This window comes from Alcaligenes faecalis (assembly GCF_005311025.1).
Lineage (GTDB): Bacteria > Pseudomonadota > Gammaproteobacteria > Burkholderiales > Burkholderiaceae_B > Alcaligenes > Alcaligenes phenolicus.
The window spans coordinates 689,879-1,148,095 of the sequence record NZ_CP031747.1 but is presented as its reverse complement, the minus strand read 5'-3'; the positions used below and the strand labels follow the sequence as shown (position 1 = coordinate 1,148,095).

Here is a 458,217-nt window from a genome sequence, read left to right as displayed (position 1 = left end):
CGCGCAGATGCTGATCGGTATGAGTACCGTTCTGTTCGGGACATTGCTGGCTACAGGGCTGATCGGCAAGCGCAAGACGACGTAAGTCAGCTACGCCGCCTTCAAGCGTCTTCGTTCTCGGTTCTCGGTTCTCGGTTCTCGGTTCTCGGTTCTCGGTTCTCGGTTCTCGGTTCTCGGTTCTCGCAGCCTATTTGAACTCGTGACTGACGCTGGCCGTCTTTCCTGAGCGCACTCGAATTGTTGTGCTGAACTCTGGCAATCCCGCATTCTTGACAACAATGCGGTGCGAGCCTGGAGCCAGTGACAAGGACTTCAAAGGCGGGCTGACACCTTGCTTTCGGCCATTCACATAGACCTCTCCCCAAGGCCGTATATCCAGGGCGATTGTGCCCTTGGCAGGTGGCGCAGGCTTGGCAGCGACAGGTTCCAGTTGTTCCACATGATCAACTTGCGCGGAAGGTGCTGAGGATTCGGCTTGCGTGCTTGTGGCAACTCCTGAAGCAGCGGACGTGTTAATCCCAGTAGCTCCCGTTGCTCCGGCACTTCCCGCGGCTCCGATGGTTTCACGAACACCCGGGCTTCCCGTTGCTGCGACTTCTCCTCCCGTAGCTCCAGAGGCGCCAGTTGTATCGGCTGTTCCGGCAGCATGATCGGCCAAAACCAGGCGAGCTGCATCATCCGATGTGTTTTGTGTTTGAACTGGCAAAGCAGGCTGCAAAGCTCCCGACTCGGCCAGCAGTTTCAACTCCGGTGTTGTCGCGGCTTGCGAGCCCGAAGCTTGGGCTAATTGCTGCCCTGCCACCGAGTCATTTTGTGCACCTGTCGACTGCGACCCAAGCTGATCTGATCCTGCCTCCAAAGGCTGCCCCGATTGAGGTGCAGACGCCCCCCCTGCCCCCAAAACAGCTACATCATTCGGCTTGGACTCCCCAGCCGCCACCAGCCCGCCCTGCAACTCCGACGTGATTGATCCCGGTCCCGGCCTTGATGTGGACTCCTCAGGCGTGGCGCCCACCACCGCCGGACGATTGGAATCAGACGCTGCAACAGCGGGCCCGGAAGTATCGCCATCACCGCTCCAATACGCCGCCCCCAGCCCTGCCAGAACGACTACTGCCAAACCCGCCAGCCACAATGGCAAGGAAGACCGGCGTTCAGGCGTAATCGGCAGCACAGTTTGCGCAGCGGGAGCATGTGCGGGCACAGGCTCTGGCACTTGCCCCAATCGTTCCAGCCTTCGGTAAGAAGCCATGGACTGAGGCCGCTGCACCCAGTCAAGGGCCAGGCCCTGCAACATGGCCTGCGTCGGACCGTCCGCGTCCTCGTCCATCACCACAGGATCTTTCAACTGCCGCCAAGGGGCGGCCATCAGAGGAAAGCCCGTTGTCAGTTGCCAGCGCAAGGCCGCATAAGCGTAGACATCCGTCCAGGGACCGGCAGGCCGCACAGGATCATCCACATATTGCTCGGGGGCCGCGCAAGGCTCATCAAAGGCCATACCCTGAGCACGCGCCTGTGCCAGACTGCGCTTGTGCATGTTCTGCTCCAGCGGCAATAACTGAACCAGACCTTCATCACTCAAAACCACCGTATCCAGCCCCAGCGCGCCATACCATTCCTGGCTCTCATGCAGCTCGGCCAGTTGCAAAGCCAATTGATCCAGAATCACCAGCCGTTGGTCCAGCAGCAAAGAGTCCAGAATCTGCCCCAAAGGGCGACCCTGGACATCCTTGGCAGAGTTTGTACGTTTCATGAGGGATCTCACCATGGTTGATAGGCGCGGTTTGCTGCATCTGCCGCTGTTGCTGACACGAACAAGCGCCGAAACAGGGCCAGACTTAGCTCGCCACTGTGCGTCACGCTGCGCCAGCTAGGATTGTTCATGCCCAGGCACCACCAGTAACTACGGTGGGAGCCGGGCTCCAGACAAGGCTGCAGGACAGCCCACGGGTCTTGTGGCACAGACGGCGCACGAGAGCCATACAAAACATCCAGAATGTCCTGCCCGGCATCACGCTGCTCGGACTGGGCGGCGGCACTCTCCGCCAGCAAACCGGCATAAGGCACGGCACTACACAAAGTCTGATCCAACTGGGTTGCCGCCCAGCAAAACCGCACCCCTTGCTGCAAGGACAGGCCCAATTGCTCAACCATATTGGCCAGTACAGGCAGACGGACACGCTGACATTGCTCGGCATTCAAAGGCACCAAAGCGCACACCAGATACTCGCGCCCAACCCGGTCCTGACTGGGCATGACCGCTCCTGCTTGCACGCCCCCTTGCGGCAAGGACATCAGAAATCCCCAGGCATGGACAGGCGAGCTGGGCATATTGGCTCCAGCCGTTTTGTGGGGCGAACGAATCTGGCTGACACCACTGCTGAACCAGCGCTCCCACGGCAACAAAATCGGCTCGGGCATACGTCTGCGCACAAAGTCCCCCATGGCCGGAATCTTGCCGTACCACATCACCTCCGGGCTGGAGTCGAAATCATCCTGGCGCATCTCAATGGCTCCCTGGGCAGCTAAACCCTCTCATCTCCGCCAAACGCCACGGATTCCTGGAGCTATTGGCCACCACATCCACCACAAACTGACGACTCCCCAAAGCAAAAGACAAGCGCTGTGCCCCAGCAGACGCACCCGATACAGGCTGTGCCTTGTCCAGCAATCGCAACAACGCCCAGGCACCTGTCGCCCTCATCCCTGACCCTTCGGATTGTGGCTGTGCCTCCAGACTGACCTGACGGCCCCCGCGCGGCCCCGGCCACTGCACGCCCATGGCGACCTGCGGGCCATGGGCATAACGCAGCACCTGACCATCCACATCCAGCAGCACTTGCGACAGTTCTGCATCCAGCTGAACCGGGGTGAACGCCATATCAATACGCGGTTGATTACTGCCTGCCGGGAAGAACACGTCCCGAATCACAGTCGCACGCTGAAACGCATCCAGATAACGGAAGTTGGCCGCCGCCTGCCCATCTATGCCCGGTTTGAAACGCCAGCGCCCACCTGACATATCCACCTGGTGCATCAGATGCTCTTGAAAAAAGGCATCCATCAAGCCACCCGGCGCAAACATGCGGGCAAAATCGTTAGGTGCGACATCCTGCCTGGATTGAGCGGCGAAGGGATAACGCCCCGCAATCGCACTACGGCAAAACTGACCGATAGTGGCGTTTACCAACTGCCCCAAACTGGCTTGAGTCCGCGACGCGATCTCGGCAGAAGCACCCACCGAAAACTGATCCAGCGCATCACGTAAAGGCCCAGGCAACCGACCTGCCTCTGCCTGCAACTTGGTCAAGACATTGGACTGCGGCGGTGTACCCGCGCTGCGCAGAGCAGCATCCGAGGAGGTCAAAAAAGCATAGAACTCATCCAGCAATTCCAGGGTGCCATCAATAGGCGCTGGTGCCCCGCCACTACTGGAAGCCAGGCGGTGATAAGGCTCGAAATGCTGATCCACGATGGCCTCTACCTGCTTGGCCTGAGGCTCATTACGACGACTCCCCTCCAACCCGACCGGGCCAAACATCTGCTCCAGCGCCTGCCGGGTATCGTCCAGCCGCACTTTGGCTTGTGCCCCCAAAGAGGCCCCCTGCTGCGCATCCTCTCGCAACAGACGAGTTTGCAAAGCCACCTGCTGGACCAACTGCTTCAAGGGAGAATCGGCCATGGACAGGGTGCGGGCCAGCTGAATGTTTTCCAGCAAGCTGCCGCCTTGCAACAGGCGCAAGTCAGCCAGATACTCATCCCACACACGCACATAATCCAGCAGATACAGACGACGCAGCTCCTGGCTTGCCGCACGACGCGCCGCCTCGGACTGTCCGGCTCCCGTATCCAGCCCCAGAATCCAGCGATCATCCTCACGCATCTGCTGCAGTTCGCTGTCGATACGTGGTTCAACCACGGTCCAGTAACCCTCGTAGGTGTACAGACCGTCTATCCCTTCGGTTAACGGCTTGCCGCTGTCGCGCTTGAATACAGAGGCCGCGTAGGGCCCGGCCATGCCTGAGACCGACATAGGTATCAAACCGGGCGTGGCCGCCAGAATACGGCGCATGCGGCTGTAAGTGCGCTGCTCCAGGCTGATACGCGCCAGACGTTCTCGGCTTTGCTCAATCAAGGCTTCATTGCGCGGGAAGGGATTCAAGAGCAAGCCCGCCTGTGTCACTGCACGGACATGGCTCTCCAGCCTGTCGTATTGCGACTGGGTAAAGCCTGCCGGCAAGTCCTGCTTCAAACTACCCAGCAACCAGGTCTGTAAATGGGCCGCGTCATAACGTCGCGTGTCGTACAACATCAGATAGGCGCGCAGGGCCTCGTAGCCGTACTCCAGATCCTGCGCCTGCTCGCTACGCAACACGGTTTCGATACGACGCGCCAGCAAGGGGGCCAGCAGTTTTTCTAAGGCGCGTTGATAAACGGTATCGGCGGCGGCCTTCATCTTGTCGCCCTGATACAGGCCCATGCGCCGCTCCAGACCGGGCGCATCCAAGGGAAACTGATCGCTTTGCGGTAGCAGCGACAACATATCCAGCAAAGGCAGCAAGCCGACCGCCGGTGTGGTATCCAGCACCTGTGTTTGGTCCGCCTGTTGCTGAGCCTGCGGAACACGTCCTTCAACCTGCTCCACATAGCTGCGGTTCAACAGAAAGCTGCGACTCCAGGCCAGCCCCAGTAGCAACACACCCACCGCCACCAGACCGTAGACCAGAAAATGACGCAAGCGCACGCGGCGCTCCCAGCGCTCGTCGCGGCCTGCAACACCGGCCTCCTGAAAGATCAGCTCTTTCAGCAGCTGGGTCAGAAAATAGCTGCGGCCCTGACCGGCCACCGGCTGCGCTTGATCCGCCTGCACATCCACTTCCAGATACTCGCGCATGGAGTCCCGCACCTGATCCAGACGCACACCTCCTTGCCGACCACTGGTGAAGTACACGCCGCGCAGCAACAGGGGTGCCTCGAAGCGGGACTGGCTAAACACCTGTTCCAGAAACTCCTCCAGCACCGGCCCCAGGCGAGCAAACTGTTGTGGCAGCAGATAGGCTTCGGCACGCACGCTTTCGTTGGGCTGCTCGGCCATCACGGCCGCCAGACCACGCTCCAGGCGTTGATGCAAGGCTTCGTACTCGCGCCCATAGGTATGCGACAAGGAAAATCCCGCTTCGCGCGAGCTTTCATAAGGCAAGGTGAAGCCCCAGACCTGCTCCAGCTCCTGACGATCACAATGGTCGAAATACTCCTGAAAGCCCTGGAGCAAATCCATTTTGGTGACCAGCACATAGATAGGAAACTGAATCCCCAAACGCTCGCGCAATTCGGCCAGGCGCTGGCGCAAGACCTGCGCATGATCGTGACGTTGCGCGGCCGTGCTGGACAACAAATCGGGCACGCTGATGGTCAACAAAGTGCCATTAATCGGCTGCCTGCGGCGATAGCGCTTGAGCAGGCCCAGGAAACCACGCCATTCCTGCTCATCCCCTACCGGATCACTTTCATGCGTGGTGTAGCGTCCTGCCGTATCCAGCAGGACGGCTTCGTCAGTAAACCACCAGTCGCAATTGCGCGTGCCCCCTACACCTCGCAGCGACGTTTTTCCGTAGCGCTCCGACAAGGGAAACTGCAAGCCGGAATTGACCAGCGCCGTGGTTTTGCCCGCTCCGGGTGCCCCGATAAAGACATACCAGGGCAATTGATACACGTACTGGCGCGACAGCAAGGAGCGCAAACGTCCGCCCATATGCGAACCAAAGCGAATCCGCTTGAGCAGTTCGATCGCCTCATCAAACTGGCTTTGCAAAGGATGCGGCGTAGCCGTATTGCTCGATGCTGATGCCTTCTGCGCCGGGCGGCTTAATTGGCCTAGCAACTGCGCGTTCAGGCGGCCTTCACGCCAGCTGCGCCACAACAAGCGCAGCAACCAGAACACCACCACCACAGCCATCGCAATCCAGCGCGACAGCTCGGTTTCCAATGGCCGGGTTTGGCCAATCGCCAACAAAGGCCCCAGCAACCAGATCAGCACCAGCAGGATCAGCACACCCACAAAGGTCCAGACGCTACGGCTAAAGACCAGACTCAAAAGACGTGTCATTGCCCGGCCTCCTTGCTCAAGGGCACGATCGTGATCTCCACCCGTCGGTTCTGTGCCCGACCTTGAGCGGTGCCATTGTCTGCCACAGGCGCAGCATCGGCCCGGCCTTGTGCGCGTACACGTTCCGGCTGACTCAAGCGCTCCTGCAAGACGGCTTTAACCGAATCCGCACGTGCCTGCGAAAGATGGAAATTGGAAGGAAAGCGCACGCTGCGTATGGGGACGTTATCGGTATAGCCATCCACCAGTACCAGGCCCGGTGCAGCTTCAACGGCATCCGCAATACGAGCAATGACAGGGAGCAGCGGCGCACGGATCTGGTCGGCTCCTGAGTCGAACAGACCGTCACCTCGCAAGATAATGACGCTGCGATCGGCCTGATCTCGGACGGTCAGCAGGCCCTCGGCCACCTCGGGGGCCAGCAGCTCTGCCAAGGCCAAGGGTGCCTGCGGCGCAACGCCATTGGACGGTGGTTGGCCCTGTGTCTGCAAGGCCGGCAGGCGCAAAGCCACAATGTCCTCGAAAGCCCGATCAGACTGCCGGTTCAGCAACAGACTGGCACCCAGGTACATCAATAAGCACAGCAGCAAGGCCACACAAACGGCCACCCAGATAGGCACAGGCAAAGGCTTGCCAACTTTCTGCGCCGGGTTGTCGCGCCAATGCGGGGACAGAGCGGCTGGCACCGTTTGCCCATACTGGCGCAAGCTCATGTACAGTCGTTGGCGCACGGTTTCCAGCTGGCTGGTGCCCTGCTCATGCACGCGATAGCGGCCTTGAAAACCCAAAGCCAGGCAAAAGTACATCAGCTCCAGCAACTGCAAATGCGCTGCCGGGCTTTGCATCAATTTATCCAAAAGCTGAAAGAACTTCTCCCCGCCCCAGGTTTCATTATGAAAAGTGACCAGCAAGGTGTGCGAGGACCAGACTCCGGCTTGCCCCCAAGGGGTTAGCGCGGCCGCCTCATCCAAGGTCGTGCACAGGCAATAACGAGCCGCCAAAATAGTTTCATTGGCCACGGGCACGGCCTGGGCGCGCAACTCAAATTGACGGATTTCAGCCACCAGCTTGGCACGCAGACCTGCCGGGTCTGCATGTCGGGCGCTGCGGCGTATATCGGACACCATCACCAGCAAAGGGTTGGCGGCCTCCAACAGGGGATTGGCCCCCTGCGCAACAAAACGCGGTGCATCCGCCCGCGATCGGCGCTCGTCCGGGACCGGGCCGTTACTCCAGGAAACTGTCTCATTCATAGCCATGCTCCGGATCAGCGGCGTATCGCCCAAAACTCAAGTTGCAGGCCGGGAAAGTCTCCAGCCAAATGCAGGGCCAATGCGCCGTTCTGCTCCAGCTGACGCCACAGCTCGCCGCCTTTTTCCAGCTCGAAGTAGGTGAATCCTGCGTGATACGGCAAGGCTCGTGGCGCGACAGACAAAGGCTGCAAACCGATGCCCGGCAATTGCAGATGCACCAGATCGCGGATGCGTTCTACCGGCCCCAATTTCACCTGGGCCGCAAAATGCTGCCGCACGGTTTGGGCGGGCAAATCGGCCTGCACGGCCAATACAAAACCCGCTTGTCGCAAGAGCGCACGATCCGCAATCTGGGCCAGACGTACGCCCTGCCCCTTGTCCTCCAGCGCAATCGACACGGCCTGCTGTTCCAGGACCACGGACAGAGCACGGCGCAACTCCAGCACCAGCGGCAAAAAGGACTGGGCCAGATCGTCATGCTGATAGGAAGGCCAGATCAGCGGCTGACGCCCGTCCTGGGTGTAGGTAGCCAAAGCACCATATAATTCCATCCAGGCCTGATACAGCTCGCCAGGATGTACGTGTACGCGCTGCTCCATGGCCCACAAGGCAGCCCGATAGCGATTGACCAGCTCCAGCATCATGAAGTCGGCCACATCGCCCTGCCCGCGCCCTCCCGGCCCCAGGCGTTCTGCCAGAGCTTGGGCACGGGCCTGCAGTAAAGCCTGCACATCCGCGCTTAGAGCACTTAGCCGGGCATGGGCCTGAATGGATAAGATAGGGGGAATGAAATCCGGGTCCAACACCAGCGAGCGGTCGGGTCTGCGCTCCAGAATGCGGGCCACGGGCATGGCAACACTTTCTTCATACACCTCGGATTCGGGCAGCAAAACAGGCTGCAAACGCCCCAGTTGCGACAGGCACGGTTCAGGTGACAAACCACTGCTGTCATACAAATCCTGCTCGCTGACCACATAACGCGAACGACGCGAGCTGTGCCCATCAAACTGAATCTCTGCCCGCCCGGCCTGACGACGAGGCAGCACCAGCATCAGACGCTCGGGACGCACCACTTCGGGGGCCGTCCAGGCCACAATCTGCATCGCTCCCGGCCTGCAATCAAAGGGCGTGCCATCCGGCAACAAGCCGCGCGCTTCGCGCAATGCGACACTGCCCATACTCAGGGCCTGTTCGTCCAGACTCAAGGTTTCAAAGCCCCAGCAAAATGGCTGCGCAGCCCGCCTTCCGGCGTGGGCATAGTGCTCCAGATAGCGCTCCATCTGCTGAAAATGCTGAGGCCGTAAAAACAGCCCTTCGGTCCAAATGACTTTATCCATTGAAATAATCCGTTCCACGCCCATCAATCAACGACATGAATGGCGTTCTTGCGTAATTGCAGGCTGACCTGGACGGCATCCGGGGCCGACTGCCAGAACTTGTAGATATTGGTGGTGCGCGACTCGGGCAGCGGCAAGAGGACACGCCACACACTGGCATCCAGGTCGCGATACCCTACGACCACGCCAACAGCGGTGGCTTGCAAATCGCCTGGCCGTTTGAAGGTATGGGTCTGGCCGGGGCGCAGCACGATCTGCTCCACATTGAGCAGATCCGCCTGCAAGGCTTGTTGCGGGTCGGACTGCAGGGCGAAGAAGTCCCTGGATTCGAAGGTGCTGCCCGAGCGCAGCTCGAACACAAACACCTGTACCGGGGAAGGCCGACCCGTGGCATCCGGGTTGAGCTGTTCATCCGCAGTCAGAACAATCTCGTAGGGCACGGCCATGCGACTGGAGGTGGACGCGCACGAGGCCAGCAACCCCAGCATCAGCAGCGCGCACAAACGAAGCAATCGGCGAACGGTCACGATGTCTCCTTGAATGGCAATGCGCCCCATCTAAAAGCATGAATACGACAACTTTGTTAAGGACACGGGGTGTTTCGGTGCTTACCCTTGCGCAACAACTCTTACAAAACCGTCCGCGTCATGTCATGTGGCTGTCTTTTTCCTTTCCTAGTCTTGAGGGCAAGTACAACTTTTCTTTTTCCTGCCATGTATTTACCTGCCCGCCTGATCGTTCCGGCTCTGGCCCTTTTACTGACAGCCTGCGCCCAAACCCAGAACAAGCCAGTGGCTGTTTTCAGCCCGGCTGCCGAAGCTGAACTGGAGCAAATACGCTCTGCCTTTAATGAAGGTGACTACAGCACCGTGATCCGGCAAGTAGGCCGCTCCAGCACCCTGCCTGCTGCCGCGCCCAATCAATACAGCGAAGCCTTGAAACTGCAGGCCTTCAGCTTTTGCGTGCGCGACTACACTTTTTTGTGTGAAGAGCGTTTCAAGCAGGCACGGGCTGTAGACCCTGGCTTTACCCTGGCCCAGGCCGAGCGCGGTCATCCCACCTGGGGCCCGGTTTATGAAAAAGTGGCAGGAGCACAGCCATGAGCACAACTGTAGATTGGCGTTTGCAAGCAGAGTCCGGTGGAGCTGCGCGCCCTGTTCCTGAACCCGGTCTGGTCTGCGGTTCCTGGACTCAGGCTGATCTGGTTTTGCCCGATAACAATCAAACGCCGCCCGTGCTGTCTTACCTGCGTCGCCAGCACGATGTGCTGACGATTCAACGAGCCAGCTCAGACGGTCAGGTCGCCGTGAATGGCATCGAGTTGGCACTGGCACAGGTCAAGACCTTGCAGAATGGGGACCGCCTGACCTTGGGGGAAATGCACTACCGGGTGGAATCGGGAGTCAGCCCTGTCACACAGGATGAAACGCCTTTGGCAGCTGCGCCGGCGGCCGATCCTTTCGCAGATCTGCATGTTCCCGGCATGGTCCCGGTCGGTGGTCCCATGCCTGCGCCCTCGGACAAGCACCCCTTCGATACAGCAGCCAAACCAGCCAGCTCACCCAGCACCGACAGCACCATTCCGGCAGCCAGTTGGCAGCCAGAGTTGGGCCACGCCCCGGAGTGGGTCAGCACCTTGTCCGACAAGGAAAACGAGTTCGATCTTTTGCAGGGAATGCGTCAGGCCTAGGCCTTAGCTGCGCGGATCTTGCCAATCTGGACGGCTGTCCAGAAACAGGCACAGATCCGCTCTGTCCTGCGTGCCGGGCGAGCCCAGCCAGGTTTCCTGACCCAGGCCCAAGCCCGCCCCCAAACCCAGATCAGGCTGCTCGCTGGCTTGCAGCACCAGTTGTAACTGAACCGACCACTCCAAGCCCAGATACAAAGCCAGGCAATAGCGCAATTGCCGCCAGGCCGGACGACCTGGCAAGAAGCGGCCATAGTCCTGCCGACTCAAAGGGCCAATCCTTATTCGTATGGTTTGCTGCACATCCAGAATACGTGCACCCAGAACGGAATTTTTCCCAAGCCCCGAACAACTGCGGCCCAGGCTGACCTGAGTTTGATCATCCAGCGGCACCCAAACCGGCACGTTCTGCTGAATGCTGACGGGCAATTGGAAATAGCTGGCCAGTAGCGATTGCAGAGCAGGCGCACTACGGGTTTGAGACGCCAGCGCGGGTGCCTGAAAATGGACCGCATGGTCGCTCATGGGAGCCGATTCGCTCTGGCTCCCGACTCCGACCAGGCTGGCCAGCCAGCGTGTAAAACCGTCCTGGTCATGTTCCAGGTCACAGACTGCCTGCGCTTGTGCCCAGGCTCTGAAAAACAGCAAAAACAGACGATGATGAAACTGGTCCAGAAAGGCCACACCAGCACGGTCACCAAAGTTACGACTGCGCTGAAAAAAGTACTCCGTCATATGCAGCGGCAAAGGGCCATTGGGCCCCCACAAACCAAAGCCCTGCACATCCAGATGCAGTTGTTCATCGTCCCAACGAGCGGTTTGCACACTGGAGGCCGCAAAAGCCAAACTAGGCGGCTGGCCTACCCGCACATTTTCTTGGCGAGGCGTAGGCGCGGTTCCCAAACGAGGCTGGCCCTGGGCGGCTTGCAAGGCATCGACGGCCCGCAAAACCCGAAACAGATCATGGCCATAAGGCCATTGCTGAATGATCCGGCCCAGCTCTTCCAAAGAAGCCTGAGGCTTTAGCAGCTCCTGCTCGGCCCGGTTCACAGCACCGCCCGCGTACCTGCTTGCGGCCCCCACGCTCCCAGTTCCACCCCTGTCTCGGAAAGAAACTGGGTAGAGACAAAACTGTTCAGGCTGACATGACGGGCCAGATAACGACTGAGCACGGCGGCCAGAACAAAAGGACGGCCACCGGGAAAACCGCTTTGGTCCAGCGTGACCTCAAAATGCACGCCACGCGCCATCACCAAGGGTCCTGGCACCGGCATGGCCCTCTGCACAGGCCGCGCCTGCACCGCCACAATGGAAGCCAACTGACGCAAGGCACCGGCATCCGCGCTATCCACATGCGGGGCCAGCAAGGCACGCCAGCGTCCTGCTGCCTGCTTAGGGTCGGACTGGGCCACACCCAACTGGGCCAGACTCATCTGTGAAATCAAATCCCAGGCCTGACGGCCGCCGGTTGATGCAGGTCGAGGACGGGTCAAACCACCCAATAAACTGACACCGGCTACGGGCGCCGAGACTTGCAGGCTGAAGTCAGACTCGGGCGAGCGCGGCAGCAACAAGGGCAAATCACGGTTGCTGCACCAGGCCGTAACACTGATCTGATTCATGCCAAAAAACTCGGACTGCTCGTGCTGATTCACCAGCGATAAATACACTTCGCTACCGCCATAACTGCTGCGGCCACCCCAGCGTTTCTGGGTATCAGACACGACACGCGGTTCGCGTCGCACAGTGTAGTAACTGCCATAGCGTCCTGCATCCTGCGCCGTGCTGGCATACAAGGGTCGAAACAGCACATCGTCTGTTCCCTGTCGGCCATGTCCTTGCACTTGCTCCATCAAGCAAACTTCAAAGTCCATGGGACGCGTTCTGTCCATGACCACATGATGATCTGTTGCCTGAGGGCGCAAGGCCATGCGTTCACTGCGTCGACGAAATAAATTCACGACCGGTGTGCAATACAAACGCACATGGCCAGGGCCAACGCGTGCCGCCAGATCGGGCCAAGCCTGCTTAAGGACAATATGCAGGCTCCAGCGGCGGCTTTTTCGCTCCTGCGCACGTCTTCTGGCGATAGCTGCTTGCAGACCACGCAGCCGTACAAAAGCAAAACGGCCCGGCAAGGCGAAATACTCCCGCAGCAAGCGATGGCCGGAGAACTCGTGAGACACCATGGGCAAGATGGCTTGATCATCTTCCAGGCCATCGTGTGTCAGACAATCAGACGTAGCCAGAAATTGTGGGGCCTCGCCCTCCATTTGGATGAACACCCCCAACGCCTGCCGCAGCAAGGCATCCAGCAGCAAGCTGCTGTCAGATTCCGGGCCGTCCAGATGCAGGCTAAGCTCATCCAGAGCCAGCTCCTCCAGTGTCAAACCGCCATGCACCGTGAAGTCCAGTTTCAAGGCCGAACGGGCTTGTGCGGCCTGTCGGCTACCTAAAGCCGCCAGAGGCAGATCAGCCGCCACATCCCCTAAACTTACCTGCGACAAGCTCATGGGCCACAAGTCCACGGCATGGCAAGTAGAAAACTCGCAGGCGGTTTGTTCTCCGGCTGGAATACGGGAGCGCAAGGCGGTGTGGCGCGGCATGGTAAAACCTTTGGCCAGAGCACCTTCGCTCATGCTGGGACGAAACTGCACCAGTCCCATACTGGGGGTGGGCATCAACCAGGAAGGTTGAATCACATCCAGCAACTGCTGGCTTAGACGGGGAAATTCCGCGTCCATCTTCATCTGAATGCGAGCAGTCAGAAAGCTGAATCCTTCCAGCAGACGCTCGACATAGGGGTCAGCCACCGCCGTATCGTGCACGCCCAGACGGGCCGCCACTTTGGGGTAGGCTTGCGCAAATTCGGCTCCTAGCTCGCGCAGGTAAGCCAATTCACGGTTGTAGTAATGCAGCAGCTCCGGATTCATCCCGACGCGTAACTCTCTTCAAGGTCCAACTGCCCGCTTTCCAGATCAATACTGGTGCGCAGCAAGAATTCCTGCGGATACGGCTCGCACCAGACATGGCCCTGAATACGCAAGCTCAAGACGTTATGCAAATCACGCTGAGCCCTGTGATCCAGACAATGCACCTGCAAGGTATCGGGCAAAATGCGAGGCTCGAAATGCAGGATGGCGGTACGCAGCGCTTCTTCCACATCCAGCCACTCCACCTCGCTCATGGTCTTGCCCGCCAGCGGGCTCATGCCGTAGTTCAGGCAGGAGCGGCGCACATGAGCCAAGGCCTGCATCAAGGGGGTGGCCCCCTGATTGGGCGTGTTGAGCAAATGGCCCAGATCGCGCAATACTGCCTGACGCATCTGGTACTGGCTCATGGGCTGAGGAGGCTCCCAGGTTTGATCGGGCCGCTCGTCGGTCAGCCTGTCCAGCAGACAAGGTTGCAAGCGATCCGCCTGACCGCGCATCAGCGCGGCCCCGCGGCGTCCCGGTAAGCGAAAGCGGTCCATAGCGGCCCTGCCTGAAAACCCAAGCCCGATCAGGCTTCTTTGTTTTGCTTGATGTCCCAGGCCACCAGCGTTTCAGCACCTTTGCTGCCGCGGTCGGACTGTTCCCAGTACTGCTGTTTGACGCGTGCGGCCTGGAAGGAGTAATTGACCATTACGCTTTCCACATCGCGCTCGGCATTGAGCTGAACCGAAGTCACCAGCACTTCTTCCAGGGTGATTTTGGAGTATTCCACCTGCTCGCCACCGGCCTTGCACACCGACAGCTCCACCTTGCCCAGGTGCTTGCCGCTGGCGCAATGCTTCATCACGGCAGGGGCGGCCTTGTCGATGCGGGCGACCACATGCAGATCGTTGAAATTGGCCTTGCCCTGGCCGCCACCGCCGCCCGAACTCATGCTGCCGGGTTGCGAAGCGCCCCACGAGAAGGACTGGATATCGGTCCAATCCTTGTGGTTGGAATCTTTGGATTCGCCATTGGCGCCTTCAATTTTCATGAACATATCAACAGACACGCTTTTCTCCTTGGAGGTCGAATAAGGCCATCAAAAGGCCAGGGTGGGAATCAGTTCTGCTCGCCTTTCAGTGACGGCAAGCGGGACACCAGGCGCAGGGAAACCGTCAGGCCTTCCAGCTGGTAGTGCGGGCGCAAGAAGAACTTGGCAGCGTAATAACCGGGGTTGTCCGGCACTTCCTGCACCGAGACTTCGGCGGCGGCCAGCGGCTTGCGTGCCTTGGTTTCCTGCGAAGAGTTGGTCGGGTCGCCGTCCACGTAATTCATGATCCAGCTGTTTAGCCAACGCTCCATATCGTCGCGCTCGCGAAAGGAACCGATCTTGTCGCGCACAATGCACTTCAGGTAATGCGCGAAACGGCAGCAGGCAAACAGATACGGCAAGCGCGCCGCCAAACGGGCATTGGCGGTAGCGTCTGCGTCGTAGTACTCCTGGGGCTTCTGCAAGGACTGAGCACCGATAAAAGCCGCAAAATCGGAGTTTTTGCGGTGTACCAAGGGCATGAATCCGTTCTTGGCCAGCTCGGCCTCGCGGCGGTCGCTGATGGCAATTTCCGTGGGGCATTTGATGTCCACACCGCCATCGTCCGTGGGGAAGGTATGGCAAGGCAGGTTCTCGACCGCACCGCCCGACTCCACTCCGCGAATTGCCGTGCACCAGCCAAAATGCTTGAAGGATCGGTTGATATTGACCGCCATGGCATAGGCCGAGTTGGCCCAGGTGTAGCGGTCATGGCTGGCTCCGTCGGTGTCTTCCTCGAAGTCGAACTCATCAACCGGGTTGGTACGTGCGCCATAGGGCAAGCGCGCCAGAAAACGCGGCATGGCCAGGCCCAGATAACGGGCATCATCAGATTCGCGCAGGCTTTGCCAGGCGGCGTACTCGGTATTGGAAAAAATCTTGGTCAGATCACGCGGATTGGCCAACTCCTGCCAGGATTCCATCTGCATCACGGACGGCGCAGCACCGGCGATAAAGGGGCTATGCGCGGCAGCGCCGATACGAGCCAGCTCACCCAGCATTTCCACATCAGGCGGGCTGTGGTCGAAGTGATAATCCCCCACCAGGCAACCAAAGGGTTCGCCACCAAACTGGCCGTATTCCTGTTCGTACACTTTCTTGAACAAGGGACTTTGATCCCAAGCCACCCCTTTGTAGCGCTTCAGGTTGCGCGCCAATTCCTTCTTGGTCGCAGGCATCACGCGGATACGCAGCAGCTCATCAGTTTCGGTATTGCTGACCAGATGGTGCAGGCCCCGCCATGCCCCTTCCAGGCGCTGAAATTCGGGGTGATGCAGGATGTGATTGATCTGCTCGGTCATCTTCTGATCGATCTGGGCAATCACTGCCTGAATGGTTTGATAAGCGTCGTCGCTCAAGGTCACGGACTGGTCCAACGCCTGCTCGGCCAGCGTGGTGACGGCAAACTCAACCGCCTGCTGAGCCTGCTCGGTTTTGGGACGAAACTCTTGCTGCAACAGGCTGGACAGTTCATCCAGTTGGGCCGTATCGCGAGTGGCGGTCAAGGTCTGGGTGGAAGTCATGGGATGGGCTCCTTATGCTTTGGGCTCGTTGTCCTGATAGGGCTGGGACTCGTCCATCGTCAGGGCCTGGGGCGGGCGGCCAGCCAGGGCGCGCAAGAGTTCGGGCTGCTGCAGGAGACGAGACAAGAGTTCTTCCGCTCCGCTTTTGCCATCCATATAAGTCAGCAAATTCGCCAGCTGGGTACGAGCTTCCAGCAGGCGGGCCAGAGGTTCGATCTGACGGGCCAGTTCAGCCGGGGAGAAGCTGTCCATGGAATCAAAAGACACTTCCACTCCCAGCACGCCATCGCCCTTCAGGCTGTTGGGAACCTGCATGTTCAACTTGGGTGCGATGGACTTCATGCGGTCATCGAAGTTGTCCACGTCGATCTCCATAAACTTGCGCTCGCCCAGCTCCGGCTGGCTCTCCGTGTTGTGCCCGGCCAGATCCGCCAGCACACCCATCACGAAAGGCAGTTGCACACGATGCTCGGCGCCGTACAGTTCAACGTCGTACTCAATTTGCACACGCGGAGCCCGATTGCGCCCAAGGAATTTCTGGCCGCTGCCAGAATTGGATTTCACAGACATCAGGTCTTCTCCAGTTGATTTATGGAATTAAGAAGCGGCAGAGGCCGCTTCGGATCGAGGCATGAAAACCTGGATCTGATCCCAGGCGGCGGGTGCCAGATCACGAATCAGCTCGTGAAAACCCATGGGCACCAGTTGCTGGGCACGACGCAGCAGCAAAGGGGCAGGATGGCTGGGTTCGTGCTGTTCGAAATACGCCACCAGCTTGTCCAGCAACAACACCACCTCTTCGCGGGATGAAACATGCAGGTTTTGCCAACTCGCCAAGCCCATCACCGGGGGTACCTGATGAGCAGGTTGCGGGAGCACAGGAATGGTGGGGTCGCTTGCCTGCACAGGCTCGGGAGCGGAAGGGACAGATAGTGAGGTTGCCGCGTCCAGCACTGCGCAGGCGGCTTCCACGGTGTCCCAGGCTCCGTCCAGACGCACGGACCACTCGGCATCCAGATGACGATGCACCAGGGCCTCCAGCTCCTGGCGGAACTGACGCAAACGACTCAAGGCCACGGTCTGACTTTGGCCGGCGGCAAAGGCACGGCGCAACTCTTCGACCAGACGGTCACGACCCGGCAGGCCGCTATCTTTCTGGCTGCCATCCAGCACATAGCCGACTTCACGTAAATTCAGTTGACGATGCCCCAGGCTGACCACGGGAGCCTCACGCATCAGGCGACCCAGACCATCAATAGCCGACAGCCCGGCCAGCGCATTGACGCGCGGCAAGGGGTCCAGCTCGCCATCGTCGTGCAGACGCGGATGAACGTGCTCCCAGCCTTGTTGCAGGGCGCTCAATAGCCAATCGCACACCTCCACCAAGGCGGGCAACCCGCCTGTCTGCAAACGCGCCTGGGCCAGCACCACCAGCAAGCGAATATCTGCCGAGCGGTCCAGCAAGTCCTGCACCAGGCGCACGATGCGCGTCCATTCCGGAACCTGAGCCGGGATGATGGTTTGGCCAAACTGCTGCTCGCCCTGTACTTGCAAAGCCTGCATCAAGGCCAGAAAGTCTGTCTCGTATTCCAGGTTCTCGCCGTAGTGGGCGTTTTCGGGAGCCAAAATCCAGGCTGGCTGCCACTGCTCCTGTATTCCTTCGACCATAGCTGTCGTCTCGGATAACTGATCACGGAGCCAGTCTAGGAACTGAAGGTGACACCTTTTTGACGAAAATTTTTCCTTACTTATTTTGCAAAATGGATGTATTTACGCTCTTTTTGAAGCAAATAAAGCAAAAGCGCCGCCCGCAGGCAGCGCTTTTCAAAGGAAAAAAATTGGCGAGAAGCTAGTCGTCCAGCCCCTGCTCCTGTCGCCAGTGCTGGTAGCGTTGCTCCAGAACCGGCCGCAAGGTTTCGTAGCTGTCCCAATCGTCAGGCACGTGATAGATGGATGGCAAAACCTCGTCGTCCAGCGTATCCACGTAATCATCCAGATACAGCTCGTCGTAGTAAAAGTCGCTAAAGGCTTTGCCCTGCTCGGACATGTCTTCGCTGACCAGCACATCGTCGCAACACTCTTGCAGCAGTTGCGAGCCTTTGATCATGTGATCACGGCACTGGCGCACCTCGTTGGGGTAACGGTCCATAAAAGCATTAGCCAGCAGGCCTTTTTCCACCAGCCAGGCCAGATACATGCCGATGTGCGTGCGACCACCTTGCGGGCCCAGATCAGAGGGGTAGTCCCCGCCCACATGCCAGTCCACAGCGTCATATTTAACGGGATCAGTGTGCGTTTTCAATGTCGTACCTCCGTAGGTATGCGTATGTTCTTGGGAAGTGGCTGCTTGGGTGCATTCTTGCCAATCAACTCTGCGCCCTTGCTCTCCATTGCCTTGTCCTTGGCCTTCTGGGTTGCGGAGCGGCGCGCTCCCCCGCTCTTGACTTCGACCGCCCGGATTTTGCCCGTGTTCTTGTCCTTGATCAGTATATCGATCACACGGCGGGTCAATGGGGTTTTTGCAGACACCTGCGTGCCCATGACCTCGTGGCCTTCCTGCTTCAGCTCGGCCTCGACCTCACGCTCTCGCTGCGCACCCCGACGCCGGTTGCGTTTCAGCTGTGCCCGCTTGGCTTCGCGTGCCGCTGCCTTGCGTGCCGCCTCCGGCCCGCTGCCCGACACGCCCTTGCCGCCTTTACCGGCGCCGCCCCCGGCACCACCGCCACCTAGCAACAGCACTTTGAACTGGCTGGGCACTACCCGCATGCCCACCGTATTCACCGTGTTCTGCATGCTCAAGCTAGTCAGACGGGTCGCCGGAATTCCCTTCCACAGCACATTAGGTACGCAGGTAATGGAGCGCGAGCGCGACATCACGGTTTGCGAGATCAAGCCCAAAGCCACACCCGGATTGTCACCATTACTCAAGGGTATCGTTGTGAGCAGATTATGGGCAGGGCCGCCCTGCAACAGGATGTTCCAGGCATTGGGAATACCCATCAGGCCCGTCGCAAAATTCGGGTAAGGAATCGGCAACAGAGCCGGTGGTGTCTTGCAGATGTCGGGAAAGGCAATATCCATGCCGCCCCGTTGGCAATTGGCAAACATCAGGGCTCCTTATTCAAGATTCATGTGACACGCGGTCCAGCTCTCAGACTCGTGCAAAGCCGGGTCATTGGGCAAGCAGCCTGCGGCCTGTTCTTGCCTGGCCTTGTCCAGCAAGCAACGATGAAACTGGGTGCGCTCAAAATGTGCGCCATCCCAGCGAGCACGGCGGCAATCTGCATACGAGAAATCCGCATAGCGCAGTTGGCTATGCTCGAAACGGGCCCGCTCCAACACTGCCTGCGCGAAGTAGGCCTGCTGCAAAAAAGAGCCACGAAAATCTGCCTCGGGAGCGTGGGCTTGAGCCCACAGACTTTGTGTCAGATCCGCCTCCCGAATCTGCAGTCCTTGAGCCTGTGCCTGAACAAATAAAGCCTGCTTGGCTTGGACCTTGTTCAGCACGGCCTGATTCAAGATGGCAGACTTGAAATTGGTGCCGTAAAGACGAGCGTGGCTTAGATCCGCTTGAGTAAAGTCGGACTCCATCAAGACACTGCCGCTGAAATCCAGCCCCGACAGGTCCATGCCCTGGAAATTGCAGGTTTTGGCCGTCACCCTATGCCAGCGACTACCGGCCAGAGTGCTGCCCCGCCAATCCATTTCGGTGACCACCACATCTTCCAGACGGGTCGACTGCAAGGACAAGTCCCCTGCGCGGCAGCCAGTCCAAGTGCAACGCTGCAAAAGAGCTTGGTCGAAGTTGCCCGATTGCAAAATGCATTGCGCCCAGTGAGTGTCGCTCCAGGCTCCGCCTTGCCAGATAGCGCCCTGTAAATCACAGTCCTGCCACATTACCTCCCTGGCCTGGACATGCTTGCAGGACAAGCCGATCAAGACGCATTCCATAAAGGCGCAGCCATCCAGCACACTGGCGTCCAGTATTGCTCCGCTCAAGTCACATTGATGAAAGCGGCTACCCGCCAGATTGACGCCCAAGGCTTGCACACGCGGCAGGCGGCAAGCGATGAACACCGCTCCTGAATAATCGCCCGGTGGCAAGTACAGATCTCTGAAATCCAGCCCCAGCAAAGGCTCGCCTTGCCGAATGCGCAAACGCAAAGCATGTGCGTCCATCAGGCTTGTCCCCCGGCAGGATCGCGACGTGCCGTGCGTAAATACAGATTGCGGCTGCGGGTACGCGCATCCGTTTGCAAACCCATCAAATCAGCGCGGAAGAAGTTCACGGTATCCAGCATCGTGCCTTGAACATTCGCGCCCCCGGCCAGGCTATTGCTCATATCCACCTTGTTCATGATGGCTTGGCTAAAGTCAGTCTCGATCAGAATGCAGTCACTCAGGCGGGCCTGCGTCCATTTCGACCCCTGGAGATTGGCACCGGATAAATCACAGCGAATCAGTTGGGCCTGTTCAAAACAGGATTGCGACAAATCCAGCCCACGCAAATTGCTTTCTTCCAAGCGGGCACCGCGCCAGTCTGACCCCGGCATGTCCACGCCGGACACCACGCTTTGACGCCAGCAGCTGTCACGGCAATCGAGCACACCGTCCAACAGACCCAGCAGCCAGGACGTGTCCTCCAGGCTGGAGCCCCTCAAGGACAGGTCCCGCAGATCACAGTCCAGCCAAGCGCATTGCTGCAACTGGCAATCCAGATAAGACAATTCGGACAAGCGCGAGCGCATCAAATATTGCACGCCACTTAACTGCGAGGTCTCGAAGGTGCAGCGCAGCAAGTCCACATCCAGCCACTCCTGCTCCTGAAGGTTCGACTGCTGGAACAAGACATCCTGCCAACTGGACTCGCGCGGCTGCCATCGGGCCGCCTGCACCTGACGAAACTGTACGGATTGCAGTACTGCCGCACTGAAATCCACATCATCCAATTGGGACTGATTGAATTGAACCTGCTCCAATCGCGCCCGCACAAATGTGGCTCCCGAGCAATCAGCTCCTGCAAACGTGCCTTGCCGTAGAACCGCATCGTTAAAGCAGGTGCCAACACAGCGCACCCCGGAGAAATCGAAGTCCTGCAAATGCAGACCGCTCAAGTCCAGGCCAGACAGATTGCGGGTTCCGGCCAGAATCAACTCCACTCGCCTGCGCAAACGCTGCTGACGCAGATCAGAGGCAACAGGCGGTGCAGGGGCATAAGCTTGCATCGCACGTCTGGCCTGCTCCATGGGTTTGGATAGCAAGCCGGACACAGGGGCTTGATCGCTGGCTGTGGCATCCAGCTCGCACAACATGCGCTGTGTATCACGAGCCGTCACACGAGTGCTGGCCTGATCCTGAAATGGAGATTCACGCTGCAAGTCCTGCACTTTCGCCATGCCCTCTTCCATCTGCTGACGCGCATCCCATTGCTGGCGATTGGCTTGGCGCACTTCCTGCACCCAATCCGTTCGGTCCACATCCATAGGTTTGGGAGGCCCAGCCTGCGCCAAGGAAAACAGCTCGTTCTGCCAAGCCGGGTGTTCCTGTGCCGCGTCCTGCGCCCAGCGCTCCAGGCGCATCCGCATGGTCAGGGACAAGGGGTCGTCTGCGCTAGTCTGAAAATCATCCAAAGGTGCGCAGCAGTCAGCGGGTAGCAAATCCTGGTCGCGTAAGGCAAATAATCCGGCTTGATCGCCTTCACTACGCAAGCGCAGCACTTGCTCGTAATGGTCCTGGCCACGCGCTTGCCCCAAGGGCTCCAGGGCAGGCATTAATAAGTTCACATCTTGCGCCTGCGCGTCCTGAACCGGCACGCTCCCTTGGTACAGCAAAAGCATGTGGCCTAAATCAGGGAAGAACCAAACGGTGGTGTGCCGCAGGTCCAGCTTTTGCAGACCAGGTAGACGACGATCCTGATACCAGCAGATCGCCTCCCACTGCGGCAAGCTGCCACTCCACCGGGGTCGCTGGGCGTGCAGATGGTGTAGTTCCCAAGAACTGTCTGCGGGCCAATGACCTTGCTCACGCCACCACTGGTCCGGTTCAGCAGCATTGAAAAAATGTGGGTCCAGGCTGTCCAGCATCATGCCTGGATCGCCTTGCTGCCAGGCGGGGTCATAACGGCCCGCCAAACGAAAGCGACGTGGTCGCAAAGGCGATACCGGCCCCAAACCCGCTGGACGGCCCTGCTGGCCAGAACGGTGCAAGCGCCCTTCCCAAGGCTCTACCTGCGGCAAGCAAAGCGGTTCGCCCGGACTGGCTGCTTCCATTCCCATGCCGGCGGGATTATCGGGATACTGCGGCCCGCCCCAGCTACGGCTGCCATCCAAAGGCACGCGGGTAAAAGGCTCTGCCTCCCCCGGTCTGCCTTGCCGCCACTGACGTTGCCCAAATACAGCCAGCTGCTTTTCTATCGGGCCGACACGCGCTTGTACGGCCAGTTGGGATACCGGCTCACCACCAGGAGCGCAGGCATGGCCAGAGACCAGAAACTCTGCACAAGGTTTGGGCAAGGCCAGATCCAGCACATCGTCGTCCTGCATCAGCCCGGATACGCTTTGCCACATACGTGCATCGGTGCTCAAGACATGCGGGGCATCCATGGAACACCAGGCCTGTACCGACACGCTTAGCGCGTGTTGTCCGCGCCAGCTCCAGGGGCGTGCCAAAACACCCAAGCGCAAGGGCTTTACGATGCGCATGGGACTTGTCCTTTGGGAGAGCACGAGCAGGACTGACTTGGAGCAGGAGCACTGCCTGACTGCTCCGGACCCGCGTGTGCGTCATCCCCGATCAACTGCGAAGCCAGCGCCACCATCAATCAATCCCCATAGGAGTTGGCGGCGGGTTTCAGCTGCAAGGTCACCTGTTCACGGTTCAGAGCACACAGCTGAGCATTGGCCGGATCGCACAGTACGCTGACCCAATTACCCGGTTTGAATCGCTTGTTCAGTTCGGGCTGCACCAGCACATCCACATGGGTTTTCTGACCATCCACGTCCAGGCCCAGGCGCACTAGCGGATAAGCAGATTTGAAGACTTCTGGCAGCAGCTCGTCCTGAGAGACGATCATTGCCTGTTGGGGGACGACTTCGGCACGATGCAGACGCTGATACAAGAGCTCTTCAGGACGAGCACGCCAATAGCGCGTAAAACCCCTATACCCAGCCACAAAACCACCCACTGCGATCAACATGGGCAAGATGACCAGATAAGGCAGCCAATCCCGCCACTCCAGAGCAATACCAATCGAAATCATGATGGCTCCCATCAAAGCGCTGAAAGCCATCCATATAATCTGTCCCAGCATCGTCGCGGACGTCCTTAAAAAAAGATGTGCAAGCCGGACTTGGCCAAACGCAGAGCCGAACTGCCGACGCGCACCGCCTGCTTGCCCAGATACACCGCACTGGTCTTGATCGCGGCGTAGGCTTTCTCGTCCTTGAAGGCCGAGTGGTCCATCTTCATGACGGCAGCCTGGAAATTGACCAGATAGCCCTGCGCCCGAATACCCCAGGCATCCAGCGAGGAAATCGTGCCGTTCAGGCGGAACCCCGTCACTTTTTCGGTATGCGGAATCCACCATTTTTCAATACCTGTGACATTCACCTTCCAGCTAGGCGTGGTGATGTTCACGCCCGCTGCGGCGGTAATGTCCACAGGACCGGAAATGCTTTTGGTCAGATTGCCAGTCAGGGTGTCAGTGATATTGCCGGTGGTGGTCAGATCCACATCACCTGTAATGGTTTCTTTGACATCGCCAGTCACGGTGTAATCCACCGCGCCGGTAATCGTGCGGGTGTAATCGCCGGTTTGGGTGGAGTTGCGAGTGCCGGTGATGGAATCCGTGACATCGCCCGTGACCGTATGAGTGACCTCGCCGGTGATGGTTCGGGTCAAATCGCCGGTCAAGGTGTCGGTGACATTGCCCGTCACGGTACGCGTCACATCACCGGTATGAGTTCGGGTCTGCTCGCCTTCTATGGTTTCAACCAGATCCCCGATGACCGTACGTACGACGCCGCTATTAAATGTCTCGGTTTCCAGATCCTGCACCGTTGTCGTGCGGGTTGCCATGACGCTCAAGGTATCGTGGCCTGTGACCACAGTAGTCCGGTTACCGTCGACGGTATGGGTTTCATCACCCTCGACTTCCGTATCCAGATTGCGCTCGGCATGTAGCCAGATACGCTCCTGCCCGGCTCTGTCCTCGAACATGAAGGCGTTGGCGTTGCTGGGATCACCGTCTTTGGAACGACTTAAAAAGCCGCTCTGTGTGGCATTGTCCGGCAGGTTCCAGGGCGGCATATTACTGGCGTTATACACGCGACCGACGGCAATGGGCCGGTCCGGGTCGCCCCCCAGAAAATCCACAATCACTTCGTCGCCCACTCGGGGCAGCTGAATGCCACCAAAGCCGCCACCTGCCCACGGGCTGGAGACTCGCAGCCAGCAGGAGCTGTTTTCATTCGCCTGCCCGTAGCGATCCCACAAAAACTGAACCTTGATGCGACCATATTGATCGGTCCACAATTGCTCGCCGCTCTTGCCCACCACCTTGGCGGTTTGCGGGCCGTAGGTACGCGGAATAGGTGTACGTCGCAACGGGCGATACGGCTGGCTGGACGGGATCACCAGAAAATCGATGAAGTAGTGGCTGGCCATGCCGCTCTCGCCGGTATGGCCTACATCCAGAAAGTCGTAATCGACCTGCGTCACCAGATAGTCGCGGTTGTCCTCGGGGCGCGGATGATTGCGTACGGACAGCAAATAACCCGGCGCGACACCACGCGCATTAGTCTGGGCTTGAGCCTGGCTACGTACTGCTTGCAAGGCTTCCAGCCGCAAGCGGGAGTAATGTTCACCATGTTGAGGCTCGGTGTAGCCACCCGCCCATTCGTAGACTTCCAGATCACCCAAGGCGTGTTCAGCCGGGTTGCTGCGCGTGGCGTCCAGGCTGGCTCCCGGCTTGCAATAGTCGTAGTCAGCGGTCGCGTAGCGGCCCGGAGTGACTTGCTCATACGGGTGCCAGGCATGGATATGCTCAACATCGGGATGCGCTACCCGATCGGGGGAAACAAAGGGCAGCTCAGAAAGCCAGAGCGCAGCCGCATGTTGACCGGCATCATCGGCCATCACCAGGGTATGGGCGCCATTACGATGCTCAAACCAGTAGTAAATCCCCTCGCGCTCCATCAAGCGGCTAACAAACTGAAAGTCGCTTTCCTGATACTGAACGCAATAGGTTTGACGCGGATAGTCCTGCGTCAGGCGCGACTCCCAGGCAAAGGGGTAGCGGCCCAGCACGTCCTGCAAAACCTCGGGCACGGTCTTTTCCTGAAAGATCCGGCTGTCCATGTTCTGGCTCAAGAACCAGAGCCAGGGGCGCAAGGTGGCCCGATACGTGTAGAAGCGGTCGCTGCGGCCGGTTTTACCCATCAGGCGAAATGCGCTGATGCGGCCATCCAGAAAGCGCGGCACCGCAAAAGGTGTTTTGATTTCCAGGCTCAGGGACTCGCCCAGCAAGCTGCGCAAATCCAGCAAGGGGGTATTGCAGACCACATCCACCTGCAATTCAAAAGGCTGTGACAAGGCTTCCCGACCTTGCAGAGCCTGAAACAGCAAGACCTCCGGCCCGAGCGGGCTATGCACTTGTACAAGGCGTTCTGTCAGCATGCTTACCCCATATGGATTTGGTCAGCGTCGACTTTGACCAGCTCGCGCGCAGTCATCAAGGTATGGCGGGCATGCAAACGCATTTGATGCTGGGCTTGCACATCCATACGGCCCCCACGCCAACGCTCCTCTTTTTCAGTCAGACGAAATACGTGATTGCACACTTGGGACAGGCGATCCGCCACGGTTTCCTGCACGCGCGACAAAATCCGCAGCGTGCCTGCGGTCAGGCTCATCTCCCGGCCAGACTGGCGCAAATGGCCACCTGCCTGCAAAGTCAGGTCCGCCTCGGACTGGATATGTACCCCACCCTGCGCCGCCTGCACATGCAAGCCCTGCTCGGCGATCAGATGCAAAGCCCCGCCCTCGGGTCGCTCCAGCACGGCGAACACATAGGCCTGCTCGCCATCGGCACCGCCTACCCAGACCTTGTCGCCCACTTGCGGCTGCACCAGGCAACTGACGGCCTGCGGCACAATCCAGCAGCGCTCGCCGCAGTCGACTTCAAACTGCCCCGACTCCAGACGAGCCTTGACCCGTCCCTGCCAGAACATGGGGGGAACGTGCAGGCTGGACACCATGCGCGAGGGCAATCCCATACATCCTCCGTGTGAGCTGTTCAACACAATGAAAAGGACTATGGCCCGAGCCCATGTCTACTCTATGACAACAACAAAACTTTACTTTTTTGACATTTAGCGGGTTTTAAGCAAATTTGCTTACACGTATTGTGCTATTGCCCACCGATGCGGGGGACGCCCCAATAAAAAGCCGCCCGAAGGCGGCTGTGTCCAGCAACGATAGAAACAGCAGCAGATCGGAAATTATGTCCGCTCGAAAATCCCGGCGGCTCCCATGCCTGTACCGATACACATGGTGAGCATGCCGTATTTCAGCTGACGACGCTGCAAGGCATGAACCACGGTGGCGGCACGCATGGCACCAGTCGCACCCAGAGGGTGACCCATGGCAATAGCGCCACCCAGCGGATTGACGCGCTCGGGGTCCAGACCCAAATCACGAATCACCGCCAGAGATTGAGCAGCAAAGGCTTCGTTCAGCTCGATCCAGTCCATCTGATCTTGCTTCAGGCCAGCCAAGGCCAGCGCATGAGGCACGGCCTCTTTAGGACCGATACCCATGATTGCTGGTGGCACACCACGGACCGAGAAAGTCACGAAACGGGCCAGCGGAGTCAGATTGTGTTCACGCAAGGCGCGTTCGGAAACAACCAGCAAGGCACCTGCCCCGTCCGACGTCTGCGAGCTGTTGCCAGCCGTGACCGAACCACGCGCTGCAAACACGGGACGCAGCTTGCCCAGCACTTCCAGGCTGGTATCAGGGCGTGGACCTTCGTCACGATCAACCACTTGAGTTTTGACGGAGATTTCCTGCGTGCTCAGGTTCGGTTGACGACGTGTCACCGTCACAGGCAAGACTTCGCCCGTGAACTCGCCCGATTCCCACGCCTTGACGGCTTTCTGGTGCGAGGCCAGGGCAAACGCGTCCTGATCTTCACGGGAGACTTTCCACTGACGCGCTACTTCTTCAGCGGTCAGACCCATGCCGTAAGCGATCCCGTAGTTCTCGTCCGAAGTGAAAATCTCGGGGCTGAACGTGGTATTCACGCCCATCACCGGCACCTGACTCATGGATTCCACACCCGAAGCCACGATAATGTCTGCCTGGCCCGTACGGATACGGTCGGCAGCAATCGCAATGGCGCTCAAACCCGAGGCGCAGAAGCGGTTGACGGTCATCCCGGCCACGGTATGCGGCAGGCCTGCCAGCAAGGCAGAAATACGCGCAACGTTAAAACCTTGCGGGCCTTCAGGCAGGGCGCAACCAGCCACCACTTCTTCAATGGCGGCAGGGTCCAGTTTGGGCACATCGGCCAGCATGCCGCGAATGGCTTCTGCCAAGAGCTCGTCAGGACGGTAGGACGAAAACACACCGCGAGGCGCTTTTCCAATGGGCGTACGCTTGGCAGCGACGATATAAGCTTGTTGTACAGTCATGTCTACTCCTTGATCCGCTCTAGTTACGCACTGGCTTGCCAGTGGTCAGCATCCCAGTAATACGTTCCTGGGTCTTGGGGGAATTGAGCAGCTCCAGGAAGGCCTGCCGCTCTTGCGCCATCATCCAGGCTTCATCCACCAGCGAGCCTGGATCCACATCGCCCCCGCAGATCACGGTTACGACCTTCTCGGCAATATGGAAGTCATATTCCGAGATGAAACCACCTTCTTTCATGTTCACCAGTTGAGCTTTCAACGTGGCAATGCCATCGCGACCGGCAACCGGGAAGCGACGTGGCAATGGAGCACGCCAACCGGCGCTGGCCAGAGCCTGTGCCTGACGAACGGCCACATAAACCAGTTCCTGACGGTTCATGACGATGGTGTCGGACTCTTTCAGGAAGCCAAGCTGACGCGCATCCAGAGCGGAGCGCGACACTTGTGCGCTGGCGATAGCCAGAGCAAAACGCTTCAGGTAGGCCAGCAACGGGGCATCAGGTGCACCCATGGCTTGCAGTTCAGCCGAGCGACGAGCCGAGTAAGCCAGACCACCTGCGCCTGGAACCAGACCCACACCCACTTCAACCAGACCAATGTAGGACTCGAAGTGAGCGACGCGGTGCGCGCAATGCACAGCCAGTTCGCAACCACCACCCAGAGCCAGACCGGCAACCGCAGCCACCACAGGCACCTGGGCGTAGCGGATACGCAGAACCATGTCCTGCATGGCGCGCTCTACCGGCTCAACACCGGCCACGCCTTCTTTCTCGAACACGGGCAAAATGGCTTTCAGGTCAGCGCCAGCGGAGAATGGATCACCATCCTGGGCCACCACCAGAGCCTGATACGAGGCTTCAGCCAGCTCAATCGCCTTGAACATGCCATTGACCACACCAGGGCTCAGCGTGTGCATCTTGGTCTTGAAGGACACGATCAGCACGTCTTGTGGGTGCGGTGCGGGCAGCGTCCAGCAGCGAACCGACCCATCTTCGAAAACCGTGGTGGTTTCCAGAGACTCGACCTCGCCCACCAGCAAAGGTGTGCCAATGTGGCGCAGGTAAACAGGCAGATCGCTACGGCCTTCAAAGCGGCTTTGCGACGGATTCCAGGAACCGGCAGCGGTATGCACGCCTTGCGCTTCCCACACAGGACCACGAGTCGCCCAGTCTGGCAGCGCCTGGCTGCTCAGTGTCTTGCCGTCTTGAATGTCCTGGTTGATCCATTCGGCCACCTGACGCCATCCGGCAGCCTGCCAGATCTCGAACGGGCCTTGCTTGTGACCAAAGCCCCATTTCAAGGCCAGATCCAGCTGACGGGCGTTGTCGGCAATGTCTTGCAGATGAATGGCACTGTAGTGGAAGGTATCGCGCAGTACGGCCCACACGAATTGAGCCTGAGGCTTGTCGGACTCGCGCAGCTGGCGCAGGCGCTCAGCCGGGTCACGTACAGCCAGAATGGCGGCGACATCAGGATCGATTTTCTGGTCAGCAGCCACGTAATCGCGCTGTTGAGCATCGAAACGCTGGATTTCACGGCCCTTCTTGCGGAAGAAACCGGCACCGGTCTTTTGACCCAAAGCACCTGCATCAATCAGGCCCTGCACTTCTGGTGGCAGGCCAAAGTGTGCTTTGAAGCTATCATCGGGCAGCTGATCCTGCATGGTGCGGATCACGTGTGCCAGAGTGTCCAGGCCAACCACGTCAGCGGTACGGTAAGTACCCGATTTGGCTCGACCCAGACGTGTACCCGTCAATTCATCAACCTGCTCGTAAGTCAGGGAGAAACGACGAGCCTGCTCGAACACGGACAGAATGCCAAAAACACCAATGCGGTTACCGATGAAATTGGGGGTATCTTTGGCGCGAACCACGCCCTTGCCCAGTTGCGATACCAGGAAGGTTTCCAGAACATCCAGCAGCTCTGGCTGGGTGTATTTCGTGGGGATCAGCTCCACCAGGCTCATGTAGCGTGGCGGATTGAAAAAGTGCACGCCGCAAAAACGTGGGCGCAGCGCTTCCGGCAAAACATCTGCCAGGGAAGTGATGGACAGGCCGGACGTGTTGCTGGCGATGATGGCATTAGGGTTCAGTGCTGGCGCGATCTTGCGGTACAGATCCTGTTTCCAGTCCAGACGCTCGGCAATGGCTTCGATCACCAGATCGCAATCGGCCAGACGGTCCAGATTGTCGTCGTAGTTGGCGGGCTCGATCAGGTCGGCCAGGTCTGGCGTACCCAAAGGAGCGGGATTCATTTTGCGCAGATTGGCAATGGCACGCAGGGCGATGCCATTTTTGGGCCCCTCGCGGGCGGGCAGATCAAACAGAACTACTGGTATGCCTGCATTCACACAATGGGCGGCAATTTGCGCGCCCATGACGCCGGCACCGCACACGGCGACCCGACGCAAGGTACGGGCACTGCCCGTCACTGCACTGGCTGAACTAGATGTCATAGGTTTGTCTCCAGGAAACTGAAACCCCACGCAGCATAAGGTCCCAAACGGACGCTCTACGATGCGAGGCAATCGAATAATCGTACACGCACAACCGCTTTTACGACCATAAAGTCTTTTTTATTTTCAATCAAAGATGGGTATAGATCAAATCCATCTTCATGAAACTGTCCATGTTTGGATCCGGATCGGGCTGATCAGCCGCTCCAGCAAGCCACCATAAATTCAAACGATCGTTTCAATCTCTTTTATTTCAACAGATTGAACCCATAAAAAGCTCATTACACCCTTCATTAGCCGCCGGAAGCACCCGTCCCCTCAAGCGGGCATCACACATGGTTTCAAGTTATTTTTTTAATTCTTTTCTTATTTATTTCAATTCATTTTTTATTTAATTTCTGCTCCCACTTTAATTAATTTTTATCTTTAAATATTTCAAACAAATAAGCAGCGCTTGAGGGTAGAAAAAAATTTGAACGACCGCTGCCCGACAGCCGTTTTCTTGCCAATAAAGGCCACGCCGCACCCCCAGCAAGAAGGATCAGGCCGCCACCCGAGCGCACAAGAGGGAAAAAACGGCTTAATTTGTATGCCAGAATGTTCAAACTTCCACTTTTGACGAGCCCTATCCGCCTTCATTGCTCTATGACCCGGTCTCAAGAAGCTGCCCCTTTATCCTTAAGCGCTCTATTTCTGATCTTTGCCCGCATTGGCCTGACCAGCTTTGGTGGGGGCTTGAGTGGCTGGTTAATGCGTGAGTTTGTTGTTCAGCGGCGCCTGATGAGCCAGGCGGATTTTCTTAGCGGTCTGGCGCTGTCCCAAGCACTGCCCGGCATCAATGTGGTGAACCTCTCTATATGGATTGGTTATCGTCTGCTGGCCGGGCCTGGGGCGTTAGTTGCCACGCTGGGCATGGTGCTTCCCCCGCTACTGCTGGCCATTTTGATGCTGATTGGTCTGGAACAACTGACGGGCTCTACCCTGGTGCCTCAAGTCATGGCCGGAATTGCCGCCGCCGCTATTGGCCTGTCTCTTGAAATGGGCGTACGCTCGGCGCGCAGCGCCGCCACCGGAATCGTGCCCATTGCCCTCATGTTGGCCGTTTTTGTCGGCATTTTCGTCATGGAATGGAGCCTGATCCCCGTTATTCTGATCTGTGCACCGCTGTCCGTCTGGTATGCCTGGCTGCAACTTGGAGACAAAGCGGTGGAGCAATCATGATCACGGTTTTGCTCCAGCTCATGCGCGTCTTTGCGCCCCTGTCTTTTCTGACCATAGGGGGCGGGCAAAGCATCATCCCGGAGATTCACCGGCAATCGGTAGAAATCCATGGCTGGCTCAGCAATCAGGAATTTCTGGATCTGTTCGCCCTGTCGCGCCTGACACCCGGCCCGAAATCCTTGCTTGTCACCCTGGTGGGCTGGAAGGCGGCTGGCTGGGCCGGTGCCCTGGCCGCATCCGTCGCCATTTTCCTGCCCTCTGCCCTGCTGATCTATTACCTGGCAACAATCTGGAAGCGCTATGAGGGCACACGCATCATCCACGCCATTGAAATTGGTCTGCTGCCCATTGCCGCCGGCATGATCCTGGCTGCCAGCGGCACAATTCTGAAAGCGGCCCAGGGCGGACTGTGGGCCTGGGGCACGGCTCTGGCCTGTACGGCCATTTTGCTGCTAAGTCGCATCAACCCTTTATGGTTGCTGGCAGGCGGCGGATTGCTGTTCGCCTTGATACAACCCGCTATCTAAAACAAATTCGACACAAAAAAGGGCGACTTCACCACCAAAGCCGGTTTGAAGTAAGTGGCTGTATCAAGAGCCACAAAATGGCTCATAAAAGCGCCACGATCCCGCCCCCATCGCGCGCAAGACATTGAGACGCCAGAGCTGCAAGCGGTACAATGGCAGGTCCTTTTATCCCCTTTTGCCCGCGACATGGTTGTAAATACTGACCGAGCCGTACTAAATCTGGACTCCGCCTCGCTGGGCTACGGTGCCTTTACCGTGCTCGCGGACGTGTCCATGACCGTTCAGAAAGGTCAGGTCGTCGCCATGATGGGGGGGTCAGGTTCCGGAAAAACAACACTTCTGCGTGCTGCGACCGGACAAATTCGTGCTCAGAAAGGGACTGTTACGGTTTTTGGCCAGGACCTGGCCAAGCTGGACGGCGAGGCTCTGCGCCAGACGCGTCAACGCATGGGTGTGCTGTTTCAGCAGGGTGCCCTGTTTACTGACCTGAACGTGTTTGAAAACGTGGCGTTTCCCCTGCGGGAGCTGACAAACGACTCCGAAGCCGCCATTCAGGACCGTGTACTGGACAAGCTGGACGCCGTTGGCCTGCGCGCGGCTGCCCATTTGGGCATCAATGAAATTTCCGGCGGTATGGCCCGCCGAGTTGCCCTGGCCCGTGCCATTGTGCTGGAGCCCGAGCTGATTCTGTACGACGAACCCTTTGCCGGCCTGGACCCTATTTCCATGGGCATTACCGCGCAGCTGATTCGCGACCTGACCGACCGCCTGAACTGCGCTTCAGTATTGATTACGCACGATGTGGCCGAATCCTTTGCGATTGCCGACCAGGTTTATATTGTTGGCCAGGGACGTTTGCTGACCCAGGGCACGCCCACCGAGCTGCGCGCTTCCAAGGATCCTTACGTGCAGCAGTTCCTGCGTGGTGAACCCGACGGCCCTATCGCCTTTAACTATCCCGTCACCCCGGCTTTTGAAGCCTGGCTCCAGAATCGGACGACGCGCTCATGAATTTCATCACCGCCCCGATTAGCGCGCTAGGCGCTGCGATACGCAATAGCATCTACGGCCTGGGTGCCTTCAGCCGCCTGTTCGTGGCCTTGCTGGCCCGGTCTTCCCTGCTGTGGCGTCGCCCCCGCCTGGTTTCCCAGCAAATCCACTTTATTGGCAACTATTCGCTGCTGATCATTGCCGTTTCCGGGCTGTTCGTGGGTTTTGTGCTGGGCTTGCAAGGTTATTACACACTGAACCGCTATGGTTCCGAAGAGGCCTTGGGCCTGCTGGTCGCCCTGTCTCTGGTACGTGAACTGGGGCCGGTCGTCACCGCCCTGCTGTTTGCAGGCCGAGCCGGGACATCATTAACCGCCGAAATCGGCTTGATGAAAGCCGGTGAACAGATTGCCGCCATGGAAGTCATGGCGGTGGACCCCTTGCGCCGCCTGCTGGTACCGCGCTTTTGGGGTGGCATTATTGCCATGCCCATTCTGGCCGCCGTGTTCTCCATGGTCGGCATTCTGGGCGGCTATGTCGTCGGCGTGCAGATGATCGGCATTGATGCGGGCGCCTTCTGGTCGCAAATGCAAAACGGTGTCGATGTGATTGATGACGTACTCAACGGAGTGATCAAAAGCCTGGTGTTTGGCCTGATCGTGACCTTGATTGCGCTGTATATGGGCTGGCATGCCAAGGCCACGCCCGAAGGCGTTTCTCGCGCGACCACACGCACGGTCGTCAGCGGCGCTTTGGCGGTATTGGGCACGGACTTCCTGCTCACCGCCCTTATGTTCAGTTAACTATTTAGGAATTGCTCAGCTATGAATCGCGAGAAAACCGATTTCTGGGTTGGCCTGTTTGTTTTGCTGGGGCTGGTCGCACTGGCATTCCTGGCCCTGCGTGCGGGTAACCTCAGTTCTTTTTCCTTTGCCAAGACCTACCAGGTATCGGCCAAGTTCGATAATCTGGGTGGCCTGAAACCACGCGCTCCCATCAAGGCCAGCGGTGTGGTCGTTGGCCGGGTTGGCTCCATTGGTTTTGACAACCAGGACTTCAAAGCCGTGGTCACCCTGGATATGGACGAGCACTACAAGTTTCCTGTCGACACCTCGGCCTCCATCCTGACGTCAGGCCTGCTGGGCGAACAGTACATTGGCCTGACTGCGGGTGGCGACGACAAGGACCTGCAAGGTGGCAGCACCATTACCTATACTCAAAGCGCGGTTGTGCTGGAAGAACTGATCAGCAAGTTCCTCTACAACACGGCCTCCAAGGACGGCGGCTCCAAATCGGAGTAAGCAAACCCGCCCGTTCATGCTCATTACAGACGACACAACCATGAATACAACAACTCGCCGCTCTTACTCCCTGCCTCGTGGAGTCCGTTTGAGCCTGATCGGTGCCAGTGCTGCGCTTGTGGCCGGTTGCGCCAGTGTGCCCAACCCCAACCCCCAGGACCCCTGGGAAGGCATGAACCGTGGCATCTACGCCTTTAACGAAACCGTGGACGGCGCGCTGATCAAACCGATTGCAGAAGGCTACAACGCCCTGACGCCGCAGCCTGCACGCACATGTATTAGTAACATTTTCAACAACCTGGGCGATGCCTGGTCGGCCGTCAACAGCTTCCTGCAAGGCGAGCACGTTGACTTCTTCAACACCCTGGGTCGCGTCCTGTTCAACTCGACCATGGGCCTGGGCGGTTGTATTGACGTTGCCACCATGAACGGCTCCAAGCGCATCCCCAACGACTTTGGTGTGACGCTGGGCGTATGGGGCGTCAAGTCTGGCCCTTACGTGGTTCTGCCCTTCTTTGGCCCCAGTACCGTTCGCGACGGTGTGGCACGTGGCACCAGCTTCCTGGAAGGCTTCTCCTCCACGGGTCCGATCATGGCGATCAAGGATGTACCGGTACGCAACAGCATCCTGGGTTTGTGGGCCTTGGATGCCCGTGCTGGCGTGCTGGATGCAGAAAAACTTGTTAACGACATCGCCCTTGACCGCTACAGCTTCATACGCGACGCTTACCTGCAACGACGCCATGCGATGGTGCAAGCCCGCCGCACCGGTGGCGACACCAGCCAGGACCTGCCTGACTACTCGGACGCAGACGAATAAAAACGCGCTGCCCGCAGAACATTCTTCTGGAGTTTTTTATGATTTCCCGTCCCGCCTTGGGCGGGACTGCTTTGCAGTCCTCCCCCTCTCGCCTGATTTCCTGGATCCTGACCGTCTGTGCGGCCCTGGCTCTGTGTTTGCACGCCGTCGCAGCCCAGGCACAAGTTGCAGATCCCAAAGGGGAGCCCAACAAGTTTGTTGAATCGGTCGGTAATCAAGCATTGCAAGTGGTCAAGGAAAGCGACGCCATCCGCAAGGGTGACCGCGCTGCCATTCTGGCTGCCGTGAACGAAAACATCATGCCCTACGTGAACCTGGAAAAGACGACACGTCTGTCCGCTGGCCGCTACTGGCGTCAAGCCAGCCCCGAACAGCGTCAGAAGCTGGTCGAAGCGTTCAAGGGCACCTTGGTGCGTACCTACAGCGGAGCCTTGTCCCGCGTGGATGACAAGACACAGCTGACCATCCTGCCGTTCCGTGGCGATGCCAATGCAGACGACGTGGTGGTGCGCTCCTCGCTGACTCAATCCAACGGTGGCCCGGTTGGCGTGGATTACCGTCTGGAAAAAACACCTGAAGGCTGGAAAATCTACGACTTGAACGTGGAAGGCATCTGGCTGATTCAAAACTACCGCAACCAGTTTGCCCAGCAAATTGAGCAAGGTGGCATTGATGGCCTGATTCAGGCGCTGAACAAGCAAAACAGCTAAGACAGGCCGTGGCAAGCACGGGCGCTTTGGTCGGGCATTCTTAAGCAGACCAGAGTCGTACTCTATAATAAAGAGCCTGATCACCCCCAAACAGGTCTACGCCCATGCGTAGGCCTGTTTAGTTAACAAAGACGCTACAGCGACGACTTACACCGCCACACCCGCGTCAGGCCAACCCAAATTGCCATGTCCGCCTTCAAACTCGATAACGTCAGTAAACGCTTCGCTCCCCAAAGCCGGGGACTCAAAAGCCTGTTTTCCCCTCCCCGTTCCGATGCCGGTTTTCTGGCCGTCGATCAGGTCAGCCTGACTATCGAACATGGTGAATTTTTCGGCTTGCTCGGCCCTAACGGCGCCGGTAAAACAACCCTGATTTCCATGTTGGCAGGCCTGACACGCCCCACCAGCGGCCAGGTCAGCGTCTGTGGTTACGATGTGCGCACCCAGTACCAGAAAGCCCGCCAATCGCTGGGCGTGGTGCCACAGGAAATTGTTTACGATCCCTTTTTCACCGTCCGTGAAACCTTGCGTCTGCAATCAGGCTACTTTGGCCTGAAAAACAATGACGACTGGATCGACGAGATTCTGGCCAATCTGGCCCTGAGCGACAAGGCCGATGTGAACATGCGCGCCTTGTCCGGCGGCATGAAGCGTCGCGTTCTGGTCGCCCAGGCGCTGGTGCACCGCCCCCCTGTCATTATTCTGGATGAACCCACTGCCGGCGTGGACGTGGACCTGCGCCGCACGCTGTGGGAGTTCATCATTCGCCTGAATCAACAAGGCCACACCATCTTGCTGACCACCCACTATCTGGAAGAAGCCCAGGCCCTCTGTGGTCGCCTGGCCATGCTTAAAAGTGGCAAGATCGTCGCCCTGGATACCACGCAAGCCATTATGGAGCGCGCAGGCGGCCACGATCTGGAGGATGCATTTGTGCGCATCATGCACAACGAAGGAAAAATGGGAGTCGCACTGTGAACCAGAACAATTCTCCCAAACACTGGGGCGTGCCTCAAAACACGGACGCCCCCGCTGCCAAGATCGGCACCCTGAGCCTGCCCCCTCAGCCCAAGATGGGCTCGGGCTTTCCTACGCTGCTACGCAAAGAGCTGATGCGTTTCTGGAAAGTGGGCTTTCAGACCATTGCTGCGCCCGTACTGACGGCGCTGATGTATTTGCTGATTTTCGCCCACGTCCTTGAAGGCCGCGTCACGGTATACGACTCCGTGCCCTACACCGCCTTCCTGATTCCGGGCCTGATGATGATGAGCATGTTGCAAAACGCTTTTGCGAACCCGTCCTCATCACTGATTCAAAGCCGCATCACTGGCAATCTGGTCTTTATCCTGCTGCCACCGCTGTCGCACCGCGAGATTTTCGCCGCCTATCTGCTGGCGTCCATCGCCCGCGGTGTCTGTGTGGGCCTCTGTGTGTGGCTGGTGTCGCTGTTCTTCGTGTCCCTGCCTGTAGCCAAGCCCTTATGGGTATTGGTGTTTGCCGTCATGTCTTGCGGCATCATGGGCACCTTGGGTCTGATCGCCGGACTGTGGTCTGAAAAGTTTGACCAACTGGCCGCGTTCCAGAACTTTCTGATCATGCCTGCGACGTTCCTGTCGGGCGTGTTCTATTCGATTCATAGCCTGCCGCCGTTTTGGCAAACTGTTTCACACTGGAATCCGTTGCTCTATACCATTGACGGGTTCCGCTACGGTTTTTTTGCCGCCTCGGATATTTCTCCCTGGTTCAGCCTGACCGTTGTCGCCAGCGTCTTTGTTGCGCTGTGTCTGATTTCGCTACGCCTGCTTGCCTCAGGCTATAAATTACGGAATTGATTTCATGTTGCCGACCCCCGAACAAGTTCACCAATACATTGCCGACAACCTGCCCTGTGAACACTTGCAAGTGCAAGGCGATGGTTCGCACTTTGAGGCCCTGATCGTCAGCACCGCCTTTGAAGGCAAACGCCTGATTGCGCGTCACCAACTGGTTTACAAAGCCCTGGGCGACCGGATGAAAGCCGAAATCCACGCCCTGTCCATGCGCACGCTTACCCCCGACGAATACAAGGCCAATCCGAATGGATAAATTACGCATCACGGGCGGACAACGCCTGAATGGCGAGATCACTGTCTCTGGCGCCAAAAACGCTGCCCTGCCCATTCTGTGCGCCAGTCTGCTGACTGCCGACACGGTGTACCTGGACAATGTCCCGCGTCTGCGTGACATCGACACCACCCTGAAGCTGTTGGGTCAGTTGGGTGTCACCCAGGAGCGCAATGGCACGCTGGAGCTGAATGCAGGCAACATCACCAATCTGGAAGCGCCCTACGAACTGGTGAAAACCATGCGCGCCTCCATTCTGGTGCTGGGCCCCCTGCTGGCCCGCTTTGGCGAGGCCCGCGTCAGCCTGCCCGGTGGTTGTGCTATTGGCCAACGCCCTGTGGATCAACACATCAAGGGTCTGGCGGCCATGGGTGCAGAAATCCATGTCGAGCACGGCTTTGTGAATGCCCGCGCCAAACGCTTGCGCGGTGCCGTGGTGCGCACGGATATGGTGACGGTGACCGGCACCGAAAACCTGATGATGGCCGCCGTTCTGGCTGAAGGCCAAACCATTCTGGAAAACGCAGCCCGTGAACCGGAAATTATTGATCTGGCCGAGCTGCTGATCAAAATGGGTGCCAAGATCCAGGGCCACGGTACCGACCGTATCGTCATTGACGGTGTCGAACGCCTGCACGGTGCCAAACACACCATCTGCCCCGACCGTATTGAAGCCGGTACGTTCCTGTGCGCCGTTGCCGCTACCGGTGGCGAACTGACCTTGCGCAATACCGATGCTAACGCCATGGGCGCCACGCTGGACAAGCTGCGCGAAGCCGGACTGCAGATTGAAACCGGCTCGGACTGGATCAAGGCCAGCATGAATGGTCGCCCCAAGGCGGTCAGCTTCCGTACCAGCGAATACCCCGGCTTCCCCACGGACATGCAGGCTCAATTGATGGCACTGAACACCATTGCCGACGGCACCGCCTCGGTCGTGGAAACCATCTTTGAAAATCGCTACATGCACGTACAGGAACTGAACCGACTGGGTGCACAGATCGATATCGAAGGCCATATGGCCGTCGTTACCGGCGCTCCTTACCTGACTGGCGCCACCGTCATGGCAACCGACCTGCGTGCGTCGGCCAGCCTGGTCATTGCAGGCCTGGCGGCTCGGGGTGACACTACCGTCGAACGCATCTACCATCTGGACCGTGGCTACGACCGCATGGAAGCCAAGCTTCAAGCCGTAGGCGCCAACATCGAGCGAATCAGCAGCAAGGAAACCCAATGAGTCCCGCCGGTTTAAATCAACCTCTGACGCTGGCCTTGTCCAAAGGCCGGATTTTTGACGAAACCCTGCCATTGCTGGAAGAGGCAGGCATCAAGGTGCTGGAAAGCCCCGAAACGTCGCGCAAACTGATCCTGCCCACCAATAACCCGGACCTGCGTCTGATTATTGTGCGTGCCACCGACGTGCCAACCTACGTGCAATACGGTGCCGCCCATATCGGAATTGCCGGCAAGGATGTGCTGTACGAGCACATGGAACAGCACCCCGGCGGTCTGTACCAGCCCGTGGACCTGAACATTGCCCGTTGCCGCCTGTGTGTGGCCGTGGCCGAAGGCTTTGACTACCATTCGGCCGTCAAGCAAGGTTCGCGCCTGCGTATCGCCACCAAATACACCCGCGCTGCCCGCGAACACTTCGCCAGCAAAGGCGTATATGTGGACTTGATCAAGCTGTATGGCTCCATGGAACTGGCTCCGCTGGTCGGTCTGGCCGACGCCATTGTGGACCTGGTCTCCAGCGGCGGCACCTTGCGTGCCAACAAGCTGGTAGAAGTGGAAGACATCACCCCCATTTCCTCGCGCTTGATCGTCAATCAGGCTGCCATGAAGAACCGTGGTGCCCAGTTGCAACCCCTGATCGACGCTTTCTCTCGCGCTTCGGTAGACGAGTAAAACTTCCCCTGCCACGGGCGGGGGATAAACAGCGTGACAATCCTGCTTGCGCAAAAGGCGCAGACCGCCTTTTGCCTAAGCGAAATGTTATACACTGGCCCTTGAACCTTAGCTTTTTCCTATAGCGACATGTCACTGATCCATCGCCTAACCTCCCAATCCGCCCAGTTCGATGCCGAACTGCGCACTCTACTGGCTTACGAAGCGTCCGAAGACGCGTCTATCGAGCACGCTTGTGCCGAAATTCTGCATCGTATCCAGCATGAGGGGGACACGGCCTTATTGGATTACACCCAGCGCTTTGACCGACTGGCTGTTGAACAGGCCTCGGCACTGGAAATCTCCAAAGAAGAACTGTTTACGGCTCTGGACAGCCTGCCTGCCGATCAGCGCAAGGCACTGGAACAGGCCGCCGAGCGTGTGCGTCGTTACCACGAGCATCAGCGCACTGAAACCTGGACCTACACGGAAGCCGATGGCACCGTGCTGGGTCAGCAAGTTACTCCCTTGGACCGTGTGGGACTGTATGTCCCCGGTGGCAAGGCCGCTTACCCCTCCTCGGTTCTGATGAACGCCATTCCTGCCAAAGTGGCTGGTGTTCCAGAACTGATCATGGTCACGCCTACACCCGATGGCGTGCGCAACCCCATCGTGCTGGCGGCTGCCGCCCTGGGCGGTGTCGATCGCGTGTTCACTATTGGTGGCGCGCAGGCTGTAGGCGCTTTGGCTTACGGTACGGACACCATCCCGCCGGTAGACAAGATTGTCGGCCCCGGCAACGCCTATGTCGCCGCTGCCAAACGCCGCGTCTTTGGCGTCGTTGGCATCGACATGATTGCCGGCCCCTCCGAAATCCTGATCATCAGCGACGGCAGTGCTCCTGCTGACTGGGTGGCGATGGACCTGTTCTCCCAGGCTGAACACGACGAGCTGGCCCAGGCCATCTTGCTGTGTCCCGATGCGGACTTCCTGGACCAGGTTGAAGCGGCCATCGAACGTCTGCTCCCCACCATGCCACGCGCGGACATCATCCGTCGCAGCCTGTCTGGTCGCGGTGCCCTGATCCACGTCCGCGATCTGGACGAGGCCTGTAAGATCAGCAACCATATCGCGCCGGAACACCTGGAAGTCTCTACCCGTAACGCCCAGGACTTGTTGGGCAAAATCCGCCATGCTGGCGCCATTTTCCTGGGCCCCTACAGCTCCGAATCGCTGGGCGATTACTGTGCCGGGCCTAACCATGTCCTGCCGACGGCACGCACTGCGCGTTTCTCGTCACCTTTGGGCGTCTACGATTTCCAGAAACGCAGCAGCATTATTCAGGTTTCAGAATCAGGCGCCCAAACATTGGGACCCATAGCCGCTACGCTGGCACAAGGCGAGGGCCTGTACGCCCACGCTGCCAGCGCGCAATTCCGATTGAACCAATCCTGATACCGGCCTTGCCGCCGGCACTGATATGCGTACCGCCGAGATTACCCGCAATACCAATGAAACCCGCATCCGCGTGGCCGTTAACCTGGACGGCACCGGCCGTCACTCGCTCAACAGCGGCGTGCCCTTTCTGGACCACATGCTGGACCAGATCGCCCGCCATGGTCTGATTGACCTGGACGTGCACTGTGAGGGCGACACCCACATCGATGATCACCACACTGTCGAGGATATCGGCATTGCGCTGGGCCAGGCTTTTGCCAAGGCCGTAGGCAGCAAAGCCGGTCTGCGCCGCTACGGCCATGCCTATGTACCCTTGGACGAGTCGCTGTCGCGCGTAGTGGTGGACTTCTCCGGTCGCCCCGGCCTGTTTTATTTTGTGCCCTTTACCCGCGCACGAATCGGCCAGTTCGATGTAGACTTGGCACGCGAGTTTTTCCAGGGTTTTGTCAATCACGCCCTGGTTTCTATGCACATCGATAACCTGCGCGGCGAAAACGCACACCACCAGTGCGAAACCGTGTTCAAAGCCTTTGGCCGAGCATTGCGTATGGCTCTGGAGCTGGACCCACGTAGCGAAGGCGTGGTGCCTTCGACCAAAGGGGTTCTGTAAACGTCCTTCGGACACACATCGTGACCACTATCGCTATTGTCGATTACGGTTCGGGCAACATCTTCTCGGTTGCCCGAGCACTGCATGCCGCCGCACCTGATGCGCGCATCGTTCTTGCTCAAACCCCTCAAGCCATTCTGGATGCGGACCGGGTTGTCTTACCCGGCCAGGGTGCCATGCCCGATTGCATGGCCCACCTGGACCAATCCGGTTTGCGCGATGCCTTGCTGACAGCCGCCCGCAACAAGCCCCTATTGGGCATCTGCGTAGGCGAACAAATGCTGTTCGATTCCAGTCAGGAAGGCAATGTCCCCTGTTTAGGTCTGATTCCCGGCCAAGTGCGCCGTTTTGAGGGCCCGAACTACAAAAGCAGCGACCACGCCTCCGGCCCCGGGCTGAAAGTGCCCCATATTGGCTGGAACCGCGTACACCAGACTCAGGATCATCCCTTATGGGCTGGCATTGAGGATGGCGCGTTCTTTTACTTTGTTCATAGCTACTTTGTCGATCCGCTGCATATAGATCAAACTTGTGGTTCGACGCACTATGGCCAACGCTTTACCTCGGCGATAGCAAACGCTAATATTTTTGCGTTGCAATGCCATCCTGAGAAAAGCGCAGACAACGGCCTGCAACTGTTCCGGAATTTCGCCAACTGGAAGCCATGATTTTTCAAGCAAGCTTCCCGGCGTTGTTCTGACTTTTTCCGACCCAGTATTTCTTACGTTTTTTACGGCTAAAGACCATGCTTTTGATTCCCGCCATCGACCTCAAAGACGGGCGTTGTGTGCGCCTTCGCCAGGGTGACCTGGACGATGCCACTATTTTCTCGGATGATCCGGCCAAAATAGCAACACAATGGCTGGAACAAGGGGCCCGGCGCCTGCATCTGGTGGACCTGAACGGCGCTTTTGCCGGTAAGCCCAAGAACAGCGAAGCCATCAAATCCATTATTGCTGCCATCGACGGTGAAATTCCCGTACAGATCGGCGGTGGTATCCGCGACCTGGATACCATCGAGCGCTACCTGGACGCTGGCATGAGCTATGTCATTATTGGCACTGCCGCTGTCAAAAGCCCTGGTTTCCTGCAAGACGCCTGCAGCGCCTTTCCTGGCAACATCATTGTTGGCCTGGATGCCCGTGACGGCAAAATCGCCACCGACGGCTGGAGCAAGCTGACCCGCCACGACGTACTGGATCTGGCCAAGAAATTTGAAGACTACGGCTGCGAGTCCATTATCTACACCGATATTGGCCGCGACGGCATGCTGACTGGTGTAAACATCGAAGCCACCGTCAAGCTGTCCCAGCACGTGAAGATTCCCGTCATCGCCTCCGGCGGTGTCACCAACCTGAAAGACATTGAAGACCTGTGTGCCGTAGAGCACGAAGGCATCGAAGGTGTGATTTTGGGTCGCAGCATTTACGAAGGCACCCTGAATTTTGCCGAGGCGCAAACCTTCGCTGACGAGTACCAGGCATGAGCCAGGACGTTACCAACGAATTAGCCTGCCGCATCATTCCTTGTCTGGACGTGACCGCTGGCCGCGTGGTCAAAGGCATCAACTTTGTGGATCTGGTCGATGCCGGAGACCCGGTCGAGATCGCCCGCAAGTACAACGACCAGGGTGCAGACGAACTGACCTTCCTGGACATTACGGCCACCTCGGACAACCGTGATCTGATCTTGCCCATCATCGAACAGGTGGCCAGTCAGATTTTCATCCCCCTGACAGTGGGTGGTGGTGTGCGCGAAGTAGCCGACATCCAGCGCCTGCTCAATGCCGGAGCGGACAAGGTGTCCATTAACAGCGCCGCCATCAGCAACCCGGACCTGGTGCGTGCCGCCAGCGATCACCATGGCAAGCAATGCATGGTCGTCGCCATTGATGCACGCCGTGTCAGTGCTGAGAACGAAGCACCACGCTGGGAAGTCTTTACCCACGGCGGTCGTCGTGGAACCGGCCTGGACGTGGTGGAATGGGCAGCCCGCATGGCCGAATACGGCGCCGGCGAACTGCTGCTGACCAGCATGGACCGCGACGGCACCAAATCCGGCTTTGATCTGGAACTGACTCGTGCCGTGTCCGAGGCGGTCTCCGTTCCTGTTATCGCCTCTGGTGGAGTGGGCGGCCTGCAAGACCTGGCCGATGGCGTGATCAAGGGCGGCGCCAGTGCCGTACTGGCCGCCAGCATCTTCCACTACGGTCAACACACTATTGCCGAAGCCAAGGATTTCATGGCTGCGCAAGGTATTCAGGTGCGACGCTAATGGCTGACTTACCGGCCTGGCTGGCTGAAATCCGCTTTGATGAACAAGGCTTGATCCCCGCGATTGCGCAGGACCAGGCCACGGGCAAAATCTTGATGGTCGCCTGGATGAACCAGGAGTCCCTGCAAGAGACCGTCAGCACCGGCCGCGCCGTGTACTGGTCGCGTTCCCGCCAGCGCCTGTGGCGCAAGGGCGAGGAATCCGGTCACGTACAGCATGTCAGCGACTTGCGCCTGGACTGTGATGGCGACGTTATTTTGCTTAGCGTGGAACAGGTTGGCCAGATCGCCTGTCATACGGGTCGTGAAAGCTGCTTTTATCGCCAGCTGCAAGGCCAGAGCGATCAGGCACAATGGGTGACGGTTGACCCCGTCCTGAAAGACCCGGAGCATATTTACCGATGAGCGAACAACCTACTGTCGAGACCATCCTCGATCATCTTGGCCGCACCCTGAAGTCCCGCCTGCCTGCACAAGGCGGGGATCCATCCTCTTCCTACGCCGCCAAGCTGCTGGCCAAGGGACCGGATGCATTCCTGAAGAAAATCGGGGAAGAAGCGACCGAGCTGGTCATGGCTGCCAAGGATGAAGAACGCGAGCGCATCGTCTACGAAACGGCAGACCTGTGGTTTCATAGCCTGGTGGCACTGACTTACTACGGTCTGGAGCCCCGCGATGTCCTGACAGAACTGCTGCGCCGCGAAGGTACATCAGGCCTGGAAGAAAAAGCTTCGCGCCCTAAGGACCAGGTGTAATTCTGTCATTTAGACGCGCTACACTGTCCTGATACCTAGATTTTTGGCACTTGCCCAGCAAGTGCTTCGCTACCGAGGTTGCTATGAGCGAGAACTGTCTGTTTTGTAAAATTGCTGCCGATCAGATCCCGTCCAAAAAAGTGTACGAGGACGAGGACTTTCTGGCATTTCACGACATCAATCCAGCTGCACCTATCCATATCCTGGTAATCCCCAAGAAACACGTCGTGTCCATGCAGGACGTATCGGGCCAGGATAGCGAATGGTTGGGTAAAATGATGGCTTTGGCACCTTCCCTGGCCGCAAAGGCTGGTTGTCGCCCCGGCCCTGAAGGCGGTTTCCGCATTGTCATCAACAACGGTTTGGATGGCGGGCAGGAAATCAACCATTTACACATGCACATCTTGGGCGGTGAGCGCCCATGGCAACAACGCGCAGCCATGGCTGCTTAAGGGAGATACATTATGGGTAGCTTTAGCATTTGGCACTGGCTGATCGTTCTGGTCATCGTTGCCCTGGTTTTCGGCACCAAGAAACTGCGTAATATCGGCTCGGATCTGGGCGGTGCAGTCAAAGGTTTCAAAGAAGGCATGAAAGACGTGGGTGAAGAAGAAAAAACACCCGAAACCGTCAGCCAACGCGCTGCCGATCCTCAAACGATCGACGTGCAGGCCAAGGAAAAATCCGATCGCGCCTGATCCCCTTCTTGTGTGAGTCTGAATGTTTGATGTCAGCTTTAGCGAACTGCTCCTGATTGGAGTGGTTGCCCTGATCGTCATCGGTCCCGAACGTCTTCCTAAAGTAGCGCGCACCGTCGGCCATTTGCTTGGCCGCGCGCAGCGCTACGTTAACGAGGTCAAGACCGATATCCAACGCGAAATCAATCTGGATGAGGTGAACAAGCTCAAAGACCAGATGGAGGACGCCGCGCGCTCGGTGCGCAGTTCGGTCGAGGACACGGGCAAAAGCATCAGCCAGCCTCTGACAGAAGCCCGCGACACCCTGCAAAACGCGTCGGAGTCCGCACGCAAGGCCTTCTCGGATACCGCCGAGAGCGTCAAGGCGAGCCCCGACGCTACCCCCGCGAAAGAATCGGCTGCCAGTCAGCCCGATACGGATGCAGCCGCCCAGCCAGCGCCCAGTGCGCCAGCCAGTGACGACGCTCCCCGTCCTACGGATGCTCCCGCCCAACCCTCTAAAGGACCGACGGCATGAGCACCGAAGCGCCTCAAGAAGATACCTTCATCTCCCACCTGGTCGAGCTGCGTACACGCCTGCTACGCGCGGTGATTGCCGTGGTCGGGATTTTTATCGTGCTGTTTACGTATCCGGGCGCTTCGGCCATTTATGATGTGCTGGCCCAGCCCATGATGAGCTCTCTGCCCGAGGGTACGCGCATGATTGCCACCGGGGTGATTACCCCCTTCATGGTGCCGGTCAAGGTCACCTTGATGGCATCGTTCGTATTGGCCTTGCCTATCGTGCTCTACCAGGCATGGGCCTTTATTGCGCCAGGTTTGTACAACCACGAAAAGAAGCTGGCTCTGCCGCTGATCATGACCAGCACCTTGCTGTTCATTGCCGGCATGGCGTTTTGTTATTTCGTGGTGTTCCGCACCGTGTTTCACTTCATCGCCTCGTTTGCCCCGCAATCGATTACACCAGCACCGGACATCGAAGCCTATCTGGGCTTTGTCATGACCATGTTCCTGGCCTTTGGCATTACCTTTGAAGTGCCTATCGCCGTGATTTTACTGGTGAAAACAGGCGTTGTAACGGTAGCCAAACTGCGCGAAATCCGTGGTTATGTAATTGTGGGCGCGTTTGTGATCGCCGCTATCGTGACCCCGCCCGATGTGGTCAGCCAGATCTTGTTGGCCGCCCCGCTATGCCTGCTTTATGAATTAGGGATTCTGGCCGCCAGCCTGATCAAGAAACGGGAAGCGGAAAACAGCGAAGGCCGCGAGCTGGATCTGTAAAACGATCAAAGCAACACCTATTTGTACGCGTCACATGGCGTGCCGACCCAAAAATGGCTCTCTTGCCTTGCTCCAAAAGGAGTAGCCCAGAGAGCCATTTTTTTTAGATACCTTGCCAAGCCTTCGCGCCACTACGATCTGCAAAACAGCGTAGCCAAATGCAAATCGCCTGACCACACAAGCATCAACACACTACAAGAGCCTGTACGGCCTGCAAGGCCATGAACGCATCTCTACGCTCTTTCAGTGAACTCCAGCGAAGAGGGAAGCTGCTGGCCCTATTTGCGCACCTGAGGTCGCATACCGACCTTGACGGGAACGTCCAGCTCCTTGCCATCGCGCAATACGCTTAATGTCACGGTCTGCCCGGGTTGCACTGGGCCAATCTGATTGAGCAGGCCAATTGAATCGGCCACTTGTTGACCATTCAAGCGCAACACAATATCGCCCACCTGCAAATGCGCCTCGGCAGCCGGGCCGTGACGTTGCACACTGGCAATAATCACACCTGCATCACTCTTTAGTTTGAAAGACTTGATCAGGTCCGGGGTAATGTCCTGTGGCTCCAGGCCCAGCCAGCCGCGTGTCACTTCACCATTACGGATAATTTCGTTCATGATGGCCAGCGCCGTCGAGGACGGAATGGCAAAACCGATACCCAGCGAACCGCCCGTTTCGGAATAAATAGCGGTATTGATTCCCACCAGACGGCCAACCGCATCCACCAGGGCCCCACCCGAGTTGCCGGGATTAATGGCGGCATCGGTCTGAATGAAGTTTTCGTAAATATTGATGCCCAGGCGATTGCGCCCCAAGCCGGAGACAATGCCCATCGTCGTGGTCTGACCCACTCCGAAAGGATTGCCAATGGCCAGCACCACATCGCCCACCTGCAACTGATCCTGTTCCTGGGTCTGGATCACAGCCAGCTTGGGCAGATCCACTTTCAGCACGGCCAGATCGCTTTCAGGGTCCGAGCCAATCAGACGCGCCTTGGCCTGACGTCCATCCGATAATGCCACCTCGATGGCATCAGCCGCTTCAATCACGTGGTAATTGGTCAGGATATAACCCTGCTCGTGTACGATCACGCCCGAACCCAGGTTGATTGTGGAGCGGCGACCCATCAAGTCGGGCAGTTCGCGAAACAGGCGCTGCAGATCAGGATCTTCCAGCAAGGGAGAATTGCCTTTCAAATGCTTGCTGGTGTACACATTAACGACCGCCGGCGCGGCGCTAGTGACAGCCGAGGCATAAGACAGCGGGCCATCCTGCTCCATAGCAGCCGCGGGGATCAGGGGCGGAACCGGTGCAGGCAAAACCACCGTATTCGTAGAGCGGACGGGAGCCTCGGGCGCGCCCACCCACTGCGGTCGCAGCGTCACTACAATAAAAAAGCCCGCCAGACAAATTGTCACCGCTTGAGCAAACACTAGCCACAATCGACGCATAGCACTCTTTCAGATAAGGATTTCCATGACTCAGGTTTCAACAGCCGAACTGGCCAGCTGGCTCAATAGCACCTTGGATGTCGCCCGTTTCAAGGACTATTGTCCCAATGGGCTTCAGGTCGAAGGCAAGCCCTATATTGGCAAACTCGTCACCGGCGTGACGGCCTCGCTGGCACTGATTGATGCCGCTATTGCCCGCCAGGCGGACGCAATTTTGGTGCACCACGGCTGGTTCTGGAAAAACGAAAACCCGTGCATTGTAGGCGCCCGAAAAACTCGTATAGAACGCGTCCTGACGCATCAGCTTAACCTCTTGGGCTATCACCTGCCCCTGGACGCTCACCCTGTCCTGGGCAATAACGCCCAGTTGGCTCGCCAGTTAGGCATCGAGGTGCTGCGCGACGCAGACGGCGTGGCACAAACCTGTGGTCCGGATGGACTGGTCTGGCTGGGTGAACTGCCAACCCCAGTTTCACTGGAAACATTCAGCCTGACAGTTTGCAATAATTTACAACGGCAGCCACTGGTTGTTGGCGATTTACAACGGAAAATCCGCCGAATAGCCTGGTGCACAGGAGGGGCACAGGGCTTTATTGATAGCGCCATCGCTGCGCAGGCCGATCTCTACATCAGCGGCGAGGCTTCGGAACAGACATTTCACAGTGCGCAGGAAAACAATATTGCCTTCATGGCAGCCGGCCATCACGCAACCGAACGCTATGGGGCCAAGGCTTTGGGCGAAGAAATCGCTCGCCAGTTTGGCATAGAAGTGGAGTTCATCGATCTGGATAACCCGATCTGATTTCATCAAAAACCCGCACATATGACCTTGAACAAGCTTTAAAGCGCCACAGGCTAGACAAGCCCAGGCCCTGAAAGGCTAAAATCAGGCATCCGGCGCGGGCAAACTTGACCCTGCCGGTGGGTTTACATAAACAAAAAGGTGCCGAAAGGCACCTTAAAGCTTTGATAAGTCCGGGCTTTTATTTTTTCAGCGAATCCCTGATCTCGCGCAGCAAGATGACGTCTTCAGGGGTTGGTTCGGGTACGGCCTCAGCAGCTTCAGCCTTGGCCACGGTGGCACGCATACGGTTAATCATCTTGACCATGCAAAACACCACGAAGGCCAGCAAGATGAAGTTGATGAAAATGGTCAGGAAGTTACCCCACGACAAAACAACAGCACCGGCCGCATTCAGAGCTTCCAGGGTTTCTGGGCCGGTAAAGCCCTCTGGTGTACGCAAGACCGTGAACTGATTGGTAAAATCCACTTCGCCGCCAAGGATGAAACTGATGACGGGCATGACGATGTCTTTTACCAGCGAGTCGATAATCTTGCCAAAAGCAGCGCCAATAATGACACCGACCGCAAGGTCCATCATGTTGCCCTTAACTGCGAACTCCCGGAATTCGTTCAGGAAACCTCGAGCCTTGTTCATATGTTCACCTTTGATCAAGTTATGCTGCGCTGGGTAACGCGTATAATGTGCGGTTGAATAATATACCCAGGCCCAAATCCGTAAATTGTGGTATTGCCCGAGTCGGGCAGGAATAAGGATACTAGAATGAGTCAGAATACGACACAGCCCGATGCCATAGGCGCGGTTGATTTCAATCTTCCGCCCGATCCTTCGCGCCGCACCTGGGTCGCCACCGCCTGTGCATTAGGTGGTGTCGCTGGTGTGGCGACAGCTGTTCCCTTTGTCAGCTCCTTTGCTCCTTCCGAGAAAGCAAAAGCGGCCGGCGCTCCCGTAGAGGTCGATATTTCCGGTATCGCCCCCGGTCAGATGCGCACCGTGGAATGGCGCGGGAAACCCGTCTGGATTCTGCACCGCACCAAAGAGCAGCTGGACGCACTGCCCAAGCTGGACAGCCAGCTGGCCGACCCTGACTCGGATCGCCCCGGTTACACCCCTGCGTACGCCAAGAACGAATACCGTTCGCGTCGCCCTGAAATCTTTATCTGTATCGGTATCTGCACCCACCTGGGGTGCTCCCCTACCCCGCATCTGGCTGCTGGCGCTGGCGCTGGTCTGCCCGGTGGTTGGGAAGGCGGCTTTCTGTGCCCCTGCCACGGCTCCACGTTCGACCTGGCCGGCCGCGTCTACAGCAACAAGCCTGCTCCAGACAATCTGGAAATCCCGCCCTACGAGTTCTCGGCTGACGGCACGATGGTTACCATCGGCGTAGACGAAAACAACAAGGCCTAAGGCGGCTGTAACCCAATACGTACTATTTAAAAAGATAAAGGAGCCGTTTCATGGCTGGCGAGAAAACCGTCGAAACGACAGGACTCTTGGGATGGATTGACAGGCGTTTCCCCCTGACATCCATGTACAAAGAGCACATGTCAGAATATTACGCGCCGAAGAACTTCAACTTCTGGTACTTCTTTGGCTCTCTGGCACTGCTGGTGCTGGTTATCCAGATCGTGACTGGTATTTTCCTGGTCATGAACTACAAGCCAGATGCCAAGCTGGCCTTTGAGTCGGTTGAATACATCATGCGTGAAGTGCCCGGTGGCTGGATCATCCGCTACATGCACTCCACAGGCGCTTCCATGTTCTTCGTGGTGGTGTACCTGCACATGCTGCGCGGCTTGTTCTACGGTTCTTACCGCAAGCCACGTGAACTGGTCTGGATCTTTGGCGTTGCCATTTTCCTCTGTCTGATGGCTGAAGCCTTCATGGGCTACCTGCTGCCATGGGGCCAGATGTCTTACTGGGGCGCCCAGGTGATTGTTAACCTGTTCTCGGCCATTCCTTTCATTGGCCCTGATCTGGCTATTTTCATCCGTGGTGACTACGTGGTGTCCGACGCCACCCTGAACCGCTTCTTTGCTCTGCACGTGATTGCGGTGCCTCTGGTCCTGCTGGGTCTGGTTGTGGCTCACCTGATCGCACTGCATGAAGTGGGTTCCAACAACCCCGACGGCGTGGAAATCAAGAAAGGCCCCAAAGACGCTCAAGGTCGTCCTTTGGATGGCATCCCCTTCCACCCTTACTACACCGTGCACGACATCCTGGGTGTAGCAGGCTTCCTGATTGTGTTTGCCGCGATTGTGTTCTTTGCCCCTGAAATGGGCGGCTACTTCCTGGAGTTCAACAACTTCAGCCCTGCCGATGCACTGAAGACTCCTCCGCACATTGCTCCTGTCTGGTACTTCACGCCGTTCTACTCCATGCTGCGTGCCACGACTGCCGACTTTACCTGGGTTCTGGCCGGTGCTTCCGTGCTGGGTGCTCTGGTGCTGTTCGTCAAAGGCAAGCTGCCCGGTATCTGGCGCCTGGTCGTACCCGCTGTCCTGATCGCTGTTGCTGTGCTGCTGCGTGTTATCGACGCCAAGTTCTGGGGCGTGGTGGCCATGGGTGGTACGGTCGTGATCCTGTTCTTCCTGCCTTGGCTGGATAAATCGCCTGTGAAGTCGATTCGCTACCGTCCTACCTGGCACAAAGTGCTGTACGCGATTTTCATCATCAACTTCCTGATCTTGGGTTACCTGGGCACACAGGCTCCGAACGACTTGTTCAACCTGCTGAGCCAGATCGGTACGGTGATCTACCTGGCCTTCTTCCTGCTGATGCCAGTATGGAGCCGCATGGGTACGTTCAAACCCGAACCTGATCGCGTGACTTTCCGCCCTCACTAGGCCCCCAACACGAAACGGAATGACCATGATTAAGAAACTGCTTGGCGCTCTGGCCTTGTCCCTTACCTGCACGGTGGCTGGTGCCGCCGAAGGTGGCTATGCCCTGGAGCGCGCGCCCGACCGCATGAATGACATGGCGGCGTTGCAAAATGGCGCAAAACTGTTTGTGAACTACTGTCTGAACTGTCATAGCGCCAACTCCATGCGCTACAACAAGCTAACAGACATCGGCCTGACCGAAGAGGACATCAAGAAAAACTTGCTGTTCTCCTCGGACAAGGTGGGTGATCTGATGAAGATCGCCATGACCCCTGAAATGGGCAAGAAGTGGTTTGGTGCCGCTCCTCCGGACCTGTCCGTGATTGCGCGTGCCAAGTCCACCAACTTGGGCCCCAGCGGCGCAGACTACATCTACACCTACTTGCGCACTTTCTACCGTGACGCATCCCGCCCAACCGGCTGGGATAACCTGGTTTTCCCAAGCGTGGGTATGCCTCACGCCATGTGGGAGCGCCAAGGTGGCGTCACCTTGCACCGCACGACCGTAGCTCAGGAAGCCAAGGACGATGGCAGCAAGGAATGGGTCAAGACCACAGCCACCTACGATCCAGCCGGCTTCTCCGACGTCAAGAAAGAAGTTTTGGCCGATTACACCGGCCACGCTACTGACAGCGTCAAGCTTGAGCCTGTTAACGCCAAGGCTGCTGCCAAATACGACAGCGACGTGGCCGACCTGGCCAACTTCATGGACTGGATGGCCGAGCCTGTGCAGCTGGAGCGCAAGAAAATTGGCGTGGGCGTGATCCTGTTCCTGCTCTTGTTCTTTGCCGTTGCATGGCGCCTGAACAGCGTTTTCTGGAAAGACATCAAGTAAAACGCTATGCTAGACGGGCAGGCCTAACTAGCCTGCCCGGCTTTTTATTGTTAAAACCCCTTGCAGGGTTTTAAATTCTGAGCCGTGAGGCTCTTGTTTTTATTTCTACGACTGGAATCTCCTACCATGATGGTGCTCTACTCTGGAACAACTTGCCCATTCTCACAGCGCTGCCGTTTCGTGTTGTTTGAAAAAGGCATGGATTTCGAGATCCGCGACATCGACTTGTACAACAAGCCTGAAGATATCGCCGTCATGAACCCCTACGGACAGGTGCCGATCCTGGTAGAACGTGACCTGATCTTGTACGAATCGAACATCATCAATGAATACATTGATGAGCGTTTCCCGCATCCTCAGCTGATGCCTGCGGACCCCACCATGCGCGCCCGCACACGCCTGTTCCTGTACAACTTCGAAAAGGAACTGTTTGTACACGTGGCCGCCCTGGAAGACCGCCGCAACGCGGATGCCAAGGCACAAGAACTGGCCCGTCAGCAAATCCGCAACCACTTGTCGCAGCTGGCTCCCATCTTGCTCAAGAACAAGTACATGCTGGGTGAAGAATTCTCCATGCTGGACGTGGCGATCGCTCCCCTGCTCTGGCGCCTGGACCACTACGGTATCGAACTGCCCAAGAGCGCTGCTCCTGTGCAAAAGTACGCCGAGCGCGTATTCTCGCGTCCTGCCTACATTGAAGCACTGACTCCTTCCGAAAAAGTCATGCGTCGCTAATCCACTATGCAAGAAACCTCGACCAAGCCTTACCTGCTGCGCGCTCTACACGAATGGTGTTCCGACCACGGATACACCCCACACATCGTGGTCACGGTAGACGCCAACACGGTTGTTCCACGCGGCCATATTCAGGATGGACAAATCACCCTGAATATCGGACATCTGGCCACCAATGGCCTGATCCTGGGCAACGACTACATTGAATTCCAGGCCCGCTTTGGCGGCGTCACGGAAGACATTTTCGTACCCGTGGCAGCTGTATCGGCCATCTACGCACGCGAAACAGGCGCTGGTATGGGTTTTGAGGTGGTGGAGTCCGAGCCTTACGCAGAAGGTGACACACCGGACGCCGCTCCTGAAGCTGCACCGGAAGCTCCCGCTGCCAAGAAAGACGCTGACAAGGTCTCGCACCTGAAGATCGTCAAATAAGGCGCGTTCGACGCAGACAAAAATAGAGCCCCGCATGGGGCTCTATTTATTTGGGTTCCAAGCTCGGCATTCACCCACACTTTGGCTTGGCTTGGCTTGGCTTGGCTTGGCTTGGCTTGGCAGATCAGTATCAGCTACTTAAACCACCTCAGGGAATACTCAGCCACCTAACGCCACTGAAAATATTTCCCAAGCCTCCAGCCCACCATCTACCCTTGTACTGCCTCCGCTTGATTACGGCGACGTCCAGCCGCCACACGCCACTCCAGCAGGCTCTTGAGCATCACAGACACAATCGCGAACACCGCCAGCAACGCAGCCGCTGTAAAAGCCGCTGCTGCCTTGTTATCGTTGTTCAGCTGATCCACCAGCAAGGACAAGGTCAAAGTCTGATTCATGATGGTGCCCGACACCACGGACACGGCCCCAAACTCCCCAATCGCACGGGCATTGGTCAACACCACACCATAGAGCAAAGCCCATTTGATATCAGGCAGCGTCACATGCCAGAAGATCTGCCAGCCGTTTGCACCCAGACTTAAAGCCGCCGCCTGTGCATCCGAGCCCTGAGCCTGCATGATGGGAATCAGGATACGAGCCACATAAGGCGTCGTCACAAAGATAGTGACCATCAAGATACCCGGCCAGGCGAACATCAACTGAATATCACGCGCGCTTAGCCATTGCCCCAGGGACGACTCCACACCGTAGACCACCAGGTAACACAGGCCCGCCACCACCGGAGAGACCGCGTAAGGCAAATCCACCAAGGTACTTAGCAGACGACGACCACGGAACTGGTAATGCGTCAGACACCAGGCCAGCAAGATGCCAAAGACCATATTCAGGGGCACCGTCAGCACCGCCACAAACAGAGTCAACCCGATGGCATGCAGCATATAGTCCTCTTGCAGATTGCTCCACAAGGCAGGCAAACCATCGCCCAAGGCTTTGGAGAAAATCAGTACCAAGGGGACTACCAGCAGCCCCAGCACCAACACAATGCCCAAGGCCAAAATCAGGCGGTCTGCCGTGCTTTTAGGTGTTTTTCTCATGGTGCCCTCCGCTGCCAGCCCAATAGACGATTCTGCACCATCTGCAAGGTGAACAAGAGCAGCAAGGATGCGATCAAGATCACCGAGGCAATCGCGGCAGCGGCCGGGTAATTGAACTCTTGCAGCCGCACAAAAATCATCAGGGACGACACTTCAGTTTTGAAGGGAATATTGCCCGCAATCATGATGACTGCGCCAAACTCACCCAGGCTACGAATAAAAGCTTGAGACGCTCCAGTCACCAGAGCAGGAATCAGCGGTGGGAACACCACCTTGCTAAAGGTCTGCCAGCCACTGGCACCCAAGGTGTGGGCAACCTCTTCATACTCGGCACCCAGCTCTTCAATCACGGGCTGCACGATACGCACCACAAAGGGCAAACTGGTGAACGTCATGGCCAACACAATACCGGGGTATTGATAAGCAACCTTCCAACCCTCCGGCAGAAACTGGCCAAACCAGCCACCAGGCACAAATAGCGTCGCCAAGGTCAAACCTGCTACCGACGTTGGCAAGGCAAACGGCAGGTCCACCAAAGCATCAATCAGACGGCGCCCCGGAAACTCAAAGCGCGTGATAATCCAGGCAATGATGAAGCCCACCACACTGGCAATCACAGTGGAGTAAAAAGCGGCACTGATCGTGACCTGATAACTGCTGACAACGCGTTTATCAGTCACCGCACGCCAATAATCGGCCAGGCTCATGTCACTGACGTACATGAACAAGGCCGACAACGGCAGCAGCACAATAATGGACAGGTACAGGACGCTAAAGCCAAAGCTCAGTCCAAAACCCGGCATGACGGGGCGGCGCAGAAAGAAGATGGGCTTTAGCGCAGTCTTCGCCCCGGAATCCTGCGCCCCGCCCACAAGAGTACGACTCATGAATTACTTGGCCAGCAACTGGTCCAACACCCCGTTAGCAGCAAAGTGGCGGCTCTGGATGTCAGTCCAGGAACCCAGAACATCAGTAGGATTGATCAGCTTGACCGGCGCGTACTTGGACTCGAACTCCTTGGCCACGGCAGGATCCGTCACACGGTAGTTGAAGCCAGCCAGCAGGCGCTGAATCTCGGGGGTGTACTGGAACTTCAGGTATTCGGTTGCTTCCTTGCGAGTGCCTTTCTGGTCGACCACTCGGTCCACCACGGCTACCGGGAACTCGGCCAATACGCTGACAGGGGGCACCACCACTTCCAGCTCGCTGCCCTTGAACTCATCGCTGGCAGCAATATTGATCACTTCGGATTCAAAGGTCAGCAAAACGTCGCCCTGACCATTCTGGGCAAACGCCACGGTCGCACCACGACCACCTGTGGGGAAGCTTTCTACATTCCCCAGCACCTTGCCGACAAACTCCTTGATCTTGGCTTCGTCACCGCCGAAAGCCTCATTGGCGTACAACCAGGACGCCAAATAGGTGTAGCGGGCATTACCCGAGGTCTTGGGGTTCGGGAACACCAGCTTCACATCGTCACGTACCAAATCATCCCAGGACTTGATGTTCTTGGGATTGCCCTTGCGCACCAGAAAAGCGATGGTGCTGTAGTAAGGCGAGCTGTTGTTCGGGAACTTGCTGGCCCAATCCTTGGCAACCGCCCCGCGCTCGGCCAGGAATTCAATATCGGTAACCTGGTTGAAAGTAACGGTGTCTACTTTCTTGCCCTGGATAATGTCCTGGGCTTGACGAGAGGTCCCAGCAAAAGACTGGTCAATCTTGATGTCTTCACCAGTCGTCGCTTTCCAGTGTTCGACAAACTTGGGGTTGATCGCCGCAAAGGTCTCGCGCGCCACGTCAAACGAGGCGTTCAGCAAAGAAACCTGGGCACTGGCCGTGCCACCCAGCAAAGACGCCAACAACAAGGCAGAGCCAACAATAGACTTCAATTTCATGGTGTTCCCCAAAGGTCCCGGACGCGGCCTTCGGAGCCCGTCACTGATGTTCAATCGCGTGCTATCTATATAAGCGCAGCTTGGATAGATCAGATTATGGGTAGGGGAAAAGGCATTTAAAACGACATTTTCATCATGCTCTTATAACCAGAACCTATCTATTGGCTGGGCTGGCGTGGTGTGCACCACAGCAATATTTTTCTGGTGATTGCTTCTTGGCGAAAAACCCGGCTATAATCGTCAATTCGCCGGCTTAGCTCAGTTGGTAGAGCAGCGCACTTGTAATGCGAAGGTCGAGGGTTCAACTCCTTTAGCCGGCACCACGAATAAAACAAAACGCCAAGCTTTTGAAAGCTTGGCGTTTTGTTTTTCTGCTGTCGGAATCTTGCCTTTACTCTGGCGGGAATGCTTCGTACTGAGACAGATCATCAGTAATCTCATGCCAAGATGCTTTCGAACCTACGAACACATGGCATGTCGGACGCGCACCAGGGTCATCATCCAATACACCTAGCGCCAAGCCTAGCTCCCCCGGCTTCTGATCAAACTTGGTCAAAATATTTGATCCACACCGAGAACAAAAGCCACGGTGTTCCCCTGGCGAGGACTCATAAAAGCGCAACAGCTCCTGCCCGCGAAGCCAATGAAAGTCTTTAGTCTTTACCTTGCCCCGCGCCCTGAACGCAGAACCATGAGACTTGCGACACATACGGCAATGGCAATAGAGCAGATCCGTAATGGAGCCGGTGATATCAAAGACCACGCCTTGGCAAAGACAGCTTCCTCTCACAAGCCATACCTCCAAAGAGTAAATTTCTCGCCGCTGATTTAAGCGGGCGTCGAACGCCTTACTCGATAGAGGATACAAGACATTGGGCCAAATCTGCCGGACGACATAAGGCCGCCAGCCCGCCGCCCCACCTTATAGCCTCACCGGCGTCACCAGCCCCCCTTCCTTGACGAAGCGCTCCACATTCTTCAACACCAGCTCACACATGGCCGCTCGGGTTTCACGGGTCGCGCTCCCTACATGGGGTAATACTACGACCCGATCATTGCTCAGCAATTCAGTTGGCACTTCAGGTTCGTTCTCGAACACATCGAGCCCTGCTCCTGCCAATTGGCCGTTTTCAAGAGCGGCGACCAGGGCTTTTTCATCCACGACAGAACCACGGGCGACGTTGATAAGGTAGCTGTGGGGCCCAAGAGCGTTCAAGACCTCGGCGGACACCAGGTGGTAGGTTTCCGGGCTGCCGGGGCATGCCACGATGAGGAAATCGCACCATTGCGCCAAGGCCAGCAGCGAAGGCTCGTGCTGCCAAGGCAACTCAGGTTTGGCGCTACGTGTGTGATAGCGGATCTCCATGTCAAAGCCGATCGCGCGACGTGCAATCACCTGTCCGACTCGGCCCATGCCCAACATGCCCAGACGCTTGCCGCTGACCCGCGTGCTTGGCATGGTGGGGCCGACACGCGGCCAGTCACCACGCCTAACGTGACGGTCAGAAGCAGAAATGCCCCGCACCGTATCGATTAGCAAGCCCATGGCCAAGTCGGCCACGCAATCGTTTAGAACATCCGGCGTATTGCTCAGCATCACCCCACGCGCACGGACGGCATCCAGGTCGATGGCATCGTAGCCAACGCCCAAGCTACAAATCGCTTTCAGGTTTGGCAAGGCATCAATCAGTGCCTTGTCTGCGCCCTGCGTTCCGGTGGTGATCAGCACCGTGAATTCAGCTCCGTGCTCACGCAAGAACGCCGCTTGATCAGGCGCATCGCTCAGGGTTTCGACCGGGCACAAGGCGGGCAGTTTGCCCGCCAGCGGTGGTGGCAAGGGGCAGGCTTGAAGAATTTTCTGGCTCATGGTCATCATTCGCTCGTAAAAACGTCGAAATCGACTTGTTTCAACAGTGCATTGCTCTGGCGTATGACATGCCCCGCAGCGGCGGCTTTACGGCGATAGGCCAACCAGCGGGGGTCAGCCTCCAAGGCATTACGACGGGCCTCTCGGTCAGCCATATCTTCGTATGCCCACAGGTGCACCACCTGATTCAACTCGCCCACTTCCGTGGTGTAGTAGCCGTGGCAGGGGCCCAGATGTTCGATCTGTATGGCACGTCCTTCCGTCGCGTACAAGGACAGGAAATCGCGCAGCAGGCCGGTGGGGATGGTGTAGGTTCTTTGGTCGATAATCATATTGCGAATCCGTTTTTATCCAAGGTATTTGGGCAAAAGCAGCGAGATGGCCGGGAAGGCCAAAAGCACCGCCAGGCGGAAAACGTCGGCTACCACGAAGGGAATCACACCCCGATACAGCGTGCTCATCTTCACGTCGGGCAGCAGGCTTTTCAGGACCATCACGTTCATGCCCACGGGCGGGGTGATGAAGCTGATTTCCGTAACCACCACCACGATGATGCCGAACCAGATCAGGTCAAAGCCCAGGTGCTGCACCAAGGGGTAGAAAATAGGCACGGTCAGCAAGACCATGGACATACTTTCCAACACACTGCCCAGCACGATGTAAATCGCGCAAATCAGCAGAATCACCACGATCGGGCTCATATCGAACTGTTGCACCCAATCCTGCAAATCGCCAGGCATGGAGGTGAAGTTGATGAAGCTGGAAAACAGCAAGGCTCCGATCAGCACCATGAACAGCATCCCCGTGGTACGCGCCGACTCGACCAGCACGTTGGAAAGCACTTGCCAGGTCAAACGGCCACGCAACAGCGCGAACAGGAAGGCACCACACGCACCAATCCCCGCCGCTTCGGTAGAACTGAAGATCCCGCCGTAAATACCGCCCATGACGATGATGAACAGCACCAGCACGCCCCAGACATCGCGCAACGCAAGCAAACGCTCTTTCCAGCTCATGCGCTCGCCGGGAGGGCCCGCATTGGGGTCACGCCAGATCGTCCAGCGCACCGCCAGAAGATAGAAAATAATGGCCAGCAGGCCCGGCGAAATACCGGCAGCAAACATCTTGCCTATGCTCTGCTCGGTCAAGATGGCATAGACCACCATGACAATAGAGGGCGGAATCAGAATGCCCAGCGTGCCACCGGCAGCGATGGAACCGGAAGCCAGCGCACGGCTATAGCCCAGTCTGCGCATTTCCGGATAAGCCACCTTGGACATGGTGGCCGCTGTTGCCAGGCTGGAGCCACACACGGCACCAAAGCCACCACAGGCCACCACCGTAGACATGGCCAAACCACCTTTACGATGGCCCAGGAAGGCATACGCCGCCGCATACAGTTCTTTGGACAACTTGGCTTGAGTAATGAAATTACCCATCAAGATGAACAGCGGCAGTACGGACAGCAAATACTGAAAACCGCTTTCACGCACGACTGCGCCGGTCATGGCATAGGCAGAAGGCCAATTGCGCATGATGCCAACGCCAATAAAGCCCACCAGGGCCATGGAAAACGCCACCGGCACCCGCAGGAAGATCAAGAGGAGCATGGCTGCAAAGCCAATCAGTGCTTCAGTCATTCTGTGCCTCTTCTTCCAGATGGGCGGTGTCTGCGTTCAGATCCCGGCGAAGCTGAGCCAGCTCCACGATGGTGTTGACGAACAGCATGATGCTCATGAAATAAACAACTGGAGCCAATGGCAGCCCCAGCAAAGTGGTCTGATCCAGGTATTCGGCCGCCGACTCGGCTTGTGTCCAGCTGACCATGGCCAGCAAGGCACTGATTCCAGCGGCCAGCAGGTGGCTGGTGACATGGACGACACGGACACCCTTCTCCCCACCAGGAATAGGCACTAAATCAACAACAACGTGTTCGCGCTCCATGGTGGCAAACACGATGCCGCAGAAAATGACACCTACCATCAATATTTCGGTCAGCTCTACCGCCCCCATGACCGATACGTTGAAAATGTAGCGCCCTAATACATCAGCCAGAGTCAGCAAGGCCAGCGAGACCATGCATAACTCGGTCAAACGTCGAAGACCCGCTCTTAATAAAGAGAGAATGGAGTTCATGCTTTGTAGCTCCGGGACTGCTGGCGCACGAGGCGCACAGCAGGTTCAAGACAGTCTGCGTGTACTGATCAATTCGCGCTTTCCCGCTGCTTCAGGTCGGCACGGAACTCGGCCAGTACAGCAGGCCCGTCTATGCCCTTGGCCTTGGCGGCATCCAGCCATGCCTGCTCGAAGGACGCTGTGCGCTCTTTGACGGCGGCAATCAGCTCATCGCTGGCAGGATGAAACTGCACCTTGTGCTCTTCCAGGATCTTCATGGCGGCCACGTCTGCATCACCCCAGGCCTTGCCGCCCAGGCGAGCAATATGCTCACCGGACAGGCTCATCAGAATCTCGCGGTCTTTTTCAGACAAACGATCAAAGGCGCTCGGGTTCATGATGATGCCGTGCAGATCCGCATAGAGGCCACCGGGAAAAACCGTGGCGTGCTTGACCACCGTATCCAGGCGGAAAGAGGCCACGGACTCGGGCGGGAACAGCACGCCGTCCACCACGCCGGTGCTCAGCAGCTCATACGATTCGGAGGCTGGCTTCACAACCGCGTTCACCTTCAGGGCCTTGGACAAGTCGGCCTGCATGCCACCACCAATGCGCAGCTTCAGGCCCTCGAAGTCGGCAATGTTCTGTACCTGCTTGTCAGTGGTGTAGACGCTGCCTGGGCCGTGTCCATAAATGCCTAGCAATTTGATACCGCGATGCTCTTTGGCATCTTGCAGGTACTTGCTATAAATGTCCCAGGCCGCCAGCGAAGTAGACTCGGCGCTATTGCCCGAGAACGGCAGCATGGCAAACTTCATCAAATCAAAATTGCCGGGGTAATAGGAGTAGGAAATAAAGGCCAGATCCACAATCCCATTGCGTACCGCATCCAGGTGCCCTACCGGGTTGGTCACGGCCTTGGTCAGAAAGTTGATCTTGACGCGCCCTTCAGTGGCCTGCTCCACCTCTTTGGCCCAGGGCTTCATGAAGTTCGCCACCAGCACATGCGTTTGCGGAATCCAGGCAGAGAAAGTCAGCTCCACAGGCTTGTCCGCTTTTGCGGGACCAGCTGCCACTGCCAGGCTGGTTAAGGCCATACCCAACAGGCGAGAAATCCATCGGTTCTTCATGGGGAAATCCTTTTTTGGTGGTAGTTCGTTATAGGTATAGTTAGCCAGGCCCGTCAGGAGACAAGGGCCTGCTCAATCAAGGTTTCGGCATCGCCGTCATGATGCATACCCAACTGCGTGGCGATTGCCGTTGTCAAAGGCGGCCACTGGGCAAACTGCTGGTCAAACTGAGGGTTGGACTGAAAGCTCAATCCCGCATCGGCCCCCCGGCCATAGCGGGATTTGGCAGCCTGTACCAGGTCTGCCACCTGAAGACGCTGGGCGGGAAGATTCCACACCCGACCAGCGGGCAAGCGAGCGGCTTCCAGGCTCGCTGTTGTCAGAAGGTGCCGCACACAGGCGGGCAAAGAAAGCAGCCAGATCCAGCCTTGGGGGCCGATGGGGCACTCGTAAGTGCTTCCAGCAGCCAAGGCATGGATCAAAGAGCTGGCAAATGAAGACAAGGCCGTTTCAGCAGTCATGGGGCGAGCAACCACAGTAGGCAAACGAACCGAGCGGCCATCCAGAAAACCCCGGCGGCTGTAATCGGCAAGCAGCAGTTCCACCATCCGCTTCTGCGTTCCGTAACTTAAAGTGGGTGCGACGGGCGTGTTGTCATCCACCTGCTGGGGCAGTGGCGTACCAAAGACACCGATACTGCTGGCATACACCACAACGGGACACTGGCCTTGCTGTCGCAGATGCTCAAACAAGCCTATCGTGCCGTCTATATTGACGCGCAAACCCCGTGCAAAATTCTCTTCAGCCAGCCGGCTGGTCACCGAGGCCAGATGGAAAACCGTGTCGGGTGCTGGCGTTAGCACCGCCCCCAGCACGGCTTTATCGGACAAGTCACCACTAATGCAACGCAGTCCAGGCAGGTGGGGATAGCCTTGCTCTTCAAAAGCCAAATCCGTCAGCGTCAGGCTTTGAATCTCATTGGCCGCAAGCAGTTTGGCCGCCGCACGAGCAAGCGCTTGACCGATGTAGCCGTTGGCGCCGGTAATCAAGACGTGCTTCATGGCTTATCTCCCGGCAGCCTGCATGCAAGCAGCATCACGCTGACGTGTCGCAGCCAGCACACCACGATCACGCAAGGGCTGGCACCAAGCCAAACCTTCTGAAGGCAAGCCGCGAGGCTGATACTCGCAACCCAGCCAGCTGTCGTAAGCCAAGGCGGGCAAAGCGGCTACGCCTGCCAGCAAATCATGCTGTGCAAGATCAGGCTCGTAGCGACCATCGGCACCCGCGATCTGCACATAGCCAATCCAGGGAGCACAGACTGCCACGCTGGACGGGACATCCAGACTTTCTTTGACGCAGTGGTAGTAATCAAACTGCAGACGCAGGCGCGGGGAGTTGAAATGCTGGAGCACCTCAATGACCTGCTCGGGCAAATAATAGAAGTACCCGGCCATATCGCTGCGGTTGAGCGCCTCCAGCGTCAGCACCAGATCATCCGCTTCAGCCAGGGCCAAAGCCTGTTCCAGATTACTGAGCAGTGCGGCCCGACAGTCTTGCTGTGCAAAAGGGCTGACGTCACCCGCCATCACATGAATACGGCGGCAGCCGGTAGCCTGTGCCACAGCACGGGCGCGATCAAAGGCTTCCTGAAACTGCGCCTGTGCGCCGGGAATGGCTGCCCAGCCCAAACGGCCCTGCCCCTCGCCTATCGGCGTATTGATCAGTGTCAGTTCCAGCTTGGCGGCTTGCAACTGACTGGCGTACCAGTCGGGTGCATAGTCATAGGGCAGTAAAATCTCGACGCCCTGAAAACCGTCAGCCGCTGCAGCCTCGAAACGTTCGCTCCAGTCCAGATGCCGATACAACCAGCTGAGATTAGCGGATAGTTGCATGGGGCCGCCTGTCTTATGCGTCTATCTGGCGAAGGAAGGCGTCACGCTGCTCAGGCAGCACAACGCTGACCAAGGCAGACACTTCGGCCTGACCCAAACCCATGGCGCTTGCCACGCGCAACATTTGCTGCACGCTGGCCGCAACCGGCATAGGCGCGCCGCTTTGTTGAGCATTGGCGATCAAGGTGTCGATATCCTTGAGCATGGTCGAGAGCGCACCGATGCTTTGCGCCTGGGCTTCTATCATGCGCGGGGCAAAGATCTGCAAGGGCTTGGAGTCCGCCCAGCCGCCCGCCAGCGCCGGGGCCAGCTTGTCCACATTGATGTTATTGCGCTGGGCAAAGCCAATGGCTTCGGCCAACGCCGCAATCGAGGTCGCCACGATGGCCTGGTTGCACAGCTTGGTCGCCTGCCCGGTACCGGAAGGCCCCATATGCGTAATATTGCCGGCATAGGCGCGCATGGCGGCCTCGGCTTCAGCCATATGGGTTTCACTACCGCCCGTCATGATGGCCAGGGTACCGGCCTCCACGCCGGGAATACCGCCAGACACCGGGGCATCAATCCAGTCAGCGCCGCAGCTCTCCACCAAACGAGCGGCCAATTTGCGTGTGGCCTCGGGGTCGATACTGGAGTGATCCACCAGCCATTTAAGGCCCGCTGCCTGAGCAATCCCGTCCGCGCCAAACACCACGGCCTCGGCAGCCTTGGCATCAAACAGACATAACAAGACGCCGTCGGTGCCTTCAGCCGCTTCACGTGGCGTGCCCACAATCTGCGCGCCGAGCGCTGCCAGCGGCTCGGCCTTTTCCCTGGAGCGATTCCAGACTTTGACCTCGTGACCCGCTTTCAGCAGGCGCTGCACCATGGCAGCACCCATCAATCCCAAACCGCAAAAACCGAGTTTCATCTTATACGTCCTCAAGCTGCTCTTGCGGCCACTCGGCAGCACCCGAGTGAGTCACTGCCCCCTCATTGGTCGGTCCAACCAGGCGTGCGTACTTCTCCAGCGCGCCAGCCAAACGATCTCGTACGAAGGGTTTCCATTGCTCTCTGCGTGCAGCCAGCTCCTCGTCGGACACATGCAGCTGCATGCTGCTTTGCGTGGCATCGATGGTGATACGGTCGCCGTCGCGCACCAAGCCGATGTTCCCACCGGCTGCCGCTTCGGGGCTGGCATAGCCGATACACATGCCGCGTGTCGCGCCGGAGAAACGGCCATCGGTCAGCAGTGCCACTTTCTCGCCATTGCCATGGCCGTAAATAGCGGCGGTAACGCTTAACATCTCGCGCATGCCGGGGCCGCCTTTGGGCCCTTCGTTGCGGATGATCAGCACGTCGCCAGTCTCGTAGGCCTGCTTGGACACCACGGCCATGCAATCTTCCTCGGTTTCAAAGACGCGAGCACGGCCTTCAAAAACCAGAGACTTCAAACCAGCAATCTTCAGCAAGGCACCATCGGGGCACAGATTGCCCTTGAGCACGACCAGGCCGCCCGACGCGTGAATGGGCTGATCGCTGCTACGCACGATACGGCCATCCACATCGGGGAAGCTCTCCAGGGCTTCGGCCAAGGTTTCGCCGGTAATGGTCAATACATCGCCGTGCAGGTGGCCGCTTTTCAACAGTGCCTTGAGCACTACAGGCACCCCGCCAATCACGTCCAGATCGCGAGCCAGATAACGGCCGCCAGGCTGCAGGTCGGCAATCAGCGGCGTGCGGTTGAACACTTCGGCCAGATCGTCCATGGTGAAACGAATGCCCACTTCGTGCGCAATGGCAGGGATATGCAAGGCCACGTTGGTCGAACCGCCAGTCGCTGCAACAGCCGCTGCGGCATTTTCCAGACTCTTGCGGGTGATGAGATCACGCGGCAAAGGACCACCGTTTTCCAGAATCTCCATCACGCGGCGACCAGCTCGGCGAGCCAGTGCGTGCCGCTGGCTGTAAACCGCCGGGGTGGTCGACGAACCCAGGAAGGACATGCCCAAAGCCTCTGCCACCATACCCATGGTATTGGCGGTGAACTGACCCGGACAGGAGCCCGCGGTCATGGCACAGGTGCGCTCAATGCCGTGCAGTTGCTCCAGGGAAATCGCCCCAGTCTGATAACGACCCACACCCTCAATGGCAGTCAGCACCGTGTTTTCAGTGCCATCGGGCGAGTAGCCCGGCAACATGGAGCCACCGTAAATGAAAACCGAAGGGACATTGAGGCGCGCCATGGCCATCAGGGTGCCGGGCAGCGTCTTGTCGCAACCGCCCAAACCGACCAAAGCGTCATAGGCATGGCCACGCACGGCTATTTCCATGCTGTCGGCAATCATCTCGCGCGAGACCAGGCTCATGCGCATGCCAGCGTGGTTCATGGAGGTGCCATCGGACACGGAAATCGTGTTCATCATGACGGGTACGCCACCACCTTGGGCTACACCCAGGCGAACGCTGTCTGCTTGTGGGCCCAGCGATTTGGAACAGGGTGTGTTGTCTCCGGCGGTTCCAATGATGGCGACCATCGAACGGTCCAGATCATCATCGTCCAGGCCTGTTGCACGCAGAAAGGCTCGGTGTGGGGTGCGAGTCACGCCCTCGGTCACTGCTTTTGATCTATGTTTTTTTAGCATGGTCTTTGGTGGTGATGAGTAGTTGAGAGATCGACTTAATCGGCCAGGTCCAAGCGATCAAAGATCCAGGAAACATCTTCCTGAATGTATTGGCGCGCCTGGGCAAAATTGCCCGCGCGCAGCGCTTTGACGGTGGATTCGTGCAGGTGATCGGCAGAGTCTTCGTTGTGCAGCTGCTCGCGGGTTTCACGCAAGTAAGCGCCCGACTGCAGCCACAGGCTCTCGATCATGGCGAGCATGACGGGAGACTGAGCAGCTCCGTAAATCGTGAAATGAAAGATCCGGTTTTTTTCCAGGCTGCTGGCCACGCCTTTGGGCGTGCGGCGCTCTTGGGTGATTTCTTGCGCCAGTTGTTCCAGCTGATCCAGCACGGACGGAGTCAGGAAAGGCCCCGCCCATTCGGTGACGGTGCCTTCGATCAAAACACGGGCGCGGCGAATATCGCTCAGGCAGGCTTTGGTAATCAAAGGGACACGGGTAGTGCCGTTAGGCAAAGGCTCCAGCCCCTGCTGTGCCACCAGACGGCGTAGTGCTTCGCGCACGGGCATGGTGCTGGTGCCCAGCGCATCGGCCAGGTACTGAATGCCAAGCACTTGGCCCGCACGGTACTCACCGTGCATCAGCTTGTTACGTAGGGCTTGATAGACCGCTTCGTTGACGGATTGCCGAACGATGGGTTGAAAAGCTTCGAGCGGAGCGCTTGTGCTTGCAGCATCTGAATGTTTCATTAAATTCCGTCACAACGTGAATTCGAGCAAAGATTTGTGATTTTTGATCAATTCTAAGGACGGACTTCTACGACAACAAATCAGAGCTAACCCTTAGCCACCTGATTCGTGATGAGCGACTCGACACGCTTTGTGAGCGAGCCGCGCATCAGCTTTTGCAGAGCACTTGATCAGGCTGCAGGGCCGGCCATTGCTGGGATTGGCAGCGCGTTAAGGCCCTTGAATTCCTGCAAGGAAAAACTGGTCTGCGCTTGCCGAACACCGGGTAAACGATGCAATTTTCGTTGCAACAATTCCGAATAGCTGTCCAGATCCTTGGCCACGACCATCAGCAAAAAATCCGCCGGACCGGCAATGCCGTGGCACATCACCACCTCCGGAATATCGCGCACGGCCTCCACAAATTGCACCGAACGCTCTTCATTTTGAAAGTCCACACTGATGCTGACAAAGGCCACCACGCCATAACCCAGGCCACGACGATCCAGCCGGGCGTGGTAGCCTGAAATAAGCCCGGCTTCTTCCATGCGTCGAATCCGGCGCCAGCAAGGCGACTGCGATATACCCACTTTTTGCGCCAGCTCGCTTGTTGTCAGCCTAGCGTTTCCTTGCAGCTCGGCCAGCAAACTGCCATCCACCTGATCCAGTTCTATTTGCATAAAAAAACCCGTTTTTTAAGTTTTTCAGAAAAAGTTATGCTTCTATAAAAAACAGCTTGGCGCAAGACCCTTAAATCCATAAGATCAACGCATAAATTTAAGTGGGATGAAATTATGAAACCACAGACCCATTTCAGCTTTACCCCTATGCCCGCCTACTCAGGTGACCGCATCCTGCCGCTGATGGAGACCTTCGGGCAAGATGTATTGCAAACTCCCCTCGGCGCGCAACGCGACTTTGATTTTCTATCGACCCACGCGACCTGTTCCACAGGTCGCGCAGATCATTATTAACGTACCGGGAACAGAACAAATGAATGCTTCCAAAGCATCGGCTGACAAGGGAATCAGCGAGACAGAGCGCATTGTTTCGGAAGAAAAAGCGCAGTTGGATTTCAGCCAATCCATGAGCTATGGCGACTACTTGCACCTGGACGAGGTGCTGGGCGCTCAACACCCGCTCTCGCCTGCCCACGACGAAATGCTGTTCATCATCCAGCACCAGACCAGCGAACTCTGGATGAAACTGATGCTGCATGAAGTGACCGCCGCCACTGCAGCCATCGCAGCCGACCGCTACGCCGACACCTTCAAGATGATGGCGCGGGTCTCGCGCATCATGGAGCAGCTGGTCAGTGCCTGGACCGTGCTCTCGACCATGACCCCGCCGGAATACACGGCGATGCGCCCTTATCTGGCCAGCTCCAGCGGTTTTCAAAGCGCGCAGTATCGCTGCATTGAATTTGCTCTGGGCAACAAGAATGCGGCCATGCTCAAGCCCCATGCCCATAGGCCAGACCTGCTCCAGATGGTCGACAAGGCGTACCGAGCCCCTTCGCTCTATGACGAGTCGCTGCGCCTGCTGGCCCGCCAAGGCTTTGCCATTCCTGCCGATCACCTGGACCGTGACTGGACACAGCCCTACGAAGCCAGCCCCGAGGTGGAAGCTGCATGGTTGGAGGTCTACCGTGACCCGCATGCACACTGGGATCTATACCAGCTGGGCGAGAAGCTGACCGACATTGAGGACGCCTTCCGTCTTTGGCGTTTCCGCCATGTCACGACTGTTGAGCGCGTCATCGGCTTCAAACGCGGCACGGGCGGCACAGGCGGCGTCAGTTACCTGCGCAAGATGCTCGATGTGGTGCTGTTCCCCGAGATCTGGACTGTTCGGACCGCGCTGTAATGCAAGCCCCACAAGACTTACTCTCCGCGCAGGAGCGCGAGCGCGAATATTCGCCCAGCTCCTGCATAGGCGGGAACTATGCGCCCTATATCGAGGACTACGCCACGCTTAGCACAGCAGCCTTGCAAAGCGGAGCTCGGCATGCCGAGCTTGCCTATGGCAGTGCCGCCGCGCATAAGCTTGACCTCTTTTTACCTGCGCCCCGCGACTCGAAATCCCTCCCGCCGCTGCTACTGTTTATTCATGGCGGCTACTGGCAGGAACTTTCCAAGGCCTCCTCTTTATTCTCGGCCCCGGACTGCATCGAGGCCGGCATTGCCTTTGCCGCTATCGATTACACCTTGGCACCGCAAGCCTCTGTCCACGAGATGGTACTGGAATGCCGCCAGGCACTGCGCTGGCTGCACCAACACGGCGAAGAGCTGGGCTTTGACCCGCAACGTATCGTCGTTTCCGGCAGTTCTGCCGGCGCCCATCTGGCGGCCATGTGCTGCTTGCGTGGATGGAAAGATGATGCCGATTTACCCGTAGGGGCACCCGCAGCGGCGGTACTGGTTTCAGGCATTTACGACCTGCAGCCCCTGATTGGCACCAGCATCAATGAGGCACTGTCTCTAGACTCGGCGAGCGCACGGGCGATCAGCCCCCAACTGCTTGATCTGACGGGCTTTCCGCCCGCCATCATCAGCTGGGGAGAAATCGAAACCTCGGAGTTCAAACGCCAGAGTCAGGCTTTTGCCGATGCGCTTAATGCACTAGGTGTCCGGTATCTGCCCCCCATCGAAATGCCAGCACGCAACCACTTCGATGTCATTCTTGACCAGGCTCGTCCCAACACCCGCTTGGGCGATGCCACGCACGCGCTCTTTGCGTCCTTGCCGGTCACCCCTACTCGGAGCAAGTGATGAAACAAGTTGTCGACGTCGGACTGCCACCCCTGAAGCAAGCGTTTTCCTGGGCCGTCAAAGCCAAGGGGGAAATGCTGTTTACGGTGAACGGACCTGTGCGGCCGGACGGCAGCATTGATACGGGAAGCATCGAGCAGCAAGCTCGCCTGACCTTTGCCAATCTGCAACGGGCCACGCAAGCGGCCGGTGGCAGCCTGGAAAATGTCACCCAAGTGCTGATCTACATGACCGATGTTGCCGACATGGACAGCATCGACAAGGTGTACAGGGAGTTTTTCTCTGCGCCCTTCCCCAACCGCGCCAGTGTTGGCGTTGCAGCCTTGGTGGAGCCGGGCATGAAGCTGGAAGTTCTGGCGTACGCAATGATCCCCTAAGACCTGCAGAGGCGGACGAGCATCCAGCAAAGCCGTCCGAGCCTTGATCAACAAGCGTGTTGATTACAGCGAGTCAAACGGATCCTGGGTGCTTGGCAAGCCGGTGTCATCCCCCAGCACAAAGCGCGGGATAAATTGCAGCACATACTGCCGCATGGCCTCGACCAGGCGCTGCGCATCCGGACGCAGTTCGCGGGATCGCAAAGACACCACACCGACCATATAAGGAACGTGGATATCAATCGGGCGCAACACGACGTTGGGCAGTGGCAGGCCGTGGGCGGTAAAGGGGTCAATCAAGGACACGCCTACCCCTTGGCTGGCCAGAACCAGGCCTTCCAACGAGGAGGCAACCTCGATATGACGGATATCTTCCGGGGCTTCCGGGCTGGCACGCAGCAAGGCGGTTGCCAGGGTATGACGCAAGCGGTGGCGGTTCTGGATAGAAATCAGGGGGGTGCCCTGAATATCACTGAGACGCACCAGTTCCTGTTTGGCCAGGGGATGATTGACGGCCATGCCCAGCAGGCAGGGGCTTTGACCTGACCAATGCAAGGTGCAGCCATCAATGTCCAGCGGCAAACTGGTCACCGCCAGATCGGCCCGTCCTTCGTCAATGGCTTGCACCACTTCTTCCGGCTTTACCGTATCAATAATCAGCTTTTGCTTGAAGGCCGGATCGTGCTGCTCCATGATGCCCAGCGCTTGCGGCACCAAGCCAATCGCCAAGGCGTGAGTAGTCACAATGCGCAGAGGTCGCAGGCCCCCACGGGCGATTTCCAGAGCGCGGCTTTGCAGCACCTCCAGATTCATCAGCACGGGCCGGGCTTCCAGATAGAACTCGCGCCCTTGTTCAGTCAAGGTGACCTGCGGACGGGTACGGGTAAAAAGCCTGAAGCCCAGTTCCTGTTCCAGCTCCTGGATCTGGCGGCTAACCACTGGCTGAGAGCGGTCCAGCAGTCTGCCAGCAGCGGTAACACTGCCAGCAGACATCACCGCTGCAAAGGCTTCTAATTGGCGAATTTCCATGTCGTTCTATGTGAATGCCGCATTTATCAACACGGAATATTCTAATGCGGAATAGTTAGCCGGACTAGCGTTTCACACCGAAACATTGATCCAGCGTGGGGAAAGAACCATCACGCACTTCAGCCGCGTATTGACCGGCTGCCTGGGAGATCAAGGCACCCACATCCGCGTAGGGTTTGGCGAATTTGGGGATCTTGCCATTGGTCAGACCCAGAATGTCTTCCGTCACCAGAACCTGGCCATCACATGCGGGGGACGCACCGATACCGATGGTCGGAATGGCGATGGTTTCAGTAATACGGCGGCCCAGACCTTCTGCCACCCCTTCCAGCACCACCCCCCAGGCACCCGCCTGTGCGTGAGCCACAGCGTCTTCCAGCACACGTTGGGCAGCGGCATCTGTCATGCCTTGAGCCTTGTAACCGCCCATGGTGTTGACGTACTGGGGCATCAAACCCACGTGTGCCAGCACGGGCACGCCGCGCTCGACCAGGAAGCGCGTGGTTTCAGCCATGGCCTGACCGCCTTCCAGCTTCACCGATTGGGCACCGCTGATGGCGAGCATACGCGATGCATTGGCAAATGCCTGCTGGGGTGATTCCTGATAGCTGCCAAACGGCATATCCACGACAATACAAGCATGTTGAGTCGCACGCACCACGGCAGCAGCATGGGCCGCCATCATATCGACCGTAATGCTCAGGGTATCGGGCATGGCATAGCCCACCATAGCGGTCGAATCGCCCACCAGAATCATATCCAGGTGCTCGTCCAGCATACGTGCGATAGGCGCGATGTAGGCTGTTAATGAAGCAATTTTTTGTTTGCCCTTGCAGGCGATCAAGGCGGGTACGCTAACGCGGACCTGCGTGGTATGTACGCTCATACTTACTCCAGCTGGAATCCCATAGAGCTAAAGCTTATATGGGATCATGAATGATGCAGATTGCAACATCTTAAGAAAAAATCCAGTCGACGCCTCTATAATCGCCGCAGGACAAAAAACAATAAGCTAATTTCCTGCCTACGTACAAGCTTCGCGTGTCCATCCCATGCGGATTCATGTCCTTTTAAGGACTTTTGCTTTGACACCGCCTGTACTCTAGAGCCCGATCGTTCCCAATGCGCGGTGGTTTCATCAGCCATGTCCTGGCTGTTTTGCCGTGCACTCAACCGAGGAGAGACCTATGTCGACTACCCCCCCAACAATCACCTTCCACGACGATAACCGTGCGCCACAACTGGGCATGGGCGTGTGGCAGGTACCTGCCGAGCAAACGGCCGATGTGGTGTGCAGTGGCATCGAAGCAGGCTACCGCCTGATCGATACCGCCGCCATCTACGGTAACGAGGCCGAGGTGGGCCAAGGGATTCGTCAGTCCAAGGTGCCACGCGAAGAGCTGTTTGTGACCACCAAGCTGTGGAATGACATGCATGGCCACGACAATACCCGTGCAGGCTTTGAAGAAAGCATGGACAAGCTGCAGCTGGATTATGTGGATCTGTACCTGATTCACTGGCCCGTGCCCAAGAACCGCCAGTACATCCAGACTTGGGAAACGCTGATCAATCTGCGCAATGAAGGTCGTGTGAAGTCGATTGGGGTGTGCAACTTCCTGCCCCAGCACCTGCAAACCTTGCTGGACAAGACGGGTGTGTTGCCCGTACTGAACCAGATCGAGCTGCACCCCGGCTTTCAGCAGGCTGAATCGCGCCATTACCACGAAGACCACGCCATCCAGACGCAAGCCTGGAGCCCGCTGGGATTGGGCACGCTGTGGGACAACCCGGTGTTGAACAAGATTGCCAAGGAACATGGCCGTTCCGTGGCGCAAATCATGCTGCGCTGGCAGATTCAGCTGGGCAATATGGTGATTACCAAGTCCAACTCCCCCGAGCGCCAGCGCGACAATATGGACATTTTCAGCTTTGAGCTAAGCGAAGCCGATATGGCCGCCATTGCCAGCCTGGATCAGGCCGACGGCCGTCTTGGCCCGGATCCAGAGCTGTTCCGCCTGCCCAAAAGCACCGTCCAGGACTAAGCCTTGGGGCGCACCCGACGCGCAGGCCCGGACAAGAAGGCTGCAAGAAGGGGCGCCAGGGCAAACAACCACAGCAGAGCCTGCGCCGACTGGCGTGCGCCCTGCACCCCACCGGGGTCCACAAAGCCCGAGGCTGTCGTAATGATTCCTGCCAAGGCCGCACCCAATGCCATCGTGAACAACTGCAAGGTGGTAATGGCGGCCGAGGCAATATTCTCCTGCCCCTTGGGCGCGGAATGAAATACCCGCGTCAGCAAATGCGGCCAGGCCAGACCAATCCCCACTCCGACTCCCAATAAAGACAGGTACAAGGCCCAGGAATAGTCTATGCCCTCACTCAAGCCTACCCACGGGATAAAGACGCCCAAGGCAGCCAATGACAAGCCCGAGAGCACAGGCCCGGCAATAATCATGCGATCCCCGGTTTTCAGCCCCCGGCTGGAGCTGGCAATAGAACCCAGGGTCCAGCCGCCTGACATCAAGGCCGTCAGGTAGCCTGCTTTCAGCGGGCTCATGTGGTGGATGATCTGCAGGAAATAGGGAATGAAAATTTCCGTTGCCACGGCCACGCTGACCAGACCAATACCGGCATACAGACTGCCCAAGGCCGTGCTGATGGAGTAAGTGCCCTGCGGAAACAGGCGACTGGTGGACTTGCTGTCGGCACGCGCCATCAAATAAACCAGAATCGCCCCGCCCAGCACACCGGCCAGATTGATCATCCAGGAAGTAGACAGGCTACCTGCGGACATGACCAGCACAGAAGCGGTCAGCAGCAATACCTTGCCCAAAGTGGAACCGGATTTACGGGTTTCAGGCGCACGCGCATCGCGCAATTGCGTCCAGACCAGAATCGCCAGCAAAGCAGCACATGGCAGGACACTCCAGAAGGCCAGACGCCACTGTCCCATCTGGGCAAATACCCCCCCAATCGCCGGGCCCGACAAGGTTGCCACGCCCCACATACTGGACACCAAGGCCATGACGCGCGGCCAAAGTCGCTCTTCAAATACCAGCCGGATCGAAGAATAGCTCAGGCCCAGCAGCAAGCCGCCGCCCAAACCTTGAATCGTGCGGGCAAAGAGCAGGAAAGGCATGGAAGGCGCTGCCGCGCACAGGGTCGTGCCAATGGCAAAGAACAGCAAGGACATCAAGAAGCTGTGACGCAGACCCAGTTTTTCCAGAACTTGTGGCGACAGGGCCGAGCCCAGAATCGAGGCCACCACAAATAGCGTGGTATTCCAGGCGTAGTACTCCAGCCCGCCGATATCCTCCACCACCGAGGGCAGAATCGTGGTCGCCACGTACACGTTGATCGCATGAACGGCCACGCCCCCGGCCAAGGCCAGTGAGCGCAAGCCATTACGGCCAGACAGGAGTTCAGACCAAGACGCTTCTTGGGTATTTGCCATTTTTCTTTATCCAAACAAAGAGCCGGCAACCGTGCCGGCCCTTCAAACACACCAGTGCGCCAGTTGCACAGGGCACAACTGACGCACTGTTGGGCGTGCATGCACACGCCTTGACCTGCTGCCAGGCTTACGCTTTCAACAAGCCCCGCAAAACGTACTGCATGATACCGCCGTGACGGTAGTAATGCGCTTCGCTAGGCGTATCAATTCGGACCAGAGCCTCGAACTCGATATCGCCCGCACGCACTTTGACCTTCTCGGGAATCTTGTCCTGATTCAGGGCGGTAATGCCTTCAATATCAAAGATTTCATCCCCCGCCAGGCCCAAGGTTTCGGCGTTCTGACCAGCCGGGAACTGCAAAGGCATCACGCCCATGCCCAGCAGGTTGCTGCGGTGAATACGTTCGTAGGACTCGGCAATAACTGCACGGACGCCCAAGAGCACCGTACCTTTGGCCGCCCAGTCACGCGAAGAACCCGAGCCGTATTCCTTGCCGGCCAGAATCACCAGCGGGACAGCGGCATTCAAGTAATTGCGCGAGGCATCGTAAATCGTGGCCACTGGTGCACCATCTTGCGTGAAGTCGCGTGTATAGCCGCCTTCTGTACCCGGAGCCAATTGGTTGCGCAGACGCACGTTGGCGAAAGTGCCGCGAATCATGACTTCATGGTTACCGCGACGCGAACCGTAGGAGTTGAAATCCTGCGGTTTGACATCGTGATCCATCAAGTACGTTGCCGCAGGCGAGGTACGCGCAATCGAACCGGCGGGACTGATGTGATCGGTTGTCACTGAATCGCCCAGCTTGGCCAGCACGCGCGCACCTCGAATGTCCGAGACGGGGCTTGGATCGCGCTTCAGATCAATGAAGTAAGGCGGTTTGCGCACGTAGGTGGAATCATCCTGCCACTCGAAACGATCCCCTTTGGGGGTAGGCAGAGAGCGCCAGCGCTCGTCACCGGCGAACACATCGGCATAACCATCACGATACATATCCGAGGCAATCGCCTTGCTGATCACGTCCTGCACTTCAGCGGCAGACGGCCAGATGTCTTTCAGGAATACATCCTTGCCATCGCTGCCCTGCCCCAAAGGCTCGTGGTACAGGTCAATATCCATGGTGCCCGCCAAGGCGTAGGCGACCACCAGCGGTGGCGACATCAGGTAGTTCATCTTCACTTCGGGGTGAATACGGCCCTCGAAGTTGCGGTTACCGGACAGCGTGGACACCACGGCCAGATCGTTCTGGTTAATGGCCTGGCTGACCTCTGGAATCAAGGGGCCAGAGTTACCGATACATGTAGTGCACCCGTAGCCAACCAGATCAAAACCGAGCTTATCCAGATAGGAAGTCAGGCCTGCACGCTGGTAGTAGTCCGTAACCACGCGCGACCCGGGGGCCAGACTGGTTTTCACCCAAGGCTTGCGGCTCAAGCCCTTTTCCACGGCTTTCTTGGCCAGCAGACCAGCGGCCATCATGACGCTGGGGTTGGAGGTATTGGTACACGAAGTAATCGCGGCAATGACGACCGAGCCATGATCCAGCGTGCACTTGCTGCCATCGGCCAGCGTAAACTCCACCGCCGCTTTCCGAGGTGCTGGCGGCTTGTGCGAAGGCACGTCCGACGCGGGGAAGCTTTCTTCCACGGCCTCATCGTAGGTCGCTACATCGTCGCCCAGCAAGTCGCGCACAGCGGTACGGAATGCCGGTTTGGACGAAGACAGCGCAATGCGGTCCTGGGGACGCTTGGGGCCAGCAATCGAAGGAACAACGGTGGACAGATCCAGCTCCAGGCGCTCGGAGTAGCGAGGCTCGTGCTGCGGATCGTGCCACAGGCCCTGAGCCTTGGCGTAGGCGCGTACCAGTTCGATCTGCTCTTTGCTGCGGCCCGTCAGCTCCATATAACGCAGGGTTTCCTCGTCGATGGGGAACATGGAGATGGTGGAGCCGTATTCAGGGCTCATATTGCCGATAGTGGCACGGTTGGCCAACGGCACAGCGCTGACGCCGGGGCCGTAGAACTCCACAAACTTGCCGACCACCCCATGCTGACGCAGCATATCGGTAATCGTCAGCACCAGGTCGGTAGCCGTGGTGCCCTCAGGCATTTGACCCGTCAGCTTGAAGCCCACAACGCGAGGGATCAGCATGGAAATGGGCTGGCCCAGCATGGCGGCTTCGGCCTCGATACCGCCTACGCCCCAGGCCACCACGCCCAGACCGTTCACCATAGGCGTGTGCGAGTCCGTGCCCACACAGGTATCGGGATACGCCAGCTGACGGCCTTGTTCATCACGCGTAAAGACCACGCGGGCCAAATGTTCCAGGTTCACCTGGTGAACAATACCGGTGCCCGGTGGCACGACCTTGAAGTTATCAAAAGCACTTTGGCCCCAGCGCAGGAACTGGTAGCGCTCCATATTGCGCTCGTATTCGATTTCCACGTTGCGTTCAAACGAACTGGGCTTGCCAAAGTCGTCCACGATCACCGAGTGGTCGATAACCAGCTCTACCGGTGCCAGGGGGTTGATTTTTTGCGGATCACCACCCAAGGCCTGCATGGCTTCACGCATGGCGGCTAGGTCCACAACGGCTGGCACACCAGTAAAGTCCTGCAGCACAACGCGTGCGGGGGTAAAAGCGATTTCACGATCGGGCTCGGCAGCAGGGTCCCAAGCGGCCAGGGCGCGAATATCATCGGCCGTGACATCGCCACCATCTTCGGTGCGCAGCAAGTTTTCCAGCAGGATCTTCAAGCCATAAGGCAGGCTGGCAACATCCAGGCCATCTCCACGAACCGCATCTAACCGATAGTAGTCGTAGGACTGCCCGCCGACATCCAACTGGTGCAAAGCCTTAAAACTATCTACGCTTTTCATATCGGGATCTCCATGGAAAAGTGCCGGCCGATACCATCCAATCTACCCAGCCAGCGATACACATGTGGTAACTGTCTATTGGTCTAGACCATTTCACATCTTACACTCTGGCGTAATCCCCTGCCCTGCGCGACGTCCTTCCTGTGGCCTTAGGTCACACCTCCTCAAACTCGGAAACATTCTTTACGTATAATGTTTTAGGCGTCTTACGCCCGTCTGTTCGGCCTCCCCCGCCCCTCCCTTTACTTCGAGCGTTCGCCCATCCTCATGTTTTTTGTTGATCTGCGCCGGCTGATTCTCTTGCTGGCTACTGCCAGCAGTCTGCTGACCATGGGCTACACCTTGTATGGAGCCTATTCAGCGGAGCGTTCCTTGCTGATCGAGCAAGCTCTGGAAAAGAACCGCGCCTACGCGCTGAAACTGGCCAGCAGCACCGATGCCTTCATCGCCAATTTGCAACAGCAACTTCGTTATAGCGCCAACGAACTCTCCCGTTCCCTGAATCAGGGCAACGAGCCCATGCTACGTGACGAAGTCAGACGCCTGAAAGAACAAAACAACAGCTTTAACTCGGTTTTGATTCTGAATACCGAGGGCCGGGTCCTGGCCAATGCTCCCCAACAGCTCAACCTGCTTGGCACGACACTGCGGGGGGAAGGCACGCAACTGGCACTGAAAACCCGGAAACCCGTGGTCAGCCCACCCTATCTGTCCGCCACCGGGCGCTTGCTGATCTTCCTGTCCCACCCGATTTTTGATGCAGAAGGCAATTACAAAGGCCTGGTAGGCGGTTCCATCTACCTGCACGAGCCCAATAGCCTGAACGCCTTGCTGGGCGAGCACTTTTACCGTGATGGTTCTTACATTTATGTAGTCGACCAGCACAAACGGCTGATTTTTCACCGTGACGTCGCCCGGATTGGCGAAGTCATACACGGCAACCCGGCCATTGACGCTGTCAGCCAGGGCGAGAGTGACGCTCTGTCCCTGCGCAACGTGAAGGGCGTAGACATGCTGGCCGGTTTCGCGCCCAGCAACGATGTGAAATGGGGAGTCGTGGTGCAAAGCCCCACCAAAGTGGTGCTGGATGAATTAACGGTCCTGCTGGGCAAAGTACTGCGCAATTCCATCCCCTTTTTCCTGGCCGTGCAGATCCTGATCTGGATGTTGGCCATGCTGATCGCCAAACCCTTGCGACAACTAGCTCGCCAGGCTCCGCATCTGGATTCAGCCAAGGCCAGCTCGCGCATCGAACAAGTTCATGCCTGGTATTTTGAGTCCCGCCAGATCAAGCTGGCCATGTTGCTGGGCTTGAAACGTGTTAATCGCAAAATGGGCGTCATGGATGTGGAGCGCAATACCGACCCGCTGACCGGGCTGAATAACCGCCGGGGCATGGCTGTTGTGCTGCAACAATGGAAGGAAACGGACACCCCCTTTTCCGTGCTGACGGTGGATATTGACCACTTCAAACGCGTGAACGACACCTACGGGCACGATGTGGGCGATCTGGTGCTGAGCTTTCTGGCCGACACCATGCGGGCCTGTACCCGCGATACCGATCTGATCTGTCGAGTCGGGGGTGAAGAGTTCTGTATTTTCCTGCCCGATCAGGATGTAGACCAGGCCGTGCAACTGGCCGAGCGCCTGCGCATTCTGATCAGCGAAACCAATAGCCCAACTGGCTCACCTATTACGATTTCCATTGGGCTGGCGCACTGGCCCTTGCATGCCCGAGAACACAGCACAGTGTTGAAACTGGCGGACGAAGCGCTTTACAAGGCCAAGCGCAATGGACGCAACCGCGTAGAAATTTGCGATCCGGCCGCCAGCGACGCTCAGAGCAGATCAGCTTAAAGACGGCGCAAGACCTTGATACGCACATCCACCTGAAGATCCAGGCTCGTCAATTGACGAGCCTGCTCCAGCCCTTGCGCGCTGGCTCGGAACAAATGGGGCGTCATCAAGAGCAGATCGGCAATTTTCTCTTGTGAATCAAGGCTGATCTGACAACGAACACGTTCAACAGCTTCCAGACTGAAACCGACCGGGGACTGCGGAGTCTCGTCCTTGTCGGCTTTCAAGGTCGGATAAATAATGCGGCGCAGTTCCAGCAAATGGTCTGGCCCCGCTTCCACCTGCACCCAGATACCGCCCGGCTTCAACGCCCGCAAGAACTCCTCGGGCACGGCAAAACCAAACATGCACAGCAAGGCATCCAAAGTACCATCCGGCACGGGCAATTGTGCATTGCTACCCACCAGCCAACGTATGTCCGAGGAGCTGCGCGCTGCTGCCATGACGGCCCACTTGGAAATATCCAGACCAATCAGGGCCAACTGCCCTTCCTGATCCTGCTGACGCAAATAACGCGGGTAATAGCCTTCGCCACAGCCCGCATCCAGACAGGCATAAGGCGCCTCTCCTTCCAGGCCATCCATCAAGGCACGCCACACGCCGGCGGCGATAGGCTCGTACACACCGGACTCCAGATAACGACGTCGCGCCGCCACCATTTCCTTGCTGTCGCCCGGATCGCGTGAGCGCTTGTTTTGTACAGGAAGCAGATTGATATAGCCCTGGCTGGCCGTATCGAAACAATGGCCCGAGGGGCAGCGCCAGCTGGGAGCCTCAAACGAGAGCGGCAAGCCGTCCAAAGGACAGCACAGTTTCTCGAACAGGGGCGGGGAAAGGTCAGACATGAATGAATCGCTCTACGGCCACCGTGGCCAAGGCGATAGTGTAGCGCCCCGGCCTGTCTGTGCCGGGGCTCAGGATGAATTTACGACTCGGTCGCAAAGGCCAGCGCGTCGCGCAGCAAGGCCTCGATCAGGGGCTGGATGTTGTGGGCCGCCTCTTCTTTGTAATCAAAGGGCCACTGCTCTTCCATATAGCAGCACTGCGCCATTTCCAGCTGCACAGCATGGATGTTCTGCTCGGGACGTCCGTAGTGGCGGGTGATGTAACCACCTTTGAAACGGCCATTCAACACGCTGCTGTAGTCTTTGTTGGCCGAGGCGGTTTTCATCAGACGCTCGCTCAAGGCAGGATCACAACTCTGGCCATTGGCAGTCCCGAAATTCAGATCCGGCAGGCGGCCTTCAAAAAAACGCGGCACGACCGAACGAATCGAATGCGCATCCCACAGGACCACACGGCCATGCAGGGCCAGCAAACGCGTCAGCTCTTCTTCCAGTTTCTGGTGATACGGCAGCCAGATGGTCTCGCGACGCTGGGCAACCTCACGCTCGTCCGGTTCCTGGCCAGGCTGGTAAATGGGTTCATCGCCAAACGTGTCCACGGGACACAGGCTGGTGACGCTTTGACCGGGATACAGGCTGGCATTGTCCGGCGGGCGGTTCTGATCCACCACAAACCGCGAATACGTCGCCACCAGCACGGATGCACCCAGTTTCTGGGCGCACTCATACAAGCGTGGAATATGCCAATCCGTATCCGGCACCTGACGCGCTGACTCCGTAAAACGCGCCTGCAAGTCCGAAGGCACGTAGGTGCCCGAGTGGGGCATGGAAATCAACAAGGGGGCAGTGCCCGGATAAAACTCAAAGGCAGCAGGTACGGTCATGGCAGACTCCAGTCTGTTTCAGCACACAATCAAGAAGGAATAGGATACAGATCACCCCGGCGGTGCTGCCAGGCCGGAAGTGATTCACGCATGCGCTGCACGCGAGCGGGGTCCAGATCGGCGCAAATATAGCCTGGATGATCAGGCATACAGGCCAATACGGTGCCCCAAGGGTCAATAATCATGCTGCGACCCAAGCACGGCATGGCGGGACCGGGACCGCCAATCTGCGCGGCGGCCAGCACGTAACACTGATTTTCAATGGCTCGGGCGCGCAACAGCACTTCCCAGTGGTCACGGCCGGTATGCACATTAAAGGCGGCGGGCACTACCAGCACATTCGCGCCACGGGCACGCAAGGTACGGAACAGCTCGGCAAAGCGCATGTCGTAGCAAATGCTCAGGCCCAGATTCAGATCCCCGACCTGCACATTTTGCAGATGCTGGCCGTGGCAGAAATCGTCGGACTCGCGGTATTCCAGACCGTTCACCACCGCATCGTACAAATGCACTTTGCGGTATTGCGCCACGATTTCGCCCTCTGGTGAAAACGTCACGCTCGTGTTGCCCAGGCGATGATCATCAGGACGGCGCTCGTGCATGGAACCCAGATGAATCCAGGCACCGGTGCGGCGCGCCAGGCTGGCCATGTGATCCGTCACCAGACCCGGAATGGGCGTGGCATTTTGCTGCAACCATTCCGTATCAGCACGTACATCGCTGTACTCGGGAGTCACAATCAGTTGTGCGCCGTCTTTGGCAGCGGCCAGCACCCAATGTTCTAGCTGGTCCAGATTGGTTTGGCGGTCGCGGCCGCTATCCAATTGAACCAGGGCAACACGTGTCGTAGACATACTTTTATCCTTTCGGACCGGCTCAATACTGCAGGGCGCGGGCCGTTTCCAAGGCCAGACGGGACAAGACACCCGCTCCCTGGCCACCGTATAAAGAGGTGCTGGTGCGGCCATCGGTAAAGCCATCGGCCATCACAGCCAGCACCACACTGCGTTCGCCCATCGTCAAGATACCGGCGTCGTGACGCAAGCCGGGCAAGGAGCCGGTCTTGTGCGCCAGTTGGGCGATAGAAGGCAAAATTGCCGCAAAGTGACCTCGTTCACGCTGATCCGCCAGCATGTCCAGCCCCTGCTGACGCAGGCTTTCCGGCAGGGCAGGCGAATGCAATAGATACAGCAAGGTCGAGCAGGCATCCTGAACGGTCGTCCAGTTGTCTTTACCGGCCTCGCGCGCCTTCATGTCCATCATGTGGCGCTGCAAATCCGTATGCTGCAAACCGGCCTGGGCGCTCCAGGCGTTGATGTTATCCATGCCCAGCAAGTCGATCAGGGCATTGGTGGCGACGTTATCGCTCAGGATAATCATCAGCAGGGCCAGCTCGCGCAGGCTCAGGCTGGGCACGCCGGGCAGCTGGCTCAAGATGCCAGTGCCAGGGGTACGGTCGCCCTCGGGCAGAGGGTAAACCGTATCCAGCGACAGCTTGCCCTGAGCAACTTGCTCGAGCAGGCACAGGAGCATGGGCGTTTTGATCAGGCTGGCCGAGGGCATGACGCGCTGCGCATGCCACTCGAACAAGGAGGTACCGTCGGTAGCGTAGACCGCCATCGAAATACGGGCGGACTCCTGGGTCAGCAAAGGCTCCAGTCGTTCCTGCAGGCGCTCACGAACCAGTGGCGCATCCAGCAACTCGCTTCCTAAGGTAAACATACACACTCTCCTTCAGTACTCAGACCAAAATCATGAACAGACCGGCGAACATCAACAAGTTGATGATCATGACCGCCCAGCCGTTATACAACATGTATTTGAGCTGAGTGGATCGCGCCAGGCCCATCTGGCCGAACATGTCCGAAGAGGGGAAAGGACCAAACCAGTCAATCTGCGAGCTGCCCAGAATAACGGCAGCGGTAGCTGCAGGGCCCACACCAGCCGCAGCCAGAACGGGGCCAAAAATCTTGGCAGTAAAGGTCATCTGCGCGACGGCCGCACCCGGTATGTGACCGACCACGTTAAAGGCCACAATCAACATGCACAGCACAGCGCCACTAATACCCACCAGATACGGTTGTACCGAGTCCAGCAAGGCGTGGTAGGCGTTCAGCTGATCCACCAGCACCAGCACCGGGTTGAACAGCCAGAACAGGAAGAAAATCCAGATCAGCTTGCCCGCACCGGCATACATGGCCTGCAAAATTTCACGTGGGTTCATACCACCGGCCAGACCGGTTGCCGCACCCAGAGACACCATCACGATAATGGCGTAAGCAAAGCCGGCCTTGGAGGCGATACCCACCGCAGCCAGACCCACGATGGTGATGCAGAAAGCCCAGGCAGCGCGCACAGCCTTGGGCGAAGCCTTGGCATTCACGTCAAAAGCAGCCTGACCTTGCGAGGCTTCTTCGTACTGGAAATAGTCCTTGGTCATCTTCTGAATGCGACCGGACATGAACCAGCCGGTCAGCAAGGTCGCCGCTGCCATGGGCAAGCCAGCAACCAGCAGGTAATCGGTGTAGCTCAGACCGGTCAGACCCGTCACGGTCACCACGTTAGGGGTGAATGGGCCCAGCACCAGACCGGCGGAACCGGCACTTTGGAACAAGGCAGCCACAGCGGGAGGGGACAGGCGCACGGCCGCGGCAATTGGAATCACCACCGCAGCAATAATGGCGTTACCGCCAGCCAGCGTACCCAGAGCGCCACAGATCAAGGTGGAGGCCACCATGATGCCCAGACGCACACGCACCGGATTGGACAAGCCAATACGCTTCACAATGGCTCGCACCAATTGCTCGGCGGCACCCGTACGGGCAGCCACTTCACCCACCCCGGCGCCCAGCACAATAATCAAACCCACCACGGCAATGAACGAGCCCAGAGACTCGGCCAGCAGTTTGCCCATGGCAATGGGCGTGGTACTGGTCATGATGGCGCCCAATACAATCGCACCAATCGTGGCCAGAACAATATCCACACCCAACAAGGCGATAAGCGCAAACACCACTACCGGCGTCAAGCCCCACAGGGAGTTTTCACCCGGCATGTAAAAGTGGGTGTACAAGGCAATCGCCATGCCAATTAAAAACACCACCATGGCAGCATTGCGCTTGCCCGTTGGCATTTGTTGCTGAATGACACTCATGTCGTCTCCTTAACGATCCTTCCTGGCCAGTTTTCAAAAACCGACCTGCATGTGATGCAATCGCCCTGCCCTGGTTGACCGCCCCAGATCACAGCGACTGTTTTCTTGTCCGACGCGCCGCTTATAGCGGGATAATCGGCGCATCCAGGCTTTGTGCCTGAGCGGCAAAGGCGCGATCAAGCACCTGGCCGGGCCGCTGCTCCGGGGCAACAGGGTGAACCTGTACGCCATTCACAAACACGGTCTGCACACCTTGAGACGGTAAGGTGGGCTCTTCCCAGGTGGCGCAATCTTGCACCGTTTCGGGATTAAACACCACCAGATCCGCCCAGGCGCCGACTTGCAACACGCCGCGGTTTTCCAGCCCGAAGACCGAGGCAGGCATGGCGGTCATTTTGGCAACCGCCTGCTCCAGGGACATCAGGCCATCTTCGCGTACGTACCGCCCTAAAATGCGCGTGAAACTACCCCACAAACGAGGGTGGGGATGCGCATCCGCAGGCAATCCGTCCGAGCCCACCATGCAACATGGGTGGCTGAAAATGCGCTGGACTTCTTTCTCGTCCATCGCAAAATAAATCGCGCCAGCAGGCAGCAAACGCCGTGCGGCAGTTTCCCGGTCGCAGCCCCACTGCTCGGCAATCTCGGCCAGATACAGGCCATTGCACTCGGGGTGAGGCTCGGACCAGGTAATACGAATCTGGTCTATGGTGTGGGCGCGCTCGGGGATCAGGATCGTGGAGCTGCCCGAATAGGGATAAATATCCAGGGTGGCCTGCACGCCATCGGCGCGGGCCCGATCAATATTGGCCAAGGTATGGCTGCTGCGGCCCCAGTTGGCCGGCATCATGCACTTGTGGTGCGACACCAGGGTGGCGCACTGCGTCTGGCGGCCTACCGCCAGCACTTCTTCTACCGACTCCTGCACCGTGTCGCCTTCATTGCGAATATGACTGGTGTGCAAAGAGCCTTTGGAAGCGGCAACACGGGCCAGACCTTCCAGTTCGGCCGGCTCGGCCATGCAGCCGGGCTCGTAAGCCAGGCCGGTGCTAAAGCCCACGGCGCCTTCTTCCAAGGCCTTGGCCAGCAAGGCTTCCATGGCCTTTTGTTCATCGGCATTCGGCTGGGACAAGGGGTCCTGCATCACGGCCATGCGCAGATTCGCGTGACCGACCAAAGCCGCCACGTTGATCATGGGCTTGAGCTTGCGCACGGCTTGCACGTACTGCGCCATGTCTTCAAACAAGGGAGAATCGCCCAGCAAGGCCAAAGCCGCTGCCGAGTTACCGGGCAAAGGAGCCGGGAAAGCGCTGACGCCACAATTGCCGACCACAACCGTCGTAATGCCCTGGCTGGTTTTCCAGTCCAGAACAGGCCGCTCGATGAACATCAAGTCATCATGGCCGTGAGTATCAATAAACCCGGGAGCCACCACATGGCCGCTGGCGTCCACCGATTGATCGGCGTGCCAGGCGCTCAAGTCGCCCACGGCGACAATCCGTCCTTCTCGAATACCCACATCACCACGCCAACGCGGGGTGGCCAAGCCATCAATAATCCAGCCATTGCTGATCTTGACGTCCAGCCTGCGGTCGTCTGTCTGCATCTACGTCTCCACTAACCCTCCCACAAAAAGGGGAGTTGACCGCATTATCCAAAGGTATTATTAATATGAAAAATTGTTTAAGTTAATTGATTAATCAGAAAATGATATGGACAGACTTCCCAAGCACATCACGCTCAAGCACTTGAACGCGTTTGTCGCCGTGGCCCAGGAGGCCAGTTTCACCCATGCCGCGCGTCGTCTTTTTCAAACTCAATCCTCGGTCACGGGCCTGATCCAGCAGTTGGAAGTTGCCCTGAACACCACCTTGTTCAACCGCACCAGTCGGCGTGTATCCCTGACGCCTATTGGTCAGGAGTTCCTGCCACGCATCACCCGCCTGCTGGCAGATTTTGATGGCGCCATCAGCGATGTCATGCGTTATGGGGAATTGAAAAGCGGGCGGGTCAGTGTGGCCGCAGCGCCGTCGGCCATTACGGATTTGATAGCACCGGCAGCCGCCAATTTCTCCCAGCAGCATCCGGCGGTCCGTCTGTATTTACGGGATGACAACTCGGGACGCATTCAACGCCAGATCGTGGCCGGGGAGATCGACTTTGGTCTGACCAGTCCCTGGGCGGATGTCCAAGGGCTGGACAGCCAACCCTTGCTGGAAGACCAGTTTGGCGTGCTCTATCGCAGCGACGACAAGCTGATCAAACCGGATGCCAACAACACGGTCAGCTGGTCTGCTCTGGATGAACGCAAACTGGTCGGCGTCGTAGACGAAACCGGGATCATGGCGGTGCTGCAGTCCCGTCCGGACCTGCCCATCGAAACCTCGGCCCCGTTTTATGAAGCGTCCAGCACCACCTCGCAAGCAGCGCTGGTGCAAAGTGGTCTGGCCATTGCCCTGCTGCCCGCCTTGGCGGCACAACGGGTCTTGATGCCCGGTCTGAGCTTCTCCTTGCTGCAGGCCCCCACGCTGGTCCGTACCTTGTGTCTGATGTTTCACCAAGAACATGACTTGACGCCCGCGGCGGCGGCATTGGTCGATGAGGTGCGAGCCTACGTGAAAAAAGCTCCTTTACCGCCTGGATGCCGCGCTCTGTAAGCATGTGCAAATATGGTGGGAGACAGTCTTGGGCTCAGTAACAATAAGGACGGCAAGTCGCGTCCCGTTTTTCTCGCGACTTGGCCCTGACTGCTCGACCCTTTCCCTTCGATAGACGAACAGCAAAGCCGGACGTAGAATCGCCTTCAAGCCTCGCCTGATCAGAATGCCGTCATGCCAGTGCTTCTTCTCTGGTATCGATCGCACACAGGGCGACCCTGCAGGTCATTGTCCTGCTCTCCAGGAGAAGCCATATGACGCAGTCCTCCGCGGCATCCAGCAACGCCAAGCCGCTTCACATTGACGACATTACCGTCGTAGATAACAGCAAACTTAAAAAAGCCGTAACCGCCGCTGCCTTGGGCAACGCCATGGAATGGTTTGACTTTGGCGTTTACGGCTTTGTGGCCGCCACCTTGGGTAAAGTCTTTTTCCCCGATGCCTCTCCCGCAGTACAAACCATCGCCGCCTTGGGTACCTTCTCGGTGCCCTTTTTGGTGCGGCCTCTGGGCGGAGTGTTCTTCGGGCTGATGGGAGACAAGTTCGGGCGTCAGAAAGTGCTTTCCCTGACCATTATCATCATGGCCATCAGCACCTTCCTGATCGGCCTGATTCCCTCTTATCTATCCATCGGCATCTGGGCACCCATTTTGCTGCTGCTGTGCAAGCTGGCCCAAGGCTTTTCCGTAGGCGGTGAATACACTGGCGCGGCAGTTTTTGTGGCCGAATACGCGCCCGACCGGCAGCGCGGGTTCCTGGGGAGCTGGCTGGACTTTGGCTCTATCGCGGGCTTTGTTCTGGGCGCCGGTTTGGTCGTGCTGCTGCAAACGTCCCTGACCGAAGAGACCTTCCAGGATTGGGGCTGGCGCATTCCTTTCCTGATTGCCGGTCCACTGGGTATTTTGGGCTTGTACCTGCGCCATGCCGCTGAAGAGACTCCCGCCTTTACCGAGCAACTGGAAAAGATGGAGAAAGAAGACCGCGCCGCCCTGACAGAGCGCCCCACGGTTTCCTTTGGCGAGATCTTCTCCAAGTACCGCAAAGCCCTGCTAATTTGTATTGGCATGGTGCTGGTTACCAACATCACCTATTACATGTTGCTGACCTATATGCCTACCTATCTGTCCAGCAGCCTGGGCTATGCCGAAGAACATGGTGTCTTCATTATTGTGGTGGTGATGATAGGGATGCTGTTCGTGCAACCGGTGGTGGGTTTTGTCAGCGACAAGATAGGTCGCAAACCCTTTCTGATGGCCGGTAGTCTGGGCCTGCTGATCTTTGCGATTCCCGCCTTTCACTTTATTGGTAGCGACAGCAATGTGCAGATCTTCCTGGGGCTGCTGATTCTGGCCGTTTTACTGAACTGCCTGACCGGGGTCATGGCCTCTACCCTGCCCGCCCTGTTCCCGACCCGGCTACGTTACAGTGCCTTGGCCGCCTCCTTTAACATCGCCATTATTGTGGCGGGCCTGACGCCTACGGTTGCGGCCTGGCTGGTGGAGCAGACCAACAACTTGCTGGTGCCTGCCTACTATTTGATGTTTGCCAGTGTCATCGGCTTGATTACCGCCCTGTTCCTGCCCGAAACGGCGAACCGCCCCTTGCGCGGCGATACACCTACCGCCTCCAACCGCATGGAAGCCAAGGAACTGCTGCAAGAAGCGTATGACCACATCGAACAAAGCGTGCAAGATGTGGAAGAAGCCATTGCCAAGGCCGAGGAAGAACTGGAAGCCTTGAAGCAAAAACGCCAGCGTCTTGTGGACCGCCACCCCGAGCTGGATTAATAAAACAGTCCTCTCTATATAGAGGGTAGGTGCTGTCGGATGGGGGGCCTGAAACGCCCCCTGCAACTTTCACAGCGGCAACGCCAAACCGCTTGTTCCCGTAGAAAAAGCCTGAATCTGCTTCAAGTCAGATTCAGGCTTTTTTGTGGCGGCTCAGGATTCAAACAGGAATCCTCCAAGCCATCGTTCAGAACACGGTATTAAACCGTCAAACCGCCCGACACTTCCAGCGTCGTGCCATTGATGAAGCTGGCTTCATCCGAGGCCAAAAACGCATACACATTGGCGATCTCTTCAGGCTTGCCCATGCGGCGCAGCCAGCAATGATCACGAAAGCCTTGCAGCACTTTTTCGGGGATGGTTTTCAGAATGTCTGTCTCGATAAAACCGGGACAGACGGCATTGACGCGTATCCCCTTGGGGCCCAACTCCCTGGCCCAGGTTTTGGTAAAGCCTATCACCCCGAACTTGCTGGCCGCGTAATTGGTTTGACCATAATTGCCGTACAAACCCACCACGCTGGAAGCGTTCAGAATGGAACCGCTTTCCTGCTCCAGCATCACCGCGGCCACGGCCTGAGTGAAGTTGAAAACCGCTTTCAGGTTCACATCAATCACATCATCAAATTGCTGCTCGGTCATGCGTACCAGCTTGGCGTCCTTGGTGATCCCGGCATTGTTCACCAGCACATCAATGCGGCCAAACTTTTGCTTCACATCCGCCACCATGGCGTCAATCTGTGCACGGTCCGTCACATCCACGGTATAGCCTACGGCGGTAACGCCATTACCACTTAAAGACTGCGCTGCTTGATTGACGGCATCCGCATTACGATCGCACAACACCACAATCGCCCCTTCCTGGGCAAACTTCCTGGCTGTTGCCAAACCAATTCCAGCTGCCGAACCGGTGACTATGGCCACTTTATCTTTCAATCGCATTCCAGCTACCTTTTAGAAATTGTTCAACGCTGTTGTGCAAACAAAAGGGCTTGACCGCAGCCGTACAGACCTTTTCCTGTGGTCTTGCTTGCACCAGCACACTGTTTTGTACTCCGATCACAGGCAGACCGCCAGTCACGATGGGCAAACTGTACACAGATACAATGGCCCCGAAAGGGGCCATTTGAACAACGGGATAAGGGCGAAATACACATGCGCCATAGCCCTGCTCGAAAACCAGGACAGGCAGCCAGCAAACCACGGCCAGCGTCATCGCAATAGACGATCAGAACCAGCAGCCGTCACTGAAAATCAGTTGCTTTCCCATGGCAGATCCGGCGCAATCAAGGGTTCACCGTCATAGCCATGCACCACACCAAAGCGCTCATGGGCCGCACGCCAATCGCGTTGTGCCTGGCCGATGACATCCTTGTTTTCACCAACAAAATTCCACCACAGCACCAGCTCCTCGGTGTACGGCTCGCCACCCAGCACAATGACTCGGCTGCCGGCACTCAGACTCAAGCTCAACTGCGTCAGGCCACGGCCCACATAGGCCAGTTCATTGGCCTCGAACTGCTCGGACTGAATACCCAGGGTGCCTTGCACGACTAAAAAGCCATACTCAAACTCGGGGTTCAAATTCAGTCTCACTTCCCCAGCCTTGGAGCTGCTCAAATCCATCCCCACCATAGGCGAATACATTTTGCTGGGTGCCTGATGCTGTGCATAGGTACCGGCCAGCAGGGTAAAGTCGCACTCGTCCTCACGCCAATGAGGCAAGTCAGGATGGTGGTCAAAAGCGGGTTCACAGGTGGCGTCCTTGGACGGCAAGGCAATCCAGAGCTGAACCGCATGCAGCTTGTCCTCGCCGGGCAAAGACTCCTCGGTATGGCTGATACCGCGTCCGGCTGTCATCAAGTTCACCTGACCAGGCTTGACCACTTGCACATGGCCCAGGCTGTCACGGTGCAGAACCTCGCCCTGAATCATCCAGGTAAAGGTTTGCAGGCCAATATGCGGATGAGGGCCCACACGCAGGCCGGATCCCGACGTGAACACGGCGGGCCCTGCATGATCCAGGAAGCACCAGGCCCCCACCATGCGCCGTTCCGAGGAAGGCAGAATCCGGCTGACGGTAATGCCCCCACCCACTTGTGCGCCGCGCCCGGCAACACGTTGAACACGTTTTTCGCCGTTGATGTCTTCGGGACAATCAAAGGATGAAGAGACTTCGGAACTGTGTGTACTCATGGGTCGAACTCCTGAAAACAGATCTGGGGGCTGGGTTTCAAACAGCCAAAAGCGCTGGCCACTCAAGTGACCAGCGCAGCGCCGAAGCGATTTACTTACCGGATGTGAACTTGGTGTGGCTATTGATCAAGTTGCGGTAGTCGGGGATATGGTTGGAGAACAAGGCACCCAGACCTTCCACGTCGTTACGCCAGTCGCGGTGCAGTTCGCAAGCCACGCCAAACCAGGTCATCAGCTGAGCACCAGCCGAGGACATGCGATCCCAGGCCGAGTGACGTGTCAGTTCGTTGAATGTGCCCGATGCATCGGTGACCACAAACACATCAAAGCCTTCTTCCAAAGCCGACAGGGCCGGGAAAGCCACGCACACTTCAGTCACCACACCGGCAATAATCAGCTGCTTCTTGCCCGTTGCCTTGATGGCTTTGACGAAGTCTTCGTTATCCCAGGCGTTGATCTGGCCAGGGCGAGCGATGTAAGGCGCATCCGGGAAGGTTTCTTTCAGCTCGGGGACCAAAGGACCGTTAGGGCCTTCTTCAAAGCTGGTGGTCAGAATGGTGGGCAAGTTGAAGTACTTGGCCAGATCGGCCAGAGCCAGCACGTTGTTCTTGAACTTGTCTGGATCAATGTCACGCACCAGAGACAGCAGCCCCGTTTGGTGATCAACCAGAAGTACAGCGGCTTGGTCTTTATCAAGACGTTTGTAAGGCGTAGTCATCTCAGTCTTCCTTAACGATGATTGAAAGGGGCGGGTGCGGGGACTGCACCCGGTACTGCAAGAGCGCGGCGTTGATTAACGCTGCGAATCCAGCTGTTCCTGATTCTTGAGCACGTCCTGTGCTTTGGCATAGCTTTCGATCAGCAACTGATAGGCGGGGAAAATCTTGGTGTAGACCTGGGCCCATTCCTGGGCATCAGGGCGGTTCCAGGTGCGCTGCAGTTCGGAGGCAACAGCACCCGTATCGATAGGCACCACACCGGCCTGCATCATGCGAGCCAGGGTAATTTCCTCGGCCATCTTGGAGTAGGTGCCGGAGGCATCAATCACCACAAACACCTTGTAGCCTTCAGCCACCGCGCTGATCGCAGGGAAAGCCATGCACACGCTGGTAATGGTGCCGGCAATGATCAAGGTCTTACGGCCGGTTGCCTTGACGGCGGCAACAAAGTCCTCGTTGTGCCAGGCATTGATCTCGCCCTTGCGTGCCACGTATTGGGCGTGGGGAGCATTCTGGTGAATCTCGGGAATCAGAGGACCGTTCGGGCCTTGTGGCACGGAAGCCGTGGTAATCACGGGCAACTTGCTCAAGGTGGCGATTTTGGCCAGTGCTGCCGCATGGTCACGCAAGGTGGTCATGGGCATGTCCTTCACGGTCTGAAACAGGCCGCTTTGGTGGTCGATCAGCAGCATGACTGCATCATCGGGATCAATTACGGGAGCGGCACCATTAAAGTTGGCTACATTGCTGGGGATAGTCATCATGTTTCTCCTGTGGATGAAAGACGGGGGCCACCTGAATGCGGCCCCCGCGGGCCTTGCACTACGATGCCGACCCTGGTGCCATCGAACCAAAGCGGCCACTGCTGAAGTCATCCATAGCCTGCAAGATCTCCTGCTTGCTATTCATGACGAAGGGACCGTGTCCCACAATCGGCTCATCAATGGGTTCACCACTGATCAGCAAGACCACGGCGTCGTTATTGGCTTCCACGCTGAACTGGCTGCCTGTCCGATCCAGCACAACCAGCTGCCCTTCACGTGCCACGCTTTGGCCATTGACCAGTACCGTGCCTTGCAGCACCACCAAGGCGGCTGTCCAGCCTTCAGGGCTTTCCAGCTCGGCAATACCACCCTGATTCAGACGCATATCCCATACATTCATGGGAGTGAAGGTCCTGGCAGGGCCAGTGGCACCGTCCTTTTCTCCGGCGATCACGCGCACCATGCCAGCAGCATCAGGCAGTGCGACCACAGGAATTTGCTGGTCGGTAATGGCCTGATAGCCAGCGGGAGCACGCTTGTCTTTGGCAGGCAGGTTGACCCACAGCTGCACCATTTCCAAAGTGCCGCCAGAACGAGCAAAAGCGTCGGAGTGATACTCCTCGTGCAAGATGCCCGAGCCGGCCGTCATCCACTGCACATCACCGGGGCCGATCGTGCCGCCCTGACCCGTGGAGTCGTGGTGTGAAACCTCGCCCTTGTAGACGATGGTGACGGTTTCAAAACCCCGATGTGGGTGCTGGCCAACGCCGCGCTTGTGGTTGCTGGGAGCAAACTCGGCAGGGCCGGCATAGTCCAGCAGCAGGAAGGGGCTCAACTGTTTTGCGTGTGTGTGGTACGAAAACAGGGAGCGAACGGGGAAGCCGTCGCCCACCCAGTGAGGACGGGGAGCGCTATAGATACCAAGAATTTTCTTCATGTCCATCTCCTTGTTTCAACATAAGAGACAGAATAAACTCGGGACAACGAAGCCAGTAGCCCCCTAAATCGGCCATCTATGTTCCATTTATGGAACGATAAAACTGCCATGCAAGATTTAAACGACTTGTACTTCTACGTTCAGATTGTGGATCACGGCGGCTTTGCCCCGGCCGGTCGCGCACTGGGTTTACCCAAATCCACGCTTAGCCGCAGGCTGGCTGCACTGGAAGAGCGCCTGGGAGTGCGGCTGATCCAGCGCTCCACCCGCCGCTTTACCGTGACCGAGATTGGCCAGACCTATTACGAGCACTGCAAGGCCATGCTGGTAGAGGCCGAAGCGGCACAGGCAGCCATCGAACTGACACGTGCCGAGCCGCACGGTGTGGTGCGCCTCAGTTGCCCCATCACCTTACTGAACGCCCATGTCAGTGATATGTTGGCCGACTTCATGGTCAGCTACCCGCATGTCACGGTGCAATTGGATGCCACCAACCGGCGCGTGGACCTGATCGGGGAAGCGCTGGATATGGCGATCCGCGTGCGCCCGCCACCATTGCAAGACAGCGATCTGGTGATGCGTGTTCTGTCCGACCGCAGCCAATGTTTGATAGCCAGCCCGGAGCTGATTGCCCGCCACGGAATGCCCGGCTCACCCGCTGATCTGGCGGACTATCCCAGCCTGGCATTGGGTTTGCCACAACAAAGCCATACCTGGACCTTGTATGGTCCCGATGGCGCACAAGCCGTGCTGCATCACACGCCCCGCCTGATTACCACCGATATGACGGCCTTGCGCTGCGCAGCACTAAAAGGCGTTGGTGTGGTGCAGTTGCCTACCCTGGTAGTCTGCGATCAATTGGCCGACGGCTCTTTGGTGAAACTGATTCCGGACTGGGCTCCACGACGCGAAATCATTCATGCCGTGTTTTCCTCCCGCCGGGGGCAGATGCCAGCTGTGCGAGCATTGCTGGATTACCTGGTCGAACGCTACCAGCAGATGGATGAGGACTGACAGCAACCTTGCCAAGGCACAAAGAAAAACGCCCTGCATATGCAGGGCGTTTTGTAGTCCTGGGCAATCAAGCCAAAGGATCAGACGCCGCCATTAAAGTCGCGAACTTGCTTTTCAGCTTCTTCACGTGCAATGCCGTAGCGTTCCTGAATTTTGCCGACCAGATATTCGGTATTGCCTTCGGCAACATCAATATCGTCATTGGTCAGTTTTCCCCATTTGGCCTGAATCTTGCCAGACAACTGTTTCCATTTACCTTTGATCGTATCTTCATTCATAGTCGTTCTCCTGTTTCAACGGGAATTCACAATTAGGATTGATGTCGGAACATTTATTCCGGTTTTACTTTCAATCCCGACGAATCGACTTTCACAACGCCCTTCACACTTTCCGTTGCAGCAACGGCTTTCTTGTGTTCAATTTCGCTGGGCACGGTACCGGTCAATGTTGCAACACCGTTATTGGTCTCAACAGAGATATCCGTGCTCTTCAAATCCTTGGTGCTGGCCAGATCAGCCTTGATCTTGGTGGTGATCCAGGTATCGCTGACGGCTTCGCCTGCGGTTGCCGAGTGATCCTGATTGACCGCTGGCTCATTGGCCATTGCGCCGCTTTGCAGACCAAAGCTCAAGGCAGTAGCCATTAATACACTGGATAGGATGGCGGATTTTTTCATATATGCTCTCCAATATCAGAAAGGGAATTTTCAATTTCAAAAACCCTTGCCCCTGCTATTAAAAGAAGTCCAGTTCAATCAACAAAAATTTCGTTGTTTGCAATGGATGGTTCCACCGTAACACTCCCGACCAGACTGAAAACTACGAAATGCTACAAGCGATTTCTTTATAAGAATTTTTCCTGCTTTCCATGAAATTCTATTCGCCCTGCTTATGACAGGCTGCTGGGTTTCGTCAGATTCTGGCCTGCATGCTGGCCAAGTTCAATCAGCTCCCACCTACAACACAACTGGTTTTCACACGTTTTCAACCAAGATCCCGTGCCCCCTTGAGACTGGCAATCCTGAGTGAGAACAGAGCAGTAAAGCAGGGCGTCGCTCTCTGCAGAGGGACCGTCCGGGCCAGATACATCAGGTAAAAAATTTAGCAAAACTTCTAACAAAACAAGCGTCCTGGCCACGGTGCTTGCAGTGCAGATACGCCTGCCGCAGCCGGTAAACACAAAAAAAGCCAGATCATCAAATTGATAATCTGGCCAAAATCAGAACAAGGTGCAAACCCACACACCTCCACTCGAACAACAAGGACTTTACCCATCAACGCAGATGATGCACCTCCTGCATCCCATAAACCTGCACCGGCAAGCCCGCCTGACGCGCCTTCAGCTGCAAGGCCAGGTACTGTGAGTAATGACGCGACTGATGCAGATTGCCGCCATGGAACCACAGATTTGGCTGCTGAGTAGGCTTCCACATATTGCGCTGCTCGCCCTCCCATGGCCCTGGATCTTTGGTGGTTTCCGAACCCAGACCCCAGCACTTGCCCACCCGGTCCGCCATTTCCTGGCCTGCCAGATCGGCCACCCAGCCATTCATGGAACCGTAGCCCGTGGCATACACCACCAGGTCCGCAGGCAATTCCGTACCGTCTGTCAGCACCACAGCGTTCTCGGTCAAATGACTGATACCGGTCCGAGACTTCAACTTGATGCTGCCATCAATAATCAGCTCGCAAGCGCCCACATCGATGTAATAGCCCGAAGCACGACGCAGATACTTCATGAACAAACCGGAGCCATCGTCACCCCAATCCAGCATGAAGCCTGCCTCCTCCAGCTTCTGATAGAACTGTGCATCGCGCTCGCGGATCTTGTCGTACACAGGAATCTGGAAGTCCGCCATGATGCGGTACGGCAGAGAGGCAAAGAGCAAATCTGCCTTGCGCGTGGTGACTCCCGATGCCAGTGCCCGTTCAGAATATAGATCTCCCAAGCCGATCTCCATCAAGGAGTCGGATCGCACAATATGCGTGGACGAACGCTGCACCATGGTGACATCTGCCCCCGCCTCCCACAGCGCCGCGCAAATATCGTGCGCCGAGTTATTGGCCCCGATCACCACTACTTTCTTGCCCGCATATGCTTCCGGTCCGGGATGCTGCGAGGAGTGCTGCTGTTCACCCTTGAACACATCCTGCCCCTTTATGCTGGGCACATTCGCCTTGCCGGACATGCCCGTAGCAAAGACCAATTGCTGTGGCCGTAACGTCATGGGCTTGCCATCACGTTCGATCTCCACTTCCCAGGTCTGGCTGGACTCGTCGTAGCGCACCTTCTTGCATACGGTGCTGCTCCAGTAATTCAGCTCCATCACCTTGACGTACATTTCCAGCCAGTCGCCAATCTTGTCCTTGGGTGCAAAGACAGGCCAGTTATCGGGGAAAGGCATGTAAGGCAGGTGGTCGTACCAGACGGGGTCGTGCAGGCACAGCGACTTGTAGCGTTTGCGCCAGCTATCGCCAGGGCGGGCATGTTGATCAATGATGAGCGCGGGTACATTCAACTGCCGCAGGCGCGCGCCCAGCGCAATACCACCCTGCCCGCCGCCGATCACCAGCACATAGGGCTGCTCGGTCGTGCCCAACTCAGCCTGCTCCTGTTGACGACGTTCCTGCCAGGTCTGACGCCCACGGCGAATGCCATGCTCGGCCCCCATGGGGCGGCGCACACCCAAAGGCTCCTCGTGCCCTTTCAATTCCGACATGGTGGTCAGAAAGGTCCAGATCTTCCCGTCCTTGACCCGAATATGGCCGTAGCCACGCGCCACGTCAGTTTCCACACGAAACCAGCCCTCCACCAAACCTCGGCCGTCGTCACTGACCGGCTCGGCACTGTCGCGCTCGAACCTGGCTGACACGGCACCTTGCTGTTGCTGCGTCAGCATGTCGCGGATCTGGTCACGTCCTTCCATGGTTCGGATATTCCAGGTGAACATGACCAGATCACGCCAAAAACATTCTTCGGCAAACAGGGCTGCCGCATCGTCCGGTGCATTGCTGGCAAGCGCATGGGTCAGCTGTTCAAGAACCGTGTCCAACTGTCGCGCAGACGGCTGCAGTTGCTGCTGTGTTTGCATGATTTGTCTCCATATCGTTTTAATGTTGCGCCGGGCTTTTGTTGCCCAGCTATGGAGTACATAGCAAACACCGTGCCAAACCGGGAGTGGCTTGTTTTAAAGGGGTGCTGCCTGTTTTAAGGCGGTGAAACTGTGCCAGCGGTGACACAGGTGGTGCATCAGGTGTCGCAACCTGTGTCAGAGGGCGACTCTTGGCGAGCTACGCCTGCCCGTTTGATATAACGATGCAAAGTGGACCGGCTGATACCCAACTGCCGGGCCGCTGCACTCACGTTATCGCCACAGGCCTGCAAAACCTGCTGCCAGGACGACTCTCCGGCAGAGACGGCTGCGGCCGTTGGGCTGCCTGTCGATGTGGCCAGACGCCGCTCTCGCAAGGCCTCCGGCAAATCCTGCACCTCAATGCAGGAACCTTCCGCCAAGGCCAATGCCAGCACCAGCGCATTGTCCAGCTCGCGTAAATTACCCGGCCACTCGTAGGCTTGCAGCGCTTGCCAGGCCTCGGGAGACAAACCGGGCACATCGCCTTTATTACGCCGATGCAATATCTGCTGCACCAACCATTCCAGATCACTACGCTGACGCAAAGCGGGCAAGGCCAGCACTGCCGCATTCAAGCGATACAGCAAATCCGCACGAAAGCGGCCTTGCTCTACCAAGGCACTTAAATCATGGTGGCTGGCTGAAATCACACGCAGGTCCACGCGCTTGCTTGTGCGTGCGCCCAAAGGCATCACCTCGGATTCGGCCAGCACCCGCAGTAAACGGCTTTGCAGGGCCAGCGGCATATCGCCGATCTCGTCCAGGAACAGGGTGCCTCCATCAGCCGCCTCGATCAAACCCGTGCGACCACGTGCAGCACCGCCGGTGTACGTACCAGCCAGATAGCCAAACAATTCGCTTTCAATCAGGCTCTCGGGCAAGGCCGCACAATTGACGGCCACAAAATTCCCGCCACGGCCGCTAGCCGTGTGAATCGCACGTGCCAAATACTCTTTGCCCGAACCTGTCTCGCCCTGCAACAACACCGGCATTTCCCGCGTTGCCAAACGCGCGGCTTTCAATAGCATGGACTGCATGGCCGCATCCGTGCCTGCCAAACCTCGCAAGGCCTGTGGCAAGGCGGCATCCACGGCTGCCCCATCCATCCCCACAGACCGGTTGCTCAACACACGTCGGGGTTCAATGGCATGGGCAAACAGCACACTGCCATCACGTGCCATAACGACACGCTCCTGCGTGGGGCGGTAACGCATCAAGGTCGGCAACTGGTCCACTTCCAGATGCAGAAAGCGCATCAAGCTCTGCCCCAACAAACCCGCAGGATTACGCCAATCCACCCCCGCCGCCCGCGCCAGAATGCGCGCCCCCGTATGCGTCATGCCCTTGATACGGCCGGAGCCATCAATCGCAATAGCCGCTTCCGGATCAATATCCAGAAACTCCGGCGACTGCGACAAGCATAAAATCCATTCCTGACGGTGACAGGCCATCAAATTGGCCAGCTCAATACGGCGGGTAGCCGCATTGGCAAGGTGCAGGGCCAAACCTTGGCTAGCCTTGGCCTGCGGCGACTGCAGCAAGGATAAATCCAGCACCGCAGCCAGCTCGCCGTCGTAATGATAGATAGGCGCCGCCGTGCAGGACAGGGGCGCGTGCATATGATCGAAATGATCGTTTTGGTGAATGGTCAGGGCCTCGCCCGTGTGCAGACAAGTGCCCACCGCGCACGTTCCCGCGCGCTCTTCAGACCATTCCGAGCCCATATACAGACCGGCCTGCCGCAAGGCATCACGCTGTCCATCCGAGCCCAGGAAATCAACCGTGACGCCCTTGTTATCGGACAGCAGCAACACGTAATTCAGCCCGGAGACCTGCTGATAAAGCCGCTCCAGCCCGGAGCGCGCAATATTGATCAGGGCTTCGGACTGCTGACGATGCTCGCGCAATTGGGAGTCCGGCACGATATAGGCCTCGCAAGCCTGCGCCGGGTCCAGTCTGTGATGCTCAATGCATCGTCTCCAGCTGTGGACCACAGCCTGATCGCGCCGGGACAGGCTGCCCTGCCAAACAGCCGTGATCTCTTGGACGTGTGCCACATGTGAAGACTGCATATCTGCGCTCATCCCGAAAACAGACCACCCCCGGGCGGGCGCGGCCTATCTTCCAGTGTGCCGTCATGCTTAGCTGCCGTACATGGAGGTTTTCCTTGAGATGCGGTGCAGCATCCCACACCGTCTCCAAGCAGACACACTCTGCAAGCAATTCGGACATGGGAATGAGAATTATTGCTAATATGAGCGCTTCCCTGCTCACCCGCTTTGTTTGCCTGCATTGTCATGTCCCGCTCACCGCCATTCCTCAAAGCTTGGCTCGCTCATTACAGCGGGTTGATCGGGACATGGGCAAAGCGCAACTCCCTGCCCTGCGATGCGGAAGATGCCGCCCAGGAATCGGCCCTGCAGTTTCTTAGCAAGGGTTCGGAAGCGGTTCTGAGTCCCAAAGCGTATTTGATGCGCTCTGCGCACAATCGCCTGATCAATGAGGTCAAGCGGCAGTCCCGTGCCAATCTGGTTTCTTTGGAAGAGTTGGCCGAGGAAGATCACCCGCTGCTGGCCGACCCCGAATCCCATTTGCATGCCAGCGATCTGGCTCAGGCATTGGAAACGGCGCTGGCGCAATTGCCCTTGAAAAAGCGCCAAGTCTTTATTTATCACCGACTGGAAGGCTATACCCACGCTGAAATTGCCCAGAAAATGGGGCTGGCGATCAATACTGTCGAACGCTATGTCATCGACTCAACACGCCATATCCGCGGGCAGCTGCACAGCTTCTGCCCCCCTGATATCGGCCGCGTGGACAAGGCTGGCAAGCCTATAATCCGATGAGTTTATTTGACGCTCCCTTGTCGGACCATGATTCTGTGAACGATCCCATTGCCCCTTCCAGCGAGCAGGACCCCCGCGATGCGGCCTCGTTCTGGCTTGCGCGCGAGAAATCGGGACGCATGGACGAGGCCGAGCGCAAACAGCTGCAAGCCTGGCTAGATGCCAATCCGGCACACCTGCTGGAATACAAGCGGGCCCAAGGGATCTGGAATGCCATCAGCCTGTTGCCTGGCAATCGCCTGCGTCAGCTGGCTCAGGAACCAGCCACCCCCGCTCCCCGTTTTCTGCAACGTCGTGGTTTACTGATTGGTGGCGCTGCTGCCTGCACCGCCGCCATCAGTGGCGGCATTGCCCTGTCCTGGTTTCATCAGGGCGAAACGCTGTATGAGCAGCAATTTGCCACTCGTCAGGGCGAGCGCGAACAGGTTTCTTTACCGGACGGCTCGATTATTGAGCTGAACACGGCCACCACCCTGCATGTGCAACTGTTTGAACAGAGCCGTGTCGTAACCCTGGCTTCGGGCGAAGCCTCCTTCACCGTTGCCAGTGATACCCAGCGCCCCTTCCTGGTGGATGCCGGGGATACCTCTGTACGCGTCACAGGCACCCGCTTTGGAGTGCGACGGGATGAGGCACAAGTGCGGGTAGTGGTGGAATCGGGCTCCGTACAGGTTCAGCATGGTCCTTGGTGGAGCCGCAGCACTGCCGCCCTGACTGCCAAGCAAGGCGTCAGCGCGCAAGCGGGCACGGATCTGGTTCCTATGGGTGACGGTGATGTCGCCTCCCTGATGGCCTGGACGCAGGGCCGCTTGCTGTTTAGCGACACGCCGTTGATCGAAGCGATCAACGAGATCAACCGCTACGCTCCCAAGGCGGTGCAGGCGAACCGCCAGGAACTGCAAGGACTGCATATTGCCGGGGCCTTCAGTACCGGGGACACGGCGGGCTTTCTGGAACTGCTGCCCGATATTGTTCCTGTCACCGTCAGTTATTTACGGGACGGCACTCCCGTGGTGTCACGCCGCCCATAAGGCATGGCCGAATGAAGAAACAATTAGTTTCAAATTCGGCTCAGATTTTTATCAGGTTTTGTTTCGGCTGCTTTGTCTTTATCCATAAGAGGCCGTTTTTTGTACACCCCGCCGCGCCATCGCTGTGGCCTGTGTCACGAAACGCCCGCAACCCTAACGGAACCCTCGCTCAGTGAACCAGACCCGAACAGGCCGCAGCCGTGCTGCGAGCAGCAAGACTTTTGTTTCCTTCTCAATAAGCTGCCTAACTGCTGCTGTGCTTTTAGGCATGAGTGCGGCCCCTGCCCACGCTAAAAGCGCTGCCATCTCCATCAGCATTCCCGCTCAACCTTTGAGCCAGGCCCTGCTTGAACTGGCTAACCGCTATTCACTGGATCTGGCTTACTCTCCCGAGATTGTCAAAGGACTGTACGCCCCTGCAGTCTCGGGCAGCCTGACGGCGGATCAGGCCTTGGGCCAAGTGCTGGCCAATACCAATATCCGCTATCAACGCCGCGGCAAGAATGTGTCCCTGACAGCCATGGCCCCCAACGCAGACAGCCAGGTCACGCAATTGGCTCCCGTCACCGTTACCGGCTCCCTGAATGGCCTGACACCCACCTATGCAGGCGGACAACTGGCCACGGGCAGTCGGGTGGGAATGCTGGGCAACAAGGACTTTATGGAAACGCCTTTCAGCACCAAGGCGTATACCCGCGAGTCGATTGAAAACAGCCCCTCCGGTAATCTGCTGAAAGTAATTTCGGACTCGGACCCTTCGGTCTCCACCACAGGCAGCGACTACGACTTGAGCAACTACGCCTCGGTCCATATCCGTGGTTTCAGCACCGCCGGTTTTGAGGATCTGGGGATCAATGGCCTGTACGGTCTGGCCTCTTACGGCAACCGTAGCCTGGGCGACTTTGCTGAACGTGTGGAAATCTTCAAAGGCCCCTCTGCCCTGCTCAACGGCATGATGCCCAGCGGCAGCGTGGCCGGTACCGTCAATACCGTCACCAAGCGAGCCACGGACGAAGCCATCAACCGCGTGACGCTGGGTTATGAAAGCGACTCCATCTACTCCGGCAAGGTGGACTTTGGTCGTCGCTTCGGGGCTGACAATGAATGGGGCATTCGCATCAATGCCAGCAAGCGCAAGGGCGAAACCGCCGTCAAGCACAAGAAGGTGGACAACGAAGCCGTTGGTCTGGGGCTGGATTATCGTGGTTCCCGACTGCGCGTAGGCCTGGACTGGATTCACAATGAAGAAAACACCGACGGGGTCTCTGCCCAGATCACGTCCCGTCTGTCTGCGGTTCCGGCCCCTCCTACCCACGACAAGCTGATTGCTGGCGAGCCCTGGTCCATCTACAACACCAAGGGTGACTTGTTCATGCTTAAGGGCGAGTACGACCTGAGCGATGACACCACGGTCTGGGCCAGTGTTGGTCACAACGACCGCAAGATGACGGCCAACGTCATGAACTGGCGTTTGTTGAATGAAAATGGTGACTTTGCGCGTGACTCCGTGCTGGTGTGGAATTCCAAGTTCAAGAATCTGGCCGCCGACATTGGCGCCCAGACCAAATTCGAGACAGGTCCCATCAGCCACCAATTGTCGGTTAACGCCAATGCCTCGGAACGGACCGTCTATCAAGTACGCGCCAACTACCCGATTGCCGGTCTGCCCGGAGGCAATATTTATGACCCCACCTACGTCTCCAAACCGACCAATGTCGACTATTCACCCAGCATCCCCAAAAGCAATGAAAACACCCTGCAAAGCATAGGCGTAGCGGATACCCTGTCCATGCTGGACGATCGCTTGCAGCTGACCGTGGGCGTACGCCAGCAGCGGGTCAAGCAAAAGACCTTTGACCCCATTACCGGCCAGGTTAAAGGGGATGTATATGACGAGAGCGCCACGACGCCTGCAGTTGCCGCCTTGTTCAAGCTGACGGATCAAGTCTCGGTTTACGGAAACTACATTGAAGGGCTAAGTGCGGGAGCCCAGGCCCCGGTCAGCGCCGCCAATGCAGGTGAAATGTTTGCGCCCTACAAATCCAGGCAAAAAGAGCTGGGCGTGAAGTACGACGCTGGCAGCTTCGCCACCACGCTGGCCGTGTTTGAAATCACCCGTCCTAGCGCCGTGACCAATGCCGACAATATTTACAGCTTTGATGGCGAGCAGCGCAATCGCGGTGTGGAGTGGGAAGTGTTTGGCGAACCCATGAAAGGCCTGCGCCTGATCGGTGGTCTGAGCTGGAAACAAGCCAAGCTGACCAAGACCCAAAGCGGCCTGTACCAAGGCAATGACGCCCCGGAAGTTCCACGCTTTGAAGCCAAGCTGGGCGTGGCCTATGACGTACCGCAGATCAACGGCCTGACGCTGACAGCCAATGCCATCCACACCGGCAAACAATACCTGGATCAAGCCAATGTGCAGTCCATCCCCAGCTGGCGCCGTTACGACCTGGGCTTTGCCTATGCCACCAGGATTGCGTCTACCCCGGTCACCTTCCGTGGCACGGTCTATAACGTCGCCAACTCCCACTACTGGTATGGGGTCTTGTGGCGCGGCGTAAGCCAGCCTCGCACCTTCAACCTTTCTGCCACCTTCGAGTTCTGATGGCGATGTTCAACCCTTTTATACGGCCCACTTCCATGACCCGAACTTTTGCTTCTACCCTGGTATACGCGGCGTTGGCAGCCAGCCTGATGGCATGCAGCACACCCGCACAACATACGCACAGCACCGCCCCAACCGCAGTAGAAAACCGTGCCGAGCCTGCGGTAAGCCGCGCCCAAATTGCCCAGGGCATTTACGAACTGGTCTATAGCGACAAGCTGGACCTGCTGTTTGTGGCGTCTGCCGGCAGTTTTAGCGACAGCACCGTGCCCTATCAAATTCTGATCGTGAATCCCGCAGACCTGAAGGTGGTGGGCACCATTCCGCTGACTCGCAAGGCATTCAGCCTGGCTCTGGATGACCGGGCCAACCGCTTGTATGTAGGCAACACAGGCCAAGGAGCCATCACCATTGTCGACACGCAAAATCGCCAGGTGCTGCAGACCGCACAACTGGCCCCCATGCTCAAGGGCAAGGACGGCAAGGAGCGGCCTGAGTACCATTTCCGCCAGTTGATGCTGGATACCGCCAACCATCGCTTGTACATGCCTGCTTTCGACAACACACAAAGCAAGCTGTTCGTGATTGATACCCAGGCCAACAAGGTAGAGAAAATCATTCCCGGCTTTGGTTTTACCGCTACGGGTATCGCACTGGACGCCAAGCACCAGCGCCTGTATGTCTCCAATATGCAAGGCGAAGCGGTGGTGGTGGACACGCAATCCAATGAAATCGTGAATCGCTTCAAGCTGGGTGCGGAACAGCCCTTGAATCTGGCGTATGACGAGGCTAACCATCGTCTGTTGGCGGTAGACCAGGGCCATCCCAAAATGCGTGGGTTCCAGGAACGTGGCATTCCGGGTTATCAATCCCGCCACCCCGGCCACCGCGTTATAGCCATTGACTTGAATACCGAGAAAATGGTGGCAGAAATGCCCGCCTCCGGCCCCGTCAATCTGAAGCTGGACCCGGCACGCCAACGCTTGCTGGTGACCAACCGCGAGTCAGGCGAGATCACCGTGTTCGACAGCAATACCTACCGCCAACTGCACAGCATCAGCACCCCGGCGCACCCTAATACCTTGGCTATCGCCAAGAAAAACGGCGATGTGTATGCCACGGTAAAGAACGGCGAAGATGCTGCCAAGGGTACGTTCGAGAGTGTGGCGCGCATTCAGTTCTGATGCTGGGAACTGATCACCAATAATGATAACGGGGTTGGGAACGGGCTGGAGCGCCTGTTCCCAACCCCTATTTGCATCAGCTTTCACACCACGGCCTTCCGGCCCTGCAAAACAGCACTGCCCGCGATCAGGCCTGGGCCAGATCCGTCAGATGCTGGGCAAAGCCTCCCTCTGCCCCTGCCGCATTGATATGGTCGAAATACTCGTACCAGCCACTGGCTTTGATACCAGCCAGCAGTGCCTTGCATGCCTGTTGATCCGGGAAGCGCCAAACACCCATAAAGCGGTGGTCGCTGGCGTGGTCAATATCGTGCTCAGCTGCTGTCAGGGACAGCACCTCGATACCCAGACTGGAGAGGCCACCCATCGCTTCCTGAAGGCTGGCCAGAAAATGCTGACGCTGCTTTTCGGGCAATGCCTTCCACTTGGCATTAGGCGAATAAAGCTCGATCAGATAGTGAGACATGGGCAGTTTTCCTTTAGCTGAAATAGGCACAAAATGCTGAAAAATTCAATTTGATTAGATATCTAATCTTATAGATTCACACTAAATATCGCAAGCAGTGCACACACGTAAAAAAGCCCGAACTCGGCATGACGCCGAACCCGGGCTTGGACCCACCTTGTCACTCAGTCGTGCAGCATGGCTGCCTGCGAAATCAGCTTAAAACTGGATACGCACCATACGTTCTTTGGTCCCTTTTTCCTTGCTATTGCCGTCGTTCTTCACCGACACGTACAAGGCTTTTTCAGCGGGGAGGTATTCCAGGCTGTTGGGGTGTGGAGCCAGCTCAATGGTTTGCAGCGGTTTGTAGTTCACCGTATCGAAAACACTGACCGAACCCTTGCCTTCTTTCTCGCGCACACCGCCACGATTCGCTACAAACAGACGCTGGGATTCAGCATCAAAACGCACGCCAATTGGCACTTCGCCAGTAGGCATCACAGCCAGGGTTTTGCCGTTATCGGCATTCAGCACAAACACCTGGTGGCCCGCGCTGCGGCGCTTGTATTCACGCTCCAGGTGCAGATTACGGGCGTCATCGCGGTCGATACCTTGGTCCACACCGAACAAGCGGTTCTGGGCCGGGTCGTAGCTCAGATTCAGCAGTTGGTCGGCCTCAATTTCCAAGACCTGATCAATGTTCAAGGTCTGGGTATTCACGACCATCAGTTGGCCCTGCATATTGGAGACAAACAAGCGGTTATTGGCCTCGTCCAGGGTGATGCCCACTACGTTATAGCCAAAGCCCGGCAGCACTTTTTCCAGCTCCAATGTCCGGGTATTCACCACGAACAGCACGCTGTCGAAACCCAGGCCCAGACCAGGCGCAAACACGCGGTGGTTTTTCTTGTCCACAACCAGTTCACGCATCTTGTACTGGAAGTCCTCGGTGATCTTGAAGCGCTCCATCATCTTCAACAAACCGTCTTTACGTGCCTGGCCGAAGTCAGCAGCATTGATGGTGTCCTGGAAATTGATTTTTTCCTGCACAGGAATGCGCTTGATTACCTCGTTCTTGGCAGTATCGACTACGGCGATCGTGCCGTTGAAACCTTGAGTCAGATACAGGCGGTTGGCGGCATCATCCAGGGCTACCCCAAAGCTCTTGGCCTCCATGGGAATCTCTTGCTTGATTTCCAGGGTCTTGGGGTCCAGCACCAGCGTGCGCGACAAGGTCTCGTCCTTCCAGTTGGGAGAGGACACGTACAAGCTGGATTGCGCAGGGCTGAAGACGATTTCCAGAACTTCGGCGGCAGTCGGTTTTTGCATGATCTGTGCTTGGGTAACGGCTTGGTAGCCTGCAGGGGCAGGAGTTTTGGCGTGTACGTAGCCGGCCGACAAGCTCATTGCAATAGCAAGGTACAGACCACGCACAAGATGGCGAGTAGTAGACGACGTCATAATTTAGGCTCGATAAAAGTGGGGGAAGGAATTACCACTGGTAATCAATGGACAGATGCACATTGCGCGGCGCGCCGTAACGTGCCCGGAAGATCACGAAGTTGTCGTAGTAACGCTTGTCGAACAAATTGTTTACCGTGAGCTTGGCATTCCAATGCTGGTTCACGCGGTAATTGGCGTGCAGGCCAACCAGGGCATAGCTGCTGTGGGTGTCTTCCAGCACCTTGCCGTTGCTGGCGGTGTAAGGACGGCCAGCCGTCCACAGATCACGCTTGCCAAACCAATTCACTGTGGCGCCGGCGCTCAAGCCTTGCAACGCACCGGAGAATTGGTACATAGTGCCCAGACGGAAGGTTTGGCTGGGAATGTAGGTGTTGATCCGCTCGCCTTCACCGTTTTTAGTGCTGGCGTAGCTATAAGAAGCAAACACATTCCAGTTGTTGGTCAGTGCGCCGCTTAGCTCCACTTCAAAACCTTTGGTTTTGTTGCCAGCACCCGAAGACACGTAGGGGCGGCTGCCATCAGGCAATAGGAAGTCATCCGGCACCGAAGGGTCCAGCACGGCCAGATTGTTTTGACGGGTCTCGAAAGCGGCCAGGGAGAACTGCAGGGCCTCCTCCATCAAGCTGCCTTTCAGACCAATTTCACGGTTCACCCCAGTAATGGGATCCAGGAAGTTCTCGTTGATGTCCTTGTAGCTTTGCGGCTGGAACAGGCGGGTATAACTGGCGTAGGCCGTCAGGTTCGGGTTGATGTCATACGTCACCCCAAAGTACGGCGTAATTTCATTGCGATTGCGCAGCTCGTTGGACACGCCGGTGAACTGGCCGGTTTTACCGTAGTTGTCACGGTAGGTTTTGTAGTCCGACAAGCGCATGCCCATGATCACATTCAAGGGATCAATAATGTTCAGGCGCGTGCCGGCAAAGAAACCGTATTCGCGTGTGTGGACGCGGTTCCATTCACCTGTGCGGCTGACGCTGGGCTCGGGCATATAGCCGTCCCAGTCGTAAATATTGGGGATGAACCAATTGCGGGTATCGCTGACCTGCATGGTATACGTGGTGTCACGCTTGCGAGTGCCGTTAAAACCGAACATCAGCTGGTGCTCGCGGCCAAACAGCTCGAAAGGACCATTGGCCGACAACTCCAGGTTGTCCTGATGGCGATAGCCATTGGCGGCCAGGTTGGCGCGGATGCCTATGCCGGATCCGTCCGGGCGCACCACCGGATTCACGCCCTGCCCCAGGCCAGTAATCAAGGCATCACCATCGTCACGTTGATGGCTGTAGCTGAGCTTGGCATTCCACTTGTTTTCAAACTCATGCTCGACCGAGAAGAAAGCGTTTTGATGCTTCTTGTCCCAGTAGGTCCAATCCGGCACCAGCGACATGGAGCGCGAAACGTCAATACGGTCGCCCTCGCTGGTAAACAAGGGCACACCCATATTGCCTTCGCCTCGCAGCTTGGCGGTCTGGTAGTCGTAGCCCGCGGTCAGCAAGGTTCGGTCAGTCAAATCGAATTCCAACATGCCGGACAGCAAATCGTTCTTGTGGTCCTGGCGATCCATGAAGGAGTCCGCCTGCTTGCGCGAACCAATAACACGCATACGCAAACGGCCGTCTTCAGTCAGCGGGCCGGTCACATCCGCCGTTACGCGTTTGTCGTTCCAGGAGCCATAGTGGGCGCTTAACTTGCCGCCAAATTCTGCTTGCGGACGTTTGCGAATCAAATTGATCAAGGCGGAGGGCTCGCCGGTAGGCGACAACAAACCTGTCGCTCCGCGCACGACTTCCACACGGTCGTATAAATCCATATCCAGAGAAATAGGATTAAATGCTCCACGCCCGGCAGCACGGTAGCTGCTTTGCACGCCATCCACTTGCACATTGCTGATGTCAAAGCCACGGGCCTGAAACTGAAACCCGCCTCCCACCGCAGCCGTATTGGCCGTCACGCCGGTGGTAAAGTTCATCACATCATCGAAGCTGGTCAGGCCGAAATCATCCATTTGCTGGCGCGTCATCACACTGACCGACTGCGGCGTGTGCTGGGTGTCCATGTTCAAGCGCGTCGCGGTGCTGCTGGTACCGTTCAGCGTGTACAAGCCTGTGTCTTCAGTCGCCCGATTCAAGGTGCCCTGCACACGCACGGGGGCCAATTGAGTGGTTTCCGTGACGGGCCACAAATTGACGGTATTGGCATCACGCGAATACTTGATGCCCGTGCCTGCCAGCAAAGTACCCAAAGCCTGCACCACGCTGTAATTGCCTTTCAGGCCCGCGCTTTGCTTGCCTTCGGCCACGCTGCCTGCGCCAACCAGATAGACCCCGCTTTCTTGCGAGAAGCGCATCAACACCCGGCTCAAGGGGCCTGCTGGTATGTCATAACGCTGTGTCTTGTCTGCCGTCGGGCTGTTTTGCGTGGCCGCCTGGGCAGGCTGGGTACTCACGACAAAGGCGCTGCCGGCCATCAACACATACAGGGCCAAGGCCAGTGGACGCAAAGGGGCGCAATGCGATCCTGCATCCTTGGATAGGGAAAGGGGATCGAGGCGACGATGCATAAGGAGACATCCTTCAAAAACACGGGTCAGTCACAATAAAAACGATGAACCTGAACGATGTTCTTGCGTTGATGTTCAGTACTGAGCAGCCACGGCGGGCTGCCTCCTGCTTCATTGGCCTCACGCCAATCAGGTCCTCTTACTGTCTAAAACCACCAAGTCTCCAAAACCCGGAACCTGCTTTTGCATCTTTTTTGAGATTTTTTGGCCCAAATCCGGCAAGCCTTTGAATCTGATAGGTTTTTATTTTTATTATTTATGACCATCGTTGGTGAAATGCCCTGCTCAATCAATCCAGAGCTTGCACACTGGTCCACCAGGGCATGGGCTGATCGATGCGAATCGGCAATGCTGAAGCCAGCATTTTCAGCACGCGGTCCGTGTCATGAATGGGGAAGCTGCCATAGACCTTCAGATCGGCCACTGCCTCATCTACACCTAGATAGCCTTTGCGGTAACGGCTCAATTCCTTGATCACGCTACGCAAGGCAATGTTGTCAGCCACCAGCACGCCTTGGGTCCAGGCTTCGCGCGCCTGATCGGCGTCCATGCTTTGCCGGATACGCTGCGCACTAAAGTGCACCTGCTTGCCCGCCTGTACCGTGGCGGTGTTTTGACCTTTTGCCGTAGACACCTGCACAGCCCCTTCGTAGACCGCCAGCTGCGTACAGTCCTTGTCCATACGCACATTGAATTGCGTGCCCAAGGCACGCATATTGCCCTGCGGAGTTTGAACAGTGAACGGTCTGTCCGTATCGTCTTTGGCCGTCTGAATGAAGGTCTCGCCGGAGATCAAAACAATATGGCGAACCTGCGCAGTGAACTGCACATCAATCGCAGAGGCGGTGTTCAGCCACAGCCGGGAACCGTCTGCCAGCACAATCTGGTTCTGCTCTCCGGTTTGTGTAGAGTGGTCAGCCGCCAAAGCCAGAACACTGGAGGGCAGCCAGGACTGACGCCAGCCCAGCCAGCTTAGAACTCCCGTGCCTGCCAGTACGGCGACACTGGTCAGCACGCGACGGCGCTGATGCAAACGCTCGTTAGCCGTATGCAATTTCTCTACCACACGGCGCGAATCCGGCGTGGTACGCACAGGCTCAAAACTGCGGCTGACTTCCTCCACATAACGCCAAGCGGTGCTGTGCATCTCGTCCTGTTTGAGCCAGTTCTGCCAGGCAGTGCGCTGCGCCGCACTGGCTTTGCCATCGCGCAGGCAGGCATACCATTCAGCGGCTTGCATCAAAACGGCGTGGGGAGGTGTAGCGGGAGAAGAAAAACTGGAGCCGTGCTTCATGAGGCTTAGTATTGAGGTTCCTGACGCAATTCGGCGACGGTCTGGCAAGCATGCAGGCTGATGCAGCCCAACATGGCTTGTGCCACGTACTTGCGCACCATGCGGCCGGAAATGCCCATTTCTGCACCGACCTCATCGTCTGTCATCTCGCAAATGACGGCCAGGGTAAAAGCCTTCGCCGCTTTGGGAGACAGGCTGCTGAGCATGGCGCTGATCTCTTCCAGCGCCTGTAAAATCATGGCCTGACGTTCTGCCGAAGGGTAAAAGTTCTCGGGTGTAGCAGCCAGAATATCCAGCCAGGCCTGCTCAATTTCCTGACGTCGCCACAGATTGATGCACAGGTTTTGTGCCGTCTTGCGCAAGTAGGCGCGCGCCTCGCCAGGACTGGTAAATTGCCAGCGAGAACGGCTGCTTAACAAGCGTACAAACGTGTCCTGCGCCAAGTCAGCCGCCTGGTCCGCGCCACCCAAGCGGCGATGCAGCCAGCGCTGCAACCAACTATGGTGGTCGCAGTAAAGTGACTCGACCGACTCGGCCGAATACACGCCTGACAAGGGAAGAACTGAAGATGACACGAGGGTACTCCGCACCGCTAGATAATGAGAATCGTTATCAATTATAGAGTGTGAGCTGCAAAATCCGCTAGCGGTGTGTGTTTGCAGCGACACATAAACTGGCTTTCAGGCAAGGCTCACCCTCTTTCGCAGGATTTATTTCCCTATAAAAACCACTCGAAAATTGCCAAACGGCGAAGAATGCAAAAAGAGCCGCATAAGCGGCTCTTTACGGTCGATGTAATCTGAAAAACTTATTCGACAGTCACACTCTTGGCCAAATTCCGTGGCTTATCCACGTCCGTGCCACGCGAGCAAGCCGTGTGATACGCCAGCAATTGCAGGGTCACGGTGTGCAAGATGGGGGACAGCTTGCCGTAGTGCTCTGGCATACGGATCACATGCACACGCTCGCTGCTGCCGATGCGGGTATCGGCGTCAGCAAACACGTACAGCTCACCACCGCGTGCATGGACTTCTTCGATATTGGATTTCAGCTTTTCCAGCAGTTCATCACGTGGGGCGATGGTGACCACGGGCATGGCTTCGGTGACCAGGGCCAGAGGGCCGTGTTTCAGTTCACCAGCTGGATAACCTTCAGCGTGGATGTAGCTGATTTCTTTCAGCTTCAACGCGCCTTCCATGGCGATGGGGTAATGCATGCCACGGCCCAGGAACAAGGCGTTTTCCTTGCTGGCAAAACGGTCAGCCCATGCCATGATCTGTGGCTCCAGAGCCAGCACGGCAGCGATAGCGGTAGGCAGGTGGCGCAGGGCTTTCAGGTAGTCGCCTTCCTGCTCCTGATTCAGATGACCTTTGACTTGAGCCAGCGCGATGGTCAGCAGAAACAAGGCGGTCAACTGGGTGGTGAAGGCTTTGGTGGAAGCCACACCAATTTCCACGCCAGCACGGGTGATGTAGGACAGTTTGCATTCGCGCACCATGGCGCTGGTGGCCACGTTGCAGATGGTCAGGGTCTGTTCCATGCCCAGGCTGCGGGCATGTTTCAAGGCGGCCAGAGTATCCGCGGTTTCGCCGGACTGGGAAATCGTCACCACCAAAGTGCGCGGGTTGGGCACGCTGTCGCGGTAGCGGTACTCGCTGGCAATTTCCACGTTGACGGGGATTTTGGCCAGAGACTCGATCCAGTAGCGGGCGGTCAGACCGGCGTAGTAGCTGGTGCCGCAAGCCAGAATCAGCACATTGTCGATGTCCTGGAAGACCTTGTAGGCCTGGTCCCCAAACAACTCGGGTGTGACGCTTTCAATGTCTTGCAAGGTATCGCCTACAGCGCGGGGCTGCTCGAAGATTTCCTTTTGCATGAAGTGGCGGTATGGGCCCAATTCAGCGGCTGCGGTGTGCAGATGTACAGTGTGTACCGGACGATCAACGGCGCGGCCGTCCTTGTCCATGATCCACACTTTATTGATCTGCAAATCAATCACATCACCGTCTTCCAGGTAGATGATTTGATCGGTCGTGCCGGCCAATGCCAAGGCATCCGAAGCCAGGAAGTTTTCATTCTGACCCACACCTACAACCAGCGGCGAACCATGGCGCGCACCCACCACGCGATGTGGCTCGTCCTGACAGAACACAGCGATGGCGTAAGCCCCCGTCAAGCGACGGATGACCTGTTGCACGGCCTCGAACAGGTCACCGTTGTACAGGTGGTCGATCAGGTGAGCGATCACTTCGGTATCAGTTTGACTCTCGAACACGTAGCCAATGCTTTGCAGCTCGGCGCGCAATTCGTCGTGGTTTTCAATGATGCCGTTATGCACCAGCGCAATACGCGCTTTGCCCTTGCCGGAGAAATGAGGGTGAGCATTGTGAGTAGCAGGCGCGCCGTGCGTTGCCCAGCGAGTGTGAGCAATGCCGGTAAAGCCTTGCAGATGATCTGCCTTGACCTGTTCTTGCAGCTCGGCCACGCGCTGAGTACTGCGTGCCCGCAACAACTGGCCCTGCGCATGAACAGCAACGCCGCAAGAATCGTAGCCCCGGTATTCCAGACGCTTCAAACCTTCCAGCAGCACGGGGACAATATCGCGTTGCGCTACCGCGCCAACAATTCCACACATAGCCAACTCCTGTTCATGGCCCCTTTCGGCGGGCCAACTAATCAATTCAATCCGCTTATTCTGATCTGAATCATGAAAAATTTTATGTCTATTTTTTCTTTTAAATGAATTAAAATTTCATTTAATAATCAATATGAAAGAAAAGATAAATTCATTTTATTTAACGGAATTTTATTTCATCATAGATAGATAAACATTGTCATGATTGAACTGGACGAGCTGGATTTACGCATTCTGGAGCAACTGCAAAATGATGCTTCCATCAGCAATCAAGCGCTGGCTTTGCGCGTGCATGCCTCTCCCCCGACCTGCCTGCGGCGAGTACGTCGTTTAAGTGAACAAGGGGTAATTCGCAGGCAGGTTGCCTTGCTGGACCCGGAGCAACTGGGCCCCAGCTTGACGGCCATTGTGGAGATTACGTTGGACCGTCAGGGTGAAGAATATCTGCAGCAATTCGAGCGCCTGATGGCCCCCGAAGCAGCGGTGACGCAATGCTATCGCGTCTCGACCGGGGTGGATTTCATTGTGATCTTGCAAGTCAGCGACATGACGGCGTATCACAAGCTGGCTCACGCTTTATTCACCAGTCAGGCGAATATCCGCAATATACGAAGCTTCTTTTCGATTCATCAGGCCAAGTTCGAGACGCGGGTGCCTTTACCTGCACCAAAGATGTAAGCCGGGCTCAGGTCCGTACTCGTTGCTGTACCAGTTGCTGATACAGACGCAAGTAACGCTGCACCATGACAGCGGGGTCATGCTCCTGCTTCACCCAGCGATGCGCCAGCGCTGCCTGTTGCCGCGCTGCTGTCGGATTGCTCAAAGTGTCATCCAGAGCCTGTGCAATGGCTTGTGCATCCCCTACCGCGCATAACTTGCCACGGCCATTATCCAGCAGCTCACTCAAACCGCCCGCCATCGTGGCCGTAACGGGCACGCCGTACACGAACGCATCAAGAACGCTGGAGCCCAGGGCTTCATGACGGGAGCTCAGGACAAAGCCGTCCATCAAGCGATAAGCCTGTTCAGGGCGGGCTTCAAAACCAGCCAGCTTGTAGCAGTCTTCCAGCCCCAACTGCGCAATCAGTTCCTCTGCCGCCGAGGTCTCGGAGCCAGACGCACCGAAATGCAGAAACACAAAGTCCTGACGACGCTGATACAAGGCATGAACCGCGCGTATCAAAGTCTGGGGGTCTTTCTCGGACGTCAATGCCGCCATCGTCCCCAGAACGTGCAAGCCCTGCGGATTCCACCGCAGCCGCAAGTGGTTCACATAGGCTTCATCCTGCTCGACGTACTCGATGGCACTAGGAATCACATCTACGGTAAAGCCCAGGCGACGCGGCTCTGCCGCTGCTGCCTGGCTGATCGCTACCAAACGATCCGCCTTGCGCCACTTCCAACGCGTGCGTCGTTCCTTGGAAGTCAAAGCGCTGTCTGGCTGCTGTCCGCTACGTTGCTCGACGCGTTTGCGGTCAATCGGAAAAGCCGTGCGACGCGTAAAGACCACCCGTTTGGGCAACCAGAAATGCAGCAAGGCCAGCCAGCTCATGCAGGACGCGGTTTGGGAATGGACGATATCAAAACCCCGGCCATGCACCAGTAAATAACGCAGTGCGGCACCCACGGAGGCGCATTCCACCACACTCACGCCCTGCTCTTTAGCACGCCTGGCCAACTCTTCATCACGTCGGGCCAATAGACTGACCTGATGACCAGCCTGTTGCATCTGCTGGATGCTCAGCAGGGTTTGCCGCTCGCCACCGCGCCAACCGCGCTCGAAGTTAAGCTGCAGAATGCGCATGACGACGATCCAGAATCAGCCCATCCGGGCACTGTGTGCCACAAGAGCAAGCAGCAATGCTCCCCTTGCGATGCAAAGGGAGCAATACCGAAGATGGGCTAACACACATCAAGATTTGCGAACCGGGCGCTTCCAGCCGGACACGCTGCGCTGTTCCGAACGCGACAAGGTCAACTGATCATCCGGTGCATTGCGCACCAGGGTCGTACCCGCGCCAATCGTTGCGCCACGGCCTACCGTCACCGGAGCCACCAGTTGCGTATCCGAGCCGATGAAGGCATCGTCACCAATCACGGTGCGGAACTTGTTCACGCCATCGTAATTGCAGGTGATGGTGCCTGCGCCAATGTTCACACGCTGCCCCACATCGGCATCACCGATATAGGCCAGGTGATTGGCTTTGGAACCTTCACCCAGCTGGGTGTTCTTGATTTCCACAAAGTTGCCCACGTGGGTGTGATTGGCCAGAACAGCACCAGGGCGCAGACGGGCGTAAGGGCCGATACGGGCTTCTTCGCCAACCTGGGCTTGTTGCAGATGGCTGAAAGCTTCGATTTGCGTACCGGCACCAATCGTCACGTCACGCAGCACGCTATGCGGGCCGACGCGCACGCCGTCTTGCAACACAACCTTGCCTTCAAACACGCAACCCACATCAATGAACACATCACGGCCACACTCCAGTGTGCCGCGCAGATCAAAGCGGGCCGGGTCGGCCAAGGTCACGCCTTTTTCCAGCAAACGGCGAGCCTGTTCTGCTTGCCACAGACGCTCCAGCTCGGCCTGTTGAATGCGGCTGTTCACACCCAGGGTTTCCCAACCAGCAGCTGGCTGAGCAGCTTGCACGGGCACGCCATCGGCAACCGCCAAGGCAATGATGTCGGTCAGGTAGTACTCGCCCTGAGCATTGTCGTTGGTGATGCGGGTCAGCCAATCTTTCAGGCGCGCCGTCGGGGCTACCAGAATGCCAGTATTCACTTCTTTCACGGCACGCTCGGCTTCGCTGGCATCCTTGTGCTCGACAATGCGTTGTACGGTGCCGTCTGCACCGCGAATGATGCGGCCGTAGCCGGTAGAGTCTGCCAGTGTTTCGGTCAGCACGGCCACGCCTTGGCCACGCGCTTGCAGCAAGCGGCGCAAGGTGTCAGCCTGGACCAAAGGAACGTCGCCATACAGAACCAGCGTGGCGTCATCTTCCTGGTCGCCACCGACCAGTTCAGGCACGGCCTGTTGCACTGCATGGCCCGTACCATGCTGCGGTTGCTGCAAGGCAAAGGCCAGCTCGGCCTGTGCGAAGGTTTGCTGAACGCGCTCGGCGCCATGACCCACCACGACCACAACTTTTTCCGGCTCCAGTTCACGTGCGCTGTCGAGCACGTGGGCCAGCATGGATTTGCCGGCGATAGGATGCAGTACTTTGGGCAGGTCAGACTGCATACGCTTGCCCATGCCTGCTGCCAGAATCACGATATTAAGCATAAAAATTTACCTACAAGGTTGGTCGATCAGTTCTTTTTGGTACTGCTTTTGGTGCTGCGCGTGGCGGTTTTTTTAGCCGCCGTTTTGGTGGCCGCCTTGGCCGCAGTTTTAGTGGCGGCTTTCGCTGCCGTTTTTACCGGCTTGGCTGCTGCCGGAGCACTGGTCTTGGCCGACGTCTGGGCATGGGCAGCTGCCGGTTTGGAGGGTTTGGCCGACGAGCCTGCCGCTTTAGCCTTGCTCGCCTGCTGACGATAATTTTCCACCTGCTGCATTGATGCGGCTGTGGCGGTCGCCATGGCATCAAACTGCTGTTGCAACATGTTCCACCACGCTTGTGCAGCGGGATTGCCTGCGCCGGCGTCCTGCTGGACACCGGGCTGTTTATCTTTTGGGGCGTCCTGCTTGGCAGCCGCTTCGGGCTGTGGCGCAGCTTGTTGTTGAGGCTGTGCCGAAGCATGCTGAGATGCCGTTTGCGATGCCGCTTCCGGCTTGTTGGCCCCAGACTTGGAATCTGAGGCAGCCGCGCTATCCGCCGCTGCTGCCATGGGATTGAAGGCCATAAAGGCTTCAAAGGGATTTTTCCCGCCCGCAGCCTGCGTACCTTGCTGTGCCATGGTTTTGATGGCCGCCAAGGTGGAGCGCTGAATCTCCAGCCCCTGGATGGTCGTGCTCAGCATGGACAGGTTCAGCTGCAACCAGCTTTCCACGGCACGCAAGTCACGAATACGACGATCCAGATCATCGGGGGACAAGCTGGGCATCATGCCCGAACTCAAATCGCCCGCCCCGCCGCTGGCCATGTTTTTCCAGGCCTGCGCCATCATGTCCATGCTGCGCAGCAAGGGATTGTTGCCGCCGCCCAGGGCATTGAAATCAGGTATACCAAAAGGATTCGGGTTCATGCGTAGCTCCCATCGGGTTGATGCCTGCCCGGTGACTCCCAGGTTCAGGCCAGCTGTTCCAGATGCTGCTTGATGCTGTCGATCAGCACCACTTGCGCTTCCAGGGTGAACAAATCTGCTTCTATCATTTGCCAGGCTTCATCCAGCGTCAATAAGCGAAACTCACTAACCTCGCCGTCCATATTGCAGGGCCGTACATCGTCGGCCAGCACGCAATCGCTAACCAGGGCGTTCTCCACCTGATAGCCTTCCGGCAGGCGACGGTGCATGCGCAAAGACACACGCAAAGGGGTGCAATTGTCCAGCACGGACTCGGCCAACCCCGCTTCTTCATAACTTTCGCGTATGAGGGAGGTATGCAGTGATTCACCACTGACCGCCAATCCACCGACCAGCGTGTCCCACATATTCGGGTCTGTCGATTTGGTAGGTGAACGACGTGCGGCCCAGATACGGCCATCTGTGGACCAGCCATTCAAATGCACGGCTTGCGTCAAAAAACCCAAGGGCCGCACCGCACCGCGTTCAATGCGTGACAGGCATTGTCCTTCACCGACCACGTCCAGCAACTCGTCACGCCAGGCCCGAATGCAACCGCCTTCCTGCAAACGCAAGGCGACCTGATCCAGGACCTGAGCCAAGCTCAATTCCTGGCTGGGGCAATCGCTCAGACGCAAGACATCTTCTTCAATCGAGACCCCTGGCAAAGGCTCGATACAACGAGCGGCCTTGGGGGTGATCCATCCGGCAACGCGCCCATCAACAGTGACAGGGCGGCTGCCCGGTGGGGGCAATTGTTGCAGCTGACTGGTCAAGCTGGCCATGCGCTGACGCAGGGCCTGAGTAAGTGATCGGTTCTGGAACAAAGTCATAGTCGGCGATTGTAATTCAAGCCTTGCCCCATTACGGCTTTTGTAGCGTTTAGTCCAACCTTGTCTTCTAGGGACATACCCTGCCCTTGAAGGCTAAAACAAGTTCTATATAATTTCCGTGAACAGATAAGCTACTAAAAACTTCGAGCGGACCAGCACTTAGATGCGACAAGCCCGCCACTGCAACACAGCAGTTTCTTCCAGCGTTGGATTTTTCGGAGCGTTGACGCAGCCGAACCCCGGTTTGGCATGGCAACACCAAAAGAGGGACAACAATGAAGATGTGGAGAAGTTTATTTGCTCTGACCGCCTGTTCGACGGCAGGGCCAAGCCTGGCTCAGATCACCCACATGGAGGGTGGTCCCCGTGTCAATCAGCTCAATTTGCATAACGGGGTTACCCCCATCGCCCAGGACATTGCCTGGCTGCATTGGATGATGCTGATCATCTGTACCATCATCTTTATTGGCGTGTTCGGCGTGATGTTCTATTCCATCATCCGGCACCGCAAGTCCAAGGGCGCGATTGCCGCCCGCTTTCACGAACACCTGGGTGTGGAAGTGGCTTGGACCATCATCCCTTTCCTGATCGTGATCGGCATGGCACTGCCTGCCACCAAAACCGTGGTGGCCATGAAGGACACCAGCAGCGCCGACCTGACCGTCAAGGTCACTGGCTATCAGTGGAAATGGGGCTACGAGTATCTGGACGGTCCGGCCACGGGTGTGAAATACCTGTCCAACCTGTCCACCCCGCGCGCCCAGATTGAAGGCCGCGAACCCATTGGCCCGAACTATCTGATGGAAGTGGACAAGCCACTGGTCGTGCCGGTTAATAAAAAAGTGCGCGTCATGCTGACGGCCGAGGACGTCATCCACTCCTGGATGGTGCCCGAGTTTGGCGTCAAGCAAGATGCCATCCCTGGCTTTTTGCGCGATACCTGGTTCCGTGCGGACAAGGTCGGCACCTACCGCGGTCAATGCGCCGAGCTGTGTGGCAAGGACCACGCCTATATGCCCATCGTGGTGCAAGTGATGGCGCAAGAAGACTACGACAAGTGGGCCCAGGAGCAGAACGACTTGATGACTGCCCAGGCCGACGATCCCAATAAAGAGTGGACCAAGGACGAGTTGACCGAGCGCGGCAAACAGATCTTTGCGCAGAACTGCGTGGCTTGCCACCAGGCCAACGGCAAGGGCATGCCCGGCACCTTCCCCGCTCTGGATGGCGATACGAAATTTGTGCTCGCCCCCAAGAAAGGCCAGATCGACACGGTGTTGAATGGTCACCCTGGCACCGCAATGGCCGCCTTCCGCAATCAACTGACCGATGTACAGATTGCTGCGGTCATTACCTACACACGCAATGCCTGGGGCAACGCTGGCAAAGGGCCTGACCCTGTCGTGATGCCCGCCGACGTCAAGGAACAGCGCTAATTTTGCGCGCGCCGCCTATCACACTATCAATCTATCCCTGACTACGGCCAGGGGGAGTGCAGCAAGGAGTCAAGCATGAGTAGCGTCACCGTCGACCATGTAGCGAACCCGAGCGGACATGATGATCACCATCATGCCCATGCCACCCCTAGCGGCTGGCGTCGCTGGTTGTTCGCCACCAATCACAAAGATATCGGGACCATGTACCTGATCTTCTCCTTTGTGATGTTGCTGGAGGGCGGCGTGCTGGCCTTGCTGCTGCGTACCGAACTGTTCCAGCCGGGCCTGCAGTTTTTCCGGCCAGAGCTGTTCAACCAGTTCACCACCATGCACGGCCTGATCATGATTTTCGGCGCGATCATGCCGGCTTTTGTGGGCTTTGCCAACTGGATGATTCCGCTGCAAATTGGCGCATCGGACATGGCTTTTGCCCGCATGAACAACTTCAGCTTCTGGCTGCTGCCCGTGGGCGCGATTCTGTTTACCGCGTCCTTCTTTGTGCCGGGCGGCGCGCCTGCCGGTGGCTGGACCATGTACGCCCCGCTGTCCTTGCAAATGGGACCAGGCATGGACTTCACGATTTTCGCGGTCCACATTCTGGGCGCGTCCTCCATCATGGGGGCCATCAATATTGTGGTGACGGTATTGAACATGCGCGCGCCTGGCATGACGCTGATGAAAATGCCGCTGTTTTGCTGGACCTGGCTGATTACCGCTTATCTGCTGATTGCCGTGATGCCCGTGCTGGCCGCTGCCGTGACCATGCTGCTGACGGACCGTCACTTCGGTACACACTTCTTTAACGCCGCCGGTGGTGGTGACCCGGTTCTGTACCAGCACATCTTCTGGTTCTTCGGTCACCCCGAGGTCTACATCATGATCTTGCCGGCCTTTGGCATTGTCTCTGCCATCGTGCCAGCCTTCTCGCGCAAAGCTTTGTTTGGCTATGCCTCCATGGTGTACGCCACCGCCGCCATCGCGATTCTGTCCTTCCTGGTGTGGGCCCACCACATGTTCTCCACCGGGATGCCGGTAACCGGGCAGCTGTATTTCATGTATGCCACCATGCTGATCTCCATTCCGACCGGGGTGAAGATCTTCAACTGGGTAGCCACCATGTGGCGCGGTTCGCTGTCCTTTGAAACGCCCATGCTGTTTTCCATCGGCTTTATCTTCGTGTTCACGATTGGCGGCTTTACCGGCCTGATCCTGGCCGTGGCCCCGATTGATATTGCGGTACACGACACCTATTACGTGGTGGCCCACTTCCACTATGTGCTGGTGGCCGGATCGCTCTTTGCCCTGTTTGGCGGTGCCTACTACTGGCTGCCCAAGTGGACCGGTCGCATGTACAACGAGCGCCTGGGCAAGGTCCACTTCTGGTCCACCATGATCTCGTTCAACGTGACCTTCTTCCCCATGCACTTCCTGGGTCTGGCGGGCATGCCACGTCGTTATGTGGACTACGCCGGTCAGTTCACGGATTTCCACCAGATTGCCACCATTGGCGCCTTCTGGTTCGGCCTGTCGCAACTGCTGCTGATCTACATCGTGATCCAGGCCGCACGCGGCAAGGGCGAAGTGGCCAGCGCCAAACCCTGGGAAGGTGCCGAAGGTCTGGAGTGGACTGTTCCATCGCCCGCTCCGCACCACACCTTTGAAGTACCCCCTGTCGTCAAGTAACACTGGAGGAACGCCGTATGACCCCCGAACAACGCCGTCGCAACCGCCGTCTGGGATTGCTCCTGGCCGTGTTCGTCATTGCCGTCATGGCCTGGACCTTTCTAAAAGGCAGTCAATTTTTAGGACAGTGATATGGATGACGATTTTCGGGACCTCACACGGCGCAAGCTCAGTTTTTTCCAGACATTGAAAGCCATTGCCTGGGGTTTTTTTGGAGTCCGTCGTGGTCGTGACCATGAGCAGGACATTGCCAAGATCAATCCGGTCTATCTGATTATTGCCGCCTTGATCGCCACGGTTGTTTTCGTTGTGGGCCTGATTATGGTGGCCCGCTGGTTCATTGGTCAGGCCAGCTGAACCCTGGCCGGATACTGCGCCCCAGGGCACATGACCCGAAGGAGAACACTATGCATGTCGAGACTACGGCTCACCCGTCCAAGGCGCCGTATTACTACGTCCCCGGCTTATCGGGGCACCCGGTACGCGCCAGCCTTTCCCTGTGCCTGACGCTGTTGGGTGCGGCGACCTGGATCAATAACTGGCCGGGCGGTTTCTGGGTGTTCCTGGTCGGGATTCTCAGCTTCTTGCTGGTGCTGTTCTTCTGGTTCAGCGATGCCGTGCGCGAGTCTGAAACAGGTCTGAACAGCACCCGTGTCGATATCTCCTATCGCTGGAGCATGTCCTGGTTCATCTTTTCCGAAGTGATGTTTTTTGCGGCCTTTTTCGGGGCGCTTTGGTATACCCGTGAAATTGCCACGCCGCTGTTAAGCGACCTGGATCACCGCGCCCTGCTCTGGCCCGACTTCACCGGCACCTGGCCGAATCAAGGCCCGGCGGGCACTGTTGCTCCTTTCCAGACCGTAGGCCCGCTGTGGCTACCTACGATCAATACGGCCTTGCTGCTGACCTCGGGCGTCACCCTGACCATTGCTCACCACGCGCTGCGAGCCAGCAAGCGTAGTAGCGCGATTTTCTGGCTGTTCATGACGGTTGCGCTGGGCTTTGCCTTCGTGGCCTGCCAGGCTTACGAATACATGCACGCCTACGCCGAGCTGAACCTGAAGTTCACTTCCGGTGCTTACGGGGCCTTGTTCTATATGTTGACGGGCTTTCACGGCTTTCACGTGATTATCGGCGCCACCATGCTGACGGTGATGCTGATACGGCTGATGCGCGGCCACTTTACCGCCGAGCACCACTTTGGTTTTGAAGGTGCCGCCTGGTACTGGCACTTTGTGGACGTGGTGTGGCTGGGCTTGTATCTGTACGTGTACTGGTTCTAGCGATTCATGCTCCAGGCCCGTGTCTTCGGGCCTGGATTTTTCCTTCAAGCCAAAGGCACACCAGTGCTTTCAATCCAACCCAGATGATGGGCCAGCAACACAAACAGAAACAGGGCCACGGATAAGCCCACTCGCCAGGTCAGCGCATAGGCCATGCGATTGGAATTACCTCGGTCCCGCATCAAATACACCAGGGCCGAACCCAGCGAAACAATAATCCCCAGAAACACGATCAGGACTAGCACACGCATTACGTATCCCCCGCTTCAGGTTGAATTGATGTCCAGCAACAATCCTCGTTCTTCTTCGACTCGATCCCTGCTTGCCCTGGTTTGTCTGGGTTTGCTGATGCTGCTGTTCATTAGCCTGGGGCGCTGGCAACTGAGCCGCGCGCAGGAACGTCAAAGCCTGGCACAACAAATAGAACAAGGCCGCCAGCAAGCTCCCCTTCATATTGATTCCCAGGCCAGCCTGGATAAAGGTGCCTTGTGGCAGTCTGTCTCGGTGCACGGCTCCTGGCGCAGTGAGTTAACTGTACTCCTGGATAATCGCAATTTCAAAGGTAAGCCGGGCTACTGGATTGCCACCCCTTTTGTGCTGGATGAGGGCGATTTGGCGGGCTCCAGCCTGCTCGTACTACGTGGTTGGTTGGCTCGCGTACCGGGGCAAACCCCTAGTGTTCCGGCTGCACCATCCGGCCACCAAACCATTTCCGGCGAGTTGATGGAACGCGTGCCGCGTCTATTTGAGCTGGGCAGCAGCCCCTTGCCTGCACACTTGCCCGACCCGTCTGGCACGCCCCCCGTCGTGCAGAACCTGGCTCTGGAAGATCTGCGCAGCCGCATTGACCTGCCTGTGCTGCCGCGCGTGCTGGCCCAGACGGCTCCCGCTTCGGAGTTGCAAACCAATTGGCCCGACCCGAATATCGACTTTGAAAAGAACCGTGGCTACGCACTGCAATGGTTCGGTTTTGCCCTGATTGCCCTGTGTGCCTGGATCGGTGTAGCGTGGAAATGGCTGCGACGCTCCAGGCTCAACTCTGCCCCTACAAGGAAAACCTGACGTGGACACGACTCAACCCCCAACCCGCCCGCGTTCCATGACTCCGCTGTATCTGCTGCTGGCGATCAGTCTGGCGCCGGTACTGTTTGCACTGGCTGCCTACTACATGCCATCACTGGGACTGCGGCCAGACGAGAGCAATGCCTACGGCCAATTGATTCAGCCTCAACGCAGCGTGCCTGAACCTGCCGCACTGCCCCTGCGCAATCTGCAAGGCGAAGCTTTTGATCTGCAATCGCTGCGGGGCCGCTGGGTACTGGTCAGCGCCGATGAAAGCGCCTGCCCCGAAAGCTGCGTGCGCAAGCTGTTCATTCTGCGCAACTCCCACGCCAGCCAAGGCAAGAACGTGGAACGCCTGACACGCGTCTGGTTTGTGACTGACCAGGGCCAGCCTTCGGAACAAATTCTGGAGGCCTATCAAGGCACCCATATGCTGCGTGCGGACCCACGCCAACTGGCCGAATTCCTGACCCCTGAAGCCGCTGGCAAGGCCCCCGAACAAGCCGTCAAAAATGGCATGTGGATCATCGACCCCAATGGCAATTTGATGATGCTGTTCCCCGGCGATGCCGACCCGCTCAAGGTTCGCACCGACATTCGCAAACTGCTGAACAATTCACGCATCGGATAAGCTCATGGCCGATATACGCCAACGCTACCGCAAGCTGGTTTACCTGACCTGGTTCCTGACCCTGGACCTGATCATGTTCGGCGCGTTTGTGCGTCTGACAGATTCGGGCCTGGGTTGCCCGGACTGGCCCGGTTGCTATGGCAAGCTTACGCCGCTGGGTGCAGGGGCACATATCGAACAAGCCTATCAAGCCATGCCCTATGGCCCGGTCAGCTGGGGCAAAGCCTGGATTGAAATGATCCACCGCTACGTGGGCGCGGCTTTGGGCATGCTGATCATTGCCATTGTCTGGATGGCATGGCGGCATCGCCATACGCTGGGGCATTCGGCCAGGCTGGCGGCTTTCACCTTACTGGCTGTGTGCGTGCAAGGGGCCTTTGGTGCCTGGACCGTCACTCACAAGCTGATGCCCATTATTGTCACCACTCACTTGCTGGGTGGCATGAGCGTACTGGCCTTGATGACCTGGCTGGCCGTGCGCGAAAACCCAGGACCGCCAGTCTCACCTGTAACCCGCCGTTGGCGACCCTGGCTGATCGGGGCCTTTATCCTGCTGACGATTCAGATTGGTCTGGGCGGCTGGGTCAGCACCAACTACGCGGCGCTGGCCTGCATGGACTTCCCGCAATGCCACGGTCAATGGATACCGGAGATGGATCTGCACGGCGGGTTCTCGCTGTTCCGCGCGTTGGGCGAGCTGCCTTCCGGTGAAATGATTTCCCAGGCCGCGCTGACCGCCATCCATTGGGTCCATCGCAATATGGCCTTTCTGGTGTTTCTGCTTCTGGGTTCCGTTGCGTGGAAATTACGCGCCGACCCCATCTTGCGTCGCCCCGCGACTTTAGTGCTTTTGCTGCTGCTGGCCCAGCTCATCACGGGGTTAACCACGATCTTTTTCCAATGGCCTCTTTTGATTGCCGTCCTGCATAATGGGGGAGCTGCCGGTCTCGTTTTATGCTGCGTCACCCTGTTGGTACGGCTTTCCCGCAAGTCGACTGTCCCCCAAGGAATACAGTATGACAAACACCGCTACCCTGGCTCCCGCCTCGCTCCTGCGCCAGTATCTGGTACTGACTAAACCCAGAGTCACCCAGTTGGCTGTTTTCTGTGCCGTTATCGGCATGTTTCTGGCTGCTCCCGGCCTGCCCGATCCGGGCACCGTGGTCGCGGGTACGCTGGGCATATGGATGCTGGCGGCTGCCGCCTTTGCCATCAACTGCCTGATCGAAAGCCAGATTGATGCCCGCATGTTGCGCACCGCTCGACGCGGTACGGCACGCGGCACCATTACCCCGCCGCAAGTGCTGGCCATGTCCGGTTTGTTGGGCGGCATGGGCATGCTGGTGCTGTATTACTGGGTGAACCCGCTGACCATGTGGCTGACCTTGGCCACCTTCATTGGTTATGCGGTGATCTATACCGTGATTCTCAAGCCCCTGACCCCACAGAACATCGTGATCGGCGGTTTGTCCGGTGCCATGCCCCCTGCCCTGGGCTGGGCAGCCATTGCCAATGCCGTACCGGCTGAAGCCTGGCTGCTGGTGCTGATCATCTTCATCTGGACGCCGCCGCACTTCTGGGCCCTGGCGCTCTACCGTCAACACGACTACCAGCGCTCCGGCCTGCCCATGCTACCCGTCACCCACGGCAAGACCTTTACGACGCTGCATGTGCTGCTCTACAGCTACATCCTGATGGCTTCCAGCCTGCTGCCCTTCATCATCCGCATGAGCGGGCCGTTGTACCTGGCCGCGGCCATCTTGCTGGGCGCACGTTTCATTCAATACGCCCACCAACTGCACCGCAACTACAGCGATGAACTGTCTCGCAAGCTGTTCCGCTTTTCCATTATTTATCTGGCGGTCTTGTTTGGGGCATTGCTGCTGGATCACTGGGTGCGCTTGATCTGATCACGCCCAATAAAAAAGCGAGCCATGATCGGCTCGCTTTTTTTATGCCTGTCCCTCGGTGGGCTGCGCCTGTCGTACCCAGTCCGGGGGTAAAGGCGGGCCTACAAAACTTTCTGCCTCGCTCAAGGCATGAGCCAAACCAAACAGCGGTGGCAGTTCCTCATGTTGGCGTTGGCCGGACTCGAACTCCTGCCACACTTGATACGCGCGCTGGCGTTGGCGCACAACGGCTTCAATCTTTTCACTGAAGCTGGGATCTTTGCCACGCAAGGTATCGAAATCACGCTCAGTCAGCATCAGCAAGCGGCTATAGCCCAGGGAGCGCACTTCACCAACGTGGTCGCTATGTTCCACGACATTGACTTCACCAATCGTTTGCCCTGTCCCCAGTTCCACCAGGCTACCATCAGGCAAAGTCAGTTCCAACGCCCCGGACGCCACAAAGAACATGACACGCATGCCACCATAACGCAGATGAATTTTCTGGTCTGGCAGCGCCAGACGTGGGCGTAAACGTCGCGCCAGCTCTTTCTTGGCTTGCTCGGAAATGCCATCGAACATGGGCACCTGGGCAATCAGTTCCATGGCACTCATGGTCATGTCCAGCGTGGGACGCTCGTCCAGATAACGCCAGCGTTGTGTGATCTGCTTGACCAGATCAGCGTACATCTCGCTGGTAATCAGAGAGTGGGACAACATGGTGCGGTAGTGGGCGCGTTCTTGCGAAGCGGCGACGCGCGCCAAATAGGACTCTTGCAGCCACTGCGCGAACACCGGGTATTGCAGTGTCAGCGAGTGCAAGGCATCTTCCAGTTGAGACAGACGCAACTTGTGAGCCTGCACAATCGTGCCCGTAGCCTGTTGTCCCAGTAAAGGAGCCAGCTCGGTTTCGGCAAAACGTATCAAACGCTGGGCCACAGACCGTTTGGCGATCAGGTTCGAGAAACGCTTGTCCAGTTCCCGCACCAGCCAGCCTTGCAGGCCAAACAAATAGTGCAAGCGCAAAGCAGACCGGAAACCTCGGGAGTAACGCAGATCATTGGCAATGGCGGCCTCGAAACCGGCCAAACCAGCCAGACGCACCGTATCGTTCATGCGTTCGGCGCGGCTCAACAAGGACTCGGCGGTTTTCCAATCCACAATCTGCGATTTCAGCAGCTCGTAAAACAGCTCCACCTCGCGGGCCGACAGAATCGCCATCCCCATTTTTACTTTCTGTGCTTCGGTCAGGCTTTGGATCTGGCCGGATGCCACACCGGCCTGACTGGCATCGAACACCGTACACAGGCGTTCGATGACCTGTGGCTTGATCTGCTCTTGCCGCCCCAGTTCTTCGGTCTTGTCGCGCAGCTCTTCCAAGGCCAGGCTCACCGCCTGATCACGCAAGTGGCGCTCCAGCGGGGTCAGCTGATTCAGACCTAAACGACGAATCAAGGGGCGTAAACTGATCCCGTTCACAAACAGGGTCAGCAACACAAAGCCCGTGGTGGCCACACCAATGAACTGGCGCACATCATGCGGAATGGCGTGCTGTTCCGTAACCGCCAGGGCCAGTGCCAGGGAAACAGCGCCACGCAGGCCGCCCCACAGAATCACCACCCGATAGGGGCGACTGACTCGGGTGCCAAAGCGGGTGCGCCCCAGCAAGGGCAGAACGGCAAACACCATAACGGCCCGTGCCAGCAAGGTCACCACAAACAGCAAGGCCACCAGGCCGATCTGCATCCAGGTGATTTCAGCCATCAGGCGTGGAATCAGCATGGCGGCAAACAAGAAGATCAGGGAGTTGGCCAGAAAACCCATCTGAGTCCAGGAGCTGCTCAAAAGCTCGAAGGTCGCAGGCGACATGCGGGTGCGGCCTGTCGAGCCCACCACCAGGCCGGAAATGACCGTGGCGACCACACCGGATACGCCCAGATAGTGCTCGGACACAAAAAAGGCCAGGTACGCCAAGGCAATGGTCAGCGTGACTTCAGCAGCCGGCCAACCGCGCAAGAGCACAAACAGGCCGCTGGCCAGACGCCCCATCAAGAAACCCGCGACACCACCGCCCAGAAAACTGAACAGGAAGCTGCCCAACACCTTGCTGCCACTTAATTCCCCACCCCCCGTCAAGACTGCCAACAGCACGGAGTACAAGGCAATGGAAGCCGCATCGTTAAACAGAGCCTCGCCTTCCACCAAGGTAGACAAGCGTTTGGGTGCGCCCACTTCACGGAAAATGCCCACCACGGCCACAGGGTCTGTCGTGGCCACAATCGCGCCCAACATCAAACAGACCACCAGACCATAAGACGAAGCCGCGTTCAAGGCGTAGCCAACGGCAAAGGTACAGACCACTACGGCCACGATGGCCATCATCAAGATGGCGCCGATATCGTCGAGCAGGCGGCGCAAGTTCATGGCCAGCGAAGTCTCGAACAGCAGGATGGGCAGGAAAGCGTAGAGAAAGGTCTCGGAGGAGATGTCAAAGGCCTGCAAGGTATCCAGGAAGTCGGACACCATCTTGGGCGCCCAGGCATGCAGGTGTAGCAAAATGCCCAGCGCAAAGCCGATCAAGGCCAGAAGTACGGAGTACGGCAGTCGCAAGCGTCCAGCCAAAGGCGGCATAAAGGCAACCAGCCCCAGCAGGCCTGCCAACCCAAAAACAAACTGCCCAATCTGCATCGCGACATCCTTTGTCATCGGCATTGAGTCGATCGGCATGTACATACGCATTCAGGCATGGGCAGGCCAGATCGGCACGGAAAATCCCCCGCTTTCCGCATGAATCAGAATAGCGCCTTTTTCCGGACACACAGCCGCCGAATTATCTTTTTCTCGCAAAATTTACGTTTTTTGGCCTATGGACCCGCATTCAGAAACACAAATGGACGGTGATACGGCGGCAAGCCAAAATCTGCGCCAGCGCAAGTTCACGTCTGACATAACTCGTTATACTTTCGCATCATGAATTTCCCGCGCACCTTCCTCGCTGCGACTCACTGGCCCCATCGTCTGGGCCTGTGCTTGTTATTGCTGGCTGTGGTGCTGCGCGGCATGGTCCCTGCGGGCTATATGCCCAAGCAGACAGATCAGGGGTATGCGCTGGCCTTCTGTCTGCCTTCAGGACAAAGCCTGCCCCCTGAAATGATTCAGCACTGGGCGGCCTTGTTAGGCGAGGACACCACGTCCCATTCGGACGAGGCCACCACCAGCGCCACCTGTCCGTTCTGCGTCATGCTGCAAGCCGCATTGACGCCCGCGCCGATTGCTATCGTCACGCCTTTGAGCCTGGGCCAGTTCCGGCCCTTCCTGCTCTCCCCTCTTAGCCCCGCTCTGGCGCAGGCCTTTATTCGTGGCCCGCCTGTGGGGCAACGCGCCCCGCCCTCTCTTCTTCCTGTCTGATTCCCCGCGTTCGGCTCTGCCGCCACGCCTTTTCTCCTTTGTTGCTATCGCCCAAGCGGGTTTGCCGCTGGACGACGGCTGCTCTTCGGAATTTAGTCATGAAGAAATTAATAAACCCCGGCCTGATCAGCGCCGGTGTGCTGGCCTGCGTGCCCTCTCTTGCCCTGGCCCAATCCACCGTTATTGAACAACTCAGCCCTATCGTAGTGACCGGAGTGGCTCCTGAGTCCCCCTTGCAGTTCAGCACCAACCCCAAACTGCCCCGCCTGCCCTTGCCTGCCAGCGACGGCACGGATTACTTGAAAACCATTCCTGGCTTTGCGGCCATTCGTAATGGCGGCAGCAACGGGGACCCCGTGCTGCGTGGCATGTTTGGCTCGCGTCTGAATGTGCTGACCAATGGCAGCTCCATGCCCGGTGCCTGCCCGTCACGCATGGATGCGCCGACCTCCTACATTTCGCCCCAATCCTTTGATGAACTGACCATCATCAAGGGCCCTCAAAGCGTGCGCTGGGGCCCGGGTGCTTCTGCCGGGACGGTACGCTTCGAACGCAAAGCGCCCGGCTTTACCGAGAACGACGCCACGCTGGACGCCAGTATTCTGGGCGGTTCGGCTGGCCGTCACGCAGGCAATGTGGACTTTGCGGCTGGCAATGCCTCTTACTATGCCCGCCTGACTGCCAATCAAGATCGCGCTCAGGACTACAAGGACGGGGATGGTGAACGTGTGCCCTCGCGCTGGAAAAAGTGGAATACAGACGTCGCCATTGGCCTGACCCCGGATGCCGATACCTTGCTGGAGTTAAGCGCAGGTACGGGTGACGGCTATGCCCGCTACGCCGGTCGTGGCATGGATGGCACGAAATTCAAGCGTGAAACCTTGGGTCTGCGTTTCAAGAAGGATATGCACGAAGGCGTGCTGCGCAATGTAGAGGCCCAGCTCTACTACAACTACGCCGATCACGTGATGGACAACTACGGGCTGCGCACCTTCAAACCGGGAGGAGGCATGTCCATGCCTATGGCCTCCAATGTGGACCGCCTGACCTGGGGTGGCCGTCTAAGCATGGACTGGGCCTTGAGTGAGGACCTGACCTTGACCACGGGTGCTGATTTGATGCGCAGCCGCCATCGCAAACGCAGCGGTATGGGCATGCAGGACTACCGCGATCAGGACTGGGTGAAAGATGCCGAGTTTGACAATATTGGCCTGTTCACCGAAGCCCGTTGGGATCTGAACGACGCCAGCCGTTTGATTGGTGGCGCACGTCTGGATTGGGCCAGTGCCCGCGACCTGCGACCCAGCCTGGGCAATGGCATGATGAGCAAGCCCAACCCCGGTGCGAACGAGCGCCGTAGAGAAACCCTGCCTAGTGCTTTCCTGCGTATCGAGCATGATCTGGATTCCCTGCCCTTGAGCCTGTACGCCGGTATTGGCCATGTCCAACGCATGCCGGACTACTGGGAGCTGATTTCCCCGGCCAGCGGCCCGCAAGGTAGCGCCAGTGCCTTCCTGGGCATTCAGCCTGAAAAGACCACGCAGCTGGATTTTGGTGCTCAGTACAAGGATGAAACGGTCTCGGCCTGGGCTTCCGCCTATATTGGCCAGATCCAGGATTACATCCTGTTCGACTACCTGCCCGGTGGCATGATGGGCATGAAAACCCAGGCAAGAAACGTCAAGGCCCGCATCATGGGCGGCGAATTGGGTGCGGACTGGAAAGCGACGCCCAATTGGACCTTGGGCGGCAGCCTGGCCTATGCCTGGGGCCGTAACAGTACGGATGGCCGAGCACTGCCGCAAATGCCCCCGCTGGATCTGCGTTTGACAGCGGATTATGTGCAAGGCCCCTGGTCTGCCGGCGGTGTCTGGCGCATTGTGGCCAAGCAAAATCGCTATTCGCAGGGACAAGGGAATGTGGTGGGTTACGACTTCGGGCCTACAGGTGGCTTCAGCACCTTGTCGCTGTATGGCGGCTACAAGATCAACCGCAATCTGTCCCTGACAGCCGGTGTGGATAATGTGTTCGACAAAACTTACGGCGAGCACCTGAATTTGGCCGGGAACAGTGGTTTTGGTTTTGGCGCAGCAAGCCGCTTTAATGACCCTGGCCGCACCGTCTGGCTGCGTGCCGCTCTGACCTTCTAACCGTTTTTGCCTGCCGGGTCGGTCTGACTCGGCAGGCAAAATAGCTGAAAAATCAGGGCAAAAAAAAGGGACACCTAGCTGGTGTCCCGTAAACATCCGCTTCAAAAGGGAGGGGAAGAGGAGAAGCCGAAGCGGATGCGCAAATGCCGAATTGCATAGGTGGCAAAAATCAGCAAATGTATTGTTTAGTCCGCGAAGATCAGCTTAAGTTCTTCGGATTCCCCGAAAAGTTGTAACTCTTTAAAACGACTTAAGCCGCAGGCGCCAAGGCGACGCGCAGCTTCTTGAACGCCGCCACTTCGATCTGACGGATACGCTCTGCCGACACGCCGAATTCCGCGGCCAGATCGTGCAAGGTGGCACCGCCATCGTCCTGCAACCAGCGGGCGCGCACAATGCGCTGCGAACGCTCGTCCAGCGTGTCGATCGCTTCTTCCAGGCCGCTGCCTTCCAGCATGTCCTGGGCACGACGCTCCAGCACGCGTGTGGGTTCCTCGTGTCCTTCATCGGACAGGTAGGAGATAGGCGCGAAATTGTCATCGTCGTCGTTGGCCGGGGCTTCCAGGGCCATATCGTGACCGGACAGACGCACTTCCATCTCGCTGACGTCCTGAGGACGCACATCGAGTTCACGTGCAATCGCGTCTACCTGGGCCGTATCCAGCGTTTGACCGTCCGGACGCATGCGGCGCAGATTGAAAAACAGTTTGCGTTGGGCCTTGGTGGTGGCCACTTTCACCATGCGCCAGTTGCGCACGACATATTCGTGGATCTCGGCCTTGATCCAGTGCACGGCAAAGGACACCAGACGTACACCGCGATCGGGGTCAAAGCGCTTGACGGCCTTCATCAGGCCCACGTTACCTTCCTGAATCAGGTCAGCATGCGGCAAGCCGTAACCCAAGTACTGGCGGGCAATGGAGACCACCAGACGCAGGTGCGACAAAATCAGTTCACGCGCAGCATCCAGGTCATCCTGGTCGCGCAGGCGCTGACCCAGCTCGGTTTCGCGTTCGGCGCTGAGCATGGGCAGGCGGTTAACAGCAGAAATATACGCTTCGATCGTCCCCAGTGCGCCTGGATTAGACACGGCGGCGACGAGTTCATTACCAGACGTCAGGGCCAAAGCGTTCGCTTGTTGTGTCATGGAAAATCCTTCAAAAGTCAGCCGGCGAGAGCACTAAACCAGGCTCTCAAACCGCAGAAAACGTATTTCAACAATCATTGAGTTTAGCACTCGATGGTCTGGAGTGCTAAAAATTTCGAGTACAGGAATAAGAGCGTCGCAGCAAGAAAAAGTTCACTACTGGAGGGAAAACTGCGGCAAATCGGTGGGCAGGACGCCACAAACAGGCAAAAAACCGTGGCTGCCTGAGAGTAACGCCTTAACACCCACCTGAAAATAACAAAGTGCGACCTTGTTTATCCAGCGATCACAGTCGCTCGGCGTGGAAATTCAGATGGTCCTGAATGAAGGTCGAGATGAAATAGTAGCCGTGGTCATAGCCGTCGTGACGGCGCAGGGTCAAAGGCTGTTTGGCCTGCTCGCACGCCTGCTCGAATACTTCCGGATACAGTTGTTCGGCCAGAAAGCCATCGCTCAAGCCCTGGTCCACCAAGATACCGGCAGGATACGGCGTACTGGTCTTGGCCATCAGGGCACTGGCGTCGTGTTGTTCCCAAGCCTGACGATCCTGACCCAGGTAGGCACCAAAGGCCTTTTCGCCCCAAGGGCAGCGGGTCGGCGCAGCAATAGGCGCAAAGGCCGACACGGAGCGGTACTTGCCAGGGTGGCGCAGAGCCAGCGTCAAGGCACCGTGCCCGCCCATGGAGTGACCAAAAATACCGACACGGCGGGCGTCGCCGGGCAGGATGGTCGTGACCAGATCAAACAGTTCCTGGGTCACATAGCTTTCCATGCGGTAATTCTTGCTCCAGCCGGGCTCAGTAGCATCCAGATAGAAACCGGCACCGGTTCCCAGATCCCAGCCATCGTCCTCCCCGTCCACACCAGCGCCACGCGGGCTGGTATCAGGGGTGACCAGCATGATGCCGTGCTCGGCAGCGTAGCGCTGGGCACCGGCCTTGATCATGAAGGTTTCTTCCGTGCAGGTCAGCCCTGCCAGAAAAAACAGCACAGGCACACGGCCTTGCCCGATAGCCTCTGCCAGGCTGGCAGCCCCTTTCTGAGCGCTGGCCTGTAGTTGTGGCGGCATGTACACAGAAAAACGCATGGGCAGGCCAATTGTCTGCGAAGCGTGTTGGTAGTAGCGCTGCCAACCATTAAAACAGCGGTGTTCGTTGAGCAGTTCCAGTGTCTGAGTCATAGCCCCCTCGTGTTCTCAATTGCAGATCCGGTCCAAAGCCCGTGGCACGCCCAAGGGCAGCATACGAGCTCTGAAACCGGGATAAAGGGGGCAGGCGACTGCCTGCGCCCTTTTCAAGCGACGTCTATCAGTACATCACCACCGAACGGATGGATTTACCGGCATTCATCAGGTCAAAGCCTTCGTTGATGCGCTCCAGCGGCAAGGTGTGGGTGATCAGATCATCGATATTGATCTTGCCATCCATGTACCAGTCCACAATCGTAGGCACGTCGGTACGGCCACGAGCGCCACCAAAGGCAGAGCCCTTCCATTCGCGGCCTGTGACCAGCTGGAACGGACGGGTGGAGATTTCGGCACCGGCTTCGGCCACACCAATAATGATGGACTGGCCCCAACCGCGGTGGCAGCACTCCAGTGCCTGACGCATCACCTTGGTGTTGCCGATACATTCGAAGGAGTAATCCGCGCCGCCGTCAGTCAGTTGAATAATGTGGTCGACCACGTTTTCAACCTCGTTAGGGTTCACGAAATCGGTCATGCCAAACTGGCGAGCCATGGCTTCGCGCTCGGGGTTGATGTCCACACCGATGATCTTGCCAGCACCAACCATCTTGGCGCCCTGGATCACGTTCAGGCCAATACCGCCCAAACCGAACACCACCACGTTAGCGCCCGCTTCCACCTTGGCGGTGAACAGCACAGCGCCCAAGCCTGTGGTCACACCACAGCCGATGTAGCACACCTTGTCGAAAGGTGCGTCGTTACGAATCTTGGCCAAGGCAATTTCCGGCACCACGATGTGGTTAGCGAAAGTCGATGTGCCCATGTAGTGGTGCACTGGCTTGCCGCCAATGGAGAAACGCGAGGTGCCATCGGGCATCAGGCCCTTGCCCTGAGTCGAACGGATCGCGGTACACAGGTTGGTCTTGCGCGACAGGCAGGATTTGCACTGGCGGCATTCGGGCGTGTACAGAGGGATCACGTGATCGCCGGGACGCAGGCTAGTCACGCCAGCACCTACATCCAGCACCACGCCTGCACCTTCATGGCCCAGAATCGCTGGGAACAAACCTTCTGGATCAGCACCCGACAAGGTGTAGTAATCGGTATGGCAAATGCCCGTCGCCTTGATTTCGACCAGCACTTCGCCCGCTTTGGGACCTGCCAGATCGACCTCTTCAATCGTTAGCGGAGCGCCCGCTTTCCAGGCAACAGCTGCACGTGTTTTCATGTGGTCCACCCTCCGGGTAAAAGTAATTATGGTTACGGCAAACTCGGTCCTTCGGGACCAAACTCTTAAAGTATAGAGAGTATTTTATAAGGCGCTGCCCGGCTGGCGGCACCTTGTATGGGTAAAGACCCGTACAAATCACCTGGCAGGCATCAATACAAGGACGATTTACCCGTCAGCAGCACGCCCAGGCGCAACATGCCATAAGCCAGATAATCGCCCAGTCGACTGAACAAACCCAGACGCTGATACTGGTCCGGGTAGACGCGCGCTGCATTGTGCTCGATCTCGTACTCCAGCTTGGCCTGCAGGTCCTGGGTGAAAGGCACATCCTGAATCAGCACATTAGCCTCGCGCGCCAGCAACAGGCTGAACGGGTCCAGATTGGACGAGCCCACCATGGAGTAATCGTCGATAACGGCGACTTTAGCGTGTAAATAGCTGGCCTTGTACTCGTACAGCTCGATGCCATGATCGAGCAGCTTCCCGTACATGAATCTACAGGCCCGATATTGCAGGAAGTATTCGGCATGGCCTTGCAGCAACAAACGCACCCGCACGCCTCGTTCCGCCGTCTGTTCGATACGGCGACGCAAGGTACGGCCCGGAAAGAAATAGGCATTGGCTAGCACCACCTGCTCCTGCGCTTTGCCGAGCAAGTGCAGATACGCCTGCTCAATCTGCTGCCGATGGCGCACATTGTCCCGCAGCAGCAAGCAGGCCCGTACTCCTTCAAAAACCTGCCCGGCCTGCTCCGCCTTCTTGCGCGCCTGACGCCGCTTGCGCCATTCACGCCACAGGGTAAAGCGCTGGGTGAAGCTGTCCCAATCCTTGCGTCTGCGCCAGGCCATGCGCAGCCATAGAGCCTGCTGAGCACGCACCATATCGTCGACAATCGGCCCTTCGCAGCGTACAGCAAAATCAAAGCGCGGCCTGCCCTGTCCATTGATCAGGGGCACTTCATCAAAGTCGTCCAGAATATTGATGCCACCCACAAAGCCAATGCGCTCATCGACCACCAGCATTTTCCGGTGCAGTCTGCGCAAACGTCGCAAGGACAAGCGCGGTTCGCGCCACCCTTGGGGTTTGGGGCGATAAATCCGGTAACGGGCACGCATGGCCTTCAACTGTTCGGCAATCTGCAAGGCATGCACATCACTGCCAAAGCCATCAATCACCACACGTACGCGTACACCCCGCTCACAGGCTCGTCGCAAGGCGTCCAGAACGCTGTGACCGCTGTCATCTAGGTTGAAGATATAGGTTTCCAGATGCAGACGCTTTTTCGCCTGATCGATAGCTTCGCAAATGGCCGGAAAGAACTCCTGGCCGTTTTGCAGCAAGGTGATTTGATTACCTTCGTGCCATAGTGGATCGCGCTTCAGACTCGGCATGCTTGCTAGGCCTATGCGTTAAGAAACCACTGAACGCCCCTTTACGGCAGCTCCAGCTCGGTCAGGATGGGGGCATGGTCGGACAACTGTTTCCAGGGGTCTCCCACCAGTACACGGGCATTACGCACTGCAAAACCACGCTGGTAGACACGATCCAGACGTAGCCAGGGAAATGCCGCGGGGAAGGTACGAGGCGGTGGCGTCATGCGTGCGGCACCGTTCACGCCCAACTGAATGCCTTGATCCGGCACGACCAGCCCGCTTTTGCGCATGGTACGCAGCCATTTGATGGGCTGACGCAGTCGGAAACGGTTATCGGCCTGACCACGAGGCGAGAACGAAAATACCTCGTACAGATTCAACTGCTGCACAAAGATGGGTGCCAGGCGGTTATTCCAGTCGTTGAAGTCGCCTGCAATCAGCAAGGGCTCGTCCGCAGGGACAATGCGCTTGATGCGATCGAGCAAGGCCTGAACCTGACGAACTCGGCCGCTGTTGAACAATCCCAGGTGCACCACAATGCAATGCACCGGACGGCCATCGACATCAATGACGGCATGAAGCAAACCGCGCTGCTCCATACGATGGTCAGAAATGTCCTGGTTTTCGTACTGCAGAATGGGAAAGCGCGACAGCAAGGCGTTGCCGTGGTCCGTATGAGGGCGAACCACGTTACACCCGTAAGCCGTATTCATGCGCAAGGCAGCGGCCAGGGATTCGTGCTGGGCGTCCAGACTGCCTTGCAGCTGGTTACGCCCCTGCACTTCCTGCAAAAACAACAAGTCGGGAGACAGTCCGTAAAGTCCCAGGCGCAGATCCGCCAAAGACTCCCGTTTGCCCGAAGCCGAGCGGCCTTTGTGAATGTTGTAGCTAACTACCCGAATCACTGACACGCCGTCCCCCGTTCTGACTTACTTGTTTTCAACAGCCCGCAGACGAATGTGCAACTCGCGCAACTGCTGCTCGTCCACAGCCGATGGGGCCTGGGTGAGCAGACACTGAGCACGCTGTGTCTTGGGGAAAGCAATCACGTCACGGATCGAATCGGCACCGGCCATCAGGGTGACCAGACGATCCAGACCCATAGCCAGACCACCGTGTGGAGGCGCGCCGTATTGCAGCGCATCCAGCAGGAAGCCGAACTTCAGTTGTGCTTCTTCAGGGCCGATCTTCAAGGCATTGAACACTTTGCTTTGAACGTCAGCACGGTGGATACGGACCGAACCGCCACCCACTTCCCAACCGTTCAGCACCATGTCGTAAGCCTTGGCAAAGGCCTTGCCGGGATCTGTTTCCAGCAGGTCCTCGTGGCCGTCTTTGGGGCTGGTGAAGGGGTGGTGAGCTGCAAAGTAGCGGTTTTCGCCCTCGTCGTATTCGAACATGGGGAAGTCCACCACCCACAGGGGTTTCCAACCTTCTTCAACCAGACCGTTCGCCTTACCGAATTCGCTGTGACCGATCTTGATACGCAGGGCACCAATCGCATCGTTCACGATCTTGGCCTTGTCAGCACCAAAGAAGATCAGGTCGCCGTTCTGGGCGCCCGTGCGCTCCATCACCTGTTTCAGAACCTCAACATTGATGTTCTTGACGATAGGCGACTGCAGACCTTCAGGGATTGAGGTCACATCGTTGACCTTGATGTAAGCCAGCCCCTTGGCACCGTAGATGCCGACGAACTTGGTGTATGCGTCGATTTCGCTACGTGGCATGGCGCCACCACCAGGAATGCGCAGAGCAACCACGCGGCAGGAGGGGTCGTTGGCCGGTGCGGAGAAGACCTTGAAGTCCACTTCACGCATCAGGTCAGCCACGTCCACGAACTCCAGCTTGACGCGCAGGTCAGGCTTGTCCGAACCGTAGCGCTGCATGGCCTCAGTCCAGCTCATGGTGGGGAACTTGGGCAGTTCCACGTTTTGCACAGTGCGGAAAATGTGCGTGACCATGCCTTCAAAAATATCGCGAATCTGCTCTTCGTTCAGGAAAGAGGTTTCGCAGTCGATCTGGGTAAATTCAGGCTGGCGGTCAGCACGCAAGTCTTCGTCGCGGAAGCACTTGGTGATCTGGTAGTAACGGTCAAAGCCCGACACCATCAGCATCTGCTTGAACAGCTGGGGCGACTGGGGCAATGCAAAGAATTCGCCTGCGTTCACACGCGAGGGAACCAGGTAGTCGCGAGCGCCTTCAGGGGTGCTCTTGGTCAACATGGGGGTTTCAATATCAATGAAACCCAGGTCGTCCAGGTAGCGACGGGATTGCATGGCCACTTTGTAGCGCAGCATCAGGTTGTTCTGCATCTGCGGACGGCGCAAATCCAGCACACGGTGCGTCAGACGCGTGGTTTCGGACAGATTGTCATCATCCAGCTGGAAAGCAGGCGTGACCGAAGCGTTCAGGATTTCGATTTCGTCGCAAACGATTTCAATCTCGCCCGAACGCAGATCAGGATTGACCGTGCCTTCAGGACGAGCCTGAACGCGGCCGGTAATGCGCAGGCAGTACTCATTACGGATACGTTCGGCCACTTCAAAGGCCTGAACGTTGTCAGGGTTGACGACAACCTGCGCCAGACCCTCACGGTCGCGCAGATCAATGAAAATCACACCCCCGTGGTCGCGGCGACGATGTACCCAGCCAAACAAATTGACCGTCTGGCCCAGGTATTCTTTGGAAACCTCGCCGGTATAACACGTACGCATCTAGGATGACTCCGAAATAGTAAAAACTGCAAATTGGAAAATTCAGGTTCCAGCCAAGGGGGGTGTCCCTTTGGGACCCTCCGGCTGGTCAGAAACAGGGGGCAAAGCGATCGGCTCGGTAGGGCTGACCACTCCCATGGATACGATGTATTTAAGCGCCGCATCCACTGTCATGTCGAGCTTGTGTACATCCGCCCGAGGCATCATCAGGAAAAAACCGGAAGTCGGGTTGGGCGTGGTGGGCACGTAGACGCTGACAAAGTCCTCTCCCAGAATCTGCGCCACTTGTCCGCCCGGCGTGCCGGTCAAAAAGGCAATGGTCCAGGAACCGGCCCTGGGATACTGCACCAGAACGGCCTCGCGAAACGCCTGACCATCGGGTGCCAACACCGTATCACTGACTTGTTTGACGGAATTATAAATGGAACGCACCAAAGGAATACGCCCAAGTAGCAATTCCCAACGATCCACAACGGCACGGCCCAGGTAATTGGCCGCCAGCAAACCCGTACCAAACAAGACAGCCAGCACCAGCACAATTCTAAAGCCGGGAATCCGCAGGCCGAACAGGGCCTGCGAAGACAGAAACTCCGGCACTACGCTCTCCAGCGTTTCGATCAGCAAGGTCAGCACCCAGACGGTGATGACCAAGGGCACCCAGATGAGCAGGCCAGTGACGAAATAACGCTTGAAGGGGCGCATAAGAAATGGTGTTAGCTGGACGATGAGGAAGAAGGTGTCGTCGCAGGCGCGGGTGTGGACGTAGCGCCACTGTCCGCGGGCTTGCTGCCACCCTGGTTACGAAAATCCGTTACATACCAGCCCGTACCCTTGAGCTGGAATCCGGCCGCCGTTACCTGTTTGGTAAAGGTAGGCTGGTTACATTCTGGACAAACCTCCAAAACGGGGTCCGACATTTTTTGCAGCACATCTTTTTCGTATTGGCACGAGCTGCATTTATACGCATAGATAGGCACGACTCACCCTAACAAAAAGCCGAAACAAACTTCGAGATACAAATAAGTAGGGTCGAAACCAGCAAATTCAAGCCGGAGACCCGTTCAATCAGCAACCGCAAAGGGTTCCCAGGGGCGCTTCTGCCGTGATTTTAGCCCTTTTGGCGTTCAATCGCACTGAACTTCGCCCCGGCCAGACAGGCCGCCCCTGGCGGCCATCCGGTTCAGATCAAAAACAGGCAGGCTGCGACCAGGGTTGGCACCATGGCACTGAGCAGCAAACGCAGAGGCGAGATCGCACCATCCGGGAAGCTGCCTTTCAGAATGGAGAAGCCGGCGGGGTTGGGCGCGTTGGCAATCACGGTCAGACCACCGCCCGTAACCGCACCGGCCACCAGCATATAGCGCCAGATATCCGAGGTGCCTTCCACCAGAGAGCCCAGATAGGTCAGTGCCGCGTTATCCGTTACTGCCGTCAAGGCCGTCGCCCCCCAGAACAGCACGGTGGGCGACAAGCCGCCCAGCAGATCCTGCAGCCACCACTTCTGCAGACCGCCCAGGACCACCAGACCGGCCAGGAAGAAACCGACCATCAGGCCTTCACGCACCAGCAAGGGGTTCTGGTAATGCTTGTAGGAGTGGGCGTAGCCAATAAACAGCATCAGCAGGGCCATGAACACAATGGGGTGATGCGCGCCCAGCACAATCGCCACCAGGAAAGCCACGTGAATGGCCATGACGGTAATGGGCACTGTACGCTGTGCCTGTTTTGTTTCAGGCATGCCCTGTCCCATTTCCATCAAGGCTTTACGGCAAACCAGGGTGACCAGGGTGGCATTGATCAAGACGGCCATCACAGCACGCCAACCAAAATGCGTCGCCATAAAGGCGGTGTCCCAGCCAAAGGTGCTGGCCACCATCAAGACCGGAGGGGCTGCATAGGCAGTCAGCACGCCACCAATAGAGACGTTCACAAACAGCACGCCCACGGTTAAATACTTGAAACCGGCATGGCCTTGGTGACGGAAATAGGCTTTGTGCAACAGCAGCGCCGCCAACGTCATGGCAGCAGGCTCGGTAATCAGGGAACCGGCCAGAGGCACTACCGAAATAGTGATGAAGTAGGTGGAAATCTTGTCAGACACGGGCACGGCACGCGCCAGCACCGACACCGTCTTGTTCACCAATTCCAGAATCGGACGGCTGGCAGCAACCACCATGATCGCGAACACAAACATGGGTTCGGTGAAGTTGCGGGTTTCCAGATACTCGATAGCGGACTGCAAATCCACAAAAACGGCCATATAGGCCACCAGCACACAGGCCCAGACGCCAAACACGGCCTCGACCTCGGACAACATGTGCCACAGCCCCGCGTGGCTGCCGCCTTTATTGGCCAGGCGGGCGAATACCGGAACCGAGAAGGTGTGGACGATGGCAATGGCAAATAGCGCCGTTGCGACATACTCAAGAGGAGAGGCCATTCTTCAAACCTTTAAAGCTTTACGTAAATTGCTTGAATGCAGATCAAGCCAGGCTGATCGTGCCAGCCAAAGCGGCCACCACCAGCAACACACCAACCCAGATGTTGGCACGGAAAAGGCGCAGGCCTCGTTCGGGATAGCGCACGTCAAACTGTCGCATCTGCCACAACAGATGAATGCCGATGACGGCCATCACCACGTAATACAAAATCCGCTCGTTCAGCAGAAAACCGCCCACCAGCCAGCAGGCCATGGCGGCGATGTAAAAACCGCTGATCCAGGTTTTGCCTGCATCGCGGAAACGCAGAGCCGTGGAGTGCAGGCCCAGCTTGGTATCGTCAGCCATGTCGATATAGGCATAGATGGAGTCGTAGCCCACCTGCCACAAAATCGCGCCCACCCACATCAGGATGGCGCCAAAAGGCACCATGTTCTGCGTATCGGACCAGGCCATCAACATGCCCCAGTTAAAGCAGATACCCAGAACCACTTGCGGCCAGTAGGTAAAACGCTTGCACAGGGGGTAAATCATCACGATCGGGAACAGGGCCAGTGCCAGCCAACGGCTGTACTCATTGATAGCCAGCAGCAGCAAGGCACACACGGCCATTTGCGCCAGCACGAAGATCACCGCCTGACGCATGGTGATCTGGCCACTGGTCAAGGGCCGGAAACGGGTACGTTCAACCTGATGGTCGAAATTACGGTCCGCCATATCGTTAAAGCAGCAGCCAATACCGCGCATCAACAAGGCGCCCAGAGAAAAGATCACCAAACGCCACAGGGTAGGAATACCGTCCGCTGCCTGCACCAGAGCGGCCAGAGCGGGCAAAAGGGTCAGCCAGGTGCCTACAGGCCGATCCAGCCGACACAAACGGGCATACGGCCCCCAGGACGCTGGCAAATAGCGGGCCACCCAGTCATTGTTGGGGCGCATATCGGACAGATCGGGACGCGGGGAAGATTCCGAAGCGGATGGAGATGTCATAGAGGTAAAACCTAAATCCAGGCCTCAAGCCATAGACTGAAAACAGGCATACCCTCTGGCAGAGGGTATGCGGTGGATTCCAGGAACCTGTTCATGCTCTGGGAGCAGGCAAAACACAATGGCCGGCGCTGAAAACCACAGCGCTGGCCGGGCCAGCGCATGAAAAGACGCAGACCCATCAGTCTGCGTCCCTTGCCTGCCAAACGGCGATCAGGCTTCCTTGATGAGTTTACCCAAGATGGCGATGCCTTCGCGAATTTTTTCCTCGGGCACGGTGGCAAAGCTCAGGCGCAGGGTGTTGCGCTTGACGTCCTTGCCGGCGTAGAAAGGTTCGCCCGGAACAAAGGCCACCAGGTTCTCAATGGCTTTTTGCAGCAGGACCGTCGCATCCACATGCTCGGGCAAGGTCACCCAAATGAACATGCCGCCTTCGGGACGGGTCCATTGAGCCGTCGTCGGGAAGTTCTTGTCCATGGCGTCCAGCATGATGGCGCACTGTTTCTGGTAAATATCGCGCACTTTGGGCAGGTGCTTTTCCAGGAAACCGTTATGGACGGCTTCGTAAACAGCCATCTGTGTCAGTGTGGAGGTATGCAAGTCCGTGGCCTGCTTGATCTGCACCAGTTTGTCGATGATCTTGGCGGGAGCCACGATGTAGCCCAGACGCAGGCCAGGAGCCAGCACTTTGGAGAAGGTACCCAGGCGTATCACGGTAGCACCAGCTTTGCGGCCCAAGGACAGCAGGCTGGGCAGACGCTCGCCGGCGTAACGCAGTTCACCGTAGGGATCGTCCTCGACGATCGGGATATGCGCAGCCGCACATCGCTCTACCAGGTCCTGACGGCGTTCCAGAGGCAGGCGCAGGCCGGTGGGGTTCTGGAAGTTGGGCAACGCGTACAACAGACGGGCACCCATGGCTTCAGGAGCCGACACGTACTCGGGGATCATGCCCTGGCCATCGGTAGGAATAGCCACGAACGAAGGATCGTACACAGACAGAGCCTGCAAAGCGCCCAGATAAGTAGGCGACTCCACCAGCACCTTGCTGCCTTCATCAATGAACAGCTTGCCCAGCATGTCCAGGGCTTGCTGCGAACCGTTCACCAGCAGGATTTCGTCGGCGTCCACAGGAGCGCCTTCGGCGCTCATTTGCTCTGCCAACCATTTGCGCAGGGGCAGATAGCCTTCCGTCGTGGTGTATTGCAGCGCCACACGGCCCTGCTCGCTCAGTACCTTGTTGAACGCGCTTTGCATTTCCTCGACAGGAAAGCCGACTGGAGTGGGTAGACCGCCCGCAAAGGAAATAATCTCGGGACGCGCAGTGACCTTGAGAATTTCACGAATTGCGGAGCCACTCAGTTTCTGGGCACGTTGGGAAAAGGTAAAAGACTGCGAGAGGGTATCCATGATTCGGGGAAGTCCTGAAGAAGAACGATTAAATACTTCATATGCAAACTTTCTAGCTTGCAATAAATAACGCAGGATGCCGAAAAAACCAGGCATCCTGCACCTTTGAATGAATTATGACTCGGGTTTATTAGCGTATACCTTGCCACCAAGCGGCTTGCAGCGCAAGTAGCTCAAGGGTTTGTGCTCGGGATTTACCCTGAAAAAACAGCCTGCCCTTCAAGACGATCGTCGCGCTTTGTCTATACTCAGCTATTGTATATACAATTGAAAATCCGCCCGGAGCCATGCCACCATGAGCCAGCCCCACCCTGCCACTTTGCTTCGTCTGCTAAACATCAGCAGCCTGCCCGCGCAGCCCTGGAAAAACGGTGGCGGCACCACGCGCGAGGTGCTTTGCCATCCCGAACATTCCGACTATGAGCACTTTGACTGGCGTATCAGCCTGGCCCAGGTCCAGACCTCTGGCGATTTTTCCCGCTTTCCCGGCATAGACCGACACATCATGTTGATCGAGGGCGACAACATGCAGCTGATTCACGACCAACACGTCCATGTGCTGCATCCATTCCAGCCATACGCCTTCGCTGGCGAGGACAAGATGGCCTGTTTGTTACCACTCGGTCCGACACAGGACTTGAACCTGATGCTGCGTCGGGGCCGAGCCCAAGGCAGCTTGCACGCATGGCAAGGACGAAGCGACTCCATGAAATTGGCCGCTGGTACGCATTTTCTGTACGCACCGCAAGGCGGCTATCAACTCCAGGCCGACACACACAGCTGGACCCTGGGCGCCGGGCAAGCCCTGACAGGCAGCACACCCGCCCCCTTGTCCCTGCAACTGCAGGCCGACCATGCTAATGCCCCGCTGGTCTACGCCTATATCGCTCCCACGGAATGAAATGATGAGCTACACACTTTGGACCGATTTACGCCTGGCCCCCACCGCCGACCCCGAGTACGTCATCGAAGATGCCTGCCTGGTTGTACAGGCGAACCGTATCGCCTGGATGGGCCCACGTCATGACCTGCCTGCGCAGTGGCAAGACGCCACTCAAGAACACAAGCTGGGAAACCGCTGGGTCACCCCCGGGCTGATCGACTGCCACACCCATCTGGTCTACGGCGACAACCGCGCCCAGGAATTTGCCTTGCGGCTGGCAGGGGCCTCCTATGAAGAAATCGCCCGTCAGGGTGGCGGCATTGTGTCCTCCGTCAAAGCGACGCGCTCCCTGAGCGAGGACCAACTGCTGGCCCAAGCCCTGCGCCGACTGGATGCCTTGCTGGACGAAGGCGTCACCGCGATTGAAATCAAATCCGGCTACGGTCTGAATCTGGAGAGCGAGCGCAAAATGCTGCGTGTCGCCCGCCGTCTGGGCGAGCTGCGCCCGGTCACGGTGCGCACCACCTTTTTAGGTGCCCATGCCCTGCCCCCTGAATTTGCCGGGCAAACCGATGCCTACCTGGATCTGGTCTGTGATCAAATGCTGCCCACTCTGGCACAAGAAGGACTGATCGACGCGGTTGACGTCTTTTGCGAGCGTATTGCCTTCGACCTGAAGCAGTCCGAACGCGTTCTGAAAGCGGCCCAAGCGCTGGGCTTGCCCGTCAAAATGCACGCCGAGCAGCTCTCCAATCTGGGCGGCACGGAAATGGCGACCCGCTACCAGGCGCTGTCCACCGACCATCTGGAATACCTGGATGAAGCAGGCGTCATCGCCATGAAAAAAGCCGGAACCGTGGCCGTGCTGCTGCCCGGAGCCTACTACTTTCTGCGCGAAACCCAGTTACCCCCGATTGAACTGCTGCGCAAACACGGCGTACCGATGGCCCTGTCCACTGACAGCAACCCTGGCACCTCCCCCTGTGCGTCCCTCTTACTGATGCTGAACATGGGCAGCACGCTTTTCAGACTGACTGTCCCCGAAGCCCTGGCAGGTGTCACCCGCCATGCTGCTCAGGCCTTGGGTGCCCCCGACATCAACGGTGAACTCAGCATCGGGGCCTGTGCCGACTTTGTCGCCTGGGACATAGACTCCCTGCCCGAGCTGGTCTACTGGCTGGGCCTGCCACGCTGCGCCCTGGTCGTATACCAAGGCAGAATCAGCCGTGACCTGCGTAAGGAATCGCCATGAGCATCCCCCGAAAACATGAAGCGCTCTGGGCCCCTTGGGCCTATCTGGACGGCCAGTGGCAAGCGAATGTACTGCTGCGCTGGGACCAGGACGGCACACTGACAGACGTTCTGCCCGAAGCCAGTCAGCAGGCCATAGACGCGGCGGGTTCCGTCCACACAGCGCAAGGTGCCGTACTGCCGGGCATGCCCAATCTGCATTCACATGCTTTTCAAAGTGCCATGGCCGGGCTGACTGAATTCCGGGGGCAAGGCCAGGACAGCTTCTGGAGCTGGCGCGACCTGATGTACCGCTTCGCTGCCCGTCTGGAGCCCGAGCACATGCAGGCCATTGCCCAATGGCTCTATATACAGATGCTGAAAGCGGGCTACACCAGCGTGTGCGAGTTCCATTATCTGCATCACCAGCGCGACGGTCAGCATTACGCACCCATAGGCCTGCTGGCCCAAGGCGTCATGGAAGCGGCCAGCGCCAGCGGGCTGGCCATTACCATGCTGCCCGTGCTGTACCAGTACAGCGATTTCGGCAGCAAGGCGCCGCGTCAGGATCAACAGCGCTTTCTGAATAGCCCTACACAGTTGCTGTACCTGCTGGAGTCCCTGCACAACAGCCACCCCTTGAATGCTGACCGGCGTTACGGTGTTGCGCCCCACTCCCTGCGCGCCGCCAACGTCGGCTCCATCAGTACCTTGATCGACGGCCTGCACAGCCTGCCGTCACGCCACCCGATTCACATCCACATTGCCGAGCAGATAGCCGAAGTGCTGGCCTGCCGGGACATCAAAGGCAGCAGTCCGGTGGCCTATCTCTATGACAACTTCAATGTGGACGAACGCTGGTGCCTGATCCACGCCACTCATATTGACGAGCAGGAGCGCAAGCAAATTGCCCGCAGCGGTGCCGTAGCAGGTTTGTGTCCAACCACCGAGGCGAATCTGGGTGATGGCCTGTTCCCTGCTGCCGCCTTTCTGGCTGAGCAAGGACGTATGGGCCTAGGTTCAGACAGCCATATCTGCGTAGACTGGCGCGCCGAACTGCGCTTGCTGGAATATGGTCAACGATTGACCAGCCAGCAACGCAATGTGCTGACTTCGTCCCAACAACCTTTCGTCGCGGACTACTTGTTTGACACCTGCGCACGTGGTGGCGCACAGGCGTCCGGTCGAGCCAGCGGGCAACTAAGCCCCGGTCATCAGGCAGATTTAATGGTGATTGACCTGGAGCACCCCAGTCTGGCGGGGCTGGATAAGCAGCATTGGCTGTCGGCTCTGGTCTTTTCCGAACGCGCCCACGCCAACCCGATTCGTGATGTATTCGTCAGTGGTAAGGCCTGTGTGACAGAGGGCCATCATCATCAGGAAGAGGCGGCATTTGCGGCTTATAAAAAAACATTGAGCAGTCTACTGAACAAGGCTTAGGTACAAAAAAATCAAATGATGGCCTGTAAGCCCTTGTCGGCAATGATATTCAGCAGCTTGAGTGCCGGGCCAGTGGGATGGGTTTCACCTTGCTCCCACTTGCGTATGGTCGATGCCGTAGTATGCAAATAAAGCGCAAATACCGGCTGGCTGAACTTCAAGCCTTCCCGCAGCCGTTTGATGTCGGCCGCATCGAACTCCCGAACTGGCGGTGGACAAATTGCGTCAAACTCGCGCATCGTCACCTTGCCGATCGCTCCTGCCTCCTGAAGCGCCGCCAGGTCGCCGCGTAGCGATTCGATGATCTTGCTCACAATTCACCTCCAATAACACGTCAGCCTGCAATGCATTCAACAAGGCTTCAGGCGACAAGCCCAGGAACACCTTCCCTACAAATTGCAGCGCTTTCTTCTCATCCGGCGTGATGTTCCCCTTGTCGCTCTTGGAGAACCCATGCAGGAACACATAACGGCTACCTATTCTGGCCGAAAGCAAGCTGCGATAGCCGCCGCTTTTGCCACCACCAGGGCGAGCTACCCGCTTCTTGTATAAGGCGCCCCCCAAGTCCACATCGATCAGACCGCTTTCCATCTCCTGAACTGCCTTGCACAAGGCAATATCAGGCAGCTTCTCGGCCGCCTGCCATCGCGCAAAGTCTTTGCGCTTGAGAACGCGCGTCATATCGACCTCCAAACTATACCCGTATCGGGTACACTTATCAATCTCTCGTCGTGGAGTAGCCAATTCGCCATCCGCTCGCCCATCCCACGCGGGCTTATCCTCCTTGTGAACATAGCGCATGCACATCGCCACAGCCATGTGACTTGTGAGCTTTATATCCATCTTGATTGGCACGCCTCAGTTGGCAATACAGGCCGTCGCTCGATAGCAGATACCGTGCCTGCCTACGTAGGGGACGCAGCAGCCGTCGTGTTCACCGTGGACTTATGTCAGCAGGGCGTAGTCCAGAGAAATGCAATGCTGGGTCGCCGTGAAGCAAAAAAATCCCTGGCGTGGGGACCCATGCCAGGGACAAGTTCGTGGAGACAAAAACAATCAGCAGTACTTCATGAAAACTAAAAAAGATCAGCCGCCGTCGCCGCCAGGCTCTCATCCAGCACCAAGGCTTTCAGGGCCTCGATATCGGGAGCCAAGTAACGGTCCTGATCGTAAAAAGGCACGGCCTGGCGAATCGCGTCTTGCACCTTTTTCAAGCGCTCGGAAGTCAGCAAGGGCGCATGGAAATCAATGCCTTGTGCCGCGCACAGCAATTCAATCGCCACAATCGCAGCCGTGTTCTGTGCCATGTCTTCCAGACGGCGCGCCGCAAAGGTTGCCATGCTGACGTGGTCTTCCTGATTAGCCGAAGTAGGCAGGCTATCCACACTGGCAGGATGTGCCAGTGACTTGTTTTCCGAAGCCAGGGCCGCTGCGGTCACATGGGCAATCATGAAGCCCGAATTCAAACCCGCAGAAGGCACCAGGAACGGTGGCAAGCCAGAGATGCTGGCATCAATCAACAAAGCGACTCGACGCTCTGCCAAGGCACCAATTTCAGCAATCGCCAGAGCCAAGCCATCGGCGGCGAACGCCACCGGCTCGGCGTGGAAGTTGCCTCCGGAAATCACCTGATCCGGCTCGCCATTCTTGCCGGGAAACACCAGCGGGTTATCCGTAACAGCATTGGCTTCCGTCAGCAGGCTTCGTTCGTTCTGCGTGATCAGATCCTGAATCGCACCCATGACCTGGGGCTGACAGCGCAAGCTGTAGGGGTCCTGCACCTTGTTGTCATTGTCGCGATGCGACTGACGAATCTGGCTGCCAGCCAGCAGCTCCCGGTACAGGCGAGCCGCATATATTTGCCCCGGCTGTCCACGCACCTCATGGATGCGCGCATCAAAAGGCGCATCACTGCCTTTGGCGGCGTCCACGCTCAAGGCACCGGCCAGAATCGCATTACGGAACAAGATCTGGGTGCGGAACAGGCCGTTCAGGGCCAGAGCCGTAGACACTTGCGTGCCATTGATCAGCGCCAAGCCTTCCTTGGCAGCCAGCACAATGGGAGTGATACCCGCCTTGGCCAAAGCCTGCTGGGCTGGCATCCATTCGCCCTGCCACTTGGCCTGTCCTTCCCCGATCAGCGTCAAGGTCATGTGCGACAAGGGCGCCAGATCACCCGATGCGCCCACGGAACCCTTGGACGGAATGAAAGGCACCACGCCTGCATTCAGAATATCCAGCAAGGTCGTGACCACATGCGAACGTATGCCCGAAAAGCCGCGCGCCAAGCTAGCTATTTTCATGGCCATGATCAAGCGGGCAACCGCATCGGACACCGGCTCGCCCACTCCCACGGAGTGCGACAGAATCAGGTTCTTTTGCAGTTGCTCCAGATCGTGGTCGGGAATGCGTTGCTGGGCCAGCTTGCCAAAGCCGGTATTGATGCCATAAGCCGGATTACCTTCACGGATGATCTTGGCCACAATGGCCGAGGACGCATCCATGGCCCCGATCGCCTCTGGCGGCAGAGTCAGAACAGTCGGTTCCTGCCAGATTTGGCGCAGCTGTGCCAAAGTCAGTGCGCCGGGAGAAAGCTCGATACTCTTGCTCATTTATCTGTCCTGTTTTTCTTACTTGATCATGGGCAATGTCAGCCCGAAATTCTTGGCCGTTTGAATCGCCAGCTCGTAGCCGGCATCCGCATGACGCATCACACCACTGGCGCAATCGTTAATCAAGACCCGCTCCAGACGGGCCGCAGCCTGCTCGCTACCGTCGGCCACAATCACCATGCCAGCATGCTGGCTGTAGCCCATGCCCACCCCGCCCCCGTGGTGCAGCGAAACCCAGCTGGCCCCGCCGGCGGTATTCAACAAGGCATTCAACAAAGGCCAGTCCGACACGGCATCCGTGCCATCACGCATGCTTTCAGTTTCGCGGTTGGGGCTGGCCACCGAGCCTGTATCCAAGTGGTCGCGGCCAATCACAATGGGCGCTTTCAGCTCGCCCTTACGCACCATTTCGTTAAAGGCCAGACCAGCGCGGTGACGCTCGCCCAGTCCCAGCCAGCAAATTCGTGAAGGTAAGCCCTGGAAAGCAATGCGTTCCTGCGCCATGTCCAGCCAGCGATGCACGTGCTGATTGTCAGGGAACAGCTCTTTGATTTTTTGATCGGTTTTGTAGATGTCCTCCGGGTCGCCCGACAAGGCCACCCAACGGAACGGGCCTTTGCCCTCGCAAAACAAGGGGCGAATGTAGGCAGGCACAAAGCCAGGGAAATCGAAGGCATTGGCCACGCCTTCATCAAACGCAACTTGGCGAATGTTATTGCCGTAGTCCACAACCGGAATACCCATTTTCTGGAAATCCAGCATGGCTTGTACATGAACTGCGCAAGACTTGGCAGCCGCTTGTTGAATGCGGACGTGTTGGGCCGGGTCTTTCTGCGCCGCCTGCCACTGTTCCACCGTCCAGCCTGACGGCAAATAGCCATTGAGCAGATCGTGGGCAGAGGTCTGGTCCGTCACCAGATCAGGTTTCAAACCACCCGCTTGGGCACGTCGCACCAGTTCAGGCAGTACATCGGCAGCATTACCCAGCAAGCCAATCGACACCGCTTCCTTGGCGGCCGTGTGTTGGGCAATCAACTCCAGCGCATGATCCAGATCCCGCGCCTGTTTATCCAGATAACGGGTCTGCAAACGGAAGTCGATACTGCTTTGCTTGCATTCAATCGTCAGCGATACCGCCCCGGCAAAGGTCGCCGCCAAAGGCTGTGCGCCGCCCATGCCGCCCAGACCAGCAGTCAGAATCCAGCGCCCGGCCAGCGAACCACCAAAATGCTGACGACCTGCTTCAGCAAAAGTCTCGTACGTACCTTGCACAATGCCCTGGCTACCAATGTAGATCCAGCTACCCGCCGTCATCTGCCCATACATGAACAAACCGGCCTGATCCAGCTCGTGAAACTTCTCCCAGGTAGCCCATTTGGGCACCAGATTCGAGTTGGCCAGCAGCACACGCGGCGCATCGCTATGAGTACGGAAGACACCCACCGGCTTGCCGGACTGAATCAGCAAGGTCTGGTCATCCTCCAACTGGCGCAGGCTGGCCAGAATCTGGTCATAGCATTCCCAGTTCCGGGCTGCACGCCCGATGCCGCCGTACACCACCAGATGCTGGGGGTTCTCGGCCACGGCCGGGTCCAGGTTGTTCTGAATCATGCGGTACGCAGCTTCCGCCACCCAGTTCTTGCAGCTGAGCTGGGTACCCGTAGGGGCATGAATCTGCCGCGCAGGATCGAAGCGAGGATCGTGGCTGGCCGCCAAAGTGTGATGATCAGGCATGGTGATGTCCTCCATCTGAGGTGTCTCTGGATACGCGCTGGTTCTATCTGGCAGGCTGTTTCCACACCCGAAGGGCAGGTTCTGGCGCCGACAAAACAACGGTTTTCTTGTAAGCTCATGCCAATGTATAGTCATTTTTCCAAGTTGTCTATACATATAAAAAAGAGCCTTGCATAAGCCCGTGAATGCGAGCATGGGAAGGCATCACTCGCGGCCTGGTGCACGACCTCAGATCTGGCCTGCGCGAGACTCTTTTGAGTGTGAACACGTCCTACAGGAAAGCATAAAAATGGATGTCCCCCAGACGAGCCATTCGTCAACTGAACCAAGCATGCCCGCCTACCTGCAAATCAAGAATTTTGTGCTGGAGAAAATCCAGTCCGGCCAATGGCGTGAAGGTGATCTGATCCCCACTGAACTGGCTTTATGCGAACAATTTGGCGTGTCGCGCATGACGGTCAACCGCGCGCTGCGGGAGTTGACGAATGATGAGCTGCTGGTCCGCATCAAAGGCTCGGGCACCTACGTCGCGCAGCCCAAATTCCAGTCCACCCTGATCGAGATACGCAGCATCGCGCAAGACATACGGGAGCGCGGCCACCAACACAGCTGTCAGGTGCTGAGCATGGAGCGGCTGCAGGCCAGCCCGGCTCAAGCGCGGCTATATGGCATTGCACCGGGCGCAGCGCTGTTTCATTCCATTATTGTTCATGCCGAAAACGGCTTGCCTATCCAGTACGAAGATCGTCTGGTGGACGCGCAAATGGCACCGGATTACATGGAGCAGGACTGGAGCCAGATCACGCCTAATGAGTACTTGGTGCGCGTTGCCCCCTTGCCAACCGGCTTTTACAGCATTGAAGTGCTGGTGCCGCCCGCCGGAATCGCGCAGGCCCTGCACATGAAAGAGCAGCAACCCTGTCTGGTGATGGACCGCCGCACTTTTTCCAGCGAGCAGTTCACAACGCACGCCAGACTGTGGCATCCAGGGGATCGCTACAAATTCACTGGCAAGATGTGAGCCGTAAATCTGCTCTGCCTAGAGTTTGACTCCCAAACGCATCGATCAGGCGCACAGACTTCTTGCCTCCTGAGTCATACACCATCGCCATTTTCTTGTCGCATTGACCTGGCACGACCAACCCTTGAGCTGATCACTTGCCAACCACACCGGAACGAGCCTGCTCATGCTGGCGATAGCGGGTCAACGACAAGCCTGTGTGGCGCTTGAAGTACCGGCACAGATAAGAGGGATCCTCAAAATTCAGCTGATCGGCAATCTGCCCGATCGCCAGCTGGCTGTAGGAAAGCAACGCCTTGATCTCCAGAACCACTTGCCTGTCGATCAAGACCTTGGGACTGTCGTTAAAAAACTGTTTGCTCAGTTGGGACAGATAAAACGGGGTGATGTTGAGCGCATCGGCATAAAACTTCACCTCTCTGTGCTGCCGGCATTGCTGGCCAACCAGTTCCCAAAACCGCCAGCTGATCATTTCCTGACGGCTGAACGGCTGGCCGCCCTGATACTCGGACGGAATCTGCTCGGCAATATGTAGAAAGAAATTCTGCAGCTGATTACGCAGCATGATGTGCTGATGCAGCGTGCTGGTCTGCACAATCTCGTGCAGTTGCAGCAACCAGGCCGTCAGTAAAGCTCGATCTCTCTGCGGAGGCACACACAACGGATTGTCATGCAGGAACACGAACAAGGAATTAGGCAGCTGATAGGCCACTTCTGACGCCAGGTTCTTGGGCATCAACAGAAAAAACACCTTGAAACCGCGTGAGCGCCGTCTCAGCAAGGTAATCGTATCTTCGGCCAGCACCAGCACATCATGGGCCCGTACGACCTGATCCTTGAAATTCAAGCTGACCAAAGCACGACCCGACAGGCAGATCATCAAGGCCATATAGGCATGACCGAAAGACAAAGGCATTCCCACGCCTTCAGCCAGCGTGGTCTGGCCTGTCAGCCAGCTATCTCTGGCACTGAATAGTTGTGGAATCTGATGCATGGTGTTCCTCTGCCCTTCATGACCCGGCAACCGACAGGACTTGCTAAAAGTACCGAAACTACCAAGGTCCTGCTCTGTTCGCCAAACCAGCCAGCTTCTATTCTGTTTTCTGCTGAATGGTGAGTAAAGAAAATGACACTTCAAACAGAAAGACTTATTTTACGCCCCTGGCAGGACACTGATGCCAAGGACTTGTACGAATACGCCAAAGACGAGCGAGTTGGCCCGATTGCAGGTTGGCCGGTGCATACCAGCGTTGAGGAAAGTGCCGAAATTATCCGCACAGTTTTCAATATGCCTGAAGTGTATGCCGTCGAGCACAAAGATAATGGCCGGGCTGTCGGTTGCATCGGCATCCTGATCGGCAAGAACAGCAACTTCGAGATCGGCGAAGAAGAAGGCGAAATTGCCTATTGGATTGGCGTCCCCTACTGGGGCCAGGGCTTGATCCCCGAGGCCATGCGCGAAGTGATGCGACACGCTTTTGAAACGCTGAAGCTGAAGGCCCTGTGGTGCGGCTACTTTGCCAACAATGCCCAATCGCAGATTGCGCAAACCAAGTGTGGCTTTCGCCATCATCACACCGAGGAAAACAGGTACAACCCGTTCCTGCAGGACTACCGAACTGAACATATCAGCCGCATCACAGCTCAGGAATGGCTGGCCTTGCCCAAACAACAGGCCTGAACACCTGTCGTAACCCACACCCACGCCGCCGCTCTGGGTGTAGAACGGCCCCCAAAACCTGGATACCTGTCCCAGGCGTTTGGGGCCCGTTCACCTTGGGCATCGCGTGCAGCGCACGCGGTGTCTTCTAGGCCGTTTGCAAAGCGTGCTTGGGCTGTCGCAACAAGACAAAGAGCAGACCGGCAATCAAGGCCGCCAGGCCTGCCAGCGCATGCAGCACCGTCAAAAATGAAGCGGCATAACTGGCAGTCAATTGCGCTTCCAAACCAGGCAGCTGTTGCGCGGCCAACTGCAATTCACCCAAAGCCGCCCGACTGGCCGCTTCCAGAACTGCGGCTTGTGTAAACGCTGTGCCGCCCACACTCAGGTGCTGCTGAATCAAGGTAGCCAACAGCACGCTGACCACGGCAATGGCCACACCATCCGCAAAGATTCGCACCGTATTGAAGATACCCGTCGCCATTCCGACCCGATCCGGGCTGACCACACTGACCGCCATCCCGTCCATCAAGCCCCAGGGCAAACCGATACCCATGCCGATCAGCAATAAAGGCAGATGCAGGGCTGGACCACCGCCTGCCTCAAAGCCTTCAGCCAGAGTCCACAAACCCACGGCCACCAGAAGCAAACCCAGGCTGGACAAGGTGCCTGCCGATAGCCAGCGAGTCAGCAAGGCCGCCACAAAAGGCACGATCAACAAAGGCGCAGCCAGCCAAACCATCATCTGCCCGGCCTGCAATGCACCGTAACCATCAATACCCATAAAGCGACCGGGCAACAACACAATCAGCACGATGAACAGGAATGCAGGGGCTGCAGCCAAAGCCTGCACACCCACAAAGCCGGGGTCACGAAAGAAACTCAAATCAATCATGGGCTGCGCAACGCGGCGCTCTATGCAGACAAAGCCCACAAAGGCGACAACAGAGGCCAGCAGGGTGGACAGCACCCAGCTATCGGACCAGCCCCGTTCCGGGATCAGCAACATGCCATAAGTAAACAGGCCCAAAGCCAGCGTAAAGCTGATGGCACCCGGCCAGTCCAATGCACCCTGCGAGCCGCCCTGACTGGGCTTGGTACTGATCAGAACCAGCAACAAACCGACCACGCCAATAGCCCCGGTCGCGTAGAACACGCCTTGCCATTGCAGCGCCTCCACAATCCAGCCGAAAAACCAGGGACCAAAAGACAGCCCCAGCCCGAAAGACGTGCCTAACAAGCTGAACGCCCGCGCCCGTGCACGTCCTTCAAACAAGGGAGCCAGGGAGGACATGGCAGCGGCAAAAGCGGCGGCACCGCCCAGGCCCTGCATCATGCGCAAAATATCAATCCAGAACACGGAGGGCATGAAAGGAATGGCAATGGTAAAGGCGCAAAACCACAGCATGCCAATCAGCCAGATGCGGCGCTGGCCGTAAATGTCCGTCAGGCTGCCTGACACCATCATGGCACCGCCGTAACTCAGGATGTACGCATTCATGATCCAGCTCAGCTGGGCGGCACTACCACCTAACTCTGCACTGATGGCCGACAGCACCACTGCTGGACCGGTGAAGCACAAGGGGATCAATAAAGCCGTTAAACAGGCTGACAATAATTGCAGCCGACGCATGGCCGGCGAGGAAGAAGAGGAAAGCATGGTTCTCATTGACTGCTAAAGCGTGCGTGCCCAACAGAAATGGACACGGCGTGAAATACCCGCATGATCGGGGTCGATTTCAGGAGCTTAAGCGTCACCCCATCAAAGAAAAATACACTACAGTTATTAATACTTAGGAAATAAATTCTTAAATAGAGTCGGCACCATGATGGAAAACCTGAGCAATATCGGCCTGTTCGTACGCGTGGCGGAACGCCTGAGCTTTTCGGCCGTGGCCCGCGAGTCCGGCCTGTCGCCCTCCACAGTAGGCAAGTCCATCGCCCGCCTGGAAGAGCGGCTGAAAGTGCGCCTGTTTCACCGCAGCACCCGCACTCTGGCCCTGACTGCCGACGGCAAGGTTTTTCTGGAGCGATGCAGACGCATCTTGAGTGAAATCGAGGCGGCAGAACTGGAAATGTCCCAAGCCAGTGAAATGCCGCGTGGCACCTTGCGAATCAGCTTGCCGCGCTACAGCGGCCTGTTTCAGCAGGCCATCAGCCACTTCATGCAGCGTTATCCGGCCGTGGAACTGGATCTGGACTTTTCTGACCGTCTGGTCGATGTGATTGGCGAAGGTTTTGATGCCGCCATCCGTGCCAGTGCCTTGAGTGATTCAGGCCTGATGCGCCGCCGTCTGTGCACGTTCCGTCGCGTCCTGGCTGCCTCCCCCGAATATCTACAAGAGCATGGTCGCCCCTTGCACGCCAAAGATCTGCAACACCATGCCTGCCTGCACTACCGCTTCCCCAATACCGGGCGGCTGGAACAATGGCCAATTTCCGAAACTCAGGACGTACCCGAGCTGCCCCGCACACTGGTCTGCAATAGCGTGGAAATGCGGGTGCATCTGAGCTTGCAAGGGCAAGGCATCGCTTGCCTGCCAGATTTCACCGTGGGCGAGCATTTAAGCAGCGGACGGCTGCAAACCATTCTGGATGAATGCACCCATAACACCGTGCCACTGTGGATTGTCTGGCCTGCCAGCCGCAACCTGTCGCCCAAGCTGCGCGCCTTTATTGATTGCATGAGCGAGGCGGTTTTCCAGACCTAACCAAACACATACTGCTAGTGCCTCCTGCTCAGTCCCCGGTCAGCTCGGAAGCGGCATCCTGGGACTGGCTGACGCACAAAAAGAGCAGGCCACCCATGACAGAGGCCCCAACAAATGACATCTCCTTAAGCCACCTGCTTGATCAGCAAGGCCGCAAGGTACATGCCCAAACCAAAAACCGCGTGTGTCAGCAGGCTGCGCAAACGGTTAGTCCAAGGCGTGGGGGTACGCGAGGCCGCCACTCCGGCTCCCATGGCGGGCTGCATGACAAAAAAGGGCATCACGACCGTAGCCATGCCCACCATGACGGCGGGCAACCAGCGGGGATCTTGCAGCCACTCAGTGCCGTAAACCGCAAGCAACAAAAAGGCGAAAACAATGCCCACAGCATAGTGAATGAACCAGCCCCAGGCAGACTCTCCCGCAATCGGCTCAGCCTTGCCGATACTGCTGTGTGCGATCTGGCCACGCAGCAAATGCCCGGCCCAGCGCCCCACCATGGCGTAGTTCAGCGTGGCAACGCCCATCGCCCTTTGAATCAGGCCCCAGATATCCATGAAAATAGTGGCTCCGACTCCGATCAGAATCACATGCACCCATTCATTGATCGACAACATTGGCAATCCTTTCCGTTGATAAGCACCTTGTTTTTGAGCAATCATAGAAGTTGAAGTCAACTTCAAGTCAACAGGTACAAGATGGATATTTCAGAAGTTGCCAAGCAAACCGGCTTACCCTCCTCCACCGTGCGTTACTACGAGAAAGAAGGCCTGATCCGTGCAATCAGCGCCCCCGGAGAACGGCGTCGTTTTACGCCCCAAGTGCTGGATCAACTGGCCTTGATTGCCTTGGGGCAAGCGGGCGGTTTGTCGCTGGAAGAAATACGGGCCATGCTGCCTCCCGATGGTTCTGCGCAGGTGGACAGGCAATTGCTGCTATCCAAGGCCGATCAACTGGATGCCACCATCAAGCGCCTGAAAGCCATGAGCGAAGGCTTGCGCCACGCCGCGCACTGCCCGGCCGCCAACCATACGCAGTGCCCGACATTCCAGCGCTTGCTGAAAGCTGCCGCCATCCGGGTGAAGAAGAACAAGACAGGCAACTCCAGCGAGGCGGTGTCACGTCTTGCCAAAACTTTGCAGGGCAAAAAACCAACAGCCATCACGGACTGAGGCTTCAAGGCCGTAAAAACCTCCCCCTATAATAAACAGTTGTCGCGCCCCATCCCTTTGGACTGGGCCAGACGCAGCCATAACGTTTTCCCCGCGACACACTTTCAAGTTATTTATGTGAGGAGCCGTCTGCATGACGAGCACTAAGTCAGCAACTGAGTAAGCCGCAACAAGCTCTTGTCTTGTTGCGGCGTTCTGTACTTCCAATCCCGCTGATTGATAACAAACAGACGCCGCCCGATTTCTTTTTCGAGTGGTAATTTTGTTATGTCTTCCTCACGCTCTTCCTGGGCTTATACGCTGCCGGCTGCCCTGCTGCTGATGGCGCCCTTTGACATCCTCGCCTCCCTGGGGATGGATATTTACCTGCCCGTCGTCCCGGCCATGCCGGAACTTCTAGGTACGACCCCAGCCATCATCCAGCTGACCCTTAGCCTTTACATGCTGCTATTGGGTGCGGGACAACTGATCTTTGGCCCCCTGTCGGATCTCATAGGCCGACGACCTGTTTTGCTGACAGGGGCCGTCCTGTTCGTGTTGGCCTCAACCGCCGCTGCCTTGTCCAGTTCCGCCTGGGCTTTTGTTGGTTTTCGGGTGCTGCAGGCACTGGGGGCTTCGGCCACCCTTGTGGCCCTGTTTGCCACAGTGCGCGATGTGTATGCAGACCGCCCCGAAGGGGTAGTGATCTATAGCCTGTTCAGCTCCATCCTGGCATTCGTACCCGCCTTGGGGCCTATTGCAGGTGCTCTGATTGCCCGCATGGGAGGATGGCAAGCCATCTTCCTGAGTTTGGCGGCGATGGGGCTCATAGCCTGGATCCATGCGCTGTGCAGATGGCAGGAGACCCGACCTGCCAAACCGCTGCATTCCCAGCAGTGCGCCCTGGCCGTCTTCAAAAGCCCGGCGTTCTGGGTCTATACCCTGGGCTTCTCCACCGGGATGGGGACATTTTTTGTCTACTTCTCGACCGCGCCCCGAGTCTTGATCGGACAAGCTGGCTATGCAGAAATAAGCTTCAGCCTGGCCTTTGCCAGTGTTGCCCTGGTGATGATTGCCACCACCCGCCTGTCCAAAACCTTTGTGGCTCGCTGGGGAACGGCCGGGAGCCTGAGACGCGGTATGGGTTTGATCGCCCTAGCCGCCCTGTTGCTGGCAGCAGGACAACTCCTGCTGGAACCCTCCTTTAGCAGCTTTATCCTGCCCATGTGGCTAGCCGCCATGGGCATTGTGATAACGGTATCCGTCACCGCCAATGGCGCCTTGGCCCAGTTCAATGATGTGGCCGGTTCCGCCGTGGCGATCTACTTTTGCGTGGAAAGCCTGATTGTTAGCGTGTTCGGTACCTTAGCTGTGACCTTGCTGGGTGGGGATACGGCATGGCCACTGGTGATCTTTGGGCTGGGAATGAGCAGTGTGGTTTTGCTTGCTTTGATGTTGCTGGAGAGAAGGAAAGCCTAACCAAAATGTCCGTAATAACAGTCCTTAATAACTATTAAGACTGATATTACGGACATTAGACTACGCGTCTGTTCAGCAAACAATCAAATTCAATTAAAATGTCCGTAATAACAGTCCTTAATCAATTCAAGGACTGTTATTACGGTCAATAAATCAGAAGTCTTGACTCTACATGTTTCACAGGATTGTCCATGACGAACATGGCAGAAAGGGCCAACTATGAAATACGATGAGGCACAACGCACCCCCCCTAAACGCTTGCAGGAAGCCAGCGCCATTGGTCAGAAGCTCCAGCAACTGCGCATCGCCCATGGAATGACTCAAAGCGATGTGGCTGCTCGTGCTGGTATTTCACGGTCCACGGCCGCCCTGCTTGAGCAAGGTAATGAAAGCCGAACGATGTCTCAGATCCTGCGCTACCTCCATGCCATTGAGCCCGAACTTACCTTGCTGGATCTGCTCACAGAGCAGTCCGGCGCTGTGCGGAGCTTCAACAATGCCAACAAGGTACAGCGTGTCTCCAGGAAAAATGCATCGAATACAGCCAACAGCGCTCCAGCCAAGGACAAATATGACTTCTAAACCGCGCAATCCATACAGCCGACCACCCAGTCAGGTTGCTGTGTTTGCTCATATTGCCCAAAGCGATCAGGGCAATGCTTTTGTACCGGCAGGACTACTGGAGAACGCGAATTCCGATGCGCCAAGCTTCACCTACGGTAAGCGCTATGTACAACGGCAACACGCGATTGAAATCGATCCTGCAGCACTGCCACTAAGGGCAGAAAACGGAGGCATACAACGTTTTACCTTACCTGGGCTGCACGAGTTTGGTGGACTGCGCGACGCAGCCCCTGACGCATGGGGTCGACGTGTCATCGAAAACAAACTCAAAGTAGGCTCGGGCGTTTTACCTGAAGTCGCCTATTTACTGGAGGCAGGAGTGGATCGCGTAGGCGCACTGGATATTCGACTTACGCTCGATTCCCCCGCCAAGAAATCGGCAGCTGGGGAGGTCAGCCTTGAACGCCTACTTGAAGCCGCTGATCGTATTGAAAATGACGAAGACATCGGTGAGGACCTGGCTGACTGCTTTGAAGGCCTAGGTTCGGCTGGCGGAGCCCGGCCCAAAGCATCTATTCGCGATGAATCCGATGTGCTGTGGCTGGCGAAATTCCCTTCCAAGTCTGATCGCGCCTGCAATGCTGTACTTGAAGCTGGCACCTTGGAATTGGCACGTGCTGCAGATCTATGCGTTCCACCCGTGCATATCCAATCTGTTGGCACGGCGCGCGTGCTCTTCATTCGTAGATTTGACCGTTACTGGGCAGCTCCGGGAGAAGCACCCGCTCCCGGCCAGGACAGTTGGTCGCCCGCCACCCCAGAACACAATGCTTCTACCGTTGAGGGGCGTATCGGCTTTTGCTCCGCTATGACCCTGATGGGCATTGATGAGTACGAAGCAAGAAGTAGTTCCTATCAGGCACTGGCCCTCAAACTACGAGAGCGTTGTTTGCCCACTTTCATCGATCGTGATTTACGTGAACTATTCAAGCGCCAAGCCCTGAACATCTTTGCCAACAACAATGACGATCACTTGAGAAACCACGCCTTCATCTATGACGTGGTCGGCAAAGGATGGAGGTTAAGTCCGCTCTATGACGTTCTGCCCATGAACACGGTGGCAAGCGAACGTTATTTGCACCTCGAACTAGGAGAGCAAGGAAGGCTGGCCACCCTGGACAACTTAATGACACGTTGGGCAGCCTACTTCTCTAGCCGCCAAGAAGCCATTCGCGCCTTGCATGAAGTATGGATAGTCGTCAGAGCCTGGAAGCCTTATTTTGAGCAGTTCGATGCATCCGCCCAAGACATGAGCTATCTGGAGGGTGCATTCAGACCACTAGAGCGCTTGGCCTCCTCCTCCTTAACGAAGGAATTGCGAGCCTTCGGGAACTAAACCATCATTCCTGTTAGTTGCATACTGGCACCCTGAAAAACGTATCACCTTCTACACGCCCCTAGCCCCCTTCTACAGATTCAAGTCATACGTCACCCACGCTGTTGCCTGAGCCAGACCATCGTATAGCCTTCGCGCCTGCGCATTGTCCTGCGCCGTAATCCAGCGCAGGAACGGCCAGCCCTGCTCCTTACCTGCCTGGGCGACTGCCTCAATCAAACGGCGGCCCAGCCCGCCGCCTCGCTGTTCCGGCAACACAAACAAGTCATCCAGAAAACCAGCATCCTTGCCTAGCAAGGGCTCCGGGAAAGGACGGTAATGCGCCAAACCCAGCAGCGCACCCTTCGCCGTCGCTACCACCTTGCCCTGCAAAGGATGCTGCGCATCCAGCAGCCAGCCCCAGGTACGAGCCAGGATCTCTTCATTCATGGGCTCTTTGTAAAACTCGGCGTATTGTCTGTACAGAGACTCCCAGGCGGCCCGGTCTTGTGGCTGCAGATCCCGGATCTGCATGCCATCGACTACTAGCTGTTCTGCACTGCTATTCATGCTTGTATTCCCCTGTTGCTACCATGCTGTTGCAAGAGCAGGCTGCTCCTGATGAGAGGCAAAATGCGGCAGTACATATTCAGCCAGCTCCTGGATAATTTCCGCCGCTGGTCGCTGCGCAAACTGAATACCCAAAGCGGCGTGATTCACACCCGCTGCCTGCCATTCCTCCAACAAGGTGATCAGCCCCTTGCGCCCGGTACGCAGTGTAAAACCACCTTGCAAGGGTGTGCGTGGATAATCAGGATCATCCACCAAGTCCAGCCACTCGTTGGTCATGTGTGGGCGAAAACCGCCATCTGGAATCCGGGCACGCCAGGCCTGAATTTTGGCAGCCAGCTTTTGCGGACCCAGCGGTGTATGTGTGGCTTCCGGATAGGTCAGCCAACCATCGGCATGTTCTGCGATCCATTCGGGCGACTGCCCCGAGGAGCCGGTGACAATCAAGGGGATCGAACCGTGCACGGGCTTGGGCAGCAACTCTGCCGTATTGAAGCGGCCTAGCGGAGAGTCGATATGCAATTGCCCCGCTTGCATCAACTGACGGAAATAGCTGACAGCGTGTGCAAAACGCTCTGCCCGTTCGGCTCGCTCCACACCATAGGCGGGAAATTCTATAGGCCTATCCCCGGAAGCGATGCCCAGCACCAAGCGTCCACCGGACAACTGATCAATGGTGAAGGCGGATTTGGCCAGATCGATCGGGTGACGCAAGGAGAAAATCGTGCTGCCCGTAGCCAAGGCCACCCGCCTGGTGCGAGCAGCCAGAAAAGCCAGATAGGTAAAGGGATCGAACACCTGCCCCGCATCACCAAAGCTGGGGTCATACAACGGTACGTCTCGCACCCACACCGCCGCAAAATCCTGGCGGTCTATCTCCTCTACCAACGCGGCCTGCCCGGCCAGCACACTCATATCGCCTTGATAAAAACGCAGAGGCAGAAAGATACCCATGGTCAGACGGCCGGGTGCAAACATGCGGCTATAGCCAGGGTGAGTGGCAAAGGTAGGGAAAGATGCGCCTTGAATCAGGCTTGTTTCAATCGTCATGATGTTTTCCCCTCAAGCGCCGGTAGCGGGCTCAGGCAAGGTGATGCCTTTACGGACTGCAGGGCGCTGGGCCACGCGCTCATGCCAGGCACTCATGTGCGAGTAGTGGCTGAAATCAAAATCGATAATTCGCGCAATATGCGTCCAGCCAAAATGCGCAATATCGGCGATGGAATAGTCCTGTCCTGCCAGATAAGGATGGTCTGCCAAGCGTGTATCCAGCACGGTGAACAGATCATTCACCAGACGGCGGTAGCGTTCGATGGCGGCCGGGATTTTCTCCTGGGCGAACAACTCAAAATGCACGCGCTGACCCAGAATCGGCCCCACGCTGGAGGAGTGAAATTGCAGCCATTTGATTGTTTCCCAGCGCTGAACAGGTTCTTTTGAAAGCAATTGGCCGGTTTTCTCCGCCAGATACAGCAAGATCGCGGCGGACTCGAACAGGACAACACCTGTTTCATCATCCTTCATCACCGGGATACGCCCATGCGGATTCAAGGCCAGGAACTCTGGCTGCCTATGCTCGTTCGCGTCGATACGCACGTGATGCAAGCGGTACGGTAACGCCATCTCCTCCAAGGCGATGGTCGCCTTAAAGCCGTTAGGCGAACTATCGGTATACAGATCAATCATGGTGTGGCTCCAAAACTGAAAGTTCGCTCTTCCTTGTTATATAGATAAGCTAAACTTTAAATACGATTCAGTAGCCTATTTTCCCCAGCTAAATGGCCAAAGAAAAACGATTAAATCTACTTGATAGATTTAGATAAACTAAACCATGAATCCTGTCTTTCCTTTACAAGCTCTGCGCGCCTTTACCGAAGTCGGACGCCACGGCAGCATCAAGCTGGCCGCCCAGGCGCTGGGCGTAACCTCGGGCGCAGTCAGCCAGCAAATCCGGCTGCTGGAAGATCGCTTGGGCGTGACACTGTTTGTGCGCAGCCACCACAAAATGAGCCTGAGCGAAGCCGGTGACCAGGTCTACCCTATCCTGCTGACGGCGTTTGACCAGATCGAACAGGCCATGCACACGCTGGAAGCCACCAAGCAAAGGAAGACACTGACGATCAGCACCGTGCCTTCCTTTGCCGCATCCTGGCTGATTCCCCGGCTGGCCGACTTCAAGCAACGCCATCCCGATATCGAAATCCGTGTGGAGGCGTCCCCCACGCTGGTGGACCTGCGTCGCGACAAAGTGGATATCGCCATTCGCCACGGCCTGGGTGTGTATCCCGGCTTGCAGGCCGAGCCCTTGATGGCCCCTGTCTTGCTGCCTGTAGCCAGCCCTGCGTTGCTGCAAGACAAGCCAACCATTCAGGAACCAGCAGATTGTCTGGAGTGGCCACTGCTACAAGATGCCGACCGGGCCGACTGGGCGCTTTGGCTGTCTGCCCACGGGGTGGAGGACGATGCGCGCGCCGATAGAGGCACAGCTTTTGAGGATGATTACCTGCTGATACGCGGTGCGATTGCGGGCCTGGGGCTGGCTTTGATACCGCAAGAATATGCGCAGGATGAAATGGCCGCAGGCCGCTTGGTGCAAGTGCTGGACAAGCCCTGGCCAGCCCGCTTTGCCTACTACCTGGTGACCTTGCCCGATGCGACACAAAAAGCAGAGGTCCGTGCCTTTAGTGATTGGATAAGCGAGCAAGCCCAGCTATAGCAAGGTAGCCAGCCTATGTAGGACCACCACTTCAACAGTCCTCATGTCCACACCCCCTGCTCCAGACATCGACAATTCGCCTGACTTCCAACAAGGAAGCATATGATTTTTTTGAAAAAAAACCCCGTCCCAAAAGGACGGGGCAAACCTCAACAAGCAATTGAAAAAATCTTAAGGTAATTCCACGGCCACCGGACCACGGGGACGGGAACAGCACAACAAGACTTTGCCCTCTGGCACAGGGTCCAGCGGCTCTTCAAAATAGTCGACCTCGCCCGATACCAGCGTGCACATGCAGGTATTGCACAGGCCTGCGCGACAATTGAAGTCCGGACTCAAGCCCGTTTCTTCCGCCAGATCCAGCAAGGAGGGACAGTCCTCATGCCATTGGCCCTGGCGGCCATCGGGCAGGAATGTCACCGTCTGCGCCGCATCTTCCGCTGCTGTCGCGGCTCCCCTTACTGCTTCTACAGGCGAATCCAGCTCCAACACATTCGCATCGACACGACTGGAGGGGGCAGGCTGGACCTGATCCTGAACCGCACTGGCTGCACCATCATCCGCCAAGGTGTTTTCCAGCACCGTCGCCGGGCCAAAAAACTCGTAGTGAATGCGCTCACGTGCCACACCCAGACTACGCAGCACACCATAATTGCTCTGCATGAAGGCACTGGGCCCACACAGGTAAAACTCGTAATCATCCAGTGGCAGCCAACGCTGCAACTGCTCACGTGTAATCAGTCCCGCCACATGGTGCAAACCGGCTTGCTCATCATGTTCAGTCGGGTTGCGATAGCAGAAGTAAAGCTGCACGCCTTCGCGTTGTGCCACCAGCTCACGCATCTCATCGGCAAAGGCATGCACCACGCTGTTATCGCACGCATGAATCACATACACCTTACGCTGGCTGCGTTTAAGTAGACGATGCAGCATGGCCAGCAAAGGGGTCTGGCCCACGCCACCGCTTAGCAACACCACAGGCCGCTGGCTGCTCTCATCCAGCACGAACTCGCCCATCGGCCCGGCCGCACTCAGCACATCGCCCGGCTGCACCTGTTGGTGCAGATAGGAGGAGGCCAAACCATCCGCCACGCTTGACCCTGCCGGGGCCTTCTCGTGTTTGACGGAAATGCGCAGACGATCCGTGCAGTCGGGATCCCCCGACACGCTGTAATTGCGCAGCACGATTTGCCCGTCAATCTCCAGGCGGAACACCAGATACTGACCCGGCTGATAAGGCTGCATAACACCGTCCACCGGCTGCAGTACAAACGAAGTAATCACTTCGCTTTCGCGCTGCTTTTCCAGGACACGATAATCCCGGAAACGGCGGTTGGCCGTAGCCTCCGTAGACGCAGATGATGCAGTCGTATTCATCACGCTCAAGCCGTTGTTGTCTCGCTGGCGGCAGCTTGTTCGGCCTGGATCATCTGGCTGATCTTGCGACGGAAGCGCAAGGGGCCTGAATCCAAGGGCAAATCCAAAGCGGCAGGACGCTCTTTCAGGGCTTTGTGCACTTCTTCCAGAACGACTTTGTCTTCCAGGAACGCGTGACGTACATCTTCGTTGAAGATCTTGGAGATCGCCTCGTCATCCGGGCTGAAGTTGCGCAGCTGGAACCAGAAGTAACGGGTGTGTTCTTCGTCGATAGGCGTCAGGAAGTTATAGGAGTCCATCAGAAAAACGTCCTGGTGGTACTCGCTGGGCTCCTCGGTAGCCGCACCGGCGGGCAGAAAGATGGCCTTGATCACGGCCAGCGACGGGAAGCGCACTTCGTATTGCTGTTTGCGGTCGCAATTGCCTTCAAATTTCACAAACTGCTTGTAAAACGGCGCAACTTCCACATTTTTGGACCAACGCGAGACCGTCACGCCATTGTCCTCAACCTTGACAGTCAAGGGCAGACCAATGATGTCGGGGCTGCCAAACGAGCTTTGGTGTACCCAGGACACGTGCGAGGGGTCCAGCAAATTGTCGGTGACGTACAGGTAATTGCAGTCCAGTTCCATGGCGTCGCCACGGTTCACACCCCACTCGGGATTGTCCCACTCGGGGATATCGATCAGTTTGGACGGATCAGCCAACTCAGGATCACCCATCCAGACCCAGACCAGGCCAAAACGCTCCGTACAGGGGTAGCTGCGTACCACCGCGCTTTTAGGGATTTGCGCCACACCGGGCGCCTTGGTACAGGAGCCGCTGCAATCAAAGGTCAGGCCGTGGTAGCCACATTCCACCTGGTCGCCAATCAAGCGGCCTTTGGACAAAGGCAGGCGACGGTGCGGACAGGAATCTTCCAAGGCCACGGGCTGGCCGTCTTCGCGGCGATACAGCACCAGGTTTTCGCTAAGCATACGCACAGGCTGCAAGCTGCGACCGAGCTGTGTAGCCAATGCGCCTACATACCAGGCATTGCGTACAAACATGATTTACCCCCAACTCTGAATACGGTGCATGATGGCTGAACGAGCCCATTCATGTTCTCTTGTTTGTCATGATAGTCGCAATCAAATTCAGCCTACTATCCATATCGTTTAGAATTTCTAAAGTTAAATTACTTTTCTGGACGGGGTCTGATCATCATGGATACCTTGCCTCCCTTACGTGCATTGCAAGTCTTTGAGACGCTGGGCCATAGCCAAAGCCTGCAAGAAGCCGCCCGTCGTCTGAAAATTACTCCCGGTGCCATCAGCCAGCAATTACGTTTGCTGGAAGACTCGCTGGGCTGCAGCCTGACTTACAAAGAAGGCAAACGCTTGCGACTGACAGCGGCGGGGGTGCGCTTTCATGAAATCTGTACACAGGCATTTGAGCTATTACGCGACGGCCAGCAAGAAATGGAGCGGTCGCGCAACACCAGCCTGCTTTCGATCAGCGCTTTGCCGTCCATGCTTAAAACCTGGATGGCACCGCTGGCATTTCAATGGCAGGAACAGTACGACCCGGAGCTGACACTGCATCTGAAAGGCAGCCATGCCGAGCCCGATCTGGAAGCCGAGCAAATCGACTTTCGGATTACCTACGGTCAGGCCGCCGCCCGCCCCCGCAGCTTTACCGAGCTTTATACAGACCGTGTCGTGCCCGCTTGCAGCCCGGCCCTGCTCCAGGGGCAAGCCGCCTTGCGACATCCTCGTGATCTATTGAACTATCCCTTGCTGTCCTCGGACTGGCAGCCACGCTTTACCTCGCCGCCATCCTGGCGCGACTGGTTTGAGTCTTTGGATATAGACATAGGCGATACGCCCCTGGACCGCTTCCGGGTTTTTTCTCTGTCGCACATGGCGCTGGAGTCTGCGGTGGCCGGTCAGGGTTTTGTATTGGCGCAATGCTCGATGATAGAAAAGGAAGTACGCAGCGGGCAGCTGATCCTGCCCTTCTCCCATTCCCTCCCTCTGCCCTGGCCCTATGTGCTGACTCGGCGAGCGGGTGCATTTGAGTCACCTCATAGCCAGGATTTTCATCGCTATTTATTGAACCGGGCGCGGCAGCAGGAGCAGATCAATCAGGAACTGCTGCTGCAAGCATTAGCCTGAGCAATATCGCAATACGACGAAATACGGTCAGCTTGCCGGTTGACCTGCTTGCCTGACCATGGCTAAGCACTAATGATCCGTTGAGTGCTTCAGCTATGAAAGCGCAGGGCTATGCAATGGTTTAGCTCGACACTGTTCCGCTTTTCAGTTCAGGTTCAAGCCCCCAGCCAAGTGGCCAAAACAAGTCGAATGCATCAATCAGACAGGTACGTATAAGCGGCTTCCACCATACGATCAACGCAGCTGCGGATGCATTTTCAGCATTAAAAAAAGCGTGTTTACCGCCCCCGAAGGGGCCATAAACACGCTCTTTAATTCTGCGGGAAAGACCTCGGCGTCTTAGGCCACCACAGCAGCCAGCGACTCCGCGAAGTAATCCACGTTGGACTGGTTCAGACCTGGCACGCTGATACGGCCCGACTCCAGCACGTACACGCCAAAATCGTCACGCAGTTTCTGGATCTGCTCTTTAGTCAGGCCGGTGTAGCAGAACATGCCTTGCTGTTTGACGAAGTAGCTGCTGTCGTATTGAGGAGCCAGTTCTTTCAGACGATCGTGCACACGCTTGCGCATGGCAGCGATACGCTGACGCATGGTTTCCACATCTGCCGTCCACTCGGCCAGCAAGGATTCATCGGACAAGATGGTGGCAATGGCCTGACCACCGTGCGATGGCGGGTTCGAGTAGATGCGACGTACCACGGCCTTGAGCTGACCCAGAACACGATCGGCTTCATCCGCGCTCTGGCACACCACCGACAAGCCACCGCAACGCTCGGAGTAGTAGGAGAAGTTCTTGGAGAAGGAGTTGGCCAGCAAGAACGTCAGGCCAGCATCGACCATGGCGCGCACGGCGAAGGCATCTTCATCCAGGCTACGACCAAACCCCTGGTAAGCCATGTCCAGGAAAGGAATCAGCTTGCGCTGTTGCAGCACAGGGATCAGTTGCAGCCACTGCTCGTCGCTCAGATCAGCCCCGGTGGGGTTATGACAGCAGGGGTGCAGCAAGACAATGCTGTGCTCGGGCAGGACGGAGATGTCTTCCATCAGACCGGTGAAATCCAGACCGCGCGTGGCTGGATCGTAGTAACGGTAAGTGTGGGTAGGAATGCCCGATCCACGGAAGATGGAGTGGTGATTATCCCAGGCTGGATCGCTGATCCACATTTCGCTATTGGGGTAGGCTTCGTGCAGGAAGTCGCCACCCACTTTCAAGGCACCCGAACCGCCCAATGTCTGAATGGTCGCAACACGACCTTCTTGCAGCACTTTGCTGTCGGCACCAAAAACCAGTTTTTGCACGGCGCTGCGGTAGGAAGCCAAACCTTCAATAGGCAGATAGCCACGGGGCTGGCCCTTGGCCGCCCATTGTTCTTCAGCCCGGCGAGCCACATCCAGCAAAGGCAGACGGCCTTGATCGTCGTAATACAAACCAATGGTCAGGTTGACCTTGCGATCGCGCGGATCGGCGTGAAATGCCTCGTTCAAACGGAAAATCGGATCGCCACCATAGGCCTGCAAATGCTCAAACATGCTTGTTCCTTGAAAAATTACGGTTGTGGGCCGCCCGGGCTGATCGCCGGTCTATTCAAATAACCATTGACCTTATACCTTGGGCCTACTTTAGCCAATATCCTGGGGCTCTTTTTGCAGCACATGAGCACGCGAGCGATGCGTGAATGCGTCATCAGACTTGTCCCCCCTTGGCTCGGCACGGCACCTGTTCTTGTCTAGTCGGTGCAGGCTGTCAAACGCCAGCGTCACCTTGAAGTCTGTTCACATTTTCAGCAAACCGAAGCCTCAAGAACGTGGACGCGGTGTACCAGCCTGTCTGCCTGGGCCTTGCCAGCAAAGAATATACATGGCTTTCTGAGGATACAGAACCGTGCACTTGCATTCATTGTGCTTTCGATCCTCCCGCACTCCCCAGCTGTCACCGCATTGTCATATGCAGATCCCGTCCAAGACCGTTAACATGGGACTTTCACCGTTTCAACAGGAGTCCGCCGTGTCCGTATCGCCGCTGCCCAGTTCCCTATCCTGCCCTTTAGAAGGGGCCAGCAACTTCCGTGATATAGGCGGCTATGCCACAGACTCCGGCTCCTTTCGTAAGGGTCGCGTCTATCGTTCAGACCATTTGGCGGATCTGAGCAGCCAGGACCTGGACACCCTGCAAGAGCTGGGCATTGCCCGCTCCCTGGACTTTCGCGGAGCACACGAGCGCAAACGCTCGCCTTACCAGTACAGCTTTCTGACCAGCCACGCACTGACCGTCGAGCCCACCGTCTTGCCGGACTTTATGGACATGCTGGCCAAAGGTCAGGTGGATGTGGATGCGGCACACGGCACCATGAACAAGACCTACACCGAATTTGTGACCGGACACGCCGCCACCTTTGGCCAAGTCTTTGATCAACTGCTGCAAGCTGATACGCCAGTAGTCATGCATTGCACGGCAGGGAAAGACCGCACCGGCTTTGCCGTCGCCCTGCTGCACCGCGCTGCCGGGGTGCACCCTGACGATGTCATGCACGACTATCTGCTGACCAATCAATTCTTCCGCCGCCCCGATCTGCCCGACAACCGTGGCATCAGTGACGAAGTGCTGGATATTCTATGGGGCGTCAAGCCCGAGTTTCTGGAAACCGCCTTCAAGACGATTGATGAAACGTACGGCAATCTGGAGAACTTCTTTCAGAACGCCTTGAAGCTCAGCCCCGCCCGACGCGAGGCCTTGCTGGAGCGCTACACCGCTTAAACCACGCCTACGGAGGTCGCTGGCAGTTCCCAGTGACCTTCCAGGCTCAGGGCCGGTCCCATCACATTGCGCCAGGTCGGCAAATCATGCATTTGCGTGAACAAAGGCATGCAATAACGTGGCTGCACCATATCCACCAGCCAGCGTAAATCCGTCAAACGCGGGTGCACATTCCAGCAAAGGGTATGCGTGCCACGTGGTGCATGTGGGGCCACATAGCCGGTGTGAATCAACAAGCGTTCACCAGACTCGGCATTGGGGTCCGCAGCCCGTGCCTGACGCTCCCGAATCAGCTCCCCTGCCTTGCCCTGACAGCCGTCCGGCTCACCGGCCAGCAGCAGGTGCGCTTGCGGATCAAACGTAGCCGCACGCGGCATCAACTCACGCAAGGATTGCTGCACACCCGGCAACAACAAGTCACTGCTTTGGCTGATCATGCGGGTCAGGTTTTCGTAGCAGGACGCGTCCATGCTCCAGTCCTCAAAACCTTGCTGCTGGCGCCATAAGGCAATCTCTATCGCCCGGCCTGACGGCGGTACGGGCAACAAGGCGGGATGGGACTCCAGCAAGGACTCCAGAATGCTCCAGGCCACGTGATGAGACTGGTCGTACAAACCGTAAGACGCATCCAGCAAAGCCAGATACGCGGGCGGCGGCAAATCGAAGGGGAACAGCAAGGATTCGCAGGAAAAGTCCCCGCTATAGAACAGCCCACCGCCTACATCCAGATGCAGCCAGACCCCCCCCAAAGCATGGCCGGACAAACCGGTACGCACGGCAATATCGCCGATATAAGTTGTGCCACGGGTTGGCAGCTCACGCCAGATCCGCCCAGCAGGCAGGCTGCGCGCCGTAGAGGCCGTGGCATAAACAGGTATGTGTTCAGGCAACTTGGACAAGGAGCCAATATGATCCTGGTGATCATGCGTCACCAAAATGGCATCCACCTCCAGCCCTTCATACCAATCGCACACCTGCCCAGGATACAAAGGCCCGCCAGCATCCAGCAGCAATCGCAAGCCACATGCCTGCACTAAAATGGCGGCTGGCGCTTTGCCTCCATAGCCGCTTAACACCGTCACCAGGGTCTGGTTCATGCTCCGTCCCCTACAAGGCATTCAGGCCAATACATCACCAAGCCACACCCGGCATCCTGCTTTGCAGCACGGCGCAACACCGGACACAAAAGCAAAGCATCAATAAGCGCAATGGGCCGCAGCGCACGCTGCCGGACAGAAAAAGGCATCAACTTAAAGAACCAGAGTCACCGAGGTGCCCTGCCTTAAAAAGACTACGACAGGCTCAGGTTAAACAAGTGTTCTTTCAGCCCTGTTACAGTTTTATGGCAGTTCGATGGCAGTCACCACGCCTGGAGAAAACAGACAAAATAAAAAAAGAGCGCCAACATCAGCGCTCCTAAAGTGGGGGGAACTACAAACAGGAACTCAGACAATCAAAGGCGTGAGAAACACAGCCAGTACCACTGCCGTCAACAAGCGCATCACAATGCCCAGAACGGCGGCCAGCATGACTTCTTTTTCATTCAGATCCGAGCATTCAGCCCAGACCACCGGAATCTGTCCAAAGACAGCCGATAAGGGCAAACCGGACGACGCTAGTACAAATGAACCCACTACCAAAGATGGATCCAGTGTGGAAGCCATCGCCTGCAACTTGCCCATTGCCAAAGTGGGGCTGACCAGCATCGCCAGCACGCCCGTTTCAGGGTGAATATTCAGCGCAAGCAGACCGCGCTCAAGCACATCGCTGATAGGTGCCCAAATGCCGATATGTTCAAGCAAACCAATGACACAGAACACCAGGGCCACAGCCGGGATCAGGATCAGCAGCAACAGTTCCACTCCTTCGCGGGCGGCCTTGAACAGCATGGGCGCAAAATCGATATTCGGTGTGAAACGGGGGGCTGCCAGCAGATCCACCGAGCGAACATTGCGGTAAACCAGCCGCGACAGCAATAAAGGGGAGAGCAACAAGGGGCCGAAGATCGCAATCAGCACAACGGCAAAGACATTCACCCCGGCAAAGGTCAAAGCCATCATGCCCAGCATGAACGTGGAGAACGACTGCTGAGACTGCACCATCGTGGCTACCGCAATCTTTTGCTCGTCCTTGGTTGCACCAGCCTGCCGCAACAAAGGCCCCGAAATACGACCAGCGGCGTTGATATCGCCAAAAATGTTGTACACGCTGGGAATAATGACGGCCGGATTGATTCCAATGGCCCGCATCGCCGGTATGAACACTCGCATCATGGCATCGGTAAAACCCAAACGCTCCAGCAAGCGTCCAATGATGACGCTGATAATGACAGCCACCCCAACCTGCCCGGTCAAAAATACATCCACCACCACGGGCTTGACCTTGTTGAGCACCGTATCAAACGCGCCCGACAAGGTAGCGGGAAAGAAAAACAGCGTCAGCATGGCGAGCAGCAGCAAGCCCAGGCCCACCGCCTCGATACGCTCCATGGGCCGACGGCCCGCAGGCGCTACATGCACTACTTTGTCTATTTCTATTGTTTTGTTATCCATGTCTCTCTCCGTTCAGGAAGCTGGACCTACTGGAAGCTCAACACGTTCTTGCCCATCAAATGAGCCGTCGAAAAATGCTGGGCGTATTCACGCAGGCGGGCCCCACCCACCTGGTGCACAGGCGTGGACGTCACCCGATCACGGAACATCACCACCTCGACGCCATCGAGCAAGGCACTCAAGGCATAGGCCAAGGGCAGGCCATTCTCCAGGATCTCCAGCACGTGGCTATTGCCCACCAGGAAATTCAGACCCAATTCACGAGCACATTCGATAAGCGCATGACCGTCGTAGACCCGGCTGATAGAGGCCAGCACCGTGTCAACGCCCGGGTTCTCGGCCACCGCCTGACGCAGATGGTCGGGGCTGAATCCCGTATGCGGAAAAATGTGCAAAATACGCCCGACGCGACTGTTGCGCTCCCCTAGCCGAATCGCACCACGCGTCAAGGTGCTGGTCTCCAGAATGTTTTCATTGCCCTTGATGCGGCGTTCGGCCTGCAAGACCTGATCCTCCAGATCCAGCCCCATGAAGCCGTCAAGCCGATCCAGCATGTCGCCCAAAGTGCTCACCCCATCCAATGGTTCGCCCACGAACATCACATTGCCATGAATGCCTCCATAGGCAATATCGCTTTTAGCGACTTTGTGGCCATGCAGATACGCGATGCCCGGATGCAAACCATGAAACGCCTCATGACACTCCAGGGCAGCCACCCCATACAGGTCCAGGTAATCCTTCAGGGTCACGCCCCCGCAACTGGCGGCATCGGCGATCGGATGATGCGCAACAATGGCGTCCACCCCGGTTGCGCCCGCCAGCTCAATGCTCAATTCGGACATGGTCATGCACACCGCCACCTTGCGCACTTCCTTGTTAGGGTCCCCATGAATCAAGCCTGGGATTTCCAGTACTTCCTTGCCGTAAATTCCAGAGGACTTCCAGATCACGAAGGGATGGTGGCCGCATTTGACCTCATCCATACAGGACACCATGCGTCCCCCCGTGATTACGTTCAATGCATCCAGCAAATCGGCTACATAGGCCATGATTTTGTCTCCAAATAAAAAGCCGGCCTCGAACCCTGGGGTATCCCAGAGTCCGAGGCCGGCGGTATGCGAGCACTTCCTGTCGGCAACTTCCCCAAGCGGACCTGTCAGGGCCTGGGCTTGGCTCCAGAGCAAATTGCACATCAGGCAATCCACTGCGGACGGAAGGACAACAAGACTGTCTACCAGTCAGCTTCTTTTTATCGGTTCGGAATTCAGGGCAACGGTTCTCACCAATGCCACTGCATTCACACTCCTTTTTGCAACAACACCATGGTGGAAGACAATTGCGCCGCGGCGTCGTAGTCCTTGAATATGGCCACCACATCCAGCCCATATTCGTCCACCAAAACCTGCTTCATCTCCTTTTTGAAGGCCTTGATCAGATACAGATCCGCCAGATCAGCAATATGTGCATTTTCACGGCTCAACGTCTGCAAGGCAGGCTGGCGTTTATGAACCGCCAACATGCTGATCCGATCCTCCAGCACATCAATCTTCAGCGTCACGACACCTGATGCAAAAATACTGCTGTTGATGCGGTTGTAGTCCCGGGTCAGTGCCTGCTTGAATTCGCCTAAAGAAGAAAAGCCTGCCATCCCCATTGCCTACCCCCAACATGCTTGAATTATTGTCGTTTTTCAGTGTGCGGCAAGCGCCTCCTGCGCTGTCTTGCCAAGCTGATGACGGCGATACGCCAATCCAGCGACGGCAATATCTTCAATCGCCACACCCACTGATTTATACACGCAAATTCCCTGTGCGTCGTAGCCTTGTCCCCGGTCTAATTGCAACCAATCGCTTAACTCGCACAACTTGTCCGAAACACCGCAATCGGACGCGGCCAGAATCAGGTCCCCCGCCTCCGCGAGAGTCTGCTCACCCCACTCCACCACAATCTTGCCTGCCCGCTGCAGGCAGGCATCATCCAATTCCCGCGCTGTTGGCAAACTGGAGCCAACGGCGGCGACAAAGCAGCCGGGCTTCAGGCTGCGTCCATCAAACAGGGGATCGCGACTGCGGCTGGCCGTGACCAGAATATCCGCCTGTGCGGCGATCTCTTCCGCTCGGGCGGCTCGCACAGGCACACCACACTCCAGCTCCAGCTGGTGGCAGCGCTTCTCATCGACATTCGGGCTCCACACCAGCACACGCTGCAAATCAAAAGTCTGGCAAAACTGCAGGGCATGCGCCATCCCCTGGGCACCCAGACCCAGCACTCCCAAGGTTTGCGAATGGGGATTGGCGCCACGCTGTGCTGCCAGTACCGAGCAGGCTGCAGTACGCCATTGCGTGATCGCGCCAGCATCCAAGGTGGCCAAAGCCTGTCCGCTCAGTGCATCAAACAGCACAATGACAAAATTGAATGCGCCATGCACGGTCGTATAAATCTTGGCACCCGCCACTTGCTGGCCTGGGATGACCGCACCCAAGGTCGACAAGCGGGTATCGCCCACCTGCGTGCGTACACGACGCTGCTGGGCCGCGTGGCCCTGCCCAAACTCGATGAAAGCCTGCTCCAGCACCTCTTGTACGGCAGGCGCATCAAGCAGCTCGTGTAGTTGCTGATCGGTCAAATGCAGCATGGCCGCTCCTTTTACCAGCTCACCGTAACGTCACCACGAACAAAGGTCTGGCACGCCATACGAAAACCCTCTGCCAGATCCTGCTCGGACAAATGCTTGTGCTCCTTGGCCTTGACCTCATCCGTATTGCTCAGCCCTTTCGTAATTCGGCACTTGCAGGTGCCGCAGATCCCGCCCCCGCATTTGAACGGGATGCCACCGCGCTCGCGGATGGAAACCCGCAGCAAGTTACTGTTCTCGGCGGCAGACACCACCAAATCATTATTCGACGCAAATGTAATCTGAACCATATTCTGCTACCTCAGGATTGCTGCTGTGCCGGGGTCTGTGCCCCTGCCTGGTGACCGTCAAGCTCACACTGACGCAATTCGGCTTGTATGCTGCCAAAGTGCGTCAATCCGGCCAGTTCTTCATAAGCCTGTTCGACTGTTGCAAACTTTTCCATTTGCCGGGTAGGGATGTCATTGACCGTGCCATTTGGCGTCTCTTCCACAATGCGAACGCGCGAGCCTTCCTGAATACGCGCAATGGCAAACACCGCCTTGAAACGACCCTGAAAATGGTATTCATAGGCCGCCACCATCTCCACGCCCACGCCCGGTTCCGTGCGGTATTCCCCTGGCTTGCTGGTCAGCACCACATACATCACTGCACCTCCTGTGTTTCAGCTTGCTCCAGAACGATGTCCTGATTAATCCATAGCTGACAGGCCAGCCGCCAGCCCTGATCGAGTCGCTCGCCCAATTGTTTTTTCTCTTTCCAGTTGGCCGCTGGCAAATGCTCGCCCCCCTCCAGAACACGGCAGGCACACTTAGCGCACTTGCCCATGCCACAACCGTAGGTCAAATGCGGAAAGGGAAATTGCTTGATACCCGCCCGGACCACCAGATTGGTGTTCTCCTGCACCTCACCCACATGCGTCTGGCCGTTTTTATGAAAAGTAATGGTTGGCATGAAACCTCCTGCTGGCTGCCAATAATGCGACCGGATTGCGAGCCCTGACCGCCTGAAAAACCAAGAACGGTATACCAAGATAAAAACCGCAACCTTCAAGCAACAGTTTTTCTTGTTTTTAGACACAAATATCCGTCAATTTGAGTAGAAACCCCTATTGCGGTATACTTAATTCAATTCAAACCCATTAACGAGATCATCATGAAAACCCCCGTCGAACTTCGCTATCTGCAGCGTCCCGTCGGCGAGCAGTTGCTGCCACACTTGGCAAAGCGCAAGCATCTGCGCCGTCGTATCCCGCTCATCAACCTGCCCTCATTAACTGAACTGTTTGGCGGCCGCAAGAAGCGCGACCCCGAAGCCGGTCAGGACCAACTCCCCCACCGAGCCTAGACAAGAGAAGGCTCTGCCGAGCTGGGATCAGACTGAAAGTTGAAGGCGTCGGCATACATGAACTGCTCATTGGCGCCATGCTCCTTGAACAAACCACGGGCCTGCTCAATCATCACGGGCGAGCCACACAAATAAATGGCATGCTCTGACAGGTCAGGTTCATCCCGGCACACCTGTTGCTGCACATAGCCGCGCGCGCCTTGCCAACTCTCGTCAGCATGGGAGAGCACAGGGACAAAACGGAACTCGCACAAGCGCTCAGCCCAAGATTCAATCTCCTGGGCCAGATACAGGTCTTCGGGCCGATTCATTCCCCAATACAGGCTGACAGGCGGGCAATCATCCTTGTCCAGCAAGGACTCCAGAATCGCCTTGATGGGGGCAATGCCAGTTCCGGTTGCCACCATGACCATGGGTCGCCAGTCGCGCTCACGCCAATAGAACACGCCCAAGGGCAGTTCCAGCAGCAGCTCGTCGCCCGCTTTCAGGGTCGGCAAACATACCTGGGTGAAACGCCCACCCTCCACTTCCCGCACATGCAATTCAATGCGCCCCTGTGCGGCATCGGCATTGGCCATGGAAAAACTGCGTGCACGCCCGTCCTCGAACAAGATGTTCAGATACTGACCTGGACGGAACGACACTTGCACGTCCTGCGGCAACTGTAAAATCAGACGCCAGATCCCCTGACATGCCCTTTCCACGCTGTGAACCTGCGCCCGGACTTGCCGGGTTTCAGGCAAGTCATCTCGATGTGCGGCCAGACTGATCTCAATATCGGCATCGAGCCGTGCCTGGCAGGCGGCGGCATGGCCCTGCTCGTGTTCTTCATCAGCAATGCTCATGGGCAGGCAGTCATCCTCATAACAAACCTTCCCACGGGTGACCTGAATGCGGCAGGTCCCGCAGCCACCAAACTCGCAGTCGCTATAAATGCGCACGCCTTGGCGCTGGGCGGCCTGCAAGATGGTCTCTTGCGGTTCTACCCAAAACTGCTCGCCGGTTTCCTTGATATCGACACGATGGGCCATGACCCGTCCTCCTGATGCCACTATTTCTTGATGTCCGCCTGAACCAGCACGTCCAGACCCTCTGCCTTCAAGGCCTCGGCCAAGGCCTGCAAGCCAGCAACACCGGCTGCCGTATCCTGCTCGCCGTTACCACCGCTCAGGCCTATGCCACCAATGACTTCGCCGTTGACCACGATGGGGTAGCCGCCTACAAAAGCAGCAAAGCGACCTTCAAAGCTCAACTGAATCCCGAAGGCTTCGTTACCCGGCAAGGCGGGGCCATTAGGCGGCGTGGTGAACAAATGGGTGGAGCGCTTGTGGCCTGCAGCGGTAAACGCCTTGTTCCAGGCAATCTGGGCGCCGGTAATACGTGCCCCATCCATGCGCTCCATCACGATGGGGTAGCCCCCTTCGTCAACCACGCAAACGGTCTCCAGCACGCCAATCTCCTTGGATTTGGCAATCGCCGCGTCCACCATCAAGCGCGCTTCGCGCTGTTCGAGACGTAGGATCTTTTTCATATGTCTTCTCAGTATTTCGGGTTAATAAAATTCAGATACCGCGATACACGGTCTTGATCTGGGTATAGAACTCCAGGCCCGCCCGGCCCGACTCGCGGAAGGTGGAGGTGCTGGACTGTTTCAGTCCACCAAAGGGAGCATTGATCAAGTTGCCGGTTGTGGTGCGATTGATCTTGACCGTCCCGGCCTCAATGTCATTGGCGAAGCGATGCGCATATTCAGCACTGCGCGTCACAATGGCGGCCGACAAGCCGTATTCGGTGTCATTGGCCATGGCCAGTGCCTGCTCGTAGGAATCGATTTCCAGCAAGGCAATCACCGGACCAAAAATCTCTTCGCGGGCAATACGCATTTGCTGGGTCACGTCTGTGAACAAAGCCGGACGCATGAACAGGCCCCGTGCGTAGTCACCTTCAGTCAAACGTTCGCCGCCCAGTAAATGGGTGGCTTCCTGCTTGCCGATGGCCACATATTCCAGAATGCTTTCCAACTGGCTTTCGGTGGCAATCGGGCCCAGATCGGGGTTGCCATTCAAACCATTACCCACGGTCAAAGCGCTGACTTTCTCTACCAGGCGCCGCGTGAATTCTTCTTTGACCTGACGATGCACCAGCACACGGCTGGTTCCCGTGCAGGCCTGGCCGCTCAAGGAGAATCCGCCTTGAACCACCAGTTTGACGGCCAGATCCAGATCGGCGTCTTCCATGACAATCAAGGGATTTTTGCCACCCAGCTCCATTTGAGTCCGGGTGCTCATGCGTGCCTGACGACAAATGTCTTCACCCGCCTGGGTCGAACCAGTAAACGAAATAGCGCGTACCTGAGGAGATTGCACCAGCGTGGGCCCCACTTCACTGGCCCTGCCATGCACCAGATTCAGCACACCCGCCGGAATCCCGGCTTGCGCAAAGGCTTCGCACAGGTAATAGCCCGTCAAAGGTGTGTCGGATGAAGGCTTGAACACGACGGTATTACCGGTGATCAATGCGGGGGCAATTTTGCGTGCCGGGATGGAGATAGGGAAATTCCAGGGCGCAATCACGGACACCACGCCCAATGGTTCACGCTGGGTGTACACCAGTTGCTGCGCATCATCCTGGGGGAAGGTCTCGCCGGTATAGGTCTGGCCTTCAACCGCATAAAAACGCAAGGTCTGGGCCGAGCGCCCGACTTCCATCTTGCTTTGCGCCAGCGTTTTGCCCTCTTCTCGCGTCAGGCCCTGAGCGATACGGTCCACATTGGCATCAAGCCAGGCTGCCGCCGCATTCAGCACACGAGCTCGAGCGGAGATAGGCGTGGCTCGCCATCCTGCAAAGGCAGCCTGAGCAGCTGCAACAGCCGCCTTTGCGTCCTCAGCCGTGGACAATGGGAAAGCCCCCACTACATCGTCACGATCGGCCGGATTCAGATTGGGCTGCGTACGCCCGCTCTGGCTGGGCAGCCACTGCCCATCAATGTAATTGTCGAAAACGACGTCCTTGAGATTGTCCACCGCTGTACTTCCTTGTTTCTAGGTCGGCGGGCAGCCCATCTGCCCGCTCGGCTGTCTGGCTCAGGCTGCTTCCAGCTGCAGTTCTTGCAGGCTGATTTCGTCTTTGACGTAATCGTTGTACAAGGAGGTGGTATACAGTAGACGCATCTCGGCACCAATTTCGCAGATACGCAAGCAGCGCTGTTGCAGCTCTACGGTATTGGCATGCTCAAGCACGATCTGGTAGCCACGCTCACCGTGAATTTCGTCCGACACAATGTGCAGATCGAAAAATTCCACTTCTTCATCGGTGAAGCCGTATTTTTCACGCAGGGTTGGTGTCTGCTTGCGGTAAATGGAGGGCACCTGAGACTCCAGGCCCACGACTAGCCCTGCAACGGCAACAACGGGGTCTTCACGCATGGCAATGGCGTAACACCAGGCCTGCAAGGCGCGGGTGGTGGCATTCATATTGTCAGGATCTTCGATCCGAGCCCGTGTCGTGCCACACGCTTCGCCAAAGCGGATCAACAGGTCTGTGTGACGGTCACCCCCAATTTCCTCTTCATACATGTTGGCCAGCAAGAAGTCTTTGGCTTCTACGTATTCGGCGGGGGTGCGGGCATACAGATAGCCCAGGTAGTCAGCAAAAGGGCCGACATAGTGGTAGTGGTTTTCAGCCCAGCGAGCCAGATGCTCACGGCTTAATTTGCCGCTGGCCCAGGCAATGCTGAAAGGGGAAGTATTGGCACTTTTCCCTTTAATGGCGGTTTCCAATGCGGTGCGAAATTCATCGCGATTCAGCAGTTTTTCCATGACTGTTTCCTTGTTGAAAGACGTCGCCCTGACAGCAGCCGACGAAAGATGAGGTTTGGATTATTTAAGTATATTGTATACCGTCTACTATTTTAGAAAGTAGGGAATAACCCTGCCCGATTATCAGGCCAGCGCCACGCAACCATCCTTACGAGGGTCAGAAACAGCCTGCAAACGGCCGTCTGCCAAGCGCTCAACCGCCTGAGCCCCGCCAAAGTCGCTGCGGCCAGCCAGTTCGCCTACGCCTTTATCAGGCGGCACATACCCGTGCTCACGCAAAAAAGCTGTACGGTTCGCATCAAAACCGTCCTCCAGGGCCAGACGCCCGGCCCCTTCCAGACGCCAGCGCGGTTCAAACATCGCTTTATCCAAAGGCCAGCCATCGCGCAAAACACGGGTCCATATCTGTATCTGCCCTTGGGGTTGCATCAAGCCGCCCACCACGCCCAGTCCCATATGGAACTGGCCGGACTTCAAGGCCAAAGACGGGACCACCGTGTGATAGGGCCGTTTGCCCGGCCCCGGGCCATTCACATGCCCTGGCTCGGAGAAACCGAACCCCCGGTTTTGCAGCACAAACCCACAGCCGGGCACGGCATAGCCTGACCCAAACCGTTTGAAGATGCTGGACATGAACGTAACCGCCAACCCGTCTGCATCGACCACAACCGTGCAGACCGTATTGCCTGCCGGATCACACACGACCCGTGAAGCCTGAACCATCGCCGCTTCGGTCGCCTTGACCAGTTCCAGCTCCGCCGCATCCTGGTCAACCGGACGTTTCCAGGCGCGTTGCACGGCGTCCAGGACTGCCACCCCATGCGTGTTGGGGGGGCATTCATAAAGACTGAACTCTCCCAGCGATGCGCTGACAGGCTCGCAAAAAAACCCTTTATGGCGGCGAAAGTCCTCAGCCCTCAACAGCCCCTGTACCTGCTCCATTGCCTGCTCTGCCTGCTGCGCGGGACGCCCCAGATAGAAGGCATCGGGGCCTTGCGTGGCGATGTCCTGCAAGACAGCTGCCAGTTCTGGGTTCAGGTATTGCTCCCCCGCCTTGGGAGGCTTGCCCGCCCTATACAGGGCGGCACACACGGGATCGCGGTGCAGTACAAAATCAAAAATTTGCCATTCACGCGCCGCCACCGGCGCTACCGCAAAACCTTCCCGCGCTGCCTGAATGGCAGGCTGAAACAAGCAGGCCCAGTCCAGACGGCCATAGCGCTGGTGCATATCCCACCACCCTCGCACCAGGCCAGGCGTGGTAATGGACAACACATGACGCTCCGGAATCCGTCCCCCAGGCAAAGCCTGAACCTGCTCAGCCTTCAACAGCAGGGGCGCCGCTCCGCTGCCGTTATAAGCCACTGGCATACTGTCGGGCGATGCAATCATGGCCAACAGATCGCCACCAATGCCTGTCGCCATAGGTTCGACAACCCCCATGACAGCATCGGCAGCAATAGCCGCATCCACTGCACTACCCTTGAGTTCCAGCATGGCCTGCGCGGCCCGCACCGCCAAGGGGTGCCCGGCAGCAACGGCCCAATGTTTCCCCAAGCCCTGCTTTTCACCGGCGCGATAGGCTGTCGTACTCATATCGCTCATCCGAACACCAGCACAGCGCAAATTGTTGACAGGGCCATCCCCGCCAGCACAGGAACCGTCAGGGCTCGCACCAGATCCAGCACATGCACTCGGGCAAAGCCCGCCACGGCAATCAATGAAGACCAGGCAATCAAAGTGCCACCGCCCGTCCAGATAGCACCGATCTGTCCTACCGCAGCCAGAGTTTCAACCTCCAGCCCGGATACCGGGCTCAAGGCCGAGGCCAGGGTTCCTGTCAATGGCAGGCCCGAGAAGCCCGAGCCATCAATGCCCGAGATCATGCCCACCAACAGAACACCAAAAGCCACCAGAAAATGATTGTCCGGAATCAGATGCTGCCCCGCCGAGATCAGCTCGAACAGCAGACTGGGTGTTTGTTCCAGTGGAGTGCCCAAAATGGCAGACGTTGCTTCACTGGCACCCAGGAAGAAGAAACCGGCAATGGGCAGCACCGAACCCATGGCACGAAAGGCGAATACAAAACCATCGGTCATATGGTCCGGGCAGGTGTCCAGCATGCGGCGCGGCCCTTCTGCCATACAGGTGGCAATCATCATCAACACAAAGGCCACGCCCCCTACCAAACCGGCGGCGTCGCCACCCCGCAGGACAGGCAAGGACGGGATAAAGCGGGGCAACAGCATGATGCCAATCACCGCCAGAAACGCCAGTGGCGTAATCCAGGCCAGAATGCGCGAATAGCGCTCTTCCTTGGGGCTCAGGCCGGGATGCACCGTGTGTTCATTACCCGCCGTGCCACGAGCAATCTCGGCCTTGTCATACGTGCCTTGGGATTCCACTTCATCCAGGGTGCTATCCGGCGCCTGGCGCATCCAGGCATCCAGCAAACGGCTATCTGCCGGTTTGAAATAGCGGCGCATCAGCAAAAATGTCAACGTCAGCGCAACGCCACCGGTAATCCAGGAAAGCACCAGCGCACGATCCGCCAGCACGGCAACATCGGCTCCGACACCGGCTGCCTTGGCGCTGATGCCAGGAGCAACGCCAATGATGTAGTCGGACGATAGCGCCATGCCCTGCCCACAGATGGCGATAGCCATCGCCCCGAACAGGGGAGGCAAGCCAGCCGCAATCGCCGCCGGCAGCAAAATGGCCGACACCAGAGGTACAGCGGGTGTGGGCCAGAAGAACAGGGAAATAAAGTAGGTAGCCGCCGCAATCATCAGAAAGGACGAGGCACTATTGACCATGACCTTGCGGAAGGGGGCCACCATCTTCACATCGGCCTCCAGCCTCTTTAACGAGTTCAGCAGGGCAGTCATGAACGTGATTACCAGGAAAATATTGAACAGTTCCTGGGCGGCCACAAAGCTGGCTGAAAAAATACTGATGAAGCCTTGGATAGGGCTGCCAGTCATGGCGGTGACGACCGCCAAGGTGCCAATAACCGATGGCACCACCACATTGGCCCGGAAAATCATCGTAATGATGATGACCAGAACGCTGATCAAATAAGCCCAGTGCGCCGCACTGAGCACCACGTCGCTTTGCATGTATCCCCCTTCCTTCTCTTTTTTCTGAATATCGAGCACATCTGAAACGGTATACTATCTTCAATTGTGATTTCGAATCAGAAAAAACTATCAAAAACTGGGGAAAACTCTAAGAGTTTTATGTTTGAAACACTTAGATTGAATACCTTATACAAATGAAGAGGAAACTATGGCGGCTTTGATTGATCTGGTGGACCCGCTCTCCTGGCTGCTCATGGCCTTGCTGGTTGTGTTGGCCGCCTTTTTGCAAGGCGTTGGCGGAGTTGGGTTTGCAATGCTGGTCGCGCCGATTGCCGCCTTGATATTTCCGCAGTTGGTTCCAGGCCCTCTACTGGCCTTGGGTGGCAGCGTCTCTTTGCTGGCGGCCTTGCGAGAGCGTCAACATATCGTGCCCGATGTGGTTGTCTGTGCACTGGGTGGCCGTGCCACCGGATCGATCATTGCCATACTGGCCATGACACAACTACCCATAGAGGCGGTGAATCTGGGTTTTGCCCTGGCCATTCTGGCCGCAGTCGCACTGAGTGCCTGGGGCTTGCGCATCCTGCCTTCCAAACGAAACATGATCCTGGCGGGCATTGCCTCGGGCATCATGGGAACCCTGACCTCGGTAGGCGCTCCCGCTCTGGCAATTGCCATGCAAAACCTGGCTCCTGCACAGCTACGCGCCTCATTGGGTCTTATTCTGTTTTTAGGGGCAAGCCTGTCCTTGATCCTGCTTATGGTGGCTGGCCTGTTCTCCTGGCAACAGGCAATGCTCAGCATTGTGCTCTACCCCTTCATGCTGCTGGGCTTCGCCTTATCAGGACGATGGCGTCATAAAGTCAGCATGCCGCTAATGCGTAGACTGCTATTGGGGATTTGTTCGCTAAGCGCCGTGGTCTTGATCGCCCGCAGCGTGTGATGAGGATGCTTAGGCCGCAAACTGTATACCATATTCAGAAAAATGCGCTCACACCGTATAATCGTGGCTGGCCCTTTTGCCCAATTGCACAGGTCGCACCATGAATATCCCCAGTTTCAGCCTTCCCAACACCCTTTCCGGCGCGGAAAGCCGTCGCTTGGGCGATCAACATGCGTCATTGTTTGCGGTTATCCGTGACCAATTGCGCGAGCGTATCTTGAGCGGAGAATTTCATCCGGGGGATCGCCTTGTAGAAGGTAAATTGGCTAGCGAACTGGGCGTCTCGCGTATTCCGGTACGGGAAGCCCTGCGCGAGCTGGCCTCAGAAGGTCTGGTCACGATCGAACCACGACGTGGGGCCTCAGTGGCTATCCTGTCGACTGAGATTGCCTACAACATGGCTGAAGTGCGCGCCACGCTCGAAGGATTGAATGCAAAACTGGCCGCCCAACGCCGGGACCCAGCCAATATCGAAAAGCTGCAAACCATCCTGAGCCAGGGCCATGAAGCCATGGATGCCGGCAATCTGGATTTGCTCAAATCCCTGAACCGCCAGTTTCATGAAACCCTGGCCACCATGTCGGGCAATATTGTTCTGACCGAGCTCATGCGCTCCCTGCGTGACCGCACCGCCCTGTTATTTGCGCCCAGTAATTTGCAGCGCATCCGCCAAAACTGGGAAGATCACTCCCAGATCCTCAATGCGGTTGTGGCCGGTAATGGTGATCTGGCCAACCTGCTGGCCACCCAACACGTGCACAATGCAGCCAAAGCCTATCAGGACGCCCAGAACGGCGAGAAAACCTGATCAGGCCGGGCGGCCTGCTCTCAAGGCCGCCTCAAATACCCTCCAGACCGATGCCAGACGCCGCTGGTATTTGTGCGCACCACCAAACAAAAGCTCGCTTTGCAGACTGTCGATCAAGGCCATGTACGTCATGGCCAGGGTCTCCACGCTCAAACCTGTTTCCGATTTGGCCAAAGCGGACTGTGCCAAGGCTTGATGGATGATGCGTTCCAGATCGTCCATGAACACATGCATGGGCTGCATCACCACATCGTACAAATGCACAGGCGGCGCAAACAAGGTGCGAATCCAGAAACGCACTTGATGTGATTGCTCAAAGCGCTCCTGTATCCCTTCCAGGTACGCTCGCAACTGCTCCTTGATGTCATCGCCTCCCTGCAGAACTTGACGGGCGTGGTTCAGCTCATCTTCCACAATCTTCGGAATCAGGTTCAGAAACAGCTCGTCCTTGTTGCGGAAATGGGCGTAGACCGAGGGCTTCTTGATGCCGACATCAGCGGCAATCTCGTTCATGGTGGTGGCATCGAAGCCCTGAACAGCAAAGCGCGCCAACGCGGCATCCTGCAGTTTTTCAGTCGTGGTTTTGCTCACAGTCCAACAGCTCTCAGTCAAAGGCCAATGATCAGGGCCGCTTTCGCGGCCCGCAGCAACTGCCTATTTTACAACCCCCAGCTCACTGACTGATCGGGTCACCGTGCGGCAACGGCCAGCCAGAACATACAGAACAATAGCCAACAGACCGCAGCCACCAATTGCCACAGGCAAAACCTGCGGCCCAGGCACAGCCAGACTGACGATATAGCCCACCACCGCCGAAATCAGGTAATGGAACATGCCCATCAAGGCTGCAGCCGTCCCAGCCTGTGGGCCAGCCACATCCATGGTCAAGGCCGTCACGTTGCCAAACACCATGCCTAAAGAGCCCACCGAAACAGCAATCAAGGCGGCATACAGAATCAGGCCCGCCACATCAGCTTGCACCACCACATACAGGAGCAGAGCCGAGGCCGTATGGACAATCAGTCCCAAAGCCAGCACGCGAGAGGTGGGCATCCCGGCCTTCAACAAATAATTGCTGACGACCCCACCCAGAACCAGCGCCACCGAGTTACCGGCAAACACATAGCTGAATACGGCCGGCGACAAGGAAAAATGCTGCGTGAACACAAAAGCCGAGCCGCTGATGTAGACAAACAAGGCAGCCAGTGCGAAACCACCGGAGCCGGTATATGCCATGAAAGCCTTGTTACCCAGCTCGCGACCGTAGGCGCGAACAATATGACCGGGGTTCAAAGGCACACGCTGGCTCACGGGCAGCGAATCCGGTATGGCTTTAAGTCCCCAGAGCAGCCCCATCGTCCCTAATGCCGCCAGCATCCAGAAAATGGCACGCCAGTCTGCATGGCTCAACAGGTAGGCACCCAGAATGGGGGCCACAATCGGTGCAATCATCATCACCTGCATCAGCAGAGAAAAGATGCTTGCCGACTCTTTGACATCGCACAAGTCCGCCACAATGGCACGCGGTGTGACCAAGCCCGCTGCGGCGCCTAACGCCTGGATAAAACGCGCTGCCAACAAGGCTTCAACCGATGTGGCCAAAGCGCCAAAAACCGAGCCCACCACAAAGATAACCACGCCCAGCAGCAAGGGCACTCGACGCCCGAAGCGATCCAGCAAAGGGCCGTAAATACCTTGACCCAAGGCCAGGCCTGCCAGAAACACCGACAAGGTTTGCTGAATCCGGCCGGGGGAAGCTCCCAGCTCCTGCGCAATGGCAGGCATGCCCGGCAAATACATATCAATGGCCATGGCATCCAATGCCGTCAACAAGGCCAGCAACAAGATCAAGGGCCAGGCCAGGCTTCTGGCACGTGACAGCTCGCTCATGTCACACCCTCTACAGTGCGGAAGAACAGAAATTCAAACACGCTCACACCCCCGTATATAGCGACGTCAATCAAAACTACCTACCGATAGGTAGGAAAGCCGCTACTGTACTCCTTTTCAGAATTCAGGCAGAAAAAAACCCCGGAAAATACCGGGGTTTTGGTGAGCACCTGCGCAACTTACTTAGATATCCAGCAGATCGCCCATATCGTCGGCGTGCTCTTCTTCCACCGCCATGATTTCAACCAGCATCTGGCGAGTGGTCGGGTCGGTGTCGCCAATGCGCTCGATCATCTGACGATAGGACTCGATCGCAATACGCTCGGCAATCAGGTTGGCGCGAATCATGGATTTGATATCGTCGCTATCGTCGTACTCTGCATGGCTACGCTGGACCAGATTGGCCGGGTTGAAATCCGGCTCGCCGTTCAATTGCACAATACGTTCGGCAATGCGGTCGGCATGCTCGGCTTCTTGCTGGGCATGTTCCAGAAACTCGGCTTTGATAGGCTCATTGTTCAAGCCGGTAGCGGTGAAGTAGTGGCGCTTGTAGCGCATCACACAGACCAGCTCGGTGGCCAGGGCCTCATTGAGCATCTGAATGATTTCTTCACGATTACCCTTGTAGCCGGATGCCACCGCCCCGTCGTCCACAAACTTCTTGGCAGCTGCACGGATAGCGGCAACATCGATTGGACCTTGGCTTGCTTGGACTGCTTTCTGCTTACTCATTGCATTCCTCCGTATTGATTCCCACCGCGAAAGTGCGGCGCTGTATCGCGCAACAACCGGAAACGAACACACTGACTCCATAACCAACAAGAGCTTGTCCAAGGACAAGCGCTTTACCTAAACCTGGGCTTGAAGTCTGCACGCTGCTTGTGGTTGAGACCGGTCGTGCAAGAAACTGAACAAAGTGGATAGGTGCTGTCATGGTAGCGATTGCTCCTTGGCTTGGAAAGCGCAAAACGGCTGTTTTCCTTCCTTGGAAGGTGGCTGTTTTCGGATAGAAAACCGGGAAATCCCTTAAGCGAAAGTCGCCAGAACTCATGACACATGCGGCTTGGGGGAAGAAATTGTTACCGGCAATCGCGACCCGAAAATGGCCTGATTCTGTACAAGCCGGGATACAAGACCAAACACTTGGATACATACCCTCGGTTTCGAACGACATGTTCAGTTCTTCTTTTCAGAATCATATAGTTCTATTAATATGAAACGATCGTTACTTTAAATCCACGATCATGACTTCAATGAGCTGGCTGCTTCTTACCTATAAGGTCCCCTCTGAACCCAGTGCAAAACGGCTGGCCTTATGGCGGCGCCTGAAAGCGCTGGGCGCGGTGTATCTGCAAAACGGGGTATGTGTTCTGCCTAAAACCGACGAGCATGTGCGCCGTCTGAAGGTGCTGGAAAACGACATCACGACCATGGAAGGTGAATGCGTCTTGCTGGAGACCATTGCTCTGGACAAGGCACAAGAGGACAAAGTCATCGCCCGTTTTACGGACGACCGCAACGAGCAATACCAGGAACTGCTGGGCCGTTGCAAAGACTTCGAGGCCGAAATCGACAAGGAAATTTCGATTCAGAAATTCACCTACGCCGAACTGGACGAAGAAGAAACCGATCTGAAGAAGCTGGAAAACTGGTACGAGAAAATCCAGAAACTGGATTTTTATGGCGCCCCCCTGGCACAGGTTGCTCAAGAGCGCCTGCAAGAGTGCAAGGCACGGCTGGATGCGTATGCCCAAATGGTCTATGACGCTCATGAAGAAAACCGCTAATCCCGCGCTTACCCCGACGGCCGACGCCTCCCGTGCCAAAATCCACCGCAGCGTCTGGGCACTGGGCTTTGTGTCCATGTTCATGGATATTTCCTCGGAGCTGATCCACGCCCTGCTGCCCATTTATATGGTCACCGTCATGGGTACATCGGTACTAGCGGTCGGTTTTATTGAAGGCATTGCCGAGGCCACCGCCTCCATCATGAAGGTGTTTTCCGGAGCGGTCAGCGACCGTTTTGGGAAGCGCAAACTGCTGGCAGTAATTGGCTATGGCTTGGCCGCCCTGACCAAACCCATTTTTCCACTGGCGAACTCGCTGGACTGGCTGGTCGGTGCCCGCTTTGTAGACCGCATCGGCAAAGGCATACGCGGTGCGCCGCGTGATGCTTTGGTCGCCGATGTCACCCCGCCCGAGCTGCGCGGCGCAGCCTATGGCTTGCGGCAAACGCTGGATACCATTGGCGCCTTTGTAGGGCCCCTACTGGCCATCGCCCTGATGTGGTGGACAGCAAACAACTATCAGTTGATCTTCTGGGTTGCCGTGCTGCCTGCCTTTGCGGCCATCGCCGTTCTGGTGTTCTTTGTACGCGAACCGAAGATCCCGGCCACCATCCGCCCCCGCAAACTGCCTCTGAACCGGGAAGATCTGGGCCGCCTGGGTTCCCGCTACTGGTGGGTTGTCGCAATTGGCCTGGCTTTTACCCTGGCCCGTTTCAGCGAAGCCTTTCTGATCTTGCGCGGTGAATCCAGCGGTCTGCCGCCCATGTGGGCCCCTGCCGTGCTGGTCGTCATGAGCGTGGCTTTTTCCCTGTCCGCCTACCCCGCCGGTGTGCTGTCAGATCGTATGCGTAAAACTGACCTGCTCCTGATCGGTGTGGCCCTGCTGATTGCAGCGGACCTGATCCTGGCTTTCGTGCCCGGCTTGCTGGGTCTGGGCCTGGGCGTTGCCTTGTGGGGCCTGCATATGGGCTTTACCCAGGGCCTGTTCAACGTCTTGATCGCTGACAGCGCCCCCACCGAACTGCGTGGCACCGCCTTTGGCATGTTCCACCTGCTAACCGGTATCGCTCTGCTGCTGGCCAGCGTCATTGCCGGCGTGCTCTGGGATACCATCGGTTTCCAAGGCACCTTTGCCGCCGGTGCGATCTTTGCGGTTTTGACTGGCCTAGGTTTGATTACCTTGCGACGTTCCGCTCAAGGAGCGTTCTGAAACAAAAAGGCCGACTTCATGTCGGCCTTTTTTCATTTCATCATTCCGCGACAGCGGCGATGCATTCAATTTCCAGCAGGAACAAGGGGTTCCCCATATCCGCCGCAATCGTGGTGCGGGCCGGGTATTCGCCGTCCTTGAAGTAAGTACGATAGATCTCGTTCATGCGGGCAAAGTCACCGGCGTGCTTCAAAATCACATTGGCTTTGACGATATGGTCCAGGCTGGAGCCTGCTTCTTCCAGCAGCGCTTTCACATTGGCCATGACCTGGTGCATCTGTGCGTCGAAGTCGTTTTCAGCGATCTGGCGATCATCAAAAAAACCTGGCTGGCCCGACACAAACACAAAGCCATTGGATCGCACAGCAGGCGACAAGGGGGCACGAGGGGGAGTCACTTTGTCGGAACGGATAATTTCTTTGATCATATTCATCTCCTGATTAGTAGCTTGAGCTCTCTGGGCTCTTTCGTATTCGTTAAGGGTTTACTGCACGCTGGCGCCGGAGGCTTTTACCACTTTGGCGGCCATTTCCATTTCAGACTTCAGATACTCGGCAAACTCGGCCGACGTCGTACCCGCAGGTTCCAGTCCTTGGGCCAACAAGCGTTGACGAATTTCGGGCAGGTTCACAATACGGACAAATTCAGCACTGAGCTTCTCCACAATCGGTGCTGGGGTACCAGAAGGCACTATCACGCCATACCAGGAGTTGGAGTTCATATTGTCCACGCCTGCTTCTTTGAAAGTAGGCACTTCGGGGATAGATTCCAGACGAGTATCGTTCGCCAAAGCAATTGCACGCAGCTTGCCGGATTTCACGTGGGGCAAAACATCAGGCGTGTTAGCAAACATCATGTCTACATGACCGCCCAGCAAATCGTTCAACGCTGGAGCCTGGCCTTTGTACGGAATATGCAGCACATCAATCTTGGCTTCCGCTTTCAAGCGCTCAATCGCGATATGCGGCGATGTACCTGCACCAAAGGACGCAAAGGACAGCTCGCCCGGTTTGGATTTCGCTGTAGCAATGACATCCGCCAGGCTCTTGACGGGCACATCCGGATTCGCCACCAGCAGGTGCGGTGTGTAGGCCACCCAGCTAACCGGCGTAAAGTCCTTCACCGTGTCGTAACGCAGGTTGTCGTACAGGCTGGGATTGATGGCAAAACTGTTCGCCACCATCCCCAAGGTGTAGCCATCCGGCGCGGCGCGGGCCACGATTTCCGTACCAATCACCGTACCGGCACCGGGTTTGTTGTCGATGATGACAGGCTGTTTGAAGTCATCTGACATTTTCTGCGCCAGACTGCGGGTCAGATTATCCAGTGTGCCGCCCGCCGGGAACGGAACAATGATGGTGATGGGTTTGGTGGGATATTCCTGTGCCGTCGCAAGCGAGGGCACAGCCGTTAAAGCGCTTAATACAGCCACGCCTGACAGGATTAATTTAAAGCGCATAGTCGTCAACCTTACTCAATAGTAGTGACCAGCTCGCCTATAGCGGGGATACGAGCTTTGATGACATCGCCTGGTTCCAAAGAGCGTGGAGGCTGCATGGCAAAGCCAACCCCGGAGGGCGTGCCTGTTGCAATAATGTCCCCTGGCTCCAAGGTCATGCCCGCCGACAACTGGGCGATGATGTTGGGCACATCGAACAACATGTCCGACGTATTGGCCGATTGGCGCAGTTCGCCATTCACTTCCAATTCAAGATCCAGCGCGTTGGGGTCGGCAATGGAGGTCTTCAATGCCACTACCGGCCCAATCGGGCAGGTGCCGTCCAGTGACTTGCCCTTGAACCACTGACCATGCAGCGCTTGCAGATCACGCGCCGTAATATCGTTGATCACCGTGTAGCCAAAGACATAGTCCAGCGCGTCTTCAACTGGAATGTCCCGGCCTTCCTTGCCGATCACAATGCCCAGCTCCACTTCATAATCCAGCATCTTGGTGTGAGCCGCATGGCGGCTGACCAGGGCCTGATGCCCCACCACCGTGGTGGGCGGTTTGCTGAAGAACTCCAGGGCTTTGGGGAAGTCATCCGCCGCACGACCACGTGCCAGATTGCCTTCCACGATATGGGCGCGGTAATTGCGACCCACACAGAAAATGTTTTTGGCCGGATTCGGGACAGGAGCCAGAAAGCACAGATCTGAAGCAGCATGGACGGGAGCCTTGGCCTGGCTTGCCTGCTCCATCAAAAGCTGCAGGCTGATCAGGATCTCATCGCCTATAAAAATAGCGTCAATGACCTCAGTGGGAGCCTGCCGAGCACGTAAAGGATGCTCGTACATCCCCCAGGCCTGTGTCAGATCCACCACCCGATCATCGTCCAGCATGCCGCCCAAATGCGTTTCCCCTGCGGCTACAAAGGTCAGTAACTTCATGACAGCAAACCTCCTTATCGGATGTTGTTGGAACTGTTCAAGGTTTGCGTCAGCAACCCTTGAACGTGCTCGCGCGCCAGACGATCTGCCAGCGCTGCGTCCCGTTTTTCAATCGCGTCGATCATGGCCAGGTGCTCGGCCAAAGACTCGTGCGCCCGTTTCAGACGCTCGATGGTTTTGGTCTTGAGCATGTCGCGGTGCCCAAAGGACTTCCATACCTTCTCCAGCAAACTATTTGCAGCCAGACGCATGATGGCCGCGTGGAATTCCACATTGGCTGCCGCATATTCGCTGACACGCTCTTCCACATTGTCTTGATTGAAGGGCGCAAACAGCGCGCGCAAGGCATCCACATCCCGCTGCGAGGCATTCAAGGCGGCTTCACGCGCCGCAAAGGCTTCCAGTTCAATGCGCAGCTTCAGCCATTCGATGTAGTCCTGCTGGGTCAAGGGCGAGAGCAAGGCGCCGCGACGAGGCTCCATGGTCAAAATACCTTCCTGCCCCAGACGCAGCAGTGCTTCCCGTACCGGCGTGCGGCTGACATTGAGCATCTTGGCCAGTTCTTCTTCCCGAACCCGCACGGGCTCATCAATGTTTTTCACCAGGCCAAGAACGTGAGCCCGCACCGACTCATACACCCCATCGCTGTGACTTGCTGTTTTGATCGTGGTCATTGCTTTCCTATTTTGCATTCATTTTTTATGGATTGTATACAAGAATTGATATTGGTACACATTGGTGTTTGTACGAACCAGGCATTGTTTGTGTGGGACATTGCGATCAATTATTGATAATGGTTATTATTAGCAACTGTCGTATATTTCCACCTGATCATGACCCAAAGCAGTCCGGACGCCTCGTTTGAAGGGCTCTACAGCCAGCACCAGTCTTGGCTGTGCGACTGGCTGCGTCGCAAAACCGGATGCCCGGAGGATGCGGCGGACCTGACCCACGACACTTACCTGAAAGTGCTCATGCGCCGTGACGATGTTCGCAGCTTTCGCGAACCTCGTGCTTATCTGGTCACCATCGCACACGGCCTGCTGGTCAATATGTTTCGTCGACGAGATATCGAGCGTGCCTATCTGCAAGCACTGGCTGCTCGCCAAGACGATTCTGCGCCGTCCCCGGAGCGTCGTGCCCTGGCCGTGGAAGCACTGGTCGAGATAGACAAACTACTTGACGGCCTGCCTCCCAAAGCCCGCCAGGCCTTTTTATTGCTGCAGCTAGAGGGGCTGAAACACGCACAGATCGCTGCACAGCTGCAAGTTTCTGTCAGTTCGGTTCGGCAGTACTTGGCCCTGGCTATTCGACATTGCCTGACATCGTGTTGAATCCACCGGATACGGGAAACTTGCCTGAAAAGGTCATCGCTACGGCCAGCGAATGGTTTGTGCGCTTGAGCGCGGAAGAGTGCACTCCCGCCGACCACCAAGCCTGGCAAGCATGGCTCGCCGCCAGCCCCTTGCATCAACATGCCTGGAAACGTATCGAATTACTGAATCAGCAATTTGGCCAGTTTGATCAGGCCGCTGGTTTCCATGCATTAAGCACACCGCTCTTTCGACGCCGACGTACCGTACTCAAGTCTTTTGCCTTTGTGCTGACCGCTGGTGCCAGTGCGGCATTGATTCAGCAGTTTCCCCTGCAGGTATGGACCGCTGATCAGCGCACGGCCGTTGGCCAGCGCCGGCAGACTACACTTGAAGATGGCAGCCAGCTAAGCCTGAACACGGATAGCGCTGTCGACATTTCCTATAACAATCAAATCCGTGAAATCAAGCTGCGCCGGGGAGAAATCCACATTGCAACGCACGCCGATCCTCACTTGCCAGCCAGATCATTGGTGGTCAGCACCCCAGCAGGGCGAATCGTGGCGTTGGGCACGCAGTTCTCTGTTTACTGGAGCGAAGACAGAGCCCATATTCATGTCAGTCAAGGCAGCGTCAGGCTGGAACCTGCGCTGGCCGCTAACTTGACCACGATCGTGCCCGCAGGCATGAGCTCCACACTGGACGCGCACCGAGCCAGCATCCCCACGGCTATGCCCACTCAACAACACGCCTGGCTAGATGGCATGCTCTATGCCGACAATATGCGCCTTGATGAATTGATAGCCGCCCTGGCCCGCTACCAGCCAGGCTTTCTTAGTTGTGATCCAGCCGTGGGCGCGCTGCGCATCTCTGGTGCCTACCCCTTAAGCGACATTGAGCGCGGCCTTAGTGCTATCGAACGAGTTTTACCAGTTCGAACAGAACGCCGCACGGCGTACTGGACGCGGATCATTGCACGTTAAGCACTAAAAATTGTCACTTTTTCAATCTCGTTTGGCATACAGGGTGAAGTAGTAAACCTCTTCCCGGAAACCAAACACTATGTACACCCCTTCCCTGCACTCTCGCAGCACCTGCCAGCTGCGCCATACCTTGGCCCCCCTGGCCACTGCCATCCTGATCTCCTTGTTAGGTGTCCTGCCCCCCAGCTCCCTCGTATGGGCACAAGGGTCAGCGCAAAACAGCGGGCGCGCCATTGACATTCCTGCCGGGCCGTTGGGACCGGCTCTGGCACGTTACGCCCAGCACATGCAGGTGCTGCTCTCATTCCCCCCCTCCCAAACCGATGGCCTTCAGACCCCTGGCCTACAAGGAATCCATAGCCTTGACGAGGGTTTTGCACAGCTCCTGAGTCAAACCCCCTTGCAGATTCAGCGGCAAACTGACGGCAGCTATACCCTGACGGACACTCCCAACGCCCCCATCACGCAACTGGGCACCGTTGTGGTGCGCGGTGCAGGTGATACCACGGAACATACAGGCTCCTATACAACTGACTGGATGCGCTCGGCCAACGGCCTGATTCTGACGCAACGCGATACTCCACAATCAACCAGCAGCCTGACCCGACAACAACTGGATGATCACGCGATGAACAGCGTGCGTGACATTATGGAAAATGCCACCGGCATGAACGTGCAGCAAAGCGAAACTGACCGGCTCAGCTACTATTCACGCGGTTTCAAGATGGACACCATGCAGTTTGATGGTGTGGTCAAGCCGTTGGACGATACCTACCAGTTCGGAGATGGCAATCTGGATCCGATTATCTATGATCACGTAGAGATTATTCGCGGTGCAACGGGCCTGATGAGTGGTACCGGCAACCCAGGCGGCTCCATGAACTTCATCCGCAAACGTCCTGGCCGTGAGTTCCAGGGCACTATCCGCGCCATGGGCGGCAGCAACGATACCTACCGCGGCGAGCTGGATCTATCCTCTGCACTGAACGAGTCAGGCTCCTTGCGCGCCCGCTTAGTCGGTGCCAAAGAGCGAAGAGGCGATACGCTGGATTTTTATCGCAAAAAACGCGATGTTCTCTACGGCATTATCGAAGCCGACGTGGGTGAAGCCACCACCTTGAGCGCAGGTGTCTCCACTCAGCGTTCTCGCCCCAAAGGCGTTATGTGGGGTGGTTTGCCCATTTTTGACACCAATGGCGAGCAAGTCGATTGGGAGAAAGGGCAGACGGTCGGCGCCAAATGGACGACCTGGGATACCGACGCGACAGAATACTTTGCCTCGCTGGAGCACACATTTGCCAATGGCTGGGACGGCAGACTGTCCTATTCCAGGCTGAACAATGACTTTGATGCCTCCCTGTTGTTTGCCGCCGACTTTCCTGTCGATGCCAATACGGGCTTGCTATCCGGGACACCCACCCTGCGCAAATACAAAGGCGGTAGCAAGCAAGATGTATATGGCGGCTCATTGACAGGGGATTTCGATCTGCTGGGAGCAAACCACGAGTTCAATCTGGGCTTCTCACACTCCAAATCTCGTAGTCAAACCAAGGGATGGAATTCTTCCGACCAGGCAAGCTATCCCATACCCAATATTCATGACTGGCACGGCAACTGGCCAGAACCTGTCTGGGATCAAGCTGTCTCCGATCAAATCCTGCGTACCACCCAGACGGGAATTTTCGGCACAACCCGCTTTAATTTGAGCGATGATCTGCACCTGCTCGCCGGGGCACGCTGGACACGCTGGGAAGCCGATGAGTACCGCTGGAACCAATGGACACCGGGCACCACCCCCATCATTCTGTCCCAGTCACAGCGCTACTCGGAAATAACGCCGTATCTGGGCGTGACCTATGACCTGAATGACACTTATACGGTCTATGCCAGCTACACCAACATCTTCCAGCCCCAGATGTACAAGACCAAAGACTGGGAAATGACAGGGCCAGCGTACGGACACAACTACGAGGCAGGTATCAAAGCGTCCTACCTGGATGGACGCCTGAACGGATCGCTGGCTGTTTTCCAGACCAATCAGAAAGACGTGGCCGAGTACGGCGGCTTTGATGTCGCTCGTAACGAATCGTGGTACGAAATGCTGGATGGCACACGAACGCGGGGCGTGGAACTGGAACTGGCCGGCGAACTAAGCCCTGGCTGGAATGCCTTTATCGGCTATACCTACCGCGTGTCCAAGGACAACGAAGGGCGCAAGGTCCAGACTACGCAACCCGAACAAATGCTCAAGCTCAATACCACGTACCGATTGCCAGGCACCTTGAAGAACCTGGTGGTAGGAGCGGGAATACGTTGGCAAAGCCGCACCCATGCACAAGGCTATTACGGCGAACAGTCCGCATCGGTTGAACAAAAACCTTATGCCTTGTTCGATCTGATGGCGCAATACGACCTTGGCAAACGAACCCAGTTGCAGCTCAATGTGCGTAACCTGGCCGATAAACGCTATTACCGTGCCATGGGCTTTTACAACTCGGTATATTACGGCGAAGGGCGCACTGCCTTGGCTACACTCACGCACCGTTTCTAATCGCAGTACGACAAGGCAGCCCATTCTGCCCCACTCTTGCGCCGCAGCGCCGCGCAGAGATGCATAAAAAACCCCGGTGAATTTTAAATTCGCCGGGGGTTTTTAGTATTGCCGAGCCAATCAACAGTTCAGGAAAGAGAGACCCTTTGTCCTGACAGGGCCAGGCCGAGCTTCATCTTGCCCAATTAGAACGGAATATCGTCATCCATATCGGCCAGATTGTCCGACATAGGAGCGTTATTACGTGGGGCCTGTTGTTGCTGCTGTTGTTGAGGCGCTGGGCGCTGAGCACGTTGCGGAGCTGGTGCACCACCGCCGCCACCGTATTCGCCACCACCCATGCTGCCGCCGCCCATATCACCACCGTCACGGCCACCCAGCATTTGCATTTGCTCGGCAATGATTTCGGTCGTGAAACGCTCCTGACCGTCCTGGCCTGTCCATTTACGGGTGCGCAGACGACCTTCTACGTAGACGGGACGGCCTTTACGCAGGTACTCACCTGCAATTTCAGCCAGACGGTTGTAGAACACCACACGGTGCCATTCGGTTTCCTCACGGCGCTCGCCAGAGGTACGGTCTTTCCACTGCGAAGTCGTGGCAATGGAAATATTGCAGATGGCCGAGCCTTCTGCGCTGTAGCGTACTTCTGGGTCGCGGCCAAGATTGCCGACCAGAATGACTTTATTTACCGATGCCATGAAAAAATCCTGTAGTCAAAAATTCTAAATCAAGCCGTATTATCGTGGATTCGTGCCTTAATTAACACTCCCTCCCCGCTCCGGGAAGGGCAGTTTTATCCATGCCATCGATCCTGTTACGGCACCTTGAACGGCGTATATGGCTAAGCACCTGATGGTGTCACCTGTTCCGCCCAGCTCTTGATTCTTGCGGCCAATCCAGCCACTTTACTTGTTGCTGCCTGCCACGTCTTTGCACAAGCGTAACAGGCAATGCCTTTTAATATTTGTCTTTGAAACCGCGCGCTGTCAGCAACCAGAGCAAAGCCAGGGCTGCGCCGGTCCACAAGACCCATTGGGTGAGCCCTCGCCCTGCCAGGATGCCGCCGATCAGGCCGCCGGCAAACACGCCCAGGGACTGAGAGGTGTTGTAAAAACCCAGCGCCAAACCTTTGTATTCTGGTGGCGCCACACGCGACACCAAGGAAGGCTGCAAGGCTTCCAGCACATTAAAGCCGATGAAGAAAAACGTCAGCGCGGCCACCATGGGAACCAGTGAATCGCGCGCCCATGGCATCACGGCCAGCACCACAATCAGCAGCAACACAGACAGTTCCAGCGCATGCTTGTGACGCTTGCGGGTCTCTGTCCAAAACACCGCTGGCACCATCAGCACAAAAGAAACCAGAATAACGGGCAAGTACACCTTCCACAAATCCTGAGTGCCGTAGCCACCCAAGGTCGCCAGAATGCCCGGTACGACGATGAACAGGGACATCAGGATAAAGTGCAGACAGAACACGCCAAAGTTCAGGCGCAGCAGATCCAAATGACGCAACACCTGTCCGGCGGTAACCTGCACAATCGAGGCGGGTGCTTTAGGCGCGCTGGGCACGACAAAAGCGGCAATCAACAAGCAGACAAAGCCCAGCAAACTGATGGCCCAGAACAGTCCCGACAAACCAAATTGTCCCACCAGCACTGGCGAGAGCACCAGCGATACAGCAAAAGACAGCCCAATCGAGCCACCCACCATCGCCATGGCACGTGTGCGCACTTCGGGACGGGTGGAGTCGGCAACCCAGGCGGAAATTGCCGCTGAAACTGCCCCCAGACCTTGAATACAGCGGCCTACCGTCACCCAGTCAATATTCTGGGCCAGCGCGGAGATCACCCCACCGATCACGAACAAGGCCATGCCGATGACGATAATCGGTCGGCGTCCGAAGCGATCCGATGCCATCCCCAAGGGGATCTGCAAGACAGCCTGCGTCAGACCATAGGCCCCCAATGCCAGACCCACACGGGCGGCATCATTACCGCCGGGCAAGGAGTGCGCGGCCACTGCAAAGACCGGGGTCAGCAAAAACAGACCCAGCATTCGACAGGCAAACAACAGGGCAAGCAGGATGCTGGCCTTGCGCTCTTGCTGAGTCAGACTCAGGCGCGCTGGGCGCGATCCGGCCGTATTCATGGTTTGGTGTGTACTCATTTAATACTCTGTCACAACTGGGCTAGCAGAGAGCCCGGATACCCGTTCACATAAATTCTGACGCAACGCGCTATAGTAGCAAGTTGCCTTTTGACAAGCCTAAATAAAGCGATGGAAGCCATCCGCATTCGTGGTGCCCGTACCCACAACCTGAAAAATATCTCCGTAGACCTGCCACGCCACCAGTTGGTCGTGCTGACGGGGCTGTCCGGTTCTGGGAAATCCTCTCTAGCCTTCGACACCTTGTATGCCGAAGGCCAGCGGCGCTATGTGGAAAGCCTGTCCGCTTATGCACGTCAGTTCTTGCAACTGATGGACAAGCCAGATGTGGACTTGATCGAAGGTTTGTCGCCTGCCATTGCCATCGAGCAAAAAGCAGCAGGCCATAACCCGCGTTCCACCGTGGGGACCACTACCGAAATCCACGATTATTTGCGCCTATTGTACGCGCGGGTCGGGACTCCTTACTGCCCGGAACACCACTTGGCCTTGCAGGCTCATAGCGTGAGCCAGATGGTAGACCAGATTCTGCAATGGGAACCTGAAACCCGTATTGCTGTGCTGGCACCCATGCACCGTGGCCTGGTTGGTGACCTGCAGCTTGAACTGCGCGGCCTGCAAGCCCAAGGCTTTGTACGGGTACGCGTCGATGGCGAGATCTCCAGCATTGAAGATCTGCCTGCACTCAATGCCCAACAGGCACACGACCTGGACCTGGTCATAGACCGTCTGCGCATTCGACCCGATAGCCAGCAGCGTCTGGCCGAGAGCCTGGAAACCGCCCTGTCCACCAGCAACGGGCGTTGCCTGGTGGTGAATCTGGACACAGGCCTGGAACAGCCCTATTCCAGTCACTACGCCTGCCCGGTCTGCGATTACTCCTTGCCCGAGCTGGAGCCACGCCTGTTCAGCTTCAACAATCCAGCAGGAGCCTGCCCGGACTGTAGCGGCCTGGGGCAAGTGGATGTATTCGACCCCGAACGGGTGGTGGCCTTTCCGGAACTGAGCCTGGCAGGCGGTGCCATTGCGGGCTGGGACCGACGCAATGCCTTTACCTACACTTTGCTGACCAGCCTGGCGGCCCATTATCACTTTGATATAGAGGCCCCCTTCGAGTCCCTGCCCGAAGCGCTGCGTCGCACCGTGCTGTATGGCTCCGGCGCGGAAGAAATCCCCTTTCTCTATTTGAATGAGAAAGGCCGCACCACCGTGAAAACTCACCCATTTGAAGGGGTGATTCCGAATTTGCAACGTCGCTGGGCGGAAACCGATTCCAGCGCCGTGCGCGAGGAACTGAACAAGCTGCGTCGCACCCAGACCTGCCCAGCCTGCCATGGCGCACGCCTGCGTCTGGAGGCGCGTCACGTCCGTATCGGGGATGATCCGATTCCAAGCCATACTGGGTGCAAGCATCATGCAGGCACCGCGTCTGCCCACTCCGCAACCCTCAATGTCGACCAGCTGTCTGACAATGCCGCACAGTGCACGCAGACTCACTCCGCAGCGCAAGGACAAGCCAAAGGACTGGCCATCTATGAAGTCGAAGCCCTGGCCCTGTCCGACTGCCTGGCCTGGTTCGAGCGCCTGTCGCTGACGGGTGCGAAAAAAGAAATTGCCGACCGCATCGTGCGTGAAATCCGCCTGCGGCTGGAGTTTTTGAACAATGTGGGTCTAAACTACCTGTCTCTGGACCGCAGCGCCGACACCATTTCCGGTGGCGAGGCCCAGCGCATTCGTCTGGCTAGCCAGATCGGTTCCGGTCTGACCGGCGTGATGTATGTGCTGGACGAGCCCTCCATTGGCCTGCACCAGCGCGATAACGACAAACTGATCCAGACCCTGCAACACCTGCGGGACCTGGGTAATAGCGTGATCGTGGTCGAGCACGACGAGGACATGATACGCACCGCCGACTATGTCATCGATATGGGCCCCGGCGCTGGCGAACATGGCGGTCAAATTACCGCTCAAGGTTCACCCGCAGATCTGGCCCAGAACCCTGACTCTCTGACCGGCCAGTACCTGTCCGGCAAGCGCCAGATTGCCATCCCCAAGCGTCGCCCGGTGGATGACAGCCTGAACTGGCTGCGTCTGTACGGTGCCAGCGGCAATAACCTGAAGTCTGTTGATTTGGCGATTCCGGCTGGGCGACTAGTCTGCATTACCGGCGTGTCCGGCTCGGGCAAGTCCACGCTGATCAACGACACGCTGGCAACCGCCTTCTCGCATTTGCTGCACCGTGCCCACGCCGAACCGGCGCCCTACGATCGTATGGAAGGCCTGGAGCATTTCGACAAGATCATCAACGTCGATCAAACCCCGATTGGTCGTACCCCACGCAGTAATCCAGCCACCTACACGGGCATGTTCACGGCTATTCGTGAGCTGTTCGCCAGCGTGCCCGAGGCACGATTGCGTGGCTACGACCCAGGCCGCTTCTCCTTTAACGTTAAAGGCGGCCGCTGCGAAGCTTGTCAGGGCGATGGCGTGGTCAAGGTAGAGATGCACTTCCTGCCGGACGTCTATGTACCTTGTGATGTCTGCCAGGGCCGTCGCTACAACCGTGAAACGCTGGACATTCGCTACCGAGGCCGCAATATCAGCGAAGTGCTGGACCTGACGGTTGAGCAGGCGCTGGAATACTTTGATGCGGTGCCAGTGGTCGCGCGTAAATTGACTACCTTGATTGATGTGGGCTTGTCCTACATCCGCCTGGGTCAAAGCGCGACTACCCTGTCTGGTGGTGAGGCGCAGCGGGTGAAATTGTCACTGGAGCTGTCCAAGCGCAGTACCGGTCAAACCTTGTATGTGCTGGACGAGCCCACAACCGGCCTGCACTTCCAGGACATTGCTGTCTTGCTGGAAGTGCTGGACAAACTGGTTGAGTCGGGCAATAGCGTGGTCGTAATTGAGCACAATCTGGATGTGATCAAAACGGCAGACTGGATTGTGGACATGGGACCGGAAGGTGGCCAGGGCGGTGGGCAGATTGTGGTGCAAGGCACCCCGGAGACTGTTGCTGCTTGCGAGCAAAGCCATACCGGGCGCTATCTGAAGCCTTTATTGCAGCGCTAAAGGCTGTCTCCCTTAAAAGACCACGCTGTTCAGGCCTCGAGCACCAAAACATGGTTTTTTGGCGCTTTATCAATGAAGAAGAGCTACATCTTGAAGATAGCGTCGTGCTCGCGAATGGCATGGCGGTCCGTCATGCCAGCGATGTAATCAGCAATGGCACGGGCCTGAGCAATCGGGTCTTCACGGCGATGCTCCGCCGCCAGCAAACGAGGATCATCCAGAAAAGCATGGAACAGCTCGCGCACAATGTTCTGCGCCTTGCTCATCATGCGCACCACCTTGTAGTGGCGATACAGATTCGCGTGCAAGAAGCGTTTGAGCTCATCAGCCTGCGCCCGCATATCTGGCGAGAATCCGGCCAAACGAGGCAAATGACGAATCGCATCCACGCTGTCCGGGCGATGCTCTTCCAGCTTGGCACGCGTGGTTTCCGTTAAATCCACCACTAGCGTGTTGATCATGCCGCGGATAATCTCCGCCACCAAACGTTGACCGCTCAAGCCCGGATATTGGGCTTGTACATGCTCGTAATGACTGTTGAACAGGCGCAGCTCCAGCAATTGTTCCAAGCGGATCAGGCCGGAGCGCAAACCGTCATCAATATCGTGATTGTTGTAAGCAATTTCATCGGCCAGATTGGCCATTTGGGCTTCCAGCGACGGTTGGGTGCGATCAATAAAGCGCTGGCCGACCTCGCCCAATTCACGGGCGTGCTTCAGCGAACAATGCTTCAAAATCCCCTCGCGGGTTTCAAAGCACAGGTTCAGGCCATTGAAGGCGGCATAGCGCTCTTCCAGCTCGTCCACCACCCGCAGACTTTGCAGATTATGCTCAAAGCCCCCGGCCTCGGGACGCAGGCTTTGCATGCAGCTATTCAAGGTGTCCTGACCTGCATGGCCAAAAGGAGTGTGGCCCAGATCATGAGCCAGAGAGATCGCTTCGATCAGGTCTTCGTGCAAACCCAGATTGCGGGCAATGGCCCGCGCCAGCTGGGCCACTTCCAGACTATGCGTCAATCGTGTTCGAAATAAATCACCTTCGTGGTTAATGAACACCTGGGTTTTGTATTCCAACAAGCGAAAGGCATTGCAGTGAATGATCCGGTCGCGGTCCCGCTGAAAGGCGTTACGGCCTTGGGGCGCTGCCTCTGCATAACGCCGACCGCGGGACTGTTCAGGGTGACAGGCATAAGCGGCAAGCATTTGCATAGGTTTTACTCCTGTTCCACCGTTGTAAAGCGGGCCAATGCCTGGCGTACCACATCAGGCGCGACCGCCTGCACCTTGGCATGGCCTAATTTATCCAGCAGCACAAAACGCAGCTGGCCACCTTCATTTTTCTTGTCCACCTGCATCAATTCCAGCCAACGGTCCGCAGGCCATTGTGGTGGAGTGATCGGACATCCGCTGGCTTGCACCAGGGCCTTGATACGAGCCACGTCCTGAGCAGGCAAGCCGCAGACCAGGGCGGAGAGCTCGGCAGCCATAATCATGCCGCAGCCCACGGCCTCACCATGCAGCCATTGGCCGTAGCCCATGCCGGACTCGATCGCGTGGCCAAAAGTGTGACCAAAGTTCAAAATGGCGCGCAGACCAGATTCGCGTTCGTCCTGGGAAACGACTTCAGCCTTGACCTCGCAGGAGCGACGAATCGCATAGACGATTTGTTCTTGTTCCAGCGTACGCATGGGCGCAATCTGCTCTTCACACCAGTTGAAGAAGTCCAGGTCGTAAATCATGCCGTATTTGATAACCTCCGCCAGACCGGCGGAGATCTCACGAGCAGGCAAAGTCTTGAGTACGTCCGTATCCACCTCTACAGCGATAGGCTGGTAGAACGCGCCCACCATATTCTTGCCCAGCGGGTGGTTGATCGCCGTCTTGCCGCCCACCGAGGAGTCCACCTGCGCCAGCAAGGTCGTCGGCACCTGCACAAAGCGCACACCCCGCATGAAGCAGGCCGCAGCAAAACCGGCCATATCGCCGATAACGCCACCGCCCAAGGCCACAATCAGGGCCTTGCGATCCAGGTGACCGCCCAGCAGCGCGTCAAAAATCAGGTTCAGGGACTCCCAGTTCTTGTAGGCTTCGCCATCGGGCAGCTCGATCACATGAACAGGCTTGCCGGTTGCAGCCAGGGCTTCCTTTGCAGGTGCCAGGTACAGGGCGGCCACCGTAGGATTGGTGACGATTGCAATGGCAGACGTATCGGCTGGCACCGTGTCTGCAAGATGCGCCAGACGCCCGGCGGCGATATGGATGGGATAAGCGCCACCCTGGGCGTCAACATGCACTACAGACATTTAGCAACCTCGTTCTTTCAACAGGGACAATAAGTGGCGCACCGCATGATGAACTGGCGCCGAGCCAGTTTCAAAGCGGACATCCGCCACTTCTTCATAGAGGGGTTCGCGCGCTTGCAACAGTTCCTGAATGCGGGCGCGTGGGTCCGCTGTTTGCAACAGCGGCCGGTTACGGTCTCGGGCCACGCGACGGTACAGCTCATCCACGGTAGCGCACAAGTACACTACGATACCGCGATCTTTGATGATCTGGCGATTGGCCTCGGACAAAATGGCCCCGCCCCCCGTTGCCAGCACAATACCGGTCTGACGCGAACAAATATCGAGCACCGCAGATTCGCGTTTGCGGAACCCTTGCTCGCCTTCGAACTCAAAGATAGTGGCCACTCGCACACCGCTACGGGCTTCCAGCTCGTGGTCCAGGTCCATAAACTCGCGCTTGAGTTCCCGCGCCAATTGACGACCAATGGTCGTTTTACCGGCTCCCATCATGCCTACCAAAATAATGGGGCGTGGGCCAGTCTGTTGTAAATGGAGCAGCTCGGCGTCTGTTAAGGGATCAGGATGTTCTACAGGCATCAGCTCAGCGGGTAAAGAGTGGTTCATTTGTGTATTATCCCATTAGCCTTCCCTAAGCACAGTCCGCTTGCTTAGTATTATTTTGTTACATTGATACTTGGTTTGAGGCCCAGTCCTGCTGCGTTTGGACTTTAAAATCAGCCCTAATGAGTTCCTCTTCCCGCTCCCCCAATTCTAAACCCGAGCAAAGCTCCGGTTCCTGGCTTGCCCGCCTCATCATCAAGACCTCGGTCTTTTTTGTGGGGCTTGGTCTGTGTGCCGTCCTGCTTGGGTCGCTTGCGCTGGCTTTGGCCTGGCCAAACCTGCCTGACCTTAGCGCCATGATCGACTACCGCCCCCGAGTGCCGCTGCGCATTTACACGGCGGATAAGGTGTTGATCGGCGAATTTGGTGAAGAACGCCGCAATGTGTTGCGTTTTGACGAAATTCCCGATGTCATGAAATCGGCCATTCTGGCGGCCGAGGACGATCGCTTCTACCAGCACGGCGGTATTGACTGGATGGGTGTTGGCCGCGCTGCCTTGGCCAACATGACCCATATGTCCAAGACCCAGGGGGCCAGTACAATCACCATGCAGGTAGCGCGTAACTTCTACCTGTCATCGGAAAAGACCTATACCCGCAAGTTCTACGAACTGCTGCTGACCTTCAAGATTGAAGCCACGCTAACCAAAGACCAGATCCTGGATCTGTACATGAACCAGATCTATCTGGGACATCGTGCTTATGGTTTTGCCGCAGCCTCACGAACGTATCTGGGCAAGCAACTGGGCGAAATCACCACAGCAGAAGCCGCCATGCTGGCCGGTATTCCCAAAGCCCCCTCGCGCTTCAACCCCATTGCCAACTTCGAGCGTGCCAAAACTCGCCAAGCCTATGTGCTGGGCCGCATGCGTACCCTGGGCTACATCACTGAGCAGGAATACCAGGAGGCGATGGCACAGGAAATCGTTGTGAAGTCGGCCCTGGGTACACCGGCGGGTGGCTACGCCATCCACGGTGAATACGCAGCTGAACTGGCTCGCCAACTGCTGTACGGCGTCTACCAGGACAATGTGTACTCGCGCGGCTTCAATATCTACACCACGATCAAGTCCACCGACCAGGAAGCGGCTTACCTGGCCGTACGCAACGGTATTCTGGATTACACCCGTCGTGCTCCTTACACCGGCCCGCAAGGCCAGGTGGATCTGCCTGCCGGTATTGAAAACGATCACGCCCAGCTGGACTCCATTCTGGATGACTTGCAGGACAAGTACCCCGACACAGGCGACTTGCTGACCGGTGTGGTGCTCGATGCCAGCCCCAACCAGATTCGCGTGGCCCGTACCGCCCAGCAAATTATTGATGTCAACGACAAGCGCGCCCTGAAGATTGTTGCTCGTGGCCTGGTGAAAAACGCCAAGGCAGACGTGCGCATTCAGCGCGGTTCCGTGGTCTATCTGTTCCGCAATGGCGATTACTGGGAAGTGATCAATATGCCTGCGGTGCAAGCGGCTTTTGTGTCGGTACGCCCGCAAGACGGCGCTATCCAAGCCATGGTGGGCGGTTTCCACTTCTCGGACGGGAAGTTCAACCGCGTCACGCAAGCCTGGCGTCAACCCGGCTCGGCCTTCAAGCCCTTCATCTACGCCTCCTCGCTGGAGCGTGGTCTGACTCCAGCCACTCAGATTTCGGACGAACCTTTTGTTTTGACCGCAGCCCAGACCGGCTCCAAGCCCTGGACACCCAAGAACTACGGTCGCACCTACGAGCCCATGCTGACCATGCGCCAAGGCTTGTATAAATCCAAAAACATGGTGTCCATCCGTATCATGCAGGCCGTCGGTCCCAAGTACGTGCAGGAATACGTGACCCGCTTTGGTTTCGACAAAGCCCGTCAGCCCGCCGTGCTGCCGCTGGCTCTGGGTGCCGGTAGCGTAACGCCTCTGCAAATGGCCGGTGCCTACTCGGTCTTTGCCAATGGCGGTTACCGCACCGAGCCCTACCTGATCGATTACGTAACCGACAGCACCAACAAAGTCATCATGCGTGCCAAGCCCATTGTGGCCGGTGATGCGGCTGCCCGTGCCATCGACGCCCGTACAGCTTACGTCATGAACGATTTGCTGCGCGGTGTGGCAACTTCCGGCACCGGTGCCCGCTCCTCGCGCGAATTGAAGCGTACGGACATTGGTGGCAAGACAGGGACCACCAACGATTCCCAGGACGCCTGGTTTGCCGGTTACACGCCAGATCTGGTTGGTATTGCCTGGATGGGCTTTGACAAGCCACGCAGCCTGGGTTCGGGTGAAACCGGCGGTGGTGCTTCCATGCCTATCTGGATCAACTACATGCGCGCCGCGCTCAAAGACAAGCCTATCGTCCCTCCAGGCCCCATGCCTTCCGGCCTGTCGCGCATCAACGGGGACTTCTACTTTGACGAATTCCCACCCGGACAAGCGATTGCCCGTGTTGGTCTGCCCGCTCCAGGTGACGGTGCCCTGCAACAAGGCGGTGGCGATCAAAGCGATGGTATTGGCGACCTGCTGCGGCAACTGGACTCTGACTCCGGTTCTTCGGGCACGCAAGCCCAGCCCTTCGTCCCCTTCTAAATCCAGTACCCAAACGCCGGCCTAGCCGGCGTTTTTTTATGCTTTGTCCCTCACAATGGCATAATGTTCTGCATTGTCCGCACTAGCTCAACACCTTATGAACAAACTACGCTCCTCCCGCCTGCTGGCCTTGCTGGCACTTAGCGTTTTTCTTAGCGCTTGCGGCTACAAAGGCCCCTTGTACCACCCTCCTGCGCAGGAAGCAGCGGACGCCCAAACAGCGCCGCGCTGATTTTCGCCCTGCTCGCTTAACCTCTGTTATTTGACGACACCATGACCGTTGCACCTCACTTCCAATTTCAGAACAACACGCTGCACGCCGAGCAAGTTCCCCTGAACAAGCTGGCTGAAGAATTCGGCACCCCTCTGTATGTGTATTCCCGCCAAGCCTTGCGCGACGCCTGGGAGTCCTATCGAGTGGCAGGCCAGGACCGCAAGTTGTTGGTGTGCTATGGCATGAAGGCCAACTCCAACCTGGCCATTCTGCAAGAATTCGCCCGTCTGGGTACCGGCTTTGACATTGTCTCGGGCGGTGAGCTGGCCCGTGTCATCGCCGCCGGTGGCGATCCAGGCAAGGTGGTGTTCTCCGGTGTTGGCAAACAGGTTTGGGAAATTGAAGCTGCCCTGAAAGCAGGCGTGAAGTGCTTCAACGTCGAATCCGAAGGCGAGCTGGAGCGCGTTGCACAGGTTGCTGAACGCATGAATGTGAAAGCGCCTGTTTCCTTGCGCGTAAATCCGGACGTAGATGCCCGTACCCATCCCTACATTTCCACCGGCCTAAAAGACAACAAGTTCGGCGTGCCGATTGATCAGGCTCCCCGCATCTATGCACGCGCTCAAGAGCTGCCCAGCCTGAATATTGTGGGTGTGGACTGTCATATCGGCTCGCAGATTACCGAAGTCAGCCCCTTTCTGGATGCGCTGGACAAGCTGATCAAGCTGATCCTGACCCTGAAAGAGCAAGGCGTGAACCTGACTCATCTGGATTTGGGCGGTGGTCTGGGCATTCGCTACACCGACGAAACCCTGGTGACCCCTACCCAGCTGCTGACCGAAGTGTTTGCCGCTCTGGACAAGAACGGCCTGGGCCATCTGGAAATCGTGCTGGAACCCGGCCGCTCCATGGTGGGCAATGCCGGGGTGCTGCTCAGCCGCGTGGAATACCTCAAGCATGGCGAGACCAAAAACTTCGCCATCATTGATGCCGCCATGAACGACCTGATTCGCCCCACTCTGTACGATGCCTGGCACGGCGTGGAAGCGGTAGAGCCTCGTCCAGTGACCGAGTCCACTCCCCGCTACGATCTGGTTGGCCCCATCTGCGAAAGCAGTGATTGGCTGGCTCGTGACCGCCAGCTGGATCTGAAACAGGACGATCTGGTCGCCATCATGTCCGCCGGTGCCTACGCCTTTACCATGGCCAGCCAGTACAACACCCGCCCCCGTGCGGCTGAAATTCTGGTCGACGGCGATCAGGTTCATGTGATCCGCCCCCGCGAAAGCCTGGAAAGTTTGTTTGCCACCGAACGATTGCTCCCTTAAAGACGGGCAAGAATGCAGGTAACAACCATTCAGCCTTAAAGAACTCTCGAATCTGACCGTAAAACAGGCCGGGACTGCGCTGCCATCAGCAGGCATCGCAGTCCCGGCCTGTTGCGTCCTGTCCTAGCCAGGAACGCACAGATTTCGCTGTCAGTGGCCAGACAGTTCGATGGTAAGCGCTGGAGGCTGTACCACCATCATGACCACCCCTGGGATACCGACACACGGCTTTGAGCCTGTTACTTCGGCCAGCGAGCGCCTGATTCGCGGCTTGAGTCTTTACGTCATCCCTTTGTTTCTGATCATGCTCACTTTATGGGCATTACTGTTCCTGCCGAATCGCTACCCTACCGTTCCCGGTCAAAGTTTGGGCATTCAGGCGCTGGCCAGCCAGCAAGAGCATGCGGATCCAGAGTTACTGACGCAATTGGAAAATGCCCCGACCCGGCAACGATTGCACTTGAGCGAGCCCCATTGGCTGCTGCTGACCCTGCCCGCCCCCTTCCCCCAGCAGGACCAGGTCCTGCACTTTCCGGCCTCCCCGATTTCTTCGCTGCACTGCCAAGACGCCCGCAGCGGCCAGGCCCTGCGTAACAGTGAGCTGGACCCGCCTACCCCGCTGTCACCCGCCCCGGTAAAAAGCTACACCCTGGAATTAGGCCAGGCGAACCACCCCGACACCGTGCTGTGCCGTGTCGAGACCTCCCGCCCCACCCTCCTGCAAGCTCAGCTCTGGGCCAGCGCTGACGTCACCAACTCCTCGATCCGTCTTAGCCGTGGCATAGGGCTGCTGGAAGGCGGCTTGCTGACCATGGCCATGTTCATGCTGGTGCTGGCCGCCACCAACCGCGCCTGGATCTACCTGCTGCTGTCAGTCTGGCTGATTGGCAACCTGCGCCTGGGTTCGATGGCCATGGGCTGGGATACCCAGTGGCTAGGCCAGATTCTGCCCTCGCAGTACATGCCGGTGCTGCGTCAGGTGACCATCGCCTGCTACTTCATCCTGAGCTATTCCCTGTTTACGGTATTGCTGGGCAACTCGATTACCACCGCCCGCCTGCAACGCTTGCTGCCTACGGTGGGCATACTGGGCCTGATCCTGTTACCCGTGTCCCTGCTGGCCCCGGCGTCCGTGTTCCAGCCCGTCATGTGGGTCAGCACCATCTACGCGCTGTGCTGCGTCTCTGCCGTGCTGCTGTCCGTCCTCCTGCACACCCGCTCGCGCATCTTGCTCTGGCAACTGGTGCTGCTCAGCATGGCCCTGTGCATGCTGATTTCAGCCATCTTTCTGGTGGCCTTTGGTCGCTCCAGCTTTGTAGAGAACTTCAACGGCGTCATCGCCTTCCTGCTCTCCAACCTGATGGTGGCCCTGGCCGTGGGTGAACGCTTGCGAGAAGACCGCAGCGAATCCCTGCGCGCCCGTAACGAACTCATGGCCCACTACCTGCTGACCCCCGTCGGCATGTTTACCCTGAACGAGTCCGGCGTCTTTCTGCGCATCAGTCCCATTCTGGCGCGCATGCTCAACATAGACGCAGACCCGAACGAAAGCACCATACACTGGACCAATTTCTTTCCCGAACAAGACTGGAAAGCTGTCGCCCAAAGCACACAAAATGGTCAGGACGTGACCATTACCTACTACGACGCCGATGCCCAGCCCTGCCAATTTGCCTTGCGTGTGGCCATCGTCAATCAGTGCATCGAAGGATCTCTGCAAGACATCACCGCCCGTGCCGAGACCTACCGCCAACTGCGCCTGATGGCCGACAACGATCCGGTTACCAATGTCCTGAACCAGCGCGGCATCGAAAAAGCACTGGACGGCCTGCTCAGCCGCAGCCAGGACGACAAACCGTGCCTGCTGGCCTACTTGGACCTGAACCACATCAAATATGTGAACGGCACCTTCGGCCATTCCTCGGGCGATGCCCTGCTGCTGAAAGTCTGCGAGCAACTGGAATCCGTCCTGCGCAGCAAAGACAAGATTGGCCGCATCGGCAGCGACGAATTTGTCATCATCTTTGAAGACTGCGAACCCGACCAGGCTCGCACTCTGGCCAATAGCGTGCTGGAATCGCTGAACAAAAGCCCCTTGCTGGCTGGCAACCGCAGTTTCAACCTGCGCAGCACACTGGGGCTGGTCGAAGTCGCCCCCGGCATGGCTCCGCAAGAAGCCATCTCCGCCGCCAGCCGAGCTGCCCGCGACGCCCGCCGCCTGCATCAGGACATGATTATCTACGGGCAGGACTCCAACGTCCTGCAAGAACACGCCGAAGAACTACGTTTATTTGAAGAGCTGGAAGGTGGCTCTTCTCGCGCGCTATACCTGGAAATGCAGCCTATCGCTGCCTTGCGTCGCCCCATGGACAGCCTGAACTTCGAGGCCTTGCTGCGCGTGCGCGACTCCTCTGGCCAGCTCATCCCTACCGGCCGCATCATCGCAGCAGCAGAAGAAAGCGGCACCATCACCATCATCGATAAATGGGTGTTCTCCGCCACCCTGGAATGGATGTCCAAACACGAAGCTCAGTTGAGCAAGACCCAATGGGTCACCATCAACCTGAGCGGCGTGTCCCTGAACGACGACACCTTCATCAAATGGCTCTTCGACATCCTGGCCCGATTCGAACACCTGGCCCGCCGACTGTGTGTAGAAATCACCGAAGGCGTCGCACTGGACGACCTGGAGCACACACGTAATTTCATGCGTCGCCTGCAGAAAATGGGCGTGCGCATCGCACTGGATGACTTTGGAGCGGGGTACACCTCCTTCTCCTACCTGCGCGAACTGCCCGCCGATGCCATCAAGATTGACGGTGCCCTGATCTGCGACATGCTGAAAAAAGAAACCAACGTCGCCATCGTCCGCACTATCGTTGAACTGGCTAACAACCTAGGCATGATCAGCATCGCCGAATGGGTAGAAGACGTCCCCACCCTGAAAGCCCTGCAAGAACTGGGCGTGGACTACGTACAAGGCTTCATCATCTCCAAAGCCTGCACCCCTGCAGACCTGCTCAAAGCCAACGCCATGACCGACCTGGTCAACGACGCCGCCGCCAGACAGTTCCTGATCGAATCCCAGGACAAGTTCCCGCCCGCCATGTAAGTAGGTAAGCGCCCAAGCCCCACAGAGGGCCTGGGTGGCAAAGGACCGCGTTTCTCACCACATTGATGCGCCTTCATTGCAAATGTCATGGGGAAGCTATAAAAGCCTTCCTGACGCCATCATCACCCCGACACCCTGCCATATAAGAGCCTGAGTCTTCTGGCCCGATCGCACCACTTACCACTGCGTAATACCCAACTCTAAATTTCGCACTTCATATCTGCTACCGCTCCGAGTCCAGGCGCGTATCTAAAGTTGGAGCAGTAAATAGTTCTGAAGATAGATACAGACATCGAGCTAGCTTGGGTTTTAGCGGTCTAGATCTGAGTCTGGCTAAGCAAAGCCACCTCAATCCAACAAACTTCCGATTAACGCCTAACCCAAAAACCGCAATCACGCCTCCCCTAAACCCACCCACTATTCACCGAAAAAATTAGGACTGGTCCATAAACAAACACTGTGAGCCGCTGGTGTGCGGGTCGGGGTGTCGGGGCGATTCAGAGTGCTTGCCGCGGGCAGAAGATCGCGTAGGGGTTCAAGCATCCTGCTGTTTGAGCACGACGCTTATGGTTTGTCCGGGGGACAAACCATCGTGCGAGTTCAGGATGCGCCCTACGCGATCTTCTGCCAAGGGCACCGGTGCGCAGCACCGGCAAGCGCTCAAGCCCCGACACCCCGACCCGCACACCAGCGGCGTCTCCCAGCGCTTATGTCACCCCACAAAGCACCATTCAAGCCCCTACCAGGCACCCGCCCCTAAAAGAACAAATAAACAGCCACAAAAAAACCCGAGTCCGGCACTCAGCCAAACTCGGGTTTCCCAATTCTACAACCGCCATTCCGAAGCCCAAACACAAGCACCCCAGAACAGCAAAAACCTTACAGCTCCCCGTAGGAATGCAGCCCCGACAAGAACATATTCACGCCCAGGAACGCAAAGCTGGTAATCAGCAGCCCACCCAGCGCCCAATATGCCGCCATCGTGCCACGCAGCCCTTTAAGCAAGCGCAAGTGCAACCAAGCCGCATAGTTCAGCCACACAATCAAAGCCCAAGTCTCTTTCGGGTCCCATTGCCAGTAAGTGCCCCAAGCATCAGCGGCCCACAAGGCCCCCAGCACCGTAGCCACCGTAAAGAAGGCAAAACCCACCGCAATCGCCCGGTACATGATGTCATCAAGCACCTCCAGCGAAGGCAGCTTGCGCGAAATCGGACCACGGAAATACAGAATCGTACCCACGATCACACTACCGATACCGAAATACAGCATCCAGGTAGGCGACAACTCGCGCGAACCAAAAATCATGGGCTCGGCACACAGAATCGCACCCAGCAAAAACACCGGAATCAGCTTGGCACGCGAACGCGTCTCGCCATTTTCCTTAACCAGATACGCAAAACCCACCATGGCCGCCAACGAGAACGTACCGTAACCAATAAAGTTGGCCGGCACGTGCAGCTTCATCCACCAGCTTTTCAGCGCAGGCACCAAAGGCTGGATCTGGTGTGCATCACGCGTGAAGGAATACCACAGCAGAAAAATAACTAGCGAGCTGATCGCCAACAGCACAAAGCCACCCAAGGCACGCGTGTTGTAACGACGCTCGTAATACATGTAGAACAAGGCAGTAATCAGCGCCAGCAGCACAAACACTTCATACAGATTGCTGACCGGGATATGACCGATGTCCGGACCCAACAAGTGGCCTTCACGCCAGCGCACCAGCAAACCCGTCATCCCGGCATAGATCGCCGCCCAGGTCAGCCCCGACCCCATCCAAGCAGCCGTACTGCTGAAAAAACCAGCCCAGTACATCACCGTAGCCAGAATGAACAGCGCGCACATCCACAAAATGGCGGACTGGGAAGAGAACAAATACTTCAGCAGAAAAACCGAATCGGCCTTTTCAATATCGCCGGTGCCCAAACCATCACCCGTGCTGTACAGCCAGACCGCCAGCAAAGCTGTCAAACCAGACAACACCAGCAGCGTGCGCAACGGACGCCACAACCACCCCAGCCAGGCCACAAACGGCACAAAAGCCACCAGAATGATCTTTTCGTAGTAATCCATACTGGTGCTGTACACATTGAGCGCATACGCCGCACCCAAAGCCAGTACCACCAGAAACAGCACATCCGTCCAGTCCGGACGGCCACGGATACCGCGCCGGTCACCACTGGAAGCGATATTGTCTTGCCACATCGAGGGAGTGGCCGAAGAAAGGGTCTGCGCCATAGTAGCTACACCTTGTCAGACAGATAGCCGGTTGAACGCCGCTTTAAGGCGATCAAACTCGAGGTTAAAGTCCAAGTTGCGACGTTGAGATGTCATGGCAGCCATGACACTGCTGCCTTGGTTGTGAGGGCGAATCCAGACCCACACACGGCGATCCCGGATATAGAACATCGAGAACACGCCAATAATCAGAAACAAGCAACCCAAGTACACAATGTACATGCCTGGGCTGCGCGCCACCTGGAATACGCTGGCCTGAACTTGCTCAAAGCTGTCCAAGGTCAACATAACCGGTGCCGGGTAATCAGGCAGGTTGGCAAACGCCAGTACAGCAGACTGAATCCAGCGATTGGCATCGCTATTTTCCTGACTGTAATCCAGCTCTGGCAAACCTTGTTGCTGCCTGATCAAATCACGCAATTCCGACAGTGTGAACTGAATCATGGGAATTGCAAAACCCAGAATACGCTCGCGCTCGGCCTCGGGGACACGGCTGATCAAGCCATCAAAACCGGCACGCACAAACGTCTGCAAAGCAGTTCTGGACGCGGAGAGCATCAGCTCTTTTTGCTCGGGCGACGAAGAGTTACGCTCGGCAAAGCGCTCGGCCGCCTGGGTCACCAGGGCCTCGTTCTGCGTGGCCGCACGCAAATCCATGAATTCCTTCAAGGAACCCTTGTCGTCAGCCGGGAAACGCACATAGCGAAACGGCTCGGCGGGCGAGAAACGCATACCGGCCAGAAACACCAGGGTGCCATCCAGCTCCACAGGCAGCATGTAGTTCACAAACTCGCGGGACTGGCCCTGATCGTCGATCAAGCGATAGTTCACGCTGGGGCCGACGTTCTTCAGATGCTGATCTTTCTTGTTGGCAGCGCTACCAGTAACCGCGGCTACGTGTTCAATCATGGCCTTGGGCTGAGGATCACCCTCAGTCAGGTTCTCCACGTTGATGGGGCGCAGCTCGGTCAACTGAACCGTCAAAGCATGTTCGTTGGGGCTTTCCTGGGCCGCAATGCCCACGGTTTCGCCCACTTTGCCATTTAGCGCAAAGGTCTTGGAACCAGGGCCTACCAAGGGATAGCCCTTCAGGCTGAGAATACTGCCGCCATCGTCAAAACCGGACTGGTAAACCGTGACACCTTTGTAGCGCAGCGGCTCGTTCACCTCGATGGTGCGCTCGAACGTATCGCCCGTGACGGGATCGGTAACTTCCACTTCACTCTTGAAGCTGCTGGGCATGCCGGTTGAGTAGTACTCCACCAGGAAACGCTTGAGTTCCAGGGCAAAAGGCAAGGGCTGAATCAGGACGCCTTCACCGGAATTGACCACGGCAGTAGCCGTACGGGCCCCCTCTGGCACCAGCATATTGGCGCGGAAGCTAGGATTGCCCAAGCCAAGTCGACCCGACTCGGGCACCTGGGAAATCAGCATGTTTTCAGTAATGGGCTGTTTGCCACCCAGCCACACTTGCAGGCGCACGGGCAATTCGCTGTCGAGCAGGCCGCCCACACAGATCACCACAATCGCCAAGTGGGCAAAAATGTAACCCAGCTTGTTGGCGCTGCCCTTCTTGGCTGCCATCATCATGCTGCCGTCGTCATCCTGACGCACGCGCACGGCGTAACCCTGGGACTGCAACCAGCCTTGCACCTGCTCGCGATTATGTTCGGGAGCACCGGCACTTTCCAGTTCAACACGATGGGGAAAGGCTTTCAGACTGCCGCCGCGCACATGCTCTTTGAACGTGCGCATTTCACGGATCATCTTGGGGGCATTACGAATGACGCACAGCGTGGTCGAGACCACCAGAAACGTCATGATGACCATGAACCAGCCACTGTTGTAGATGGACCAGATCGAGAAATGGTCGAAAAATTCAAACCAGTACGGCCCGAATTGATCGATATACGTATTGGCGGGCTGATTTTGCGCCAGAACAGTGCCGATCAGACTAGCTACGCAAATGAACATCAGCAAGCTGATGGCAAAGCGCATCGAACCGAGCAATTCCAGGAAATCGGCCGCAAAGCGACGTACGGGGGATACTTTTTTCACAAAGGCTAGCTTAGGAGGTGGGGGGTTTCACCGGAAACATCCAGACTTTGAACGCAGAACGCACACAAAGTTCGATCGCTGGACAAAACACCAACACGAGACCCGGCCCAAATCGGCACTGCCCGTTGTTAAGGCTCCCAAACTGCCATGACTATCAGGAAGCTGGGGCCAAAAAGCGAATGTCAGGCTTCAGACAGTCAGGGGGCCAATGGCCCCCTTGGACTGATTAACGCAGGCCAGCTGCGAAATCTGACACGGCTGCAATGTCGGCGTCCGACATGCGATCCGCGATGTCATGCATCATCGGGCCATTGGCACGGTCGCCGCTGCGGAACAATTTGAGCTGTTCGGCAATGTAGGCAGGGTGCTGGCCAGCCAGACGGGGGAACTGACCGGGCATACCAGCGCCATCAGGCGAGTGGCAAGCGGCACAGGCCGCAACACCGCGCTCGGGCAAACCGCCGCGCCAGATCTTCTGGCCACGTTCCATGGTGTCTTCTTTGGTAGCGTTAGCTGCCTGATCCCAGTTCACGGGCTGTTGGGACAGGAAGAAAGCCACGTTTTGCATGTCTTCTTCGGTCATGCCGGCAGCAATGGCGGTCATCAGGCTGTTGGCGCCCTCAGGGCCGCGACGAGAAGGCACAGACTTCTCGTCCTTGGCACGGAAATCGTGCAGCTGCTTGACCAGGTACTCGTACGGCTGGTGAGCCAGCGACGGGTTGACCGGAATAATACTGTTGCCGCCATCCCCGTGACAGGTCACACAGGCCAGCACGCCACGCGACATCTCACCTTGCAGGTAGAGCTGCTCGCCTTTGGCGGCATCTGGCTTGGGCAGACCAGCTGCATTGGCCACGTTAGCGGTAAAAACCACAGAGCAAGCCATCGTCAGGCTGCTTGCGATAACGACTCGGGAAAGCGCACGCTTCATTTGGACCTCGATAATCGCGAATCAATCGGGGTGCCGCATGCGCCCCGCAAAAGCCACCGTAAGCCGCTGGTCAGTACCCAGTGGACTACGACATTACTGTTTCAAATCGAGAGATTATACAATAGGCGCTGAACCAATATGGAATTACGCTGCAACCATGTCGATACTGCACCGCGCTCACTTCACGATTTCAGCTGCTCAGATCGATCAGCTGCCCCCTCCCGGACCGCCAGAGGTCTGTTTTGTGGGGCGCTCCAATGCGGGCAAATCCTCCGCCATCAATGTGTTGGCCAACCAACGGAAACTGGCTTTTTCCAGTAAAACGCCGGGACGAACACGCCTGATCAATATGTTCGGTATCCCCGACCCGCTCTCGCCGGGCGACTTTCTGGGCCACCTGGTGGACTTGCCCGGCTACGGCTACGCCGCCGTGGCGCGCCACGAAAAGCAGGACTGGGCCGAAATTCTGGGCGAGTACCTGGTCTCCCGCCCCTCGATTGCCGGCATTGTGTTGCTAATCGACATCCGACGCGGCGTGACCGACCTGGATATGCGCCTGGCCGATTGGATTGCGCCTACCGGCAAGCCCGTCCTGGCGCTTTTGACCAAGGCCGACAAACTGCCGTATGGTCAACGCATCAAGGCGGTGGCCGAAGTGCGCCGCCAACTCCGGGAAATTGGCGCCCTGCATGCGCTGCCCTTCTCCTCCACTGATCGTATCGGCTTGCCCGAAGCGACCGAATGCATCGAAAACTGGATTTCTCCGAAGGTTGTTCCATGACTCGTTTTATTCCTCCTGCCGACTTTCCAAATACTCGCCTGCGTCGTAACCGCCGCGACGAGTTTTCCCGCCGTCTGGTGCGTGAAAACCGCCTGTCCACAGACGACCTGATCTACCCGGTCTTTGTACGTGAAGGCGAGAAAGTTCAGGAGCAAGTGGGCTCCATGCCCGGCGTCATGCGCTATTCGCCTGATGAACTGATGCGCGTGGCCGAACAGTGTCTGGAGCTGGGCATCCCCGTGTTGTCCCTGTTCCCGTCCATCGACCCGTCCCTGAAAACGCCGGATGGCAGCGAAGCCGCCAACCCGAACGGCCTGATTCCGCGCGTGGTGGGCATGCTCAAGCAGCAATTCCCCGAGCTGGGCGTGCTGACTGACGTGGCTCTGGACCCCTACACCAGCCACGGCCAGGACGGCATTCTGGACGAAGCCGGTCACATCCTGAACGAAGAGACGGTCGCCATGCTGATCCGTCAGGCCCAGACGCAGGCCCAGGCTGGCGTGGACATTGTGGCCCCCAGCGACATGATGGACGGCCGCATCGGCTCCATTCGCGCTGCTCTGGACAAGGACCAGTTCATCCACACCCGCATCATGGCTTACTCGGCCAAGTACGCCAGCGCCTTCTACGGCCCCTTCCGCGACGCGGTGGGCTCGGCTGCCAATCTGGGCCGTTCCAACAAGAACACCTACCAGATGGACCCCGCCAACCGTAACGAAGCCCTGCGCGAAGTGGCCGCCGATATCCGCGAAGGTGCCGATATGGTCATGGTCAAACCTGGCCTGCCTTACCTGGACATCCTGCGCGACGTAAAAGACGCCTTTGGCATGCCAACCTACGCCTACCAAGTCAGCGGCGAGTACGCGATGATCAAGGCTGCCGCCCAGAACGGCTGGCTGGATCACGACAAGGTCATGATGGAGTCTCTGCTGGCATTCAAGCGTGCTGGTGGCGACGGCATTCTGACCTATTTCGCCATCGAAGCCGCCAAGCTGATGCGCGAACAGAACTGCTGATTCACATCAATCAGAACGCAAAAAACGCAGCCTGTGAGCTGCGTTTTTTGTTGTGTGTACGCGACGATCTATCGTCTGTTAAGCCCTGATAAGGCCGATTCGGGGCAAATCAGGAACTTCAGGCACCGGCCAGAACCTCATCCAGCACCTTGGAAAAGCGACTGGCATCCTGAAAACCGATCACGCGCAATTGTTCCAGCTGTTTCCCCTTGGAATCGAAAAACATGATGCCGGGAGGGCCAAACAGGCGGAAATGTTTCAGCAACTCCCTGTCCTCGGGAGTGTTGGCTGTCACATCCACCTGCAGCAAATCAAACTGTGCCATACGCTGTGCAACCGCAGGATCACTGAACGTGAAATTCTCCATTTCAATGCAAGACACACACCAGTCTGCATAGAAATCCAGCATGACGGGACGGGTGGTCTTGGCCAGCCGTCCTTCCAGCTCCTGCAAAGTGAGTACGCGCTGAAACTCCACTTTGCTTGGAGCGGCTGCCACCGTACCGGACGATTTCAGCCCTTCCAGTGGACGAATCACGCTAGGACGACCCAGGGCAATACTGATCATCATCATGATGGCCCAGACCGCCAGCATCATGCCTACGCCCTGACGCAAACCCGACCAAGGTGTGCGCGCTGCCGTACCGCGCCCAAATGCACCCAACAAGGCCGCGGCCCACAAAGCCAAAACGACCCAGCCAAAGACCGCGATCGTGCCAGACATCAAGGGCGAGACCATCCACCAGGCCGTAGCCAACAACAAGACACCAAATGCGGTTTTGACACTTTCCATCCAGGCACCGGCCTTGGGCAACACACTGCCAGAACCCGCGCCCACAATCAGCAGCAACACGCCCGACCCCCAGGCCAAGGCGAACAGAGCCGAGCCGCCCAGGACCACATCACCCGTCTGCGAAATAAACAGCAGCACACCCGCCAAAGGCGCTGCTACGCAAGGGCCGACGATCAGCGCAGACAGCATGCCCATCAGGAACACGCCACCCATCTGCCCACCCGGCAAACGGTTCATGGTTTCATTCAGGCGATTTTGCAGCGCTGCCGGGGCCTGCACCGTAAATACATCCAGCATGGACAAGGCCAGCACCACCAGGATCAGGGCAAACAAGCCCAAGACCCACGGATTCTGCAACCAGCTTGCCAAGCCTGCGCCCAGCAAACCTGCCGCCACACCCAGCAAGGTGTAGACCAGAGACAAGCCCAGCACAAAGGCAAAAGCCATTTTCAAACCATGCCAGCGCGATGGCGCAGGCTGATTACGGCCCGCAATGATGGACAGCAGAATCGGCACCATCGGCAAGACGCAGGGTGTAAAGGACAGCAGCAAGCCGAACACAAAGCTCAGCAGCACAATCTGCCCCCAACCTGCTTGCTTGAGATAATCCGCCAAGCCCACATCACTCAGGCTCAAGGCCGACGCGACACCACCTGTGCTGGCAGATGTAGCCGTAGACGTCGTGGCTGCGGTGTCTGCTTTCTGATCCGAGCCTTCACCCGGCGCAGGCACCGACACCACACCAAAGGGGCCTGCCACTTCCCAACCCTGTCCGGTGGGGATCAGGGTCAAGGTTTGCGTAGAGGGGGAATAGCACAGGCCAGCATCGGCACAACCCTGGCTAACCACATCAATTTTCAGATCCTGGCCCGTACCGCTATCGGCCAGAACAGGCACTCGCAGGGTGACCGAGTTGCGGTAGACCTCCATGACTTCGTCAAAGGTAGGGTCGTACACCTTTTCGCCATCGGGAAGCTGGGGAGCACCCAAATGTTCGGCCTTCTCGGTCGAGATCCCGAAGCGCTTGCGATACATATAGTATTCAGGCGCAATCTGGAAATGGATATCCAGCTGATCGGGCTGGCTCATGGCCGCGGTCAGTACAAACGCCTGTTCCGGGTCCAGAAACTCTTCTTCTGCCTGCGCCGTCAATGGCGTTGCCAGCCAGGCCAGCATCAGGACAAAGAAAACAGCAAACCACGCGCCAAGACGCTGGGCAGAAAACGGGGAACGCTTCAAAGACAAAGGCACAAATCTATTCCGGTTTTTTAGGCTGGGCTATCTGAGATCACGCTGGACGCGTCTGGGTGCGGACCCAATCCAGATAAGCGGTGAAACCACCAACAACCGGAAGCACAATCAATTCAGGCAGTTCGTAAGGATGCTGCTCTCGCAAGCGATCTGCCAGTTCCGGTAGCCGGGCCACTGTGGTTTTGAAAGTCAGCGTGATTTCCTCATCACCCTGTAACTCCCCTTGCCACATGTACATAGACAAACTGGCGGGCGCAAGGTTCGCACAAGCGGCAATTCCATCTTCAACCAGGTGATGAGCCAGGTATTTGGCCAGCATCATATCGGGCACCGTCGTCTGCACCAGCACCAATTGCTGTGCATCCAGATCGGGCAAGGTCAAGGCCAGTTTAGGTTTGGAACTGAAGGAATTCTCAGAGGACATGCAGGGCTCCTAATCAAGCCCTTAGTGTAGCGCCGGATGCCGGCGCTTAGATGCTGGACCGAGGTCGAGTCAGGCCGCTTAATGTTTCAGAGGGGCGCTCGCCATAGCGATAGCGATAGTCAGCAGAGAACTGTCCCAGGTGGGTAAAGCCACAGGCCAGGGCCACCTCGGTGACTGACATGCCACCTTCCTGCAAATATCGGCGGGCCGCTTCCAGACGCATCTGCTTTAGACGCGCCATCGGTGCGACACCCAGATGTTCTCGGAACCCGGCATACAGGCTGCGCACGCTGACACCCGCCGCCTGGGCAATATCGCCAATGGTGATGGGCTGGCCGGTCTGGCTTTCCATGAAATCCAGGGCCCGTCGCAAAACATGCGGCAAGGCTGCTGCAGTCTTGTGAGTGGGCTGATTGTGCTGATGCAGCTCGAACAAGGCATAGATCAATGTCTGCTCGAACTGGCGCACCTGGCGCGGCTGATCAAACAAGGTGCCATCCGACACTTCGGCAAACTGCCAATCCAGCAAGCGGCGCAAACTAGCCCCACCGGGCGCATCCAAAGGAATGGAAGGCTGAAACTCCAGTGGGCCGCGCACGGGCTGCGCAAAATAATCCTGGTAATGGCGCTCCAGCCCTTGGCGTCCAATACGCACAAACAGCTTATCGGCCTCCAGGCTATGTTCCATGCTGAAGGCTTGAGTCGGGCTAATGATGGACGCCAAGCGCGAAGTAGACGCGAAACGTCCGTGCGCCGTATGAATCTGCTCTTGCCCCGACAGGGGGATTTGCAAAAGATAGAAGTCGTCCAGTGGCTGAGGCGCAATCTGCACCTGCGCTCCATAGCGCAAACGACCATAGGCCACATCCTGGCCTTGGCGTAGATACAGGCGTGCATTCAGGCGCTGACGGGTATCCGCCAAAGTCAGACTATGCGGGCAGAAAACCTGGGAGATATAGTGCTGAACGCAGTCCACATCCTGCGAATGCAGCTGGGCATAGCGATTCAGTATGGTGGTCATGAGCGTCGCAACAGGCGATAAAAAAGCTGTGCCTTAGTGTGGCACAGCCTCTCGCACTGCAACATCGAGACTATCCCTAGGCCCAGCTCAGGCATCCAGCCAGGGAGAACAAGCCCGCCGATTTACTGGCCCTGAAAGCGGCCAAAACGTCCCTGCCAGTACAGCAAGGGCGAATCCTGTTCCTGCTCGGCATGGTGCACCTGCAACACACGGCCCAATACCAAGGCGTGGCTATGGCGTTCAATTACTTCCACAATCTGGCAGGCCAAAGCGGCGGGAGCCTGTCGAGCCAGCCAGATGCCGTGCCCGGTACGCAGCCAATCGTGCCCGGCATAACGCGCATCGCCTTGCTCGCCTTTGAAACCGGCAAACTGCAAAGCCATGCCTGCCTGCTCGACACCCAGGATATTCACACCAAACAGACCACTGTCTCGCATCAAAGGCCAGGACGAGGAGCTTTGATTCACGCAGACCAGCACCTCTGCCGGATCTGCGGCTACCGAGGTCACCGAAGTCGCAGTCAGGCCGCTGCGCTGGCCCTGGTGTTCGACCGTAATCACATTGGCCGTGCCACCCAGATGGCGCATAGCAAGTTTGAACTGCTCGGCAGAAACCCCAGGCACGTGTAGCGCTTGGTCTGTCGGCAAGGAAGCCAATTCCACAGGCATGATTCACCTTTTCTAATCTTATGGGCAGCACAGTCATCAGGACGGTGCTGCCTGCGTGGCTTATGTGAACTGGCTATCCCCCTGAGCAAACCAAAGCCTGCCCGATAGCCAGCAGATCGCTCTTAGCGAATGCCACGCTGCTGCAACAAAGGCAGCACAGTATCACGGAAATAAGGGAATTCCTTTACATAGTCCACAAAGGACAAGGTTGTTCCCCGGAAACCGGCTTCGTGCAGAGCACACAAACCGTCGGCCACTTGCTCGGGTGTACCCACCAGCGGGAAACCGCCGTGGCCAGCCGCCATGCGCTCGCGAATCTGCTCCAGCAGTTCGTGCGGGAAAGAATGAGCGTGGGCAAACTGCAAATTCATCAGATTATCCACAGCGCCATTATCGATATTGCCCATGATGCGTTCCCACTCGGCCTTGGCCTCGGCTTCCGTAGGACGGCAAACCACGTGCGAGAACGTCATCACATCGACCTTGCGACCTTGTGCCTGGCCCTGCGCCTTGAGCTCGGCCACTTCTTTCCTGGAGCGCTCCAGCTCCATGGCGGGCGTGAACAGGAAGTTGGCATTGCGGCTGGCAAACTCACGGCCTTGACCAGAACCAGCGGCATTAAAGATAGGCGGATCAAATTCAGGACGGGGATTGCCGTAGACACCCTTGGCCTGGAAGTATTTGCCATCCCAATCGAAACGGCCATCGTGGTGCCAGATCTTCTTGATCAGATCGAACCATTCTTGCGCATAGCCGTAGCGGGTTTCATGATCATCAGGCAGCTTCACGCCCAAGGCGTCATACTCAGGCTTGTTCCAGCCGGCCACGATATTCAAACCGACCCGGTTGCCGCTCATCTGGGCCATGGTGGCGATTTGCTTGGCAATCACCACGGGATGGTTAGCAACCGTGTGCACAGTGGAAAACACGCTGATATTGCGAGTATTGGCCAGCAAAGCAGTCGCCCAGGTGACGGTTTCCAGTACGTAGCCGTGGAAATCGGTTTCGCCACCGTAACCAATCCAACGGGCGATAGGCAGCATGAAGTCGATGCCAGCATCGTCCAGCAGCTTGCCCAGCTTCAGATTGTTTTCCCACGTAGCTTGCCAGCGATCCGGCAAGGTCGATACCGTCATGCCACCACCGCAGTTAGTGGCAAAGGTTCCCAGCAGAAACTTATCGTGTGTGAGCAATGTATTCTGTGCCATCGCCAGTCTCCTGAAAATCGTCGTTCTTTACAGCTCACCACCATGGCGAAGCTGACATAGCGCAGATTTTAGGGAGCGGCCCCAAGGCCCACTATCGGATCACTGCCGGTTTTATCAATTGCCTGCAATTATTTGAACTTTAAAGTTATGCGGCCCGCAAACCTTGGTAAAAACCCTTGCATAACAGTGCCTTGCCATGACTTTGGCAAGCATCTGGCCAATAAAAAAACGGACTCCTGAGAGTCCGTTTTCAATACTACTGTAGAAACAAGCGGCGCTTATTCAGCAGCGGCTTCTTCCTGAACTTCTGGACGATCCACCAGCTCCATGAATGCCATAGGAGCGTTGTCACCCTGACGGAAACCCATTTTCAGGATGCGGGTGTAGCCGCCGTTACGCTCTTGGTAACGTGGGCCGAAAACTTCAAACAGCTTGGTCACTGCATCGCGGTCGCGCAGACGGGCGAAAGCCAGACGACGGTTTGCCAAGGTTGGGTTTTTAGCCAAAGTGATCAGAGGCTCAACCACGCGGCGCAGCTCTTTAGCTTTAGGCAGGGTGGTTTTGATGGCTTCGTGAGTCAGCAGGGACACGGACATGTTGCGGAACATGGCCAAACGGTGGCTGCTGGTACGATTCAGTTTACGTAGACCGTGACGGTGACGCATGATGATTTTCCTAAATAATGAATCTAATTGGCATGCCGCTTATGCGACATGCGTAAATCCGGTTCTTCTATCAGCTAAGCTGCGGACCAGATGGACAGCGCAAAACAATAGCACATTTTCAGCCGCCACCTACACTTTTTGCAGGTGTACAACACCAGAAAAAGTGTAAGCGGCGTCTAAGTACGTCTGTCTTGCTTACTACTTATGGACGCTCAAGACCCAGTGGTGGCCAGTTTTCGAGCTTCATGCCCAAAGTCAGACCACGTGCAGCCAACACTTCCTTGATTTCGTTCAAGGATTTGCGACCCAGGTTTGGAGTCTTCAACAGCTCGTTTTCGGTACGCTGGATCAGATCGCCGATGTAGTAGATATTTTCGGCTTTCAGGCAGTTTGCGGAACGAACCGTCAGTTCCAGATCGTCGACAGGACGCAGCAACACAGGATCGATCTGTGGAGCGCCACGCACTGGAGCTTCGTAGGCATCGCCCACACCTTCCAGAGCAGCAAACACAGAGATTTGATCCATCAGGATGCGAGCGGACTGGCGCACGGCTTCCTCGGGCGAGATCACGCCGTTGGTTTCAATGTCCAGAACCAGCTTGTCCAGGTCAGTACGCTGTTCCACACGGGCGTTTTCGACCGCGTAGCTAACACGACGCACTGGGCTGTAGGAGGCGTCCAGCACGATACGACCGATCGTGTGGGTGCGATCATCAGCCAGGGCGCGCACGTTACCAGGAACGTAGCCACGGCCTTGCTCAACCTTGATTTGCATTTCCAGCTTGCCGTCGTCGGTCAAGGTGGCAATCACATGATTGGGGTTGATGATTTCAACGTCGTGCGGCAATTCGATGTCGCTGGCCAGAACTTGGCCGGCGCCTTCCTTGCGCAGAATCAGGGTAACTTCTTCACGGCTGTGCAGCTTGAAGACCACGCCCTTCAGGTTCATCAAGATATCAACCACGTCCTCGCCCACGCCTGGCAGCGTGGAGTACTCGTGCACCACACCGGTAATCTGCACTTCAGTGGGTGCATAGCCGGTCATGGAGGACAGCAAGATACGACGCAGTGCGTTGCCCAGAGTGTGGCCGTAGCCGCGCTCGAAAGGCTCCATGATCACCTTGGCGTGATTTTTGCTGATCGGTTCAACTTCGATGGAACGGGGTTTCAAAAAACCTTGAGACATTCGATTTCCTTTTCAATACCCTCGGCTCGTTACACCGATAAGGCTGACGGAAACTGGCAAAGCCAGCGGGATAGTATCGCAAAGCCCACTTGCCGAAAATCGGGAAGTGGGCCTGCGATTACTGCATTGCGTAAGAGGTCTTCGCGTACAAAATTAACGCGAGTACAACTCAACAACCAGCGATTCGTTGATGTCTTGAGCGACATCAGCGCGATCAGGAGCTTGCTTGAACACGCCGGACAGCTTGGCGGTGTCAACTTCTACCCACTGAGGCAAGCCAATGCCCGTAGCCAGATCCAGGGATTCCTTGATACGGCCTTGGGATTTAGCTTTTTCGCGCACGGAAACAACGTCACCAGCCTTGATCAGCATGGAAGCGATGTCAGCGGTGTGACCGTTGACTTCGATTGCACGGTGGTTCACCAGCTGACGTGCTTCTGCACGTGTAGAGCCAAAGCCCATGCGGTAAACCACGTTGTCCAGACGCGATTCCAGCAATTGAATCAGCGTTTCACCGGTGTTGCCACGACGGCGGTCAGCTTCAACGTAGTACTTGCGGAACTGCTTTTCCAGCACGCCGTACATACGCTTGAGCTTTTGCTTTTCGCGCAGCTGCAGACCGAAGTCAGACGTACGAGCACCGGAGGTGCGGCCGTGCTGACCAGGACGCGATTCCAGTTTGCACTTGGAATCCAGCGAGCGACGGGCGCTCTTCAAAAACAGATCGGTACCCTCGCGACGCGAGAGCTTGCATTTTGGTCCAATATAACGAGCCACTTCGCTTCCCCTTAGATGCGACGACGCTTGGGCGGACGGCAGCCGTTATGCGGAACCGGTGTGATGTCTGCAATGCTGGTGATCTTGATACCCAGAGCATTCAGAGCACGCACAGACGATTCACGGCCTGGACCGGGGCCCTTGATGCGAACTTCAAGATTTTTAATACCGTATTCCATGGCAGTACGGCCGGCTGTTTCAGCGGCAACCTGCGCGGCAAACGGCGTGGATTTACGAGAGCCTTTAAAGCCCGCGCCACCCGACGTAGCCCAGGACAATGCGTTGCCCTGACGGTCAGTAATGGTGATGATCGTGTTGTTAAAAGAAGCGTGGACGTGAGCAATCCCGTCCGACACGCTTTTTTTGACTTTCTTGCGTGCGCGTGAAGCGCTGCTAGAAGCTTTGGCCATCTTCTATTCCTCGATTATTTCTTCAGGGACGCGGCGGCGCGACGCGGACCTTTACGGGTGCGAGCGTTAGTGCGTGTACGTTGGCCGCGCACTGGCAGACCGCGACGATGACGCATGCCACGGTAAGTTCCCAAGTCAGCCAAACGCTTGATCGAGAGCTGAACTTCACGACGCAGGTCACCTTCTACGGTGAACAGGCCGATCTGTTCGCGAATGCGCTCGAGTTCCGCGTCGGTCAGATCTTTGACCTTCTTGGAGTATTCAATACCCGATGCTTCGCAAATCTTGCGAGCGCGGGTGCGACCGATGCCGAAAATCGCGGTAAGACCGATTTCGGCGTGTTGATGCGGCGGGATGTTAATGCCGGCAATACGGGCCATGGTTATTCCTTGTTAAATCGGTTGCGTTTCGGCAACTTAGCCTTGACGCTGCTTATGACGTGGATCGGTGCAGATGACACGCACCACGCCATGACGTTTAATGATTTTGCAGTTGCGGCAGATCCGCTTTACTGATGCCATTACCTTCATGGTTTGACTCCTAGTTTCCTGTAACCGGCCGCTTATTTGGAGCGGAACACAATTCGTGCTCGGGATAGATCATAGGGCGTGAGCTCCACAGTGACCTTATCGCCCGGCAGAATCCGGATATAGTGCATACGCATTTTGCCTGAAATGTATCCGAGCACTACGTGACCATTTTCCAGCTTGACGCGAAAAGTTGCGTTGGGAAGGTTCTCAAGAACCTGTCCCTGCATTTGAATGACGTCGTCCTTTGCCATTTTCGTGAATTACCGCATCGGCAAGCTCGAGCCTTTGAAGTTAGCCTTCTTGAGCAGCGAGTCGTATTGTTGTGACATGACATAGGCCTGGGCCTGCGCCATGAAGTCCATGGTTACTACAACAATAATCAGCAAGGATGTGCCGCCAAAATAGAACGGTACATTCCAGCGCATTTGCAAGAACTCTGGTACCAAACACACCAAGGTAATGTAGATCGCACCGGCCAAAGTCAGACGCATCAAAATCTTGTCGATATAACGCGCTGTCTGATCACCGGGACGAATCCCTGGTACGAAGGCTCCACTCTTTTTCAGGTTGTCTGCAGTTTCGCGGCTGTTGAACACCAGGGCCGTGTAGAAAAAGCAGAACAAAATGATCAGCGCGGAGAACAAAGTAATGTAAAGCGGCTGACGCGGCGACAAAGCAGCCTCGATTTCACGCAACCAACCCAGACCGGGTGTGCTGGAGAACCAATTAGCAATTGTCGCTGGCAACAGAATGATGGACGAAGCGAAGATCGGAGGGATCACGCCAGCCATGTTCAGTTTCAGCGGCAAATGCGAGCTTTGACCACCATAGATACGGTTACCTACTTGCCGTTTGGCGTAGTTGACCGTGATACGACGCTGACCACGCTCGACAAAGACGACGAAGTACGTGACGGCGGCTACTAAAACGAGGATAAACAGTGCCGATAGAATCGACATGGAATCCGTACGCACCAGATCAAGCATACCGCCCAAAGCATTAGGCAGACCCGCTACGATACCGGCGAAGATCAGGATGGAAATACCATTACCCAATCCACGTTCAGTGATTTGTTCACCCAGCCACATGACGAACATGGTGCCAGTGACCAGTGTTACCACTGTCGTGAAGCGAAACAGCATCCCTGGGTCGATAACCAGACCGGGCTGCGATTCTAGAGCGATGGAAATCCCAACTCCCTGGAACAAAGCCAAAAAGACCGTTCCGTAACGGGTGTATTGCGTGATCTTGCGACGACCCGACTCACCCTCTTTCTTGATTGCTTCCAGCGTGGGCACCACAGCGGTCATCAATTGCATGATGATGGACGCAGAGATGTAGGGCATGATTCCCAGTGCGAACACTGAGAATCGCTCTAAAGCACCACCGGAGAACATGTTAAACAAACCCAGAATACCACTCTGGTTTTGAGTAAACAGTTCGGACAAGGCATCAGGATTGATGCCTGGTACCGGAATGTGCGTACCCAAGCGGTAGACAATCAGGGCGAGCAACAGGAAAACGAGACGACGTTTCAAATCGCCGTAGCGCGGACCCGACTTACTCTGTGCCTGAGCTTTTGCCACCGTGACCCCTTTTTATTCCAGCGAGCCGCCGGCTGCTTCGATCGCGGCGCGAGCGCCGGCCGTTGCATTAATGCCTTTCAGCGCAACTTTACGGGAAAGTTCACCGGACTTGATGACTTTAGCGTAACGCACCATTTGGCCAACCACGCCAGCCTGCTTCAGTGCCTGGACGTCGATAACTTCGGCATCCATTTTTTGCAGTTCGGACAGACGTACTTCTGCGTACAGGTGGTCGTCCAGGGTGGTGAAACCACGCTTGGGCAAACGACGTTGCAAAGGCATTTGACCGCCTTCGAAACCGACTTTATGAAAACCACCCGAGCGGGATTTCTGGCCTTTATGACCACGTCCGCCGGTTTTGCCCAAGCCGGAACCGACACCGCGACCAACACGACGTGCTGCGTGTTTGGCGCCAGCGGCGGGCTTGAGATTGTTTAATTGCAATTCAGACATCCCGATTCCTTTCAGGCTTCCGAGACCGTAACCAGATAATCCACCTTGCGGATCATCCCACGAACCTCAGGAGTATCAACCAATACACGGCTGGTGTTGACTCGGCGCAGACCCAGGCCGCGAACGGTGTCGCGATGGCTTTGCTTTGTGCCGATGACCGAACGCACCAACGTAACTTTGATTTGTTTCTGTGCCATGACTTACCCCAGAATTTCTTCAACTGTCTTGCCGCGCTTGGCAGCAATGTCAGCAGGTGTCGAGCAAGCACGCAAACCGTTCAATGTAGCGCGAACCATGTTGTATGGGTTGCTGGAACCCAGGCTCTTGGCTACGACGTTGCGCACGCCCATCACTTCGAAGATAGCGCGCATTGGGCCACCGGCGATAACGCCAGTACCTTCAGCTGCGGGAGAGATCAGAACGGTGGCTGCACCGTGCTTACCAACTACGGTGTGATGCAAGGTGCCGTTCTTCAGAGGCACTTTGATCAGACCACGACGGGCCTGTTCCATTGCCTTCTGAACAGCAACGGGTACTTCGCGGGCCTTGCCCTTACCCATGCCGATGCGACCATCGCCATCACCGACCACGGCCAGCGAAGCAAAGCTCATGGTGCGACCACCTTTAACGACTTTGCTGACGCGGTTGACCGCAATCATCTTTTCTTTCAGGCCGTCATCGCGCTCTTGCTCTGGAGCCTGTCTGCCTTGTGCTTTAGCCATTTGATAATTCCTTTAGAATTTCAAGCCGGCTTCACGCGCGGCCTCGGCCAGCGCTTTCACGCGGCCATGGTAACGGAAGCCCGAGCGGTCAAAAGCAACCGTCTCGATGCCCGCAGCCTTCGCCTTTTCGGCGACGCGCTTGCCAACCAGGCTGGCTGCCGCTACGTTGCTGCCAACGGCCAATTCTTTGCGAACTTCGGTCTCGACAGTGGAAGCACTGACCAGAACGCGGTCGCCTTCGGGCGAGATGATGCTCGCGTAAATATGCGTATTCGTGCGATGCACCGACAGGCGGTGTACGCGCAGCTCGGCGATCTTGCGGCGAGTAGCCACTGCACGACGCATACGGGATTGTTTCTTGTCCATGATTCGTCCTTGCCTGCGGGCTTATTTCTTCTTGGTTTCCTTGAGGATGACGCGTTCGCCGACGTAACGTACACCTTTGCCTTTGTAAGGCTCTGGTGGACGATAGCCACGAATTTCTGCGGCAACCTGACCAACCACCTGCTTGTTCGAGCCCTTGATCACGACTTCCGTCGGAGTTGGGCACTCGGCTTTGATGCCTTCAGGCAGGTCGTGCACGATGTCGTGCGAGAAACCCAGTTGCAACTTCAAGGCATTACCCTGGACGGAGGCACGGAAGCCCACGCCAACCAGACTCAGCTTGCGTTCGAAACCGGCGCTCACGCCAACAACCATGTTGTTGACCAGTTGGCGCACGGTGCCGGACATTGCGTTTGCGTGACGAGTTTCGTTCGCAGGCACAAAAGACAGCTGACCGTCTTGAAGTTCAATAGTGACGTCGCCAGTCAGAGTTTGAACCAAAGTGCCCAGAGGGCCTTTGACCGTGATCTGATCAGCGGCAATGGTCGTTTCTACGCCTTTAGGCAGGGAAACGGGATACTTAGCGATACGTGACATATGATGTTCTCCTTATGCCACGTAGCACAGCACTTCGCCACCGACGCCAGCTGCACGTGCTTTGCGATCGGTCATCACGCCGCGAGACGTGGACACGATAGCAACACCCAAGCCGTTCATGACTTGAGGGATGTGTGTGCTGCCTTTGTAGATGCGCAGTCCAGGACGCGAAACGCGGTCGATGCGCTCGATGACTGGCTGGCCGGCATAGTATTTCAGGGTGACTTCCAGTTCTGGCTTGGCTTTTTCGCCAACGATACGGAAATCTTCGATGTAGCCTTCGTCTTTCAGCACAGCAGCAATAGCTGCTTTCAGCTTCGAGGAGGGCATGCTGACCGATGTCTTGTTGACCATTTGCGCGTTACGCACGCGGGTCAACATATCGGCGATTGGATCGCTCATGCTCATGTGTATTTCTCCTACCAGCTGGCCTTGGTCATACCGGGGATCTCGCCGCGCATTGCCATTTCGCGCACTTTATGGCGAGTCAAACCGAATTTCTTGAAAACACCACGAGGGCGACCGGTGATAACGCAGCGGTTGCGTTGACGGGTCGGGTTCGCGTTGCGTGGCAATTGTTGCAACTGCAAACGAGCTTCGTAGCGCTCTTCGTCAGACTTGGACTGGTCGTCAATGATCGCTTTCAGTGCTGCACGCTTGGCGGCGAATTTCTCAGCCAGCTTGGCGCGCTTGATGTCGCGATTGATGAGGGAAAGTTTAGCCACGTTGCGCCCCTTAGTTGCGGAACGGGAAGCTGAACGCGCTAAGCAGCGCCTTGGCCTCTTCGTCCGTCTTGGCAGAAGTAGTGATGCTGATGTTCAGACCACGCACTGCGTCGATTTTGTCGTACTCGATTTCGGGGAAAATGATTTGCTCTTTAACCCCCATGTTGTAGTTGCCACGGCCGTCAAACGCACGACCCGACACACCACGGAAGTCACGAACGCGTGGCAGAGCCACAGCGACCAGACGATCCAGGAATTCGTACATGCGTTGACCGCGCAGGGTCACCATACAACCGATCGGGTAATCTTCGCGAATCTTAAAACCGGCAATAGCTTTGCGGGTTTTCGTGATAACGGGCTTCTGACCAGCAATTTTGGTCATGTCCGATACCGCGTTCTCGATAATCTTCTTGTCAGCAACCGCTTCCGAGACACCCATGTTGAGAGTGATCTTGGTGATGCGGGGTACTTCCATAATGCTCTTGTACTCGAACTGCTTTTGCAGATCGGCAACCACTTTTTCGCGGTAGAACTCTTGTAAACGTGCCATGTTATCCGCCCCTTAAGCCTTGGCGCCAACGGCTTTGCCGCTGGAACGATAAACACGCGTCTTCTGACCGTCGATCACCTGGATACCAACACGGTCGCCCTTGCCGGTTTCCGGGTTGAACAGTGCAACGTTCGAGATGTGGATAGGCATGGTCTTGTCGACGATACCACCCTGCGTGCCAGCCATAGGATTGGCTTTAACGTGTTTTTTGACTACGTTGATGCCTTCCACGATAACGTGGTCTGCATCGACGCGTTGCAGTACTGTGCCACGGCGTTTTTTATCACGGCCGGTCAGCACAATAACTTCGTCGCCTTTACGAATTTTTTGCATTTTTTCGCGCTCCTTACAGCACTTCGGGAGCCAAGGACACGATCTTCATGAACTTCTCGGTACGCAGTTCACGCGTAACGGGTCCGAAGATACGGGTGCCGATGGGTTCCAGCTTGGCATTGAGCAATACGGCGGCATTGCCACCGAAACGAATCAGCGAACCGTCTTTACGGCGCACGCCCTTAGCGGTACGAACCACTACAGCGTTGTAGATTTCGCCTTTTTTGACGCGTCCGCGCGGGGCCGCTTCTTTAACGGTAACTTTGATGATGTCACCAATTGCGGCATAACGGCGCTTCGAGCCGCCCAGCACCTTGATGCACATTACGGAACGCGCACCTGTGTTGTCGGCCACGTCCAGCGTGGTCTGCATTTGAATCATGATTTTTCCTGTTCCAACTTAATTGCAACGATCCAGTCAAAATGACTGGGTCACACAACCAGTTTTGGTCCCGTCAGATTCGGATCCAGCCAGTTCGATACCGTAAACCCGATCTCGATCTGGTCCGGCAAGCCGAACCCTAGGTTGAAATCTTGCGAGAGACAAAACGTTGTATTACCAACTTCAATCCGGATAGGCGACTAAGCCTCTCCGGTCAAAATAAAGAGGTAAGCCACATATACTAGCAAATAAACCCCAGAAAAACAAGGATTTATTTGCTAAGGCCTTGGCACGACGGCGTTTTCACGCAACAACTCGTCCAGCTGGGCACTATTGCTGCCTCGGGTTACCCGGCGCAAACCTATCCCCAATTCCTGCAGGCTCTGCAGGAACGCTGTCAGCAAGTGTCGGCCACCCACCTCGGCCTGCAGCGTCTGGGCGCGCTCATCGTCCAGGACAATATATTTGAGTGCCATCATGTGCAACCACAGAATCGATTCGGGCTGCTCCAGAACACGACGCAGACCAAATTGCACACCCAAGGGCCGCAATTTATCCACGAAAGCAACCGTTTCCACATCGTGCTCACTCAGGCAATAAGCATCCAGTTCAATAATCAGACGCCGCGTCTTGTCACCGGCCTTGGCCAGAACCTCAGCCACCTGATCTGCAAATCCAGGCTTGATCACCGATGCCCAGGAGACACGGACACTCAAACTGCCCTCGTTATCGGCTAACCAGTCGCTTGCCAGCTCCATCGTACGCAAGTCACACTGCCCCGACAGACCCAGACGCACCGCCACCGGAATGAACAAATAGGCAGGCAAACTGGCCTGTCCCGGTTGCTCGGGCAACAAATTCAGGGTTGCATCGTGAATCTGGCCCGCTTGCCCCCAGACTTCAACGCCCGGCTTCACACTCAATTCAATCCGGCCTTGCTCCAGACCACGCTCAATACGTGAATGCCATTCCTGCTCACCAATGGAAGAGCTCGCCTCGGAGTGAACCCCTTCAGACGGACGGTATTCCACTTCCTGATGCCCTGCCCCTTCGGCGCGCATCAAGGCATTGTCCAAACGCGTCATCACGGCGCTGAGCGAGTCCTGACCTTCATAGTTCGTCATCGCCATGGACCAGCGGCACAAACTGCCATCGGGTAGAGGCTGGCGCAATTCCTGCAAGGCAGTACGCAGTTCCTGGGCAAAGCCCATCACTTGAGGACCCGTCTGGCCCTTGAGCAGCACAATAAAATCAGAACCATTCAAGCGCGCCAGATTGCCCGCGTCCATGCCATTTTTCTGCAATAGCTCCGTACAACGCTGAGTCACCAGCTTCAGCCAGGCATCCACCGCGTCACGAGACAGGGAGGTATTCAATGGCAGCAAGTCCCGCTGACGGAATAACAGCACATGGCCGCCCTCTTCCTGTTGCAGCACCTGACGGAACATATTCACGAAGTACTTGCGATTGGCCAGGCCCGTGACCGGATCGCAGTTCAACTCCAGCTGTAACTGCTCGATTCGGGCATTTTGCTCCTGGCTGCTAACACGAATACGTTTTTGCACCGTGCTTAAGGTATGTGTGACGGCTTCCAGCTCGGGGATCGTGCGCACTTTCTTGCGGCTGGGTACAGACTCGCTTTGATCCATCTGTTGCAGCTCGAACTGGACGTGTTCGCGCAAAGCCCGGCGCAACCAGGCCATGACCATCAATACAAACACACCCCAGGCAACCCCGGCGCCCAGCACCAACAAAGTGACGCGCACAAAACTTTTCCACAAACTGGCGCGGGCGTACTCGTCAGCAGGTTTTACTTCGATCGTACCAATCTGATTCCAGCCATTACTGACATGGGCCGAGGCCACGGGTACATCAATCGGCAAAGAGTTGGCGAACCACGCGGGCGAAGATCCGCTGATCTGTGTTTCTTGCTGAGCACTACGCTCCACCAGGACCGTATCGGAGGTGTCAATAAAGCGGATACGCTCAAACTGCCCGGTATCGTACAAGGCGGCAATCAAAAGCTCCTGCGTCACCGGGTCCTGGTTGCTGGGCTGGGACAAGGTCAAGGCCAGCGAAGTCGCAGCCGACTCACCCTGAGCCTGCAACTGACTGCTCAAATACTGCCTTGCCGAATCGACGCTGAACCACAGCGTGCCAATCAAGATAGCAAGAATCGCACACGAGACACTTAGCAGGAGCTGTTTAAGTAAAGACATAGCGCTTCCGTATATTCCATAAATTCTGGTCTAGCCCACCCGACAAGGGTGTCCTGAAGTCTGTTTCCATTTGGTGCTCTAGCCCAAGGACCGGCACATCATCAAGGAACAAAACCTTCCTTACGCATTTTTTCCAGCAAACCACGCCACCGGCTGATACTGTCCACCGAACCTTTCTGGGCATTACCCACATACACCCCTTGCGAATTGAAGCTGAACACAGGGGTCAAATCAGGACGCTGGCTGGCGGGGCGAATCGAGCCACTTAAATTATCCAGCAGCAAAGGCTCGGCCTGGGGCGTGGGATAGTAGCCCAGAACCATGTGCGCAATGCTTTGCCCACCTACTTGAGCCCGCACGTAAATCAATCGCAGTTTTTCATTGGGCACACCCAGGTGCAACAAGGAAAAATACTTGCCGATAACAAAGTCCTCACAGTCACCCGCCGCTTTGCCCAAAGTCTCGATGGGCGTGGCCCAATAGTCCAGCTGGCCCCAAATATGAATGTCCTCGCCAGCCATCACATTCATATTCCAAAAATCATTGACGGCATCCAGCTGACGACGCTCACTTAAACCACGGGCGGACTCCAGATTAGCCATCCACCGATCCACGGCAGTCCCGGCACGGGCGCCAAAGCGGGAAACGGCGGTCTGGCGAATCTTGCTGACCTCGAACTGCAAGGCAGGCGCCGACAAGGGCAGCCACACCACAACCAGCAGTGCGACCAGCACAAACAGCGCAATCCTAGATCGAAGAAAAAGGCGTAGCCAGGCAAGAGACAAGAGCACGTCAATCCCAAATAAGCAAACCCTTATAACGGCGTTATAGCTTGCCTATTTAGTGAACGCTTGGCAATCGACAAAGCGTCTGAACCCTCTATATATAGAGCAGGCTGTTAAACGGTCTCGAATCACCCCAGCAAAAAGAAACAGCTGATCTACAAAACCGCAGAGCCAACACCTACCAGCTCAGCCTGGCCAGCCGTTCTGCTGCATGCACCCTCTTTCCTGCAGCCACATCAAGGATCATAGTCACAAATGCCAAACACCCACTATTGGCGCTGACGACAAGCTGCAGACATAAAAAAACCCCACAAACCCAAAAAGGCTTGTGGGGCTTGGGCACTACCCGCAGATAGTGCCTATCCGGTGAACAGCTTAGAAATCAGAAGACTTCAAAGTACCGTCTTTCAGCGAGTTGGCGATCTGGGCTGCCTTCTCTGCGTCAAAGTCGATGTTGTCCAGAATGATCTTCTGATCGATCTGGCCATTACCTTGAGAGCTGATACCGATTTCCATCTTGCCGTTATCCGAGCTGCCTACCGTCAGGTACTGGCTCAGATTACCGTCGTTGACGTCGTGGCCCGACAGCAAATCAGTGATATCCAAGGTGTCGGTACCCGAATCACCAAAGTCCATCACGTAATCCACAGCCGGTTTGCTGCTGGTACCTTCATCACCCTTGTTCCATACGAAGGTGTCATCACCCTCGCCGCCGAACATGATGTCGTCGCCAGCACCGCCGATCAGGATATCGTTGCCACCTTGGCCGTACAGGATGTCGTTACCAGCACCACCATCAAGGATGTCGTTACCACCGCGCTTGTCACCGTCAACATTGAAGTCAGCGTGGTTTTCCTTGATGTACTCGTACAGATCATTACCTGTTGCTGGAGTACCGCCGTTCTTCATTTGCAAGAACACTTCCAGCGCCTTCAAGCCCGAGCCGTCGGGCAGGTTGTCTGGACGACCACCCACTTCATGCCATGGCAACACATCGCCATCGGTATTGATCGTGTCACCAAAGATGATGTCGTTGCCGTCACCACCAATGATGTGGTCATTACCAACGGGGGCTGGATCGTTCGTTACCGAACCACCCTTCAAGGCTGCATCCAGGTCTTCCTTGGTGTTGACGATGTCGACCTTGTTAACCTCAGTCCAATCTTGAGGATTGCCGGAGGACAACAGCGTTACGTCATCAATGTAGACCTTGTAGTTACTGCTGCTGGAACGATCGTCCACCAGGAACTCGAAGCGGTATTGGCCTTCGCCCACGGGCTTGGTCGTGATGGTGCCGGAGCTACCTGGACGACCACCTTCCTGCACAACTTCCCAGTTACCTGTCTTCTCGTTGTACTTCTGCAGTTGCCACTTAAAGACGTCGGCACTGTTACGGCCGCTTTCAGCATAGTGGAAGCTCAACTTGCCATAGCTGCCCGCAGCAACGGTCATACCTGGGCCACGAACGGTAGTCGCGGTATCGCCATTGCGGCTGTAGGTATCCGTAATTTCCAATCGGTTATCCGGATACCAAGTGCTACCCTGGTTCTTGACTCCAACTGTGCCGTTACCGCCGACCTTGTTCCAACCGTCATGACGGCCGTTTTCAAAGTCAGTCACGTCCTTGGTGCCACGAACAACGTCAACAACCTCAGTACCCGTGTTGTCGTATTTGCGCAGGACATCCACGCTGACGTCGTTACCAATACCCACGGCGTAAACCTTGCTACCCGAAGAGGTAACCAGGCTGTCGTAGGCTGCCTTACCACGCGAATCAGCCGTAGCGTCGTAACCGCTACCAGCACCTTGGCCAGTACCGTACTGGGTTGGGTTACCGTCAGTCAGGAAGTACGTAACGTTTTCATAAGCGTTGCCGTACTTGTCGACTGCAGGTGCATCGCCAGTCTTGAACCATGCTTCAGCGGCCTTGAAGGCTGCTTCGTAGTTGGTACCACCCACGCTGGAGTTCCAGCTGGAGTTGTAGCCGTTCAAGGTATCAATCGAATTGAGCAGATTGATCAAATCGGCATGAGTCAGGTCCTTGAAGACCATAGGCGTATCAGCCTTGGTACCAAAGCCAATAATGCTCAAGTTCACCGTGCCGCCTTCATGGTTGGCCAAGCTTTCAGCCAAGGTCGTCAGCGCAGCCTTGAGCAACTGCATACGGTTCATATTGTCCGTACCAGAGGCTTCCTTCATGCTGTTGGAACGGTCAACCAGGATGGCAATGTTGTAGCTCTGGCCGTGAACGATATTTTCTTGCACACCGCCGCGGTCACCAATAATGACGTCGTCGCCCACGCCACCATTCGGATTGCCACCACCGTTACCATCAACAATCAGTTGATCCACATCCAGCGTGTATGGGCCGGAGTCGTTGGCAGACGCACTGTTGCCAGCCGAGTCTGTCGTCGTCACTTTGGCGTCAACCGTGTCGTTCTTCAACAGATCCTGTACAGGTACTGGGATCTTGAAGGTCAGATCATTGCCAACAGTACCGGTGTATTCCTTGCCACCGATAGTCAGAGTCACGGTATCGCCAGGCTGTACATCCTTGCCAACCGTACCGGTCACATCAATCGTACCCTTGCCGTCACCAGCCTCATTGTGATCCAGCACACCGTCACCGGCGATCGGATCCAACGTGATCTCGGCTTCAGGCAATGTGGTCTGCACACCGTAGTCGCGGTCGGCTTCAGCACTAGCGCTGTTACCGGCGTCGTCCTTGGTCTCGACCTTGGCGTGGACATTGTCATCCAGAGCCAGCTCGGAGCCAGGAACATTCACGTTCCAGGTCTTGCCATCGGTATTAACCGTGGTGGTGTAATCCTTGCCGTTCACGGTCACAGTGACCTTGTCGCCAGCCTTGACGTCCTGACCAACCTTACCAGTGATGGTGATGGTGGACTCGGACTCCGCCTTGTTGATCACGTCGTCACCCGCAATGGTGTCGATGGTGATCGAAGCTTCGGGCAGGTCAGTATCGACACCGTAGCCGCGGTCAGCTTCAGCGCTCGCAGGGTTACCCGCAGCATCTTCGGTCTCGACCTTGGCATGTACGTTCGAATCCTGGGCCAGCTCAGAGCCAGGAACGTCCACGTTCCAGGTCTTGCCATCAGCGTTCACGGTGGTCGTGTAGTCCTTACCGTTCACGGTCACAGTGACGGTATCACCAGCCTTGACGTCTTTACCCACGGTACCGGTAACAGTGACATCCCCTTCCGATTCAGCCTTGTTGATCACGTCGTCACCGGCAATGGTGTCGATCGTGATCGAAGCTTCGGGCAGATCAGTATCCACACCGTAGCCACGGTCGGCTTCAGCGCTCGCTGGGTTGCCTGCAGCGTCTTCCGTTTCCACCTTGGCGTGAACATTGCTGTCCTGGGCCAGTTCGGTACCAGGAACGTGGCAGAGGCAGAGGCAGAGGCAGAGGCAGAGGCAGAGGCAGAGGCAGAGGCAGAGGCAGAGGCAGAGGCAGAGGCAGAGGCAGAGGCAGAGGCAGAGCGGGGCATTGGGCAGCTTGCCTGGCGATCTTATGCAGATGCAGGACGCGGCATGGTGAGGGCCACCGTTACGGGGAGTGAGGCGATCGCTGTTTTAAAAAGCGGGAGGGGCAAATTATGAGGCGTAGATGACAAAAATGAATGTCAGCACAGAGGGATTGTTTACCCTTTAGATAGCCAGTTCCGACCATCTAAAGGGTGTTTTTACGTAACAGGCTTTAATCCACGATGTAGAGTTTGGCGCCCGTCTGGGTGGAGGAACGGTGCGGCTCGGCATTGTCAGCCACATGGTAAGACTGTCCCGGTTCCAGGGTGAAGCGGCGGCCGTCTTCCAGTTCGGTATCCAGCCGGCCTTCCAGACACAGCAACATATGGCCCTTTACGCACCAGTGGTCGGCCAGATAGCCGGGGCTGTATTCCACCATGCGTACGCGAATGGGGCCAAATTGCTGGGTGCGCCACAGGGCCATGCCTGTTTCGCCTTTGTGTTCTGTAGGAGTAATGTCGGACCAGTTAACGGTGCAAAAGGGTAGGTTCTGAATATCCATGCTTGCGGCTCGTGAGGAGGAATGACGTTTATAGTAGGCCTCTTTGTGAGGCTTGGTTTGTTGCCTTACTGATTTTTCCTGATACAGGCAATTTCAATTTAGAAATTTGCTGACGTCACAAACGCAGAGAGATGAGGAATACTCGCGCTCAACAGGGGCTTGTCATGGCACTTGTACTGACAAAAAGGGGAAGCGCATGAGTCTGTCTCAATCAACATTATTCGCACGGCACCGTGGACGGTGGAGCGTGCTGGCCGCTGCCTTGTTGCTATCAGCTTGCAGCAGTGTGCCTCAACAATCGGCACAGCGTGAGGCGGTCTCAGCGGCAGCCCCACAAACGGCCTCGACTTTGGGTACGCAATGGGGAGAAGGGCGTGAGTCACGGGCCTATTCGGTTCAGGCTCAGCGCGTCGAGCCTCTGCGTGATGAGCTGCAATTAGCCTATTCCGATGAACGCAGTATTCGCCAGGCTTTGGGCCAAAATCTGGATGCCCAGCGCAGCATTTTGCTGGATCAAGGCAAGGTGGAATTGTCTGTGCATGATGGGCGCGACGCACCTTTGACAATTTTCAGCAGCATCGGGCAGAAAAACTATCAGCTGGCGGGTAAAGCAGGGGAACGTTACGTCCTGGTCTATACCAATCGCAGCGCTACGCCTTATGAAATCATCACCACGGTAGATGGTCTGGATGTCTTGTCGGGCAAGCCGGGCAGCCGCAGCTATAACGGCTATCTCTTGCAGGCCGGGGCCGTCTTGCGTATCGAGGGCTTTCGTAAAAGTGCTGATGAAGTGGCCGCTTTCCGTTTCTCGGGCAAGGACCGGGCTTACGCGGCGAACACTCTGGCGGGTGACAAACGCAATATCGGTGTGATCGGTACGGTGCTTTACGAAGTGCGCCCGGTGACTCCGGCTCAAGCTGCCGTGCCGTCGCCCAATCCTTTTCCTGCTGACAAAGGCAATTGGCAATACGCGCCTGCGCCGCGTTATTAAGGCTTGACCGCTCTCTTTGGCAAAAGAGTAGATTGATTTTGACGAAGGGACGCAAGATAATCACGCAAATATCAGGGCTCTTAGCGGGAAATTACGCGCTTGGAGCCCTGCAATGACTCTGTTAAGGTGTGCCAGGATTAGCCACTTTGCAAGGACAGCGCGTGCCGCCAGAGTTGATCCATCCAGAGCATTTTGTCCACGTACGCATCATCATTGGCATGGTGCTGGGTATCAGCATTTCCAGACTGATCGTAGGCGTCTCTGAATTCATCCAACACCCCAAAGCCAAGCGTGTCTATCCCATTCACTTGGGGTGGGTGCTGTATCTGTTCCTGACGATTATCCATTTTTGGTGGTATGAGTTCAGTCTGGTGAAAGTGCAGGTCTGGTCCTTTCAGCTGTATTTTTTCCTGATTTTGTATACCTGTGTGTTTGCCATCATGGCGTCCTTGCTGTTTCCGTCCAATATGGAGGAATACCGCGGTTTCGAGGATTATTTCCAGACCCGGCGGCGCTCGCTTTACGGCTTTTTTGTGCTGATTCAGCTTATGGACCTGGTCGATACAGCCATTAAAGGAAAAGAGTATTTCTTGTCGCTGGGTGTGGAATACCCCTTGCAGCAAGCCGTGTTCATTGTCATGGGTCTGATCGCCATGGTGGTGCCCAGCAAGCGCTATCAGGCGGCCTTGGTGGTGCTGACGATAGTCTATAAAGGGCTGTGGATTTTCCGTTTGTACGATATTTTGAATTGAGTCAGCCGCTCGTTTTTTCGGGTTCTATCTGTCCTTAAAGGCGCAACGGTTTTCTCCGGCTGCGTCCCTTTCGTCTAGCTTGTCCGCATTTCTCTTTAGCTCCTGCCCGGTCAAATGGGACATGGATAGGCTATGGGGCGGTCAAACATCCGCTTTAGCAGATCTGTCATTAAGGCTGGGCTAGAATCGCTTTTTTAGTTGTGTTCTTGGAGATGGTGACGACATGAGTGGCTCCTTTACTTTTGTGGTGATGTTGGCGTTCTTGGCTGTGGTCGTGGTGATGGCTGGGGTCAAAGTTGTGCCTCAGGGCCAGCAATGGACGGTCGAGCGCTTTGGTCGCTACACCCGCACCCTGACGCCGGGCTTGTCCTTGCTGGTCCCTTTTATGGACCGCGTGGGCCGCAAGCTCAAAATGATGGAATCCGTGCTGGATGTTCCCTCGCAAAATGTGATTTCCCGCGACAACGTGGCCGTGACGGCTGATGGTGTCGTGTTTTATCGCATCGACAATGCTGCCCAGGCTGCCTATGAGATTGATCACCTGGAAATGGCGATTGTGAACCTGACCACCACCAACCTGCGTTCGGTCCTGGGTTCGATGGAACTGGATCACATGCTGTCCAATCGCGAAGTGATTAACGATCGCCTGCTGGCAGCGGTGGATGCAGCGACGACACCTTGGGGGGTGAAAGTTACCCGCGTGGAAATCCGTGATTTGAATATGGCTCCCGAGTTGCAGGAAGCCATGAACCTGCAGATGACGGCTGAGCGTCATCGTCGTGCTGCCGTGACCAAGGCCAGCGGCCAGAAAGAAGCCGAAGTGCTGCAAGCCGAAGGGGAGAAGCAAGCGGCTGTGTTGCGTGCGGAGGGTGAAAAGCAATCCGCTATCTTGCGTGCTGAAGCGCGTGAGCGTGAAGCCGAGGCCGAAGCCCGTGCAACCCGCGAAGTGTCCGAAGCCATCAAGAGCGGTGATGTACAAGCCCTGCAATACTTTGTGGGCCTGAAGTATGTGGAAGCCTTGCGTGATGTGGGCACGGGCCCCAATAGCAAGCTGGTGCTGATGCCTTTGGAGGCCAGCGGCATTACCGGTGCGGTGGCAGGTGTGACCGAGCTGCTCAAGACCACCGGCAGCAAGTTGGGACAAGGCTAAGCGGATAGCTGGAGGTGCTGATCTTGTCATTCATTTTTGATTCCTTTTGGTACTGGCTGGTGTCTGGCGTCGTGCTGATCGCTGCCGAGGTCGTCATCTCTGGCGTCTATCTGCTGTGGCTGGGTTTGGGGGCTTTGACGGTGGGCTTGTTTGCCGCCGCCTGGCCGGATGCTCCCTCCTGGTTGCAATGGCTGATTCTGGCCGTGGCCATGTTGGGGTGGGTGGTCGTTGGTGTACGTTGGCAACGACGCAGCCGGGCCAATCAGCCTGATATTTTGAATACCGGCTTGAGCGCCTATGTGGGGGCTCGCGCGCAGGTCAGCGAAAGCTTTGTGAACGGCCGTGGACGTATTCGGCTCAACGATAGTTATTACAGTGCCACAGCGACCCAAAACCTGGAGCAGGGCGCTGCGGTTGTGGTCTTGGCGGTGGAAGGCGCCGAAATGCGTGTTCAGGCTGTTGAGTAAGACAAATAGCAGGATGTAGAACAATGATGAACAATCGCTACGGCAAGCTGGCTTCTTTGGTATATCACCTGGACAAGCCGGTAGGACGCTCTTTCGGGGATGTGGAGTACTACCTGGAGCGCTTGCAAGGCACAAGCGGACCCATTCTGGAACCCGCAGTAGGCACAGGGCGCATTCTGATTCCCTTGTTGCAGGCGGGGCTGGATATCAGCGGCTTCGATCTGTCGCAGGAAATGCTGGATTATTGCCACCGTGAATTGGAGCTGCGCTCTTTGACGACACAGCTTCAACTGGCCGGTTTTACGGATTTCACAGCAGACCGCTCCTTGGAGGCGATTGTGGTGCCGGCTGGCTCTTTTCAGCTTCTGGATTCGTTTGAGCAAGGCATGGCCGCGCTAAGCCGTTTTCATGCCAGCCTGAAGTCAGGTGGGCGACTGTTGCTGGATCTGGACCCGGTGGCGGCGATTTTGAGTGTGCATCCAGGCATGCGGACTTGGTCGGCCGCTCCGCATGGGCTTATTACTCTCAATGCCACCGCCTTGGACAAGGACTATTGCGCTCAGGTAAGCCGTGAAATGCATCGCTACGAGTTGTGGGAGCATGGTGTCTTGCTGGAAACCCAGCTGGAACAGTTCTCGCTGCGTTGGTGGGGTGTTCAGGAACTGCGCATGGCGCTGGAGCAAGTGGGTTTTGGCGAGATTGTTATCTCCGGCGGGTATCAGTACGGCAAGACTCCGCAGGACACGGACGGAATTATTTCGTTTGAAGCGCGCAAGCTGTAAGACTGGGACTGGGCTTGGTGCCAGTAATCGTATTAGTGTGGTGGCCAAGGTGGAAACTGTACGCGATATGAGCAATGGCATGGGTTCGTACATGGATACTGGTGCGGCAACAGCAACAGCAACAGCAACAGCAACAGCAACGGTAAATGCAGGGTTGCAAGCTGCTGGACTGGGATCCGGGCGTCGGGTTGTTTCAACCCTGTTCGCTTTGATGTTGGCGCTACTGCCTGTATTTGTCCCCGTCGCTCAAGGGCAAAGCCTGATACAGGATGAACAAGGCTGGGTTTATGTGAATGAAAGGGGCGAAGCAGTTCTGCGTCCCTTTATTTACGACAACGGCCCTGATTATTTTGAAGAGGGTCTGGCTCGTTTCGTCGCCAAAGGGAAAATGGGCTTTCACGATCAATCATTGAAAATCTGGATTCCGGCCCGTTACGATTTTGCCTTTCCTTTTGTGGATGGCAAAGCCGAGGTTGGTATGGATTGCAAGTTCATTCCACACGGTGAACACCGTTCAGTTCGCTGCCAGCACTGGGAAAATATTTCCAATCCTTTGACAGCACCAAAAAATCAACCTGAAAACTAGTCCGTGCACAGTACACTGCAGTACAGAGTTTATCCGGAGAACACGATGAAGAAATGGGGAATCCTGGGACTGGTCGGCGTCTTGTCTGCTTGCGCCAATCAAGCCTCGACACAGCCACCCGTAGGTATTGCCAATCCGGCCTCGGCTTATTGCGTGGAGAAGGGCGGGCGTTTGGATATCGTCAACACACCAACAGGGCAAGTGGGCATGTGCACCTTGCCGGATGGCACGGTGATCGAGGAGTGGGAGCTGATGCGCCGTGACCACCCTTCGGCAAAGTCCTGATGCCAGATCGTAAAAGCCAGCTATTTGCTGGCTTTTATATTAGCGTTCGATACGGACCTCAAAGTACGCTTCGGACTCGCCCAGATCACGAAAGCCATCACTCATGGCGCGTGTGGCGGCGGCAATCCATTTTTTGGCCAGGGCAATGTCTTCCCCGGACAATTCCGTCTCTGCCGTCTCTTCGGCCAGTTGCCACGCTCGATAGGCCTGGACCACGGCCTCCGGGCCTTGCATGACTTTTTCTAAGCTGCGGCGAAAACGCTCCTCAGCCTCGCGGCGGCCGCGTTCGGTGATATCGGAAGGAGCGTCGTGCAAAGTGATGGTATAGGACATGATGCTTCTTTTTGCTGTATGGATGAACAGTAATTTAGCATGTCTTTTTATCTTGAGCCAGATTTTTGTGATGTCTGTTGCATCAACCATTAGTCGGATTATTCTGCGCCCCCAAACAGGCTGAAAAGATGTGTGCGCTTGTTCGACTTTGCACGACTGGCCCAGCCCTGATTTTCCACCATAGACTATCTGCTTGCGCCCGTGGGTATACTGCTCCAAGCAGATTCATGCTCTCTTTTTTCATGGCCGAGGTTCAGGGTGCAGCTTGTAGCGATTGGCAGTATTACCGTTGATATTGTGGTCTCAGGCATGCCAGCCGAGCTGGCGCGTGGCGACAAGCAGGAAGTGGGCTCGATCGACTTGTATCCAGGTGGTGGGGCGCTTAATGCGACAGCCAGCTTCATGGAGCAAGGCGAGTCGGTTCGGCTACTGGGGGCGCTGGGTCGAGACGGCCTGGGTGAGCGTTTGCGTTCACATATCGAGCAGTTGGGAGTGGACGTCAGCAGTATGCAGATCTGTCCTGATCAGCCCACCGGTAAAGCCATCGTCCTGGTCGAGCCGTCCGGCAGTGCTTCGGTGCTGGCACGACGTGGGGCAAATGCCTGCCTGCGTGTCCAGGCTCAAGACTTGCAAGCAGACCTGATTTATGTGGCTCCCTTGGCCTTGCAGCCTATGGAAAGCGTGGCGCAGGCCTTGGCGGAAAGAAGGGAGACCTCGGCCTGCCTGGTGGTAAATCCCAGTGTGGCGTGTTTGCAGCATCAAGGCCAGGGATTCAAGCAGGTCTACGCACGCGCAGATGTGCTGGGCTTGAATGCGGTGGAGGCCCAAATGCTGGCAGGCGTTCAGGACGCCGATATTCAGCTGGAATTATCGATTCAGGAAGCGTGCGAGCTGGCTGCGCGTCTGCAGCATCACCCTCAACAAGCCTTGTTGATCACCTTGGGTGTGCAGGGGGCGGTGTTGGCTTTTAATGGTCAGCAGTATGTGGAGCCTGTGTGCAAGGTGGCGGTGTGCTCAACGGTGGGGGCAGGGGATGCCTTTCTATCCAGCTTTGCCCTGGCCTGGAAACGGGGTTTGGAACCGACAGAAGCCTTGAAGCTGGCCAGCCAGGCAGCGGCGGCACGATTAGGACAGTGGGCGGCCAATACCTTTCCGCCCATGTTCGGACAAGACGCAGCGCAAGCCCTGACTTTGTAAATACCAAAAGCACAGCAAAACAAATCACAAAGGGGAGAGGATATGGCAGCCACTATCATTATTATTGGCTTGTATCTGCTGGTGACAGTCCTGCTGGGCGTCACACTCTGTTATACCCGTCCCAAGACGTGGAAACGAGATACGGCTTTATTAATGATTACCCCCTTGGCTGTTCCTGTGGTTTACGCCATTTTTACAATGCTCAATGGATAAGGGGCAGGCACAAAACGTCTTTTCCTGGCCTTTTGTTGCATGTTATGCACTTTTGCGAAGTTTTTTGCCGTAAAAGTAAGCTTGTGTAGCCTAATCCTAGTCTTTGTGTTGTCTCTGTGTCGGATCTTGACAATCGTTGACTTCATGTTCTGAAAGTGGCCCGCTACCATACTCTCAAGCTTGTTTTAGTTGGGACTTTGGGATGTACGCCATGATTAATGCCTCGAATCTGATCGATTATGTACCTATGGTATTAATGCTGGCTGGCTGCGGTATTTTGGGCTTTATTTTGTTGTCTTTTTGGCTGCATCGCTCTTGATCTACACCCAGCCTTGTCGTGCTTTGCAATAAAGCACCGATATTTACGCTTGATTTCAGCAGCTTCTTTTACCTGACGTGTTGCTTTTGCTGCACGCTTGCCTTCGCACACTTTTCATATCAAACAAGTGTAGTAAGCTACTTCCACGATCTGTTTCGCGACCAGCGCTTGAGGGTTTTAATCCTGCGCTAACAGCAGACGCGGCCTGGACAATCTTCATCTCGAATGATTTGTCAGGCATCAGCAAACATCAGGTCAAGGAGAAGGAAATCATGTTTTTCCGCTTAGTTTCTGCCTGTGCAGGTTCTTTGATGTTGTCGGCATGCGCCAGCTCCCCCCAAACGGCCACCAAACCAGTCGGGCAGGCCAATCTGGCTTCCACTTTTTGTCAGCGCATGGGCGGGCAAACCATTGTTCATGAAAGTGGACGTGGTGCCTACGGAACCTGCTTGATGAAAGACGGTTCGGAATCCGAAGAATGGGCCTTTTACCGTAGCTGGTATCCTCGTATGGACTGAATTCTTTGCCAAATGTGGTTTTTGTGGCGATACAACGCCGCGATAGCGGGCGAAGGTGATAAACTTATCCAATCAAATGTGTTATTTGGGAAGCAGAATCTTATGAACTCAACGCGAACTACCCGTCGGCAAATCTAGCCGTGGCCGCGTAGCGTTTCGTTTGCTTTCCAAGAACGTTCAATTCAAAAGCGCGGCTTTTTCAAGGCCGCGTTTTTTATTTCAGGAAGTGTTATGGTCCGAATCACACTGCCCGATGGCTCCCAGCGAGAGTTTCAGGGCCCGGTTTCCGTCAGCGAAGTGGCGAACTCGATTGGTACTGGCTTGGGCCGCGCCGCCCTGGCTGGCCGTGTCGGCACGCCCGGCACCGAGTCGCGTCTGGTGGACACCTCGTATGTGATCGACCAGGACAGCAATTTGGCCATCATCACCGCCAAAGACGCTGACGGTCTGGATTTGATTCGTCACTCCACCGCTCACTTGCTGGCTTACGCGGTCAAGAGCTTGTTTCCGGATGCCCAAGTTACCATCGGCCCGGTGATTGACAACGGCTTTTATTACGACTTTTCCTACAAGCGTGCCTTTACGCCCGAGGATCTGGAAGCCATTGAAAAGAAAATGGCGGAACTGGCCAAGAAAGACGAAGTGGTTACCCGCGAAGAGTGGTTGCGCGACGACGCCGTCGAGTTCTTCAAGAGCATCGGCGAGGACTACAAGGCAGAGATCATTGCCTCCATTCCGTCCAACGAGCCGATCAGCCTGTACCGCGAAGGCGATTTCATTGACTTGTGCCGTGGCCCTCACGTGCCATCTACTGGCAAGCTGAAAGTATTCAAGCTGATGAAAGTAGCCGGGGCTTACTGGCGTGGCGACAGCAATAACGAAATGCTGCAACGCATTTACGGAACTGCCTGGGCGACCAAGGAAGATCAACAAGCTTATCTGACCATGCTGGAAGAGGCCGAGCGACGCGACCACCGCAAACTGGGCCGTGAACTGGATCTGTTCCACTTCCAGGAAGAGGCCCCCGGTCTGATTTTCTGGCACCCCAAAGGTTGGGTGATCTGGCAACAGGTCGAACAATACATTCGCCGTGTCTATCAGGACAATGGCTACCAGGAAGTGAAAGCACCGCAAATTCTGGATTTGTCGCTGTGGAAGAAAACTGGCCACTGGGACAACTACGCTGAAAACATGTTCACGACTGAGTCGGAGAATCGTGTTTACGGCTTGAAGCCCATGAACTGCCCCGGTCACGTGCAAATCTTCAATTCCGGTCTGCATTCTTACCGTGAACTGCCTATCCGCTACGGCGAGTTCGGTCAGTGCCATCGCAACGAACCCTCGGGTGCCTTGCACGGCATGATGCGCGTACGCGGCTTTACCCAAGACGACGGCCACATTTTCTGTACCGAAGACCAACTGCAAGACGAGTGCGCTGCCTTTACCGCTCAGTTGCAAGCCGTCTACGCGGACTTTGGCTTTACCGAAATTCTGTACAAAGTGGCTACTCGCCCAGAAAAGCGTATCGGTGACGATGCGGTCTGGGACAAGGCTGAACAAGCCCTGATCGAAAGCTTGCGCCGTACCGGCTGCGAGTTCGAGATCTCGGAAGGCGAGGGCGCTTTCTACGGTCCGAAGATTGAGTACACGCTGAAAGATGCCATTGGTCGTCATTGGCAGTGTGGCACCATCCAGGTGGACTTCTCCATGCCGGCCCGTTTGGGCGCCGAGTATGTGGATGCCCAGGATCAGCGTCGTGTGCCTGTCATGTTGCACCGTGCTATTTTGGGTTCCTTCGAGCGCTTTATCGGCATGCTGATTGAAAACCACGCCGGTGCCTTGCCTGCCTGGTTGGCTCCTGAGCATGTGGTGGTATGCTGCATTTCCGAAAGTTCAGCCGATTATGCTCAATCCGTGGCGCAAAACCTGAAGAAAATGGGATTCCGTGCCTCCTCTGATTTGCGTGGTGAAAAAATCACTCGTAAAATCCGTGAGCACAGTATGCAAAAAGTGCCCTATATTCTGGTCGTGGGTGAAAAAGAGCGTGAAAACGGCGCAGTCGCCGTGCGTGCGCGTGGTGGCGTGGACTTGGGCGTCATGCCAATAGCCGATTTTTCAGCACGATTGAAGCAAGAGATCGATAGCCGTCAGTAAAACAGGAACGCTATCGTTTTTATCGACATTTTTAGGAGTTTTCGACATCGCAACCGAGAAAAAACATCGCATCAATGGTGAAATTCGTATTCCAGAGGTGCGACTCATTGGAGTCGAGGGTGAGCAGCTAGGTATCGTCAAGGTGCCTGACGCCTTGGCAATGGCAGAACAGCATGATGTGGATCTGGTGGAAATCGCCCCTGCGGCTGTACCACCGGTGTGCCGTTTGATGGATTACGGCAAATTCCGCTATCAGGAACAGAAACGCCAACAAGAAGCCAAGGCCAAGCAAAAAATCATTCAGATCAAGGAAGTCAAATTCCGTCCCGGTACGGACGAAGGCGACTACCAGGTCAAGCTGCGTAATGTGAAGCGTTTTATTGATGATGGCGACAAGGTCAAAGTGACCTTGCGTTTCCGTGGTCGTGAAATGGCTCACCAGGAACTGGGTATGCGCGTACTGGAACGGATTCGCGACGAAGTCAGCGAAATCTGTCAGGTTGAAGCCATGCCCAAGCTGGAAGGCCGTCAAATGGTCATGGTCTTGGCGCCTCGCAAGAAAGCGTCCTGATACTCTTGCACGATACTGCCTGGATCCGCCCAGGAGCATTATGCGTCGCTCGACTCGCTCCCAAGTAGCGGGTCGGGCACAATCGCCTTTGCAGCCCGGCTGCAAAGGCGTTTTTCTCTAGGTGTCATATGCACGTTTTATTCATCATTGATCCCTTGCCCAGCCTGTCGGCTTACAAGGATTCCTCCGTTGCCATGATGCGTGCATTTCTGGCGCGTGGTCATCGCGTCAGCGTGACCTTGCAGTCTGATTTGTACATTTCCCAAAGTCGGGTTCGTACGCGCAGTCAGGCTGTCAGTATTGCTGCAGATGCCGATTTGCGTGCGCCTTCGTGGTGGACACATCCCGAGCCTGCCACCGAGCAGGAATTGAATGTCTTTGATGCAGTCATCATGCGTAAAGACCCGCCTTTCGATATGGAATACTCCTATTCCACGCACTTGCTCAGCTTTGCGCAGGAGCAGGGGGCCAAGGTATTCAATTCAGGCGCGGCCATTCGCAATCACCCTGAAAAACTCGCTATTACCGAATTTCCGGAATTTACCCCACCCACCTTGGTCACCCGGGACATGGCCCGCTTGCGTGCCTTTCACCAGGAACACAAGGATGTGATCGTCAAGCCGCTCGATGGCATGGGCGGCATGGGTATTTTCCGTCTGCAAGATCCCGAACCCAACCTGGGTGCGATTCTGGAAACGCTGACAGCCAATGGTACGCAAACCATTATGGCGCAGCGCTACATCCCTGAAATCGTCAAGGGTGACAAGCGCATCCTGATCATTGACGGCGAACCTGTACCTTACGCCCTGGCTCGCATTCCCTTGGCGGGCGAGACACGCGGCAATCTGGCCGCAGGTGGCCGCGGGGTTGCCCAGCCATTGTCCGAACACGACTGGCACATTGCCCGTACGCTGGGCCCTGTGCTGGCCGCACGTGGCTTGCTGCTGATTGGTTTGGATGTGATTGGTGACTACGTCACGGAAATCAATGTGACCAGCCCAACCTGTTTCGTTGAAATTACTGAACAGACTGGCTTTGATGTTGCGCAGCGTTTTGCCGAGGCCGTCGAAAAAGCGACGGGACGCGCGTGATTCGCCTTGCCTTGATCATGCACGAGCCCCTGGCCAGTGCGTTTGCCAGCTGTGCCGAGCACGTCCTGGGCGAAAAGCCCGATCTGTTTGTCTTTGACATTCAGGCCGACGAATGCACGGATACGGCGGTAGACCGCTTGCTGGGGCAGCTGCAAACGCAAGCGCCGGACTCGCCCGCCACACTGATACTGTGTGACCTTTACGGTGCCACCCCCTTTAATGTGGCACGTCGAGTCCAGCAAGCTTTGCAAGATCAAGGGCAGGGCGCTTATTTATTGACCGGCACCAATATGTGCATGGTGTTGAAAGCCTTGACCGAGCGACGTGACAATCCCGAGCAGTTCGCTCAGGATGTCATGGCAGGCGCATTGCGTGGCATTGTTCACGCCGACTGCCATTGCTAATTTGAATTTTCACTTTCATTTTTCCAGTTGCCCTTATGCCTAGCGTATCCATCACGATCAGTAATAAATTAGGTCTTCATGCACGGGCAGCAGCCAAGCTTACCCAGTTGGCCGGCCGTTATAGCAGTGAGATTTTTATCGCGCGTGGCTCTCAGCGCGTGAATGCAAAAAGTATTATGGGTGTCATGATGCTGGCCGCCGGAATGGGGGTCACTGTGGTTGTCGACGCCCAGGGTGACGATGCCGATCAGGCCCTCAATGATATTCAGGCGTTGTTTGACGCCAAGTTTGGTGAAAACGAATAAGGAAGAAATCTGGTCATGAATAGTGCTGCAGCTCGAACCCCGGCGTCTGATTTGTCCGCGATGTTTACCGCTCAAGGCCAAGCAGTCGGTAAGGGGTACGCCATTGCCAAGGCCGTGGTAATGAGCGCAGCAGCACTGGAAGTCCCTCATTACCGGATTGCCGCCGAAGACGTCGATTCTGAAAGCCAGCGCTTGTTAAGCGCCATGGCTAGCACTCGCGATGAACTTCGAGCCATGGTTGATCAGTTGCCTGTGGATGCGCCACGCGAGCTTGCTCCTATCTTGACGGTGCACAGTCTGCTCTTGGACGATCCCATGCTGACGCAGCAAACCTGCGCCATCATTGCCGAGCGTCACTACAACGCAGAATGGGCTCTGACCTCGCAAGGTCAGATGCTGGTTGAGCAGTTCTCCCAAATGGAAGATGAATACCTGCGCGAGCGTGGTGCTGATGTCCGCCAGGTTATCGAGCGCGTATTGCGCGTTCTGGCAGGCAAGCCTGCTTTGCTGCCTGGTTTTTCAGCCGCTCAGGAAGAGCCGCTGATTGTGGTAGCACGCGATATTTCCCCGGCAGATATGCTGCGCTTGCGCGGTGGTCATTTCGCCGGTTTTCTGACGGATTTGGGTGGGCCCACCTCGCATACAGCGATTGTGGCTCGCAGCTTGAGTGTTCCTGCTGTCGTGGGTTTGGGCAGCTTCCGCAGTCTGATACGCGATGGCGACTTTCTGATTGTGGACGGCTTCTCGGGTGCGGTGATTGTGAATCCGTCGGAGCAAGTGCTGGCCGAATACCGGGAGCGTCAGGAAGCCTATCGTCGCGAACGGGCCGAATTGGAAGAGTTGCTGGATGCGCCAGCGATGACGCTGGATGGGATTAACGTCCGCCTGGAAGCCAATATCGAGCTTCCCGAGGAGGCAGAGCTGGCTTTGAAAGCTGGCGCCGATGGCATTGGCTTGTTCCGTAGCGAGTTTTTGTTCATGGGACGCACGGATTTGCCTTCCGAGCAGGAACAGTACGAAGCGTACTCCCGGGTGGTAAAAGCCATGAAGGGCAAGGTCGTCACTATCCGTACACTGGATATTGGGGCCGATAAAACCCTGGATGGAGATGCTACGGTAGCGACTAACCCGGCCTTGGGCTTGCGTGCAATTCGCTACTGTCTGGACAAGCCCGAGATGTTTGCCACCCAGCTACGCGCCTTGTTGCGTGCCAGCTTGCATGGACAAATCCGTATTTTGATCCCCATGATTTCCTCCATGAACGAGGTGCATGCCAGTCGTCAGGCTATTGAGTCGGCAGCTCGGGAACTGGAAAAATCCGGTACCCCATTCGCACGCAACTATTTATTGGGAGCCATGGTGGAAGTGCCCGCCATAGCCATCGCCATTGAGCCCTTTGTACAGGAACTGGATTTTCTGTCCATCGGCACCAATGACTTGATTCAATATGTTCTGGCTGTAGACCGGGGCGATGCCGAGGTTGCCAGCCTGTACGACCCCATGCACCCAGCTGTTTTGCGTTTGATTGCACACACGATCAACGCGGCTGATCGTGCTGGCAAACCGGTGGCGGTCTGTGGGGAAATGGCGGGGGATGCGTCGGTGACTCGCATGTTGCTGGGGCTGGGCCTGAAAGAATTCTCCATGCATCCGCAGCAACTGTTGGATGTGAAAAAAGAAGTGCGTCTATCGCATTCCAATGCCTTGCGCGTGAAAGTGGCTAGTGCCTTGAACCGTGCCGAGCGCATCGATCTGGCCACCTTAGCCGCCTAAGTAATTGAAAACAGGCCAATTTAGTTGGCAAATATGTAACAAAGCCCGGCTGTAGTCCTATGAGGGATTCCATTTGTAACAACCTATCGGAACCTGGTCGCTCGCTAGGTGCTTGTTGTTAAAGGGTTTGTCATGAAGCTTGAGCTATATCGTCAGAATAATTGAAATCAGGATTTACACTAATAGATTGGTCTGCGTGCTCAGCACCGATAGAATGGCTTTTAGGGGAGTTGTAACAGACCCAAGGCCGAGCCGGAAGTCGCACCAGGCATCGGCCCATTCTATCTAGCGACCTTGGAATAGTAGGAAGGAAATCTTATGAAACTGACTCGTGCTCATTTTGCTGTCATGGCCGCTGCTGCTTCGATGACTCTTTTGGCTGCGTGTTCCAAAGAGGACGACAAAGCCGCTACGAGCGCGCCACCTGCTCCTGTCGCTGCTCCACAATCGACAGCACCTGCCACTCCACCCGCACCCGAGGCTGACAAGTCCTTGGAGCAAAAAACGGAAGAACTGAAGCAGGACGCCGCTAAAGTTGCTGACGACGTCAAAAAAGAAGCAGAGGAACAGAAAGAAAACGCCAAGGAAAATACCAACTCCTTGAAGGAAGATGCCAAGGCTGCTGGCGATAAAGTCGCTGAAAAAGCTGGTGAAGCCAAGGATGCAGTAGCCGATGCTGCCAGCCGTACGGGCGATGCCATTAAAGACGGCGCTGCCAAGGCTGACAAAGCCATCCAGGACAAGCTGGGTAATGGTGTTGATTCCTCGCCATCTTCCGTGCCTTCGGAACAAGCCAAACCTTAAGGCTTGAATAATTCGGCTGATTGTCTGGCCAAATGCAAAAAGCGGGTGCCTTTGGCACCCGCTTTTTCTATACTGCTGGTAGTGTCAATATTTTCAGGAGAGGACCATGATTAATCGAAGCGAATGGCTGGAAGATCTGCAAAAAAACGTCTCGGAGCTGATCGCTAAAAGTCCGGCTGCCGATATTGAGCGCAATGTAAAAGCCTTTATGGGTCAGGCCTTCAACCGTATGGACCTGGTTACTCGTGAAGAGTTTGATACCTACAAGCTGATGCTGGAACGCGCACTGGCTCGTGTGGCGGCTCTGGAAACACGTTTGCAAGCTTTGGAAGGGCGGCAAACTCCTGTTCCTCAAGAGGGTGACACCTCTGCTCAAGAGGGCAGCCAAGGCTGATCACTTCATTTGAATACGGTCACCAGGCCTGGGGACAAACAATCGGCCAGCCCCTTTTTTATTGCTGTCTTTCTTGTCTTGACCGGGGTGTGCGCCGCACTGCATGTGTGGAAAGTACCCCCGGCTTTGCCTTTTATGCAGCGCGAACTGGGCATGGACCTGGTGCAGTCAGGTTTTCTGCTTGCCAGTGTGCAAATGGCCGGGATGTTGCTGGGGCTATGCATAGGCCTGATCTCCGAGAAAATTGGTCTGCGTCGCTGCATTTTGACGGGGCTGGGTATTTTGAGTCTGGCCTCGTTAATCGGCTCCTTGTTTGAACATAGCACGCTGGTGTTGCTGGGCCGCATGATAGAAGGCTGTGGCTTTCTGATGGTGGTGCTGCCCATTCCGGCCTTGATCAAACGCATTACCGATACGGCACGGTTGAGCCGAGTCATGGGTTTATGGGGCTGTTATATGCCCGCCGGGGCGGTCTTGATGCTGTGGGCTGGTGCTGCCTGGTTGGCAGTCGGCTCCTGGCGTACCTTGTGGGTGGTTCTGGGTATCTTGACGGCCATCTTCATGATTTTGACCTTCCTTCTGGTGCCACCGGATTCTCAGACTCAAACCAGGAGTGCGGCGCAGCATACCTCTGCTCACCGTTGGTCCAGTCTGCTACGCACGACTTTACGCTCCGGCCGGGTTTGGTTGCTGGCTTTGGCCTTTGGTGTGTACGCGGCACAATGGGCGGCAGTCGTGGGCTTCATGCCCACTATTTACAATCAGGCGCAGATAGCAGTCGGCACTGCCGGTTTGCTGACAGCCTTGATTGCTGCTGGGAATGTCGTAGGTAATCTGGGGGCAGGGCGCTGTTTGCATGCCGGTATCCCACCTCATAGGCTGCTGCAGGCAGGCTACTTGGGCATGATCGCATGTGCGGTCCTTGCGTTTGGGCTGACACAAAGCTTGGTGGTTCAATTTGTCGCTATCCTGCTGTTTTCGATTGTGGGCGGCTTGATTCCAGCTACCTTGTTCTTCCTGTCGGTCACGGCAGCACCTTCGCCGGAGACCACCTCGACCTCGGTGGGCTGGGTACAGCAATGTTCTTCACTAGGCCAGTTTGTGGGCCCCCCTGTTGTGGCGTCGGTTGTACATGCGTTGGGTGGATGGCAGTGGGCTTGGGTCGCGACGGTTAGTTTTGCCGTTTTGGGTTTGATCATTGCCTGGCGCTTGTCGCATTTGGGTCTGCCCAATGGTCGTTAGGCCTTGCTCAGATCAGTACCGGATTAGATGAAACAGATCATGAAAGAGCCAGCTCAATAAAGCTGGCTCAGTTTTTTGGAAGGGAAAGTTGCATGCTCGTCAGTAATGTCCAGATCACAAGAGATGAGTTAGTTAATCTTTTGGCCGCCTCCCATGAGTCTTTGAGTTTCGAGAACTGCAGTTTTGATGATGAGGATCTGTCGGGTCTGGAGCTGGATAGTTCGCAGTTTTCGGGCTGCAGCTTTTTGAATACCCGATTGATACGGGCACATTTGCAAGACACGATCTGGCAGCGTTGCAAATTGGGTCAAGCAGATTTCAGCTTGGCAGATCTCAGTTCGGCGCGTTTTAGTGCTTGTGATCTGCACTTGAGCAAGTGGGTACGCACTCACATTGCTTCCTTGCAGATCGAGGAGTCCAAGTTGAGCGGGGCAATCTTCAACGAAACCCGTGGTTTGGACCTGAGCCTGCGTGAGTGCAAGTTGGTCGGTGCCACCTTGCGCGCCATTAATTTCCGCAAGCAAAATCTGGTGCAACTGGATTTCTCCGATGCGGACTTGGGAGGCTGCAATTTTCAGGATGCCGTATTTGACGGCGGCAGCTTGAGGGGTGCCAGCTTGCGAGGGGTGAACTTCAAAGGGGCGGACCTGCGCAGTGTGGAGTTGGGCAGCATTACCTTGTACGACTTGAGTAACTCTTTCCAAGGAGCTTGCCTGTCCGTGGAGCAGGCAGTTCAACTGGTCAGCTCCATGGGGGTGCAGGTTCAGTAAAACCCTGGGACCGTACAAGTACGCAGTGATGTTTTAAGGCAGGCATCTGGAGCTTATTTCTCCCGACGGGCAGACTGAATGTTTGCCTTGGAAAGGGAGAAGGGCATATGTCCTTGGCCGTGTTGAACAGTTGTGCCTTGTCGGGCCTGGATTTTATCGACGTGCGTGTCGAGGCGCACGTGGCTCCTGGATTGCCAGCCTTTCATATTGTTGGTTTGCCCGATGCTGGTATTCGTGAAAGCCGGGAGCGCATACGGGCTGCCTTGCAGGCCAGTGGTTTCGATTTCCCCGCTGCCCGATTGACAATCAATTTGGCTCCTGCCGATTTGCCCAAGGATTCGGGCCGTTTTGATTTACCCGTAGCTTTGGCGATTTTATTGGCCAGCGGCCAGCTAAGCCGCCCGGATGATAAGCAGCGCGAGCAAGCGATCACCGGTCTGGAGCGTTATGTCATGGCCGGGGAGTTGTCTTTGACGGGGGCCGTGGTTCCTGTGCAGAGTGCGCTAACGATTGCCCTGGGTATGGCGCGTCGGCATCCGGAGCTTTGTTTGCTTTTGCCTGCGCAGAGTGCAGAAATGGCGGCCCATGTTCCTGACCTGCAGGTCTACGGGGTTGCCAGTTTGGCAGAGGCGGCGGGGTATCTGCGAGGGGACAAGGAGCTGGAACCCGCATTGGCCAGGCCGTGGCCAGAAGAGTGGAGTGATGGCCCACAACTTTGCTTGTCGGACGTGCTGGGGCAGCCTTTGGCTTGCCGTGCTTTGGAGGTGGCCGCTGCTGGTGGCCATAGCCTTTTGTTGAATGGCTCGCCGGGTGTGGGCAAGACCATGCTGGCTCAACGTCTGCCGGGTCTATTGCCAGACCTGGAGCGATACGCTCAGCTGGAAGTAGCCGCCTTGTATTCCTTTGTGCAAGAACAAGACTTTTTTAGCAGGCGACCCCCTTTTCGTGCCCCACATCATAGTGTGTCTACTCCTGCCTTGATTGGAGGTGGTAGCCGCCCAAGACCGGGGGAGGTTTCGCTGGCTCATCATGGCGTACTGTTTCTGGATGAGTTGCCTGAGTTCAGTCGGCGTTCACTGGAGGCGTTGCGCGAACCGCTGGAACAGGGCTGCGTGCATATTTCTCGTGCCCAGAAGCAAGCGGTGTTTCCGGCGCAGTTTCAGTTTGTGGCTGCCATGAACCCATGTCCCTGTGGCTGGGCGGCGAGCCGTCATCGGGCGTGTCGGTGTTCTCCTGCTCAACGGGAGCTGTATCGGCAGCGCCTGTCGGGACCGATGCTGGACAGGATTGATCTTTTGGTGACCTTAAGCGAGTCCGAACCGGAGCGTGATCAAGCAGCGCAGGCATCCAGTCAGGTCAGGCTGCGGGTACAGGAGGCGATTGAGAGGCAGTTGGCACGTCAGACGGTACGAAATGCTCGTCTGTCAGTGGCTGGTTTGAAAGAACATGGGTGCTTGTCTGCGGAGGCCTTGCAGCTACTGGCCAGTGCACGCAAGCGCTGGCATTGGTCAGAGCGAGTGCAGGGTAGGGTCTTGCGGGTAGCGCGGACAATTGCTGACCTGGCCGGAGTAGAGCAGATTGCCAGACCTCATATCGCGGAAGCATTGCAGTTCCGGCCTGAATTGCCGTGAATCGAGGTAAGAAGAAGGCGGGTGTCGCTACTAGGTGTGGCAGGATTGGGCTGGCTGCTGGCTGCAGGCTGAGGGCGACAGGCGCCATGACTTTCATGGTGGGCCTGTGTGTCGTTTGCCTAGACTGTCAGCCTACGTATGAAATTGAGCGCCTTCGCCTGATAGGGGGCGAGTACTATGGTGTTATCGGCTACCAGTAAGATAGGGGAGCCGATGCTTTCACCTATCCTATTGATAACTTGCTGCCTGATCTTGACATGGCTAGGCTCGAAGATTGACCAGATCATACGCGCTGGAGGGTATCCAAACGGGGCCACGGTTTCTTGTGTTCCTGATTGGCTGGCGAACAACGCCATAACTGCAAAAAATCCCTTTGATATCTGGACAATCCTTCAGGAATCACCCTATAATCAAGAGCTTTTCCCCTGTTTGGATCTGTTCTGGCAGCGGGCAAAGAAAAAAATAAGTGCCTGTTTTGGGTCATACAAGTGTCCGCCAGCTTCCTAGGCGACCACCCGCAGACACAAATTAGTCGAGTAATTTCATGCCTAAAATGAAAACCAAAAAAAGCGCTTCCAAGCGCTTTGTGGTTCGTGGTAGCGGTTCCATCAAGCGGGGCCAAGCGTTCAAGCGTCACATTCTGACCAAGAAGACGACCAAGAACAAACGTCAGTTGCGCGGTGCCGTCGAGGTTCATAAAGCCGACGTCGCTTCCGTAAAAGCAATGATGCCTTTCGCTTGATTAGGGAGAATCGAACATGTCACGAGTAAAACGCGGTGTTAACGCACGCGCACGCCACAAGAAAGTAATTGCCCAGGCCAAAGGTTTTCGCGGCCGTCGCGGTAATGTATTCCGTATAGCCAAACAGGCTGTCATGAAGGCAGGTCAGTACGCCTACCGTGACCGCCGTAACAAGAAACGTGTATTCCGCTCGCTGTGGATTACCCGTATCAACGCAGCTTGCCGCGAACTGGATATGAGCTACAGCCAGTTTATCGCCGGCCTGAACAAAGCCTCCATCGCTTTGGACCGTAAGGTTCTGGCTGACTTGGCTGTTAAAGACAAGGCAGGTTTTGCTGCTGTTGTTGCACAGGCTAAGAACGCTCTGGCTGCTTAAGCGGTATCTGACTGTATAGTTCACAAACGGGGCCTTTGGGGCTCCGTTTGTTTTTGGAAAGTAACACGCCATGACTTCCTCCCACGACGATCTGATTGCCCAGGCTCGGGCCTTATTTGAGCAGTCTCAGGACGCCGCTTCGCTGGAAAACGCTAAAGCTCGATTTTTGGGCAAACAAGGTGCCATCACTGCCTTGATGAAAGGCCTTGCCCAGATGGAGCCGGAGCAGAAAAAAGCAGCAGGTGCCAGCATCAACGTGCTCAAGCGCGAAATTGAAGATCTGCTGAACGATCGTCGTGCTGCCCTGGCGGCAGAACAATTGAACCAGCGACTGGCTCAAGAACAAATTGATGTGACTTTGCCCGGCCGTGGTCGTGGCACCGGTGGTATTCACCCGGTGATCCAGACCTGGCAGCGTGTTGAAGCCATTTTCCGCTCTATCGGTTTCGATGTGGCTGACGGCCCTGAAATCGAAAATGACTGGACAAATTTTACCGCTCTGAATAATCCAGAGAATCATCCGGCTCGTTCGATGCAAGACACGTTCTATATCGATATGAACGACGAGCAGGGTTTGCCCTATTTGCTGCGCACGCACACCAGTCCCATGCAGGTGCGTTATGCACGCATGAATAAGGCCCCTATCAAGGTTATTGCTCCTGGCCGCACCTATCGTGTCGATAGTGATGCCACCCACTCGCCCATGTTCCACCAGGTGGAAGGGCTGTGGATTGCCGAGGATATTTCCTTTGCCGATCTGAAAGGCGTTTACACGAACTTTCTGCGCGCCTTCTTTGAAAGCGACGATCTGGTCGTGCGCTTTCGACCTTCTTTCTTCCCCTTTACCGAGCCATCCGCCGAGATTGACATGATGTTCTCCTCCGGCCCCAACAAGGGCCGTTGGCTGGAGATCTCCGGCTCCGGGCAGGTTCACCCGCAAGTGGTGCGCAATTTCGGTTTGGACCCAGAGCGTTACATCGGTTTCGCCTTTGGTTCCGGACTGGAGCGCCTGACTATGTTGCGCTATGGTGTTAACGATTTGCGCCAGTTCTTTGAAGGCGATCTGCGCTTTCTGAAGCAGTTCAATCGTTGATTCCTACTTCGCGCCGCTGGGCCTTTTAGGCCCGGTCGGTTCCGGTATACGCCGTTTTACGTCTCCATCTTTGCATCATGTTATTTTCCGAATCGTGGCTGCGCCGCTTTGTGAATCCCAAACTGGGAACTGAAGAACTGGGTCATCAACTGACGATGGCTGGCTTGGAGGTTGAAGAAATTCAAGCTGCTGCGCCTGCTTTTGAGCATGTTGTCGTTGGCTTCATCGCTGAAATTGCCCCCCATCCCGACGCTGACCGCCTGCGCGTTTGCCAGGTCGATGACGGCTCGGGCAAGCTGCTGCAGATTGTGTGCGGTGCGCCCAATGCGGCTCAAGGCATCAAGATCCCGGTCGCCCGTGTTGGCGCAGAGCTGCCCGGTGGCATGAAAATCGGCCCGGTCAAAATGCGTGGCGTGGAGTCCGCCGGCATGTTGTGCTCGGGTCGCGAGTTGGGTCTGTCGCAAGATCACGATGGTTTGCTGGTGCTGGATGCAGACGCGCCGGTAGGCCAAAGCCTGCGTGAACTGCTGGATCTGGACGACCAGATTATCGAATTGAAATTGACGCCTAACCGTGCGGACTGCCTGTCCGTGCTGGGCGTGGCGCGTGAAGTGGCCGCTCTGACGGGCGAACCACTGACACTGCCAGACTTCACACCTGTTCCTGTCACGATTGAAGATCGCGTTTCCGTTACCGTGAAAGACGCTGATCTGTGCGGCCGTTTTGCCGGCCGTGTGATTCGTGGCGTCAATGCGCGTGCAAAAACCCCGGACTGGATGAAAACCCGTCTGGAGCGCAGCGGCCAGCGTTCGATCTCTGCTTTGGTGGACATCTCCAATTACGTCATGCTGGAACTGGGCCGTCCTACGCACGTGTTCGATTTGCAGCACGTACAGTCTGGTCTGGAAGTGCGTTGGGCACGTAAAGGCGAACAACTGGAGCTGCTGAGCGGTTTGAACGTCGAGCTGGATACCGATGTTGGCGTGATCGCGGTTAACGATGTACCGCAAAGCATGGCCGGTATCATGGGCGGCGAACAAAGCGCTGTCACACTGGATACGACGGATGTGTATCTGGAAGGCGCTTTCTGGTGGCCAGAAGCCATCATGGGCCGTGCCCGTCGCTACAAGTTTTCTTCCGACGCCAGCCACCGTTTCGAGCGTGGCGTGGACTTTGACTCCATTACCCAGCATCTGGAACGCACCACAGCGCTGATCCTGGAAATCTGCGGCGGCCAAGCGGGACCTATGGATGACCAGGTTGTGGCCTTGCCCGAGCGCAAGCCCGTTGCCATGCGCCTGGATCGTTGCCGCCGTGTTCTGGGTATTCCTCTGGATCAAAAGCAGGTGGAGAGCATCTTCACCTTGTTGGGTCTGGACTTCTCGGTGGCTGACGAAGTCTTTACGGTCAATCCTCCCAGCTTCCGTTTCGATTTGACGATTGAAGAAGACCTGATCGAGGAAGTTGCCCGTATCTACGGTTTTGAAAATATTCCTGATCTGCCTCCGGTCGCTGCTGCACAAATGCGTGTGCCAGTCGAGTCCTTGCGTGGTCCGCACGCCTTGCGCGCTGTATTGGCCGCCCAGGACTACCAGGAAGTGATCAACTTCTCCTTTGTGCAAGAGTCCTGGGAAAAAGACATCAACGGACAGGCTGACCCTATCCGTTTGCTGAACCCCATTGCCAGCCAGTTGGCGGTGATGCGTACCAGCCTGATTCCTGGTCTGCTGGCCAATATTGAACGCAACGCCAACCGCCGTCAGTCGCGCGTGCGTGTGTTCGAGTTTGGCCGCGTCTTCATGCGCGATGCCTCTCAAGAAAATGGTCCGTTGACCGTGGCCGGTATCCATCAGCCCAACCGCATTGCGGCCGCAGCCTGGGGCCCTGTTGTGACTGAGCAGTGGGGACAGCCCGATCGTCTTGTCGACTTCTTTGACGTCAAGCGCGATCTGGAAACCTTGCTGGGCCAACGTGCTGCTCAAGTCCGTTTCGAGCCTGAATCTCACCCGGCCTTGCACCCAGGCCGTAGCGCCAGTGTGAAACTGGATGGTAAAACCATAGGCTGGATCGGTGAAGTCCATCCTCAGTGGTTGAGCGAATTTGGCTTGAATCAAGCGCCGGTCGTTTTTGAGGTGGACGTTGATGCCATCTCTCACGACGAAGTCGTACACGCTCAGGAAGTATCCAAGCAACCCGTTGTGCAACGAGATCTAGCGGTTTGGCTGGATAAGGACGTATCCTATCAAGCTGTGCTGGATACACTGAACCAGGTGCGTAGCACGGCAGCGCAAGCGGCTATCGTCAAAGATATTCAGTTGTTTGACGTCTGGCGCGACAAGAACGATGCATCGGAAAAGAGTCTGGCGATTCGATTCTGGCTGCAAGACAGCGCAAGCACGCTGGACGATGAACGCGTCGAGCAATGCCTGGAAGCATTGTTGGCGGCACTGGTGTCTGCGCATGGCGCACGGGCACGAGCATAAGGAGACACAATGAACGTAGAGCGTACTCTGACCAAGGCAGATCTGGCTGAACTCTTGTTTGAACGTGTTGGCTTGAATAAACGCGAAGCCAAAGATATTGTGGATACTTTCTTTGCAGAGATCCGCGATTCCCTGGCCGATGGTGTCGAGGTCAAGTTGTCCGGTTTCGGTAATTTCCAGGTTCGGGACAAACCCCCGCGTCCTGGTCGCAACCCCAAAACGGGTGAAGTCATCCCGATTTCGGCGCGACGCGTGGTGACATTCCACGCCAGTCAGAAGCTCAAAAGTGTAGTCGAAGGGGCGCCAGTGGCGCCCGAGGATGACCAGGACTGAAGCCTGGTACGTTTGCGTACAGTTTTGCCTGACTGAACGTGTAAAATCACTCCTATTGTCGATGAGCATCAGTGGCTATGAGCACAAACGAAAAGACGGCGACCTTGCCACCTATCCCTGCCAAGCGGTATTTCACCATCGGTGAAGTCAGCGAGCTTTGCTTGGTCAAGCCCCACGTCCTGCGTTACTGGGAGCAGGAGTTTACGCAGTTAAAGCCCGTCAAGCGACGCGGTAACCGACGTTATTACCAGCACCATGAGGTGCTGCTGATACGCCGGATTCGCGGTTTGCTGTACGACGAAGGCTTTACGATCAGTGGTGCGCGCAATCGTCTGGGCGATGGTCCGGATATGCCTTTTGACCAGGAAGCCGCTGTGCGTCTGACCGGTCAGGAGATGCAGGCCTTGCGCACCAACTTGGGTCAGATCCAGGCAATGCTGGATCAAGCCTTGGCGATGACGGATCCGGGCTCGGCTCAGTAATCCGGGGTTGCTAAGCAGGAACGAAGGTCGGCCTTGGTGCCGGCCTTTTTTCATGGAAGGGATTAGCAGTGAACTTACGTAGTCAGGCTCTACAGGCCTTGTTAGTACAAGAGCCGGCTGCCAAGCTGGCAGCAGTACGAGCAATTGCCCATGGCTTGCCCGTAGGGGCAGATGAGCATTTGGAAGAGCCGCCCGGGGTACCGGGACGGCCCGAGGGTTTGCGTTTTGTGAGCCCTCAGCATGTGCCCAAGCGGTCCGTGCGTACGCCCCAGGGGCGAGCAGCCTTATTGCATTCCTTGGCTCATATTGAGTTCAATGCCATCAATCTGGCCTTGGATGTGTTGTGGCGTTATCCCGGTTTGCCCGACGCATTCTATGCGGGCTGGTTACAGGTGGCGGTGGAGGAGGCTTTGCACTTTGAGCTGCTGAGCGATCATCTTCAAACGCTGGGTGTCCGCTATGGGGATTTGCCTGTCCATGACGGCTTGTGGGAGATGGCAGAGCGAACACGCTTTGATCTGCTGGCGCGTATGGCTTTGGTGCCGCGTACTCTGGAAGCACGGGGGCTGGATGCCTGCCCCCTGGTGCATAAGAAGTTGCTGGATGCTGGTGATGAAAAAGCCGCCGCGATTATTGCCATCATCTTGCGCGATGAGGTCGGGCATGTAGCGTTGGGAAATTACTGGTATCGCAAAGTCTGCCAGGAACAAGGTTTGCCTGACTTTGATACTTATGGTGAGTTGGCACTGCGCTATCGCGCACCGCGTTTGCGCGGCCCCTTTAATCGCGAAGCCCGCCTGGAGGCGGGCTTCACTGCCGAGGAAATCGACGAGCTGGAACGGCTGGATGCCGCTTTTAAGAGCGGGTTGCCGACGAGCTAGCCTCCGTGTTGGGCTTGGGCAGGTTATCCAACTGCCCAAAGCTTACAATGCGACCAATGTACAGAACGGGGCCTTCCGGTGCACCACTATTGGAGCCGCCTTCGGTTTCCAGCGTCATCTCAAATATCTGCTCATCTTCCACGGTGCCGATCAAAGCCGCGGGTACGGTGATGGGGCGATTAGGATCAATCAAACCCAATGAACGAACCTGTGTGCCGCGTGGTGTGTGTGTCCACAGCTGTACTGACTGCGTTGCTTTGACTTCTGTACTGACCTTGGGCACCAGCAGGACATTGCCTTGTGGGTCTACCGTCGCAATCCAGGCCGGAGTAGAGGATTGGCCAGGGGCCTGCAGGATGGCTGCCTGACGTGGCTTCATCTCAATAACGTTGACAGGTGGTTCCGAGTTCATGTTCATGAGCAGGGCAATCACCAGGCCCAGAATCACGACCGTAACCAAGCCGCCCCACAAAACAGGCATGGGCATGGCAAAGCCACGGGACTTGCGTTCGCTATCAACAGGTTCGGGTTTGCGTTTTTTCTCTACCGGGACTGACTCAGGCTCGCTTTTGGCGGGCTTTTTCTTGTCGGCGACCTTGGCTGGTGCTGTCGGCGCTGCTTCGGCTGTGACAGCAGCTGCTTTGGTAGCTGGGTCGGAGTCTGCACGCAGTAAGGTGGGGAAGGGCGGTGTGTGATCGTCAGCCTTGTCGTTCGAACTGTTGACGGACCAGCGAGGCTCAGTGCGAGTGGCAGCTTCCGCTTTAGTGTCTTGGTCTGCCGAAGTACTGGTCTTGATACTGGGTTCCTGGCGCTCCGCTTTGTTAACTGGAGCGCTTGTGCTGGCGTTGCCAGTGCTTGCCGATTTGGGGGCTTCAGCAGCCGGACTGCTTGTGTTCCCAGCCTGACGACGTGCAGCTGGCGGAGGCAAGCCCAGGGTATGGTGAATATGAGCCAGGCTGGTGGGGGCAGGCACTGTTGGGGTCAGGCAGTCCACCAGCTCCAGCCACGCTTGCTCCCAAGCCAATGCCAGACGCGCTGCCTGATCATTTTGCTGCATCAGGGTGTGGGCTTGGACCAGTTCATGCTGGCTGAGTAGCCCCAAGGTATATTCGCCAATCATCACTGCATGGCGTGGATCGTTGGCGTTGCCTTCATTGATCAGGGGAGTGAGCTGTTGCAAGCCATGTTGGACCACAGCGCGCAATTGTGCGGGGGAGCGGTTCAGCTGAGGGCCCAACTGTTCGTAACTATTGCCGTGCAGATAGGCATGGATCATGGCGCGTTGGCTGGTGCCATCCAGCTTGCCCATGGCAGGGATGAAACGCTGGCCGGCTTGCGGCTTGATGGCAGGCAGGGCGTAATTGCTATCGCCGCTTTGCGCGCGTTGACGCAGGCGAGCCAGTAGCCTGAACCGCAGAATGCTGTAAATCCAGGCGCGCCCTTCGCCTAAATCGGGGTCATAGCCGGCAGCGTTCTTCCATAACAAAACAAAGCTATCGCGCAGAACCTCTTCGGCATCAATGCGGCGGCCCAATACGGCCTGGCCCAAAGCCAGCATCAAGGGGGCTTCCTGGTCGTACAGCACATCCAGCGCCTGGCTGTCCTGTGCGGCTAACTGGTCCAGGGAAGAAGAATACGAAAAAGAAGAAGACGGCATGGATGGATTTTGCACGGTAAAGGGATTCATGAGCCAGATGTCTGGTATCGGGCGCTATTTTTACTGTGTCTGCGCCAGTTTCAGACAAGCAGGTATTGTATGCCTTTCGTTGAAGGCTTGAAGGTAACAAAGTGCTGGATTGCCAGCATTTTCTTTGCAGTGACAAGCCGTGAATTTCCCGATTTTCAGCACTGGATACTTGCTGGTCAGGTCCCTTATTCGTGTGACTGTGGTTTGCAGGTCAATAATCTGCCAAACAAGCACGCCGACGGCAGGGTCTTGGCAGGGATAAGCAGCTCAAACGGCTATACTTATTCGTTATGTGCTGCCTGGCAGTTTTGATAATTTCCCAGGCGTAGAACCTCATTTCTGTATTCGCATCAAGGACATGGCAGGGCCTGCCTGCCAGTGGAAAGCATAGTCTGCTTGTCCTGCCTTGATTCCAGCGTTGTGCTGCAACTTATTTTTAAGCTGTCCGCGGTTTTTCGGCTTTGTGCTGTTGAACACGGACCTATTGCGTGTGCCTCCTCGTCCTGAAGTGCTTGATGGTGTCTCCGGTGGTCTGAGCACCCTGAAATCCTTATTTCCTTACGTTTGGCGATTCAAGACTCGCGTGGTCTTGGCTTTGTCCTGTTTGCTGCTGGCAAAAGTCGCCACCGTGATGATGCCGATCTACCTGAAGCAGGTAATCGATGCGTTGAGTCTGCCCGCTACGGCTTTGATGCTGCCGGTGGCCGCCTTGTTGGGATATGGAGCCGTACGTCTGGCCTCCAGCGCTTTTGGTGAAATACGGGATGCCCTGTTTGCGCGAGTCACGCAAGGGTCGGTGCGGCTGATTGCGAACCACGTCTTTCGGCACCTGCTGGATCTGTCCTTGCGCTTTCATACCGAACGCCAGACAGGTGGCTTGAGCCGGGATATTGAACGGGGCACCAAAGGCGTTAGCTTTCTGCTGAATTTCCTGGTCTTCAATATTTTGCCAACCTTGCTGGAAATAGCTCTGGTCTGTGGCATCTTGCTCTGGCGATACGACTGGGCCTTCGCGGCGGTGACCTTGGGGACGATTGCGGCCTATATTGTGTTCACCTTGCTGGTGACTGAGCGGCGCATGCGTTATCGGCGAGCCATGAACGACTTGGACAGTCGTGCCAACTCTCGCGCGATTGATGCCTTGCTCAATTACGAGACAGTCAAATACTTCGGTAACGAGGATTACGAGATCAATCGCTACGATCAGAATATGGGCCAGTGGGTCCAGGCTGCCGTGCGTAATCAGGTATCGCTGAACCTGCTCAATATTGGTCAGGCCTCGATTATCAGTGTTGGGGTGACGGCCTTGCTGTTCATGTCGGCGCAAGGTGTGCTGGCCGGAACCATGACGGTGGGTGACGTTGTGCTGGTGTCTGCCTTCCTGACTCAGCTTTATGCGCCTTTGAACTTTCTGGGTTTTGTTTACCGTGAAATCAAGAATTCACTGGCTGATATGGAGCGCCTGTTCTCCTTGCTGCGTCGCAAGCAAGAGGTGAAAGATGCGCCGGATGCCCAGGTCTTGTCCTGTGAGCAGGCGGGTGTGCGTTTCGAGAACGTCAGCTTTGCCTATGACAGCCGTCGCAAAGTCATTCAAAACCTGAGTTTCGAGATCCCCGCCGGCAAGACGGTAGCGGTGGTGGGTTCTTCGGGCGCAGGTAAATCCACCTTGTCGCGTCTTTTGTTTCGTTTCTACGATGTGACGGAAGGCCGCATCCTGTTCAATGAGCGCGAGCTGCGCGAATGGACGCAAGAGAGCTTGCGCCGTCATATCGGTATCGTTCCCCAGGATACGGTCCTGTTCAACGATACGATTTTGCATAATATCGCGTATGGCCGTCCTGAGGCCAGTAAAGAGCAGATCGTGGCAGCAGCACGGGCCGCCAGTATCCACGACTTCATCGAAAGCCTGCCCGATGGTTACGAAACCATCGTGGGTGAACGCGGCTTGAAGTTGTCCGGGGGCGAAAAGCAGCGCGTGGCTATTGCCCGTACCTTGCTGAAGAACCCGCCGGTGCTGATTCTGGACGAAGCTACCAGTGCGCTGGACACACGTACGGAACGGGCGATTCAGGCGGAGTTGAACGAGATTGCCCGCGACCGCACCACCTTGATCATTGCTCACCGACTTTCCACGATTACGGACGCGGATTTGATTCTGGTTCTGGAGCGCGGACAGATCGTGGAGCAGGGCACGCACAGCGAGCTTTTAGCCCTGGATGGCGCCTATGCCCGGATGTGGAATATCCAGCAAAGTCTGGAGGGATAATTTGACCATATAGTACCAAAGCGGTACTATATGGCTCTACGACCTGTTCAGAGAGAAGGAATGCTGCGAATCAGTAAAATCATTGATTACGGCACTTTGGTGCTGACACACATGGCTGGCGATCCAGACCGTGTGTTCAGTGCGTCTGACTTGGCCGCCATCCTGGGTTTGGGCCAACCGACTGTCAGCAAGGTGCTTAAACTGCTGGGCCAGCACGAGCTGGTCATCAGCAGCCGAGGCGCACGCGGAGGGTATGTGTTGGGCCGCCCCGCCAAACAGATAAGTGTAGCGCAGATTATTGATGCACTGGAAGATCAGCCCTTTGGCTTGACTGAATGTGTAGCTACTCCTGGAGCCTGTTCCGTGGAGTCAGATTGCCATATACGCAGTAATTGGCAGCGTATCAACGATATTGTCCGACGCACCTTGGAAGAGGTCAGTGTTGCAGACATGATACGCGTGCCCGTTAACGAATTTCCCCTGACACACAAGCCGGGTCCCGAATTGAAAAACAGAAACAAGGCGAACACCTCCAACGTGGAGTTAACCGAATGAGTACCGTCAACGAACATCTGGACACCTTCCTCGATCGTGATTACGAGGCAGGCTTTGTCACCGACATCGAGTCTGAAACCATACCGAAAGGTCTGAACGAAGACGTCATCCGTTTCCTGTCCGCGAAAAAACGCGAACCGGAGTTCATGCTGGAATGGCGCCTGGCTGCTTACCGCCAGTGGCTGACCATGAAGTATCCCAAGTGGTCGATTGTGGAATATCCACCTATCGACTTCCAGGACATCAGCTACTACTCCGCGCCCAAGAGCAAGGCCGACGGCCCCAAGAGCCTGGACGAGGTGGATCCTGAATTGCTGCGCACCTATGAAAAACTGGGTGTGCCTTTGCACGAGCGCGCGCGTCTGGCCGGTGTGGCGGTTGACGCCGTGTTTGACTCGGTCTCGGTGGCCACCACCTTCCGCAAAGAGCTGGAAGAAGTGGGCGTGATCTTCTGTTCCTTTTCCGAGGCCGTGCGTGAATATCCGGAACTGGTGAAAAAGTATCTGGGTACGGTTGTCCCTCCTAGCGACAACTTCTACGCCGCCCTGAACTCGGCCGTGTTCTCCGATGGCTCCTTTGTGTTCATCCCCAAAGGCGTACGCTGCCCGATGGAGCTGTCCACCTACTTCCGCATCAATGCCCGCGACACTGGTCAGTTCGAGCGCACCTTGATTATTGCGGAAGAGGGCGCTTCGGTCAGCTATCTGGAAGGCTGTACGGCGCCGATGCGCGATGAAAACCAGTTGCACGCAGCGGTCGTGGAACTGGTCGCCTTGGACGACGCCAAGATCAAGTACTCCACCGTGCAAAACTGGTACCCCGGCGATAAAGACGGCGTAGGCGGTATTTACAACTTCGTCACCAAGCGTGGCGAATGCCGTGGCGTACGTTCGCACATCTCCTGGACGCAGGTTGAAACCGGCTCGGCCATCACCTGGAAATACCCCAGCGTGGTGCTGCGCGGCGATGATTCCCAAGGCGAGTTCTACTCGGTCGCCCTGAGCAACCACCGCCAGCAAGCCGATACCGGCACCAAAATGATTCATATGGGTCGCAATACCCGCAGCACGATTATCTCCAAGGGGATTTCGGCGGGCCAAGGTATCAATACCTATCGCGGCCTGGTTCGTATTACCCCCAAGGCAGAAAACGCCCGCAATTACACCCAGTGTGATTCGCTGCTGATCGGCAAGCGCTGTGCTGCACACACCTTCCCAACCATGGAAGTGCAGAACCCCAGCGCCAGTGTGGAACATGAAGCAACCGCTTCGCGCATTGGCGAGGACCAGCTCTTTTATGCCATGCAGCGCGGCCTGACTGCCGAAGATGCCGTCTCCATGATCGTGAACGGCTTTTGTAAAGAAGTGATTAAAGAATTGCCCATGGAGTTTGCGGTCGAAGCACAGAATTTGCTCGGCGTCAGCTTGGAAGGCAGTGTAGGTTAAGGAGAATAATGAAATGCTGACGATTAAAGATTTGCGCGCTTCGGTTGAAGATAAACCTATCCTTAAAGGTCTGAACCTGGAAATCAAACCCGGTGAAGTCCACGCCATCATGGGCCCGAACGGCTCGGGCAAGAGCACCTTGTCCCAGGTTCTGGCCGGTCGTGAAGACTACACCGTGGAAGGCGGTTCGGTTGACTGGCTGGGTCAAGATCTGCTGGAAATGAAGATTGAAGACCGCGCCCGTTCCGGTCTGTTCCTGGCATTCCAGTACCCCATCGAAATTCCCGGTGTGTCCAACGCCTACTTCCTGCGTGCTTCCGTGAACGCCGTGCGCCGTCATCAGGGCTTGCCCGAGCTGGACGCCATGGACTTCCTCAAGCGTGTCAAAGAGGAAATGAAGACGGTTGGCATGCGCGAAGAGTTTCTGTACCGCTCCGTGAACGAAGGTTTTTCCGGCGGCGAAAAGAAACGCAACGAAGTTCTGCAAATGAGCCTGCTGGAACCCAAGCTGGCCATCCTGGACGAAACCGACTCCGGTCTGGATATTGACGCTTTGCGTGTGGTGGCTGACGGCGTGAACCGCCTGCGTTCCCCCGAGCGCTCCTTGCTGGTGATTACTCACTACCAACGTCTGCTGGACTACATCGTGCCTGACTTTGTGCACGTATTGGCCGGCGGCAAGATCATTCGTTCCGGTGGCCGTGAATTGGCTCTGGAACTGGAAGAGCGTGGCTACGGTTGGGTGCTGGAACAAGCAGCTGCCGAACAAAAAGCCAAGGGAGCTGCGGTATGAGTCTGCCGGATTGGGTCAACAGCTTTGCCGCTCAGGCTGCACAAGCACCTGGAGCCGGCCTGCCATGGCTAAGCGCCGTGCGTCAGCGCGCGCTGGATCGTTTCGCACAAGAAGGCTGGCCAACCACGCGTATTGAAGCCTGGCATCACACCTCTTTGGCTTTGCTGGAACAACAAAGTTTTGCGCCTCAGAAGTCGGCTTCGGCCGCAGAACTGGTGGCGTCAGTGCGCCAGCAAGAAGACGGCTATTTCCTGGTCTTTGTGGACGGTCACTACGATGCGGCTTTGTCGCACCTGAATGAGTTGCCAGCAGGCGTGCGTTTGTCCTCGCTCAGCACCTGTCTGGAGCAAGATGCAGACTGGCTGCAACAGGCTTACGGGGACGAGTCCCTGGGTGCCTCGACGGCTGCCTTGAACCTGGCTTTGGCCCAGGATGGTGCTGCCTTGTATATTGCCGCTGGCAAGCATCTGGAACAGCCTGTTCATCTGGTTTTTGTACGCACTCAAGGTGGCAGTGCCAGCTTTACGCGCAACCTGATTTCTTTGGAATCCGGTGCCAGTGCAACGGTGGTTGAGCACTACGTGGGTCAGGAAGGAACGGATGCTTCCTTGAGCAGCGCCGTGACTCGCCTGAACGTGGCTCCTGATGCCAACCTGACACACATGAAGTTGCAGCAAGAAGCCTTGCAAGACTTCCACCTGGCCGCAATCGATGTGCAGCAAGGTCGTGGTTCGGTATTCAATTCGCACTCTCTGTCTTTCGGTGCCCGTATAGCCCGTAACGATATTGCTACTGTTTTCAACGGCGAGCGCTGCGAAACCTTGTTCAATGGTTTGTATTTTGTGGACGGCCGCCGTCACGTGGACCACAACACCATCATTGATCACGCTCAGCCTAACTGCCAAAGCCGTGAGTTCTACCGTGGCATTTTGGCCGACACCGCCCGCGGCGTGTTCAGTGGTCGCGTATTGGTAGGCAAGGGCGCGGATGGTACGGATTCGGTACAGCGTTCGGACAGCTTGCTCTTGTCCAAGATGGCACGTGCAGACTCCCGCCCTGAGTTGGAAATCTACGCCGACGACGTCAAGTGTGCACACGGTGCCACTGTGGGTCAGCTGGATGCAGATAGCCTGTTCTACCTGCGCTCGCGTGGCATGACCATGGAAGATGCACGCAATATGCTGATTTACGCATTTGCCGCTCAGTCTCTGGAGCGCATTGCGTCCGAGAGCCTGCGTAGCCGTGCCACAGTCGGTATTAATGCTTTGTTGCCTGGCGGTCTTGCCCTTGGAGATCTTGCATGAATGCGCCTATGCCCGTAACTGCTGCTGGTTTGCTGAATCACCGCGAGGATTTTCCTATCCTGGCTCGCCCCATCCGGGGCCAACGCCTGTCCTATCTGGACAATGGCGCGACGACGCAAAAGCCGCGCTCGGTCATTGAAGCCGAGGCGCGATTCTATGAGCAGTCCAATGCCAACATCCACCGTGGTGTGCATTGGCTGTCTCAGCATGCTACTGAGCTGTACGATCAGGCCAGAAGTACAGTGCGGGCATTTCTGAATGCCGCGCGCGACGAAGAAATTGTATTTACACGTGGCACCACAGAATCCATCAACCTGGTGGCCTATAGCTGGGGCATGGACAACCTGAAAGCAGGCGACGAGATTCTGCTGACCGGCCTGGAGCATCACTCCAATATCGTGCCTTGGCAATTGGTTGCCCAGCGTACCGGTGCCGTTATTCGCGTGGTGCCTGTGCTGGATAACGGTGAGCTGGATCAGGAAGCCTTCAAGCAACTGCTCAACGAGAGAACCCGCCTGCTGGCTGTGGGCCATGTGTCCAATGCCTTGGGCACGATCAACCCCATCGCTGAAATGACCCGTCAGGCGCATGCCGTCGGCGCCAAGGTGCTGGTGGATGGTGCCCAATCCGTTCCCCACGGTGTGGTGGACGTACAAGCCCTGGATGCGGATTTTTACACGTTTTCGGCCCATAAACTGTACGGTCCTACCGGCATGGGCGCCTTGTACGTGCGCTACGAGATTCTGGACAGCATGTCGCCCTGGATGGGCGGCGGTGACATGATCACCACCGTCAGTTTCGAGCAAAGTAATTACGCCCCTGTGCCACAGCGCTTTGAGGCAGGTACGCCCAATATCGCTGGTGCCATTACCATGGCTGCCGCTATCGATTATTTGATGGGTATAGGCATGCAGCGTATTGCCGACCATGAAGCGCTGTTGCTGGACTACGCCACCGAAGCCTTGCTGGCCATGCCTGGCATTCGCATTATTGGTACGGCCGCACACAAGGCAGGCATTGTGTCCTTCCTGGTCGACGGTATTCACCCGCACGATCTGGGCACCATTCTGGACATGGACGGCGTTGCTGTGCGTGCCGGTCACCACTGTGCCATGCCCTTGATGACGCGCTTTGGCATTCCCGGTACGGCTCGTGCCTCCTTTGCTTTGTACAACGATTACGCTGATATTGATGCTTTGCTGGGCAGCGTGCGCAAAGCTCAAAAACTATTTGGAGTTGGCTAAATGAGCCAAGATTTCAACGGGTTGCGCGAGCTCTACCAAGAGGTCATTTTTGACCATAACCGTAGCCCGCGTAACTTTGAAGTAATAGAAAACGCCAGCCATTTTGCCAATGGCCATAACCCCTTGTGTGGGGATCAACTGGCTGTGTACGCCGTGGTTGAAGACGGCATTGTGCAGAAAGTCAGCTTTGTGGGGCATGGCTGCGCTATTTCCAAGGCTTCGGCATCCTTGATGACCGAAGCCGTAAAAGGCCTGAGTCTGGCCGAGTTTGAGTCTCTTTTTCAAGATATGCACGCCATGTTGACAGAGGCCCATCCCGATCGAGATCTGGGCAAGCTGGAAGTGTTATCTGGTGTGCGTGAATTCCCCGCACGGGTTAAATGTGCCACTCTGGCCTGGCATACCCTGCATAACGCCATCAATCAGGCCAAAGAAACCGCGCAAACCGAATAAAGGCGCAAACAAGCCATGAGCTACTTTGAACGACATGATGTGCTGGTCAGCCGGGATTGTCCGGCTGTCAGTATCCCTTACGGTGCTCCCGTTACGATCGAGGCGGGTTGTACAGCAACGATTACCCAGAAGCTGGGTGGCAGCTATACCGTGATGGTAGAGGGCAACCTGTACCGGATTGAAGGTGTCGATGCCGATGCGCTGGGTTTTGAGTCCCAGGACAAGCCCGAGGTTTTTGTACCCGAGCTGCCCCTGAGCGAAAAAACCATTGAAGACGCCGCCTGGATTGTGCTGGCTAGCGTTTATGATCCGGAGATTCCGGTCGATATCGTTAATCTGGGCTTGGTGTACGCTTGTCATGTGAGCCAGACTGGTCCAGAAGCGTTCTCCATCACCATGGAAATGACGCTGACGGCTCCTGGTTGCGGTATGGGCACCATGATTGCCGATGAGGCCCGCTACAAGCTGGAGACTATCCAGGGCGTAGAGAAGGCCGTAGTGGATCTGGTTTGGGATCCACCGTGGAGCCGGGAACGTATGAGTGAATCAGCCCGCTTGCAACTAGGGATGCTGTAATAGAAAAAGCCTGCAGAACATGCAGGCTTTTTTGTGCCTGAGGAGCGGGGCGCAGCTTGAAAGGTGGGGCTCAGGGCAGACGGCAGTTTGTTTGTGATGCTTGTTGGCTGCTGAATAGGAACCCCCGTTAAGGGGCCCTATGCGCTGCGGCTAAGTATGTTTGGAGAGAGGCCCTGGCAAGCTTAAAACGCTCAAAAAAATGGCTCGATATCTACCCGATAGCTATAAATAAAAATAATAGCGAAAGCGTTTAAAAGGCGGTTTCCGTTAAGCCTTGTTTGTTCTTTTTTTATGGGTCAAAACCTGCATTGAATAAGCTGTCTTATGTCTTTATCAAGCCAGAGATTACAACTTTTCCTAGGGTTTTGCCTATCTCCAGCCATAGAGTTTTGTATGAATTTCGCTGAGGTTCTTATCTTCAGGCCTGATTTCTTGATTCATGCTTGAATGGTTCAAACTTATATGGCCAAGGGTTTAGACAAAGCAGGGGGAATAATGTTAGTTACAAATAGAACATAAAGATCTTTTTTGAGACAGTGCTGTTGCTGGTCGAGCAGATTAAACGCTCGCCAGCACAGGGAAGCTTAAGGTGTGATTAATGGAAACAGAATAGCCCTAGCTTCATCCAATTTATGATCAGGTGCCTTGTTTTGTACGTATAGGTTTACTGAGGGGCAAGACGCTCAATCAAACTGTCCAGGCTGGCGTCATCCATTTGACGACCTTGATGCAGATAGAACTCGTATACCAGACGAATCGCCTGAGCCTCGGCACGAGAGCGCAGGCTGAGCTTTTGCTGCACAAATAACTGCCTGATCTTCAGGATGATTTCTTCCAACGAGTCCATGTCAGCCATGCTGGGCTTTGATTGAGCAAGAACCCGTTTATCAAGCTTTTCTTCCCCGCAGGCTAACCATTGAATAGGCAGCTTGGAGGCCTTGGCCAGCTTGATCAAAGCAAGACGAGAGGGCTCGGTTTTGCCTGATTGCCAGCCTTGCAGAATCAATAGGGACACACCCACTTTTTCAGCCAGTTTTTGTGGTCCGCCGGCCTGTTCGATCGCCAGCTTGATTCGCTCCGGGAAGTGTTGGAAACCTTCCTCCACGGCATTTTGACCGGCTTGGCTTAATCGCTTTACTGAGTGTTTGAAATACATTGCCACCTCCAGGGATTGCATGTTCTTGTCGTTATTGGTTATTTGGTCAAGATTGTGCTTGATGGTGCTATATACTTGTCTTATTATTCAATTTGAACAGAAAACCAAGTTAACTACACAAGAATTTGCATAAAAAATGTAAATGATGTGGTTTTCTTACTTTTGTTTTAAGAACTTGACTGTTTATGCAAGATTTTGTGTTTATGCTGGATGGACGGCATCACAGGAAGGATGCCCATCGGGCCCTGGAAGGACCCAGGAGCAGAAAGACAGAGTGGCCTTGCTAACAGATCGGCTGTAGGCGCACCAGGTCTTGGGTGAGTAAGAAACACAATAAAGACGATAGTGAGCGCCAGGCAAAGCCGCTTGAACGCGTGCAGGCCTACAAGGCAATGATAGCCACGGTTTTGGGGAGAGGGAGGCTTGGTACTGTTGAGAACAGAGAGAATCGTGCTGTTGTTTGATAACGGCGATCTGATACAAAAGCTGATCGATGATTTGGCCCTGTGGGGTATACCGGTGCAAGTGCTTCAAGCACACAGCGCGGTGTCATTTACGCAGGACGAACAGGCCGAGGCGGGCGAGCTGATCATGATGCATTCCCCGAATGAGGATCTGTTGGGTGATGTAGGTCGCTTGCGGGCTCAGTCTGCGGCAATGGGTCTGGTGGTTTTGCGTTTTGAAGGAACACTAACCCCCGAACATGGCAGCTTGCTATTGCTGGCTGGTGCCGATATCTGTTTTGACGAACGAACTCACAGTATGGAAGTGCTGGCTAGTATCCAAGCTCTGCGCAGACGGGAGCTGGCCTTGCGAGCTAAATATGCGGATGGAAAGGACAAAGCTTTCCCAACTGCCCCTACGGAAATCCGCCTGAATGGTGAAACTCGGGAGCCCTTGTTTGGCTGGGATTTGCTGGAGGACGGTTGGCGCTTGATGACGCCGCAGCGACATGCCATCACGCTGACAGGGGCGGAGCGACGAGTATTGCGTGTGTTGCTGGCCGAGAGTCCTGAACCCGTAGCCCGCGAAAAGCTGTTTAGTGACAAGGAAGGGGATCAACCACCTAGTCGCTACATAGATGTGGTAATTAGCCGTTTGAAACGTAAGGTCGCACAGCACGGCGAGCGTTTGCCGATTCGTTCTGTGTGGGGCGTGGGCTATGTGTTCTCAGCTCATTAGTCCACGCTTGGGTTTGTGATTCGTTAACTGGTCCTTATTGTTTTCAATAGGGCTGGGATTAATAACAGGTTGAGTTATCGCCAGGGAAAGGGGCTGCCTATGACTTTTGCATTTAAGCGAGGTCACATTAGATACAGCGCCCTTTCCTGATTTGACTATTGCGAGTGGCTTTTATCGAAACGAAGCCAGTTCAATCAGATTGTTCAAACTGGCTTCGTCCATTTGCTGCCCTTGGCGTAAGTAGAACTCATAGACCAGGCGGATGATACGTGCCTCGGCCTCCGGCTTCAGATTCACGCTTTGACCTTGGAATAATTGTTGAGTCTTGGCAATGATTTCTTCCAGGATATCCAGATCAACCAAGGTTGAAGAGGGTTCGGAAGGTGAGGGGTTACCTTCTCCCGAGGCCAGCCAACTGACAGACAGGTTGGTGGCTTGGGCCATTTTAACTAGGCTGGAACGGGATGGGTCGGAGTTCCCTGAGCGCCAGCTTCGCAGCACCGAAGTGGACATTCCCATTTTGTCCGCCAAGTTCTTGGCTCCGCCTGCACGGGCGATGGCTAGATTTATCCGGTCCGAGAAGTCTTTAAATTCATTTTCCATATGCTTGTGGTCTGGTCTGCCCAAAAGTTGTGGTGGTAAGGGGCCCCAACGGTTTTAATTTACAATCCTGCGTCTTTTTCTTCATGTTCTTGTCAATTATTTTCAATTGCGCCAAGTAATCGCTTGATAGCGACAAGATCTTGTCGTAATATTCTTCCTGAACAGAAAACTAACCGGAAATACGCTTTTTTACACAAAAACGCTAATTTCATGCGATAGCTTATTCTTTTGTCACAAAATCGATTCTCTCGATAAGAACGTGTTGTGCTGCGTCTGCTTCTTTGTGTGAGGCGTGTCGGAGGTAGCGCGCAATCCAGGTAAATGACAGTTTTGCATTGCTTGCTTTTTGGATAGGCAGGTGGCTTTTTTGCGCCCTGCGTTCGGTGATTCTACCTCTTGAGAGTGCGTTTGTGTTGAATGTGCGGCTTTTTGTCCCTCTGTTGAGGATACAAAAAGTCACTTGCTTGGGTGCCTTATGACTAGAACAAAAACAGTGGGGATCGTGTTGGCTATGGCTGTTCTTGCCACATCGAGCAAGGCACAAACGATGCTTGAACGGCTTCAGGAAAATTCAGTTCTGGAACAAGCCGATCATGACGCACCCTTGAGTATTCAGTACGTTGTCGACCGCGTCCTTGCGCGTCACCCCGGGCGGGAAAGTGCCATGGGTTACGAAGCAAGCGCACGCGAGATGATTGATGTTGCCAAGGCTCATTACTACCCGCAAGTTAGCGGAGGTGTTTCAAGTAGCTATGAAAAGTACCGTTCCGGTCGCTATGACGAAAAGGCCCTGCAAAGCCTGGACTTGAACGTACAACAGCTACTTTACGACTTCGGCAAAACCGCCAATTCAGTCAAAAAAGCCGAGTTCGGGGAACTGAAAGCCCAAGCCAGAACGGATTTGGTTGTCGAGCAATTGGTTCGCGAAGCGTCCAACGCGGTACTGGAAGCGGTGCGTTATCAGGGTTTTCTGGATCTGGCCCAAGCGCACGTCCAGGAAGTAGAGCAGCTAACCCGCTTGGTCGAGCAGCGCCACGAGAAAGGTGCCAGCAACCTGTCCGACGTTTTACAAGCGCGCTCCCGCCTGGATTCGGTCCAGGCGCTGGTATTGAACGTCGATGCAGAATATCGCAAATGGTTGCAGGAAATTGCACTACTTGCACAACTTCCTGACGTTAGCGCCGTGTCCTTGGCGCAGTTCCCTCTCGAGCTCAATCAAAGCTGCACGATCTCCCGCATTAACTGGGCGCGTGTTCCAGAAGTGGTGATGGTGGATATGGCTGCCGAAGAAGCGGTGGCTGATGTCGATCTGGCCAGTTCTGAAGAATGGCCAACCCTCTCTTTACAAGCCAATGCCTCCCGCGCTTTGAACGCGACCCCGCTCTATGGCAGTCGTGTCGAGACCGGCATACGCCTGAATTTCTCCATGCCCTTTTATCAAGGGGGAGGCTTGTCGGCGCGTAAACGCGCAGCCTCGGGCGCCTTGCGCGCTGCCAGCGCTGAAAAGTCTCAAGTCCGCCTGCAGGTGGAGCAGCGCCTGGCCGATCAAGTCAATCGTTATCAAGGGCTGGAGCGTCGCAAGGCGCTGCTGGCCAATCGTGTCGTGAACATTAGCGGCACGAAAGATTTGTACAGAAAACAGTATTTGGATTTAGGAACGCGTTCACTGGTCGACTTATTGAATGCCGAACAGGAATACCACCAAGCCCGTGTCGAGGTGTTGAACAGTGAGTTGGATTTGAAAGCTTCGCAGATTGAATGCGCTTACTCCCAGGGGTTGTTGAGCGCTGGATTCAATGTGCCTGCCTTGAATTAACCGTTGTGAAGAGGGGCCTTGTGGCCATTTTTATTATTAAAAGGTTGGGCTATTCATGAAAATGATCCTAGCAGAACGATCGGGAGCGGGAAAGCCAGTACTGGAGACGCAATTAGCGGATCAAGTGCTGGCCACCCCTCATCTCGTCAAATTGAACGCGAGTCCTGGCGATATTGTCAGTATTACCCGCCAAGGAAATAACCTTGTCCTGGTGATGGCCAATGGTCAACAGGTCACCTTGCAAGGCTTTTTTAACGAAAACCCAGACGGCGAACATAGCGAGCTGGTTCTGGAAGATTCAGCCTGCCAACTGTGGTGGCTCAACAGCAGCGGAGAGCTGGTAGAAATCTCCGCCCAGGACGCCGTATTTGCAAACACGGCTCCTGTTGTTTCCGAAACTGTGTGTGCTGCTGCCGCTGGCACCAGCACCCCGCCACCGTGGGTCCTGGGCTTGCTGCTGGCTGGCTTGACGGGTGTTGCAATGGCATCTAGCCATTCCTCCGGCGGCTCGGGCGGTAAGGGACCCGTCGATCCTGATGATGGCGATGGTGATGCCGATGCTGATGCTGACGCAGACGCTGATGCAGATGCAGATGCAGATGCCGATGCAGACGCTGATGCTGACGCAGACGCAGACGCAGACGCCGATGCCGATGCCGATGCTGACGCCGATGCTGATGCAGACGCGGATGCCGATGCTGACGCCGATGCTGACGCCGATGCAGACGCTGATGCTGACGCAGACGCTGATGCCGATGCTGACGCTGACGCTGACGCTGACGCAGATGCCGACGCCGACGCCGACGCCGACGCTGATGCTGATGCAGACGCGGATGCCGATGCTGACGCAGACGCCGATGCTGACGCAGACGCCGATGCAGACGCTGACGCCGATGCAGACGCTGACGCTGATGCTGATGCTGATGCGGATGCTGATGCCGACGCTGACGCTGACGCAGACGCCGATGCTGATGCAGACGCGGATGCCGATGCTGATGCCGATGCTGACGCAGACGCTGATGCCGATGCCGATGCCGATGCAGATGCCGATGCAGATGCCGACGCCGATGCTGACGCAGACGCCGATGCAGACGCTGACGCTGATGCGGATGCTGATGCCGACGCTGACGCAGACGCCGATGCTGATGCCGATGCAGATGCCGACGCCGATGCTGATGCAGATGCCGATGCTGATGCAGATGCTGATGCAGATGCCGATGCTGACGCCGATGCCGACGCGGATGCAGACGCCGACGCGGATGCGGATGCGGATGCCGATGCTGATGCTGACGCCGATGCAGACGCTGATGCCGATGCTGACGCGGATGCCGATGCGGATGCCGACGCTGATGCAGATGCCGATGCCGATGCTGACGCAGACGCTGATGCAGACGTCTCCGACGACTACTTCACGGCCAAGCTGGATATCGAACCTACCGAACTGGACACTAAAGTTCAGTCCGACAGTCGTCTGTCGATTATCGACATTGGTGGTTTGTGGGATGCCTTCTTTGATGGTGCTCCGCGCTTTAACTTCAAGGTAGGCGAGGGCGAGACAGCGACCAGCGAAATCAGCGTTTCTTCGGGTTCTGCGATTAGCGTGCTCGATAACGTCAAGGTGCAGCTGCGCGTCAAGGACGAGAATGGCAACTGGAAGGTGCTTGAGGAATCGGGCTCCGGTGGCTTGATCGACATCATTGGTATCTTCGGTGGCAAGGCCAAGTTCACCATCAATGACTTGCCTCCCGGCGAGTACCAGGTGATTGCAGCTGTGCGTGGTCTGAGTATTTTGACTACCACCACGGTGGAAGGCTCGACAACGTTCTACGACCACACTGAGGCTGGCTCTTACACGGCCACCCCGGTAAGCGGCAATGTGCTCGATAACGACGCTGCTGGCGAAGGCGCCAAAGTGACCCATATCAATGGGGAGCAGGTTGGTGCTAACGGTACAACGACGTTTGAAGGTGAGTACGGCACACTGACTATTGGTGCAGATGGCGAGTTTACTTACACGCCAAATAACACTGATGGTTCGGGGATTGGCCAGGTGGAAACCTTCGAGTACACGATCAAGGCCGCAGACGGTTCTGTCAGCACCGCCACGATCCATGTTCGTATCGATAGTGACGGCCAAGGTCTGATCTGGCCCGAAGATCCATCTCAGCCAGCTGAAGTGGACCTGGTTGCTAACGATGATCAGGGTACGGCTTCCATCGACAGCACCTACAAGACCGAAGCTGGTCCTACAGGTAGTAAGCAAGCCGGTATCAGCTCAACGCTCAATCCGTTTGCGACAACCAAGGCGGATGCGCAGGATACCTTTGTGGTCGGTGCCAACCGTACGTTCTCTGTCAAGGTAACGGCAGAAGCATCGGATCGTGGTTCGATCAAGCTGACGGTCTATGGACCTGATGGCTCGGTTGTCCATACCGAAACGCAAAGTCCGTTGCTGGGCAGTCCGAAGGTGTCGTTCGACCTGTCGTCCTTGCCGGAAGGTACTTATACCGTCAAGGCGGAGTACGAGCGCAGTGGCGCAGGTGGATCGGGTACGTTGACGCTGGATTACAGCGGTACGACGACCTACCTGGATGAGTACGTCAGCAATGGCACTCATAACGCTACGGGCAATGTCCTGACCGACGATCATCTGGCCTCGACCTACACCAAGTTCCTGATCAAGGACGCCAACGGCGACTTTGTGGAGGTCAGCAATGGAACGACGGTGGAAGGTCTGCATGGCACGCTGACGATCAATACCGACGGCAGCTACTCCTACCAGCCTAAATCTGGTCTGGAAGAGACTGGCAATGAGGACGTCTTTGAGTACCGTCTGGAGCATCCAAACGGCACTACGGCTGACGCCACCCTGACGGTGGGCGTTGAGCACGGTGAAGGTCCTTATGTTCCTGAAGCGTCCGCCTTCAGCGCTGACTTTGACGAGATGGGTGCAGATGAATCCATCTTGTCCTTGGATGACGTTGAGGACCATGCGCCAGAGACAACAGAAGAGCCTGCGGTTCTTGAAGAGAGCATTGAGCTTCAAGGTACAGAGGACACCGATGTTGATCTGGGCGCATTGGAGGATGAACAGGAGCAGTCTGGCCAAGCCGCTGGCGAGCCAACCTCGTTTGAAGGCATCAGCGAAGAAGAATTGCTGGTACCGGAAGTCGATGTTGATCCCGTCATTGACGAGCTGGATGAGCACAGCCTTGTAGGCTAATTCATCACCGGGAGCACTGGGCTGTAAAGCCCAGTGCTTTTCTGTCTGTGCTGCCTTTGCGGCGGCGGATGATGCGCAAACCTTTTCTCACTGCCCTGTACGCAGGTTAATGACAAGACGTTTGACCGTTGTATTTCACAAGGATGAATGCATGCCATTGCAGGAAGCCGTATCTGTTGCCGCCGCCTCGCAGGCCAGGCCCCAGGATTTGTATAAACCCTGGATTGACGCTGTTCTGTCTATTGCCAGGCACTACCGCCTGGATGTCTCGCCCCAGAATCTGGAGCTGACAGCCAACTGGTTGAAGACGCGAGACATTGCCTATGTGCTGCGCCGCCTTGCGAAAGAAGCAGGCTTGTACGTCAAACCCGTCACCTTAAGTGAAAGCGATCTGAATATTTGGCGCCTACCCTTGCTGGTGCAACTGGAAAGCGGCCAGGTTGGGGTGGTGGAACAGATCAATGAAGGCGGTTTGCTGGGTATCCGTTATAGCGGCGATGAAGGTCTGCTTAGCGAAGTGGCGGTTGCGGATCTGTTGAGCAATGTACGGGCGGCGTTTGTGATGCGGCCCATTCATGCTGTGGCTGATGCCCGCGTCGATGACTATGTCAAACCTTCTGAGAAGCATTGGCTCAAGCAAATTGTTTTTAGTGACTGGCGCCCGTACTCCCATTTATTTGTGGCGTCTTTTTTGATCAATGTGTTGGGGTTGTCCGGCATTCTGTTTACCCGACAGGTCTATGACCGAGTGATTCCGGCCGAGTCCTATCCGACCTTGTATGTGCTGTTTAGCGGGGTGATGGTTGCGCTGGTGTTCGCTTTCATATTCAGAATTGCCCGCAGCAAGGTTATTAACATGCTGGGAAAGCGGGCCGATTTACGAATATCTGATCGGGTCTATGGTCGTGTGTTACGCATTCGCAATAGCGACAGGCCGCAGTCCACTGGCAGTCTGATTGCCCAGGTTCGAGAGTTGGACAGCATCCGCGAAATGTTGACTTCCGCCACCGTTACCTCCTTGGTGGATATTCCGTTCTTTGTGTTGTTCTGTGTCGTGTTCTGGTATCTGGCGGGCAACCTGGTGTTGGTGCCTTTGATTGCCGTGGTGCTGATGATTACGCCCAGCTTGTTGGCTCAGCCGCGTTTGCGTCAGTACGCCAGCCAGTCTGCTCGCGAAGCGAGTTTACGCAATGCCATTTTGGTTGAAGCGGTGCAAGGCTACGAGGACATCAAAACCACCCAGTCGGAGCTGCGCTTTCAGAATCAGTGGAATAACTTCAACGCTGCCAGTGCAGATGTGGCTTTGAAGCTGCGCTCTTTGAATAGTTGGCTGAGCAGTTGGAGCAGTACGGTGCAAGGTTCGGTGTTTGCTTTGATCGTGTTGTTTGGCGCGTTCAAAGTGATTGATGGCGAACTGAGCACCGGTTCGGTGATTGCCGCTTCCATTCTGGGGACACGCATGTTGGCCCCGATGGCCAAGCTGACAGGTGTTCTGTCTCGTTGGCAGCAAACCAAGGTTGCCATTGGTGCGATCGACAAGCTGATGAGCCTGCCCACTGATGATGACACTGCGCAAGAAGGGCGCATTCATGTGGCCAATGTTCGTGGCAACTATGTGTTCAAAGATTGCCAGGTCAGCTACCGCTCCGACAATCCTGCTCCGGTCTTGTCCATTAAGGATCTGCAGATTCGTGCTGGTGAAAAAATTGGCATTTTGGGGCGCAACGGGGCGGGTAAATCGACCTTGCTGCAAGTGTTATCCGGTCTGCTGATCCCGTCTGAAGGCATCGCCACGATAGAGGGCGTCAGTCTGGCGCATATCGATACGGCAGATTTGCGGCGCGATATGGGCTTGCTCAGTCAGAGTGCGTCGTTGTTCTACGGAACCATACGCGACAACATCACCCTGGGTGCACCGCTGGCCAGCGATCAGGACATGCTGAAAGCTCTGACCATGACCGGTGCCATCGAGTTCATTCAACGCTTGCCTACCGGCCTTGATCATGTCTTGACCGAGGGTGGGAAAGGCCTGTCGGGCGGACAACGTCAGGCTTTGCTCCTGTCGCGCCTGATTCTGGCCAATCCGGATGTGGTGTTGCTGGACGAGCCGACTTCGGCCATGGATGACGCCAGCGAGCGGCACTTTATTCGTCACCTTCATCACTGGGCACAGGACAAGACTCTGGTTATGGCCACGCACAAGCTGCGCATGCTGGAGTTGGTGGACCGGATTCTGGTGGTTAGCAACGGCAAGATCGTGATGGATGACAAGAAACAAGTCGTGCTGGACAAGCTGGCTCAAGGCGCAAAGAAAAAGCAGGAGCCCGCTAATGACAACTAAGAACTCAAAAAATCCCAAAAGCTCGGATAAGTCGGATCAAAGTCTGGACGCGGTTTTGCTCTTTGACCCCAATCGGGATCAGCACCAGTATCAGGATGATGTAAGCGAAGCGCAGATTGTGCGCTCCAACCGCATTATCTGGTTCTTTGGTTTGCTTCTGGTGGTGTTGATTGTCTGGGCCTACTTTGCGGAACTGACAGAAGTTTCCTCTGGAACCGGCAAGATCATTCCCAATTCGCGTGAGCAAGTTATCCAGTCCCTGGAGGGTGGGATTATTTCCCATCTCTATGTGCGCGAGGGCGACATTGTGGAGCCGCAGCAGATCCTGGCGCAGTTGGATCTGACTAAAACAGAAGCGAACGTTGGTGAAAGTGCGGCCAAACACAGGGCGGCAGTAGCCAGCGTGGCACGACTGGAAGCCGAAGTGAACGGCACCAAGCTGAGCTTTCCGGAGTCCTTGAACGAGTTCCCCTCGTTGATTCAGGCCGAAACGCGCTTGTACAACACGCGCCAGGCTGGCTTGAATGAATCCATATCAGGCTTGAGGCAGTCCTTGGGCATTGTCAGCGAAGAATTGCGCTTGACCCAGTCGCTTGCTAAAGCCGGGGCTGCCAGCCATGTGGACGTACTCAAGCTGCAACGTCAGGTGTCGGAAATTCGTTTGAAGGTTACCGAGCGGCAGGCCGAATACATGGTGAAAGCGCGCGAAGAGTTGGCGCGTGCCAAGGCCGAGGCGGACTCTTTGGAAGAGGTCATCCGTGGACGCTCGGATTCGCTGTCCCGCCTGACTTTGCGCTCGCCCGTACGCGGTGTGGTGAAAGACATTGAAGTGACGACGCAAGGTGGGGTGATTCCACCCAATGGCCGCCTGATGGTGATTGTGCCTATGGAAGATCAGTTGCTGGTGGAAGCACGTATCTCGCCGCGTGACATTGCCTTTATCCGGCCCGGTCTGGAGGCCAAGGTCAAAGTCACAGCCTATGACTACTCCATTTATGGCGCCTTGAATGGCGAGGTGGTGACTGTGTCACCCGACACGATTCAGGACGAAATCAAACCCGAAGTTTTTTATTACCGCGCTTTTATCCGTACTACTGACGATGCTTTGGTGAACGAGGAGAGCGGCATTCGTTACCCCATTGTGCCGGGGATGATTGCCACGGTAGATATCAAAACGGGGGAGAAAACGGTTTTTGATTATTTGATGAAGCCGATTACTCGGGCGCAAGAAGCCATGCGGGAGCGCTGATATGAAGGAAGCCTGGAATAGATGCGTGCCTTCAGCCCTTAGCTTGGCAGCAGAGTGCGGCTGGCATTTTCACCATTTCAGTGCTGCGATTTCTCGCTTATCACGGACGAGTTTTAACAATGATGAAATATGACATGGATGTGCAGGACAACGCGGTAGCGGGTGCCGATTTGATCGCTTTTGAAACTCGGCTGGCAAGTCTAAAAGCGGCCCTGACGGGTAAGTTCAGCCTATTGGATGCGCCCTTTCCGGCTGTCACCCTGGTTTTTGCGGTATCTGATGGTACCGCTAGAGCCGTTACGGCGCAGGGAAGCGGCGCGGATTTGGATGCTGCCTGGGATCTTGCGACAGCGACGTTGAAAAAGATCATGGCTCGGCGCAAGCTGCGTGGACGCTTCCTGCGTGTTGATTGGGTCGAAAAAGCTGAAACATGGACTTGGGATCTGTTACGTAAGCGCTTGCGCGAGGTGAAGAGGAACTATTGCCGCAAGGGAATTGCGCTGGATCGTAGTTTTAGTCGGCTTTTCCTTGAGATGGAGATAAATGCTCAGGCCATGCTCTATGGCGGCAATCAGGTCAGTCATTGTGTTCTGAACGAAAATAACTTTCAGCTAGCCGCCCAGCAGAAATATGGTGTTGGCACCACCGTTGATTTCCAGGGAGATGGTGAAGTCTATATTCTGGAGACTGCGGGTCTGTTCTGCGGGGAAGATGGGATTGTCCATGAGCTCTATGGCAATGGTCGCAATGCAGGTCGTCGCAAGATCGAATCGCTTGATGATGAAACCCTGGCCGATATCATCAGGGATTCTTCAGATTTTCTGGCGCGTCAGGTCGGTAAGGATGGTCGCTTCGTCTATGGCTACCATCCGTGTTTTGACCGCCAGATCCCAGCTTATAACGCCTTGCGTCATGCCAGCACGACCTATTCGATGCTGGAGGCCTGGGAAAAGACGCGACAGCCAGACTTGCTTTGCGCGATTGAACGCGCTCTTGAGTATCTGACCACCCAGTTCATCCGAGACTGCGGCGATAAGGCCTTCATCGTCGATACCGGCAATGAGATCAAGCTGGGGGCCAATGCCACTGCCATCCTGGCAATGACGAAATACAGCGCCGTGCTTGGTTCGGACCGCTTTGCAACGTTGATGGAAAAGTTGGCTCTGGGGATCTTGCATATGCAGGCGCAGGACGGCTCTTTCACTCATGTACTGACATGGCCCGGCCTCGAGGTGAAAGAGAAGTTTCGCATTGTTTATTACGAAGGGGAGGCCGCCTTTGCCCTGATGCGGCTTTACAGCTTGACGAAAGACGAGCGGTGGATCGGCGCGGTGGAGAGGGCATTTGGCCACTTCATCGAAAAGGACTACTGGAAACATCACGACCACTGGCTCAGTTATTGCACTAACGAGCTGACGCTCTACCGACCCGAGTTACGCTACTTCCGCTTCGGGATCCAGAATTTCGAGGGTTATCTCGACTTTGTCCTACAAAGGATTACGACGTTTCCGACCTTGCTGGAACTGATGATGGCTGGGCGCAAGATGCTTGACCGTCTGAAGGCTATGCCCAATGGAGCAGATATTCTGGCTGGGCTGGATGAGGCGCGGTTTGACCAGGCGTTGCACTTCCGTGCCGCTTATCTGCTGAACGGGCACTTCTGGCCTGAGTACGCGATGTTTTTCCGCAATCCAGACCAGATACTTGGTTCTTTTTTCATCCGCCATCATGCGTTCAGGGTGCGGATTGATGACGTGGAGCACTATCTTTCGGGGCTGGTGGCTTATGCAGGTTTGTTGGAGGCCAGGGCTTCGGGAGACGCAGTCTGATCATGAAACGCCTGATCATTTCTATTGCCCTGTTATTGCTTTCAGCGGCCCACGCCTGGGCAGAGCAGGCTTTGTCCTGGGGCGGGCAGCCCTCAAAAGATATTTGCGATTTATCTGCAGGCGGAGTCTGGACGGAATATGCGGGTGGTGTCGCGTGCCTGCGCTATTTCGTGGGGGGAGAGATCGACGGTGCTCCAGTGGTCATTGTTGTCTTGCGCGGTGATCGTGATACTTGGCTGAAGCGCGATCCGCAGGATATTCCCCAAAACACGGCCAGCGCTCAGACAGCGCTGGCGCGCTCGCTCTCTGAGGAGATGGGTTTTCCAGTTGTTGTGATCTCGCGTCCGGGGACATATGGTGCTAGCGGAGATCACCGCCGTCGGCGACAGGCCGAAGAATTTCTCGCGATTGACGGTGCGTTGGACAATATCCGGGCCGATCATCGGATAGGGCGCTTCGTGCTCTTGGGACATAGTGGGGGGGCAACGGCAGGTGCTGCGTTGCTGACGATGGGGCGCGACGATATTGCATGCGCAGTGCTGACTTCAGGGGCTTTCGGTCTGCTGGAACGCGCTGAGGTCTTGCGCCAGGCCGCCGGCAGGCCATCGCGTCCAGGGGCGGATACGACTGGATTGTCCGCCCCCTATGATCCGCTGGATCACCTGGACGGAGTGGTCGCAGATCAAACACGTCGTATTGTCATATTGGGCAACTCGCATGACCGGGTGACGCCTTTCTATCTGCAGAAACGTTTCTATGAGGGGCTACGGGCTGGGGGACACCGGGTGGAGTTGCGCGAGGTAGATGCCAGCGCTCCCGCTTATCACAATCTGACGGGCAAAGCGGGGCCGCGTGCGGCAGAGGAGTGTGCACGAGAGGTCACTCCGTGATTGCGGCACTGACCCAAAGGGCGAAGAGCCAGGTGTTGGCGGTGTGGCCGCCTTCTGTTTTGCACTGGCTATTTCGAATTGGACGGGTTGTACAGGCCGAACTGGCCTGGCCTTTGCCGGTTTACATCTTACTTTTCATCCTGTCAAAAATTACCCTGCTGCTTGCGCTGCTTTTGCCATGGAATATTCTCGCTACGCTCAGCCTGGGCCAGAGTTCCTTGCGACTTGAAATGATCTTCGGTCAGCTCGCTTCGGGTGTCGTTGTGGCAATTCTCATGGCGCTGGTTTTGGTCTGCTTTGGTGTGCATCTGGCCGCCGATGCGCTAGGGGCAGAGATGTGTGAACGGGCCTCCGCGACCATTCTTGATCGGCATAGCAAGCTTGGCTTGTCCGAATCACTGCGTAGCAACGCAGCCAGTGATTATCGTCGGATACTCAGGCTGTTTGCCATGCTCGCCTACAGCACCATCGCAGTGGTTCTGATCGGGATCGGCTATCCAACCTTACTCATTATTTTGGTTGGCTATGTCATTCTGGGAGCCTTGGTGGTGGCTATGTTGCCGCCAGCATCCCCGCAGGGAGTTTCGTCAGAACTGCGGGGCAGGGCTTGGTGGGGGACAGGTTTCATTTGTCTGGTTGGCTGGGTCATCCATGACGCTTGGCGCGGCACTATGCCATCTTTTTGGTCCGTGTTCTTTTCGCTGCTACTCGCCCGCCAAACATTAATTTTCTTGATGATGTCTGCGTCTACTCTTGGTGTCTTATGGCGCCGTCGAGAGCGTGTCGAGGCCCTATTTGTGGCGGACCGTCCTTTCATGACACAGAGCCGTCAGGAGGCCGGGCTTACCGAATTGTTGACAGAGGATCGTCGAGATGCCTGGCTGTCGCCTTTACTTGCAGAAATGAGCCCGGAGCGTCTGTCACTTGATTTGGCGGCAACGCAATGGACTGAGCAGGGCAGGGTCGCCTACCTTGTCGCGCGTCCTGAAAATTCCGGTGATGACCATAGTCTGATGATCCGTCTTTTCCATCGCTCGGTGGTTGGGATGGGACACCATGAGGCTGAACTTCTGGCGCATGGTACCCAGAATTGGCCGGCTCCGACGTTAATTGGAAAGCGTGATGTCGCCGGTAATCTCGCACTGATATTTCGCTGTTGGGGGGAGTGCGAGTGGGCTCCTCCAATGATGAATCGCAACGACACGCTGGCTTTGCGTGGGCAAATTCTGGGATGTGAGGTCCCTGACGATCTTGCCATGCGCTATTTGAGATCCCGGTCGCGTCTTCCGGATAGGGCCACTGCGATTAACTGGCCGATGTTTTCGGGGATGGCGAGAACGGCCAGCGAGGTCGCTGATTGCACCAGGTTAGAGGCTGCTTGGCCGCAGTTGATGCAATGGTTGCGGCATCGGCCCTCGCAGATCGTACTGCCAAAGATGGCGGCGCGCCGTATGGCGCGTGGTTCTAACGGGGGACGGCTGATCTGCAACTGGACGCTCTGGCAATGGGAGCCTCTTGGATTTGACTGGCCATGGTGTGAGCGCCCGGAACAGGATTTGCGGCAATGTCTTGATGTGGCAGCGCAATTGCGTCCATCGTTAGCAGATTGCCTGGTCGAGGATGTTTTGCTGGTTGCAGTTGTGGCCAGCTTCACAGATCGCAGTGACATGGGCGCTTTCAGTGCAATGCTCGATATGCTTCTACCGCTTGTAAATGCGGTTGAGCGCTGTGGACTGCTGTATGTCGATGCTCGCGAACATGCGGGCGATGCTTACGCGCATGGGCCAACTAGGCCTCTAGCGCAGGAGGAAGGTAAGTGAAAAAAGCGCGTATGAGTAATAACAACAAATCTGAACGGACCGTTACGATTGCCTGGGGGGGGGATGTGAATATCGGTCGGCGGTTTCATTATCGGTTTGGGGCCGCCAATGCTCGGAATGCTCTCTCCCGAATTAAACCGTTGGTAGAAGCTGATCTCGGCATTGTGAATCTTGAATGTGTTGTCGCCACCAGCGGCACGGAATGTGTCGACAAGGGAGAGAGGTCTTCCTATTATTTCCGTGCTCGCCCCGAGATGATCGACACACTGATCCGTGGTGGCGTCGATATCGTAGCGACAGCCAACAATCACAGTGGTGATTACGGCCCTGACGCATTGGTAGAGCAAGGTGAGTGGCTTGATGCTGCCGGTATTGGTCACGCAGGGTCGGGGCGCACACGGGAAGAAGCGTTTCGACCCGTTTTCCGTCGCGCAGGGGGGCTGGATGTCGCTTTTTTCGCGCTGGATGCGACACAGAAAAGTTTTGCGGCGGGCGAGGATACGCCCGGCACCGCATGGCTCGACCCGAAGCGACCACAGGAGTGGGCGGAAATCATGGCTCCGCTGATTATCGAGGCCCGGAAAAGGGCCGACATTGTCCTGGTTGCGATGCATTGGGGCGCGAACAACCTCCATCAGCCCGACACCGCCGAGATTGCAGGTGGACATGCCCTGATTGACGCTGGCGCAGATGCGGTGCTTGGCGCGTCGGCGCATCTGTTGCAGGGAATCGAGATCTATAAGAATCGTCCGATCCTACATGATGCCGGGGATTTACTCTTTGATGCGCTGACGCGACCCGACAAGGACAGTGGCATTTTTACGCTGGAAATGGACCATCGAGGCGTGACGGGAGTGCGCTTCTTGCCGCTCGAGGTAGGATTTTGCCGTACATTGCCGTTGGCGCCAGAGGCGGCGGCCGAGGCGCTGAGCAAGTTTTCAAAGAAATGCCTTGCGCTAGGCACAAAGTGTGAAAGCACACGAGAGGGAGAGGCTTATGTAATGCTTTCTCCTCCCAGGCGCGCGCGTCTCCCCGCTCGCCCGGCCCCTACATTGCCGACTGCAGGACCAATTTCGGCGCTTCGCAAAGCGCGCCCAGAATGGTTGGCCGACGAGGTGCCGGCGGATGCCCGTCTGGTAGAGCCGTTACGCATCGGACCGATGGAGCTTTTGGGCCTGCGCGTTTCACCTGAGCATCTGAATCGCATCGGGCTGATCTCTGTGGAATCCTGGTGGCGTGTCCCTGATGCCGTCGATTGCGACTGGCGCATCGACTTTCGTGCAGAGCCAGCCAAGCCCGGACCGGTCGGGGCCTGGGGGCTTGGGTGCTCGCATGATCCTTGTGATTGGATGTGGCCTGTCAGCCGTTGGGAGCCGGGCCAGATCTATCGTGATTTCTACACATTGCGGCCCTCCGCGGTCCGTAATTGGCTTGATGAGACGTTGACACTTTCGCTGGGGCTGGTGAGCTATCTCGGGAAAACTGAACGCATCCAATTGCCACACCAGGTGCGGTTCGAATTATCGCCCAAGGCAGGTTTTGCTGTGCTTCGTGCCTACCCTGCTCAATATGAAGTCCCCGCGCTTGAGACGATCAGCCCTACACCGGAAATTCTCTGGACGGCAGATCAAATTGAAGAAGTGACGGGGGGCACATGGCTGGTGCGCCCACCCGAAGGCTGGTTTGTGCGCTCGGTGACGCATAAGTCTCGTCAACTCGGGAACGAGGGTATAAAAGCGCCGACACTTCTTGCAGTTATTGATCAGCGCATGGCAATGCGGCATGAATTGTCGGATTTCACTGCTGGGAAATACTGGGATATCCGGGATCGCTTGCCGATGTTGCAACACAAGCTTGCCGGCGCGATGGTGGCGCGTCCCGTCGAAGGACTGAAGCCGGATTTTCCTTTGCTACAGGTCTCGGATCCTCTCCATGCACTGATCCAGCTTGGAGCTGTCGCGCGAAACCGGATGAAGGGACATGTCGTCGCGATAACAGGCAGTGCGGGAAAGACTTCGCAAAGTCTGATGCTCTCAGCGGCGATGGGCAAGGATCGCAAGGTGATCTCTAACTCCGTGCTGAACTACAATTCGCGCGTCGGTATCCTTCATTTGCTGGCGAATACACCGGCCTCTACGGATGTGGTCGTGGTCGAAGCAGCCGTCACCGCCATCAATGCACCGAAATTCCAGAATATTCGTCTTGTGCGCCCTGATATCGGGATCGTGACCAATATCGCACCTTCGCATATAAGTGGACCGGGATTGGGGCTGGATACGGTTGCGCGGCGAAAGGCGAATATTGTCGAGGGTATCAATCCGGGCGGGACCTTGCTGCTTAACCGGGAAATAGAGTTCTACGATATTTTCCAGCAACGAGCAGCTCAGCGTGGCGTACATGTCATGACCTTTGGTCAGTCCGAAGATGCGGATCTGCGCCTCCACCACTACGATCAGACCAGTGGCCGCGTTGAGGCAGCTCTACCGGATGGCAGACAGTTGGCCTACCACCTTGCCGCGCCAGGCTTGCACATGGCGATGAACAGCCTTGCCGCAATCGGGGTGCGGTTATTACTGGGTGGTGATTTGGACATCTTCCTTGAGGGGCTGACAGCGTTTCAGCCTGCCGCGGGGCGTGGAGCGGTATCTCAGGTCGAATTCGAGGGGCGAAACCTCACGGTTGTTGACGAGTCCTACAACGCAAATCCGGTTTCGATGAAGGCTGCCATTTCAACATTCGGCAAAATGAAAGTCGAGGGCCGTCGCATCCTCATCCTTGGAGATATGGCCGAACTGGGGGCGGACGCCGCGCGTTACCACCGGGAACTGACACCACATATCCAGGGAATACAGGCTGATGCGATCTTTCTATGCGGAAGTTTGATGGCAGAGCTGCAGGATGAACTCAACGCCCATGGAAATACTCCTTTAAACACGCATTACAAGAGCGTTGCAGACCTGATTCCTGATCTTGCAGAAAAGCTGAAATCTGGCGATTCAATTTTGCTAAAGGCATCAAATTCAGTCGGGATGGATAAAGTTTTTAGACACCTTTTAAGTTTGAAGTAGTGGGCGTTTAGCCACTCTTTTGGCCCGTCATAGGACGGGAGATTGCATTAACCGCAAAGAGCCTGCAGAGATTAAGGATTTTAAAAATGCCGGGATATTATATTGAGCGCGTGTGGGATGGGGAGGCGCGGCGCTCTAAGAATGATCTATACCGCATCCAGCCAGGGGCGTTTGTTCAATTCATTCTGAAACTGGAAGCCACGATGTCCGGTCGTGGCCAGGAGGTTTATCGTGATAGCGGTCGCTTGAACCGGCTGAACCTATCGGATATTCCTTATGATGGCAGCCAGACGGTGTCAATGATCAGTGAACAGATTCCGGGAGGTAGCCGCAGAAGTGCAGCTGTGGTTCTTGCAAGTATCTTGCATGGCGGTAGCTCGCATGCTGTCAAGCATATCAATGCGTCTCTTGTGAAAATGGGGCTGGGTAATACCAATCTGCGCAATGTGCGAGGGTTGGACGATATTGATCAGTTCACCTGCCTGCGCGACATTGTGCAATATTTTTCGTTTCAGCTGAAAAATGGGTCTCAGGAGACACAAGACTATGTCCGATCCATGCTATGCGAAGACCTCAATCTCGGAGGATCTCACCGAGTTTGGCTGGCTTTGAAAGGTCAAGGGCGGCACGAATCACTAGTGGCTCATTATGGCTTCGAAAAAGAGAAGCACAAGGAGGTGTTTGCCCGTGTTCGATCTGGGCAAACCAGTGGCCTGGTTGATGTCAACCTTCTTGATATGCAAGGGTTTATCTCCACCAGTGGCGGCAATTTGATTGGTTTTGCCACTGGCAGCGATTTTGGGGGCGTGACGTACCACCCCGACCGTTTGCGCAGGAACTCGGTTGCTGTCATAGCCGAAGGTGTTGGCTATGGCCTTGATCGTTCCCAGAGATTGGAATTTCAAAGATCGGCCAGCCTTACCATTGGGATCGGAAGCGACCCTGTATCGCCTGCAATTCCTCATTTGCAGGTGAAAAATGTCACGCAGACTTTGCGGCGTGTTGCTCGGGTAGCCCGAGATAGGTTCTCGGGAAAAGTTTTCTGTGTAACTGGAAGCGCAGGAAAAAGCACCACGTCTTCACTGATTGCAAAGGTTCTCGAAGGTGTTCCTGACGCTGGAAGAACGCATATGACATTCAACAACGGGAATCTTCTATTGGGGACATTAGAAACCATGATGACCGTGCCAGCCGATGCGAAGAATATCGTTGCAGAAATAGCAGCAGGGCGAGTTAAAGAGTGCAGCGATATATGCCGACCCGATGTTGCCGTGGTCACCAACGTGTCAAATGCCCACCGGAAGGCCTATAAGTCTCTTGAGGACATTGCGCGGGAGAAGGCTGGCGTATTCTCTGGCTTGAAAACGGGGGGTGCTGCAGTGATTTGCCGAGACAGCGATTGCTATGAAATATTTCATGACGAGGCTAGAAAATTCACCTCGAAGATAATCAGCTATGGCACCCACCAGGATAGTGACTGGCGCATGCTTCATTACGATTCACAGAATGGTGCTCTGAGAATATCTGTGGCTGGTGCCGAAATTGACATTAAGTTTCCTGCCGTTGGAGAGCATATTGCCGTCAATGCGGTCGGAGCAATGGCGGCGGTTTCCCATCTGTACCGTGACTGGAAGCTAGCAATCTCTGACCTGGCTGGCTGGTCTCTTCTTGATGGCCGAGGCAGGGCGCACGATATCACTCTGTCCGATAAACGGACTATTCGCATTATTGATGAGTCTTTCAATGCGGCGCCGGGGGCGGTCATCGCTGTTCTTAAAACGCTGAATGAGCGCCCAGCCGTAGGCAGACGGATTGTCGTGCTCGGTGACATGCTTGAACTGGGAGATGCCAGCACCGATTGTCATATGGAGGTGCTCTCATTTTTGAATCGTTCCAACATAGATATGGCGTATTTTGTTGGGGATGAGTACCGAAAAGCACTTCAGCTACAAGGCTTGGAAAAGCCTCACATCTGCCATGAGGAGGCAAATGGAGTCCTCTCGGATTTGCTTGCGTATGTACGCCAGGGAGACGAGGTGACTGTCAAGGGAGCGCATGCAACGGAAGTCCATTCGATTGTGCGTGAAATCCGCAATCTTTCAGTGCCCAATATTCACTTAGGAAGTTAAAAAAATGGATTCCGTCGTTGCAGTCTTGATGGGGGGCAATTCCTCCGAACGTTCAGTGAGTATCGCATCAGGTAAGGCATGTGCCGAGGGCCTTTCTGCAGCTGGTTATCGTGTGGCACAGTTGGAGGTCTATGACAACGTAGCCGAAAAGCTGCTGCAAGTACGCCCAAGCGTCGTGTTCAATTCACTGCATGGAACCGGTGGGGAAGATGGAATTGTTCAAGGGCTTCTGGAAAGCCTTGGCATTCCCTATACGCATTCAGGCGTAATGGCATCGGCGTTGGCAATGCACAAAGTTAACGCGAAGCATGTGGCTGCCGCTCACGGCATTCCTGTCGCGGACGCAATAGAGGTTACCGCGTCAGAGGCGGCAGCGGCGCATGTGATGCAGCCACCTTACGTTCTGAAGCCTGTTTCTGATGGGTCGTCTTGTGGTGTACAGATTATTCGCGCAGGTGATGCTCCGCCGGTTCTACAGAGCGAAACAGCGTCTTTGATGGTCGAGCGGTATGTCGCCGGTCGTGAATTGACGTGTGCGGTCATGGGCGGCGAGGCGCTTGGCATCACAGAGATTGTGGTGGAGGGTGGGGCTTGGTACGACTTTACGGCCAAATACGCGGTTGGAGGCTCAACACATATATGCCCAGCGGTGCTGCCGTTGGACGTTGAAGAAAAGATTCGGCGCTATTCGGAGACAGCACATCGTGCTATTGGCTGTCGCGGCGTGACGCGATCGGACTTTCGCTACGATCCTGTGACGGGCGAGCTTATCTGGCTCGAAATTAATACCCAGCCAGGCATGACGCCAACGTCATTGTTGCCGGAAATTGCGGCTCACCAAGGTATTTCTTTCCAGGATCTGGTTTCATGGATTGTCCAAGACGCCTCTCTTAATCGTTAGTTTATGGTTGCCTTTGCCATTAGGGCGATGCGTGATAAGCCAGCCACTGCTCGCCGGGTTGGTTTATGGTCAGCGGGGGCAGGGTGGCCATCAGCAACATCGCCTGCCGTGATGCGACAGGCCTTGCAAGAGGCATCCGCGTATCGACGTGAGCTGTTGGCACTTGATGTTGAGGATGCCATGCTGGCTTGCCAGATTTATGCGCTCTGGTCCCGAAGTGTGGCCAAGAATCTATCCATGGCCGATATTCTGATTACGCGTTGTTTGTCTTTGTTGCCAGCGCAATAGGCCCACTTGACGGGTTTTTTCTGGCTTCTGCAAGCGGCCTTGGTTCTGAAATTTGTCTTACTAAAGCTCATGATGAAATTTAAATTTCATTATGGGCTTTATGCTTTCATTGCCAGGAAACAGAAATTTATCCCAATAAGGGTTTATCCCCTGTTTGTCTCTGTGGGCCTTGTTTGAAGCCACTCTTGGTGGGCGTGAGGTCATGACCTTCTTTCTTTTTTTCTGCTCCCAAGGGTAAATACGGAGCCAAATCATTACATCCATAATTGAAATTAAAATTTTATTAAGTATTATGTGAAAAACAAATTTCAATTTTAGGTTGTGTCATGGTCATCAAAGATTCGATCCTGGATATTCTCGATGTCCTGCCCAGCGCGGAGCGGCGGTTGGCCGATGTGGTCCTGTCTCATATGGGGCAGTTGGCGACTTACTCTGCCCAGGAACTGGCCGAGAAAGCAGGTGTATCGGCGGCTACCGCGGTGCGCTTTTTCCGGCGTCTGGGTTTTAACGGCTTTAACGAATTCCGGGTCACGGCCCGCGAGCAAATGGGTGACGGCGCTCCCTTCAAGCGTCTGCACTCCATGTCCAGCAGCGGTATTCAGGCCGATATGTCGCCGTTTATCAATGCGGACGTACAGAACATTTCCACCACCTTCCAGAACATCACTGAACAGCATCTGGATAAGTTCACCCAAGCTGCTTTGAAAGCACGACGCATCTGGGTGTTTGGTTTCCGCAATGGCCAGATCCTGGCTTGCTACGCCCACTCATTGTTGCAGCAGCTGCGCCCGGATGTGCATCTGGCGGTGGGCACGGTGGCCCATCTGACCGAGCAACTGGCCGATGTGGAAGCAGGGGATCTGGCCCTGGTGATGGATTTTCGTCGTCGCTCGGTGCTCCTGCCTTCCTTGGTGGAGCATCTGCGGGGCGAGTCAGTGCAGATGGCTTTTTTGACGGACGGTCTGGAAAGCTCCTTGCTGCGTTCGCAAGACATCGCATTCACGGTGGCAACACGCGGGGAGTACTTGTTTGACTCGCATACCGGCACGCTCAGCCTGATCAATTACTTGGTCAGCCGGGTGGCTCTGCAGGCCGAGACGCAGGTTGCGCGCAAGTTGCAGAAGATTGAATCCATCCATCGCAGTTTTCAGGACTTGAAGTCCAATAATTAAACCCATAAAAGTGGAGCAGACATGAACAAACATGCCGTTCGGGAGCAAGGCGCGGTGCAACTGTATCTGAACCCTCGTTGCGTTCAGGACAGCCAGGAATACGACGCTTCCTTGCAATCGATTTTGTCGGTAGCCGCCTTCGAGCAGGCTCAGGCCAGCATCGTGCAGTGGCCTGGTTACGCGCCTACTCCTTTGCGTCATTTGCCCGGCCTGGCCGCGCAGATGAAGGTGGGCGGGGTGTATTACAAGGATGAGGCCGGTCGTTTTGGTTTGGGCAGCTTCAAGGCTTTGGGCGGTGCTTATGCCGTCAATCGTCTGCTGTTGCGTCAGTTGCAAGCTCATACCGGCAATGCCAGCCTGACGCTGGATGATCTGAAGAGTCCTGCCTACAAGGACTTTATTGCTGGTTTGACCGTGACCTGCGCGACCGATGGCAATCATGGCCGCTCGGTGGCTTGGGGGGCGAAGAATGCCGGTTGTCAGTGCGTGATCTATATCCATGAGCATGTCAGTACTGGTCGTGAGCAGGCCATTGCCTCTTACGGGGCAAAGGTAGTACGCGTGCCCGGCAATTACGATGATTCGGTGCGCCAGGCTGCTGAAGATGCCAAAGAGCATGGCTATTTTGTGGTGTCCGATACGTCCTACCCGGGCTATATGGATGTGCCCAAGGATGTGATGCAGGGCTACACCGTGATGGTGCAGGAAGCGCTGGATCAGATTGCTTCGGGCAAGCCGGTGACTCACGTCTTTATTCAGGGTGGTGTGGGTGGTTTGGCTGCCGCTGTATGCGCCCATATGTGGGAGCGTCTGGGAGCGCAGCGCCCTCGCTTGATTGTGGTGGAACCCAACAAGGCCGATTGCCTGTTCCAAAGTGCTGTTCAAGGTAAGCCCGTCACGGTCACCGGTGATTTGAATACGGTGATGGCCGGTCTGGCTTGCGGCGAAATCTCCTTGCTGGCCTGGGAAATTCTGGATCCCGGCACCTATGCCTATATGACGCTGGAAGACGATGCCGCCTTGCAAACCATGCGCCGTCTGGCCCGTGCCGATAAAGGTGATGCGCCGATTGTGGCGGGTGAGTCTGCCGTGGCCGGTGTGGCGGCTTGCATGGCTGCGTGCGAGCAAGCGGACTGGCGTCAGGCATTGGGTATTGATGAAAACAGCCAAATTATGTTTTTTGCCAGTGAAGGTGATACCGATGCAGAGCTGTATCAGCGCATTGTCGGTATGAGCGCCAAAGAAGTGCTGGCTCAGGAGCTGGTATGAACAGCCCAGCCAGCACTTGTTTAGCCATTAATGGCGAACGCCTGCTGCAGCGTATTGCGCAGTTGGCGCAGATTGGTGCAATCGACGGGGGCGGCGTCTGCCGCCTGGCCCTGACGGATGAGGACAAGGCGGGCCGCGATCAGGTGGTCAGCTGGATGCGTGATCTGGGCATGAGTGTGGAGATTGATCAGATCGGCAACATTATCGGGACACGCGCTGGCCGTCTGGATGTGGCGCCGGTCATGACGGGTTCGCACATCGATACCGTGCGAACTGGCGGACGCTACGACGGCAATCTGGGCGTGCTGGCTGGACTGGAAGTGGTGGCCAGCTTGAATGATGCCGATGTGCAACTGGATCGTCCCTTGCAAGTGGTGGCCTTTACCAATGAAGAGGGCGCGCGCTTTGCTCCGGACATGATGGGCAGTCTGGTGTTTCAAGGTGGCTTGTCCTTGCAAGAGGCACTGGACACCGTGGGCATTGATGGCACGACCGTGCGCGAGAACCTGGAGCGTATTGGCTACGCCGGTTCCATGCCTTGCGGCCAACCTGATGTGCATGCCTATATGGAACTGCATATTGAGCAAGGTCCGGTTCTGGAACACGAAAGCATTAATATTGGTGCCGTGACTGGCGTGCAAGGGATTTGCTGGCTGGAGTTCGAGGTGCAAGGTGTCTCCAACCATGCTGGCACCACGCCCATGCATTTGCGACATGACGCCGGTGTGGTGGCTCAGCAGATTGGCAGCTTTGTGCGCCAGCTGACTGAACGCTACGGCCCGCCGCAACTGGGCACGGTAGGGCGCTGCGAGCTGTTTCCGAATCTGGTTAATGTGATCCCCAGCAAAGCCGTGTTTACCGTGGATTTGCGCAATGTGGACAAGGCCAGCCTGGATCAGGCTGAGCAGGAAGTGCTGGATTTTGCCCGACAGGCGGCCGAGCGTGAGGGTGTGCAGATCAAGCATCGCCATTTGGCCCGCTTTGATCCGGTGCAGTTTGATGAACGCTTGATCAGCAAGGTCGAGCAACACGCCAAGGATCTGGGCTGCTCGGTCAAGCGCATGCCCAGCGGTGCCGGGCACGATGCGCAGATGCTGGCTCGCTCCTGCCCCACAGGCATGATTTTTGTACCGAGTGTACGTGGTTTGAGCCACAACCCGGCAGAGTTTACCCACGATAAAGACCTGATAGCGGGATGTTCGATTCTGCTATCGACCTTGGTGGAGCTGGCCCGTGAATAAGCAGTAAATCCCTGATGACGGGACCGCCGCCACAAGAGCAAAGGCGGACCGCTTTTAACTACCTGGAGAGACAAAACATGAGCAACCTGCTTAAGGACCGCTTGCGTCCTGCCAAATCGTTAGCCGCCGTCTGGGCTGCCCTTGCCATCACCGCTATTGCCCCCGTGGCTGTCAGCGCTCAAACCACGCTGACCGCCGTGATGGAAGCGCCCTTGCGCTCCCTGGACCCGGTCATTACCACCTCCTACATTGTGCGCAACTACGGCTATATGGTGTACGACACCTTGCTGGCGGAAGATGCACAAGGGCAGGTCAAACCCCAGATGCTGGAAGGCTGGAAAGTGTCCGAGGACGGCCAGACCTACACCATGACCTTGCGTGAGAACCTGCGCTGGCATGATGGCTCGCCCGTAACGGCTGAAGATGCAGTCGAGTCCATCAAGCGCTGGATTCAGCTGGACAAGATGGGCCAGATCATGACGGAGTTCCTGACCAAGATGGAGGTCATGGATGACCGCTCCTTTGTGATGCAGTTCTCTTTCCCGACCGATATTGCGCTGCGCGCCATGGGCAAGCCCAGTTCCTTGCCCTTGTTTGTCATGCCCAAGGATGTGGCACGCACGCCGGTCAGTCAGGCGATTACTTCTACGGTGGGTTCGGGACCATTCCGATTTGTGGAGAAGGAATATCGCCCAGGTGTGCAGGCTGTGTTCGAGAAAAACCCGGACTACGTGCCTCGTAATGAGCCTGCCAGCGGTTTGGCCGGTGGCAAACAGGTCAAGGTAGACCGTGTGCGCTGGGTCGCCATGCCCGATGCCATGACCGGGGTGAACGCGCTGCGCAGTGGCGAGATTGATGTGATCGATCAGGTTCAGCTGGACCTCTTGCCCCTGCTGCAAAACGAGTCGGACATTGTTCTGAATGCTTCTACGGCTCGGGGCGCGCAGACCGAGATGCGCTTTAACTTCCTGCAGCCGCCATTCAATAACAAGCAAGTGCGTCAGGCCGCCATGATGGCGCTGAACCAGAAGCCCTTGATGCAGGCACAAGTGGGCAACCCGGAATACTTTGAAACGTGTGGTGCCGTGTTTGGATGCCACAGCGTTTTCCCGTCACAAGCCGGTTCTGAAGCCTACTTCAAGGGGGATGCTGCCGGTGCGAAAAAGCTGCTGGAGCAGGCCGGCTACAAGGGCGAGCCCGTGGTCTTGCTGCATCCCACCGACTTCCTGACTTCGCCCGTGGTGCCTGTGATTGCCCAGCAACTGCGCAATGCCGGGTTCACCGTCAATGTGGAAGCCATGGACTGGCAAACCGTGCAGACTCGCCGCACCTCCAAGCGTCCCGTGCAAGAGGGGGGCTGGAGCATCATCACCACCTATTCCGGGCTGGTGGATGTCAGCAATCCGCTGAGCTTCATGGCGGTGGCCTCCAACGGCGACAAGGCCTGGTTTGGCTGGCCGGATGTCCCTGCCATTGAAAAGACACGCATGGAATTTGCCCGCGCCAGTGGCGAGTCCGAGCTGGGGCGTTTGGCCACGGACTTGCAAAAACACATCATGGATGAAGGTGTGATCGTCCCTCTGGGTGAGTTCAAGATGGTCAGCGCCGTGCGCAAGAACCTGAATGGCTTTCTGCAAACGCCGGTTCCGGTCTTCTGGAATGTGGAGAAGCGATGATTGGGCTTATTTTCAAGCGCGTACTGGCCACCATCCCGGTATTGCTGATTGTGGCGCTGGTGATCTTTGTGGTCCTGCGCATGACACATGGCGATGCTGCTGTTCTGGTGGCGGGGGATAACGCGACGGATGCACAGATCGCGGAAATCCGTCATCAGATGGGGCTGGACCAGCCAGTGCCGGTGCAGTTCGTGCAATGGCTGGGCAGCATGGTGCAAGGGGACTTTGGCACGTCCCTGATCTCCAGCCGCCCGGTCAAGGATCTGGTGCTGGATCGTTTGGGGCCTACGGTTTCGCTGACCTTGTTGACCCTGGCCTACACCCTGGCCATTTCCATTCCGCTAGGGGTGTGCTCGGCCTGGTATCGAGGCAAGTCGCTGGATCGCTTTGTGATGGCAGGGTCGGTAGCGGGCTTTTCCGTGCCGGTATTCATCGTGGCTTATTTGTTGATCCTGCTGTTTTCGCTGGAGCTGCGCTGGTTGCCGGTACAGGGCTACAAGCCCTTGAGTGAAGGCCTGTGGGAACACCTGCGGCATTTGATTCTGCCGGCGGTGTCCCTGGGTACGGTGTACATCGCCCTGATTACCCGCATTGTGCGCACCAGTGTGATCGACACCTTGAACGAGGACTACATCCGCACCGCCCGTGCCAAAGGCCTGAACGAGCGTCGTGTCCTGACACGTCATGCCCTGGGCAATGCGGCAGTTCCCATCCTGACGATTATCGGCATCAGCATCACCATGCTGATCGGCGGGGTGGTGGTGACCGAATCGGTCTTCAACATTCCGGGGCTTGGGCGCTTGGTGCTGGATGCGGTGCTGTCGCGCGACTTTACGGTGATTCAGAGCCTGATCGTGCTGTTTTCGCTGGTGTATGTAGGGGTGAATCTGCTGATTGATATCTCCTACATGCTGGTCGATCCCCGTATCGATTATTGAGCCCTCGCTTTTTACAGGTAGAACAATATGCAAAAGCTCAACAAATTGAAGAAAGTGGTCGCCAGCAATTCGGCCCGTGCCGCCTTGCTGTTCCTGATCCTGATGGCCGCCATGGCGATCTTTGCCCCGTTTCTGGGTACGCAAGATCCTACCCAACTGGACCCTAGCGTGCGTCTGCAACCGCCTTCCGAGCAGTTCTGGCTGGGGACGGATGCACTGGGTCGGGATCTGTATTCCCGCGTGGTGTATGGGGCGCAAGTGTCCTTCATGGTGGGGTTCGGTGTCCTGGCCATCAGCGTGTTCTTTGGCGTGATTCTGGGTTCACTGGCGGGTTACTTCCGCCGTCTGGACGCCGTCATCATGCGAGTGATGGATGGTGTGATGGCCATCCCTGGCATCTTGCTGGCCATTGCGCTGGTGTCGGTGTCCGGTGCCAGCCTGACCACGGTCCTGATCGCCATTGCCATCCCGGAGATCCCACGCATGACACGGTTGGTGCGGGGCGTGATCCTTAGCGTGCGTTCCGAGCCCTATGTGGAAGCGGCCATGACGGTAGGGACTTCGGCCTACGTGATCTTGTCGCGCCATATGTTCCCCAACACCTTTGCCCCTCTGATTGTGCAAGGCACTTATGTGTTTGCCTCGGCGGTGTTGCTGGAAGCGATCTTGAGTTTCCTGGGGGCGGGCATCCCTCCCGAGATGGCCTCCTGGGGCAACATCATTGCCGAAGGTCGCCTGTACTTTCAGCTGATTCCCGGCATCGTGCTGTACCCCGGCATTGTGCTGTCCATCACCATTCTCAGTATCAACGTCCTGGGCGACGCCTTGCGCGATGCTCTGGATCCCAAGCTGGTCACACGGCTGTAAGTGACGAGGGCAGGAGACATAACAATGAATACCTCTACGACCAAGCCCCACTGTGTTTTGTCGGTGAAGGACTTGTGCATCGAAACTAAAGCGACTAATCCCCGCCAGTTGGTGAACAAGCTCAGCTTTGATGTGTATGCAGGCGAGACCCTCTGCATTGTGGGCGAGTCCGGCTCGGGCAAATCCTTGAGTTCCTTTGCCATCATGGGCTTGTTGCCGCCCGATACCTTGCGTGTCAGCCATGGCAGTATCGAGCTGATGGGCGAGAACCTGCTGACCATGAACAAGGAGCATTTGCTGTCCTTGCGGGCTTCGGCCATGTCCATGGTGTTTCAGGAGCCCATGACCGCGCTGAATCCGGTGCAGCGGGTGGGCGAGCAGATCGACGAAGTGATCCGTATCCACGAAAAGAACAGTTCCCGGCAGGAGCGTCGCCAGCGTGTGATCAATATGCTGGAGCGCGTGCGTTTGCCGGAGCCGGAAAAACTCTTCATGGCCTATCCGCATGAGCTGTCCGGCGGTCAGCGCCAGCGCATCATGATTGCCATGGCCTTGATCTTGCAGCCACGTTTGTTGATTGCGGATGAGCCTACCACGGCGTTGGACGTGACCACGCAAAAGCAGATTCTAAGCCTGATCAAGGAACTGCAAAGCGAATGCGGCACCTCGGTCATTTTTGTGACGCACGACTTTGGTGTGGTGGCCGATATTGCTGACCGGATTCTGGTGATGAAGCGTGGCGATAGTGTGGAGATGGGGACGTGTCAGCAGATTTTGTCCAATCCCAAAGAAGCGTATACCCGCTCCCTGATTGCGTCCGTTCCCAATGTGCATCCGCCTGCAAAAGAGGAAGTGCAAAACGAGATCGTGCTGAGCGCCCGTGGTTTGGGCAAGGTCTATGGCTCGGATTGCTGGTTCTCCAAAGGTCGCAAGATGCATGCGCTCAGCGACATCAATCTGGATATCCGCCGAGATGAAGTGCTGGGCGTCGTGGGGGAGTCCGGCTCGGGCAAGTCCACCTTGGCGCGCTGCATTATTGGCCTGGTTGAGGCCAGTTCAGGGCAGATCACTCTGAACGGTGAAACTTTACCCGCCGCCTGCAAGGATCGCAGCCTGGCGCAGCGGCGCAAAGTGCAGATCGTGTTTCAGGACCCGTATCGCTCTTTGAACCCTCGCGTGACGATTGGCCAGTCTTTGACCGAGGGCATGCACAACATCGGCGTCGATCCCAAAGTCGCTATCGAACGCGTGACCGAGGTCTTGTCCATTGTGGGGCTGGACGCGGATGTGCTGGAGCGCTATCCGCATCAATTTTCGGGTGGTCAGCGGCAACGGCTTTGTCTGGCCCGCGCCATTGTGATGGAGCCGGATGTCCTGATTGCGGACGAATCCGTGTCGGCGCTGGATGTGCTGGTGCAAGAGCAAGTGCTCAAGTTGCTGGTCGATATCAAGCGCAAAACTGGTGTGGCCATCCTGTTTATTACGCACGATTTAAGGGTGGCGGCCCAGATTTCTGATCGCATTGTGGTGATGCAAAAAGGCCGGATTGTGGAGGCCGGGGACCCAGGGCGTGTCATTAGCCAGCCTAGTCAGGCTTACACCCGTGAACTGGTGGAATCCGCACCCGGTGTGCATTGGGATTTTCAGAATTTTTGTGCTTATGCCTGATTGATGCGCGTGTCAGCGCAGCTGGGGGCTGAGCCTTGTGCGCAGCCCGGCGCGCAGTCTGTTTTCGATTTCTGGCCCTTGATTGAGAGGGGCCGGGCGTTCCGAATCCCGCCCAGGGCGGATCTTAATTGTTGATGGAGTTCATATTTCATGTCCAGGTTTGTCAATGTAGCTGCGGCCCAACTGGGTCCTATCGCGCGCAACGAAACCAAGAAGCAGGTGGTTGACCGCTTGCTGGCCCATTTGCATCAGGCCAAGAAAATGGATGTTGATGTGGTGGTGTTTCCCGAGCTGGCACTGACCACGTTTTTCCCGCGCTGGTTCAGCGAGGATATTTCCGATTTTGATTGTTTTTACGAAACCCAGATGCCGGGGCCGGACACCCAACCCTTGTTTGATGCCGCTGCCAAATTGCAGATAGGTTTCTACCTGGGCTATGCCGAGCTGGTCATTGAAAACGGCGTCAAGCGTCGCTTTAACGTATCCATTCTGGTCGATAAAACCGGCACGATTGTGGGCAAGTATCGCAAGGTGCATTTGCCCGGTCACGGCCAGGACGAGCCCTGGCGTGCTTTCCAGCATCTGGAGAAATACTACTTTGAACCTGGCCACGAGTTCGGCGTGTGGTCGGCCTTTGGGGGCGTGATGGGCATGGCCTTGTGCAATGACCGCCGCTGGTCAGAAACCTACCGCGTCATGGGTTTGAAGGGCGTGGAAATGGTCATGCTGGGCTACAACACGCCGGTTCATAATCCGCCCGCACCCGAGCACGACGACCTGTCCATGTTCCATAACCATCTGGTGATGCAGGCCGGGGCCTATCAGAACGGCACCTGGGTGGTAGGGGTGGCCAAGGCGGGGAGTGAGGAGGGTATCGAGATGATTGGTGGCAGCGCGATTATTGCGCCGTCTGGGGAGATTGTCGCGGCTTGCTCGACCAAGGGTGACGAGCTAGCCATTGCCCGCTGCGATCTGGATCTGTGCCATTCCTACAAAAGCACGACCTTCAACTTTGAGCGTCATCGTCGACCAGAGGCTTATGGTTTGATCAGCTCGCAACGTGGAGCGGTAGTGCCATGGGCGTGAGCGAACACAAGCAAATGGATCTGGCTTGGGACGCCGTCAGCCTGACACAGGCCTTTGTGCGCATTCCCAGCCTGTCCGGGCAGGAACAGGCCATGGCGGACTTTGTGCAGCAAGTCATGCGGGACTTGGGCTTTGATCAAATCAGTGTGGATGAAAAAGGTTCGGTGCTGGGCTTTGTGGGCCCGGCCCAGGCCCCGCTGGCGCTGTTATTCGATGCTCATATGGATGTGGTCCCTATTGCTGGAACCTGGACGGTGGAGCCTTTTGGGGCGCAGATCAAGGATGGCCGCATGTATGGGCGCGGCACTAGTGACATGAAGGCAGGTTTGGCCGCTGCTCTGTGTGGAGCTGCAGCGGCCGCCCGTTCAGGCAGGTTGACGCAGCGCATTGCGGTGTCGGCCAGCGTGATGGAGGAAGTGATCGAAGGCTATGCCTTGTCTCATGCTCTGGAACAATGCACGCCCGGTGCCGTGGTGATTTGTGAGCCTTCGCGTTTGCGCATCATGGTTGGGCAGAAAGGGAGGCAGGAGATTCTGTTGCGTCTGCAAGGCCGTCCAGCGCATGCAGCCTTGCCTCATCTGGGGGTGAATCCTATTCAGGCAGCAGCCAAAGCTATTTCTGCTTTGCAGACACTGGATTTGCCCAAGGATGCGCAAGTCGGCCAAGCCTTGTTGGTGCCTACTGACATTATTTCCGACCCGCATCCATCCATTTCGCTAATTCCTTCTTCCGTTACCGTCCGTTTTGATCGCCGCACCCTGGTGGGGGAAAGCAGTGAGTCGGTACTCAAGCAAATGGAGCAATGCTTGCAAGCGGCAGGCGTGGAGGGCTTTTCGCTGGAACTGGTGGACAGTCAGGTACAAACCTATACAGGCCAGCAGGCCAGCCCGGAGCGGGACTTGCCCGCCTGGCGACTGGATGAGTCGGCACCTTTGGCCCAAGCCATGGTGCAAGCGGTCCAGCAAGCTGGGCGTGTGGTGGAAATGGATACCTGGTGGTTTTGCACCAATGGCTCCGAGTCCGCCGGGCGACGTGGCATTCCCACCATCGGTTTGGGGCCGGGCGAGGAAGCACAGGCGCATACGGCGGATGAGTCGGTAGCTATCGATGATGTTCTGGGGGCCAAGGACATTTACGAACAGCTTTGCCTTCAACTGGCGGGACAAGCGTAAGAGCAATCGGAGACAAGTGATGCGTATTGCAGTAGCGGGTTTTCAGCACGAGACCAATACCTTTGGCCCGGCCATGGCAACGATGGCGGACTTTGAGCATGGGGGCGGCTGGCCGGGAATGTGCCGGGCCGAGGCCATCGAGCCCGCCTTGCGTGGGGCCAATATCCCGGCAGCCGGGTTTATGGCTGCCGCCGCACAAGCCGGGGTCGAGTGCGTCCCGCTACTGTGGGCTGCCGCCAGTCCTTCCGCGCCCGTCGAGGCAATGACTTACGAGGCAATCGTGGCGGAGATTCTGTACCGCCTGGAGCAAGTTCTGCCCGTGGATGCGGTGTATCTGGATTTACATGGCGCCATGGTAGCTGAGCATCGCGATGATGGGGAAGGGCATTTGCTGGTTCTGGTGCGCGAGATGGTGGGACCGGATGTGCCGGTGGTCGCCAGTCTGGACTTGCACGCCAATGTCAGCGACACCATGCTGGCGCAGGCCGATATGCTGGTGGCTTACAAAACCTACCCGCATGTGGATATGGCGCAAACGGGTGAGCGTACTTTTCAGGCGCTGATGCGATGTCTGCAAAGCGGTCGTCGCCCGGAATTGGCCTGGCATCGACTGCCCTTCCTGATCCCGGCGATCTGGCAAAGCACCGAGATGGAACCGGCTGCCAGCCTGTACCGTCACTTGTCATCGCTGGAAGAAATAGAAGGCGAGGGGAGCGTGTCGTTCGCCATGGGCTTTCCTGCTGCTGACGTGCCCGAATGCGGAGCGGTTTTGTGGGCCTATGCGCAGACGCAGGAAGAAGCCGATAGCCGTTTAGCAGGCTTTCTGGACGAGGTGCTTGATAAAGCCCAAGGCTTCCAAGGCAAGCTGTACGAACCGGACGAAGCTGTGCAATGGGCGCTGAGTCATCCCGGCAAAGGCCCGGTGATTATTGCCGATGCGCACGATAACCCCGGAGGCGGTGCCAGCTCCGATACCTGTGGGCTCTTGCGTGCCTTGCTGAAAGCCAAGGTATCCGATGCGGCTTTAGGCTTGATCGTGGATCCGGAAAGCGCTGCTCTGGTTCACCAGGCAGGGGTTGGTAAAAGCATCGAGCTGTCCCTGGGGGGTAAATCCGGTGTTCCCGGTGATATGCCCTTGCATGCACGCTTCTATATCGAGTCCGTATCCGATGGTCAGTTCTCCGCCACCGGTCCGTATTACGCAGGCTGTGCCATGAACCTGGGTCCCAGCGCCTGTTTGCGCATAGAGGGTGTGCGTATCGTTCTGGCCTCCTACAAGTCGCAAATGGCAGATCAAAGCATGTTCCGTTTTGTGGGGATAGAGCCGGAGCAGATGAAGATACTGGTCCTGAAAAGCGCCGTGCACTTCAGGGCGGACTTTGGCAGTATCAGTGACCGTATCATTGTCGGAGCCGCCCCGGGAGGCGTTTCCATGCGCACAACAGACTTGCCATGGGAGCGTTTACCGGCAGAGCGCCTGCTGTATCCCGGTGGTCCCAGCCTGTCCCAATGGCGGGTCATGCAATCAGAAGGGCGGGCCTGTTCACAATAGCTTTGCATTTTTTACCTAAGTAGGTATACTCCTGCCTTCACGGTTTTGATGCGGATTAGCTCGGTAAAATGAGCTTTGAAAATCAGACCGCCTGTTCAGACAAGTGTGGATTTCAATCGACACCGGGATTAACTATCAATAATCTCGAATCGAAAGAAAAAATCTAAAAAACACTTGCAAGAAAGGAAGAACAGGGTTATAGTTTAATTCTTTCGGGGCGTAGCGCAGCCTGGTAGCGCACTTGCATGGGGTGCAAGGGGTCGAAGGTTCAAATCCTTCCGTTCCGACCAAATTTAAAAAGGCCTACAGCATTTTTGCTGTAGGCCTTTTTTATTGCTGTAGTGGTTTTATGGGATGTGCCCGCCAATGGCGGGTAGAGCAGGATCAGGCTTTCAAAGGAATAACGCCCCAGGAGGCGTATTCTCCAAAATTCGCCCGGCAATGCGGGCAGGTTTCGCTGAGCAAAGGGATTATTTGGTCGCAATTTGGACATGTGCCTTTCGGACCGAGGTCAGCAAGTCGCTTGTTTTCCCGACGCGCTTGTTCTGCTTCCAGAGCCGGGTCTGGCCAATTTGGCGAAGAGAGCAGTCTTGCCTTGAAGGTTTCTGCTTCTGCGTCGGAAATTGTGCCGCTGATCAGTTGATCCTCGATCACTCTTGCTCTTTCATGGCGCCATTGGGTGTTCAGAAAGCGCAGGCGGACAAAGATACCACCCAGAAATATGCGTAGCGCTGCGGGTTCCATCAGGCTGTAGTGCAGATGGAGTTCACCAAAATTCGTGGTCAAAACTATAAATGTTTGTGTCGTTTTCTTGCTGGTTAAGGCATTCAAGACACCTGCTATTGCCATCCCGGTCAGTGCCCCATCGACATCGAATCCACCTCCAATAAAACCTCCGCCGCTTACGACTGTGCCGGGACCATTGACAGAGAGATCGGCAACTTCGATTAGAGAGAAGGGGATGGTTCTGGTAGCCGAGTTGCAGCTTACCGTGTCACCTTCAAAAACGAGATTGACACTATCGCCGGGTAGAAACGGAAATCCGGGAGCGCCCAGGACGGTGCATTCATGAAGAATGATGGGGGAGTTTTGAGCTTGATTGGTCATCTGCGTACGGCCGCTTATCTATTTGGAGTGACTGTTTTAAAACTGGAACTTTTGGGGAGCACCGGATTCGCTTATTTCCATTTCGATGCAGCTCTCTAAAATGGAATAACTGCCGCCGGTCGTGCGTGCCACCCGGTCGCAATAAGTGCTTGTTTTGCTAGGGACAGACTCCCAAATTCTTTTCAAGTTGTTGTAGGCAGTCTGCTCCATTTTGATGCATTCGTTTGTGATCATTGCCGAACCTCCTGAAACAGCGGAGACGCTTTCACAGTAGGAGTTTGGGTCGTATCGGGGTAGCTCAGCAGCATACGCGGCTGATGACATGCAAAAAGCAGTGGCTCCGATCAAGGCTATTCTTATCTTCATAATCTCTCCAATGATGATTTGCTTGTAAAGGTCAGGAGCAAGGTGGCTCCTGGCTTCTTTAATGGTGTCTGTGCTGCAGGAAGCTTTCCAGGGTGTACCTTGTGCAAGGATTGAGGCCAACCCTGTCAGACAGATGATTTGTAGGCTGTGTGCCTGTGTTTGCTCTACTTGGATTCTTCCGCCAGAAGCGTTTTGAAATCCGCGTGGGTAACCAGTGCGCGGATCGCATCCTGAATGGCACCCAAGCCTGCCTGTGCCGTTTGATTGCATGCCGTTTCACCATAAAAACTGGAGGTGTATTTATGGGTGTTGTTGACGGCAATTGACTTTCCATTTGAAGAGCTAAGTTCCATACCCACTGTCCATGTTCCGCCCATGGAGTCAAAGTCCAGGGTAGTCAGTCTGCCTGTAAGTTCAAGGGTGGATTCTTTTTCATAAATATTTGCGATGATCAATTCGCTAATTAGCGCTTTGCGAACATAGTCGGCATAGCTTTCTCCATCAGGTGTTTTGATGGGCCCGACTGCACGACACATGATTTCCCCTGGCTGACTGTCTTTATTTGTGGGACTGTCGTTACGGAAGTCCCCAACATTGGCCTTTACATCGCCAACAGCCCGTAGAGCGACTACTGTATCGGTAGAGATGCTGTATCGTGGAACAGCATAAGTAGAACAACCAACCAACACGGTCGAAAGAGCTAAAACTGCGATTGTTTTCATAACGCTATCTCACCTTCCTCTATCAAACTAAAATTTTGTTACTTGATTTCTAAAAAATAAGGAGCCGAATTGCTCCTTTTCTTCTTTTGCTTAATTTTTCTTGTGTAAAGTCCTCAAAGCTTGAACTGCGTTCGTCGTCATTGCTTGTTCGTTCGATTTATATTCTCAAGATTGATAGGGGCATGAGATTTCAGGATGTTTTTCTTGATTTTTACCTCAGTAAATTGTTGCGCCTTATGAATTTCTTGATGTTGTTTCATAGAGCAATTTGTTGTTCCCTTAATCAATAGCCTGTCGATCATAGCTATTTTCTTCTTGAATGGCGATGGAGTTATTCTTGTTGATTTGATGAGTATTGGTGAAAGGGATTGCTCGCTTGTCTCAAGAGTGGGGAAAGTCCAAGTTGTTGCGGTGCGTCTAGCTATTTAAAAAGCCCGCATTGCGGGCTTTTTATTTGATCAGGTTCTGACTAGCTTTATTACCACCCCCAGCAAGTCCCCGCCGCAGGCTTGCCGCAATTGCGGTAGTTCACTGCAAACCACAGCTTTCCTGCACCCCGTGGGCTACCGTCAGATTTGACGTCGTTGCGTGGCAGTTCTTCCAGGGTGTCGCGCGCTGTTTTAGTGTCGGAGTCACTGGCAGCGTCCGGTTCCAGGACGATACGGCCTAAAGCTGCTGCATCACGGTCTTCAAAGACCAGATCCGTGTCTTTCAGAGCCGTCATTTTCAAGGCTGCATCGCGCACGGCAGCCGCGTAGCTGTCGTTTGAACCACCGGGTTGCAAGGCCTTGTTCAAGGTGCTCACCGCCAGAATCTGGGCCGGTGTGGCGGGTGGAGCCATCAAGTATTCGTCCAGTTTGGCCAATTGGCCCTCAGAAGCTTGGCGGCGCAGCCAGTCGCCCCACAGAAACTCTGCGTATTCGGGCAGCTTGCCGTTTTTATAGGCAAGGTCGCGGGTGAAATACACCAGGGAGCGATAGCGATCTTCCTGCATGCCACCGGCTTCTTTTTCGCTGGCCAGCCCAACGCGGGTGGGCAGTTGCTCGACAGTAATAGTCTGGTTTTCACCATCACGCAGCCAGACCAGTTTCTCTTTGCTCATGCGCTCCCAGAAGGCGGACGCTTCGCGGATGTCGCTGTAGTTGGCGCTGACTTTTACCCAGACGGGCAGTTTGGGGCCGCCGTCCGGGATTTCGCGCAGGGATGAGAAGGTGTGGTGGCCATCGGTCAGATAGAGATTGCCGTCCCAGCCTACGACCACGGTTTTCAGGTTTTCTGTTTGCGAGCCCAGAGGGTCTTTGCACAGATAGGTGGTGGGCTGGTCCAGGCGGGCAGCTTGAGCCTCAGCGATGGTCAGAAATTTTTGAGCACGTTCGGTTCCGCCCATATCCTCGCAGTAGTCGTCAAACTTTTTGCCGATGGTGCGATTCAGGTAGTCCAGTTGCTGTTTGGGGTCCTTAGCCCAAGTGGGCCGATCCAGATCGCCTTGCCAGCGTCCCAGCTTGTAGTAAACCTGATCGTAGCCAATGGCCGCTTGGGTGGGATGCAGTTCTTCGATGCGGACCTTGATGACATCGCCTGCCTTGCTGTCCAGATAGGCGGTGTTGCGAGGTGGTTCCGGTTCTTCAGTGACCGGTGGCGTGACGACGGGGGCTTCGGAAGAGTGGTTGCCGCCTGTGCTGGAGCCGCTGTCGCAGGCAGCTAAGGCCAAGGGCAACAGGGCGATACCTAAGGCTCGCAGGAGCTGTTGTCGGGCTGGGACAAGAGAGGGCAAGGAAGCGAGGTTCATGGTCCGTAATGGGATTTTGTTGGAAGATCCTAGATCATGAGGGATGGGTATTGCCGGAACATTGCATTCAGAAACATTCATCGTTTGTGCGGGATAGCTGCCTGCTTGTCACGGCCGGGGCGAAATTGTGACCAGCTTGCTCAGTCCTCTCCCATGCGGACTGAATCCCGTAAACTGTCCACGCTTGAATTAAATCGCTAAATCACTTCCTGGCTGTGGGAGCTGGTTTTAAAAGGTCATTAATGTCGCTCTACAAAAAAGCCTGGCTGTTCACCTTGTTCAATATCTTGCTCCTGGTCGCCTTGTATTTTGGGCTGCCTGTGTTCGACCGTGTGTTGGGGACCTTCGGGTTTTTAGTCTTTGGCTTTTATGTTCTGGGCCAGGGCTTGGTAGCCATGACCGTTTTTACTTGCCCAAAGTGCGGTTTGTCGCCGTTCATGGGTAGCCAGAGCTTGTTCACCAGTTATTCGCCCTTTCCGCGCAAGAAGTGTGGCCAGTGCGGGCATGACCACACTCAGACTGAGTAGGGCAAGTTGCGATCCGGCGGCCCGGCGATCCGGCGATCAGGCCCGGTGCACTGATTCCTTGTTGACTCAGTCCTTGCGCAGCGGGTTCTCCTTCCTGGATTAGTCGGGTTGATGGTTGTGATCCACCACCATATTGTCTCCAAAGGTGGAGAATTTGGCGGTGACCTCGGTGGGCAGTTTGGCTTCAGCCTCGCTGGAGTTCTTGACCAGGCGTTCTGCTGCTTCAGTGCTCATGCCTGCCATGGTCAGGGTCTCCACATCGTTCAAGCCATCGCCACCACACATATGAACATTCCATTCCCCATGACGACTCTTTAATAGCGCACGACCACCACGTGTCAGTTGCGTCCAACCCGCCAGGGCGTAGTCACCCTCGATTACGATAGGCTCCACCACAAGAGGGGCTTCGGGGCTGTCCCAAATCGCCTTCATGGCTTGGGAGATGCGATCGGCCTCTGATGGTGCAGCGTGAGCCATGCCCGTGAACATAGCGAACAAGATGAATAAAGCCATGGCGAAGAAAAGCCCATGGAGTGCCACTTTGAAGGTCTGGCGATGTTGTGAAGCGGTTTTCATAAAAACTCCTTGTTTCTCAAGCTAATAAAAGACAGGGTGGGGCTGTCGCCCCAAGCAGAGTGCTCAGCTGACTTGTTGGCAGCCAAGAGGCAGTGATCCGGCATATAAAGCGCGATAGTGGCGATTTGACGGGCATGACAAACTCCTTAGCAAGATAAAAAAAGTGGAATTAATACTGGATCTGCACACCGGCAAAGACCGATCTCCCTGTGCCCGGCTCGAACAAGGGCGAGGAGGCTGTGGCATAGTCGGTAATGCTGGCGCTGGCGATGTATCGACGATCTGTCAGATTGCGGCCATCTATATAGAAGGAGTAGGGGCCGCGTTCCCATCCGGCTCGCAAGCCAAGCAAGGCATAGGAGCTGGTCTTGGTGGTATTGGCGTTATCCACGTAGTAAGCCTGGGGCACCCATTCCACATTGGGGCCAATGTGAAAGCCCGACGGGTGTTTGTAGATAATCTCTGCCCGCAGATAATGCTTGGGTACGCCGGGCATTTGATTGTTGTTCCAGTCCCGGTCATTGTTGAATTTGAAGTTGCTGTAGGTATAGGCGCCTTTGATGTCCAGGCTGTCACTTTGCAGACCTTGCACCAACAAGCCACGAGCGGCCGTCCATTGCACACCTAGCTCTATGCCTTGATGGGTTGTGCGGTCTGCGTTGACGGTCTTGTCGCAGATGTTCCAGGGCGCGCTGATGCATTGCAGTTCATTTTTGATGCGTGCATGGTAAAGCGAGAGGTCCCACGCAACATCGCCTGTTTCTCCCCGTGTCCCGATCTCGAACGTGGTGGCACGCTGCGCTTGCAGACGGTCCAGGTCATTGCCGGTGGAGAAGTTCATGTCATCAAAGGTGGGCGGCTCGGCGCTGCGGGAAATATTGCCGTAGATTTGCCACTGCGGACCTGCATCCCATAACAGGCCTAATTTGGGATTGAAGAAGTTGTAGCTCTTGTCCCCGGATCGGGTGGCGGGCAGGCCGCCGTTATACAAGTCCTGACGCTTACGTTGGGCGTGCATGTACTGCAGGCCGGTAATCAGGGATAAGTCCGAACCAAGACTCCAGGCGTTTTCGGCATAGGCGGTCAGGTTGTTGGCCCTGTCTTTGCTGGCAGACAGCTTATCCTGCCGTTTGCCTCCTACGTTTACAGAGTTTTGAGCATCAATCTTGCCTGCCGACCAAGTCAAGCCTAGCGTGAAGTGGTTGTCTCTGCCTGCCAGCGGGCTGGTGTTGACCAGCCTGCCGTAAGCGCCGTAGCTGCTCGTGTCTCTATCAACAAACTGATAAATAGGGTGCCGTAGTGAGCTTTGCTCGAACCAGCCACCCAGTTCGTATTGAGTCTCTCCCATGACCAGCACTGTGCGGTTGGCAATGCGGCCTCCGTCCAGGTTGAGCTGCCAGTCGTGCTCTTTATTGGCTTTGGCAGCTTGCCGTGGATTATTCAGAGCCTGATCGCGGCTGACCGAGCCGGGAATATCCTGGTGAATTTGATAGCCGCTCAAGTAAAAACGGGTTTCTGACCGGTCTGAAAGCCGCCAAGCCAGGTTTGCGCTGGCTCGCAAGGAATGGCCAGCGCTTTGCTCTCTGTAGCCATCTTGAGTTTGCCAGGAGCCGGAAATCACGCCATCCAGCTTCTCGCCCGCAAAACCGCTGCCAAGTTGCACGCGCCGCCAGCCAAAGCTACCGGTATCCAGACGCCCTTGAAAGGCGTCGGCATCATGGCCGGTAGGGGTGACGAAGTTGATGGCTCCACCTAAAGTAGCGGCTCCGTACTGCAAGGCGTTGGCGCCTTTATAGACCTCGGTATAGCGGTAGGCTGTAGGGTCGATGCGATGAAAATTGCTGCTGCCGTCCGGGTCATTTAATGGAATGCCATCCTGGTACAAACTGATGCCGCGCAGATGGTAATACCGCGACAGACCCGAGCCACGTATGGACAGACGTGCATCATCTCCCCATTTGGGCTGTGCAAACACCCCGGGTGTGTAGTCCAGCATGTCTTTGACGGTGGCGGCCTTAGTGTCACGCCAGGCGCTCTCGGGCACCAGCGCCACCCCGCCCGCGACTTGTTCAATGGTTTTTTGAGCGCTTTGCAGGTCTAGAACGGTCAGACTTTTACCACGCTCTGGAGTGACGATGACGGGAGCCAGTGTTGGCGTCTGTGCATGAGCAAGGCTGGTCCAGGAGCTGGAAAACAGCAAGGTCAGAGCCAGGACGCTGCTTCGTGTGCGTGGTGATGTTTGTGCCGAGTGACGAGAGCGCGAAAAAGGGGCGGTCTGCACGGCGCATGCCTGTGCAGAAACACAAAAAATGGACATAAAAAAACCTTGAATGACTTCGCTGAAAAGCGACTGCACATACGGCAGTCGACGACGAGAGATCAAGCAAGGTTGACAGGGGGAGCGCGTGACCCTAGTGGTGGCCCCAAGGCAGGCAGGGGCGGCAAGCTTTGATTACGATGCACCAACAGCAAAGGCTGGTGAACCACCGGGACATCCAGGCTTGCCAGATCAGCGCTGGGTAGGGCTACTTGAGACAGGACCAGTGCGTAAGGGCACTTCTGCATATCCGCGTGTTCATTGGATTGCGGCGGATCAGCCTGTCCTGTCAGGCTCATCCAGATCGTGCTGGGCGTTCCTCCGGGGGCGCAAAGCGTGACGGAAAAGAAGCCATTCTGTTCACCCGAGCTATCGGGCATGTAGCCTGCCGGGACCAGCGAACGGCTCAGAAATGACAGGATCGCCAGGCAAAAAAGAATTTGCCAGGCTATGCCATTTTTAGCGAGAGAGCAGTGCCGGTGGATAGACATGGCAGGATTGTATTACAACTGCTTCTCAATTAGCTTTGATTTATCTTATGCCCGGACTCCGTCATTAGTGATGGATCACGATTTTTCCAAAGCGATCGCGCTGTTGCAGATAGCGGTAGGCTTCATGAGCGTTGTTGAAATCGAAGACCCGGTCGATTACCGGATGGATCCGGTGCTGGCTAATGACTCGATTCATGGTTTCCAGATCACTGCGACTACCCACACCGATGGCTTTATAGCTGGCCTGACTAAAGACCAGATCCATGACATCCAGCGATGGCACGGATTTTCCCAAGGAGCCGATCAAGGACACTTGCCCACCTACAGCAATCGCTTTGATGGATTGTGCAATTGTCACCGGGCCACCGACATCGACAATACGATTTGCGCCTTCGCCATGTGTGTAGTCTCGTACAAGCTCGGACCATTCTGGCGTGTCTTTGTAGTTGAAAACCTGGTCAGCCCCTAACTGCAGCAGCTTGTCGAACTTATTGTCTGAAGAAGTGCTGGAGATGACGTAGGCTCCCATTGCCTTGGCTAATTGAATGGCAAAAATGGACACGCCACCTGCTCCTTGTGTCAGCACTGTATCGCCTGCATTAATACCGGCCAGTGCGGACCAGGCCGTCAAGGCTGCGCAAGGCAGGGTTGCTGCTTCTTCAAAACTCAGATGGGCGGGCATAGGCGACAAGGCCTCTGCCGACACGACTTTATATTGAGTCAGCCAGCCGTCATGCTCAACACCATATTGCTCCCGGCCTGCGTAGGCTGGGCCACCGAACCAGTTCGGGAAAAAGCTGTTGATGACACGGTCGCCCAACTTGAAGCGCTGCACGCCGGGGCCAAGGGCATCAATGATTCCTGCTGCATCTGACAGTGGTACAGCCCCTGGCGTAGTGGGATAGCGCAATGTACCTTTCATGACCAACAGGTCTCTGAAGTTCAAGGACGAGGCCATGACTTGAACCCGCACTTGTCCGGGGCCGGGTTCGGGAAGCGGTTCCTGACCTCGTACCAGGTAGTCCAAACTGCCATATTGCGTAAAACGGTATGTGTCCATGCATGCTCCTGTTGATACTTGCATGGAGCATGCTAGGCTTGAGGCTTCAGACGATCTATAGTTGAAAATCCAATTTTCCTGTCTTATCGTCTGATAGTCATGAACCCCTTTGATGAAATCCTGGATGGCATGCGTTTGCAGCATGCTTTGTATGCGTGCTTCCAACTGCGTGCGCCTTGGGGCGTCAGCTTTGACACCGGCGAGTATGCGCGGCTGTTGATTGTCAGCAAAGGGGCTTGTTATTTGAAGGGAGAGCAGCGAGCCGACCCCGTGCTGCTGGAAGCGGACACCTGCATGCTTGTTCAACCAGGGGTGCAATTCTCGCTGTGTGACGGCAAGGAAAATCCGCTGGTTTCCTGTGAGACTTTGGCTCGGTATCCGCGTGCTGAGCCGATCGTCCATGGGGGCGATGGAGCTTTGACTGAAATCGTGACGGCCCGCTTTGCTTTTAACAAGTTGGCTGCCGAACCCCTGTTCAGTGCGCTTGGCCCCTTGGTACACACTCGCTTGAGGGCGGAAGATGCTGTCGCCATAAAAAGCATCCTGCATGTGCTGCAAACCGAAGCGCAAAGCCGGGATTACGGAACTCAGCTGATTAACGCCCGCCTAGTTGATGTGATGTTCATTCAGGTGCTGCGGGCTTTATCGCACTGTGCCTCCTTGGGGGCAGGGCTGTTGGCGGGTATTCGAGACCCCAGGATGGCCCCGGTCTTGCAAGCTGTGCATCAGCAGATTGCGCATCCGTGGTCGGTGGAGGAAATGGGCGCACTGATCGGGCTGTCCCGGTCCACCTTTTCTGCTTTGTTCAAGGCGGCTGTCGGGCAAGCTCCCTTGGCGTATCTGACGGCTTGGCGTATCTATAAAGCCAAGCTTTTGTTGGCAGCCGGTTCGCAGACGATAGGGCAAATTGCCGCGCAGGTGGGGTATGACAATGAGTCCAGCCTGAGCCGTGCTTTTAGCCGTTTGGAAGGAGTCTCGCCCGGTGTGTGGCGGCAGAGGCAACGAGCCGGAGTTTGATGTCCGGCCCTACGTCAGAAGATTGAACAGGCGCAGCCTTGCCTAAGAGCCTGTTCTGTCTGTTTCCGCTTACAGGCTGCGCCCCTTATCCAGATAGGTTTGAAACTCCGTCTCCGGCACCATGCTGCCGCCCGTTCCCCAAACCAGGTGGGTAGCGTTCTCCAGCTGAACATGCGTAAAACCCATACGCTGCAGATATTCAGGCGAGTTCAATACCCGCGCCATGCCGGGCACGCCAGCCAGGGCGGAGGGTTCCAGTTTGACCTTGTCCTGTTCGTAGGCCATGACCATCAAACGGTATAACTCTTCGTCCGTGACGGTGTAATAGCCGTCGATCAGACGTTGCATGGCTTTGCCCACGAAGCCCGAAGTGTCCGCCTAGTAAAAACCCTCTTGGATGTTTTTCTTGGAAAGACCTACTATTAGCCCTCAATTATCGGATATGAGAATTTTATGGTGTACGACTACGTAATTGTTGGAGCCGGGATGGCAGGCGTGTCTTTGGCCTACCGTTTGCCCGAAAGTGCCCAAGTGCTGGTTCTGGAAAGAGAGTCCCATGCTGCGTATCACTCCACGGGACGCTCGGCTGCGATGTTTGTTGAAACCTATGGTACGGAAACGATTCGTGCCTTGACTGTTGCGGGCAATGATTTTTTCAGCCATCCACCTGCGGGCTTTAGCGATCAGCCAATTTTGCTGCCGCGCGGTGTGCTGTATGTGGGGACCGCCGATCAGCAGGATTTGCTGGACAGCCAGTATCAGGATTGGCATGAACAAGGTCTGGATGTGAGCCGCTTGAGTGCCGAAGAAGCCTTGGCCATGGTGCCCTGTCTGGACCCTGCGCAGTTGGCCGGTGCCTTGTATGACGGTCAGGGTCAGGACATGGATGTGCATGCCTTGCACCAAGGGTTTCTGAAAGGTGCACAAGCCAAGGGTGTGAAACTGCGTCTGGATACGGAAGTGGTGTCGGCCAAGTGGGATGGCGAATGTTGGGAAGTTCAGCTCAACGCCGAGCCTGCAAGTTTGCGCACTCGTGTGCTGGTCAATGCGGCGGGTGCCTGGGCTGATACCTTGGCAGAACGCTGTGGCGTGCAGGCTTTGGGCATTCAACCCAAACGCCGTTCCGCTTTCCTGTTTTCGCCGCCCGAAGGTGTGGATCATCGTGACTGGCCCGCCGTCATTGATATTGGCGAAGAGTTTTACTTCAAGCCCGATGCCGGCATGTTGCTGGGTTCACCGGCCAATGCCGACGACGTGGATGCCCATGATGTCGTGGCTGAAGAGCTGGATGTGGCCACCGGCATTTACCGTATTGAAGAGCGCACTCAGCTCCGTATCCGTCGTCCCAGCCACACTTGGGCGGGGCTGCGCAGTTTTGCTCCTGATGGTGAGCTGGTGATTGGTCAGGATGCAAACTGCCCCGGCTTTTTCTGGCTGGCCGGTCAAGGTGGCTATGGGATTCAAACCGCCGCAGGCGCGTCCTTGCTGGCGGCCAGTTTGTTGCAAAAGCAGGATCTGCCCGATTCTTTGAAGGCCCTGAATATTGATCCGGCTGTGGTATCACCCGCTCGTTTCAGAACATAAAAACAGCAGCACTTTGATCTCCCGGAGGAGAAAGCATGTCGAATATAAAAAATATCCTGGGCATTGCGATGGCCTTTGTCGGTGTGGTGGTGGGGGCCGGCTTTGCATCAGGACAAGAGATATTGCAGTTTTTCAGCAGCTTTGGGTATTGGGGGCTGCTGGGAGGGGTGGTCAGTGGTCTGTGCTTCACGATACTGGGCATGGCGGTGGGGGAGCTTAGCCAGGTTTCGGTATCGCATTCCTTCAAAGAGGGCTTGTATCTGATTTGTGGGCCGCGTCTGGGTGTGGTGGTCGACATCATGATTACCTTCTTCATGTATGCGATTGCCGTGGTGATGTTTGCTGGTGGCGGCTCGCTGATGGAGCAGCAATGGGGCGTGCCGGCGCAATACGGCAGTATCGCCGTCATGCTGATTACCGTGCTGATTGTGTTCTTGCGCGTGGATCGGGTGATGGCCTTTATTGGCAGCGTCACGCCCATCCTGGTTCTGATGATGATTTTCCTGTGTATTTACAGCTGGAATACGCGGGATTTGCCATTAGAAGAACTGGATGTGATTGCGCAGACTAAACCACAAGGTGCGGGGCATTGGCTGGTTGGCTCTTTGCTGTACGTGTCCTACAACATGGTGGTGGGGGCGCCGTTCCTGATGATTGCCGGTGCGCAAGCGACTTCTCGGCGCAATGCCTTGCTCGGTGGACTGGTAGGTGGCTTGTTGCTGGGCTTTTTGATTGTGCTGATCAGCGCCGGTGTGTTTGGCCGTATCGATACGATTGGCTCGGCGGCCTTGCCCATGCTGATGCTGGCTACTGAACAGTCCAAACTGCTGGGAACCATTATGTCCGTGGTGATTTTCGCCATGATTCTGACGACCTCGGTGGGTGTGCTGTATTCCTTCTCGGCCCGGATTTTTACGCCCAATACCCGTAAATTCAATATCGGTACAGCTATCGCCGGGGTGCTGGGACTGGTGGGCGCCAAGATTGGTTTCATCAATCTGGTGGGTACGGTATATCCGTTTTTCGGTTACCTGGGCTTTGTTTTGATGGCCTGGATTCTGATTGCCTGGTTCCGTTTGCGCCGCTTACAATCCAGGAATGCTACGTAATGAACTGCTCAGCAAGGAACAGGTAGGAACCCGCCTGCGCCAAGCCCGACATAATCAAAAACAGACACTCAAGCAGTTGTCTGAAAAAACTGGCTTGGCGCTATCTACCATTTCCAAAGCAGAGTTGGGGCAGGTCACTTTAAGCTATGAAAAGTTTGTGGTCCTGGCCCGTGCCCTGAATATTGAAGTCGGTTCTTTGTTTGCCGTTCCCGATCAGGAAACTGCGCAGCCATTGCCCACCACCGAAGTGGGCATTTCCAGCCATAAATCTACGGCCACCCCTGGCTATGCCACCCGCAACTATGAATACGGCCTGTTGTTTGGCGAGCTCAGCGGCAAGCACATGAATCCGATTCTGGCCGTGATTGATTCACGCGATGCCAGCGAGTTTGACGACTATATCCGTCACGCTGGGCAGGAGTTTGTGATCGTGCTGTCCGGCTCTATTGCCATTCAGTTTGAAACTGGCGAAACCCTGTTTCTGGAAGCCCACGAGTCAGCGTATTTTGACAGTGGTATCGGACATATCTATTTATCCACCAGCGAAGACGACGCCAAGGTTGTGGCCGTCTGTACCAGTGGATTGCCGCCGGGGATTGTTTAAGGTTCGTCGCTTGGTTTGCGCTTGTCCGTCACATCATCAAAAATCGGTGGCAGGATGGTGTTTTGCGTGGCCGATACGGGTGGCGTGCCGTTGGTTTTCAAGGGGGCCACACAACGCGCGGTGGAGTGCTGGAAATACACAGTGCCTATTGGGCGGCCTTTCAGACGAGCCAGTTCGGGCTTGGCGTCAATAGCCGCTTCCGACAAGGGAAAGACAATGCCGCGTGTGGGGATGGTGTGGCGTGAGCTGGCTCCCTCATTGCTGTCGCCTTTGAAAATCCGTACGTGGGCTGGATCCCGGGTCGGGTCTGAGATCACCCATTCATGCAGGCCATTGGCCATATCCTGAATGCCCAGCGGATTGGGTGGGAAGGCGCCCGTCTTGTTTTTGTCTGCTTCATTGCCTTGCTCAGGCAAGTTGCGGCCTGCCTGCCACTGGCCGTTGTCGGTTGCCCAGGGAAAGGGCTGGCCACGGCTGCGGGCCGCGTATTCCCATTCAGCCTCTGTAGGCAGGCGCATGTCCAGGCCGTTGTTTTTTCCTAACCAGGCACAAAAGGCTTCGGCTTCGTCGTAGGGCATATTGGCGACCTGTTCGCCATCGCCTTTTACCGGCTGCCAGCGCGCAGGGCGCTTGGTTTGCTTCAAGAAGCGATCGTACAAGGCGTTAGTTGCCTCTTTTTTCATGATGGAAAAGGCGTTGACCTCTACCGGGTAGGGCTCCAGAGCCCCCTGATCCGGCTGTGCCACCCATTGCACGGACAACTCACCGTCGGAGTTACGCATGGGAACCTGAAAATTGCCGGCCATAAAAGAGCCGCCTTCTACCTGGATCAGTTCAGGACCGGGTTCGGGGCGCGTGGGTAGTGATCTCAGCACCAGCAGGAGCAGGACGCTGGCAACGATGAGGGTGGCGCTGATCCGAAAGGGGGTATGACGCAATCTTGTTTCCTTGCTCTCACCGCATGTGAGCTGAGAGCTTTGTCGATTAATTTCGCTTATATGGCCCCGTATTATTCCATGCCTGTTTATAAGACGGGTCTGTCTGAGCGCAGAGTTTAATGATTTATTGGTATGGAGGGGGCGTCTATTATGTTTATTCAGCGTTTTTAGACGGTTTTTCAGGGACAACCGTCAAAGGAATGCGGATAGCCTGGCCTTCCTGGATCATAAAGTGCCAGCGAGTGGCATCAAACAAGGATGGGCTGATCTCAAAGACTGCGACATCCGAAACGCTCACCAAGGGGTTGATTTTGTCAGGGCCAACCGTGTCCAGATCATGAGCGTAGCGATAGTCCTGTGTCGCTCGCTGATTGGGCGCTACTTTCTGGCCTGAAGGGTCAACCAGAAACAGGCGTGGCCGATGGATCTGCGGATTCAGTGGACGAGGGCTGGTGTTGGTGTAGCGGTAGTGCAAGACGATAAACAGATTGTCCTGACGCGCCGGAGTTGCCAGTTCCCCGGAGTCCAGCTGAGTCTGACGCTGCCATTCATCCAGGTAAGTATGCAGGCGCACACCCTGATAGTCGGGCGTGAACAAGGTCGTTCCGTAGTTCAGAACGGGGGCCGCAGGCGGGATAGGCGCAATGCCGGGAAGGGAGCCTGGCTGCTTTTGTGTAGATAGAACCCGATCGTTTTGACTGTAGGCAGTGGCAGAACACAAGGCTAAAGCGGCGCACAGCCAAAAACGGGGCAGGGTGACAGTCATGGATGTGAACAGGGCCGCTTCAAGAGGTGTAGGCAGGGGAATGGGGGCCTTAATCGCAGGCAAAAAATAAACGGCTCATGAGCCGTTTTTCTTAACTACTTTTTTTAGATCGTCCAGCTCTTTGCGCAGGGCGACAACTTCGTCACTGAGCAAACCAATAACGGCCATTTGACTTTGATACATTTCGACCAGCGGGTGGTAGCTAATCCCACGGCTGGTCAGTTCCCGGCAAAGCGCGCTAAGCCCAGTGCCAGCGCGCTTGGTTAAAGTAGCCATCTTCCTGTGATCCATAAGCCTGCATCCTGATCAGTAGTTGTTCGATGTTTACATCCATTAACCATACCAAAATTCGGTGACAATAGTCGTCTTTCTTAAAACTTCTTGTATATCTGTGGTTTAGCGACAGGTCTAGCCCACTTGGAAGTTGCCTTCCGGGTAGCGAATACGGCTGCGTTTGCGGGTGGCCAGCGAGTAAATCAGGGTTAGAGGCCCGAGTCGGCCTGCAAACATCAGCACCATGATCAGGATCTGGCTAGGCGTGGATAGCTTGTGGGTAATGCCGTGACTCATGCCGGTGGTACTCAAGGCCGACGCGGCTTCAAACAGCAGGCTGGTAATGGGCATGTCCTCAAACAAGGTCAGCAGCAAGACGCTGATGAAGTACAGTGCGCCGGTAATCAGGAAAAGGGCCAGGGCTTTCTGTACGGTTTCCGGAGCCACGCTGCGTTCCATCAAGACCACCTCTTCGCGTTGACGGATGTAGGAGCGTACCGCCGCCAGCAAGACAATCAAGGTGCCGATTTTGATACCGCTGGCCGTACTGAGCGAGCCGCCACCAATCAGCATCAGCACAATCAGGGTCAACTGAGTGCTGTCGCGCAGGCTGGCAATGTCCATGGTGGTAAAGCCCGCAGTACGGGTGGCCGCATTCTGCATCCAGGCGGCCAGCGCCTGATCACCCAGGCCCAGCATGCCCAACGTGTTTGGATTCGTGAATTCCAGCGCCCAGAGACTGAAAAAACCAATCAGGTTCAGGATGAGTGTTCCGATCAGGATCAGCTTTGTGTACGGCAAAAGTGTTTGCCAGCGTTTTTTCTGGCCCACGTCGGCCAGTACCGTAAAGCCAATCCCGCCCAAAATAATCAGACCGGACAAAGTCATGACTGACACGAAATCCCCGGAAATGGGGATCAAGGAGTCATGAAATAGCGAAAAGCCCGCATTATTGAAAGCCGTGACCGCATGGAACAAGGCGCGATAAAGGGCTGTGGTCCACGGTAAATCAATGGTCCAGCGCAGAAACAGAATGGCGGCGGCGATCAGCTCAATCAGGGCAGCAATCTTGAACACTTGAAAGGCTGTACTGCGGATGCGGGACACGCTGGTTTGATTAAAAGCTTCCAGTGCCAGTGCCTGCTGGCTGACACTGATGCGTTTGTGCATGGTGATGGCGGCAATCACGGCAAAGGTCACAAAGCCCATACCGCCAATTTGCACGAGCAGCGCCAGCACAATTTGCCCAAAGTGCGTCAAGTCTGTTGCCGGATCAATGACCGCCAGGCCCGTGACAGTGACGGCCGAGGTGGCCATGAACAGCGCCTGAAAAATCCCCAGCCGGGGCGTAGCCGCTTGTGGCAGGCTCAGCAAAATTGCGCCCAGAATAATCAGGGCCATAAAACCCAGCGCCAGCACCAGTGGCGGGCTGGCGCTCAGGGTGCGGGTATGAGGATTGACCTCAAGACGGCGAGTCAGACTATTGGGCAGCCAGTTGCGCATACATCAGACCAATTTGGGGGCGGCGGTACGAAGTGCTTGCAGCTGTCCAAGCAGGATCAGCAAATCCTTGGCATGCAGGGCAAAATCAGCATCGGGCTGGATGGTGGTTTGGCCACGACGTTTGACCAGCAGGACCTGCACGTCGGCCATTTGCTCGCGCAATATGTCCTTGATGGTCTGGCCGTTCATATTGTCGCTGGCGGTGACTTCCACAACATAATCGCCGTTACCCAGAGAAATGTAATCGTTGACCATGGGGTAGCTGAGCATTTGGGCGACTCGTATGCCCATTTCTTCTTCGGGGTGAATAATCCGGTTCACACCAATCTTGGCCAGAATCAAATGCTGGGTATGGGAAATGGCTTTGGCCCAGATTGTCGGGACACCAAAACTTTTCAGGTGAACCACGCAAACCAGGCAGGATTCAATATCAGCCCCAATCGCAACCAGAACTACGTCATAATTGTCCAGCCCCAGCTCTTCCAGAGCCTGGCGGTCAGTGACATCGGCAATGACGGCACGGTTTAATTGGTCCGCATACTTGTTGACCAATTTCGGATTGGTATCCACTCCCAGTACGGAGTGGCCCATTTTCATGAGTTCCAGGGCGCAGGCCGAACCGAAGCGGCCTAATCCTATGACGGCGAACTGTGCCATAGCTTATTTGATCCGTTTGATGCTTGAAACAATTTCAAGCCAAATTAAGCGTTGATGGTATAAAGACATATCTGGTAAAAACCCTTATCGGGTATTCCCTTGGGCGCGTGTCGTTCAAGCCCTGGCGGAAACATCAATAGTGGACAGTGTAAAACAATGGTTAGTTTGTTTGATCCAATCAAACTGGGTGATATTGAACTCATGAACCGCATCATCATGGCGCCCATGACACGCGCACGCGCCTCGGAGGGCCGTATGCCCAATGATTTGATGCGTATGTACTATTGCCAGCGGGCCAGCGCGGGGCTGATTGTAGCCGAAGCCACTTCGGTATCGCCGCAAGGTGTGGGCTATGCCCACACGCCGGGCATCTGGAGTAGTGCACAGGTAGATGCGTGGCGCACGATTACCGAAGCCGTCCATGCCAAGGGTGGCCGTATTGTCTTGCAGTTGTGGCATGTGGGGCGTGTGTCTGATCCGGAGTTTCTGAATGGCCAAATGCCGGTTGCGCCCAGCGCAATTGCCTGTGAGGGCATGGTCAGCCATTTAAGCCCGGAACGTCCTTTTGTGGTGCCGCGTGCCCTGCGCAGTGAAGAAATTGCCGATATTGTGGACGACTTTGCCGTTGCCGCTCAAAACGCGCTGAGCGCCGGCTTTGATGGGGTGGAGATACACGGTGCCAATGGCTACCTGATCGACCAGTTCCTGCATGATGGCTCCAATACCCGCACGGATGCTTACGGTGGCTCGATTGAAAACCGGGCTCGTTTCCTGTTGGAGATTGTGGACGCCTGTGTCGCCATTTGGGGCGCTGGCCGAGTCGGTGTGCATTTGTCCCCACGTGGTGGCTTGCATGGCATGAAGGATTCCGATCCGGCCCGTTTGTTCTCGTACGTGGCTTGCGAACTGGATCGCCGTGATATTGCCTTTTTGTTCCTGCGTGAAAGCCCGGCTTCGGACAGCTTGTTGCCCATGATCAAATGCCAGTTTGGTGGTGCGATTATCGCTAATGAACATTTCGATTTGCCGACAGCACAGACCACTTTATCCAAAGGCATGGCAGACGCCGTGTCGTTCGGTAAGGCTTTTTTGTCCAATCCGGACTTGCCCTTGCGTTTGCAGTTGCGTGCGCCCTTGAATGGCTGGGATCGGGATTCGTTTTACACCCAGGGGCCTAAAGGCTATACGGATTATCCATTTTTGAAATCCAACCCGGAATGGGATCAGCCTGTGGGTGAGGATTTGCAGGCGCATTAAGCTTGCCTGTGATTAAGTAGGTGGAAATAAAAAAGCCCGTTTGATACGGGCTTTTTTAATGGGCTTTATTGTAGATCGGTAGCAGTTTGGGGCAGCGTGCCACTTTCCAAGGTGTATTGCCCCTGGTGTTCAGCTACCGCGCACCACTCGAAAAGTGGCTGCCGCTTTAACCAGCAAGCGCTCCTTCTCGTCATACCCGCCACCTTCGCAGTAAGCGGTATCGCCTTCCAGATACAGGCATTGGGCCTTGAACCAGACATCGCCACGAGCAGGCAGTAAAAACTGCGAGTTCATGTCTATGGTGGCCATCCCTGAGCCAGGACGTTGTGCCCGTGCGGCGGCGCTAAGGGTGAAATCCAGAATCGCCATCAAGGTGCCCCCGTGCACATCGGCACGGGAGTTGGCATTACAGGCTTGCCAGGGCAGAAAAGTAATCACTTCCTGCTCGGTGCTGCTCACGGTTTGCAGGCCCAGGTGCTGCATCAGGGGGATATGTGTGCCGAAAAAGTCCTGTTTGGGCTGCGCCAGTTCGGCCTGCAAATGCTTCATGGGTTCAACTTTTGCTTCACTTGAGCGGAAACCTGGGACATATCGGCACGGCCAGCCAGTTTGGCTTTCACCAGACCCATGACCTTGCCCATCAATGCGGGGCCTTGAGCGCCGTCAGCCTGAGCCTGGGTAATCGCATCGGCAATGGTCGCATCAATTTCGGCGCTATCGGCTTGCTGTGGCAGGTATTCCTGCAGAATCAGCAATTCGGATTTTTCTTTCTCGGCGCTTTCGGTACGGCCAGCAGATTCAAAAGCCTGGATGGATTCGCGGCGTTGCTTGACTTGTTTTTCAATGATGCTGCTTACTTCAGCATCGCCCAGCTCGGTACGTTCGTCCACTTCGCGTTGTTTGATCGCAGCTTGCAGAAAACGCAAGGTCTCCAGGCGTCCGCTATCGCGAGCGCGCATCGCCGTTTTGATATCTTCAGCTAAACGGGTTTTGAGTGTTTGACTCATGGTGGTTCCTGGTTGAACGGGCAAAGCCCTAGTTTAACGCAGGGCGGGGGTAGGGAAAAATCCGATTATTGAAAATCCCGGCTGCGTGCGACCAGATCACCAATCAGATGATTCATGGATACCAGACGGCGGGCAATCAAATGACATACGCTGCCATCACGTTGCCAGACACCATAGACACCCAGCAGGCGAGATTGAAGCAAGGCCTGAGATTGCGCCTGCGCCAACTCTTCACGCACGATGACATTGACACTGCCGGTTTCATCTTCCAGCGTTACAAATACGGTGCCTTTGGCGGTGCCGGGGCGTTGGCGGGTGGTCACCAGCCCGCAGGCCCGTGCCAGCCGCCTATCCGGGCAGGCTTGGTTGAGTTGTTCTGCGGTGGAGAATCGCAAGGGGGACAACTGTGTGCGTAGCAAGGACAGGGGGTGACGATTCAGGCTCAAGCCCACGGCCTGATAATCACTTAACACTTCCAGCCCCACACTGGCTCGTGGCAAATCCGGGGTGTGCTCCGGCGTTTCAGCATGGCTCAGCAATCCTGCCTGACTGGGGCGTCGGGCATCCCAAACACTGTGGCGGCGTTGGCTATAAGCACTGCGTAAAGCATGGGCCTGGGCCAGCGCTTGCTGATCGTGGGCTGACAGGGCCAGTTCCTGGCGCAAGCAGGCCAGATTCAGCGTACGGTCCGGGTGGCTTTGCCGGTAACTCACGATGGCTTGGGCGCCTTGCTCGCTCAAGCCTTTGACCATGTGCAGGCCCAGACGTACCTGAGGCGGGCCGCCAAGCTCGGAACACACGTGGCTGTCATACAGGCTGTATTGCACATCAACAGGCAAGACCTGAACGCCGTGACGGCGTGCATCCTGGACCAATTGGCTGGGGCCGTAAAAACCCATGGGTTGAGAGTTCAGCAAGGCCGTCAGAAAGTGCTCCGGGTAACGTGCTTTCAGATAGGCGCTGAACCAGGCCAGTTTGGCGAAACTGGCCGAGTGACTTTCCGGAAAACCGTACTCCCCAAAACCGCTGATCTGATCGAACAGGCGCTGGGCAAATTCGGGGGCATAACCTTTGGCAGCCATGCCATCGAGCAGCTCTTGCTCAAAAGGCCCCAAACCGCCACGACGACGCCAGGCCGCCATGGCCCGCCGCAAGGCGTCCGCTTTGTCAGCCGAGAAACCCGCCGCCTCCATGGCCAGTTCCATGGCCTGCTCCTGAAAAATAGGCACGCCCAGGGTGCGTTCCAGCACATGGCGGATTTCGGGGGCAGGGTAGTCGACTTTGCTGTGGTCGCGACGGCGTTCCAGATAAGGATGCACCATGCCCCCTTGAATGGGGCCGGGGCGCACAATGGCCACTTGCACCACCAAGTCGTAAAAGCATTTGGGACGCAGGCGCGGCAACATGCTCATCTGGGCGCGGGACTCGATCTGGAACACGCCTATGGTGTCAGCGCGCCGTATCATCCGAAAGGTTTTGGCGCTTTGCAAAGGGATGTCCTGCAAGCGGAATGGTTTGCCTTTTTGCTGGCTGATACTGTCCAGGCAGCGACGTAAGGCGCTCAACATACCTAAGGCCAGAATATCGACTTTCAGCAAACCCAGCACATCCAGATCATCCTTGTCCCATTGCACAACGCTGCGCCCTGGCATGGCGGCGTTCTGAATCGGCACCAGCCTGTGCAAGGGTGTTTGTGAAATTACAAAACCGCCAGGGTGCTGGGACAGGTGACGTGGAAAGCCCATCAGCTGGCGGGTCAAGGACAACCATTGATGCGCTTGCTCAGGCGGGCATTCGGGAAAGCGTGCCAGGACTTCATCCTGAATGTGGGTGTCTTTAAGCCAGGCACGGTCGCATTGAATCAAGGCCTCGATCAAGGCGGAAGGAATGCTTAGCGCCTTGCCGGTGTCCCGCAAGGCGCTGCGGCGTCTATAGGTGGTGATCACCGCTGTTAAGGCCGCTCGTTGCCGGCCATATTTGCGGTAAATGTATTGAATAACCTCTTCGCGACGCTGGTGCTCGAAGTCCACATCAATATCGGGCGGTTCAGCCCGTGCGCGGCTGATGAAGCGCGCAAACAAGGTATGGCTGCTGGCAGGATCAACTTCAGTAATGCCCAGGCAGTAGCACACGGCCGAGTTGGCGGCAGAGCCTCGGCCCTGGCACAAAATCCCCTGACTGCGCGCGTAACTGACGATGTCATGCAAAGTCAGAAAGTAGGACTCGTATTCAAGGTCTGCAATCAGGCTGAGTTCCTCTTCCAGGCGCGTGCGCAAGCTGTCGCTAATCCCTTTGGGGTAGCGCTTTTGCGCGCCACGCTCGGTTTCCTGTCGCAGATACTCAATGCCACTGAGACCGGGCGGGACAATCTCGACCGGGTACTCGTACTTGATTTCACTTAAACAAAACTGGCATAGCTCCTGGATGTGATCGGTGGTCTCACGCAGTTCGGCCGGGTAAAGATTGGCCAGTTGGAAACGACTGCGTAAGTGATGTTCTGCATTGCTGGCCAGGGACCAGCCGCATTCTTGCACAGGTGTTTTCAGGCGTATGGCTGCCAAAGTATCGTGCAAAGGCTGGCGAGAGCGCACGTGCATATGGACGCCGCCCAACGCGGCACAGCGCAATCCACATGCCTGCGCTGCCAGCCTGACGGCGCGCAAATGCTGCATGTCCTGATCGCGCCTATGCAGACTGATGCCTAAAAACAGTCGGCCTGCAAACAGGTCCAGCAAATGCTGTGTTTGAAGACGGATGTGCTCGCTATCCAAGCCATAGGCCGGCTTGTAGATGACAAGACAGTCTGGCAGAACCTGTTGTTGGGAACCTTGGCGGGCTTGTTGCAAAAAAGACCAGTCAATCGAGGCTTCCTGCTTCAAGTCCAGTGATTGGTGTAGGTGCGAGATGAATTGACAGAGATTGCCGTAGCCTTCCTTGTTGCGCGGCAGAATCAGCAGCTCATGAGTCTGAGTGCCGTTGCAGGTTCTTGTCTCAGCCTTGGCGACTTGTGGGCGCTGATTGTCCCAACCCCCCGTAAAGCGGAACCGACTTCCAACCAACAAGCGGATTTCCGGATGCAACTTGGCCTGCGCATAAGCGCGCACCACACCGGCCATGGAGGCGTAATCGCATAAGGCCAGCGCCTTGTAGCCCAATTCGGCAGCGCGGCTGATCAGCTCTTCGGGGTGGGACGCGCCATTCAAGAAGCTGTAATTGGACAGGCAGTCCAGCTCGGAATACAGCAGGTCTATATGGGGTTTCATCCAAAGACTCCGTGCAGATACCAGGCATGCTCCTGGCTCAAGTCCCGATAAACCCAATACAAACGCCCCTGCGGACACAGGGCAATAAAGTAGTCCCGCTGCTGATGCCCGGTGCCGCTCCACCAGCCTGTCTGTACCCGTTCCGGGCCTTGAACCAGGCGCAAGCGCTGCTGATCCAGAAGCGGAGATTGCTGATCGTGTTGTAAGGGCTGAGCCGGGTCCAGCATCCAGCATGGACGTTGCAAAGCCGGACGGTCCGCATCGGGGGGCTGGCTGCGGGACAAGGGGAGCCATTGATTCGCTTGTTCAGGCAAATAGCTGGCTTGGGCGGCAGGTGTCAAAATCTGTTCAGCCCCCAGCCTGGCTTGCAAGCGCTCCAACAGTTGTTGATCCTGCTCTTGCCAATGACGCGCATCGGGAAACAGGCTGCTGGCATGAGTTTGGCGCGGGTGTAGTTGCTGTGCCTGCAGCACCATGCTCTGTACGGCCGCCTGTAATTGCAGTTGCTGGAACTGTTCTTGCCATACGGGCAAAAAGTCCTGGCTACGCCAGCAGGACCGGGCCATTTGCAACTCCAGGCGGGTGGTCGTGGGGTAGTCCTTGTATCTTTCCGTGCGTAGTACCAGCTCCAGGCGTCCACAAGCCAACTGGTACTGATTCAACCAGGCCTCCAGCTTGATCAATAGGCGATTTACGGCCCGCAAGACGGTGGGTTTGTTATTGGATGGCGTATCCATCTCCAGCTTGTCTGTAAATTGCGGGGCGGCATGCACCCATTCCAACGCCCAGCGTTGTGTGCCGTAGGCTTGGTCCAACTGCAACAGCAGGGCACGCAGCCCGCGCTGGGATAGACCATCGCGGGGGAGTTGGTGCAACTGGCCCAGGGTATGGCAGCCCAGACTATGCAACCATTGCAGCTGGTCGGCAGGCGGAGCCAATAAGTGGATGGGAAGCGGGTTCAGACAGACCTGTAAACGTCGTGCACAACGACGCTGCTTGCGTCCGGACAAAGCCAGCAAGCAGGCCGCACGGGCAGTGGGTGCCAGGGCCAGGCAGGGCTCGGGAATAAGGGCTTGCAAGTCAGCCCGGACCTGTTGGTACAGACGACGCAAACCACCAAACAGCCGGATGCTGGCACTGATATTCAGTACCCATAAATCGGCTTGAACCTGTGCCAGCTGGGGGCTGTAGCGCAGCAGAACGGCTTGAATACCGTTCTGCTGTTTTGGGCTGGCCTCAGGCGTAAGCAGGCTCTGGGGCAGTCGCAGGCACAGGTACATGAGACGGAATGGCCGCTGGCGGCATCAGGGTGTGGTGAGGGGCCAAAGCAATGCTGTCCTTGCACGGAGGCCCCCGTCGTTTGCGGATATGAACATCCAGCCAGGGCTGCCCCTGCTGGTCTTGGCGAGTCTGAAGTTCAAGACGCAAAAGGGCGGGGCTGTTGGTCTGACTGTGCGTCGGACGTAAACAAAAAAACAGGCTGTCGCTATGGCTGGCTAATAGCTGTAGTTGACGCAAGGCCGCTAAAGGCACATGGGCAGGCAGCCAGCTCAGCACAGCCGCACAGTGGCCGTGACGCAAGGCCTGGGCACTGGCCCATAAAGTATCGTTCAGGTGCTGGCTGCGTATCCAGAGCATGCGGGCGGGCAAGGCGTTTTCTGATGAGCTGTTTTGCTTGTTCGTAACAGGAGTACCACGCCACAGTTGTTGCATGGGTTGATAGGGCGGGGCGACTAAAACACGCAAGCGCTCTGCCTGCAGCGTATTCAAGGCTGGCAACAACAAGGACAAGGCACTGCTGTCTTGCTGTGCATGCAGTTCGATCAGACTGCCCACAGGCCAGCCGCCTCCTGGCAGTTCGTCATCCAGTGCGGCAAACCCGCTGGGCAGGCAAGTGCCTGCGGCATGTGCATAATGCTTGCCTGTCCAAAGGGAAGGGTGAAGATCTAAAAGGGAACGAAGTGCGCTTGCCATAGGTATGCTCCTGATTGCTGTATAAATATACAGTAAATCTGTTTGCCAGCAAACCAGGCATCTGTTTCAAAGCAGAACTTTTATATACTGTGGCCTTCTGTTTGGCGCTCTCGCATGAATTCTTCCCCTTCTACCCGACCAGGCCGCTGTGCACAGTGTCAGCGGCCCTTGGCTCGTTGCTTGTGTCCCTTGATCCCTTCGATAGAAGCGGCGTGTCCTGTGCTGATTTTGCAGCACCATTCCGAAGCCCGGCATGCGCTTAATACTGCGCGCTTGGCGTATTTGGGTTTGAAGGGGACAGAGCTATGGGTGGGAGAACAGTTTGCTGGGCTGGAGGCCCGGCTGGCACAGGCGCATCGTCCTGTTTTGCTGTTTCCGGGACCAGAAGCCAAGGTGGCGGGCTCAACAGGCCCAGGGGAGAAGCCGGATCTGATCGTGGTGCCAGATGGCACCTGGCGCAAGGCACGCCTGATCTTGCACAGCAATCCGGTTTTGCAAGCCCTGCCGTATTGGGTATTGCCTGAAGGACAGGCGTCGCGCTACAGACTGCGTAAAGCGCCCGACCCGCAGGCTGTGTCGACCTTGGAAGCAATTGTCCGGCTGATGCGGATTATGGAGCCGGAGCGGGATTTCAGCCCTTTGCTCCGGCCCTTCGAGCAGTTGATTGAAGAACAAATCCAGGCCATGGGCCTGGATACGTATCAGCGTAACTATCCTACTTCCAGGTGAAGTTCAGTTCGCGGGGCTGGCCTTCAACAATAGTGGCCTGACGCTCCTGGGTCTGGCCCTGGTAAGTGGCAAATACCTTGTAATTGCCGGGGCCAAGACGGATCAGGCAGTAGGGGCCGTCGATCAGGCTGTTCAGCACGGTTTGGTCGTTGCTGTTACGGATAACCAGCTGCACATCGGAGATATAGCCGACGCGCTCACCCTGGTTGGCTGAAAAGTTCACGGACAAGGGAAAGGTGTTGCGCACCATGCGAAACAGCTGGGCTTCATCACTACCTATGCCGCCGCTGATGTATTCGGTTGAACCGTAATACTGGCTGGGGGGCAGTTCCTGGGCGTGCACAATGGGGCTGCTCAATAAGGCCAGCGACATGGCAATGCCGATCAATGAAAGACGAGGACTCATGAGGTTTCCTTGCTTGAAGTAAGGTGGCTAAGCGGGCCCTCAGGGGCCCTGTTGCTGTTATGAGAGGGGTGGGGCTGGCTGTCAGGATGAAAGCTGGGCCATAACAAAGGCCAGTCATGCTGACGGGTCGGTTCTGCCTGCGGATTGAAACTGCGTTCACGCAGCATTCCATGTCCGCGCTGATTAATAGTGATGACGGTGGTGCAGCGAGTGCCGTAATTGGGGCTGACAATAAACGGGCTGCTTAACAAGCGTTCGTGCTCAAGACTTAAGCCGGTTTGGGGCAAGTCGGCATCGGCTGCGACTTCCTGATTGCGTAAACCCTGAAACAAGCCTTCTACCGCTGGTGGCGAGCCATCAAAATGCTGTGCCTGCAGGGTTTCTTTCAGGAACAGGCTTTTGGGCCAAGGAGTATTAAGCCAGGCATTGCTCAGAACATGTACGCCTGGTTCCAGCATGTGCGGGCTGCCACTGGGATGACGGTTGCTGTAATAGCCCATGCGTAAAGGCTGTTGCTTGTCCGGCCATTCCAGCACAAAAAGATTGAAGCCTGCGTAATCGGCTCCTTCCTGGGCGAGTTGTTCCAGATAGTCGGCGGGACTGTGCTCGTCTCTTAGAAACTGGGGGATCAGCTCGCCGCGTGAGCGTTGCTTGCTGTTTTTGTTGCTGGGGGCTTCGCGGTAATTGGTCAGCAAGGCTAGCCGTCCACGGCTTTGTGTCAGGCCCAGCCAGGTGCCCCCGGCTTGCAGGTCCCGACCCGCCAGAATATCGGGCTCGTCCCGCCAAGGTTGAGCCGCTTGGCTGGGGCGAGCATGATATTCGTCGCGATTGGCAGCAATAATCAGCGGCCAATTCGCATTAACTCCGACGGCGATATAAGCGATGCACATGTGCCGATTGTAGGATGGCTATGCAGGCTTTGGTAGCCAAAGTACCGCCAAGTTCCGCTTTTTTTCTCGGGATTGAGAATGTCACTTCAGGCTGGGTGTTCCGGTCTTGGGCACCAGGTTTAAAGCGTCCAGGAAAGGGCGTCGTAGTTTTGGGCCAGACGCACGACGGTGACACCCGGACGTAGCTGGCGCAGCGAAGGCATGACCAAGGTGCAGTTATCGTAGGGCGTCAGCAAAGCTTGACCATCAGCTTGGCCGATCGCCGTGCCTGCATCGGCCAAGGTTTCCAGGCCTTGCCAGTTCTGATCAAAACTGACTTGCATGGAAGGGGCGACAATCGCATGGGTGACTTGCAGAACGCGTTGCGTATCGGGAGACGCTCGACGCCAGTCCGAGGGCAAATCCTCTTTTTCTACAGTCTCGGAGGCGAGCAGAAAGCGGGCAATCAGGTCCAGTGCGATTGCCGGTGTATCAGGATCGCCATGAAAGCCGCATTCCAATAGTAAGGAGCGCGCTTCATGGGCTTCAGGGTCCGAGAATCGACCGTAATCGCGCATACGTACGCCGTCCTTATGGCCGCTATCCACAATCACATGCTCGGGAGCGCCCAGAGTACGGGCCAGCTCGATATTGCGTGCCAAGGTGCCAGTCAATAACAAGGGGGCGCTGGGTTCATGCATGGAGTGCAGGTCCAGCAACCAGTCGGCTTGTTCCAGCCAAGGCAAAATCGCTCGTGCACGGCGCTGCTCTTGTGTCTGTGTTTGAGCCAGCTTCTGATCGCTCCAGACGCGGTTCATGTCTTCGTCCACGTAGCGGCTGGCATCGTGCTGCTCAGGATCAAAGCGATCAAAGGCGTCCAAATTGCAAAAGGCCAGAATCAGCTTGCCACGACGGGGCTTCAGGCCACTGGCCAACACGGCTTTCAAGGCCCAGGCCCCACAAAGTTCGTTGCCATGAATCAGGGCGCTGATCATTACGGTACGGCCCGCTTCGCCCGAGTCCAGGCACCAGATTCCAGGGACACCGGTATTGCCCTGACGCTCTTCTTGAATGTCAGGCAAGGAAAGAGAAAATTGCATGGAAAGACTCCAGCACCCCAGCAGCTAGCCGGGGCGCATGTGTTTTATTCGGCTTGCAGCTTGGCCAGTTCGACCAGACGAGCATATTTGTCGACCTCTTTGGCCTGGAACTCTGCCGCGTTCATGCCGGGGGCGTAAAGCGTGGCTCCATTGGATTGCATTTTCTCTTGCAAGTTGGCCGATTGCAGGCTGCTGTCCAGAGCCTGACGCAAGGTGCTGGTGACGGATTCAGGCAAATCCTTGGGGCCATACAAACCAAACCAGACGTTGATGTCGACCTTTTCAAAGCCGGGTGTATCGGCCAGCGGTGGGATCTCCGGGGCAGCAGGAGAGGCATGGGTTTCGGTAATGCCCAAAGGCACGATGGCGCCTGCGCGAGCTTGTGACAGGCCCGAGGACAGTACAAGATAAGCCGTATCCAGTTGACCGCTCATCAAATCCGAAACCAGGGGTGGGACGCCACGGTAGGGCACGTGCATGGCGGTGGTGCCGGTCGAGGCGTTCACCATTTCACCGGCCAGGTGCAAGGTAGTACCTACGCCGGAGGAACCAAAGCTGAAGGCTTCCGGTTTGGCTGCCCGCAGCTTTTGCGCATAGTCTGCCGCGGAGCGAATACCGGACTCTTTGGAGGCTGCCAGCAACAAGGGCTGGGAGGCAATCATGCCAATAGGCGTGAAGTCTTTTTGCCCGTCGTAGCGCACGGCTTTGTTGATCATGCCGGCGATGATCATCTCGTTGGTAGAACCCAGCAGCAGGGTATAGCCGTCGGCAGCCGCACGTTGCACGCGTTGAGCACCAATGGTGCCACCGGCACCGCCTGCGTTTTCCACGACGACGCTTTGGCCCAAACGGCTGCTGAGTTCTTCGGCCAGCAGGCGGGCAGTCAGATCCACGCTGCCTCCGGCGGGATAACCCACGACCAGAGTCAGGCTGCGTGAGGGGTAGGTGTCGGCGTGGCTGATTGAGGCTTGCAAGAGGCTACAGGCGCCCAGAATGCCAAGGACCAAGCTGCGCTTGGGAAAAGAAAAAGACATGATGTGCTCCCCGTTCGATGGATAGGTTTCCAAGCAGCGGCCAGTGTGCGCGCTGCGGGCCTGTTTATCCTTAGTTATGAAAGGGTATTGTGTCTGCTGCGGCTACTTGCGATGTGCTGTTGCGGCACATAGGCGTGCTTTTTCGGTTGCTTGTGTGTTTATCGCCCCTGCTGGGTGAAGGCCCAGACGGACTCTGCCAGATCCGAGAGCGGGGCTCGGGAGCGATACAGACGAACTTCAAAGGCAATCTCGTCGCCTTTGCCGCCCAATTGCACCAGCGTGCCGCGACGACATTCATTGGCAATCATGGACAGGGGTAACCAGGCTACGCCCATGCCTTTCAATACCGAGCCCATTGCCGTATCCAGCGAATCACAACGCACCGTGCTGACCAGGGGATAGGGAAAGTGGTGCAGCTTGTCGCCCAGAATGCGGGCCATGGCCAAGCCGCCTGAATATGAAATCAAAGGAATGCTGCGTCCGCTATCGGCATTGAGTTCATATAAAGGTGTGCCGTTCTTGCGGCGCTGACAGGTAGGCACCAATTTGTCAGTGGCGATGGTCATATACGTCACTTGCTCGGCCAGCAGTTCAATTGACAAGGCCGGGTGTTCATAACAGCACAGAAAGTCGGTTTTGCCTTGGGCCAACAGCTTGGCCATATCGGCCATCATGCCGGTGCTGATGTCGATAGGTATATGGGCCGACAAAGGGGCGTGGCTGCCTTTTTGCAGACGGCTGACCCAGTCCGTGACCAAGGTGCGTGCCAGGCTACGGCCGGTAGCAATGCGCAAGCTGCCTTGTCCGGCTTGATCCGAGGCCTGCAATTGCCGGCGAACGCGGTTCAGTTGTTCCAGCACTTGATTGGCCGTGTTGTAAAACACCTGTCCTTCCGGCGTTAGCGTGATGGGCAGGCTGCTGCGCTCCACCAAGGGTGTGCCTACCCATGTTTCCAAGGCCCGAATGCGGCGTCCAAATGCTGGATGTGTGACGTGGCGTTGCTCTGCTGCCCGAACAAAACTGCCCGCACGAGCCAGGGTTACGAAGTCTTCAAGCAGTTTGAGCTGGGGCACGAAGGGCGTCTTACAGCATGGCCAAGCCGTTGGATTTTTCAACCAGATCGCGGATACGTACGGCGTCACCGATACGCGAGTAACGTCCCGAGGAGTTCAGCAGCACAATAGCCACTTCACGATCTTCGATCTTGGTCAGCATTACCAGGCATTCGCCCGCTTCGTTGATGAAGCCGGTTTTGGAGACCTGAATATCCCAATTGGCGTTTTTCACCAAACGATTGGTATTGTTGAACACCAGTTGGCGACCACGTACAGGCTGCACGGAGTACTGATCATTCGTGGTGTATTGCTGGATACGGGCATGCTGGCTGGTGGCCGTCAGTAACTTGACCAGATCACGCGGGCTGGACACGTTGTCGCTGGACAAGCCGGTAGGCTCTACAAAACGCGTATTGCGCATACCCAAGGCACGTGCCTTGTCATTCATGGCGCGCACAAAAGCAGACAACCCACCGGGATAGCTGCGCCCCAACGCGTGGGCAGCCCGGTTTTCCGACGACATCAGCGCCAGGTGCATCATGTCGGCACGGCTCAGTTTGGAGCCAACGCTAAGACGCGAGCTGGAGTATTTGACGCGGTCCACATCTTCGTCGATGATCTCCAGCATTTCATCCATGGGCAGGCCGGATTCAGCCACGACCAGGGCTGTCATCAGCTTGGAGATGGAGGCAATGGGGCGAACGGCGTCGCTGTTTTTCTGGTACAGCACAGTAGACGATTCCAGATCCTGCACAAAGGCAATTTCCGAACGCAGGGCCGCGTGCTGGATCAGGGCGTCGTGTTTAAGGGCATTAAGCGCGCGGCGGCTATCGTTCTCGCTATAGCTGATAGGCTGCAGGTTTTTCTCGAAAACCAGATGCGGCACGTTGTAGCTGATGGCGGCTGTGGCTTCATCCAGTGTGGATGGCTCGGCCAGCGCCAGTGTCTGCGCAAAGGACGAAATCGAAAAAGGCGCTAGAAATAAAACACATAGCGCACGTCGAATGAATTTATTTGTTCTGGTCTGAGGCATTTTTCAGTTCCCGGTAGGCGAGAAACAGAAGGGCGGAGAGAATTTATGCGCTTATGCTACCAGAAAAAATCCTCTTTATATTAGTATCTTACGGCTCAAAGTTAAAAAAAAATTAAGATGTCTGCGCGGCATCATTAAGAAACTTATTTTTATCTGTATAAAAACACAGCTTATGTTTTTCCTGAAAGTCCAAAAGAATAAAAAACCTGTTTTTATAAACAGTTTTTTAAGTCGATTCTTGATATCACTAACCCTGGTTTCGATGCCGCTGGCCAGTCATGCCGCTTCCTTGGCCTGGGATGGGGAACAACTTAGCAATGCCATCACCACCAGCTCGCCCAGCACCCAGCAAAGTTTCCTGCCTGCAGAGGCGGTGCGAGCACAGGCTTCAAGCATAGGCAAGGTGGAAGTCAGTTATCACCACAATGGGCGCGCCATTCTGAAAAGCCGTTTGTGCTTGCAAGGCGGCTCCTGTGTGGACATGAATGGTTCGGTATTAAGTACCAGGGCCTTTGCCGGTCAGGATGCGCGTCTTGGCTTTGTGCTGGTGCATGAGGTGTGGAGCTGGGCGGGTAGCACAGAGCCTGTGCGTGTGCAGGCCTCGATACGGGTGAATTACCAGCGCTAGCCTGAAATAAGGCGGTTTCCCAAATAAACGATTTAATTGCTCTTGTACTTGATCCACCTCAAAGTCCAGGCCTAAAGAAACCTGCCGTACTGCCGATATGTAGTCCTGATGCCCATCGGGCCATAACCAGGACTTGTGCATGAACCCCTCTACTCTGATCGGCATCGTAGCCAGCGTGCTGCTGTTTGCCGTGATCTTGTTTTTTACGGCAGAAAATCCCGCCTTGTTTGTGGACCTGCCCAGTCTGGCCGTGGTGCTGGTAGGTACCTTGGCCGCGACGTTTATCAGTTATCCCTTAAGCGAAGTTGTCCGTATTTTTGGTCTGATCGGCACCGTGCTGCGCAATGAACGCCTGTATACCCAGCAGGATATGGACGAGCTGATCAATATCTCCCGCCTGTGGATGATGGGGGATATTCGCGCGGTGGAAGAGGCGCTGGAAAAAGTGGCCAACCCTTTTCTGAAAACCGGCGTTCAGTTGGTGATTGATCGGGCACCCCAGGAAGATATTGAAGACCTTTTGCAATGGCGTATCAGCCGTTTGCGTGCTCGTGAACATGCAGAAGCGCAATTGTTCCGTTTGATGGCCAGCTTCGCGCCCGCCTTCGGTATGGTCGGCACGCTGATTGGCCTGGTCAACCTGATGTTTTTGCTGGGCGATGGTGACATTACGTCTATTGGTCAGCAAATGGCTCTGGCCTTGATGACGACGTTCTACGGCGTGCTGCTGTCCAATCTGGTCTTCAAGCCCGTGGCGGTGAAGCTGGAGCGTCGTACCGAACAGCGTGTGGTTCTGATGAACATGATCATGCAAGGTGTGTCCATGATGAGCCAGCGCCGTGGCCCGGCCTTGATGCGTGAGACGCTGAACTCCTTCATGGCTCAGTATCAGGACGAGATCAATGACCGGGGCGGCCGCGACGATGACGCGGACCCGGCTCCGGAACGGGGCTGATTCCATGGGAAACATGGAGCAGGACCTGACTTTGGGTGAACTTGCTGACCGCCAGAAAGCCTTGCAAAAGGAACTGGAGCAAGCTCGCGGCGCCAAAATCGAACAACAACTGGCCAGCAATCTGGGCAGTCGTCGTCGTAGCCGCCCCTGGAATGATCCAGGGCTGGCGGTGCCCGAGGAAGAAGAAGCCTGGTTGACCACGTATCTGGACATGATGACCTTGTTGCTGGTCTTGATGATTGTGATGCTGTCCTTTGCGGGTAAGCGGGCGCAAACGGCGGCGCAGGGACAAGGGCAGGGAGGGGCTACAGTCGTGGCCCAAGCAGGCAAGGACGGAGCCGGTTTGTTGCCTGCTGGGGCGGGCCTTTTCCCGGACGCTGGTCAGGGTGAGGGACAAGGCAAAGGCAATCACGGTCTGGATCTGGACGGCTTGGGCGACAATATCGATGTGGTCATGAACGACCAATCCGTGAGCTTTCGTATCAATAGCGAAATTCTGTTTAACTCGGGCGGTGCGGATCTGGGGCTGGAAGGTTTGACGGTATTACGCCAACTGGCTGCCGTACTGCAGAAATCCACCCATCCTATTGTGATTGAAGGTCATACGGACTCGGTGCCGATTCGTAGTTATCGCTACCCATCCAACTGGGAACTGTCAGGTGCGCGTGCCGGTAGCGTAGTGCGTTATATGGAAGCCAACGGAATTGGCAGCCAGCGCTTGAGCGCTGTCGGTTATGCCGATACCCGGCCTTTGGGGGATAACGGCACCTCGCAAGGTCGCGCGACGAATCGACGGGTTGAAATTATTGTGCAGACTCCCCAAGCACAGCCTGAAAGCCCCGTCCCATAAGCCTTTAAAACAAAACCCCGGTTTGCAACATACAAACCGGGGTTTTTGTTTCAAGCCGAAACTCGGCGCATCTGACTTAGTCCAGTACGCGCGTGGAGGAAGCCAGAGACCCTAGATCGAACTTGGGCAGGTGACGACGCAAGGGCATGACCAGAACACTGATCACTACCGGCACAATCGCGGCCAGCAGGAAGGACTCCAGCAAGTAATCCATAGGACCATTGGGGCGCGGGAATACGGCCAGACCGGCGACCAGACCACCGATGGTGCTGATGGTGGCCGTAAAGCCATCGTAGCGGCGGCTGTACAGGCCAAAGAAAACCGGGAAGGCCGCTGCCGAGCACAGCAAGTCCGCCAGCAGGAACAAGTACAGTACGCTAAAGCCTTGTGAGGAGGCGTACAGCACAGGGATGGAGCAAATCCAGATCAGGGAACGCGCCAGACTCATCATTTGAGCGGTGTTGCGATGCGGCATGATGCGGCTCAAGTCCACGGCAATCAGACTGGAGACAGCGCTGATTGCGGTATCGGCACTGCTCATGACCAGGGACAGGCCTAACGGAATCAGCAGCACCAGGAACCAGACAGGCACGTGCGGCAAAATTACATTGAACAAGGCCACGGAGCTGTCACCGGGCGAGCCCAGACCAACAAAGGCCAGGCCAAACAAGCCCATCAGGAAGATGAAGGGTGCTACAAACAAGCCGCCCAACAAAAAGCCGCGACGCATGGACTTGGTGTCTTTGGCGGCATAGATACGTTGCCAGTTACCTTGGTGAAACAGGCCGGTCAGCAAGATGGCGACAAAGAACGTCAGGCCAGCCTTCACGCCTACGGGATCGCTAAGCTCGATCAGGCGTGGGGCTTCCAGTTTCACGCTGTCAAACAACTGTACCGGGCCGCCCACCGCTTGCCAGCCGAACATCACGATCAGGAACAGCATGGGCAGAATCACAAACATCTGCACCTTGTCGGTGAAGATGGAAGCACGCAAACCGCCGTAAGAGGTGTAGATCAGCGTGGCCAGCAACACAATGCTGGCCGTGACCCATAAAGGAATCGGGGCAATCAAGGTGATCATCTTGGACATGGCGGTGATTTCTGCCGTCATGGAGATGAACATGTAAAACAGCATGATGACCAGGGTCAGCGCATACATGGGACGACCGTAGCGGGCGATGACAAACTCGCTCAGGCTATGGCCGCGAGGCAGCAATTCGCGCATGCGCTTGCCGAGTGGAATCATGGCCAGACGGGGCGACATGGAGCCAATGGCATAGCCGATGACAGCGCTTAAACCGCCCCAGCTGGCCGCCTGTGCGGGCGAGAACAGAATCCAGGCACCCAGCGAGGAGGCCAATAAAGTCAGAATGGTAGCGACCGAGCTTTGGCTGTTGCGAGCCACCACAAAGTCTTCCAGGGAGCTGTTGTAGTGGCGGGCATACAGCACCCCGGCTAAGGCAAAAGCGGCGGAAAAAACGATGAGCCACAGGAGGGTGGCACTTTGGTCCAGCATGAGATCTCCCCAAAAGCCTGTTTGAACAGGCACAAACCGGCCAGGCTGGCAGGGTGCCAGAACAGGGCGCAGAAAAATGGAGGGATTGAAATGGGGCGTGTGAGCTTGTGAATGCGCCGCTCAGACAAGAGCGGGCAGGCTGCCAGGCCGCGTTTCCTTTCCCTTCGCCGGCATGATCCGGATCAGGTTCTAAGGGTTACCGCTTGAATGCGGAGTCTCAGCCCGTTAAGGACTCCCCCAGGAACAGGCTAGAAGAGTAGGAGAGCTTCTTTCAAATGTCAATAATACGGTTGAGTCCGATTTATGCTATGGTCTGCCTGCGGCACGGGGTGTCCTTCTTGGGAAGGGCTGAGATAAAACCCGTCGAACCTGATCCAGCTCATACTGGCGAAGGGATGTCCGAATCCATGGCCCTGCGTCTCAAGCAGGTCGACATCCTCGCCGAAATCTTGCAAGGAATGTCATGTCTGTGGAACACGTCTCGGAACTCTCTCAACAACTTGTTCTGGTCACCGGCGGCGCACGCGGCCTGGGGGCTTGCCTGGTACGCGCCTTTGCAGGCCAGGGCGCAAAAGTTGTGATCAATTACCTGAAAAGTGAAGCAGCCGCTCAGGCGCTGGCGGACGAATTTCCGCAGCAATGTCTGGCCGTGCAAGCGGACGTGACGGATGCGGCTTCGGTACAAGCCTTGTTTGCCAAGGCGCAGGCGCACTTTGGCCAGCCCATCACTACCGTCGTCAATAACGCCTTGCCCGAGTTCTCCTTCAATGGCGATGCCCGTCCCCATGCCGATACCTTGACGTGGACGCAGCTGAACCAGCAGCTGGAAGGCATTGTGGGCGGTGCCTTGAACACTACACAGGCCGCCCTGCCTGGCATGAAACAGGCCGGTTTTGGCCGCATTATCAATATCGGCACGAACCTGTTTCAGAACCCCGTGGTGCCTTACCACGATTACACTGCGGCCAAGGCGGCCTTGTTGTCCATGACACGCACCTTGTCGCACGATCTGGGGCCCGATCAGATTACCGTGAACATGATTTCCGGTGGTTTGCTGCGTACAACCGACGCGTCCGCGGCCACGCCCGAAGCGGTGTTTGACTTGATTGCGGCCAGCACACCCTTGCGCCGCGTGACCACGCCCGAGGAATTTGCCGATGCGGCCTTGTTCTTCGCCGGTCCGTGGGCGCGTGCCGTAACAGGACAGAATCTGGTTGTTGACGGTGGATTGGTGAAAAACGGATGAGACAGCTGCATTTCAATTTGTTTATTATGGGCTGCGGGCACCACAAAGCAGCCTGGCGCCATCCCGAGTCTCAGGTTGAACGTTTAGGCGATGTCCGGTTTTACGAAGAGCTGACCCAGATTGCCGAGCGCGGCAAGCTGGACGCTATCTTCTTTGCCGATGGTCAGTCCAGCGATAACGTGTCCGATGGTCCGCGCTGGTTTCTGGAACCCTTGACCATGATGGCTGCGCTGGCGCGAGCCACCGAACGTATCGGTTTGATCAGTACCGTTTCCAGTACCTTCTACACGCCGTTTGTGGCGGCACGCATGTTGTGCTCTTTGGATCATGTATCCAATGGGCGGATGGGCTGGAACGTGGTGACATCCATGTTTGACTCGGAAGCGCGCAACCACGGCTACGAAGCCATGCCCGATCATGCCTGGCGCTATGCGCGGGCTGAAGAGTTTGTCGATACCGCATTGCAACTGTTCGACTCCTGGAGCGACAGTGCTTTGGTCATGGACAGAAAGGGCGATTACGCCAAAGTGGATCAGGTTCGCCAGATCCTGCATAAGGGCGATCACTTCCTGGTGGATGGGCCCTTGACCTTGCCACGTTCGCCGCAAGGCCAGCCGGTGCTGTTTCAGGCAGGTGCTTCTGAGCAAGGCCGTGATTTGGCCGCGCGCAAAGCGGAGGCTATTTACGCTGTGGCTTATGACTTGCCCTCGGCCCAATCCTATTACCGCGATATCAAACGACGCGTGCGTGAAGCGGGCCGTGGCGTGGATGTGCCCGTGATGCCGGGTTTGGTGACCTATGTGGGCTCCACCATGGAAGAGGCGCGCCGCAAGCAGCAAGAGCTGGACGAATTGCTACCCGCCGAGACATCCTTGCGTCAGCTGGGCATGTTTGTCGGCCAGGACTGCATGAATTGGGAGCTGGATGCGCCAGTGCCACCACTGCCGCCACTGGAAAGCTTCAAAGGCCCCAAAGGGCGTTATGCCACCATGCTGCGCATTGTGGAAATGGAAAAACCGACAGTGCGCCAGTTGCTGGGCCGAATCGCTGCTGGCGGCGGTCACTGCACCATGGTCGGTACGCCGGAGTCCATTGCGGATCAGATTGAGCAATGGTGGCGCAACGAAGGCGCGGATGGTTTTAACCTGATGCCGCCTTCCTTGCCCAATGGCATTCGTGACTTTGTTGAGCAGGTGATTCCGGTTCTGCAAAAACGCGGGCTGTTCCGTCAGGAATACGAACACGCTACCTTGCGTGGCCACCTGGGCCTGGAGCGGCCTGCCGCCTGATTCCAGAGCAAGAAAGAAGCGGGCATTTCCATAGACGGATTTGTCCGCTTTTTCCCTAGGGTGAAGAGGCTACGACGTGCCTGAAGTTTGCTATCCTTAATGCTTTAATTGTCGCCTGCTTAACGAGCAGCGAGCTGTATAGGGATCGCACTATGAAAACCGCCGTTGTCACCGGGGCCTCCTCAGGGTTTGGGGCTGCGCTTGCCCGTAAATTGGTATCTGAAGGACACACCGTGCTGGGTCTGGCGCGTCGCCAGGACAAGCTCGATGCCCTGGCCGCCGAGCTGGGCGAGCGTTTTGTACCGGTCAGCGTGGATTTGACCGATCGTGCGCGAGCAGAAGCGGTACTGGCTGATCTGACAGCTCGTTTTCCCAATATTGATGTGCTGATCAATAATGCCGGTCTGGCACTGGGCGTGGACAAGGCACAGGACGCCAAGATGGATCAGTGGGACACCATGGTGGCCACCAATATCAGCGCGCTGCTGCACATTACACACGCTTTGCTGCCGGGTATGGTCAAGCGCAATCAGGGCCACATCATTAATCTGGGGTCGACTGCGGGCGAATACGCTTATGCAGGCGGCAATGTGTATGGTGCTACCAAGGCTTTTGTGCATCAACTGGGCCTGAACCTGCGCGCCGACCTGTCGGGTACCGCAGTTCGTGTTTCTACCGTGGCTCCTGGCCTGTGTTCCGGTACGGACTTCTCGACTGTGCGTCTGGGCGATAAAGACAAAGCCGCTGCGTTGTACCAGAACGTGGATGCGCTCACGCCTGACGATATCGCCAATACCATTGCCTGGATCATGAATGCGCCTGCCCATATGAACGTCAACTACATCGAGTTGATGCCAGTGGCGCAAAGCTTTGCAGGTTTGAGCGTGCATCGCAAGGCTTAAACGTGGCGACCGGCGCTGGTCTGGCTTGATTAGACTTGGGCTCCGGTCTTACACTGCAAACGTCTTCAGGGCGGGGTGAAATTCCCCACCGGCGGTAAGGGAGCTACTCCCCAGCCCGCGAGCGCTTTCCGCCAGGGAAAGGTCAGCAGATCAGGTGAGAAACCTGGGCCGACGGTCAGAGTCCGGATGAAAGAAGATGAAGCATCGCTGCCTTGTGATCAAGGCAGCGACGTGTTTTATTGTTGCCCAGAGGACGCATTGTTTAATCAAGGATGCGTTCAAATGAAAAACCTGAAAATCTCCCCTGCATTAGCCGTTGGTCTTTTGCATGAATTCTGCGAAGGAGCGTGCTGATGTATACCGGAATTGTTAAAGCAGTTCGTCCTCTTACTGCGGTCAGGGCCGAGCTGGGCCGTACCGAGTTTGAAATCGACTTCACCGACGAGCTGCTGGTGGATCTGCAACTGGGTGCCAGTGTCAGCGTGGAAGGCACATGCCTGAGCGTGACCAGCATTTCTGGCCCTAAAGTCACCTTTGATGCGATTCCCGTCACGCTGGAGCGCACAAATCTGGGCACACTCAAAACGGGTGATCTGGTCAATATCGAACGGTCGGCCAAGCTGAACGAGGAAATTGGCGGCCATGTGATGGCTGGCCATATCGCAACGACGGCTGAAGTGCTGGAACTGAGCATTACCGAGGCCGGTAATCGCCTACGTTTTCAGATGCCGGAAGATTGGGCGAAATACGTGTTTCCACGTGGTTTTCTGGGCGTGAATGGCTGCAGCTTGACTGTGGCGGATGTGGAAGACGGTGTTGTGACCATCAATCTGATTCCCGAAACCTTGCGCCAGACGACGTTCTCCCGCTACAAGGCGGGCGATAAGCTCAATATCGAAGTGGATCAGCAGACGGTTGTGCTGGTCGATGTGCTGGAGCGTACGGTTGCAGGCACGTTGACACGTGTGATGCCTGGTTTGAAGGGCTGATTGACGCCCAAATGAAGTAAAAAAGAGCTGTCAGTTTTAAGACTGGTGGCTCTTTTTTTATGCGGGGCTTTTACTGTGTCTGTTGCGGTACTGGATGCTTTGGGGCTTGTGGACAAAGTCTGGAGTGAAACACAGCCCGAAAGCGGAGTACAGAGCCGTGTGAACCTGCTCCTTCTAGTGATCGACACTTTGCATAACAAAGCAGTACTCACACTTGAGTTAGCGTCTTCAAGATAAAATCAGCACGCTTTTCTACGCTTGTTTTGGGCAGCAGGCTCACTTGGTATCCCAGTAGGGGATAAACACGCTTCAACCGCTCATACTCACGCAAAGCAGCGTTCATATCGTGACGACGTTCTGGATCAGCCTCGTATATTTCAGGCCAGGGCGGCGTTAAAAATACCTGTGAATGATAAGGGCTGGTCTTGTTGAGTTCATCCAGCAGTGGCGTTCCCTTTAATTCCTGCAAAGCTGCGGCCGCATCAATCAAGCCTCGATCAAAAAACACCCAGCCACCATCTTTCGGAGCGCTGCAATAGTCATCTTGCGCGGTCTTTATCGCTTCATTCAGGAAGGCCTCCATATCCAGCCAGGGAAGGGCAGAGCCACCGCTGGTCAGTTGTTCCTGCACGATACGTCGCCCAGGTTCCTGGATAACCGTATAGCCACGATTCTGCAGCTCGGATAACAGAGTAGATTTGCCGCCACCAGAGCAGCCGGAGAGAAGGACAAAAGGGTTCATAAGAGTAGGTCAGTAGAAGGTGAAGACTTGTACAGGCGTGTTCAAGCCCCGAAACTGAAGCCGGATGTAGGAATAATAAAGCCGATCCGGGTGTACACAAACACCTAACCGCCTATCTCCATGGTATCCATTATAGAAAATAAAATGCAATTAACGGAAATGATTTCCAACCATTGAAAAGAAAGTCTCCAACAAAAAGGGGAGCGATTTTGAGAGGAAACCGCATGGTAATACAGCAGGATAAAACCCACAGCCGCACAGTTCGATGACTTCTGTTCGGGTTTCCGTCTGTTTTGATTTTGTCGTGTTCAGAAATCCGAACAGAAGCAAGCATATTGTCAGTGTCTCTACAATCAGTGCGCAAAAAATGACTTGTTTTTCAATAGGCTAGTGTGATCCCTTATTGTTGGCACAGTTGTTGCTTTTAACTCCGGTACAACAACCCCAATTTTTTGGGTACTACATAAAACGGAGAGATAAGATGACTGATTGCACCGCAACAGCCCACACGCGCCTGGAAAAAGACTTGCTAGGAACTCGGCCCGTACCTGACTCAGCGTATTTTGGCATTCACACCCTGCGAGCTGTTGAGAACTTCGCTATTACGGCGATACCTATTTCACACTATCCCGATTTGATTCGTGCCTTGGCACAGATCAAAGCATCTGCCGCGCAAGCCAACCACGCGCTGGGAACATTGAATGCCGTCAAGAAAGAAGCGATTGTGCAGACATGCCGAGAAATTGAGTCCGGCCAGCATCACGAGCATTTTGTGGTGGATGTGATCCAAGGTGGTGCGGGAACCTCTACCAACATGAATGCGAACGAGGTGATCGCTAACCGTGCTCTGGAAATTTTGGGCCATGAACGTGGGCAGTACGCTTTCCTCCACCCCAATGAAGATGTCAATCTGGGGCAGTCGACCAATGATGTATACCCCACGGCCTTGAAGCTGGCTGCCTATCAGGGCGCTGCCCGTTTATTGACTGCCTTGGAGTACTTGCAGCAAGCGTTCGAGGGCAAAGCTCACGCTTTCAAAGAGTTATTGAAAATGGGGCGTACACAGCTGCAGGAAGCGGTCCCTATGACCCTAGGGCAGGAGTTCGCGGTTTACGCCGGCATGATTGCCAAAGATCGGCTTTGCCTGACCGAGGCCATGCAAGAGCTGTGTGAAATCAATCTGGGGGCCACCGCGATTGGCACGGGGATCAATACTGATCCACGCTATGCCCAACTGGTCACGCGTCAACTATCCTCAAACACGGGGATCAGCCTGCGCAGCGCACCGGACTTGATCCTAGCCACCCAGGACTGTAGCGCTTTTGTGCAATTGTCCAGCGCGTTGAAACGAGTTGCCGTCACGTTGTCCAAAACCTGCAACGACTTGCGTCTGCTATCGAGCGGCCCACGCGCTGGCATCGGCGAGATCAATTTGCCACCACGCCAAGCGGGCTCCTCCATCATGCCGGGCAAAGTCAATCCCGTCATTCCGGAAGCGATCAGCCAGATTGCCTTTGAAGTCTTTGGCAACGATGTGACTGTCTCCTTTGCGGCCGAAGCTGGACAGCTTCAGCTCAACGCGTTTGAACCCATTATTGCGCACAGCCTCTACAAGAGCCTGCGTCACCTGCAACGCGGATGCATGATTCTGGCCGACTACTGCGTGGAAGCGATCACCGCCAACCCTCAGCGCCTGGCAGACAGTGTCAGCCAATCCATCGGATTGGTTACGGCGCTTAATCCGTTGATTGGCTACACCGCGGCCACTGACATTGCCAAGCAGGCACATGAAACCGGCAAGGGAGTGGCTGAGCTGATTCTGGAGCATGGCTTGTTAAGTGCGGACGAACTGGCTCAGGCCTTGCGGCCTGAACTGCTGATCGCGCCACGCACCTTGAACGAATTTGAGCAAACGCTTTAATAAAAAAAACGGACCGACCCGCGCACGGGCCGACAAGGGAGATAAGCATATGAAGCTGAATAAGCAAACCACATGGATTCTGATTGCCATGGTATTGGGTGTGGTGGTGGGTTATATCTGCCACAAAATGGCCGATACCCCCGAACAAGCTCATGCCATTGCCAGCTACTTTGGCATGGTGACGGATATGTTTTTACGCTTGATCAAGATGATCATTGCTCCGCTGATTTTCGCCACCTTGGTTGCGGGTATGGCCAGCATGGATGATGCCGCGACTGTCGGCCGTATCGGTGGCCGTGCCGTAGGCTGGTTTCTGTTGGCGTCGTTGGTATCGCTGACGGTAGGACTGATTTTTGCCAATATTTTCCAACCAGGTGCCAATGTCGGCATCCCCTTGCCGGCTGAATCCGCTCACTTGGGGGTAGATACCTCGGCACTGAACCTGAAAACGTTTCTGACCCACGTTGTGCCACGTAACTTTTTTGAGTCCATGTCCAAGAACGAGATTTTGCAAATCCTGGTGTTCTCGGTATTTTTCGGACTGGCCTTGGGAAAAGTGCGTGGAAATCCCCAGGCAAACACCCTCGCACAAACCATCGAGGGCGCAGTGCCAGTGATGCTGACGGTAACCAACTACGTTATGTACTTTGCGCCGCTAGGTGTGTTTGCTGCCGTTGCCAATATCATCACGACCGAAGGGCTGGGTATTTTGGCTGTCTATGGCAAATTCCTGGGCAGCTTTTATGCCACCTTGGTGGTGTTGTGGTTGATTCTGCTTGCTGCGGGATTTCTGGTGCTCAAGGGCCGTGTATTCACGCTGTTCAAAGAAATCCGTCAACCCATGTTGCTGGGCTTTTCCACCGCCTCCAGTGAAGCCGCCTATCCACGTTTGATGGAAAAGCTGGAAGTGTTCGGTGTACGCAAACGGGTTATCGGCTTTGTCCTTCCGCTGGGTTATTCCTTTAACCTGGATGGCTCCATGATCTACACCGCTTTTGCCGCTTTGTTTATCTCACAGGCGTATGACGTGCCGCTGTCCTTACAACAGCAGATTATTATGCTGCTGGTGTTGATGATCTCCAGCAAAGGTATCGCCGGTGTGCCACGCTCCGCGCTGGTCGTGGTGGCCGCGGTTTTACCGATGTTTGGGCTGCCCGAGGCTGGTGTACTATTGATCATGGGCATTGATCACTTTCTGGACATGGGCCGCACCGCGACAAATGTGTTGGGTAACGGCATTGCCACGGCCGTTGTTGCTAAATGGGAGGGCGCCATCGACGCACCCGACGAGTCAGACAACAGGGCGGCAGATCCATCCGTGCTCCAGCCCAAGGAGGCAGCCGCGGCAGGCTCCGTGCCTGTCGTTGCCTGAGGCCTCCCCTGTCTCTGAGTGGCGGCTGTTTACTAAAATCCCGTGTAAGTGGCCGCTACGGTTTTATGCATTTGCCCCGATTTTTTCGTCCTCAGAAAGTCTTGCTGTTACTGGCGCTGATTGTGTCGCTGGCTGCCATAGCGGGCGTGATGGCTTATCGTGTTGGCGAAGCGCTCGGACTAGCCAGTTTGCAGGACACGGCTCGGCAGCGTCTGGACTTGTATGCGCTGACACTGCGTCACGAAGTCGAGAAATACGAATATTTACCCAAGATGCTGGAGCTGGATCAAGCAGTGGTTGGGCTTTTGGAGCGTAACACCCAGTCCTCGCTCGAGGTCAGCCGTCATCTGGAGCGCTTGAACGAGCGTGCCAAGACCCGCGTGATTTACATCCTTGGTCGCCAGGGACGCGTTCTGGCGACCAGCAACTGGCAACAGGCTGACAGTTATCTGGGGGAAGATCTTTCCTATCGCCATTATTTCTCCGAGGCACACCAAGGGCGGCCCGGTTTCTTCTTTGGCGTTGGGACCACCCGGGGTGAGGCAGGCTATTACATCTCAGCACCCATCTCGCTGGCGGGGCAGGTCATGGGAGTGGCCGTGATCAAGGTGGACCTTGATCGTTTGCAGGATTCCTGGACCCATGCTCAAGCGCCGGTGATCGTTTCCGATCACTATGGAGTGGCGATTTTGTCCTCTGTGCCCGCCTGGAAATTTACAGCAAATCAACCCTTAACTGAAGATGTGCAGCAGCACCTGCGCGAGACTCGCCAGTACAATGGTTTACCGATTGTGCCACTGGATCTCCTGACCCAAAAAGTGCTGAGCCAGGATGCACAATTAGTATCTTGGTCGCAGGCCTGGACGGAATCGGGGGCAGCGGATCAGGTTCGCGGACTGTCGCTGGCTCAGACACTTCCGTTTGGTGCCAACGGCTGGACTTTGACGCTGTTTTTGCCCACCGATCTGGTCTATTCCATGGCTCGCCTGTACGCAGGCCTGGCGGCCTTGGGTGTCGTGTCCTTTTTTGTCATATTAATCAGTTGGTATTTGCGCCGGCAGCAACAGCGTGATCGGGCTCTTGCGCGCTTGCAACTGGAGCGGGCCCATGCTCAGCTTGAACGCAAGGTGCAGGAGCGTACTCGAACGTTGGAAGAGACCCAGGCCGGCTTGATTCACGCAGGCAAACTGGCTGTCATTGGACAGTTGTCTACCGGCCTGGCCCACGAGCTGAATCAACCCTTGACGGCACTGCGTACCTTGTCAGGGAACACCATCCGCTTCATGGAGCGCGGCGACCTGGATACGGTACGCGCCAATTTGAAACGCATCAATGATTTGGTGGACAGCATGGGCGCGCTGACCTCACAGCTCAAACAATTTGCTCGCAAATCTCCTGGTCATTCGGGGCTGGCGGATTTGAACGCCATTATCGATCGGGCCCTGCTAATCCTGGATCCTTCCATTCACCAACACCGCGCAACGATACAGGTTCAATTGGCTGACGAGGCGAGCAGGGTGCTGTGCAATCCCAACCGCCTTGAACAAGTGATTGTTAATCTACTGAGCAATGCGATTGACGCTGCGGCCACGCAAAACGCTCATCCCGTCATTCAGATCAGCAGCCAGCGGCAAGGCCAGCAGGTGGCGATCCGGGTTCAAGACAATGGTCCGGGATTAAGCGAGGAGGTCTGCTTGCATTTATTCGAACCGTTTTTCACCACCAAAGACAGTGGTACCGGACTGGGCCTGGGTTTGGCCATTTCGATGAGTATTATCCAACATTGCGGGGGCAGCCTGACGGCAGAGAACTTGCCAAGTGGTGGTGCCGTATTCACCATTGTGCTTCCCTTTCCTGGAGCAGAGAAATGTACGACGGGCTGACTGTTCTCATCGTTGAAGACGACGTTAATGTACGTCTGGGCTGTAGCCAAACCTTGCAGCTTGAAGGCATCCAGGTGCAAGAGGCAGAAAGCGCCGAACAGGCCTTGCACCTCCTTCACAAGGCTTGGCCAGGCATTGTGGTGTCCGACGTGCGTTTGCCAGGCGCCGATGGCATGAGCTTGTTGCAGCAGCTGCAGCACGTGGACAGCGACTTGCCTGTCGTACTGATTACCGGCCATGGTGATGTATCGATGGCTGTTCAAGCCATGAAAATGGGGGCCTATGATTTTATCGAGAAACCATTTTCGCCCGAACATTTTGTACAGGTCGTCTCGCGCGCCCTGGATAAACGTCAAATGAGCTTTGAAATCGAAGCTTTGCAGTGTCGCTTGCAGGATAAGCAATCCATTGAAGCGCGTGTTCTGGGTAACTCCTCTGTCATGTCCAAGGTACGTGAACTAATCTGCAATCTGGGCAATAGTGCCGCCGATGTACTTATTTTTGGCGAAACCGGTACCGGCAAAGAACTGGTAGCACGCTGCCTTCACGAGGTGGGGCACACCAGCGAGGGCAATTTTGTGGCCGTCAACTGCGGTGCACTGTCCGACAGTCTGTTCGACAGTCAGATGTTCGGTCATGAAGCAGGCGCTTTTACGGGCGCTGGCAAGCGGGTGATCGGCAAGATAGAGTATGCACACCAAGGTACCTTGTTTCTGGACGAAATTGAAAGCATGCCAATGGTCATGCAGGTCAAACTATTGCGCGTTTTACAGGAACGTACGCTGGAGCGTCTAGGCTCGAATCAATCCATCGCCATCAATTGCCGGGTCATTGCAGCCACTAAAGTCGATTTACTGGCGCAGGCTGATCAAGGCCAGTTCCGTCACGATTTGTATTACCGGCTGAACATGGCGACCTTGCCACTGCCGCCCCTGCGTGAGCGGCGCGAGGATATTGGTCTGTTGTTCGAGCATTTTGCCTTGTTGGCGGCGGCCCGGCATGGCCGCCCGGCACTGGAGCCGGACTCCGAACGTCTGCAAGCTATGCTGGCCTGGCATTGGCCGGGTAATGTGCGCGAGCTGCGTAACTTTGCGGACCGCTGCGTGCTGGGAGTCAACGGCGCCTTGCCCGGTCAGCAAGCTGCGTCAGCAGTTGTGCCCACCTCGCTGGTTCAAACCGTGGAAGCGGTCGAACGTGCCTTGATCGTCGAAGCCCTGAGACGGCATCAACATAATTTGACCCGCGCCGGACAGGAATTGGGCATCGCCAAAAGCACACTACACGACAAAATTCGCAAGTACGGTCTGTTAGCTTCCTAATTTCCTTTTTTCAGTGCTCCGGTTTGTGCTGATCGGTCCTGTCATGTGCAGGAGACGCAGCCGTTGCTCTGATTGAACTATGATCAGAGCTTTCGTCCTATTTTTTATGGCGTTTTATTATGGAGCTGCGTCAGCTACGGTATTTCTTGCGTGTGGTGGAATTAGGCAGCATGGGCAAGGCCGCTCAGGATCTGGGGGTTGTCACTTCGGCGCTTAGCCAGCAAATTAGCCGCCTGGAGGGGGAGCTATCCGTGCGTCTGTTACAGCGCACATCGACTGGCGTGGTCCCCACCGCAGCCGGCTTGGCGTTTCGTCAAGAAGCGCAATTGGCCTTGAGACACACCGATAATGCCGTGTTGGCGGCACAGGCCGCTCGGTTGTCTGGGCAAGTCACTGTGGGTCTGGCACCGACCACCGGTTCGGTCCTGGCGGTCCCTTTTCTCACTGCCATGAAGCAGCGCTATCCCGATGTACGCGTGCATCTGATTGAAAGCTTGTCGGGCAATCTCTCTCAAATGCTCAATCGACGCCAGATTGACTTAGGGGTGGTGTTCCATACAGCAGGGCATCACTCCTGGAGTGCGCAAGCTATTTTGGATGAACGCCTGTTTCTTATCATCCACCCCAATCAACGCCACTTGTTGCCTGTGGAGCACTCGTTGACGCTGGGTGATATTACCAATCTGCCACTTGTCATGCCCAGCGCCTCCCACGGCTTGCGTGCATTGTTGAATGCCGAATTTTTTCGCGAAGGCACTGAGGCCAATGTTGTGGTGGAGATTGACGGCCTGGCCTTGCTAATGGATGTGGTGTGCTCTGGCTATGCCGCAACGGTTCAACCTGGTGCAGCAGTAGTCCGTAATCACAATCAACGTTTAGTGAGCTTGCCTTTAGCACATGAAACCCTCAAACGCCGTAACCTGATCGCCAGCTTATCGGACGAAGAATTAGCACCAGCGGGGCTTGCGGCCCGGATCGTGCTGGGTGATGTAATGCGCTCACTTGTGCAGCAATCACGTTGGCCAGGAGCCACGCTGCTCTGAAATAGAGATTTTTCCTCTTAAAGCGACAGCTGCTCAGTCTGCTGACTGTCACTCGATCTAGCTCTGCTCACGCTCATTCACAGTGAAGTGTGCTTTTGCGCTGCTTAACACACAAGGTCTCCCTGTGGCCCTGGCCTTCACTTTTAGTGAACACCTATAGCCATGACCATACTGGCGTCGACAAGACCACATCCCTAAAGTAGACCCCGTTCCATATCGTGGCGAAACGCGTAAACCACGGATAGCACACAGGAAACGGACAACAAAATGATAGATGTACTTGTTATTGGGGGTGGCAACGCCGCATTGTGCGCCGCACTTACAGCCCGTGAAGGAGGGGCAAGTGTGCTATTGCTGGAAGCATCTCCACGTGAATGGCGAGGGGGCAATTCGCAACACACTCGTAATTTGCGCTGTATGCATGATGCGCCGCAAGATGTTCTGGTCGATGCGTATCCAGAGGAAGAGTTCTGGCAGGACTTGCTCAAAGTGACAGCCGGAAAAACCAATGAACATCTGGCTCGTTTAGTCATTCGCACAACGAGCTCCTGTCGCAGTTGGATGCGCAAGCACGGTGTCAACTTCCAGCCACCGCTCTCGGGCGCCTTACATGTGGCTCGCACCAATGCGTTTTTCATGGGTGGCGGAAAAGCCTTGATAAATGCGTATTACCGCAGTGCTCAAGCCCTGGGGGTGGACATTCGCTATAACGCACCTGTTGACCGGCTGGAAATTGAGGACGGTCAGTTTGTCGCAGCCTGGAGCGGCGAAGAACGTATCCAGGCGCGAGTTTGTGTACTGGCGGCAGGCGGTTTCGAATCTAACCGTGAATGGTTACGGGATGCCTGGGGACAAAATGAGTTTGGAGAGTGGCCTTCGGATAATTTCCTGATTCGTGGCACGCGCTTCAATCAAGGAACATTGCTGCGCCACATGATCGACGATCACAAAGCAGACCATATCGGCGACCCTACTCAAGCACATATGGTGGCAATTGACGCACGAGCCCCTTTGTATGACGGAGGTATCTGTACCCGTATTGACTGCGTGTCCCTAGGGGTCGTGGTCAACCGTCAAGCCAAGCGGTTCTATGACGAGGGAGAAGATTTCTGGCCCAAACGCTACGCAATTTGGGGTCGTTTGGTGGCCAAACAACCTGGCCAGATTGCTTATTCGATCATAGACAGCAAGGCTATTGGCAGATTCATGCCTCCTGTTTTTCCTGGACAAAAGGCTGACACACTGCCCGAACTGGCCCGCAAACTTGGCCTGGACGAGGTGACGTTCGAGAAAACCTTGAATGATTACAACAAGGCCTGCCAAGTTGGAAGGTTTGATCACACAGCGCTGGACGACTGTCATACCCAAGGTATTACGCCTGCCAAAACGCACTGGGCCTTGCCCATCGACACCCCCCCATTTTATGGCTACGCCTTGCGCCCAGGCGTGACATTTACCTACTTGGGTTTGCACACCGACGAAACAGCTGCCGTACGGTTTAACGACCGGCCTAGCCGCAATCTGTTTGTGGCTGGGGAAATGATGGCGGGCAATGTGCTGGGGCAAGGCTATACAGCAGGGGTGGGAATGTCGATTGGAACAACCTTTGGCTGCATTGCAGGCACACAGGCTGCGCAGGCGGCCAGACAATGAAAACGCTATTGCACCCTGATCCCGAGACTCCCATGAAATCACTTCAAACACTGATCGATGATGCGCGCAACACCGGCTTGCACACACACTCGCCCAGCCCCTCCGTTCGCCACACGTCTAATGAGCAGGAGGTTGATCGGGTCATGACGATCTGTAATGCCTGTCGTTACTGTGAGGGTTTTTGCGCGGTATTTCCCGCAATGACACGCCGCTTGATGTTCGAGCCGGCAGACGTTCATTATCTGGCGAATTTATGCCATAACTGCGGGGCGTGCCTGCACGCTTGCCAATATGCACCGCCTCACGAATTTGCCGTGAATGTTCCGCAAGCGATGGCCAAGGTCCGTGCCCAAACCTATACCCAATATGCTTGGCCCAAAAGGCTGGGCAAGCTCTATGAGCGCAACGGCTTGGTGATGTCGATTGCCTTGACCTTGGGCTTGGCCTTATTCCTGGTTCTGGCCTTGGCGCTCAACGGTACGCTCTGGGACGCAGCATTGGCTGGAGATTTTTACAATCTATTCCCGCACAACCTGTTGGTAAGCATGTTTGCGCCCGTATTCCTATTTGCGGTACTTGCGTTAGGCAAAGGGGTGCATGGTTTTTGGACGGAAATCACTCCGGCCACCAGTGGTGCACCTATCAGCAGGGTTGCCGCTGCCGAGGCAACCCATTCGGTACTCAAACTCAAGTATCTGGATGGAGGGCATGGGAAGGGATGCCATAACGAGGACGATGCTTACACCTTGTCGCGCCGCCGATTTCATCACCTGACCTTTTATGGCTTCATGCTGTGTTTTGCTGCAACCAGCCTGGGCACGATCTACCACTATCTGTTCGATATGGTGGCTCCTTACGATTTCCCCAGTCTGCCCAAACTCTTGGGGGCTGTGGGAGGGGTTAGCCTTTGTATCGGCACGGCCGGCTTAGGCTATCTGAACTTGCGTCGCGACCCGGCACAGGGCGATCAGAAGCAAAAACCGATGGATCTAGGCTTTATCGCCTTGCTGTTTTTGATCAGCACCAGCGGATTGGCTCTATGGCTGGCACGTGCCACACCCGCGATGGGTTTGTTGTTGTGCTTACACCTCGGAGCGGTCATGGCGCTCTTTGCCATCTTGCCTTATGGCAAGTTTGCTCACGGTATTTTCCGTAGCGCATCGCTACTGCGCCATGCCATAGAGAAGCGCCAGCCAAACCCCATTCGTGCCGGTGGTGACTGACCCTGCCAGGCTTGAAGCACCGCCTTTATTTTCATCGCAACAATACTTATAACGATCCAAGAGGAGCATCATGCGTTTTCGTCCCTTTTCCTGTTTTGCGATTGCCGCCTTATCAATAGGTTTGCTTTCTTCATCTGTGCAGGCACAGACATTTCCGCCCAAAAAGTCGATTTCTTTAGTTGTCGGCTTTGCCGCCGGGGGAGCAGCCGATGCTGCAGCTCGCATGATTGCAAAAAAACTGGGAGACAACATCGGTCAGACTGTTGTCGTACAGAACAAAGCAGGCGCTGGCGGTATTTTGGCGCATCAGCAAGTGGCTAATGCTGATAATGATGGCTCGGTGCTGCTCTTGGGCTCTGTGGGACCAATGACTATTTCTCCACACCTGATGAAAGTGCCTTACGATCCGTTCAAAGACTTGGTTCCTTTGTCGGGTGGTGTACATTTTCCCAACGTACTGGTTGTGCATAAAGGTATAGGTGCAAAAACCTTGGACGAGTTTATTGAGCTTGCCAAAAATGAGCCTGGTCTTATCGACTTTGCTTCGTCCGGATCAGGTTCTGCCTCACACTTGGCTGGAGAACTACTCAACCAGCGTGCTGGAGTTGAAATGGTGCACGTGCCTTATCGCGGAGGCGGTCAAGCTTTGCAAGATATTATCGGGGAACGAGTGTCTTCATACTTTGCAGCTCCACCGACAGCAGCTCCACACATTAAGGCCGGCACCTTGATTCCATTAGCGACAACCGGTTTGGAGCGCTCTGCTGATATGCCAACGATTCCAACGGTGGCAGAGGCCGGCTACCCTGGTTTTATTGCACTAAATTGGTATGCATTCTTGGGGCCTGGTACGATGCCAGAGGATATGCAGGAGCGTTGGAATCAGGAGCTGGTCAAGGTATTGAACGATCCTGAAGTGCGTCAGTCCTTGCTGGACTATGGCTTAACACCTCAGCCGACAAGCCGCGCAGAATTAACCCAGTTCATGGAACAAGAATCGGCTCAGTGGCAACAGACCATTCAAGAACGTGGGCTAAAAGGGGAGTAATAGCCCCTGTATCCATGAAGCTGAATGGGCTAATGCTGCTACGCTTGCGGCTGCACTCGTGAAAGCACAAGCCATTCAGTTCATGAAATAGGTTCTTGGGGTAGAGGGCACCGCCTCGAGGGCTGACCCTTGCCATTTGGGCCATTAAACTTGGTTCACTAACGGATGAGGCCGATTATCCCAAAGAATAATCGGCGCCCTTATCGTTGAACAATGGTTTGATGGAGGTGTGTTTCTTTTAAGCCGACAGCTTCTCCACTCTTGCTGGCAGGCCCTGTCGCACGGCCGCGCCAGAAACCCAGTCAATCCAGACGTTGTCCTGGCCATCGCCACGGGTTGGATCAGCAAAACCCAATTCGTTCAGGTTCACACCTGCAGCCAGATCGTTCAGGTGAGGCATGGCCTCACCATCAATCTGGTGCGAACGCGCACCCAGTTCGGTATGCCCAAAACCGTGTTCGATTGCAATGGCCCCGCGCATAATACCGCCACGCACCAAAGCAACACCTTCAACCGCACCACCTGGTGTGCTGACACGAATACGATCGCCGTTACGGATGCCCATGTTCTTCGCATCATCCAGATTCAAGGAAATCGGATTGTGCGGGTGGACCTGGCGCAGGCGGGACATCCCGATGGACATGGAGCTCATCAAATTGGATTTGTAGGAGCTCATCAGCAATGGCCACTCTTGTTCCGAGAAATGCTCGCGCATTGGGCTGCCGTCAGCCAAACGAGTGGGGTACCAAGTAGGGCAACCGCTAAGACGTTCACCCGTCATGGTGTGACGCATCTTGGCCAGGTCTTCATTCCATATCTGCAAAGCATTGCTGTAGCGATTTTTCAGCTGATTTCCTTTCCAGGCGTTTTCGATTCGGTCGAATCGGCCACCGCGTGTCAACAACATCGCCACTTTGCGCTGCTCTTCAGGATGCAAACGCGCTTGAAGATCAGGAAAAAGTCGATCCACACCGGTGATGCGCATATCGTCGTCGGATGCGTCGCCAACCGGGCGGCCAGCACCAAAGGCAATATTAGCCATGCCCCGCAGATAGAAATCCTCGGCGCGCAGCAAGTCGTGGGCATTGCCTGCCTTGTCTTTCAGAACGCCTTTACCAAAACCTGGCAATCCCAAACGCAAAGCTACTGCAAACAGGAAACTTTCCAGGTTGATAGGCTGACCGTCAGCCGTGCGATCCACTCGTGGCTCGACCACAGGCCAGCGCAGGGTCGAGGACTTGGCGATCACGTCAGCCCAAGGTGCCGAAACCCCCCAGCTTTCGTAAGTCACCGTGTCTGGCACGATGTAGTCTGCGTAGGCATTGGTTTCGTTGATAAAGGGATTAACCGAAATCGACAAGGGCAGAACCGCAGGGTCTTTCAGTTTGTGCAGCAAGGCATTTTTAAAGCCAGCAATCGCATAGACCGGGTTGCTCATGTGGTTGATCCACACTTTGCTGGTGTATGGATAGCCATTCAGGCCCGATGCAATCATTTCACTGCTCAAGGCACCTACAGCGGGGTACCAAGGAGCAGGAGCGGGGTACAACGCTTCACCATTTGCTTGGCGGCGCTTGAATTCGCTGGATTTTTCGTAAGCGAAGCGATGTCGCGACAAAGACACGCCTTTAGCCGCCACTTTTCCGGGGAATTGAGCAAAGTTGTAGCGTGGGCCGGGGCCAAAAGGACCAAATGGGCCCGCATCCAGCACCAAACCGCCTTTCAGGTTCAGGTTACCCACCAAGGTATTCAACATGGCAATGGCATAAGCCGTGTAGAAACCGGAACCGTTCATGGTGCCGCCGTGTGCGTCAGCCACGGCTTGGCGACCGTAGCTGGTAAATTCACGGGCCAGTTCGATCAGGGTTTCTTCGTCCATGCCGCAGCCTTTGGCGTATTCGGCAATGGATTTTTCCTGACTGCGCTCACGCAGCATGTTCAGCGCAGTACAGACGCGTACATCCTTGCCTTCCAGCTCAACGGTACGGTCGACAAATAGCGTCGCGTGATCCAGATCGGTATGGGCGCGCAGTTCGCCTTGTTCGTCCTGAACGATAAAGGGCGATTCAGTGCCTTCAGCCACCTCCCAACCCAAGTCTGTACCGCGCAAATAGCGGCCAAAACCTGGATGCTCAGGATCCGCAATCAACAAATGGCTGGCGTTCGTCCAGGAAGCGGTATTTTCGTCCTGCTCCGCAGGCGCATGGGGCAGGGACAAGTGTTCTGCATCAAAACGCTCTTGTTCCAGAATCCAGCGCAACATGCCCATGACCAGGGACAAGTCAGTGCCGGGCAGAACAGGCTGCCAGCGGTTGCCACTACCCGAGGCCAGGCTGGACGACGTTGGCAAGATCGGGGAAACAACCACGTACTTGAAGGTGTTTTCAGGACGTGAACGGGCTTCTGCCAGCTCACGGCCTTGACGCTGGAAGGGATTACCGGATTGAGCCGGTGCTGCACCAATAAACAGGCCAAAACGGGCGTTTTTCCAGTCAGGTTTGCCATGAGGCATACCTTTGATGTCACCCATGGCAGCGCCTGTACCGACACGGAAGCTTTGACCACAGTAAGAACCGTGGTTGCTGACGTTGATCGTGCCAAAAGCCTGCTCGGCAAAGCGTTTGACCAGTGGCGTACGGCCTTCGTTCGCGGCATCCGTGAACAACAACTGGTTGGCCAATGGACCGAATTCGGGGTTTTGCGGGTCAATCAGGGTTTCGTGATCCCAAATCGCACGCAAACCATCGACATGACCTTCTTTGAACAGATCGCCGCCTTCGCAGACCTCTTCAATCAATTGTTCAAAACTGATGCGCTCCCATTGGCCTGACCCACGGGGGCCGACGCGTTTCAACGGCGACAGAACCCGATAAGGGCTGCTGTGCTGTTCCAGCATGGAGGCACCGCGAGCACAGGCGCTGGCACGGCCTTCCAAGCCGTTTTCACCACCCAGCATGGCGTAAACCTCGCGTACGGGCTGCTCCATGGGAGCAGACTGCGTGGTTGCCAAAGGATGATACGGATTACCGGCGATACGCAGAATCTTGTTGTTCTCCGTATCAATACGTACGCGCACACCACACTGCGTCCAGCAGCCCAGGCAACTGGACGGGCTCACAATCTGGCCGGGCTGCGTATCCAGCAGACCCGTGATCGGATCAATACGGAATTCAGCCTGCAAGGAGTTGCCACGGGTTGCGTGTGCGGTTGGCACACCGGCTGTACCTTGGCCCAGACCTTGGACCGCCTTGACTACCGTGTCGCTGTAACCAGCCGCAAAGGCAGCCAGACCACCCACAGCAGCACCGCCGCGGGTCAATACCTGTCGACGCGACAGGTTAGGGGTTTCTTTTTTCTTGCTCATGACGATAAGTACCTGAAAGCTAGTGAGTCTGTAGGGCCTAAGCCGTCAAAGACGAACGGCGGGCCGGGAACAGAGAGAGCAGGGTGGTGCTGGCGGCGAGCAAGGCAATACACAAGCCCAGCACACCCAGCATCCCCAGCAGACCATCGCTGCCTAAGGGCATGGTGTAGAGGTACAAACCGGCGCCGTATTTGGGCACACCCTGTACCGCCATGAAAATAATCCAGCGAAACACCCAGGCCGAGCCGAGCATGAAAGCCGCACAGAACAAGCTATAAAGATTGCCTTGCAGGGTGCCGATTGGACGGCTGAGCATATACAGCAACAGCAAGCCAAACGCGGAAGAACCCAGGAAGCCCAAACGCCATACGGGGTAACTCTGGAACAGTTCCCAGGCCGAACCGAAAGAATGGCTGTAACCCATCAGACCGGAGCCGACCCAGAACAGGGCCACGACGATCAAGGTCAGAACCACCCCCAAAGACCAGCGGCGTACGTACTCCAGCGGCAGATTGGCCACACCACCGGGCAAGAAGCGAGCAACCAGCAAAATAGCGCCCAGACTGGCCAAAGCAGCTGTCAACGCGAAGTTGATGGGCAAGAACACGGTATTCCACAAGGGGCGTGAACGCAGCACCATGACTTCAAAACCGCTGTAAACCAGAATCGACAAGGCCGAAACCAGCAGAGCCAGGCTCAACCAGCGCCACAGGACACGTTTGTTCAACCACCAGGCCAGCACGTTAGCCATGGACAGGCCGACGAACAGGGGCAGCAGTACGGCACCCAGCGACATCCACGACCAGGGAGTGAAATGGGCGTAGAAATGCCAGAAGCGGCCGGGTTGGTGCAAGTCAGCCAGCAAGGACACAGGAGCGGCAATGCTGCTGCACAGAAGCACAATCATCAGCGCAGGCTCCAGACGACGCAAAGCGCTGTCGCTGGACCAGGCGCAACGCCACACCCAGACGGTGCTGGTGGCGGCCATACCGACCAGGAAAAAATATTGGACCGCCCAAGGTAACCAGGCAACTTCATAGGCGGGGGTCAGAATTTCGATAATAGACATAACGGCCCCTTAGAACTGATTGGTCAGACGCACACTGGCCTGCCCATCCACACCATCAACGAACTCATCGGGCAAACCGATGTAGAACACATGCGGGTTGGTATTCATGCCGGGCTTGAGTACACGGATTTCCTCTTTGTGCTCTTTAAGCAGCTGGGAAATCGTGCTGGTTTCATCGTTCATATCGCCAATGACGCGTGCGCCACCCACGCAGCTTTCCACGCAGGCGGGCAGCAGACCCACTTCCAGGCGGTGCTCGCAGAAGGTGCATTTATCGGCGGTCTGGGTTTCATGGTTAATGAAACGGGCATCGTAAGGGCAGGCTTGAACACAGTAAGCACAGCCAACACATCGTTCGTTGTCGACCAGCACCACCCCGTCTTCGCGCTGGAACGTCGCCTGCACAGGACAGACCGGCACACAGGGCGGGTTGTCGCAGTGGTTACAGAGGCGTGGCAGGCTCAGCATGGCCGCCTGCTGCTGTTCATCGAGCACCTCGTATTGCAGAACCGTGGTACGGAACTGCCCGATAGGGGGTGCATTTTCAATAGAACAGCTGACCGTACAGGCTTGGCAACCGATACATTTTCTTAGATCAACCACCATGCCGTAGCGGGCCCCATCTTTCCCACCGCTACGTCGTGGAGGCTGGCTGTTCATGGCAGCTTGAACAGGTTGAATAGGAATAATCGTGGCCCCGGCACTAAGGCCCAGCAATTCCTTAAGAAAACGTCGCTTGCCCTTTTTGGGCTCGGCGCTTGGAATCATGTGTTTTCCTTTTCTATGCTTGGGTTGAACCCATTTACATTATTTGTAGTTATAAGCATATGAAGAATACAAAGTTCCGGTCTTGATGAAGGTCAAAAAGAACATTTAAAGGTTGAAATGTTGACGCTCGGCTGTATTTTTCAGGCACAAAAAAAAACCCCTCCAGGAAAGGGAGGGGCGCTATATACCTGAGTTGTGGATAAAACCGCTTAGAACGTTCCGCTTAAGCCCAGGAAGAAAGTGCGACCGGGTTGGTTGAACGTCCGAGCTCCGGCGCCGTAAATATAGTTGGCGTTAGTCAGGTTCACACCGATCGCATTACCGCGACGGAACAGGCGTTTGTCAAAGAGGTTGTCAACTCCTGCATTGATGCGGAAATGCTTGTTGATCTTGTACTGCGTGCTCAAGCCAAACAAGGCGTAAGGGGAGACCTTGTCGGTAGCAGAACCTGTCAGAGGCTGACCGTAGAAATCATATTTAGGCGGTTTCTGCTCGCCATAGAAGGTTGCTTTGGCGCGTAAAGACCAATCGGCGTTCACGTCCCAGTCCAGCGTTGTGTTGATGGTGTACTTGGGAATCGTCGATAGCGCTTCACCTGTGGTCTTGTTTTTGGACTCGATCATGTAGGTAAAATTGGTTGACCAAAGCCAGTTCTCGGCTAATGGCAATGTCAGGTTACCTTCCAGGCCTGATACCACGGCTTTGGGAATGTTCTCCCATTGCAGGATCAATTGATCTTTGTTCATTGCCGGGAAGCTCGACAGCGCAAAGCGGCCCGCTTCAACTTTGTTGCGGTAATCATTGTGGAAGTAAGTCAGGCTAGCTCCCAAACCATCATCACCCACATACTCAACCCCAAGCTCTTTATTAAGGCTGGTTTCTGCTTTCAGGTTCGAATTACCCTGGAGAAAACACCCAGGCTCGTTATTACCACCTGTATTACCCCAACACCCATTGCCCGCACTGTACAAAGTGTAGCCATCGTTACTTTGATATAAGTTGGGGGCTTTGTAAGCACGTGCGATACCCGCCTTGAACAACCAGTTATCAGTCACTGCATGTGACAAATTCAAGGATGGGCTCCAATTACTACCATGTATATCGTGGTAGTCAAAACGCAGCCCTGGTGTAACAGTTGTCTTGTCTGTGGCATAAATATTGTCCTCGACAAAGACCGAATAAATATTCGCGCGTGCCTTGGGTTTGTAAGCTCTGGGACTGCCCGGAATCCTGTCTGGATTGCGTGCAGCCAGCTCAGAGGACTTATCGTTCAACTCCTGTCCGACCCACTCCAAACCAAATGTGGCGTACTGCTCGATACTTCCTGTTTTGAACTGATGGCTCAATTCGGTATGCGCCGTCATCGTGGTCAGGTCAATAGTCCCAAAACCACCATCTTTCACGCGCAGAGGATCATTGAAAGCGCCTTCAGTGCCACCAGCCAGACCTTCCAAAATACGGTAGTTACGCGTCTTTTCGTATTGGAAATAACTCAGTGTATTCGTCTTATCATTCCAGTCACCACGATGCGTCAGCGAATAGCTTTGGCGATACATCTTGTTGGTCTCGTCACCCAGCTGACGTTTCACCTCGTCATTGGTATTCGTGTTTTGGGTATCACCCGTATAAATATTGCCTTGGCGGCTATAGGAAGCCTCCAGATCCACCGTTTGACGGCTATCTGGACGCCAGGACAGCAAACCATTGATGTCCTTGTTACGTACGCCTTCACGTCCAGCAGGCAAGCTGTTCGCATTGGCACCACCACGCTCGGTCTGGTGTCCTTTATTGATCTCCGGATCGTCCGAATCCGTCTTGTTCAGGTTTCCGTACAAACGGAAGGACAAAGATTCGCTGATCGGGCCGCTCAAGCCAAAGCTCATGCGTCGCGTGGCGCCTTCATCGCTATGTTCGGGCAAGTTGCCATACAAGGAGTAGGTGCCCTGGAATTTGTCTGTCGTAGGCTTGGTGATGATGTTGACCACACCGCCCGCAGCCCCGTTGCCGTAGCGAGCGGCCGCCGGGCCGCGCAGCACTTCCACTCGTTCGATCTGCTCGGCAGGCACCCAGTTGGTATCCCCACGCGAATCGCGTTCGCCACGCCAGCCGAAACGCACAGCAGAACGTGAACTGACGGGTTTGCCGTCAATCAGAATCATGGTGTTTTCCGGGCCCATGCCGCGAATGTCGATCTGGCGATTATTACCGCGCTGGCCGCTGGCCGAGTTACCCGTCAGGTTCACGCCCGGCATGGTGCGCAGAACTTCGGAGATATCGTTGGCGGGAGGGGACTTCTGGATGTCTTCGGCGGTAATGATGGAAGAGCCCAAGGTCTGCTTGAGCTCCTGCTCGGCCTTGACCACGATGCGGTCCAGCTCCTCGACCTCTTGCGCTTGCGTCTGATAGGGAAAGGCCAACAATAAAGCCACTGCCAGACTGCTTAAAGGCATAAAAGATACGCCGCTAGGCACCTGGCGCTTAGCGGCGAGAGACGAGGACACCGACATAATGAACACCCAGTAATAATGAGATTGATTCTTGATTATAAACAGAATGTTTCATGTTACCGAGCGTGAATCTCGTAAAACCAACACATCCGTCTGGGCAAATTCAGCCAGAACTACGCCCGCCGACGTTAAAGTTGCGGCCTGTCAAGGCTGACAGCTTGCGCTGCAAAGGGGCTGATTGTATTTAGGCGCAAACGCTGCAGCCAGGGCCCATACAGGTATGGATGACAGAATTCCGGGTGCTGGAACGAGTGCCGGGCCCGGTCACATTATTGCCCGCCAAAGCTTGTTGAGGAGTCAGACCGCGCGTTGGGCTGGCTTTGCTGAACAGGCGTCGTGGTGCGCTCAGTTGCAGCAAGAGGCTGCCTTTTTCACAAGCAGGGCAGGTCTGGGGATCGTTGCGGGTGGCAATGCTGCGCAAATGGCTGCTGCGTTGCAGGCAATGATTACAAAGATAGTCGTACAAAGGCATGGCAAATCCGAGTAAAGCAAGCCCTGACTCCGAGACGAAGCCAGGGCCAGAGACTGATCAGGTCAAGTTACAGCGTGTGCCTGGACGGCCAAAACGGGCCGCGTCATTCAAGGCACCTTTAGGCAGGATATCGGTATCAAAAATACCGGTAGGCAAGGCCAGAGAAGCGGAGCTGTTAGGCAGATCCACCACGCCGCCGTAACGGCCCTCAACCGGCGCCGCTGTCAGCAGCATGTAGGCCTGCGCACGCGACAGGTCTGTCGTGCGGCTGATGTAATCGATCGCAGCCAAACAGGCCTGACGGTATGCAATCGTAGAATCCAGGTAATAGTTGACGCCTTCTTCCACGCTGATACCGGTGAAGTGCATCCACTGATCGTACTTGGGATCATGACGGCCTGGAACATAGATAGGCGCGGTCAGATTGTATTTGGCCATGCCACCTTTGATCAGATCAAAGCCAAGGTGGGCTGCGCCGTCCATTTCAATGGCACCACAGAAAGAGATTTCGCCATCGCCCTGGGAGAAGTGCAAGTCGCCCATGGACAGGCCAGCACCCTTCACATAGACGGGGAAGTAAATCCGCGAGCCAATGGTCAGGTTCTTGATGTCCAGGTTGCCGCCATGCTCACGTGGAGGCACGGTACGGGCAGCTTCAGCCGCCATGCGGTCAAACTCGGCCCCTTTAACGCCGCGCAATACAGCGGTTTTGGCATCGGGCGGGTTGGCGTGGCCCTTGGGCACCAGCAGGGCTTCACGGCGGTTCCACTCGCGCAGCAGTTCGTGCGAGGGCAGGGTGCCGATCAGGCCGGGGTGCATCATGGCCGCAATGCGTACGCCAGGGATGTGACGCGAGGTGGCGTAAACACCATGCAGGTCCCAGATGGCCTTGTCGGCTTCGGGAAAATGCTCGGCCAAAAAGCCACCGCCATTTTCCTTGGCAAAAATGCCGGAGAAACCGACAGGAGTAATGGCGCGAATGTCCAGCAGATCCACCACCAGAATATCGCCTGGCTCAGCACCCTCTACGTGGATGGGGCCCGTCAGTGGGTGAGCGCGGGTCAGGTCAACGTCGCGTACGTCGTTGGCGCTGTCCGTGTTCTTGATCTGGGCGTCCAGAAAGTCCATGCACTCCAGAATCATTTCCTCGCCAGGCTTCACGCTGGTCAGGTCTGGAATATCAGGGTGCCATCGGTTGTGCCCGATTTCAGCTTGCTCGGCCAGGGGTGCGCCGGGTTTGATTTTTATATGCTGCATGTGTTCTCCGAATAATGTGTGCGAGGTCAGCACAACGGCGCTTTTAATGCGCTTGGCGACACAATTAACACGACTGAACAGGCACGGTCAAAATGTGTGGATATGCGGGTTTATATGTTTTTTTATGCCAATAAATAAATTCCTAAGCGAGTCAATGATTTAGGCTTTAAGTGATTAAAGGACAATAGTCCCAGGTTTTTGTCCAGAGGATAAATCCTGATTTTGAGCAAATTTTTTATGTCCCGGAATACCGTAAAAAAACGGGCTGCTCTCTATACGACAAACCTTATAGAAGGCATAAGAGTTCATGAATGCCCTAGCAGGACTCAAGGCTTGGAGCGAAAAAGGGTACCGCTAAGGCCAGGCTCCAAATAACCCTTATCACAGCAGGTATATAGGTCGGCTAGTCGAACTGACAACAATAAAAAGCAATAAAACGCAGGAGACACAATAATGACTAGCCGTTCCCCGATCCTGTGGATTTGCAATCCACTGGCCTGTTCAGATGCACAAGCTGCCGGTGGCGTACTGGTGCAAGATAGCCGCATTATCGAAAAAGTGGCCGCCGGTCAGCAGCCCAAGCAGGCTTACGACCAAAGCTGGGATGCCTCCCGGCACGTTTTGCTGCCCGGTTTGGTGAATACGCATCATCACTTTTACCAAACCCTGACACGGGCCTATACCCCAGCACTGAACAAACCCTTGTTCCCCTGGCTGACCACCTTGTATGACGTGTGGGCCGGGCTGGACGACGAACAAATGCAGGTGGCCAGCGAGCTGGCCATGGTGGAACTGTTGCAGTCGGGCTGTACGACGGTGGCCGATCACCACTATGTGTTTTCGGGCGCCTTGCAACATGCCATTGATTGCCAGGCTGAAACCGCTCAACGCCTGGGTGTACGCGCCGCATTGACCCGTGGTTCCATGAGTGTGGGTCGGGATCAGGGAGGCTTGCCCCCGCAAAACGTCGTACAGGACGAGCAAACCATTCTGGACGACAGCCTGCGCCTGATTCGTCAATATCACCAACGCGAGGATGGGGCGATGATCACGCTGGCCCTGGCTCCGTGTTCGCCTTTCTCTGTCAGCCGCGAGTTGATGAGCGAAAGCGCCAAGCTGGCCGAACGCGAGGACGTACGCCTGCATACGCATCTGGCTGAAACAGACGACGAAACTGCCTACTGCGAGCGCCTCTTTGGTATGCGTCCACTGGACTATCTGGATCAGCAGGGCTGGTTAAGCAATCGCACCTGGCTGGCACACGGCATTCACTTCAACGACGAAGAAATCCAGCGTCTGGGCCGGGCAGGCACAGGTATTGCCCATTGTCCCTCGTCCAATATGGTCTTGGGCAGCGGCCTGTGCCGCACCATCGAGCTGGAAGCCGCTGGTGCACCCGTGGGGCTGGCCGTAGATGGCTCGGCCTCCAATGATCACTCCAATCTGGCTCAAGAGATGCGACAGGCACTCTTGCTGGGCCGGCTGCGCTACGAGCCGGGCCAGGTTACCCATCAAGCCGTTATCCGTTGGGCGACTCAAGGCTCGGCCCGTTGTTTGGGTCGCGAGGACATTGGTGGCCTGAACGTCGGGCAGCAGGCCGATCTGGCCTTGTTCACCCTGGATGAATTGCGCTTTTCCGGCGCTGAGAACCCCTTGGCGGCCTTGCTGCTCTGCGGCGCAGACCGGGCCGACCGCGTGATGGTCGCCGGCCAGTGGCGCGTGATTGACGGCCAACCCTGCGGCATTGATTTGCAAGACCTGATGCAACGCCATCAAGCCGCTGCGCTTCGTTTGCGCGACAAGGTGCTGGATACCGTAGCGACAGCTTGAGTTCGGTAGTGACAGGGCCTCTAGAGCCCTGCCTATTTATTTTCGGAGACAAACAATGACAACACCTACAAGGGCGACGGGTGCAGCGACTGCGCAGCGCCCCGAAGACGAGAATCTGGGCCTGGGCGCGAATCTTGCCTACGGTTTTCAACACGTATTGACCATGTATGGCGGCATTATTGCCGTACCCCTGATCATTGGCGAGGCCGCTGGCCTGCCTGCCAATGAAACCGGCTTGCTGATTACCGCCTGCTTGTTCATGGGCGGCCTGGCGACCTTGCTGCAAACGCTGGGCGTGCCGTTTTTTGGCTGCCGTCTGCCGCTGGTTCAAGGGGTATCATTTTCTGGCGTAGCCACCATGATCGCCATTTTGGGTACGGGCGGCGGTTTGCCAGCGGTATTCGGCGCAGTCATTGTCGCGTCCCTGCTTGGGCTGCTGATTACGCCGGTCTTTTCACGGGTGATCCGGTTCTTCCCGCCTTTAGTCACGGGCTGCGTGATTACGACTATTGGTCTGACCTTGATGCCAGTGGCCGCATTCTGGGCCATGGGCGGTAATCCTTCCGCACCGGACTTTGGCAGCGTAGGTAATATTTCCCTGGCCGCCATGACCTTGCTGATCGTGCTCTTGCTCAGCAAGCTGGGCAGCGCCACGATCTCCCGCCTGTCTATCTTGCTGGCTATTATTATCGGCACCGTCATTGCCGTCGCCATGGGCCATGCAGATTTCTCTGCCGTCAGCGAAGGCGAGGTCTTTGCCTTGCCCAGCCTGTTCCACTTTGGCATGCCCACTTTCCAGACTGCCGCGATTATCTCCATGTTCATTGTGATCATCGTGACGCTGGTGGAAACTTCGGCCGACATTCTGGCCGTGGGCGACATTATCGAAACCAAAGTGGATGCTCGTCGTCTGGGTGATGGCCTGCGTGCCGATATGCTCTCCAGCCTGATCGCCCCTGTATTTGGCTCTTTCACACAAAGTGCCTTTGCCCAGAACGTCGGTCTGGTGGCGGTCACCGGCGTGAAAAGCCGTTACGTCGTAGCCTTTGGTGGCCTGATTCTGATCGCACTGGGCTTGCTGCCCATCATGGGCCGTCTGGTTGCCGCTGTCCCACCCGCGGTACTGGGTGGCGCGGGTATGGTCCTGTTTGGCACCGTCGCGGCCAGCGGTATCCGTACGCTGGCCAAGGTGAACTACGAAAACAATATGAACCTGATCATCGTCGCCACCGCTATCGGCGCCGGCATGATTCCTATCGTGGCTCCCAAGTTCTACGAGCACTTCCCAACCTGGTTTGCGACGATTTTCCACTCCGGCATCAGCTCGGCAGCCCTGGTGGCGATTGTGCTGAACCTGCTGTTCAACCATTTCACCTTGGGCAATCCGGATCAGCCCTCTGTGTTTGCTGCGGGTGGAGGCCGCTATCTGCGGGTCTCGGACGTGGCCAATCTGAACGAAGGGGACTATGTTGAAAACGGCAAGGTCATGGACAAGGACGGCAAGGAGATCCCGATTATTGCTGATGAGCACCCCGCACCGGAACAGTCCCCTGTGCTGCACACGAAACCGAGTTTAAGCAGTACCTGAACAAGTAGAAACACTGCTAAAAGAACATAAGATCGTACCTTTGGCCGCCTTGTCTCTTTAGGGAGCAAGGCGGTTTTTTTTTAGCTAAGCACTTGAAATATCGGGAACTAGCCTCATCTCCTCTTATGTAGGCGACCGAGCCCACGCCTTCCATTGCAGCAGGGCTCAGCAAAGGAAAAATGGAGATCAAGCATGGCAAATAATTTGACACGTTTTAATCCCTTTGGTGATCTGGCGGGCCTGGACACGTGGCGAGATATTGAAGACATCTTCCGACGCGTTCCTGTTGTCGGCTCCCTGGCCGGAAATACACCGCCCGCCATTCGTCTGGATGTCAGCGAGAGCGAAGAGGCCTATCAAGTCAGCGCGGAAGTGCCAGGTATCAACAAGGAAGACGTGCATGTCAGCGTTGAAGGCAATGTGGTTTCTATCCGCGTGGAAAGCCGTCGGACTCAGGAAGAAAAGGACGGCGATACGGTCTTGCGTAGTGAGCGCTATTACGGGGTGCAGACACGTCGCTTCAGCCTGGCGCAGGATATTGACGAGTCCCGGGCCAGCGCCAAATGCGAAAACGGCGTACTGGAGCTGATTCTGCCCAAGAAAAAGAGTGGAACAGGGGCCAAGAAGCTGGAAATCCGCTAAATAAGCTTGTTAAATTGAAAACCGCGCCATTTACGGCGCGGTTTTTTTGTTCTCCATCTGAAACCATCAAGAGGCTACGGTTTTTTGTGATCCATCATATAAGTCAAAGAGCTGGCCACTAAAGCACGAGTACCGATGCGCAAAGCCTTTTCATCAATCATGAATTCAGGCGAATGGTTAGGTGCTCCCATCTTGTCGGAATATGTCGAGGCATTCAGACGCCAGAAAACCACGGGCACGTTCTTGCCAAAGGCGCCGAAGTCCTCGGAGCCCATACCAGGGGCAACTTCCTTGGCCCCAATCCCGTCCGTTGCCAGCTCCAGAGCAGGAATCACAGTTTGGGTAGCCTTAGGATCGCTGACCAAAACTTCGTAGCCAGTATCGATACGCACAGTGGCCTTCAAATCGTGGTTCGCAGCAATGTTTTGCGCGTAGCGCTGAATCAGCTCATGTGCGGTTGCCTGGTTTTGCTTGGACAGGGAGCGCACCGTACCACTGATATCGGCACTTTCCGGCAGAACATTGGGGCGATTACCGCTTTGCAACGAACCTACCGTCACGACAGTAGTGCCGTCCTGGGGATTGGTACGCTGGGCGATAATGTTGTTCAAGGCCACAACGGTTTCAGCTGCAGCGACAACCGGAGAGGCAGCACTCCAGGGAGAGGAGCCATGGCCACCTTTACCTGCCAAAGAGATGGAGAACACATCGCCACTGGCCATCAAGCTGCCTTGACGGTAGCCAATACTGCCGGCAGGGTAGGAAGGACCAATGTGCTGGCCCATCACTACATCCACTTTAGGTTGATCCAGCACGCCTTCAGCCATCATCGCGTTAGCACCACTTAACGGTTTGCCAGGGCCTTGCTCTTCAGCTGGTTGGAACAGCAACACAATCGTACCAGGCAGTTCGTCGCGCATATCCGAAAAGACCTTGGCCGCACCTAACAACATGGCAACGTGGGTGTCGTGGCCGCAAGCATGCGATACCGACACTTCCTTGCCTTGCCAAGTGCCTTTGGCGACAGACTTGAAGGGCAAATCATTACGTTCCTGCACGGGCAGGGCATCCATATCGGCTCGCAAGGCCACAACTGGCCCAGGCTTGCCACCTTTCAATACTGCCTTGACGCCGGTTTGAGCAATGCCGGTCTGGATCTGATAACCGGGCATGGTTTCCAGAGCGGCTTTGATATACGCCGCCGTATCGTGCTCTTGATAAGACAGCTCAGGATTCTGGTGAATATGACGACGCCACTCAATAACCTGCTGCTCCAAGGCGTCGGCCTTGCTTAATGCAGTATCCATGATGGGATTGCTGGCTTGCGCCAACGCGGTACCGGCCATTAAACATGTCGCTGCCAACAAACTCAGGCGCAATGAATGCTTCATACAGTCTCCTCTCTTTTTAGTAGTAATAGCGACTGATCATAGCACCGGTATATACAGTGAACGGAGTAATTATTGACACTTCTACTAACTAGAACCCCCGGGTGCACTCGCCCATTACTGTCTAATCAAAATAGCGCTTCTGGCGACCATATTGGCCGGGAGTCAGGCCCGTCTGTTCCTTGAAAAAGGCAATAAAAGCGCTGTCGCTGGCAAAGCCCAAGTCTGAAGCTAACCGGGTGACACGGCCCCCGATAGAAAGCTGCTCGATCGCCTTAAGCAAACGCCACTGTTGTCTCCACTGCTGGTAATTCAGACCAGTATCTCGCTTGAAAAGGCGGCTGATGGTTTTTTCACTGGCGCCCAGATAGCTGGCTAATTCATTCAGAGCGGGAGGCAGGCTGTCCAAGGGAATTTGTCTTAAGCGGCTATCAAGCGGCAAGGGCAGAAACAAAGCCTGATCGGGCGCCCGTTGCAGCTCATCAAGCAAGACCAGCATCACATGATGGCCCGGCGGCTGATCCCAGTCCTCGTCCAAATCAGCTTGGGCAATACGGTCCAGCGCGGCAGTCAGCAAATCGTTCGCCGCCAGTAGTTGAACCTGAGAGGGCAAATCAGGGTAACGAGTCGGGTCCAGATACACCGATCGGTAATCCACCTGCTCGCTCATCTGTGCCTGATGGAGCAGCAAGGGAGGGATCCAGATCAAGCGTCCCGGTGGCAACAAGCACAATTGCTGATCCAGGGTGACAGTAATGCAACCGCTGTGCGTGTACAGGATCTGGCCCCAGGGGTGCTGATGCAGGCCGGAATCATGTTGCGCCAAACGGGCAGCAATACCCAATACATGGTGATCTGTCAGGTCGGGAAAGGGGTCACTAGCATCTAACCAAGGCATGATTGTCCGATTTCATTGGTTTTTTATCAGAATACTTGTAATAGAAAAATCCAGCCAGACTTACGCTGATTCTTTTTTCCCAATTCAGTGTGGTTTGCATGTCTCGTTTTCTATTCTTGATGATCGCCTTGATCATGTTTCCGCAGGTGGTGGAAACCGCCTATAGCCCGGCTTTACCCCTGATCGCCGACAGTTACTCCGTGTCGGCCAGCCGCGCCGGGCAGACCTTATCGGTCTACTTCATAGCCTTTGCCGCAGGCGTGCTGTTCTGGGGCTGGCTATGCGACAAGGCCGGGCGTCGGCCCGCTGTTCTGGCCGGTTTGACGGTTTATGGCCTGGGCTGCCTGCTGGCTGTGTTCAGCCCCAGCTTCGGTGTTTTGCTGGCTGCCCGCATGATCAGTGCATTTGGAGCGGCGGTCGGCTCGATCGGTGTACAAACCATGTTGCGCGATCGCTACCAGGCAGAAGATCTGGCCAGGATCTTTGGCACGATAGGTGCCGCTCTGGCATTAAGCCCCTTGTTAGGTCTGGCAATGGGCGTCGCTCTGACAACAAGCGCAAATCTCATGCCCGTCTTTCTGGGACTGTTCGTGTTGGCCTTGATCTTGTTTGCCGCTTGCCTGTTTCAGCTTCCTGAAACCCGCCCGCTTCAACACAGCCAGGCCAGCATGGTGAATGTGCTGTTCCGCTTGCTGCGTGACCCGGCAATTTGGCAGTCCGCCATGCTGGTGGCTCTGTTCAACGTCACGATTTTTTCCTTTTACCAATGGGCACCTTTCCTGCTGGAAGGCCTGGGCTCCGATAACCGTCCCATGATGGTGGCCGGCCTTTTACTGGCTGCCGGAACCTTTATGGGCGCTTTTCTGAATCGCCGCTGGCTGGCGGCAGGACACCGTGCCCGGCATTTGGTGTGGCGGGGGATTTTGATTTTGGCCGTGGCGGCTACCGGCCTGGAGTTGGCGGGAACACATCTGATTTTCCTGCTGCCGGCCATGTTGCTGGCATTGGCCTACGCCATCGCCATCCCCAATCTTTTGTCGGCTGCCTTGCAGGACTATCGCTCGGTGGCAGGGAAGGCAGGTGCTGTCTTTGGCCTGATGTACAGCCTGTTGCTAGGCATCGGTTTGGCCTTGTCGGCCTGGTGGGGGAGTCTGGCTGACGTGAGTGTTGTTTGTGCTGTACTGGCCGCTATTTGCCTGGCCTTGCCCCTGAAAAAGGCTTGAGAAAAACCCTGATACGCCATTCGTAAGCCGCCTCATCATAGGGTATATACCAATACATATGTATTGACATAGATTAAGCCAAAACACCATAATCCTTCATGTTTAAAGCAATTGAAGAGTGTGCCTGACAAACACTCAGCTTGAACATTTATCCAAAAGGAGAGGATGACATGGTGGAACAGGGGGTTATGGGCAATCCGCTCGACAAGGCCAAGCCACGCGGCACAGTGGCCTTGCTCATGCTGTTGATGGCCGTGATGGGCGAAATGTGCCTGGCGGCCGACTTTTACGGCTTTGCAGCTGTCATCAAAATTGTCTCGGCAGACCTGTCACTGAGCCCCGCGCAAGCCGGGCTGGTGCAGGGTGCTTTCGGTGTCTCGTTTGCACTGGGCATGTTGTTCTGGGCACCACGTGGTCGCTCCATGAGCTCGGCCCGTTTGTACCTGATTGGCTTGGGTGGCAGCGGCTTGCTGATGCTGCTGCAGACTCAGGCACAGGATTTCACGCAGCTATTTTTACTGCGTCTGGTTGTGGGCTTTTTTGACTCTGCAGTCTGGGTCGGGTCCATGAAAATCGTCATGCAGTGGTTTGCGCCACGCCGCCAGGGTCTGGTGCTGGGCATTATTCTGGCCGCCTATTCGCTGGCCATTACCCTGGACTTTGCCTTGGGTTTGCCTTACGCCATGGCCCATGGCTGGCGTGCTTTCTTCCTGGTCCTGGGCGGGCTGACCTTAAGTGCCTGTTTAATCACGCAGCTGGTGGTACGCGCCGGTCCTTATCAAGATCCACACGACAAGATCAAAACCGATGCCGGTGTGTTGCGCTCCATCGCCGCACGCCCCTGGATATGGGTAGGCATTCTGGCCATTTTTGGGGCTTTGTTCTCGGTTGCGGCAACCGCGACCTGGCTGATTCCAGCGCTGATTGATGTGCAGAAAATGGCCCCCGAACAGGCTCCCTTGTTCGGCACCATCATGGGCTTGTCCCAAGTCTTCTTCCTGATTCTGGGCGGTTATGTCAGCGATCGCTTTACCCGTGTTGGGGTAATGCGTGTGGGCATGTGGTTGACCATTCTGGCGGCCAGCGCCTGTGTTCTGGTTGCCTGGCAGGCATTGCCCTACAGCGGCCTGCTGATCGTGGCCATTCTTTGCGGCGTAGGGGTCTTTCATGGTGGCGCCATTTTCAGCTACGTGGGGGAGCGCTATGGCGTGAACCTGGGCCCTAGCGCTGCTGGCTATGCCGAAATGGGCGGTGTGTTCGCCACCTTTGTCGCGCCGTCCCTGCTGGGCCTGTTGCTGAGCCTGACTGGTTCTTACATCTGGGCCTTTGGCAGCTTCCTGGCGGTGGAAGTGCTGGTTTTCATCGGTTTCCTCCTATTGAATCGCTTGCCTTCGGCGCAGGCGGAATAAAGCAATGAACAAACTTGTTTTCGATCCGGCAGACCTGGAGCAATACCGGCTCCAGGCTTCGGTGGCTGATTTTGACGCTGAGATGGCCGCCTACAAGCAGGCCAGTGAACGGGCCCGTGCAGCCCTGGAAGCCTGTTTCAGCACCCACGCCTATGGCGATGACCCGACAGAAAAACTGGATATCTATGCCGCCAGCCAGGCTGGCGCCCCGGTTTACCTGTTCATTCATGGGGGCTACTGGCGCATGTTGTCCAAGGATGACTCGGCCATGATGGCGCAAAGCCTGCATGCCGCCGGTGCCACGGTGATTTGCCTGGACTACGGCTTGGCTCCGGCTTACCGCCTGCCGCAGATCGTGGCGCAATGCGAACGCGCCTTGCAGTGGGTCCACGCGCACGCGACGCAATTTAATGGCGACCCGCAGCGTATTCATATTAGTGGCAGCTCGGCAGGGGGCCATTTAAGCGGCATGTTGCTGGCGGCCGATACCCGACGTGAACAACGTCTGATCCACAGCGCCAGCATTATCAGCGGCGTCATGGATTTGCATCCCCTCTTGCAGACCGCCGTGAATGACTGGCTGCAGCTGAACGAAGAACAAGCCCAACGCTATAGCCCGGCCTTGCACCCACCAGCAAGGGGAACGCCCGTGCTGGTGGCCTGGGGGGCACTGGAACCTACCGTCATGCAAGAACAAAGCCGTCACTACGCCCGCCAATGCGAGCTGGCGGGCTGCGTGGTGCAAAGCATGGCCGTGCCAAACCGTAATCATTTCAACGTCTTGATGGATCTGGAGCAGAGCGACAGCGCATTGACGCTAGCCGTGTTGCAGACCATGAATCGTCATACCCAGGAGGAGAAACTATGACACAAGCAACTTCCTACTCCATCCAAACCGCGTGCTTTGAGCCCCGCCGTCTGGGCCACGTCAACCTGTGGGTTGACGAACTGCAACGCGGTGAAGATTTTTACAGCCAGATCTGCGGCCTGAAAGTGGAATTTACCGAACCGGATCTGGTGGCGACCTTTTTGGGCACCGGCCACACGCCCCATGATCTGGGCATGATGGAAACGACTAAAGGCGTGAACCGGTATGGCCGTGACGGTCTGCTGCAACTGCCCGGCACAATTGGCTTGAAGCCCGGTCTGAATCATCTGGCCTGGGAGCTGGAAAACGAAGCTGAACTGGTTGCCGGCTGGAAGCGCGCAAAAGAGCAAGGGCGCGACATTGACATGACAGTGGACCATCAGGTTGCCCATAGCGTCTATATGTTTGACCCCGATGGCAACTACAACGAGTTCTACTGCGACACCATTAAAGACTGGCGCAGCGTGCTGGGCGGCCCCATGGAATTGCTGACCAGTCGCTGGGATCCTGAAGGCCAGGAGCCTTTTACCGAAGGCCGCTACGACTCCAACCCCATTCTGGAAACAGTCGCCGACGCCCCGGTACAACCACGTCGAGTCACCCATGCCGTGCTGCGTACCGCTCAGTTGGGCGCCATGCGCCGCTTTTACACCGAAGTCGGCGGCCTGGAAGTGGTTTATGAAAACGAGCAGGTTGTCTACTTGCGTGCCGGTCTGGCCAATTATGATTACAGCCTGATCCTGGTACGTGATGAAGAGGCCTCCTTCTCGCATGGCAGTTTCGAGCTGGCCAGCGTCCAGGATCTGGAACACACACTGGAGCGCCTGAAAGCCCGGAACATCACCCCCGTTCACAACGTGAACCTGCCCTGGAAGCGCGCTTTCTTCTTGCGTGACCCGGATGGTCTGCTCAGCGAGTGGTACGTAACTCTGGCTGGCGAACGTGTTCTGGATAGCAATCACTCTTTGCCTTTGTGGGCGCAAGTTTAAGGAAACCAGCATGTCCGATAAAAAACTAAGTGCCTTGATCGCAGGCGGTGGCCTGGGAGGTTTGGCAACCGCCGCCGCTTTGGCTCAACGCGGCTGGGATGTCACTGTGCTGGAGCGCCAGTCTGAATTGCGCGCCAATGGCTCCGGTATTTATATCTGGGAAAACGGCCTGCGCGTTCTCAAAGCCCTGGGAGCGTACGAACAAGCGATTGAAGGCGCTTTCTACGGTAGCCACTTTGAGCAGCGTGATCTGAATAACGAGGTCATTGATTGCGGCCCCACACCGCCCGATCGCCGTCTGATTACCGTGATGCGCTCGCAACTGCTGAAATCCCTGGAGCAAGCGGGCAAACGCGCCGGCGTAAAGGTACGCACGAATGTGGAAGTCATCGCCGCCAGCGCACGCGGCGAAGTTCAACTGGCCTCGGGCGAGCGTTTACGTGCCGATCTGGTCGTGGGTGCTGATGGCATCTGGTCCCGTATCCGCCAATCTCTCGGTCTGGAACTGGTGCACGAGCAAACCCGCGAAGGGGCCTTGCGTACCATGATCACCCGTAAGCCAGGCGACACCTCAGAGCAAGACGCTCAAAAATACATCGAGAACTGGAACGGTCTGCATCGCTTGCTGATTACGCCCGTCAGCGAAACCCAAACCTATCTGGCCTTAACGTGCCCGTACGACGATGTGCGTGCCAGCAATGTCCAGATCGACAAGGAATACTGGTCTGCCTTGTTCCCACACTGGGCACACTTGATTGAACGCGCAGATGGCCCGGTCAGTTGGGGTCGTTACAGTGTGACGCGCTGCAAAACCTGGTCCAGTGGCCGTACCGCGATTTTGGGCGACGCCGCCCACGCTCAACCGCCGAACCTGGGGCAGGGTGGGGGCATGGCCATGCAAAATGGCCTGGCTTTGGCCACGTTCCTGGAAAAGGTGCAGGATGCCCGCGATATCCCCGAAGCCCTGGAAGCCTGGGAAAACAACGAGCGCGAGATTGTAGAGCACTGCCAGAAGTGGTCCTGTCTATATGGTGAGATCAGCGCCTTGCCCGATGCCGTGCGTACTCAGGTCGTGCGTTCTGCCATGGCCAATCCCTGGAGCTACGCGCAGATTTTCCGCGCTGCCAGTCACACGCCTACGGGAACCGTCCAGGCAGAGCTCTGCTAGTATACTGACGGTCCGCTTGTCGCTCCGATTTCATGGAGCGACAAGCGCAGGATTGACTCTCCCAAGGCATTATGAGCAAAACTCCCGTCTCCATCCCTGACAGCAGCGTAGAAACCAATCTGGCCTTCCAGATGGCCAACATTATCTACAAGTTGGACCAAACGCTAAGATCGACCACCCTGCGTGAACACAATATGACCTATGTGCACTTTCGGGTCTTGCAGTACCTGTGGGATAAGGACGGGCGCAGCATCGGGGAAATTGCCAAGGCCATCGTGGTACATCAGCCGGTCTTGAGCCGGGTGATTGACCAAATGGAAGAACGCGAATTGGTGCAGCGCCGCACGGACGAAAACGACAGCCGCTATATGCGTGTGTACCTGAGCGAAACAGGCCGTGAGCGCTATGCGCAAGTCTGGCCCGCCGCCAAAAAAATGATTGATGATGCTCTGTCGGTGCTCAATCCGAATGAGCGCGAGGATTTGGGCCGTATGCTGCGCAATGTCGCCGCCCATCTGGCAACCTGAGTCGCGCTTTAAGTCTTGGCCTGGCCCGGTAAATTGGCCCGAATCAAACGGCCCGCAATGGAGTCTGTATGGGGCAGATCGGGCAGGGCGTCACCCGGGCCAAACCAGCGCGCGTCATTGATTTCGTCAGCTTGAATGCGCAAATCCCCCCCGGCGTACTCGGCGGTATAAGCCACCATTAAAGAATGTGGGAAAGGCCAGGACTGACTGCCGAAATACTGAATATTGTCCACGCGCAGCCCCACTTCCTCCATAACCTCACGGTGAATGGCTTCTTCCAGGTTTTCACCGGCTTCCACAAACCCGGCCAGAGCCGTGTAGCGCGCCGTCGCGTAAGTGGAGTGACTGGCCAACAAGATACGGTCCTTGTCGCGGATCAGTACCATCATGGCCGGGGAGATGCGGGGATAGGCCGAGAAACCACAAGAGGTGCAGCGAAAGCACAGTTCATGCTTCACACGCTCCATGGTCGAACCGCACACACCACAGTAACGATGGCTGCGCGCCCATTCCGAGACTTGAAAAGCCCGATTCACCATACTGGCTTGATCTCCCAACTGCGACAGCACGCCGCGCAAGTGACGGAAGGTAAAGCCATCCGGAGCCGGGGTCTCGGCCGCTACGTGGCAGGCAAAATCCTGACAATCGTCACCTGGAGAAAGAGCATGCCATTGCGCCGGCGCTAAATCCAGTGCGGGTTTGGCAGGAATCAAGGCTTGTCCTTCCTGGCTGCTGACCAATATTTCATTTTCACGAAAAATGAAATTCATGTGTTTTCTGTCCTTTAATAAGCCGCCTAAGAGTAGCACAGCGCTGGCTATTGTACGGGAAGGACGGAGGCAGAAAAAAGCGGAGAAAAACCCAAGGGGCCGAGCAGGGCATTCAGACAGCGGCCAGAAAAAACCGCCGTTTTAAAACCAGAAACACAACTGTCAAAAAGGTGACGTGTTACCTGGCCTTGTCGAGAAAATCCCAGGACAAAACCGGCAAGCCACCTAATTAGCAGACAGATAATTAAGCATGAATTTATTTAAAACCGGTGATTCGTTTTTAAACTTTTAAAACCGGATTAATTATTTATAAAAACCATTTCTTATTTTTGTTTTATTTTTTTATTTTAAAAATCGCTATTTTATTTTTATATATTAAGGCAGCTTATAAAGCGTCTGTATTTATTCCTGGCTTCACTAGACCACTTTCAGAAAAAATAGCCCTAGGGAGTTTGAGGATGATCAGAAAAGTCCACAAAAAAACCGCCTGGCCTGAGCAAGACGGTTTTCTTGAAAAAAACCCATAAAACCTGAGGTTTCACGCGGTTTAAGCAGACAGCACCTGCTGAAAAAAATACTGGCAGGCAGAAAATAAGGGACTGGCTGGTTTACTCGATGTTTTGGGTCTGCTCGCGCAGCTGCTCAATACACAGCTTCAAGTCGATAGAAGCGCGCGTCATGTCCATGCTGCCTGCCTTGGAACCCAAGGTATTAGCCTCACGGTTCATCTCCTGGAACAGGAAGTCCAAACGCTTGCCAGTGCTGCCTTGGCGCGTGCTTTTCTTGTTGGACGACACGCTGGTATCACCGTTAAGAATCAGCTCCAGCTCGGTCAAATGCGAACGCAAGCGGGCGATTTCCTCAGCCACATCAATGCGCAGGGAGAAAACAGCCGCTTCCTGCGCGACGCGGGCAGACAGTTCTTCGCCCGAAATCAGGGCGAAACCGTCCGGACTGGCTTGCAACAAGGCGTCATGCAAGCGAGTAGCAATCTTGTTCTTCTGCTCCGTCAGGATCGAGGGCAGGTGCTGCTCGACCTCGTCCACAATGACGCTCATGTCCTGGCGAATATCCAGCATGGCTTGTGCCAGCCGCTGGCCTTCACGCTCTCGGGTCGCCTGAAAATCCTGCAAGGCCGCCTCGAAAGCCTGGCTGATCATGGGCAGCCAGATTTCGGGATCCATGCCCGAATTATTGCCGCTTTGATTGCTCAGCAAGGTATGAAGCTCGGGTGCAGGCAGATCGGGAATGGCCACGCGTGCCACTTGCAGCATCTGTGCTGTGCGTTCCACCGCCTCCATATCCAGGCTGCGTTGCTGATCCGTGCCGCTACGGGCAAAGTTGACCCGCAATTCCAGCTTGCCACGCTGTACGCCCTGGGCGGCCAGCTCGCGCAGCAGATTCTCCGCAAAACGCAGTTCCTCGGGCAAACGCAGATTCAGGTCCAGAAAGCGGTTGTTGACGCTGCGCATCTCGATATTGATGGTGCCTGCTTCGGACTCGGCCTTGGCGCTGCCAAACGCGGTCATGCTACGGATCATGGGTGGGTCACTTTAAGAATGGAATAAAGCCGCCAATTGTACTCTCAGGTCCCGACTTTGGCCGCTCCTCTCGCCGCGACAAAGCTCTATACTTTAGGCATTCAAGGCCTGTAAGGGCCGATTTTTTTACCAAATCTAAGGGCAGTCATGCTACGAATCCTGCATACAGCCGATTGGCAAATAGGTCGTCAGTACTCGCGTTTCGAGCTGGAGGACGCGGCCGCCCTGGCTGAGGCACGTTTCAAGGCCATTGAGAAGCTGGCAACGCTTGCTACCGAACATCGCGCCGATCTGCTTGTGGTAGCGGGCGATGTCTTTGATTCGCAAACCCTGAGCGATCGCAATCTGCGCCGCAGTTTCAATGCCATGGCGGGTTTCACCGGCCCCTGGCTGCTCCTGCCCGGCAACCATGACGCGGCCTTGAGCGAAAGTGTCTGGACACGCGCGCGCCGCTTGAACTGCATTCCAGATTATGTGCATGTGCTTGATACACCGGAGCTTTTTCTGCTGGACGAGCTCAAGCTTGCGGTCCTGCCAGCGCCGTTGACACAACGCCAGACTTATCAGGACTTGAGCGACTGGTTCGATCAGGCCGAAAGTCCGGCGGGTTACTGGCGTCTGGGCTTGGCGCATGGCAGCGTCAGTGGGGTGCTGGAGCATTTGGACAGCCATAACCTGATCGATCAAAACCGCGTACAACGCGCCAAACTGGACTATCTGGCACTGGGGGACTGGCACGGCACCGTCAAAATTAACGAGCGCTGCTACTACAGCGGCACGCCCGAGCCGGACCGCTTTCGGGATAACGACTCTGGCCAGGCTCTGCTGGTGGAAATCAGCGAACCGGGCGCAACACCTGTGGTTCAAGCCTTGCCGGTTGCCCAGCACCCTTGGCGCAGTATCCAGCACCATTTGAATGACGACACGGATCTGGACCTGCTGGAGCGGGAACTGAACGCCTTGGCTGATCAGAGCGTGGTGGAACTGGAGCTATCAGGTCAGTTAAGCCTGAGCGGTTTTGAGCGCCTGGAAAGTATTTTGGGGCAATCCCAAGCCCGTTGCCGCGCCTGGGACTGCCAGCGCGAGGCCTTGCGTCTGGCACCTTCTGAAGAGGATCTGGACGCCTTGCAAGCCGATGGCTACTTGCAGGCCGCGTTGAAACAGTTGCAGGAACTGCGTCACGGCAGCCAGCAGCAAGCCGCTGAAGATGCCTTGCTGATTCTGGCCGGTTTGCTGCGCGATAAGGAAGGTGGTCATGCACATTAAGTCCCTGCGCGTCGAGCAGTTCAAGCGCTTTCGCCAGCCCGTCTCACTGGACCAGCTGGAGCCGGGCCTGAACATCATCAGCGCCCCGAACGAGGCCGGTAAAAGCACTTTGGCCGAGGCCCTGCGCACGGTGTTTTTCGAACGTTATGGCACAGGTAGTCTGACAAAAATCCTGCCTTGGGGTGATTCTTCAGCCGCACCGGAAATCGAGCTGGATTTCAGCCTGAACGGCCAGGACATGCGACTGAGCAAGCGTTTCCTGAAGCGCAAACGCTGCGATTTATACATTGGCAATCAGCATCTGGACAATGACGAGGCCGAACAATACCTGGCCCAGCAAATGGGCTTTGAGTATGCCGCTAAAGGCAGCAGCCAGGCCCGCAACTGGGGCGTGCCGGGCCTTTTGTGGATTGAACAAGGGCAGGGCCAGGATTTGCGCAGCTCCGTTGAGCACGCCAGCGGCACCTTGCAGCAGGCTTTGGGTAGCGAAATCGCCGATTTGACTAGTGCAGACGGGGATTATCTGATCGAACAGGCCCAGCAACAGCTGGACCAATATGTGACCCAGGCTCAAGGACAGCCACGCGGCGTCTGGCTGGCAGCGCAGAAAGAAGCCAAGGAGCTGGAAGAGCAGTTACAGAGCCAGCAAGCCGCCTTACAGCAGTACCAGCAATGGGTGGACGAACTGGCGCAGGCCCGTAGGCAAATTGCCCATGCCGAGGCTAAGCGTCCTTGGAAGCAGCTACGTGAGCAAGCCAAACAAGTGCAGGTTCAGTTACTTCAAGCCCGCCAATTGCAGGAACGGGCCAAGGAACTTCAACAGGCGCTGAACATGTTGGCCGAGCGAGAAAAGCTCTACCAACAAGCTGGGGAACGCGACCTGGAGTGGGCTCGCCAACGCAGCCAGCGCGCCGAGCAGGTCAAATCCTTGAGTGCCAAGCTGGAGCAAGAGCAGGACACGCTCAACAGCTTGAACCAGCGTCTGGAGGAGGCGCGCAGCCATAAAGACGCCAGCCTGCAAGAGCAGGAACGCGCCCGTACCTGGCAGCAATGGTTTCAAGATCAAGCCAGCTTTGACGGCACGCAGCAGCAATTGCAGCAGGTGCAAGGGCAACTGGAAGAACTGGGCAAGTTGGAAACCCAACTGGCGCAATGCGGGGCCGCCTTGGTGCAGCTGAAAATCAGCGACGAGGCCCTGGACCAATTACGCCAGCAGCACCAGCTTATTCAGCGTTTGCAACACCAGCTTGAGACGATTTCCACCGAATTGCAGATCGAACTGCAAGACGGCGCCGGCCTGTTGCTGGATGGGGCATCCATTCAGGGCCAGCACCGCGCCCACCTTAGCGCCAGCACCCTGATTGAGCTTCCCGGAATGGGCCAGTTGCGCATCATTCCCGGCGGCCGCGATCTGGGCAAGGTGCAGCAGCAATTGGCGCAAACCCAGCAGGAATACGCACAGGCGCTTGGCCAACTGGGCGGAAAAAGCCTGGAAGAGCTGGAACGCCGCCGCGAGCAATATCGGGAACAAGAGCAGCAGGACCGGCTGTTACGCAGCTCCATGAAAGCGCTGGCCCCGCAAGGCAAAGCACACTTGCAAGGTCTGGTTCAGGCGGCTCAACAACGCATCGCCCCGCAACGCCCGCAAGGCGAGGCCATCGAGGCCTCGGAACTGGGCCGTATCGCCCAAGCCGCCTCCATGGCCGAGCAGCAGTACCGCGCACTGGAAAGCGACTGGCATGATGCCCGCGAAGCCCTTGCCCGCACCCAGGCTCGTCTGGAGCAGGCCCAGGCTGAAGCTCACAGCCTGGAACAGCAATGGGCTGACCCGCAACGCCAGCAAGCGCAGCAGGAGCGCGAGCAGCAATGGGGACAACTGCGCTTGCAACGCGAGCAGCAACTGGCCGATCAAAAAGCTCTGGAAGCCGAGCTGGCCGCCTTGCCCGTCTCGGTTCTGGAGCAGGACCTGCAACGTCTGGAGCGCAGCGCTCAACAACAGGAGCAAAGCTATAACGAGGCCCGACTGGCCGCGCAGTTGGTGCAAACCAAGCTGGAAACCCACGGAGCGCAAGGCCTGGAAGAGCAGATCGACCAGACCTCGCTACGTCTGCACGACTGCCAGCGCCGTTGCGCCACCTACGAGCGCCGTGTCGCGGCCTTGCGCCTGTTGCTGTCTGTACTAAGAGAGCAGCGCAACGCCTTGACCCAGCAATTGCACGAGCCTTTGCAAAAGCACATCAACCACTATCTGCGTCTGCTTTTGGGCAAGGCACGGGTGGAGCTGGACGAATACCTGGCCCCACGCTGGCTGCAACGCGATAGCGGACAAGGGCTGGCCGACGACATTGACGGCTTGAGCTTTGGCGCACGCGAGCAAATCGGCCTGATCGCCCGTCTTGCCTATGCAGATTTGCTGCAACAGGCAGGCCGTCCCACCTTGCTGATTCTGGATGACGTGCTGGTCCACAGCGACAACGATCGCCTGGGGGCCATGAAGCGCATTATTCACGACGCCGCTCAACGCCATCAGATCCTGCTTTTCACCTGCCAGGCTGATAAGTGGATGGACATGGGTGTTGCGCTACGGCCCGTCCCGCAAGGCGTACAATAGGCGTTTTGAATTTTGTCCGGAGCCTAGCCTTGTCTGAAAACGCTACGATTGCACGTCCCTCGGGTCGATCTGCTGCACAATGCCGTCCTATCGAACTGGTGACCGGCTTTACCCGTCACGCCGAAGGCTCGGTACTGATCCGTCTGGGTGAAACCCATGTTCTGTGCAATGCCAGCGTGCTCGACAAAGTCCCGCCCTTTCTGAAAGGCAAGGAGCAGGGCTGGGTAACGGCGGAATACGGCATGCTGCCTCGCTCCACGCACACGCGCTCGGACCGTGAAGCGGCCCGTGGCAAGCAAAATGGCCGTACCCAGGAAATCCAGCGTCTGATCGGCCGCAGCCTGCGCGCTGTCTTTGATCTGAAAGCCCTGGGCGAGCGCACCATTCACATTGACTGTGATGTTCTGCAAGCCGACGGCGGCACCCGCTGCGCCAGTATCACTGGGGCCTGGGTCGCAGCCAGCCTGGCCGTACGCAGCCTGCAAGAGCAGGGCAAGCTGCAAGCCTCGCCCATTCTGGATCAACTGGCGGCCGTCTCGGTCGGCGTGTTCGAATCCAACCCCGTCCTGGACCTGGACTACCTGGAAGACTCCGCCTGCGGCGTGGACATGAATATCGTCATGACAGGCAGCGGTAATCTGGTGGAAGTGCAGGGCACCGCCGAAGGCCAGACTTTTGCACGCCCCACCTTGAATCGCTTGCTGGATCTGGCCGAGCAGGGCATTGCCGAGCTGATGCAAGCCCAGAAACAAGCCTTGCAGGGCTGATCGCGATGAAACGGATCTGTCCTGCCCCCTGCGCGACACTGCCAGGTAGCGGGACAAACCGCTATTGGGACGCCATCCCATGCAGCATACACTGCCTGGCACGGCGCCTTGCCATTTTTACTGAACAGAGCGCTTTGCCGCCTGCTGCGACTTATGAACACTGAATCCAAGCGTGTCGTCCTGGCCTCCAACAATGCCGGCAAACTCAAGGAGTTTTCCGCCATCCTGGCTCAGGCCGGTATCAGCATGGTTCCTCAAGGCCAATTGAACATTCCCGAGGCCGAGGAACCCTTTGCCACTTTTATCGAGAATGCGCTGGCCAAGGCCCGTCATGCCAGCCAATTAAGCGGCTTGCCCGCCTTGGCCGATGACTCCGGCCTCTGTGTGCGCGCCCTGGACGAAGCCCCCGGCGTATATTCCGCCCGTTTTGCCGCTCGCGAACTGGGCGGTGAAAAGTCCGATGCAGCCAATAACGCCTTGCTGGTCCAGCGTCTGCAAGGACAAAGCGACCGTCGCGCCTGTTATGTGGCTGTTCTGGTGTATGTGCGCCATGCCCAGGACCCACGGCCCATCGTGATTGAAGGCGTCTGGGAAGGGGAGATTCAGGATCAACCCGCTGGCGAGCACGGCTTTGGCTATGATCCTCACTTTTATCTGCCAGAGCTCAAGCAAACTGCGGCGCAGCTCTCTCCTGAAGTGAAGAACAAATACAGCCACCGGGCGCAAGCCATGCAAGCCTTGTTGGCCCGTCTGGCCGTCGAGTAACACCATGACTGTTTTCTCTCCCGAGGTACGCATCCGGCCTGGCTCCGGCCCGGCCACCTTGCTGCCCAGCCTGCCGCCCTTGTCCGTCTACGTGCACGTGCCCTGGTGCGTGCGCAAATGTCCATACTGTGACTTCAACTCACACGAAGCACCAACGGAACTGCCCGAAAACGAGTATCTGGACGCCTTGCAGGCTGATCTGGAGCAAACCCTGCCGCTGGTCTGGGGCAGGCAGGTAATTTCCGTATTTATCGGTGGTGGCACGCCCAGTCTGCTGTCAGCCCAGGCGCTGGACCGCATGCTGGCCTTGCTGCGTTCCCACCTGAACTTGCTGCCCGACGCAGAAATTACGCTGGAAGCCAATCCTGGAGCTTCCGAAGCCTCGCGCTTCATGGATTTTGCACACAGTGGCGTGAACCGGATTTCTTTGGGCATTCAGAGCTTTAACGATGAGGCCCTGAAAGCGCTGGGCCGCATTCATGACAGCCAGCAAGCGCAACAGGCTATTGAAGCCGCCATGAAAGCCGTGGACCGCGTGAACCTGGACGTCATGTACGCCTTGCCGGGCCAGACCCCAGCGCAATCCGAGCAGGACATTTTGCAGGCCATGTCTTATGAGACCGAGCACTTGTCGCTCTACCATTTGACCTTGGAACCCAATACCGTCTTCGCGAAATACCCGCCGGTCTTGCCCAATGACGACGACAGCGCCGCCATGCAGGACCGCCTGATCGAGCTGACCGCCAGCCGCGGCTGGAACCAGTACGAGATCTCGGCCTACAGCAAGCGCGGTGGCCATAGCCGCCACAATCTGAATTACTGGGAATTTGGCGACTATATCGGCATAGGCCCGGGAGCCCACGGCAAGCTGTCCTTTCACGACCGCATTATCCGTACTGCTACCACCCGCAGCCCGGCGCAATGGATGCAGAACGCCATCAAGCGCGACGGCAGCCACTATGCGCACAATGCCCGTGTCACACCCAAAGACTTGCCCTTTGAGTTCATGCTGAACGTGTTGCGCCTGAAAGAGGGCGTACCCGCCCAGTACTTCCAGGAACGCACGGGTGTGCCCCTTGCGAACATCCTGCCCGTGATCAAGCGCAATATCGAGAAAGGTTTGCTGGCTTCCGATCCGGTTCGTATTCGAACCACCGATTTAGGCTGGCGATTCTTAAATGATTTACAGGAAGCATTCCTTCCTGATGAAGGTTCCTGACATTTAATTGTTTATTTAAGACATTTTTTATTGTGCATCTGCACAATTGCTCTACAATTAATTTCTGGTAAGTCCTATGCCATAACTACTTTATCGGTATTGCGCTGTTTGGATCAGATTCAGCGGCAATCCCGATAAACGTAATTAAGACCTGCCGTAGTGGGTTACACAATGATCCGCGCCACTCCTCCTCACTTTTTGTTAACGTCATTGACGCTGGAGTAACCATGTCCTCCCCCGAAGATGTTCTGAAGATCATCGCCGAACGCGAAATCACGTTTGTCGATTTCCGCTTTACCGATACCCTGGGCCGTGAGCACCACTTGACCACCCCCGCACACGCGGTGGACGAGGATCGCTTTGAGTCTGGTGTCGCCTTTGACGGCTCTTCCTTGCCTGGCTGGAAAGGAATCGAAGCCTCGGACATGTTGCTCATCCCGGACGCCAAAACCGCCCGTATGGACCCGTTCCGTGAAGAGCCCACCCTGATTCTGACCTGCGATGTGGTCGAGCCTTCCGATCTGAAAGGTTACGACCGCGACCCACGTTCGCTGGCCAAGCGTGCTGAAGCCTACCTGCGCTCCAGCGGTTTGGGCGATACCGCGTACTTTGGTCCCGAGCCGGAATTCTTCGTGTTCGACGGTATTACCTGGAACGACGACATGTCGGGCAGCTTCGTGAAGATTCGCTCTGAAGAAGCTCCCTGGTCGCGTGGTCTGGAACTCAATGGCAATAACCTGGGTCACCGTCCTGGCGTCAAAGGCGGCTACGTTCCTGTTTCGCCTACAGACTCCTTTGCCGATCTGCGCGCTGAAATGTGTTTGCTGCTGGAACAGCAGGGCGTTCCTGTTGAAATCCACCACCACGAAGTGGCCGCTCCCGGCCAGCTGGAAATCGGTACGCGCTTCTCGACTCTGGTCGAGCGTGCGGACTGGAACCAGATCATGAAGTACACCATCCATAACGTGGCTCACGTTTATGGCAAAACGGCGACATTCATGCCCAAGCCCGTGGTCGGCGACAACGGTTCCGGCATGCACGTGCACCAGTCCATCTGGAAAGACGGCCAGAACCTGTTTGCCGGTAACGAGTACGCTGGTCTGTCCGAGTTCGCGCTGTTCTACATTGGCGGCATCATCAAGCACGCCCGTGCCCTGAACGCCATCACCAACCCCACGACCAACTCCTACAAGCGTCTGGTTCCGCACTTTGAAGCCCCAGTGAAACTGGCGTACTCCGCCCGTAACCGCTCGGCCTCGATCCGCATTCCTTACGTCAGCAACCCCAAGGCGCGTCGTGTGGAAGCCCGCTTCCCCGATCCAATGGCCAACCCATACCTGGCCTTCTCGGCCCTGATGATGGCCGGTCTGGACGGTGTGCAGAACAAGATTCACCCCGGCGATGCAGCCGACAAGAACTTGTACGATCTGCCACCCGAAGAAGATGCAAAAATCCCAACCGTTTGCGTGTCGCTGGAACAGGCGATCGAGTCCCTGGACAAAGATCGCGAATTCCTGACCCGTGGCGGTGTGTTCAGCAATGAAATGCTGGACGCCTTCATCGAGCTGAAACAAGCCGAAATCACCCGTCTGCGTATGGTTCCGCACCCGGTCGAATTCGACATGTACTACAGCCTGTAAGATCGAAGGCACTGGTTTTGGCCAGTACGATCAAAAAGAGCGGCTTTCGGGCCGCTCTTTTTATTCTGCCCTTGGACGATTACCATACGCAGTCACCCAAACCTTATCGTCATGGAAGTAAAGATGGACCTGGTTTTTCAATGGAAACGGTTGGACGATCTGTCCACGCGGGAAATGTACACAATCATCCAGGCTCGCGAGGCGGTGTTTGTGGTGGAGCAGGAGTGTGCCTACCAAGACGTGGACGGCCTGGACCTGGATTCCTGGCATTTGTCCGTGCTCAAGGACGGCGAGCTGGCTGCTTATGCTCGCGTTGTCGAACCGGGCCTGAAATATGATGAGCCTTCCATTGGCCGTGTCCTGACCTTGGCCAAGTTCCGTAGCCTGAAAATCGGCTACGCGCTAGTGGCTGAAGCGATCCGCTTTACGGAAGCTCACTATCCTGGCGCAGGCATACGCATTGGCGCACAGGCGCATTTGCAGAAGTTCTACGGCTCTTTAGGTTTTGAACCTGTGGGCGAGACCTACGACGAGGACGGCATTCCTCATATTGATATGGTCAAAGCAGCCGTCATTGCTTGATATAGCGTCGGTTGCTGCAACGACGACCCAAGCTCAAACCCTACAAGGCCCCCAAGTTAATGGGTGTTTAATCCAGGCAAGGTGCCGATATCAGCTTGGGCCTTCAGATGCTCGATCAAGGCACGTGCCGAGTTCGACAAGTGTCGTCGATGCGTATACGCCAGTACCAGACGCAAAGGGGCAGGCGGCAAGGGCAGGGGAACGGCAATCAGACGCCCTTGGGCGATCTCTTTCTCACATCCCTGCCGCACCAGAATCGCAAAACCCAGCCCTTTGACGGCGCCAGCTCCCGCCAGCAAACCGCTATTCACACGAAAGCGGCTGGGGACGTTCAAAATTTGAAAGCGACCATCGGGCAAGACAAACTGCCAGGCTTGGCCATCCAAAGCCGTATCGGTCGTAATGCAGGGCAACTGTTCCAACTCTTCCAGGCTGCTGGGCATACCGTACCGCTCGATCAAGGCAGGTGCCGCCACGACCTGGCAATCAAAAGAACACAATTCCTGCACCACCAGGCTGCTGTCTGGCAAAGCACCCCGACACATCAATAAGGCCAGGTCAAAATCCTGCGCCAGCACACCAGGGCCTTCCAGGTTGGTTTGACAATGCAGTTCCAGATCCGGATGCTGGGCCGCAAAATCCGCCAGGACACCCGCCAATAGAAACGGCCCCACCTCGGATGGAATACAAATCCGCAAGCGTCCCGACAAACGGGTGCGTTGATCCAGCAAATCCTGTTCAGCCTGCTTTAAGGCTCCCCACCAGGGCTGAACGGTATCAAACAAGCCCTGGCCCACACTGGTCAAACGCAGTTGCCGGGAACTGCGCTCCAGCAAGCGCTGACCAATCTGCCGCTCCAGTTGCGCCACATAACGGCTGACATTGGAGGTCGGCAAATCCAGCACCTGAGCTGCAGCCGTAAAACTGCCACTTTCAGCTACCTGGATAAAAACCCGCAAGGCATTCAAATTCAGCTGAGGAGTCATGGAATTATCCCGGTTTTGATAATTTAATATTCGAATTATAGAGACTACATATCAAAACCGCGAAGAATTAGGCTAGAGGCCTCTTTCTTTATGCGTATCATCATGTCTGATTCTGAAGTGTTTCGTCCCCGGCTGCGTGCCCGTGCCGTGTCTTTTATCCAGTTTGTTCATGCTCTGGAATTCATGGCCTTGACGCCTTTGTTTGTCTGGATGGCAGTGGACTTTGATGTTCCTGCCACCTACGCCGGCTATGCCGCTTCCGCCTATATGGGCGGCGCCGCTTTATCGGGCGTCCTGGCTTCACGCTGGATGCACTGCGCGGCGCTAAAGCCTTTACTGCTCCTGGCACTGATTCTCTTGGCCGTATTAACCGCTTTGGGGGCAATCAGCTCCGAATTCGGGCTATTTATCTTGCTGCGTCTGGGAGCTGGTTTGCTAGGTGGTTTTTTGATGAGCGCCGCAACGACTTTACTGCTGCATGGCATGAATGCCGAGCAGCGTACCGACGCGATTGCCATTGTGGTCAGCGCCTTTGCCTTGGTCAGTATCGCCGGAATGCCCGTCACCTTGTTCATCGCCGTAGAACTGGGCTGGCGTATCGCCTTGATGACTCTGGCCGTGCTCTGCCTGCTTGCCGTCGCAATTGCTCATCGCTATCTGCCTTCCAACCCTTTCGTTGCAGCGCAACCCTCACCACTGGCTCTAGGTAAAGAGGCCTGGCGCTGGCTAAGCCTGCCGGCTATTGCGCAGGCAGGCTCACTATTACTGATCCCGGTCCTGATCCCCGTTTTGGCGCTACGCTACGACACTCAAGCACAGCAAATGCCTGTGATCTTCATGTTGGGCGGTGTCGCCGCCTTGATCGCCTCCCGCCTATCCGCTACGGGCATCAAAAAATGGGGCGAGACCCGTATCTCTGATCTGGGTACGTTGATCTTGCTCTTGTCCTTGATCATGCTAGCCCTGGGGTGGGGAACAGCTCACGTATTCATGATTCTGTTCATGACGGGCAGCTACACCCGTCTAGTCTGCGCCAGCGCCCGCAGTACCAGCTACCCCACTCAAGCTCAGCGGGGCCGCTTCATGGCTTTGCAAACCACAGGCAACCACATCGGCAGCTTTATTGCTCTGGCTATTCCCTCCCTACTGCTCCGCACTCTGGATGTATCCGTGCCAGACCTTCATGTCTTGCTGCTCCTGACAGCGTTTGTTGCCCTTGTTCTGCCCATTTTCATGCGATGTGCTGCCACCCAGCCCCTGAGACCTTACGATCAGGCAAAAACAATCGATCACTAACACTACTAAATCACTACACCTGCTTACTCACACTTCCTGACACCTGGTTTAGGGTGTCAGATAAACGCTTGCATGGCGTCAGGGGAGGGCTTCCGACAAACAGCATCACGTCAAAGGAGTCGCATATGGCTACACACACCGCCAAACGCGCCGAGCTTTACCGCATGGTGACGGCAGAACATATCTGTCCCTTCGGGCTTAAAGCACGCGCACTGCTCAAACGTAAAGGCTACGAGCTGGACGATCACTGGCTCAGGAATCGCGAAGAGATTGACGCTTTCAAGGCCAAGCATCAAGTCAGCACAACCCCCCAGACCTTTATCAATGGAAAACGGATAGGGGGCTATGACGAACTGGTCGAGTATTTCGGTGGGAAGGTCAAGGACAAGGATGCCGTCAGCTACACGCCCGTGATCGCCTTGTTTGTGATGGCTGGCTTGATGGCGCTAGCTGTTTCCTGGGCGGCATTCGGACAGATTGTCCTGCTCCAGGCGCTGGAATGGTTTATTGCCATTGCCATGTGTTTACTGGCCGTGCAGAAGCTCAAAGATGTGGACGGCTTTGCCACCATGTTCCTGAACTACGACTTGCTGGCCCAACGATGGGTGCGCTACGCCTATCTGTACCCCTTTGGAGAAGCAGTGGCAGGCGTGTTGATGCTGGCCGGTGCCCTGATGTGGCTGTCTGTGCCCATCGCCTTATTTATTGGCAGCATCGGTGCCTGGTCAGTGTTCAAGGCGGTCTATATCGACAAGCGCGAACTGAAATGCGCCTGCGTAGGTGGTGACAGCAAGGTGCCCTTGGGCTTTGTCTCTCTGACTGAAAACCTGATGATGGTAGCGATGGCGGTCTGGATGCTGATCAAGCCCTCCATCATCAGCGCTTAGAGGACACTCAGTTCACCGTCCACCCGGAAGAAAGCGAGAGCTATCAGTCCAATATGGCAGCATGGGGCACGCTAGAGCTGTCGTACTTGCAACTACGCAGGCTCGCCACGCAAAAAGGCCTGGGCCCGTTGCGCCATGATGGCTTCGCGGCGGATGAAGTCCGCCACAAAGTCATTCACAGGACGATGGTGCAGGCTGTAAGGCGTATCCCACTGGATGATCTTGCCAGCCTGCATCACACCAATACGATCGGCAATCGCAAAGGCTTCAGCCTGATTGTGGGTGACCAGAATCGCGGTAATGCCTGCGCTTTTCAGAATGTCGCGCACCTCAAACGCCAAGCGCTCGCGGGTATCCACATCCAGATTGGAAAACGGTTCATCCAGCAACAGCAGAGACGGTTTGGGAGCCAAGGCGCGTGCCAAAGCCACGCGCTGCTGCTGGCCGCCCGACAATTCATGCGGATAGCGCTGCGCCAAACGGGCCAGATCGACCAGTTCCAGCATTTCCAGTACTCGGGCCTGACGCTGGGCTTTATCCCATTTGCGCAGACCAAAGGCCACGTTTTTTTCTACCGTCAGGTGAGGAAAGAGGGCGTAATCCTGGAACATCATGCCCACATGGCGGTCTTCCGGCGGCACTTGCTGAGACACAGCCGACAAGACACGGCCATTCAACAGAATATGTCCGGCACGCAAAGGCTCGAAACCGGCAATGGCCCGCAAGACCGTGGTCTTGCCACAGCCCGAGGCCCCCAGCAGACAGCCGATTTCCCCTTGGGGCAAATGCAGGCTGAGCTGGTCAACAACCGGCCGAAAACCTTCAGACGTTTCGTAGGACAGGGTAATCGCCTGCAAATCCAGAAAATCGTTCATGATGCGCGTGGGCCAGAGGCCATCAATTGAGTACGTGCCAATAAAATAACGGGGATCAAACCGGCCAGCACAATGGCCAAGGCGGCAACCGCGCCTTCCTCATAAGTCCCACGAGCCGCTTCCGCATACAGCCAGGTTGCCAAGGTCTCGAAATTCATCGGACGCAGCAACAAGGTCGCAGGCAGCTCCTTCATGGCATCAACAAAAATCAGCAAAGCAGCCGCGCCCATGGCGGGGCGCAGCAAGGGCAAGTGCACACGTTTCAGCGTCCCCGCCGGGGTTTCACCCAATAAACGGGAAGCCTGCTCCAGCGATGCCGGGATTCGAGCCAGCCCGGCTTCAATACCGCCAACCGAAATCGCCAGAAAGCGCAGGGTATAGGCCAAAACCAAAGCCAGCGTTGAACCCATCAACAACAAACCCGTCGCCGAAACACCAAACCAGGACATGACTTGATTGTAGAAAGAGTCAAACATGACGAGGGGCGTCAACAGCCCAATCGCCAGTACGGTTCCCGGAATGGCGTATCCCAGACTGCTGACACCTGCCAGAAAACGGGCCAGACGCGGTTTGCGTCCCGAACGTACTGCCCGAGCAGCCCAGGCGACGACCAAGCCACAAGATAGGGTCGCGATAGTGGCCAGCGCTGCGATATACAAGGTGTTCCAGGCGCTGCTCAGCAATTGCGCCGACACACCGCCCGCCAAGCTCACATGCTTGAGGGTCTCATTCAACAAATACAGGGATGGGGCCACAAAGCCCACCAGCACGGGCGCTACACCCAAAGCAATGGCGATACAGGCAGCGGAGCCTTTCAACCGGGTAGGTCGAATGGGTTCGGAACGCTGATTACTGGAATAGGCTTGGCGGCGGCGACCATAACGCTCGATGCTGATCAACGCCGCCACCAGACAGAGCATGGAAACAGCAATTTGCGCGGCACCCGCCAAATCCGAGCGCGTTACCCAGGTGGTGTAAATAGATACCGTCAGGGTCTGCACGCCCAGAAACTCGGAAGCACCAATATCGTTCAGCGTTTCCAGCAAAGCCAGGCTGACACCCACTGCAATCGCGGGGCGGGCCATAGGCAACACGACCCGGAAAAATACGCTACGGCCCGATTCACCCATAATGCGGGCAGCCTCCAGCAAGCTGGCCGATTGTGTAGCAAACATGGCGCGCGTGCTCAGGTATACATAGGGGTAGAGCACCGAACCCAGCAGAAAAATTGCGCCGCCCAAGGAGCGCAGATCTGGCAAACGGAATTCACGCGGGCTGCTATAGCCCAAGACGTAGCGAATGGCAGACTGAATCGGGCCAATCGGATGCAGCAAATCCAGATACGCAAAGGCCACGATATAGGTCGGCACTGCCAGCGGCAGCAACAAAGCCCATTGCAAGACCCGTCGCCCGGGAAACTCGTAGGCGGTAATCAGCCAGGCCGACCCCACTCCCAGACAGCTCACCACCACGCCGACTCCCAGGAGCAGCAGCAAGGTATTGCTCATGGCTTGAGGCAGAACGAACTGGAACAAATGCGACCAGTGCTCAGTCGAACCGCCTAAGGCGTGGGTCAGCAGGGTAATCACAGGCGCTGCCACGATCAGGGCAATCACAGCGGCAGCCAGGGACCAAAAGGGCAGACGACGAAAAAAGGGCATTATGAAAGGCTAGGTATTACAGGCGCTTAAATGCGCGACGACCGCCGCTCTGATTTCTCAAAGCTGGCGGTCGTAGAAAAAGAGTAGGGCGATTTTAGTTGTCGAAGCCAACTTTATCTACCAACTCGCTGGCTTGTTTGCGATGTTTGGCGATTTCAGTCAATGGCAAAGGATCAATCGTCATGGGGCCGAAGCTGGCAACCACGGGGTCCAGCTCAACACCGGCGCGCACGGGGTATTCGTAGTTGGCCTTGGCGTACAGGCTCTGGGCTTTCTCGGAAACCAGGTACTCCAGCAGTTTGACAGCGTTGTCCTTATTAGGAGCGTGCTTGGCCACAGCGGCACCGGAAATATTCACGTGTGTGCCACCGCCCTTGGTATCAGCAAAGGTTGGACGCACCACATTGATGGCTTCGCCCCATTTGTAGGCATCGCTACCAGGCTCGGAGTTTTTCATGCGGCCCACGTAGTAGGCGTTGGCAATACCTACATCACAAATGCCGCCCAGTATGTCGCGCGCTACGTCACGGTCACCACCGGCAGCCTTGCGGCCCAGGTTGTCTTTCACGCCACGCAGCCACTGTTCCGTCGCTTCTGCACCGTTATGCGCAATCATGGCGGCGACCAAGGCTGTGTTGTAGGGGTGCTGGCCGGAGCGAATACACACCTTGCCTTTCCATTTTGGATCGGCGAAATCTTCGTAGTGAATGCTCTTCACATCCACGTCTTTAGCCACATAGGCCACGCGATCGCGCAAGGACAGGGAGTACCACTGTTTATCGGCACCGCGCAGATTGGCGGGAATGGCGCCGTCCAGAGTGGCGGACTCAACGGGCTGAGTAATTCCGGCTTCCACCAGATCCAGCAGATTACCGATGTCCACCGTCATCAGAATGTCGGCAGGGGACTTGTCGCCTTCGGTTTTCACGCGCTCGATCAGGCCATCTTTCACAAACACGGTATTGACCTTTACGCCTGTGTCTTTGCTGAAGGTTTCCAGCAGAGGAGTAATCAGGCCAGGTTCGCGAGTGGTGTAGAGGTTGACTTCGCCAGAGGCAAAAGCCGCCATCGACATAGTACCCATAGCGGACAGAAGCAAAGCTTGGGTCAGGGCACGGCTACGAAGAGTAAAGCGCATTATCAACACTCCAAAACAGGCGTAAATAGCGTAAAAACCGGCAGTAAGCCAGAAAATGTGAATGATTATCAAACGTATGCAGAAACTAGGCAAGAGCTATTTGAATGTAGGCCCGTTTCCAGGCTGGAAATCGCCATACTGTCTGTGCCAAAGCAGGAGAATGGCGGCTCATGGAACTTAATGGTAAGTCCTGATTGCGATCAAATCGTATTGCTGAATGAGCATGGATTTACCTGGGGAACTCGGTACAATGGGCAAATATTTGCTTACTGATCCGGGCAATGTTGCCCCTCTATACGACAACTAACATGGCAGCTTTCAATACCGAACAAGTGCTCAGCGTCCACCACTGGAACGACACCCTGTTCTCATTTACCACCACCCGCGACGCCGCCCTGCGTTTTCATAATGGGCACTTTGTAATGATCGGTCTGGAAGTCGATGGCAAGCCGCTGATGCGCGCTTACAGTATCGCCAGCGCCAACTACGAAGAAAATCTGGAATTTCTCAGCATCAAGGTACAGGACGGTCCATTGACCTCGCGCCTGCAACACCTGAAAGAAGGCGACACCATTCTGGTCAGCCGCAAACCCGTTGGTACGCTGGTAATTGACGACCTGCGCGCAGGCCGCAATCTGTTCCTGTTTGGCACTGGCACCGGTCTGGCTCCGTTCATGAGCATCATCAAGGACCCCGACACCTACGAGCGTTTTGAAAAGGTGGTACTGGTACACGGTGTGCGTTTTGTCAGCGAACTGGCGTACTCGGATTTCATCCAGAATGAATTGCCGCAGAACGAATACTTTGGTGAAGTGGTACGCGAAAAACTGCTGTATTACCCCACTGTCACCCGCGAAGAGTTCCGCAATACCGGCCGCATTACCGACCTGATCGAGACCGGCAAGCTGTGCGAAGACCTGGGCATTCCTCAACTGGATCCCGCTCAGGATCGCGCCATGCTGTGCGGCAGCCCCGCCATGCTGGCCGATATCAGCGCCATGCTCGATAAACGCGGTTTTGAAGTGTCGCCCGGTGTAGGTCAACCCGGTGACTACGTGATTGAACGCGCCTTCGTGGAAAAATAATCACGCCAAGATCTGTTAATTTTAGCTATAGGCGCTTAAACTCTGATAGTACAACACTCATCAGAGGTTTCTTATGACTAAGCAAGTTGTCTTCACCGATGCCGCTCCGGCTGCCGTAGGCCCATACTCTCAGGCCATTATTGCTTCGGGTGGCAAGACAGTATTTCTGTCTGGCCAAATCGGTCTGGAGCCTGCCACAGGCGAACTGGTATCTGAAAATTTTGAAGGTCAGGTACGTCAGGCATTTGCCAACCTGGAAGCTGTGGTCAAAGAAGCTGGCGCCAACCTGAGCGACATCGTCAAACTGACGTTGTTTTTGACAGATCTGTCCCGTTTTGCCAGCGCCAACGCCATCATGGCCGAACTGATTCCCCAGCCTTTCCCCGCACGCTCCACCATCGGTGTGGCCAGCTTGCCCAAAGGCGCTCAGTTCGAGGTCGAGGCTATCCTCAATTTCTAAAGACGTATTGCCATGACCGCAGGTCGGCCTGCGCCTCAGGCCAAACGGGCTGCGCCGCGCAAGGCGCTCAGTCTGGACCAGAAGTTTGAAAAGCTCGGCCTACGAGAGCCTGCCGACTTCGTGGTCCATCTTCCTTTGCGCTACGAGGACGAGACTCAGGTCGAGCCCATCGCCCATCTCTACCCTGGCAAGATGGCGCAAATTGAAGGGCGTATTCTTAGTACGGATGTTCAGGCTCGTCCCCGTGCGCAGCTCCATGCCCGTATTGCCGACGAAAGTGGCGAGCTGGCCTTGCGCTGGCTGCACTTTTATCCCAGCCAGCTCAAGCAGCTGCAAGGGGATTTGCCCCTGCGAGTACGCGGCGAAGTGCGCCAGGGCTTTCATGGCCTGGAAATGGTGCACCCCAAAGTCACCAAAGCCGGCCAACCCCTGGCCCGCGCCTTGACCCCTGTTTACCCCACGACTGATGGCTTGAGCCAGGTACAGCTGCGCAAAGCCATTGCCGATGCGCTCAATAATGCAGACCTGCGCGACACCCTGCCTGAAGAAGTTCGTAGCGAATATGGCCTGATGCCGTTTAACGAGGCTATCCGGCTGTTGCATTACCCACCGCCCGAGCTCAGCTACGACGATTTGTTCGAACACGGCCATCCGGCCTGGAGCCGCATCAAGTTTGATGAATTGCTAGCGCAGCAATTGTCCCTGGCGCAGGCTCGTGCTGCGCGTCAGGCTCAACGTGCCAAGCCTATGCGTGAAGGCAATAGTGACCTGGCTAAAGCCTTGCTGGCTTCGTTGCCCTTCAAGTTAACGGCCGCTCAGAAACGCTGCGTCAAGGAAATCAGCGCGGACATGAAGCGTTCGTATCCCATGCACCGGCTGTTGCAGGGAGATGTAGGCAGCGGCAAAACCATTGTGTCGGCCATTGCCGCCGTGCAAGCCATTGCCAGCGGTTTTCAGGTGGCCTTGATGGCACCGACTGAAATTCTGGCCGAGCAGCACTATCTGAAAATGCGCGCCTGGCTGGAGCCTTTAGGCGTCGAACTGGCCTGGTTAAGCGGCAGCTTGGGCGTCAAAGCTAAACGTCTGGCTTATGAGGCCATCAGCTCCGGACAAGCCAGACTGGCCATCGGCACCCAGGCCCTGATTCAGGACAATGTGCAGTTCCAGCAATTGGGCTTGGTGATTCTGGATGAACAACACCGCTTTGGTGTTGGCCAGCGTCTGGAACTGAACCGCAAAGGGGATGCGCAGGACAAGAAAGGGCAAGCCTACTTGCCGCATCAACTCAATATGAGTGCCACGCCCATCCCACGTACCTTGGCCATGGCTTTTTTTGCCGATCTGGATGTTTCCGCGATCGACGAGTTGCCCCCAGGCCGCAGTCCCATCATTACCAAGCTGGCCGCCGATAATCGCCGTGATGAAATCATGGCGCGCGTCCGGGCTGAAGTTGCCCAAGGTAGACAAGCCTATTGGGTCTGCCCCTTGGTCGAGGAAAGTGAAGCCCTGCAATTGCAAACCGCCGTCGATACCCATGCGGCTCTGGAACAAGCCTTGGCCCCCTTGCGGGTAGGCCTGATTCATGGCCGCTTGTCCTCAACGGAAAAAGCGGACGTCATGGAAGCGTTCCGTAGCGGCAATCTGGACGTGCTGGTCGCAACCACCGTGATTGAAGTCGGTGTAGACGTACCCAATGCTTCTTTAATGATTATTGAACACGCCGAGCGCTTCGGCCTGGCCCAACTGCACCAACTACGCGGCCGGGTAGGGCGGGGACAGATTCAATCCGTTTGCGTCTTGCTTTACCAGGCACCGTTGTCGGCCATTGCCCGCCTGCGTTTGCGCGCCATGTATGAAACCACCGATGGCTTTGAAATTGCCCGCCGCGACCTGGAACAACGCGGCCCGGGCGAGTTCATGGGCATGCGCCAATCCGGGCAGGCAGGCTTGCGTTTTGCCAGCCTGGAGTCCGATGAAGATTTGATCGAGCAGGCCCAAACATTGGCCAGCACCTTTCGCCGTGATTATCCAGACCACGCTCACCACCATTTACAGCGCTGGATGAAGGGCCGGGAAGAATTACTCCGTAGTTAACCCAAGGTCTTAATGCTGTTTTGCACAAGGAATTGTCATGACATTGACCGAGCTGAAATACATCGTTGCCGTAGCACGCGAGCGTCATTTTGGACGTGCTGCCGAAGCCTGCTTTGTGAGCCAACCGACGCTGTCGGTGGCCATCAAGAAGTTGGAAGACGAATTAGGCGTGGTCATCTTCGAGCGTGGCGGGCCCGAGGTGGCTATTACCCCCATTGGGCTGCGCATCGTCACCCAAGCACAGAAAGTGCTGGAAGAGGGCGCCAACCTGCGCGAGATTGCCCGCCAGGGCCACGATCCTTTGGCTGGCCCTTTGCGCGTTGGCATTATTTACACCGTGGCACCGTACCTGCTGCCCAAGCTCGTTCCCAAGCAGATTGAGCTGACCCCGCAAATGCCACTTTTATTGCAAGAAAACTTTACCGTGCGTCTGCTGGAATTGCTGCGCCAAGGTGAGATTGATTGCGCCATTGTGGCCCTGCCTTTGCCTGAAACAGGCTTGGTTATCCGCGAGCTGTACGACGAGCCTTTTGTGGTGGCCATGCCCCATGAACACGCCTGGGCCAAGCGCAAGGAAATTGATCCCGAACAGCTGAAAGATCAGACCATGCTGCTGCTGGGTGCCGGCCATTGTTTCCGCGACCAGGTGCTGGATGTTTGCCCGGAGCTATCGCGCTTTTCAGCGTCCAGTGAAGGCATACAGCGCACCTTTGAAGGCTCTTCACTGGAAACCATCCGTCATATGGTGGCCACCGGCATCGGTCTGACTGTCCTGCCTGCCAGCTCTCTGACAGCCCCCGGCCAGGCCAACGAACTGCTGGCCTATGTCCCCTTCAAAAAACCCATTCCAGATCGTCGCATTGCCTTGGTCTGGCGCAAAAGTTTTCCACGTACGTCGGCCATTGACGCCTTGACCCGTGGGATCATGGAAAGTGGCTTGGCTGGGGTCAACTACTTAAAAGTCGAATACAACAGCAATTTCCCGTATCCTGAACTAGCGTAAATCGCACACCTACTGCGTGTTATTCTGCTTCAGTACCTATTTAGCCCTCTGTTCAACAGGAGTCCACTATGGCAAAAGCCGTGAAAGCAGTCAGTAAAACCGCCAAGGTCAGCAAGGCCGAAGAAGCCCCAAACACTGATACCAAGGTCGCAGTTGCAGCCGATGTAAAGGCTGAACCAAAACCGGCAGCCGCCAAGGCCCCCGCCAAAAAAGTGACCGCTAAAAAGGCCGTCGCCAAAAAGCCTGCCACCGCAGCCAAAGCTCCCGCCAAGGCGGCCGCTAAACCTGCGGCCAAGCCAGCTGCCAAACCAGCCGCTGCTCGCAAGCCTGCCGCGACCAAGCCTGTTGCCGCCGCCAAACCCGCTGCTCCTGCCAGCGCCGCCAGCAGCGCTCTGAAAATTGATATCGGTATTTCGACGGCAGACCGTGCTGCTGTGGTTAAAGAGTTGTCCAAGGTACTGGCCGACTCCTACACCGTGTACCTGATGACGCACAACTTCCACTGGAACGTCACCGGCCCTATGTTCAAGACACTGCATGAGCTGTTCATGACGCAGTACACCGAACTGTGGCAAGCCCTGGATGACATCGCCGAGCGTATCCGCGCCCTGGGTCACTACGCCCCTGGTACCTATGCCGAATTCCAGAAGCTGTCCTCCATCACCCAGCCCGCTTCCGTGCCGGATGCTACCACCATGATCGAACTGCTGGTCAAAGGTAACGAAGCGCTGGCTCGTACTGCACGCACCGCTTTTGACCGTGCCGACTCGGCCGACGACCAGCCTACCGCTGACTTGTTGACCCAGCGTCTGGACGTGCACGAGAAAAATGCATGGATGCTGCGTAGCCTGCTGCAGTAATTTCCATCTTATCGCCCTCAAATAGCGATAAAAAAAGGCCACCAAACGGTGGCCTTTCCTATTCCCCCTATAGAAAACCCTGAATTCAGGCGTCAGGCAGGCATAAAGCCCTGTTATCGGTGTATGCTTTCCTGCATATTCACGGAGGTGTTTTCTATGAAAATTCGTTTCACTCCTGTTGCAGCGGCCATGAGCCTGGCAACGGGTCTGCTCTTGTCCGGTGCTGCTCACGCTGACAACATCCGTATTGCACTGGCTGGTCCTTTCACAGGCTCGGTTACCCAATACGGTGACATGGTCAAACAAGGCGTCGATACGGCCATCGAACAGATCAACGCTGCCGGTGGCGTTCTGGGCAAACAGCTCGAACTGGTCACTGTTGACGATGCCTGCGAACCCAAGCAAGGTCCCGTCGCAGCCAACCGTATCGTGAATGACAAGATCCACTATGTTGTCGGTCACGTTTGTTCGGGCGCTACCATCGCGGCCACCGATATCTACAACAACGAAGGCGTGTTGATGGTGACTCCATCGGCAACAGCACCTGCTGTTACCGACGGCAAAGGCTACGAAATGATCCTGCGCACCATTGGTCGCGACGATCAGCAAGGTCCAGCCGCTGCCAAGTTCATCCTGGAACAGATCAAGCCCACGAAAGTTGCCGTCCTGCACGACAAACAGTCCTACGGCCAAGGTATTGCCGCTTCGGTTCGTTCCGAACTGCAAAAAGCCGGTACCGAAGTTGCCCTGTTTGAAGGCATTAACGCGGGCGACAGCGATTACTCCGCCGTCATCACCAAGCTGAAATCCACCGGCGTGGACTTCGTGTACTTTGGTGGCTACCACCCTGAAATGGGCCTGCTGCTGCGTCAAGCCGCTGAGCAAGGCGTGAAAGTCCACTTCATGGGACCGGAAGGCGTAGGTAACCCTGACATTAACGCCATTGCCGGTAAAGCCGTTGAAGGCATGCTGCTGACCTTGCCTGCGGACTTCTCGCAAGATCCGGACAACCAGGCCATCGTCCAGGCTTTCAAGGACAAGAAGCGCGATCCTAGCGGTGCGTTCCAGCTGTCCGCTTACGCCGCAACTATTGCGATTGCCGAAGGCATCAAGGGCGCTGGCGAGGACGATCCAGTCAAAGTGGCCGACTACCTGCACGCCAACAGCGTGAAAACGCCTATCGGTCAAATCAGCTGGAACAAGCAGGGCGACCTGAACGACTTCAAATTTGACGTCTTCAGCTGGCACGCTGACGGCTCCAAAACCGTCTACGGCAAGTAATCCCTGATTCTTGCTCGTAAAAAAACCGGCCTTCGGGCCGGTTTTTTATTATGTATCGCGCCTTGGAGCACCTTGCTTCAGGCAGGCTGCTCAGGCCTCGATACGCAAACCCGTATCGCGGTCGAACCAATGCAAAGGGTGGGGTGGCATGTAGCCAATCTGGATGGCCTCGCCAATTTGAATTGGATATTCGCGAGTCTGCTCAATCGGGCAGCGCACGATGATGCGATAGTCGCCACAACCCAGATGCAGTAACTGCTCGGAACCCAGAATTTCCACCATTTCCACCTGCGTGGTCACACCGGGCACATGCAGCTGGATGTGTTCTGGTCGTATGCCCAGGAACACCTTGCGGCCACGCACCGCAGCGGGCACCATTTCCGGGCCAAACTGCACAGGCTGGCCATTGTCTTGCGTGATCTGACCTTGTGCATCCACCTCTACTGGCAACAGGTTCATGGGCGGTGAGCCAATGAAAGTGGCCACAAAGACGGAAGCAGGCTTTTCGAATACCTCGGCGGGTGTCCCGATTTGCTCAGGCATGCCCTGATTCATCACAATCATGCGCTCGGCCAAGGTCATGGCTTCAATTTGATCGTGAGTCACATACAGGCTGGTGGTTTTCAGGCGACGATGCAGTTTCTGAATTTCCAGACGCATCTGCACTCGCAGCTTGGCATCCAGATTGGACAGGGGCTCGTCAAACAGGAACACCTTGGGTTCACGCACAATCGCACGGCCCATCGCAACACGCTGACGCTGCCCCCCCGACAGTTGCCCTGGACGGCGTTCCAGCAGGGCACCCAATTCCAAGATCGCAGCGGCGGCATTGACCCTTTGCTTGATTTCATCCTTGGAAAACTTACGGATTTTCAAGCCATACGCCATATTGTCAAAGACTGACATATGGGGGTAGAGCGCGTAGTTCTGGAACACCATGGCAATGTCACGTTCAGCCGGTTCCAGATCATTGACGACCTTGCCGTCGATCAGCACCTGACCTGCCGTGACAGATTCCAGCCCCGCCACCATACGCATCAAGGTCGATTTACCGCATCCAGAGGGGCCCACAATCACCACGAACTCGCCATCCTTCACGTCCACATCAATGCCGTGAATAACGACCGTCCCGTTCGGGTAGGTTTTCTTGACGCCTTCAAATCGTAAGCTAGCCATTCAATAAAGCCTGTAGAGAATTACTTTTCAGAGTCGATGAGACCTTTGACGAACCACTTTTGCATCAGCATCACCACCAGGGCAGGCGGGATCATGGCCAAAAGGGCCGTGGCCATCACCACGTTCCACTCGGTCACGCTGTCACCACCGGAAATCATGCGCCGGATACCAACCACGATCGGGTACATATCCTCTTTGGTGGTAATGATCAGCGGCCACAAATACTGGTTCCAGCCGTAGATAAACTGAATCACAAACAAAGCGGCAATGCTGGTCTTGGACAAGGGCAGCAGAACATCTTTAAAAAACCGCATCGGGCCGGCACCATCAATACGGGCGGCCTCGATCAATTCATCGGGCACCGTCAAAAAGAACTGGCGAAACAGGAAGGTCGCGGTTGCTGAAGCGATCAAGGGCAGGATCAGGCCGCCATAGCTGTCCAGCAACTGCAGGTCCGCCACGACCTTGTACGTGGGCATAATGCGCACTTCCACCGGCAGCATCAGGGTGACGAAAATCATCCAGAAAAACAGCATGCGGAACGGGAAGCGGAAATACACCACGGCAAAGGCCGAGAGCATGGAAATAATGATCTTGCCAACCGCGATGCCCAGCGCCATCACCATGCTGACCAGCAACATGCGTCCCACTGGTGGGGAGTTGGTCGCCGTACCCTGCAAAGCGGTGATGTAGTTCTCTACCATGTGCGAGCCCGGCCAGAGCGACATGGGCGCACGGGCCACTTCCGCACTGGTCTGAGTGGAAGCTACAAAGGTGATGTACAAGGGTAGGGCAATCACGATCACACCCAGAATCAGGGTCAGATGCGTGAAAAAAAAATCAAGAATAGGGCGTCGTTCAACCATGACTATGTTCCTTGCTGCGCATCAGCTGTACGTCACTTTGCGATCAATATAGCGGAACTGAATCACCGTCAGCGCCACAACCACCGCCATCAGCACCACAGACTGGGCTGCCGAAGAACCAATATCCAGGCCACGGAAACCCGTGTTGTAGACCCGGTAAACCAGAATCGAGGTGGCTTCACCCGGCCCGCCCTGACTGACCACGTCAATAATGGCGAAGGTGTCAAAGAAGGCATAAATAATGTTCACGACCAGCAGGAAGAAGGTCGTCGGGGCCAGCAAAGGAAACACAATGCCCCAGAAACGGCGCATAGGGCCGGCACCATCCATGGCGGCCGCTTCAATCAGGGAGCGCGGGATGGCTTGCAGGCCAGCCAGGAAAAACAGAAAGTTGTAGGAGATCTGCTTCCAGACCGAAGCAATCACCACCAGCAACATGGCGTCATTGCCATTCAAGCGTGGATTCCACTGAATGCCATGCTCCAGCAGGAACACGGCCACAATCCCTACAGAGGGGGAGAACAGGAACAACCACAACACCCCAGCCACCGCCGTTGCCACGGCATAAGGCCAGATCAGCAAGCTGCGATACAGCAGGGCGCCCCGTATCACTCTATTCGCCATCACGGCCAGCACCAAAGCTACGACCAGCCCCAACACCGACACGGCAAGCGAAAATACCGCCGTCGTCTTGAACGAGGCCATATATTCCGCACTACTGAACAGTTCGGCAAAGTTATCCAGGCCTACAAACTGCGAAGACAGGCCAAAGGGGTCTTCCAAATGAAAAGCCTGCCACAGCGCTTGACCGGCAGGCAGAAAAAAGAAGATCAGAGTAATGGCTAGCTGCGGAGCAAGTAGCAAATAGGGCAGTGTCTTATGACGAAAGACGACACGTTTTTCCATAGGTTTGCGCGCAATGGGAAGGGAGCGCCACCATCAGGGTGGACAGACTTCTAATGAAACGAAAAGCGTATGAGCGGCTTGGACAAGATGGTGACAGTTTGCCGGCCTGAGGCCAAGACAAGACGCCGTCCGCACACTCATACGCTCGATTGTAAACCACCCGCGCAAGGCGGGCAGGGCTTACTTCACGCTCTTTTCAAAGCGCTCCAGCAGTTCGTTGCCACGACTTTGCATGGCTTTCAAACCTTCTTCAGGGGTGACTTTGCCAGCAAAAATCTGTTCCATCACCCCATCTTCGATGTCACGAATCTGTGGCAAGGAACCCAGACGAATGCCACGCGAATTCTCGGTGGTGCTGGCGTCCAGCTGTTTGACGGCAACATCTGCGCCCACGTTCTTGGCGTAGAAATCGGAGTCCTTTGTCTTTTCAAAGCCTGCTTTGGTCACAGGCACATAGCCGGTGTCCTGGTGCCAGGCCGCCGCTTGCTCAGGGCTGGAGATAAAGTGGAAGAATTCGGTCACGCCCTTGTAGACATCATCCGATTTCTTGGCAAAGACCCACAGGGAAGCACCACCAATAATGGAGTTCTGAGGCGCGCCTTGTACATCGCTGTAGTAGGGCAGGCTGCTGGTGCCAAATTCAAATTCGCCGGTTTTGATGATGTTGGCGCGGTTACCGCTGGAGCCGGTAAACATGCCGCACTTGCCGCTGGTAAACAGGGCGTTGGCCGTATCACCACGACCACCATAGGAGAAGGAACCATCCTTGGACATATTTGCCAGGAAAGTCATGTGCTTCAGGAACAGTGGGTTATCCAGCTGCAGACGAGCGCTGGGGCCGCCAAAGCCGTTGTTCTCGCTGGCAAAGGGGATGTTGTGCCAGGCGGCAAAGTTCTCCAGCAGAATCCAGGAGGGCCAGGAAGAGGTGTAGCCACACTCTTGACCGGACTCACGCAGTTTCTTGGCGGCTTCGTGCAGCTCCTGCCAGGTCTTGGGCGGCTTCTCGGCATCCAGGCCAGCTTTCTTGAAGGCGTCCTTGTTGTAGTACAGCACCGGGGTGGAGCTGTTAAAAGGCATGGAAATCAGCTTGCCTTCATTGGAGGAGTAGTAGCCGGCAACCGCACCCAGAAAGTCATCCGGGTTGATAGGTTTGCCCGCTTTCTCCGACATTTCCTGAACTGGTTGAATGGCGCCCTTGGCGGCCATCATGGTGGCAGTCCCCACCTCGAATACTTGCAAAATATCGGGGGCATTACCGGCACGGAAAGCGGCGACACCGGCGTTCATGGACTCGCCATAGTTGCCTTTATACGAGGCTTTAACCTGGTAGTCCGACTGAGATGCGTTAAAGTCTTTGACTAATGCATTAACCCGTTCGCCCAAGGCTCCTTCCATTGAATGCCAGAACTGAATTTCTGTGGCCGCTTGCGCAGTGCCGATAGAAGCAATCAGACCGGCTAGAGACAGAGCAAATAGTTTTGTTCGCATCAGGCTTTCTCCTGTATAAAAGGTGCCGCTAAGGTGTAGCAGGTTTTAAAACTCAAGCTTATGACTTGTTTATGACGCTCTCGTGAATGTATCCATGACAGCGTTATATAAGCAATGACTAATTACCCTCAAACGCTAAGAAAACGTGTCAGAGGACAGATTTTTAATGGGAGCGATGATGAATCCACACGATACCTCTTTTAAGCTGGCGTTTATTGGCGCGGGCAATATGGCCAGTGCCCTGGCGGCTGGTTTAATTGGGAAACGCTGCGGCGGCTCGGACGTTTTGGCGATTGATATTTACCCGCCCGCCCTGGAGTCGTGGGCCCAGCAAGGTGTACAAACCGCGTATGAACCCGGCCCGGCCTTGTCCAAGCAGCGTATCTGGGTTTTTGCCGTCAAGCCCCAGGTCATGAAAGAGACCGTACTGGCCTGCAAACCCTATCTGCAAGAGGACACCTTGGTGATCAGCGTGGCCGCTGGCATTCCGGCAACCGCTCTGGCCCAATGGCTGGGCGAACCCGGCCAGCCGTACCAGCGTGTAATCCGCTGTATGCCCAATACCCCGGCCTTTATTGGTTGTGGCATTACCGGCCTGATGGCCCTGGAACAAGTGGATGAAAGCGATAAAGCCATTGCGCAGCAATTGTTGAAATCCGTGGGGGAAGTGGTCTGGGTTGAAAATGATGCGGCCATTGATGCCGTCACGGCGGTTTCAGGCAGTGGTCCAGCTTACGTGTTTTTGTTCATCGAAGCTTTGATCAAAGCCGGTATCGAGCAAGGTTTGTCGCCAGAACAGGCCCGCCAGCTGTCCCTGGCAACGCTGCACGGTGCGACCCAGTTGGCCACCTTGTCGCCGGAAGAGCCCTCGGTCTTGCGCGAGCGCGTCACCTCCAAAGGGGGGACTACGGCAGCCGCCCTGAATATCTTTAACGAAGGCGGCTTTACACCACTGGTCCAAAAAGCAGTCAATGCTGCCAAAGTGCGTGCCGGAGAGCTGGCCCAAGAGTTTTCCTGATCCCCGGATTACTCCCTATAGCATCGTCAAAAATTGATATAGCGCAATAAAAAAGCAGTAAAAACAAAAAACAGGGGAGTTCTCAAGGGAGCTCCTCTTTTCTTTTATAAACAAGGCTTTTAGTATGCGAGCGGGTTTTGGAAACACCCTGTTAACAATGCCTCGTTATTTTCAAAATAAATAAGCAGGGCGCTAGGGCTTATACGAAGTGACAAGTTTTAGGCGGCTCCCCCAAAATGGGTTCCCCTGGAGCATAACAATGCCTATCCAGACCCCAGAATAAGCACTTTCTAAAAAGCAATGCCGGGAACCCCCGGCCTCGGGAGACAGCTGCTATGACCCTTACTCGACGCTTTACCCCCGCTCTGACCGCCTTGGCCACCGTACTGGCCATGGGCACCGCCTATGCGGCGGACACCATCAAAATTGGTATCCCTCAACCCATGACTGGTCCCTCCACCCAATATGGTGACCAAATCCAGGCCGGTGCATTGACCGCAATTGACGCGATTAACGCAGCAGGGGGTGTCAAAGGCAAAAAGCTGGAAGCCGTCCTGATTGACGATGCGTGCGAACCCAAACAGGCTGTGCCTGCAGCCAACCGTGTGGTCAACTCCGGCGCGAAATTCGCCGTGGCCCACGCGTGCTCGGGAACCACGGTGCCTGCCGTGAATATTTACGAGCAGGAAGGCATTGTGGCGATTACTCCCGGTGCGACCTCGCCTCTGGTCACCGACACTATCAAGCCCCATTACTTTTTCCGCACCATTGGTCGTGACGACCAGCAAGGCCCCTTTGCGGCCGACTACATTGCTGACGTCCTCAAGCCCAAGAGCATTGCCGTCCTGCACGACAAGCAGACTTACGGCTCCGGTGTTGCCACGCAAGTGCGTGACGCGCTCAAGAAAAAGAACATGAACATTGTCATGTACGAGGGCATTAACGTCGGTGACAGCGATTACTCGGCCGTAATCACCAAGCTCAAGGGCGTGAACCCCGATCTGATTTATTTCGGTGGTTACCATGCCGAGCTGGGCCTGCTGCTGCGTCAGGCGCGTGAACAAGGCATGACCAACACCTTCATGGGTCCGGAAGGCGTTGCCAACCGCGATCTGGTCGCCATTGCCGGTCCGGCAGTGGAAGGCTTGCTGGTGACCTTGCCAACCGACTTCACCAAGATGCCGGCCAACAAGGATGTGATGGAAAACTTCAGCAAATACAAGCGCAATCCTAACGGGGCCTTTACCTTCCCGGCCTACGCGGCCGTGCAAATTATTGCCGATACAATCAACGCGGTAGGCGAGGATTCGACCAAGGGGGCCGACTACATGCACGCAAATGCGTTCGATACCGCCATTGGCAAGGTAGAATACGACGCCAAGGGTGATTTGAAGCATTTCGAATTTGCCGTTTTCAAGTGGGATAAAGAAGGTAACTTTGATCTAGTTGAGAAATAAGACTGGATTATGTGCCCCCGCTCTTTACGAAGAACGGGGGCATTGCTTTTGGATGCCCACAAAGCCTCAGAACAAAACGACGGACTCAACGGAAAAAAACAAGCATGTCTGATTTACTCCCTCAGATCGTGCAGCAGCTGTTCAATGGATTATCCTTGGGCGCTATTTATGCACTGATCGCCATCGGCTACACAATGGTCTATGGCATTATCGGAATGATTAACTTTGCCCACGGCGAGATCTACATGATCGGCGCCTATGTCGGGCTGGTAACCCTGACTGCGATTGGCGTAGGCTCGGGTCTGCCCATCTGGCTGATCATTCTTATCATGTTGCTGGTTGCCATTCTGGTAACCGCCGTTTACGGCTATGCGATTGAAAAAGTCGCCTATGCGCCGCTGCGTGGCAGCCCTCGGCTGGTCCCGCTGATCTCGGCCATTGGTATGTCCATTTTCTTGCAGAACTGGGTTGCCCTGGGCCAGGGCGCACGCGATATGGCAGTGCCCACCTTGCTGTCCGGCTCCTTTCAGTTCAGCCTGGGCGCAGACGGCTTTACCGTCACGGCGCCATACTCACGCGTCATGATCATTGTCGTGACCGTGGTGCTGATGATCATGCTCAGCCTCTACATCAAGTACTCGCGTCTGGGTCGCGCCTCGCGTGCATGTTCACAAGACTTGCGCATGGCCAACCTGCTGGGTATCGACACCAATAAAATCATCTCCTTTACCTTTGTCATCGGCGCCATGCTGGCTGCCGTGGGCGGCGTGCTGATTGCCACCGCCATTGGCAAGCTGAACCCCTTCATCGGCTTTATTGCCGGTATCAAGGCCTTTACGGCAGCCGTGCTGGGCGGTATTGGCAGCATCCCGGGCGCCATGCTGGGCGGTGTCCTGCTGGGTCTGGCAGAAACCTTTGCCGCTGCCTTTATTTCGTCGCAGTACAAGGACATCGTGGCCTTTTTACTGTTGGTCTTTATCCTGCTGTTCCGCCCAACGGGCCTGCTGGGTAAACCCGAGGTGGAGAAAGTCTGATGATGAACCGCTTTAGCAATGCATTTATCGCCGCTGTCTTGGCAGGCATTATTGTGGCTCCCGTCTTTGGCCTGCAAATTGTGCGCGCCGGGATGAACACCCATCTGGAAAGCGATTGGCAGATCATTCTGATCGGTATGGCACTGGTCTTTGTGGTCCAGCTGATCCGTCCTAACGTCAATCGCACCAAGATACGTGAAAGCCGCTGGACGCTGCCCAAACTGAGCATGCAGCACAAGAAGATCCTGCTGTACATCGTGATCGCTTGTGCCGTGGTCTGGCCCTTTTTTGGTGGGCGTGCCCAGGTGGATATTGCCACCCTGGTGCTGATCTACATCATGCTGGGCCTGGGGCTGAATATCGTGGTGGGCTTTGCCGGCCTGCTGGACCTGGGTTTTGTGGGCTTTTACGCCGTGGGCGCCTACACTTACGCCTTGCTCTATCACTACGCAGGCTGGGGCTTCTGGGAAGCACTGCCATTAGCGGGTGGTATGGCGGCCCTGTTCGGCTTTCTGCTGGGTTTCCCCGTGCTGCGCTTGCGTGGCGACTATCTGGCTATCGTCACCCTGGGTTTTGGTGAAATCATTCGCCTCTTGCTCATTAATATGTATGACCTGACCGGCGGCCCGGATGGCATCTCCGGTATCCCCAAGCCAACCGTATTCGGTTTCCCCATGGCACGCCGTGCGCCAGAAGGGCAGACCACCTTCCATGACCTGATGGGCTGGACCTTCAGTAACCAGGACGTGGTGGTGTATCTGTACTTGATGGCCCTGGCGCTGGCCCTGATCACCTTGCTGGTCTCCAGCCGTGTGGTGCGCATGCCTATTGGTCGTGCCTGGGAAGCCCTGCGCGAGGACGAGATTGCTTGCCGTTCGCTGGGCCTGAACCCCACTTCCATCAAACTGTCCGCCTTTACCATGGGCGCCATGTTTGCCGGTTTTGGTGGTGCTTTCTTTGCCGCCCGTCAGGGTCTGGTCAACCCAGAGTCCTTCACCTTTATTGAATCCGCCTTGATCCTGGCCATCGTGGTGCTGGGTGGTATGGGTTCACAAATCGGCGTCATTCTGGCTGCTATTGTGCTGACAGTGGTCCCTGAATTGGCCCGAGAGTTCGCGGAGTATCGGATGTTGATTTTTGGTCTGGTCATGGTGGCCATGATGGTTTGGCGTCCACAGGGCCTGCTGCCTGTGCAACGTCCTCATGTGGAGTTGCGTACATGAGCCCATTACTCCGAGTATCCGATCTGTCGATGCGTTTTGGTGGCTTGCTGGCGGTGGATTCCGTCAGCTTCGATGTGGCTAAAGACGAAGTGTTTGCCATCATCGGCCCCAACGGCGCCGGTAAAACCACGGTGTTTAACTGCGTAGGCGGCTTTTACAAGCCCACCTCCGGTTCCGTCACCCTGGAAGACCAGCCCATCCACGGCCTGTCCAGCCACAAGGTGGCACAAAAAGGCCTGGTACGTACCTTCCAGAACGTGCGTCTGTTCAAGAAGCTGACGGTGCTGGAGAACCTGCTGGTTGCCCAGCACAGCCAGCTCAAGGCCGGCTTTTTGTCCGGTCTGCTGAACCTGTCACGCTACAAGCAATCCGAAAAGGAAGCTAAAGAGCGTGCGGTGACATGGCTGGACTTCATGGGCCTGACCGATATGGCCAACCGTGAAGCGGGCAACCTGGCCTACGGCCACCAGCGCCGCCTGGAAATTGCACGTTGCATGATCACCCAGCCGCGCTTGCTGATGCTGGACGAACCTGCGGCGGGCCTGAATCCCCAAGAAAAACGCGATCTGCAAGCCCTGATCGACCAACTGCGCCGCGAATTTGGCGTGGCCGTCCTGCTGATCGAGCACGATATGAGCCTGGTTATGGGCGTATCAGACCGGATCCTGGTTATGGAATATGGCAAACCCATTGCCACCGGCCTGCCTGAAGAAGTGCGCAATGATCCGCGCGTCATCAAAGCCTATCTGGGGGAAGAATAAGTGCTGAAGCTGGACTCCGTATCTACCCATTACGGCGCTATTCAGGCGCTGGATCAAGTTAGCGTGGACGTGAATCAGGGCGAGATCGTCACCCTGATTGGCGCGAACGGCGCTGGCAAAACCACCTTGCTCATGACCGTTTGCGGCTCGCCCCGAGCCAGCTCGGGCAGCATCAGCTTCATGGGCGAGGACATCACCCACGCCGATACGCACCGCATCATGCGCAAAGGCATCGCCATCTCTCCTGAAGGCCGTCGCGTCTTTCCAGACCTGACCGTGTCGGAAAACCTGAAGATGGGCGGTTTCTTTCTGAACCGCAGCGAGATCGACGAAGGAGAGGACCACGTCTACAAACTGTTCCCCCGCCTGAAAGAGCGCGCTACGCAACGAGCAGGAACCATGTCAGGTGGTGAGCAGCAAATGCTGGCCATCGGTCGCGCACTGATGAGCAAACCGTCCTTGCTGCTGCTGGACGAACCTACCTTGGGCCTGGCCCCGCTGATCATCGCCCAGATCTTTGACATCATCCGTACCATTCGCGATGAAGGCGTGACGGTGTTTCTGGTAGAACAAAACGCCAATAAGGCCCTGCAAGTTGCAGACCGTGGCTATGTGCTGGAAACCGGCAAGGTAGTGATGCAGGATACCGGCGCCAATCTGCTGGCAAATCCGGATATTCGGAAGGCGTATTTGGGGGCTTAGACTGCCAGCGAATGCAGCCTCAAAGCGGTAGAGCGTCATCGATTTAAAGCACGCTTTAATTTACGTGCTTGAAAAAAACCTGAATCTCAGCTTTTGCTGGATTCAGGTTTTTTTTATTCGGGTGACAAGTCAGAACAAGGCCATTCGCACCAGAACTAAAAGCTGTCGATATGCTTGCCGGACGCTTCAGGGGAGCAGAACACGACAGCATCCCCTGAAACCTGATATCGCTAGCTGCGAAACGACTTAATCCTTCAACAAGCCTTCGCCGCGCAGTGCCGCCTTCACACCTTCGTTCTGCTCCATGCGAGCAAAGAAAGCGTTCAGGTTCTTCATGCCCGACAGGTCCAGCTTCATCAGAGCAGCCCAGCGCAGTACCACGTACAGGTAAGCATCAGCCACGGACAAGGAGCCCGACAAGGTTTCTTTGCCTTCCAGGTGCTTGTCGATCACGCCCAGTTGCTTAGTCAGCAAGGCAGCGGTTTTGGCCTTGACTTCGGCCTGGGTCGCTTCCTGATCCGCGTAGCGATGCGTACCGAACACCACGCCCACGTTACGGTGGATTTCGGCGTTCAGGAAGGCCAGCCAACGGCGGGCTTCAAAGCGTTGTTCGATGGTGCTGCCAATCAAATTGGCTTGCGGGTTCTTCTCGTTCAGGTATTCCAGAATGGCGATGCTTTGTGTCAGAACCAGATCACCATCGACCAGAACAGGCACAGCGCCGTTGGGGTTCAGTTTCAGGAATTCTTCTTGCTGCAGTTCGTCACGGCTGACGCGCTGGGATTCAAACGGCTTGCCTATCCACTCCAATGCAATGCGGGTCACCAAAGGACAAGCACCAGTCATGTAATACAGTTTCATAAGTTCTCTTTCCAAAAGTGCGATAAACAAATGGCGCGAGCATGTCGCGCCACTCCAAAATCATCGAGGCTGCAGGTGGCGAGCCAGGAAGCGCTCCATACGCTCGTAAAACTCGAACTTGTTCTCGTCGTTATGGAAGCCGTGGCCTTCGTTATCCTTGACCATGTACTCCACATCCACACCACGCGCTTTCAAAGCGGCAACCATCTGATCACTTTCTGCCTTGTTCACCCGTGGGTCGTGTGCGCCCTGGGCGATAAATAAGGGAGTGCGGATCTTGTCGGCATGTAAAACGGGGGAGTTGGCTTCCAGCAGCTCTTTATCCTTTTCCGGATCACCTACCATGGCGTGCATTTTTACCAGCAAAGGCTTCCAGTACGGCGGGATGGTATTCATGAAGGTCAGCAAGTTGGACACGCCCACATAGTCCACTGCTGCGGCGTACAAGTCCGGGGTTTTCACGATACCGGCCAAGGTCGCGTATCCACCGTAGCTGGCGCCGTAAATGGCGATGCGCTTGGGGTCAGCAATCTTTTGATCAATCAGCCACTGAACGCCATCGGTAATGTCGTCCTGCATGCTCAGGCCCCATTGCTTGAAACCCGCTTCCCAGAACTTGCGTCCATAACCGGTCGAACTACGGAAGTTGATTTGCAAGACGGCGTAGCCACGGTTGGCCAGAAACTGCACCTCGGGGTTAAAGCCCCAGTAATCACGCGCCCACGGGCCGCCGTGCGGGTTGATGACCACAGGCAGATTACGGCTGGGGACACCCAAAGGCAGGCTCAGGTAGCCGTGAATCTTCATGCCGTCACGTGCCGTAAATTCGATAGGGTGCATGACCGCCATATCGCTTTCAGGCAAGGCACTGTTGATTACAGCCAGTTTGTGCAAGCTATTGCTGTCCACATCGTAAAGGTAGCGTGAACCTGGATTGCGATCGCTGTAGCTGGCCACAATCATTTTCTTTTCATCGCGTGTGATGGACTGAATGCTGATCTCGTAGCCCGGCAATTGGCGGGCGATGGCGGCGTGGATTTTCTCGCTGTGCTCGTCAAAGAAATGCTGACCGGGTTTGTCGGTGTAATAATCCACCGAAGTCAACACCTGACGCAGGCGAGAATAGCCAGCTCCCATCAGATCGTGATCGGGTAATTCGTAGATTTTTTCTTCTTCATCCGGCTTGGCAGGGTCAATCAAGACCAAGGCCAAGGTGTCACGACCACGGTTGCTCAAGGCGTAGAAGCGCTGATTGTCGGCATGAAAAAAGAGAGGGCTGACTTCCGTGCGGAAGTCCGTTTGCAAAATGCTGCGGAACGGCTCGGAATCGCTGTCGCGATAACGCAGTTCGGAATCCACACCCGAGATCGAAATCGCCATGCGCACCCGACCTTGATGATCTGTGCTCCAGCCCAGTACATCACCGGGGTTCTCGGCCGCCAATGTGCTTTCACCGGTCAGGACATTGACCTTGTAGACGTCGAATACTTCCGGATTACGGCCGTTGTGCGACACCAGAATATGCTCCGGGTCGTCCGGCAAATCGTCCTGCACCCCGGCACGTACGCCTTCCAGCGGCGTCAGGTCCGTGACTTTGCCAGTCAGCACGTTCACAGCCAGAACGTGATAGTTCTCGTCGCCGTTCACGTCCTTGGCATAAATAACGGTTTCATCGCCTTTCCAGAAGTACTCGGCAATATCGCGCTGATGTTCGGCGGTGACGCGGCGAGCCTCGCCCACAGGCTCACTGCCTTTTAACTCTTGCACAAAGATATTCTGACGGGCGGGGTGGCCGTCGATCTTGACGGGCTCCATAAAGCCGATCATGCGCCCCTGATCCGAAATCCGGAAACCGCTACGCTTGGGATTCTGAAAAAAGTCCCGAATGTCGTACAGTGGGGGAGTGGTGCTCGCGACGTTATCCGGTATCAGGGCGTGGGCGCCCAAAGAGAGCAAGAGGGACAAGAGCATAAGCAATAACCTATAAAACAGGGTTATGAGGGTGAGACCAGGGACAAGCCTGTATCAATCCCATTACTATATCGGATGATGGTCCCAAGCAAAGGCAAGAACCCTCTGAAAATAGGGCCAGAATGCCAGGGGCAGCTCAAGGACAAGGACAGGCATGACTTCTTTGACTCGTATCGTTTTTCTGGATAGGGAAACACTGTCAGACAGCGTAGAGCTGCCGCAGGTTCCCTTTAAGCATGAACTGCAAGTTTACGGACGTACCGCTCCCGATCAAGTGGCCGAACGTATTGCCGATGCCGACATTGTCATCAGCAATAAAGTGGCTCTACGCCGCGAGCATTTGCAGGCCGCGCCCAACTTGAAAATGATCGCATTGGCCGCCACGGGTAGCGACAATATTGATCTGGATGCCGCCCGTGAACGCGGCATTGTGGTCAGCAATATCCGCGACTACGCCGTGCGCAGTGTTCCGGAGCACGTTTTTGCGCTGATCTTTGCCTTGCGCCGCAATATCTGCGCCTACCGCCAGTCCGTCAAGGAAGGCCGCTGGCAAGAAGCCCAGCAGTTCTGTTATTTCGACTATCCCATCCGTGATCTGGCAGGCTCCACCTTAGGGCTGATTGGCTCTGGGTCTCTGGGGCAGGCCGTCGCCACCATGGGGCGAGCCCTGGGCATGAAAGTCATCTTTGCTCAACGCCGTGGCCAGACCATCGTCAGCAATGCGGATGACCGCTTGCCCTTTGAGCAAGTGCTGGAGCAAGCCGACGTCCTCTCCCTGCATTGCCCCCTGACTGCTGAAACACAAAACATGCTGGGCATGGCCGAGTTCGAGCGTATGGCCGAACGCCGCCCCTTGCTGATCAATACCGCCCGTGGCGGGCTGATCGACAATCAGGCACTGGAGCACGCCTTGCGGCAGGGCTGGCTGGGTGGTGCAGGCATTGATGTTTGCACGCCCGAGCCGCCACCCGCTGACCATATCCTGATGCGCTTGTTAGACTTACCCAATTACATTTTGACGCCGCATATAGGCTGGGCCAGTCAGGAGGCCATGCAGGCCTTGGCAAACCAGTTGATCGAAAACATTGTTGCTTTCCACCGTGGCCAAGCACGCCATACGCTGTAAATAATGACTGATTTAAGCTCCTATCAAGCCAATTTCTCCCTCGCTGGTCGCTGTGCGCTGGTGACCGGCTCGTCCGCCGGTCTGGGCCTGGAAATCGCCCGTGCCTACGCCGCCCATGGCGCCCATGTGATTTTGCATGGTCGTAAGGCCAGTAAACTCCTGCCTCTTGCCAACGAGCTTGAAGCTGGCGGTGCCCAGGTGGATACCTGGGAACATGATCTGGCCGATCTGGACTCCTTGCCAGACTCCTATCAAGCCCTATGCCAGCGCGTCGGCACTCCCGATATTCTGGTGAACAATGTGGGCGTGCGACTACGCAGCCGCTTGCAGGATGCCGATTGGGGCGATGTGGAGCATTTGCTGAATGTAGACCTGCTGGCTACGCTGAAACTGTCCAAGTACGCGGCCCAAGCCATGCTCGAGGCTCAGACCCGGCACGGCCGTATTGTGACCTTGACCTCCATTGCAGGCCCGCTGGCTCGCCCCGGCGACGCCATTTACCCCGTTGCCAAGCAGGGTCTGGCCGGCATGGTACGAGCACTGGCCGTAGAATTTGGCGGGCAGGGCATTACCAGCAATGGCATCGCCCCCGGCACCTTTGCCACGGAAACCAATGCCGCCCTGGCTCAAGACCCCGTCAAAGGTCCTTTAGTGGTTGGCCGCAACCCTTTGGGACGCTGGGCCAAGCCGGACGAAATCCGCGCTGCCGCTGTGTTTCTGGCCTCTCCGGCTGCTTCCTATGTCAATGGCCATATCGTGGTTGTAGACGGCGGTTTCTCCATTACTTTCTGATTGTTCCCTGACCATGCCGCTACCTCGTCCCATCCGCATCGCGATTAATGGCTATGGCCGCATAGGCCGTTGCCTGCTGCGCGCCATTTACGAATCCCCACGACGCCAGGAATTTGATGTCGTGGTCATTAACGAGCCCGCCACCATAGCCACCATGGCGTATCTGACGCGCTTTGATTCGACCCACGGCGTATTTCCGGCCCAGGTAGAGCACAACGAGCACGAGCTGATTGTGGGGGATAAGGCCATCCGGGTGCTGCATGAAACCGACCCGAAATCCATAGACTGGGCGGCGCTGGATCTGGACATGCTGATCGAATGCAGTGGTGCCTTTGGCAGTCGAGCCCAGCTGCAGCAATTTCTGGACGCCGGTTGCCCGCGTGTGCTGGTATCCAATCCCGGCAATAGTGCCCAGGACGTGGATTTCACCGCTGTGCTGGGTATTAACCATGAACAGTTGCAAGGCGACGAACGGATTGTCTCCAACGCCTCCTGCACCACCAATGCCATCATCCCGGTTCTGGCTGAACTGGATAAGACTTTCGGCATACGCCACGCCTTTTTAAGCACGCTGCACTCGGTCATGAACGATCAACCCATGATCGACGGCTACCACAGCAGCGATCTGGCCCGCACCCGTTCCGCCTTGCAATCCATGATTCCAGTCTCTACCGGGCTGGCAACTGGCGTAGAGCGGCTGTTACCGCAACTAAAAGGCAAAGTTCAGGCCAAATCCATACGCGTCCCTATCTTGAACGTGTCGGCCATTGATCTGATGGTCAACCTGGAACGCGACACCAGCCGGGATGAAATCAACCAGTTGTTCCAGAAAGCGGCGCAGCAATGGCCTGGTATTCTGGACTACTCCGATCAGGCCCATGCCTCGATCGACTTCAATCACAACCCGCACTCCGGTGTGGTGGACGGCTCGCAAACCCGAACCAATGGGGACGGGCTGGTCAATATGCTGGTCTGGTTTGACAACGAATGGGGGTTTTCCAACCGCATGCTTGATATTGCCTGTGTGTGGGCTGCGCGCTTCTTGCGCCAGCCGTGAACACCCCATTTTCAAACTGAACTGTCTTCCGAATTCTTACAGGAGCCATGATGAGTACGACACGTATTGAACAGGATTCCATGGGAACCATTGAGGTTCCCGCCGACCACTATTGGGGCGCGCAGACACAGCGCTCGATCCAGAACTTCCCAATTGGCCGTGACCGCTTCCAGTGGGGCCGCAGCATGATCGAATCGCTGGGCATCCTGAAAAAATCCACAGCCTTGGCCAACCAGGAACTGGGCGAATTGCCCGACGAGCTGGCCCAGCTGATTGTCAAAGCGGCTGATGAAGTGATTGCAGGCCAGTGGGATACCGAGTTCCCATTGGTCGTGTTCCAGACCGGTTCTGGTACGCAAAGCAATATGAACGTGAACGAGGTGATCTCCAACCGCGCCATTGAGCTGGCTGGTGGCGAGAAGGGCAGCAAAAAGCCCGTCCACCCGAATGACCACGTGAACCGCGGCCAATCCTCCAACGATACTTTCCCCACCGCCATGTACATCGCTGTGGGTCTGGAATGTCAGCGCCGCCTGCGCAAAGACGTAGGTCAGCTGCGCGACACCCTGGCCGCCAAAGCCAAACAATTCAACAGCATTGTGAAAACCGGCCGTACCCACTTGCAAGATGCCACGCCCATCACGCTGGGCCAGGAAATTGGTGCCTGGGTGGCGCAGATTGATTTCGGCCTGCAAACCGTGGACAAGGCTCTGGACGGTATCTACCAACTGGCGATTGGCGGCACCGCCGTGGGTACGGGTCTGAACGCCCACCCTCAGTTTGGCGAACGCACAGCAGCCCATATTGCCAAGATCACAGGCCTGCCATTCCAGGCGGCTGAAAACAAGTTCTTTGCGCTGTCGGCTCACGACGCGCTGGTGAATCTGTCCGCCTCCCTGCGTACCCTGGCCGGTGCCTTGATGAAGATGGCTAACGACGTGCGCTGGCTGGCCAGCGGCCCTCGCTGCGGGATTGGCGAGCTGCAAATTCCCGAGAACGAGCCCGGTTCCTCCATCATGCCCGGGAAGGTCAACCCCACTCAGTGCGAAGCGCTGACCATGGTGGCCGTGCAGGTGTACGGTAACGACGCGGCGGTGGGCTTTGCCGGCAGCCAGGGCAATTTCCAGTTGAACGTCTACAAACCTGTGATGGTGCACAATGTGCTGGAAAGCATTGCCCTGATCAGCGACGCATGCCTGGCTTTTGACGAGCATTGCGCTCAAGGTCTGGAGCCTGTCATGGAAAAGATCCAGCACAATCTGGACCAGAACCTGATGCTGGTCACCGCCCTGAACCGTCACATCGGCTACGACAAGGCCGCCTACATCGCCAAGACAGCCCACAAGGAAGGCCTGACCCTGCGTGAGTCCGCCCTGAAATCCGGCTATCTGACTAACGAGCAGTACGATCAGTGGATTGTGCCACTGGATATGACCCACCCAGGCTAAATTCAGCCTCGCTTGTGCTTGAGCGTATTCGCCCCTTCAGTGGGGCGAATACGTAAACAGCGTAGCCATTTGTCCCTATGAAAGAGTAGGGGAGTGTTCCATCCCACCTATCTGCCTTTCACTGCCTTATGCGTATAAAGAAAACCTTCAGTTTGTCCTCTGCATTTGCAGCCACCGTGCTGGGCCTGGCCGTAGCCACGGCCTCAGTATCGGCCCAGGCACAATCTGAACCTGTTCCTGCCATCAGCGGACCGGCTGTCTCGGTTGAGACCCTGGTCAGTGGGCTGGAACACCCTTGGGCCATGGCTTTTTTGCCCAACAATGCCGGCATTCTGATTACCGAGCGCCCAGGCCGCCTGCGTGTTTGGACTCAAGAAAACGGCTTGTCCGAACCGATTGCCGGTGTGCCTAAAGTCCATGCGCAATCCCAGGGGGGCTTGCTGGATGTCGCTCTGGCCCCGGATTTTTTCCGTAGCCGCCGTATTTATCTGGCTTATGCCGAGCGCCGCGACAAACAAAACTCGGCCACCACCGTCGGTTATGGCGTGCTGTCGTCGGACCTGAAACGTATCGACGCCTTCCGCCCGATTTTCCGTCAGGAGCCTGCCTTGTCCACGGGGCAGCACTATGGTGTGCGCATGGCCTTTGATCCCGGTGGACGAGACCTGTATATCGCCCTGGGCGAGAACAATCAGCCGGCCACGGCTCAGCAACTGGATCACCTGCAAGGTAAAGTCGTGCGTATCCGCCCGGATGGCATTGTGCCGCGCGACAATCCTTTCCGCAGTCAACGTGGTGCCAGAGCAGAAATCTGGAGCTATGGCCACCGCAACCCGCAAGGCATGGCCTGGAACCCTTGGACAAACGAGTTGTGGGTGGCTGAACATGGCCCGCAAGGCGGCGATGAACTGAACCGGATTCAAGCCGGCGCCAACTATGGCTGGCCCTTGCGTACCGAAGGGCAAGGCTATGACGGCAAACCCATTCCCAACGCCAGCCCCACACCGCTTGAGGGGCTGACCGAGCCTTTCCACTACTGGTCAGTCTCGCCCGCCATCAGCGGCATGGCTTTCTATAACAACGAACGCGTCCCGGGCTGGCAGCACAGCCTGTTTGTAGGTGCCTTGAAAGAACAAGCCTTGATTCGTCTGGAATTTGACGAAGAGGACGGCCACATCGTCGGTGAAGAGCGCTTGCTGCAAGACTTGAAGCAGCGTATCCGAGATGTGCGTGTCGGGTCGGATGGCGATGTTTATGTGCTGACCGACGAAAGCAACGGCCAACTACTGCGCATTCAGCCCAAGTCCTGAAGCTTTAAACAGGTTTGCGACTGCGCGTCGCAATAAAACTGGGCAGGTATTTCTCGATCTCAAAGCGTGGGGCGGGGTGCATTTCTTCGATGTAATCGACCAAATACAAACCCGCTTCCAGCTGCCCGCCAATCTGCTGCGCCAAGGAGTGCCCAAAAATCAAAGGCTCCATGCGTGCCTGCTTGGCTTGCCGTGCTTCGGCGTCCAGGCTGCTCAAATCCGAGTAAGGCACCGTGAATTTAGGGCGAATCAAACCTTGCTGGGCGTAACTAGGATCTCGATCCGCAATAAACACAGCCGGATTAAAGAAGCTGGACAGCAAATGCCCACCCGGACGCAGAACACGAGCGCATTCTTTCCAGACCAGGCTGATATCAGGCACATACTGGTTAGAGACCGGGTGCAAGATCAGATCAAAACTCTCGGCCCCAAAGCGCGACAAATCGCACATATCACCTTGTTCGATCTGCAAGGACAAGCCATCACGCTCGGCCACCATACGGTCTTTATCCAGCTGTCCGGCCGACAGATCAAACACCGTTACCGAGGCCCCGGCAGCGGCCAGAATGGGGGCTTGCTGCCCACCCGCACTGGCCAGGCACAGAACGGATTTGCCTTGAACATCACCTAACCAATCCGCAGGAACAGGCGAGGGCAGCAAATGCACTTGCCATTGCCCGCGACGGGCTTGTTCAACCTGCTCGCTGCTGACAGGCAAGGACCAGGGGCTCTCTGTTTGCGCTTGTTTGTCCCAGGCGCGGGCATTGTGATCGAGTAAAGAGGGATCTGACATAAGTAGTTCTTTTATAGTCACTATCACTGTATTGAAACACAGCCCTATCTTGCCCGGCGGCGAACTGGCGATTTTTTTATACCCTCAAGCTCTAAAGAAAACGCCAACCCTCGGTTTAAGACTATAAAAAAGGCCGTCTCAAGGACGGCCTTTACAGACTGAACAGTCAGCTCAATTACTTGATCAAGGTTACTGGCACATTAACCAGGCTCAGCACCTTGGTCGTGACCGAACCCAGAACCAGGCCGGGCAGGGCGCTCAGGCCGCGCGTACCCATCACAATATGATCGATCTGGTTCTTCTCTACATAGTCTTTGATCGTTTGGGCGGCATTACCGGCAATAATGCTTTCCTTGATTTTCAGAGGAGAGCCGGCGAGCACGGAACGAGCAGGCAGGAGCGCATTGCTGCCTTCGTCCTGGTAGTAAGCCTGCAGCACATCTTCCGAGAAAAAGCGTTTGACGTTACCCGACACGATCGGAGTAGGAACAGCCAGCACGTGCAAAGTGGCTTCTGGTTTGCCCGTTAGGATGTCCACGGCGGTTTTCAAAGCACGAGTGGAAGCATCAGACCCATCGACAGGAACGAGAACATTAAGCATGAAGACCTCTTGTAGTGTGTGAACTGTTTAAGTATGAAGCAATAACTTCTACTAGGACATTACAGAATAAGCGCGCAGACCAGCTTGATCAGTATCAAGCCCCACCGCTATTTGCTAAAGGCTGTTCTATCATAACCGTATGATCTCGGTGTGGATGCCACATCACCCCGTTTATGTGCGGAAAAAAACAAGCGCCACATCCCTTCGTCCCACCATTCCTTGTGCCCGTTTTTCTTAGGAGATATCCCTCATGAGCTTGAAGCAGCTACTGGTCTGTACGGCCTTGTTCAGTGCCGGTTTCAGCGCCCAGGCAGCCGAAGCCGGCTTTGACTCGGTCAAGGATGTGCTGACCAGAAATGCTTGTTTGTCCTGTCATACGGTAGACAGAAAAGTGGTCGGTCCCGCCTATAAGGACATAGCCAAACTGCGCAAGGACGATCCAGCCAACGCTGAAGTCATTGCCCAGCATATCCGTCAAGGCAGCAAGGGCGTCTATGGACCGCTGCCCATGCCTGCGAATGCAGCCATTTCTGATGCCGACATCAAGGCGGTGGTGGATTGGATCATGGCGGGTGCGCCAAAAGAGTAAGCAGTGTGTTTACACAATGGGAAACGGTCATCCAGGGATGGCCGTTTTTATTGGCTGCTCATCTGTGCCATCGGGACATGAATTTTAGAAAAAACATCTTCAACACGCCCATCCATATGAATGCACGGCTGCTCGTTCGACTCGACAGGCAAGGTTTGGGTCTGAGCAAAAAAGCGGGCAGGGGTGGTGCCCACCGTACGACGAAACATGGTGATAAAGGCACTCAAGCTTTCATAGCCCAAATCTTGAGCGGTTGCGGTCACCGATGTTCCGTTCGCCAGTTTCTGCAGGGCAATGGAACTATCCCATTGTTGCAGCCAGCGCCCAAAAGACATGCCTGTTTCGCGTAAAAATAGCCGTCCCAAGGTACGCGTACTGACTCCAATCAAGGCCCCCCATTGCTCCATGCTCAACTTCAGGCCGGGGTTTTGTGCCAAATGATCGATCAGCCTTTTCAAACGACGGTCCCCAGGCATGGGTAAATGCAGGGATTTTTGAGGGCTCAGGGCCAATTCATCCATCAGCACCGCAATCAAACGAGCATGGCGCAGCTCGCTCCCCGGCAGGTGCTCGCCAGACTGTACCAGTCTCAGAATCAACTCCCGCAACAAGGGACGGGTGAACAGAATCCCACATGCTTCCAGATGGGCAGGGGGCTGAGCCTCAATGTACAGATTCGCGATACTGGCTTGCTGGGTAGCTCGAGCAAAATGCATCACATCAGCCGGTATCCAGATCGCGCACTGAGGGGGCACCGCCCACACCCCTTGTTCGGTCTGTACAGACATGAATCCTTTCAGAACGTACAGTAGCTGGTGTTTGCGATGCTTGTGAGGCTCAGTGTCTCCCACAAAGGCCAGCTCTACCTGTAACCCCGTCACAGGTAAAGCGACCTGATCCAGATAGGCCTGGACAGTAACAATGGCATCTTTCATTCAAGGGTCGCAGGCGTGCTTGAAACAGCTGAAGCTACGCCCTTAAAAAAGCCGAAAAAAATACCGTAACACAGCGCTGGGCTGCAAAATTGCGGCTAACGGCCAGTTTCTATCGCATTCCGGCCAAAATAAAGTCGAATCCTGTGCCTACAAGAGCACGCCGCCGTCTGCCCGTAGCACGCGCCGCGCAAAATTTGCAAAGCTCAGCGCCAATACCTTGGGTTTAAGCAAGAAATCCCGAGACTCTCGTGCCAGCTCTGGCTTAATGTGCCTGATGGTACCCATGGCCCTGGCGTTCAATTGCATTTGCGCCGCGTGCTCCATCCACACCGCTAACAGGCACGCTTCCTCAATACTGCGTCCAGCCGTCAACAAACCATGGTGAGCCAGCAAAATGGCATGTCGGTCGCCCATTGCTTGCGAAATGATCTGCCCCTCTTCATCCCCAATGGGCAAGCCAGGCCAATCCGGAAGAAACGCACAGTTTTCGAAAAGAGGAGTGGCGTCCATATGAGCCACGACCAATGGCTCTCCCGTCATGGATAAGGCAGCACATGCCGGCGGATGTGTATGGACAATCGCTTGAACATCAGGGCGGTTGGCATAAATCCAGGCATGAAAACGTACCCCAGGATTGGGCATGGCGCTCCGTCCCCGAGGCTGTAGCTGTTGATCGACCTGCACCAAGGAACTGGCACAAGCTTCGTCAAAGCCAATCCCAAAACCCAGCGTCAACATATCCGTGCTATCCGGTGACAAGCGAGCCGTAATTTGCCCCGCCAAACCGCGCCAATGCCCCTCATCAAAAAGAATGCGACACGCCAGGGCCAACTTCTCCCGCTGAGTCCATGAGCCAGTATTCAACTCTCCCATTTCCTGGTTCACCTGGGCGGCAATCTGATTTTTCTCTTGAATTTTCATAGTCCATATCTTGTTGTACAGGCCAAAATAGCAGGACGGCTACCCGTGACAGGCAGCCGGTCAAACCATGCACCTTAAATCGTTGCCACCACCTGAACTTCCACCAAAAACCCCTCGGCAAACAGCGACTGCACGCCCACAAGCGTACTGGTTGGCGGGATGGAGCCTGCCGGCCTTGCCTGAGTCAAGGCTTGAACCAGCTGCGCTGTATGTTCAGTGCAATCACCAACGATATAGATCGTCTCGCTGATCACCTCGGAACGGCAGGTACCTGCAGCCTGGAGCACGATATCGATATTGCTGTAGGCACGCTCGAACTGGGCAAAGAGATCACCGGCTACCAAATGGCCATTTTCATCCCAGGATAGCTGTCCCGAGGTATAGACCAAACCAGCCTTATTCAGAACAATGCCATGAGACACCACCCCAGGCAGCTTGGGCAAATTGTCAGGGTTAATTGCTTGTTTGTTCTGCATTCATATGCTCCTTTAGCGGGTCTTGGGCTGCTATGCCCAGGCCCGGATTGATATTGATAACCTTGGCCTGGGTAAACTCCAGCAGCCCCTCCGCGCCCAATTCAATGCCAAAGCCTGACTGCTTACTGCCGCACTGAGGGATATGCGGCCCCAAGTCAATGTGCTGATTGATCCAAACCGTACCCGCTTGCAACTGATCGGCCACTCCTCTGGCTCGCTCCAGATCGGACGCCCATACCGAGGCGCCCAGGCCATAAGGGCTACGATTAGCCATGGCAATCGCTTGCTCCACGTTGCTGTAGCGAATGACAGGCAAGACCGGGCCAAACTGTTCCTCATCCACCAGACGAGTACCGTCTTCAATGTCCAGCACCAGAGTAGGGGGCAGAAAATAACCGGCCCCCTCCGGCACCGTACCCGCACTTAGAACCCGCCCATGCTGTCGGGCGTCCTCCAGGAGGGATTTCACCTTCTGAAACTGCTGCTGGTTCTGCAAGGGTCCCAGCGTTGTCTGTGAATCCAGACCATCTCCCAGTACCAGGCGCTGACAATGACTCCATAGCTCATGACTCAAGGCCTCGTAGAGCGAATCAGGAACATAGAGACGTTTCAAGGCGATGCAGGCCTGCCCACTGTTAAAGAAAGCGGCTCGCACAATACCGGGGGCGATCTGCTTGGGGTCCGCATCATCAAGCACAACCCCGGGGTCATTGCCTCCTAGTTCCAAGGTCAAGCGTTTCAAGGATTTGGCTGCATTAGCCATGACCTTGTAGCCAGTTGCGGTAGAACCCGTAAAAGAGATCTTGGCGACCTGAGGATGGCTGCTCAGCGCATCGCCCAGATCGTTGTGATCCGTGACGATGTTCACAACCCCCGCAGGCAAGGCATCGGCAATAAGCTCACCCAGTTTCAGGGTGGTCAGCGGCGTGGTCGCCGCCGGTTTGATAACCACCGTATTACCCGCCAACAAGGCGTGAGGCACTTTGAAGGCCAACAGCATCAAGGGGAAATTCCAGGGCGTAATCACGGCCACTACGCCCAAAGGCTGGCGTTGCAGATAAGCGTGTCTGATCGTGCTCTCTTCCAAGGTCTGCGTCTCTATGCGGCACTGAGCGACATACCGAAAAAACGCGACAGTGCCTTGCACTTCAGCCTGAGCATCCCGCAAGGGTTTGCCTTGCTCCTGGGTTAGCAGACGCGCCAACTCCAGGCAGTGCTCCTCAATAAGATCGGCAATCCTCAAAATCAGGGCGCGCCGTGTCTGCATGGTGCTCCGGGACCAAGCAGGAAAACTGCGGCTGGCCGCGTTAATTGCCTGTTCCATTTGCCGGAGCGAGGCTCGTGGACTATGAGCAAAAGGCTGCCCCGTACTGGGATTGATGACAGCCATGGTTTGTTCGCCGTCCACCAAAGCACCGTCAATCAACATTCTGAACGTGGATGTTTGACTATTCATCGGCCAGCCTCTCGGTGGTTTCCAACGCATGAGACGCAGTCTGAAAAGGCGTTAAAGCGTGTCGCATTGCCAAACGCAGGCGAGTGGCGTCTTGCTCATTGCTGGCCCAGGCGATATAGCCATCAGGCCGAATCAGCACAGCAGTCACGTGCTCCCAACCCTCACTGCGAACGGCCAGTGAGCTCCGATACAACACAGCCTTCAGGCCCTCCGGGCATTCCAGCTTATCGTTGTCATGCCCACTCACCTCCAGCATCACGTAGTGCCCCTGTTCCAGGAGGCCAAAAAGACTTTGTCCACCAACCAGATCCTGATCCGCTGCACGCCGTCCCACCAAGGCATGGTCACCCGGCACGGTTGATGGATACAGCACACTCAGGCCAGACAGCCTCTCGGCCAATGTTTTCTCCAAGGCAGGGGACTGCTTGATGAGCTTGTTCAAAAAGGAACGTAATTCCATACCCTCAACAGAGAAACAGCTCATCAAGGCAGTCTGTGCCTGGGTGTGCTCCAGCAAATCCTGGCCAACGGGGTAACGCTCCTGATGGTAGCTATCAAGCAAAGAGTGCGGCATCCACCCATTGATCACGGCAGCCAGCTTCCAGCCCAGATTCATGGCATCCTGAATCCCGATATTCAGCCCCACACCCCCGGCTGGCATATGCTGGTGGGCGGCGTCACCCGCCAAGAAAACCCGATTTTTACGGTAGCTCTCGGCCTGGCGGCTGGTATTGCTATAGCGAGACAGCCAGGACGGACTGTGCAATCCAAAATCGGTTCCAAAGACGGCCCGGACTTTTTCGCGTAGCTCTTCCAAAGGCAAATCACCCGGCCATGGACGATTCACATCGTCCGGCGACAGCCCGACCAAACGATGCTGGCCATCCGGCAACTTCGCCACCATGGCCGTCCCATTCAGCCCCCACTCACCAATCATGACGCCCTCGGGCGGGTCGGTCAGCATGGCGTCTCCCAGCCAACCCAATACCGTGGCATCTGTTCCAGGAAACGCAATCCCGGCCTGTTGACGCACTGTGCTGCGCGTCCCATCGCAGCCCACTAGCCATTGCGCTGTAGCGACATACTGCTCTAGCTGGCTGTTTTCAATCCAAACCGAGACCCCCTCCGGGTTCTGTTCAAAGCGGCATACTTTCTCGGACCGGCGGATATCCGCGCCCAAGGAGCGCGCACGCTCCTGCAAGATAGCGGTAATGCGCGCCTGGGGAATAGCCAGCGTATAGTCAAAGCGAGTGTCCAACTGCTTGAAGTCCAGACGATGCTCAAAGACGGCAAAATGTCCGCTAGGAATACGCACCGCCTGCGCCAGCATCTCGTGGTGTGCGCCACGCATGGCAAAGACTTCAATGGTTCGCGGATGAATCGTCAAAGCCCGAGATTGAGGGCTGATAGTGGCAGTTTGTTCAATCAGCAAGGTCTGCACACCCGCAAGCTGTAACTCGCAGGCCAGCCAGCAGCCAACCGGGCCGGCGCCCGAAATAATGACTTGATGTTCCACTGATGTCTCCTCGTTTTTTATGTAATCGTGGAGACATCATTGTTGAGGAAAGGCTGTCCGTCGGGATGCGCATAACGGACGAGTTCTAGCCTGAAACGGCCAAAAAAAACCTGGCTTGTCACAAAGCCAGGCTATTTCTACCGATACGAGCTGCTACTCAGGATGCCTCATTTCGCTTCATCTTTTGGGCGTATCGCGCAGGCTGAAAGCTCCAGGCCATGATGGCCACCAATACCGCCATTGCCGCATGCAACATCCAGCCTGCCTGAAAGCCATTACTCATTTCACGCAACTGTACGCTGATCATGGGAAAGAGGGCGGCAATCGGAAAGCCACCGCCTTGCATCAAGGCACTCAAGGTCCCGGCACGGGCTGCATCCGGAAAGTGGTCCAGAGCCACCAACAGCAGCAAGGAAAAGCAGCCCCCCAAGCCGATGCCGATAATAATCGCCCACAGATAGGGGGCCATATCGGGAATATAGGCAAAGGCCAGGAAGCCCACGAACTGACACGCCAGCGCCAGCCATACCCACATGCGGCGATCTTTATTCTTGGCCGCCAAGGTAGGCAAGCCAAAGGCGGCAATGGCTTGTGCCACCGACAGGACCGCCACCAGGCTACCGCTGGCTTCAGCCGTCCAGCCCCGGTCTTGATAGAACGTCGCCAGCCAGGTCACCAAAGAGGCATAGCCGCCATTGATCAGGCCAAAACACACAATCAAGGTCCAGGTGCGAGGGCGAGCCAGCAAGGACAAGGATGGGGGCGACAAATTCGCGCCCGGAGCTTCACGCGGCACCACTTTCCAGGCAATCCACAAGGCCACGCTGATCGGCAAGGCCCAGAAAGCCAGCGCGATACGCCAGCTGTCCGTCAAGGAGCTGACCCACGGCGTAATCTGCGCACCCAAAGCACCCCCACCCATCAAGGTCGCGGAGTAAACCCCGGTGACCTGAGCGATATGGCGCGGAAACTGTTCCTTGATCAAACCGGGCATCCCCGCTTGCAGCAAGGACACGCCCAAACCACAGATCAGCGCTGTTGCAATCAGGCTGGCCCCATTAGGCACAAACCAGCGCAGCACACAGCCCAGGCACAGCAAGAGCAAGGATGTAATCAAGACATGGCGCAGTGCCAGGACGCGCCGCAAGGAGGGCATGCAGAAAGCGCCCAGTCCCATCACCATCATGGGCAGCAAAGTCAGCCAGGCCAGGCTGCTCAAGGGCATGTTCAACCCTTGGGCCACCTGTCGTGCCAAGGTGCCGCTGGAGGTCAGAAAAGGGCGCAGGTTCAAGCCGACCAGAATGACGAAAGCCAGCCACAAAGCTGGGCTGGCTTGAACACCCGTCGACGACGGGGCAGTCTGAGTAGAAGACATAAAATCGTTATTGTTGTGATTGGAAGAAAAATGCAGCCGCCGAGTCGGCGACGTTTAAGGATTCGCGCCAGCCTGTTCCAGAATCTCGGCCATCTCAGTCTGGCTACGCTGGCGAGCCAGGCTCAAGGGACGCACTCCCTGACGATCCGGCAGGTTCACATCCGCTCCGGCCTTGATCAGCAAACGCAGCACTTCCTGGTGGTCCGGCCCGCCATCAGAGAGCACAATCGCCTCATGCAAGGCAGTCCAGCCCAAGTAATTCACATGGTTAGGGTCGACCCCCGCCGCCAGTAAAAGGCGCACAACATCGACATAACCGTGCTCAGCCGCTGGAATCAGCGCCGTACCACCATAGCGGTTCACGCTACGCAGATCGGCTCCGTTCTCCAGAGTCATGCGCAGGATTTCCAGACGACCTTGTGCACCCGCGACCAAGTAAGGGCTGTCGTGAATGGAGTCGGCCTGATTTACATCCGCACCGGCACGTATCAACTGCCGGGCAATATCAATATGGTTTAACCAAGTTGCACGTAACAAGGGGCTTTGCCCTTGATCGTCGCTGACACTGACGCTGGCGCGAGCCCGCTTTTCTGAAAGAATCTCGCGCACTTTGGCGCTATCGCCTTGCTCTACCGCTTCCAGCAATACTGTTTGTGACCACACACTGCCACTCCCCAAGGCCAAACTCATCACCATTCCAGCCAGCAAGCTTTGCAGTATTACTTTCATGCGCTTCCCCCCCGTCATGGCATTGGCCCCACAGGACCAAACGTTTATAAATAGCATAGATAGGCCTTGGGCAACACCGATTCATAAGCATACTGCTTATTTTCTTACGGATAAGCTTGACCGGCTGCGGCCACATCCAATTCGGGCTGAGACATCAATCTATCCAGCTCGCTACGCAGATAATTAAGAAACACGCGCGTCTTTTGCGGCATCAGACGCGAGGGGAGCAAAGCCAGAATAGGGAAAGGCGCAAACTCCCAATCCGGCAAAACACGCTCCAGGTGCGCGCAATCCGGATCCAATTTTCGCTCCAGCAAGGAAGAGGCGGTAATACCCAGGTCATGCACGGCCAGTTTGCGCATCATGATGGCGTTATTGACGGTAATGGAACCTTCCACAATCGCGTCATAGCGCTCCTGATTCGGCCCACGCAAGGACCAGACTCGATCCGAGCTGGCGGGGCGGGCACAAATACAAGTATGGCCTGCCAGTTCAGAAGGATGCTTGGGTCGCCCTTTGCGGTCCAGATAGTTTCGGGTGGCATACAGCCCCAGACGAATCTGTCCTAACATGGTGGCCACCGCGCTGGAGTCAGGCTGAGCACCCACACGGATGACGCAATCGTAGTTGTCGGCCTGCAAATCAATAGGCCGTATGGTCAGGTCAAACTCCAGCTCAATATCCGGGTACTGTTGATTAAAGCCCCGGATAATGGCGGGCATCAGCACAATGCTGAAACTGGCAGGCATGGAAACCCGTAAACGTCCTTTGGGGGTCTGAGCCACATCCAGCAATTGTTCATGAGCCAGACGAGCCTGTTCGACGACAGCCAGGCAGCGCTCGAAATACACTTGTCCCGCGTCGGTCACATCTACATTGCGCGTACTGCGTTTGAGCAGGGCCACACCCACTTCTTTTTCCAATTCGCGGATACGGCGTGACACGGTGGAAACCGGCATTCCCAGGGCTTGGGCAGCACGGCTAAAGTGGCGGGCACGAGCCACTTCCACGAAGATCGCGATGTCGTTGAGCAGGGGACCGGCGATAATGGTACTCATTTGAATTGTTCCATGAATGGAAATACGTTTGCAATATTAAGGGTTTTTACTAGGTTTAGAAAGGCTCATACTCCATCTAACGATTCGCTAAACACAACAGCGAACCACCGAAAAACACACCGTAGATTTGGAGTAAATAATGAAAAACATCGCACGCGCAACTATCGCCAGCCTGATTCTTGGTGCCACCGCTTTGAGCGGCACTGCCATGGCAGCTACCAACAATGTCGCTACCGGCGAAAACCTGAACTACCCAGCAATTGAATCGACCGACGCTCCTTTGAGCCGTCAGCAAGTCGTTCAAGAACTGGCTGCTGCTCAAGAGCAAGGCTACATTAGCACGGGTTCCATGGGCGACTACCCACGTATCGATACCCGCTCCGAGCTGAGCCGTGATCAGGTTGCCGCAGAAGCCAAAGACTGGAATAACAACAACGGCACCTTTGTTGCTTACTAAGCTGCTGATTGATCCCTAATTAGTCGTAGTTCCCCCTTGAAACGCCTCTTCGGAGGCGTTTTTTTTATCAGCTGTTGACCTTCCCATCGGGTCAAGCCCTAAAGTGGCTTCATTGACGATCCATTGAAGGGTGATTTCGATGACAAGCAGCGCTTCAAACAAGGGCTCACGCCTGACTTTAGATGTGGAAGGCATGACATGTGCTTCCTGCGTCAGTCGGGTTGAAAAGATTATTGGCAAAGTCCCCGGTGTGCAATCGGCCCAGGTAAATCTGGCCACCAACAAGGCCACCGTGGAATTTGAGGGTGCCGCCCCGGTCGACGCCATTATGCAGGCAGTGGAAAAGGGTGGTTACAAAATTTCCCAGCAAGACATTGTGCTGGACGTGCAGGACATGACCTGCGCCTCCTGCGTGGGCCGCGTTGAAAAGGCCTTGCTGAAGGTACCGGGCGTACAAAAAGCCTCGGTCAATCTGGCAACCGCCAAAGCGCATGTGCAAGTGGCGCAGGGTGTGAAAGCTCCTGAGCTGATTCAGGCGGTGAGCAAAGCCGGCTATCCTGCCAGCCTTGCCGAAACGGCTGTTACGAATGACCAGTTCGAGCGTGCAGAACAAACCTACGAAACGCTGCGCAAGCGTTTCTGGCTGGCGACGGTGCTGGCCTTGCCCGTTTTCATTCTGGAAATGGGCGGCCATATGGTGCCTGCTTTCCATCATTGGGTAGCCAGCACCATAGGTACACAGAACAGCTGGCTGATCCAGTTCGTGCTGACCACGCTGGTTTTGCTGTTCCCAGGCCGCGAGTTCTACACCAAAGGGATTCCTGTTCTCTTGCGTGGTGGCCCGGACATGAACTCGCTGGTCGCTGTGGGCACCCTGGCGGCCTACAGCTTCTCGCTGGTGGCTACCTTTGCGCCACAGTGGCTGCCTTCCGAATCCGTCTACGTGTACTTTGAAGCTGCCGCTGTCATCGTCGCCCTGATTTTGCTGGGCCGGCTCATGGAAGCCCGCGCCAAAGGTCGCACGTCTGAAGCCATTCAACGCCTGCTCAGCCTGCAGCCGCCTACCGCTCGTGTACGTCGCGACGGTCAGGAAATTGAGCTGCCCCTGGCAGATCTGCATACGGGCGATGTCGTGCTGGTTCGTCCCGGCGAGCGTATCCCCGTTGACGGTGATGTTCTTGCCGGTCAGAGCTATGTGGATGAATCCATGGTGACAGGCGAATCCATTGCCGTGTCCAAATCCCAGGGCGATAAAGTCATTGGTGGCACAGTGAACCAAAAAGGTTCGCTGGAATTTGAGGCTACCGCCGTGGGGCAGGACACCGTACTGGCCAATATTGTGTCCATGGTAGAGCAGGCCCAAGGCTCCAAGCTGCCTATTCAAGCCGTGGTCGACAAAATCACGCTGTGGTTTGTGCCCGCCGTCATGACACTAGCCGTCTTGACCGCCATTGTCTGGCTGATTTTTGGCCCATCGCCCGCATTGAGCTTTGCACTGGTCAATGCCGTCGCTGTGCTGATTATTGCTTGCCCATGTGCCATGGGTCTGGCAACGCCAACCTCCATCATGGTGGGGACGGGCCGAGCCGCACAGGCTGGCGTGCTGTTCCGTAAAGGGGACTCTCTGCAAGCACTGCGTGATGTAAAAGTCGTAGCCGTGGATAAAACAGGCACCCTGACCAAGGGCGCGCCCGAACTGACCGATTTTGTCTGCGCACCCGGAGAGAACCAGGATCAGGCTTTGGCAGCGATTGCCGCTCTGGAAAACTACTCCGAGCATCCGATTGCCCAAGCCATTGTCAGCGCCGCCAAGGAAAAGCAAATCACCTTGCCCAAGGCTGAGCAGTTTGAGTCCCTGACAGGCCTGGGTGTCACCGCCCAAATCGGAGCTGACCAATGGCATGTGGGTGCAGATCGCCTGATGACGCAATTAGGGGCGGACCTGTCAGCCTTTACCGAGCAAGCCCAGACGCTGGCGCAGGACGGCAAAATCCCCATGTACGCCGCCCGCAACAAGCAGGTCATTGCCTTGCTGGCCGTGGCTGACCCCATCAAGGAAACCACGCCGCGCGCCATCGAGCAGTTGCATGCCCGTGGCATCAAGGTCGTCATGATTACCGGCGATAACCGCCACACAGCCAATGCCATTGCCCGCCGTCTCAATATTGATGAAGTGGTGGCGGAAGTCATGCCTGAAGGCAAGGTGCAAGCGGTTCAGGCCTTGCGCGATACCCATCAGCATCTGGCCTATGTCGGCGATGGCATCAACGATGCACCCGCTCTGGCTGTAGCAGACGTGGGGATTGCGATTGGCACCGGAACGGACATTGCCATTGAAGCGGCTGATGTAGTCTTGATGTCGGGCGATATGCAAGGCGTGGTCACCGCGATAGCCTTGTCCCACGCCACCATGCGCAATATCCGTCAAAACCTGTTCTGGGCCTTTGCCTATAACGTGGCACTGATTCCGGTAGCAGCAGGCGTGCTCTATCCCTTTAACGGCACTTTGCTCTCGCCCATGTTTGCCGCTGGCGCCATGGCCTTGTCCAGTGTCTTTGTGGTCAGCAATGCCTTGCGTTTGCGACGGGTGAAGCTGAACTAAGGTACCCGCACAACACGTTTCACTACAGCGCAGTAGAACCCGGTGTAAACCAAGGGGTTCTTTCAAGCAGAGAAAAAAATGCCGCCCAACCGGGGCGGCATTTTTTAGCAAAGCGATATTGCCAAACTCATGATCCGGCCTTCACCGATCAGGCTTTCAGCGTATAACGCAAAATCTCCACGATTTGCTCGGGGCTAGTTGCCCAGGCCTGCGCACTGGCATCCACTTCTTTCAAGGGGTGGATGATGTCTTCGGCGTGCAACGTCACGTACGGTTTGCCCAGGGCGGCACAGAAACCGGCATCAAAGGCAGCATTCCACTGTTTGTACTTGTCTCCAAAACGCACCACGACCAGATCCGCCTGTTCAATCAGGGTTCTGGTACGGATGGCATTGATTTTGGAGGATTTGTGATCACGCCAGAAACCTTCGCTGGCCGGTTCCAGGTGATCGCCGGCGGCATCGCTGGCATCGTGATCGGTAACAGGGCTGGTAAAGGTAATATCCAATCCAGCGGCCTTTGCACCTTGAGCAATCTGCTCGCGCCAATCCGTGTGAATTTCGCCGGACAGATAAACGGTGTAAGTCATTACATACTCCATAAAGAAAAGCCGGACGCCCCTTTAACAGGCGCCCGGCGCATTCAAACCCACCCAACAGTAGCATATTGAGCGGCACCTAACAGCAGGCAAACGCGATAGCCCTTATTCGCAAACGCATCAAGGGCTAAAGAAACGGGTTTCTTTATGAAGCCTGTGGATCAGCGAATCGGGATGGCAACCGGACGCAGCGGAGCCGCATCACCGCCCCGAATCTTGAGCGGACCACCAATAAAGGCAAACTCATAGACCTTGTCCTTGGACAATTCATCCAGGGCAATCAACTCAATGATCGGTGCGCCTTGTTGAGCCAATAGATAGGTATGCAAGGGGACGTAGTCATCAGGCACCTCGGAAGGGAAGGTTTCAAAGCTCAAATTGTCCGCACCCACAATCATCGCACCGCCTTCCTCCACCAGATAACGAGCAGCATCCAGACCCATGCCGGGCGGCGCGTTCATGTAGGCTTTAGGATCATTAAAGAGCTTCATGCGGCCCGTGCGGATCAGGACAATATCGCCTTCTTTCAGCACCGTTTTCTGACGGGCCAGTGCATCCTTCAAGTCCTGGCGTGTGATGCGGTATTGATCGGGCAGCATGTCTACGCCTTTGGCGGCGGCCACATCAATCAAGACGCCACGGGCGATCAAGGGCGGGAATTTCTCGATGCCAGTACGGTTCCAGCCACGGTCACCCAGATGCTCATCAGCCTTGAAACCATTCCAGATCTTTCCATGAATGCCGAAGTGATTCAGGGCATCAATATGGGTGCCCGTATGGCTGTACATGGAAAAAGCCGTGCCTGTGTAGCTACGAACCGCGTTCATCTCATCGCCAACTCCCATCGGGTCATCCACTGCGGTACCACGGGGGGTATGGGTCATCCAGAACTGATAGTGCGGGTCTCCCGCGCCCTGCCAGCTGGGCATGCCCAGGTAGTAGTCGGTTGCCAGGTCATAGACTTTGCTGCCATCCAGACGGGACAAGATGGCGGCCCGGGAAGCAGGGGTGATCAGGTTCAAGCGACCAATTTCATCGTCCGGCCCCCAGGGACTGATGCCCACTTCCTGAGCACTAAGGGGCAAAGGGTTGCTCGCTGGGTGAGTGGAATGAGCCAGAGAGACGCTCATGCTGCTTGCACCAACCAGCAGTAAACCGAGAAGACGGTGAGAAAAACGAATCGACATGGGATGTCCTTTTATGAAGCGTAGATAAGAAAGAGAGGGGCAGCGCTTACAGCAAAGCGCGCAAACGGCTTTTGAGCATTTCGGCGGATTGGGTCTGCAAACGGGCCAACACTTGGCCGGTCTCGCGTGAGGAGACTAATAAAGTGGGGATGGACTGGATCCCTAGCCGTACCGCTTCGGCGCGATCGGCTTGAACTCGCTGCTGCGCGATATCGCTATCCATAGCATTCAGAAAGGCCTCACCATCAAAGCCTTGCGCAATGGCGACCTCCAGTAGCGTGTCCATATCGCCGATATTGCGACTTTCTGCCAGATGCGCACGCTGCACCGCATCGAAGTAATCCCAATGGGCGTTATCGCCAGAAAGTAGCTGCGCCGCCTGACACGCCCGAGCGGACAACATTCCATGGGGATAGTCGAAGTTCTGTGCTCGCATGCCCTCGATATTGATGGACTGCGTATCGTCGTGTTGGGCGCAGGCGGCCCAGTGGCCCAGGATTTCACGTTTGGCACGCTCCATGGAGCCGAAGGCTTGCAGCATCTGCTCGCGGCTGTCTTGCAGAACAAAGGTATGGTGGCGGACCTGGATGCCCAGTTCGGCGGCAACTTGCCGCAAACGTGGCGACATGACATAACACCATCCGCAGACGGCATCATGGAAGAAATCAATAATCAGGGGGGAGACAAGCGGCTGGGTCGGGTGTGTTTGATCGTGCATTGTGATGTCCTTGTAAGATGGTCATCACAATAGCGTTCCCCGGAGCGGAGAATAAGCACGTGGCGGTGCAGACAGTTTTTACTCCGAGTTCATAAAGGTCTGTTTACAGGGCGTTGGACATGGCATGGGGCAGTTGGTCGGCCAGATAATCCACGAAGGCTTTGACCTTGGGTTGCAGGTGGCGATTGGTCGGATACACGGCGTAGATATGGCGGGGCTCATTCACGAACTCGGGCAAAACGCGTTGCAACTGCCCGCAAGCAATTGCTGGATCTGCCAGAAAGGAAGGCAGGGCGCCAATACCCAAACCGGCAATCAGAAAGTCGCGCAGCATCAGGCTGTTATTCACTTGACTATGCTCACCTGAAAACAGCAAAGCCGTACCACTGGGGGTGTGCTGTTGAGGATTGCTGTCGAAATCACTATCAAAAGCAAGGCCCTGGGTATGTGCCAGGCTATAGCTGATCATTTTGTGATTGCGCAGATCCTGCAAGGTCTGAGGCAGGCCATGCTGCTTCAAATAGCTGGGGGCGGCGCATAATTTTTGCTCGATGGTGGCGAGGCGACGAGCAATCAGGGTGGAATCATCCAGGCTGCTACGCAAACGCACCGAGACATCAAAACCGTGAGCCACGGCATCCACGATCCGGTCTTCCATCACCAGCTCCAGCTTCAGTTCCGGATACTTGTGTAGAAAATCCGTCATCAATGGCGATAGGACGCTAAGCGCAAACGACAAGGGGGCATTCACGCGCAAGGTCCCCGTCACGCGCTGGGACTGCTGTTTGACCGAGCGCTCCAAAGCGTCCAGCTCATCCAGTATCCGACAGCATTCGACATAGTAGCTGCGGCCAGTCTCCGTCAGACTCATGCTGCGCGTAGTGCGCTGGATCAGCACCGTATCCAGATGCGCTTCCAAGGTACGCAGTTGCTTGCTCAAACCCGCTGCGGATATCCCCAGATCCTCCGCGGCTTTGGCAAGTCCGCCCAGCTCCACAATGCGCCGGAAGGTGCGCATGACATTAAAAGTGTCCATAAGGGATAGGTACTCCAACAATCAGCTATAGCAAGGCTTGGGCGGGGAGCATGCCTGAAAACAGGAACGCAGCCCCCTCAGGAACCGTATCCTACCGCATTGCCGCGGGCTGTCTGCGTCTGATTTTCTTGTCTCGAAGCGGGTGCTTTATTTCCAACCCAGGCTGTGGGATTGCTCCAGAGCCTGGTGACGCTGATCATCATCCGCATGCAGATAGATATTGGTCGTAGCGATAGACTCATGGCCCAAAGTGTCACGGATGATACGTAGATCCACTCCTTGATCAGCCAGGTGAGAACCTGCCGAGTGACGCAGCCAGTGAGCCGAGGCCTGCTCCAGAATACGGGCCTGGAACTCCTGATCGGGATGCAGACTCCGTAAACGATCCGCACTACCTTGAAAAACCTGTTTGACCAAAACATGCGCCATGGCCCGCGTCAAATGCTTGTCGCTGGCGCCGGCGGACATTAATAAAGGATAGGGCTCCAAAGCCTGGGGCGGTCCTTCCAGCCCATGCGCTTGTCGGTAGCGCATCAATTCGCCGTACAGCTCTTGCGTTAAAGGCACACGACGCCATTTGTCGCCCTTGCCGTGGATATGCAGCCACCACTGAGCCGTCGTTCCCGCATCAACACGTTCCTGAACATCGGCCATACGCGCCTGAACCAGTTCGGAAATGCGCAGGGCGCCGCCATAAAGAATGGAAAAGAGCCAACGTACGCGGGCTTTGTAGCGCAACTCGCTCTGCGTATCTTCAGGAAGGGCCTGGATGTAATCCTGTACCCAACGCCATTGCAACCGGGTCAAGTACCGTTGCTGGGGGGCGGTGGTTTTCTTTTGACGTCGGCCCTGATGAGACAAGGCCAAAGGATTGCCCGCCAAATACCCCGCCTGCACCAGCCAGCTAAATAAAGAGTTCAGAATCAATAACGCCTGATTCCGGCTGCTTTCAGACAAGGGCCCCGCAAATGGCCGCCATGCCGCATGGTGACGGGCAGGGCGGGAGCGCCCTTGAACCACCCAGCGATGAGCGGGTTGAGGGTCCGCCAGAAACAAACGATAGGCCAGGATGTCTTCCAGGCTAAGCGAGGACAAGTCCTTGCGACGCTCCAATACCGCCCATAACAAGAGACGCTCCGCCTCCTTGCGGTAGTTCGCATAGGTGCGTGGGCTATCTATGTAGCGCGCCAACCAGGCTCGCAATGCCTCTATATCTGTTTGCGCCTCAATCTGTGCACGTCCGCCGATAGACCGGTTGGCCCCTTGCCGTCCGTCAAAACGAGCCAGCAATTGAGCAATATCGTCCGATCCCAGATCGGTTGAGGGCGAAGTGTTGGCTATTTCCATGAATAAGCAGAAAAACGAAGGCGATAAGAGAGCAGGAAGGGTTTCCAAACCCGTGCCTGTGCCAATCAGCCTGTTTAGGGTCAGATATTTGACATTATAGAGATAATGTCAAATTATAGAATCCGATTTGTTGATAATTTTATATATTACGTTGTATTATTAATTAAATTATCAACAAAGGTGGAAAAATGGAGCAAAACCAGCCAAACGAGGGGCAAATCCTGGCCGATGTTGCCCAATTACGTGATCGCTTCAGCCATACGCAGACTTTGTACAAAGAAGTGGCCGCACTCCTGTTTTTCCGCTATGGCGTCACACCTACGGCCAACAAGCTGTACCAATTGGTGCGCAAAGGCAGCATGAGCGCTCCGGCTCAGGCACTACAGACGTTCTGGGAAGATTTGCGGGATAAAAGTCGAGTTCGGCTGGATGTGGCCGACATGCCCGAAGAGCTACAAGCCCTGACGGGGGATCTGCTGGGTCGTATCTGGCAAGAAGCGATGGGGCACTCGAAGCAGCAAATGCTGCATTACCAGACTCAGGCTGATGAACGCGTCGCACAGGCCCAAGCCCAAACCCTGGAGGCCCAACAGACATTGGAAGTAGAGCAGGGCGCCTTGAAAAATGCCCAAGCCCATATAGCAAAGCTGAAAGAAGAAATACAGGCAGCCGGTCAGGTGCAAGCAGCTCTGAAACAAGACTTGCTGCACGCCAAACAACGTCAAAACGAGCTGGAAACCGAAAAACAATTGGTTCAACAAGAACTGCGCCGCCAAGGTGAGCAATTCACCCAGGACTTGGAGCGGCTGCAAAAGGCTATTGAGCTGACCGAAGAACGCGCCCAGGCCAACGAGCGCCGTGCTTTACTGGAAATCGACAAGGAACGCTCCATTCAAACGCGACTGCGTCAGCAAATAGAAGAGGCCGAGCAAGCAAACAAGACCCAGCGTCAAGCTCACGAACAGGAGCTGAACAAACAGCAGGATCAAATGCAGAAACTGCGCCAGGAGTTGGGGCAAGAGCAGGGCGAGCGCCGCGCGATGCAAGCGGCTATGGATATCAGCCATAACTTAGCCAAAGAGATGCAGGGGCAATTGCAAATGTTGCGTACTCGCGCTGCTTTGCTGGAGCGGGAGAATGAAGAGGCGCGCAAAACAGCCCAACGACTCAGCCAGGAACTGGAACAAGCCCAAAGCCAGCCTGTACGCCCCCTACGGTTGAAGCGACGCCTGATCAAGAACGATCCTGAACAATAAAATCTATTTAGCAGCCTATGCCAGCCATCCGTAAGGCTGATTTGCTACGCTTTCAATCGCCTGGATAGACCACTGCGTGTAACGGTCTGTTTTAGCGCAAACGATGCACAGAAGGCTTATGCTAAGCTTTTGCCCATGCTGCGCGCACCCATTTCATCTCGCAAAACGATAGGCTGGCTTTTATTAGTCGGCCTGCTTGTTTTTTTTGCCAGCATGAGTGTGAGTAGCAGCTTTGCCTCACACGCCACGATTCAAAATACGGATCGCAACACTGTTCAAGCGCAACATGCCTCGTCGGGGCAATCTCACCATAGTGCTCCCAACCATTGCAGCACTCCAATGAAAAGTGGTTGCTGCGCTTGTCTGGCGACGCAGGCTCCACCACCTGAAGCGGTGGCATTACAGCCCGTTTTCCCTCCCGTCCCCCTGCATCAAAACTACGTCTCCCGGCTGATTGGCCCCGCCCAGCCACCTCCACGCTCGTCCTGATCATCTCGTTTTAATTGCCGCCCAAGCGCTAAAAGCCTGTGCTGATCCAGCCTGGGTGGTACGTGTGTATTGATGATTGATAGGGATAAACCCATGAAACGACGCGATTTTTTTAAACTGACTTTGGGTGCCAGCCTCTTGAGTAGCCTGCCTATGCGAAGCTGGGGGCAGGGCATGATGGGGCACCACGGCTCCATGTCTGAAGGTATGCCCGGTCACGGCATGAGCACCCGCCCAGGCCTGATGCCCATAGAAAAAATGCCGGCTGGCCAGGCTCTGCAAGCTCTACCTGTACTTAAAAACAGTAGTCAGAAAAAAGGGCTTTTCCAGGCCAAAATTACTGCTGCTGCCCATCAACGCGTTCTGGCAGATGGAAAAAGCACCGAACTCTGGCTTTACAACGGCCAAGCTCCCGGCCCGCTGATCGAACTGTATGAGGGCGACCAAGTAGAAATCGAGTTTGAAAACCAGCTGGATCAGGCCACTACCATCCACTGGCACGGTTTGCCGGTTCCCTCTAATCAGGACGGCAACCCACAAGACGCGGTGATGCCAGGACAAAGCCGCTACTACCGCTTTACCTTGCCCGAAGGCTGCGCCGGTACGTACTGGTATCACCCACACCCTCATGGCAAAAGCGGTGAGCAAGTCGCCCACGGATTGGGCGGGACAATTATTGTCCGCTCTCCCAAAGACCCGTTGAAAGACTATACGGAGCAACACTGGGCCATTAGCGATCTGCGGTTGGACATTAATGGCCATATTCCGGCCAACACAGGTCCCGACTGGATGAACGGCAGGGAAGGGCAGTTCGTGCTGCTGAATGGTCAACGCCAACCCCTTATCCAGGCCAGCACAGCAGAACGCATCCGTGTCTGGAACTCGTGTTCTGCCCGTTATTTGAAGCTGCACATCCCCGGTGCCCGTCTGGTTCAAGTCGGTACAGATGGCGGACTGTTAGAGCAAGCCTTGGCAGCGGCCGAGTCGATTTTGTTGGCCCCGGCCGAACGGGTGGAGTTCTTTATCCAGGTGGATAAAGATCTGGATAGCAGCTTGCAAGCACTGTATTACGATCGGCAAAAAATGATGGTGCAGGAAAGTCCCGAAACCCTGACGTTGGCAACACTGAAAATCCGCCATCAGGAAATCGAACTGCCCAAGCAATTACGCGCAATCCCTGCCATTCCAGCAGCCGCCAGTACCGCAAAAGTCGTGTTCAGCGAAGTCATGCCCATGAACCATGACATGCAGTCTGGGCACGGTTCTGGTATGACAAACTCATCCGAGATGAACCACCAGGGTATGGCAGGCATGGATAACGATATGATGCCCGGCATGGCTGCCATGCGTTCCATGTTCCGTATCAACAATCAGGTCTACGACATGGACCGCATCGACCTGCGTTGCCCAACAGGGCAGTGGCAGTACTGGGATGTGATTAACGATTCCCATATGGACCATCCTTTCCATCTGCACGGCACACAGTTTCAGGTATTGGCGCGCCAAACCGGGATGCAGTCCGTACCGGAGGCGTTCCGGGCCTGGCGCGACACGGTCAATCTGCGGCCCAATGAGACGGTCCGGCTAGCATTCCGCCAGGAATTGCCCGGCCTGCGCATGTTCCACTGCCACATTCTGGAGCACGAGGACCTGGGCATGATGGCGCAGCTAATGGTGGAGTAGCCTGACCCGTGAGGTAGAGCCTTGAAAACATCCGCCCTGCAAGCCTGTATGCCAGCAGGGCGGACAAAGCAGTCCTGCTTGAAAAAAACCCGGCGTCGCCTGCATTACAATACCGCTTTTGAATTTCTCATTTTCAGCGGAGCACGCGCCATGAGCCTGTTGGGCACCCCTTTATCGTCGTCGTCGGACAAAATCATGCTCTTGGGCTCGGGAGAGCTGGGCAAAGAAGTACTGATTGCGCTGCAACGCCTGGGGGTAGAAACCATAGCGGTGGACCGCTACGAGAACGCACCTGGCCAGCAGGTCGCCCATCACTCGCGCACCATCACCATGAGTGATGCCGAACAATTGCGCGCCCTGATCGAAGAAGAAAAGCCCACCCTGGTTGTGCCCGAGATTGAAGCCATTGCCACCGGCGTGCTGGAAGAGCTGGAAGCCCAAGGCAAGGTACGCGTCATTCCGACGGCCCGTGCGGCTCGCCTGACCATGGACCGCGAAGGCATCCGCCGCCTGGCCGCTGAAACCCTGGGTGTTCCCACCAGCCCCTATCAGTTCTGCGAATCGCTGGAAGAGCTTCAAGCCGCTATCGACGACAAGATTGGCTACCCTTGCGTCGTCAAACCCTTGATGAGCAGCTCGGGCAAGGGTCAAAGCAAGATTAGCGGCCCGGACGATGTTGCCAAAGCCTGGGACTACGCCATGGCGGGTGGCCGCGTCAGCCAATGCCGCGTCATAGTTGAAGGCTTTATCGACTTCGACTACGAAATCACCTTATTGACTGTCCGTGCCGTAGGCGCAGACGGCCAAATCGAAACCCAGTTCTGCGATCCCATCGGCCACAAGCAGGTAGATGGCGACTACGTAGAAAGCTGGCAGCCCCAGCCCATGAGTCCCGCAGCTCTGCAAAGCGCACGCGATATTGCCCAAGCCGTTACCCAGAACCTGGGCGGCCAGGGCTTGTTTGGCGTTGAGCTGTTCGTGAAGGGCGATCAGGTCTGGTTCAGTGAAGTCAGCCCCCGTCCACACGACACCGGCATGGTCACCATGGCCACCCAATGGCAGTCGGAATTTGAACTGCATGCACGCGCCATTCTGGGCCTGCCTGTGAATACCGCCTTGCGTATGCCCGGCGCCAGCGCCGTGATCTACGGCGGTGTAGACGCAAAAGACGTGAATTTCCTGAATGTGGCTGAAGCCTTGCGCATCCCGCAAACCGATATCCGTCTGTTCGGCAAACCCGAGAGCTTTGAAAAGCGCCGCATGGGTGTCGCATTGGCCGCAGACGCTGATCTGGAAACGGCCCGTGCAAACGCCCGCCAGGCCGCGGCCACCGTAAAAGTCCAAGCCCGCTAAAACAAGGAGTTTTCCACCATGCCCATCATCGTCGTCCTGCTGTTCCTGGGGATTATTGCGGCGCTTGTGTATGGTGGAATGCAGCTCTTTAGCCTGGTCAGTGCCAGTGCCGGAGTTATTGCCGCGATCTTGAGCCTGCTGATCGCAGCGGCCATTCTGGTGGCCCCCTTCATCGTATGGCGACGCCGTTATCTGGCCATTCACGGCAAAAAGCAGCAAGGCCAGCGTATTCTGGAACTGGCTTTACCCGACGGTTCAATACGCCTGGATGCCCTGCAAAAACGCGGTCAGATTCAAACGGGGCAGGGAACACGAGCGTTTATTTTTGCGGATATAGACTCAGTCGAGCTGCAGGGCAGGGGATTGACGCTGACTTTGCGTAACCCAACGCAAAGTTGGGAAATCCAGCCTGCCCATACCGCAGAAGCCAAACGTTGGCGCAAAATCCTTAGCCTGGCAGCACGGCAGGATTTATAAGGCTCATCGTCAAAGCAAATCGACAATACGCCTAACCGAAGTAAAGCCTTGTCGGTAAAAAAGCACGTGCATCCTTATACCTGCTCACTGACCTGATCAGACAAGGCCGGCTCATTCAGGCTGATCATGTGCTCATCCAAAGACTCCAGCGTCTCGACGACCGTACGCAGAACCTGAATACGGGCGGCTTTTTTGTCCTTGCTGGGCACAATATGCCAAGGTGCCATGTGAGTATCGGTCTGGGCGAACATTTCCTCCGCCGCGCGTTGATACGCCGTCCATTTCTCCCGGTTACGCCAATCGTCTTCCGTAATCTTGTAATTCTTGAAGGGCGTTTCCTCGCGGGCCTTGAAGCGTTTGAGCTGCTCGTCCTTATCAATATCCAGCCAGAACTTGATCACAGCCGTACCGTTGGCCAGCAACTGTGCCTCAAATTCGTTGATTTCCTCGTAAGAGCGATGCCAAGCGGCGCGGGAAATCAATTTTTCCACTCGCTCCACCAGCACACGGCCATACCAGGATCGATCAAAAATCGAAATTTCCCCCAGACGCGGCAATTTGCGCCAGAAACGCCATAGATAAGGGCGTGCCAGCTCCACAGCATTAGGGGCAGAAATAGGGTGGATATCGTAAGTGCGCACGTCCAGAGCTTCGGTCAAACGGCGAATAGTGCCGCCTTTACCCGCTGCATCCCGCCCCTCAAACACCAGTACCAAAGAGTGCTTGCGGAAAGCTTTGCTACGCACCGCGCAGGATAAACGGCCCTGCCAATGCAAAAGCTCGGCGTCGTAATCCTGCACAGATTCTTCAGGAGGAGGGGACTGAAGCGAAGCAGTCGGGACGTTCAAGCGAAACGGGAAGGCATGCGGCTCTTTCACCTGACGCGGGACAATAGGCTTGTCCATGGCCTGCAACACCACCTTGGCCAAAGACACATCACGCAGGTTCTTATCTGCGCTAGGGATAACAACCCAAGGGGCGTAATTCCGATGAGTCAGATTGATAGTTTGCGTCGCGGCATTGCGCAAACGATTGAATTGCTTATGAACTTTCAGGTCAGCCTTGCTGACACGCCAGGCAGTACTAGGATCAGCCATCAAGGTAGCGCATCGATCCAGTTGAGCCTGCGCAGAAAGATGGAACCACAGCTTCAAAACCTGCACGCCTTGATAGGCCAACTGCGCTTCAAAACGATTGATCAGATGGGTATACAAAGCAATCTTGGCCGGATCCGGTTCTTTACGGCCCAGTTCTTTCATCAAAGGCGCGTACCAGGAACCAAACACCAAACCCGTCTGACCACGAGCGGGCAAGCTATTCCAATAACGCCACATCAAAGGGCGCATGGCTTCTTCTTCACTTAACTTGCCGAACGCCAGAGTGTGCACATGGCGAGGGTCCAGCCACGTGTTCAAGGTATTGATAGCAGAGCCTTTACCCACACCGTCCATACCTGCCACCACGATCAGCAGGGTTTGATCTGCCTTATCCAGACGTTCGTACTGCTTGGACAGCAAGGCTTCACGCAGGATTTCAATCTGCGCCTTGGCCAAGTCATCACTCAAGCTGGGATCGCGTTCGGCAAACTGTAGTACATGGCCCATGGTGCTTTGCTCCGATTTACATAGCTGCTCACTATAACCATGCAAGAGAAGACTTAACTACCTTCAGAGCAAAAATAATCCGGAAGCAGAGAGAGGAGTGAAAAGCGGTAAAAACAGGTGCTTAAGGGAATGGGGCTAAAGTCTATCGATTATCGACTTTACATAATATACATTATGCGATGTTTCCCAGCCGTCCTCTAGGGAGGAAAACGAGCCTGTTCAGCAGTCTTTTGCATTATGTGAAGTTAGGCACCTCACAGTAATCTAAACCGAAACCCCGTCGAAACGTTGAATTGCACGACTGATCGGACGGTAGCACAGCACTTTATCCTGTGTCAAACATCCCCTTCATTCAACGATCCAACTTCAATACTGGATTGACGGGCGGCACGGGTAAAACAAACCGGTCCGGGTCCATCAACACCACCGCCGCCAGCGAGGCGATCGGCACATTTCCTTTGCCAATGATCTGGTAGCGCAAGATGTTGACCTTGCCACCACCTTCTACTTGCCGCATCCGATGCCACCCAGCTTTGATAACCTCTCGCTGAATCTGCATCCCCATGGCATCGGCCTGTTCTTCAGGCCCTGTTTGAGCCGCGTAGAGCTTGAAAATCTTGGGTGAAATCAGTGCCATGCCTTCTTCTACAAAATGCACGGGGGCCCCAGATTCGTTGTACTTAATCTCACGGCTGGCCAAGCCTTGCTGCAGCCACTGGATAAACGCCGTCGCCGCTTCGCTGGGTTCTTTCACAGGGGCCTCATGCGGCAATTCTGGCAAGCTAGGTGTCAACACGACCGGCGTGGTGCTTGCCTGGCTGAACATACGTTGAGATTTTGCCTGTGTCTTTGGAGCAAGCTCTGGCTCAAAAACCGACGCTTTAGGCGTCGGTAAGGCTGGTAATGCTCCAGGTGTGTGCTCAACAGAGGCTGGCACAACACTTTTAGCCTTTGCTGCAGCTATGGCTGTTGCTTCATGTTGATGTGATTTTTTGCCTGGGCGTGCGCTGCTAACCGTTGCTGTCGGCGCTGAGTTCACAGGCGTGGGCTTATGCGACGCTTGCGGTGGGCTGCGATGAATAATGTTGGATGCTGTATCAGCTTCATCCAGAAAGTCATCGTCAACATCAAAGCCATCTACGGCGAGTTCGGCTGGCAAAATCACCGTCTCGTCGTCGTATACCTGAATTGAAGCAGTTTGGTGAGTATTGCTTGAGGTTGGCACAGGTTTGGGCTGGTTG

426 protein-coding genes, 2 tRNA genes, 1 pseudogene and 3 riboswitches (2 of these 432 only partly in view) are annotated in these 458,217 nt (G+C 56.2%); of the genes and pseudogenes, 209 read left to right on the top strand and 220 right to left on the bottom strand.

From position 1 onward, the window contains the following. Positions 1–85, top strand: the 3' end of a protein-coding gene (locus D0C27_RS05315; RefSeq protein WP_083054887.1) for a DMT family transporter. Its footprint begins 830 nt before the window's first position; the window shows 85 of its 915 coding nt (coding positions 831–915); the start codon falls outside the window, past its left edge; the stop codon is at positions 83–85. Positions 86–187: 102 nt separating this feature from the next. On the opposite strand, the gene D0C27_RS05310 is transcribed toward D0C27_RS05315, so the two are convergent. Genes D0C27_RS05310 through tssJ form a run of 6 tightly spaced genes read right to left on the bottom strand, consistent with a single transcriptional unit; the run spans position 188 to position 9,223 of the window. Then, positions 188–1,753, bottom strand: a complete 1,566-nt coding sequence (locus tag D0C27_RS05310; protein ID WP_137430558.1) for a PEGA domain-containing protein — start codon at positions 1,751–1,753, stop codon at positions 188–190. Between the two features lie 8 nt (positions 1,754–1,761). Beyond that, a complete protein-coding gene (tagF, locus tag D0C27_RS05305; RefSeq protein ID WP_137430557.1) occupies positions 1,762–2,505 on the bottom strand; it encodes a type VI secretion system-associated protein TagF in 744 nt (247 codons plus the stop codon). Between the two features lies 1 nt (position 2,506). Beyond that, entirely contained in the window at positions 2,507–6,106 is a 3,600-nt protein-coding gene (gene tssM, locus D0C27_RS05300; protein ID WP_137430556.1) for a type VI secretion system membrane subunit TssM, read from the bottom strand. Then, positions 6,103–7,359, bottom strand: a complete 1,257-nt coding sequence (locus D0C27_RS05295) for a DotU family type VI secretion system protein (protein WP_137430555.1) — start codon at positions 7,357–7,359, stop codon at positions 6,103–6,105. The genes tssM and D0C27_RS05295 overlap by 4 nt, the downstream gene beginning before the upstream one ends. A 14-nt stretch (positions 7,360–7,373) precedes the next feature. After that, the gene (gene tssK, locus D0C27_RS05290) at positions 7,374–8,696 is read right to left on the bottom strand and encodes a type VI secretion system baseplate subunit TssK (RefSeq protein ID WP_137430554.1); all 1,323 of its coding nucleotides are present in this window, start codon (positions 8,694–8,696) and stop codon (positions 7,374–7,376) included. Positions 8,697–8,719: 23 nt separating this feature from the next. Next, on the bottom strand, positions 8,720–9,223 hold the full coding sequence (gene tssJ / locus D0C27_RS05285; RefSeq protein WP_240688313.1) for a type VI secretion system lipoprotein TssJ: 504 nt from the start codon (positions 9,221–9,223) through the stop codon (positions 8,720–8,722). Positions 9,224–9,409: 186 nt separating this feature from the next. Between tssJ and D0C27_RS05280 the strand changes: the two genes are divergently transcribed. Continuing rightward, on the top strand, positions 9,410–9,799 hold the full coding sequence (locus D0C27_RS05280; protein ID WP_026483661.1) for a TssQ family T6SS-associated lipoprotein: 390 nt from the start codon (positions 9,410–9,412) through the stop codon (positions 9,797–9,799). Next, positions 9,796–10,386: an FHA domain-containing protein gene (locus tag D0C27_RS05275; protein ID WP_083054896.1), complete on the top strand. Its 591-nt coding sequence runs from the start codon at positions 9,796–9,798 to the stop codon at positions 10,384–10,386. Before D0C27_RS05280 ends, D0C27_RS05275 begins: the two co-directional genes overlap by 4 nt. Before the next feature lie 3 nt (positions 10,387–10,389). Here D0C27_RS05275 and tssG read toward each other — a convergent pair whose 3' ends face one another. From tssG to D0C27_RS05195, 16 genes are all read right to left on the bottom strand, one after another. Then, entirely contained in the window at positions 10,390–11,433 is a 1,044-nt protein-coding gene (gene tssG, locus D0C27_RS05270) for a type VI secretion system baseplate subunit TssG (RefSeq protein ID WP_083054898.1), read from the bottom strand. After that, entirely contained in the window at positions 11,430–13,316 is a 1,887-nt protein-coding gene (gene tssF, locus D0C27_RS05265; protein ID WP_137430552.1) for a type VI secretion system baseplate subunit TssF, read from the bottom strand. The genes tssG and tssF overlap by 4 nt, the downstream gene beginning before the upstream one ends. After that, positions 13,313–13,855 carry a type VI secretion system baseplate subunit TssE gene (tssE, locus tag D0C27_RS05260; protein ID WP_021447237.1) on the bottom strand — a complete coding sequence of 181 codons (543 nt, stop codon included), beginning with the start codon at positions 13,853–13,855 and terminating at the stop codon, positions 13,313–13,315. Before tssE ends, tssF begins: the two co-directional genes overlap by 4 nt. A gap of 29 nt (positions 13,856–13,884) precedes the next feature. After that, complete coding sequence (locus tag D0C27_RS05255) at positions 13,885–14,367, bottom strand: Hcp family type VI secretion system effector (RefSeq protein ID WP_035270090.1); 483 nt, start codon at positions 14,365–14,367, stop codon at positions 13,885–13,887. 50 nt (positions 14,368–14,417) lie between these two features. Beyond that, positions 14,418–15,911, bottom strand: a complete 1,494-nt coding sequence (tssC, locus tag D0C27_RS05250; protein WP_009455530.1) for a type VI secretion system contractile sheath large subunit — start codon at positions 15,909–15,911, stop codon at positions 14,418–14,420. Between the two features lie 12 nt (positions 15,912–15,923). Then, entirely contained in the window at positions 15,924–16,481 is a 558-nt protein-coding gene (gene tssB, locus D0C27_RS05245; RefSeq protein ID WP_170978544.1) for a type VI secretion system contractile sheath small subunit, read from the bottom strand. Positions 16,482–16,508: 27 nt separating this feature from the next. Next, positions 16,509–17,579, bottom strand: coding sequence for a type VI secretion system protein TssA (gene tssA / locus D0C27_RS05240; protein WP_137430551.1), 1,071 nt, complete (start codon positions 17,577–17,579; stop codon positions 16,509–16,511). 181 nt (positions 17,580–17,760) lie between these two features. After that, a complete protein-coding gene (locus D0C27_RS05235) occupies positions 17,761–18,213 on the bottom strand; it encodes a hypothetical protein (RefSeq protein ID WP_009455524.1) in 453 nt (150 codons plus the stop codon). Then, positions 18,210–19,019, bottom strand: a complete 810-nt coding sequence (locus D0C27_RS05230) for a DUF4150 domain-containing protein (RefSeq protein ID WP_026483655.1) — start codon at positions 19,017–19,019, stop codon at positions 18,210–18,212. The genes D0C27_RS05235 and D0C27_RS05230 overlap by 4 nt, the downstream gene beginning before the upstream one ends. Positions 19,020–19,028: 9 nt before the next feature. Continuing rightward, a complete protein-coding gene (locus D0C27_RS05225; protein ID WP_137430550.1) occupies positions 19,029–20,090 on the bottom strand; it encodes a pentapeptide repeat-containing protein in 1,062 nt (353 codons plus the stop codon). Then, complete coding sequence (locus tag D0C27_RS05220) at positions 20,090–22,612, bottom strand: DUF2169 family type VI secretion system accessory protein (RefSeq protein ID WP_137430549.1); 2,523 nt, start codon at positions 22,610–22,612, stop codon at positions 20,090–20,092. Before D0C27_RS05220 ends, D0C27_RS05225 begins: the two co-directional genes overlap by 1 nt. 119 nt (positions 22,613–22,731) lie before the next feature. Then, positions 22,732–23,199 (bottom strand): hypothetical protein, encoded by a 468-nt coding sequence (locus tag D0C27_RS05215; RefSeq protein WP_238441721.1) that lies wholly within the window; start codon positions 23,197–23,199, stop codon positions 22,732–22,734. 35 nt (positions 23,200–23,234) lie between these two features. Continuing rightward, positions 23,235–25,586, bottom strand: coding sequence for a type VI secretion system Vgr family protein (locus tag D0C27_RS05210; RefSeq protein WP_088451862.1), 2,352 nt, complete (start codon positions 25,584–25,586; stop codon positions 23,235–23,237). Between the two features lie 2 nt (positions 25,587–25,588). Then, positions 25,589–26,185: a DUF3540 domain-containing protein gene (locus tag D0C27_RS05205; RefSeq protein WP_060185450.1), complete on the bottom strand. Its 597-nt coding sequence runs from the start codon at positions 26,183–26,185 to the stop codon at positions 25,589–25,591. Between the two features lie 225 nt (positions 26,186–26,410). Then, entirely contained in the window at positions 26,411–27,604 is a 1,194-nt protein-coding gene (locus tag D0C27_RS05200; protein WP_009455514.1) for an acetyl-CoA C-acyltransferase, read from the bottom strand. Between the two features lie 19 nt (positions 27,605–27,623). Beyond that, complete coding sequence (locus D0C27_RS05195) at positions 27,624–29,978, bottom strand: 3-hydroxyacyl-CoA dehydrogenase/enoyl-CoA hydratase family protein (protein ID WP_240688346.1); 2,355 nt, start codon at positions 29,976–29,978, stop codon at positions 27,624–27,626. A gap of 723 nt (positions 29,979–30,701) precedes the next feature. On the opposite strand from D0C27_RS05195, the gene D0C27_RS05190 reads away from it, so the two are divergent. The 23 genes from D0C27_RS05190 to tatC all read left to right on the top strand — a co-directional run bounded on the left by D0C27_RS05190 (position 30,702) and on the right by tatC (position 46,690). Then, entirely contained in the window at positions 30,702–31,277 is a 576-nt protein-coding gene (locus tag D0C27_RS05190) for a chromate transporter (protein ID WP_060185452.1), read from the top strand. Then, positions 31,274–31,804 (top strand): chromate transporter, encoded by a 531-nt coding sequence (locus tag D0C27_RS05185; RefSeq protein ID WP_137430546.1) that lies wholly within the window; start codon positions 31,274–31,276, stop codon positions 31,802–31,804. Before D0C27_RS05190 ends, D0C27_RS05185 begins: the two co-directional genes overlap by 4 nt. Positions 31,805–31,990: 186 nt before the next feature. Continuing rightward, the gene (locus D0C27_RS05180) at positions 31,991–32,815 is read left to right on the top strand and encodes an ABC transporter ATP-binding protein (protein ID WP_009455504.1); all 825 of its coding nucleotides are present in this window, start codon (positions 31,991–31,993) and stop codon (positions 32,813–32,815) included. Next, positions 32,812–33,597: a lipid asymmetry maintenance ABC transporter permease subunit MlaE gene (gene mlaE / locus D0C27_RS05175; protein ID WP_009455496.1), complete on the top strand. Its 786-nt coding sequence runs from the start codon at positions 32,812–32,814 to the stop codon at positions 33,595–33,597. Before D0C27_RS05180 ends, mlaE begins: the two co-directional genes overlap by 4 nt. 21 nt (positions 33,598–33,618) lie before the next feature. Beyond that, entirely contained in the window at positions 33,619–34,095 is a 477-nt protein-coding gene (gene mlaD / locus D0C27_RS05170) for an outer membrane lipid asymmetry maintenance protein MlaD (RefSeq protein ID WP_009455494.1), read from the top strand. Between the two features lie 40 nt (positions 34,096–34,135). After that, the gene (locus D0C27_RS05165; RefSeq protein WP_051359147.1) at positions 34,136–34,915 is read left to right on the top strand and encodes an MlaA family lipoprotein; all 780 of its coding nucleotides are present in this window, start codon (positions 34,136–34,138) and stop codon (positions 34,913–34,915) included. 38 nt (positions 34,916–34,953) lie between these two features. Continuing rightward, a complete protein-coding gene (locus D0C27_RS05160; RefSeq protein ID WP_035269860.1) occupies positions 34,954–35,625 on the top strand; it encodes an MlaC/ttg2D family ABC transporter substrate-binding protein in 672 nt (223 codons plus the stop codon). 186 nt (positions 35,626–35,811) lie between these two features. Beyond that, the gene (locus tag D0C27_RS05155; protein ID WP_009455490.1) at positions 35,812–36,603 is read left to right on the top strand and encodes an ABC transporter ATP-binding protein; all 792 of its coding nucleotides are present in this window, start codon (positions 35,812–35,814) and stop codon (positions 36,601–36,603) included. Between the two features lie 95 nt (positions 36,604–36,698). Then, the gene (locus tag D0C27_RS05150; protein ID WP_042486095.1) at positions 36,699–37,457 is read left to right on the top strand and encodes an ABC transporter permease; all 759 of its coding nucleotides are present in this window, start codon (positions 36,699–36,701) and stop codon (positions 37,455–37,457) included. A gap of 4 nt (positions 37,458–37,461) precedes the next feature. Next, the gene (locus tag D0C27_RS05145) at positions 37,462–37,710 is read left to right on the top strand and encodes a BolA family protein (protein WP_009455487.1); all 249 of its coding nucleotides are present in this window, start codon (positions 37,462–37,464) and stop codon (positions 37,708–37,710) included. Then, positions 37,703–38,965, top strand: coding sequence for a UDP-N-acetylglucosamine 1-carboxyvinyltransferase (gene murA, locus D0C27_RS05140; protein ID WP_115634542.1), 1,263 nt, complete (start codon positions 37,703–37,705; stop codon positions 38,963–38,965). Before D0C27_RS05145 ends, murA begins: the two co-directional genes overlap by 8 nt. Beyond that, positions 38,962–39,636, top strand: coding sequence for an ATP phosphoribosyltransferase (hisG, locus tag D0C27_RS05135; RefSeq protein WP_009455485.1), 675 nt, complete (start codon positions 38,962–38,964; stop codon positions 39,634–39,636). Before murA ends, hisG begins: the two co-directional genes overlap by 4 nt. A gap of 129 nt (positions 39,637–39,765) precedes the next feature. After that, positions 39,766–41,070, top strand: coding sequence for a histidinol dehydrogenase (gene hisD, locus D0C27_RS05130; protein WP_115634543.1), 1,305 nt, complete (start codon positions 39,766–39,768; stop codon positions 41,068–41,070). A 25-nt stretch (positions 41,071–41,095) separates the two neighbouring features. Next, the gene (gene hisB, locus D0C27_RS05125) at positions 41,096–41,683 is read left to right on the top strand and encodes an imidazoleglycerol-phosphate dehydratase HisB (protein ID WP_009455482.1); all 588 of its coding nucleotides are present in this window, start codon (positions 41,096–41,098) and stop codon (positions 41,681–41,683) included. Positions 41,684–41,703: 20 nt separating this feature from the next. Next, positions 41,704–42,351: an imidazole glycerol phosphate synthase subunit HisH gene (gene hisH / locus D0C27_RS05120; RefSeq protein WP_009455481.1), complete on the top strand. Its 648-nt coding sequence runs from the start codon at positions 41,704–41,706 to the stop codon at positions 42,349–42,351. A 77-nt stretch (positions 42,352–42,428) separates the two neighbouring features. Next, positions 42,429–43,169 carry a 1-(5-phosphoribosyl)-5-[(5-phosphoribosylamino)methylideneamino]imidazole-4-carboxamide isomerase gene (gene hisA, locus D0C27_RS05115; protein ID WP_009455480.1) on the top strand — a complete coding sequence of 247 codons (741 nt, stop codon included), beginning with the start codon at positions 42,429–42,431 and terminating at the stop codon, positions 43,167–43,169. Next, the gene (gene hisF / locus D0C27_RS05110) at positions 43,166–43,957 is read left to right on the top strand and encodes an imidazole glycerol phosphate synthase subunit HisF (RefSeq protein WP_035269852.1); all 792 of its coding nucleotides are present in this window, start codon (positions 43,166–43,168) and stop codon (positions 43,955–43,957) included. Before hisA ends, hisF begins: the two co-directional genes overlap by 4 nt. After that, entirely contained in the window at positions 43,957–44,361 is a 405-nt protein-coding gene (gene hisI, locus D0C27_RS05105) for a phosphoribosyl-AMP cyclohydrolase (RefSeq protein ID WP_137430545.1), read from the top strand. The genes hisF and hisI overlap by 1 nt, the downstream gene beginning before the upstream one ends. Beyond that, the gene (locus D0C27_RS05100) at positions 44,358–44,711 is read left to right on the top strand and encodes a phosphoribosyl-ATP diphosphatase (RefSeq protein ID WP_021447244.1); all 354 of its coding nucleotides are present in this window, start codon (positions 44,358–44,360) and stop codon (positions 44,709–44,711) included. The genes hisI and D0C27_RS05100 overlap by 4 nt, the downstream gene beginning before the upstream one ends. 83 nt (positions 44,712–44,794) lie before the next feature. Further along, entirely contained in the window at positions 44,795–45,163 is a 369-nt protein-coding gene (locus tag D0C27_RS05095) for a histidine triad nucleotide-binding protein (protein WP_026483636.1), read from the top strand. Between the two features lie 12 nt (positions 45,164–45,175). After that, positions 45,176–45,409 (top strand): Sec-independent protein translocase subunit TatA, encoded by a 234-nt coding sequence (gene tatA, locus D0C27_RS05090; protein WP_021447245.1) that lies wholly within the window; start codon positions 45,176–45,178, stop codon positions 45,407–45,409. Positions 45,410–45,431: 22 nt separating this feature from the next. Continuing rightward, complete coding sequence (tatB, locus tag D0C27_RS05085) at positions 45,432–45,926, top strand: Sec-independent protein translocase protein TatB (protein ID WP_115634545.1); 495 nt, start codon at positions 45,432–45,434, stop codon at positions 45,924–45,926. After that, positions 45,923–46,690, top strand: a complete 768-nt coding sequence (gene tatC / locus D0C27_RS05080) for a twin-arginine translocase subunit TatC (protein ID WP_009455473.1) — start codon at positions 45,923–45,925, stop codon at positions 46,688–46,690. The genes tatB and tatC overlap by 4 nt, the downstream gene beginning before the upstream one ends. Positions 46,691–46,968: 278 nt before the next feature. Here the strand turns inward: tatC and D0C27_RS05075 are convergent, their stop codons facing one another. Then, positions 46,969–48,141, bottom strand: coding sequence for a S1C family serine protease (locus D0C27_RS05075; RefSeq protein WP_137430544.1), 1,173 nt, complete (start codon positions 48,139–48,141; stop codon positions 46,969–46,971). A 25-nt stretch (positions 48,142–48,166) separates the two neighbouring features. Here D0C27_RS05075 and D0C27_RS05070 point away from each other — a divergent pair, with 25 nt between their 5' ends. Then, positions 48,167–48,943 (top strand): Nif3-like dinuclear metal center hexameric protein, encoded by a 777-nt coding sequence (locus D0C27_RS05070; protein ID WP_009455471.1) that lies wholly within the window; start codon positions 48,167–48,169, stop codon positions 48,941–48,943. Between the two features lie 181 nt (positions 48,944–49,124). Here the strand turns inward: D0C27_RS05070 and mscL are convergent, their stop codons facing one another. Then, positions 49,125–49,580 (bottom strand): large conductance mechanosensitive channel protein MscL, encoded by a 456-nt coding sequence (gene mscL, locus D0C27_RS05065; RefSeq protein ID WP_009455470.1) that lies wholly within the window; start codon positions 49,578–49,580, stop codon positions 49,125–49,127. Positions 49,581–49,706: 126 nt separating this feature from the next. Here mscL and petA point away from each other — a divergent pair, with 126 nt between their 5' ends. From petA to D0C27_RS05040, 5 genes are all read left to right on the top strand, one after another. Next, positions 49,707–50,351 carry a ubiquinol-cytochrome c reductase iron-sulfur subunit gene (gene petA, locus D0C27_RS05060; RefSeq protein ID WP_035269839.1) on the top strand — a complete coding sequence of 215 codons (645 nt, stop codon included), beginning with the start codon at positions 49,707–49,709 and terminating at the stop codon, positions 50,349–50,351. Positions 50,352–50,401: 50 nt separating this feature from the next. After that, positions 50,402–51,790, top strand: coding sequence for a cytochrome b (locus D0C27_RS05055; RefSeq protein WP_009455468.1), 1,389 nt, complete (start codon positions 50,402–50,404; stop codon positions 51,788–51,790). Positions 51,791–51,809: 19 nt separating this feature from the next. Next, positions 51,810–52,664 carry a cytochrome c1 gene (locus D0C27_RS05050; protein WP_080747987.1) on the top strand — a complete coding sequence of 285 codons (855 nt, stop codon included), beginning with the start codon at positions 51,810–51,812 and terminating at the stop codon, positions 52,662–52,664. A 126-nt stretch (positions 52,665–52,790) separates the two neighbouring features. After that, positions 52,791–53,399: a glutathione S-transferase N-terminal domain-containing protein gene (locus D0C27_RS05045; protein ID WP_009455466.1), complete on the top strand. Its 609-nt coding sequence runs from the start codon at positions 52,791–52,793 to the stop codon at positions 53,397–53,399. A 6-nt stretch (positions 53,400–53,405) separates the two neighbouring features. Beyond that, positions 53,406–53,831 carry a ClpXP protease specificity-enhancing factor gene (locus tag D0C27_RS05040; protein ID WP_009455465.1) on the top strand — a complete coding sequence of 142 codons (426 nt, stop codon included), beginning with the start codon at positions 53,406–53,408 and terminating at the stop codon, positions 53,829–53,831. A gap of 209 nt (positions 53,832–54,040) precedes the next feature. On the opposite strand, the gene cysW is transcribed toward D0C27_RS05040, so the two are convergent. The 3 genes from cysW to cysP are packed head-to-tail and all read right to left on the bottom strand — an operon-like array spanning position 54,041 to position 56,781. Next, on the bottom strand, positions 54,041–54,886 hold the full coding sequence (cysW, locus tag D0C27_RS05035) for a sulfate ABC transporter permease subunit CysW (protein WP_051316283.1): 846 nt from the start codon (positions 54,884–54,886) through the stop codon (positions 54,041–54,043). Next, entirely contained in the window at positions 54,883–55,773 is an 891-nt protein-coding gene (cysT, locus tag D0C27_RS05030) for a sulfate ABC transporter permease subunit CysT (RefSeq protein WP_060185455.1), read from the bottom strand. Before cysT ends, cysW begins: the two co-directional genes overlap by 4 nt. Before the next feature lie 3 nt (positions 55,774–55,776). Beyond that, positions 55,777–56,781 (bottom strand): thiosulfate ABC transporter substrate-binding protein CysP, encoded by a 1,005-nt coding sequence (gene cysP / locus D0C27_RS05025; RefSeq protein WP_137430543.1) that lies wholly within the window; start codon positions 56,779–56,781, stop codon positions 55,777–55,779. A 247-nt stretch (positions 56,782–57,028) separates the two neighbouring features. Here cysP and D0C27_RS05020 point away from each other — a divergent pair. After that, positions 57,029–57,104: transfer RNA gene (locus D0C27_RS05020), tRNA-Thr, on the top strand. Positions 57,105–57,172: 68 nt separating this feature from the next. Here the strand turns inward: D0C27_RS05020 and D0C27_RS05015 are convergent. The 12 genes from D0C27_RS05015 to D0C27_RS04960 form a co-directional block, all read right to left on the bottom strand. Then, on the bottom strand, positions 57,173–57,544 hold the full coding sequence (locus tag D0C27_RS05015; RefSeq protein WP_324577075.1) for a GFA family protein: 372 nt from the start codon (positions 57,542–57,544) through the stop codon (positions 57,173–57,175). 159 nt (positions 57,545–57,703) lie between these two features. Further along, positions 57,704–58,654 carry a 2-hydroxyacid dehydrogenase gene (locus D0C27_RS05010; protein ID WP_137431534.1) on the bottom strand — a complete coding sequence of 317 codons (951 nt, stop codon included), beginning with the start codon at positions 58,652–58,654 and terminating at the stop codon, positions 57,704–57,706. After that, complete coding sequence (locus tag D0C27_RS05005; RefSeq protein WP_035269826.1) at positions 58,654–58,980, bottom strand: NIPSNAP family protein; 327 nt, start codon at positions 58,978–58,980, stop codon at positions 58,654–58,656. Before D0C27_RS05005 ends, D0C27_RS05010 begins: the two co-directional genes overlap by 1 nt. A 15-nt stretch (positions 58,981–58,995) precedes the next feature. Then, a complete protein-coding gene (locus D0C27_RS05000) occupies positions 58,996–60,288 on the bottom strand; it encodes a TRAP transporter large permease (protein ID WP_137430541.1) in 1,293 nt (430 codons plus the stop codon). Further along, positions 60,281–60,784 (bottom strand): TRAP transporter small permease, encoded by a 504-nt coding sequence (locus tag D0C27_RS04995; RefSeq protein WP_235332453.1) that lies wholly within the window; start codon positions 60,782–60,784, stop codon positions 60,281–60,283. Before D0C27_RS04995 ends, D0C27_RS05000 begins: the two co-directional genes overlap by 8 nt. A 68-nt stretch (positions 60,785–60,852) precedes the next feature. Beyond that, complete coding sequence (locus D0C27_RS04990; protein WP_021447249.1) at positions 60,853–61,893, bottom strand: TRAP transporter substrate-binding protein; 1,041 nt, start codon at positions 61,891–61,893, stop codon at positions 60,853–60,855. A 53-nt stretch (positions 61,894–61,946) separates the two neighbouring features. Beyond that, the gene (locus tag D0C27_RS04985) at positions 61,947–62,894 is read right to left on the bottom strand and encodes an NAD-dependent epimerase/dehydratase family protein (protein WP_035269821.1); all 948 of its coding nucleotides are present in this window, start codon (positions 62,892–62,894) and stop codon (positions 61,947–61,949) included. Positions 62,895–62,897: 3 nt separating this feature from the next. Then, positions 62,898–63,728, bottom strand: a complete 831-nt coding sequence (locus D0C27_RS04980) for a hydroxypyruvate isomerase family protein (protein ID WP_137430540.1) — start codon at positions 63,726–63,728, stop codon at positions 62,898–62,900. A 13-nt stretch (positions 63,729–63,741) separates the two neighbouring features. Next, entirely contained in the window at positions 63,742–64,638 is an 897-nt protein-coding gene (locus tag D0C27_RS04975) for an NAD(P)-dependent oxidoreductase (RefSeq protein WP_137430539.1), read from the bottom strand. Position 64,639: 1 nt separating this feature from the next. Then, positions 64,640–66,352 carry a dihydroxy-acid dehydratase gene (ilvD, locus tag D0C27_RS04970; protein ID WP_137430538.1) on the bottom strand — a complete coding sequence of 571 codons (1,713 nt, stop codon included), beginning with the start codon at positions 66,350–66,352 and terminating at the stop codon, positions 64,640–64,642. A gap of 35 nt (positions 66,353–66,387) precedes the next feature. Next, the gene (locus D0C27_RS04965; protein ID WP_009455428.1) at positions 66,388–67,080 is read right to left on the bottom strand and encodes a GntR family transcriptional regulator; all 693 of its coding nucleotides are present in this window, start codon (positions 67,078–67,080) and stop codon (positions 66,388–66,390) included. A gap of 170 nt (positions 67,081–67,250) precedes the next feature. Continuing rightward, the gene (locus tag D0C27_RS04960; protein WP_035269814.1) at positions 67,251–67,739 is read right to left on the bottom strand and encodes an Lrp/AsnC family transcriptional regulator; all 489 of its coding nucleotides are present in this window, start codon (positions 67,737–67,739) and stop codon (positions 67,251–67,253) included. 114 nt (positions 67,740–67,853) lie between these two features. Here D0C27_RS04960 and D0C27_RS04955 point away from each other — a divergent pair, with 114 nt between their 5' ends. From D0C27_RS04955 to D0C27_RS04940, 4 genes are read left to right on the top strand one after another with little or no spacing between them, the layout of a single operon-like run. Next, positions 67,854–68,033, top strand: coding sequence for a hypothetical protein (locus D0C27_RS04955; RefSeq protein WP_137430537.1), 180 nt, complete (start codon positions 67,854–67,856; stop codon positions 68,031–68,033). A 19-nt stretch (positions 68,034–68,052) separates the two neighbouring features. After that, positions 68,053–68,925, top strand: a complete 873-nt coding sequence (gene kynA, locus D0C27_RS04950; protein WP_021447253.1) for a tryptophan 2,3-dioxygenase — start codon at positions 68,053–68,055, stop codon at positions 68,923–68,925. Continuing rightward, the gene (locus D0C27_RS04945) at positions 68,925–69,830 is read left to right on the top strand and encodes an alpha/beta hydrolase (protein ID WP_137430536.1); all 906 of its coding nucleotides are present in this window, start codon (positions 68,925–68,927) and stop codon (positions 69,828–69,830) included. The genes kynA and D0C27_RS04945 overlap by 1 nt, the downstream gene beginning before the upstream one ends. After that, positions 69,830–70,207 (top strand): RidA family protein, encoded by a 378-nt coding sequence (locus D0C27_RS04940; protein ID WP_035269810.1) that lies wholly within the window; start codon positions 69,830–69,832, stop codon positions 70,205–70,207. The genes D0C27_RS04945 and D0C27_RS04940 overlap by 1 nt, the downstream gene beginning before the upstream one ends. Positions 70,208–70,270: 63 nt before the next feature. On the opposite strand, the gene D0C27_RS04935 is transcribed toward D0C27_RS04940, so the two are convergent. Together D0C27_RS04935 and panB are read right to left on the bottom strand one after the other, a co-directional pair. Then, entirely contained in the window at positions 70,271–71,236 is a 966-nt protein-coding gene (locus D0C27_RS04935) for a LysR family transcriptional regulator (protein ID WP_009456820.1), read from the bottom strand. Between the two features lie 64 nt (positions 71,237–71,300). Next, a complete protein-coding gene (panB, locus tag D0C27_RS04930; protein ID WP_009456821.1) occupies positions 71,301–72,122 on the bottom strand; it encodes a 3-methyl-2-oxobutanoate hydroxymethyltransferase in 822 nt (273 codons plus the stop codon). Between the two features lie 301 nt (positions 72,123–72,423). Here panB and D0C27_RS04925 point away from each other — a divergent pair, with 301 nt between their 5' ends. Beyond that, positions 72,424–73,278 (top strand): aldo/keto reductase, encoded by an 855-nt coding sequence (locus tag D0C27_RS04925; RefSeq protein WP_022983645.1) that lies wholly within the window; start codon positions 72,424–72,426, stop codon positions 73,276–73,278. On the opposite strand, the gene D0C27_RS04920 is transcribed toward D0C27_RS04925, so the two are convergent. Together D0C27_RS04920 and acnA are read right to left on the bottom strand one after the other, a co-directional pair. After that, a complete protein-coding gene (locus tag D0C27_RS04920) occupies positions 73,275–74,690 on the bottom strand; it encodes an MFS transporter (protein WP_137430535.1) in 1,416 nt (471 codons plus the stop codon). The genes D0C27_RS04925 and D0C27_RS04920 overlap by 4 nt on opposite strands. Positions 74,691–74,817: 127 nt before the next feature. Beyond that, on the bottom strand, positions 74,818–77,571 hold the full coding sequence (acnA, locus tag D0C27_RS04915; RefSeq protein WP_137430534.1) for an aconitate hydratase AcnA: 2,754 nt from the start codon (positions 77,569–77,571) through the stop codon (positions 74,818–74,820). 267 nt (positions 77,572–77,838) lie between these two features. Between acnA and D0C27_RS04910 the strand changes: the two genes are divergently transcribed. After that, positions 77,839–79,428 carry a sensor domain-containing diguanylate cyclase gene (locus D0C27_RS04910; protein ID WP_035269803.1) on the top strand — a complete coding sequence of 530 codons (1,590 nt, stop codon included), beginning with the start codon at positions 77,839–77,841 and terminating at the stop codon, positions 79,426–79,428. Here D0C27_RS04910 and D0C27_RS04905 read toward each other — a convergent pair. From D0C27_RS04905 to D0C27_RS04880, 6 genes are all read right to left on the bottom strand, one after another. After that, on the bottom strand, positions 79,425–80,273 hold the full coding sequence (locus D0C27_RS04905) for a putative RNA methyltransferase (protein WP_060185464.1): 849 nt from the start codon (positions 80,271–80,273) through the stop codon (positions 79,425–79,427). The genes D0C27_RS04910 and D0C27_RS04905 overlap by 4 nt on opposite strands. Positions 80,274–80,353: 80 nt before the next feature. Continuing rightward, the gene (gene hutG / locus D0C27_RS04900) at positions 80,354–81,157 is read right to left on the bottom strand and encodes an N-formylglutamate deformylase (protein WP_137430533.1); all 804 of its coding nucleotides are present in this window, start codon (positions 81,155–81,157) and stop codon (positions 80,354–80,356) included. Positions 81,158–81,186: 29 nt separating this feature from the next. Beyond that, complete coding sequence (locus tag D0C27_RS04895; protein ID WP_137430532.1) at positions 81,187–82,011, bottom strand: carbon-nitrogen hydrolase family protein; 825 nt, start codon at positions 82,009–82,011, stop codon at positions 81,187–81,189. A 22-nt stretch (positions 82,012–82,033) separates the two neighbouring features. Beyond that, positions 82,034–82,879 carry a serine hydrolase gene (locus D0C27_RS04890; protein WP_009456850.1) on the bottom strand — a complete coding sequence of 282 codons (846 nt, stop codon included), beginning with the start codon at positions 82,877–82,879 and terminating at the stop codon, positions 82,034–82,036. A gap of 19 nt (positions 82,880–82,898) precedes the next feature. Next, on the bottom strand, positions 82,899–84,311 hold the full coding sequence (locus D0C27_RS04885; RefSeq protein WP_137430531.1) for a gluconate:proton symporter: 1,413 nt from the start codon (positions 84,309–84,311) through the stop codon (positions 82,899–82,901). 121 nt (positions 84,312–84,432) lie between these two features. Then, positions 84,433–85,917, bottom strand: coding sequence for an N-acyl-D-amino-acid deacylase family protein (locus tag D0C27_RS04880; protein WP_035269787.1), 1,485 nt, complete (start codon positions 85,915–85,917; stop codon positions 84,433–84,435). 106 nt (positions 85,918–86,023) lie between these two features. Here D0C27_RS04880 and D0C27_RS04875 point away from each other — a divergent pair, with 106 nt between their 5' ends. Continuing rightward, positions 86,024–86,968: a LysR family transcriptional regulator gene (locus D0C27_RS04875; RefSeq protein WP_035269784.1), complete on the top strand. Its 945-nt coding sequence runs from the start codon at positions 86,024–86,026 to the stop codon at positions 86,966–86,968. A gap of 254 nt (positions 86,969–87,222) precedes the next feature. Continuing rightward, positions 87,223–88,755: a glycine betaine/L-proline transporter ProP gene (proP, locus tag D0C27_RS04870; RefSeq protein WP_115634556.1), complete on the top strand. Its 1,533-nt coding sequence runs from the start codon at positions 87,223–87,225 to the stop codon at positions 88,753–88,755. A gap of 200 nt (positions 88,756–88,955) precedes the next feature. Here the strand turns inward: proP and fabG are convergent, their stop codons facing one another. The 5 genes from fabG to D0C27_RS04845 all read right to left on the bottom strand — a co-directional run bounded on the left by fabG (position 88,956) and on the right by D0C27_RS04845 (position 93,370). After that, positions 88,956–89,696: a 3-oxoacyl-ACP reductase FabG gene (gene fabG, locus D0C27_RS04865; protein ID WP_009456856.1), complete on the bottom strand. Its 741-nt coding sequence runs from the start codon at positions 89,694–89,696 to the stop codon at positions 88,956–88,958. A 312-nt stretch (positions 89,697–90,008) separates the two neighbouring features. Continuing rightward, positions 90,009–90,950, bottom strand: a complete 942-nt coding sequence (locus tag D0C27_RS04860) for a pirin family protein (RefSeq protein WP_137430530.1) — start codon at positions 90,948–90,950, stop codon at positions 90,009–90,011. Between the two features lie 91 nt (positions 90,951–91,041). Next, positions 91,042–91,668 (bottom strand): isochorismate family cysteine hydrolase YcaC, encoded by a 627-nt coding sequence (gene ycaC, locus D0C27_RS04855; protein WP_026483600.1) that lies wholly within the window; start codon positions 91,666–91,668, stop codon positions 91,042–91,044. Positions 91,669–91,743: 75 nt separating this feature from the next. Continuing rightward, entirely contained in the window at positions 91,744–92,430 is a 687-nt protein-coding gene (locus D0C27_RS04850) for a hydrolase (RefSeq protein ID WP_042485591.1), read from the bottom strand. Positions 92,431–92,491: 61 nt separating this feature from the next. Then, a complete protein-coding gene (locus tag D0C27_RS04845; RefSeq protein ID WP_137430529.1) occupies positions 92,492–93,370 on the bottom strand; it encodes a pirin family protein in 879 nt (292 codons plus the stop codon). 108 nt (positions 93,371–93,478) lie between these two features. Here D0C27_RS04845 and D0C27_RS04840 point away from each other — a divergent pair, with 108 nt between their 5' ends. Next, on the top strand, positions 93,479–94,384 hold the full coding sequence (locus D0C27_RS04840; RefSeq protein ID WP_137430528.1) for a LysR family transcriptional regulator: 906 nt from the start codon (positions 93,479–93,481) through the stop codon (positions 94,382–94,384). An 80-nt stretch (positions 94,385–94,464) separates the two neighbouring features. On the opposite strand, the gene D0C27_RS04835 is transcribed toward D0C27_RS04840, so the two are convergent. From D0C27_RS04835 to D0C27_RS04820, 4 genes are all read right to left on the bottom strand, one after another. After that, complete coding sequence (locus tag D0C27_RS04835; protein WP_094198044.1) at positions 94,465–94,662, bottom strand: CsbD family protein; 198 nt, start codon at positions 94,660–94,662, stop codon at positions 94,465–94,467. Positions 94,663–94,715: 53 nt separating this feature from the next. Beyond that, positions 94,716–95,060 (bottom strand): BON domain-containing protein, encoded by a 345-nt coding sequence (locus D0C27_RS04830; RefSeq protein WP_035269768.1) that lies wholly within the window; start codon positions 95,058–95,060, stop codon positions 94,716–94,718. Between the two features lie 597 nt (positions 95,061–95,657). Continuing rightward, positions 95,658–97,475, bottom strand: a complete 1,818-nt coding sequence (locus tag D0C27_RS04825) for an NAD(P)/FAD-dependent oxidoreductase (protein WP_060185470.1) — start codon at positions 97,473–97,475, stop codon at positions 95,658–95,660. A gap of 158 nt (positions 97,476–97,633) precedes the next feature. Beyond that, positions 97,634–99,589 carry a sigma-54-dependent Fis family transcriptional regulator gene (locus D0C27_RS04820; protein WP_060185471.1) on the bottom strand — a complete coding sequence of 652 codons (1,956 nt, stop codon included), beginning with the start codon at positions 99,587–99,589 and terminating at the stop codon, positions 97,634–97,636. A gap of 225 nt (positions 99,590–99,814) precedes the next feature. Here D0C27_RS04820 and D0C27_RS04815 point away from each other — a divergent pair, with 225 nt between their 5' ends. The 4 genes from D0C27_RS04815 (at position 99,815) to D0C27_RS04800 (ending at position 105,186) form a co-directional block, all read left to right on the top strand. Next, on the top strand, positions 99,815–100,363 hold the full coding sequence (locus D0C27_RS04815) for an RNA polymerase sigma factor (RefSeq protein WP_137430527.1): 549 nt from the start codon (positions 99,815–99,817) through the stop codon (positions 100,361–100,363). Further along, positions 100,360–101,394 carry a FecR family protein gene (locus D0C27_RS04810; RefSeq protein ID WP_137430526.1) on the top strand — a complete coding sequence of 345 codons (1,035 nt, stop codon included), beginning with the start codon at positions 100,360–100,362 and terminating at the stop codon, positions 101,392–101,394. Before D0C27_RS04815 ends, D0C27_RS04810 begins: the two co-directional genes overlap by 4 nt. Before the next feature lie 268 nt (positions 101,395–101,662). After that, positions 101,663–104,002, top strand: a complete 2,340-nt coding sequence (locus D0C27_RS04805) for a TonB-dependent receptor (RefSeq protein ID WP_137430525.1) — start codon at positions 101,663–101,665, stop codon at positions 104,000–104,002. 35 nt (positions 104,003–104,037) lie between these two features. Continuing rightward, entirely contained in the window at positions 104,038–105,186 is a 1,149-nt protein-coding gene (locus D0C27_RS04800; RefSeq protein ID WP_137430524.1) for a YncE family protein, read from the top strand. A 127-nt stretch (positions 105,187–105,313) separates the two neighbouring features. Here the strand turns inward: D0C27_RS04800 and D0C27_RS04795 are convergent, their stop codons facing one another. From D0C27_RS04795 to glmS, 6 genes are all read right to left on the bottom strand, one after another. Then, entirely contained in the window at positions 105,314–105,652 is a 339-nt protein-coding gene (locus tag D0C27_RS04795) for a DUF6616 family protein (RefSeq protein ID WP_115634563.1), read from the bottom strand. 198 nt (positions 105,653–105,850) lie between these two features. Further along, positions 105,851–107,092 carry a YncE family protein gene (locus tag D0C27_RS04790; protein WP_240688312.1) on the bottom strand — a complete coding sequence of 414 codons (1,242 nt, stop codon included), beginning with the start codon at positions 107,090–107,092 and terminating at the stop codon, positions 105,851–105,853. A gap of 31 nt (positions 107,093–107,123) precedes the next feature. Beyond that, the gene (locus D0C27_RS04785) at positions 107,124–109,658 is read right to left on the bottom strand and encodes a TonB-dependent siderophore receptor (RefSeq protein WP_137430523.1); all 2,535 of its coding nucleotides are present in this window, start codon (positions 109,656–109,658) and stop codon (positions 107,124–107,126) included. Between the two features lie 289 nt (positions 109,659–109,947). After that, positions 109,948–110,952, bottom strand: a complete 1,005-nt coding sequence (locus tag D0C27_RS04780; RefSeq protein WP_137430522.1) for a FecR domain-containing protein — start codon at positions 110,950–110,952, stop codon at positions 109,948–109,950. Positions 110,953–110,957: 5 nt separating this feature from the next. Next, entirely contained in the window at positions 110,958–111,527 is a 570-nt protein-coding gene (locus tag D0C27_RS04775) for a sigma-70 family RNA polymerase sigma factor (protein ID WP_240688311.1), read from the bottom strand. Positions 111,528–111,760: 233 nt separating this feature from the next. Then, positions 111,761–113,587, bottom strand: coding sequence for a glutamine--fructose-6-phosphate transaminase (isomerizing) (gene glmS, locus D0C27_RS04770; protein WP_022983659.1), 1,827 nt, complete (start codon positions 113,585–113,587; stop codon positions 111,761–111,763). Positions 113,588–113,788: 201 nt separating this feature from the next. On the opposite strand from glmS, the gene D0C27_RS04765 reads away from it, so the two are divergent. After that, the gene (locus tag D0C27_RS04765) at positions 113,789–114,265 is read left to right on the top strand and encodes an Lrp/AsnC family transcriptional regulator (RefSeq protein ID WP_009457505.1); all 477 of its coding nucleotides are present in this window, start codon (positions 113,789–113,791) and stop codon (positions 114,263–114,265) included. 7 nt (positions 114,266–114,272) lie between these two features. Here the strand turns inward: D0C27_RS04765 and D0C27_RS04760 are convergent, their stop codons facing one another. The 4 genes from D0C27_RS04760 to D0C27_RS04745 form a co-directional block, all read right to left on the bottom strand. Continuing rightward, positions 114,273–115,391, bottom strand: a complete 1,119-nt coding sequence (locus D0C27_RS04760) for a glycosyltransferase family 4 protein (RefSeq protein WP_137430521.1) — start codon at positions 115,389–115,391, stop codon at positions 114,273–114,275. Between the two features lie 108 nt (positions 115,392–115,499). Further along, positions 115,500–116,870 carry a bifunctional UDP-N-acetylglucosamine diphosphorylase/glucosamine-1-phosphate N-acetyltransferase GlmU gene (gene glmU, locus D0C27_RS04755; protein WP_035269735.1) on the bottom strand — a complete coding sequence of 457 codons (1,371 nt, stop codon included), beginning with the start codon at positions 116,868–116,870 and terminating at the stop codon, positions 115,500–115,502. 26 nt (positions 116,871–116,896) lie between these two features. Beyond that, positions 116,897–117,772 (bottom strand): PhaM family polyhydroxyalkanoate granule multifunctional regulatory protein, encoded by an 876-nt coding sequence (locus D0C27_RS04750; protein WP_137430520.1) that lies wholly within the window; start codon positions 117,770–117,772, stop codon positions 116,897–116,899. A gap of 44 nt (positions 117,773–117,816) precedes the next feature. After that, positions 117,817–118,644 (bottom strand): NUDIX hydrolase, encoded by an 828-nt coding sequence (locus D0C27_RS04745; RefSeq protein ID WP_009457498.1) that lies wholly within the window; start codon positions 118,642–118,644, stop codon positions 117,817–117,819. A 275-nt stretch (positions 118,645–118,919) separates the two neighbouring features. Between D0C27_RS04745 and coxB the strand changes: the two genes are divergently transcribed. The 5 genes from coxB to D0C27_RS04725 all read left to right on the top strand — a co-directional run bounded on the left by coxB (position 118,920) and on the right by D0C27_RS04725 (position 123,046). Continuing rightward, positions 118,920–120,080: a cytochrome c oxidase subunit II gene (coxB, locus tag D0C27_RS04740; protein WP_026483582.1), complete on the top strand. Its 1,161-nt coding sequence runs from the start codon at positions 118,920–118,922 to the stop codon at positions 120,078–120,080. 75 nt (positions 120,081–120,155) lie between these two features. Beyond that, complete coding sequence (ctaD, locus tag D0C27_RS04735) at positions 120,156–121,763, top strand: cytochrome c oxidase subunit I (protein ID WP_060185482.1); 1,608 nt, start codon at positions 120,156–120,158, stop codon at positions 121,761–121,763. 17 nt (positions 121,764–121,780) lie between these two features. Further along, entirely contained in the window at positions 121,781–121,894 is a 114-nt protein-coding gene (locus D0C27_RS19465) for a cytochrome oxidase small assembly protein (RefSeq protein WP_009457495.1), read from the top strand. 1 nt (position 121,895) lies between these two features. Continuing rightward, entirely contained in the window at positions 121,896–122,120 is a 225-nt protein-coding gene (locus D0C27_RS04730) for a DUF2970 domain-containing protein (protein WP_003805158.1), read from the top strand. 50 nt (positions 122,121–122,170) lie between these two features. After that, positions 122,171–123,046: a cytochrome c oxidase subunit 3 gene (locus tag D0C27_RS04725; protein ID WP_009457487.1), complete on the top strand. Its 876-nt coding sequence runs from the start codon at positions 122,171–122,173 to the stop codon at positions 123,044–123,046. A gap of 44 nt (positions 123,047–123,090) precedes the next feature. Here D0C27_RS04725 and D0C27_RS04720 read toward each other — a convergent pair whose 3' ends face one another. Further along, entirely contained in the window at positions 123,091–123,297 is a 207-nt protein-coding gene (locus D0C27_RS04720; RefSeq protein ID WP_026483580.1) for a twin transmembrane helix small protein, read from the bottom strand. Positions 123,298–123,325: 28 nt separating this feature from the next. Between D0C27_RS04720 and D0C27_RS04715 the strand changes: the two genes are divergently transcribed. The 4 genes from D0C27_RS04715 to cyoE are packed head-to-tail and all read left to right on the top strand — an operon-like array spanning position 123,326 to position 126,649. Continuing rightward, entirely contained in the window at positions 123,326–124,108 is a 783-nt protein-coding gene (locus tag D0C27_RS04715) for an SURF1 family protein (RefSeq protein WP_035269729.1), read from the top strand. Position 124,109: 1 nt separating this feature from the next. After that, positions 124,110–124,739, top strand: a complete 630-nt coding sequence (locus D0C27_RS04710; protein ID WP_081055342.1) for an SCO family protein — start codon at positions 124,110–124,112, stop codon at positions 124,737–124,739. Between the two features lie 4 nt (positions 124,740–124,743). Further along, positions 124,744–125,817: a COX15/CtaA family protein gene (locus tag D0C27_RS04705; protein WP_060185484.1), complete on the top strand. Its 1,074-nt coding sequence runs from the start codon at positions 124,744–124,746 to the stop codon at positions 125,815–125,817. Further along, positions 125,756–126,649 carry a heme o synthase gene (gene cyoE, locus D0C27_RS04700; protein WP_022983662.1) on the top strand — a complete coding sequence of 298 codons (894 nt, stop codon included), beginning with the start codon at positions 125,756–125,758 and terminating at the stop codon, positions 126,647–126,649. Before D0C27_RS04705 ends, cyoE begins: the two co-directional genes overlap by 62 nt. Before the next feature lie 42 nt (positions 126,650–126,691). Here cyoE and D0C27_RS04695 read toward each other — a convergent pair whose 3' ends face one another. Then, on the bottom strand, positions 126,692–129,316 hold the full coding sequence (locus D0C27_RS04695; protein WP_060185485.1) for a cation:proton antiporter: 2,625 nt from the start codon (positions 129,314–129,316) through the stop codon (positions 126,692–126,694). Between the two features lie 282 nt (positions 129,317–129,598). On the opposite strand from D0C27_RS04695, the gene D0C27_RS04690 reads away from it, so the two are divergent. Then, a complete protein-coding gene (locus D0C27_RS04690; protein WP_137430519.1) occupies positions 129,599–130,036 on the top strand; it encodes a DUF2946 family protein in 438 nt (145 codons plus the stop codon). A gap of 98 nt (positions 130,037–130,134) precedes the next feature. Continuing rightward, positions 130,135–132,186 (top strand): TonB-dependent copper receptor, encoded by a 2,052-nt coding sequence (locus D0C27_RS04685; protein ID WP_137430518.1) that lies wholly within the window; start codon positions 130,135–130,137, stop codon positions 132,184–132,186. A gap of 250 nt (positions 132,187–132,436) precedes the next feature. On the opposite strand, the gene rpoH is transcribed toward D0C27_RS04685, so the two are convergent. From rpoH to D0C27_RS04630, 11 genes are all read right to left on the bottom strand, one after another. Beyond that, a complete protein-coding gene (gene rpoH / locus D0C27_RS04680; protein ID WP_009457472.1) occupies positions 132,437–133,333 on the bottom strand; it encodes an RNA polymerase sigma factor RpoH in 897 nt (298 codons plus the stop codon). A gap of 286 nt (positions 133,334–133,619) precedes the next feature. Beyond that, on the bottom strand, positions 133,620–134,513 hold the full coding sequence (gene fghA / locus D0C27_RS04675) for an S-formylglutathione hydrolase (RefSeq protein WP_035269721.1): 894 nt from the start codon (positions 134,511–134,513) through the stop codon (positions 133,620–133,622). Positions 134,514–134,640: 127 nt separating this feature from the next. Then, complete coding sequence (locus D0C27_RS04670) at positions 134,641–135,747, bottom strand: S-(hydroxymethyl)glutathione dehydrogenase/class III alcohol dehydrogenase (RefSeq protein WP_022983664.1); 1,107 nt, start codon at positions 135,745–135,747, stop codon at positions 134,641–134,643. Positions 135,748–135,899: 152 nt separating this feature from the next. Then, the gene (gene clsB / locus D0C27_RS04665; RefSeq protein WP_137430517.1) at positions 135,900–137,141 is read right to left on the bottom strand and encodes a cardiolipin synthase ClsB; all 1,242 of its coding nucleotides are present in this window, start codon (positions 137,139–137,141) and stop codon (positions 135,900–135,902) included. Positions 137,142–137,182: 41 nt separating this feature from the next. Further along, positions 137,183–138,034 (bottom strand): endonuclease/exonuclease/phosphatase family protein, encoded by an 852-nt coding sequence (locus tag D0C27_RS04660; RefSeq protein ID WP_009457467.1) that lies wholly within the window; start codon positions 138,032–138,034, stop codon positions 137,183–137,185. A gap of 18 nt (positions 138,035–138,052) precedes the next feature. Next, positions 138,053–139,840 (bottom strand): aspartate--tRNA ligase, encoded by a 1,788-nt coding sequence (gene aspS / locus D0C27_RS04655; protein WP_009457464.1) that lies wholly within the window; start codon positions 139,838–139,840, stop codon positions 138,053–138,055. Positions 139,841–139,882: 42 nt separating this feature from the next. Further along, entirely contained in the window at positions 139,883–140,542 is a 660-nt protein-coding gene (locus D0C27_RS04650) for a DUF502 domain-containing protein (RefSeq protein ID WP_009457462.1), read from the bottom strand. An 11-nt stretch (positions 140,543–140,553) separates the two neighbouring features. After that, positions 140,554–140,757, bottom strand: coding sequence for an FmdB family zinc ribbon protein (locus tag D0C27_RS04645; RefSeq protein ID WP_371478382.1), 204 nt, complete (start codon positions 140,755–140,757; stop codon positions 140,554–140,556). Positions 140,758–141,020: 263 nt separating this feature from the next. Then, the gene (locus D0C27_RS04640) at positions 141,021–142,280 is read right to left on the bottom strand and encodes a putative Na+/H+ antiporter (RefSeq protein WP_035269716.1); all 1,260 of its coding nucleotides are present in this window, start codon (positions 142,278–142,280) and stop codon (positions 141,021–141,023) included. Positions 142,281–142,323: 43 nt separating this feature from the next. Next, on the bottom strand, positions 142,324–143,268 hold the full coding sequence (gene ubiA, locus D0C27_RS04635) for a 4-hydroxybenzoate octaprenyltransferase (RefSeq protein ID WP_035269713.1): 945 nt from the start codon (positions 143,266–143,268) through the stop codon (positions 142,324–142,326). A 210-nt stretch (positions 143,269–143,478) separates the two neighbouring features. Further along, positions 143,479–144,675: a PLP-dependent aminotransferase family protein gene (locus tag D0C27_RS04630; protein ID WP_115634570.1), complete on the bottom strand. Its 1,197-nt coding sequence runs from the start codon at positions 144,673–144,675 to the stop codon at positions 143,479–143,481. A 295-nt stretch (positions 144,676–144,970) separates the two neighbouring features. Between D0C27_RS04630 and D0C27_RS04625 the strand changes: the two genes are divergently transcribed. Genes D0C27_RS04625 through D0C27_RS04615 form a run of 3 tightly spaced genes read left to right on the top strand, consistent with a single transcriptional unit; the run spans position 144,971 to position 148,228 of the window. Continuing rightward, entirely contained in the window at positions 144,971–145,576 is a 606-nt protein-coding gene (locus D0C27_RS04625) for a HutD/Ves family protein (RefSeq protein ID WP_137430516.1), read from the top strand. A gap of 4 nt (positions 145,577–145,580) precedes the next feature. Then, positions 145,581–146,810 (top strand): imidazolonepropionase, encoded by a 1,230-nt coding sequence (gene hutI, locus D0C27_RS04620; protein ID WP_137431529.1) that lies wholly within the window; start codon positions 145,581–145,583, stop codon positions 146,808–146,810. Next, positions 146,807–148,228, top strand: a complete 1,422-nt coding sequence (locus tag D0C27_RS04615) for a formimidoylglutamate deiminase (RefSeq protein WP_137430515.1) — start codon at positions 146,807–146,809, stop codon at positions 148,226–148,228. The genes hutI and D0C27_RS04615 overlap by 4 nt, the downstream gene beginning before the upstream one ends. 11 nt (positions 148,229–148,239) lie before the next feature. Here the strand turns inward: D0C27_RS04615 and D0C27_RS04610 are convergent, their stop codons facing one another. The 4 genes and pseudogenes from D0C27_RS04610 to hutU form a co-directional block, all read right to left on the bottom strand. After that, positions 148,240–148,542, bottom strand: a complete 303-nt coding sequence (locus D0C27_RS04610; RefSeq protein WP_035269706.1) for a helix-turn-helix domain-containing protein — start codon at positions 148,540–148,542, stop codon at positions 148,240–148,242. Continuing rightward, positions 148,529–148,909, bottom strand: a pseudogene (locus D0C27_RS04605) (type II toxin-antitoxin system RelE/ParE family toxin); the annotation flags it as partial. The pseudogene D0C27_RS04605 and the gene D0C27_RS04610, both read right to left, overlap by 14 nt. Positions 148,910–149,304: 395 nt before the next feature. Further along, complete coding sequence (hutH, locus tag D0C27_RS04600) at positions 149,305–150,840, bottom strand: histidine ammonia-lyase (protein WP_137430513.1); 1,536 nt, start codon at positions 150,838–150,840, stop codon at positions 149,305–149,307. A gap of 18 nt (positions 150,841–150,858) precedes the next feature. Next, complete coding sequence (hutU, locus tag D0C27_RS04595; RefSeq protein WP_137430512.1) at positions 150,859–152,589, bottom strand: urocanate hydratase; 1,731 nt, start codon at positions 152,587–152,589, stop codon at positions 150,859–150,861. Positions 152,590–152,905: 316 nt separating this feature from the next. Between hutU and hutC the strand changes: the two genes are divergently transcribed. Continuing rightward, a complete protein-coding gene (gene hutC, locus D0C27_RS04590) occupies positions 152,906–153,595 on the top strand; it encodes a histidine utilization repressor (protein ID WP_230940569.1) in 690 nt (229 codons plus the stop codon). Between the two features lie 133 nt (positions 153,596–153,728). On the opposite strand, the gene D0C27_RS04585 is transcribed toward hutC, so the two are convergent. Continuing rightward, positions 153,729–154,589, bottom strand: coding sequence for an AraC family transcriptional regulator (locus D0C27_RS04585; RefSeq protein ID WP_137430511.1), 861 nt, complete (start codon positions 154,587–154,589; stop codon positions 153,729–153,731). A gap of 132 nt (positions 154,590–154,721) precedes the next feature. Here D0C27_RS04585 and D0C27_RS04580 point away from each other — a divergent pair, with 132 nt between their 5' ends. Next, positions 154,722–155,276: a GNAT family N-acetyltransferase gene (locus D0C27_RS04580; protein ID WP_137430510.1), complete on the top strand. Its 555-nt coding sequence runs from the start codon at positions 154,722–154,724 to the stop codon at positions 155,274–155,276. Between the two features lie 127 nt (positions 155,277–155,403). Here the strand turns inward: D0C27_RS04580 and D0C27_RS04575 are convergent, their stop codons facing one another. Next, entirely contained in the window at positions 155,404–156,915 is a 1,512-nt protein-coding gene (locus tag D0C27_RS04575; RefSeq protein ID WP_205717086.1) for an MFS transporter, read from the bottom strand. 169 nt (positions 156,916–157,084) lie between these two features. Here D0C27_RS04575 and D0C27_RS04570 point away from each other — a divergent pair, with 169 nt between their 5' ends. Beyond that, the gene (locus tag D0C27_RS04570) at positions 157,085–157,966 is read left to right on the top strand and encodes a LysR family transcriptional regulator (protein ID WP_170978614.1); all 882 of its coding nucleotides are present in this window, start codon (positions 157,085–157,087) and stop codon (positions 157,964–157,966) included. Between the two features lie 125 nt (positions 157,967–158,091). Here the strand turns inward: D0C27_RS04570 and D0C27_RS04565 are convergent, their stop codons facing one another. Beyond that, a complete protein-coding gene (locus D0C27_RS04565) occupies positions 158,092–158,583 on the bottom strand; it encodes a DUF2938 domain-containing protein (protein ID WP_060185499.1) in 492 nt (163 codons plus the stop codon). 81 nt (positions 158,584–158,664) lie between these two features. Here D0C27_RS04565 and D0C27_RS04560 point away from each other — a divergent pair, with 81 nt between their 5' ends. The 4 genes from D0C27_RS04560 to D0C27_RS04545 all read left to right on the top strand — a co-directional run bounded on the left by D0C27_RS04560 (position 158,665) and on the right by D0C27_RS04545 (position 162,556). Further along, entirely contained in the window at positions 158,665–159,138 is a 474-nt protein-coding gene (locus tag D0C27_RS04560; protein ID WP_137430507.1) for a helix-turn-helix domain-containing protein, read from the top strand. 267 nt (positions 159,139–159,405) lie between these two features. Next, positions 159,406–160,596: a CmlA/FloR family chloramphenicol efflux MFS transporter gene (gene cml, locus D0C27_RS04555; RefSeq protein ID WP_060185500.1), complete on the top strand. Its 1,191-nt coding sequence runs from the start codon at positions 159,406–159,408 to the stop codon at positions 160,594–160,596. Between the two features lie 219 nt (positions 160,597–160,815). Then, positions 160,816–161,178, top strand: a complete 363-nt coding sequence (locus tag D0C27_RS04550; protein WP_052159270.1) for a helix-turn-helix domain-containing protein — start codon at positions 160,816–160,818, stop codon at positions 161,176–161,178. Then, entirely contained in the window at positions 161,168–162,556 is a 1,389-nt protein-coding gene (locus tag D0C27_RS04545) for a type II toxin-antitoxin system HipA family toxin (protein WP_137430506.1), read from the top strand. The genes D0C27_RS04550 and D0C27_RS04545 overlap by 11 nt, the downstream gene beginning before the upstream one ends. 72 nt (positions 162,557–162,628) lie before the next feature. On the opposite strand, the gene D0C27_RS04540 is transcribed toward D0C27_RS04545, so the two are convergent. Genes D0C27_RS04540 through D0C27_RS04530 form a run of 3 tightly spaced genes read right to left on the bottom strand, consistent with a single transcriptional unit; the run spans position 162,629 to position 164,791 of the window. Then, on the bottom strand, positions 162,629–163,105 hold the full coding sequence (locus D0C27_RS04540) for a GNAT family N-acetyltransferase (protein WP_088451764.1): 477 nt from the start codon (positions 163,103–163,105) through the stop codon (positions 162,629–162,631). 18 nt (positions 163,106–163,123) lie between these two features. Further along, complete coding sequence (locus D0C27_RS04535) at positions 163,124–164,155, bottom strand: LLM class oxidoreductase (protein WP_137430505.1); 1,032 nt, start codon at positions 164,153–164,155, stop codon at positions 163,124–163,126. Between the two features lie 12 nt (positions 164,156–164,167). Continuing rightward, complete coding sequence (locus tag D0C27_RS04530; RefSeq protein WP_035269680.1) at positions 164,168–164,791, bottom strand: glutathione S-transferase family protein; 624 nt, start codon at positions 164,789–164,791, stop codon at positions 164,168–164,170. Positions 164,792–164,936: 145 nt separating this feature from the next. Between D0C27_RS04530 and gcvA the strand changes: the two genes are divergently transcribed. Next, positions 164,937–165,821, top strand: a complete 885-nt coding sequence (gcvA, locus tag D0C27_RS04525) for a transcriptional regulator GcvA (RefSeq protein ID WP_137430504.1) — start codon at positions 164,937–164,939, stop codon at positions 165,819–165,821. A 171-nt stretch (positions 165,822–165,992) separates the two neighbouring features. On the opposite strand, the gene D0C27_RS04520 is transcribed toward gcvA, so the two are convergent. Beyond that, a complete protein-coding gene (locus D0C27_RS04520) occupies positions 165,993–167,198 on the bottom strand; it encodes an FAD-binding oxidoreductase (RefSeq protein WP_137430503.1) in 1,206 nt (401 codons plus the stop codon). A 5-nt stretch (positions 167,199–167,203) separates the two neighbouring features. Further along, positions 167,204–168,247, bottom strand: coding sequence for an aromatic ring-hydroxylating dioxygenase subunit alpha (locus tag D0C27_RS04515; protein ID WP_035269676.1), 1,044 nt, complete (start codon positions 168,245–168,247; stop codon positions 167,204–167,206). 156 nt (positions 168,248–168,403) lie between these two features. Here D0C27_RS04515 and D0C27_RS04510 point away from each other — a divergent pair, with 156 nt between their 5' ends. Continuing rightward, the gene (locus D0C27_RS04510) at positions 168,404–169,354 is read left to right on the top strand and encodes a LysR substrate-binding domain-containing protein (protein ID WP_009457392.1); all 951 of its coding nucleotides are present in this window, start codon (positions 168,404–168,406) and stop codon (positions 169,352–169,354) included. Positions 169,355–169,693: 339 nt separating this feature from the next. On the opposite strand, the gene D0C27_RS04505 is transcribed toward D0C27_RS04510, so the two are convergent. Then, entirely contained in the window at positions 169,694–170,887 is a 1,194-nt protein-coding gene (locus D0C27_RS04505; RefSeq protein ID WP_026483545.1) for an aromatic amino acid transaminase, read from the bottom strand. A 475-nt stretch (positions 170,888–171,362) separates the two neighbouring features. Here D0C27_RS04505 and D0C27_RS04500 point away from each other — a divergent pair, with 475 nt between their 5' ends. Further along, on the top strand, positions 171,363–172,112 hold the full coding sequence (locus tag D0C27_RS04500; protein ID WP_035269673.1) for a tyrosine-protein phosphatase: 750 nt from the start codon (positions 171,363–171,365) through the stop codon (positions 172,110–172,112). Here the strand turns inward: D0C27_RS04500 and D0C27_RS04495 are convergent. From D0C27_RS04495 to D0C27_RS04460, 8 genes are all read right to left on the bottom strand, one after another. Next, entirely contained in the window at positions 172,109–173,209 is a 1,101-nt protein-coding gene (locus D0C27_RS04495; RefSeq protein ID WP_137430502.1) for an MBL fold metallo-hydrolase, read from the bottom strand. The two genes, D0C27_RS04500 and D0C27_RS04495, sit on opposite strands and share 4 nt — an antisense overlap. Positions 173,210–173,557: 348 nt before the next feature. Then, on the bottom strand, positions 173,558–174,664 hold the full coding sequence (locus D0C27_RS04490; RefSeq protein ID WP_137430501.1) for a hypothetical protein: 1,107 nt from the start codon (positions 174,662–174,664) through the stop codon (positions 173,558–173,560). A gap of 26 nt (positions 174,665–174,690) precedes the next feature. Next, on the bottom strand, positions 174,691–175,713 hold the full coding sequence (locus D0C27_RS04485; protein WP_026483541.1) for a Nif3-like dinuclear metal center hexameric protein: 1,023 nt from the start codon (positions 175,711–175,713) through the stop codon (positions 174,691–174,693). Positions 175,714–175,961: 248 nt separating this feature from the next. Then, positions 175,962–176,312, bottom strand: coding sequence for a hypothetical protein (locus D0C27_RS04480; protein WP_035269656.1), 351 nt, complete (start codon positions 176,310–176,312; stop codon positions 175,962–175,964). A gap of 42 nt (positions 176,313–176,354) precedes the next feature. Further along, positions 176,355–177,299: an ornithine cyclodeaminase family protein gene (locus D0C27_RS04475; RefSeq protein ID WP_137430500.1), complete on the bottom strand. Its 945-nt coding sequence runs from the start codon at positions 177,297–177,299 to the stop codon at positions 176,355–176,357. An 11-nt stretch (positions 177,300–177,310) separates the two neighbouring features. Then, the gene (locus D0C27_RS04470) at positions 177,311–177,589 is read right to left on the bottom strand and encodes a 2Fe-2S iron-sulfur cluster-binding protein (RefSeq protein ID WP_115634603.1); all 279 of its coding nucleotides are present in this window, start codon (positions 177,587–177,589) and stop codon (positions 177,311–177,313) included. Positions 177,590–177,600: 11 nt separating this feature from the next. Beyond that, entirely contained in the window at positions 177,601–177,945 is a 345-nt protein-coding gene (locus tag D0C27_RS04465) for a hypothetical protein (protein WP_035269651.1), read from the bottom strand. Next, complete coding sequence (locus D0C27_RS04460) at positions 177,945–178,253, bottom strand: 2Fe-2S iron-sulfur cluster-binding protein (protein WP_009457376.1); 309 nt, start codon at positions 178,251–178,253, stop codon at positions 177,945–177,947. Before D0C27_RS04460 ends, D0C27_RS04465 begins: the two co-directional genes overlap by 1 nt. A 201-nt stretch (positions 178,254–178,454) precedes the next feature. On the opposite strand from D0C27_RS04460, the gene D0C27_RS04455 reads away from it, so the two are divergent. After that, positions 178,455–178,646, top strand: a complete 192-nt coding sequence (locus D0C27_RS04455; RefSeq protein WP_105630127.1) for a hypothetical protein — start codon at positions 178,455–178,457, stop codon at positions 178,644–178,646. On the opposite strand, the gene D0C27_RS04450 is transcribed toward D0C27_RS04455, so the two are convergent. From D0C27_RS04450 to D0C27_RS04425, 6 genes are all read right to left on the bottom strand, one after another. Further along, on the bottom strand, positions 178,643–179,677 hold the full coding sequence (locus tag D0C27_RS04450; protein WP_137430499.1) for a 2Fe-2S iron-sulfur cluster-binding protein: 1,035 nt from the start codon (positions 179,675–179,677) through the stop codon (positions 178,643–178,645). The two genes, D0C27_RS04455 and D0C27_RS04450, sit on opposite strands and share 4 nt — an antisense overlap. A 20-nt stretch (positions 179,678–179,697) precedes the next feature. Continuing rightward, positions 179,698–180,177, bottom strand: a complete 480-nt coding sequence (locus D0C27_RS04445; RefSeq protein WP_022983673.1) for a GlcG/HbpS family heme-binding protein — start codon at positions 180,175–180,177, stop codon at positions 179,698–179,700. Positions 180,178–180,208: 31 nt separating this feature from the next. Beyond that, on the bottom strand, positions 180,209–181,669 hold the full coding sequence (locus D0C27_RS04440; protein ID WP_137430498.1) for an aldehyde dehydrogenase family protein: 1,461 nt from the start codon (positions 181,667–181,669) through the stop codon (positions 180,209–180,211). 60 nt (positions 181,670–181,729) lie between these two features. Further along, a complete protein-coding gene (locus D0C27_RS04435; RefSeq protein WP_022983674.1) occupies positions 181,730–182,464 on the bottom strand; it encodes a TenA family transcriptional regulator in 735 nt (244 codons plus the stop codon). A gap of 123 nt (positions 182,465–182,587) precedes the next feature. Next, on the bottom strand, positions 182,588–184,060 hold the full coding sequence (locus tag D0C27_RS04430) for a gamma-glutamyltransferase family protein (RefSeq protein ID WP_240688310.1): 1,473 nt from the start codon (positions 184,058–184,060) through the stop codon (positions 182,588–182,590). Positions 184,061–184,065: 5 nt separating this feature from the next. Beyond that, positions 184,066–185,583: a hypothetical protein gene (locus D0C27_RS04425; RefSeq protein WP_137430496.1), complete on the bottom strand. Its 1,518-nt coding sequence runs from the start codon at positions 185,581–185,583 to the stop codon at positions 184,066–184,068. Positions 185,584–185,752: 169 nt separating this feature from the next. On the opposite strand from D0C27_RS04425, the gene D0C27_RS04420 reads away from it, so the two are divergent. Next, a complete protein-coding gene (locus D0C27_RS04420) occupies positions 185,753–186,487 on the top strand; it encodes a sulfite exporter TauE/SafE family protein (protein WP_035269638.1) in 735 nt (244 codons plus the stop codon). A 100-nt stretch (positions 186,488–186,587) separates the two neighbouring features. Beyond that, on the top strand, positions 186,588–187,295 hold the full coding sequence (locus D0C27_RS04415) for a GntR family transcriptional regulator (protein WP_009461948.1): 708 nt from the start codon (positions 186,588–186,590) through the stop codon (positions 187,293–187,295). Here the strand turns inward: D0C27_RS04415 and D0C27_RS04410 are convergent, their stop codons facing one another. From D0C27_RS04410 to D0C27_RS04395, 4 genes are all read right to left on the bottom strand, one after another. Continuing rightward, positions 187,296–187,886 carry a TetR/AcrR family transcriptional regulator gene (locus D0C27_RS04410; RefSeq protein ID WP_009461950.1) on the bottom strand — a complete coding sequence of 197 codons (591 nt, stop codon included), beginning with the start codon at positions 187,884–187,886 and terminating at the stop codon, positions 187,296–187,298. 63 nt (positions 187,887–187,949) lie between these two features. After that, positions 187,950–189,185 (bottom strand): multidrug effflux MFS transporter, encoded by a 1,236-nt coding sequence (locus tag D0C27_RS04405; protein WP_035269633.1) that lies wholly within the window; start codon positions 189,183–189,185, stop codon positions 187,950–187,952. A gap of 183 nt (positions 189,186–189,368) precedes the next feature. Next, positions 189,369–189,917: a ferritin-like domain-containing protein gene (locus D0C27_RS04400; protein ID WP_009461955.1), complete on the bottom strand. Its 549-nt coding sequence runs from the start codon at positions 189,915–189,917 to the stop codon at positions 189,369–189,371. Beyond that, positions 189,910–190,359, bottom strand: a complete 450-nt coding sequence (locus D0C27_RS04395) for a hypothetical protein (protein ID WP_137430495.1) — start codon at positions 190,357–190,359, stop codon at positions 189,910–189,912. Before D0C27_RS04395 ends, D0C27_RS04400 begins: the two co-directional genes overlap by 8 nt. Before the next feature lie 79 nt (positions 190,360–190,438). Here D0C27_RS04395 and D0C27_RS04390 point away from each other — a divergent pair, with 79 nt between their 5' ends. Together D0C27_RS04390 and D0C27_RS04385 are read left to right on the top strand one after the other, a co-directional pair. Beyond that, complete coding sequence (locus tag D0C27_RS04390; RefSeq protein WP_080747983.1) at positions 190,439–190,972, top strand: Chromate resistance protein ChrB; 534 nt, start codon at positions 190,439–190,441, stop codon at positions 190,970–190,972. After that, complete coding sequence (locus D0C27_RS04385) at positions 190,932–192,182, top strand: MFS transporter (protein ID WP_431188472.1); 1,251 nt, start codon at positions 190,932–190,934, stop codon at positions 192,180–192,182. Before D0C27_RS04390 ends, D0C27_RS04385 begins: the two co-directional genes overlap by 41 nt. Positions 192,183–192,222: 40 nt before the next feature. Here the strand turns inward: D0C27_RS04385 and D0C27_RS04380 are convergent, their stop codons facing one another. The 4 genes from D0C27_RS04380 to D0C27_RS04365 are packed head-to-tail and all read right to left on the bottom strand — an operon-like array spanning position 192,223 to position 195,244. Beyond that, positions 192,223–192,609 (bottom strand): RidA family protein, encoded by a 387-nt coding sequence (locus tag D0C27_RS04380; RefSeq protein ID WP_157667189.1) that lies wholly within the window; start codon positions 192,607–192,609, stop codon positions 192,223–192,225. A gap of 57 nt (positions 192,610–192,666) precedes the next feature. Continuing rightward, positions 192,667–193,641 (bottom strand): Bug family tripartite tricarboxylate transporter substrate binding protein, encoded by a 975-nt coding sequence (locus tag D0C27_RS04375; RefSeq protein WP_137430494.1) that lies wholly within the window; start codon positions 193,639–193,641, stop codon positions 192,667–192,669. 11 nt (positions 193,642–193,652) lie between these two features. Continuing rightward, positions 193,653–194,570 (bottom strand): fumarylacetoacetate hydrolase family protein, encoded by a 918-nt coding sequence (locus tag D0C27_RS04370; RefSeq protein ID WP_137430493.1) that lies wholly within the window; start codon positions 194,568–194,570, stop codon positions 193,653–193,655. Between the two features lie 14 nt (positions 194,571–194,584). Then, entirely contained in the window at positions 194,585–195,244 is a 660-nt protein-coding gene (locus D0C27_RS04365) for a GntR family transcriptional regulator (RefSeq protein WP_137430492.1), read from the bottom strand. 159 nt (positions 195,245–195,403) lie between these two features. On the opposite strand from D0C27_RS04365, the gene D0C27_RS04360 reads away from it, so the two are divergent. The 3 genes from D0C27_RS04360 to D0C27_RS04350 all read left to right on the top strand — a co-directional run bounded on the left by D0C27_RS04360 (position 195,404) and on the right by D0C27_RS04350 (position 199,417). Beyond that, complete coding sequence (locus D0C27_RS04360) at positions 195,404–195,904, top strand: sigma-70 family RNA polymerase sigma factor (protein WP_083055026.1); 501 nt, start codon at positions 195,404–195,406, stop codon at positions 195,902–195,904. 20 nt (positions 195,905–195,924) lie between these two features. Continuing rightward, positions 195,925–196,866 (top strand): FecR domain-containing protein, encoded by a 942-nt coding sequence (locus D0C27_RS04355; RefSeq protein ID WP_240688309.1) that lies wholly within the window; start codon positions 195,925–195,927, stop codon positions 196,864–196,866. A gap of 79 nt (positions 196,867–196,945) precedes the next feature. Further along, positions 196,946–199,417, top strand: coding sequence for a TonB-dependent siderophore receptor (locus tag D0C27_RS04350; protein WP_137430491.1), 2,472 nt, complete (start codon positions 196,946–196,948; stop codon positions 199,415–199,417). A gap of 185 nt (positions 199,418–199,602) precedes the next feature. Here the strand turns inward: D0C27_RS04350 and ssb are convergent, their stop codons facing one another. Continuing rightward, entirely contained in the window at positions 199,603–200,118 is a 516-nt protein-coding gene (gene ssb, locus D0C27_RS04345; protein ID WP_035269622.1) for a single-stranded DNA-binding protein, read from the bottom strand. Positions 200,119–200,377: 259 nt separating this feature from the next. After that, positions 200,378–201,589, bottom strand: coding sequence for an MFS transporter (locus D0C27_RS04340; RefSeq protein ID WP_022983677.1), 1,212 nt, complete (start codon positions 201,587–201,589; stop codon positions 200,378–200,380). A gap of 111 nt (positions 201,590–201,700) precedes the next feature. Between D0C27_RS04340 and uvrA the strand changes: the two genes are divergently transcribed. After that, the gene (gene uvrA / locus D0C27_RS04335; protein ID WP_137431525.1) at positions 201,701–204,664 is read left to right on the top strand and encodes an excinuclease ABC subunit UvrA; all 2,964 of its coding nucleotides are present in this window, start codon (positions 201,701–201,703) and stop codon (positions 204,662–204,664) included. A gap of 83 nt (positions 204,665–204,747) precedes the next feature. Here uvrA and D0C27_RS04330 read toward each other — a convergent pair whose 3' ends face one another. The 3 genes from D0C27_RS04330 to D0C27_RS04320 are packed head-to-tail and all read right to left on the bottom strand — an operon-like array spanning position 204,748 to position 207,572. Then, positions 204,748–205,872 carry a deoxyguanosinetriphosphate triphosphohydrolase gene (locus tag D0C27_RS04330; protein WP_060185522.1) on the bottom strand — a complete coding sequence of 375 codons (1,125 nt, stop codon included), beginning with the start codon at positions 205,870–205,872 and terminating at the stop codon, positions 204,748–204,750. Positions 205,873–205,877: 5 nt separating this feature from the next. Continuing rightward, entirely contained in the window at positions 205,878–206,966 is a 1,089-nt protein-coding gene (gene aroB, locus D0C27_RS04325) for a 3-dehydroquinate synthase (RefSeq protein ID WP_022983678.1), read from the bottom strand. Next, the gene (locus D0C27_RS04320; RefSeq protein ID WP_009461975.1) at positions 206,967–207,572 is read right to left on the bottom strand and encodes a shikimate kinase; all 606 of its coding nucleotides are present in this window, start codon (positions 207,570–207,572) and stop codon (positions 206,967–206,969) included. It lies immediately after the preceding gene. Positions 207,573–207,691: 119 nt separating this feature from the next. On the opposite strand from D0C27_RS04320, the gene D0C27_RS04315 reads away from it, so the two are divergent. The 4 genes from D0C27_RS04315 (at position 207,692) to D0C27_RS04300 (ending at position 214,793) form a co-directional block, all read left to right on the top strand. Continuing rightward, the gene (locus tag D0C27_RS04315) at positions 207,692–210,139 is read left to right on the top strand and encodes a penicillin-binding protein 1A (RefSeq protein ID WP_137430490.1); all 2,448 of its coding nucleotides are present in this window, start codon (positions 207,692–207,694) and stop codon (positions 210,137–210,139) included. A gap of 97 nt (positions 210,140–210,236) precedes the next feature. Beyond that, a complete protein-coding gene (lptM, locus tag D0C27_RS04310; protein ID WP_080655585.1) occupies positions 210,237–210,371 on the top strand; it encodes an LPS translocon maturation chaperone LptM in 135 nt (44 codons plus the stop codon). A gap of 41 nt (positions 210,372–210,412) precedes the next feature. Beyond that, complete coding sequence (lysA, locus tag D0C27_RS04305) at positions 210,413–211,681, top strand: diaminopimelate decarboxylase (protein WP_137430489.1); 1,269 nt, start codon at positions 210,413–210,415, stop codon at positions 211,679–211,681. A gap of 199 nt (positions 211,682–211,880) precedes the next feature. After that, positions 211,881–214,793 carry an EAL domain-containing protein gene (locus tag D0C27_RS04300; protein WP_240688308.1) on the top strand — a complete coding sequence of 971 codons (2,913 nt, stop codon included), beginning with the start codon at positions 211,881–211,883 and terminating at the stop codon, positions 214,791–214,793. An 879-nt stretch (positions 214,794–215,672) separates the two neighbouring features. Here D0C27_RS04300 and ccsB read toward each other — a convergent pair. From ccsB to D0C27_RS04285, 3 genes are all read right to left on the bottom strand, one after another. Next, positions 215,673–217,031: a c-type cytochrome biogenesis protein CcsB gene (ccsB, locus tag D0C27_RS04295; RefSeq protein ID WP_137430488.1), complete on the bottom strand. Its 1,359-nt coding sequence runs from the start codon at positions 217,029–217,031 to the stop codon at positions 215,673–215,675. Positions 217,032–217,046: 15 nt separating this feature from the next. Further along, the gene (locus D0C27_RS04290) at positions 217,047–219,089 is read right to left on the bottom strand and encodes a cytochrome c biogenesis protein ResB (protein WP_035269614.1); all 2,043 of its coding nucleotides are present in this window, start codon (positions 219,087–219,089) and stop codon (positions 217,047–217,049) included. A 226-nt stretch (positions 219,090–219,315) separates the two neighbouring features. After that, positions 219,316–220,020, bottom strand: coding sequence for a c-type cytochrome (locus D0C27_RS04285; RefSeq protein WP_026484814.1), 705 nt, complete (start codon positions 220,018–220,020; stop codon positions 219,316–219,318). Positions 220,021–220,177: 157 nt separating this feature from the next. On the opposite strand from D0C27_RS04285, the gene yihA reads away from it, so the two are divergent. Together yihA and hemB are read left to right on the top strand one after the other, a co-directional pair. After that, positions 220,178–220,801 (top strand): ribosome biogenesis GTP-binding protein YihA/YsxC, encoded by a 624-nt coding sequence (gene yihA, locus D0C27_RS04280; RefSeq protein WP_009459957.1) that lies wholly within the window; start codon positions 220,178–220,180, stop codon positions 220,799–220,801. Beyond that, positions 220,798–221,817 carry a porphobilinogen synthase gene (hemB, locus tag D0C27_RS04275; protein ID WP_035269608.1) on the top strand — a complete coding sequence of 340 codons (1,020 nt, stop codon included), beginning with the start codon at positions 220,798–220,800 and terminating at the stop codon, positions 221,815–221,817. The genes yihA and hemB overlap by 4 nt, the downstream gene beginning before the upstream one ends. 118 nt (positions 221,818–221,935) lie before the next feature. Here hemB and dsbD read toward each other — a convergent pair whose 3' ends face one another. The 27 genes from dsbD to D0C27_RS04140 form a co-directional block, all read right to left on the bottom strand. Further along, positions 221,936–223,861 (bottom strand): protein-disulfide reductase DsbD, encoded by a 1,926-nt coding sequence (gene dsbD, locus D0C27_RS04270; RefSeq protein ID WP_137430487.1) that lies wholly within the window; start codon positions 223,859–223,861, stop codon positions 221,936–221,938. 37 nt (positions 223,862–223,898) lie between these two features. Continuing rightward, positions 223,899–224,285, bottom strand: a complete 387-nt coding sequence (gene cutA / locus D0C27_RS04265; protein WP_137430486.1) for a divalent-cation tolerance protein CutA — start codon at positions 224,283–224,285, stop codon at positions 223,899–223,901. Between the two features lie 46 nt (positions 224,286–224,331). Continuing rightward, the gene (locus D0C27_RS04260; protein WP_137430485.1) at positions 224,332–225,306 is read right to left on the bottom strand and encodes an AraC family transcriptional regulator; all 975 of its coding nucleotides are present in this window, start codon (positions 225,304–225,306) and stop codon (positions 224,332–224,334) included. Positions 225,307–225,428: 122 nt separating this feature from the next. Further along, positions 225,429–225,974, bottom strand: coding sequence for a flavin reductase family protein (locus tag D0C27_RS04255; RefSeq protein ID WP_137430484.1), 546 nt, complete (start codon positions 225,972–225,974; stop codon positions 225,429–225,431). Between the two features lie 122 nt (positions 225,975–226,096). After that, positions 226,097–227,182 carry an LLM class flavin-dependent oxidoreductase gene (locus D0C27_RS04250; RefSeq protein WP_137430483.1) on the bottom strand — a complete coding sequence of 362 codons (1,086 nt, stop codon included), beginning with the start codon at positions 227,180–227,182 and terminating at the stop codon, positions 226,097–226,099. Between the two features lie 278 nt (positions 227,183–227,460). Next, on the bottom strand, positions 227,461–227,847 hold the full coding sequence (rplQ, locus tag D0C27_RS04245) for a 50S ribosomal protein L17 (RefSeq protein WP_003805334.1): 387 nt from the start codon (positions 227,845–227,847) through the stop codon (positions 227,461–227,463). A gap of 202 nt (positions 227,848–228,049) precedes the next feature. After that, positions 228,050–229,033 (bottom strand): DNA-directed RNA polymerase subunit alpha, encoded by a 984-nt coding sequence (locus tag D0C27_RS04240; RefSeq protein WP_003805337.1) that lies wholly within the window; start codon positions 229,031–229,033, stop codon positions 228,050–228,052. 153 nt (positions 229,034–229,186) lie between these two features. Beyond that, positions 229,187–229,810, bottom strand: a complete 624-nt coding sequence (rpsD, locus tag D0C27_RS04235) for a 30S ribosomal protein S4 (protein ID WP_009459976.1) — start codon at positions 229,808–229,810, stop codon at positions 229,187–229,189. A gap of 11 nt (positions 229,811–229,821) precedes the next feature. Further along, the gene (rpsK, locus tag D0C27_RS04230; protein WP_003805343.1) at positions 229,822–230,220 is read right to left on the bottom strand and encodes a 30S ribosomal protein S11; all 399 of its coding nucleotides are present in this window, start codon (positions 230,218–230,220) and stop codon (positions 229,822–229,824) included. A gap of 14 nt (positions 230,221–230,234) precedes the next feature. Further along, positions 230,235–230,600 carry a 30S ribosomal protein S13 gene (rpsM, locus tag D0C27_RS04225; RefSeq protein WP_003805346.1) on the bottom strand — a complete coding sequence of 122 codons (366 nt, stop codon included), beginning with the start codon at positions 230,598–230,600 and terminating at the stop codon, positions 230,235–230,237. A 36-nt stretch (positions 230,601–230,636) separates the two neighbouring features. Continuing rightward, positions 230,637–230,750, bottom strand: coding sequence for a 50S ribosomal protein L36 (gene rpmJ / locus D0C27_RS04220; protein ID WP_003805360.1), 114 nt, complete (start codon positions 230,748–230,750; stop codon positions 230,637–230,639). Between the two features lie 32 nt (positions 230,751–230,782). Then, positions 230,783–231,001 carry a translation initiation factor IF-1 gene (infA, locus tag D0C27_RS04215; protein ID WP_003805361.1) on the bottom strand — a complete coding sequence of 73 codons (219 nt, stop codon included), beginning with the start codon at positions 230,999–231,001 and terminating at the stop codon, positions 230,783–230,785. 9 nt (positions 231,002–231,010) lie between these two features. After that, positions 231,011–232,336, bottom strand: coding sequence for a preprotein translocase subunit SecY (secY, locus tag D0C27_RS04210; RefSeq protein WP_003805363.1), 1,326 nt, complete (start codon positions 232,334–232,336; stop codon positions 231,011–231,013). 12 nt (positions 232,337–232,348) lie between these two features. Further along, complete coding sequence (rplO, locus tag D0C27_RS04205; RefSeq protein ID WP_022983333.1) at positions 232,349–232,789, bottom strand: 50S ribosomal protein L15; 441 nt, start codon at positions 232,787–232,789, stop codon at positions 232,349–232,351. Positions 232,790–232,800: 11 nt separating this feature from the next. Next, complete coding sequence (rpmD, locus tag D0C27_RS04200; RefSeq protein WP_003805366.1) at positions 232,801–232,986, bottom strand: 50S ribosomal protein L30; 186 nt, start codon at positions 232,984–232,986, stop codon at positions 232,801–232,803. 3 nt (positions 232,987–232,989) lie between these two features. After that, positions 232,990–233,511, bottom strand: a complete 522-nt coding sequence (gene rpsE / locus D0C27_RS04195; RefSeq protein ID WP_003805367.1) for a 30S ribosomal protein S5 — start codon at positions 233,509–233,511, stop codon at positions 232,990–232,992. Between the two features lie 12 nt (positions 233,512–233,523). Further along, the gene (gene rplR / locus D0C27_RS04190) at positions 233,524–233,877 is read right to left on the bottom strand and encodes a 50S ribosomal protein L18 (RefSeq protein WP_009459977.1); all 354 of its coding nucleotides are present in this window, start codon (positions 233,875–233,877) and stop codon (positions 233,524–233,526) included. 21 nt (positions 233,878–233,898) lie between these two features. Continuing rightward, positions 233,899–234,432 carry a 50S ribosomal protein L6 gene (gene rplF / locus D0C27_RS04185; protein WP_009459978.1) on the bottom strand — a complete coding sequence of 178 codons (534 nt, stop codon included), beginning with the start codon at positions 234,430–234,432 and terminating at the stop codon, positions 233,899–233,901. A 12-nt stretch (positions 234,433–234,444) separates the two neighbouring features. Further along, positions 234,445–234,840 (bottom strand): 30S ribosomal protein S8, encoded by a 396-nt coding sequence (gene rpsH / locus D0C27_RS04180; protein ID WP_009459979.1) that lies wholly within the window; start codon positions 234,838–234,840, stop codon positions 234,445–234,447. Positions 234,841–234,851: 11 nt separating this feature from the next. Then, positions 234,852–235,157, bottom strand: a complete 306-nt coding sequence (gene rpsN / locus D0C27_RS04175; RefSeq protein ID WP_003805371.1) for a 30S ribosomal protein S14 — start codon at positions 235,155–235,157, stop codon at positions 234,852–234,854. A 10-nt stretch (positions 235,158–235,167) separates the two neighbouring features. Continuing rightward, positions 235,168–235,707, bottom strand: a complete 540-nt coding sequence (gene rplE, locus D0C27_RS04170) for a 50S ribosomal protein L5 (RefSeq protein WP_009459981.1) — start codon at positions 235,705–235,707, stop codon at positions 235,168–235,170. Positions 235,708–235,719: 12 nt separating this feature from the next. Further along, a complete protein-coding gene (rplX, locus tag D0C27_RS04165; RefSeq protein ID WP_003805373.1) occupies positions 235,720–236,040 on the bottom strand; it encodes a 50S ribosomal protein L24 in 321 nt (106 codons plus the stop codon). A 13-nt stretch (positions 236,041–236,053) separates the two neighbouring features. Continuing rightward, the gene (gene rplN / locus D0C27_RS04160) at positions 236,054–236,422 is read right to left on the bottom strand and encodes a 50S ribosomal protein L14 (protein WP_003805375.1); all 369 of its coding nucleotides are present in this window, start codon (positions 236,420–236,422) and stop codon (positions 236,054–236,056) included. Between the two features lie 278 nt (positions 236,423–236,700). Next, a complete protein-coding gene (locus tag D0C27_RS04155) occupies positions 236,701–238,641 on the bottom strand; it encodes a bifunctional diguanylate cyclase/phosphodiesterase (protein WP_083055044.1) in 1,941 nt (646 codons plus the stop codon). A 101-nt stretch (positions 238,642–238,742) separates the two neighbouring features. After that, positions 238,743–239,375 (bottom strand): transglutaminase-like cysteine peptidase, encoded by a 633-nt coding sequence (locus D0C27_RS04150; RefSeq protein ID WP_035269590.1) that lies wholly within the window; start codon positions 239,373–239,375, stop codon positions 238,743–238,745. 426 nt (positions 239,376–239,801) lie between these two features. Further along, complete coding sequence (locus D0C27_RS04145; RefSeq protein WP_137430482.1) at positions 239,802–242,786, bottom strand: Ig-like domain-containing protein; 2,985 nt, start codon at positions 242,784–242,786, stop codon at positions 239,802–239,804. A 361-nt stretch (positions 242,787–243,147) separates the two neighbouring features. Continuing rightward, the gene (locus D0C27_RS04140) at positions 243,148–243,477 is read right to left on the bottom strand and encodes a DHCW motif cupin fold protein (protein ID WP_026482692.1); all 330 of its coding nucleotides are present in this window, start codon (positions 243,475–243,477) and stop codon (positions 243,148–243,150) included. 196 nt (positions 243,478–243,673) lie between these two features. Here D0C27_RS04140 and D0C27_RS04135 point away from each other — a divergent pair, with 196 nt between their 5' ends. The 7 genes from D0C27_RS04135 (at position 243,674) to D0C27_RS04105 (ending at position 248,490) form a co-directional block, all read left to right on the top strand. Next, a complete protein-coding gene (locus D0C27_RS04135; RefSeq protein ID WP_170978543.1) occupies positions 243,674–244,468 on the top strand; it encodes a hypothetical protein in 795 nt (264 codons plus the stop codon). 146 nt (positions 244,469–244,614) lie between these two features. Then, entirely contained in the window at positions 244,615–245,220 is a 606-nt protein-coding gene (locus D0C27_RS04130; protein ID WP_021446654.1) for a hypothetical protein, read from the top strand. Positions 245,221–245,443: 223 nt separating this feature from the next. Next, a complete protein-coding gene (locus tag D0C27_RS04125) occupies positions 245,444–246,370 on the top strand; it encodes an SPFH domain-containing protein (protein ID WP_009454414.1) in 927 nt (308 codons plus the stop codon). 14 nt (positions 246,371–246,384) lie between these two features. Then, positions 246,385–246,837, top strand: coding sequence for an NfeD family protein (locus D0C27_RS04120; RefSeq protein ID WP_026482689.1), 453 nt, complete (start codon positions 246,385–246,387; stop codon positions 246,835–246,837). A 23-nt stretch (positions 246,838–246,860) separates the two neighbouring features. Continuing rightward, positions 246,861–247,619, top strand: coding sequence for a class I SAM-dependent methyltransferase (locus D0C27_RS04115; protein ID WP_083053597.1), 759 nt, complete (start codon positions 246,861–246,863; stop codon positions 247,617–247,619). A 49-nt stretch (positions 247,620–247,668) separates the two neighbouring features. Then, the gene (locus D0C27_RS04110) at positions 247,669–248,205 is read left to right on the top strand and encodes a WG repeat-containing protein (protein WP_240688307.1); all 537 of its coding nucleotides are present in this window, start codon (positions 247,669–247,671) and stop codon (positions 248,203–248,205) included. 45 nt (positions 248,206–248,250) lie between these two features. Next, positions 248,251–248,490 (top strand): putative hemolysin, encoded by a 240-nt coding sequence (locus tag D0C27_RS04105; RefSeq protein WP_026482686.1) that lies wholly within the window; start codon positions 248,251–248,253, stop codon positions 248,488–248,490. A 39-nt stretch (positions 248,491–248,529) separates the two neighbouring features. On the opposite strand, the gene D0C27_RS04100 is transcribed toward D0C27_RS04105, so the two are convergent. After that, on the bottom strand, positions 248,530–248,823 hold the full coding sequence (locus D0C27_RS04100) for a hypothetical protein (RefSeq protein WP_003800394.1): 294 nt from the start codon (positions 248,821–248,823) through the stop codon (positions 248,530–248,532). A 258-nt stretch (positions 248,824–249,081) separates the two neighbouring features. On the opposite strand from D0C27_RS04100, the gene D0C27_RS04095 reads away from it, so the two are divergent. From D0C27_RS04095 to D0C27_RS04000, 21 genes are all read left to right on the top strand, one after another. Then, on the top strand, positions 249,082–250,020 hold the full coding sequence (locus D0C27_RS04095; RefSeq protein WP_137430481.1) for a carbohydrate kinase family protein: 939 nt from the start codon (positions 249,082–249,084) through the stop codon (positions 250,018–250,020). 42 nt (positions 250,021–250,062) lie between these two features. Beyond that, on the top strand, positions 250,063–250,233 hold the full coding sequence (locus D0C27_RS19260) for a hypothetical protein (RefSeq protein WP_021446650.1): 171 nt from the start codon (positions 250,063–250,065) through the stop codon (positions 250,231–250,233). A gap of 591 nt (positions 250,234–250,824) precedes the next feature. Next, positions 250,825–251,070, top strand: a complete 246-nt coding sequence (locus D0C27_RS04090) for a putative hemolysin (RefSeq protein ID WP_060185794.1) — start codon at positions 250,825–250,827, stop codon at positions 251,068–251,070. A 231-nt stretch (positions 251,071–251,301) separates the two neighbouring features. After that, positions 251,302–253,224 (top strand): threonine--tRNA ligase, encoded by a 1,923-nt coding sequence (gene thrS / locus D0C27_RS04085; RefSeq protein WP_009454405.1) that lies wholly within the window; start codon positions 251,302–251,304, stop codon positions 253,222–253,224. 46 nt (positions 253,225–253,270) lie between these two features. Further along, the gene (gene infC / locus D0C27_RS04080; RefSeq protein ID WP_080584954.1) at positions 253,271–253,795 is read left to right on the top strand and encodes a translation initiation factor IF-3; all 525 of its coding nucleotides are present in this window, start codon (positions 253,271–253,273) and stop codon (positions 253,793–253,795) included. A gap of 128 nt (positions 253,796–253,923) precedes the next feature. Beyond that, the gene (gene gshB / locus D0C27_RS04075) at positions 253,924–254,886 is read left to right on the top strand and encodes a glutathione synthase (protein WP_060185793.1); all 963 of its coding nucleotides are present in this window, start codon (positions 253,924–253,926) and stop codon (positions 254,884–254,886) included. Further along, positions 254,883–255,290: a PTS sugar transporter subunit IIA gene (locus tag D0C27_RS04070; protein ID WP_009454402.1), complete on the top strand. Its 408-nt coding sequence runs from the start codon at positions 254,883–254,885 to the stop codon at positions 255,288–255,290. Before gshB ends, D0C27_RS04070 begins: the two co-directional genes overlap by 4 nt. 35 nt (positions 255,291–255,325) lie before the next feature. After that, complete coding sequence (locus tag D0C27_RS04065) at positions 255,326–255,595, top strand: HPr family phosphocarrier protein (RefSeq protein ID WP_003800381.1); 270 nt, start codon at positions 255,326–255,328, stop codon at positions 255,593–255,595. 60 nt (positions 255,596–255,655) lie between these two features. Continuing rightward, positions 255,656–257,368, top strand: coding sequence for a phosphoenolpyruvate--protein phosphotransferase (gene ptsP, locus D0C27_RS04060; protein WP_170978612.1), 1,713 nt, complete (start codon positions 255,656–255,658; stop codon positions 257,366–257,368). A 318-nt stretch (positions 257,369–257,686) separates the two neighbouring features. Continuing rightward, the gene (locus D0C27_RS04055; RefSeq protein ID WP_026482678.1) at positions 257,687–258,172 is read left to right on the top strand and encodes a hypothetical protein; all 486 of its coding nucleotides are present in this window, start codon (positions 257,687–257,689) and stop codon (positions 258,170–258,172) included. Positions 258,173–258,278: 106 nt separating this feature from the next. Continuing rightward, positions 258,279–258,566, top strand: coding sequence for an accessory factor UbiK family protein (locus D0C27_RS04050; RefSeq protein ID WP_088452778.1), 288 nt, complete (start codon positions 258,279–258,281; stop codon positions 258,564–258,566). A gap of 87 nt (positions 258,567–258,653) precedes the next feature. After that, positions 258,654–259,808 carry a CynX/NimT family MFS transporter gene (locus D0C27_RS04045; protein ID WP_266108686.1) on the top strand — a complete coding sequence of 385 codons (1,155 nt, stop codon included), beginning with the start codon at positions 258,654–258,656 and terminating at the stop codon, positions 259,806–259,808. Positions 259,809–259,948: 140 nt separating this feature from the next. Continuing rightward, on the top strand, positions 259,949–260,578 hold the full coding sequence (locus D0C27_RS04040; protein WP_240688306.1) for a pentapeptide repeat-containing protein: 630 nt from the start codon (positions 259,949–259,951) through the stop codon (positions 260,576–260,578). 107 nt (positions 260,579–260,685) lie between these two features. Next, positions 260,686–262,209 carry a YifB family Mg chelatase-like AAA ATPase gene (locus D0C27_RS04035; RefSeq protein WP_137430478.1) on the top strand — a complete coding sequence of 508 codons (1,524 nt, stop codon included), beginning with the start codon at positions 260,686–260,688 and terminating at the stop codon, positions 262,207–262,209. A gap of 544 nt (positions 262,210–262,753) precedes the next feature. Further along, positions 262,754–262,951, top strand: a complete 198-nt coding sequence (gene rpmI / locus D0C27_RS04030) for a 50S ribosomal protein L35 (RefSeq protein WP_003800367.1) — start codon at positions 262,754–262,756, stop codon at positions 262,949–262,951. Between the two features lie 16 nt (positions 262,952–262,967). Continuing rightward, positions 262,968–263,327 carry a 50S ribosomal protein L20 gene (gene rplT / locus D0C27_RS04025; RefSeq protein ID WP_009454390.1) on the top strand — a complete coding sequence of 120 codons (360 nt, stop codon included), beginning with the start codon at positions 262,968–262,970 and terminating at the stop codon, positions 263,325–263,327. Between the two features lie 70 nt (positions 263,328–263,397). Continuing rightward, complete coding sequence (gene pheS / locus D0C27_RS04020) at positions 263,398–264,420, top strand: phenylalanine--tRNA ligase subunit alpha (protein WP_009454388.1); 1,023 nt, start codon at positions 263,398–263,400, stop codon at positions 264,418–264,420. A gap of 77 nt (positions 264,421–264,497) precedes the next feature. Beyond that, on the top strand, positions 264,498–266,903 hold the full coding sequence (pheT, locus tag D0C27_RS04015) for a phenylalanine--tRNA ligase subunit beta (protein ID WP_137430477.1): 2,406 nt from the start codon (positions 264,498–264,500) through the stop codon (positions 266,901–266,903). A 9-nt stretch (positions 266,904–266,912) separates the two neighbouring features. Beyond that, positions 266,913–267,236 (top strand): integration host factor subunit alpha, encoded by a 324-nt coding sequence (locus D0C27_RS04010; RefSeq protein ID WP_009454385.1) that lies wholly within the window; start codon positions 266,913–266,915, stop codon positions 267,234–267,236. Between the two features lie 77 nt (positions 267,237–267,313). Beyond that, on the top strand, positions 267,314–267,718 hold the full coding sequence (locus tag D0C27_RS04005) for a MerR family transcriptional regulator (protein ID WP_003800357.1): 405 nt from the start codon (positions 267,314–267,316) through the stop codon (positions 267,716–267,718). Between the two features lie 68 nt (positions 267,719–267,786). Continuing rightward, positions 267,787–268,599 (top strand): ferritin-like domain-containing protein, encoded by an 813-nt coding sequence (locus tag D0C27_RS04000; protein WP_137430476.1) that lies wholly within the window; start codon positions 267,787–267,789, stop codon positions 268,597–268,599. Here the strand turns inward: D0C27_RS04000 and D0C27_RS03995 are convergent. Further along, complete coding sequence (locus tag D0C27_RS03995) at positions 268,574–270,286, bottom strand: anti-sigma factor domain-containing protein (RefSeq protein WP_137430475.1); 1,713 nt, start codon at positions 270,284–270,286, stop codon at positions 268,574–268,576. The two genes, D0C27_RS04000 and D0C27_RS03995, sit on opposite strands and share 26 nt — an antisense overlap. Positions 270,287–270,355: 69 nt before the next feature. Between D0C27_RS03995 and D0C27_RS03990 the strand changes: the two genes are divergently transcribed. The 9 genes from D0C27_RS03990 (at position 270,356) to sufT (ending at position 278,922) form a co-directional block, all read left to right on the top strand. After that, complete coding sequence (locus D0C27_RS03990) at positions 270,356–270,598, top strand: hypothetical protein (RefSeq protein ID WP_137430474.1); 243 nt, start codon at positions 270,356–270,358, stop codon at positions 270,596–270,598. A 172-nt stretch (positions 270,599–270,770) separates the two neighbouring features. After that, entirely contained in the window at positions 270,771–272,552 is a 1,782-nt protein-coding gene (locus tag D0C27_RS03985) for an ABCB family ABC transporter ATP-binding protein/permease (RefSeq protein WP_052159216.1), read from the top strand. Between the two features lie 60 nt (positions 272,553–272,612). Continuing rightward, positions 272,613–273,107: an SUF system Fe-S cluster assembly regulator gene (locus tag D0C27_RS03980; protein ID WP_003800349.1), complete on the top strand. Its 495-nt coding sequence runs from the start codon at positions 272,613–272,615 to the stop codon at positions 273,105–273,107. Next, the gene (gene sufB, locus D0C27_RS03975; protein ID WP_137430473.1) at positions 273,104–274,552 is read left to right on the top strand and encodes a Fe-S cluster assembly protein SufB; all 1,449 of its coding nucleotides are present in this window, start codon (positions 273,104–273,106) and stop codon (positions 274,550–274,552) included. Before D0C27_RS03980 ends, sufB begins: the two co-directional genes overlap by 4 nt. A gap of 13 nt (positions 274,553–274,565) precedes the next feature. Then, positions 274,566–275,345, top strand: coding sequence for a Fe-S cluster assembly ATPase SufC (gene sufC, locus D0C27_RS03970; RefSeq protein ID WP_009454372.1), 780 nt, complete (start codon positions 274,566–274,568; stop codon positions 275,343–275,345). Further along, a complete protein-coding gene (gene sufD / locus D0C27_RS03965) occupies positions 275,342–276,649 on the top strand; it encodes a Fe-S cluster assembly protein SufD (RefSeq protein WP_137430472.1) in 1,308 nt (435 codons plus the stop codon). Before sufC ends, sufD begins: the two co-directional genes overlap by 4 nt. Then, complete coding sequence (locus tag D0C27_RS03960; RefSeq protein WP_137430471.1) at positions 276,646–277,893, top strand: cysteine desulfurase; 1,248 nt, start codon at positions 276,646–276,648, stop codon at positions 277,891–277,893. The genes sufD and D0C27_RS03960 overlap by 4 nt, the downstream gene beginning before the upstream one ends. Further along, the gene (sufU, locus tag D0C27_RS03955) at positions 277,894–278,346 is read left to right on the top strand and encodes a Fe-S cluster assembly sulfur transfer protein SufU (protein ID WP_009454366.1); all 453 of its coding nucleotides are present in this window, start codon (positions 277,894–277,896) and stop codon (positions 278,344–278,346) included. Positions 278,347–278,361: 15 nt separating this feature from the next. Further along, on the top strand, positions 278,362–278,922 hold the full coding sequence (gene sufT, locus D0C27_RS03950; protein WP_060185785.1) for a putative Fe-S cluster assembly protein SufT: 561 nt from the start codon (positions 278,362–278,364) through the stop codon (positions 278,920–278,922). 664 nt (positions 278,923–279,586) lie between these two features. Here the strand turns inward: sufT and D0C27_RS03945 are convergent. Next, positions 279,587–280,078 (bottom strand): helix-turn-helix domain-containing protein, encoded by a 492-nt coding sequence (locus D0C27_RS03945; protein ID WP_035267648.1) that lies wholly within the window; start codon positions 280,076–280,078, stop codon positions 279,587–279,589. Positions 280,079–280,528: 450 nt separating this feature from the next. Between D0C27_RS03945 and D0C27_RS03940 the strand changes: the two genes are divergently transcribed. Next, positions 280,529–281,260: a winged helix-turn-helix domain-containing protein gene (locus D0C27_RS03940; RefSeq protein ID WP_115633597.1), complete on the top strand. Its 732-nt coding sequence runs from the start codon at positions 280,529–280,531 to the stop codon at positions 281,258–281,260. Positions 281,261–281,431: 171 nt separating this feature from the next. Here the strand turns inward: D0C27_RS03940 and D0C27_RS03935 are convergent, their stop codons facing one another. Further along, positions 281,432–281,863, bottom strand: coding sequence for a helix-turn-helix domain-containing protein (locus tag D0C27_RS03935; RefSeq protein WP_080747924.1), 432 nt, complete (start codon positions 281,861–281,863; stop codon positions 281,432–281,434). A 547-nt stretch (positions 281,864–282,410) separates the two neighbouring features. Here D0C27_RS03935 and D0C27_RS03930 point away from each other — a divergent pair. From D0C27_RS03930 to D0C27_RS03830, 21 genes are all read left to right on the top strand, one after another. Beyond that, positions 282,411–283,679 (top strand): TolC family protein, encoded by a 1,269-nt coding sequence (locus tag D0C27_RS03930; RefSeq protein ID WP_170978542.1) that lies wholly within the window; start codon positions 282,411–282,413, stop codon positions 283,677–283,679. Between the two features lie 55 nt (positions 283,680–283,734). Further along, the gene (locus D0C27_RS03925) at positions 283,735–286,902 is read left to right on the top strand and encodes a BapA/Bap/LapF family large adhesin (RefSeq protein ID WP_137430470.1); all 3,168 of its coding nucleotides are present in this window, start codon (positions 283,735–283,737) and stop codon (positions 286,900–286,902) included. A gap of 151 nt (positions 286,903–287,053) precedes the next feature. After that, complete coding sequence (locus D0C27_RS03920; RefSeq protein WP_137430469.1) at positions 287,054–289,243, top strand: type I secretion system permease/ATPase; 2,190 nt, start codon at positions 287,054–287,056, stop codon at positions 289,241–289,243. Continuing rightward, positions 289,233–290,492: an HlyD family type I secretion periplasmic adaptor subunit gene (locus D0C27_RS03915; protein WP_137430468.1), complete on the top strand. Its 1,260-nt coding sequence runs from the start codon at positions 289,233–289,235 to the stop codon at positions 290,490–290,492. Before D0C27_RS03920 ends, D0C27_RS03915 begins: the two co-directional genes overlap by 11 nt. A gap of 119 nt (positions 290,493–290,611) precedes the next feature. Continuing rightward, positions 290,612–292,321 (top strand): hypothetical protein, encoded by a 1,710-nt coding sequence (locus D0C27_RS03910; protein WP_137430467.1) that lies wholly within the window; start codon positions 290,612–290,614, stop codon positions 292,319–292,321. 2 nt (positions 292,322–292,323) lie between these two features. Then, entirely contained in the window at positions 292,324–293,211 is an 888-nt protein-coding gene (locus D0C27_RS03905; protein WP_137430466.1) for an alpha/beta hydrolase family protein, read from the top strand. Further along, a complete protein-coding gene (locus D0C27_RS03900) occupies positions 293,208–295,031 on the top strand; it encodes a hypothetical protein (protein WP_137430465.1) in 1,824 nt (607 codons plus the stop codon). Before D0C27_RS03905 ends, D0C27_RS03900 begins: the two co-directional genes overlap by 4 nt. Beyond that, on the top strand, positions 295,028–298,099 hold the full coding sequence (locus D0C27_RS03895) for a CapA family protein (protein ID WP_137430464.1): 3,072 nt from the start codon (positions 295,028–295,030) through the stop codon (positions 298,097–298,099). Before D0C27_RS03900 ends, D0C27_RS03895 begins: the two co-directional genes overlap by 4 nt. Positions 298,100–298,185: 86 nt before the next feature. After that, positions 298,186–300,228, top strand: a complete 2,043-nt coding sequence (locus D0C27_RS03890) for a Mur ligase family protein (RefSeq protein WP_137430463.1) — start codon at positions 298,186–298,188, stop codon at positions 300,226–300,228. A 4-nt stretch (positions 300,229–300,232) separates the two neighbouring features. Next, positions 300,233–301,129, top strand: coding sequence for a D-alanine--D-alanine ligase (locus D0C27_RS03885; RefSeq protein WP_088452807.1), 897 nt, complete (start codon positions 300,233–300,235; stop codon positions 301,127–301,129). Between the two features lie 614 nt (positions 301,130–301,743). Next, positions 301,744–302,589: a MurR/RpiR family transcriptional regulator gene (locus D0C27_RS03880; RefSeq protein WP_137430462.1), complete on the top strand. Its 846-nt coding sequence runs from the start codon at positions 301,744–301,746 to the stop codon at positions 302,587–302,589. Positions 302,590–302,610: 21 nt separating this feature from the next. Beyond that, positions 302,611–303,858 carry a diaminopropionate ammonia-lyase gene (locus D0C27_RS03875; protein WP_137430461.1) on the top strand — a complete coding sequence of 416 codons (1,248 nt, stop codon included), beginning with the start codon at positions 302,611–302,613 and terminating at the stop codon, positions 303,856–303,858. After that, positions 303,855–305,099, top strand: coding sequence for a Zn-dependent hydrolase (locus D0C27_RS03870; RefSeq protein WP_137430460.1), 1,245 nt, complete (start codon positions 303,855–303,857; stop codon positions 305,097–305,099). The genes D0C27_RS03875 and D0C27_RS03870 overlap by 4 nt, the downstream gene beginning before the upstream one ends. A 77-nt stretch (positions 305,100–305,176) precedes the next feature. Next, a complete protein-coding gene (locus D0C27_RS03865; RefSeq protein ID WP_083053575.1) occupies positions 305,177–306,775 on the top strand; it encodes an ABC transporter substrate-binding protein in 1,599 nt (532 codons plus the stop codon). Beyond that, entirely contained in the window at positions 306,772–307,713 is a 942-nt protein-coding gene (locus D0C27_RS03860; RefSeq protein ID WP_009454334.1) for an ABC transporter permease, read from the top strand. The genes D0C27_RS03865 and D0C27_RS03860 overlap by 4 nt, the downstream gene beginning before the upstream one ends. 27 nt (positions 307,714–307,740) lie before the next feature. Then, positions 307,741–308,580 (top strand): ABC transporter permease, encoded by an 840-nt coding sequence (locus tag D0C27_RS03855; protein ID WP_009454332.1) that lies wholly within the window; start codon positions 307,741–307,743, stop codon positions 308,578–308,580. Between the two features lie 24 nt (positions 308,581–308,604). Continuing rightward, the gene (locus D0C27_RS03850) at positions 308,605–310,248 is read left to right on the top strand and encodes a dipeptide ABC transporter ATP-binding protein (RefSeq protein ID WP_137430459.1); all 1,644 of its coding nucleotides are present in this window, start codon (positions 308,605–308,607) and stop codon (positions 310,246–310,248) included. 150 nt (positions 310,249–310,398) lie between these two features. Next, the gene (locus D0C27_RS03845; RefSeq protein ID WP_009454329.1) at positions 310,399–311,334 is read left to right on the top strand and encodes an N-carbamoyl-D-amino-acid hydrolase; all 936 of its coding nucleotides are present in this window, start codon (positions 310,399–310,401) and stop codon (positions 311,332–311,334) included. Next, on the top strand, positions 311,325–312,506 hold the full coding sequence (locus D0C27_RS03840) for a YgeY family selenium metabolism-linked hydrolase (protein WP_137430458.1): 1,182 nt from the start codon (positions 311,325–311,327) through the stop codon (positions 312,504–312,506). The genes D0C27_RS03845 and D0C27_RS03840 overlap by 10 nt, the downstream gene beginning before the upstream one ends. 19 nt (positions 312,507–312,525) lie before the next feature. Continuing rightward, complete coding sequence (locus D0C27_RS03835; RefSeq protein ID WP_137430457.1) at positions 312,526–314,058, top strand: M81 family metallopeptidase; 1,533 nt, start codon at positions 312,526–312,528, stop codon at positions 314,056–314,058. 213 nt (positions 314,059–314,271) lie between these two features. Beyond that, positions 314,272–314,348 (top strand) — tRNA-Pro (locus D0C27_RS03830). A 94-nt stretch (positions 314,349–314,442) separates the two neighbouring features. On the opposite strand, the gene D0C27_RS03825 is transcribed toward D0C27_RS03830, so the two are convergent. The 4 genes from D0C27_RS03825 to D0C27_RS03810 form a co-directional block, all read right to left on the bottom strand. Further along, a complete protein-coding gene (locus tag D0C27_RS03825) occupies positions 314,443–315,165 on the bottom strand; it encodes a hypothetical protein (RefSeq protein WP_137430456.1) in 723 nt (240 codons plus the stop codon). 36 nt (positions 315,166–315,201) lie between these two features. Continuing rightward, positions 315,202–315,399 (bottom strand): hypothetical protein, encoded by a 198-nt coding sequence (locus D0C27_RS03820; RefSeq protein WP_009454246.1) that lies wholly within the window; start codon positions 315,397–315,399, stop codon positions 315,202–315,204. A 296-nt stretch (positions 315,400–315,695) separates the two neighbouring features. Next, positions 315,696–316,253: a hypothetical protein gene (locus D0C27_RS03815; protein WP_137430455.1), complete on the bottom strand. Its 558-nt coding sequence runs from the start codon at positions 316,251–316,253 to the stop codon at positions 315,696–315,698. 478 nt (positions 316,254–316,731) lie between these two features. Continuing rightward, positions 316,732–318,042, bottom strand: a complete 1,311-nt coding sequence (locus D0C27_RS03810; RefSeq protein ID WP_060185013.1) for a ParB/Srx family N-terminal domain-containing protein — start codon at positions 318,040–318,042, stop codon at positions 316,732–316,734. Positions 318,043–318,284: 242 nt separating this feature from the next. Between D0C27_RS03810 and D0C27_RS03805 the strand changes: the two genes are divergently transcribed. Continuing rightward, positions 318,285–318,569 carry a hypothetical protein gene (locus D0C27_RS03805; RefSeq protein ID WP_137430454.1) on the top strand — a complete coding sequence of 95 codons (285 nt, stop codon included), beginning with the start codon at positions 318,285–318,287 and terminating at the stop codon, positions 318,567–318,569. Between the two features lie 99 nt (positions 318,570–318,668). Here the strand turns inward: D0C27_RS03805 and D0C27_RS03800 are convergent, their stop codons facing one another. The 4 genes from D0C27_RS03800 to D0C27_RS03785 form a co-directional block, all read right to left on the bottom strand. Next, positions 318,669–319,145: a copper uptake system-associated protein gene (locus tag D0C27_RS03800; RefSeq protein ID WP_137430453.1), complete on the bottom strand. Its 477-nt coding sequence runs from the start codon at positions 319,143–319,145 to the stop codon at positions 318,669–318,671. Positions 319,146–319,314: 169 nt separating this feature from the next. Beyond that, positions 319,315–321,462 carry a TonB-dependent receptor family protein gene (locus tag D0C27_RS03795; protein WP_137430452.1) on the bottom strand — a complete coding sequence of 716 codons (2,148 nt, stop codon included), beginning with the start codon at positions 321,460–321,462 and terminating at the stop codon, positions 319,315–319,317. Positions 321,463–321,524: 62 nt separating this feature from the next. Further along, on the bottom strand, positions 321,525–321,953 hold the full coding sequence (locus D0C27_RS03790) for a DUF2946 family protein (protein WP_137430451.1): 429 nt from the start codon (positions 321,951–321,953) through the stop codon (positions 321,525–321,527). Between the two features lie 64 nt (positions 321,954–322,017). Continuing rightward, a complete protein-coding gene (locus D0C27_RS03785) occupies positions 322,018–323,013 on the bottom strand; it encodes a zinc-dependent alcohol dehydrogenase family protein (RefSeq protein WP_137430450.1) in 996 nt (331 codons plus the stop codon). Between the two features lie 99 nt (positions 323,014–323,112). Here D0C27_RS03785 and D0C27_RS03780 point away from each other — a divergent pair, with 99 nt between their 5' ends. Further along, positions 323,113–324,030: an AraC family transcriptional regulator gene (locus D0C27_RS03780; RefSeq protein WP_137430449.1), complete on the top strand. Its 918-nt coding sequence runs from the start codon at positions 323,113–323,115 to the stop codon at positions 324,028–324,030. 69 nt (positions 324,031–324,099) lie between these two features. Here the strand turns inward: D0C27_RS03780 and D0C27_RS03775 are convergent, their stop codons facing one another. Beyond that, positions 324,100–324,378, bottom strand: a complete 279-nt coding sequence (locus D0C27_RS03775; RefSeq protein WP_240688305.1) for a D-serine dehydratase — start codon at positions 324,376–324,378, stop codon at positions 324,100–324,102. Between the two features lie 105 nt (positions 324,379–324,483). On the opposite strand from D0C27_RS03775, the gene D0C27_RS03770 reads away from it, so the two are divergent. Genes D0C27_RS03770 through D0C27_RS03760 form a run of 3 tightly spaced genes read left to right on the top strand, consistent with a single transcriptional unit; the run spans position 324,484 to position 327,327 of the window. Next, complete coding sequence (locus tag D0C27_RS03770) at positions 324,484–325,614, top strand: NAD(P)/FAD-dependent oxidoreductase (RefSeq protein WP_035273219.1); 1,131 nt, start codon at positions 324,484–324,486, stop codon at positions 325,612–325,614. A 35-nt stretch (positions 325,615–325,649) separates the two neighbouring features. After that, positions 325,650–326,723, top strand: coding sequence for a YkvI family membrane protein (locus D0C27_RS03765; protein WP_035273217.1), 1,074 nt, complete (start codon positions 325,650–325,652; stop codon positions 326,721–326,723). After that, positions 326,713–327,327 (top strand): helix-turn-helix domain-containing protein, encoded by a 615-nt coding sequence (locus D0C27_RS03760; protein WP_035273216.1) that lies wholly within the window; start codon positions 326,713–326,715, stop codon positions 327,325–327,327. Before D0C27_RS03765 ends, D0C27_RS03760 begins: the two co-directional genes overlap by 11 nt. Here the strand turns inward: D0C27_RS03760 and D0C27_RS03755 are convergent. The 5 genes from D0C27_RS03755 to D0C27_RS03735 all read right to left on the bottom strand — a co-directional run bounded on the left by D0C27_RS03755 (position 327,324) and on the right by D0C27_RS03735 (position 331,464). Beyond that, positions 327,324–328,265, bottom strand: coding sequence for a formylglycine-generating enzyme family protein (locus D0C27_RS03755; protein ID WP_137430447.1), 942 nt, complete (start codon positions 328,263–328,265; stop codon positions 327,324–327,326). The genes D0C27_RS03760 and D0C27_RS03755 overlap by 4 nt on opposite strands. Before the next feature lie 154 nt (positions 328,266–328,419). Further along, positions 328,420–329,094, bottom strand: a complete 675-nt coding sequence (locus tag D0C27_RS03750; RefSeq protein WP_137430446.1) for a hypothetical protein — start codon at positions 329,092–329,094, stop codon at positions 328,420–328,422. A gap of 12 nt (positions 329,095–329,106) precedes the next feature. Continuing rightward, complete coding sequence (locus D0C27_RS03745; RefSeq protein WP_223254031.1) at positions 329,107–329,307, bottom strand: hypothetical protein; 201 nt, start codon at positions 329,305–329,307, stop codon at positions 329,107–329,109. Positions 329,308–329,439: 132 nt separating this feature from the next. Then, positions 329,440–330,807, bottom strand: coding sequence for a TrkH family potassium uptake protein (locus tag D0C27_RS03740; RefSeq protein ID WP_009454213.1), 1,368 nt, complete (start codon positions 330,805–330,807; stop codon positions 329,440–329,442). A 3-nt stretch (positions 330,808–330,810) separates the two neighbouring features. Then, positions 330,811–331,464, bottom strand: a complete 654-nt coding sequence (locus D0C27_RS03735) for a potassium channel family protein (RefSeq protein WP_009454211.1) — start codon at positions 331,462–331,464, stop codon at positions 330,811–330,813. Positions 331,465–331,620: 156 nt separating this feature from the next. On the opposite strand from D0C27_RS03735, the gene D0C27_RS03730 reads away from it, so the two are divergent. Beyond that, positions 331,621–332,721: an alkene reductase gene (locus D0C27_RS03730; protein ID WP_009454209.1), complete on the top strand. Its 1,101-nt coding sequence runs from the start codon at positions 331,621–331,623 to the stop codon at positions 332,719–332,721. A gap of 129 nt (positions 332,722–332,850) precedes the next feature. Here the strand turns inward: D0C27_RS03730 and D0C27_RS03725 are convergent, their stop codons facing one another. The 5 genes from D0C27_RS03725 to imuA all read right to left on the bottom strand — a co-directional run bounded on the left by D0C27_RS03725 (position 332,851) and on the right by imuA (position 338,965). Next, the gene (locus tag D0C27_RS03725; RefSeq protein ID WP_009454207.1) at positions 332,851–333,270 is read right to left on the bottom strand and encodes a PaaI family thioesterase; all 420 of its coding nucleotides are present in this window, start codon (positions 333,268–333,270) and stop codon (positions 332,851–332,853) included. Beyond that, positions 333,267–333,728, bottom strand: a complete 462-nt coding sequence (locus D0C27_RS03720; RefSeq protein WP_009454206.1) for a GatB/YqeY domain-containing protein — start codon at positions 333,726–333,728, stop codon at positions 333,267–333,269. The genes D0C27_RS03725 and D0C27_RS03720 overlap by 4 nt, the downstream gene beginning before the upstream one ends. Positions 333,729–333,793: 65 nt before the next feature. Continuing rightward, on the bottom strand, positions 333,794–336,991 hold the full coding sequence (locus tag D0C27_RS03715) for an error-prone DNA polymerase (protein WP_137430445.1): 3,198 nt from the start codon (positions 336,989–336,991) through the stop codon (positions 333,794–333,796). Next, positions 336,988–338,271 carry a Y-family DNA polymerase gene (locus D0C27_RS03710; RefSeq protein ID WP_137430444.1) on the bottom strand — a complete coding sequence of 428 codons (1,284 nt, stop codon included), beginning with the start codon at positions 338,269–338,271 and terminating at the stop codon, positions 336,988–336,990. The genes D0C27_RS03715 and D0C27_RS03710 overlap by 4 nt, the downstream gene beginning before the upstream one ends. Further along, the gene (gene imuA / locus D0C27_RS03705) at positions 338,228–338,965 is read right to left on the bottom strand and encodes a translesion DNA synthesis-associated protein ImuA (RefSeq protein WP_137430443.1); all 738 of its coding nucleotides are present in this window, start codon (positions 338,963–338,965) and stop codon (positions 338,228–338,230) included. Before imuA ends, D0C27_RS03710 begins: the two co-directional genes overlap by 44 nt. Positions 338,966–339,079: 114 nt before the next feature. Here imuA and D0C27_RS03700 point away from each other — a divergent pair, with 114 nt between their 5' ends. After that, positions 339,080–339,694, top strand: coding sequence for a tRNA-uridine aminocarboxypropyltransferase (locus tag D0C27_RS03700; RefSeq protein WP_137430442.1), 615 nt, complete (start codon positions 339,080–339,082; stop codon positions 339,692–339,694). Here the strand turns inward: D0C27_RS03700 and D0C27_RS03695 are convergent. From D0C27_RS03695 to pbpG, 6 genes are all read right to left on the bottom strand, one after another. Further along, on the bottom strand, positions 339,681–340,100 hold the full coding sequence (locus D0C27_RS03695) for a carboxypeptidase-like regulatory domain-containing protein (protein ID WP_009454198.1): 420 nt from the start codon (positions 340,098–340,100) through the stop codon (positions 339,681–339,683). The two genes, D0C27_RS03700 and D0C27_RS03695, sit on opposite strands and share 14 nt — an antisense overlap. Further along, on the bottom strand, positions 340,097–340,990 hold the full coding sequence (locus D0C27_RS03690) for an NRDE family protein (RefSeq protein ID WP_137430441.1): 894 nt from the start codon (positions 340,988–340,990) through the stop codon (positions 340,097–340,099). The genes D0C27_RS03695 and D0C27_RS03690 overlap by 4 nt, the downstream gene beginning before the upstream one ends. 119 nt (positions 340,991–341,109) lie before the next feature. Continuing rightward, entirely contained in the window at positions 341,110–342,069 is a 960-nt protein-coding gene (locus D0C27_RS03685; protein ID WP_083053551.1) for a succinylglutamate desuccinylase/aspartoacylase domain-containing protein, read from the bottom strand. 44 nt (positions 342,070–342,113) lie between these two features. Then, positions 342,114–343,103, bottom strand: a complete 990-nt coding sequence (locus tag D0C27_RS03680; protein WP_021446611.1) for a Bug family tripartite tricarboxylate transporter substrate binding protein — start codon at positions 343,101–343,103, stop codon at positions 342,114–342,116. A 158-nt stretch (positions 343,104–343,261) separates the two neighbouring features. Next, positions 343,262–344,176, bottom strand: a complete 915-nt coding sequence (locus D0C27_RS03675) for a LysR family transcriptional regulator (protein ID WP_137430440.1) — start codon at positions 344,174–344,176, stop codon at positions 343,262–343,264. Positions 344,177–344,186: 10 nt separating this feature from the next. Further along, entirely contained in the window at positions 344,187–345,191 is a 1,005-nt protein-coding gene (pbpG, locus tag D0C27_RS03670; protein WP_088452837.1) for a D-alanyl-D-alanine endopeptidase, read from the bottom strand. 238 nt (positions 345,192–345,429) lie between these two features. Between pbpG and D0C27_RS03665 the strand changes: the two genes are divergently transcribed. The 3 genes from D0C27_RS03665 (at position 345,430) to D0C27_RS03655 (ending at position 347,624) form a co-directional block, all read left to right on the top strand. Further along, positions 345,430–345,819 carry a flagellar protein FlhE gene (locus D0C27_RS03665; protein WP_238441642.1) on the top strand — a complete coding sequence of 130 codons (390 nt, stop codon included), beginning with the start codon at positions 345,430–345,432 and terminating at the stop codon, positions 345,817–345,819. Between the two features lie 139 nt (positions 345,820–345,958). Beyond that, positions 345,959–346,774, top strand: coding sequence for a motility protein A (locus tag D0C27_RS03660; RefSeq protein WP_009454185.1), 816 nt, complete (start codon positions 345,959–345,961; stop codon positions 346,772–346,774). 4 nt (positions 346,775–346,778) lie between these two features. Then, entirely contained in the window at positions 346,779–347,624 is an 846-nt protein-coding gene (locus tag D0C27_RS03655) for an OmpA/MotB family protein (RefSeq protein ID WP_240688304.1), read from the top strand. Between the two features lie 76 nt (positions 347,625–347,700). Here D0C27_RS03655 and D0C27_RS03650 read toward each other — a convergent pair whose 3' ends face one another. Next, on the bottom strand, positions 347,701–349,140 hold the full coding sequence (locus tag D0C27_RS03650; protein ID WP_035273195.1) for a sodium:solute symporter family protein: 1,440 nt from the start codon (positions 349,138–349,140) through the stop codon (positions 347,701–347,703). A 141-nt stretch (positions 349,141–349,281) separates the two neighbouring features. Continuing rightward, positions 349,282–349,389, bottom strand: a riboswitch (TPP riboswitch). A gap of 66 nt (positions 349,390–349,455) precedes the next feature. Next, positions 349,456–349,553: riboswitch (TPP riboswitch) on the top strand. Between the two features lie 50 nt (positions 349,554–349,603). Between D0C27_RS03650 and D0C27_RS03645 the strand changes: the two genes are divergently transcribed. From D0C27_RS03645 to D0C27_RS03630, 4 genes are all read left to right on the top strand, one after another. Beyond that, on the top strand, positions 349,604–350,386 hold the full coding sequence (locus tag D0C27_RS03645; protein ID WP_137430438.1) for a 3-oxoacyl-ACP reductase: 783 nt from the start codon (positions 349,604–349,606) through the stop codon (positions 350,384–350,386). Continuing rightward, complete coding sequence (locus tag D0C27_RS03640; protein ID WP_009458285.1) at positions 350,383–351,675, top strand: LLM class flavin-dependent oxidoreductase; 1,293 nt, start codon at positions 350,383–350,385, stop codon at positions 351,673–351,675. The genes D0C27_RS03645 and D0C27_RS03640 overlap by 4 nt, the downstream gene beginning before the upstream one ends. 152 nt (positions 351,676–351,827) lie before the next feature. Next, a complete protein-coding gene (locus D0C27_RS03635) occupies positions 351,828–352,577 on the top strand; it encodes an SDR family NAD(P)-dependent oxidoreductase (RefSeq protein WP_009458283.1) in 750 nt (249 codons plus the stop codon). Positions 352,578–352,634: 57 nt separating this feature from the next. Next, positions 352,635–352,779, top strand: a riboswitch (FMN riboswitch). A gap of 151 nt (positions 352,780–352,930) precedes the next feature. Further along, a complete protein-coding gene (locus D0C27_RS03630) occupies positions 352,931–353,566 on the top strand; it encodes a riboflavin synthase subunit alpha (RefSeq protein WP_115633631.1) in 636 nt (211 codons plus the stop codon). Positions 353,567–353,774: 208 nt separating this feature from the next. Here the strand turns inward: D0C27_RS03630 and D0C27_RS03625 are convergent, their stop codons facing one another. Continuing rightward, entirely contained in the window at positions 353,775–354,308 is a 534-nt protein-coding gene (locus D0C27_RS03625; protein WP_137430437.1) for an AAA family ATPase, read from the bottom strand. Between the two features lie 481 nt (positions 354,309–354,789). On the opposite strand from D0C27_RS03625, the gene D0C27_RS03620 reads away from it, so the two are divergent. From D0C27_RS03620 to D0C27_RS03585, 8 genes are all read left to right on the top strand, one after another. Further along, complete coding sequence (locus D0C27_RS03620) at positions 354,790–356,229, top strand: aspartate ammonia-lyase (RefSeq protein WP_137430436.1); 1,440 nt, start codon at positions 354,790–354,792, stop codon at positions 356,227–356,229. A gap of 49 nt (positions 356,230–356,278) precedes the next feature. Beyond that, positions 356,279–357,601: a dicarboxylate/amino acid:cation symporter gene (locus D0C27_RS03615; RefSeq protein WP_060185035.1), complete on the top strand. Its 1,323-nt coding sequence runs from the start codon at positions 356,279–356,281 to the stop codon at positions 357,599–357,601. Positions 357,602–357,672: 71 nt separating this feature from the next. Then, a complete protein-coding gene (locus tag D0C27_RS03610) occupies positions 357,673–359,484 on the top strand; it encodes a sensor histidine kinase (protein ID WP_170978539.1) in 1,812 nt (603 codons plus the stop codon). Further along, the gene (locus D0C27_RS03605; protein WP_060185037.1) at positions 359,469–360,803 is read left to right on the top strand and encodes a sigma-54-dependent transcriptional regulator; all 1,335 of its coding nucleotides are present in this window, start codon (positions 359,469–359,471) and stop codon (positions 360,801–360,803) included. The genes D0C27_RS03610 and D0C27_RS03605 overlap by 16 nt, the downstream gene beginning before the upstream one ends. A 119-nt stretch (positions 360,804–360,922) precedes the next feature. Next, positions 360,923–361,846 carry a LysR family transcriptional regulator gene (locus tag D0C27_RS03600; protein WP_060185038.1) on the top strand — a complete coding sequence of 308 codons (924 nt, stop codon included), beginning with the start codon at positions 360,923–360,925 and terminating at the stop codon, positions 361,844–361,846. 267 nt (positions 361,847–362,113) lie between these two features. After that, positions 362,114–363,499: an FAD-dependent tricarballylate dehydrogenase TcuA gene (gene tcuA / locus D0C27_RS03595; RefSeq protein ID WP_137430435.1), complete on the top strand. Its 1,386-nt coding sequence runs from the start codon at positions 362,114–362,116 to the stop codon at positions 363,497–363,499. 32 nt (positions 363,500–363,531) lie between these two features. Next, positions 363,532–364,722, top strand: coding sequence for a tricarballylate utilization 4Fe-4S protein TcuB (gene tcuB / locus D0C27_RS03590; RefSeq protein ID WP_137430434.1), 1,191 nt, complete (start codon positions 363,532–363,534; stop codon positions 364,720–364,722). A 70-nt stretch (positions 364,723–364,792) separates the two neighbouring features. Next, entirely contained in the window at positions 364,793–365,770 is a 978-nt protein-coding gene (locus D0C27_RS03585) for a Bug family tripartite tricarboxylate transporter substrate binding protein (RefSeq protein ID WP_060185040.1), read from the top strand. A 238-nt stretch (positions 365,771–366,008) separates the two neighbouring features. Here D0C27_RS03585 and D0C27_RS03580 read toward each other — a convergent pair whose 3' ends face one another. The 6 genes from D0C27_RS03580 to fmdA all read right to left on the bottom strand — a co-directional run bounded on the left by D0C27_RS03580 (position 366,009) and on the right by fmdA (position 375,207). Further along, positions 366,009–369,134 carry a tetrathionate reductase subunit A gene (locus tag D0C27_RS03580; protein ID WP_137430433.1) on the bottom strand — a complete coding sequence of 1,042 codons (3,126 nt, stop codon included), beginning with the start codon at positions 369,132–369,134 and terminating at the stop codon, positions 366,009–366,011. A gap of 37 nt (positions 369,135–369,171) precedes the next feature. Next, positions 369,172–370,203, bottom strand: coding sequence for an NrfD/PsrC family molybdoenzyme membrane anchor subunit (nrfD, locus tag D0C27_RS03575; protein WP_088452847.1), 1,032 nt, complete (start codon positions 370,201–370,203; stop codon positions 369,172–369,174). 9 nt (positions 370,204–370,212) lie between these two features. Continuing rightward, complete coding sequence (dsrO, locus tag D0C27_RS03570) at positions 370,213–370,971, bottom strand: sulfate reduction electron transfer complex DsrMKJOP subunit DsrO (protein WP_035273177.1); 759 nt, start codon at positions 370,969–370,971, stop codon at positions 370,213–370,215. A 209-nt stretch (positions 370,972–371,180) separates the two neighbouring features. After that, complete coding sequence (locus D0C27_RS03565; protein ID WP_060185044.1) at positions 371,181–373,421, bottom strand: TonB-dependent siderophore receptor; 2,241 nt, start codon at positions 373,419–373,421, stop codon at positions 371,181–371,183. A 241-nt stretch (positions 373,422–373,662) separates the two neighbouring features. After that, positions 373,663–373,950 carry an FmdB family zinc ribbon protein gene (locus tag D0C27_RS03560; RefSeq protein ID WP_009453884.1) on the bottom strand — a complete coding sequence of 96 codons (288 nt, stop codon included), beginning with the start codon at positions 373,948–373,950 and terminating at the stop codon, positions 373,663–373,665. 57 nt (positions 373,951–374,007) lie between these two features. Continuing rightward, on the bottom strand, positions 374,008–375,207 hold the full coding sequence (fmdA, locus tag D0C27_RS03555; protein WP_137430432.1) for a formamidase: 1,200 nt from the start codon (positions 375,205–375,207) through the stop codon (positions 374,008–374,010). A gap of 453 nt (positions 375,208–375,660) precedes the next feature. Between fmdA and D0C27_RS03550 the strand changes: the two genes are divergently transcribed. From D0C27_RS03550 to D0C27_RS03540, 3 genes are all read left to right on the top strand, one after another. After that, on the top strand, positions 375,661–377,037 hold the full coding sequence (locus D0C27_RS03550; RefSeq protein WP_137430431.1) for an 8-oxoguanine deaminase: 1,377 nt from the start codon (positions 375,661–375,663) through the stop codon (positions 377,035–377,037). A 55-nt stretch (positions 377,038–377,092) separates the two neighbouring features. Continuing rightward, on the top strand, positions 377,093–378,625 hold the full coding sequence (locus D0C27_RS03545; RefSeq protein ID WP_035273173.1) for a nucleobase:cation symporter-2 family protein: 1,533 nt from the start codon (positions 377,093–377,095) through the stop codon (positions 378,623–378,625). Between the two features lie 192 nt (positions 378,626–378,817). Further along, the gene (locus D0C27_RS03540; RefSeq protein WP_009453888.1) at positions 378,818–379,267 is read left to right on the top strand and encodes an Hsp20/alpha crystallin family protein; all 450 of its coding nucleotides are present in this window, start codon (positions 378,818–378,820) and stop codon (positions 379,265–379,267) included. Positions 379,268–379,341: 74 nt separating this feature from the next. On the opposite strand, the gene D0C27_RS03535 is transcribed toward D0C27_RS03540, so the two are convergent. Both D0C27_RS03535 and D0C27_RS03530 read right to left on the bottom strand, forming a co-directional pair. Beyond that, the gene (locus D0C27_RS03535) at positions 379,342–380,658 is read right to left on the bottom strand and encodes a M20 metallopeptidase family protein (protein WP_060185048.1); all 1,317 of its coding nucleotides are present in this window, start codon (positions 380,656–380,658) and stop codon (positions 379,342–379,344) included. Between the two features lie 121 nt (positions 380,659–380,779). Next, complete coding sequence (locus D0C27_RS03530; RefSeq protein WP_137430430.1) at positions 380,780–381,553, bottom strand: AraC family transcriptional regulator; 774 nt, start codon at positions 381,551–381,553, stop codon at positions 380,780–380,782. Between the two features lie 98 nt (positions 381,554–381,651). On the opposite strand from D0C27_RS03530, the gene D0C27_RS03525 reads away from it, so the two are divergent. From D0C27_RS03525 to D0C27_RS03500, 6 genes are all read left to right on the top strand, one after another. Next, a complete protein-coding gene (locus D0C27_RS03525) occupies positions 381,652–382,776 on the top strand; it encodes an MFS transporter (protein WP_137430429.1) in 1,125 nt (374 codons plus the stop codon). 170 nt (positions 382,777–382,946) lie between these two features. Beyond that, entirely contained in the window at positions 382,947–384,185 is a 1,239-nt protein-coding gene (locus tag D0C27_RS03520) for an MFS transporter (protein ID WP_035273719.1), read from the top strand. A 4-nt stretch (positions 384,186–384,189) separates the two neighbouring features. Next, positions 384,190–385,053 carry an alpha/beta hydrolase gene (locus tag D0C27_RS03515; RefSeq protein ID WP_137430428.1) on the top strand — a complete coding sequence of 288 codons (864 nt, stop codon included), beginning with the start codon at positions 384,190–384,192 and terminating at the stop codon, positions 385,051–385,053. After that, positions 385,050–386,042: a VOC family protein gene (locus D0C27_RS03510; protein WP_137430427.1), complete on the top strand. Its 993-nt coding sequence runs from the start codon at positions 385,050–385,052 to the stop codon at positions 386,040–386,042. The genes D0C27_RS03515 and D0C27_RS03510 overlap by 4 nt, the downstream gene beginning before the upstream one ends. 10 nt (positions 386,043–386,052) lie before the next feature. Further along, positions 386,053–387,210: an FAD-dependent oxidoreductase gene (locus D0C27_RS03505; RefSeq protein ID WP_060185053.1), complete on the top strand. Its 1,158-nt coding sequence runs from the start codon at positions 386,053–386,055 to the stop codon at positions 387,208–387,210. A 71-nt stretch (positions 387,211–387,281) separates the two neighbouring features. Further along, positions 387,282–387,737: a MarR family winged helix-turn-helix transcriptional regulator gene (locus tag D0C27_RS03500; protein WP_035273713.1), complete on the top strand. Its 456-nt coding sequence runs from the start codon at positions 387,282–387,284 to the stop codon at positions 387,735–387,737. A gap of 8 nt (positions 387,738–387,745) precedes the next feature. Here D0C27_RS03500 and nudC read toward each other — a convergent pair whose 3' ends face one another. Both nudC and D0C27_RS03490 read right to left on the bottom strand, forming a co-directional pair. Continuing rightward, positions 387,746–388,507, bottom strand: a complete 762-nt coding sequence (nudC, locus tag D0C27_RS03495) for an NAD(+) diphosphatase (protein WP_060185054.1) — start codon at positions 388,505–388,507, stop codon at positions 387,746–387,748. 608 nt (positions 388,508–389,115) lie between these two features. Then, the gene (locus D0C27_RS03490) at positions 389,116–390,048 is read right to left on the bottom strand and encodes a YicC/YloC family endoribonuclease (RefSeq protein ID WP_060185055.1); all 933 of its coding nucleotides are present in this window, start codon (positions 390,046–390,048) and stop codon (positions 389,116–389,118) included. 147 nt (positions 390,049–390,195) lie between these two features. Between D0C27_RS03490 and D0C27_RS03485 the strand changes: the two genes are divergently transcribed. From D0C27_RS03485 to D0C27_RS03455, 7 genes are all read left to right on the top strand, one after another. Beyond that, positions 390,196–391,314 (top strand): metallophosphoesterase family protein, encoded by a 1,119-nt coding sequence (locus D0C27_RS03485; RefSeq protein WP_083053531.1) that lies wholly within the window; start codon positions 390,196–390,198, stop codon positions 391,312–391,314. Beyond that, positions 391,304–393,925 (top strand): AAA family ATPase, encoded by a 2,622-nt coding sequence (locus D0C27_RS03480; protein ID WP_137430426.1) that lies wholly within the window; start codon positions 391,304–391,306, stop codon positions 393,923–393,925. The genes D0C27_RS03485 and D0C27_RS03480 overlap by 11 nt, the downstream gene beginning before the upstream one ends. Positions 393,926–393,954: 29 nt before the next feature. Next, on the top strand, positions 393,955–394,692 hold the full coding sequence (gene rph / locus D0C27_RS03475; RefSeq protein WP_026482596.1) for a ribonuclease PH: 738 nt from the start codon (positions 393,955–393,957) through the stop codon (positions 394,690–394,692). Positions 394,693–394,845: 153 nt separating this feature from the next. After that, positions 394,846–395,457 (top strand): RdgB/HAM1 family non-canonical purine NTP pyrophosphatase, encoded by a 612-nt coding sequence (gene rdgB / locus D0C27_RS03470; protein ID WP_137430425.1) that lies wholly within the window; start codon positions 394,846–394,848, stop codon positions 395,455–395,457. A 4-nt stretch (positions 395,458–395,461) separates the two neighbouring features. Continuing rightward, positions 395,462–396,676 (top strand): radical SAM family heme chaperone HemW, encoded by a 1,215-nt coding sequence (gene hemW, locus D0C27_RS03465; RefSeq protein ID WP_170978537.1) that lies wholly within the window; start codon positions 395,462–395,464, stop codon positions 396,674–396,676. 227 nt (positions 396,677–396,903) lie between these two features. Then, the gene (glnA, locus tag D0C27_RS03460) at positions 396,904–398,316 is read left to right on the top strand and encodes a type I glutamate--ammonia ligase (protein WP_021446603.1); all 1,413 of its coding nucleotides are present in this window, start codon (positions 396,904–396,906) and stop codon (positions 398,314–398,316) included. A gap of 123 nt (positions 398,317–398,439) precedes the next feature. Next, positions 398,440–398,898, top strand: coding sequence for a GNAT family N-acetyltransferase (locus D0C27_RS03455; protein ID WP_137430424.1), 459 nt, complete (start codon positions 398,440–398,442; stop codon positions 398,896–398,898). A 56-nt stretch (positions 398,899–398,954) separates the two neighbouring features. On the opposite strand, the gene D0C27_RS03450 is transcribed toward D0C27_RS03455, so the two are convergent. Continuing rightward, positions 398,955–399,884, bottom strand: coding sequence for a LysR family transcriptional regulator (locus D0C27_RS03450; protein ID WP_137430423.1), 930 nt, complete (start codon positions 399,882–399,884; stop codon positions 398,955–398,957). 102 nt (positions 399,885–399,986) lie between these two features. Between D0C27_RS03450 and D0C27_RS03445 the strand changes: the two genes are divergently transcribed. Both D0C27_RS03445 and D0C27_RS03440 read left to right on the top strand, forming a co-directional pair. After that, complete coding sequence (locus D0C27_RS03445) at positions 399,987–401,180, top strand: MFS transporter (protein ID WP_170978536.1); 1,194 nt, start codon at positions 399,987–399,989, stop codon at positions 401,178–401,180. Positions 401,181–401,305: 125 nt separating this feature from the next. Continuing rightward, entirely contained in the window at positions 401,306–402,067 is a 762-nt protein-coding gene (locus D0C27_RS03440; protein ID WP_240688303.1) for a MauE/DoxX family redox-associated membrane protein, read from the top strand. 92 nt (positions 402,068–402,159) lie between these two features. On the opposite strand, the gene D0C27_RS03435 is transcribed toward D0C27_RS03440, so the two are convergent. The 3 genes from D0C27_RS03435 to D0C27_RS03425 form a co-directional block, all read right to left on the bottom strand. Further along, positions 402,160–402,942, bottom strand: coding sequence for an ABC transporter ATP-binding protein (locus D0C27_RS03435; protein WP_035271544.1), 783 nt, complete (start codon positions 402,940–402,942; stop codon positions 402,160–402,162). After that, on the bottom strand, positions 402,939–404,603 hold the full coding sequence (locus tag D0C27_RS03430; RefSeq protein WP_137430421.1) for an ABC transporter permease: 1,665 nt from the start codon (positions 404,601–404,603) through the stop codon (positions 402,939–402,941). Before D0C27_RS03430 ends, D0C27_RS03435 begins: the two co-directional genes overlap by 4 nt. A gap of 94 nt (positions 404,604–404,697) precedes the next feature. Further along, the gene (locus D0C27_RS03425; RefSeq protein WP_026482587.1) at positions 404,698–405,741 is read right to left on the bottom strand and encodes a Fe(3+) ABC transporter substrate-binding protein; all 1,044 of its coding nucleotides are present in this window, start codon (positions 405,739–405,741) and stop codon (positions 404,698–404,700) included. Between the two features lie 308 nt (positions 405,742–406,049). Here D0C27_RS03425 and D0C27_RS03420 point away from each other — a divergent pair, with 308 nt between their 5' ends. The 6 genes from D0C27_RS03420 to D0C27_RS03395 all read left to right on the top strand — a co-directional run bounded on the left by D0C27_RS03420 (position 406,050) and on the right by D0C27_RS03395 (position 412,524). After that, positions 406,050–406,826: a ferredoxin--NADP reductase gene (locus tag D0C27_RS03420; protein ID WP_042480593.1), complete on the top strand. Its 777-nt coding sequence runs from the start codon at positions 406,050–406,052 to the stop codon at positions 406,824–406,826. 73 nt (positions 406,827–406,899) lie between these two features. After that, entirely contained in the window at positions 406,900–407,286 is a 387-nt protein-coding gene (locus D0C27_RS03415) for a Rid family detoxifying hydrolase (RefSeq protein WP_026482586.1), read from the top strand. 12 nt (positions 407,287–407,298) lie between these two features. Next, positions 407,299–409,380 (top strand): ATP-dependent DNA helicase RecG, encoded by a 2,082-nt coding sequence (gene recG, locus D0C27_RS03410; protein WP_060185065.1) that lies wholly within the window; start codon positions 407,299–407,301, stop codon positions 409,378–409,380. 37 nt (positions 409,381–409,417) lie between these two features. Next, on the top strand, positions 409,418–410,383 hold the full coding sequence (locus tag D0C27_RS03405; protein WP_009453943.1) for a LysR substrate-binding domain-containing protein: 966 nt from the start codon (positions 409,418–409,420) through the stop codon (positions 410,381–410,383). Positions 410,384–410,775: 392 nt separating this feature from the next. Further along, positions 410,776–411,243: a Dps family protein gene (locus D0C27_RS03400; RefSeq protein ID WP_026482584.1), complete on the top strand. Its 468-nt coding sequence runs from the start codon at positions 410,776–410,778 to the stop codon at positions 411,241–411,243. Positions 411,244–411,399: 156 nt separating this feature from the next. Next, positions 411,400–412,524 carry a branched-chain amino acid ABC transporter substrate-binding protein gene (locus tag D0C27_RS03395; RefSeq protein WP_026482583.1) on the top strand — a complete coding sequence of 375 codons (1,125 nt, stop codon included), beginning with the start codon at positions 411,400–411,402 and terminating at the stop codon, positions 412,522–412,524. A gap of 90 nt (positions 412,525–412,614) precedes the next feature. On the opposite strand, the gene D0C27_RS03390 is transcribed toward D0C27_RS03395, so the two are convergent. The 4 genes from D0C27_RS03390 to ugpB all read right to left on the bottom strand — a co-directional run bounded on the left by D0C27_RS03390 (position 412,615) and on the right by ugpB (position 416,960). Continuing rightward, a complete protein-coding gene (locus tag D0C27_RS03390) occupies positions 412,615–413,700 on the bottom strand; it encodes a sn-glycerol-3-phosphate import ATP-binding protein UgpC (protein ID WP_021446598.1) in 1,086 nt (361 codons plus the stop codon). 20 nt (positions 413,701–413,720) lie between these two features. Beyond that, positions 413,721–414,566 (bottom strand): sn-glycerol-3-phosphate ABC transporter permease UgpE, encoded by an 846-nt coding sequence (gene ugpE / locus D0C27_RS03385; RefSeq protein ID WP_137430420.1) that lies wholly within the window; start codon positions 414,564–414,566, stop codon positions 413,721–413,723. Between the two features lie 21 nt (positions 414,567–414,587). Next, positions 414,588–415,472, bottom strand: a complete 885-nt coding sequence (gene ugpA, locus D0C27_RS03380; RefSeq protein WP_026482581.1) for a sn-glycerol-3-phosphate ABC transporter permease UgpA — start codon at positions 415,470–415,472, stop codon at positions 414,588–414,590. Positions 415,473–415,652: 180 nt separating this feature from the next. After that, on the bottom strand, positions 415,653–416,960 hold the full coding sequence (gene ugpB / locus D0C27_RS03375; RefSeq protein WP_009453953.1) for a sn-glycerol-3-phosphate ABC transporter substrate-binding protein UgpB: 1,308 nt from the start codon (positions 416,958–416,960) through the stop codon (positions 415,653–415,655). 178 nt (positions 416,961–417,138) lie between these two features. Between ugpB and proC the strand changes: the two genes are divergently transcribed. The 6 genes from proC (at position 417,139) to D0C27_RS03345 (ending at position 423,155) form a co-directional block, all read left to right on the top strand. Next, a complete protein-coding gene (proC, locus tag D0C27_RS03370; RefSeq protein ID WP_230940536.1) occupies positions 417,139–417,978 on the top strand; it encodes a pyrroline-5-carboxylate reductase in 840 nt (279 codons plus the stop codon). A gap of 335 nt (positions 417,979–418,313) precedes the next feature. After that, positions 418,314–419,435, top strand: a complete 1,122-nt coding sequence (locus D0C27_RS03365) for a high-affinity branched-chain amino acid ABC transporter substrate-binding protein (RefSeq protein ID WP_060185068.1) — start codon at positions 418,314–418,316, stop codon at positions 419,433–419,435. Between the two features lie 104 nt (positions 419,436–419,539). Next, a complete protein-coding gene (gene livH, locus D0C27_RS03360; protein ID WP_009453959.1) occupies positions 419,540–420,469 on the top strand; it encodes a high-affinity branched-chain amino acid ABC transporter permease LivH in 930 nt (309 codons plus the stop codon). Then, positions 420,469–421,692 carry a high-affinity branched-chain amino acid ABC transporter permease LivM gene (locus D0C27_RS03355; RefSeq protein WP_021446595.1) on the top strand — a complete coding sequence of 408 codons (1,224 nt, stop codon included), beginning with the start codon at positions 420,469–420,471 and terminating at the stop codon, positions 421,690–421,692. Before livH ends, D0C27_RS03355 begins: the two co-directional genes overlap by 1 nt. Further along, positions 421,689–422,453 (top strand): high-affinity branched-chain amino acid ABC transporter ATP-binding protein LivG, encoded by a 765-nt coding sequence (gene livG / locus D0C27_RS03350; protein WP_035271558.1) that lies wholly within the window; start codon positions 421,689–421,691, stop codon positions 422,451–422,453. Before D0C27_RS03355 ends, livG begins: the two co-directional genes overlap by 4 nt. Beyond that, a complete protein-coding gene (locus D0C27_RS03345; RefSeq protein ID WP_060185069.1) occupies positions 422,454–423,155 on the top strand; it encodes an ABC transporter ATP-binding protein in 702 nt (233 codons plus the stop codon). It abuts the gene before it with no gap. A 246-nt stretch (positions 423,156–423,401) separates the two neighbouring features. Here the strand turns inward: D0C27_RS03345 and D0C27_RS03340 are convergent, their stop codons facing one another. After that, positions 423,402–424,016, bottom strand: a complete 615-nt coding sequence (locus D0C27_RS03340) for a glutathione S-transferase family protein (RefSeq protein ID WP_060185070.1) — start codon at positions 424,014–424,016, stop codon at positions 423,402–423,404. A gap of 60 nt (positions 424,017–424,076) precedes the next feature. Beyond that, positions 424,077–425,987, bottom strand: coding sequence for a S9 family peptidase (locus tag D0C27_RS03335; RefSeq protein WP_009453968.1), 1,911 nt, complete (start codon positions 425,985–425,987; stop codon positions 424,077–424,079). A gap of 154 nt (positions 425,988–426,141) precedes the next feature. Here D0C27_RS03335 and D0C27_RS03330 point away from each other — a divergent pair, with 154 nt between their 5' ends. The 5 genes from D0C27_RS03330 to D0C27_RS03310 all read left to right on the top strand — a co-directional run bounded on the left by D0C27_RS03330 (position 426,142) and on the right by D0C27_RS03310 (position 431,720). After that, a complete protein-coding gene (locus tag D0C27_RS03330; RefSeq protein ID WP_137430419.1) occupies positions 426,142–427,113 on the top strand; it encodes a D-2-hydroxyacid dehydrogenase in 972 nt (323 codons plus the stop codon). A 3-nt stretch (positions 427,114–427,116) separates the two neighbouring features. Further along, positions 427,117–427,905, top strand: a complete 789-nt coding sequence (locus tag D0C27_RS03325) for an SDR family oxidoreductase (protein ID WP_137430418.1) — start codon at positions 427,117–427,119, stop codon at positions 427,903–427,905. A gap of 13 nt (positions 427,906–427,918) precedes the next feature. Further along, positions 427,919–428,962, top strand: coding sequence for a type I glyceraldehyde-3-phosphate dehydrogenase (locus D0C27_RS03320; RefSeq protein ID WP_060185072.1), 1,044 nt, complete (start codon positions 427,919–427,921; stop codon positions 428,960–428,962). 50 nt (positions 428,963–429,012) lie between these two features. Continuing rightward, positions 429,013–430,410, top strand: coding sequence for a class II fumarate hydratase (gene fumC, locus D0C27_RS03315; RefSeq protein WP_026482570.1), 1,398 nt, complete (start codon positions 429,013–429,015; stop codon positions 430,408–430,410). A 128-nt stretch (positions 430,411–430,538) separates the two neighbouring features. Beyond that, positions 430,539–431,720: a PQQ-dependent sugar dehydrogenase gene (locus tag D0C27_RS03310; protein ID WP_240688302.1), complete on the top strand. Its 1,182-nt coding sequence runs from the start codon at positions 430,539–430,541 to the stop codon at positions 431,718–431,720. A gap of 4 nt (positions 431,721–431,724) precedes the next feature. On the opposite strand, the gene D0C27_RS03305 is transcribed toward D0C27_RS03310, so the two are convergent. Both D0C27_RS03305 and D0C27_RS03300 read right to left on the bottom strand, forming a co-directional pair. Then, complete coding sequence (locus D0C27_RS03305) at positions 431,725–432,513, bottom strand: class I SAM-dependent methyltransferase (RefSeq protein WP_052159377.1); 789 nt, start codon at positions 432,511–432,513, stop codon at positions 431,725–431,727. 175 nt (positions 432,514–432,688) lie between these two features. Further along, positions 432,689–433,114 (bottom strand): universal stress protein, encoded by a 426-nt coding sequence (locus D0C27_RS03300; RefSeq protein WP_026482567.1) that lies wholly within the window; start codon positions 433,112–433,114, stop codon positions 432,689–432,691. A gap of 250 nt (positions 433,115–433,364) precedes the next feature. On the opposite strand from D0C27_RS03300, the gene D0C27_RS03295 reads away from it, so the two are divergent. Then, entirely contained in the window at positions 433,365–433,703 is a 339-nt protein-coding gene (locus D0C27_RS03295) for a c-type cytochrome (protein ID WP_137430416.1), read from the top strand. A 47-nt stretch (positions 433,704–433,750) separates the two neighbouring features. Here the strand turns inward: D0C27_RS03295 and D0C27_RS03290 are convergent, their stop codons facing one another. From D0C27_RS03290 to D0C27_RS03255, 8 genes are all read right to left on the bottom strand, one after another. Continuing rightward, on the bottom strand, positions 433,751–434,638 hold the full coding sequence (locus D0C27_RS03290) for an AraC family transcriptional regulator (protein ID WP_060185075.1): 888 nt from the start codon (positions 434,636–434,638) through the stop codon (positions 433,751–433,753). Between the two features lie 147 nt (positions 434,639–434,785). Beyond that, a complete protein-coding gene (locus tag D0C27_RS03285; RefSeq protein WP_137430415.1) occupies positions 434,786–435,559 on the bottom strand; it encodes an aldolase in 774 nt (257 codons plus the stop codon). Between the two features lie 74 nt (positions 435,560–435,633). Further along, entirely contained in the window at positions 435,634–436,035 is a 402-nt protein-coding gene (locus D0C27_RS03280; protein ID WP_035271572.1) for a RidA family protein, read from the bottom strand. After that, positions 436,013–437,491, bottom strand: a complete 1,479-nt coding sequence (locus tag D0C27_RS03275; RefSeq protein ID WP_137430414.1) for an aldehyde dehydrogenase family protein — start codon at positions 437,489–437,491, stop codon at positions 436,013–436,015. The genes D0C27_RS03280 and D0C27_RS03275 overlap by 23 nt, the downstream gene beginning before the upstream one ends. After that, positions 437,484–439,007 (bottom strand): FAD-dependent monooxygenase, encoded by a 1,524-nt coding sequence (locus D0C27_RS03270; RefSeq protein ID WP_137430413.1) that lies wholly within the window; start codon positions 439,005–439,007, stop codon positions 437,484–437,486. The genes D0C27_RS03275 and D0C27_RS03270 overlap by 8 nt, the downstream gene beginning before the upstream one ends. Positions 439,008–439,164: 157 nt before the next feature. Beyond that, positions 439,165–440,382 carry a cyanate transporter gene (locus D0C27_RS03265; RefSeq protein ID WP_060185078.1) on the bottom strand — a complete coding sequence of 406 codons (1,218 nt, stop codon included), beginning with the start codon at positions 440,380–440,382 and terminating at the stop codon, positions 439,165–439,167. 54 nt (positions 440,383–440,436) lie between these two features. Beyond that, positions 440,437–441,111, bottom strand: a complete 675-nt coding sequence (locus tag D0C27_RS03260) for an ankyrin repeat domain-containing protein (RefSeq protein ID WP_137430412.1) — start codon at positions 441,109–441,111, stop codon at positions 440,437–440,439. A gap of 104 nt (positions 441,112–441,215) precedes the next feature. Continuing rightward, positions 441,216–442,169: a LysR family transcriptional regulator gene (locus D0C27_RS03255; RefSeq protein WP_026482563.1), complete on the bottom strand. Its 954-nt coding sequence runs from the start codon at positions 442,167–442,169 to the stop codon at positions 441,216–441,218. A 139-nt stretch (positions 442,170–442,308) separates the two neighbouring features. Here D0C27_RS03255 and D0C27_RS03250 point away from each other — a divergent pair, with 139 nt between their 5' ends. After that, a complete protein-coding gene (locus D0C27_RS03250) occupies positions 442,309–442,626 on the top strand; it encodes a DUF4148 domain-containing protein (RefSeq protein WP_026482562.1) in 318 nt (105 codons plus the stop codon). 15 nt (positions 442,627–442,641) lie between these two features. Here D0C27_RS03250 and D0C27_RS19245 read toward each other — a convergent pair whose 3' ends face one another. After that, positions 442,642–442,821: a hypothetical protein gene (locus tag D0C27_RS19245; RefSeq protein ID WP_021446589.1), complete on the bottom strand. Its 180-nt coding sequence runs from the start codon at positions 442,819–442,821 to the stop codon at positions 442,642–442,644. On the opposite strand from D0C27_RS19245, the gene D0C27_RS03245 reads away from it, so the two are divergent. Beyond that, on the top strand, positions 442,820–445,228 hold the full coding sequence (locus D0C27_RS03245) for a heavy metal translocating P-type ATPase (RefSeq protein WP_431188471.1): 2,409 nt from the start codon (positions 442,820–442,822) through the stop codon (positions 445,226–445,228). The two genes, D0C27_RS19245 and D0C27_RS03245, sit on opposite strands and share 2 nt — an antisense overlap. A 148-nt stretch (positions 445,229–445,376) precedes the next feature. Here D0C27_RS03245 and D0C27_RS03240 read toward each other — a convergent pair whose 3' ends face one another. The 5 genes from D0C27_RS03240 to D0C27_RS03220 form a co-directional block, all read right to left on the bottom strand. Next, positions 445,377–445,817, bottom strand: a complete 441-nt coding sequence (locus D0C27_RS03240; RefSeq protein WP_137430410.1) for a YtoQ family protein — start codon at positions 445,815–445,817, stop codon at positions 445,377–445,379. Between the two features lie 170 nt (positions 445,818–445,987). Beyond that, positions 445,988–446,956 (bottom strand): cyclase family protein, encoded by a 969-nt coding sequence (locus D0C27_RS03235; RefSeq protein ID WP_431188476.1) that lies wholly within the window; start codon positions 446,954–446,956, stop codon positions 445,988–445,990. 103 nt (positions 446,957–447,059) lie between these two features. Further along, a complete protein-coding gene (locus tag D0C27_RS03230) occupies positions 447,060–447,731 on the bottom strand; it encodes a DsbA family oxidoreductase (protein WP_137430408.1) in 672 nt (223 codons plus the stop codon). A gap of 103 nt (positions 447,732–447,834) precedes the next feature. Then, positions 447,835–448,767: a LysR family transcriptional regulator gene (locus tag D0C27_RS03225; RefSeq protein WP_137430407.1), complete on the bottom strand. Its 933-nt coding sequence runs from the start codon at positions 448,765–448,767 to the stop codon at positions 447,835–447,837. A gap of 147 nt (positions 448,768–448,914) precedes the next feature. Beyond that, positions 448,915–450,114, bottom strand: coding sequence for a tyrosine-type recombinase/integrase (locus D0C27_RS03220; protein WP_137430406.1), 1,200 nt, complete (start codon positions 450,112–450,114; stop codon positions 448,915–448,917). A 188-nt stretch (positions 450,115–450,302) separates the two neighbouring features. Between D0C27_RS03220 and D0C27_RS03215 the strand changes: the two genes are divergently transcribed. The 4 genes from D0C27_RS03215 to D0C27_RS03200 all read left to right on the top strand — a co-directional run bounded on the left by D0C27_RS03215 (position 450,303) and on the right by D0C27_RS03200 (position 455,372). Further along, on the top strand, positions 450,303–451,370 hold the full coding sequence (locus D0C27_RS03215) for a DNA-binding protein (protein ID WP_137430405.1): 1,068 nt from the start codon (positions 450,303–450,305) through the stop codon (positions 451,368–451,370). A 582-nt stretch (positions 451,371–451,952) separates the two neighbouring features. Further along, positions 451,953–453,542, top strand: coding sequence for a multicopper oxidase family protein (locus D0C27_RS03210; RefSeq protein ID WP_137430404.1), 1,590 nt, complete (start codon positions 451,953–451,955; stop codon positions 453,540–453,542). A 150-nt stretch (positions 453,543–453,692) separates the two neighbouring features. Then, positions 453,693–454,895, top strand: a complete 1,203-nt coding sequence (purT, locus tag D0C27_RS03205; RefSeq protein ID WP_060185305.1) for a formate-dependent phosphoribosylglycinamide formyltransferase — start codon at positions 453,693–453,695, stop codon at positions 454,893–454,895. Between the two features lie 18 nt (positions 454,896–454,913). Beyond that, the gene (locus D0C27_RS03200; protein WP_035271590.1) at positions 454,914–455,372 is read left to right on the top strand and encodes a hypothetical protein; all 459 of its coding nucleotides are present in this window, start codon (positions 454,914–454,916) and stop codon (positions 455,370–455,372) included. A gap of 74 nt (positions 455,373–455,446) precedes the next feature. Here D0C27_RS03200 and pap read toward each other — a convergent pair whose 3' ends face one another. Both pap and mobH read right to left on the bottom strand, forming a co-directional pair. Beyond that, on the bottom strand, positions 455,447–456,976 hold the full coding sequence (gene pap, locus D0C27_RS03195; RefSeq protein WP_137430403.1) for a polyphosphate:AMP phosphotransferase: 1,530 nt from the start codon (positions 456,974–456,976) through the stop codon (positions 455,447–455,449). A 352-nt stretch (positions 456,977–457,328) separates the two neighbouring features. Then, positions 457,329–458,217, bottom strand: the end of a protein-coding gene (mobH, locus tag D0C27_RS03190; protein ID WP_137430402.1) for a MobH family relaxase. The gene runs 1,439 nt beyond the window's last position; only the last 889 of its 2,328 coding nucleotides appear in the window; its start codon lies beyond the right edge, outside the window; its stop codon occupies positions 457,329–457,331.

Excerpts from the sequence above, each read along its gene's own strand:
- D0C27_RS05095 (WP_026483636.1), top strand. The coding sequence starts at position 44,795 with ATGAGCGAGAACTGTCTGTTTTGTAAAATTGCTGCCGATCAGATCCCG.
- D0C27_RS03980 (WP_003800349.1), top strand. The coding sequence starts at position 272,613 with ATGCTGCGAATCAGTAAAATCATTGATTACGGCACTTTGGTGCTGACA.
- D0C27_RS04065 (WP_003800381.1), top strand. The coding sequence starts at position 255,326 with ATGCCTAGCGTATCCATCACGATCAGTAATAAATTAGGTCTTCATGCA.
- D0C27_RS03640 (WP_009458285.1), top strand. The coding sequence starts at position 350,383 with ATGAGACAGCTGCATTTCAATTTGTTTATTATGGGCTGCGGGCACCAC.
- pbpG (WP_088452837.1), bottom strand. The coding sequence starts at position 345,191 with ATGCCTCAGACCAGAACAAATAAATTCATTCGACGTGCGCTATGTGTT.
- D0C27_RS04800 (WP_137430524.1), top strand. The coding sequence starts at position 104,038 with ATGACCCGAACTTTTGCTTCTACCCTGGTATACGCGGCGTTGGCAGCC.
- D0C27_RS04350 (WP_137430491.1), top strand. The coding sequence starts at position 196,946 with ATGTACACCCCTTCCCTGCACTCTCGCAGCACCTGCCAGCTGCGCCAT.
- D0C27_RS04050 (WP_088452778.1), top strand. The coding sequence starts at position 258,279 with ATGATTAATCGAAGCGAATGGCTGGAAGATCTGCAAAAAAACGTCTCG.
- D0C27_RS04575 (WP_205717086.1), bottom strand. The coding sequence starts at position 156,915 with ATGCTTTCCTCTTCTTCCTCGCCGGCCATGCGTCGGCTGCAATTATTG.
- D0C27_RS03740 (WP_009454213.1), bottom strand. The coding sequence starts at position 330,807 with ATGCGCAACTGGCTGCCCAATAGTCTGACTCGCCGTCTTGAGGTCAAT.
- tatA (WP_021447245.1), top strand. The coding sequence starts at position 45,176 with ATGGGTAGCTTTAGCATTTGGCACTGGCTGATCGTTCTGGTCATCGTT.
- D0C27_RS03390 (WP_021446598.1), bottom strand. The coding sequence starts at position 413,700 with ATGGCTAGCTTACGATTTGAAGGCGTCAAGAAAACCTACCCGAACGGG.
- pheT (WP_137430477.1), top strand. The coding sequence starts at position 264,498 with ATGTTATTTTCCGAATCGTGGCTGCGCCGCTTTGTGAATCCCAAACTG.
- D0C27_RS04860 (WP_137430530.1), bottom strand. The coding sequence starts at position 90,950 with ATGAGTACACACAGTTCCGAAGTCTCTTCATCCTTTGATTGTCCCGAA.
- uvrA (WP_137431525.1), top strand. The coding sequence starts at position 201,701 with ATGGAAGCCATCCGCATTCGTGGTGCCCGTACCCACAACCTGAAAAAT.
- D0C27_RS04815 (WP_137430527.1), top strand. The coding sequence starts at position 99,815 with ATGTCCCGCTCACCGCCATTCCTCAAAGCTTGGCTCGCTCATTACAGC.
- rpmJ (WP_003805360.1), bottom strand. The coding sequence starts at position 230,750 with ATGAAGGTAATGGCATCAGTAAAGCGGATCTGCCGCAACTGCAAAATC.
- D0C27_RS04395 (WP_137430495.1), bottom strand. The coding sequence starts at position 190,359 with ATGTCGTTCGAAACCGAGGGTATGTATCCAAGTGTTTGGTCTTGTATC.
- D0C27_RS04920 (WP_137430535.1), bottom strand. The coding sequence starts at position 74,690 with ATGGCAAATACCCAAGAAGCGTCTTGGTCTGAACTCCTGTCTGGCCGT.
- D0C27_RS04035 (WP_137430478.1), top strand. The coding sequence starts at position 260,686 with ATGTCCTTGGCCGTGTTGAACAGTTGTGCCTTGTCGGGCCTGGATTTT.
- aspS (WP_009457464.1), bottom strand. The coding sequence starts at position 139,840 with ATGCGTACGTGTTATACCGGCGAGGTTTCCAAAGAATACCTGGGCCAG.
- D0C27_RS04690 (WP_137430519.1), top strand. The coding sequence starts at position 129,599 with ATGAATTTCCCGCGCACCTTCCTCGCTGCGACTCACTGGCCCCATCGT.
- D0C27_RS03790 (WP_137430451.1), bottom strand. The coding sequence starts at position 321,953 with ATGTCTATCCACCGGCACTGCTCTCTCGCTAAAAATGGCATAGCCTGG.
- aroB (WP_022983678.1), bottom strand. The coding sequence starts at position 206,966 with ATGTCTGTAGTGCATGTTGACGCCCAGGGTGGCGCTTATCCCATCCAT.
- D0C27_RS04630 (WP_115634570.1), bottom strand. The coding sequence starts at position 144,675 with ATGGATACCCTCTCGCAGTCTTTTACCTTTTCCCAACGTGCCCAGAAA.
- D0C27_RS03920 (WP_137430469.1), top strand. The coding sequence starts at position 287,054 with ATGCCATTGCAGGAAGCCGTATCTGTTGCCGCCGCCTCGCAGGCCAGG.
- hutU (WP_137430512.1), bottom strand. The coding sequence starts at position 152,589 with ATGGAGGACATCACCATGCCTGATCATCACACTTTGGCGGCCAGCCAC.
- D0C27_RS04875 (WP_035269784.1), top strand. The coding sequence starts at position 86,024 with ATGGACAGACTTCCCAAGCACATCACGCTCAAGCACTTGAACGCGTTT.
- D0C27_RS03585 (WP_060185040.1), top strand. The coding sequence starts at position 364,793 with ATGCGTTTTCGTCCCTTTTCCTGTTTTGCGATTGCCGCCTTATCAATA.
- cyoE (WP_022983662.1), top strand. The coding sequence starts at position 125,756 with ATGACAAACACCGCTACCCTGGCTCCCGCCTCGCTCCTGCGCCAGTAT.
- D0C27_RS04505 (WP_026483545.1), bottom strand. The coding sequence starts at position 170,887 with ATGTTTGAGCATTTGCAGGCCTATGGTGGCGATCCGATTTTCCGTTTG.
- D0C27_RS03320 (WP_060185072.1), top strand. The coding sequence starts at position 427,919 with ATGCCGCTACCTCGTCCCATCCGCATCGCGATTAATGGCTATGGCCGC.
- D0C27_RS03720 (WP_009454206.1), bottom strand. The coding sequence starts at position 333,728 with ATGAGTCAAACACTCAAAACCCGTTTAGCTGAAGATATCAAAACGGCG.
- D0C27_RS03530 (WP_137430430.1), bottom strand. The coding sequence starts at position 381,553 with ATGCCTTGGTTAGATGCTAGTGACCCCTTTCCCGACCTGACAGATCAC.
- ctaD (WP_060185482.1), top strand. The coding sequence starts at position 120,156 with ATGAGTAGCGTCACCGTCGACCATGTAGCGAACCCGAGCGGACATGAT.
- D0C27_RS03620 (WP_137430436.1), top strand. The coding sequence starts at position 354,790 with ATGACTGATTGCACCGCAACAGCCCACACGCGCCTGGAAAAAGACTTG.
- lptM (WP_080655585.1), top strand. The coding sequence starts at position 210,237 with ATGAACAAACTACGCTCCTCCCGCCTGCTGGCCTTGCTGGCACTTAGC.
- D0C27_RS04125 (WP_009454414.1), top strand. The coding sequence starts at position 245,444 with ATGAGTGGCTCCTTTACTTTTGTGGTGATGTTGGCGTTCTTGGCTGTG.
- D0C27_RS03200 (WP_035271590.1), top strand. The coding sequence starts at position 454,914 with ATGCCCATCATCGTCGTCCTGCTGTTCCTGGGGATTATTGCGGCGCTT.
- D0C27_RS04720 (WP_026483580.1), bottom strand. The coding sequence starts at position 123,297 with ATGCGTGTGCTAGTCCTGATCGTGTTTCTGGGGATTATTGTTTCGCTG.
- D0C27_RS03210 (WP_137430404.1), top strand. The coding sequence starts at position 451,953 with ATGAAACGACGCGATTTTTTTAAACTGACTTTGGGTGCCAGCCTCTTG.
- rplN (WP_003805375.1), bottom strand. The coding sequence starts at position 236,422 with ATGATTCAAATGCAGACCACGCTGGACGTGGCCGACAACACAGGTGCG.
- D0C27_RS19465 (WP_009457495.1), top strand. The coding sequence starts at position 121,781 with ATGACCCCCGAACAACGCCGTCGCAACCGCCGTCTGGGATTGCTCCTG.
- sufU (WP_009454366.1), top strand. The coding sequence starts at position 277,894 with ATGAGCCAAGATTTCAACGGGTTGCGCGAGCTCTACCAAGAGGTCATT.
- hisI (WP_137430545.1), top strand. The coding sequence starts at position 43,957 with ATGGCTGACTTACCGGCCTGGCTGGCTGAAATCCGCTTTGATGAACAA.
- D0C27_RS04955 (WP_137430537.1), top strand. The coding sequence starts at position 67,854 with ATGAAACCACAGACCCATTTCAGCTTTACCCCTATGCCCGCCTACTCA.
- D0C27_RS03765 (WP_035273217.1), top strand. The coding sequence starts at position 325,650 with ATGTCGAATATAAAAAATATCCTGGGCATTGCGATGGCCTTTGTCGGT.
- D0C27_RS03215 (WP_137430405.1), top strand. The coding sequence starts at position 450,303 with ATGGAGCAAAACCAGCCAAACGAGGGGCAAATCCTGGCCGATGTTGCC.
- D0C27_RS03725 (WP_009454207.1), bottom strand. The coding sequence starts at position 333,270 with ATGAAGCATTTGCAGGCCGAACTGGCGCAGCCCAAACAGGACTTTTTC.
- D0C27_RS04785 (WP_137430523.1), bottom strand. The coding sequence starts at position 109,658 with ATGCATCGTCGCCTCGATCCCCTTTCCCTATCCAAGGATGCAGGATCG.
- D0C27_RS03255 (WP_026482563.1), bottom strand. The coding sequence starts at position 442,169 with ATGAGTACCATTATCGCCGGTCCCCTGCTCAACGACATCGCGATCTTC.
- D0C27_RS04580 (WP_137430510.1), top strand. The coding sequence starts at position 154,722 with ATGACACTTCAAACAGAAAGACTTATTTTACGCCCCTGGCAGGACACT.
- ccsB (WP_137430488.1), bottom strand. The coding sequence starts at position 217,031 with ATGGCGCAGACCCTTTCTTCGGCCACTCCCTCGATGTGGCAAGACAAT.
- D0C27_RS03615 (WP_060185035.1), top strand. The coding sequence starts at position 356,279 with ATGAAGCTGAATAAGCAAACCACATGGATTCTGATTGCCATGGTATTG.
- D0C27_RS04460 (WP_009457376.1), bottom strand. The coding sequence starts at position 178,253 with ATGCCAACCATTACTTTTCATAAAAACGGCCAGACGCATGTGGGTGAG.
- D0C27_RS03935 (WP_080747924.1), bottom strand. The coding sequence starts at position 281,863 with ATGGAAAATGAATTTAAAGACTTCTCGGACCGGATAAATCTAGCCATC.
- D0C27_RS04010 (WP_009454385.1), top strand. The coding sequence starts at position 266,913 with ATGAACGTAGAGCGTACTCTGACCAAGGCAGATCTGGCTGAACTCTTG.
- D0C27_RS04725 (WP_009457487.1), top strand. The coding sequence starts at position 122,171 with ATGCATGTCGAGACTACGGCTCACCCGTCCAAGGCGCCGTATTACTAC.
- D0C27_RS03680 (WP_021446611.1), bottom strand. The coding sequence starts at position 343,103 with ATGTCTTTTTCTTTTCCCAAGCGCAGCTTGGTCCTTGGCATTCTGGGC.
- D0C27_RS19245 (WP_021446589.1), bottom strand. The coding sequence starts at position 442,821 with ATGCCTTCCACATCTAAAGTCAGGCGTGAGCCCTTGTTTGAAGCGCTG.
- D0C27_RS04380 (WP_157667189.1), bottom strand. The coding sequence starts at position 192,609 with ATGATCAAAGAAATTATCCGTTCCGACAAAGTGACTCCCCCTCGTGCC.
- D0C27_RS05200 (WP_009455514.1), bottom strand. The coding sequence starts at position 27,604 with ATGACTGTACAACAAGCTTATATCGTCGCTGCCAAGCGTACGCCCATT.
- D0C27_RS04320 (WP_009461975.1), bottom strand. The coding sequence starts at position 207,572 with ATGAACCACTCTTTACCCGCTGAGCTGATGCCTGTAGAACATCCTGAT.
- D0C27_RS03260 (WP_137430412.1), bottom strand. The coding sequence starts at position 441,111 with ATGAAAGTAATACTGCAAAGCTTGCTGGCTGGAATGGTGATGAGTTTG.
- D0C27_RS05275 (WP_083054896.1), top strand. The coding sequence starts at position 9,796 with ATGAGCACAACTGTAGATTGGCGTTTGCAAGCAGAGTCCGGTGGAGCT.
- D0C27_RS04520 (WP_137430503.1), bottom strand. The coding sequence starts at position 167,198 with ATGAATACGACTGCATCATCTGCGTCTACGGAGGCTACGGCCAACCGC.
- rplX (WP_003805373.1), bottom strand. The coding sequence starts at position 236,040 with ATGCAAAAAATTCGTAAAGGCGACGAAGTTATTGTGCTGACCGGCCGT.
- D0C27_RS19260 (WP_021446650.1), top strand. The coding sequence starts at position 250,063 with ATGGCAGCCACTATCATTATTATTGGCTTGTATCTGCTGGTGACAGTC.
- D0C27_RS03815 (WP_137430455.1), bottom strand. The coding sequence starts at position 316,253 with ATGAAAACAATCGCAGTTTTAGCTCTTTCGACCGTGTTGGTTGGTTGT.
- sufC (WP_009454372.1), top strand. The coding sequence starts at position 274,566 with ATGCTGACGATTAAAGATTTGCGCGCTTCGGTTGAAGATAAACCTATC.
- D0C27_RS03695 (WP_009454198.1), bottom strand. The coding sequence starts at position 340,100 with ATGAGTCCTCGTCTTTCATTGATCGGCATTGCCATGTCGCTGGCCTTA.
- D0C27_RS04135 (WP_170978543.1), top strand. The coding sequence starts at position 243,674 with ATGAGTCTGTCTCAATCAACATTATTCGCACGGCACCGTGGACGGTGG.
- proP (WP_115634556.1), top strand. The coding sequence starts at position 87,223 with ATGACGCAGTCCTCCGCGGCATCCAGCAACGCCAAGCCGCTTCACATT.
- rplQ (WP_003805334.1), bottom strand. The coding sequence starts at position 227,847 with ATGCGTCACCGTCACGGTCTACGTAAACTGAATCGTACCAGCAGCCAC.
- D0C27_RS03915 (WP_137430468.1), top strand. The coding sequence starts at position 289,233 with ATGACAACTAAGAACTCAAAAAATCCCAAAAGCTCGGATAAGTCGGAT.
- D0C27_RS03340 (WP_060185070.1), bottom strand. The coding sequence starts at position 424,016 with ATGAAACTGTATTACATGACTGGTGCTTGTCCTTTGGTGACCCGCATT.
- cml (WP_060185500.1), top strand. The coding sequence starts at position 159,406 with ATGTCTTCCTCACGCTCTTCCTGGGCTTATACGCTGCCGGCTGCCCTG.
- D0C27_RS05005 (WP_035269826.1), bottom strand. The coding sequence starts at position 58,980 with ATGATTATCGACCAAAGAACCTACACCATCCCCACCGGCCTGCTGCGC.
- D0C27_RS03880 (WP_137430462.1), top strand. The coding sequence starts at position 301,744 with ATGGTCATCAAAGATTCGATCCTGGATATTCTCGATGTCCTGCCCAGC.
- tssB (WP_170978544.1), bottom strand. The coding sequence starts at position 16,481 with ATGTCTGTGAAATCCAATTCTGGCAGCGGCCAGAAATTCCTTGGGCGC.
- fmdA (WP_137430432.1), bottom strand. The coding sequence starts at position 375,207 with ATGCAGCATATAAAAATCAAACCCGGCGCACCCCTGGCCGAGCAAGCT.
- D0C27_RS04285 (WP_026484814.1), bottom strand. The coding sequence starts at position 220,020 with ATGAAGCGTGCGCTTTCCCGAGTCGTTATCGCAAGCAGCCTGACGATG.
- D0C27_RS04830 (WP_035269768.1), bottom strand. The coding sequence starts at position 95,060 with ATGAAAAAATCCGCCATCCTATCCAGTGTATTAATGGCTACTGCCTTG.
- D0C27_RS03440 (WP_240688303.1), top strand. The coding sequence starts at position 401,306 with ATGGCTACACACACCGCCAAACGCGCCGAGCTTTACCGCATGGTGACG.
- D0C27_RS03355 (WP_021446595.1), top strand. The coding sequence starts at position 420,469 with ATGATGAACCGCTTTAGCAATGCATTTATCGCCGCTGTCTTGGCAGGC.
- hutC (WP_230940569.1), top strand. The coding sequence starts at position 152,906 with ATGCCCGCCTACCTGCAAATCAAGAATTTTGTGCTGGAGAAAATCCAG.
- D0C27_RS03565 (WP_060185044.1), bottom strand. The coding sequence starts at position 373,421 with ATGCCTTTAAGCAGTCTGGCAGTGGCTTTATTGTTGGCCTTTCCCTAT.
- tssC (WP_009455530.1), bottom strand. The coding sequence starts at position 15,911 with ATGACTTCCACCCAGACCTTGACCGCCACTCGCGATACGGCCCAACTG.
- D0C27_RS04100 (WP_003800394.1), bottom strand. The coding sequence starts at position 248,823 with ATGTCCTATACCATCACTTTGCACGACGCTCCTTCCGATATCACCGAA.
- D0C27_RS04385 (WP_431188472.1), top strand. The coding sequence starts at position 190,932 with ATGCCCAAATGGTCTATGACGCTCATGAAGAAAACCGCTAATCCCGCG.
- D0C27_RS03455 (WP_137430424.1), top strand. The coding sequence starts at position 398,440 with ATGGACCTGGTTTTTCAATGGAAACGGTTGGACGATCTGTCCACGCGG.
- D0C27_RS03635 (WP_009458283.1), top strand. The coding sequence starts at position 351,828 with ATGAAAACCGCCGTTGTCACCGGGGCCTCCTCAGGGTTTGGGGCTGCG.
- D0C27_RS03660 (WP_009454185.1), top strand. The coding sequence starts at position 345,959 with ATGAACCCCTCTACTCTGATCGGCATCGTAGCCAGCGTGCTGCTGTTT.
- livH (WP_009453959.1), top strand. The coding sequence starts at position 419,540 with ATGTCTGATTTACTCCCTCAGATCGTGCAGCAGCTGTTCAATGGATTA.
- rpmD (WP_003805366.1), bottom strand. The coding sequence starts at position 232,986 with ATGGCACAGAAACAAATCAAAGTTACGTTGGTGCGTTCGGTCATCGGC.
- acnA (WP_137430534.1), bottom strand. The coding sequence starts at position 77,571 with ATGAAAAGCGTAGATAGTTTTAAGGCTTTGCACCAGTTGGATGTCGGC.
- D0C27_RS04540 (WP_088451764.1), bottom strand. The coding sequence starts at position 163,105 with ATGAATAGCAGTGCAGAACAGCTAGTAGTCGATGGCATGCAGATCCGG.
- D0C27_RS04820 (WP_060185471.1), bottom strand. The coding sequence starts at position 99,589 with ATGCAGTCTTCACATGTGGCACACGTCCAAGAGATCACGGCTGTTTGG.
- D0C27_RS03450 (WP_137430423.1), bottom strand. The coding sequence starts at position 399,884 with ATGACTCCTCAGCTGAATTTGAATGCCTTGCGGGTTTTTATCCAGGTA.
- rpoH (WP_009457472.1), bottom strand. The coding sequence starts at position 133,333 with ATGACACAACAAGCGAACGCTTTGGCCCTGACGTCTGGTAATGAACTC.
- hisA (WP_009455480.1), top strand. The coding sequence starts at position 42,429 with ATGCTTTTGATTCCCGCCATCGACCTCAAAGACGGGCGTTGTGTGCGC.
- hisB (WP_009455482.1), top strand. The coding sequence starts at position 41,096 with ATGCGTACCGCCGAGATTACCCGCAATACCAATGAAACCCGCATCCGC.
- hisD (WP_115634543.1), top strand. The coding sequence starts at position 39,766 with ATGTCACTGATCCATCGCCTAACCTCCCAATCCGCCCAGTTCGATGCC.
- D0C27_RS03240 (WP_137430410.1), bottom strand. The coding sequence starts at position 445,817 with ATGACTTACACCGTTTATCTGTCCGGCGAAATTCACACGGATTGGCGC.
- D0C27_RS03500 (WP_035273713.1), top strand. The coding sequence starts at position 387,282 with ATGAGCAAAACTCCCGTCTCCATCCCTGACAGCAGCGTAGAAACCAAT.
- cysW (WP_051316283.1), bottom strand. The coding sequence starts at position 54,886 with ATGAGAAAAACACCTAAAAGCACGGCAGACCGCCTGATTTTGGCCTTG.
- D0C27_RS03435 (WP_035271544.1), bottom strand. The coding sequence starts at position 402,942 with ATGAACGATTTTCTGGATTTGCAGGCGATTACCCTGTCCTACGAAACG.
- rpsK (WP_003805343.1), bottom strand. The coding sequence starts at position 230,220 with ATGGCCAAAGCTTCTAGCAGCGCTTCACGCGCACGCAAGAAAGTCAAA.
- proC (WP_230940536.1), top strand. The coding sequence starts at position 417,139 with ATGAATCCACACGATACCTCTTTTAAGCTGGCGTTTATTGGCGCGGGC.
- D0C27_RS03505 (WP_060185053.1), top strand. The coding sequence starts at position 386,053 with ATGTCCGATAAAAAACTAAGTGCCTTGATCGCAGGCGGTGGCCTGGGA.
- D0C27_RS03945 (WP_035267648.1), bottom strand. The coding sequence starts at position 280,078 with ATGTATTTCAAACACTCAGTAAAGCGATTAAGCCAAGCCGGTCAAAAT.
- D0C27_RS03445 (WP_170978536.1), top strand. The coding sequence starts at position 399,987 with ATGTCTGATTCTGAAGTGTTTCGTCCCCGGCTGCGTGCCCGTGCCGTG.
- D0C27_RS04905 (WP_060185464.1), bottom strand. The coding sequence starts at position 80,273 with ATGTCTGACCTTTCCCCGCCCCTGTTCGAGAAACTGTGCTGTCCTTTG.
- D0C27_RS04805 (WP_137430525.1), top strand. The coding sequence starts at position 101,663 with ATGAGTGCGGCCCCTGCCCACGCTAAAAGCGCTGCCATCTCCATCAGC.
- ubiA (WP_035269713.1), bottom strand. The coding sequence starts at position 143,268 with ATGACATCTCCATCCGCTTCGGAATCTTCCCCGCGTCCCGATCTGTCC.
- D0C27_RS04825 (WP_060185470.1), bottom strand. The coding sequence starts at position 97,475 with ATGCAAACACAGCAGCAACTGCAGCCGTCTGCGCGACAGTTGGACACG.
- D0C27_RS03810 (WP_060185013.1), bottom strand. The coding sequence starts at position 318,042 with ATGAACCTCGCTTCCTTGCCCTCTCTTGTCCCAGCCCGACAACAGCTC.
- tatC (WP_009455473.1), top strand. The coding sequence starts at position 45,923 with ATGAGCACCGAAGCGCCTCAAGAAGATACCTTCATCTCCCACCTGGTC.
- D0C27_RS03295 (WP_137430416.1), top strand. The coding sequence starts at position 433,365 with ATGAGCTTGAAGCAGCTACTGGTCTGTACGGCCTTGTTCAGTGCCGGT.
- D0C27_RS04565 (WP_060185499.1), bottom strand. The coding sequence starts at position 158,583 with ATGTTGTCGATCAATGAATGGGTGCATGTGATTCTGATCGGAGTCGGA.
- D0C27_RS03280 (WP_035271572.1), bottom strand. The coding sequence starts at position 436,035 with ATGCAGAACAAACAAGCAATTAACCCTGACAATTTGCCCAAGCTGCCT.
- D0C27_RS04795 (WP_115634563.1), bottom strand. The coding sequence starts at position 105,652 with ATGTCTCACTATCTGATCGAGCTTTATTCGCCTAATGCCAAGTGGAAG.
- D0C27_RS04910 (WP_035269803.1), top strand. The coding sequence starts at position 77,839 with ATGTTTTTTGTTGATCTGCGCCGGCTGATTCTCTTGCTGGCTACTGCC.
- D0C27_RS05155 (WP_009455490.1), top strand. The coding sequence starts at position 35,812 with ATGTCCGCCTTCAAACTCGATAACGTCAGTAAACGCTTCGCTCCCCAA.
- D0C27_RS03845 (WP_009454329.1), top strand. The coding sequence starts at position 310,399 with ATGTCCAGGTTTGTCAATGTAGCTGCGGCCCAACTGGGTCCTATCGCG.
- rpsE (WP_003805367.1), bottom strand. The coding sequence starts at position 233,511 with ATGGCTAAAGCACAAGGCAGACAGGCTCCAGAGCAAGAGCGCGATGAC.
- D0C27_RS04510 (WP_009457392.1), top strand. The coding sequence starts at position 168,404 with ATGGATACCTTGCCTCCCTTACGTGCATTGCAAGTCTTTGAGACGCTG.
- D0C27_RS04895 (WP_137430532.1), bottom strand. The coding sequence starts at position 82,011 with ATGTCTACGACACGTGTTGCCCTGGTTCAATTGGATAGCGGCCGCGAC.
- hutI (WP_137431529.1), top strand. The coding sequence starts at position 145,581 with ATGAGCTACACACTTTGGACCGATTTACGCCTGGCCCCCACCGCCGAC.
- D0C27_RS03310 (WP_240688302.1), top strand. The coding sequence starts at position 430,539 with ATGCGTATAAAGAAAACCTTCAGTTTGTCCTCTGCATTTGCAGCCACC.
- rpmI (WP_003800367.1), top strand. The coding sequence starts at position 262,754 with ATGCCTAAAATGAAAACCAAAAAAAGCGCTTCCAAGCGCTTTGTGGTT.
- mlaD (WP_009455494.1), top strand. The coding sequence starts at position 33,619 with ATGAATCGCGAGAAAACCGATTTCTGGGTTGGCCTGTTTGTTTTGCTG.
- sufB (WP_137430473.1), top strand. The coding sequence starts at position 273,104 with ATGAGTACCGTCAACGAACATCTGGACACCTTCCTCGATCGTGATTAC.
- D0C27_RS04715 (WP_035269729.1), top strand. The coding sequence starts at position 123,326 with ATGTCCAGCAACAATCCTCGTTCTTCTTCGACTCGATCCCTGCTTGCC.
- D0C27_RS03630 (WP_115633631.1), top strand. The coding sequence starts at position 352,931 with ATGTATACCGGAATTGTTAAAGCAGTTCGTCCTCTTACTGCGGTCAGG.
- tssA (WP_137430551.1), bottom strand. The coding sequence starts at position 17,579 with ATGGTCGAAGGAATACAGGAGCAGTGGCAGCCAGCCTGGATTTTGGCT.
- D0C27_RS04425 (WP_137430496.1), bottom strand. The coding sequence starts at position 185,583 with ATGCAAAGCGACGTGGTGCTCAGTGCGGCGCACTGGGCTTATTTGATC.
- D0C27_RS03245 (WP_431188471.1), top strand. The coding sequence starts at position 442,820 with ATGACATGTGCTTCCTGCGTCAGTCGGGTTGAAAAGATTATTGGCAAA.
- D0C27_RS04470 (WP_115634603.1), bottom strand. The coding sequence starts at position 177,589 with ATGGTTCAGATTACATTTGCGTCGAATAATGATTTGGTGGTGTCTGCC.
- D0C27_RS04375 (WP_137430494.1), bottom strand. The coding sequence starts at position 193,641 with ATGCGCTTTAAATTAATCCTGTCAGGCGTGGCTGTATTAAGCGCTTTA.
- D0C27_RS04370 (WP_137430493.1), bottom strand. The coding sequence starts at position 194,570 with ATGAAGTTACTGACCTTTGTAGCCGCAGGGGAAACGCATTTGGGCGGC.
- rdgB (WP_137430425.1), top strand. The coding sequence starts at position 394,846 with ATGAACACTGAATCCAAGCGTGTCGTCCTGGCCTCCAACAATGCCGGC.
- D0C27_RS04315 (WP_137430490.1), top strand. The coding sequence starts at position 207,692 with ATGAGTTCCTCTTCCCGCTCCCCCAATTCTAAACCCGAGCAAAGCTCC.
- D0C27_RS03870 (WP_137430460.1), top strand. The coding sequence starts at position 303,855 with ATGAACAGCCCAGCCAGCACTTGTTTAGCCATTAATGGCGAACGCCTG.
- D0C27_RS03545 (WP_035273173.1), top strand. The coding sequence starts at position 377,093 with ATGACAACACCTACAAGGGCGACGGGTGCAGCGACTGCGCAGCGCCCC.
- D0C27_RS03535 (WP_060185048.1), bottom strand. The coding sequence starts at position 380,658 with ATGAAGCATTCATTGCGCCTGAGTTTGTTGGCAGCGACATGTTTAATG.
- nrfD (WP_088452847.1), bottom strand. The coding sequence starts at position 370,203 with ATGTCTATTATCGAAATTCTGACCCCCGCCTATGAAGTTGCCTGGTTA.
- D0C27_RS03990 (WP_137430474.1), top strand. The coding sequence starts at position 270,356 with ATGCCTTTCGTTGAAGGCTTGAAGGTAACAAAGTGCTGGATTGCCAGC.
- recG (WP_060185065.1), top strand. The coding sequence starts at position 407,299 with ATGACCGCAGGTCGGCCTGCGCCTCAGGCCAAACGGGCTGCGCCGCGC.
- D0C27_RS04300 (WP_240688308.1), top strand. The coding sequence starts at position 211,881 with ATGACCACCCCTGGGATACCGACACACGGCTTTGAGCCTGTTACTTCG.
- D0C27_RS04515 (WP_035269676.1), bottom strand. The coding sequence starts at position 168,247 with ATGTTTGTACGCAATGCCTGGTATGTAGGCGCATTGGCTACACAGCTC.
- D0C27_RS03795 (WP_137430452.1), bottom strand. The coding sequence starts at position 321,462 with ATGTCCATTTTTTGTGTTTCTGCACAGGCATGCGCCGTGCAGACCGCC.
- D0C27_RS03770 (WP_035273219.1), top strand. The coding sequence starts at position 324,484 with ATGGTGTACGACTACGTAATTGTTGGAGCCGGGATGGCAGGCGTGTCT.
- pheS (WP_009454388.1), top strand. The coding sequence starts at position 263,398 with ATGACTTCCTCCCACGACGATCTGATTGCCCAGGCTCGGGCCTTATTT.
- D0C27_RS03655 (WP_240688304.1), top strand. The coding sequence starts at position 346,779 with ATGGGAAACATGGAGCAGGACCTGACTTTGGGTGAACTTGCTGACCGC.
- D0C27_RS04745 (WP_009457498.1), bottom strand. The coding sequence starts at position 118,644 with ATGACTTTGTTCCAGAACCGATCACTTACTCAGGCCCTGCGTCAGCGC.
- D0C27_RS04445 (WP_022983673.1), bottom strand. The coding sequence starts at position 180,177 with ATGAAAAAGATCCTACGTCTCGAACAGCGCGAAGCGCGCTTGATGGTG.
- D0C27_RS03690 (WP_137430441.1), bottom strand. The coding sequence starts at position 340,990 with ATGTGCATCGCTTATATCGCCGTCGGAGTTAATGCGAATTGGCCGCTG.
- kynA (WP_021447253.1), top strand. The coding sequence starts at position 68,053 with ATGAATGCTTCCAAAGCATCGGCTGACAAGGGAATCAGCGAGACAGAG.
- glmU (WP_035269735.1), bottom strand. The coding sequence starts at position 116,870 with ATGCTTAATATCGTGATTCTGGCAGCAGGCATGGGCAAGCGTATGCAG.
- D0C27_RS03365 (WP_060185068.1), top strand. The coding sequence starts at position 418,314 with ATGACCCTTACTCGACGCTTTACCCCCGCTCTGACCGCCTTGGCCACC.
- D0C27_RS04980 (WP_137430540.1), bottom strand. The coding sequence starts at position 63,728 with ATGCAACTATCCGCTAATCTCAGCTGGTTGTATCGGCATCTGGACTGG.
- D0C27_RS04465 (WP_035269651.1), bottom strand. The coding sequence starts at position 177,945 with ATGTATGTGGTGCTGACCAGCAAGCCAGGGGAATACCGCACGGAACCG.
- D0C27_RS03605 (WP_060185037.1), top strand. The coding sequence starts at position 359,469 with ATGTACGACGGGCTGACTGTTCTCATCGTTGAAGACGACGTTAATGTA.
- D0C27_RS03960 (WP_137430471.1), top strand. The coding sequence starts at position 276,646 with ATGAATGCGCCTATGCCCGTAACTGCTGCTGGTTTGCTGAATCACCGC.
- D0C27_RS04430 (WP_240688310.1), bottom strand. The coding sequence starts at position 184,060 with ATGAGTACGACAGCCTATCGCGCCGGTGAAAAGCAGGGCTTGGGGAAA.
- D0C27_RS03250 (WP_026482562.1), top strand. The coding sequence starts at position 442,309 with ATGAAAAACATCGCACGCGCAACTATCGCCAGCCTGATTCTTGGTGCC.
- ilvD (WP_137430538.1), bottom strand. The coding sequence starts at position 66,352 with ATGCTAAAAAAACATAGATCAAAAGCAGTGACCGAGGGCGTGACTCGC.
- D0C27_RS05040 (WP_009455465.1), top strand. The coding sequence starts at position 53,406 with ATGCAAGAAACCTCGACCAAGCCTTACCTGCTGCGCGCTCTACACGAA.
- D0C27_RS04415 (WP_009461948.1), top strand. The coding sequence starts at position 186,588 with ATGAATATCCCCAGTTTCAGCCTTCCCAACACCCTTTCCGGCGCGGAA.
- D0C27_RS03425 (WP_026482587.1), bottom strand. The coding sequence starts at position 405,741 with ATGCGCTTTACTCTTCGTAGCCGTGCCCTGACCCAAGCTTTGCTTCTG.
- D0C27_RS03730 (WP_009454209.1), top strand. The coding sequence starts at position 331,621 with ATGGTTAGTTTGTTTGATCCAATCAAACTGGGTGATATTGAACTCATG.
- D0C27_RS04945 (WP_137430536.1), top strand. The coding sequence starts at position 68,925 with ATGCAAGCCCCACAAGACTTACTCTCCGCGCAGGAGCGCGAGCGCGAA.
- D0C27_RS04330 (WP_060185522.1), bottom strand. The coding sequence starts at position 205,872 with ATGCAAATGCTTGCCGCTTATGCCTGTCACCCTGAACAGTCCCGCGGT.
- D0C27_RS03560 (WP_009453884.1), bottom strand. The coding sequence starts at position 373,950 with ATGCCTTTGTACGACTATCTTTGTAATCATTGCCTGCAACGCAGCAGC.
- D0C27_RS05190 (WP_060185452.1), top strand. The coding sequence starts at position 30,702 with ATGACCCGGTCTCAAGAAGCTGCCCCTTTATCCTTAAGCGCTCTATTT.
- D0C27_RS03910 (WP_137430467.1), top strand. The coding sequence starts at position 290,612 with ATGATGAAATATGACATGGATGTGCAGGACAACGCGGTAGCGGGTGCC.
- D0C27_RS03645 (WP_137430438.1), top strand. The coding sequence starts at position 349,604 with ATGTCTGTGGAACACGTCTCGGAACTCTCTCAACAACTTGTTCTGGTC.
- tcuA (WP_137430435.1), top strand. The coding sequence starts at position 362,114 with ATGATAGATGTACTTGTTATTGGGGGTGGCAACGCCGCATTGTGCGCC.
- D0C27_RS05205 (WP_060185450.1), bottom strand. The coding sequence starts at position 26,185 with ATGGGATTGCCCTCGCGCATGGTGTCCAGCCTGCACGTTCCCCCCATG.
- D0C27_RS04545 (WP_137430506.1), top strand. The coding sequence starts at position 161,168 with ATGACTTCTAAACCGCGCAATCCATACAGCCGACCACCCAGTCAGGTT.
- D0C27_RS04155 (WP_083055044.1), bottom strand. The coding sequence starts at position 238,641 with ATGTCTTTACTTAAACAGCTCCTGCTAAGTGTCTCGTGTGCGATTCTT.
- D0C27_RS03715 (WP_137430445.1), bottom strand. The coding sequence starts at position 336,991 with ATGAAACCCCATATAGACCTGCTGTATTCCGAGCTGGACTGCCTGTCC.
- fghA (WP_035269721.1), bottom strand. The coding sequence starts at position 134,513 with ATGACTCAGACACTGGAACTGCTCAACGAACACCGCTGTTTTAATGGT.
- imuA (WP_137430443.1), bottom strand. The coding sequence starts at position 338,965 with ATGGCAAGCGCACTTCGTTCCCTTTTAGATCTTCACCCTTCCCTTTGG.
- D0C27_RS03905 (WP_137430466.1), top strand. The coding sequence starts at position 292,324 with ATGAAACGCCTGATCATTTCTATTGCCCTGTTATTGCTTTCAGCGGCC.
- D0C27_RS03850 (WP_137430459.1), top strand. The coding sequence starts at position 308,605 with ATGAATACCTCTACGACCAAGCCCCACTGTGTTTTGTCGGTGAAGGAC.
- D0C27_RS04450 (WP_137430499.1), bottom strand. The coding sequence starts at position 179,677 with ATGGCCCATCGTGTCGATATCAAGGAAACCGGCGAGCAGTTTTGGGTA.
- D0C27_RS04570 (WP_170978614.1), top strand. The coding sequence starts at position 157,085 with ATGGAAAACCTGAGCAATATCGGCCTGTTCGTACGCGTGGCGGAACGC.
- D0C27_RS03865 (WP_083053575.1), top strand. The coding sequence starts at position 305,177 with ATGAGCAACCTGCTTAAGGACCGCTTGCGTCCTGCCAAATCGTTAGCC.
- D0C27_RS04750 (WP_137430520.1), bottom strand. The coding sequence starts at position 117,772 with ATGAACCCGAATCCTTTTGGTATACCTGATTTCAATGCCCTGGGCGGC.
- D0C27_RS03225 (WP_137430407.1), bottom strand. The coding sequence starts at position 448,767 with ATGGACACTTTTAATGTCATGCGCACCTTCCGGCGCATTGTGGAGCTG.
- D0C27_RS03600 (WP_060185038.1), top strand. The coding sequence starts at position 360,923 with ATGGAGCTGCGTCAGCTACGGTATTTCTTGCGTGTGGTGGAATTAGGC.
- hisF (WP_035269852.1), top strand. The coding sequence starts at position 43,166 with ATGAGCCAGGACGTTACCAACGAATTAGCCTGCCGCATCATTCCTTGT.
- D0C27_RS03825 (WP_137430456.1), bottom strand. The coding sequence starts at position 315,165 with ATGACCAATCAAGCTCAAAACTCCCCCATCATTCTTCATGAATGCACC.
- D0C27_RS03290 (WP_060185075.1), bottom strand. The coding sequence starts at position 434,638 with ATGAAAGATGCCATTGTTACTGTCCAGGCCTATCTGGATCAGGTCGCT.
- D0C27_RS04670 (WP_022983664.1), bottom strand. The coding sequence starts at position 135,747 with ATGAAAACACGTGCAGCTGTTGCCTGGAAAGCGGGCGCTCCGCTAACG.
- D0C27_RS04890 (WP_009456850.1), bottom strand. The coding sequence starts at position 82,879 with ATGTTTACCTTAGGAAGCGAGTTGCTGGATGCGCCACTGGTTCGTGAG.
- hemB (WP_035269608.1), top strand. The coding sequence starts at position 220,798 with ATGACTCGTTTTATTCCTCCTGCCGACTTTCCAAATACTCGCCTGCGT.
- D0C27_RS03235 (WP_431188476.1), bottom strand. The coding sequence starts at position 446,956 with ATGAGCGTCTCTCTGGCTCATTCCACTCACCCAGCGAGCAACCCTTTG.
- rplF (WP_009459978.1), bottom strand. The coding sequence starts at position 234,432 with ATGTCACGTATCGCTAAGTATCCCGTTTCCCTGCCTAAAGGCGTAGAA.
- tcuB (WP_137430434.1), top strand. The coding sequence starts at position 363,532 with ATGAAATCACTTCAAACACTGATCGATGATGCGCGCAACACCGGCTTG.
- D0C27_RS04255 (WP_137430484.1), bottom strand. The coding sequence starts at position 225,974 with ATGCCTGTGGAATTGGCTTCCTTGCCGACAGACCAAGCGCTACACGTG.
- D0C27_RS04535 (WP_137430505.1), bottom strand. The coding sequence starts at position 164,155 with ATGACGATTGAAACAAGCCTGATTCAAGGCGCATCTTTCCCTACCTTT.
- D0C27_RS03745 (WP_223254031.1), bottom strand. The coding sequence starts at position 329,307 with ATGGCTACTTTAACCAAGCGCGCTGGCACTGGGCTTAGCGCGCTTTGC.
- D0C27_RS04455 (WP_105630127.1), top strand. The coding sequence starts at position 178,455 with ATGAAAACCCCCGTCGAACTTCGCTATCTGCAGCGTCCCGTCGGCGAG.
- D0C27_RS04990 (WP_021447249.1), bottom strand. The coding sequence starts at position 61,893 with ATGAAGAACCGATGGATTTCTCGCCTGTTGGGTATGGCCTTAACCAGC.
- ugpA (WP_026482581.1), bottom strand. The coding sequence starts at position 415,472 with ATGGAAAAACGTGTCGTCTTTCGTCATAAGACACTGCCCTATTTGCTA.
- D0C27_RS03625 (WP_137430437.1), bottom strand. The coding sequence starts at position 354,308 with ATGAACCCTTTTGTCCTTCTCTCCGGCTGCTCTGGTGGCGGCAAATCT.
- D0C27_RS03405 (WP_009453943.1), top strand. The coding sequence starts at position 409,418 with ATGACATTGACCGAGCTGAAATACATCGTTGCCGTAGCACGCGAGCGT.
- ycaC (WP_026483600.1), bottom strand. The coding sequence starts at position 91,668 with ATGACTACGCCTTACAAACGTCTTGATAAAGACCAAGCCGCTGTACTT.
- D0C27_RS04495 (WP_137430502.1), bottom strand. The coding sequence starts at position 173,209 with ATGAACCAGACCCTGGTGACGGTGTTAAGCGGCTATGGAGGCAAAGCG.
- cysP (WP_137430543.1), bottom strand. The coding sequence starts at position 56,781 with ATGAAATTGAAGTCTATTGTTGGCTCTGCCTTGTTGTTGGCGTCTTTG.
- D0C27_RS03930 (WP_170978542.1), top strand. The coding sequence starts at position 282,411 with ATGCTTGAACGGCTTCAGGAAAATTCAGTTCTGGAACAAGCCGATCAT.
- tssK (WP_137430554.1), bottom strand. The coding sequence starts at position 8,696 with ATGGATAAAGTCATTTGGACCGAAGGGCTGTTTTTACGGCCTCAGCAT.
- D0C27_RS03875 (WP_137430461.1), top strand. The coding sequence starts at position 302,611 with ATGAACAAACATGCCGTTCGGGAGCAAGGCGCGGTGCAACTGTATCTG.
- D0C27_RS03805 (WP_137430454.1), top strand. The coding sequence starts at position 318,285 with ATGTCGCTCTACAAAAAAGCCTGGCTGTTCACCTTGTTCAATATCTTG.
- D0C27_RS03325 (WP_137430418.1), top strand. The coding sequence starts at position 427,117 with ATGACTGATTTAAGCTCCTATCAAGCCAATTTCTCCCTCGCTGGTCGC.
- rplE (WP_009459981.1), bottom strand. The coding sequence starts at position 235,707 with ATGGCACGTTTACAAGAGTTCTACCGCGAAAAAGTGGTTGCCGATCTG.
- D0C27_RS04995 (WP_235332453.1), bottom strand. The coding sequence starts at position 60,784 with ATGAACTCCATTCTCTCTTTATTAAGAGCGGGTCTTCGACGTTTGACC.
- D0C27_RS05010 (WP_137431534.1), bottom strand. The coding sequence starts at position 58,654 with ATGACCATGAGCCAGAAAATTCTTCAAGCCTGCCCCTTGCCACCACCG.
- D0C27_RS03480 (WP_137430426.1), top strand. The coding sequence starts at position 391,304 with ATGCACATTAAGTCCCTGCGCGTCGAGCAGTTCAAGCGCTTTCGCCAG.
- D0C27_RS03685 (WP_083053551.1), bottom strand. The coding sequence starts at position 342,069 with ATGCAATTTTCTCTTTCCTTGCCTGACATTCAAGAAGAGCGTCAGGGC.
- D0C27_RS04780 (WP_137430522.1), bottom strand. The coding sequence starts at position 110,952 with ATGAAGCACGGCTCCAGTTTTTCTTCTCCCGCTACACCTCCCCACGCC.
- clsB (WP_137430517.1), bottom strand. The coding sequence starts at position 137,141 with ATGCCGAGTCTGAAGCGCGATCCACTATGGCACGAAGGTAATCAAATC.
- mscL (WP_009455470.1), bottom strand. The coding sequence starts at position 49,580 with ATGAACAAGGCTCGAGGTTTCCTGAACGAATTCCGGGAGTTCGCAGTT.
- D0C27_RS03860 (WP_009454334.1), top strand. The coding sequence starts at position 306,772 with ATGATTGGGCTTATTTTCAAGCGCGTACTGGCCACCATCCCGGTATTG.
- D0C27_RS05225 (WP_137430550.1), bottom strand. The coding sequence starts at position 20,090 with ATGGACGCACATGCTTTGCGTTTGCGCATTCGGCAAGGCGAGCCTTTG.
- D0C27_RS04650 (WP_009457462.1), bottom strand. The coding sequence starts at position 140,542 with ATGCGCCCCTTCAAGCGTTATTTCGTCACTGGCCTGCTCATCTGGGTG.
- sufD (WP_137430472.1), top strand. The coding sequence starts at position 275,342 with ATGAGTCTGCCGGATTGGGTCAACAGCTTTGCCGCTCAGGCTGCACAA.
- D0C27_RS04260 (WP_137430485.1), bottom strand. The coding sequence starts at position 225,306 with ATGACCACCATACTGAATCGCTATGCCCAGCTGCATTCGCAGGATGTG.
- D0C27_RS05295 (WP_137430555.1), bottom strand. The coding sequence starts at position 7,359 with ATGAATGAGACAGTTTCCTGGAGTAACGGCCCGGTCCCGGACGAGCGC.
- D0C27_RS04760 (WP_137430521.1), bottom strand. The coding sequence starts at position 115,391 with ATGCGCATTCTGCAGCTTAACTTCGAGCGCGGTTGGCGCGGTGGCGAG.
- thrS (WP_009454405.1), top strand. The coding sequence starts at position 251,302 with ATGGTCCGAATCACACTGCCCGATGGCTCCCAGCGAGAGTTTCAGGGC.
- tagF (WP_137430557.1), bottom strand. The coding sequence starts at position 2,505 with ATGCGCCAGGATGATTTCGACTCCAGCCCGGAGGTGATGTGGTACGGC.
- nudC (WP_060185054.1), bottom strand. The coding sequence starts at position 388,507 with ATGAATTTCATTTTTCGTGAAAATGAAATATTGGTCAGCAGCCAGGAA.
- hutG (WP_137430533.1), bottom strand. The coding sequence starts at position 81,157 with ATGACCGTACCTGCTGCCTTTGAGTTTTATCCGGGCACTGCCCCCTTG.
- D0C27_RS03300 (WP_026482567.1), bottom strand. The coding sequence starts at position 433,114 with ATGCTTAATGTTCTCGTTCCTGTCGATGGGTCTGATGCTTCCACTCGT.
- D0C27_RS03335 (WP_009453968.1), bottom strand. The coding sequence starts at position 425,987 with ATGCTCTTGTCCCTCTTGCTCTCTTTGGGCGCCCACGCCCTGATACCG.
- D0C27_RS04835 (WP_094198044.1), bottom strand. The coding sequence starts at position 94,662 with ATGAATGAAGATACGATCAAAGGTAAATGGAAACAGTTGTCTGGCAAG.
- D0C27_RS04105 (WP_026482686.1), top strand. The coding sequence starts at position 248,251 with ATGAAGAAATGGGGAATCCTGGGACTGGTCGGCGTCTTGTCTGCTTGC.
- D0C27_RS03230 (WP_137430408.1), bottom strand. The coding sequence starts at position 447,731 with ATGCACGATCAAACACACCCGACCCAGCCGCTTGTCTCCCCCCTGATT.
- D0C27_RS04435 (WP_022983674.1), bottom strand. The coding sequence starts at position 182,464 with ATGGAAAAACTGCTGAATCGCGATGAATTTCGCACCGCATTGGAAACC.
- D0C27_RS05220 (WP_137430549.1), bottom strand. The coding sequence starts at position 22,612 with ATGCGCATCGTAAAGCCCTTGCGCTTGGGTGTTTTGGCACGCCCCTGG.
- D0C27_RS04390 (WP_080747983.1), top strand. The coding sequence starts at position 190,439 with ATGAGCTGGCTGCTTCTTACCTATAAGGTCCCCTCTGAACCCAGTGCA.
- gshB (WP_060185793.1), top strand. The coding sequence starts at position 253,924 with ATGCACGTTTTATTCATCATTGATCCCTTGCCCAGCCTGTCGGCTTAC.
- panB (WP_009456821.1), bottom strand. The coding sequence starts at position 72,122 with ATGAGCGTACATACCACGCAGGTCCGCGTTAGCGTACCCGCCTTGATC.
- D0C27_RS03760 (WP_035273216.1), top strand. The coding sequence starts at position 326,713 with ATGCTACGTAATGAACTGCTCAGCAAGGAACAGGTAGGAACCCGCCTG.
- cutA (WP_137430486.1), bottom strand. The coding sequence starts at position 224,285 with ATGTCCTCTGAGAATTCCTTCAGTTCCAAACCTAAACTGGCCTTGACC.
- D0C27_RS04550 (WP_052159270.1), top strand. The coding sequence starts at position 160,816 with ATGAAATACGATGAGGCACAACGCACCCCCCCTAAACGCTTGCAGGAA.
- D0C27_RS04115 (WP_083053597.1), top strand. The coding sequence starts at position 246,861 with ATGATGAACAATCGCTACGGCAAGCTGGCTTCTTTGGTATATCACCTG.
- D0C27_RS05100 (WP_021447244.1), top strand. The coding sequence starts at position 44,358 with ATGAGCGAACAACCTACTGTCGAGACCATCCTCGATCATCTTGGCCGC.
- D0C27_RS04530 (WP_035269680.1), bottom strand. The coding sequence starts at position 164,791 with ATGATTGATCTGTATACCGATAGTTCGCCTAACGGCTTTAAGGCGACC.
- D0C27_RS03550 (WP_137430431.1), top strand. The coding sequence starts at position 375,661 with ATGACTAGCCGTTCCCCGATCCTGTGGATTTGCAATCCACTGGCCTGT.
- tssE (WP_021447237.1), bottom strand. The coding sequence starts at position 13,855 with ATGGACCGCTTTCGCTTACCGGGACGCCGCGGGGCCGCGCTGATGCGC.
- D0C27_RS05180 (WP_009455504.1), top strand. The coding sequence starts at position 31,991 with ATGGTTGTAAATACTGACCGAGCCGTACTAAATCTGGACTCCGCCTCG.
- ptsP (WP_170978612.1), top strand. The coding sequence starts at position 255,656 with ATGTTTACCGCTCAAGGCCAAGCAGTCGGTAAGGGGTACGCCATTGCC.
- D0C27_RS04615 (WP_137430515.1), top strand. The coding sequence starts at position 146,807 with ATGAGCATCCCCCGAAAACATGAAGCGCTCTGGGCCCCTTGGGCCTAT.
- mlaE (WP_009455496.1), top strand. The coding sequence starts at position 32,812 with ATGAATTTCATCACCGCCCCGATTAGCGCGCTAGGCGCTGCGATACGC.
- D0C27_RS03415 (WP_026482586.1), top strand. The coding sequence starts at position 406,900 with ATGACTAAGCAAGTTGTCTTCACCGATGCCGCTCCGGCTGCCGTAGGC.
- coxB (WP_026483582.1), top strand. The coding sequence starts at position 118,920 with ATGAAGATGTGGAGAAGTTTATTTGCTCTGACCGCCTGTTCGACGGCA.
- D0C27_RS03885 (WP_088452807.1), top strand. The coding sequence starts at position 300,233 with ATGGATTCCGTCGTTGCAGTCTTGATGGGGGGCAATTCCTCCGAACGT.
- tssF (WP_137430552.1), bottom strand. The coding sequence starts at position 13,316 with ATGAATCCGGAGCTGCTGCATTACTACAACCGTGAATTGGCTTACCTG.
- D0C27_RS04685 (WP_137430518.1), top strand. The coding sequence starts at position 130,135 with ATGAAGAAATTAATAAACCCCGGCCTGATCAGCGCCGGTGTGCTGGCC.
- D0C27_RS04490 (WP_137430501.1), bottom strand. The coding sequence starts at position 174,664 with ATGGATAACAAAACAATAGAAATAGACAAAGTAGTGCATGTAGCGCCT.
- D0C27_RS03840 (WP_137430458.1), top strand. The coding sequence starts at position 311,325 with ATGGGCGTGAGCGAACACAAGCAAATGGATCTGGCTTGGGACGCCGTC.
- D0C27_RS05150 (WP_042486095.1), top strand. The coding sequence starts at position 36,699 with ATGGGCTCGGGCTTTCCTACGCTGCTACGCAAAGAGCTGATGCGTTTC.
- glmS (WP_022983659.1), bottom strand. The coding sequence starts at position 113,587 with ATGTGTGGAATTGTTGGCGCGGTAGCGCAACGCGATATTGTCCCCGTG.
- gcvA (WP_137430504.1), top strand. The coding sequence starts at position 164,937 with ATGAATCCTGTCTTTCCTTTACAAGCTCTGCGCGCCTTTACCGAAGTC.
- D0C27_RS04365 (WP_137430492.1), bottom strand. The coding sequence starts at position 195,244 with ATGACCACGATCAAAACAGCAAGTCACAGCGATGGGGTGTATGAGTCG.
- D0C27_RS05185 (WP_137430546.1), top strand. The coding sequence starts at position 31,274 with ATGATCACGGTTTTGCTCCAGCTCATGCGCGTCTTTGCGCCCCTGTCT.
- D0C27_RS04925 (WP_022983645.1), top strand. The coding sequence starts at position 72,424 with ATGTCGACTACCCCCCCAACAATCACCTTCCACGACGATAACCGTGCG.
- D0C27_RS03835 (WP_137430457.1), top strand. The coding sequence starts at position 312,526 with ATGCGTATTGCAGTAGCGGGTTTTCAGCACGAGACCAATACCTTTGGC.
- D0C27_RS03820 (WP_009454246.1), bottom strand. The coding sequence starts at position 315,399 with ATGATCACAAACGAATGCATCAAAATGGAGCAGACTGCCTACAACAAC.
- D0C27_RS04360 (WP_083055026.1), top strand. The coding sequence starts at position 195,404 with ATGACCCAAAGCAGTCCGGACGCCTCGTTTGAAGGGCTCTACAGCCAG.
- D0C27_RS03420 (WP_042480593.1), top strand. The coding sequence starts at position 406,050 with ATGGCAGCTTTCAATACCGAACAAGTGCTCAGCGTCCACCACTGGAAC.
- D0C27_RS04645 (WP_371478382.1), bottom strand. The coding sequence starts at position 140,757 with ATGTCGGACCCCGTTTTGGAGGTTTGTCCAGAATGTAACCAGCCTACC.
- cysT (WP_060185455.1), bottom strand. The coding sequence starts at position 55,773 with ATGAGTCGTACTCTTGTGGGCGGGGCGCAGGATTCCGGGGCGAAGACT.
- D0C27_RS03785 (WP_137430450.1), bottom strand. The coding sequence starts at position 323,013 with ATGGACACATACCGTTTTACGCAATATGGCAGTTTGGACTACCTGGTA.
- hemW (WP_170978537.1), top strand. The coding sequence starts at position 395,462 with ATGACTGTTTTCTCTCCCGAGGTACGCATCCGGCCTGGCTCCGGCCCG.
- D0C27_RS03800 (WP_137430453.1), bottom strand. The coding sequence starts at position 319,145 with ATGAAAACCGCTTCACAACATCGCCAGACCTTCAAAGTGGCACTCCAT.
- D0C27_RS03490 (WP_060185055.1), bottom strand. The coding sequence starts at position 390,048 with ATGATCCGTAGCATGACCGCGTTTGGCAGCGCCAAGGCCGAGTCCGAA.
- D0C27_RS04140 (WP_026482692.1), bottom strand. The coding sequence starts at position 243,477 with ATGGATATTCAGAACCTACCCTTTTGCACCGTTAACTGGTCCGACATT.
- D0C27_RS03580 (WP_137430433.1), bottom strand. The coding sequence starts at position 369,134 with ATGAGCAAGAAAAAAGAAACCCCTAACCTGTCGCGTCGACAGGTATTG.
- D0C27_RS04845 (WP_137430529.1), bottom strand. The coding sequence starts at position 93,370 with ATGAAGAAAATTCTTGGTATCTATAGCGCTCCCCGTCCTCACTGGGTG.
- lysA (WP_137430489.1), top strand. The coding sequence starts at position 210,413 with ATGACCGTTGCACCTCACTTCCAATTTCAGAACAACACGCTGCACGCC.
- D0C27_RS04730 (WP_003805158.1), top strand. The coding sequence starts at position 121,896 with ATGGATGACGATTTTCGGGACCTCACACGGCGCAAGCTCAGTTTTTTC.
- D0C27_RS04405 (WP_035269633.1), bottom strand. The coding sequence starts at position 189,185 with ATGAGCGAGCTGTCACGTGCCAGAAGCCTGGCCTGGCCCTTGATCTTG.
- hisG (WP_009455485.1), top strand. The coding sequence starts at position 38,962 with ATGAGTCCCGCCGGTTTAAATCAACCTCTGACGCTGGCCTTGTCCAAA.
- D0C27_RS03925 (WP_137430470.1), top strand. The coding sequence starts at position 283,735 with ATGAAAATGATCCTAGCAGAACGATCGGGAGCGGGAAAGCCAGTACTG.
- D0C27_RS04560 (WP_137430507.1), top strand. The coding sequence starts at position 158,665 with ATGGATATTTCAGAAGTTGCCAAGCAAACCGGCTTACCCTCCTCCACC.
- D0C27_RS04790 (WP_240688312.1), bottom strand. The coding sequence starts at position 107,092 with ATGACGTCGTCTACTACTCGCCATCTTGTGCGTGGTCTGTACCTTGCT.
- rpsM (WP_003805346.1), bottom strand. The coding sequence starts at position 230,600 with ATGGCCCGTATTGCCGGCATTAACATCCCGCCGCATCAACACGCCGAA.
- tatB (WP_115634545.1), top strand. The coding sequence starts at position 45,432 with ATGTTTGATGTCAGCTTTAGCGAACTGCTCCTGATTGGAGTGGTTGCC.
- tssM (WP_137430556.1), bottom strand. The coding sequence starts at position 6,106 with ATGACACGTCTTTTGAGTCTGGTCTTTAGCCGTAGCGTCTGGACCTTT.
- D0C27_RS04240 (WP_003805337.1), bottom strand. The coding sequence starts at position 229,033 with ATGTCTCAAGGTTTTTTGAAACCCCGTTCCATCGAAGTTGAACCGATC.
- D0C27_RS04485 (WP_026483541.1), bottom strand. The coding sequence starts at position 175,713 with ATGGCCTATGTAGCCGATTTGCTGGATGCATTGAACGTAATCACGGGG.
- rpsH (WP_009459979.1), bottom strand. The coding sequence starts at position 234,840 with ATGAGCATGAGCGATCCAATCGCCGATATGTTGACCCGCGTGCGTAAC.
- D0C27_RS03995 (WP_137430475.1), bottom strand. The coding sequence starts at position 270,286 with ATGAATCCCTTTACCGTGCAAAATCCATCCATGCCGTCTTCTTCTTTT.
- D0C27_RS03265 (WP_060185078.1), bottom strand. The coding sequence starts at position 440,382 with ATGTCTTCTACTCAGACTGCCCCGTCGTCGACGGGTGTTCAAGCCAGC.
- D0C27_RS03395 (WP_026482583.1), top strand. The coding sequence starts at position 411,400 with ATGAAAATTCGTTTCACTCCTGTTGCAGCGGCCATGAGCCTGGCAACG.
- D0C27_RS03650 (WP_035273195.1), bottom strand. The coding sequence starts at position 349,140 with ATGCTGGACCAAAGTGCCACCCTCCTGTGGCTCATCGTTTTTTCCGCC.
- D0C27_RS04055 (WP_026482678.1), top strand. The coding sequence starts at position 257,687 with ATGAAACTGACTCGTGCTCATTTTGCTGTCATGGCCGCTGCTGCTTCG.
- livG (WP_035271558.1), top strand. The coding sequence starts at position 421,689 with ATGAGCCCATTACTCCGAGTATCCGATCTGTCGATGCGTTTTGGTGGC.
- D0C27_RS03275 (WP_137430414.1), bottom strand. The coding sequence starts at position 437,491 with ATGAATAGTCAAACATCCACGTTCAGAATGTTGATTGACGGTGCTTTG.
- D0C27_RS03330 (WP_137430419.1), top strand. The coding sequence starts at position 426,142 with ATGACTTCTTTGACTCGTATCGTTTTTCTGGATAGGGAAACACTGTCA.
- D0C27_RS03890 (WP_137430463.1), top strand. The coding sequence starts at position 298,186 with ATGCCGGGATATTATATTGAGCGCGTGTGGGATGGGGAGGCGCGGCGC.
- D0C27_RS03510 (WP_137430427.1), top strand. The coding sequence starts at position 385,050 with ATGACACAAGCAACTTCCTACTCCATCCAAACCGCGTGCTTTGAGCCC.
- D0C27_RS04765 (WP_009457505.1), top strand. The coding sequence starts at position 113,789 with ATGATTGAACTGGACGAGCTGGATTTACGCATTCTGGAGCAACTGCAA.
- D0C27_RS04480 (WP_035269656.1), bottom strand. The coding sequence starts at position 176,312 with ATGGCAGGCTTTTCTTCTTTAGGCGAATTCAAGCAGGCACTGACCCGG.
- ssb (WP_035269622.1), bottom strand. The coding sequence starts at position 200,118 with ATGGCATCGGTAAATAAAGTCATTCTGGTCGGCAATCTTGGCCGCGAC.
- D0C27_RS05215 (WP_238441721.1), bottom strand. The coding sequence starts at position 23,199 with ATGGCTTTCAGCGCTTTGATGGGAGCCATCATGATTTCGATTGGTATT.
- D0C27_RS05280 (WP_026483661.1), top strand. The coding sequence starts at position 9,410 with ATGTATTTACCTGCCCGCCTGATCGTTCCGGCTCTGGCCCTTTTACTG.
- ugpB (WP_009453953.1), bottom strand. The coding sequence starts at position 416,960 with ATGCGAACAAAACTATTTGCTCTGTCTCTAGCCGGTCTGATTGCTTCT.
- D0C27_RS04625 (WP_137430516.1), top strand. The coding sequence starts at position 144,971 with ATGAGCCAGCCCCACCCTGCCACTTTGCTTCGTCTGCTAAACATCAGC.
- D0C27_RS05230 (WP_026483655.1), bottom strand. The coding sequence starts at position 19,019 with ATGTTTGCCAATTGCCAACGGGGCGGCATGGATATTGCCTTTCCCGAC.
- D0C27_RS04960 (WP_035269814.1), bottom strand. The coding sequence starts at position 67,739 with ATGCAAATAGAACTGGATCAGGTGGATGGCAGTTTGCTGGCCGAGCTG.
- D0C27_RS03540 (WP_009453888.1), top strand. The coding sequence starts at position 378,818 with ATGGCAAATAATTTGACACGTTTTAATCCCTTTGGTGATCTGGCGGGC.
- D0C27_RS03305 (WP_052159377.1), bottom strand. The coding sequence starts at position 432,513 with ATGTCAGATCCCTCTTTACTCGATCACAATGCCCGCGCCTGGGACAAA.
- D0C27_RS05050 (WP_080747987.1), top strand. The coding sequence starts at position 51,810 with ATGACCATGATTAAGAAACTGCTTGGCGCTCTGGCCTTGTCCCTTACC.
- D0C27_RS04250 (WP_137430483.1), bottom strand. The coding sequence starts at position 227,182 with ATGGCACAGAATACATTGCTCACACACGATAAGTTTCTGCTGGGAACC.
- ugpE (WP_137430420.1), bottom strand. The coding sequence starts at position 414,566 with ATGGTTGAACGACGCCCTATTCTTGATTTTTTTTTCACGCATCTGACC.
- D0C27_RS04340 (WP_022983677.1), bottom strand. The coding sequence starts at position 201,589 with ATGAGTACACACCAAACCATGAATACGGCCGGATCGCGCCCAGCGCGC.
- D0C27_RS04090 (WP_060185794.1), top strand. The coding sequence starts at position 250,825 with ATGTTTTTCCGCTTAGTTTCTGCCTGTGCAGGTTCTTTGATGTTGTCG.
- D0C27_RS03485 (WP_083053531.1), top strand. The coding sequence starts at position 390,196 with ATGCTACGAATCCTGCATACAGCCGATTGGCAAATAGGTCGTCAGTAC.
- D0C27_RS05210 (WP_088451862.1), bottom strand. The coding sequence starts at position 25,586 with ATGCTGACAGAACGCCTTGTACAAGTGCATAGCCCGCTCGGGCCGGAG.
- D0C27_RS05070 (WP_009455471.1), top strand. The coding sequence starts at position 48,167 with ATGACTCAGGTTTCAACAGCCGAACTGGCCAGCTGGCTCAATAGCACC.
- D0C27_RS03515 (WP_137430428.1), top strand. The coding sequence starts at position 384,190 with ATGAACAAACTTGTTTTCGATCCGGCAGACCTGGAGCAATACCGGCTC.
- D0C27_RS03700 (WP_137430442.1), top strand. The coding sequence starts at position 339,080 with ATGAATTCTTCCCCTTCTACCCGACCAGGCCGCTGTGCACAGTGTCAG.
- D0C27_RS04880 (WP_035269787.1), bottom strand. The coding sequence starts at position 85,917 with ATGCAGACAGACGACCGCAGGCTGGACGTCAAGATCAGCAATGGCTGG.
- D0C27_RS04965 (WP_009455428.1), bottom strand. The coding sequence starts at position 67,080 with ATGAAACATTCAGATGCTGCAAGCACAAGCGCTCCGCTCGAAGCTTTT.
- rplT (WP_009454390.1), top strand. The coding sequence starts at position 262,968 with ATGTCACGAGTAAAACGCGGTGTTAACGCACGCGCACGCCACAAGAAA.
- D0C27_RS04585 (WP_137430511.1), bottom strand. The coding sequence starts at position 154,589 with ATGCATCAGATTCCACAACTATTCAGTGCCAGAGATAGCTGGCTGACA.
- fabG (WP_009456856.1), bottom strand. The coding sequence starts at position 89,696 with ATGCGATTGAAAGATAAAGTGGCCATAGTCACCGGTTCGGCAGCTGGA.
- D0C27_RS05195 (WP_240688346.1), bottom strand. The coding sequence starts at position 29,978 with ATGGGCGCGCAAATTGCCGCCCATTGTGTGAATGCAGGCATACCAGTA.
- petA (WP_035269839.1), top strand. The coding sequence starts at position 49,707 with ATGAGTCAGAATACGACACAGCCCGATGCCATAGGCGCGGTTGATTTC.
- D0C27_RS04810 (WP_137430526.1), top strand. The coding sequence starts at position 100,360 with ATGAGTTTATTTGACGCTCCCTTGTCGGACCATGATTCTGTGAACGAT.
- glnA (WP_021446603.1), top strand. The coding sequence starts at position 396,904 with ATGTCCTCCCCCGAAGATGTTCTGAAGATCATCGCCGAACGCGAAATC.
- D0C27_RS04695 (WP_060185485.1), bottom strand. The coding sequence starts at position 129,316 with ATGCAGATTGGGCAGTTTGTTTTTGGGTTGGCAGGCCTGCTGGGGCTG.
- D0C27_RS05045 (WP_009455466.1), top strand. The coding sequence starts at position 52,791 with ATGATGGTGCTCTACTCTGGAACAACTTGCCCATTCTCACAGCGCTGC.
- D0C27_RS05160 (WP_035269860.1), top strand. The coding sequence starts at position 34,954 with ATGATTTCCCGTCCCGCCTTGGGCGGGACTGCTTTGCAGTCCTCCCCC.
- pap (WP_137430403.1), bottom strand. The coding sequence starts at position 456,976 with ATGGGCCATGTACTACAGTTTGCCGAACGCGATCCCAGCTTGAGTGAT.
- D0C27_RS04840 (WP_137430528.1), top strand. The coding sequence starts at position 93,479 with ATGCAAGATTTAAACGACTTGTACTTCTACGTTCAGATTGTGGATCAC.
- D0C27_RS04940 (WP_035269810.1), top strand. The coding sequence starts at position 69,830 with ATGAAACAAGTTGTCGACGTCGGACTGCCACCCCTGAAGCAAGCGTTT.
- D0C27_RS03780 (WP_137430449.1), top strand. The coding sequence starts at position 323,113 with ATGAACCCCTTTGATGAAATCCTGGATGGCATGCGTTTGCAGCATGCT.
- D0C27_RS03525 (WP_137430429.1), top strand. The coding sequence starts at position 381,652 with ATGTCTCGTTTTCTATTCTTGATGATCGCCTTGATCATGTTTCCGCAG.
- D0C27_RS05310 (WP_137430558.1), bottom strand. The coding sequence starts at position 1,753 with ATGAAACGTACAAACTCTGCCAAGGATGTCCAGGGTCGCCCTTTGGGG.
- D0C27_RS04850 (WP_042485591.1), bottom strand. The coding sequence starts at position 92,430 with ATGACTATCCCCAGCAATGTAGCCAACTTTAATGGTGCCGCTCCCGTA.
- purT (WP_060185305.1), top strand. The coding sequence starts at position 453,693 with ATGAGCCTGTTGGGCACCCCTTTATCGTCGTCGTCGGACAAAATCATG.
- D0C27_RS05000 (WP_137430541.1), bottom strand. The coding sequence starts at position 60,288 with ATGACTGAAGCACTGATTGGCTTTGCAGCCATGCTCCTCTTGATCTTC.
- D0C27_RS03775 (WP_240688305.1), bottom strand. The coding sequence starts at position 324,378 with ATGCAACGTCTGATCGACGGCTATTACACCGTCACGGACGAAGAGTTA.
- D0C27_RS03855 (WP_009454332.1), top strand. The coding sequence starts at position 307,741 with ATGCAAAAGCTCAACAAATTGAAGAAAGTGGTCGCCAGCAATTCGGCC.
- murA (WP_115634542.1), top strand. The coding sequence starts at position 37,703 with ATGGATAAATTACGCATCACGGGCGGACAACGCCTGAATGGCGAGATC.
- D0C27_RS04005 (WP_003800357.1), top strand. The coding sequence starts at position 267,314 with ATGAGCACAAACGAAAAGACGGCGACCTTGCCACCTATCCCTGCCAAG.
- hutH (WP_137430513.1), bottom strand. The coding sequence starts at position 150,840 with ATGAGCAAGAGTATCGAGCTTTCTCCCGGCGCACTGACTTTGGCACAG.
- D0C27_RS04975 (WP_137430539.1), bottom strand. The coding sequence starts at position 64,638 with ATGAAACTCGGTTTTTGCGGTTTGGGATTGATGGGTGCTGCCATGGTG.
- sufT (WP_060185785.1), top strand. The coding sequence starts at position 278,362 with ATGAGCTACTTTGAACGACATGATGTGCTGGTCAGCCGGGATTGTCCG.
- D0C27_RS05075 (WP_137430544.1), bottom strand. The coding sequence starts at position 48,141 with ATGCGTCGATTGTGGCTAGTGTTTGCTCAAGCGGTGACAATTTGTCTG.
- D0C27_RS03430 (WP_137430421.1), bottom strand. The coding sequence starts at position 404,603 with ATGCCCTTTTTTCGTCGTCTGCCCTTTTGGTCCCTGGCTGCCGCTGTG.
- D0C27_RS04885 (WP_137430531.1), bottom strand. The coding sequence starts at position 84,311 with ATGAGTGTCATTCAGCAACAAATGCCAACGGGCAAGCGCAATGCTGCC.
- rplR (WP_009459977.1), bottom strand. The coding sequence starts at position 233,877 with ATGGACAAGAAACAATCCCGTATGCGTCGTGCAGTGGCTACTCGCCGC.
- D0C27_RS04705 (WP_060185484.1), top strand. The coding sequence starts at position 124,744 with ATGGCCGATATACGCCAACGCTACCGCAAGCTGGTTTACCTGACCTGG.
- D0C27_RS05165 (WP_051359147.1), top strand. The coding sequence starts at position 34,136 with ATGAATACAACAACTCGCCGCTCTTACTCCCTGCCTCGTGGAGTCCGT.
- infA (WP_003805361.1), bottom strand. The coding sequence starts at position 231,001 with ATGGCAAAGGACGACGTCATTCAAATGCAGGGACAGGTTCTTGAGAAC.
- D0C27_RS04475 (WP_137430500.1), bottom strand. The coding sequence starts at position 177,299 with ATGCTGCATTTGACCGATCAGCAACTACACGAGCTGCTTGATGCGCCT.
- D0C27_RS03220 (WP_137430406.1), bottom strand. The coding sequence starts at position 450,114 with ATGGAAATAGCCAACACTTCGCCCTCAACCGATCTGGGATCGGACGAT.
- dsrO (WP_035273177.1), bottom strand. The coding sequence starts at position 370,971 with ATGATTCCAAGCGCCGAGCCCAAAAAGGGCAAGCGACGTTTTCTTAAG.
- D0C27_RS04400 (WP_009461955.1), bottom strand. The coding sequence starts at position 189,917 with ATGAGTAAGCAGAAAGCAGTCCAAGCAAGCCAAGGTCCAATCGATGTT.
- D0C27_RS04420 (WP_035269638.1), top strand. The coding sequence starts at position 185,753 with ATGGCGGCTTTGATTGATCTGGTGGACCCGCTCTCCTGGCTGCTCATG.
- yihA (WP_009459957.1), top strand. The coding sequence starts at position 220,178 with ATGTCGATACTGCACCGCGCTCACTTCACGATTTCAGCTGCTCAGATC.
- rplO (WP_022983333.1), bottom strand. The coding sequence starts at position 232,789 with ATGTCTGAATTGCAATTAAACAATCTCAAGCCCGCCGCTGGCGCCAAA.
- D0C27_RS05145 (WP_009455487.1), top strand. The coding sequence starts at position 37,462 with ATGTTGCCGACCCCCGAACAAGTTCACCAATACATTGCCGACAACCTG.
- fumC (WP_026482570.1), top strand. The coding sequence starts at position 429,013 with ATGAGTACGACACGTATTGAACAGGATTCCATGGGAACCATTGAGGTT.
- D0C27_RS03285 (WP_137430415.1), bottom strand. The coding sequence starts at position 435,559 with ATGAAAATTCAAGAGAAAAATCAGATTGCCGCCCAGGTGAACCAGGAA.
- D0C27_RS04935 (WP_009456820.1), bottom strand. The coding sequence starts at position 71,236 with ATGGAAATTCGCCAATTAGAAGCCTTTGCAGCGGTGATGTCTGCTGGC.
- D0C27_RS05055 (WP_009455468.1), top strand. The coding sequence starts at position 50,402 with ATGGCTGGCGAGAAAACCGTCGAAACGACAGGACTCTTGGGATGGATT.
- D0C27_RS03710 (WP_137430444.1), bottom strand. The coding sequence starts at position 338,271 with ATGTACCTGTGCCTGCGACTGCCCCAGAGCCTGCTTACGCCTGAGGCC.
- D0C27_RS03520 (WP_035273719.1), top strand. The coding sequence starts at position 382,947 with ATGGTGGAACAGGGGGTTATGGGCAATCCGCTCGACAAGGCCAAGCCA.
- D0C27_RS03735 (WP_009454211.1), bottom strand. The coding sequence starts at position 331,464 with ATGGCACAGTTCGCCGTCATAGGATTAGGCCGCTTCGGTTCGGCCTGC.
- D0C27_RS04640 (WP_035269716.1), bottom strand. The coding sequence starts at position 142,280 with ATGGCCTCTCCTCTTGAGTATGTCGCAACGGCGCTATTTGCCATTGCC.
- D0C27_RS04985 (WP_035269821.1), bottom strand. The coding sequence starts at position 62,894 with ATGAAGCACGTCTTGATTACCGGCGCCAACGGCTACATCGGTCAAGCG.